Below are 459768 nucleotides of genomic sequence, written 5' to 3' on the forward strand. Positions count from 1 at the left end.
CCGCCGCCTCGCGCTGGGTGGCCGCCTCTACGGCGTCCTCGACCGCGCCCTGCAGTTCGGCCACCCGCGCCTGCAGCGCGGCCACCTGGTTCTCCAGCTCGATGATCCGCTTGATGCCGGCCAGGTTGATGCCCTCCTCCTGGGAGAGCCGCTGCACCTCGCGGAGCAGCTGGATGTCGCGAGCCGAGTAGCGCCGTCCGCGCCCCGCCGTACGGTCCGGGGAGACCAGCCCCAACCGGTCGTACTGCCGCAGGGTCTGCGGATGCAGCCCGCTGAGCTGCGCGGCCACCGAGATGACGTAGACCGCGCTCTCCTCGGTGAGTTCGTACGGGTTGCGGGGCATGCCGCCGCCCATACCGCCGCCGCCTCCGACGCCTCTCATCTCACGTCACGCTCCCTCCGCGAGCTTGAACAGCTCCGCCCGCGGGTCCTCCGCGGCCGTCGCCTGCCGGTACTGCTCCAGCGCCTCCTGCGCCTTGCCGGACACCTGCGGTGGCACCGCCACCTCGACGGTCACCAGCAGGTCCCCGCGGGTCCCGTCCTTGCGGACGGCGCCCTTGCCGCGGGCCCGCATGGTCCGGCCGTTGGCCGTCCCCGGCGGGAGTTTGAGGGTCACCGGCGGACCGCCCAGCGTCGGCACCTTGATCGTGCCGCCGAGTGCCGCCTCCGGGAAGCTCACCGGAACCGAGATGGTCAGGTTGTCGCCCTTTCGGCCGAACACCGGATGGGCCTCCACATGCACCGTCACGTACAGGTCACCGGGCTGGCCGCCGCGCTCGCCCTGCGCGCCCTTGCCCTTGAGCCGGATCCGCTGGGCGTCCGAGACCCCGGCGGGGATCCGCACCTGCATGGTCCGGGACGAGGTGGCCCGGCCGCTGCCGTGGCAGACCGGGCAGGGGTCGTCCACGATCAGCCCGCGGCCCTTGCAGTCCCGGCAGGGGTCGGAGAGGGCGAACCCGCCCTGGCCGCGGCTGACATGGCCGGTACCGACGCAGGTCGGGCAGACCCGCGGGGTGGTGCCGGCCTTGGCGCCGGTGCCCGAGCAGCTCTTGCAGGCCGCCTGGCTGGTCATCCGGAGCGGGACGGTGGCGCCGTTCACCGCCTCCAGGAAGCTCAGCGTCACCTCGGACTCGACGTCGGCCCCGCGCCGGGGGCCGGCCGTCCTGGTCCCACCGCGGTTGAACAGCCCGCCGAAGATGTCGCCCAGGCCGCCGCCGCCCGGCGTGCCGAAGCCGCCGCCCGGGCCGCCCGTGGTGGGGCCGGTGCCGCCGCCGAAGAGGTCGCCGAAGTCGAAGCCGAAGCCGCCCGCCCCGCCGCCCCCGGTGCGGAAGCCGCCGTTGGCGAAGAGCGTCCGGGCGTCGTCGTACTCCTTGCGCCGCTTGGGGTCGGAGAGGACGTCGTTCGCCTCGCCGATCTCCTTGAAGCGCTCCTCGGCCTTGGCGTCGCCCTTGTTGGCGTCCGGGTGGAACTCGCGGGCGAGCTTCCGGTACGCCTTCTTGATCTCCGCCGTGGAGGCGTCCTTGGGCACGCCGAGGACCTTGTAGTAGTCCTTCTCCACATAGTCCTTGGTGCTCACCGCGGGACCCTCCTCCTCTCCGCACTACCGCCGGTGGTGCCGGAGGCCGTGCGGCCCCCGACACCACCGATACCCGGCTCAGTCCTCGTCGGCACCGTCGCCCTTGCCCGAGTCCGCGGACTCGCCCGAGTCCGCCGACGACGAGTCGGCCGAGGAGGCCTCCCCGTCCGCCGACGCACCCGGCTGCGGCTCCGCGACCGCGACCATGGCGACCCGGATCGTGCGATCACCGATGCGGTACCCCGGCTGCAGGATCTGCACGCACGTGGTCTCGGTGACGTCCGAGGAGTAGCTGTGCATCAGGGCCTCGTGCAGCTGCGGGTCGAAGGGCTCGCCCTCCTTGCCGAACTGCTGCAGGCCCAGCTTGGCCACCACGGTCTCCAGCGACTCGGAGACGGACTTGAATCCGCCGGTGAGCTCGCCGTGGTCGCGGGCCCGGCCGATGTCGTCCAGCACCGGGAGCAGCTTCTCCAGCAGGTTCGCGATGGCGATCTCCCGGACCGCCACCCGGTCCCGCTCCACCCGCTTGCGGTAGTTCTGGTACTCCGCCTGCAGACGCTGCAGGTCCTTGGTCCGCTCGTTCAGCTGCTCACGCAGCTGGTCGGCCGAACCGCCCTGGCCGCCGCCGGACTTGGCGTTCCGGCCCGCACCCTTGTCGTCGTCATTTCCCCCGGCACCGCCCCCGGCCGGGGCGCCGGGGCCGGCCGCCTTTCCGGCGGCGGCCCCGGCGTCCTCTCCGGCTCCGGAGGAAGCGGCGCCGGGCTTCTCGTCAAAGCCCTGCGTCTCTTCCTTCGTCACGCGGCACCGCCCTCACGCTTCTCGTCGTCGACGATCTCGGCGTCCACGACGTCCTCGTCGGCCTTGGCCTCGGAGGCGCCCTCACCGGCGGCACCGGCCTGCGCGCCCTCGGCGCCCGCCGCCGCGCCCTCGGCACCGCCCTGCGCGTACAGCGCCTGGCCGAGCTTCTGCGCGGTGGTGGAGACCTTCTCGGTGGCCTCGCGGATCTTCTCGCTGTCGTCGCCCTTGAGGGCTTCCTTCAGCTCGGAGACGGCGGCCTCGACCTCGGTCTTCACATCGCCCGGCACCTTGTCCTCGTTGTCCTTGAGGAACTTCTCGGTGGTGTAGACGAGCTGCTCGGCCTGGTTGCGGGTCTCGGCGGCCTCGCGGCGCTTGTGGTCCTCCTCCGCGTACTGCTCGGCGTCCCGCATCATCCGCTCGATGTCGTCCTTCGGCAGCGCGGAGCCGCCGGTGACGGTCATCCGCTGCTCCTTGCCGGTGCCGAGGTCCTTGGCGGAGACGTGCATGATGCCGTTGGCGTCGATGTCGAAGGTGACCTCGATCTGCGGGACGCCGCGGGGCGCCGGCGGCAGACCGGTCAGCTCGAACATCCCGAGCTTCTTGTTGTACGCCGCGATCTCGCGCTCGCCCTGGTAGACCTGGATCTGCACGGACGGCTGGTTGTCCTCGGCCGTGGTGAAGATCTCGGAGCGCTTGGTCGGGATCGTGGTGTTGCGCTCGATGAGCTTGGTCATGATGCCGCCCTTGGTCTCGATGCCGAGGGACAGCGGGGTGACGTCCAGCAGGAGGACGTCCTTGACCTCGCCCTTGAGGACACCGGCCTGGAGGGACGCGCCGATGGCGACGACCTCGTCCGGGTTCACGCCCTTGTTCGGCTCCTTGCCGCCGGTCAGCTCCTTGACGAGCTCCGCGACGGCGGGCATCCGGGTGGAGCCGCCGACCATCACAATGTGGTCGATGTCGGACAGGCTGATGCCGGCGTCCTTGATGACGTTGTGGAACGGGGTCTTGCAGCGGTCCAGCAGGTCCGCGGTCAGCTGCTGGAACTGAGAGCGGGTCAGCTTCTCGTCCAGGTGCAGCGGGCCCTCGGCGGAGGCCGTGATGTACGGCAGGTTGATGGTGCTCTCGGAGGACGAGGAGAGCTCGATCTTCGCCTTCTCCGCGGCCTCGCGCAGACGCTGCAGCGCCATCTTGTCCTTGGACAGGTCGACGCCGTGGCCGTTCTGGAACTGCTTGACCAGGTGGTCGACGACCCGCTGGTCCCAGTCGTCACCACCGAGGTGGTTGTCGCCGTTGGTCGCCTTGACCTCGACCACCCCGTCGCCGATCTCCAGCAGCGAGACGTCGAAGGTACCGCCGCCGAGGTCGAAGACCAGGATCGTCTGGTCCTCCTTCTCCAGCCCGTAGGCGAGGGCGGCCGCGGTCGGCTCGTTGACGATGCGGAGCACGTTCAGCCCCGCGATCTCGCCGGCCTCCTTGGTGGCCTGCCGCTCGGCGTCGTTGAAGTACGCCGGGACGGTGATCACCGCGTCGGTGACCTTCTCACCCAGGTAGGACTCGGCGTCCCGCTTCAGCTTCTGCAGCACGAAGGCCGAGATCTGCTGCGGGTTGAAGTCCTTGTCGTCGATCCGGATCTTCCAGTCGGTGCCCATGTGGCGCTTCACCGAGCGGATGGTCCGGTCCACGTTGGTCACAGCCTGGCGCTTGGCGACCTCGCCGACCAGCACCTCGCCGTTCTTCGCGAAGGCGACGACGGACGGCGTGGTCCGGGCGCCCTCGGCGTTGGCGATGACGGTGGGCTCACCGCCCTCCAGAACACTGACGACAGAGTTCGTCGTACCGAGGTCGATACCGACCGCACGAGCCATCGTTCAAACCCTCCATAAGGAGTCGAGCAGAGGTCAACAGCCCGAGTTGAGCTGACGAGACTCAAGGGTGCGGCACGGCTCCGGGATTGTCAACAGAACTGAGTCCAGGCGACTCAACTTCCGCGTCGCCCCTGCTCGGGGGCGCGTTGCCGAGGCGCCTTCCCATAAGGGCGGGCCCGACTCGGGTACTGTGACCGGCCGCATATACGGAACCTCGCACACCGGGCGATAGCTTGCCTTCCGTCAAGTCTGGGCAGGAGCTAAGTTACCGATCGGTACACTCGTTGCCGAAGCCCATCGACGACCGGGAGACGGAGCAGCACCGATGCAGCTAGCCGCGATCGTGATCGCACTGGTGGTGACACTGGTCGGTCTGGCCCTCGCCGTGCGCGCGGGCATGTACATCTTCAAGACCGTCGCCATCGGCGCCCCGGTTCCCAAGGGGACCCGTACCGACCGGCCCGCCGAGCGGGTCAAGACGGTCGCCCGGGAGTTCATCGGGCACACCAGGATGACCGCCTGGAAGTCCATCGGCGTCGCCCACTGGTTCGTCGCGGTCGGCTTCTACTGCCTGGTGCTCACCCTGGTGACCGCCTTCGGGCAGCTCTTCAACGCCGACTTCGCGCTGCCGGTCATCGGGCACTGGGCTCCGTACCTGGTCTTCGAGGAGCTCATCGGGGTCCTCACCACCATCGGCATCATCGTGCTGATGGTGGTCCGGGTGATGTCGGTGGCGACCAGGCCGGGGCGGAAGTCCCGGTTCGCCGGCTCGATCGCCTGGCAGGCCTACTTCGTCGAGTACGTGGTGCTCAGCATCGGCATCTGCATCCTGGTGCTGCGCGGCCTCGAAGGCGCGATGGAGGGCGTGAACCACTACGAGGTCTCGTACTTCGCGACCTACCCGCTGGTGAGCGCGTTCTCCGGGCTGTCCGTCGGGACCCTGCAGAACCTGGTCTACCTGGTCGCGATGCTGAAGATCGTCATCTCCTTCACCTGGGCGATCACCATCGGCCTCAACCCCTCGATGGGCGTGGCCTGGCACCGCTTCCTGGCCTTCTTCAACATCTACTTCAAGCGGAACGCGGACGGCGCGGTGGCGCTGGGCGAGCTGAAGCCGATGACCTCGCGGGGCGAGGAGATCGACTTCGAGACGGTCTTCGACGAGTCCGAGGACGAGGACGCCCAGGAGCCGGTCTTCGGCGTCTCCCAGGTCGAGCACTTCTCCTGGAAGGGCATCCTCGACTTCTCCACCTGCACCGAGTGCGGCCGCTGCCAGTCCCAGTGCCCGGCCTGGAACACCGGCAAGCCACTCTCCCCCAAGCTGCTGATCATGTCGCTGCGCGAACACGCGTACGCCAAGGCGCCGTACCTGATGGCCGGCGGCGGCAAGAACGCCGAGGGCGAGGAGAAGGCGAGCGCCGAGCAGCTGGCCGGCGTCCCGGCGGAGGCGCTGGCCGAGGCCGAGCGGCCGCTGATCGGCACCGCCGAGGAGAACGGGGTCATCGACCCGGACGTGCTGTGGTCCTGCACCACCTGCGGCGCCTGCGTCGAGCAGTGCCCGGTGGACATCGAGCACATCGACCACATCGTCGACATGCGCCGCTACCAGGTGATGATCGAGTCCAACTTCCCGACCGAGGCCGGGACGATGCTCAAGAACCTGGAGAACAAGGGCAACCCCTGGGGCATGGCCACCAAGGCCCGGCTGGACTGGGTCAAGGAGCTCAAGAAGGAGACCGGCATCGAGGTGCCGGTGGTCGGCCAGGACATCGAGCCGGAGGAGGTCGAGTACCTCTACTGGGTCGGCTGCGCAGGCGCCCTGGAGGACCGGGCCAAGAAGACCACCAAGGCCTTCGCGGAGCTGCTGCACACGGCCGGGGTCAAGTTCGCCATCCTCGGCAAGGAGGAGTCCTGCACCGGTGACTCGGCGCGGCGGCTCGGCAACGAGTTCCTCTTCCAGACCCTCGGCCAGCAGAACGTCGAGACGCTGAACGCGGCCCTGGAGGACGCTCCCAAGAAGCGGATCGTGGCCACCTGCCCGCACTGCTTCAACACCATCGCCAACGAGTACCCGCAGCTCGGCGGCCAGTACGAGGTCATCCACCACACCCAGCTGCTGCAGCACCTGATCGACGAGGGCCGGCTCGTCCCGGTCAACCCGGTCGAGGGCCTGATCACCTACCACGACCCGTGCTACCTGGGCCGGCACAACAAGGTCTACACGCCGCCGCGCGAGATCATCGGCAAGGTGCCCGGGCTCCGCAACGAGGAGATGCACCGGCACAAGGAGCGCGGCTTCTGCTGCGGCGCCGGCGGCGCCCGGATGTGGATGGAGGAGCGGATCGGCAAGCGGATCAACAACGAGCGGGTCGACGAGGCGCTGTCGCTCAACCCCGACATCGTCTCCACCGCCTGCCCGTTCTGCCTGGTGATGCTCTCCGACTCGGTCAACGGCAAGAAGAACGAGGGCAAGGCCAAGGAGGAGCTGCGCGTCGTGGACGTCGCCCAGCTGCTGCTCGACTCCGTCAAGGCGGAGCCGGAGGCCCCGGCCGAGGCCGAGGAGGCCACGGCCAGCAGCTGACGGCGGGCGGCGGCTGGCGGCTGGCGGCCGGCGGCTGACCGGTTGGCGGCTGACGGTTGGCGGCTGGCGGCTCGCGGCTGGCGGTTGGACTCGAGGCCCGGTGTCGCCCCTTCCCGGGGGCGGCGCCGGGCCTTCTCGCCGCTCGGGGCTGCCTGGGGTGGACGGCCTGGGTGCACAGCCCGGGGACGGCCCGGGGACGGGGTTCCGATGGTTCCGGCGCCAGGGCGGGCGTTCCCCGGGGGGCCTGTGGGGCCTGGGTTCGGATGACTTAACATCGCGGTCATGACCGACGGCGAGGAGATGACCGACCGGGCCCAGCCGGCCGAGCGGCCCGCGCAGCCGGTGGATCCCCGTACCCTCGGCCCCGGGAGGCGGGCCGCCGCCGCGAGCCCGTGGGGGGCGCCGAGCCCGCGCGGGGCGCAGAGCCCGCAGGGGCCGCAGGCGCAGACCGGTGGGGCTTCGACGCCGCCGCGACCGGGGTCGGTGGGCGACCTGCCGCGGGTCCCGGGGGCGATGCCTGCGGCGATGCCGCCGGGCGCGCCTGCGTCTTCCGTACCTTTTGTTCCCTCTGCGCCTCCGGCGCCTTCGACGCCTTCGACGCCTTCGGTGCCCTCTGTCGGGCCTGCGAGCGGCGCCCCCGGTCTGCCACCGCAGGGCGCTTCGCCGCAGGGTCTGCCGCCGCAGGGCACCCCGCCGCAGGGAGTGCCGCTGGGGGCCGGCGGTCCGGAGTGGCGGCCGGCTCCGGTCGCCGGTCCCGGGCAGGGGTTCACCCCGCCCGGTGGTCCCGGAGGGCCTTTCGGGCCGCTGCCCGGCGGCGGCTTCGGCAGCAGCTCCGAGCCGGACTGGGCGGCCCTCGCCGAGGCCAACGAGTCCTCGCAGCGCCGCCGCCGCAAGCTCAAGATCGGCGGCGCGGTGCTCGGCGTCGTGGTCGTCTGCGGGCTGGTCGTCGGCGCCTTCACCATGAAGCCGTGGGCCAGGAAGAGCGTGACGGCCGACCCGATCGCCTCGCCGACCGCCTCCGTCCCCGTTCCGGGCTCGGGGTCGGGTTCGGGATCCGGTTCCTCCGGTTCCGAGGCCCCCTCGGCCGACGCCTCCCCCGTCGTGATGGCGCCCAACGACGGCCGCGCCACCATGGAGCTCCACGACGCCCCCGTGGTGCGGGCGCACAACGGTCGGGCGATCCAGATGTACGGCCGCAACGGCTCGTACGGCCGCGGCTCCACCCAGGTGGTCGACGTCCGCAAGAGCTTCAGCGTCTCGGCCTGGGTCTACAACACGGCCGGCGTCGAGTCCCGGTCCGCGGTCAGCCAGGGCGACCAGAAGGACTTCTCCTGGGACCTCGGCCGCGAGGGCTGGGGCGGCCACGACAACTGGGCCTTCAAGGTGCAGACGAAGCCGGGCGGCTCGGCCAAGAACGTGGTCGAGCTGATGTCGAAGAGCCGCACCGCGCTCAACCGGTGGACGCTGCTCACCGGCACGTACGACGCCAAGGCCCGCAGGATCTCGCTGTACGTCGACGGGCAGCTGCAGAGCTCGGCGAAGGTGAGCGGGGTGTGGGACGCGCCCGGTCGCACCGAGCTCGGGCGGGTCCGCTACAACTCCACCTGGACGGACCGCTGGGAGGGCCAGCTCTCCCAGATCCAGATCTGGGACCGCGCGCTGCTGCCCACCCAGGCCGCCGCGCTGACCACCAACGGGAACGGGGCCGGGGTGGCGCCGGCCGCCTCCTGGCTGGTGGGCTGAACGCCCGACCGGCCGCCCGGCCGCCCGGCTGCCCGGCCGCCCGGCTGCCCGGCCGAGTGCCGGGGGTGGGGGCGACGGTGACCGTGGCGGTGCCGGTGACGGTGCGTCAACCGGCGCGCCGAGTCCGGAGTCTGCCGTTCCACGGCGGTTCGGCGGCAGTTCGGCGGAGATGTCACAGTAGCGCTGCAATACCCCCGGTCGATCATGGGCTGCGCGGCGGCGGGCGGCGGACCGGGTACCGTCGGAGCGTGGGTGCCAATGGATTCCGCTTCGGTCGCGGCAGGACCTCCCGGCAGGCGGGACAGCCTGGTCGGGAGCAGCACGCCGCCTCCCAGGCGCAGCAGCAGGGGCGGCCGCGGCAGCAGCCGCCGGCGGGCGGCCAGTACCAGAACGGCCAGTCGCAGAACGGCCAGTACCAGCGCGGCCAGTACCCGTACGACCCCTACCAGGGCGGGGGCGGGTACGACGGCTACGACGACCAGCCGGGGCACACCCGGGCGTTCAACGTCGCCGACGCGGGCGGCGGTCGGCAAGGCCCTACGCCGCCGGCCTCGGCGCCGTCCCCGGCCGACGGCGGATACGGCCAGGGTCCGTACGCCGCCGCCTCCTCCCCCCGCCCCTACGGCGAGCCGCCGGAGAGCCCGCCCGCGCCCCCGCGGGGGTTCGAAGAGGGCAACGTCACCGTCTACCGGGCCGGCAGCACCCATCCTCCGGTCAGCGGACGCCGGCTGGGCTGGCGCGAGCTGCTGCCGGAGATCTACCGGCACCCGACCCGCACCTTCGCGGAGATGCGCGGCTATCCGGTGTGGGGTCCCGCGCTGGTGGTCTCGGCGGTCTACGGCCTGCTGGCCGTGCTCGGCTTCGGGACCACCCGGGACCAGATATTCCACTCGACCCTCACCATCGCGCTGAGCAGCCTCCTCTTCAGCGCCGCGGGGATCGTGCTGGCCGGGCTCATGTTCGGTGCGGTGACCAGCGCGCTGGCCCGGCAGTTCGGCGGGGACGGCGCCTGGGCGCCGACCATCGGGCTGTCCATGATCATCGCATGGACGACCGATGCGCCGAGGCTGGTCTTCGCGCTCTTCCTGGACCCCGGCGGCGGCTTCGTGCAGTTCCTGGGGTGGATCACCTGGATCCTGTGCTGCTGGCTGCTGACCGTCATGGTCCGCCAGGTGCACGACCTCCCCTGGGGGAAGGCCGCGGGGGCAGCGGCCATCCAGCTGCTGGCCCTGCTGATCCTCATCAAGCTGCCCACCCTCAGCTGACCGGCGGGCGCCCGCCCGCCCGCTCTGCGCCCACCTGCTCTGCGTCACTACACTCTCCCCCTGCCTGCCTTCCTTCCTCCTTCCCTCCTCCTCCCCTCCTGCCCTCCTTCCCTTCGAACCGTCCGGAGCCGCGAACATGGTCGTTTCGGTGCTGCCCACCGCCTCCACCCTGGTGAGTTTCCCGGCGGGCGAGACCGCGGGCCGGTCCCGGGTACTCTCCATCGCCGCGCTGCCGGACGGCCGGTACGGGGTGATCACCGAGGCGACCCCGTTCCACCCGCTCGACCACACCTGGCCGGACCAGCCGGCCGACATCGGCGTCCTCCGGCTGGCCGGCGCCGATGCCGCCGCCTCCGCCTCTGCCTCCGCCTCTGCCGAACTCGCGGTCGTGGACTGCCTCACCGGCGCGGTCGGCCCGGAGGACCCGTCGACGCTGCTGCTCGGCGCGGACATTCCGGTCCGCCGCGGCGAGGAGGGCTGGGCCTGGCTGGTGGTGCACGCCGTGGAGGCCTCGGACGGCCAGGCGGAGGCTCTGCGGGAGGCCGTCGGCACGGAGGCCGAGCTCCGCGTGGACGCCGAGCGGCGGGCCGCGCTGAGCGCCGCGCACACCGGCTGCCACCTCTTCGCGCTGGCGCTCAACTCCGCGCTCGCGCCCCGCTGGCGCAAGGACCCGGGCCGCACCGACGCCCTGGGCAGCCCCGACTTCGACTCGCTGGCCCTGGACACCTCGCGGATGGACACCGACGCCAGCACGGACGTCTACCGGCTCGGCAAGTCGCTGCGGAAGAAGGGCTTCACCGCCGAGGGTCTCGCCGAGGACCTCCCGGCGATCACCGAGGAGATCAACTCCCGCCTGGCGACCTGGATCGAGGCCGACTCACCGGTACGGATCGAGGTCCCGGGCCCCGAACTCACCGCCCGCCGCCGCTGGACCTGCGAACTGCCGGAGGGCCCCGCGGGCATCCCCTGCGGCGGCACCCACCTCCACCACCTCGGCCAACTCGCCGGCCTGCGCACGGAGTTGACCCTCTCGGCCGACAACTCCCGACTCACGGCCGTCACCAGCCCCAAGCGGGCCTGAGGGGGCGGCCGGCCGGGAGCGCTCCTGGATCGGCGCGCGCAGGACGGCTTCAGCCGTGGTGGCCGCCGCCGCCCATGTTCCCGTCGAAGCCGCCGTGATGCCCCATCCCGAGCGAAGAGCCGTCGTGGTGTCCATGGCCGTGGTGGTTCGCGTGGTGCTGCGCGTGGTGGGTCTGACCGGAGTCCGCCAGGAACGTCATCGCCGAGTCGTCCCCTCGAACACCGCACAGTCCGCCGCCCCGGACCAGGTACACCGCGCCCCCCGCGAGGACGAGGACGATGACCGCCGCGCCGATCAGTACCACCATCGAATCCCCCGCAAAGTCCGGCCAGCCGAGCGCTGTACCCCTGCTCCGCATCCTGCCTCGCCCGGATCCCGAATGAACATCATCTGAGCAAGACCTGAGGGACACCCGGTGGGCAGCTGCCCGAGGCCGTGCCGCTGCTGATCTCCCACCGCACTACCCAGGACGAAGCCGAAGGCCGCGCCCTGATCCTGGAGGAGCTCCGCGCCCGCGCCGACGGCACCACCCTGCACTACCCGATCACCGCCGAGACACCCAAGCGCGCGTACCGCGACCGCTGACACCCTCTGCCTCAATGACGGAATCACTCGGCACATGAACTCACCGACACGCTGCCGACTGGTTCGCGTCGTCACTCATCGCGCTTTTTGTGCTCCCGGCGCCAAAGCCAGGCCTGAGCGGAAGTCACACCGAGGAGAATCCACGGACCCGGGCGCACCACGTCCAAGAGCGCTTGAGTGAGGGGAGTCCCCGCCAGCACGCTGCTCAGAGTCACGATCATGCCGCCGACCAACAGACCGGCCCCTCTGACCGCCCATCTGGCGGCACGACGCCCGCTCCTGCGCCTCAAGTCCTCGCCCGCCAGGTAGAGGGCAGCCAGCCAACACCAGATCTCCCCGATGACCAACAAAACGCTGTTCATGAGCGCCCCCCTCGCATGCTGCCGCCAGTCGAGCGCATGCGGAAGCCCCCACGCGCTGAGATCCGGGGCCGTCACCACTCCGGATCGCTCCCATGGGCAAGTGCTCCCGCCTCGGCGACCCGACTGCGCACCACGCTGCGGCACGTCAGTCCTCCCTGTCCGGGCAGGAGTCGAGCGGACGCAGAGCTAGGCTCTCGTCGTGGACATCATCAAGGGCGCGGGCGTGTGGATGCCCGAACAGGCCGCTCAACACCGAGGCCTTCCGAAGAGAAAGAGTTAGATCCTTCCGGGGTGGTACGCGCGTGGGCTACCGGCGGCGCGCCTGACCTGTACGTCCCGCCGCCACATTCGTCACGGCTGTCTGTGTGAAAGCGCGGCGAACCAGCACCCCGATTGCGAGGAGACAGGCCAGCCAGCACGCGTTGACCGTGAAGAGGAGCCGGTATCCGGCAGCGCTCACGATGGCGCCGCCCGCACTACTGCCGAGTGAGCCGGCGAGCAGGCTGACGCTGACCATGAGGGTGTAGGACCGGGTCAGCGCCGTCCGAGGTGCGACCGTATCCAGCAGCGCGGACACGGTGATAGCGAACGGGCCGGAACATGTTCCCGCGAAAAGCGCAGCTGGGAACAGCCAGGTGATGTGGTCTGAAACGCAGGCGACAAGCCCTGCGGCAATCGTCGAACCCGTCAGGGCAACCAGCAGGTGCCGGGTCGTCGAGCCGCGCCGGCGCCGGGCACCGAACGCGGTGGCGCCGACTATCTCGCCGGCAGCCGACATCGCGATGAGCGGGCCGCTCTCGGCCGCAGCGCCATGCGCGAGAGCGGCGGCGGGCACAGCGACCGTGAACAATCCGGCGGAGAGCCCCCCGCCGGCTGCCACCAGAAGCAATGCAACAAGGCCACGGCGCATGCGGTATCCGGATTCCGCAGGGTGTGCGCGGTGGGGTCGCCAGGCTCGGGACGCTCCGGTCACGGCGAAGAGCACGCCCGCCACGCCAGCCAGAGCGCCAGCTGTCACGACCGCCCCGCCCGGTCCTACCGGCGCCAAAAGCGCTGCGGTGACCAACGGTCCAGTAAGCAGCGCCAGCTGAAAGGCAACAGCCAGCAGCGCGTAACCCGCGATGCGGGTTTCAGGCTCGGCGATCGTCTCTCCGAGCAGAACCCGCATACTTCCGGTGGTGGCCGGAATGGCGCACCCGAGACCGCCCGTCACGACCAGCCTGAATGCCATCGAGCCGGCCGCCGACGCCGCCGTGACCAGCAGCACGCTTCCAGCCGCGCACACCAACCCGGCAGGCGCCAATACCGCACTCTGCCCGATTCGGTCTATCAACCGGCCCTGAAGAATCAATCCCACCGCATTGCCCACGCCGAACACGCCGACCGCCAGCCCCGCTTCAGCCAGCGAGCCAGTCCTGTCCCGCACGAACAACAGGATGGCGAGGCTGAACATCCCCAACGGAAAGGCGCCGACCACGGTGGCGATCAACGGCGTACGCAGACCCGGCGTCCGTAGGACGCCCGCATAAGGGCGCATCGAGGGCAAGCCTCCTCAGGCATGCCCACCCACCCGGGAGCCGGACTCCCAACGATCCATCGCCAACCACACGACGGCTTGTGAGTCGGGATCGTAAGGCTGATCACAGGCCAGCCGCAATAGTCGAGTACCGACACCACTCAAGCCTTGATGTGGGCCGTGCCGCCCGGCCGGCTGGACCACGGCGAACCGGGTGCAGCTACAAGGGTGCTGATATGCGGGGAATCGCCACATGAATGACAAGCTCAAAACCCCGGTGTGCAGGTCGGAGACCGGCGCTTGCCAGACGTTTAGATCCTGCGCTTTGCCGCGAGGGACATGTGTTCCACGTCGACCAGGTGGAGGTGCCTGACCCCGAGCGCGTACCCCGGCGAGCCGGCGACGAAGAGGCCGCCGCGGGCGATGGTCAGGATGACGTCCGGCCGGGCCGGTAGCCGTCCTCGGCGACCGTCTGGGCCGGCTCGCGGCCGGCCGAGCCGAAGAGGTCCCCGGTGAGGACCTCGCGATCGGCGGCGGCCGGGTCGGTGCTTACACCTTGCTCCGGTGGAAGTTGAGGTAGGAGCGGGACGGGGTCGGCCCACGCTGGCCCTGGTAGCGGGAGCCGTACCGGGCGGAGCCGTAGGGGTGCTCGGCCGGCGAGGTCAGCCGGAACATGCAGAGCTGGCCGATCTTCATCCCCGGGTAGAGCTTTATCGGCAGCGTGGCGACGTTCGACAGCTCCAGGGTGACGTGGCCGCTGAAGCCGGGGTCGATGAAACCGGCCGTCGAGTGGGTCAGCAGGCCGAGGCGGCCGAGGCTGGACTTGCCCTCCAGGCGGGAGGCGACGTCATCCGGAAGCGTGATCACCTCGTAGGTGGAGGCGAGGACGAACTCACCCGGGTGGAGGATGAACGGCTCGTCCCCCTCCGGTTCGACGAGCCGGGTGAGGTCCGGCTGCTCGACCGAGGGATCGATATGCGGGTACTTGTGGTTCTCGAACACCCGGAAGTAGCGGTCCAGTCGGACGTCGACGCTGGACGGCTGGACCATCTCGGGGTCGTACGGTTCCAGCACGACCCGCCCGGAGTCGAGTTCGGCCCGGATGTCCTTGTCAGAGAGCAGCACGGGACGAGGTTACGCGGCGGGGCGGGCCCGGGCCCAATCCGCACCGGACGCCCACTCCGCCACACGGCGCCATCCGGCGCCACACGGCCCCCGCGGAACCGGTCCAGGCCCCGCGGCGGCGGCTGGCTCAGGCCGGCCTCAGGCCGAACTCAGGCCGAACTCAGGCCAGGAACTCGGCGGCCGGCCGCCGCATCGCCAGCTCGATCTCCGCGCCCGAGAGCTTGTCGAGATCGGCCGGCACCGAATGCCGCAGCCGCGTACAGACCGGACAGCGGATCAGCCGGCCGGGACCGAGCCGGTCCTGGCCGAGATTCTGCAGCGGGAACGTGGCGGTGCTGAACAGGTGCCCCTCGGCACAACGGACGACGGTGCGCTCCATTGATTCCTTCCCCATGACGGCCCCCTGGCTCCCCTCCGCTCGACCCGCCACCCACTCGCCCACGACCGGCCCGCAGAACGAGCAAGTACGGTGCAGCGGTGTCACATTAGGGGATCTTCCGGACATAACGCCTAGGACGCGCCGAGACTGGACCCGTCGAACCGTCCGCTCCGCATCGGCCCCCGCCTCAGCCGCCCTCAGGCGAACCGCCCGCCACAGTACGCCGCGCCACGCACACGGACCACCGCCGAGGGGCGGTGCAACCGACAGGGGAGATGCGGTAGAGTAACCGCGTCAGCCGGACGGCTCCCAGGCCATCTGACAGCTGATCACGCGGGCGTAGTTTAATGGTAGAACATGAGCTTCCCAAGCTCAGAGCGCGAGTTCGATTCTCGTCGCCCGCTCCATAGCGAAGGGCCAGGTCAACGACCTGGCCCTTATTGCTTGTCTAGACCGCGCTAAGCGTCTTGCACCAGATCCGCACCAGATGCTTCGTCGGCCGCCGCCCGCTCGGCCTTGACGCGCGAACCCGTTCATCCAGCGCTCCCGCGATCTCCTGCTGACGCTCCAGCGTCGAATGCTGGTAGATCAGCGCGGCCCGCTCGGTCGACCGGCCGGCCCGAACCATCGTGTCCTTGAGCGTGGCGCCGGACTGGGTGGCCAAGGTGTGCCCGGTGCGCCGTAGGTCATAGAAACGGAACCCTTCCGGCAGACCCACCTTCGTCCGCGCGGCACGCCACTTCCGGCCGAAAGTCGAACGCCGAAACGGCTTCCCGCGCTCGCCGACGAACAGCAACCCGTTCGGCTTCATCTGCCCGTCAACGTCCTTCTCGGCGAACCACGCCAGGTGGCGTTCCACGTCCTTCCGCATGAACTCCGGCAACGCCATGAACCGGCGCCCGGCGTCCGACTTGGTGTCGTCGACCACTCGCCGCCCGGTGGTGAGCTCCGGGGCCGCACGTCGAACCCAGATCCCCAGCGGATCAAGGCTGACATCCGGCCGCCGGAACTCCGCCTGCTCCTCCGGACGAGCAGGCCCGTAGGCAGCCACGTACACCATCAACCGCCAACGCGGGCCCAGCAGATCAGCCAGCGCATCCACCTGCGTGACGGTCGCGATCGGACGCTCAGCAGCGGACTCCTGTCCCGCGCCCCGGATACGGCACGGGTTCCGGCGGATCAGCTCGTCTTCGACCGCCGTCTCAAGGACCGCCTTCAACAGCCGATAGGACTTGGCCACCGTGGTGGCACCCGTGGCCTCCAGCCGCTCCGCCCGCCAGCTACGCACGCGCGGCGGAGTGATCTCATCCAGGTCCCGGCCCCCGAACTCCGGCAGGATGTGCAGCCGCAGCAGACGGCGGTACAGCTCCTGCGTGGTCGCCGAGAGCCCCCGTTCCCCGACCCACCGCGAGGCGTACTCACCGAAGTTGACCGCGCCCGCATCCGGGTCCTGCCAGTCGCCGCGCGACAGGTCCGCTTCGATCTGCGACAGCCAGATCTCCGCGTCCTTCTTGGTCTCGAAGGTCCCCGGAGCACGCCGCTCGATGCCCTCCGGGTCGAGGTAGCTCGCCGTCCAGCGGCCCGAACGGTACTGGCGCACCGCGCCGAAGCGGCGACGCTTGCCCTTCTTGTTACCCATCAGGCAACCCCCCTCAGTCGGCTGCGCCGGACGGCGACCGGTCGCACGGTGTGCGCTATGACGTAGGCGTTCAGCGCCTCTTCCGGGATGCGGACATGCCGCCCCATTTTCACGAACGTGATGCGCCGCTCAGCGATCAGCCGCCGGGGGAAGCGCTCCCCGCTGGTCGCCCAGGTAGCGAGCCGTTCGGCGACCTCACGGACCGTTAGGAGACGTTCAGCCATGGCGCTGCTCCCTCTCCGGAGTCGGCCGGGGTCCCGACAAAGGGAGCACGCTCCGGATGTCCGGGGGCGTTCCGCTCACGCACCTTCTTCGAGTGACGAGCGATCAACATGGTCGCCCCCTCACACTCGAAGATCTTCGTCTCCCCGGTGACGATCTCGAAGTCAGCTCTGGGTACAGGCCGCAGAGGCAGTACTTGACTTCAGGGTCGTCACGACGACTAATTTCCTTCGTGCCAGCGGCCCCCTCAGCCAGAGCTGATCAAGAGTTCATACCGACCGCGACTTCTCGTCGGCGTATCCGAAGCCTCACAGTCACCGTCGTCGCCGCCCTACTCATCCTGATGGTGGTTCCGGCCCTTATCGCGGCACCACTCGCAGATCCCAGTCCCGTCATGGTGACCGCCGGCGCACTCTCCGGCTTCGGCTGGGCATGTGTGCCCCACCTCTGCGTTGCCCGCAGACCGCGGTACCGGCATGGTCCACGCTCACGGTTCCTGACGGCCCGTACCTGGACGGGGTACCGCACCCTCGACTTGCACTCCCTGGTGAGTGTCCGGACTTGGAAAGAGGTCTATCGGGGCGGGGCCACGGTGTACATCATCGTCACCGACGCGGCTGGAACCCGTTTGAGCTTCTCGGACGGGGAATCCCAACGTCTCATTCGCCGCTACGTCACGGCCCAGGCCAATCAAGCGGACAGCGCCAGGCTCGTGCACTGTTCTCGCTTGGCCCTTGCAGATCTCGGCATCAAACCGCTTCCTAAGGGCCTCTCGCCGTTCCGCTCCCTCTTTGCACTCGAAAAGACCGTCCTGTTGATCATCTTGCCGATGATGATCACAACTCTCATCGTCACCAGCTGATTCGCTGAGCAGCATCAGCTTCCGCACCTGGTCCTCTGCGGCCCTTGACCCAGGCTCCTCCCGGCCCAAAATCTGGCAGCCATCGGGAGGGAGGCCCCGGAGTGGTCAGGGCCCCAAGCGGGTCCTGCGCGACTGGGGCAGCCGCTTCAGCAGTTGCCCAGCGTCTTCTCGTAGGCAGCCAGCTCCTCCGCGTTGCCGATGAAGGCCGGCCCGCATCGTGCCGGTCGGCGATCGATGACCATCGCCACTGCCGCTTGCGCGCTGTCCGTCTCAGCGATCCGCGGGCTGGACCGGCTCGGCCCTTCGACGTAGTACCGGCTGTCCCGCAGTGTGCCGATGTAGGGGACGTCCCAGGTGTAGCGGCTCTCCGTGCACCGGCTGAAGTGCAGCTCCCACATGCCAGTCCAGGGGTAGAGCTGGCGGAGCAACGGCTCGGCATTCGCTGCGCGCACCAGTCCCGCAAACGGAGCGGAGAGCGGGGAGTCTGCCGGTCCGTGAGGTTCAGCCAGAATCCTGTGCCAGGCTCCTTCGACGGTGTTGCGCATCCCGTCATTGTGCACGTCCCAATCCGCATGTCAGGGCCGAGGTCACGCGGCTGCGGGTTCGCCGCCTTCTCGTTCCAGTTCGGCGCACAGGCCGCGGGCGAGGAGGTCAGCCAAACGCTGGACCACATCCGCCGGAACAGTCCCGAGGCAGACCATGCCGTCGCCGTGGACGCTCACGTCGGAGCGGAGCCCGGCGAAGCCGACGTCGAGGCCGACCGAGCGGATCGACTCCGCCAGCGAGCGGGTTGCCCTGTCGGCCGCAGCCCAGCCAGCCACGTACGGGATGCCGTCTTCCAGGATCTCCGCCCGAGGCGCGCAGACCGTCCGCTCGCCGCGGTAGGTACGCATCTCCGTTGCCTGCATGGTCCGCCCCTCGTTGTGAGTTGCTTCCGCCCGCCGGTGCCGTCAGTTGTCGTGGTGCCCGCGTACGCCACGCCCGTCAGCCTGTGTCGCGGCTGCCTGCCCGAGGGCCAGCAGCTCCGCAATCCGCTCGACCGCTTCCGGAGTGGTGCGGCCCAGGTCGACGATGCCGTGACCGAAGGCGTTCAACTCCGCCCGCAGGAAGGGGAACACTTCCGCCAGCCCGGCCGCGATCAGCACGTCCCGCAGCGCCGCCGTGGCGTTGCGCGCCTCGTACCAGGCCGCCGAGGAAATCGGGTTCCAGCGCACCGAGTCCGGCCCGCACTCCTCATCCATGGACACGAGCCGCCTCCTCCCTGCGCCCAAGCGCGCTGTCCACCGCGTCCATGAACGCCGCCCCGTCCGCCTGCGTCAGTACCGGCGGTCCGGCCGGGAAGAGGTTGCCGAACCGATCGGCCCGCGCGCGAGTTCGATTCTCGTCGCCCGCTCCATAGCGAAGGGCCAGGTCAGCGACCTGGCCCTTGTTGGTTGTTCAGAGGATTCTTGGCGCCGCGCGCCAGACCCCCACGCCAGAAGGCACGTTCACACGGACTGGACGCGGGACACCAGGATCGTGTCGTCGCGATAGTCCTCCTGGTACACGAGCATTAGGCCGCCTTCGGCGTACGTGTGCATGCTGGAGACCGCGTTGGCCGGATCGAACGACTCCCCGATACGGCGCACTGCCACAGCATCGGCGATCCGCTGCGCCAGCGCCTCGACTTCGGCGCGCCGCTCCACATCGAGTCCACCGACGACGGACTGAGCGTCTGGCATGTACTCCCAGGTCCAGTCACTCATCCCCGGGCCTCGGCCTCCGCCTCGTCGGCGGAGCCGTTGAGGATACGGGCGGTCTCTGCCTGGAATGCCCGGCGCCCTGAGCGGTCATCGCAACGAGACGCCATCCGCTCGCACTCACGGAACCGGGCCAGGCGCTCCGGGTAACGCGCGACCGCCACCCAGATCCACCAGTGCTCGACGAACCCGCGCAGCGGGGTGAGGTCGTAGTGATCGCGGCTGTCCGCGATGGCCCGCTCCCATTCGCCGTCGAATCCGCTGATCGACTCCGGGTCCAGGCGGGCAACCGCTGCGCGCAGCGCGGCCGGCGTCTTGGGCGGCATGGGGATCAGCGGGCCAGGGCCATCATCGACAGACAGGGCGGTCACGGCTTAGGCCTCCTCACCGGCTTCGTGGTTCCACCACACTACCGAGTCTGGAGGGAAGCAGGGGAGAAGCCGGAAGAATCGGGCATCCATGGAATCAGCGCTACGCTATCCAGCGACACTGCGACCTCAGCGAGCCCGCCTCCGGGCCGCCGTTGGCGACCGACGCACAGGAGCGCACCAGATGCGCACCAGAACTCGCGGTAAGTAGAGGCGAACCGCGAGCACGAGTGCACCCGCCGTCGACAGCCTACCGATCGTTCCCGCAGGTCGGGTCGCTCAGGCAGGCCCAAGCCTCGGTGATTCCCAAGATCGGAGCGCGAGTTCGATTCTCGTCGCCCGCTCCACGCGTAGGGCCCAGGTCAACGACCTGGGCCCTGTTGGTTGTCTGGACCGATTTCGGTCCGCGTGCCCCTCGCGTGCCGGAAAGCGTGCCCAAGTGGGCAGCTGCTGGCCCCGGTTGACCGTTTGTCGCCATGCCCGGCCAGTCGGCTTGACCCAGTCGCCAAGGGCACCTCTGGTGGCCCAATGATCGCCCAACCTCTGGACGTTCAATGGAACAACCCCTGCACCCGTGGAATCAGCGCACGCGCCCCGCGGTCAGACTTTGCGAACCAGGAGGTTCCTTCCGCTGCGCAGTTCTTGATCGTCTGCGTCGCGCAGCATTTCGATGTCCTCGACATCGCTGGTCAAGACGGTGGCGTCACCTCGCTGAGCGAGCGCGAGGGCCGTGACTGCTGCATCGATGGCGTACTTGTGGCCGTGCAGTCCGGCTGCGCGTAGCAGCCGAGTGGCATGCGAGGCCATATCGGCGTCGACCGGCACGATCTGCAGTCGGGACAGGACGTAGGCAGCGCGGGCCGGGTGAATCTTGTGATCGTCGGCCTCGATGATCGTCATGGCGCTGACCAGCACAGGCACCCGCTCCTGGCGAGCTGCCTTGATTCTTGCCACCATCGCGCGATCGTCGCGGAGTAGCAGCGACAACGCCTCGCTGTCCAGGATCAGAGCGACTGGCTTCACGCCGCGTCAGCCGGGGGGCGAACAGCGTCGGGGTTGCCGAACAGCTCCGAGCGGGCGGCCTCGACCTCGGCATCGCTGATGACGCCGTGTCGAGATTCGTAATCGGAGACGATCTCATCGAGGTCGATCATGGCCAGCTCATGCTCAACGGCCTCTTGCACGAAGCCGGATACTCCGCGCGGGCCAGCGACTGCGCGGATCCTGTCGAGAGCTTCAGCGCTGAGGCTGACGCTGGTAGTACGAGTCTTCCCCGGTCGCGTGGCGTCCATGGGACGACTTTAACACATTATGTACTACAGGGCGCCGCGCCTCTCACCGACGGGGCTTCTCCCTCGGGGCGTCCCACGCGATCGCCGGCGTTCCGCTGAACTCCGGTACAGGCGATACAGCGGTCAAGGCATTCGGAGAGAAACACCATGTAGACCCAGCCATCGGCGCCATCCACCCTCCCCAGTCGGACCCGTCTCTGCCATGCCGCCCGCAGACGGCCCACGGCTTCGGCCAAGCCCGCGGTAAGCGTTCCCGCCGAACGAGTCGTTCTGAGCCGCCGAGCGTAGATCCCGGCGTAGTGATCGCCAGACTCCGGCCGGGCGTCGCCGATCCAGACTTGGCAGTCGGCGCCGGCGTCCAGAGCGGTCCTCGCAGAGCACTCAGCCCCCCGTGTCAGCAGCTCCGCCAGCTCTTCGCGAGTCACCCGGCCATTCTCTCGCCTGCACCAGATACGCATTAGAACGAGCGGACAACTGCGGTGACCGACGAGGAGATATCCGGCCGGGACACCGCTTTCCTGCCTGGCGTCCACGCAGGTCGGAGCCCCATCGGACGCCCGCCCAGCCGTGATTCCCCAGCCCAGACCGCGAGTTCGATCCTCGTCGCCCGCTCCAACGCAGGGCCACAGGTCACAGCCCCGGGGCTTCTCGCTCGTCCAGGGTGACTCTCTCGGATCCGGCTCCGTCGAACCGGCGTGTGATGGGCTGTCCCAGCCGTTGCCTGCCGGCGGCGGCGACCGACACTATGCGGTCATGGACACAGGTGACGTACCTACCGGCGGCCGGCGGTATGGGCCGTGGGACATAAGCGATGTCCCGGGCTGGAGCAATGAGTTCGGCAGGCTTGATCTCGGCTCCCTCATCGTCTCGCCGGCCATCGGCACGCAGGTCCGCCTGGAAGCGGCGGATGACCAGCTCATCGCAGCGACCTTCGTACTGGACGGAAGCCAGATCCAGCTACAGGCGTTCGCAAGCACGGTCGCGAACCTCTGGGATGACGTACGAAGAGAGATCAAGGATGGCCTGCGGCAGTGGGAGAACCGCGAAGCGGTGGAAGCGATGGGCAGCCTTGGGCCTGAACTGATCGTGCCGCCCGCCGGAGACGGGAAGGGGGCTGAGAAGGGGGACGAAGCGCTCAGTTTCGTCGGCAGCGACGGTCCAGGCTGGCTCCTCAGGGGAGTCTTCAGCGGCCCCGCCGTCGCCCCGGGCCCAATCCGAGACAAGTTCGAGCGCCTATTCCGCAGCACCATCGTCGTACGAGGCGATCAGGCTCTACCTGAGCGGGCACCGCTGCCACTCCGCCCTCCGCTCGACGCCCAGAACCAGCGCCGATGAGAGCTGTCCTGCCGCGACCGGAGCGCCTCCGGGCCCATCAACACTGGCCAGACGGTCGAACCGGCCGCTGAACTCCCGTGGAGGCAACGCATCGGTCTAGCGCTTCAGTCAGGAACACCATGTACGTCCAGCCCCCCGAAGCCTCCACCCGGCCCAGATGGACGCGGTCTGTCCCGGCGATGCGAAGACGATCGACTGCTTCAGCCAGGTCAACGGTGGAGGTGCCCCTCGAACGAGCCTCGAACGAGCAGTCTTGAGTCGCCGACGGTAGATCGCCGCGTACTGAGCGGCGGGCGTACCCGAGCCGTCCGTGACCCAGACCTCATAGGGGGCACCATCCAAGAGAGCGGCCTTCGCCGAGAGCGCAGCCTGACCATCGGTCAGCAGCATTGCCAACTGCTCGCGAGTCACCCGGCCATCTTCTCGCCCCGTGCCAGACGCGTGCCAGAGCGCACGGACAGCGGCGGTAACCGACGAGGAAACCCCGGCCTCGTCCTCACGTTCCTGCGAAAAACGAGGAGACCACCCGGCCGCCGGTATGACCAGAATGGGGAATGGAGACTTCCCAGGTCACGCGGGCGCTGGCGGCTGCGACCTCGGTCGCCGCGTCGCTGGGCCTTCCGGTCGGCGACGCGATGGTGCTCCAGAACTCGAACAAGCTGGCGCTTCGGCTGACCCCCTGCGACGTCTTCGCCCGGGTCGCCTCCGGTGGAGAGGAGGCCGCGCGGTTCGAGGTCGAGCTCGCCCAGCGGCTCGCCGAGGCCGGATGCCCTGTCTGCCCCTTGGAGCCCCGGGCGGACCCGCGGGTGTACACCCGCGACGGCTTCGCGGTGACGTTCTGGACCTACTACGAACCCGTGGCACCCGACGTCCCACCGGCCGAGTACGCCGAGGCGCTGGAACTGCTCCACGCCGGCATGCGCATGGTCGATGTGCCCGGCCGACGGTTCACGGGCCGGATCTCCGAGGCGCAGGCAGTCGTCACCGACCCGGGCCGCTCGCCGGAACTCGCCGAGCCGGAGCGCGAGTTCCTCGCCGGCAGACTGGCAGGCCTGCGACGAACAATCGAGGACCGCGGCGTCGAGGAGCAGCTGCTCCACGGCGAGCCGCATCCCGGCAATCTGCTCAGCACGAAGAACGGCCCGTTGTTCATCGACTTGGAGACGTGCTGCCGCGGCCCCGTCGAGTTCGACCTGGCCCATGTCTCCGAGGCGGTCTGCGCCCACTACCCGAACATCGACCGGGGACTGCTGGACGAGTGCCGGCAGCTGGTCCTGGCGATGGTCGCAGCGTGGCGTTGGGACCGTGGCGACCAGTTCCCGGGTGGGAGGCGATTCGGGGAGGAACTCCTGCGCGCGCTGCACGACGGTCCTCCGTGGCCGACGCTCGACTCGGTGAAGCAGCGAGCGGACGGGTAAGCCCGCCGGCCAGACCGTCCCGCGGCCCCCGCACCACATCGAACGCTCGACGAGCGCTCACCGACCCCCCGGCAGGTTCGCCGTCACCCGAGGGAGATGCCGGTCTTGGCGCTGCGTCGGGCCAAGCTGCGCCCGGGCCCTTCCCTGGAGCGGACGGCACGGCCGCCGTCCCCCTGCCATCCTCGATCCCATGACCATGGTGATCGCACCCGCCGACGTGGCCGACTTCCACCGCGTGCTGGCCGACCACTCCCGCTACTGGGGCGAGCGCGACCTCAGGTCGCTTCATCTCCTCGCGATGGTGCGGGAGTTCGGGTCCACCTGCCTGGTGGCTCGGGACGCGGAGGGGATACGGGGGTATCTGTTCGGGTTCGTCACGCCGGACGGGACGGGGTACGTGCATCTCGTCGCCACCCGGGACGACTCCCGGGGCGAGGGGCTCGGGCGGCGGCTGTACGCGGCGTTCGCCGAGGCCGCGCAGCGTCAGGGCGCGCGGCAGCTGAAGGCGATCACCTCGCCCGGCAACGCCGGCTCGATCGCCTTCCACCGCAGCCTCGGCTTCGAGGTCCGGACCGTCCCGGACTACAACGGGCCCGGCCGGACGATGGCCGTCTTCCACCGCGTACTGCCGCTCGGCGTCCGGTCGGCGGCCGGGGAGGGAATCTCCTAGGCGTCGAAGGAGAAGGAGGTGGCCCGGGACCGCGTCTGCCACGCCTCGACCTGCCCGCGCACCGCGTCGAGGTGGCCGAGTACCGCATCGACGCCGTCCTCGCCGAGCGGCAGATGGAGTGGGGTGTCCTCGGCGTCCAGGGCGGCGAGGACGAGGGCGGCGGCCTTGGCCGGGTCGCCGGGTTCCCGGCCGCCGTTGTCCAGGGCCATCCGCCGGGTGGCGCCCACGGTCGGCTCGTAGTCGTCGATCTCGCCGCTGAGGGAGCGGTTGCTCATCAGGGAGGTGCGGAAGGCGCCGGGCTCGACGATCAGTGTCTTGATCCCCAGGGGGTTCACCTCCCCGGCGAGCGCCTCCGTCATCCCCTCCAGCGCGAACTTCGTTCCGCTGTACGCCGAGAAGCCGGCGAAGGACATCTGGCCGCCCATGCTGCTCATCTGGACGATGGCGCCCGACCGGCGGCTCCGCATGTGCGGCAGCACCGCGCGCACCAGCGCCGCCGGGCCGAAGAGGTGCACCTCGAAGAGGTCCCGCAGCTCCTTGTCGGAGGTCTCCTCGAAGGCGCCGATGTGGGTGCGCCCGGCGTTGTTCACCAGGACGTCGATCCGGCCGTGCCGGTCGACGACGTCCCTGACGGCGAGGTCGATGCCGGGGATGTCGGTGACGTCCAGACGGAGCGCCTCGACCTGGTCGGGGTGGGCGGCGACCAGGTCGTCCAGCGTCTCGACGCGACGGGCCGCGGCGACCACCACGTCGCCCGCCGCCACCGCCGCCTCCGCGATGGCCCGTCCGAAGCCGCTGTTCGCACCGGTGACCAGCCAGACCTTGTTCATGTCCCTCTCCCTCTTCTCCCTCTCCGGTTCCGCTGGGACAAGCCTGCGCGCGGCACCCCTTGCCGTCCAAGACCGGGCGTGATAGCCGATGGTTATGGACGTCCATGGACGGGATCTGCGCTACTTCGCCGCCGTGGCGGAGGAGTTGCACTTCACCCGGGCCGCCGACCGGCTCTTCGTCTCGCAGCCGGCGCTGAGCAAGCAGATCAGGGCGCTGGAGAAGCAGCTCGGCGCCGCGCTCTTCGTCCGCGACCGGCAGGGCGTCGCGCTCACCCCGGTCGGCGAGGCGCTGCTGCCGCACGCCCGCCGGATGCTGGCCGCCTGGGAGGAGGCCTGGTCGGCCGTGCAGCGGGCGAAGGCGGCCCAGCGCAGCACGCTGGTGGTCGGCATGAGCACCAGCCCGGGCCGCGGCGGGCTGCTGCCGGCCATCCGCTCCCGCTTCGGCGCGGTCAACCCGGAGGCCGTGCTGAGGGTGCGTCAGGTCTCCTGGGAGGACCCGACCGCCGGGCTCGCCGACGGGTCGAGCGATGTCGCCTTCGTCTGGCTGCCGCTGCCCGACCAGCAGCGCTATCAGCATCTCGTGGTGGCGGAGGAGCCGCGGCTGGTCGCCTTTCCGGACGGGCATCCGCTGGCCGCCAAGTCGCCCGAGGGCGAGGCCGTCGACTTCGCCGACTTCGCCGACGAGCCCTTCCTCGCGCTGCCGCCGGCGGCGGGCCCGCTGCGCGACTACTGGCTGGCGCTGGACGCCCGGGCCGGCCGCCCGCCGCGGATCGGCGCCGAGGTGGCCAGCACCGAGGAGACGTACGAGGCGCTGACGGCCGGGCTCGGGGTGGTGCTTCTCGCCGCCGGGAACGCCCCGCTGATCACCCTCGGCGGGGTGCGGACCCGCCCGGTGCGCGGCATCTCGCCGAGCCGCTTCGCCCTCGCCTGGCCGCGCGATACGGCGGGCGCCGCGGGCAACCGCTCGGCGGATACCGCCCAACCCCTGGTCCGGGCCTACGTCGAGGCCTGCCGCCAGGCCCAAGCCGCCAAGGGGCGGCCGCCCGCCCCCGCGAAGCCCTGAACGTCCGATCGTCCGATCGCCCGATCGCCCGCCGTGCCCGCACCCTCAACACCACCCGCGCCCCCCGCACCACCCCAACCGCCCCGGCACGCACCCCCGTCAGGTCGTGGACGGACGACTGGGCCCTGCGGCGGCCGGAAGGGCCCTACCGGGTGGTTGGGGGAACCAGGACTCCGTGGTGCGCTGGAGGTGGCGACAGGACCGCCGGTGGCCGCAAGGAACGGAGGCCGTCATGTGTCCGGCACCCAATCGCCTGATCGTCGGGGTCGACGGTTCCGAGGACTCGGAGGAGGCCCTGCGGTGGGCGAACACGGAGGCCGCGGAGTGGGGGAAGGAACTTCTGGTGGTGCAGTTCGCGGCCGCGGACAGCACGGACACCGCCCTGCGGACCTCCCTGGAGGCGCGACTTCAGCACGAGCCGAGACAGGCGCGGACCAGCTGGGAGTCCCCCGTGATCAGCCGGAAGGCCGGTGCGCGCGCCGATTACCTGCTGCTCCTCGGCCGGGCGGGCGACTGGCTGGTCCTGGGCGCGGGCGGGCACGGGATCAGCTCCCCGCACGGCCCACGCCGGTTGCCGGCGAAGGTGGTGCGGCGCTGCGTCGAGCGGACGCGGTGCCCGGTCGTGATCGTCCGGGCCGGCAGCGTCGAGGAGGAGCCCACCGGGCGGATCGTCGTGGGCTTCGACGACACCCCCAACTCCCGCGCGGCCCTGGCCTGGGCCTTCGACGAGACCGTCCGTTCCGGTGGCGAACTGGTCGCGATCCATGTGCTGGAGCTGAAGGACTGGCCGCCGCACTGGAGTGAGCCGGACATGATGCGCGCCGCCCACCGGATGCTGCGGAGGAACTACGCGGTGCTCCAGTCCGGGCTCCCCCGCGAGCCGAAGCGGGCGACCGGCCTGGTGCTGCCGCCGAGCGATCCGGTCGGGGAACTCATCGCCCACGGCAGGAACGCCGATCTGCTGGTCTGCGGAAAGGACGGCCCCTACGACGTGGCCGCCGACCTGGTCCGCTACGCCTCCGCCCGCGACTCGGTGGCCGACCGCTGGACGGCCCGCGAGCGCCAGTACAGCACGCCGCTCGCGGACCGCGGCCGGTCTCCGACCGAACTGGTCATCGTCCCCGCCGACGGCGACGACCCGCGCTTCGCGGCCGTCGAGACCGACGCGGAGAACCACTACACGTCCTTCGACCTCCGCGACCAGCCCTTCGACCTGAAGGTGGACGGCTATCCGCCGCAGCAGCCCTGACCGGCCCGGCGGCCACCCGTCCCGGACCCCCGCCGCTGCCGCCCCCTCACTGGAAGGCGACCTCGTCGAAGCTGCGCAGCTTGCGGCTGTGCAGTCGGCGCAGCCCCTGGTCGCGGAGGAGCTCGATGGCCCGCATCCCGATCCGCAGGTGCTGGTCGACGCGCTCGCGGTAGAAGGTGTTGGCCATCCCGGGCAGCTTGATCTCGCCGTGCAGCGGCTTGTCGCTGACGCACAGCAGGGTCCCGTAGGGCACGCGGAAGCGGAAGCCGTTGGCGGCGATGGCCGCGCTCTCCATGTCCATCGCCACCGCGCGGCTCTGCGAGAAGCGGCGCTGCGGCTCGTTGCCCGGCAGCAGCTCCCAGTTGCGGTTGTCGGTGCTGGCCACCGTGCCGGTACGCATGATCAGCTTCAGGTCGGCGCCCTGGTACTTGGTCACGTCGGCGACCGCGTGCTCCAGCGCCTGCTGGATCTCGGCCAGCGCCGGGATCGGGATCCACAGCGGCAGCTCCTCGTCCAGCACGTGGTCCTCGCGGACGTAGCCGTGGGCGAGGACGTAGTCGCCGAGCTGCTGGCTGTCGCGGAGGCCCGCGCAGTGGCCGAGCATCAGCCAGGCGTGCGGGCGGAGGACGGCGATCTGGTCCGTGATGTTCTTCGCGTTGGACGGCCCGACACCGATGTTGATCATCGTGATGCCGCTGTGGTCGGGCCGGATCAGGTGGTACGCGGGCATCTGCGGCAGCCGCGGCAGCGGCTCTCCGAGGGCGTCCACCGCCTCGGCGGCCAGCCCCTTCCGCCGGGTGACCACGTTCCCCGGCTCGACGAAGGCCGTGTACTCGCTGTCCGGGTCGGCCATCTCGCGGTGGCCCAGCTTGATGAACTCGTCGATGTAGAACTGGTAGTTGGTGAAGAGGACGTAGTTCTGCGACCAGTCCGGAGCGCTGCCGGTGTAGTGCCGCAGCCGGTGGAGCGAGTAGTCCACCCGCGAGGCGGTGAAGAGCGCCAGCGGGCGCGGCTGGCCCGGCTCGAAGCGCAGGGCGCCGTTGGCGATGCCGTCGTCCATGGTGGACAGGTCCGGCAGGTCGAAGAGGTCGCGCATGAGCAGCCGTCGGTCCGGGGACAGGCTGCCGTCGAAGTGGTCGTCGTCCAGGAACGAGAAGTGGATCGGGATGGGCTCGCTGCTGGTGCCCACCTCCAGCGGTACGCCGTGGTTGCGCAGCAGCAGCGAGAACTGCTCCAGGTAGTAGGCGGCGTACAGGTCGGGGCGGGTCAGCGTGGTCTCGTACCGGCCGGGGTTGGCCACGAAACCGTAGGAGAGGCCCACGTCCGACAGCCCGGCGTCCTCGCGGGGGACCCGCGCGACGGAGTGGTCGGTCCGGATCGCGACGTACGGGTAGCAGCCACGCACCCGCTCGGTCGGGGTCTCCCCGGCCACGAAGCGGCGCATCGCCGAGCGGAGGTGGTCGATCTGCCGGGTGTAGATCCGCCGCACCTCTTCGAGGGCGCTCTCGGCGTCCTGGTGGAATGTGGGCCCGGCGATCGGCGGCTGTGATGGCATCCACCCATTGTGCAAGGTGAAGGCCGTCGAGGCGCACGCCTTTCGGCCCGGCCGGCGAGGCCGCTCCTCCCGCGGCCGGTGGCAGCCGGCAGGCCTGCCGGCTGCCACCGGCGGAGGACGAGTGCCCTCTACTGCTTCTGCGGGGCGAAGACGCGGCGGGCGTCGTTGGCACTGCCGGACCTGGTGCCGAGGACGAGGACCTTGTCCCCGCTCTTCAGCGCGGACTCCGCGATCTTCTTGCCGTCCCTGGTCACCTTGGTGGCCGAGGTCCCGACCCAGGTCCAGGTGGTGCCGTCGGCGCTCCGCACGGTGAGGTCCGAGCCGTTGACCGCGGTGACCTGGCCGCGCTGCCACTCGTGGTCGACGTACTTCCCGGTCTTCGCGTTGCGGGTGGTGGCCTCGCCGTGGAGGCCCATCGCCCGGATCACCCGGCGGGCCCACCACTTGCGGTGATGCCCGGCCTTGCCGCCGTGCGCCGACGCGGACGTGGAAGTGGAAGTGGACGTGGACGTGGACGTGGACGCCGCCGCGAGGGCGGACACCCCGCCGGACGAGGCGCCCGCGGCGGACGGCCCGTCGGTGGCCGCGTACGCCGAGGCTCCCCCGGCCACCGCGGCGGCGGCCAGCACGCCCACCGACACGACCTTCACCCGCCGGCTCAACGACCTTGTGCGCATGAGGACTTCCTCCCGTTTTCCATTTCGGTCAGCGGTCGATTCCCCCTGAACGTAGGTCGACTCCTTGTGGGTTTCTTGTGGTCGGAGACGAGCGGGCGCAGCTCAGCGCGCCAGGGAAAACTGATGACCACTGGTAATCGCGTGGTAACGCTCAGGTGATGTTCGCCTGTTAACTTCGCCGGGTGCCGTGCGCATCCTGCGCGCCTCGGGGGCACTCGAGAACGACCTGACACGACCCTCCGGAACCAAGGAGTCGCCATGCCGGTCATCGAAGAGTTCGCCGAATCCGCCCCGGACGAGGACGAGGTCTTCCTCGCCCATCTCGGCGGGAAGTTGAGCATCCAGCCCCCGGCCGAGCTGCTGAACGCCCGCCGCCTCTCCATGATCTCCACCCCCGGCGTGGCCCGGGTCTCCAGCGCCATCGCCGGCGATCCCGCCCTCGCCGCCCGCTACACCTGGGCCCATCGGATGGTCGCGGTGGTCAGCGACGGCACCGCCGTCCTCGGCCTGGGCGACGTCGGCCCGGCCGCCGCCCTCCCGGTGATGGAGGCCAAGTCGGCGCTCTTCAAGGCGCTCGGCGAGCTCGACTCGGTGCCCCTCGTCCTGGCCACCACGGACGTGGACGAGATCGTCGAGACCCTGGTCCGGCTCCGCCCCTCCTTCGGCGCGGTGAACCTGGAGGACGTCTCGGCCCCGCGCTGCTTCGAGCTGGAGGCGCGGCTGAGCCGGGTGCTGGACTGCCCGGTGATGCACAACGACCAGCACGGCACGGCGATCGCCGTCCTGGCCGCGCTGAACTCGGCCGCCGCCCTCCTCGGCCGCGACCTCGCCTCGCTCCGCACGGTGGTCGCCGGCGCGGGCGCCGCCGGGGCCGCCTGCGCCCGGATGCTGGTCTCGGCCGGCGTCGGCGAGGTGGTGGCGCTGGACTCGCGGGGCGCGATCCACCCCGGCCGCCCGGACCTGACCCCGGCCAAGGCGGAGCTCGCCGCGCTCACCAACCCGCACCGCAGGACCGGGCCGCCGGCCGAAGTGCTGCCCGGAGCGGACGTGCTGATCGGGCTCTCCTCGACCACCGTGCCGCCGGAGCTGATCGCCTCGATGGCGCCGGACCCGATCGTCTTCGCCCTCTCCAACCCCACCCCGGAGATCACCCCGGAGGCCGCGTACGCGGCGGGGGCGGCGGTGGTGGCGACCGGTCGCAGCTGCTGGCCGAACCAGATCAGCAACCTGCTGGCCTGCCCCGGCGTCTTCCGCGGGGCGCTGGACTCCGGCGCCGGGCGGATCACCGAGCGGATGAAGCTCGCGGCGGCCCAGGCCCTCACCCTGCTGGCCGCGGACGACCTCGCCCGCGACCACATCGTCCCGGACGTCCTCGACCCACGCGTCGCCCCGGAGGTCGCGGCGGCGGTGGCGGCGGCCGCCCCGGCGGCAACCGCAGCACCCACCGCTCCGACCCCGCCCACCGCTCCAGCGACCATGGCCGACTGAGGCGAGCGCCCCCGGCCGCCCCGTGTCCGCCTCCGGCCGCGCGGACACGGGAAGCCCGGCGCGGCCGTCCCCCTTACGCTCGGCACATGAGGGAGACGATCAACGCGGTGGAGATCTCGCTGGCAACCGCCCCCGGGCGGCCGGACCGGGAGAACGAGGACTTCGCCGCCGCGACGTCCCGCGCCTTCGTCGTACTGGACGGGGTCACCCCGGGCCCGGAGGACGACGGCTGCCGCCACGGCGTGCCCTGGTTCGTCAACCGCCTGGGCCTCTCCCTGGTCGCCGCGCTCTCCGCGACGGAGACCGCCCCCGCCCTCTGCCTGGCGGCGGCCATCGCGGAGGTCGCCGCCTCCCACGCGGACACCTGCGACCTGACCCGGCAGACCACCCCGCAGGCGACCGTCGCCGCCGGCCGGATCGGCCGGGACTCGGTCGAGTACCTGGTGCTCTCCGACTGCAGCCTGGTCATCGACCGCAGCAGCACCGGGGACGGCATCGAGGTGGTGACCGACGACCGGGTGGAGCACACCGCCGCCCACCTCCGCCGGAGGGCCCTCGCCCTCCCCGAGGGCTCCCCCGAGCGCGAGGCGGCCCGCCGCCGCTACGCCGCCGAGGTGGGCGCCCTGCGCAACCGGCCGGGCGGCTTCTGGACCGCCGCCGCCGATCCCGAGGTGGCCGCCGAGGCGCTGGTGGGGACGATCCCCCGGGACGGCCGCGGCAGCGTCGCCGCGATGACCGACGGCGCCGCCCGCTTCGTCGACGTCCTGGACATCGGCGACTGGCCGGATCTGATGAAGGTGCTGGCCGACCCGGGCCCGGAGGCGCTGATCGACCAGATCAGGGCCGCCGAGCTCGCGGACCCGGACCGCCGCAGGCACCGCCGCGGAAAGATCAGCGACGACGCAACCGTCCTGCACATCCGGAGCGTCTAGTTCCGAGTAGGCCGTACGTGCGAGCGAATCGGCCCGCGCTCACGCGGACAGGTCACTGCCTGGGCAGCTTCGCCGTCGGCGCCATACGGTATGTCTGAATCATCGCCTTCATTCAGGAATGCGAACTTCAAGGCATATCATCGGGCCGGACCGGACGGGCTAACCCGGGTAGGACGACCGAGGGGCATGGATGGGCAGCGAAAAGGACCCTGTCGACGCCGAGACGGCGGCGGCAGAGACGTCCGCCGGCGCTCCCGCGCCCGTCGCCGCCTCCACCCTGCGCGACGCCGGCGTCGGCCTCTGGCGCACCGACGACTCCGGCGGCCGCGTGATCGCCCTGGACGACCGCTGCGCCGAGCTCCTCGGCCTCCCCGCCGAACCCACCGAGCTGGCCCCGGATCGGCTCCGCGGCCTGCTGCACCGCGCCGACGCCGCCCGGCTCCGCCCCGCCGCCCGCCTCGCCGCCGTCCAGCACCGCCCCGTCGACCTGCGGGTACGCGTGGTGGACGCGGCCGGGACGCTGGTCCGGGTGCTCCGGCTGCGGATCGCCCCCGGCCCGCCGGACGACCCCGGCCAGCCGCTGGTCGGCACTCTCACCGAGGAGAACTGGGTCGACACGGTCGACGAGTTCTCGGTGCCGCCGACCACCGGCCCCGGCACCGATCAGCGCGAGCTCGAACAGCGCCAGGTCGAGGCGCTCAACCGCACCCCCGGCCCCGGCACGGCCCGCCGCGGCCGAGGCACCCCGGCCTCCGGCGGGGCCACGGCGGCCACCGGCGGCTCGGCGGAGGACCGCGAGGACCACGAGGGCCGGAGCGGCGCGGGCGGCCCGGCCGGGGCGGGTGCCCGGGACGGCGACGGCCGAGAGCCCGCCGACCGGGCCGCGTCGGCCGACGCCGCCGCCGAGGCGCAGCGCTCCCGCGCCGCCCGCCTGCTGGACGCCGGGCGCGCCCTCACCGAGGCCGAGAACACCGAGGACGTGCTGCGCGTGATCGCCGGCCTCGACCTGCCCGGCCTCGACACCTCCGGGCAGCTGGTCTCGGTCGTCGAGAAGGGCCGGCTGACCGCCGTCGCCAGCGTCGGCTACCCCGCCGAGGACGCCCCCTTCCAGGTCACCCTGGACAGCTCCTATCCCGGCGTGGAGGCGGTGCGCACCGCCGAGCCGGTCTTCGTGGAGTCCCCGGAGGAGTACCGCCGCCGCTACCCGGCGATCTGGCCGCTGGTGGCCGCCCACGGCCGGCGGTCCTGGGTGTACTTCCCGCTCTCCTCCGGCGGCCGGACGATCGGCACCTGGATGCTGGCCTTCCGCACCCCCACCGCGTTCACCGCCGACCGCCGGGCGCTGCTCGGCATCCTGGCCCGGATGGTCACCCACGCCGTGGAGCGGACCCGGACCACCGAGTCCGAGCGGGCCCTCTCCCTCGGCCTGCTGCGCAGCATGCAGCCGCGCTCGCACGGCGTCCCCGGGATGGCCGCCGCCGCCCGCTACGTCCCCACCGGGGGCGGGCTGCTGGTCGGCGGCGACTGGTGCGACGTGGTGGACCTGCCGGACGGCCGGCTCGCGGTGGTCATCGGGGACGTGGAGGGCCACGACGTCCACGCCGCGACGATCATGTCCCAGCTGCGCACCGCCGTCCTGGCCTACGCCCTGGAGGGCCACCACCCGGACGCGGTGCTGGCCCGCGCCTCCCGCTTCCTCTCCGGGCTGGGCCACGACCGCTACGCGACCTGCATCTACCTCCTCGCCGACCCGGCCCGCGGCACCCTGGACGTCGCCCGGGCCGGCCACCCCCACCCGGTCGTCCGGATGCCCGACGGCACCTGCCTGCTGCGCCACCTGGACGGCGGGCTGCCGCTCGGCATGAGCGAGTTCGGCGAGGAGGACTACCCGGTCAACCGGCTGCAGCTGCAGCTCGGCGAGATCCTGATGCTCTGCACCGACGGCCTGGTGGAGAACGGCGGCCACGACTACTACACCGGCTGGCTCCGGGTCCGGGACGCCCTCAGCCCCGGCCCGACGGAGGACCTGGAGGGGATCGCCGACCGGCTGATCGAGGCGGTGCACGGCCCCGAGTCGCACCGCGCCCCCGGCCATCTCGCCGACCGCCGCGAGGACGACATCGCGCTGATCCTGCTCCGCCGGGACCAGGTCGACCGCCCGCACGGCTCCACCTCGCGCCGCACGGTGCTGACGATCAACCAGGACGAGCAGGACCGGATCGCCGGCGCCCGCCAGGAGCTGCGCGAGATCCTCCACGACTGGGCGGTGGAGGACCACGTCGACGCGGCCGTGCTCCTCGCCTCCGAGCTGCTGGCCAACGTCCTGGTGCACACCGAGTTCGAGGCCGCGCTGGAGGCGCACCTCTCCGGCCCGCCCGGCGCCCGCACCCTCCATGTCGAGGTCAGCGACCGCAGCGACGAGCTGCCGCACCGCCGCTCGCCCGGCGAGATGGCCTCCTCCGGACGCGGCCTGGTGCTGCTGGAGATGCTCTCCGACCGCTGGGGCGTACAACCGCGCGGAGAGGGCAAGGCCATCTGGTTCGAACTGGACGAGGTTCGCCCTGAAGGGTCCGACTCCGCAGCGGGGCAGCCGAACTGACGCCCCGTCGGGCAGACTGAGCTGATGCGTGTGGACATCGCGGGCGAGGGGGTCCGCGCGGAGGGGACCGGCGGGGGCGGCGGCCACGGCGCCGGCTCCACCGGCTATACCGCGGCCACCCCGGAGGCACTGGTACTGGTGGACGGCACGCCCAGTCCACCCGGAATGGACACCGGCTGCCGGCACGGCACCGCCTGGTTCGCCCGACGGCTCGGCGTCCATCTGCTGGCCCGGCTGGTCGACCGGGAGGACCGGGCCATCGCGCAGTGCCTCTCCGACGCCATCGCGGAGACGGCCGCGCTGCACGGGGCGCGCTGCGACCTGGCCCATCCCAACACCCCGGCGGCGGCGGTCTGCGCGGCCCGGATGCGGGGATCTTCGGTGGAGTACCTGGCGCTGGGCGACGCCCTGCTGGTGGTGGACACCGGGGCGCACGGCGGCATCCGGGTGCACGGCGACAACCAGCCGTTCCCGGCCGGGGAGGAGCTCCACCGGCAGGTCTGGGCGGCGCCCTGGGGCTCGCCCCAGCGGGCCACCCTGGGCCAGAAGTACGCCATGGCGCTGTGCGCGGTCCGCAACACCGGCCACGGGCCGTGGGCGGCGGCGGCGCTGCCGAGGGCGGCGGAGGAGGCGGAGACCGGCTCGGTGCGGCGGGGGGATCTGCGCGCGCTGACGGCGCTGAGCGCGGGCGCGGGGGCGTATGTCACCCGGTTCACGCTGGGCGACTGGCCGCAGGCGCTGGGGTTGATGGACCGCTCCGGCCCGCAGGAGCTGCTGCGCAAGCTGCGGGCGGTGGAGGCGACGGATCCCCAGTGCGAGCGGTGGCCGCGGGATTCCGTCCATACGGACGCGGCGGCGGTGTACTCGACCGGCTGGTGAGCCGCGGGGGCGTGCCGGGATGCGGGTCCGCGTGGCTGGGCGCGCAGCCCCCCGCGCCCCTGATGCGGCCCTTCGAGCCGTCCATCAGGGGCGCGGGGGGCGCGGCGGGTCAGCCCTGCTCCGCCGGAATACGGCCCAAGCGGCCCGCGCGGAAGTCGTCGAAGGCCTGCTCCAGCTCGGTGTGGCTGTTCATGACGAACGGGCCGTACCACGCCACCGGCTCGCGGATCGGCGCGCCGCCGAGGATGACCACGTCCAGGTTGGGCGAGCGGCTCTCCTGGCTCTCCGCGGCCTGGACGGTGAGGGAGCCGCCGGCCTCGCCGAAGAGCACCGCCTGGCCCATGCCGAACGGCCGCTGCTCCTCGCCGGCCGTGCCCTTGCCGTTGAGCCCGTAGACGAGGGCGTTGAAGTCCTCGCGCCACGGGAGGGTCAGCTTGGCGCCGGGGCTGAGGGTGGCGTGCACCATCGTGATCGGGGTGTGGGTGGAGCCGGGACCCCGGTGGCCGTCGACCTCGCCGGCGATCAGCCGCACGATCGCGCCGCCGTCCGGGCTGGCCAGCAGCTTGACGTTGCCGCCGTGGATGTCCTGGTAGCGCGGCGGGACCATCTTGTCCGCCTTCGGCAGGTTGACCCACAGCTGGAGCCCGTGGAAGAGGCCGCCGGAAATCACCAGCGACTCCGGCGGGGCCTCGATGTGCAGCAGGCCGGAGCCGGCGGTCATCCACTGGGTGTCGCCGTCGTTGATGGTTCCGCCGCCGCCCGCGGAGTCCTGGTGGACGAAGGTGCCGTCGATCAGGTAGGTGACGGTCTCGAAGCCGCGGTGGGGGTGCCACGGGGTGCCCTTGGGCTCGCCCGGCGCGTACTCCACCTCGCCCATCTGGTCCATCATGATGAACGGGTCGAGGTGGCGCTGGTGGATCCCGGCGAAGGCGCGGCGCACCGGGAAGCCCTCGCCCTCGAAGCCCTGCGGGGCGGTCGCGACCTGGCGCACCCTGCGCGGCTGGACGGTGGCGGGGTCGGGGGTGGAGACCCTCGGCAGCACCAACGGGTTCTCTACGGTGACGGCGGGCATGGTGGGCCTCCTTCTGGCTGTGCCTCCAGGCTAGCAGAAGGTTGAACCTTCAACCATGGGGTCGGCATTCCCGGCTGCCCGACCCGGTCTCGCGATCCGGCCGCCTAGCCGTACATCCGGCGCATGGTGAAGTCGACCAGCTGCTCGACCGCCTTGGCGTCGAAGACCATCCGGTGGTCGCCCTCCATGTCGAGGACGAAGCCGTAGCCGGTCGGCAGCAGGTCGATCACCTCGGCGCCGGTGACGGCGAAGTACTTGGACTCCTTGCCGGCGTACCGGCGGAGCTCCTTGAGCGAGGTGAACATCGGGATCACCGGCTGCTGGGTGTCGTGCAGCGCCAGGAAGCCGGGCCGGTCGCCGCGCGGGCAGTACACCTTCGACGTGATGAAGACGGACTGGAAGTCGTCCACCGTCATCGCGCCGCCGGCGAACGCCCGCACCGCGTCCGCCAGGGACGGCGGGGAGGGCTCGGGGTACGCCGGCTGCTGCGGCTGCCCCGGGTAGCCGGGGCCCGGTCCGGGATGGGGGGCGGTCTGCTCGTAGCCGTACACGGAGCCAAGGCTAGCGAGTCCCCGCGCGCCCCATCGGCCCCCAGGGGTTGAAATAAGTTACCCCCGGGTAGCATCATGGGGAGCTACTGAGTGGTAGTAGGCATCCGCAGCGGCGGCCGATACGCGGCGCGGAATACGCAGCGAACGCAGAACCGGAGAGCGTGATGGGTCACTACAAGTCCAACCTCCGCGACGTGGAGTTCAACCTCTTCGAGGTCCTGGGCCGCGACGAGGTGTACGGGAACGGTCCGTACGCCGAGCTGGATGTCGACACCGCCCGCAGCATCCTCGGCGAGATGGCCCGGCTGGCCGAGAACGAGCTGGCCGAGTCCTTCGCGGACATCGACCGCAACCCGCCGGTCTTCGACCCGGCGACCAACACCGCGCCGATCCCGGACACCTTCAAGAAGAGCTACCAGGCCTACATGGACGCCGAGTACTGGCGCCTGGGCCTGCCCGAGTCGATCGGCGGCACGGTCTCCCCGCGCTCGCTGCACTGGGCGCTGGCCGAGCTGATCCTCGGCGCCAACCCCGCCGTCTGGATGTACGCCTCCGGCCCCGGCTTCGCGCAGGTCATCGCCGAGGAGGGCACCGAGGAGCAGCTCAAGGTCGCCCAGCTGATGGTCGACAAGCGCTGGGGCTCCACCATGGTGCTCACCGAGCCGGACGCCGGCTCGGACGTCGGCGCCGGCCGCACCAAGGCGATCCAGCAGGCCGACGGCACCTGGCACATCGAGGGCGTGAAGCGTTTCATCACCTCGGGTGAGCACGACATGGCCGACAACATCGTCCACTTCGTGCTGGCCCGCCCCGAGGGCGCCAAGCCGGGCACCAAGGGCCTCTCCCTGTTCCTGGTCCCGAAGTACGACTTCGACTGGGAGACCGGCGAGCTGGGCGAGCGCAACGGGGTCTACGCCACCAACGTCGAGCACAAGATGGGCCTCAAGGCGTCCAACACCTGCGAGATGACCTTCGGCGCCGAGCACCCGGCCAAGGGCTGGCTGCTGGGCGAGAAGCACGACGGCATCCGGCAGATGTTCCGGGTCATCGAGTTCGCCCGGATGATGGTCGGCACCAAGGCCATCGCCACCCTCTCCACCGGCTACCTGAACGCCCTGGAGTACGCCAAGGAGCGGGTGCAGGGCCCGGACCTGGCCGAGTTCATGGACAAGGCCGCCCCGCGGGTGACCATCACCCACCACCCGGACGTCCGCCGCTCGCTGCTCACCCAGAAGGCGTACGCCGAGGGGATGCGTGCCCTGGTGCTGTTCACTGCCTCGGTGCAGGACGACATCGAGTCGGCCGCGCTGCGCGGCGAGCGGGACGAGGCCGCCGAGCGGCTGAACGACCTGCTGCTGCCGATCGTCAAGGGCTACGGCTCGGAGAAGTCCTACGAGCAGCTGGCCCAGTCGCTGCAGACCTTCGGCGGCTCCGGGTACCTCCAGGAGTACCCGATCGAGCAGTACATCCGGGACGCCAAGATCGACACCCTCTACGAGGGCACCACCGCGATCCAGGGCCAGGACTTCTTCTTCCGGAAGATCGTCCGGGACCAGGGCCAGGCGCTGACCGCGCTCAGCGAGCGGATCCAGAAGTTCCTCGGCGAGGCCGCCGGCGGCGAGGCGCTGGCCCCCGAGCGGGAGCTGCTGGCCAAGGCCGCGGGCGACCTGGAGGCGATCGTCGGCGCGATGCTGAACGACCTCTCCGCGGTCGAGAAGGACCCCAAGAACATGTACAAGGTCGGGCAGAACACCACCCGGCTGCTGCTCGCCTCCGGCGACGTGGTGGTCGGCTGGCTGCTGCTCCGCCAGGCCGCGGTCGCCCAGGAGAAGCTGGACGCCGGGACCTCCCCCAAGGACAAGTCCTTCTACCTCGGCAAGGTCGCCGCGGCCAAGCACTTCGCGCGGACCGTGCTGCCGGCCGTCCGGCCGCAGCGGCTGATCGCCGAGCGGGTGGACAACGAGCTGATGGAGCTCCCGGAGGAGTCCTTCTGATCCCACGCGCCCAGCGCTGGACCAGGCGGCCCCGCGTCCCGGCTCACGCCGGGCGCGGGGCCGTGCGCGTAGGATCGGTGCCCCGCTCGGCCTAGAACTGGAGTTGCCTTGAGCCCCGCCTTCGACCGCGGCCACACCGACGATCTGATCGCCTACCTGGCCGCCAGCCCGTCCCCGTACCACGCGGTCGCCTCGGCGGCGGACCGGCTGGAGAAGGCCGGCTTCCGGCGCGCCGAGGAGACCGCGGCCTGGGGCGGCGGCAGCGGCGGGCGGTACGTGGTCCGCGGCGGCGCGCTGATCGCCTGGTACGTCCCGGCGAACCTGGCGGACCGGGCGGAGGCGCCGTTCCGAGTCGTCGGCGCGCACACCGACTCGCCCAACCTGCGGGTCAAGCCCAAGCCGGACTCCGGCGCGGCCGGCTGGCGGCAGATCGCCGTGGAGATCTACGGCGGGGTGCCGCTCAACACCTGGCTGGACCGGGACCTCGGGCTCTCCGGCCGGCTGGCCCTGCGGGACAGCTCGACCCGGCTCGTCCAGATCGACGAACCCCTGCTGCGGGTACCGCAGTTGGCGATCCACCTGGACCGCGGGGTGAACGACGGGATGACGCTGGACCGGCAGCGGCACGTGAAGCCGATCTGGGGCCTCGGCAAGCCCGAGGAGGGCGAGCTGGTCCGGTACGTGGCCGAGCGGGCCGGGGTCGAGGCCGGCGACGTCCTCGGCTGGGACCTGATGGTGCACGACCTCCAGCCGCCGGCCTACCTCGGGCGGGACCGCGAGCTGCTGGCCGCTCCGCGGCTGGACAACCTGCTGTCGGTGCACGCCGCCACGGCGGCGCTGGCGCGGGTCTCCGACCAGGGCGAGCGGGGCGACGAGGGCGGCCAGGAGCTTCCGCACATCCCGGTGCTGGCCGCCTTCGACCACGAGGAGAACGGCTCGACCTCGGACACCGGGGCGCAGGGGCCGCTGCTCGGCAACGTGCTGGACCGGGTGGTCTTCGGGCGGGGCGGCTCGCCGGAGGACCGGGCGCGGGCGCTGGCCGGGACGGTGTGCCTGTCGTCCGACATGGGGCACGCCGTCCACCCCAACTACGCCGAGCGGCACGACCCGGACCACCACCCGCTGCCGAACGGGGGGCCGATCCTGAAGGTCAACGTCAACCAGCGGTACTCGACGGACGGCGTCGGGCGGGCGGTCTTCGCGGAGGCCTGCGAGCGGGCCGGCGTGCCGTGGCAGACCTTCGTCTCCAACAACGCGATGCCCTGCGGGACGACGATCGGCCCTCTGACCGCCGCGCGGCTGGGCGTCTCCACGGTGGACTGCGGGATCGCGGCGCTGAGCATGCATTCCGCGCGCGAGCTGTGCGGGGCGGAGGACCCGGCGTATCTGGCCTCGGCGGTCAAGGCGTTCCTGGAGGGCTAGCGCCGGCTGCCCCGAGCGCAGCGCCGCAGGCGCAGTAAGGGGCGCGGGGAACTGCGCGCCCAGCCGTCGACTGCCCGCGGTCGGCAGCGGAGTCCGGGTTGCAACCCAGTGGCCGTCGCCGAGTGCGGCAGGCTGCGCCGCTGGGCGCGCAGTTCCCCGCGCCCCTTACTCGCGCCTGCGGCGCTGCGCTCGGGGCGGGAAGACTCAGGCCGTAGCGTCCATTCCGGCCAGGACCAGCGGGAGGCGGGTCGCGCCCGCAGGGGTGACGTGGACGGGGACGCCCCAGTCCTGCTGGTGGACGTGGCAGGCCGGGAACTCGACGTCCTCCGCGTCGTCGCAGCTCGCGGCCATCGCGGAGACGTGGAGGACGCCCTCGGTGACGCCGTCCGCCAGGACGATCTCGCGGCGGAGCGCGGAGTCCGCCCCCGCGCCGGAGGCGATCAGCTCCGGCGGCGTGGAGGAGATCAGCAGCCGCGTCGAGGGCCCGTAGCGCTCGTCCAGCTTCTGGCCGGTCGGTGCCGTGAAGACCACGTCCACGGTGAACGCCCCGGCCGCGACCTCGGTGGCGGGACGCTGGGTCCGGTGCGCGGCGGACTCGACCTGGACGGCCTCCTCCGGGAGGCGCATCCGGGTCAGCCGGTGCCGGGCGGACTCGATCACCACGATGTCCTCGCCGGCCAGCACCGCGCCCGACGGCTCGCGCAGATCCGTGGCCAGGGTGGTGACCTGCCCGGTCGCCGGGTCGTAGCGGCGGAGCGCGTGGTTGTAGGTGTCGGCGACGGCGACCGAGCCGTCCGGCAGCGCGGTGACGCCCAACGGGTGCTGGAAGAGGGCCTGTTCGGCGTCCCCGTCCCGGAGGCCGAAGTCGAAGAGGCCGGTGCCCACCGCGGTGTGGATCTCGTGGGTGCCCGCGTCCACCCAGCGCAGCGCGGAGGTCTCGGCGTCGGCCAGCCACAGCCGGTCCCCGGTCGCGTCCGCGGCGAGACCGGAGGGCTGGGCGAACCAGGACTGCTCGGGGGCGCCGTCGACCAGGCCCTCGTTGGTGGTGCCGGCCGCGGCCGCGACCGTGCCCGCCTCGGGGTCGTAGGTCCACAGCTGGTGGACGCCGGCCATGGCGATCCAGACCCGGCCGTCGAACCAGGCCACGTCCCAGGGCGAGGAGAGGTCGATCTCGCGGGCCGGGCCGGAGGTCGGGGAGCCCTGCCACCACTGGCGGCCGGTGCCGGCCACCGTGCTGACCCGACCGGTCGTCAGGTCCAGTCGGCGCAGGGCGTGGTTGACGGTGTCCGCGACGATCACGTCGCCGTCCGGGAGCAGTGCGAGACCCTGCGGCTCGCTGAACCTGGCCTCCTCGGCCGGGCCGTCGGCGAGCCCGCGCTCGCCGTCGCCGAAGCGGCGGAGCACCGTCTCGCCGTCCTCGGCGAGCTCGGTGACCGAGTGGTGGCCGGTGTCGGCGACCAGGTAGCGGCCGTCGTCCAGGCGGAGCGCCTTGCCGGGGAAGCGCAGCGCGCCGGGCTGCGGCTCCGGCGGCACGTAGGGGGAGTCGCCGCGGCGGAGGGTGCCCTTGGCGGCGTGCTCCTCCTCCAACTCCTCGACCAGGGTGGCGAGGGCGTGGGCGTGCCCCTCGCCGGCGTGCTGGGCGACGACGTAGCCCTCGGGGTCGATGACGACCAGGGTCGGCCAGGCGCGGACCGCGTACTGCTTCCAGGTGGCCAGGTCCGGGTCGTCCAGCACGGGGTGGTGGACCTCGTACCGGTCGACGGCGTCGACCACGGCCTGGTGCTCGGCCTCGTGGACGAACTTGGGCGAATGGACGCCGACGATCACCAGGGTGTCCCGGTGCTTCTCCTCCAGCTCGCGGAGCTCGTCCAGGACGTGGAGGCAGTTGATGCAGCAGCTGGTCCAGAAGTCCAGCACCAGGATCCTGCCGCGGAAGTCGGCGAGGGCGAGCTCCGCTCCGCCGGTGTTCAGCCAGCCGCCGCGGCCGGCGAGTTCGGGTGCCCGGACGCGGGCGCGGCGGGGGGAGGGAGCGGAAGCGTTCATACCCACAAGGGTGCCAGTTCCCGGATACCGGACGGTGGGGGCGGGGGGCCGGTCAGGGCGACTGTGACGTCCGTCACCGGCATCCGGCTGCTTTCGGCCAGTTGTCCGCTCTTTGCTCGACTTTGCCGCTGTCCTGGCTGGTCACGGGACGGATACGACCGATTGAGCAAGGTCCTGTGAAAATCCTATGACCCCTATCATCAGGGCACTCGCCGTATCGCGCCGGTGACGCGACGGCGTCTCTCCTCTCTTTCTGACCCAGAACGAGGTCTTCATGAAGCTTCGCCGTGCCCTGGTGACGGTGGCATCCACTGCCGCCCTCCTTCCCGCGGCGCTGGCGGCGGCCCCCGCGGCCTTCGCCGATGACTCCGGCAGCACGCCGACGGTGTCCGCCACAGCGACGGACACCCCCACCGCGTCCGCCACCACCCCGCCGGCCGAGACCGCCACCACGCCGGCCGCCTCGGCCTCCGCCGACCCGACCGGCGCCGCCTCCCCGTCCGCGAGCGCCACCGGCACCCCCGGCGGCACCGGCCCCACGGCCACCGGCTCGCCGACCGCCGGCGGCACCCCCACCGCCCCGGCCTCGGCGACGGGCACCCCGACCGCCGACCCGACCGCGTACTGCACCGACCAGAACCAGGCGTACCAGGCCGCGCTGAAGATCTCGGTGGCCGGTCTGCCGGGCCGGATCGCCCGCGGCAGCGGCTGGCACGTCTTCAAGCTCACCCTGGACAACCCCACCAAGAAGTCGATCACCGGGGTCGACCTGGTCGCGGGCGTCTTCAACCCGAACAGCGGCGACCCCTTCGCGGACAAGCAGCTCAAGCTGCAGGCCTACGACTGGGACGCCAAGCAGTGGTTCGACGTGGGCGACAGCTCCTCGAGCATCGGCTACCTCGGCCCGGGCGACCTGCCGGCGAACACCTCCGCGGACGTCAGGCTGCGGCTGAACGTCGAGTCCGCCGCTCCGCTCGGGCTGACCGTGGCCCTCGGCTACGGGGCCTACCCGGACAAGGCCGACGACTGCATCGCCGAGGCCTCCGGCATCGAGAAGTTCAAGGTCGTCTCCGCGGGCAGCGGGACCGGCGGCACCGCCACCAGTGAGCCCGGCGGCCAGGTGCCGCCCCCGGCCCGCCAGGCCTCGGACGACAGGACCAAGAACCACGCCATCCCGGCCAGGACCACGCAGGCGGCCCTCACCGGCTCGCTCGCCCACACCGGTTCGCCCTCCCAGCTGCCACTGATCGGCGGGATCGGCGGGGCCGCGATCGTGGCCGGCGCCGGCGCGCTCCTCGTGGTGCGCCGCCGGAAGGCCGGCTCGGCCGTCTGACGGTAGGTCAAACGGCGCTGAGGCCGATCGCGTAGGGTCGGCCCCTTTCGAGGGGCCGGCCCTGCGCCGTTCGGGGACACCACCGGATCGAACCGCGGAGCGCGGGGAAGGCGTCTCTCACCTTGAAGCCACCAGAAGGGCAGGGCGAGACGTGAAGTACCTGATGCGGGAGCGGATCTTCGGGATCGGCGACGACCACTGGATCACCACCGAGCACGGGGACAAGGCCTTCCTGGTCGACGGCAAGGCCCTGCGCATCCGGGAGACCTTCGAGCTCAAGGACCCGTCGGGCGAGAAGGTCGCGGTGATCAAGAAGAAGCTGGTCTCGGTCCGGGACGCGATGGTGATCGAACGGGACGGGGAGACCCTGGCCACCGTCAAGAAGAAGCTCTTCACCCCCTTCCGGGACGTCTACGAGGCGAAGCTCGCGGACGGCCGCGAGCTGGAGGTGCACGGCGACTTCCTCGACCACGAGTTCGACATCGAGGACGACGGCCGCCGGGTGGCCCGGGTCTCCCGGAAGTGGTTCTCCATCCGCGACACCTACGCCATCGACATCCCGGACGAGATCGCCTACGAGGACGTGGCCGTGCTGCTGAGCGTCGCGGTCTGCGTGGACCACCTCAACGGCGAGGAGCACGGGCGGAACGACTGAGGCGGCGGGATCCGACCGGTTTCAGGATTCTCCGGTCCGCGGCTTACCCCCGCGTGCTAGAACCCCGGCCATGACTGCCCGGGTACTGGTGGCCGACGACGATCCCGCGATCCTGCGTTCGCTGGACCGCGGCCTGCGGCTGAACGGCTTCGCCGTATCGCTGGCCGAGGACGGGCGTTCCGCGCTGACGCAGATGCGGACGGACCCGTCCGCGTCCGGCGCGGAGCCCCGGCCGGGGGCCCGTCCGGACGTCCTGGTGCTGGACGTCTCCCTGCCCGACATCCGGGGTACCGACGTCTGCCGGCGGCTGCGCGCCGACGGCGACGACACCCCCGTCCTGATGCTCTCCGCCCTGGACGAGCTGGACGACCGGATCGCCGGACTCCAGGCCGGGGCCGACGACTACCTGGTGAAGCCGTTCGCCCTGCAGGAGCTGGTGCTCCGGCTGCGGGCGCTGCTGCGCCGCCGCCCGGAGCCAGAGGACCGGCTGCGGGTGGGCCCGCTGGAGGTGGACCCGGCCACCCGGACCGTGCGCTACCTGGAGGCCGAGGTACCGCTCACCCGGCGGGAGTTCGAGCTGCTGGAGGTGCTGGCCAGGAACGCCGGCCTGGTGCTGAGCCGGGACCAGCTGCTGGACCGCGTCTGGGGCTACGACTTCGACGTCCGCAGCGACGTGGTGGACACCTTCGTCAGCTATCTGCGCCGCAAGCTGGAGGCGGACGGCAGGCCCCGGATCGTCCACACCGTGCGCGGGGTGGGTTTCAGCCTCCGGGACCCCTCGTGAGGGCGCGCGGACGCGGGGGCGGCGGGACGCGGCTCTCCACCCGGGTCGCGCTGGGCACCACCGCGGTGGTGGCGCTGGTGATGCTCTTCGCCGGGACGCTGCTGCTCGGCCTGGTCGGCCGCGCCCTCCACGACGACCAGGACGCCCAGCTGCGGGACCGGGCCGCCGCCGTGCTGCCCTACGCGCGCAACGCGATCCGGGCCGCCGAGACCGGCCGTACCCGGGCCGAGGCCGGTCAGCAGCGCCGGGTGGCGGCCTCCGCGCTGGACGTCGGGGTACGGCTGATCGGCCCCGACGGCACCGTCCTCCTCGCCGAGGGACCGCAGCCGGACAACGGGTTCGCCGTCCCCGCCGGCAACCTGGGCAGCGCGGTGACCGAGCGGGCCGACGGAAACTCCTGGCGGCTGCTCGGCTCGCGGGTGACCGGGACCGGCGGCGGCGCCCTGTGGCTCTTCTCGCCCTCCGCCCAGGTGCGGGACCAACTCGCCATGGTCCGCGAGCGGCTGATCCTGGCCGGGCTGATCGTCGCCCCGCTGGCCGGACTCCTCTCGCTGCTGGTGACCGAGCGGGTGGTCCGCCCGCTGCGGCTGCTCCAGCAGCGCACCAGCGGACTCGACCCGCGTACCGGCGACACCACCAGGCTGCAGCTGGACCCGACCCGGATCGCCGAGGTCGACGACCTGGCCCGCACCCTGCAGACCGTCCTCACCCGCTACCACGAGCAGGCCGCCCGCACCGGCGAGGCGCTGGAGACCGCCCGGGCGTTCGCCGCCTCGGCCTCCCACGAACTGCGCACCCCGCTGATGAGCATGCGGACCAACCTGGACATCCTGGCCGAGCATCCGGAGCTCGGCCAGACCGACCGCGCCGAGGTGCTCACCGACCTCCGGGCGGAGCACGCCCGGCTGCTCGACCTGCTGGTGGCGCTGCGCGCGCTGGCCCAGGGCGACCTGGTCGAGGAGGACGCCTTCGCCCCGGTCGACCTGGTCGAACTCGCCGACGCGGCGGTGCGGGAGGCCAGGCGGCGCTGCCCGCCGGCCCGGATCGAGCTGCTGGTCGCCCCGGGGCCCGAGGGCGCGGGCGCGAACGCGGCCGCCGGCCTGGCCGGCTGGGCGCCGGGGCTGCGGATGGCGCTGGACAACCTGCTGGCCAACACCATCGCCCACGGCCACGTCCCGGGGCTGCCGCCCGAGGTGGTGATGACGGTCGGTCAGGACGCGGTGGCCGGAGAGGTCGTGGTGACCGTCGACGACGCCGGGCCCGGGATCCCGGAGGCCGAGCGGGCAGCCGTCTTCCAGCGCTTCCACCGGCGCAGCGGCAGCGGCGGCTCGGGACTCGGGCTGACCCTGGTCGCCCAGCAGGTGGCCCTGCACGGCGGCACCGTCCGGATCGGGGTGCCGCCGGAGGAGTTCGCCGGCGGGCGCGGAACCAGGATCGAGGTCCGGCTGCCGGTCGCGTACGGTACCGGACTTCCGCATGCCCGCGCCTGGTTGACCGGAACACAGGAAAACCACAAGGTGCGTTCCTAGCTTCCCGGCCTCGAACTCCCCACCAGTACCGGGGGGAGTCGACGTTGGAGGAGGCACTTCATGCTTCGTCGCAACATCCGACTGGCCAGCGGAATGGCCGGGCTCGTGCTGACCGGCTCCCTGCTGGGCGGTACGGCCACCGCGTGGGCGGACGCCGTCCCCGGCGCCACCCCGAGTGCGATGGCCGGCTCCACGGCCACCGCGATGCCGACGATGTCGGCGTCGGCGCCGATGTCCTCGATGCCGGCGAGCGCGTCGCCGACGGCCACCGCCACCACCGCCCGGCCGCACTGGTGCGCCGGGGTCACCGCGCTGGAGCGCCGCATCGGCCGGGAGATCCGCCGGCTGGAGGCGGGTTCGTCCACCCGGGGTTCGATGGCCTGGACGCGGCACCACTGGCAGCTCAGCGTCCACGGCCACCACGCCATGCGGGCGCAGGAGTTGGCGCGGCGGATGGCCTGGCGCCGGCAACTGCTCGGCGTCCTGCTGACGGTCCAGCGCGAGCTGCGCTGGGTCGCGAACTGGTGCGGCGGCGGCACGATGCCGACGGCCATGCCGACCGGCACGATGCCGACCGGTACGACCGCCTCGCCGGGCATGGGGATGAGCGCGAGCCCTTCGCGCAGCGGCATGCCGGCCCCGATGCCCAGCGCCGGCGGCATGAACGGGGGCACGAGCGGCGGCATGAGCAGCGGCATGAACGGGGGCCAGAGCGGGGGGACGAACGGGGGCCAGAACGGCGCCATAAACGGCGGTGGCATGAACGGCGGTGGCATGAACGGCGGCTCCCCCGGCGGCGGCTCCATGGCGCACGGCCCGATGTCCGGCGGCGGCGCGGTCGCGCCCACGGACCCGTCCATGATGACCGGCCGCACCGGGAGCCACTCATGACCTCGCGTCAGTACCGCCTCCGGGTGACGGCCGCCGCGCTGGCCACCGTCCCCGTGCTCGCCCTCACCGGCTGCATGCCGCACACCGCCAAGGCCGGCTCCAGCCGCCCGGCCGGTACGGTCTCGTCGCCGTCCGCCCCGATGTCCGCCCCGGCGGCCGCCGGAGCCGGGATGCCGGGCGGCGGGGCCGCGCCCAGCGATCCGGCCGCGATCGTCCGCCAGGCCAGGAGCGCGGCGGCCGCGGCCGAGTCGGACGCCGCCAACGCCCAGGGCTGACGGGCCGACCGGCGGACCTCCCGCCGTCGGCTCACCGACCCCCGCCGAGCCGGATCGCGCCGCCTCAGCGCCGGCTCGGCGGGACCACTCCCAGGACCCGGTCGCGCAGCACCGGGAAGGCCTCGCGGGCCTTGGCGACCGCGGCCGGGTCCAGGTCCACGGTGAGGACCTCCTCACCGTCCCCGGCCTCGGCCAGCACCTCGCCCCACGGCCCCACGACGATGCTGTGCCCGCCCTGCGGGACACCGCCGTTGCTGCCGGTGTCGTTGCAGCCGAGGACGAAGACCTGCTCCTCGACGGCCCGCGCGCGGGCCAGCAGCGTCCAGTGGTCGATCCGGCGGGCCGGCCAGGCGGCCGGGACCACCAGCAGCTCGGCCCCGGCGTCCAGCAGGCCCCGGAAGAGCTCGGGGAAGCGCAGGTCGTAGCAGGTGGCCAGGCCGAGGGTGCCGTGCTCGGTGGAGGCGGTCACCAGCTCCTCGCCGGCCGCCATCCGGATCGCCTCGCCGCGGTCGAAGCCGAAGCGGTGGATCTTCCGGTAGGTGTGGGTCAACTCCCCGTCGGGGGCGAAGAAGAGGGAGGTGTTGTAGATCGGGCCGTCGGGATCGCGTTCCACGATCGAACCGGCGTGCAACCAGACCCCGGCCTCCCGGGCGGCGGCCGACATGGCGTCCGCGGTGGGTCCGTCCAGCGGCTCGGCGGCGTCCGACCAGGCGTCCGCGGCGAACCCGCCGACCGGCCACAGTTCCGGCAGGACCACCAGGTCCGAGCCCCGCTGCTGACGGATCAGCGCCACCGCGCGCTCCCGCCGGGAGTCCGCCGGCTCCCCGTCGGAGACGTCCATCTGGACAAGTGAGGCGCGCACGGTACCACCCTCCACGTCAACCCGGACCACAGTTTCCGCTGATAGATCACCCGAAAGCGCCGCCCGGGCGACCGCTGACAGCGTAACCTGCCGTACGCGCTGAGGACCGTAGTCGAGGGGTCGTAACCGTGACCGACAAGCTCACCGTCCAGAGCTATATCGATGCCTGGACCCACACCATAGAGTCGATCTCCGAACTGGTCGCACCGCTTGCCGAGGGGGAATGGAACCGCCCCACGGAGTGCCCGTTCTGGTCGGTGCGAGACGTGGTCTCCCATGTGATCGGCATGGAGCTGGAGCTGCTCGGCGATCCGCGCCCCATCCACACCCTCCCCCGTGATCTCTTCCATGTGGACAGCGAGTTCGCCCGCTACACGGAGATACCGGTGGACACCCGGCGCTGCCACACCGCTCCGGAGATGACCTCCGAGCTGGAGTACACCATCATCCGCCGCTCGCGGTCGCTGCGGAACGCGACCACCGGCCCGGACGACCAGGTGCGCTGGCCGATGGGCCCGCTGAGCCGGGAGGTGCCGTACCACCAGCTGCTGCGCACCCGGGTGTTCGACGTGTGGATGCACGAGCAGGATCTGCGCCGGGCGCTGCGCAGCCCCGGCAATCTGGACTCGCCGGCCGCGTTCGTCTCCCGCGAGGTGCTGGTGGAGGCGCTGCCGAAGGTGGTCGCCCGCAGGGCGGGCGCGCCGGCCGGTACGACGGTGGTGCTGGACGTCCACGGGCCGATGGAGTTCATGCTGACGGTGCGGGTCGACCACGACGGCCGCGGCTCGGTCAACGAGCATGTGCCGCTGGCGCCGACGGCGCGGATCGCGATGGACTGGGAGACCTACATCCGCCTCGCGGGCGGCCGGATGCCGGCGGCGCAGGCGCAGGTGAAGACGGATGGCGACGAGGAGCTGGCCGAACGCATCCTGGAGCGGTTCGCGATCACGCCGTAGCGGCATCGGCGCTTCGCCGGCGGCGGCTGCGGTGCGGGCGCGGGCGGCCCGCAGCCGGGCGGCCCGCAGCCGCCGACCGGCCGTCCGTCGACCGGCCCGTCAGGCGTCCGCGAGTCCCTCGCGCTGACGCGGGATCGACACCGCCACGGCGTGGCCGACGCGGAACTCCGCCTCCCGCGCCGCCGCGCGCCGGCGCAGGCGGAGGATCTGCGAGAGCCCCAGCGCCATCGGCAGGTACAGCACCCAGAACGCCAGATGGAACGCGTGCGCCGGGTAGTGGCCGCCGCCCCCGCCGGAGGCGTCCAGCAGGACGCCGATCGTCAGCAGACAGAACATCGTCGCGATGAATCCGCCCATGTTGACGATCCCCGAGGCCGTCCCGATCCGCTCGGGCGGGTTCACCGGCCGCGCGAAGTCGAGGCCGACGATGGACGCCGACCCGTTGCTGCCCATCCAGGCGCACAGCACGGTCAGCAGCCACACCGGAGCATGCGGCCCCGGCCAGGTCAGCACCACCGCCCACAGCACGCCGGTGACCGAGACGACGGTGAGCACCAGCGGCAGCCGCAGCGAGTGCCGCCGCGAGAGCAGCTGCCCGAAGAGCAGCCCGCAGGCCATGTTCGAGACCACCACCAGGCTCAGCAGCGTGCCGGCGGTGCCGGCCGGCAGCCCCTGCCCGTCCTCCAGGAACGGCTCACCCCACAGCAGCAGGAAAGTCATCGCCGGGAACTGCGAGGTGAAGTGGGTCCACAGCCCGATCCGCGTCCCGGGCTCCGCCCAGGCCGCGCGGATCAGCGGCAGCACCGGCGGCCGCGGCTCGGTGACCGCCTGCGCGGCGGCCCGGTCGCGGCCCCGCCCGCGCCCCCGCCGGAACCCGTGATGGTCCGGCGAGTCCCGGAGGAAGAGCAGCACGACAGCGAGCAGCCCGACACCGATCACCCCCGTGACACCGAAGGTCGCGGTCCATCCCGCGCTGTGCAGCACCCGGGACAGCACCGCGGTGCTGACCAGGTTGCCGCCCATCCCCACCAGAGCCGTGAGCTGGGCCATCAGCGGGTTCCGCCGCGGCGGGAACCACAGTGCGCCCAGCCGCAGCACGCTGACGAAGGTCATCGCGTCCCCGCAGCCCAGCACCGCCCGGGAGATCAGTGCCGGGGCGAAGCCGGACGAGAAGGCGAAGCCGAGCTGCCCGGCGGTGAGGAGGACCAGCCCGAGGCTGAGCACCCGGCGCGGCCCGATCCGGTCCACCAGGAGGCCCGCCGGTATCTGCATGGCCGCGTAGACCAGCACCTGGAGCAGCGAGAAGGTGGAGAGCTGGGAGGCGCCGATGTGGAAGCGGACGGCGGCGTCGAGCCCGGCCACGCCCAGGCTGGTGCGGTGGACGACGGCCAGGACGTAGACCGCGACGCCGATCCCCCAGGCCGTCCAGGCTGCCGGGCCGCCCAGCCGGTCGGCGAACCCGCCGGGGCCGGCCGCCGGGCCCGCCGGGCCGTGGCTCCCCCCGGTGGTCGGTACGGCGGCCGTGCCGCCGGTGGGATCCGGTATGCCGGGTACGCCCGGCTGCTTGCCGGGCACGCTCGCGGACACGGAGTCAGCTCCTCAGCAGGGTGTCGACGCGTCCGACGTGCTCGCGGACGCGGTGGTCGGCCAGGTCGCGGTCCCCGGCGCGGAGCGCCTCCAGGATCGCGGAGTGGTCGGTGAGATTGGACCGGACCCGCTCCGGCCGGGCGCGCATCACCTCGACGCCCATGCGCAGCTGGCGGTCCCTCAGCTGGTCGTAGAGGTGCTCGATGATCTGGTTGCCGGCCTCGGCGACGATGGCGTGGTGGAACGCCCGGTCGGCGGTGGAGGCGCCGAGGAGGTCCCCCCGGGCCACGCAGTCCCGCTGCTCGTCGAGCAGCTCCTGGAGCCGCTGGAGCAGCGCGGCCGGCGCCGGGATGGCCTTCTGCACGGCATGCCGCTCGACCAGCAGCCGGGCCTCCACCACGTCGGCGATCTCCTGCGCGGAGACCGGCAGCACCAGGGCGCCCTTCTTCGGGTAGAGCTTGATCAGCCCCTCGGCCTCCAGCCGGAGCAGGGCCTCGCGTACCGGCGTGCGTGAGACGCCGACGACGTCCGCCAGCTCGCCTTCCACGAGGAGGGTGCCCCCGGCGTAGCTCCGGTCCAGTACGGCTTGCTTGACATGGGTGTAGACCCGATCGGCTGCGGCCATGATGCATCGATCATAGATGCAACACGTATACCCCTGGTGGGCGGGGTCCGGGCCGGCTCAGCCGGCCAGCGTCCAGCGGAGGGTGCGGGTCATGTAGCGGGCGCGGAAGCCCTCGTCGCGGACCCACGGAGTGGTGTCCCGGACGGTCGCGGTGACCGTGCCGCCACGGGGCAGGCGCCCGGTCGGCAGCAGGTCGCCGGTCCCCGCCCAGCGGCCGTCGACCCGCCACACCACCCGGGCGTCCGGCACCGCGGGCCGGACCCGCAGCAGCGGCCGCCCGGTCACCGTCCCCTCCGCCGGCCAGGCCGCGTCCACCGGGGACACCTGGCGGTAGAGGCGCTCGATGATCGCCTCGCGGGAGGGGAGGTTGTAGGGGTGGCCGAGGTCGCGCATCACCGAGTCCCGGGTCGGCCGGTAGAGGCCGTTGCCGCTGCGGTAGGCGCCGACCCGGCCGCCGCTGGGGTCGGCGGCGCCCAGCCAGCGCCACCACTTGACGTGCTCCCGGCGCATCTGGCCGGCGTTCGCGGTGGAGACGTTGGGGTAGTCGTCCTCGGCGGGCGCGGTGTCGTACTCGTCGCCCAGGCCGCCGAGGGTGTGCCCGAACTCGTGCTGGACCACCTGGAGCGCCTGCGGGCCGCCGGCCGAGAGGGTGGTGATCCCGTCGTCGCCGCCCTCTCCCCCGTAGATCCGGGAGTTGGCGAGGGCGATCACATAGCGCGGGCCGGGGACCGTGTCGGCGTACCGGTCCACGGCGTCCGTGTCGGCGCAGAGCAGCCGGGCCATCCCCTCGCAGCCGAAGCGCATGCCGAGGGGGGAGCCGGAGCGCAGGCCGGGACGCGGGGAGACCACGTCGATCCGGCGGATCCGGAAGAGCCTGCGATAGCGGTGGAAGGGTTCGATGGAGCTGAGCGCGGCCCAGACCGCCCTCACCTGCCGCCGGTAGAGCGGCAGTTCGGAGCGGGTATAGCCGTCGCCGACGAAGACCAGGGAGATCCTGTTGCCCGCGCGCTCGGCCCCGCCGGCCGAGGCCGGCACCAGGCAGCCGAGCAGCAGGCCGAGGACCAGGGCGACCGCGGCCGACCCGAGCGTCCTGCGCAAGAGAGACCCCTTCCTACGGCCGAAACCGAGGAAGGGGTACCCCTATTATCTGACGATCTGTCAGCGCTTTGCGTTTATCACTGGACCGGCGTAGCCGCCCGGCCGCGGTTCCCTCACGACCAGGTGAGCAGCCGCTTCGGCCGCTCCAGGATCGCCGCCGTGTCGGCCAGCACCTTGGAGCCCAGCTCGCCGTCGACCAGCCGGTGGTCGAAGGAGAGCGCCAGCGTGGTGACCTGACGCGGCACCACCTTGCCCTTGTGCACCCAGGGCAGCTCGCGCACCTGGCCGACGGCCAGGATCGCGGCCTCCCCCGGGTTGAGGATCGGCGTCCCCGAGTCCACTCCGAAGACCCCGACGTTGGTGATGGTGATCGTGCCGCCCTGCATGTCCGCCGGCGCGGTACGGCCCTCCCGCGCGGTGGAGATCAGCGAGCCGAGCGCCTCCGCCAGTTCGGGCAGGGTCTTCGCCCCGGCGTCCTTGATGTTCGGGACGAGCAGCCCGCGCGGGGTGGCCGCGGCGATGCCGAGGTTCACCGCGCGGCGGTGGACGATCTCCTGGTTGGCCTCGTCCCAGCGGGCGTTGATCTCCGGGTTCCGGCGCACGGCGACCAGCAGGGCGCGGGCGATCAGCAGCATCGGGCTGACCCGCAGCCCCGCGCCGAGCTCGCCGGTCTCCTTGAGCTTCCGCACCAGCTTCATGGTGCGGGTGACGTCCACCTGGACCCACTCGGTGACATGCGGTGCGGTGAACGCGGAGGCCACCATCGCCTGCGCGGTCGCCCGCCGCACCCCCCGGATCGGGACCCGGACCTCGTCCTCCACCGCGGCCCCGAGCGCCGGAGCGGCGGACTGCCCGGCAGGCGCCGCCTCCTCCACCGGGGTGCCGGGAGCCGCAGCCGAGGCGTTCGCCGCCGCGAAGGCCCGCAGGTCGTCACGGGTGACGGTGCCCTCGGGGCCGGTCGGGGGCACCACGGAGAGGTCGATCCCCATGTCCTTGGCCATCTTCCGCACCGGCGGCTTGGCCAGCGCCCGGCCGCCGCCCACGGGCGACGGCGCGGCCGGGGCGGCCGCGGCGGCCGCGGCGGCCGGAGCCGGGGTCTCGGCACCGGACGGCACCTGGGCCGGAGCCGGGGCCTCCTGCGCCTGCCCGGGCGGCGTCAGCTGGACCTTCCGCGGACGCCTCCGCGCCGAACCGCTCCGCGGTCCGTAGCCGACCAGCACGGCCTGGCGCTCCTCGGCCTCCGGCTCGGCGGCGGCCGCCGCGCCGTCGGCGGCGGGGGCCTGCGCCTCCTCGGCCGGGGCGGCGGCGCCGGCCCCGGCGGGACCGTCCACCTCCACGGCGATGATCGACGTCCCGACGTCGACCATGGTGCCCTCGGGGAAGTGGAGCTCGCGCACCACCCCGTCGAACGGGATCGGCAGCTCGACCGCGGCCTTGGCGGTCTCCACCTCGCAGACGACCTGGCCGTCGTGCACCCGGTCGCCGGGGGCCACCATCCACTTGAGGATCTCGGCCTCGGTCAGCCCCTCGCCCACGTCGGGCATCCGGAACTCGCGCACACCCGCGGCGGCGCCGGCAACAGCAGTCGTAGTCATGGCGTCTCCTCCGAAGCCCACTCAGAAGGCCATGGCGCGGTCGACGGCGTCGAGCACCCGGTCCAGATCCGGCAGGAAGGTGTCCTCCACCCGCGACGGCGGGTACGGCGCGAAGAACCCGCCGACCCGCAGCACCGGGGCCTCCAGCGCGTAGAAGCACCGCTCGGTGAGCCGCGCGGCCAGTTCCGACCCCATACCCAGGAAGACCGGTGCCTCATGCACCACCACGGCCCGGCCGGTGCGCCGGACCGAGGCCTCCAGGGTGTCGAAGTCCACCGGGGAGAGCGAGCGGAGGTCGACCACCTCGATGCTGCGGCCGTCCTCCGCGGCCGCGGCCGCGGCCTCCAGGCAGACCTTCACCATCGGCCCGTAGGCGAGGAGGGTCAGGTCGGTCCCGGAGCGGACCACCCGGGCGTCGTGGAGGCCCGCGGGGGCCTCGCCGTCCGGGTCGACCTCGGCCTTGTCCCAGTACCGGCGCTTCGGCTCCAGGAAGATCACCGGGTCGTCCGAGGCGATGGCCTGCCGGAGCATCCAGTGGGCGTCCGCCGGGCTCGCCGGGGCGACCACCTTGAGGCCCGCGGTGTGGGCGAAGTACGCCTCGTGCGACTCGCTGTGGTGCTCGACCGCACCGATGCCGCCGGCCCAGGGGATCCGGATGGTGACGGGCAGCCTGACCTTGCCCAGCGAGCGGGCGTGCATCTTGGCCAGCTGGCTGACGATCTGGTCGAAGGCCGGGTAGACGAAGCCGTCGAACTGGATCTCCAGCACCGGGCGGTAGCCGCGCAGGCAGAGCCCGATCGCGGTGCCCACGATGCCGGACTCGGCGAGCGGGGTGTCGATCACCCGGTCCTCGCCGAAGTCCTTGTAGAGGCCGTCGGTCACCCGGAAGACGCCGCCGAGCCGGCCCACGTCCTCGCCCATGACCAGGGTCTTCGGGTCGGCGTCCAGCGAGCGCCGCAGCGCCTCGTTGAGCGCCTTCACCATCGTGTACTTCTCGGCCATCGTCAGTTCCCCTCCCCGGCGGGCGCGTCCGCGAAGGATGCGGCGTACGCCGCGTACGCCTCGCGCTCCTCGTCGACCAGGGCGTGGCCCTCGGCGTACACGTTCTCGAAGATCGACATCGGCGAGGGGTCGGGCATGTTGCGCACCCCGTCCCGGACCCGCCGGGCCAGCGCCTCCGCCTCGGAGTCCACGCCGTCCAGGAACGCCTGGTCGGCCCAGCCCTGGCGGACCAGGTAGGCCTTCACCCGCTCGATCGGGTCCTTCAGCTTCCAGGACTCCAGCTCCTCGGCCACCCGGTAGCGGGTCGGGTCGTCGGAGGTGGTGTGCGCGCCCATCCGGTAGGTGAACGCCTCGATCAGCACCGGGCCCTGGCCGCTGCGCGCGTGGTCCAGCGCCCACCGGGTCACGGCGAGGCAGGCCAGCACGTCGTTGCCGTCCACCCGGACGCCCGGGAAGCCGTAGCCGGAGGCGCGCTGGTAGAGCGGCACCCGGGACTGCTTCTCGGTCGGCTCGGAGATCGCCCACTGGTTGTTCTGGCAGAAGAACACCACCGGCGCGTTGTACACCGAGGCGAAGGTGAAGGCCTCGTTGACGTCGCCCTGGCTGGAGGCCCCGTCGCCGAAGTAGCCGATCACCGCGTCGTCCGCGCCGTCCTTGGCGATGCCCATCGCGTAGCCGGTGGCGTGGAGGGTCTGGGCCCCGATGACGATCGTGTAGAGGTTGAAGTTCTTCTCGTCCGGGTCCCAGCCGCCGTTGTTGACCCCCCGGAACATCCCCAGCAGGTTCAGCGGATCCACCCCGCGGCACCAGGCGACGCCGTGCTCGCGGTAGGTGGGGAAGGCGTAGTCGCCGGGGCGGAGCGCCCGGCCCGAGCCGACCTGCGCGGCCTCCTGGCCGAGCAGCGAGGCCCACAGCCCCAGCTCGCCCTGCCGCTGCAGGGCGGTGGCCTCGGCGTCGAAGCGCCGGACCAGGATCAGATCGCGGTAGATCGCCCGCAGCTCCTCGGGATCGACCTCCAGCGCGAACCGCGGATGCTCGACCCGCTCCCCCTCGGGGGTCAGCAGCTGTACGAGCTCGGTGTGCTGCCCGGACTCGGGTTCCCCCCCGGTCGGGGCGGCGGACTCCTCCGGCCTGGTGCTCCTGCGGGAGGCGGGCTTGGCGGGCTCGGAGCCCGCCGGCCTGCGCTTCTTGGAGCGGGCGGCCGAGGGTACCCCGGTCGTGCCGTCGACGGTCACGTTCACTCCTTGGTCTGTCCGGCCCCGGGGTCGCCGGTCGCCGGTCCGACTGACCCTCCAGTGACTTCTTTCGAGTCTTCCGCCTTCGGCGGGGAGGGCCGTTCCGTTCGCCGCGCCGGGTTGTGCACGGCTTCGCGGAACAGGCGGGTGGGGGGTGCTGCCCGACGCCTCCGCCGTGCACGTTACCCAGCAGGCGCGATCGGCGCCTCTGCGCTAGGACGTCCAACTTTCCGCTAGGACGTCCTACGAGCTGCGGCGGGTCGGATTCCATCCCCTACCCCTTGCATGCCCGATGGGGGCACCCGCGCACCGTATATCGGTGCCGGGCTGTGCGGTAGGCCGCCGGAACCACCGGGTTGTGGGAATCTTGACCCATGGCAGAAATCGGACAAAACGCCACGGGTGAGCAGTCCGCGCCGCACCCGGTGAAGGTCTTCCTCCTCGACGACCACGAGGTGGTCCGGCGCGGTGTCTACGAGATGCTCAGCGCCGAGGACGACATCGAGGTGGTCGGCGAGGCCGGCACCGCCGCCGAGGCGCTGGCCCGGGTCCCGGCCACCCGGCCGGACGTCGCCGTCCTCGACGTCCGGCTGCCGGACGGCTCCGGCGTCGAGGTCTGCCGGGAGATCCGCTCCCGACTGCCCGAGGTCAGGTGCCTGATGCTCACCTCCTTCTCGGACGACGAGGCGCTCTTCGACGCGATCATGGCCGGGGCGGCGGGCTACGTCCTCAAGGACATCCGCGGCAACGACCTCCTCTCCGCGATCCGCGACGTGGCCGCCGGCCGCTCGCTCCTCGACCCGTCCGCCACCAGCCGGGTGCTGGCCCGGCTGCGGGACGGCGGGGACAGGCCGGAGGACGCCGAGCTCGCCGCGCTCACCTCGCAGGAGCGGAAGATCCTGGAGCTGATCGGCGAGGGGATGACCAACCGGCAGATCGGCGGCCGCCTCCATCTGGCCGAGAAGACGGTGAAGAACTACGTCTCCAGCCTGCTGGCGAAGATGGGCATGGAGCGCCGCACCCAGGCCGCGGCCTACGTGGCCCGCCGCCAGGCCGGCGGCGGCCGCCCACTGCGCTGAGCCGGTGGGTCGGCGCCCCCCTCCCGGCCCCGTACAGCGGCCCGGACCCGCTGTCCAGCCGGAACAGAACACACGCGCAACGGCAGTACCATCTGCCCCGTGACGCACGGTCAGACGCGCGACCGCCGGGGCCGGTGGACGACCGGCGGACGGACCGCCCCCGGCACCGAGCGCGGGGACCCGGCCGTGCCGCCCAACCCGCCGCCGCCCGAGCCGCCCCCCGCCCCGCTGCCGCTGGAGGCCGTGCTCCGGCACTTCCGCGCCGGCGCGCCGCATCGCGCCACCCGGGTGGCGGAGGGGCTCCTCAACCGCGGCCACCGGGTCGAGACCAGCACCGGCCGCTGGTTCCTCAAGCAGTACGTGGACCCGCGCACCGCCGCCGCCACCACCGTCCTGGCCCAGCACCGGGCCACCGTCCGGCTGCACCGGCTGGGCCTGCCGGTCCCGCCGCCGGTCCGCTCCCCGCAGGGCGGGACCCTCCTCCAGCTGGACGGCTGCTGCTACGCCCTCTACCCCTGGATCGACGGCCGGCACCGGCACGGCACCGAGCTGACCCACGGTCAGTGCGAGGCGCTGGGTGCCCTGCTGGCCCGGGTGCACGCCGAGCTGGACCGGATGAAGCCGCCGGTCCCCCAGCCTGCGGCGCTGCCCTGCGCCGATCCCGCACGCACCGACCGCCTGATCCGCGACCTCCTCGAACAGGCCCGCGGCCGGAGCCGGACCCGTACCCGGAACAGCCCCGAACTCCCCTCGGAGCAAAGCGATTTCGACCGGCTGGCGGTCGAGCACCTGGCCCTCCGCCGTGAGCTCCTCGCCGCCCACGCCCACCGCCGCCCACCGGCCGGCCGGGCCCCCCGCACCGGCTGGGTGCACGGCGACTTCCACCCGCTCAACACCCTGTACGCGGCGGACGGGGTGAACGGGGCGGACCCGGCGGCCATCCTGGACTGGGACCGTCTCACCCTCGGGCCGCAGGCCGAGGAGGCGGTCAGGTCCGCCGCGCAGTTCTTCCACGACCGCCGCACCGGGGCGCTCGACCTCTCCCGGCTGCGCCGCTTCTCCCGCGCCTACCGGCAGGCCTCCGGCAGCACAGCCGAGTCGGTGGCGACCGCCGTCCACCGGGTGTGGTGGGAGCGGCTCAACGACTTCTGGATCCTGGAGTGGCACTACGCCCACGGCGACCGCCGGGCCGACCCGCTCTTCCCGGCCGCGGCCGCGCAGATCCTGTGGTGGTGCGAGGAGTACGAGCAGGTGCTGGACGCGTACACCAACTGAGGCGGCGGCCGGGCTCTGACGAGGACGCCCCCGGCCCTGGCACCAGGGTCGGGGGCGTCCTCATCGGAACTACCGGGTCAGGGGTTCGTGGCCGTGGCAGTCGGCGGCGGCGGGGTCGTCGGCGCCGCCGTCGTCGGAGCGGCGGTCGTCGGCGCCGCCGTCGTCGGAGCGGCCGTGGTCGGCGCCGCGGTCGTCGGAGCCGCCGTGGTCGGCGCCGCCGTGGTCGGCGCGGCCGTCGTCGGGTTGGACGTCGGCTGCTGGTAGGTCGGCTGCGCGGAGTGGGTCTGGGTCTCCGTCGGGCCGGAGGTCGGCGGCTGGGACGTGGCCGTGGTCGGCGCGGTGGTCGCGGTCCGCGTGGTCTGCTGGGTCGGCGACTTGCCGCCGCTGTGGGAGGTCAGCGCGAGGGCGATGCCGACGCCCGCCAGCACCACCAGCACGGCGACCACAGCCGCGATGATCTTGCCGCGGTTGCGTCCGCCGCCCCCGTCCCGCCCGTAGCCGTCCTCGTCCCCGCCCGCTCCCCCGGCGCCCTGGTAGGCGCCGAGCACCTGGGTGCCCTCGACCGGGGTGGTCGGGGACATCCCCGGGCGGAGCGCCATGGTCGGCGCGGCCGCGGCGCCAAGCACCGTGGTGGGGACGCCGTTCTGGCCGAGCATCATGGTGCCGGTGCCGTCGTCCTGGCCGTGCATCACGCGCAGGGCGTGCTGGAGGTGGGCGCGGAACTCGTCGGCGGTCTGGTACCGGTCGTCCGGCTCCTTGGCCAGCGAGCGCAGCACCAGGTCGTCCAGCATCGCCGGCACCCGCGGGTTCGCCTGCGAGGGCGGCATCGGCGGGTCCTGGACGTGCTGGTAGACCACCGAGAGAGGGGTGTCGCCGGTGAACGGCGGGCGCAGCGTCAGCAGCTCGTAGAGCATGCAGCCGGTGGCGTACAGGTCGGACCGGTGGTCGACGGCCTTGCCGAGCGCCTGCTCGGGGGAGAGGTACTGCGGGGTGCCCATCACCATGCCGGTCTGCGTCATGGTGGAGGACGCCCCGGTGAGCGCCCGGGCGATGCCGAAGTCCATCACCTTGACCGCGCCCTGGGTGGTGATGATGACGTTGGCCGGCTTGATGTCGCGGTGGACGATGCCGTGCTGGTGCGAGTAGCCCAGCGCCTCCAGCACCCCGGCGATGATGATCAGCGCCTGGTCGACCGGCGGCGGCTCCTCGTCCACCAGCAGCTGGCGGACGGTCCGGCCCTCGACCAGCTCCATGACGATGTACGGCACGGTGTCGCCGCCCATCGCCTCCTCGCCGGTGTCGTAGACCGCGACGATGGCGTGGTGGTTGAGGGAGGCGACCGCGTGCGCCTCGCGCTGGAAGCGCTCGCGGGCGACGGTGTCCTCGGCGAGGTCCGCGCGGAGCAGCTTCACCGCGACCGTGCGGCCGAGCCGCAGGTCCTGGGCGGCGAAGACCTCCGCCATCCCGCCTCGGCCGAGGCGGTGGGTGATCTGGTAGCGGCCGTCGCCGACGGTCTGCGGGACCTGGGTGGGCGCGGAACGCGGATCGGCGCCTCCGGTGCTGCCCAGTCCGCTGCCCGGGGTGTCCGGACCGGCGGCCGTGGCGCCGCCGCCGGGGCCGTTGCCGCCCGACGGGGTGGGCGGGCCGGAGGGAGAGGCCGGCGGCCGGCCGTACTGCGGCTGCGGCCCCGAACCACCACCTCCGTACTGCGGCCCGGGCGTTCCGCCCTGGGGCGTGGAGGCATCCAAGGGGCGCCCGGCGGCTCCACCGCCGAGGCTGTCCCGGTTGCCGTCGCCTCCGGCGTGCTGCGTCTGTGCCATCACTCTCCGCCGTCGGTTCTCGACTCGGTCACATATACCCCAGTGAACGCTACCGCCTTCCCGGAGGGCGCGGAAACGCCCCTGGGGCCGGGGAAGACGGGACCTGAACCATTTCTTCCGGTTTCCTTCTCCATGGTGTGCAGCCTGCGGAGCCGCCGGATCACGGCGTTCCCGACGCGTTCGCGGCGACCACCGCGCCGATGATCACCAGGACCACTCCGATCAGGACGATCACCCCGACCACCACCCCGACCACGATCAACGCCGTGGAGCAGCCGTCCCTCCGCCGGGGAGTGGGCATCACCGGTCCGGCGCCCGGTACGGGGGTGGCCGGCCCGCCCGCCCAGGGCGGAGGCGTCGGAGCCGCGGACGGCGGGACGTAGGGCCCGGGCGCGCTCTTCGCCGCCGGCGCCGGACTCCAACCGGCCCGCGCACCGCCCGACGCTACCGGCGCCTGCGCCCCGGGCACCCCGAAACCGGGCGGCGGGGTGTGCGGGAAGCCGGGGGGCGGGGTGTGCTGGCCCGGGGGCGGGGTGTGCGGGAAACCGGCGGATGGAGCGCCCTGGCCCGGCGGCGGGGTGTGCTGACCTGGCAGCGGGGTGCCCTGCCCAGGGGGCATCGAGAAGCCCGGCGGCGGGGTGTGCTGACCAGTGAGTATCGAGAAGCCAGGCGGCGGGGTCTGCTGACCACCGGGTATCGAGAAGCCCGGCGGCGGGGTGCCCTGACCTGGCAGCGGGGTGGCCTGGCCTACGGGTGTGGAGAATCCCGGAGGCGGGGTGTGCCGGCCTGGTGGCGGTGTGGCCTGGCCGGGGGGCGTGGAGAAACCGGGCGGCGGGGTGTGGGTGCCGGGCGGCGGGGTGTAGGCGCCCGGTGGTGGGGTGTGGGAGCCCGGGGACGGGGTGTGGGCGGGCGGGGGTGGGGGTGGGAACTGCGTCCCTCCGGACAGCGGCTGGGGGCCCGGCGGGAGGGCGGCCGCCTCGCAGGCCGCTCGCATCTCCGCCGCGTTCTGGAAGCGCCGCTCCGGGTCCTTCTCCAGGGCCCGGGCGACCAGCGCGTCCACCGCCTGCGGAAGCCCGGACGCGTACCGGGAGACTGCCGGGGGCTGCTCCTGGACGTGGGCGTAGACGATGCCCAGCGCCGAGTCGCCCTCGAACGGCAGTCGCCCGGTGAGCAGTTCGAAGAGCAGGCAGCCCACCGAGTAGAGGTCGGACCGCCCGTCCACCGGCCTGCCGAGTCCCTGCTCGGGCGAGAGGTACTGCGGGGTGCCGACCACCATCCCGGTGCGGGTCATCGAGCCGGCCGCGGACTGCAGCGCCCGGGCTATGCCGAAGTCCATCACCTTGACCGAGCCGCGCTGGTCCAGCATCACGTTGCCCGGCTTGATGTCCCGGTGGACGAGGCCGTGCTCGTGCGCCTCGCCCAGCGCGGAGAGCACCTCGGCGGTGATCCGCAGCGCCCGGTCCACCGGCACCACCGGCCCGCCCGCCGGTCCCGCGGCCACCCCGCCCCGCGCCGCCAGCTCCCGGTCCAGCAGGTCGCGCAGCACCTCGCCGGAGACGTACTCCATCACGATGTACGGGATGTGTAGCCGCTCACCGGTCGCGTCGTCGACCACGACGTCCTCGCCGGTGTCGTGGACGTCCACGATGTTCGGGTGGTCGAGCCGGGCCACCCCGGTCGCCTCGCGCCGGAACCGCTCCCGGAAGCCGTCCTCCCGGCCCAGCTCGCTGTGGAGGACCTTCACCGCGACGTCGCGCTCCAGCACGGTGTCGTACGCGAGGTGGACGGAGGCCATGCCGCCCTGCCCCAGCAGCCGGCGGAACCGGTAGCGCCCCGCTCCCACGGTGCGCGCGGACCCGGGGGGTCTCGCTTCCTCAGCCCTGTCGGCGCCGTCCGTTCCGTCGGCCAGCATCGTGCCCCGTCCCCCTGTTGGCGATGTGACAGGGGGTCAAGGCTAGCGGTCGCGGGCAGAGTTGATTGCGGGACGTCCGATCCTGCACGGACGCCCCGCAATCGCGGCCGGACGGGCGGCTGTCAGAGGTAGGGGCCCGAGCGGGCGCCCCCGTGCCGGCCGTCTTGGTCCTCGCCCGGCATCCCCTGCATCCCCTGGACGCCGGGCGGCAGCGCCCGGCGCATCTGCTCCAGCTGCGCCCGGGCCGCCATCTGCTGGGCGAACAGGGCCGTCTGGATACCGTGGAAGAGACCCTCCAGCCAGCCGACCAACTGCGCCTGGGCGATGCGCAGTTCCGCCTCGCTCGGCACGCTGTCGTCGGTGAACGGCAGCGAGAGCCGCTCCAGCTCCTCGACCAGCTCGGGGGCGAGACCCTGCTCCAGCTCCTTCACCGAGCTGGCGTGGATCTCCTTCAACCGGGCCCGGCTGGCCTCGTCCAGAGGCGCCGCCCGGACCTCCTCGAGCAGCTGCTTGATCATGCTCCCGATCCGCATGACCTTGGCGGGCTGCTCGACCATCTCGGTGATCGGCGTCTCGCGGGGCTCGTCGCCCTCGTTGTCTCCGTCGCCCCTGTCGCCGGTCAGGCCGCCGACGGCCATCCCGTCCGGGCCGACGATCAGGACCTGGGGGCCGTCATCAGGCCGTTCGTTCATCGGCGTGTTCATGTGTTTCATTCTCTCCCACTGGGTGGTTCTCCATGAGGCATACCCCCGGAGGCCGGGTGGTCCTACCAGTTCCTGCGCAGCCGTACTCCGATCAAAGCGGCCCCGGCGCCGATCAGCGCCAGGCCGACGCCGAGCGGGAGCAGATCGCGGGCCCGAGCCGGCGCCGCCGAGCGGTGCGGCGGCGGGTCGGCGAGTTCGCGGCCGGGAGTATAGGGGCCGAGATCCGGCCGGGGCAGCGGCTTGACCGGCCCGCTCGGCGCGCCGAGCGCGAGCGGCCGGGGGCCGGGCCGGCGAACGACCGCACGGGCCGGCCGGGGGGCGTGGGCCGCGCTGCGGGCTCCCCCGCGGGCTCCCCCGGACCTCCGCCCGGCGGCCCCGCCGGCCCCGCCGGCCCCGCCGGCCGCGATCCGACCGAGGCCAGCGGGCCCCGGTCGGGTCGCACCGCGCTCTGCTGCTTCTGGGGCATCGGAGGTCTCTCGGCAGGCCGGCTCGCGGTGGTGGCCGCCGAAGGCTCCGCCGCCGGCGAGACGGCCGACGCCACCGGCAGCAGGCGCGGGAGCCCCGCCGACACCGCGGAAACGGCCGCACCGGCGGCGGCGTACGAGATCGAGGAGATCGACGGCACGGACGGCGGCGCCCCGGCCGGCCGGCCACCGATCGGCAGCCGCAGCGGCGACGGCAGCGACGGCGACGGCGACGGCGACGGCGACGACCCGATCAGCTGACCGGGCGCGACGACCGCCGCCGCGGCCGCACCGGATCCGGGGTGCTCGGCGAAGGCCGAATCGAGGGGAACGAACACGAGGGGGTCCTCCCGGCGTGCTGGGGGGTACCCGGCCACCGTCGCATACCAGTGGATCGACGGCATATCGGATTCTCCCGGCGCACCGGCGTCCGCCCGGCGCGGACGCTCAGACCTCGAGGAGGATCTTCCCCACGTGGCCGCTCGCCTCCATCACCCTCTGCGCCTCCCCCGCCTCGGCCAGCGGCAGCACCCTGTCCACCACCGGCTTCACCCGGCCGTCCTCGATCAGCGGCCAGACGTGCTCCCGCACCGCCGCCACGATCGCCGCCTTCTCGGAGAGCGGCCGGTTGCGCAGATTGGTCGCGGCCACCGCGGCCCGCTTGGCGAGGAGCTTGCCGAGGTCCAGTTCGCCCTTGGTGCCGCCCTGCAGGCCGATGATCACCAACCGCCCGCTGGTGGCCAGCGCGTCCACGTTCCGCTGGAGGTACTTGGCGCCCATGATGTCGAGGACGACGTCGACGCCCTTGCCGCCGGTCTCCTCCCGTACGGCCTCGACGAAGTCCTGCTCGCGGTAGTTGATCCCGGCGTCGGCGCCGAAGGCCCGGCAGCGGGCGAGCTTCTCGTCCGTGCCGGCGGTGACGATCACCTTCGCGCCCACCGACTTGGCCAGCTGGATGGCCATCGTGCCGATGCCGCTGCTGCCGCCGTGCACCAGAAGGGTCTCGCCGGGCCGGAGGTTGCCCACCATGAAGACGTTCGACCAGACCGTGCACACCACCTCGGGCAGCGCGGCCGCGTCCACCAGGCCGACGCTCTTCGGCAGCGGCAGCAGCTGGCCGGCCGGGACGGCCACCTTCTCGGCGTAGCCGCCGCCGGCGAGGAGGCCGCAGACCTCGTCGCCGACCGCCCAGCCGCTGACCCCCGGGCCGAGCTCGGAGATCCGGCCCGCGACCTCGAGGCCGGGATACGGCGGGGTACCGGCGGGCGGGTTGTAGAAGCCCTGGCGCTGGAGGACGTCGGCCCGGTTGACGCCGGCCGCCGTCACCTCCACCAGGACCTCGCCCTCGGCGGGCTGCGGGTCGGGCACCTCGGACAGGACGAGCTTCTCGGGCCCACCGGGCTCGGAAATCGTGATCGCACGCATGGTGCGCACGCTACTCGCCCGAGGCCCGCCACGGACGCAGCGTCAGTTCCCTTGCTGGTGCGGGATGCAGGGGGCGGGCCGATGATGAGCGCGTGGGCGTCAATTCCGGCGAGACGGATGTAGCGGATGTATGGGACGAGAAGGGCGAGTCCGCTCGGTACATCCGGCTGCCGCACGGTCCGCGGACGACCCCGCTCCGCCAGGTCCTGCGGCGGATGCTGCTGGCCAACGCGGTGCTCTTCCTCACCACCTTCGCCGTCTATCTCGGCCGGGCCGGCTACCGCGACAGCGCCCGCGCCCACCTGGACTTCCTGGGCTCCTTCTACTACGCGACGGTCACCCTCTCCACCACCGGCTACGGCGACATCACACCGGCCAGCGACACCGCGCGGCTGGTGAACGCCCTGCTGATCACCCCGATGCGGGTGATCTTCCTGATCATCCTGGTCGGCACCACCCTGGAGGTGCTGACCACCCGGACCCGCCGGCAGTGGCGGCTGGACCGTTGGAGGTCTCGGGTGGAGGACCACACCGTGGTCGTCGGCTACGGAACGAAGGGCAGGCACGCCGTGGAGAGCCTGCTGGGCCAGGGGGTGCCCAGGGAGAGGATCGTGGTGGTCGACCCGGTCCGCCGGGTGGTCGACGCCGCCTGCCACGACGGGCTGGCCGGCGTCCTCGGCGAGGGGACGCGGAGCTCGACGCTGCGGCGGGCGATGGTGGAGCAGGCCGCGAAGGTGGTGGTGGCGGTGCAGCGGGACGACGCCGCGGTGCTCACCACGCTGACCGTGCGTCAGCTCAACCAGCGGGCGACGGTGGTGGCGTCGGCACGGGAGGACGAGAACGCGCCGTTGCTGCGGCAGAGCGGGGCGGACGTGGTGATCACCAGCTCCAGCTCGGCGGGCCGGCTGCTGGGGCTGGCCGCGCTGAGCCCGTTCACCGGCGAGATGCTGGAGGATCTGCTGACCTACGGCAACGGGCTGGACGTCGTCGACCGGGAGATCACCCCGGCGGAGGTCGGGCGGCCGCCGACGGACTGCCGCGATCTGGTCGTGGGCGTGGTCCGGGACGGCCGGCTGTTCCGCCACGGCGACCCCGAGCTGGCGACCTTGCAGTCGGGCGACCGCATCATCGCGATCAAACGGGTCGCGACGCCTCCCGGGGCGGCGCCCCGGACCTGACCCGGTCGCCACGAGGGCAGCGCCGCGAGGACAGCGCCGCGGGCGCAGCGCCGCAGGCGCGGGCGAGGGCGCGGGGAACCACCCGGCCGGCCGACGCCCCCGCCGCACCCGGCAGCCGGAGTCCGGGCCGCCGCCCGGTGGCCGATGCCGGGGCGGCGCCGTGGATGCCTCGCCGCAGTCCCCGTGCCCCGAAGTGCGGCTAGAAGAAGAGGAGCTGGACGGGCTCGCCGGGTGACGACCCCGTCGGAGGCACCGCCGCCAGCGCGTCGGATTCGGCGAGGCCGCGCAGCATCGCGGGGCCGTCGAACGGCACCGGCTCCACCCCCCGCTCCCCCATCCGCACCGGCAGCAGCCGGGTGTCGCGCGGATGCCCCGGCAGTCCCACCGCGGCCACCCCCGCCGCCCGTCGGCGAAGCCGTCCCGCTCCCCCGCAGGACCCGCGAGCCCCGTCAGCCCGGCCAGTCCCGCCAGCAGCGGCTGAAGCAGCGTCACCACCCCGGCCACCGCCGCCAGCGGGTTGCCCGGCAGTCCCACCAGCCACCGGCCGCCCGGCAGCTCGGCCAGCAGCATCGGATGTCCCGGCCGCACCCGCACGCCGTCCACCACCAGCCGGCCGCCCGCCTCGGCGAGGGCGTCGTGGACGAAGTCCACCGGCCCGGCCGCCGTTCCCCCGGTGGTCACCACGATCCGAGCCGGGCTCAGCCGCAGGGCGTCCCGCAGCAGCCCGAAGTCGTCGCCGATCCGGCGCACGCCGAGCGGCTCGGCGCCGGCGCCGCGCAGCCAGTGCGGCAGCATCGGGCTGAGCGCGTCCCGCACCCGCCCGTCACCGGGCGGCCCGGAGTCCAGCAGTTCGTCGCCGAGCACCAGGAGTTCGACGGTCGGCCGGGGCCGCACGGCGAGCGCGTCGTGGCCGGCCGCGGCGGCCAGCCCGAGCACCGCCGGGGTGACCCGGGCGCCGGCCGGGAGGAGGCGGTCGCCGCTCCGGCACTCCTGTCCGCGCGGCCGGATGTCCCGGCCGAGCTCGACCGGGTCGGCCGGGGCCGGCCGGTCGTGGAGGACAGGCCCGCCGTGCCCGTCCGCCCGCACGGTGCCGTACTCCCGGCGCAGCACGGCCGTCGCCCCGGACGGCAGCTGCGCCCCGGTGGCGATGCGGACGGCGGTTCCGTCGGCCAGCGGCTGCGGCCGGGCGCCCCCGGCGAGGCCCTGTACGGGGCCGCGGTCCAGCAGCCGCCAGGGCCCGGGGCCGGAGACCGCCCAGCCGTCCATCGCCGAGGTGTCGAAGGCGGGGAGGTCCGCGAGCGCCTCCAGCGGCTCGGCCAGGACGCGTCCCAGCGCCTGGTCGAGGCCGACCGTCTCGGCGTCCGCCGACCCGCCCGCCCCGGCGCGCCGGGCCGCGGCCCGGGCCTCCGGCCAGCCCATCGGGCCGGACTCGGGAGCCCGGGTGGTCGGCACCTCGGCCTCCTCGGACGGCCGGCGGGAGGACTCGTCGGCCTCCCGGGCCAGGTCGTAGACGTCGTCGGCGCGGCGGCTCATCCGCCCTCGCCCGTTTGGCCGTCGCCTCCGCGGCGCTCGGCCCAGGCCGCGGCCAGCGCTTCGATCTTGGCGTTCGCCCGGGCCACCTGATCGGCCCCGCCCCCCGCCCGGGCGGCGGCGTAGCCCACCAGGAAGGCGGTCAGCGGCGCCGCCGGCCGGGCGACTCCGTGCGCGACCTCCTTCGTCATATCGAGCAGACCGGGCACGTCCACATCGAGATCGATGCCCAGTTCCTTCTTCGCTGCGGCGATCCAGTCATCCAGCACCCCACCATGTTCGCGGATGGCCCCCCGCGATTCGTAGCGGGCGCGCGCGTTCCGGATGTCGGGCCAGGTGTCGCAGTCGTAGGCGGCGCCGGATTCGTCCGCCAACCGGCCGATCCGGTCCGCGTCCAGCCGCCGCAGCAGGGCCCGCAGCGGGAGCCCCGCGCCGGAGGCCGGCGCCCCGCCTCCACCGCTCCCCTTCGCCGCCGCGTCGGCCACCGCACCGGCCAGCGCGCTGCGCAGCGCCGTCACCCGGTAGGCCGCGACCAGCGGCTGCTCCCGGCCCTCGCCGTCGACCAGCAGCACGGCGTCGCGGCCCCGGCCGAGCCCGCCGAGGAGGGCGTCCGCGGTACGCGGTTCGAGGAAGGGCAGGTCGGCGGCGAGCAGCAGCACCGCCTCGGCCTCCGCGCGGACCAGCGGCAACCCGGCCGCCAGCGCGGCCACCGGCCCGCCGCCGGGCGGCCGCTCCCTGGTCCACTCCACCGGCCGTACGGTCGGCCGGGGCGGGCCGACCACCACGGTGCGGACGGCCGCCTCGGTCGCCCGCAGCACCCGGTCGAGGAGGGGGCTGCCGCCGACCCGGACGGCGGGCTTGTCCACCCCGGCGCCGAGCCGGCGCGCGGCACCGCCGGCGAGGATCAACGCATCGAAGTCCACACCGGCCAGTATCCAACGGCCTCATCCAACGGCCTCCGCGGGCCGTCTCAGCCCCGCCGTGCGTCCTTCGCCAGCACGTCGCCCAGCTCCTCCTCGTACGCCGCCGCCGGGCCGAGGAGCAGCTCCAGGTGCTTGGCCCAGGCGTGGTAGCGGTGGAGGGGGTTGTCCAGGTCGGCGCCCATGCCGCCGTGGAGGTGCTGGGCGCTCGCGGTGACCGCGCGGACCCCCTCGGCGGCCCAGATCTTCGCCGTGGCCAGGTCCGCCTCGATCGGCAGCGCGCTGCCCGAGGGGGCCTCGCCGCGCAGCTCCAGGTCCATCCGCCAGGCCGCCTGCCACAGCGTGGCCGCCATCGCCCGCAGGTCGATGAACCGGTCGGCGGCCTGCACCGCGACCGCCTGGAAGGTGGCCAGCGGATGCCCGAACTGCTCGCGCTGCGAGGTGTACGCGGCGGTCCGGCGGAGGACGTCCTCGCCGAGGCCGAGGCAGAGCGCGGCGACGCCGACCTCCAGCAGCCCGCGGACCCTCCGCCAGGTGTCGGCGGCGCCGTCCTCCTCCGGCTCGCCGAGCTGCCAGGCCCGCTCGACGGGGGCCGCGGCGAACTCCAGCTCGCCCGAGACCTCCCCGTGGGTGCCGACCTGCCTCCGGGTGGTCACCCCGCTGCCGCGCGGATCGACGAGCAGCAGCACCACCCCGCCGCCGGGGGTCCGCGCAGGCACCAGCACCCGGTCCACCAGGGGCGCGTACGGCACCGCGGTCTGCAGTCCGTCGAGCGTCCAGCCGCCGTCGCCCGCCGGAGCCGCGGTGACGCCGTCCGGCGCCGGCTCGTGGGCGACGCGGCCGTGCGGGGCGACGCTCAGCAGCAGCCGTCCGGCGGCGACCTCCGGCAGCACCCGCCGGCGCAGCTCGGCCGATCCGTAGTGCTGCACGGCCAGCGCGGCCGCCCCGGTCTCCAGCAGCGGCACCCGGGCCAGCACCCGGCCGGCCTCCCGCAGCACCAGGGCCCAGGCCAGCACGGACTGACCGCCGCCGCCGTACTCCTCGGCCAGGGCTATCCCGGTCAGATCGGACTTGCAGAGCCGCTGCCACAGCTCCCGGTCCAGGTCCTCGGCGATCGGCTCGCCGCCGACCGCGGGACTCGGGAGGCTGCCGCCGTCGGGCGCTGCGTCGGAGAGAGCGGCCCGGGCCGCCTCCACGGCTGCCTGCTGCTCCTCGCTGAAGGTGAAGTCCACGACCCTCGGCCCCTTCCTGGTTTCTGACGGACAGTCAGAATAGAACAGGTTCTACCGGCGGACCAGAGTCCCGCACTCCCCGTATCCCCGTAACCGCCGCTCCGCGAAGCATCCACCGAGCGATCCACCGAGCAGAGGAGTTGCGAGTACGGTGCGGGCCTGAGCGAGCGAGCGCGGGAGGGGCGCATGACCACCGAACGGACCGACCCCGCCACCCGGGCGGAGCCGCCCGGCCGGCCCCGGCCGGCCTGGGTGCGCGGGACGCTGGCGCTGGCGGCGGTGGTGCTGGTCGGAGCGGTCGCTTACCACCTGGGCACGGTCTTCCTCTCGATCGCGCCCGGCAACCCGATCTCCGAGCGCTACCAGAACGGCATATCCGACCACGTCCTCCCCGAGTTCGAGCAGAACTGGCAGCTCTTCGCGCCCGACCCGCTGCAGGCCGACATCTCGGTCGAAGCCCGGGTGCAGACCCTCTCCCCCGCCGGCGTCCGCGCCGACTCCGGCTGGATCGACCTCACCGCCCGGGACTTCGCCCGCATCCGGCACAACCCGGCGCCCAGCCACGTCGACCAGAACCAGCTCCGCCGCGCCTGGGACTTCTACACCTCCTGGCACAGCACGAGCGAGGCCCCGATCGGCGACCGCGGCGGCCTCTCCACCGAGTACCTCAAGCGGATCGCCCTCCAGCGGATCGGCCGCGACCTGGGCGGGCGGCCGATCGTCCAACTCCAGGTCCGCGCGGTCACCGTGCCGCTGCGCGGCCCGGCCTGGGTCGGCGTCCACGCCTCGGCCGGCTCCGCCACCCGGACCCTGCCGTGGTGGCCGGTGGCCGACGCGGACTACCAGGACCTGGGGGTGGCTGCCCGATGACCGTCTCCGGCCCGCCCGCGACCGATCCCGGACCCGAACCCGAACGCGAACGCGAACGCGAGCCCGAACGCGAGCCCGAGGACGGCCGCACCCCGGGCCGGGCGGACGCCGTTCCCGCGGACGGCGTCCCCGCGAGCGGCGTCCGCGCGGACGGCGTCCCCGCACGCGCGGCCGACCGGCTGCGACGGCACTGGGCGGCCTGGAGCGGCGGGGTGCTCTTCCCCCGCCAGGCGGCGGTGGCCCGGATCGGCTTCTCCCTCACCTTCGCCGCCTTCCTCCTCCGCGAGTGGCCGAACCGGCTGCTGCTGTACGGCGACCGCTCGCCGTTCAGCGGCCCGATGGCCCGCCTGCTGCTCTCCGACAACGGCGCGTTCACCGTGCTGGCCTGGTCGGACGGCCGGTTCTGGTTCGAGCTGGTCTACACCCTGGCGTTCGCCGTCTCGCTGGCCCTCGCGCTGGGCTGGCGGACCAGGGCGATGTCGGTGCTCTTCATGGTCGCCGTCCTCTCGCTGCAGAACCGCGCGGTGTTGGTCGGCGACGGCAGCGACAACGTGCTCCACATCATGGCGATCTACCTGGCCTTCACCCGTTGCGGGGAGGCCTGGTCGCTGGACGCGCGCCGCCGGCGCCGCCGGAGTGGTGACGGCGCCGCCACCACCTCCACCGTCTCCGCCGGCGCCGTCTACGCCACCCCGGCGGACCTCGTCGACGTCCTCCTCTGGGCCCTCCTCGGCCTGGCCCTGCTGCTGGCCCAGCTCACCGGCTTCGCCAAGCTGGGAATGCTCGCCATGTCCGGCTGGGGGGCCGTCTTCTGGGCCTTCTGGGCGCTCTCCGGCCTCCGCCGGCTCTCCGGCCTGCGTCGGCTCCCCCGCCTCCGCCGGCTCACCGCCCGGCAGCCGAGCGCGCCGGCCGGTCTCGACCAGCTCCTGGACGGCCTCGGCAATCTGCTGCACGGCTGCGCGCTCTTCGTGATGGCCGCCGAGGCCTGCCTGATCTACGGCACGGCCGGCTGGTACAAGATCCAGGGCGACCTCTGGCAGCGCGGCACCGCCCTCTGGTTCCCCCTCCACCTGGACTACTTCTCGCCCTGGCCGGCGCTCTCCCACGCGCTGGCCGCGCACCCGCTGCCGGTCTTCCTCCTCAGCTACGGCACGGTCGCCGTCCAGGTCGGCTTCCCGTTCCTGGTCTTCCACCGCCGGATCAAGAACCTGCTGCTGGTCGCGCTGATCGCCGAGCACCTGGGGATAGCCGTACTGCTCGGACTGCCGCTCTTCTCCGCCGCGATGATCGCGGCCGACCTCCTCTTCCTCCCCACGACCTTCCTGCTCCGAGTCGAGCGGGCCACTGATTCCGGGGTCCTGCGTTATCGGCATTGGAGGGCTCATACCAATCATTCCAATCAAAGGTATTAGAGGTATCAGCCCTCTCAAACCGACCTCAGCGGAATCGCTACCCTCGCACCGTGAACACCACCCCCCAGCACGGCGAGCAGTACGACGAGGGCTTCGACGAGGAGCAGCGGGCAGCCGTCGGCGTCGGACCCCACCCCCTCCCCTGGCCGGAGGGCGACCAGTACGACCCGGCGCTGCTGGCCGCCGGCGACCGCCGGAACGTCGTCGACCGCTACCGCTACTGGACCCGGGAGGCGATCGTCGCCGACCTGGACACCCGCCGGCACGGTTTCCACGTCGCCGTGGAGAACTGGCAGCACGACTTCAACATCGGCAGCGTGGTGCGCACCGCGAACGCCTTCCTCGCCGCCGGGGTGCACATCGTCGGACGCCGCCGCTGGAACCGGCGGGGGGCCATGGTCACCGACCGCTACCAGCACGTCCTCCACCACGCCGAGGTCGCCGATCTGGCCGCCTACGCCGCCGAGCGGGGACTGCCGGTGATCGGCATCGACAACCTCCCGGGCTCGGTCCCGCTGGAGAAGACCGACCTGCCCGAGCGCTGCGTACTCCTGTTCGGCCAGGAGGGCCCGGGGCTGACCGAGGCCGCCCGCGAGCACGCCTCCCTGGTCTGCTCCATCGCCCAGTTCGGCTCCACCCGGTCGATCAACGCCGGGGCCGCCGCCGCGATCGCCATCCACGACTGGATCCGCACCCACGCGCTGGGTGAGATCGGCTGAACGGATGACCCGGACGATCACCTGACGGGCAGTCAGGGCTAACCGTCGGTCGGCGTTCGAACGGTGTTCACCTTCGGATGACAACCGATCAGATGCCGTGCGCCGGTTGACTCCCCGGCGAAACCGGGTCGTACGCTGCCGAACATGACCGCTCCCGATCCCCGCCCGCTGACCGGCGAGCCGCTCGCGCTGGACCTCCTCAACACCCGTTGGGACGACGGCGACCGGATCCCCTGCGATCTCCTCACGGACACGGCAGGCCTGGCGGTCTGGCTCTCCGCCGCCGCTCTCCCCGAGGAGGCGGCGGGCCGCTGGACGGCCGACCAGTACACCCTGCTGGCGCTCCGCGAGACCCGGGACGCCCTCGCGGCCGCGGCCCGCGCCCCGCTGAAGCCGTCCGCGCTGGCCGTACGGGCCGTCAACTCGCAGCTGGCGTACGGGCGGAGGCGCCTGCAACTGGGCACCGACGGCCGGCCGACGTCCACCGTGGCGGTCGACGACCCGTCCCGGCTGGTCGGCTGGCTGGCCGCGGAGAACTACCTAGCCCTGCTGGAGCGGGCGCCGACGCGGATCCGCGCCTGCGCGGCGGAGCGCTGCCCGCTGTTCTTCTTCGACGTCTCCCTCAACGGCCGCCGCCGCTGGTGCTCCATGTCCACCTGTGGCAACCGCAACAAGGCCGCCCGCTTCTCCGCCGCCCGGCGCGGCGGCAGCCGGGTCTGAGGGGCAGGGCCGGCTTCAGGCGCGCAGCAGACGCGCCAGGTAGCCGTCCAGCAGAGCCAGTTCGGACTCCGAGAAGCTGGCCAGCGCCACCGGCGGCCGGCCGAGGATCTCCAGCGCCCGCTCCGCCTCCACGCGGCCCGCCTCCGTCAGCGCGACCATCCGCCGCCGCCGGTCCTCCGGATGCGGCGTCCGGGCCACCAGGCCCCGCTCCTCCAGTCCGTCCACCAGCACCGTGGTGTACGGCTTGTCGGTGGCCAGCTCAAGGCTCAGCTGGCTCATCGTCAGCGGGCCCCGCGCCGCCAGCCGCCGCAGCGCCTTGACCCGCAGGAAGCTGCTCATCCCGAGCTCCTCCGCGGCCTCGCGCCGGCGGTCCTCCTTCTCCAGGACCAGCGTCCGCATCGCGTCCCAGACCCGGCGCTCGGTCTGCTCCCGCTCGGCCTGCTCCCGCTCGGCGAGCTGCCGGGCGGCCTGCTCCCGCGCGGCCCGCCACTCCGCCTTCCGTCCGGCCGCCCGCTCGGCGACCGCGCCCCGCTCCGCCGCGTCCGTCACGCCCGCACCGCCGTCCTGTCCTGGCCCCGACCATCGGCCGCGTCCGAGCCGCCGCCCAGCAGCTCGGCCGTCCGCGCGGCGGTCTGCCGCGCCCACGGCCCGGTGGTGAGGATACCGAGGGCGAAGACGGCCACCGCGCAGCCCACGGTGATCCACCAACCGATGTGGCTGGCCTCCGGGAACCCGGTCCGCAGCGGCCCGACGACCGCCGAGGTGACCAGCGAACCGATCACGGCGACGCCCAGCGAGCTGCCGATCTGCCGGCTGGTCGAGGCCACCGCCGCGGCCACCCCGGCCTGGCTGCGCGGCATCCCGGAGACCGCCGTGTTGGTGATCGGCGCGTTGACGAAGCCGAAGCCGATGCCGAAGAGGACGTACGCCACGATCAGCACCGCCAGCGGCGTGGTCGCGCTCACCGTGGTGAGGATCAGCGCGCTGACGCCGATCGCCGCCGCCGCGAGCAGCAGCGGCAGCCGCGGACCGCGCCCGCCCACCAGCCGCCCGGAGAGCGGCGCGAAGAAGAGGGTCATCAGCGCCATCGGCAGGGTGACCAGGCCGGCGTGCACCGCCGAGTACCCGCGGACGTCCTGCAGGTAGATGGTGTTGACGAAGAGGAAGCCGGCCAGCGACCCGAAGGAGCAGACCGCGATCACCGCCGCACCCGAGAACGGCGCGCTGCGGAAGAACCGCACGTCGATCAGGGGCTCCCGGCGCCGCACCTCGTAGCGGCAGAGGACGGCCACCGCGACCGCGCAGACCGCGAAGAGGCCCAGCGTCTGGGCGGAGGCCCACCCGGCGTGCGGCGCCTCGATGATGGCGTAGGTGACGCTGGCCAGGGCCACGATCACCAGCACCTGGCCGACCGGGTCGATCCGGCGCGCCCGGGGAGCGCGGGACTCGGGGACGAAGATCCCGGCGAGCACCATCGCGGCCACCCCGATCGGGATGTTGATCCAGAAGATCGACTGCCAGCCGACCGAGTCCACCAGCAGCCCGCCGAGCACCGGTCCGAGCGCCATGCTGACGCCCATGGTCGCGCCCCACACCCCGATCGCCCTGGCGCGTTCCCGGGGGTCGGTGAAGGTGTTGGTGACGATGGACATCGCCACCGGGTTCAGCATCGAGCCACCGACCGCCTGCACCGCCCGCGCGGCCACCAGCCAGCCGAGCCCGGGGGCCAGGCTGCAGGCCAGCGAGCCGGCGGTGAAGAGGACTAGGCCGGTCTGGAAGGTGCGCCGGCGGCCGAGCCGGTCCGCCGTGGAGCCGGAGAACATCAGCAGGCTGGCCAGCACCAGGGTGTAGGCGTCGATGGTCCACTGCAGCCCGGAGACGGAGGCGTGGAGGTCGCGCTGGATGGAGGGCAGCGCGATGTTCACGATGGTGTTGTCGAGTCCGACGATGAACAGACTCATGCAGCAGATGGCGAGTACCAGCATCCGCCGCCGCGGCGAGAGATCGGTCACCGGTCTTCCCCGGCCTTCCTTGGTATGTGGGCTATGGATCGTTCGGATTGGTGAGAGACGTACAACTATTACTACTGTACAACTAATCCGCGCGGCTTCTGCCCACGGGTGCTGGATACTCGTCTGCATGGTCGACCAGATCCGATCCACCGGGAGCCCTCGCCGGGACGCGTACACCGCCGACTCGCTGCTCGCCGTGACCGTGCGGGTCTTCAACGAGCGCGGCTACGACGGCACCTCGATGGAGGACCTCTCCCGCGCCGCCGGGATCTCCAAGTCGTCGATCTACCACCACGTCCGCGGCAAGGAGGAGCTGCTCCGGCGGGCCGTCGGCCGCGCCCTGGACGGGCTCTTCGGCATCCTGGAGGAGCCCGGGGCCGTCAGCGGCCCGGCGGTCGCCCGCCTGGAGCACGTGGTGCGCCGGATGACCCAGGTGCTGGTCGCCGAACTCCCGTACGTGACCCTGCTGCTGCGGGTGCGCGGGAACACCGGCACCGAGCAGTGGGCGCTGGCCCGCCGCCGCGAGTTCGACCACCGGGTGGCTGGCCTCTTCGCGGCCGCGGCCGCCGAAGGGGACCTGCGGGCCGACGTGGAGCCCCGGCTCGGCACCCGGCTGCTCTTCGGGATGATCAACTCGATCGTCGAGTGGTACCACCCTGGCCAGGGCGCCGACGGTGAGCGCGCGCTGGCCGACGCCGTGGTCCGGATCGCCTTCGACGGCCTGCGCGCCTGACCGCCCCCGGCGCAGCGCCGCAGGCGCACGTAGGGGGCGCGGGGAACTGCGCGGCCCGCCGCTTACGGTCTGCAGTCGGCAGCGGAGTTCGGGTTGCAACCCAGGAGCCGTTGCCGGTTGCGGCGCCGTGGTCGGCTGGGCGCGCAGTTCCCCGCGCCCCTGGGTTTGCGGCTGCGCCGCGACACCCCAGGGGCCCGACGCGACATCACACCTCACACCGTGAAGCCCCGTCGGCCCTCAGGTCCTCACTCCGGAAGTACCGGGATCCGGTCTGTCTCGTCGAAGACCAGCAGCGTGTGGGTGCTCAGCACGGCCGGCAGCCCCTGGATCCGGTTGAGCACCAGGTCCCGCAGCGCCCGGTTGTCCGCGGTGTGCACCAGCAGCAGGACGTCGAACTCCCCGCTGACCAGCGCGATGTGCTCGACTCCCGGCAGGTCGAGGAGCTGCCCCCGCACGGTCCGCCAGGAGTTCTGCACGATCTTCAGCGTGACGTACGCCGAGGCGCCCTGCCCGGCCCGCTCGTGGTCCACCCGCGCGGTGAACCCGCGGATCACCCCGTCCTCCATCATCCGCGCGATCCGCGCGTAGGCGTTGGCCCGGGAGACGTGCACCCGCTCGGCGACCGAGCGGATCGAGGCCCGTCCGTCCTGCTGCAGCAGCCGGAGAATGGCCCGATCTATCCGGTCCAGCGGCCGGTGCCCGGGCCCCGAACCCCCGCCGCCGGCGCCGCCGTTGCCGAACGGGTTGCCTGCGGGCGAGCCGGGAGCCGCCGGGCCCCCACCGCCACCGGAGGCTCCGGCGGAGGCGGATCCACCGCCCGGGCCCGCCGCGTACCCGGCCGACTGGGCCGCTCCGCCCGGCGGTCCTCCCGCCGGGCCGCCGCTCCCCGACTGCCCGGGCGCCCCCGCGGCGCCCGGCCCGCGCTCGGCTCCTCTGCCGCCGCCTCGGGCGCGCTCCGCCGCCTGATCGGCCGAACGGACCCGCTCGGACCGGGCGGCCGGTCTGGGCGCGGGTGTCTGCGGTCGATGAGCGGTCCTGCGTCCCCTGTCCCCGGCCATGTGTTCAGCGGGCATGTCCCCCTGCCCTCCCGAGATGGACGTCCGGTTATCAGCAGACCGCGCCCTCAGCCGTTTGTCCACCACTCGGCAGCCTCTGTGGCCAATCCGCACCGTCGACCGAACAATCGGTAGGGAAGGCACGGCAGGGAAGGCGCCGGCGTCGCCGCCCACCCCGGAGGTGTTCAGATGACTCTGCTGGACCGCGCCCAAGGGTCCGCCCCGTGGACCCCGCAGAGCACGGGCCCGCGTACCGAGCCGGGCCCGCTGCTGCCGGACGCGGCACCTGTCCGGCTGCTCGGCGAGGACGCCGCCGGCTCGGCGGGGACGGCCGCAGGGCTCGCCCCGGAACTGCTGCGCACTCTCCACCGCCGACTGGTCACCGGGCGCCGGTTCAACGAGCAGGCCACCGCCCTGGCCAAGCAGGGCAGGCTCGCCGTCTACCCGTCCTCCACCGGCCAGGAGGCCTGCCAGATCGCCGCGGCCGGGGTGCTCCAGCCCACCGACTGGCTCTTCCCCAGCTACCGGGACAGCCTGGCCGCGGTGGCCCGCGGCATCGACCCGGTCGAGGTCCTCACCCTGCTGCGCGGAGACGCCCACAGCGGCTGGGACCCGCGGCGGAACCGCACCGCCCCGCTGGCCACGCCCCTGGCCACCCAGGCGCCGCACGCGGTCGGCCTGGCCCGGGCGGCGGCGTTGCGCGGCGAGCGGCTGGTCGCCCTGGTGCTGATGGGCGACGGCGCCACCAGCGAGGGGGACTTCCACGAGGCGCTCAACTTCGCCGCCGTGCTCCGCGCCCCCGTGGTCTTCCTGGTGCAGAACAACGGCTACGCCATCTCCGTACCGCTGGCCAAGCAGTCCGCCGCGCCCTCGCTGGCGCACAAGGCGGTCGGCTACGGGTTGCCCGGGCGGCTGGTGGACGGCAACGACGCGGCCGCCGTCCACCAGGTGGTCGGCGAGGCCGTGGAGTACGCCCGGGACACCGGTGGGCCGGTGCTGGTCGAGGCGATCACCTACCGGGTGGACCCGCACACCAACGCCGACGACCCCCGCCGCTACCGCTCCCCGGAGGAGGCGGCGGCCTGGCGTGACCACGACCCGCTGGTCCTGATGGAACGTCATCTGCGGGCCGCCGGCCTGCTGGACGAGGAGCAGCGGTCGGCCGCCGCGGCCGAGGCCGAGGCGCTGGCCGAACGGATGCGGGCGGCCTTCAGGACCGACCCGCGGCCCGATCCGCTGGACCTCTTCGCCCACGTCTACGCCGAGCCGACCCCGCAGCTGCGCGAACAGGAGGCGCTGCTGCGCGCCGAGTTGGCCGCGGAGGCCGAGTCCTCGGGGGAGGAGCACCGATGAGCACCACGGGCACCACCGGCACCACCGGCACCACCGGCACCACCGGCACCACCGACACCACCGGCACCGCAGCGGCCCCTGCGCCCGCCGGCCGCGCGGCCGGGACCACCATGGCGCAGGCCCTCAACCGCGCCCTGCGCGACGCCCTGCGCGCGGACCCGAGCGTCCACCTCCTCGGCGAGGACGTCGGCGCCCTCGGCGGCGTCTTCCGGGTCACCGACGGGCTGACCGCCGAGTTCGGCGAGGACCGCTGCACGGACACCCCGCTCGCCGAGGCCGGCATCGTCGGCACGGCGGTGGGGATGGCGATGTACGGGCTGCGCCCGGTCGTCGAGCTGCAGTTCGACGCCTTCGCCTACCCCGCCTTCGAGCAGCTCGCCTCGCATGTGGCCAAGATGCGCAACCGCACGGCCGGCCGGCTGCCGCTGCCGCTCACCGTGCGGATCCCCTACGGCGGCGGGATCGGCGGGGTCGAGCACCACGGCGACTCCTCCGAGGCGTACTACGTCCACACCCCCGGGCTCCATGTGATGGCGCCGGCCACGGTGGAGGACGCCTACGGGATGCTGCGCGCGGCCATCGCCTCCGACGACCCGGTCGTCTTCCTGGAACCCAAGCGGCTCTACTGGTCCAAGGCCGAGTGGGATCCGGAGGCGCCCGCGGCCACCGCTCCCCCCGGGCGCGCGGTGCTGCGCCGGGAGGGCCGCTCGGCGGTGCTGATCGCCTACGGCCCCTCAGTCCCGGTCTGCCTGGAGGCGGCGGAGGCCGCCCGGGCGGACGGCTGGGACCTGGCCGTACTGGACCTCCGCTCGCTGGTCCCGTTCGACGACGAGACGGTCTGCGCGGCGGTCCGCAGGACCGGGCGGGCGGTGGTCGTCCACGAGTCCTCGGGGTTCGCCGGAGTCGGCGCGGAGATCGCGGCCCGGGTCACCGAGCGCTGCTTCCACCACCTGGAGGCGCCGGTGCTGCGGGTCGCCGGCTTCGACATCCCCTATCCGCCGCCGATGCTGGAACGGCACCATCTCCCGGGCGTGGACCGGATCCTGGACGCGGTCGCCCGGCTGCAGTGGGAGTCGTCCCCGTCGGGCGACCCGGACGAAGGGGCGGGACGGCGATGACCGCGGCGACCGGAGTGCACGAGTTCCTGCTGCCCGACCTGGGGGAGGGGCTGACCTCCGCGGAGATCGTCCGCTGGCTGGTCGAGGTCGGCGAGGTGGTCGCCGTCGACCAGCCGGTGGTCGAGGTGGAGACGGCGAAGGCCGCCGTCGAGATCCCCTGCCCGTACGGGGGAGTGGTGACCGCGCGGTTCGGCGAGCCGGGGGAGGAGCGGCCGGTCGGCGCCCCGCTGATCACGGTGGCCGCGGACGGCGCCGAGCGGGAGGGATCGGGCAGCGTCCTGGTCGGCTACGGCACCACCGAGGGCCCGCGCACCCGCCGGCGCCGGGTGAGCCAGGCTCCCCCCTCGGCGCCGGCCGCCGACGGCCCCGTCCCGGTCATCTCGCCCCTAGTCCGCAGAATGGCCCGGACCCACGGCCTCGACCTGCGGAGCATCCGCGGCAGCGGCCCGGACGGTCTGATCACCCGCGCCGACGTCCAGCGCGCGCTGGACGGGGAGCGGGCCCGGCCGGCCGAGCAGCAGCCCGCCGCCGCCGCTGAGGTGACCCCGCTGCGGGGCCTCGCCCGCGCGGCCGCCGAGACCTTCACCCGCAGCCACCGCGAGATCCCGGACGCCACCTGCTGGGTGGACGCCGACGCCACCGAACTGCTGGCCGCGCGCGAGGCGTTGAACGCCTCGGCCGGCTCCCCGCGGATCGGCCTCCTCGCCCTGCTGGCCCGCATCTGCGTCCTCGCCCTGGTCCGCCACCCGGAGCTCAACTCCACCGTGGTGGACGGCCCTTCAGGTCCGGGACTGCGCCGGAACCCGCGGGTCCACCTGGGGGTGGCCGCGCAGACCGACCGCGGGCTGCTGGTCCCCGTGATCCGGGACGCCGACCGCCTCAGCACCGAGCGCCTGGCCGCCGCCCTGACCGGCACCGCGGCGGCCGCCCGGGAGGGCCGCCTCGCCCCCGCCGATCTCACCGGGGGCACCTTCACCCTGAACAACTACGGCGTCTACGGAGTGGACGGCTCCACCCCGATCATCAACCACCCCGAGGCGGCGATGCTCGGCATCGGCCGGATCGCCGCCAAACCCTGGGTCCACCAGGGGGAACTGGCGGTCCGCCAGGTGGTCCAGCTCTCCCTGACCTTCGACCACCGCACCTGCGACGGCGCCACCGCGGGCAACTTCCTCCGCGAGGTCGCCGACGCCGTCGAGTCCCCCGTCACCCTCCTCCGCGACCTCTGAACGCCCCTGACGCGGCGCCGAAGGCACGAGACATCAGGGGCGGCGCGGGGAACCAACTGCGCGCCCAGCCGACCGCCGCCCACCCGCAGCCGCCCAACCGCCCCGCACCCCGATCAGGCGTACTCGCCGGTGCGGGAAGGGCCACGGGGAACTCAGCGCCCGTGCTCGGCGAACAGCGCCCGCACCGCCTCGCGGTCGGCGGACGTCAGCTCCCGGTACCCCCCGTCCCCCCGGTCCCCGTAGGGACGCCATAGCACCCGCTCCGGCACGTCCCACCCCTCCGCCCGCAATCGCGCCCGGGCGACCTTCAGCGTCGCCGTCACCGGCAGTTCGACCATCAGGCGGACGAACCGCGGCGCCATCTTCGTCCCCAGATCCGGCTGCCCGGCCAGGAACCGCCCCAGCCTCTCGCCGAGTTCCGCGACGGCGGCCTCGCCGGGCGCTCCCTCCCCCCACGCCCCCTCCGCCCACGCCCCCTCCGCCCACGCTCCCTCCGCCGGCTGGACGGCGGCCATCACCTGGTCCCCGGCCACCGGGTCCGGCACCGCGTAGACCGCCACCGACCGCGCCTCCGGCCACCGCGCCAGGATGTTCTCGATGTCCGCGACCGCCAGGTTCTCGCTGTCCACCCGCAGCCAGTCCGCCGACCGCCCGGCGAAGCGGAACCAGCCGTCCTCGTCCCGGTGGAAGAGGTCCCCCGTCCAGTACCAGCCGTTACGGACGCGGCGCCGCTCCGCCTCGGCGTTCCGCCAGTACCCCTCGAAGCCGGTCCGGGCCCGCCGGTTGACCAGCTCCCCTATCGCCTCGTCCCCGTTGAGCAGCCGGCCGTGCTCGTCGAAGCGCGAGCGGGGGCATTCCTCGCCGGTCTCCGGGTCGACCACCGCGAGGTCGTCCCCGGGCGCCGATCCCGTCCGGCCCAGCGCCCCGGCCGGCGCGTCCGGTTCCCGGCGGAGGTTGCAGCCGCCCTCCGAGGAGCCGTAGCCCTCGATCAGCCGGCAGCCGAAGCGCCGCTCGAAGCGCTCGGCGTCGACCTTTCCGGCCTCGGTGCCGAAGCCGAGCCGCAGCGCGGTCTCCCGCTCGCCCTCCGCCTCGGGGACGGCCAGCAGATAGGAGATGGTCCGCCCGACATAGGTGAAGTAGCTGATCCCGTACCGGCGGACGTCCGGCAGGAAGCCGGAGGCGGAGAACCTGCGCCGGAGCACCACCGCGCCGCCGGCCAGCAGCATCGGCGACCACAGCCCCATCAGGGCGTTGCCGTGGAAGAACGGCATGCAGCCGTACCCGGTGTCGGCGGCGGTGAGCCGGAGGTCGCCGCGCAGCTTCTCCCCGGCCCGGACCAGCCGGCCCTGACCGCAGACCACGGCCTTGGGCGCGCCGGTGGAGCCGGAGGTGAAGGTCAGCAGCATCCGGGTGTCCGGCCCCGGCAGCGCGGAGGCCGGCGGGGGGTCGGCCCCGCGGTAGCCGGAGAGGAGCCGCTCGTACTCGGGGGAGTCGGTGACCAGCACTCGCTCGCCCCGCGGCCCGAACCGCCCGCCGAGCCCGTCCGCCCCGGCACCGCCCGGCAGCGGCAGCAGCGGTAGCAGCCGGCGCTCCGTCACCAGCACCGCGCCGTCCGTGTGGTGGAGGTCCCGGACCAGGTCGGGGCCGCGCCGCGTGGGGTTGACGCCGATCAGTGCGGCCCCGGCCAGCGCGCAGGCCTGGAGCCAGTGGACGTACTCGGGCCCGTTGTCGAGCAGCACGGCGACATGCGGCTCGGCCCCCGGGGGCAGCAGTTCGCGCAGCAGCGCGGCCCGCGCGCAGGCGGCCGCGAGCAGTTCCTCCGGCTCGATCCTGCGGCCCTCGAAGAGGACGGGGCCGCGCTGGGCGAGGACGGCTTCGGCGACGGTCTTCGGGGTCTCCTCCGGCATCCGGACTCCCGCGGCAGCGTTTTCTGACGGCCCGTCAGATATTGCTGCGGCCGGGAACCCGGACGCAAGACCGCGTCCGGGAAAGGCCCGGGCGCCGGACTCAGAGCACGTGCGCGGGGCTGCCGTCGCTGCTGGCCATCGGCCGGCCCGCGGCCTCCCAGGCGTACATCCCGCCGTCCACGTTCACCGCGTCCCTGCCCTGCGCCACCAGGTACTGCACGACCTGGGCCGAACGGCCGCCGACCCGGCAGAGGACGTACAGCCGGCCGTCCTCGGGCAGCTCGCCCATCCGCTCGACCACCTCGCCGATCGGAATGTGCAGCGCGCCCTCGACATGGCCGGCGTCCCACTCGTCCTGCTCTCGGACGTCCAGCAGGGCGGCGTCGGCCGGTACGGAGGCCGCGTCCACGGTCGGCACGGAAGCCTGGAACATCTTTCGTCTTCTCCCTCTTCGGGCCGGTCTCGCGCAGAGGTGCCGCGCGGGTGTCGCCCGGGCGAGCCTACGCGCCGACCAGGCCGTCCAGCTGCCGCTGCTTCTGCTCGACCTCCGCGAGCAGCTGCTCGGCCAGCTGTTCGAGGACGGCCTCCGGGTCCTCCGGGGACAGCTCCAGGAGCTGCCCGATCGGGTTCCTGCGGAGCTCGTCCCGCTCCTCGGCGAGGCCCTCGATCCGCGACGCCAGCCACTCCAGCCGGGCCCGCAGCCAGGCGATCCGGTCGGGCGTGCCGGCCCCGGGGGCGGTCACCGGATCGGCGTGCCACTCGGCGGCCAGCTCCTCCAGCGCGGCCAGGTCGCCCTCCGCGTAGGCGGCGTTGACCCGGGTGATGAAGGCGCTCCGGCGCTCCTGGTCCCCGGCGTCCCTGGCCAGGTCGGGGTGGGCCCGGCGGGCCAGCTCGCGGTAGAGGCGCTGGGCCTCCTTGCTGGGGCGGACCCGGCGCATCGGCTCGCTCAGCCGGGGCGGCGGCATGTCCTCGCCGGCGCCCCCGGCGGCGGCCGCCGCGTCCCGGGCGGCGAAGAGCTCGTCCAGGTCCGGCATCGGCTCGACCTTGCTGCGCGCCTCGTAGGCCCGCCGGATGTCCTCGGGCCGGCCGGAGCGCGCCGCCACCGCCTCCGCGATCAGCGCGTCCAGCTCGTCGAGCCGGCCGTACATCGGGCCGAGCCGCTGGTGGTGGACGAGGGCGAAGTTGTCCATCTCGACCCGCAGGGTCTCCAGCGCCACCGAGGCGTCGGTCCAGGCGGACTCGATGATCGCCACCCGCTCGGTGAGCCACTGCTCCTCGGGGTCCGTGGGCCCCGGATCGACCGCATCGGCCAGGCCGTCTGCCATCAGCTGCACAACTCCTCATCAGTCCCGGCGGTCCCGGCTCCCGCGCCACCCTACTCATGCCCGTGGAACCGCGGGCGGCGCTCCATCGTCTCCCCCTGGGGCGTACACGGGGCGCTCGCGCGCCTCCCCCTGGGGGAAACTGCGGGATTCCGCCGCATCGCTGGGGATTCCGTGCTTGCCTGAGAGCGCGCGTGCCGCTCTACGGAACGTCACGCTCCTCCCTGCCCGCCACCGAAATCCAGCCGCTGCGGTCGTCAGAGAACACGCTTCACACCCGGAGCCCCCTGAAGATCCGCTGAAGATCCGCCCACAAACCGCTACCCCTGGCGGAAACGCCAGGTCCTCGGGGGAGACTGGTAGCCATGTCGGAGGACACCCTGCTTCCGCCCCGCCCCGAATCCGGCTCCGGATTCAGGGCGCCGGGCGGTTCGGCGGCCCGCGGGACCACCCCGCCGGCCGGTGCCCCGGCGGCCGGTCAGGCCGTCGGGGACGTCATGGTGTCCGCGCTCGTCCGGCTCGCCTCGGTGTGGGTGGGCCCGGACGGCCGGATCGGCCACTGGGCCGGGACCGCCGACCAGCTCTTCGGCCGCACCGCCGCGGAGGCGGTCGGCCGGCCCCCGGCCGAGGCGCTGCCCCGCGAGGTGTGCGGGGCCCTGGCCGGCGAGCCGACCTGCGGCGGCCGGTACCTGGTGTGGAGCTATCCGGCCCGCCCGGGCGTGCTGCCGGGCCCGCGACCCGGCTCGGCGGCCTCCTCCGCCGTCGCGGCCGCGACCGGAGACGTCCTGCTGATGATCGCCGACGGCGAGGAGCTCTCGGCCACCGGCCCGCGGCTGGCCGTCGGACCCCAACGGCTGACCTACGCCCCGCCCGCCCCGGCGGCCGGAGGACCCGCGGAGGCCGGGGAGGCCGCCGCGCTCCACGGCGAGCCCGGCTCCGTACCGCCCGCCGGGCTGGGGCTCGCCGCGCTGCTGCCGGAGGGCGAGCGGGAGCGGCTGCTGGAGCGGATCGCCGCGCTCGGCGCTCCGCTGCTCCAGGTCGGTAAGGACTTCGCGGTCCCGGTGACGCCGGCCGGCGCGGAGAACCCCGAGGTCCCCGCCGCCCGGACGGCCTCGGAGACCGACGGCTCGGTGCCCTCGCCGGTGATCCGGATCACCCCCGGCGGGATCACCGAGATACTGGTCACCGACTGGCAGCTGGGCCGGCTGCACGGCTTCGGCGTCCAGGTCGGCACCACCCTCGACCTGGACACCACCGTCCAGGAGCTGGCCAGCGCGGTCGTCCCGGAGGCCGCCGACCTGGCCGTGGTCGACCTCAGGGCCGACCTCCTCGGCGACCCCGACCTGGCCGTCTCCGGCCCCGAGGACGGCACCCGGCTGCGCCGGCTCGCGGCGGCCCGCGCCCCGCGCGCCCCGCGTGCCACGACGGCCGACGCGACAGACGCGACCGACGCCTCCGATGCCTTCGACGCGTCCGACGCGTCCGACGCGACAGACGCGACGGACGCGACCGGCCGGGAGGCCCTCCCGACCTCCGCCGGGCGGCTGCTGATGCCCCGGCACACCCCGCCCGGCCTCGCCCTGCAGACCGCCCGCCCGGTGCTGGTGCCGGAGCTGGACGCGCCGCTGGCCGAGCTGCTGGCCCAGGCGCTCGGCGGCCCCGAGCCGGACGCCGGCAGCGCCGCCGAGCTGGTCGGCCACTCGCTGCTGGTGCTGCCGCTGGTCGCGCGCGGCACGGTGCTCGGCTGCATCTCGCTGATCCGGCGCCCGGACCGGCCCGCCTTCGACGAGACCGGCACCGCCTACCTCCGCGAGTTCGCCGCCCGGGCGGCGCTCAGCATCGACAACGCCCGGCTGCACGGCAAGGAGGCCCGCGCGGCCTCCCTCCTCCAGCGCTCGATGCTGCCGGACAGCCCGCCGATGATCCCCGGCGTGCAGATCGCCCATCGCTACCTCCCGGGCGATCCGGACGCCGAGGTCGGCGGCGACTGGTTCGACGCCATACGGCTCCCCGGCAGCCGGGTCGCCCTGGTGGTCGGGGACGTGATGGGCCACGGGCTGGAGTCGGCCGCCGCCATGGGCCGGTTCCGCACCGCCATGCAGACCCTGGCCGAACTGGACCTGCCGCCCGCCCAGATCCTCCGCCACCTGGACAACATCTCCCAGCGCCTCGGCCCCGAGCAGCTGGCCACCTGCCTGTACGCGGTCTACGACCCGATCGCCCGGACCTGCACCCTGGCCAGCGCGGGCCATGTGCCGCCGGTGCTGGTGCACCCGGACGGCCGCGGCGAGCTGCTGACCATCCCCAGCGGCGCCCCGATCGGCGTCGGCGGCGTGCCCTTCGAGACCACCGAGATCCCGGTCACCGACGGCAGCATGCTGGTGCTCTGCACGGACGGCCTGGTGGAGGTGCGCGGCGGGGACATAGGCGACGGCCTGGCCGCCCTCTGCGGCGACGTGGTGGATCCCACCCGGCCTCCGGAGGAGGTCTGCGACTCGGTGCTGGAGCGGCTGGACAGCGGCGACCGCAAGGACGACCTGGCGCTGCTGGTCGCCCGGTTCGACGGGATCGAACCGGTGGACGTGGCCGGCTGGCCGCTGCACCTGGACACCGCGGAGGTGCCGAGGGCCCGCCGGCTGGTCGCCGACCGGCTCGCCGACTGGGGTCTCCACGAGCTCTCGGAGACCGCGGAGCTGCTGGTCAGTGAGCTGGTGACGAACGCCATGCGGGTGGCGCGGCAGAGTGTGTGGCTGCAGCTCACCCGGGTGGACCGGCTGCTGGTCGAGGTCAGCGACGACGACCACAACCTGCCCTCGCTGGTGCCCTCCCTGCCGACCGACGTGTCCGGCCGCGGCCTCGGCCTGGTCAGCCAGCTCTCCGCACGCTGGGGGACCAGCCGGCGGGCGGTGGGCAAGGTGGTCTGGTTCGAGCTCCCGCTCCCCGGATAGGCTTCCGCTCCGTGAATGAAGTTGTAAACTGCAACGAATTGCGGGCCTAGACTGCGATCCGCTGGATCCGAGGAGGGGAAGCGTGTCCGACCGCGATCGGGACATCGACACCATCCAGCGGGAGCTCACCGCCTTCGCCCGGCGGGCCCGGGCCCAGGCCGGCCGGATGCACCCGGAGCTGAGCCTGGTCACCTACACCATCCTCAACCACCTCCGCGAGGAGGGCGGTTGCCGGGGCACCGACCTCGCCATCCACTTCATGCTGGACAAGTCCACCGTCAGCCGGCAGGTGGCCGCGCTCGACCGGCTCGGCCTGATCGAGCGCACCCCCGACCCGGACGACCAGCGGGGACAGATCATCCGCCCCTCGGAGGCCGGCGAGCGGCTGCTCAACTCGGTGCTGGCGCAGCGCAGGCAGATCTTCCGCTCCCGGCTGGAGTCCTGGACCGAGGAGGACCTGGCCGACTTCGCCGTCTTCCTCCACCGCTTCAACGCGGGCGCCTGAACCGCCACTCAGCTCCTCCGCTCCTCCGCTCCTCCGCTCCTCCGGACATCGCGTCACCCGATGCCCCGCGGGGCCGCCGCCCGCCGGGCCAGCCCGGCGAACTCCTTGGCCGCCCTGGCCCCCCGGTACGTGGAGAGGAGGGTCTTCGCCAGCTGAGCGGCCCGGACGTTGATCGCCTCGGCCGGCCGGGGGCTCCGCAGCGCCTCCCGGCCGGCTTCCACCGCCCCCTCCAACTCCCCCTCCGCGGCCCGGGCTCCGGCGAGGTCGAGCAGCGCGATGGCCAGCCGGGTGGGCGAGCCGGCCGCGCCCCCCGGCGCCCCGACCCCCGCCTCCCGGTACTGCCGCAGCGCCTCCTCGGCCGCCCGCCGGGCCCGGTCCGGCCGGCCCAGCATCCGCTGCCCGCTCGCCTCGAACGAGGAGATCCGGGCCGCGTCCGCGCTGAACAGCCCGACCGCATGGGCCGGCAGCCGGTCCTGGAACCCCCGCGCCTCCGCCATCACCACCCGGAACTCGTCCGCCCGGCCGGAGCGTGCGCAGGCCCGGGCCACCTGCCCGACCAGCCTCACCTCCGCCCTCGTCCCCGCCGGGGCGTAGGCGCGTCCGCGCAGCGCGGCGGAGAGCGCGATCTCCGGCCGCTCGGCGTAGAGCGCCACCGTGGAGCGGCAGTCCTCCGCCCAGGCGCAGACCTCCGGCAGCTCGGCGTGCTCCCCGTGCAGCCGCGCGTCCAGGCAGTACGCCTCGGCCGCCACCGTCTCGCCCAGGTCGTGCGCCAGCCAGCCGAGTACCACCGAGAGGAGGCCGGCGCAGCGCGCCAACTCCCTGGCCTCGCGCATGGTGTGACGGCCGCTCATCAGCGCCGCCACCTGCCGCCGGTAGAGGAGGGCGAGCTGGCTGGCCTCGTCCGGCGGCAGCTCCGCGTAGCCGTGGCAGAGCCGGTCCACCGCCGCCTCCAGATGGGCCAGGGTGCCCGGACCGACGTCCGTGCGCTCCAGTTCACGGCTCCAGGAGAGCGCCTCGGCGGTGCACTGCCCGGACGAGACCGCCCGGCCCAGCGCCCCGGCGGCGGCCGGACCGGCCTCCAGCAGGGGCGCCATCGCACCGCCGCCGATCAGCCGCAGCGCGGAGCGGCGGGGCCGCCGGGCGCCGTACTCGCCGCCGCCGGCGCCGGGGCCCTGAAGGCCCACGGCGCCCCGGCCGGGCCGCCGTCCGGCGGAGAGGGGTCCGGGTGGCACCCGCGGCCCGGACGGACCGGGCGGGTCCGCCGCCGTCGGGGGCGGCGCGTACGCGATGCCGATCACATCCACCGGCTGGGCGCCCCCGGTGACGGTGCCCTCGATGGCCGCCACCGGTTCCGGCCCGGCCCCGGGACCCGGAAAAGGGCCCGCGCAAGGATCCGCGGCCTCGCCCATGGACTCGCCCGCGGCCTCGTCCGCCGCCGCCCCGGCCGGCCTGGAGCGGGGTGGCGCCAGCAGCTCCGGCGCCGCCTGCCCGAACAGCTCCTCCAGCACCTCGCAGGCCGCCGAGCGCGGCCGCTCGACCCGGCCCGACCGCCACCGCTTCAACTGCCGCTCCTCCGGCGGGTGAGCGGGCACCCCGAGCCGCTCGGCGGCCTTGCGGTACTCGCGGGCGAACCGGGCGTAGCCCCACATCCGGCGCCGCATCAACTCGTCCAGCAGGGTGGGGGAGTGACCATCCGTCATGACGTGCTCCCGGAGGTCTTAGTGGTCGGTCTCCGTCTGAATGCGATCACCGTAGAGCGGCCGCCGCCGACCGGCCGGTACCCGCCCCGGCTACCCACCGGACGGGTGATCCGAGGGCGGAATCCTTGCGCGGCGAGGGCGAGTTGTGCCTTTCCCCGGCCCCGCCCCATGACGGCTCTGACCGGCCGGAAGTCCCCTCTCGCGCGGAAAAGTCCCCGCAGCCCCACTGGCGCGGTCGGCCTGAACGGACAACGCTCCGATACCAGCCAGGCTGCTGCCGTAGGTCCGCCGGAGATGGACGAGACCGTGCTCCCGCCCCACTTCACCGGACCGCTGCCCGCATCGGCGCCGTCCCGACCACCGTCCGCCCCCGCCGGGCCGACCGCCGCGGCCCCGCAGCCGCCGCCGAGGCCGCCTGCCCGGCCGGCCGGCTGCCGCAGATGGAGCTGCCGGGCGGGCGGATCGCCTCCTCCCCGGCCCGGCCCTCGCTCCAGTTGCTGCTGTCTCTGCCGGCCGTGCTGTCCTCCGTGCCCTACGCCCGCACGCAGCTCCGCCGCGCGGTGCGGCTGCGCTGCCCGGACGCCGATCCCGAACTGCTCCTCCAGGCGGCCCTGGTGGTGGACGAGCTGATGGCCAACGCGGTCACCCACGGCAGCGCCCACGCCCTCGGCGCCGAGGCCCCCTCGGTCACCCTCGGGCTGTCCCTGATCCCGGTCCGCCGCCTGCGGATCGCGGTACGCGACCAGGGCGGCGGCTGGCCGCTGCCGCTCGGGGCGCCCCCGCGGCGCTCGACCGCGCCCGACCCGCCGCTGGAACGCGAGGACGGCCGGGGCCTGATGCTGGTGCAGGAGTTCGCCGAGCGCTGGGGCACCTTCCCGGCCGGCGGCGGCACCCCGCACGGCTGTGCCCCGCCCGCCCCGGAGTCGCAGGACGCCGCCCTCCCCGACCGGGGGACCGTGGTCTGGGCGGTCGTCCCGCTCTGACCTCTTCCGGGCCCCGGGCCCCGGCTCCAGGCGCCGGAGGGCCGAAGAGGCCGGAGAGGTGAGACGCGTCACACAGCGGGCTCAGAAGTCACGACAATCCATCAGGAAGCGGTCAAAGCAGCGGAGTCGGCCGACGCCGAGGGGAATGCGAGCCCCCGCCAGATCATTCCTGCTCTCGCGGCGCCGGCACCGGCGCCCCCGACCGACCCGGCCGGGCCCGGCCGTCCGGCCGCCCGGCCGCCCGCCGACGAACCGTCGCACACCGCGTCACGACGCCGTGCCGCCGCGCGCCGCCGCACCGGCGCGCGCCCGCGAGACCGACGCACGGTGTCGCCCTGCCAGCCCGCTGTCGCCACCGGAGGCCGCACGTATGACCACTCACGCCCGGACCGCCGATCGCTCCCCCGGAGCCGCGGGACCGCCCGCGGCAGCCTCCGGCCGCCCCGATCCGGTCGCCCACCAGGCGGCCAGGGGTGCCTCGGCCGCCCCGGGGGAGCCGGGAGCCGTGCGGCCGGCCCAGGGCGGCGGGATGATCGCCGTCCTCGCCTTCGCCGGCATCGTGGTGGCGATCATGCAGACCCTGCTGGTGCCGGTGGTGGCCCAGCTCCCGGTGCTGCTCTCCACCAGCGCTTCCAACGCGACCTGGGTGATGACCGCGACCCTGCTGGCCGGCGCCGTCGCCACGCCGATCATGGGGCGCCTCGGCGACCTCTTCGGCAAGCGCCGGATGATGCTGGTCAGCCTGGCGCTGATGGTGGTCGGCTCGCTGGTCTGCGCCTTCACCTCGCAGCTGACCGTGATGGTGGCCGGCCGGGCGCTGCAGGGCTTCGCCATGGGCGCCATCCCGCTCGGCATCAGCATCATGCGGGACGAGCTGCCGCGGGAGCGGCTCGGCTCCGCGATGGCGCTGATGAGCTCCTCCATCGGGATCGGCGGCGCCATCGGCCTGCCGCTGGCCGCGGTGATCGCCGAGCACGCGAACTGGCACGTCCTCTTCTACAGCTCGGCCGGCGTCGGCGTGGTCTCCATCGCGCTGATCCTGCTGGTGGTCCCGGAGTCCGCGTACCGGGCGCCGGGCCGGTTCGACGTCCTCGGCACGATCGGCCTCACCGCCGGTCTGGTCGCCCTGCTGCTGCCGATCACCAAGGGCAGCGACTGGGGCTGGGGCAGCCCCACCACCCTCGGCCTCTTCGGCGCCGCCGTGCTGATCCTCCTCCTCTGGGGAGTGCTTGAGCTGCGCCTGCGGGACCCGCTGGTGGACCTGCGGACGACGGCCCGCCGCCAGGTGCTGCTCACCAACCTCGCCTCGATCATGGTCGGCGTCGCCTTCTACGCGATGTCCCTGGTCCTGCCCCAGCTGCTGGAGCTGCCCACCGGGACCGGCTACGGCCTGGGCAAGTCGCTGGTGGTGGCCGGGCTCACGGTGATGCCGATGGGCCTCGCGATGATGCTGGTCTCGCCGCTCTCCGCGCGCCTGACGGCCGCCCGCGGCGCCAAGACCTCGCTGATCCTCGGCCTGGTCATCATCGCCGCCGGGTACGGGGCCGGGCTCGGCCTGATGAACGCGGTCTGGCAGGTGGCGCTGATCACGATCATCGTGGGCGCGGGCATCGGCTTCGCCTACTCCTCGCTGCCGACGCTGATCATCGGTGCCGTCGACGCCTCCGAGACGGGCGCCGCCAACGGGCTCAACACCCTGATGCGCTCCATCGGCACCTCGGTGTCCAGCGCGATCGTCGGCATGGTGCTGGCGCACAACACCACGGTCTTCGCCGGCCGGCCGCAGCCGAACCTCCACGGCTTCCGGCTCTCGTTCCTGATCGCCACGGCGGCGGTCGCGGTGGGCGTGCTGATCGCCGCCTTCCTCCCCCGCCGCTCGCCCCGCCCAGCAGCGAACCCGGCCGGGACGGAGACGTCCCCCCTGCCGGCCGCCGCCGCACCGGCCGCTCCGGCCACCCTCGCGGCCCCGGTGGCCTCCGCGACCGCGGGCGGCCATGGCGGCCAGGGCAGTCCGGCCGGCCCGGGCGTCTACGGCAGGGTGCTCGGCACCGGCGGCGCCCCCGTGCCCCACGCCTCGGTCACCGCGATCGACCCGACGGGCCGCCAACTCGGCCTCGCCACCGCCGACTCCACCGGCTTCTACCGGCTCCCCCTGCCGGCCGCCGGGCCGGGCACCGGCTGCGTGCTGATCGCCTCCTCCCCGGGCCACCAGCCCGAGGCGGCGACCGTCTCCCTGGCCGCCGAAGCGCCGATCGCCGTCGACCTCTCGCTGGCGGGCGTGGGCGGCCTCGCGGGCACCGTCACCGACCCGGACGGCAGCCCGCTGTCCGGCGTCCTCGCGGTGGCCGCCGACCCGTACGGCGAGGTGGTCGGCTCCGCCACCACCGGCGCGGACGGCGGCTACCGGCTGCCCGAGCTGGCCCCCGGACGGTATGTGCTGGCCCTCACCCGTGCCGGACGCCGTCCCTCCGCCGTGCCGGTCGAGGTCACCGCGGGCGGCCCCACCCGGCAGGACGCCGTGCTGGCCCCGGCCGCCGCGGTCCGCGGCACCGTCACCGACCCGGTGGGCCGCCCGCTGCCGGAGGCCCGGGTGTCTCTGCTGGACTCGGCGGGCCAGGTGGTCGGCCTCCACCTGACCGGCCCGGACGGCCGCTACGCCTTCGACGGGCTCGCCGGCGAGGACTTCACCGTGGTCGCGGCCGGCTACCCGCCGGTCGCCACGACGGTGACCATCGCCGGCTCCGGCCGGGACGACATGGACCTCCACCTCTCCCACGAAGCGGGCTGAGCGCTCGGCAGCGCTGCAGAAAAGTAAGGAGGTACAGTTACGCCAGGACATTGTCCTGTTTTCAACAACCTAGCGACCAAGGACCCAGCATGGCCACTCTTCTGCAGATCGACTCCTCCCTCTACCCGCTCGGCGGCTCCTCCTCGCGCGAGGTGACCGACATCTTCCGCAACGAGTGGCTGGCCGCCCACCCCGAGGGCAAGGTCATCCACCGCGACCTGGCCGCCCAGCCGCTGCCGCACCTGGACGTCCACGGCGCCCTGGCCGGCTTCTCCGCGCCCGACCAGCACACCCCCGAGCAGGCCGCCGCCTTCGCCCTGCGCGACGAGCTGGCCCGCGAGCTGGAGTCGGCGGACGTCGTGCTGGTGGGCGCGCCGATGTACAACTTCACCATCCCGTCCACCCTGAAGGCGTGGCTGGACCAGGTGATCATCATGGGCCGCACCTCCGGCCCGGAGTCCACCCTCAAGGGCAAGAAGGCCGTCATCGTGGCCAGCCGCGGCGGCTCCTACGCGCCCGGCACCCCGCGGGAGAGCTTCGAGTACGTCCAGAACTACCTGGGCGCCGTCTTCACCGGCATGTTCGGCATGGAGGTCGAGTACATCCTCCCGGAGCTGACCCTGGCCCGCTCCAACCCGGCGATGGCCGACCTGGTCGACAAGGCCGACGCGGCCAAGGCCAAGGCCCACTCCGACGCCCGCGAACTCGCCAAGAAGCTCGCGACCGCGTCGGCCTGACGCCTGCGGCCCCAGCGCCCCGGGATGTAGCCCGAAGGGCGCATCCAGGGGCGCGGGGAACTGCGCGCCTGGCCACTTACGGTCTGTACTCGACAACGGAGTCCGGGTTGCAATCCGGTAGTCGTTGCCGGGTGCGGCAGGCTGCGGCGCTGGCCGCGCAGTTCCCCGCGCCCCTGAAGTGGCCCTTCGGGCCTACTTCCGGGGCAGCCGAGCGGGGTCCGGGGCGGCAGCCCCGGCGCCCCGCCGCAGCGCGTCCCGCAGCAGCTCCGCCAGATGGCGAGGACGGCGGTCCGACAGCTGCGTGATCTGCGTGCGGCAGCTGTAGCCGTCCGCCAGGACGACCGCGTCCGGCGCGGCCGCCCGCAGCGCCGGCAGCAGCGCCTGCTCCCCCACCGCCACGGACACCTCGTAATGCCCGGCCTCGAAGCCGAAGTTGCCCGCCAGCCCGCAGCATCCGGAGTCCAGCCGCCCCGGGTCCACACCGATCCGCGCCAGCACCCGGTCGTCCGCCCGGCTGCCCAGGGTCGCGTGCTGATGGCAGTGGGTCTGCGTCAGCGCCGTGACGTCCTCAAGACGGCCGAAGTCGACGTCCGCCGCCTCCCGGTCCAGCAGCTCGGCCAGCGTCACCGTCTGCTCGGCCAGCCGCCGCGCCCGCGGATCGTCCGGCAGCAGCTCCGTCGCGTCGCTGCGGAAGAGCGAGGTGCAGCTCGGCTCCAGGCCGACCAGCGGCACCCCCTCCCGCAGGTAGGGGTCGACGGACCGCAGGGTCCGCGCCAGCACCCGCTTGGCGACGTCGAGTTGGCCGGTGGTGTGCCAGGTCAGCCCGCAGCACAGCCGGTCCGGCGGCAGGACCACCTCGAAGCCCGCGTACTCCAGGACCTCCACCGCCGCCCGTCCCACCTCGGGCGACATGAACTCGGTGAAGGTGTCCGGCCAGAGCAGCACCTTCCCCCGGCTGCCCGGAGCGGGCGCCGGGACCGGCGCCGTCCCCCGCCCCCGGAACCACTTCCGGAACCGCCGCTCGGCGAACGCCGGCACCGGCCGCTCGGGCGCGATCCCGCCCGCCCTCTTCAGCAGCGACACCGCCCCCGCGCTCCGCGTCACCCGGTTCACCAGCCGGGGTGCCGCCCCCGCCAGCCGGGCCCACAGCGGCAGCCAGCCCAGCGAGTAGTGCGAGGCCGGCCTCCGCCGCCCCCGGTAGTGCTGGTGGAGGAACTCCGACTTGTACGAGGCCATGTCGACCCCGACCGGGCAGTCGCTCTTGCAGCCCTTGCAGGAGAGGCAGAGGTCCAGCGCCTCGACGGCCTCCTCGGACCGCCAGCCGTCGGTGATCACCTCGCCCTGCACCATCTCGTACAGCACCCGGGCCCGCCCCCGGGTGGAGTCCTTCTCGTCCCCGGTCGCGCGGTAGCTCGGGCACATCACCCCGCCCGAGGCCGTGCGGCACTTGGCGACCCCCACGCAGCGGCGCAGCGCCTTGCTGAGGTCCCCGTCGTCCTCGGCCAGGGCCAGGGTCGTGGTCATCGGCAGCGTCGGCCGGTGACCCGGCCGGATCCGCAGCCGCTCGTCCACCGGACGCGGATGGACCAGGATCCCCGGGTTGAGCCGATTGCCCGGGTCCCACACGGACTTGAAGGCCGCGAAGGCCTCCATCGCCTCCTCGCTGTACACCACCGGCAGGAACTCGGCCCGGGCCTGCCCGTCCCCGTGCTCCCCGGAGAGGGTGCCGCCGTGCCGGGAGACCAGCTCGGCCGCGTCCCGGATGAAGGAGCGGAAGTTCCGGACGCCTTCCTCCGTACCGTGGTCGAAGTCGATCCTGATGTGGACGCAGCCCTCGCCGAAGTGCCCGTACGGGGTGCCCTGCAACCCGTGGCCGGCCAGCAACCGCTCCAGGTCCCGCAGGTAGTCCCCCAGTCGCTCGACCGGTACGGCCGAGTCCTCCCACCCTGGCCAGGCCTCGGAACCGTCCGGGGCCCGGGTGGCCAGCCCGGAACTGTCCTCCCGGATCCGCCAGAGCGCGGCCTGCTCGGTAGGGTCCCGCACCAGCCGTACGTCGATCGCGCCGGTGCCCCGACGCAGCGCCTCGGCCAGCTCCTCGGCGCGCTTCCGCTCGGCCTCCGGGTCGGGTGCCGCGTCCTCGTGGCCGAACTCGCAGAGCAGCCAGCCGGCGCCGTCCGGCAGCAGCTCCTCGGGGCGGGCGTCCGGGACGTTCCGCCGGAGCGCGGCGACCTGGTCGCCGCCCAGCCCCTCGCAGGCGATGGGCTGATGGCGCAGTACGTGCTGGGCGGCGTCGCCGGCCGCCGGCAGATCGGAGAAGCCGAGGGCGACCAGGGTCCGCCGGGCCGGCAGCGGCACCAGCCGCACCGTCGCCGAGACCACCACCGCGCAGGTCCCCTCGGTGCCGACCAGGGCCGCGGCCAGGTCGAAGCCGCGCTCCGGCAGCAGATGTTCCAGGCTGTAGCCGGAGACCTGGCGGCGGAAGCGCCCGAACTCGGTGCGCAGCATGGCCAGATGGGCGTCCCGAAGGTCGCGAAGGGACGCGTGGATCTCGCCGGCCCGGCCGCCGCCGTCGATCACCTTCCGCAGCTCCTCGGCGTCCCGTGAGCGCAGCCGCAGCCGCTCGCCGTCGTAGGTCAGCACCTCCAGCTCGACGATGTTGTCGGCGGTCCTGCCCCAGGCCACCGAGTGGGTGCCGCAGGCGTTGTTGCCGATCATCCCGCCGATCGTGCAGCGGGCGTGGGTGGAGGGGTCCGGGCCGAACCGCAGCCCGTGCGGCTTGCAGGCCTCCTGCAGCCGGTCCAGCACCAGCCCGGGCTCGACCCGCGCGGTGCGCGCCTCGGGGTCGATCTCCAGGATCCGGTTGAGGCTGCGCGAGGTGTCGACGACCACCCCGTCGCCGACCGCCTGCCCGGCGATGGAGGTGCCGGCCCCGCGCAGGGTGACCGCGACGCCGAGCCGGTGGCAGGCGGCCAGCGCCCCGGCCAGCTCCCCGGCGTCGGCGGGCAGTACGACGGCGCTCGGCACCTGCCGGTAGGTGGAGGCGTCCTGGGCGTACTCGGCCCGCCTGCGCCGGCCGAAGGCGACCTCGCCACGCGGCACCGCGGCCCGCAGCGCCCGCTCCAGCGCGGCCAGCGTCTCCGCGTCCGGCACGTCGGGACGCGGCGGCCCGGCCGCCCCCGCGGTCGATCCGGTCGCTGCGGTCGGTGCTGACATGGGCGGACGACTCCTTCGTCGGTGCGGTACGACGGCGCCCCGGCGGGCGTCGGCCGGCCGGGGCGCCAGGTTAGTGCGGACGGTGCGGGTACCGGCAGTACGCGCGGCCGCCGCCGGGTTCAGCCGAGGACCGCGGACACCGACTCGCGCCAGAGCCGCAGACCCTCGTCGATCTGCTCGGCGTCGACCACCAGCGGCGGGATCATCCGGACCACCTCGCCCCGCGGCCCGCAGGTCAGCAGGAGCAGCCCGCGCTCGGCGGCGGCCGCGTGCACCTTGGCGGCGGTGGCCCCGTCCGGCTCCCCGTCGGCGGTGGTGAACTCGGTGCCGGCCATCAGGCCCAGGCCCCGGACGTCGCCGATCCCGCCGCGGCCGCCGGCCGGGTGGGCGGCGGCGACCTCGCGCAGCCCGGCGAAGAGCTGCTCGCCCCGCTCGGCGGCGTTCTCCACCAGCTTCTCCTCCTGGATCACGTCCAGGGTGGCGATGGCGGCGGCGCAGGCCACCGCGTTGCCCCCGTAGGTGCCGCCCTGCGAGCCCGGCCAGGCCTTCTCCATCAGGGCCCTGGGGGCGGCGATCGCGGACAGCGGGAAGCCGCTGGCCAGGCCCTTCGCCGTGACCAGGATGTCCGGCCGGCCGTCGAAGTGGTCGTGGCCCCAGAACCGCCCGGTCCGCCCGAAGCCGGTCTGCACCTCGTCGAGGATCAGCAGGATGCCGTGCCGGTCGGCCCGCTCCCGCAGCCCGCGGAGGAAGGCCGAGTTGGCCGGGACGTACCCGCCCTCGCCGAGCACCGGCTCGACGATGAAGGCGGCGGTGTCCGCGGGCGCGCTGACGGTGGCCAGCAGCTCGTCCAGCTCGCGCAGCGCGAACCGGGTGGCCGCCTCCTCGTCCATCCCGTACCGGGCGTAGTGGGCGGCGTGGGGAAAGGGCGCGATCGCCACCCCCGGCATCAGCGGCCCGTACCCCGAGCGGAACTTGGTGGCCGAGGTGGTCATCGACGCGGCGGCCAGCGTGCGGCCGTGGAAGGAGCCCTGGAAGACCACGATGTTGGGGCGCGCGGTGGCCTGCTTGGCCAGCCGCATCGCGGCCTCCACGGCCTCGCTGCCGGAGTTGACGAAGAAGAGCGAGTCCAGGCCGGCCGGCAGCACCTCGCCGAGCCGCTCGCTGAGGGTCAGCAGCGGCTTGTGCATGACGGTCGTGTACTGGCCGTGCACCAGCCTGCCGACCTGCTCCTGGGCGGCCGCGACCACCTTGGGGTGGCAGTGGCCGGTCGAGGTCACCCCGATGCCGGCGGTGAAGTCGAGGTGCCGGCGCCCCGACTCCTCGTACAGGTAGACGCCTTCGCCACGTTCCGCGAGCACGGGCGTGGCCTGCTTGAGGACGGGGGAGAGTGCGCTCATGGGGTCAGCTCCTGTGGAGTGGCGGTGCTCGGTTCGACCTCGGATCAACATGGGGGGTACTTCGTAGGATTGTCAACAACCTGCATCCATGCAAGCATGCAATTCCGCCGCTGTCGACGAGCAATCAGGGAGAGCACCTTGAGCACCGCTAGCGCAGACCAGACACAGCAGGAGCGGGAGCGGTCGGTGGTGGCGGCCGTCCCCGACGGGCTGTTCATCGGCGGCGAGTGGCGGCCGGCCGCGTCCGGTGCCGAGTTCCCCGTCGAGGACCCCTCCCTGGCCCGCACCCTGCGCACCGTCGCGGACGCCGGCGCGGAGGACGCCGAGGCCGCCGCCGAAGCGGCCGGAGCCGCGCAGGAGGCCTGGGCGGCCACCGCCCCGCGCGAGCGCGGCGAGATCCTCCGCCGCGCCTACCAGCTGCTCCTGGACCGCCAGGAGGACCTGGCCCTGCTGATGACCCTGGAGATGGGCAAGCCGCTGGCCGAGGCCCGCGGAGAGGTCGCCTACGCGGCCGAGTTCTTCCGCTGGTTCTCCGAGGAGGCGGTCCGGATCGAGGGCGGCTACCAGACCTCCCCGGACGGCAGGGACCGCTTCATCGTGATGCGCCGCCCGGTCGGCCCGGTGCTGCTGGTCACCCCGTGGAACTTCCCGCTGGCCATGGGCACCCGCAAGATCGGCCCGGCGATCGCGGCCGGCTGCACGATGATCGTCAAGCCGGCCGAGCAGACCCCGCTGACCATGCTGGCGCTGGCCGCGATCATGACCGAGGCGGGCGTCCCGGCCGGCGTCCTCAACGTCCTCACCACCAACCGGCCCGGCGAGGTGGTCGAGCCGCTGCTGCGCGGCGGGGTGATCCGCAAGCTGTCCTTCACCGGCTCCACCGCGATCGGCCGGCTGCTGCTGGAGCAGAGCGCCCAGCAGGTGCTGCGGGTCTCCCTGGAGCTGGGCGGCAACGCGCCCTTCATCGTCTGCGCCGACGCCGACCTGGACAAGGCCGTCGAGGGCGCGATGGCCGCCAAGATGCGCAACATCGGCGAGGCCTGCACGGCCGCCAACCGGCTCTACGTCCACGAGAGCGTGGCCGCCGAGTTCGCCGAGCGGCTGGCCGCCCGGATGGGCGCGCTCACCGTCGGCCGCGGCACCGAGCCCGGCGTGGACGTCGGCCCGCTGATCGACGAGGCCGGCCGGGGCAAGGTCGACGAGCTGGTCTCGGACGCGGTCGGGCGCGGCGCCAAGGTCCTCACCGGCGGCGAACACGCCCCGGGCGAGGGGTACTTCTACACCCCCACGGTGCTCACCGACGTCCCCGCCGACGCGGCCATGCTCAGCCAGGAGATCTTCGGCCCGGTCGCCCCGCTGCTCGCCTTCTCGGACGACGAGGAGGCCGTGGCCGCGGCCAACGACACCGAGTACGGCCTCGTCTCCTACCTCTTCACGGAGAACCTGGACCGGGCGCTGCGGCTCTCCGAGCGCCTGGACACCGGGATGGTCGGCCTCAACAAGGGCGTGGTGTCCAACCCGGCGGCGCCCTTCGGCGGCGTCAAGCACTCCGGCCTCGGCCGGGAGGGCGGCCGGATGGGCATCGACGAGTTCCTGGAGACCCGCTACCTCGCCGTACCGCTCGGCTGACGCCCCTCGTTCCCCCAACCCCTCCTGGAGGCTGCCCCATGCCCATGGACCGTTTCATCGAGGTCTCCCTGCCCAAGCGCGGCGTGAGCTGCACCGCGAAGCTCCTCTTCGACCGGGCGCCGATCACCTGCCAGGCGATCTGGGACGCGCTGCCGCTCGGCGGCGACGTCTACCACGCCAAGTACGCGCGCAACGAGATCTACACCCTGGTACCGCCGTTCGCGCCGCAGGAACCGCCGCTGGAGAACCCCACCATCACGCCGATCCCCGGCGACCTGTGCTACTTCACCTTCTCCGACACCCAGTTGAGCAGCTCCGCCTACGGCTACGAGGCGGCCGCCGAGCAGCAGGGCACCAGGGCCGCGCACGCCGAGCGCACCACCGTGGTCGACCTCGCGCTCTTCTACGAGCGCAACAACCTGCTGATCAACGGCGACGCCGGCTGGGTGCCCGGCATCGTCTGGGGCGCCATCACCGAAGGCCTGGACCGCATGGCCGAAGCCGCCCAGGACCTCTGGCGCGCCGGCGCCCTGGGCGAATCCCTCCACTTCAAGCGCGCCGACTAGCCCCGAGCGCAGCGAGCGCAGCGCCGAAGGCGCAAGCAAGGGGCGCGGGGAACTGCGCGACCAACCACCAACGGCGCCGCGCCCGGCGACGGCCCCCCGGTTGCAGCCGGACCTCCGTCGCCGGCCGCGGCGCCGTCCCGCGCGGAGGCGCAGCCTCGGCCGCAGCCGCAGCCGCCGCCTCAGCCGACCGGCCCCGTCCCGACCACCCCCTCCGCGCACAGCGCGGCATGCAGCACCGCGGAAGCCCGCAGCACCAGCTCGTCCCCATGCCGGGCGGCCACCAACTGCGCCCCCACCGGCAGCCCCCCGGCGAGGCCGGCCGGCACCGTCGCCGCCGGCTGCTGGGTGAGGTTGAACGGGTAGGTGAACGGCGTCCACCCGGTCCACCGGCGCAGCCCGCTGCCCGGCGGCACCTCGACCCCCGCCTCGAACGCCGGGATCGGGATCGTCGGCGTCAGCAGCAGGTCGTAGGTCTCGTGGAAGCGCCCCATCCACACCCCCAGCGCCATCCGCTCGTCGACCGCTCCCAGGTACTCCAGCGCGCTCTTCGCCGCGCCCTCCCGGCAGATCTCCTGCAGTCCCGGGTCCAGCCGCGCGAACTGCTCCGGGCCCAGCTGCTCGACCACCTTCGCCGCCCCCGAGAACCACAGCGTGTGGTACGCCTCCACCGGGTCGGCGAACCCCGGGTCGGCGGTCTCCACGTCCGCGCCCAGCCGCTCCAGCAGCCCCGCGACCGCTTCCACCCGGGCAGCGACCTCCGGGTCCACCTCGGCACCCGCCAGGGTCGGCGCGTAGGCGATCCGCAGCCCCGCCAGCGAGCCCATCGCCAGCGCCTCGGCGACCGCCGCCCGGTACCCCCCGCGCGGCGACTCCAGCGCCGACCAGTCCCGGCTGTCCGGCCCCGTCACCACGTCCATCAGCAGCGCGGCGTCCTCGACGGTCCGGGCCATCGGCCCGGCATGCGCGAGGGTGCCGAACGGCGAGGCCGGATAGAGCGGGATCCGACCGTACGTCGGCTTCATCCCGAAGATCCCGCAGAACGCCGCCGGGATCCGCACCGACCCGCCCCCGTCGGTGCCCACCGACAGCGGCGCCATCCCGGCGGCCACCGCCGCCGCGCTGCCGCCCGAGGAGCCGCCGGACGTGGTCGACGGGTTCCAGGGGTTGCGGGTGATCCCGGTCAGCGGGTTGTCGGTGACGCCCTTCCAGCCGAACTCCGGGGTGGTGGTCTTGCCGACGAAGACCGCCCCCTGCTCCCGCATCCGCGCCACGCTCGGCGCGTCCTCCGCCCACTCGCGCTCCGCGGAGATGCTCAGCGAGCCCCGCAGGGTGGGCCGGCCCCGGGTGTACAGCAGGTCCTTGATGGAGACCGGGACGCCGTCCAGCAGCCCCGCCGGCTCCCCGCGGCTCCACCGGTCCTCGCTCCGCCGGGCCTCCTCCATCGCCGCGTCCGCCTCGACCAGGCAGTACGCGTTGAGCACCGGGTCCGCGGCCTCGATCCGGTCCAGCACCGAGGCGGTGGCCTCGACCGGCGAGAGCTCCTTGGACTCGTACGCGGCGACCAGCTCGGTCGCCGTCATCGCATACGGCTCGGTCATCGGTTCCCCTCCTCGTCCGGGGCCGGCGCGCCGGCCGCGACCGGTACGTAGCCCAGCTTCTTGTCCACGACGTTGCGCAGCGGCCGGCCGGCCCGCCAGCGGGCGAGGTTGTCCGCGAAGACCTCGGCGAGGTCCTCCAGCCAGCTGTCGGTGTCGGCCGACATGTGCGGCGAGACCAGCAGGTTCGGCGCCGTCCAGAGCGGGCTGCCGGCGTCCAGCGGCTCCTCGCGGAAGACGTCCAGCGCGGCCCCGCCGAGCCGCCCGTCCGCCAGCGCCGCCAGCAGGTCCTCCTCGACGACCAGCGGGCCGCGGCCGACGTTCAGGAACCGCGCCCCGCGCTTCATCCGGGAGAACGCCGCCGCGTCGAACATCGAGTCGGTCTCCGCGGTCAGCGGAGCGGCGCAGACCACCCAGTCCGCCTGCCCCAACAGGCCTTCGTCAGACACGAGTTCGTCGAATCCGTGCACCAGGCCGAGCTCCGGGTCGTCCTCCCGGCGGGTCCGACCCACCAGGTCCGCCCGCAGCCCGAGCGCCCGCAGCGTCCGCAGTACGGCCCGTCCGATCGGCCCGCCGCCGACGACCACCGCCCGCGTCCCCGCGACCCGGCCGGTGACCCGGTGCTCCCAGATTCGGTTCCGCTGCCGCTCGTAGGTCCCGGCGAAGTCCTTGGCCAGGGCGATCACCCAGCCGGCCACGTACTCCGCGATGGGCTGCTCGAAGACCCCGCGGGAGTTGGTGACCAGCACGTCGGACTCGGTCAGCGCCGGGAACATCAGCCGGTCCACCCCGGCGCTCGCGGTGTGCACCCAGCGCGGGCCGCCCTCCTCGGGCCAGGCGGCGGGCAGCGCCTCGGTGCCGAACTCCCAGACCAGCAGCACGTCGGCGGCCGGGAGCTCGGCGGCGAGCCGCTCCTCGGGGATGCAGACCAGCTCGGCCTCGGCGGCCACCCCGGCCAGCTCCGGCGGCGGTTCGCCGGCGAGTACCAGCACCCGCGGGGCCCGGGGCTCGCGCGGAGGGCTGGACGCACGGAGGGATTCGCTCTTCGTCACGACGGTCCTTCGGATCGCTCGGCGATTCGCCGACAGGAGGTGAGAGGCGGGCGGTGCGAGGTAAGAGGCAACCGGCAGGCAACCGGCGGGCAACACGTGCGGTGCAGACTGGGAGGACAGGCGGCACGACGCTTCCGGCGGCCGCCTCCCACCAGCCGGTTCACCCGCGTCGACGGGTCGTTGCCGGCAGGGGATTGACACGCTAAGCAGCAGATCTTTACGTTGTCAACAATCTACACGGCTCCCCGGTCCGTCCGCAGGGGACGGCCCGGACCGCAGGCACCGCACAACCCACTCGTCATCGTGTCCACCTCTGGCGCGTGGTCCGGGGATTCGGCCGCGCGCGTGCAGCCACGAAGGGGCCCTGCATTGGACATCACCACCTTCGGCGGCCCGGTACCGCAGCGCGGCATCGGCGTCGTCGCCCCGTTCGACTTCGCACTCGACCGGGAGCTCTGGCGGTGGACGCCAGAGGAGGTCTCCCTCCACCTCACCCGCACCCCCTACGTGCCCGTCGAGGTGAGCGTCGACATGGCCCGCCTGATCAGTGAGCACGAGACACTGCAGTCCGCGGTCACCGCCCTGGACGCGGTCCGGCCCGTGTCCTTCGCCTACGCCTGCACCTCGGGCAGCTTCGTCGGGGGCATCCCGCACGAGCGCGCGATGTGCTCCTCGATGAGCCGGGCCGGCCGGGACATGCCGGCCGTCACCACCTCCGGCGCCCTGCTGGAGGCGCTGCTCGAACTGGGGGCCCGCCGGGTGAGCGTGATCACCCCCTACACCGCCTCGCTCACCGACGCGCTGGCGGACTTCCTCGCCGAGGCCGGCGTGGAGGTGGTCAGCCGCCAGTACATGGGGCTGACCGGGGAGATCTGGAAGGTCGGCTACCGCAACGTGGTGGACCTGGCCCGCACCGCGGACCTGTCCGAGGCCGACTGCCTCTTCATCAGCTGCACCAACCTCGCCACCTACGACGTGATCCCGCAGCTGGAGGCCGAGCTGCGGATCCCGGTGATCTCGGCCAACCAGGTCACCATGTGGGCCGCGCTGCGGCACATCGGCCTGCGGGCCACCGGCGACTACCAGTCGCTGATCGACCAGGCGGCCCGCGAGGCCCTCGGCCCGTACCTCCGCAACAGGTCCCTGCCGCTGCCGCCCGCCGAGCCCCTGCCCTCGGCCGAGCCGCTGCCGCCCGCCGAGCCGCTGCCCGCCACCGGCCCGGCGCCGTGCGAGCCAACCCTTCCGGACCCCCCTCCGGCCGGCCAGCCGGAGGATCCGGGTCCGGCATCGGAACCCAACTGGCCCGAGCACTAAGCCGGTTGACCAGCGCCCAGGGGGTTCCCCGGGCGCCTTCCGATGTCAACAATCTGCACTTGCCGGGCTTTCGCCGCTAGAATGCCCGCACGAAAGGACCACTCAGCATGAGCGACATGGCGGCCCGCGTCGGCTTCCTCTACCCCGGCCACTCCGCCGAGGACGACTACCCCCGGCTGGAGGCCATGATCGGCGGCGGGGTGCGGCTGACCCTCGTCCACACCGACATCGGCACCGACGCCCACCGGCCCGACGAGCTGCTCGAGATGGGCGCCACCCACCGTCTCAAGGCCGCCCTCGGCGAGCTTCTCCGGCAGCCGCAGGACGCCGTCGTCTGGGCCTGCACCAGCGCCAGCTTCATCTACGGCCCGGAGGGCGCCCGCCGCCAGGTCGAGGAGCTGGCCGAGGCCGCCGGGCTGCCCGTCGAGCGGGTCTCCTCCACCTCCTTCGCCTTCACCGGCGCCGTCCGGGCGCTCGGCGTACGGCGGCTGGCGATCGCCGCCACCTACCCCGAGGACGTGGCCGGCTACTTCGTCCGCTTCCTGGAGGCGGCCGGCTCCCAGGTGGTCCAGGTCTCCGGGCGCGGGATCATCACCGCCGCCGAGGTCGGCACCCTGGGCCGCGACGAGGTGCTGGAGCTGGCCCGGTCCAACGACCACCCGGACGCCGAGGCGATCCTCCTCCCGGACACCGCGCTGCACAGCGCGGCCTGGCTGGACGAGCTGGAGGAGGCCGTCGGCAAGCCGGTGCTGACCGCCAACCAGGTCACCGCCTGGGAGGGCCTGCGGCTTGCCGGGGACGCCGCCCCGCGCCCCGGCCTCGGCTCGCTCTTCCGGCGCTCCCGAACCCCCGATCACCCCACCCATGCGGCCGTGTGAGCCACGGCCGCAGCCACTCGAGGAATCGAACTGAATATGGCCACTGCGAAAGCCCTGCGACCGGTCAAGCGGGAACCCGCGTCGACCATCATCGCCGCCCAGCTCACCGAAGCGATCATGGACGGCACCCTCGCCCCCGGCACCCAGCTGGGCGAGGCCGAGCTGGCCGGCCAGCTCGGCGTCAGCCGCGGCCCGCTCCGCGAGGCCCTGCAGCGCCTGGTGCAGCAGGGCATCGCGGTCAGCGCCCCGCACCGCGGCGTCTTCGTGACGACGCTGGACGAGGACGACGTCCGGGACATCTACCTCGCCCGCACCGCCATGGAGTCCGCCGCCTGCCGGCTGGTGCTCCAGCGGGACCCGCAGCGGACGGCGGACCGGCTGGCCAAGGTGCACCGCACCATGGCGGCGGCGGCCCGCCGCGGCAACCTCACCGCGATCGGCACCGCGGACACCGAGTTCCACCAGGTCCTGGTCGAGGAGTCGGGCAGCCCCCGGCTCCGGCGGATCTGCGAGACCCTCTTCGTCGAGACCAGGATGTGCCTTTCCGCACTCACCGGCGAGCACCCCGACCCGGACGCCCTGGTGGAGGAGCACGCGGCGCTCATCGAGGCGCTGCGCGAGGAGGACGAGCCGCGCCTCCTCGCCCTGATCGAGGAGCACATGCAGGACGCCGTGCGCCGCCTCACACCCCCGTCGCTTGACGAGATCGCGGAGACCCCGGCCGCCGCCGGCGGCTGACCCCCGCCCGCGCCCGGGGCCGCCCGCGCCCCTGGGCGCACGGTGCCGGCGAGAGCACACGAAAGAGCCCCTTCCCGGAGATCTCCGGGAAGGGGCTCTTCCACTGTGTGCGCGAGGGGGGAGTTGAACCCCCACGCCCTTTCGGGCACTGGAACCTGAATCCAGCGCGTCTGCCTATTCCGCCACCCGCGCATTGGGTGTGCCGTCGATGCTACCGAACTCCTCGGCCGAGGTTCAAACCCGATCCCGACCAGGTTCTCCGCCCCGGCTCCGCTCTCCGGCGGCGCCTTCCGACGTGGAAAACATTAGCACGTCGGAGGGGGTGCCCCGGACCACCCCGGACCACCCCGACCCTTACCACCAGGGCGCCGCCGGGCCCGGTCGCGGCACACCCGATGGACGAAGCCGAACGGGTGGATCGGCTCAGGTCCCCCGGATGACCATGGCCGCGCGGGGGTAACCGTGGACTGCGGACCCGGGCCCCCTCACCAACTTCCGCCGGACGGTGGCATGCTGCCGTTAGCCACCGGTGCCGAACCGTGGCCGCGGTGTGCAGCAGTTGTGTTCCGCGCCACAGGGGACCGGTGCTCGATCGCCCTCCGGACGGGGAACCGCACAGTTGCCCGCCGCGTGGATACGATCAGTAAGCACGACAGCAGTACCGGGTGGCGACGTCCCCGACCGAGCCCACCCGGCATGCCGGAAGCTGCACACGAAGAGCAGGCCGATGGAACACGCAACGGAAGGGGGTGCCCCATGGGAGTCCTGAAGAAGTTCGAACAGCGACTCGAGGGTCTTGTGAACGGCACCTTCGCCAAGGTGTTCAAGTCCGAGGTCCAGCCGGTGGAGATCGCCGGGGCGCTGCAGCGCGAGTGCGACAACAACGCCTCGATCTGGAACCGGGACCGCACCGTCGTCCCCAACGACTTCATCGTCGAGCTCAGCCCGCACGACCACGACCGGCTGAGCCCGTACGCGCACCAGCTGGGCACCGAGCTCGCCGGGATGGTCCGGGAGTACGCCCAGGCCCAGCGCTACTCCTTCATGGGGCCGCTGCAGGTGCACCTGGAGCGGGCCGAGGACCTCGACACCGGGCTCTACCGGGTGCGCAGCCGCACCCTGGCGGCGGGCGAGGCGCAGGGCCAGCAGCCCCCGGGCTCCTACCAGCAGCCCCCGCAGCCGGGCGGCTACGGCTACCCGCCGCCCGGCGGCTACGGCCAGGGCCCGCCCGCCCCGCGCCTGCGCCGGGCTACGGTCCGCCCCCGGGCCAGCAGCCCCCCATGCCCTCCGCCCCGCCGCCCGTCCCCGGCTACTCGCCGACCATCGGCGGGAACGAGCCGAGCCCGGCGGCCGCCCAGCCCGGCGGCCAGGGCGTGCCCGGCGGCTACGGTTCGCCGGCGCCCACGGGCGCGGGGCAGCCGGGCCGCAACTGGCTGGAGATCAACGGCAGCCGGCACCAGATGACCGGCGCGCCCGTGGTCCTGGGCCGGAGCACCGAGGCCGACATCCGGATCGACGACCCCGGTGTCTCCCGCAAGCACGCCGAGATCAGGCCCGGAAATCCGCCGATGGTGCTCGATCTGGGCTCCACCAACGGCATCGTGGTGGACGGACAGCACACCCAGCGCGCTACGCTCCGCGACGGCTCACGGATCGTCGTGGGCAGTACCACCATCGTCTACCGGCAAGCCGAAGGGTGACGCGGCCCACATGTCAGAGCTGACCCTGACGGTCATGCGGCTGGGATTCCTCGCCGTTCTGTGGCTGTTCGTGATTGTCGCCGTGCAGGTGATCCGCAGCGACCTGTTCGGCACCCGGGTCACCCAGCGGGTGGCCAGGCGGCCCGCCGCGGCCGCCGCCGGCCGGCAGCAGCCGCCGGCCCAGCGCGGCGGGCAGCGCGCCGCCGGCCGCAAGGAGAACCGGCAGCGCCGGGGGGTGCCCACCCAGCTGGTGATCGTCCAGGGCTCGCTGGCCGGCACCACGGTCGCCCTCCAGGGCCAGACGATCACGCTCGGCCGGGCGCACGATTCCACAATCGTGCTGGACGACGACTACGCGTCCTCCAGGCATGCCAGGATCTATCCGGACCGCGACGGTCAGTGGATCGTCGAGGACCTGAACTCGACCAACGGCACCTACCTGGACAAGACTCGGCTCACCACGCCGACGCCGATCCAGCCGGGCATGCCCATCCGAATCGGCAGGACCGTCATCGAGCTGCGGAAGTAGTAGCGCATGAGGGATCGGATTCAGCCCGCCCGCGGGACGGCCGCACACCCGAAGGGGGACGGCACCGCATGAGCCTCGTGCTGCGCTTCGCCGCAGGATCGCACAAGGGGATGATCCGGGAGGGGAACGAGGACTCCGGGTACGCGGGCCCGCGGCTGCTCGCCGTCGCCGACGGCATGGGCGGTGCGGCGGCCGGCGAGGTCGCCTCCTCCGAGGTGCTGACCACGATGGTCTCCCTGGACGAGGACGTCCCCGGCACCGACGTGCTGACCGCCCTCGGCCAGGCCGTCGACCGGGCCAACGACCGGCTGCGGGAGCTGATCGAGGAGGACCCGCAGCTGGAGGGGATGGGCACCACCCTCACCGCGCTGCTCTGGACCGGCCAGCGGCTCGGCATGGTCCACATCGGCGACTCGCGCGCCTACCTGCTGAGGGACGGCGTCCTCAACCAGATCACCCAGGACCACACCTGGGTGCAGCGGCTGGTGGACGAGGGCCGGATCACCGAGGAGGAGGCCTCCACCCACCCGCAGCGCTCCCTGCTGATGCGCGCCCTGGGCACCGCGGAACGCGTCGAGCCCGACCTGTCGATCCGGGAGGTCCGGGCCGGCGACCGGTACCTCCTCTGCTCCGACGGGCTCTCCGGGGTGGTCTCCCACCAGACCCTCGAAGAGACCCTGGGCAGCTACTACTCCCCGCAGCAGACCGTGCAGGAGCTGATCCAGCTCGCCCTGCGCGGCGGCGGCCCCGACAACATCACCTGCGTGATCGCCGACGTCCTGGACGTGGGCGGCCCGGACACCACCCTGGCCGGCCAGCTGAACGACACCCCGGTGGTGGTCGGCGCGGTCTCCGAGAACGCCGCCAACCCGGCGGGCGGCCCCTGGGGCGGCCACCACACGCTGCCCAACACCCCGGCCGCCCGGGCCGCGGGCCTGGGCCGGAGCGGCTCCCCCGACCCCTCGGGCCAGGCCGAGACCGGCTACGACGGGTACGACGGCCTGGACGAGGACGAGCCGTACGGCAGGCCGCGGCGCCGCCGCCGCGGCCTGAAGGCCGGACTGATCACCCTGGCCGTGCTGGTGGTGCTGGCCGGCGGCGGCTGGGCGGGCTACCAGTGGACCCAGAGCCAGTACTACGTGGGCGCGGACGGCGACCACGTGGCGGTCTTCCGCGGGGTCAACCAGAGCCTGGCGGGGATCGACCTCTCCTCGATCTACCAGGACTACCCGGGGATCCAGCTCAAGTACCTGCCGTCCTTCCAGCAGACCCAGGTCGACGGCACCATCAGCGTCTCCAGCCTGAGCGACGCCCAGTCCAAGGTGGCCTCGCTGCAGGACCAGGCGACCGTCTGCAAGACCGTGGCGACGACCGGGAAGCCGTCCTCCCGCACCTCCTCCGAGTCGGCCAGGCCCACCCCCTCCGCGGGTGCGAGCAGCAGCGCGAAGCCCGGCGCCCCGCGCCCGACGGCGAGCGCCTCGCCGTCCGCCACGCCCAGCCTCACCCAGCAGCAGCGCCAGCTCGCGGGGCAGTGCGACACCGCCTCCGGCACGCCCTAGGGCGGCGCCGAGGTGAGCACCTTGAGCGGTAGGGGCCCCGCCACCAGCACGATCACCATCACCCCGCAGGGAGCGCCGAACCGCCGCAACACCGAGCTGGCCCTCCTCGTCTTCGCGGTGCTGATCCCGGTCTTCGCCTACGCCAACACGGGTCTGGCGATGGACGGGTCGGTGCCCGCCGGGATGCTGGGCTACGGCCTGGGGATGGGCGGCCTGGCACTGGTCGCCCACCTGGTGGTGCGCCGCTGGGCGCCGTACGCGGATCCGCTGATGCTGCCGATCGCCACCCTCCTCAACGGGCTCGGGCTGGTCTTCATCTGGCGGCTGGACAAGGCCAAGGAGCTGCAGGACAACTCCAGCTCGGCGCCGACCCAGCTGGTCTGGTCCGCGCTCGGCGTGGGCCTCTTCGTGGGCGTGCTGATCCTGCTGCGGGACCACCGGCTGCTCCAGCGCTACACCTACATCTCGATGGCGGCGGCCATCGTGCTGCTCGCCGCCCCGGCGTTCTTCCCGGCGGTCTACGGCGCCAAGGTGTGGATCAAGATCGGCGGGTTCTCCATCCAGCCGGGCGAGTTCGCCAAGCTGGTGCTGCCGGTGTTCTTCGCCGGCTACCTGATGGTGAAGCGGGACGCCCTCGCGCTGGCCTCCCGGCGGGTGCTGGGGCTCTACCTGCCGCGCGGCCGGGACCTCGGGCCCATCCTCGCGGTCTGGCTGCTCTCCCTGCTGATCCTGGTCTTCGAGACGGACCTGGGCACCTCGCTGCTCTTCTTCGGCATGTTCGTGCTGATGCTGTACGTCGCCACCGAGCGCACCAGCTGGATCGCGGTCGGGCTGCTGCTGTCGGCCGGCGGGGCCTTCGCGGTGGGCTCCACCGAGGGCCACGTCCACCAGCGGGTCACCGACTGGCTCCACCCCTTCGCCCAGGGGCTGGCGCACAAGGGCAACTCGCAGCTCGCCGAGTCGCTCTTCGCCCTCGGCTCCGGCGGGACCCTGGGCACCGGACTGGGCCAGGGCCACTCCTGGCTGATCGGCTTCGCCGCCAAGAGCGACTTCATCCTCGGCACCATCGGCGAGGAGCTCGGGCTGGCCGGGCTGATGGCGCTCTTCCTCCTCTACGCGCTGCTGGTGGAGCGGGGGATGCGGACCGCCCTGGCGGCCCGCGACCCGTTCGGGAAGCTGCTGGCGGTCGGCCTCTCCGGCGGCCTCGCCCTCCAGGTGTTCGTGGTCGCGGGCGGCGTCACCGGGCTGATCCCGCTGACCGGGATGACTTTGCCGTTCATCGCCCAGGGAGGGTCCTCCGTCATCGCCAACTGGGCCCTGGTGGCCGTGCTGTTGAAGATCAGCGACTCGGCCCGCCGCCCCGCACCCGGTCCCGAGCCCTCCGCGGACGCGGAACCGACCCAGGTGGTGAGGGCGTAATGAACGACGTGTACACAGGTGTACCGCGAACGAGTGCCGCCGACGAAGGAGGGGCGACCCCCGAATGAACAAACCGATCCGCAGGGTCTCCCTCTTCTGCCTGCTGCTGGTGCTCGCCCTGCTGGTGCGGGTGAACTGGGTGCAGGGGGTGCAGGCCAACGCCCTGGACACCAACGCGAACAACCAGCGGGTCGCCATCGAGCGGTACGCCTACCCGCAGGGCAGCATCATCGTCGACGGCAAGCCGGTCACGAAGTCCATCAACGTCAACGGCTACCGGTACAAGTACAAGCAGGGCTTCGCCGACGGCCCGATGTACGCGCCGATCACCGGCTACTCCTCGCAGGCCTACGGCAGCACCGGCCTGGAGAACCTCGAGGACGGCATCCTCTCCGGCAACGACGACCGGCTGTTCTTCCGCAACACCCTGGACATGCTGACCGGCAAGCCCAAGCAGGGCGGCAACGTCATCACCACGATCAACTCCAAGGTGCAGCAGGCGGCCTGGAACGGCCTCGGGGACAAGCGCGGCGCCGCGGTGGCGCTCGACCCGTCCACCGGCAAGATCCTCGCGCTGGTGTCCAAGCCCTCCTACGACCCCGGCACGTTCGCCGGGATGAGCTCCGCGGACCAGAAGGCCTGGACGGCGCTGACCAGCGACAAGGACCAGCCGATGCTGGACCGCGCGCTGCGCCAGACGTACCCGCCGGGCTCCACCTTCAAGCTGGTCACCACGGCCGCCGCGCTGGAGAACGACCCCAACCTGGACATCAACGCGGCCACCGACTCGCCCAACCCGTACAAGGCCCCGGACACCGACCACCCGCTGACCAACGAGGGCAACATCCCCTGCACCAACGCCTCGCTGATGCAGGCCCTCCAGTACTCCTGCAACACGGTGTACGGAAAGCTCGGCGCGGACATGGGCCGGGCGAAGATGCTGGCCGAGGTGAAGAAGTTCGGCTTCGACGACAGCAACCTGACCACCCCGATCGGCGTCGCGAAGAGCAACTTCGACCAGACCCCGAACGGGCAGGCGCTGCTCGCCCTGGACTCCATCGGCCAGCACGACACCACGGCCACCCCGCTGCAGATGGCGATGGTCGCCTCGGCGGTCGCCAACAACGGCGTGCTGATGAAGCCGTACCTGGTCGCGCAGGAGGAGGCGGCGAACCTCTCGGTGGTCTCGCAGACCAAGCCGCAGCAGTACTCGCAGCCGCTCAGCGCCGCCAACGCGCAGAAGCTGCAGCAGCTGATGGAGAACGTGGTCCAGAAGGGCACCGGAACCACCGCGCAGATCCCCGGCGTCACCGTCGGCGGCAAGACCGGTACCGCGCAGAACGGTGTGGACAACTCCGGAAACCCGTACGCCTGGTTCGTCTCCTACGCCAAGGTCGGCGACAGCTCGCCGATCGCGGTCGCGGTGGTGGTCGAGGCGAGCAAGACCCAGCGCAGCGAGATCTCCGGTTCGGGCCTCGCCGCTCCCATCGCGAAGGCCATGATGGAAGCCGCGATCGGGAAGTGATCACAGGGAGACCGGGCAGTCGTACGGGGAAAACCCGGTGGCGGCTGTCCGGTAACGCACAACGGTGAGAGGAACGTAAGGGCCCCTGTCCGAGTGATACCGGTCTCGTATCGAGTCGCGCTCGCGGCCGGGATCGCCGCCGCGGGCCGGTAGCGTATCCGCAGGCGGCCCCTCGGGGGTCACGCAGGACCATGCCTCAATACCGGTGAGGGAGAGGGCTGGAAGCTATGGAAGAGCCGCGTCGCCTCGGCGGCCGGTACGAGCTGGGCTCCGTGCTCGGGCGCGGAGGGATGGCCGAGGTCTACCTCGCCCACGACACCCGGCTCGGCCGCACCGTCGCGGTGAAGACGCTTCGGGCCGACATGGCCCGCGATTCGACGTTCCAGGCCCGGTTCCGTCGCGAGGCACAGTCGGCGGCCTCGCTGAACCATCCGGCCATCGTCGCGGTCTACGACACCGGCGAGGACTACATCGACGGAATCTCCATCCCGTACATCGTGATGGAGTACGTCGACGGATCGACCCTGCGTGAGCTTCTTCACTCCGGCCGGAGGCTGCTGCCCGAGCGCGCCATGGAGATGACCATCGGCATCCTCCAGGCCCTCGAGTACTCCCACCGCAACGGCATCGTCCACCGCGACATCAAGCCAGCCAACGTCATGCTGACCCGGAACGGCACGGTCAAGGTGATGGACTTCGGCATCGCCCGCGCCATGGGCGACTCCGGGATGACCATGACCCAGACCTCCGCGGTGATCGGCACCGCCCAGTACCTCTCGCCGGAGCAGGCCAAGGGCGAGCAGGTGGACGCCAGGTCCGACCTGTACTCGACCGGCTGCCTCCTCTACGAGCTGCTGGCACTGCGTCCGCCGTTCATCGGGGACTCCCCGGTCGCCGTGGCCTACCAGCACGTCCGCGAGGAGCCGCAGCCGCCGTCGGCCTTCGACCCCGAGATCCGGGCCGACTACGACGCGGTCATCCTCAAGGCGCTGGCCAAGGACCGCGACTACCGCTACCAGAGCGCCGACGAGATGCGCGCCGACATCGAGCGCGCCCTCGACGGACTGCCGGTGGCCGCCGCGCAGACCATGATGCTCGGCGCCGCCGGGCAGCAGGGCTACGGCGCCGACCCCTACGCGGCCACCAACGTGATGCCGCAGCAGAACCCCGGCGCCACCACCGTGATGCCGCCGCAGAACGGCAACGCCGGCTACAACGGCGCCCGCGCGGGCGGCTACGACAACGGCGGTTACGACGGCTACGGCGACGACTACGGCGGCCGCGGCCACGCCGGACCGCCGCGGCGGCGCGGGCGGGCCTCCTGGGTCCTCCTCGGCCTGGCCGCGGTGCTGGTGCTGGCCGGCTCGTTCTTCGTGGCCAAGTCGATGTTCGGCGGCCACACCAACCAGCAGACGACGGTGCCCAACCTGGTCGGCAAGACCTGGTCCGAGGCGCAGTCCGCGGTGAACGGCTCCTCGGACGGCAGCGGCAGCCTGAAGCTGGTCAAGGGCGCCGCCGAGACCTGCGACAGCAGCATCGCCGGCAAGGGCCAGGTCTGCTCGCAGACCCCGGCGGCGGAGACCTCGGTGGCCGACGGCACCACCGTCACGGTCCGGCTCTCCAGCGGCCCCAAGTCCTTCTCGGTGCCGGACGAGACCGGGAAGACCCAGTCGCAGGCGACCGCCGACCTGACCAACGCGGGCTTCGCCACCCACATCACCCAGCAGCCGTCCACCAGCGTTCCGGCCGGCCAGGTGATCTCGCAGAACCCGCCGGGCGGCGCGCAGGCGTCCAAGGGCGCGACGATCACCCTGACCGTCTCGCAGCAGTCGAGCGCCCAGGTGCCGGCGGTCGTCGGGGAGAACTACAACGACGCCGTGCAGCAGCTCAAGGCGGCCAACCTGAACTACGCCGAGCAGATCGGCCCGCCCACCCCGGGGCAGGGCGACAGCGTGGTGGTCTCCATGCAGACCTCCGACGGCACCCAGGTGAGCGCGGGCCAGCAGGTCCCCGCCGGCACCCAGATCACCCTGGTGGTCACCCCGGCCGACAACACCGCGCAGACCGGGGGCAGCCCGAGCACCTCGGGCAGCCCGTCCCCCACGCAGGGTCAGGACGGAAGCACCGGTAACGGCATCCTCGGCCAGCTCAACGGCGGCGGGAACGGCAACGGCGGCTGACCTCGCCGTACGCCGGCCTCACCGGTCGTTCTGACCCGTCCGGTCCGCAGGGCCCCGGGCCGCTCCGCGAGGGGCGGGCCGGGGCCCTGCGCTATCGCAGCTCCGCCGGGACGTCCCGGCGGGCGTCCACCGGGAGGGTGCGGGTCAGCCGGCCCCACACGGCCATCCGGTAGCGGGAGGTGTAGGCCGGGGTGCAGGTGGTCAGCGTGATGTAGCGGCCCGGGCCGGTGAAGCCGGACTCGGGCGGGACCGGGGCCACCACCCCCACGTCGTACTTGTCGGTGCGGGGCAGCACCCGGGAGACCGTGTACTCGTACCAGGTGTCCCGGGTCTCGAAGCCGATCAGATCGCCCGGGCGAAGCTCCGGCAGGTCGTGGAAGGCGGCTCCGTGCCCGTCCCGGTGCGCGGCCATGGCGAAGTTGCCGCTCCGGTCCCACGGCATGGCCGCGCGGTACGGCTGCCGGTACACCCCCGCCACGCCCTGGTCGAGGACGTCCAGGCTGGTGCCCAGCATCACCGGGAGCTGGTAGCCGGGGCCGAGCCGGGGGATGTGGAGGAAGCCGATGCCCTCGCCGGGCCGGTAGATCCGCGCCGGCGCGGAGGCCGCGTCCCCGTGGTGCGGCCGGCCCACCGCCAGCCAGGACTGCCGCAGCCGCTGGGCGTCGTCGCCGGCCTGGCGCTCCGCCAGGACGTCGGTCCACCACAGCGAGTAGACGACGAAGAGGCCGAGCAGCAGGCCGAGAGTGATCAGCACCTCGCCGCCCACCCCGACGGCGGAGGCGATCCGGCCGCGGCGGCGGGCGGGGGAGGCCGCCGGGGCGGCGGGGTCGGGCCGGCCGGAGCGGCCGGGCCGTTCGGGCGGTTCGGGCAGAGGATCGGGGTTCTGAGGCATCGTCGGCTCCGGGGGACCACGGTGGACGGACCCCCTGCCGCGGTGCTCAGCCGCCCGTCAGCGCCTTCGGCTTGCCCTCGCTGCGCGGCCGGTCCTCGACCAGCTTCCCCCAGACGATCAGCCGGTACTCGGAGGTGAACTCGGGGGTGCAGGTGGTGAGGGTGATGTACCGGCCGGGGCCGGTGAAGCCGGACTCCTTGGGCACCGGGGTGATGGTGTCCACATTGCTGGGCGAGGTCTGCGGCAGGGTGTTGGTGATCTTGTAGGTGTAGTAGTCGTGCGCCGCCTCGACGATCACCTCGTCGCCCGGGACCAGCTTGTTGATGTACCGGAACGGCTCGCCGTGGGTGTTGCGGTGCCCGGCGAGCGCGAAGTTGCCGGTCCTGGCCCACGGGAAGGCGGTCTCCAGGGCGCCCGTGTAGTGGCCGACCTCGCCCTTGTCGAGGATCGACTGCTTTCCGGTGCCCTCCGCGATCGGCGCCTGCACGTCCAGCTTGGGTATGTAGATGATCGCGAAGACGGTGCCGTACGAGAACGACCTCGGGTACGCGGCGGCCGAGTCGTGCGCCCCGTCCCACTGCTTCTGCAGCCGCTGGGCCTCGCCGCGCGAGTGGTTGTCCGCCGCGACGTTGGTCCACCACAGCTCGTAGGCGACGAAGAGGAAGAGCACCACACCGAGGGTGATGAACACCTCGCCCATCACCCGCACCGCGGCCAGGCCGCGGCTCTCCCGGGCCGGGGGCTCCCCGGGCCACCGGCGCCCGTCCCGGGCCCGGAGCCGGCCGCGGGGCCGCTCCTGCGCCGCTTCCCGCTGCCGCGGCCGGCGGCCCGGTGCCGGGCGGCGTGCCGCCCGCCCGAGACACGGCCGCCCTGCGGAACAGTGCCGGTCACGCCGCTCCCCGGCCCACCACGGGGGCGAGGCCGGCCGAACGCTCGACCGCTCCGGCGTCCCCGCAGTCCTCCAGCCAGTTGGCCAGCATCCGGTGACCCCACTCGGTGAGGACGGACTCGGGGTGGAACTGCACCCCCTCGACCGGCAGCCGGCGGTGCCGCAGCCCCATCACCACACCGCTGCCGGTCCACGCGGTGATCTCCAGCTCGGCCGGAACGGTCTCCCGCTCCACGGCCAGCGAGTGGTAGCGGGTCGCGGTGAACGGCGCCGGCAGGCCGCGGAAAACCCCGCCGCCGCGGTGGCTGACCTCGGAGGTCTTCCCGTGGAGCAGCTCGGGCGCCCGGTCCACCACGGCCCCGTAGGCCACCGCGATGGACTGCAGGCCGAGGCAGACCCCGAAGACCGGCAGCCCGGCCTCCGCGCAGCCGCGGGCCATCTCGACGCAGACCCCGGCCTCCTCGGGCGTGCCAGGGCCGGGGGAGAGCAGCACCCCGTCGTAACGGCCGCGGCCGGCGGCGGCCACCTCGGCGGCGTCGACCTGGTCGTTCCGCAGCACCTCGCACTCGGCGCCGAGCTGGTACAGGTACTGGACGAGGTTGAAGACGAAGCTGTCGTAGTTGTCCACGACGAGGATGCGGCGGGTCATGCGGGAAGGACTCCGTGGATCACGCGGGCGGGGATCGAGCCGGGCGAGAGGCGGGGGTCGGGTGCCCCCGCGCCGTTGAGCGAGGAGGTGCCGTGGGAGGCCCCGGTGCCCGGCGAGGCCGTGGACCCGGCACCGTCACCGGAGGGCGGCACCGGCCGGACGTTGCTGCTGCCGCCCCCGCCGCCGCCGTTGACCGTGGCGTCGCCGAACGGGAGCAGCGGCTCGGCCCACGGGAAGACGAACTGGAAGAGGAGGTAGACCACGCCGAGGGCGAGCACCAGTGAGGTCAGCGCCCGCACGGGGGCGTTGCCCGGCAGGTGCCGCCAGATCCATCCGTACACCGGCTCTCCTCCCTCACCGTCACACCGTTCGCTTCGGCGGACGACCGCCGCACCCGCACCGCAACAGAGTAAGGCGCCGAGGCCCCCGCCGGGCCCAGGCTCCACTCGGTGTGCTCATCATTTCAACGCATCCGGAGTACCCCGGCCGACCGGCGACACCGACTCCAGATGCCCCCATTCGATCAGCCGATGGCTGTGTCCCCACGGCGGGTCGCAGGTGGTGAGGGTCAGATAGCGGCCGGGCCGGGTGAAGCCGGACTCCACCGGGACCGGGTCGAGAACGTGGATGTCGGTGGGCAGGGTCAGGAACGGCTTCCGGTCGATCCGGTACACGTACCAGTCCGCGGCGTCCCGCAGCACCACCGCGTCCCCCGGCCGCAGCTCCGGGAAGTCGTTGAACGGGTTGCCGTACGTCCTGCGGTGGCCCGCCAGCGCGAAGTTGCCGCTGCCGCCGAGCGCGGCCGTCCCGGGGTAGTGGCCGATGCCCTTCTGGAGGTCCGGCACGCCCACCCCCTCGATGACGGGCTTCGCCCAGTCCTTTCCGAACCGCGGGATGTACAGCACGGCGAAGGCCGCCCCGGGCGGATAGGCGACGGGGGAGGCCGAGGCCGGAGCCGAGGGGGCGGCGGGCGAGGGGGAGGCGGCGGCCGCCTGGCCCATCTGCGGGCTGTCGGCCCCCGGGGCGGCCCGCTGCCACTGCTGGTTCAGCCGGCCCACCTCGTCCCGCATCGCGGAGTCCGCGGTGAAGCTGGTCCAGTAGAAGACGTACACGACCAGCAGCACCATCAACGCCCCTGCGGTGATGCAGAGTTCGACCACGGAACGTGCGAGTATCCGGCCCAGGCCCACGGACGGCTCCCTCCGGTCAGGGACCCACTGTGCATGCCGGAGGGTGAGGAGTCATCACCCATGGGCGAACTCATATCGGACACCGATCGGGGGACGCTTGCCGGACCCGCCCCGCCCGGCGATTCCACCGCGTATCCTTATCCCCCGCCGACCGAGGCAGGCACTACGCTAACCGTCGCCGACAGGCTTGCCGCGCAGTACAGCGACGCTTACCAGGAGAGGCTCCCGTGCCGAAGTCCCGCATCCGCAAGAAGGCCGACTACACGCCGCCGCCTGCACCCGCGGGAGCGGGCGCGGTCAAGCTCAAGTCGGGGCGGGGCTGGGTGGCCCCGCTGATGCTGGTCTTCTTCCTGATCGGCCTGGTCTGGATCGTCCTCTACTACGTCACCAGCGGGCAGTGGCCGGTGCAGGCCCTGGGCAACTGGAACATCGTCATCGGCTTCGGTTTCATCGCGGCCGGCTTCGGCGTCTCCACTCAGTGGAAGTGAGCGCCAGTTCGGTTGTCCACATGGTTATCCACAGTGGGGAAAAACTCTGACTATCTGTGGATAACTTTGCCGACGAAACTGCCCGTTTCGTTGTTTCTGCAGGTCAGCCAGTGATCCGCACGGTGCCCCACCAGGACACCAGAGCGACCAGGACCAGCACCCCGGCGACCGCGAGGGTCTCCATCCGGCGCCGCTTCGCCCGGGGCGCGTAGGCCATCGCGGCCGCCACCACCCCACCCGCCACCAGGCCGCCGACATGGGCCTGCCAGGCGACGTCCGGGATCGAGAAGGTCACCACCAGGTTGAAGACGATCAGGGCGACCAGCGGGCCCAGCGCGTAGCCCCGCCGACGGTAGAGCACCACCGAGGCGCCGATCAGTCCAAAGATCGCCCCCGAGGCACCCAGCGAGGGCTGGTTGGGCGCGGCCAGCAGCAGGCTGAGCGCGCTTCCGGCCAGCCCGGAGACCAGGAAGACGGCCAGATAGCGGGCCCGGCCCAGCATCCCCTCCAGCGGGGCGCCGATCCACCACAGGAGCAGCATGTTCGTCCCCAGGTGCCACGGGATCGGTGGGGACGAGACCTCGTGGAGGAAGACCGCGGTCAGCAGCCGGTAGCTCTGCCACGGCGAGGTCGCCACGCCCTGGACGCCCATCCCCGGAACGTACGCGCCGCCGAGCATGGTGAACCGGTCCACGAAGCCGCTGCCCAGGGCCAGTTCGAGCAGCCAGACCAGGACACAGACGCCGATCAGGGCGGTGGTCACCGGCGAGTCGCCCAGCGCGCCCACCCCGACCGCGCGACCGCCGTCGGTCGCACCGGAACCCAGCACCCCGCCGCGCGCCGCCCTGCCGGCGCCCCGCACACAGTCCGGGCACTGGAAGCCGACCGAGGCGCTGATCATGCACTCGGGGCAGATCGGGCGTCCGCAGCGGGTGCAGCGCACTCCCGCCGGGCGATCCGGGTGGCGGGCGCAGCGGACCACCTCGGAGCCCTCCCCTGACCCGCCCTCGGGCCGGTTCTCAGGCCGGTTCTCAGGCCCGCCCTCGGGCCCGCTCTCGATCCCCACTGGAATCCCGTCCGCTCGTCCGCAGGTCGTGCAACGAACACGCGGGGTGCCGACCGCCCGCTGCCCACGCGTCTCCGGGGCCGGCGGCAGGCACCCCTGCACGGCGTGCTCAAGCGTGCTCAGACGTGCTCAGACATCCTCAAGCCTGATCAGCCGCGGCTGATCTCCACCGACTCGATGACAACGTCCTCGGCCGGCACATCGTTCCGGCCGGTCTTCACCGCGGCGATCTCGTCCACGACCTTCTTGCCGGCCTCGTCCGCGACCTCGCCGAAGATGGTGTGGCGGCGGTTCAGCCAGGTGGTGGGCTCGACGGTGATGAAGAACTGCGAGCCGTTGGTGCCCGGACCGGCGTTGGCCATCGCCAGCAGGTACGGACGGTCGAAGGACAGGTCCGGGTGGAACTCGTCCTCGAAGGCGTAGCCCGGGCCACCGGTGCCCAGGCCCAGCGGGTCGCCGCCCTGGATCATGAAGCCGGCGATCACCCGGTGGAACTTGGTGCCGTCGTACAGCCGGTCGGTGGTCCGCCTACCGGTCGCCGGGTGGGTCCACTCACGGGCGCCCTCGGCGAGCTCGGTGAAGTTGCGCACCGTCTTGGGCGCGTGGTCCGGGAACAGCTTGACCTTGATGTCCCCGTGATTGGTCTTGAGAGTGGCGAAAAGTTCCTCGGCCACGATGAGCCTTCCTGGGTGCCTACACAACTGACATGAGGAATACTCCCACGCCCTGTGGAAAGCGGACCAAAGAGAGCAGGATGCGTCTCGGAGTCCGCCCCGTCGGCGGCCGGCCGCTGTGCTGACCCGCAGTCAGCAGCGTTCACCGCCCGGGCTATCCCGAGGTGCCCTGTCGGCAACGAGCCGGAATGATCCAGGAGTGGCTCCGAGAGACACCGCAGCCGCCGAGGAGGAGGTTCAAGGTGACCCGCATTGATGCGGTCAAGGAGGCCGCGGGGCGCGCCAAGGGGCAGCTGGCCCCGTACGCGGCCAGCGCCGCCGAGGCCGCCGCGCACTACACCGGTCAGGCCAGGGAGCGCATCGCCGAGCCGCTCGGCCGGCAGCTTGAGCAGAACGTACGCCCCCAGGCGCGGCAGGCGGCCCAGAACAGCGCCAGGCACCTGGAGGAGCTCCGGCACTCCGCCCTGCAGGCCGGCCGGGAGCTGCCGCAGCGGATGGAGCCGCTGCTGGAGGAGGCGGCCGTAGAGGCCCGGCGGGCCGCCCGGCGCACCCGTTCCGCCGTGGCGGAGGCCCGCGGGGCGGCCGTGCAGGCGGCCGCGCCGGTCGCCCACGAGGCCCAGGCCCGCAGCGGCGCCGCGCTGGCCGCGCTGCGCGGACAGGTGCGCGCGGAGGACGTGCAGGCGCTCGCCCGCAAGGAGGCCAAGCGCCGCAGCGGCGGACGCCGGGCCCGCCGGCTGCTGCTGGTGGGTGCGGTCGCCGCGGCGGGCGGTGCCGCCTGGCTCTGGTGGCGGCGGCAGTCCAGCCCGGACTGGCTGGTCGAGCCGGCCGCCCCGGTGAGCCCGGCCCCGCGCCGGGCGCCGGCCGGGGCCACGGCCACCGCCGAGGAGCTCAGCCCGGAGGCCGAGCTGCTGGAGAAGGAGAAGCAGGCCGAGGAGGCCGAGGCCCGGCACAGCGGCCGGGACGGGGACTCCTGAGGGCCCCGGACAGGGGAGAAGCCGGGCGCGAGATCGCGCCCGGCTTCTCCTCCGCTGGGATCTGTGGAGCCTAGGGGAGTCGAACCCCTGACATCCGCCATGCAAAGACGGCGCTCTACCAACTGAGCTAAGGCCCCGCGAGCGGTCCTCCGACCGCCGGGCACCAGGGTACCTGTTCCGGGGGGCGCCCCCGTTGCGGAGGGGGGCGCACGGCTGTCGGAACGTCAGCGGCCGGACGGCACCGGGTCGGTGGCCTCGGTCCACAGGTCCTGCTCGGCGCGGTCCGCCTGCACCTGCCGGTACACGAAGTACCCGCCGAGTGCGGCCAGGACAATCAGGAGAAGCTTCTTCACCGCGCGACCTCGTCCTTCTCGCGTCATTGTGGCGACCGGCCCAGGGCCTGATCGCCGCCCGTGCGGCCGATGATACACACCCGTGACCTCGGCCCGGACGCGCCCTACCCGGCCCCTTCCACGACGAAGCCCCGGACGGTGATCCGTCCGGGGCTTCGCAGGCGGTGGGCCTAACAGGACTTGAACCTGTGGCCTCTTCCTTATCAGGGAAGCGCTCTAACCGTCTGAGCTATAGGCCCGCGCTGCGCTCCAAACATTAGCGCACCGGCCCGGGTCTGCCCAAATCCGTTCCCGGCGGACGGCCGGGAGCGATCGGGGGTGCGGCCCGGGCCGGAGGCCGGACCGGTCAGTCCTCCTCGGCGAGGGTGACCTCGACGCCGCCGGAGTACTCGGCGCAGATGTTGTAGATGAACGCGCCCAGCGTGGCCAGCGCGGTCACCAGCACGATCTCCACCGCCGCGACCACCAGCGTGAAGAGGAAGACGTTCCCGAAGGACAGGTACGACTCCAGGTTGAAGCCCCCGCCGCTGCTGGAGCCGGTGGCGTCCGAGATGGTGCCGCCGAGCGAGGAGAACACCCCGGCCGCGTCCAGCACCAGCCAGAGGAGGCTGACCGCCACGACGGTGATCACACCGGCCGCGATGGCCAGCAGGAACCCGGTCTTCATCACCGACCACGGGTCCGCCCTGGCGATCCGCAGCCGCGCCCGCCGGGCCCGCCCGGACGGCGCCGCCGCCGGCTCGGCCGGCTCGGCCGTCGCGCCGGGCGCCGCGGCCCTGCGCACCGCCTCGGCCACCCGGCCGCCGCGTCCCGCTCCCGATCCCGATCCGCCGCCGCGTCCGCCCGGGCGCTGACGCTGCCCTCGACCCGCCGTCGGCCCGCCGCCCTTCTGATAGGTCGTCGGCTGGGAGTAGCCGCTCTGCGGCCCGCCTCCCGGCTGACCGCCCTGCGGATAGCCCGATGCGCCGGGCGCGCCGGCGGCACCGGAGACCGCGGGCATAACCGACGTGCGGCCGGCCTGGGGATCGGCCGGGCCCCCGGGGCCGGCCGGCTGCTGCTGCCCCCCGGCCGCTCCGCCTCCCGCGGCTCCCCTGGCTCCACTCACCCTGGTCCTCCTGGTCTTCCGTCAGGGCCGGTCGGCCCTGACGCACAGTCACAGTTGCCCGGCCCCCGCGTCGGACCGCGGCACCCCCGGTTCCCCGGGCGGCCGCGGTCCGACGGTACGCCACTGCGGCGCCGGCGTGCGGATCAGGCCGAGCCGTCCTCCGAGCCCTCCGGGCCCTCGGACGCCTCCGCCTCCGCCGCCGCCTCCGCGTCCGCCGCGGCCTCTTCGAGCTCCTCGTCGCCGGCCGCCTCCGCGTTCCGGGCGATCCCGACGACCGCGTCCTTCTTGCCGAGGTTGATCAGCTGGACGCCCATGGTGTCACGACTGGTTTCCCGAACCTCCGAAACTCGGGTACGAATCACACCCCCGCTGAGGGTGATCGCCATGATTTCGTCGGTTTCGTCCACAATGAGCGCGCCGACCAGCGAACCGCGGTCCTCCACGATCTTGGCCGCCTTGATCCCCAGACCGCCGCGGCCCTGCACCCGGTACTCGTCCACGCTGGTGCGCTTGGCGTAGCCGCCGTCGGTGGCGGTGAAGACGAAGGTCTCCGGGCGGACCACGTTGAGCGACAGCAGCTCGTCGTCCTCCCGGAAGCTCATCCCCTTCACCCCGGAGGTGGCCCGGGACATCGGGCGGAGCGCCTCGTCGGTCGCGGTGAACCGGATCGCCTGCGCCTTCTTCGACACCAGCAGCAGATCGTCCTCGGCCGAGACCAGCTCGGCGCCGATCAGCTCGTCGGTGTTGCCCTCCTCGTCCTCGCGGAGGTTGATCGCGATCAGACCGCCGGAGCGCGGGGAGTCGTAGTCCTTCAGCGGGGTCTTCTTCACCAGGCCCTGGCGGGTCGCCAGCACCAGGTAGGGCGCCGCCTCATAGGTGCGGACCGCCATCACCTGGGCGATCTGCTCGTCCGGCTGGAAGGCCAGCAGGTTGGCCACGTGCTGGCCGCGGGCGTCCCGGCCGGCGTCCGGCAGCTCGTAGCCCTTGGCCCGGTAGACCCGGCCCTTGTTGGTGAAGAACAGCAGCCAGTTGTGGGTGGTGGAGACGAAGAAGTGGTCGACGATGTCGTCCTGCTTGAGCTTCGCCCCGCGCACGCCCTTGCCGCCGCGCTTCTGCGAGCGGTAGTCCTCGGTCTTGGTGCGCTTGACGTAGCCGCCGCGGGTGATCGTGACGACGATGTCCTCCTCGGCGATCAGGTCCTCCACGGACATGTCGCCGTCGAAGGGCACCAGCGCGGTGCGCCGGTCGTCCCCGAACTTGTCGACGATCGCCGCCAGCTCCTCGCTGACGATCTGCCGCTGCTTGGCCGGCGAGGCCAGGATCGCGTTGTACTCGTCGATCTTCGCCTGCAGCTCGTCGTGCTCGGCCATGATCCGCTGCCGCTCCAGGGCGGCCAGCCGGCGCAGCTGCATGTCCAGGATCGCGGTGGCCTGGATCTCGTCGATCTGCAGCAGGCCCATCAGGCCCTCGCGCGCCACCTCGATCGTCTCGCTGCGCCGGATCAGCGCGATGACCTCGTCGATCGCGTCCAGCGCCTTGAGGAGGCCGCGCAGGATGTGCGCCCGCTCCTCGGCCTTCCGCAGCCGGAACTTGGTCCGGCGGACGATGACGTCGATCTGGTGCGCCACCCAGTTGCGGATGAAGGCGTCCAGCGACAGCGTCCGCGGCACCCCGTCGACCAGCGCCAGCATGTTGGCGCCGAAGTTGGTCTGCAGATCGGTGTGCTTGTACAGGTTGTTCAGGACGACCTTGGCGACCGCGTCCCGCTTGAGGACGATCACCAGGCGCTGGCCGGTCCTGGAGGAGGTCTCGTCCCGGACGTCGGCGATGCCGCCGACCCGGCCGTCCTTCACCAGGTCCGCGATCTTCTGCGCCAGGTTGTCCGGGTTCACCTGGTACGGCAGCTCGGTGACCACCAGGCACTGCCGGCCCTGGATCTCCTCCACCGCCACCACCGCGCGCATGGTGATCGAGCCGCGCCCGGTGCGGTACGCCTCCTCGATCCCCTTGCGGCCGGTGATCAGCGCGCCGGTCGGGAAGTCCGGGCCCTTGATCCGCTCGATCAGGGCGTCCAGCAGCTCCTCGTTGCCGGCCTCCGGGTGCTCCAGGAACCACTGGGCACCGGACGCCACCTCACGCAGGTTGTGCGGCGGGATGTTGGTGGCCATGCCGACGGCGATACCGGCCGACCCGTTGATCAACAGGTTGGGGATGCGCGACGGCAGGACCATCGGCTCCTGGTTCCGGCCGTCGTAGTTCGGCTGGAAGTCGACGGTCTCCTCGTCGATGTCCCGGAGCATCTCCATGGCCAGCGGCGCCATCTTGCACTCGGTGTAGCGCATGGCGGCCGCGGGGTCGTTGCCCGGGGAGCCGAAGTTGCCGTTGGAGTCCACCAGCGGCATCCGCATCGACCACGGCTGCGCCAGGCGGACCAGCGCGTCGTAGATCGAGGAGTCGCCGTGCGGGTGGTAGGTGCCCATCACGTCGCCGACCACGCGGGCGCACTTGTAGAAGCCCTTCTCCGGCCGGTACCCGCCGTCGTACATGGCGTACAGCACCCGGCGGTGGACGGGCTTCAGGCCGTCCCGCACGTCGGGCAGCGCCCGGGACACGATCACGCTCATCGCGTAGTCGAGGTACGAGCGCTGCATCTCGGTCTCGAGACCGACCTGCTCGACCCGGAGCGCGACGCCCTCCGCCGGCACCTCGGTCACTGCCTCGTCGCGGGGCTCCGGACCCTCGTCCGCGGGCGGGTTCGTCTCGTTCTCGTCGGCCATTGCTGCTGTTCAGTCCTTTCGAGCGCGGCTGCCTACGGCGAGGGCCGACTCATCAGATGTCGAGGAAGCGGACGTCCTTGGCGTTGCGCTGGATGAAGCTCCGCCGGGCCTCGACGTCCTCGCCCATCAGCACCGAGAACAGGTCGTCGGCGAGGGCGGCGTCGTCCAGGGTGACCTGCCGCAGGATGCGGTGCTCGGCGTCCATCGTGGTCACCCGGAGCTCCTCGGCGTTCATCTCGCCGAGACCCTTGAAGCGCTGGATCGAGTTCTCCCGGATCCGCTTGCCGTTCTGCCGGCCGAGCTCGACCAGGGCGTCCCGCTCGGGGTCCGAGTACGCGTACTCCACGTCGCCCTTGCCCCAGTCGATCTTGTACAGCGGGGGCTTGGCCAGGTAGACGTGGCCGGCCTCGATCAGCGGCCGCATGAACCGGAACATCAGGGTCAGCAGCAGGGTGTTGATGTGCTGGCCGTCGACGTCCGCGTCCGCCATCATGATGATCTTGTTGTAGCGCAGCCGGGAGGCGTCGAAGTCCTCGCCGATGCCGGTGCCGAAGGCCGAGATCAGCGCCTGGATCTCCTGGTTCTGCAGCACCCGGTCGATCCGCGCCTTCTCGACGTTGAGGATCTTTCCGCGGATCGGCAGGATCGCCTGTACCCGCGGGTCCCGCCCGGCCTTGGCGGAGCCGCCGGCGGAGTCGCCCTCCACGATGAAGATCTCGCACTCGGCCGGGTCGTTGGACTGGCAGTCGCTCAGCTTGCCCGGCAGCGAGGCGGTCTCCAGCAGGCCCTTGCGCCGGGTCAGGTCGCGCGCCTTGCGGGCGGCGACCCGGGCGGTGGCCGCCTGGATGCCCTTGCGGATGATGTCCGCGGCCTCCGAGGGGTTCCGGTCCAGCCAGTCCGAGAAGTACTCGTAGACGATCTTCTGGACGAAGGTCTTGGCCTCGGTGTTGCCCAGCTTGGTCTTGGTCTGGCCCTCGAACTGCGGCTCGCCCAGCTTGACGCTGATGATCGCGGTCAGGCCCTCGCGGACGTCCTCGCCGGAGAGGTTGTCGTCCTTCTCCCGGAGCAGCTTCTTGTCCCGGGCGTACCGGTTGATCAGGCCGGTCAGCGCGGAGCGGAAGCCCTCCTCGTGGGTGCCGCCCTCGTGGGTGTGGATGGTGTTGGCGAAGGAGAAGACCCCCTCGCTGTACCCGCTGTTCCACTGCATGGCGACCTCGACCGAGATCTTCCGCTCGGTGTCCTCCGCCTCGAAGTCGATCACCGTCGGGTGGACGACCTCGCCCTTGCGGGAGTTGAGGTACCTCACGAAGTCGGAGATGCCGCCCTCGTAGTGGTACTTCACCGAGACCGGGCTGCCGTCCTCCGCGACGTGGTCGGGCCGCTCGTCGGTCAGCTTGATGGTCAGGCCCTTGTTGAGGAAGGCCATCTCCTGGAAGCGCCGGGAGAGCGTCTCGAAGGAGTACTCGGTGGTCTCGAAGATCTCCGGATCGGCCCAGAAGGTGACCGAGGTGCCGGTCTCCTCGACCTCCTCGTTCTTCTTCAGCGGCGCCGTGGGCGTGCCCGCCTTGTAGTCCTGGGTCCAGCGGTGGCCGTCCGTCCTGACCTCGACGGCGACCTTGGTGGAGAGGGCGTTCACCACGGACACGCCGACACCGTGGAGGCCGCCGGAGACCGCGTAGCCGCCGCCGCCGAACTTGCCGCCCGCGTGCAGCACCGTGAGGACGACCTCGACGGCCGGCTTGCCCTCGGAGGGGACGATGCCCACCGGGATGCCGCGGCCGTTGTCCACCACCCGGACGCCGCCGTCCGGCAGGATGGTCACGTCGATGGTGTCCGCGTGACCCGCCAGGGCCTCGTCCACGGAGTTGTCCACGACCTCGTACACCAGGTGGTGGAGGCCGCGCTCACCGGTGGAACCGATGTACATGCCCGGACGCTTGCGGACGGCATCCAGGCCCTCGAGCACGGTGATCGCACTGGCGTCGTACGACGGTTCGGCGACTGGCTCGGTCACCGCGTGCGCCGCGCCGCTCGCAGCGGCGTCCTCGGGGTCGGCGGGGTCAACAGGGTTCTGGTTGGGGTTGCCGGAATCGGCCACGAAGCGCCCTTTCTGGCACAGCTCGGGCCGCATCCGTTCCTCATCTGGGGGCCCGGAGCGGCCTCGGCACTCGACTCAGTCACCGCAAGCGGCGGTAGCACCCTCAGTCTACCGGTACCGCCGACGGTGATGGGCCTTTGGCAGCCCCTGAGCCGCTTTGTGCCGCTCGCAATCCCCTCTGCCCATGACCCCATACGCGGCCGGGGGGCGAAACGCGCTCACATCGGCACTCAGCGGATCCGCACACGCGGCCGGAGACCCCCACCCGCGGCGCTGCCGGAGCAGCGGCCCCGTCAGCCCCAGGTGTCGCCGGGTCCGCTGCTTCCGGGGGCGCGCAGCCGGCCGTGCCGGCGCGGGGCCCCGGCCGGGCCGAGCACCTTGATCAGCTTCACCGTGCCATGGCCCAGATCCGCGTTCAGCCGGGCCACCAGCTGAGGGGCCAGCAGCCTCAGCTGCGTCGCCCAGGCCGTCGAGTCGCAGCGCACGGTGAGCACCCGCTCCTCCTCCGCGTAGTGCTCCGGCGCGCAGTGCGCCGCCACATCCGGGCCCACGATCTGCGGCCAGCGGCCCATCACGCCGCCGACCGCGGCCGGGGCCTCCCAGCCGCGCTCGGTGATCAGCCGGCCGATCGCCGCACCCAGCGGCTGCGGGTCCCGGCCGTCCGCGCGGGCGCCGCTGCGCAGCCCGTTCCGGCGGGCCTCCTTCTTCTGCCGGACCTGCTCGCCGCGCTGCCTGGCCTGCTCCTTCGCCGCGCGGAGGGCGACCCGCGCCAGGTCGACGCCGGAGAGCTCGGGCGTGGGCTTCCGCTCCTCCTCCGGGGCCCCGGCCCCGCCGGGCTCTCCTCCGGACTCCCCGCCGGACCCTCCGGCCGGAATCTGCTGACCGTCCATCAGTCCACCCGCTCCACCAGGCCGTCGCGCACCGAGAAGCGCACACCGGACAGCTGCGCCGGGACGTCCTCCGGGACCGCGGCGGTGACCAGCACCTGCTCCCCGCCGGAGACCAGCGAGGCCAGCCGTTCCCGGCGCTTGGAGTCCAGCTCGGCGAAGACGTCGTCCAGGATCAGCACCGGGCCGCCGGGCCCCTCGGGCAGCGACCCGTCCGCGGTCCGCGCCGCCTCCGGGCCGAGCTCGTCGATCCGCAGCAGCTCGTACGAGGCGAGCCGGAGGGCCAGCGCGTACGACCAGGACTCGCCGTGGCTCGCGTACCCCTTGGCCGGCAGGGTGCCCAGACGGAGCGTCAGGTCGTCGCGGTGCGGGCCGACCAGGGTCACCCCCCGCTCCAGCTCCTGCTTCCTGGACCGGCCGAGCGCCTCCAGCAGCAGCCGGTGCGCCTCGGCGGCGTCCTTGGGCGCGGCGGCCGCCGACTCGCCCTCGGGCAGCGCCGAGGAGCGGTACTCCAGCACGGTCTCCGCGCCGGGCCCGGCCAGTTCGGCGTACGCCCGGGAGACCAGCGGGCCGAGCGCCGCCACCAGCTCCAGCCGACGGGCCGTCAACTCGGATCCGGAGCGGGCCAGATGGTCGTCCCAGACGTCCAGGGTGGAGAGGTCGACCGAGCGGCCGGCCGCCCGGCGGGCCGTGGCGGCGCTCTTCAGCAGCGCGTTCCGCTGCTTGAGCACCCGCTCGTAGTCCTGCCGGACACCGGCCAGCCGGGGCGCCCGCGCCACCAGCAGATCGTCCAGGAACCGCCGCCGGTCCCCCGGATCGCCCTTCACCAGGGCCAGGTCCTCCGGCGCGAAGAGCACCGTGCGCAGCAGGCCGAGGACGTCCCGCGGGCGGACGTTGTCCGAGCGGTTGATCCGGGCCCGGTTGGCCCTGCCGGGGTTGAGCTCCAGCTCCACCAGGGTCTGCCGGTCGTCCCGGACCACCGCCGCCCGCACCACCGCGCGCTCGGCGCCCTGCCGGACCAGCGGGGCGTCCCCCGCGACCCGGTGGCTGCCCAGCGCCGCGACATAGCCCACGGCCTCGACCAGGTTGGTCTTGCCCTGGCCGTTGGGCCCGACGAAGGCGGTCACGCCCGGGCCGAGCGGAACCTCGGCCCGGGCGTAGGAACGGAAGTCGGCCAGCGACAGATGCGCGACATGCATACGGCGTTGCGCGGGCCGGCCGCGCTCCCTCCCGGTGGGTGGCTCGGTGCCTGCTGCTTACTTCTTGCTCTCGACGGCGTGGCCGCCGAACTCGTTGCGCAGCGCGGCGATCATCTTCATCGACGGGGAGTCCTCCTGGCGGGAGGAGAAGCGGGCGAAGAGCGAGGCGGTGATCGCGGGCAGCGGGACGGCGTTGTCGATCGCCGCCTCGACCGTCCAGCGGCCCTCACCGGAGTCGGCCGCGTAGCCGCGCAGGCCGTCCAGGTGCTCGTCCTTGTCCAGGGCGTCCACCGCCAGGTCCAGCAGCCAGGAGCGGATGACGGTGCCCTCCCGCCAGGAGCGGAAGACCTCGCGGACGTCGGTCACCGAGTCGACCTTCTCCAGCAGCTCCCAGCCCTCGGCGTAGGCCTGCATCATGGCGTACTCGATGCCGTTGTGGACCATCTTGGCGAAGTGCCCGGCGCCGACCCGGCCGGCGTGGACCGCGCCGTACTCGCCCTCGGGCTTCAGGGCGTCGAAGATCGGCTGGACCTTGGCGACGTGCGCCGAGTCCCCGCCGTACATCAGCGCGTAGCCGTTCTGCAGGCCCCAGACTCCGCCGGAGACGCCGCAGTCGACGAAGCCGATGCCCTTCGTGCCCAGCTCCTCGGCGTGCTTCTCGTCGTCCGTCCAGCGGGAGTTGCCGCCGTCGACCACCGTGTCACCGGGGGAGAGGAGCTCGCCGAGCTCGTCGACGGTCTGCTGGGTCGGAGCGCCGGCCGGCACCATCACCCACACCACCCGGGGAGCGGCGAGCGAGTCCACCAGCTCCTTGAGGCTTGCGACGTCCGTGACGTCCGGGTTCCGGTCGTAGCCGATGACGGTGTGCCCTGCGCGGCGCAGCCGCTCGCGCATGTTGCCGCCCATCTTGCCGAGACCGATGAGGCCGAGCTCCATGATCGGGAGTCCTAACGTGTGTACCTACGTGGCTTGGCGGCGGCGCCCTTGCCGCGCGACACCGAGCGTACGCCCGGGCCTGCGGGGGCAGCCTGCCGACGGGTCCGGTCGGGCGGAGCGCCGGGCGCCCCGCCCTCGGCTCAGCTGGACAGCCGCACCGGCATGATCAGGTACTTGTACGTCTCGTCCGCCTCGGCGTCGGCGGCGGGCTTGCCGCTGAGGAGGGCCGGCTTCGTCGAGGTGGTGAACGCGAACTGGGCGAACGGGGCGTTGATCGCGGACAGGCCCTCCAGGAGGTAGCCCGGGTTGAAGGCGATCGAGATGTCGTCGCCCTCCAGGTCCGCGTCCACCCGCTCGGTGGCCTGCGCGTCGTCGCCGGAGCCGGCCTCCAGGGTCAGCACGCCCTGCTCGAAGCTCAGCCGCACCGGGGTGTTCCGCTCCGCGACCAGCGCGACGCGCTTGACCGCCTCGACGAACGGCGCGGTCTCGATCACCGCCATCGAGTTGAACTCGGTCGGGAAGAGGCTGCGGAACTTGGGGAACTCGCCGTCCAGCAGCCGGGTGGTGGTGCGGCGGCCGGCGCCCTCGAAGCCGATCAGGCCCTCGCCGTCGCCCTCCGTGCCGGCCAGCGCGATCGAGACGTTCTCCCCGGCGCCGCCGCCGGCCAGCGACTTGGCGGTGTCCTGCAGGGTCTTGGCGGGCACCAGGGCCACCGAGTTCAGGCCCGGCTGCTCCGGCTTCCACAGCAGCTCGCGGACGGCGAAGCGGTAGCGGTCGGTGGCGGCCAGGGTGACCCGGTCCTCCTCGATCTCCACCCGGACGCCGGTGAGCACCGGGAGGGTGTCGTCCCGTCCGGCGGCGACGGCGACCTGGGCGACCGCGGCGGCGAAGACGTCCCCCGCGACCTCGCCGGTGGCGGTGGGCATCTGGGGCAGCGCCGGGTACTCCTCCACAGGCAGGGTGGGGAGTGTGAATCGCGAGCTGCCGCAGACCACGATGACCCGTACACCGTCTGTGGAGATCTCCACCGGCCGGTTGGGGAGGGCCCGGGAGATGTCGGCCAGCAGGCGGCCGGAGACCAGGACCGTGCCGGCCTCCTCCACCTCGGCCTCGACCGCGACCCGGGCCGAGACCTCGTAGTCGAACCCGGAGAGGCTCAGGGAGCCCTCCTGCCCCTGGGCCGACTCGCCCTGGGAGACCGTCAGCAGCAGGCCCGCGAGGACCGGCACCGGCGGCCGTGCCGGGAGGCTGCGGGCGGCCCAGGCCACCGCCTCCGCCAGTACGTCACGCTCCACCCGGAACTTCACCGGACACCGCCTCCCGCTGCTTCCACCGGCTCCCGCCGCTGTACCGACCTGTGTGTCGTCTTCCAGTTGCCGGGGAACAGTCTGACGTACTCCACCGACAGCCGGGGTCGAAGGGGAGAAGAACGTCTGATCGACCACGACGAGCCGTCATCCACAGCTCGGCGCCCCGCCCCCTGTTAGCTGAAAGTCCGGGATAGATCTCTGGGGGAGTAGTAATAGGTGTTGTGGATACCGTGGATAACCGGTTCCACCGCAGGTCAGCCCGGCTTTTTTGTCCACCGCGGGCTGTGGGCGGAGAGGTGGAAAACCCCGCTCTTCTGTGGATGGGGTTCGTTTTCCCACAGGGGGCCCTCGACTGTCCCCAGGTTGTCCCCAGCTCCGTCCCCAGATTTTCCCCCGGTTGTCCCCAGGGCATGCGTGAACTTCGGTGTGCCGCTTCTCACACGCAGAGGTGATGGGGCGTTTCTTGTTGCCGAACTGTGGACCCGACTGTGGAAAGCCTGGGGAAAACTTACCAAACCTGGGGACGGGCGGTGGACAACTCAGAGTCCGCTCAGGGGTTCGAATCCACGGTCCACATCCTGTGGATAACTTTTGCCCACAAGTCCACAGGGTCTTGAGCTGCATCGATGGTCCCGCAAACCAGCGGCCTGTGGAACGATTCTGGACAACTTCGGGGCTTCCCGGTGTTCCCCAGGGTGTGGAGGAACGGATCCGTTCGATCCTGTGGATTGTCCGCCCCGCGCAGGGCCCAGTTCGATTCCCCGCAGGCTCTCGGAGTTGCATTCGATCGGCCCGCGGCCGCGGCGGAAGCCGAAAAAGGGCCCGGAACGAGGAGGACGCCTCGTTCCGGGCCCTGCGCCGGCAATACCGGCGGCGGTTCGCCCGGCGGCTAGCTCTTGATGCGGTTGGTGAGCTCGGTGACCTGGTTGTAGATCGACCGGCGCTCGGCCATCATCGTGCGGATCTTCCGGTCCGCGTGCATCACCGTGGTGTGGTCCCGGCCGCCGAACTGCGCGCCGATCTTCGGCAGCGAGAGGTCGGTGAGTTCCCGGCACAGGTACATGGCGATCTGGCGGGCCGTCACCAGCACCCGGCTCCGCGAGGAACCGCAGAGGTCCTCCACGGTCAGCCCGAAATAGGCGGCGGTCTGCTGCATGATCGTGGCCGCCGTGATGTCCGGGCTGGCCTCCTCCCCGCCGGGGATGAGGTCCTTCAGCACGATCTCGGTGAGCTGGAGGTCGACCGGCGCCCGGTTGAGGCTGGCGAAGGCGGTGACCCGGATCAGGGCGCCCTCCAGCTCCCGGATGTTGCGGGAGATCCGGGAGGCGATGAACTCCAGCACCTCAGCCGGCGCGTTCAGCTGCTCCTGGATCGCCTTCTTCCGCAGGATCGCGATCCGGGTCTCCAGCTCGGGCGGCTGGACGTCGGTGATCAGGCCCCACTCGAAGCGGTTGCGCAACCGGTCCTCCAGGGTGACCAGCTGCTTGGGCGGCCGGTCCGAGGAGATCACGATCTGCTTGTCCGCGTTGTGGAGGGTGTTGAAGGTGTGGAAGAACTCCTCCTGCGTCGACTCCTTGTTCTGCAGGAACTGGATGTCGTCGACCAGCAGGATGTCCATGTCGCGGTAGCGCTGCCGGAAGCCGTCGCCCTTGTCGTCCCGGATCGAGTTGATGAACTCGTTGGTGAACTCCTCGGAGCTCACGTAGCGGACCCGGGTGCCGGGGAAGAGGCTGCGGGCGTAGTGCCCGATGGCGTGCAGCAGATGGGTCTTGCCCAGGCCGGACTCGCCGTAGATGAAGAGCGGGTTGTAGGCCTTGGCCGGGGCCTCGGCGACGGCGACCGCGGCCGCGTGGGCGAAGCGGTTGCTCGCTCCGATGACGAAGGTCTCGAAGAGGTACTTCGGGTTCAGCCGGGCGGCCGGCTCGTCCTTGCGGGCGCCGTGGAGGGCGGGGCCGCCGCCGGAGCGCGGTCCCGGCGGATTGCCGTGGACGGACCCCCCGCGCGCCGGGGCGCCGGGGGCCGACGGTGAGTCAGGACCCTTCCGCGGCGCTTCGGGCAGCTTCACCTCGGCGTCCCGCGCCGGGGGCGCGGGCCGGGCGCCGGGGCCGCTCGGGCCGGCCGGTCCTGTCGGCTTGGGCTCCGCCTCCTCGCCGCGCGGTCCGGGGACCGGACGCGGACGCCGCTCGGGGCCGCCCTCGGCCGCCGGGGCGGTGGGGCGGGGCAGCTGGGTGTGCTGGCCGTGCTGGCTGGTCTGCCCGTGCTGGGTGTGCTGGCCGTGCTGGCCGGTCTGCGGCGCCTGCGGGCTGTGCGGGGCGTGCGGGTAGGCCGGGTCCTCGCCGGGGCCCTGCTCCCAGTCGCCGGGCGCCGGGGGCTGCTCCGGGTAGCTCTCCGGGCGGCGGTAGCCGGGGTAGCCGCTGGGCGGCTGGTGGCCCTGCTCGTGCGAGGGCTCCGGGTGCTCGGCGCGGCCGCCCCCGTAGTAGGGCAGCTCGTCCTGTCCGGGGGCGGACTGCCCGAGGGCGGTGCGCGGGGTCGGCCACTGGCCGGGGACGGGCTGACCGCCCGTGGGGTCCCCGTATTCGTGCCGGGGCTGCTGCTGGTGGTGGTGCGGAGCCTGCGGGGCAGGCGCCGCCGCCGCCGTTGGCTGGCGCTGCGGTTCGTAGCCCGAGGGCGCGTCATAGCCTGCGGGCGCGTCATAGCCCGCGGGGGCGTCGTAGCCGGTCTGCGGGTCGTACCCCGGCTGGGGGTCGTAGCCGACCTGGGCGTCATAGCTGGGCGGCGCGTCGTAGCCGGGCTGCGGCTCGTAGGAGGGCAGCGGTTCGTAGCCTGACTGGGCGTCATAACCGGGCTCTGCGGCCGGGGCCGGCCCCGGGGCCTGGGCCTGCCCGGTCGGCGCCTGCGGCTGCGGCTGCGGCTGCGGGCGGCTGCCCGGCAGCGGCTCGGCCGCCGGCACGGCGCTGGCGTCCGCGATCACCGCGATCCGCATCGGGCGGCCGAACTCGCCGCTGAGCGCCTCGGTGATGAGCGGCAGCAGCCGGGTCTCCAGCGCCTGCTTCGCGTACTCGTTGGGGGTGGCGAGCAGCGCCGTGTCCGCCATCAGTCCCATCGGATGCGTGCGGTCCAGCCAGACCCTGTCCATGGCCTCGACGCCCTGGCCCGTGCTCAGCCGCTCGACCACCCGCGCCCATGCGGTGGGCAGGTCGCTGGTTGTGTCAGCCACTGGTGCACGCTTTCTCGTTCCACCCCAGGACGGAAGCGCGCGCCGGAAGGACCACCTGTGCGGGTGGTTCCTGGGGCGTTCCGTACGGAGAGGTGTGAAGGGACTTGAACCGCGGGGGTGCAGGCAAGTCCTGCAACGGTAATAAGCGCCCGGCCATCCGTTCAAGTCGTTGTCCACAGGCTGTGTACATCCGTCCGGAGCAACGAGAGGCGCTTGGGCGAGCCGGTCCGGAGCCGGGACGGGTACCTTGCTGGCCAGGTGCCCCAAGGGGTCGGCGGGTTCGGCGAGGAGTCCGGCTGACAGCCTGTCAGAGGTCGGGGCCGAGGTGATCCGGAGGGCCGGGCATCACCCGGTTTGACCCGGCGTCCATCCGCCGCGTACCGTAACCAGGTCGAGTTGTCGATGGCCGCTGCCGCATGCCCGCGGGACAGTCCGCTGATCTGAAGATCACAGGCGAGCAGCACGGGCGTCGTGGATCCCCGGAGCAAGGGACGGAGATCACGCGGACGCACGGTGACGGCCAGTCGATTCCCCGCACCCCTTCGATTGACCTCTGGAGCCCCCGAGTGAGCAAGCGCACCTTCCAGCCGAACAACCGTCGTCGCGCGAAGACCCACGGCTTCCGGCTGCGTATGCGCACCCGTGCCGGTCGCGCCATCCTGGCGACTCGCCGGAGCAAGGGCCGCGCGCGCCTCTCCGCCTGATCACCAGCTGAGTCGGGTCGTGTCGTGCTGCCTTCCGAGAACCGGCTGAGGCGGCGCGAGGACTTCGCCACCGCGGTCCGCCGCGGACGGCGTGCCGGCCGGCCGCTGCTGGTGGTTCATCTCCGGCGCGACGTAGCCGCGCCGGAAGTGTCGACGGGAAACCCGCACCGCGTCGGGGGGATGACTCCCCCGGCCCGTGCGGGTTTCGTCGTGAGCAAGGCGGTGGGCCCCGCGGTGGTCCGTAACCGGGTGAAGCGCAGACTGCGCCATCTCGTACGTGACCGCTTGGACCTTCTGCCCGCCGGTAGCCTGGTGGTGGTGCGTGCGCTTCCACCGGCTGCCGGTGCGGAGTACGCGGACCTCGCACGAGACCTGGACACCGCTCTGCGGCGGCTGCTCGAAGACCCGGCCGGTCCGCAGAGAAAGGTGCCCGCCTCCGGTTCCGCATCCTCGTCGACGGGAGCAGGGCAGTGAAGTACCTGCTGATGGGGCTGATCCGGGTCTACCAGTGGACCATCAGCCCGCTTCTCGGTCCGGTGTGCCGTTACTACCCCTCGTGCTCCCACTACGGGTACGAGGCGATCCGGGTGCACGGGGCCGTGAAGGGGAGCGGGCTGACCGCGTGGCGCATCCTGCGCTGCAATCCGTGGAGTCCGGGTGGCGTGGACCACGTCCCCCCGCGCCAGAAGCCCGTCTGGCACCAGCGCCTGCGGAACCACCTGTCCCACCGAGGGAACCCCACCCTCAGTAGCGCCGGCCGTCCGGCATCCTCGCCCCTAAAGCCCAAGGAGACCTGACTGTGCCGGGGTTTCTTCAAACGCTCCTGTCGCCCCTCTACTACGCCGTCTCGTGGGTCATCGTTCAGTTCCACGCGGCGCTGAGTCCCCTCTTCGGTGCTGACACCGGCTGGTCGTGGGGCCTCTCCATCGTCTTCCTGACGGTCCTCATCCGGATCTGCCTGATCCCGCTCTTCGTGAAGCAGATCAAGGCGACCCGGGCCATGCAGGCTATCCAGCCGAAGATGAAGGCCATCCAGGAGCGCTACAAGAACGACAAGCAGCGCCAGTCCGAAGAGATGATGAAGCTGTACAAGGAGGCGGGCACCAACCCGTTCTCCTCGTGCCTGCCGATCATCATCCAGATGCCGTTCTTCTCGGCGCTCTACGGCGTGCTCCACAACATCGCGATCGGCCACACGGTCGGCGTGATCAACTCGACGCTGCTGCAGAGCGCGCAGAAGGCGCACATCTTCGGTGCCCCGCTGTCGGTCAAGTTCCTCGACAGCGCGTCCAAGATCACAGCCCTCGGTGCCGACCCGACGACGGTCCGGATCGTCGCGGCGATCATGATCGTGCTGATGGCGGCCTCGCAGTTCATCACGCAGCGCCAGCTGATGACGAAGAACGTCGACACCTCGGTGAAGACCCCGTTCATGCAGCAGCAGAAGATGCTGATGTACGTCTTCCCCGTGATGTTCGCGATCTTCGGCATCAACTTCCCGATCGGTGTGCTGGTCTACTGGCTGACCACCAACGTCTGGTCGATGGGTCAGCAGCTGGTCGTCATCCGGCGGAACCCGACCCCGGGAAGCATCGCCTGGAAGGAGCGGCAGGCCCGGCTCAAGGCCCAGGGCAAGCTCGCCGCGGACGGCACCGTGATCAAGAAGGGCGGCCTGGCCTCCCTGGTGAAGGGCTCCGAGGCGGAGACCGAGGCCGCCGCCGCGGCCGAGACCACGGCGGCTCCGCGTCGGCAGCAGCCGAAGCGCACCACCAAGGCCCAGCGCCAGGCGCAGGGCGCCGGAGCCACGGTGACCGGTACCGCGGTGGCCGATGCCGAGGAGCAGGACGACGCGGTCGAGGACGCCAAGCCGGCCGACACCAAGGCGCAGTCCGGGCCGGCGGCGAAGACCGGTCAGTCCGGTCAGTCCGGTCAGTCCGGTCAGTCCGCGAAGTCCGGGCAGACCGGCAAGCAGCAGGCGGGGCAGAAGGGCCAGCAGTCCGGGCAGAAGCCGGCCGCCAAGAAGGCCGGCCAGCCGCAGCGCTCCGGCCAGCAGCGCTCGGGCTCGGGGAACGCCGGCAACCGGAGCAACCGGTCGGGGCAGCGCCGGCAGCGCGGCTCCGGCGGGAACCGGCCGAAGAAGTAACTCCGGCCCCACCGCCGAGAGCCCAGGACCACCGAGACCACCGAGGATTGAAGGAGCCGATCCGTGACGGAAGGCACTGACAGCACCAAGCCCGCCGCGGGCGGCGACCAGGACCTGGTCGCCCTGCTGGAGCAGGAGGGCGACATCGCAGCGGACTACCTGGAGGGGCTGCTGGACATCGCTGACCTCGACGGGGACATCGACATGGACGTGGAGCGCGATCGCGCCTCGGTGTCCATCGTCGGTGAGGGCGGCGCCCAGCGGTCGCTCCAGCGGCTGGTCGGTGAGGACGGGGAGGTCCTGGAGGCGCTCCAGGAGCTGACCCGGCTCGCGGTGCACCGGGAGACCGGTGAGCGCAGCCGGCTGATGCTGGACATCGCCGGCTTCCGGGCGCGCAAGCGGTCCGAGCTCACCGACCTGGGCGCCAAGGCCGTCGAGGAGGCCAAGGAGTCCGGGCAGCCGGTGAAGCTGCGCCCGATGACCCCGTTCGAGCGCAAGGTGGTGCACGACGCCGTGGCGGCGGCCGGGCTCCGCAGCGAGTCCGAGGGTGAGGAACCGCAGCGGCGGGTCGTCGTACTGCCGGTGTGAGAGCGATGCCCCAGACTGGGTGTCGCCCGGACTGGGACGCGATGACGAGCGAGTTGCGGACGGCCCCGCCTGCCTGGCAGGCGGGGCCGTCGCCGGTTGTGCTGAGCTGAAGAGAAGCTGAGAGGAGTGCCCGCTGTGCCTGCCATGGATCCGCTGGAGCAGGGCCCGGGAACCCCGCGGGAGCGGCGGCCGCCGAAGTCGCAGGGGCCGCCGAAGTCGCAGGGGGCGCCGGAGCCGCAGGAGGCCCCGGCCCCGCCCGCCTCGGCGCACAAGGTCTTCGGGGAGAACCTGGGCCGGGCGGTGCGCTACGCCGAACTGCTGGCGGACGCCGGCGTGCGTCGCGGGCTGATCGGGCCGCGCGAGGTTCCCCGGCTGTGGGACCGCCATCTGCTGAACTGCGCGGTGCTGGCGGACGTGGTGCCCTCCGGGGTGTCCCTCTGCGATGTGGGCTCGGGGGCGGGGCTGCCCGGCATCCCGGTCGCGCTCGCCTGTCCGGACCTGGAGATCACCCTTCTTGAGCCGCTGCTGCGGCGGACCAACTTCCTGGAGGAGGTGGTTCGCGAGCTGCGCCTGGAGAACGTCACCGTGCTGCGTGGCCGGGCCGAGGAGATGATCGGCAAGCTGGCCGTGGACGTGGTCACCGCGCGCGCGGTGGCCCCGCTGGACCGACTGGCCGGCTGGGGCATCCCGCTGCTGCGGCCGTACGGCGAGATGCTGGCGCTCAAGGGGGACGCCGCCGAGCAGGAGCTGGCTTCGGCCCGGGCCGCGCTGCAGAAGCTCGGCGCCGAGGAGTGGTCGGTGGTGCGGGCCGGCGACGGCCTGGTGGAGACGCCCACCCATGTGGTGCGGGTGAAGGTCGGCGAGAGCCCCGGCGGGGTGAAGGCGGCGGCCCGGCGGGCCAAGGCGGTGCGGGCCGGGCGGGCGGCGGCGAACCGGGGCCGGGGCTCGCGACGTCGGCGCTGACCGGGCGGGCGGGCGGTGTTTCACGTGAAACCGTGAAACACCGTCGGGCCGGGCCGACCCCGGCGCCCACCCGGGCCGCTCCAGTGCCGACCCGGGCCGCTCCGGCGCCGTCCCGGCCGCTTCTGGTCGCTCCCGGATCGTCCTGTTCGAGGGCCGAACGGGCGAGCTTGGGCCGGGGCGGAGTGTCGCACCGTCAGATAGGACGACATTCTCGGCAGCCTGTTTCACGTGAAACGGCGCTCTCTGCTTCCTGGAATCCTGTCCCGGAGCCGCGCTGCGGCGCGGACCACCCGTCCAGCGGGTGAAGATCTGCTCCACACGCGGTCGAATGAGCCACAAGCTCCACATCGACCCCCGTCTCTGCGCGATGATGCCAACGGCAAGCCGCGTCAAAGAGAGGGGAACACGCCCGTGACGTCCGAGAAGTATCCCGGGCACGGCGCACTGGCGGAGCCCGTCCCCGGTCCCCGTACCACCGCTCCGCCCACCGCAACTCCCTTGCACCGGGCGCCCCGTGAAACCGGGTCGGTTTCACGTGAAACACTGGCTCCCATGCAGGATCCCATCCAGGCACCGGTCCCTCATGACGCGGAGACGACTCCGCTCGCCGATGACACACCGATCGCCCGAGCCGCCCAGCGTGCGGTGGAGACCATGGGCAAGGTGAGCGAGGCGCTGCCGCGCCCCGCCGAGACCCGGGTGATGGTCGTCGCCAACCAGAAGGGCGGGGTGGGGAAGACCACGACCACGGTCAATCTGGCCGCCTCGCTGGCCATGCATGGTCAGCGGGTGCTCGTGGTCGATCTCGACCCGCAGGGGAACGCCTCCACCGCGCTCGGCATCGATCACCATGCCGAGGTGCCGTCCATCTACGACGTGCTGGTGGAGGGCAAGCCGCTGGCCGAGGTGGTTCAGCCGGTGGTCGACGTGGAGGGCCTCTTCTGCGTGCCGGCCACCATCGACCTGGCCGGTGCGGAGATCGAACTGGTCTCGCTGGTGGCCCGGGAGAGCCGGCTGCAGAAGGCGCTGGCCGCCTATGAGCAGCCGCTGGACTATGTGCTGGTGGACTGCCCGCCGTCGCTCGGGCTGCTGACGGTGAACGCCCTGGTGGCCGGCCGGGAGGTGCTGATCCCCATCCAGTGCGAGTACTACGCGCTGGAGGGGCTCGGCCAGTTGCTGCGGAACGTGGAGCTGGTGCGGGCGCACCTCAACCCCCAGCTGCATGTCTCGACCATCCTGCTGACCATGTACGACGCCCGGACCCGGCTGGCCGCCCAGGTCGCCGAGGAGGTGCGCAGCCACTTCCAGAGCGAGGTGCTGCGGACCAGCATCCCGAGGTCGGTGCGGATCTCCGAGGCCCCGAGCTACGGGCAGACGGTACTGACCTACGATCCCGGCTCCACCGGGGCGCTCTCCTATCTGGAGGCCGCCCGGGAGATGGCGCTGCGCGGGGCGGACGGAACGGGAGCCGTCCCGTACGATGCCGAAACCGCCGAGCCGGCGGTGCAGGGTGAGTATCAGCAGTCGGTCGTGGCGCAGGCGCAGCCACTGCACGAGCAGAGCACGATGGAGGGCAACCGGTGAGTGAGCGTCGACGGGGACTGGGCCGCGGGCTCGGGGCGTTGATCCCGGCGGCTGCCGGCAGCGACGGATCGTCCGGCGGTGCGCCCGGGTCGGCCCCGGTGCTGGCGCCCGAGCGCGGGGTGGCTGCGGCCAAGGTCGCCGGATTGGTGGAGAGCGAGAGCCCGAACGGGGTCGCGGGCCGAAGCGCCCATGGCGCGCCCGCGGCCGTCTCGGCGGGCGTCCCGGCGCCGACCGCGCCCGGCGGCGCTGCCGCTGCCGGTGCGGGGGTGAACGGCGGCGCCGCGGGAGCGAACGGTGGCGGGGTGGCCGCCCCGGAGATCGCCGTGGACGCCTCGGGGATGCGGCCGGTGGAGGGCGCCTACTTCGCGGAGATCCCGCTGGAGGAGATCTCCCCGAACCCCCGCCAGCCGCGAGACGTCTTCGACGAGGAGGCGCTGGCGGAGCTCGTCCAGTCCATCAAGGAGGTCGGGCTCCTCCAGCCGGTGGTGGTCCGGCAGGCCGGGCCCGAGCGCTATGAACTGATCATGGGCGAGCGCCGTTGGCGGGCGTCCAAGGAGGCCGGGCTCGAGCGGATCCCGGCGATCGTCCGGGCGACCGACGACGAGAAGCTCCTCCTCGACGCCCTGCTGGAGAACCTCCACCGGGCGCAGCTGAACCCGCTGGAGGAGGCCGCCGCCTACGACCAGCTGCTGAAGGACTTCTCCTGCACCCACGAGGAGCTGGCGGACCGGATCGGGCGCTCGCGCTCCCAGGTCTCCAACACCCTGCGGCTGATGAAGCTCTCCCCCGCGGTGCAGCGGCGGGTGGCGGCCGGGGTGCTCTCCGCCGGCCATGCGCGGGCGCTCCTCTCGCTGGAGGAGGCCGAGGAGCAGGACCGGCTGGCGCACCGGATCGTCGCCGAGGGGCTGTCGGTGCGGGCGGTCGAGGAGATCGTCGCCGTGCAGGGGATGGACGGTTCCGGGGCGGAGCGGAAGGCGCGTCGGCCGCGGGCCGGCCGACGGCTCTCCCCTGCGCTGGCCGATCTGGCCTCCCGGCTCTCCGACCGCTTCGACACCCGGGTGAAGGTGGAGCTCGGTCAGAAGCGCGGAAAGATCGTGGTCGAGTTCGCCTCGGTGGAGGACCTCAACCGGATCATCACCTCGCTGGCGCCCGGCGAGGAGCGGAAGCTCGCGGCGCAGGACGAGGAGGGGTCGGACGGGGAGTCCCCGGACGCCCCGGACGGGGATGCGCCCCACGCGGAGTGATCTCCCGGATCATCCGGTGTGCGGCGGCGGGCCTGGTTTCACGGTTTCACGTGAAACCAGGCCCGCCGCTTGTACGTTGAATCGGTGTCAGCGTGGCTACGATGCCCCCGAAACCACTCCGGCGGAGATGACGGGGAGGGGCCGGGACGATGGGTGCTCTGGGCAGGGCGGCGCTGGTGGCCATGGGGGTCGGCCTTGGCGGTGTCGGAGGCTACTTCGGCAGCCTGCGGCGTGACCGGGAGCGGATGCGGGCGCTGGTGAGGGAGGCAGTTGGTGGGACGCAGGCTGGCCGCGTTGACCCTGGACAATCTCGTGGATCTGCCGAGCACCTGCCGCGGGTGTCTCTTCTGGGAGTTGGACCCGGTCAGCGCTGAGGCGGCGGTGCGATCGAGGAAGCCCGAGACGGAGAAGGAGTCCTGGATCTCCTCGGTGCTGCTGGACTGGGGCGCCTGCGGGCGGATCGCTTATGTCGACGACGTGCCGGCCGGCTTCGTCCTCTACGCCCCTCCGGCCTATGTGCCGCGCAGCCTGGCCTTTCCGACCAGTCCGGTGTCGCCGGACGCGGTGCTGCTGATGACCTCCCGCATCCTGCCGGACTACCAGGGGCAGGGACTGGGGCGGATGCTGGTCCAGGCGGTGGCCAAGGACCTGGTTCGGCGCGGGGTCCGGGCGGTGGAGGCCTTCGGCGACGCGGCCTGGGAGACCCCGTCCTGTGTGCTGCCGGCCGAGCATCTGCTGGCGGTGGGCTTCAAGACGGTGCGCTCCCACCCGCGCTACCCCCGGCTCCGACTCGAGCTGCGGTCCACCGTCTCCTGGCGGGCCGAGGTGGAGGTGGCGCTGGAGCGGCTGCTGGGCGCGGTGCAGAAGGAGCCTTCGCTGCGGCCGCTCGGGGGCTGAGGCTGTTTCACGTGAAACGGCGAAACGATGAAACCGCGAGAACGGCGAAGGCCCGCAGCCCCATAAGGGGCGCGGGCCTTCGCCGGCAGCGAGGACGGCTCAGATGAACTCGGCCAGGTCCTTCAGCAGGGCGGCCTTCGGCTTGGCGCCGACGATGGTCTTCACGACCTCGCCGTTCTGGTAGACGTTCATCGTCGGGATGGAGAGAACGCCGTACTTCGCCGGAACGCTCGGGTTGTTGTCGATGTCGATCTTCGCGATGGTGAGCTTGTCACCGTGCTCCGCCGCGATCTCCTTGAGGACCGGGGCGATCTGACGGCACGGGCCGCACCAGGTGGCCCAGAAGTCGACCAGCACAGGCTTGTCGCTCTTCAGCACCTCGTCGTCGAAGGTGGAGTCGGTGACGGTGATGGGCTCGCTGGCCACGGCTTCTCCTAGGGGAATGATGCCGCGCGGGTGGCGCGGTGTTTCACGTGAAACGGTCGGTCGGGGCGGTCGGTCTGCTTCGTGGGGCGACGGGTCAGACGGTGGCGACCTTCTCCGGCTCGGCGGGCTCGCTGTCCGCCAGCGCCGAGAGGTAGCGCTCGGCGTCCAGCGCGGCGGAGCAGCCGGTGCCGGCGGCGGTGATCGCCTGGCGGTAGGTGTGGTCCACCACGTCGCCGGCGGCGAAGACGCCGGGGAGGTTGGTACGGGTCGAGGGGGCCGACACCTTGAGGTAGCCCTCGTCGTCCAGGTCCAGCTGGCCCTTGAAGAGCGAGGTGCGCGGGTCGTGGCCGATGGCGATGAAGAGGCCGGTGACCGGGAGCTCGCGGGTCTCGCCGGTGACGGTGTCCCGGAGGGTGACGCCGGAGAGCTTGCCCTCGCCGTTCACCGAGGCGACCTCGCTGTTCCAGGCGAAATTGATCTTCGGGTCGGCGAAGGCGCGGTCCTGCATCGCCTTGCTGGCCCGCAGGGTGTCCCGGCGGTGGATGATCGTGACGGTCTCGGCGAAGCGGGAGAGGAAGGTGGCCTCCTCCATCGCCGTGTCGCCGCCGCCGACCACCGCGATGTGCTGGTTGCGGAAGAAGAAGCCGTCACAGGTGGCGCACCAGGAGACGCCGTGCCCGGAGAGCTGGTCCTCGTTCGGCAGGCCGAGCTTGCGGTGCTGCGAGCCGGTGGCCACGATCACGGCCTTGGCGCGGTGGACGGTGCCGGCCGAGTCGGTGACGGTCTTGATGTCACCGGTCAGGTCGACCGCGGCGATGTCGTCCGGGATCAGCTCGGCGCCGAAGCGCTCGGCCTGGGCGCGCATCCCGTCCATCAGGTCGGGACCCATGATGCCGTCACGGAAGCCGGGGAAGTTCTCGACCTCGGTGGTGTTCATCAGCGCGCCGCCGGCCTCCACGGCGCCCTCGAAGACAAGGGGCTTCAGAGAGGCGCGGGCGGTGTACAGCGCAGCCGTGTAACCGGCCGGGCCGGACCCGATGATGATCACGTTGCGGACGTCGCTCACTCGATCTCCTGTGACGGCGACGGGCCGTGGACACGGCCCGCGGGGGAGGCTGCTGCTTCGCTCTTCTTCTGCGGTCTTAGGTTGTCGCCGACCGCGGTCGCTGTGCCCGTCGACTCTCCGTCGACGTCCGGCGACTGCGTTCACCCGGCACAACGGATACCCAGTCTCCCGCATTCCCACGGGCGGACGTGCAGCGGCACGGGGAAAGCCGGTCAGGGACGGGTGACTTCCCGGTGGAGGAGAACGCCGCCGGAGCAGGAGGCGGGGACCACATAGGCGTCGACGGCGGCGGCCGAGTCGGACGAGTAGACCACCACATACACCGGCACCGGGCCGCCCGCGGCGGAGTCGCCGCGGTAGGAGAAGGGCTCGACGGCCAGCGGGGTCCCGGTCCGTCCGGTGGCCGCGAGGACACAGCCGGGCGGGGTGGTCGCGGGGGTGGCGGCGGTCGCCGGAGCAGAGCGCGTGCCGGCGGTGCCCCCGGTGGAGCCGGTGGAGCCGCCGCCCGCCGCGGTGTGCGGCTGCATGGCGCCGTTGGATGGGGTGGAGGGGGCGGCGGAGTCGCTCAGCATCTGCGTCACCACCTGCGGGATGCCGGCCGCGGTGACGGCGGGCGCTTGGCTGCCGGAGCCGGCGGAGCTGCCGGAGCCGCCTGGGCCGGACGCCCGTACCGCGGCAGAGGAGGCACCTCCGGAAGGGGCGGGCCGCGGAAGGCTGCTGACGACCACTCCGATCACGGCCGCCGCCACCGCGAGTCCCGCTCCGGCGAGGAGGCCGACCCTGCCCCGGCGGAAGCGGCGGGGGCCGCGCGGCGGACGCCCGTCCCGGGGGCCGCTCGGCGAACCGGCGGGGCGTGGCGGCGGACCGGCGGCGGAGCCGGCCTCGCGGCGCGGACCGGTGGGCTCCCGCCGGTCGTCCTCGCCCGGCTCGACCGGCCGACTCGGCTCGTCGGGGTGGTCGGCCGTCCCGGACTGCGGGTCGTCCTGCGGCGCCGTCGGCTGCCGCTCCTGCCCGGGCTGGGGCTGCTCGGGCGCCGGCAGGCCGGAGCCGATGAGGGCCCGGACCCATGCGGGGTCGATCGGGAGGTCCGATTCCTCGGCCGCCCGGGCCTCCTCGGCGGCGATCAGTCCGGTGACCGCCGAGTCCTCGTCCGCTCCTTCCAGGGCGGCCAGCTCCTCGGGGGTGATGTCCGGCAGCTCGGCGGCGAGGAGGGACTCGGCGGCGAGTGCCGCGTCGATCCGGCCGGAGACGTCGGCGGGCAGCCGGGGGGCCGAGCTCCGGCCGAGGAGGTCGCGGATCTCACCGAGGGCGGTGTGGGTCTCCGTACAGGGAGCACAGTCCGCCAGATGCGCGCCGACGCGCTCGGCATGGTCCGGCCGCAGCAGTTCCTCGGTGTACTCGGAGATGGCCTCCACGGAGGGGTGGCCGTCGGCGTCGAAGGGGCTGTCGCCCGTGGGCATCGCCGTCATGCCGACGTGTCACCTCCTGTGCTCCGCGCGTCTCGACGGTGGTCCTGCGGTGGTGGGACGGACGGACCGCCTCCGTGGTTCCTACCCGTGGTCCGTTCGGTGCCATGCGGGGCTGTTTCACGTGAAACAGCCGTCTGCGGGACCGCGTGGAGGGGCGGCCGGGGCGGCAGCTCTGTTTCACGTGAAACCGCGCCCGTTTCACGTGAAACAGCGTCCGGGGGGACCGCGTTCGCCCGGAGATGGGCGAGCAGAGGAAGGAGCCGGGCGCGCCCGCGGGCGCAGCGGCTCTTCACCGTGCCGTTGGGCACCGAGAGCACCGCCGCCGCCTCACTCACCGAGTACCCCTGGAGGTCGACCAGGACGAGGGCGGCCCGCTGGTCCACCGGGAGGAGGGCGAGGGCGGCGGCCACCTCGTGGCGCACCTCGCTGCGTTCGGCGGAGACGTCGGCACCCTCGGCCGGCTCGACCGCGGCGTCCAGGCTCTGCTCGTCCTCCAGGGGACGGGTCTGGCGCACCGCCGAGCGGCGGGCGCGGTCCAGGCAGGCGTTGACCACGATCCGGTGGAGCCAGGTGGTGACGGCGGAACGGCCCTGGAAGGTGTGCGCCGCGCGGAAGGCGGCGACCATGGCGTCCTGGAGGGCGTCGGCGGCCTCCTCGCGATCGCCGATGGTGCGCAGCGCCACCGCCCACAGCCGGTCGCGATGCCGGCGGACCAGCTCGCCGAAGGCCTCGTGCTCCCCGGCGATGTGCAGGGCCAGCAGTTCGGCGTCGGACGGCGCGGGCTCCTCGGACGCCGGTCCGGACGCCGGTCCGCTCGTCACTGCCATCCGGCCTCCCCCCTGCTGTCCCTGGCGGCTGTGCTGCCGGTCTCTCCGGCGGCTCCAGACTGCCATCTCCCGGCGCCGCCCGTCAGCCCCACGGGCCGGTTCGAGATCAAGTCGGCGATCAGGCGCCCGGCCGACCGAAGACCTTGATCTCGGAGATCCCGCCCCGATAGGTGCTGCCGCCGCCGGGCATCGGCGGCAGCGCACTCAGATGCACCAGGACGTAGCGGGTCTGGACGGGGTGCGGGAGGGTCACGTCCAGGGTGGTCCCGGCCTGGCCGGACTTGCTGAGCACCTTGGTCCAGGAGCTGAGATCGGCTCCGGAGGGGTCACCGGCGTCCTTGGGCAGGGCACGGAGGTCGACGGACTGGCCGGCGACCGGGAAGTCCACCTCCACCCCCGTGACCCGCTGGACCGAGCCGAGGTCCACCCAGATTCCGCCGCCCTCCTTGCGGGAGGGGAGGTTGCCGAAGTCGGGATAGCCGTCGTAGTGGGAGGTGATCCACGGAGTGGCGCTCTTGCCGTCGATCGCGAAGTGGACGTCTCCGCCCGCTATCGGCGGGGCCAGCGGGGAGAACTCCTGGGCGGCGGAGATCCTCAGCGCCTGGCCGGGGGTGCGGTGGTCGGTGGGGCCGGTGGTGGAGGTGTCGGACTGGACGGCGTTGCGGGCGCGGTCGCCGTTGTGGAGGACCGTCTCGGCCAGGCCCCAGCTGCCGAGTCCGATCGCGGCCATCAGAACCGCGCCCACCGTCCACTTCACCGCCTTGCCGGTACGGCCGGGCAGGGCCGGCGGGGGCCGGTGGGGGCGCTCCGCGGCGGGGCTCCCTGGCCGCCGCCGGCGTAGCCCGGGTAGCCGTGGCCGCCGCCGCGGCCGGGCGCGGCGTTCGGCGCGAGTGGCGAGGCTACCCCGGACACCCCGGAGGTCAGCCCGGGGGCGGAGGCGGCGCCGGTCACGGTCGCCGGCTGGGGCGGGCGGATCCGGGGCAGCTCGGCCACCGCGTCGGCCAGCTCGGCGGGGGTGGTGATGGGGGCCAGACGGCGGCCGGGATCCCTGAAGAGGCAGCGGGCGGCGAGATCGGAGAGACCGCGGTGGACGCCCGCGCGGATCTGGTCGGGGGCGGCCTCGCCGGTGCCCCTGGGCAGCCCGGGAATGCCGTACCGGTCCTCCTCGGTCGGCCAGCGGCCGGTGAGCGAGGCGTAGAGGAGGGCGCCCATGGCCCGGGTGTCGCGGACCTCCGCGCTCTCCGCCGGGCCGTCGGCCGCGTCGGCCGCGCCGGGCCGGCCGGGCTCGGCGCTCAGGCCGTGGAGGGCGGCGTCCACGGCCAGGCCGTTGATCCGGTACTGGCCGGTCTCGGAGCGCAGCACGCAGGACGGGGTGAGCCGGAGATGCGCCATCCCGCGCCGGTGGGCGGCGGCCATGGCGTCCGAGACCTGCCGGATCATCTGGTACGCCTCGTGCGGCTCCAGGGGCGCGCGGGCGATCAGGGTCCCGAGGTCGGTGGCCCGCGGCAGCCACTCCCGCAGCACGTACACCAGGGCGCCGTCGGGCTGCGGGCCGTCCGGCTGCGGGCCGTCCGCCGGCCCGTCGTCCTCCTGGGCCGGCCTGGCCGGCTCGGTGGTGCTCTCCACCGCGTCCAGGACCTGGACGAAGCGGAGGTCGCCGAAGAGGGCCGCGGAGCGGGCCGCCGCCAGCACCTGCTGGGCGCGCTGGTTGCCGGAGGAGAGGAGGTGGACGCCGACCGCGCGGCTGAGCTTCTCGTCCACGGCCCGCCAGCTGGTGAAGACGCCGGCCTGGCTGATGCACTCCTCCAGGCGGTAGCGCCCGGCGATGCGGTCTCCGCTGTGCCGGATCGGGGCCACTCCCACCATCGGATCGCCCTGCGGCTGATCCGCCGGTGCGGTTGCTGACGGAACGTCAGCGGTGGCCTTGATGCGCTCCGACACCGTGTCCCTGCCTCCCCTGCTGCCCAGACCCGCAGTGGTGGCGGCGGGCCGAGCACAATTGTGCCCACTCATCTCACCCGAGTACGACCCGCGAGTGCCGCGGAACGTTGCCCGAAATCATCTCTTACCTTCTGCGGCAAGGGGTTTGGCGCGGTGTGAGGATTTCCGGGGATTCCTCCGAAGGCGTCGTCGCCGAAGCTGACGACCCGCGCGTTCGAGTCGAGGATCAGCGACCGAAACGTGAGCGAACCATCCCGAGCAGCGAGTTGAGCTCCTCGATCCGCATCCGGTTGGCGATCAGCAGGAAGAGCCCGCCCTGCACCAGCAGGCCGGCCAGCAGGGTGGCCAGCGTCCCGAAGAGGCCGCCGCCGATCGCGCCCTCCACCAGACGGGCGATCAGGAAGGCGGCGATCGCCGGCACGATGCTGGCGCCGATCAGCCGGACGTAGGTGCGCCGGATCCGGCTGCCGTCCAGATCGCCGAGGAGCCGCCGCAGCCTGGGCACCGCGACCAGCACGCCGATCAGATAGGCGACGCCGTAGCCGAAGGCCATGCCGGTGACCGCCCAGCGGGAGGGCAGCACCACGTAGCAGAGGGCGGACAGGACCGCGCTGGCCGCGGCGATCCAGACCGTGTTGTAGAAGGGCGTCCGGGTGTCCTCGTACGCGTAGAAGCCGCGGAGGAGCACGTACTGGGCGGAGTACGGGATCAGGCCGAGGGCGAAGGCGGAGAGCATGAAGCCGATGGACCGGCCGCCGCCCCCGCTGGAGCCGAGTCCGTAGATCAGCGAGCCGATCCAGGGGCCGAGCGCCAGGAAGACGAAGGCGCAGGGCACGATCGCCACGGCGGAGGTGCGCAGTCCATAGGAGATGTCGTCGCGGACCGCCCCCGCGTCCCCGTCCGAGGCCGCCCGGGAGATCCGCGGGAGCACCGCGCTCATCACCGAGACGGTGATCACCGCCTGCGGCAGCTGCCAGATCAGCTGGGCGTTGGAGTACGCGGCCAGACCGGCGCCGGCGAAGCCCTGCCGTGAGGCGGCCTTCTCGGCGGAGGTGGCCAGCTGGGTGACCACCATGTACCCGACCTGGTTGGCCAGCACGAAGAGGAAGGTCCAGCGGGCCAGCTTGGCGGCGTGGCCGAGGCCGTGCCCCCGCCAGTCGAAGCGGGGGCGGAAGCGCAGCCCGGAACGGCGGAGGTACGGGATCATCGACAGCGCCTGCACCACCAGGCCGAGGAGGGTGCCGATGCCGAGGAGGCGGACCCCTTCGGGCGAGATGGTGGCCGGGGTGACCTGGGAGTGCCGGAAGGTGCCGAAGACCCAGATGTACATCCCGAAGGTGAAGATCACCACGATGTTGTTGAGCACCGGGGTCCACATCATCGCGCCGAACCGGCCCCGGGCGTTGAGGATCTGGCCCATCACCACGTGGACGCCCATGAAGAAGATCGTGGGCAGGCAGTAGCGGGCCAGCGACACCGTCACATCGGCGCTGGACGGCGTCGACATCACCGACGCGGAGAGCAGTCTGACCAGCAGGGGCGCGGCCAGCACCATGACGAAGACGACGCCGGCCAGTCCGCAGACGACCAGGGTCAGCAGCCGGTTGGCGTAGGCCTCGCCGCCGTCCTTGTCGTTCTTCATCGACCGCACCAGCTGCGGGACGAAGACGGCGTTCAGCGCGCCGCCGCCGACCAGGATGTAGACCATGGTCGGCAGGGTGTAGGCGATCTGGTACGAGTCGCCCATCCCGCTGACGCCGATCGCGGCCGCGATGACCATGGTCCGGACGAAGCCGGTGCCGCGGGAGACCAGGGTGCCGGCCGCCATCAGCGCGCTGGAGCTGAGCAGCGAGCCGGCCTTGCCCTTGGCCTTGCCCTCGGCGGCCCCCTCGGAGGGGCGGTCGCCGTCGAGCTCGATCACCGGGATGGAGCCGGTGGACTCGGCCGCTATGTCACCCGCGGCCCCGCCGTAGAAGCTGGGCGCGTAGTGGAGCTGGTAGGTCTCCTCGTAGTCCCGGGCGTAGTCGTTGCCGTGCGGGTCGAGGAACTCCGAGCCGGGGGCCGGCTGCCCGGGGTGGCCGGACCAGCCGGTGTCGGTCTCCGGGATGGGGCTGGCGCCCGAGCCGCCGGCGTCCCGGTAGAGGAACTCGTAGGGGTCCTGGCCGGGGGCCTGGCCCGGCGTGTGGCCCGGCGCCTGCCCCGGTACGGGAGCGGAGGGCGGGCCGGACTGGCCGTGGCCGGAGAGGAGGGCGTCGACGCCGAGCTCCTGCCCGTGGTAGTCGCCCTGGTAGTCGGGGGCGTGGCCGGCCCGGTACTCGGTGGCCGGGCCGTAGCCGGAGTGGTCCGAGGTGGGGCCGGCCGGGTAGCCGGACTGCTCGGGGTAGCCGGGCTGCTGCGGGTAGCCGTATCCGGGCTGCGGCGGGTAGCCGCCCTGCTCGGGGTAGCCCTCCTGGGGGCCGGGAGCGGGGTAGGGCTGCTCGCCGCCGTAGCCGGGCTGCTGCGGCTGGTGCGACGGCTGCGGCTGGTGCGACGGCTGAGGCTGGGCGTACCCCTGCGGGGACTGCTGCTCGGGGTAGCCCGGCTGCCGGTAGTCCTGCTGGTACGGGTCCTGCGGGGGTCCCGGCTGGACGTACGGATTCTGCGGGTCCTGGTGCGGGGGCTGCTGCGCCTGGTGCGGCGGCTGCGGCTGACCCTGCTGGTGCTGGTCCGGCTGCGGGTACGGGTAGCCGCCCTGGGCGTACGGGTTCTGGGCGTACGGGTCGTGGCGGTACGCCTCGTCCAGGTAGGGGTCCGCCCCGGCCTGTGGATCGGCCTGACGGGGATCGGCGTCCTCCGGCCGATCGGCGGGACCGTGCCGCCGGCGGGAGGGGTCGCCTCCGCCCTGGTGGGTCCTGCCGTCGTGCGGCGCCGCGCTCATGTGGCCTCTCCGGTTCCGGTACTACTGGGTCGGGTCGAGCGGCGAGAGCGCACCAATCCTTCTCGTCCTTCTCGAACCCGACACCTACCTTCTCATCCGGTGGTGGCTACCCCCGGCTTTCGGTCCCGATTCGGGGACCATGATCCCCGGTGGGGCCGTCAGCCGTCCGGTCGCCGCTGCCAGGCTCGTCGCCGTCGCTCGGGGCCTGCGGGGCGTCCGGGTCCAGCGGGGCGTCCGGGTCGAGCGGGGCCTCCGGGTCCTCGTCGGGCCCCTCGCCCCGTTCTGCCCGCTTCTTCCGCTGCCCGTACATCCGCAGTCCGGCGAGGACCACCAGCAGTCCCCCGATGGCCAGTACCCAGACCACGCCGCCGGTCACCGATGTGACGTTCACCTCGAAGGTGATCGGCGATCCGAAGGGGTGGTTGTCCGCGGTGGTGTACAGCTGGGCGGTGACCTCGACGCCCTTGTTGGCGCGGGCGCCCGCCTTGAAGGAGTACGTCGTGTTGCGGCCGCCGCCGGCCACGCTGACGTCCTGCGCCTGGCTGATGTTGAGCCGCAGCCAGTTGCTCGAACTGAGCACCAGGCGGAGGCCGTTCACCGGCTGCTGGAGGTCGTTCTGGACGGTCACCGGGATGGTGCCGCTGGTGCCGGTGAGCTTGAGGTCGGACTTCGGCAGGATCTTGACGGCGGACTGCAGGTTCGCCAGATAGGCCTGCATGGACGAGCGGTAGGCGTCCCCGGCGGACGGCGACACCCGCCAGGCGGTGGAGACCGAACGCGCTATGGCCGTGGAGAACGGATTGATCACGCGGTACTTCAGGGTGAGGATCTTCTCCAGCAGGGCGAGCTTGCTCTGCACCCCCATCACCTGCTGCAGGGTGGCCCGGGAGAGCTCGCCGGCCCGGGCCGCCGACGGGTACGCGGAGACCGGCGGGACGGTGTGGTTGGTGGCCGCCCCCGAATCCGCCTGGCTGACCGACTTGAGCGAGGTGCCGGCCGCCCATTTGCCCTGCACCGCGTACTCCAGGCCCGCGCTGAGGGCGCGCGCGGCGCCCGCCGACATCTGGCGCGGCGGGGTGACCAGGATGCTCCGCTGGGTGCTGGGCAGCTCCAGGGTGATCATCAGGGTCTCGGCCAGGAAGCGCTGCTCGGCCAGGGTCTGGGCGCCCTGGGTGGAGAGGTCCCCGGAGAAGATGTCGGAGACCGCCTGGTCGGCGACGACCGCGGTCATCCCGGAGCCGATCGAGCGGGCCGCGGACGGCGTGTAGTTCAGCGACGAGGAGTTCGGCATGCTGGCGCCGTTGACGATCACCGTCCGGTCCCCGGCCCGGTGGGCGGCGCCGACGATCGAGGTGTCGGTGTACCCCTGGTAGGGCCAGGCCACGGTGTCGTTCGCGGAGACCTGGAGGCGGCCGTCCACGGTGAACTGGCCGGCCGTCACGGACTTGGTCAGCTCCCCGGAGAGCGCGCTGGACCCGACGCCGCTGTGGGCGATCGAGGCGAGGTCGGGGTCGGCGTACGGGAGGGCGACCACCTCGTGGCCCTGCACCGCGCTCTGGGTGGCGCTCAGCCAGTTGGCGGCGTTGCCGCCGCCGCTGCCCTGGGCGGTGTTGTCCGCACGGGCCCCCTGGGAGTCGTCGCCCTTGGTCAGCCGGTAGCCGGTGGACATGGTGTGCGCGGTGTCCAGCAGGTCCGGGTCGACCACCCAGGTCACCGGGATGTTGTTGGACTGCAGCCCGCTGCCGAGGGAGACCAGCTGGTCGAGGCGGCCGCCCTGGGCCATCTCGGCGGCGGTCGAGTCGTCGGTGAGCACCGGCGTCTGGGCGTCGTTCCCGGACGGCGAATAGGTCTGGGCCTGTACCCGGGGGGCGTCGGTGAGCGGCCAGAGGGTGGCGATCCTGGTCGGCCGCACCCCGGAGGAGCTCGGGAACCAGGGCAGGAAGGTGTGGACGGCGGTGGTCCGGCTGGGGTTGCCGGTGCCGCCGGTGAAGACCTCCACGGTCAGCTCGTAGACGCCGTCCGGGCCCAGGTTGAGGGAGTCGGCGGCGACGCTGAGGGTGAAGTCCGCGGACTGGCCGGGCACCAGGTCGGGCAGCCGGGTGGTGGGCTTGGCCAGCAGGGCGCCCTCCGCCCCGGCCGGTGAGTGGCCGTCGGCGACCGCGGCGATCGAGGCCCGCCCGCTCAGCGGGTTGCCGCCGACCCGCAGGCCGACCGAGGCGCCGCGGACCGCGGCGGCGCCCGCCGTGAAACTGCCGCGGATCTGGAGGGTCGAGCCCTTGCGGGGGGCGTTGGGGGTGATGCTGCCCAGGGCGATCTGCGGGGTGGACGACTTCGCCGGGGCCTTGGCCGGTACCGCGGACGCGGAGGCGTCGATCGCCGTCGCCGAGCCGCCGGTCGCGCCGGAGCCGCCGGCCCCGACCGACCCGCCCGGCGTGGTGGCGGCGCTGAGGGTCGCCGCCTGCGCGCCCGGGGTCAGGCCGGCCGCGCCGGCCAGGCAGGCGAGCACCAGGGCCACCGCCCCGGAGAGGACCGGCCGCGGACGGCGCAGCACCGCGCCGTGCGGTCGGCGGGTCCGCCGGCTCCTCAGGGTCCGCGGAGAGGCCGTCCCCCCGCACGCGCCACCGGCCGGTTGTGCCCCTTCGCCCACGTGCCCTCGTCCGTCCTCGATAGCTGTCGGAAGTAGCTCGATGCCTGCCGTGCCGTTAGTGCCTACCATTCGGAGTGCTCTGCATGGTAACGACGTTCCCGGGGCAGTAGTGCCTGCCCAGCGCTTGGGAAGCGCCCGTACGGGGCATCTCCACCGGCCTCTCGCCACCCGCGCGCGGACTCCGCACGGGACTTGCCGTGGCCGGGGCCGAGCCGGTGGCGCAGCCACGTACCCTAGTGAGTCGTGCCAAACCTCAGCGACTCCGCCGACACCGCCGGCTCGGCCGCCTCCGCCGACGCCCGGACGCCCACTCGTACCCGGAACCGGGCCGTGGACGAGATTCTGAACGTCTATCCGGTCGCCGACGAGCTGGGGCGCCGCTTCCAGGCCGCCGGCTTCAAGCTGGCCCTGGTCGGCGGCTCGGTACGGGACGCGCTGCTGGGACGGCTCGGCAACGACCTGGACTTCACCACCGACGCCCGGCCCGAGGAGATCCTCGCCCTGGTGAAGCCGTGGGCGGACGCGCTCTGGGACGTGGGGATCGCCTTCGGCACGGTGGGGGCGCAGAAGAAGGTGCGGGCCACCGACGGCTCCGGCACCGACCGCTCCTTCCAGATCGAGATCACCACCTACCGCTCCGAGGCGTACGACCGCGACTCCCGCAAGCCGCAGGTCTCCTACGGGGACTCGATCGAGGAGGACCTGGCCCGCCGGGACTTCACGGTGAACGCGATGGCGGTGGCGCTGCCCGAGGTCGAGTTCATCGACCCGCACCGCGGCCTGGACGACCTCGCGGCGGCCGTGCTGCGCACCCCGGGCACGCCCGAGGAGTCCTTCTCGGACGACCCGCTGCGGATGATGCGGGCCGCCCGCTTCGCCTCCCAGCTGGGCTTCTCGGTGGCGCCCGAGGTGGTCGAGGCGATGACCGACATGGCCGGCCGGATCGACATCGTCTCCGCCGAGCGGATCCAGGGCGAGCTCAACAAGCTGCTGCTGTCCGCGAGTCCGCGGGAGGGTCTGCGGCTGCTGGTGGACACCGGGCTGGCCGACCGGGTGCTGCCGGAGCTGCCGGGGCTCCGCCTGGAGCGGGACGAGCACCACCGGCACAAGGACGTCTACGAGCACAGCCTGACCGTGCTGGACCAGGCGATCGCCCTGGAGGGCGAGTCGGGCCCGGACCTGACGCTGCGGCTGGCCGCCCTGCTCCACGACATCGGCAAGCCGCGCACCCGGCGGTTCGAGGCCGGCGGCGGGGTCTCCTTCCACCACCACGAGGTGGTCGGGGCCAAGATGGCCAAAAAGCGCCTGCGCGAGCTCAAGTACTCCAACGAGATCATCGCGGACGTCTCCCGGCTGGTCGAGCTCCATCTGCGCTTCCACGGCTACGGCTCCGGCGAGTGGACGGACTCGGCGGTGCGCCGCTATGTCCGGGACGCCGGTCCGCTGCTCAGCCGGCTCCACAAGCTGACCCGCTCGGACTGCACCACCCGCAACCGGAAGAAGGCGGCCGCGCTGGCCCGTGCCTACGACGGGCTGGAGAACCGGATCGCCGAGCTCCAGGAGAAGGAGGAGCTCGACTCCCTCCGCCCGGACCTGGACGGCAACCAGATCATGGAGATCCTGGGCCTCAAGCCGGGCCGCGAGGTCGGCGAGGCCTACCGCTACCTGCTGGAACTGCGCCTGGAGAACGGGCCGATGGCCTACGAGGACGCGGTGTCCGAGCTCAGGCGCTGGTGGGAGAGCCGGGGCTGACCGCCTCCTGGTCCCCGGCCGGCCGTCCGTTCCGGCGCCGGCCGGCGGTGGCGCTGCCGTAGACCACCGCGGTGGCGCCGTAGAGGAGGGTGGCGAAGAGGATCAGCGGCGCCGAACGGCCGCTGGCCGGCAGCAGCAGGGCGGCGGCCGCGGCCGCGGCCACCAGGGCCGCGTTGAACAGCACGTCGTAGACGGCGAAGACGCGGCCCCGGTAGGCGTCGCCCACGGTGGACTGGACGAGGGTGTCGGTGCTGATCTTGACCGCCTGGGAGACCATGCCGATCAGTGCGGCGCCCAGCAGCATCGGCCCGTAGGAGAAGAAGAGGCAGAGCGCCGGGGTGAGGACCAGCGCCGCCAGCAGGTTGCCGAGCAGCCAGCCGTCGGCGCCGAACCGGCGGGCTCCGGCGGGGGTGAGGAGGGCCGCGGCGAAGAAGCCGAGGGCGGAGGCGCCGACGGCGAGGCCGAGGAGGGAGAGGCCGGCGCTCTGGTCTCCCGGGTCGGCGAAGGTGTTCCGGCACAGCATCAGCAGGCAGACCAGTAGCAGGCCGTAGCAGAACCGGGTGGCGGTGACCGCGCCCAGGGCGAAGGCGGCCGGGCGGCACTCCCGCAGCAGATGGCGGACCCCGGCGAGGAGGGCGGCGGCGTCCGCGGAGAGCAGCACGCCGAGCGAGGCGGGCGGATCGGCCGGCTGTCCCTCGGCGGCGGCCGTTCCCTCGGCGGTGGCCGTTCCCTCGGTGACCGCGACCGGCCCCAGGGCGTCCCGCCCCAGCGTGGTGACGGCCAGCGAGGAGCAGCCGTAGCCGAGCGCGGCACCGGCGAGGAGGGTGGCGTCCGCCCCGGAACCGGGCGGGAGGACCAGGTGGACGGCGACGGCAGCGCTGCCGCCGAGTGCTGCGGCGAGGGTGCCCAGGGTGGGGGCCATCGAGTTGGCCGCGACCAGCTGCTCCTCGGGGACCACTTGCGGCAGGGCGGCGGAGAGTCCGGCGAGTACGAACCGGTTGACGCCGGTGACCAGCAGAGCGGCGCCCAGGTAGACCGCGGGCGGGGCGCCGGCCAGTACGGCGGCGGTGGCCAGGCAGAGCAGCAGCCGCAGCAGGTTTCCGTACAGCAGCACCTGGCGGCGGCGCCAGCGGTCGAGGAGGACTCCGGTGAACGGGCCCACCAGGGAGAAGGGGAGCAGCATCACCGCGAAGGCGGAGGCGATCGCCCCGGGGGTCGGCTGCCGCTCGGGGGAGAAGACGACATAGGCGGCCAGCGCGGCCTGGAAGACCCCGTCCGCGAGCTGGGAGAGCAGCCGGGTCGCGAGGAGGCGCCGGAACGCCGGGAGGCGAAGCGGGGCGACGTTGATCACCACGCCCCCAGGGTGTCAGTTCACGCGCCCGGGCGCGAGGCGCCGTCCGACCCGGTTTCCCGCTGTTTCACGTGAAACAGCGCCGGAACGGGGTCGCACGCGCAACGAGCCGGGGTCGTGTTTCACGTGAAACACGACCCCGGCTCACCGACGGTGGGTCGGTCGATCAGCGCTCGACCTCGCCGCGGATGAACTTCTCGACGTTCTCCTTGGCCTCGTCGTCGAAGTACTGCACGGGCGGCGACTTCATGAAGTAGCTGCTCGCGGAGAGGATCGGGCCGCCGATGCCGCGGTCCTTGGCGATCTTCGCGGCGCGGAGGGCGTCGATGATGATGCCGGCCGAGTTCGGGGAGTCCCAGACCTCGAGCTTGTACTCCAGGTTCAGCGGCACCTCGCCGAAGGCGCGGCCCTCGAGGCGGACGTAGGCCCACTTGCGGTCGTCCAGCCAGGCCACGTAGTCGGACGGGCCGATGTGGACGTTGTCGGCGCCCAGGTCGCGGTCCCGGATCTGGGAGGTGACGGCCTGGGTCTTGGAGATCTTCTTGGACTCCAGCCGGTCCCGCTCCAGCATGTTCTTGAAGTCCATGTTGCCGCCGACGTTCAGCTGCATGGTGCGGTCCAGGACGACGCCGCGGTCCTCGAAGAGCTTCGCCATCACGCGGTGGGTGATGGTCGCGCCCACCTGGGACTTGATGTCGTCGCCCACGATCGGCACGCCGGCCTCGGTGAACTTGTCCGCCCACTCCTTGGTGCCGGCGATGAAGACCGGCAGCGCGTTGACGAAGGCCACCTTGGCGTCGATCGCGCACTGGGCGTAGAATTTGGCGGCGTCCTCGGAGCCCACCGGCAGGTAGCAGACCAGAACGTCGACCTCGGCGTCCTTGAGCGCCTGGACGATGTCCACGGGCTGCTCGGCGGACTCCTCGATGGTCTCCCGGTAGTACTTGCCGAGGCCGTCCAGGGTGTGGCCGCGCTGCACGGTGACGCCGGTCGGCGGTACGTCGCAGATCTTGATGGTGTTGTTCTCGCTGGCCGTGATGGCGTGCGCGAGGTCCTGGCCTACCTTCTTGGCGTCCACGTCGAAGGCGGCGACGAACTCGACGTCCCGGACGTGGTAGTCACCGAACTGAACGTGCATCAGGCCGGGGACCTTGGCGGTCGGGTCGGCGTCCTTGTAGTACTCGACGCCCTGGACCAGTGAGGCGGCGCAGTTGCCCACACCCACGATGGCTACGCGAACCGAACCCATTCCGGTTGCTCCCTGTGAAGTCCTCAAGGCTCCGCCGATTTGACGAGGCCTCAGCTGGTTGCTGAAACGGACGGTCCGGGCCGTGGTGGTGCTGCGGACCCGTCCTGTTGACGTGCTCTGTTGTGCGGTCAAGCCGTACTGCGGTTGAGCGGGTGAGCGGAGGGGGCTCCGCGACTCCGTCAGGGGGAGTCGCCGCCGCGCGGCGCGCGATTGCCCCGCTCCGTCTCGATCAGCTCGTTCAGCCAGCGGACCTCTCGCTCCACCGATTCGAGGCCGTGCCGCTGGAGTTCCAAGGTGTAGCGGTCGAGCCGCTCACGGGTCTTGGCGAGCGCGGAGCGCATCCGCTCCAGGCGCTCCTCCAGCCGGTTGCGGCGCCCTTCCAGGACGCGCATCCGGACGGCGCGGTCGGTCTGGCCGAAGAAGGCGAAGTGGACGCCGAACTGCTCGTCCTCCCAGGCGTCCGGGCCGGACTCGGAGAGCAGCTCCTCGAAGCGCTGCTTCCCCTCCGGGGTCAGCCGGTAGACGATCTTCGACCGCTTGCCGTTGATCGCCGTGGCCGGGACGTAGGGGTCGCCCGGATTCTTCTCCTCCATCAGGTAGCCCTGCGCCACCAGGCTCTTCAGGCAGGGATAGAGGGTGCCGTAGGAGAACGCCCGGAACGATCCCAGCAGCACGTTGAGCCGCTTCCGCAGCTCGTAGCCGTGCATCGGCGAGTCGTGCAGCAGGCCGAGTACGGCGAACTCGAGGATCCCCGATCGTCTGCTCATTCCGTGTCCCTCCTCTCCGCACAGCCGGCTCTTATGTCGAGCTGATGTATCGAGCCGATACATCGAGACGATAGAACGAGACCCCCGGAGACCGCAAGACATGACCGGAGGGTGGGGGGCGACGGCACCGTGTGTGCGGGGCGAGCCGGACAGACGAAAACCCCACACCCGTTCTCTGATGGGTTTGCCCGGATTGTCAGTTGATGCCGGATTGGACGCCTAGTACTCCTGCGTACTCTGTCGGCTATGCAGAACGCCGGGAACCATAGGGGCGTATGGTGCGTCCCCGTCCTTGGTGAGGTGCGGCCTATGCGGCCGGCGACCCGGGGGAACCCCGCGCGGGGCCAGACCGTGCGCGGGGCGAGGAACTGGAAGACCGCGTCTAGGTCTGCGGACCTGTCCGAGGAGCAGCTGGAAGCATGAGCGAACACCGGCGAAAGCAGCCGCCGTCCGGAGGCGGCGGCAGAGGCGTCGGCCGGAGCGTCGGGCGCCCGGCCTCAGGTCGCCGAGCGGCGCCCCCGCCTCCCCGACGAACGTCGGCCACCGGTAACGGTTCCGTCGGGGGGCCTGGGGGGCCTGGTGGGCCTGCCGGCCCGGGGGGCCCGGGTGCCTCGGGCACCTTCGGCGGCTACGGCCAGGGGCCGGGTGCCGGCCATCGGGCCGGTCCCGGTGCCGATCCGACGATGGCCCAGCCCAGGATGACCCGCGCCGAGATGCGCCGGGCCGCCCAGTCCGGCGGTCGCGGCGGTGGCGGACGCGGCGGCGGTGGCGGCCGGGGCGCCGGCGGGGGACCGGGCGGGCCCGGCGGTCCGCCCCCGAAACGGTTCATCGACTACCCGCGCTGGGGGAAGCACGGCGTCCGCCGGTTCGTGCCCTCCTGGAAGCAGGTGCTGGGCACGTTCCTGATCGGCGCCGGCGGGATGACCGGCCTGGTCGGCATCGCGTACGCCAACACCTCGGTGCCCAACTGGTCGCCGACCTCCCTGCAGCAGAGCAACGTGTACAAGTGGGCCGACGGCTCCACGATGGCCACGGTGGGTTCGACGAACCGTCAGAACGTCTCGCTGGACAAGGTCCCGACGGACGTCCAGCACGACTTCCTGGCCGCCGAGAACGCCAACTTCTACAAGGACAGCGGCGTCGACTTCACCGGCATCGCCCGGGCCGTGCTGCACATGGCCGAGGGCGGCGAGGTCCAGTCCGGTTCGACGATCACCCAGCAGTTCGTGAAGAACTCGATCATCCAGAACCAGACCCAGTCGGTCACCCGCAAGTTCGACGAGATCCTGACCTCGATCAAGATCAGCCAGCCCGGCAACATGTCCAAGGACCAGATCTTCGCCGGGTATCTCAACACCAACTACTACGGCCGCAGCGCCTACGGCATCCAGGCCGCCGCGCGGGCCTACTTCGGCGTCGACTCCAACCGCCTGAACCTGGCCCAGGGCGCCTTCCTGGCCGCCTCGGTGAACGAGCCGAGCCTGTACCAGAACATCGACACCGACCCCACGGCCAAGCAGACCGCCATCTCCCGCTGGGGATACGTGCTGGACCGGATGGTGGCGGCGCACTGGCTGACCCCGGACCAGCGGGCCAAGTACACCCCGTCGACCTTCCCGAAGACGATCAAGTGGCAGCAGAGCCCCGGGCAGACCGGGCAGACCGGCTACATGATCGATCTGGCCAACCAGTATGTGAAGGACCACTCCAAGGGCGAGATCACCGATGCCGACCTGGCCAAGGGCGGCTACACGATCCACACCACCTTCGACAAGACGAAGACCGCGGCGCTGACCGCGGCGGTGGACAAGACCCGCAAGGCCAGCCTCTCCCCGACCCGCAAGGCCGACAAGAACGTCCAGTTCGGCGGAGCCTCGGTGGACCCCGCGACCGGGAAGATCGAGGCGATCTACGGCGGTCCCGGATACGACCAGGGTTACTACGTGGACAACGCCAACGCGAGCGGCATCCAGGTCGGTTCGACCTTCAAGCCGATCGTGCTGGCCACCGCGCTGCAGGACGGAGCGGTCCTCTCCCCCGGCTCCCCGCGCTCGAAGATCGGCGTCAACAGCCGCTTCAACGGCGACGACGAGATCAAGATCAAGGACCAGAACGGCCAGTACATCACCAACAACCAGGCCGGCACGGTGGACAGCTCCGGCACCAACGACGGCCTGCTGCACCAGAAGAACGACGTGACCACCGCGTACGGGTACATCTCGCTGCGCAAGGCCATGGAGATGTCGGTCAACACGCCGTATGTGCAGCTCGGTGAGTACGTGGGCTACCAGAACGTCGCCAACGTGGCGCAGAAGCTCGGTGTGCTGCCGAAGACCATGGCCGAGCCCAGCGCCGGCTTCTACATCGGCACCTCGACCATCTCGCCGATCCGGATGGCCTCGGTCTACGCCACCTTCGACAACTCCGGGGTGCACACCGAGCCGTACTCGGTGACCGAGGTGGACTACAACGGCTCCAAGGTCGAGTCCGTGGCCATCCCGCAGGCCCAGACGGCGATCGCGGCGAACATCGCGGACACCGTGAGCGACGTCCTCAAGGGCGTGGTGGAGAACCCGGACGGCACCGGTTACAAGGCCAAGGCGCTCGGCCCGTACGTGGCCGGCAAGACCGGTACCACCGACGAGTACCACTCGGCCTGGTTCATCGGCTACACCAAGAGCCTGGCCACCGCGATCACCATGTTCAAGGAGGACCCGAAGGCGGCCACCCTGGAGAGCATGGAGGGCGTCGGCGGGCAGCCCAAGACCTTCGGTGGCAACTTCCCGGCCGGGGTCTGGGTGGACTACATGAAGGCGATCAACGACTACGGGAACACGCCGTTCCCGACGCCCAACCCGGCGCTGCCCAAGGGCGCGGACGAGTTCGGCGCCCCGGCGATCGCCCCGACCCCGACCGCCACGCCGACGGCCTCGGCCTCGGCCAGCTCGCCCACCCCGGGCAACGGGCACGGCAAGCCGACGGACAGCCCGACACCGTCCACCAGCCCGACGACCTGCGTGCTGTTCTGCGGGCCCGGGAACGGGGGCGGCGGCGGTGGCGGCGGACCGACGCCGACCGGCGGGCCGACCAGCAGCGGTACTCCGACCGCGACGAGCACCAAGCAGCACGGCCCCTGGGGCGGCTGACCCGGCGTCGGTCGGGTAACGGCCCCCGGAGCGGCCACGGCGACCCCGCCGTGGCCGCTCCTGCTGTTCCGGCCGCTCCTGCTGTTCCCGCTGTTCCCGGGGGAAAGGGCGGGCACGCTCAGGAACGTACGGCAGGATGGCGGACATGACGTGGAGCCAGTCCGAATTGACGCCGGAGGACCCCACCCCGGGCCCGACGCCGGGCCCCCCGCACGGGATGGTGGACGCCCCTCCGCCGGAGGACACCGTCGTGGTCCCCGCCGACGAGGACCCGGTCGCCGCCGCCGGCAGCGAGGTCTTCGGCGGTCCCCCCGGCAGGCGCGCCCTCCTCGGCGTCAACTGGTGGACGGCGGCGCGGGTGCTGGCCGTCTGCACCATCGTGGTCTTCGCCCTCGGCATGGTGCAGAAGATGCCCTGCTACCACGGGGGTTGGTTCTTCGGCACCACGGCGCAGTACGACCACGCCTGCTACAGCGACATCCCGCATCTGTTCACCCTGCGCGGCTTCGCGGCCGGGAACGTGCCGTACCTGGACAGGATCCCCAACGCCACCGACCCCCACCTGCAGTACCTCGAATACCCGGTGCTGACCGGGGTGTTCATGCAGGTCGCGACCTGGCTGACGCCGGGCGGCGGCGGTGACGTCTCCCGCGAGCAGGTCTTCTGGATGGTCAACGCGGGGATGCTGATGCTCTGCGCGATCGTCGCGGTGATCGCCGTGATGCGCACCCATCGCCGCCGCCCCTGGGACGCCCTCCTCTTCGCGGTGGCCCCGGTGCTGGCGCTGGACTCCACCATCAACTGGGACCTTCTCGCGGTCGCCCTGGCCGCGGTGGCGATGGCCCTGTGGGCGCGGCAGCGGACCGTCTGGGCGGGGGTGTTCATCGGCCTGGCGACGGCCGCCAAGCTCTACCCGGTGCTGCTCCTCGGTCCGCTGCTGGTGCTCTGCCTCCGCGGCGGGCGGCTGCGGGAGTTCTGGAAGGCGCTGGCCGGCGGGGCGGCCTCCTGGCTGGTGGTCAACCTGCCGTTCATGATCCTCGCCTATCCGGGCTGGAAGACCTTCTACACCTTCAGCGAGACCCGCGGCGCCGACTACGGATCGCTCTGGCTGATCCTCGAACAGCGCGGGCTGTCGATGAGCGTCTCGACCATCAACCTGCTGGACGCGGCGCTGATGATCGTCAGCTGCCTGGGCATCGGCTGGCTGGCGCTGGCCGCCCCGCAGCGGCCGCGGGTGGCGCAGCTGGCCCTGCTGGTGGTCGCCGCCTTCACCCTCTGGAACAAGGTCTACTCACCGCAGTACGTCCTGTGGCTGCTGCCGCTGGCGGTGCTCGCCCGGCCGCGCTGGCGCGACTTCCTGATCTGGCAGGCCTGCGAGGTCGTCTACTTCCTGGGCATCTGGTACTACCTGGCGTTCACGGTCAGCCCGCAGCAGAAGGGCCTGCCCACGGACTGGTACCACGTGGTGATCCTGGTGCACATCCTCGGCACCCTCTACCTGTGCGGGATCGTGGTCCGCGACATCCTCCTGCCGGAGCGCGACCCGGTCCGCTGGGACGGCAGCGACGACCCCTCGGGCGGCGTCCTGGACCGCTGCGCGGACCGGTTCGTACTCGGCAGGGCCCGCTCGGGAGCGGCGGCGCCGTGACACCGGCGCCGCCGACCCCCACGGCGCGGAGCGGTGCGGCCCAGGAGCGACGGCCGCCCGTTCCGCGTCAGCCCATGTCGACGATGCGGTCGAAGAGGGTGGTGGTGTGGCGGAGGGTGGCCTTGAGTTCCTCGCCGGCCATCGGGGGAGCCGTCTCGGCGGGCAGCCAGAGCATGCTGACCTGCATGTGGGGCGGCTCCGCGAAGGGCAGCTTGGAGCCGTTCCAGCTGAACGGCGAGACCGTCCGGTTGAGGGTGGCGAGGCCGGCCCGGGCCAGGTTCTTGGCCCGGGGGGCGAGGCCGCTCATGCTCTTCGGCGCCTCCAGGCCCACGCCGTGGGCGGTGCCGCCGGCCACCACCAGCAGGTTGCCGTCCTGCGGCGCCCGGTGCTGCCGGTAGCCGTATCGCTCGCCCTTGGCGAGCTTGTGGACGTCCAGCACGGTGCCGCGGGACTCCAGCACGTCGTGGGCGCCCAGCCAGAGCTGGGTGCCGATCCGGGCCCGGAACCGCACCTCGGGGTAGCGCTGCTGGAGCGCGGCCACCTCCGGCGCCCGCAGGTGGCTGACGAACATGGTGTGCAGCGGAAGCCCGTGGGAGCGCAGGTTCTCCACCCACTCCGCGGTCTCCGCCACCGGGTCCACGCCCTCCGGGCGGTCCATCGGCAGGTGCACCGCGAAGCCCTCGACCCGCACGTCGTCCAGCGCCGAGCGCAGCTTGAAGAGCTCGTCCACCGGCACGCCGTGCCGGCGCATCGAGGTCATCAGTTCGATGATCACCCGGCCGCCGACCAGCGCCCGGACCCCGTCCACCGTGCCCACGGTGCGGATCACCCGCTGCGGCAGCGGCACCGCGTCCTCGCCCACCCGGTACGGGGTGAGGACGATGATCTCGCCGCCGAAGTAGTCCTTCACCTCGGCGGCCTCGTAGGCGGTGCCGACCGCCAGCACCTGGCAGCCGAGCCGGGCCGCCTCCTCCGCGAGGCGCAGGTTGCGGAAGCCGTAGCCGTTCCCCTTGGCCACCGGGATCAGGCCGGGGAACTGCTGAAGCACCGTGTACTGGTGCGCGCGCCAGCGCGGGGTGTCCACGTAGAGCGAGAGCGCCATCGCGTCCGGGCCTTCTTCCTTCTTGTGTACCGGGTGGTGTTCCGGCAGGGTCAGCGGCGGGACATGTACATGTCCAGCGCCTTGTGCAGCAGCTTGTTGAGCGGGAAGTCCCACTCGCCCAGGTACTCGGCGGCCTGGCCGCCGGTGCCGACCTTGAACTGGATCAGCCCGAAGAGGTGGTCGCTCTCCTCCAGGACGTCACCGATGCCGCGCAGGTCGTACACGGTAGCGCCCATCGCATGGGCGTCCTGGAGCATCTGCCACTGGATCGCGTTCGACGGCCGGACCTCGCGCTTGTGGTTGGAGGAGGCGCCGTAGGAGTACCAGGTGTGCTGGCCGACCGTCAGCATCGTGGTGCCGGCCAGCGGCTCGCCCTCGTGGTAGGCCAGGTAGAGCCGCATCCGGTCGGGCTCCTCGCTGGTCAGCGCCCGCCACATCCGCTGGAAGTACTCCAGCGGGCGCGGGGTGAACTGGTCGCGCTCGGCGGTCACCACATAGATGTCGTGGAAGATCTTCAGCTGGTCGTAGCCGCCCTGGACCACCTCGACGCCGGCCTTCTCGGCCTTCTTGATGTTGCGGCGCCAGAGCTGGTTGAAGCCCTTGTTGATCTCCGGCAGGGTGCGGCCGGCCAGCGGGACCTGGAAGACGTAGCGCGGCTGGCTGGCGCCGAAGCCGCCCTCGCCGTCCGGGTCCTCCTGCTGCCAGCCCATCCGGCGCAGCCGGTCGACCACCTCGAAGGCGCGCGGCTCGTACCAGCTCGCCTCGATGTCGTGCAGCCGCTTGGCGGTCTTCTCGGAGATCGCCTTCTTGATGGCCGCGGCGTCCCAGCGCCGGATGATCACCGGCGGGCCCATCTTCACCGAGAACGCGCCCTGCTTCTTCAGGTGCGCCAGCATCGGGTTGAGCCACTGCTCGAGGTTCGGGTCGAACCAGTTGATGACCGGCCCCTCGGGCATGTAGGCCAGATAGCGCTTGATCCTGGGCAGCTGCCGGTACAGCACCAGGCCGGTGCCGACGATCCGGCCGCTGCCCTCGTCCACCCAGCCGATGGACTCGGAGCGCCACTCCGCCTTCACGTCGCCCCAGGACGGGACCTGCATGTGGCTGGCGGACGGCAGGCTCCGGATGAACGCCAGGTGCTCGGCCCTGCTGATGGTCCTCATACGCAGGCTCATACGGGGTGCTCCTCCAAAGCGGGCGGCGCGTCAGCGTGATGGTCCGGGGCGAAGCCTACTTGCCCCTCCGTCACGCCGACCGGCCTCCCGCCGGGGGGAAGGCGGGAGGCCGGTCGGCCGAGGGGCGGCGGCGGACTGAGCGGACTAGACGAGACCGCCGTGGGCGAGTGCGATACCGAATCCGACGGCCGAGGCGCCGCCGAAGATGACGATGACGAAGCGCTCGGCGGTGGTCGCCGAGATGTACTGGGCCCACACCGCCGTGATCATGCCGGCCAGGCCGACCCAGGCGGTGAAGACGTGCAGCTGGTAGACCCAGCAGGTGGCGAAGGCGACGGCGCCCAGCACCGCGACCACCAGGGCCAGGGTGTTCTCCAGCGGGTGCGCCTTGCCGTCCGAGTTGAGGCTGAAGCGGGAGGCCGGCCGGCCTTGCGCCGCCGGGGCAGAAGGAGTGCGTGCCGTCTGGGCCATGTAACCCACCTCCGGGGGAGGGTCTCCGAGAGCTGTCGATCGCTGTCTGCGGGTCAAGCCTGGAACATGTACAGACTGGTGCAAATCGTGCGCCGATTTCAAGAGGCCGATCGGGTACCTGTAGCCTGGACCGTCTGCGATGGTGCGGCGGTTCTGAAGTGTCAGTACCCGCCGATACCCTTGCTGACGCGATTGACCCTCCTGCCACGGAGAGACCGTGGCCGCTGAGTCCAGAGGAGGTGGGTTACCAATGCGTCATTACGAGGTGATGGTGATCCTCGACCCCGATGTCGAGGAGCGCGCTGTCTCCCCCATGATCGAGACCTTCCTGAACGTCGTCCGCACCGGCGGCGGCGCTGTGGAGAAGATCGACACGTGGGGCCGGCGTCGCCTGGCCTACGAGATCAACAAGAAGTCCGAGGGCATCTACTCGGTCATCGACCTCAAGGCTGAGCCTGCGGTCGTCAAGGAGCTGGACCGTCAGCTGTCGCTGAGCGAGTCCGTCCTCCGGACCAAGGTTCTCCGCCCGGAGACCCACTGAAACAGCAGTGACCGCGAGGGCCCGGCCAGGGTCCGCGCGGCAGGCACCATCTGATCGGAACGTCTCCCCCCGAGAGGTCATCCCATGGCAGGCGAGACCGTCATCACCCTCGTCGGCAACCTCGTCGACGACCCCGAGCTGCGCTTCACCCCTTCGGGTGCGGCCGTCGCGAAGTTCCGCCTCGCGTCGACTCCGCGTACCTTCGACCGCCAGACGAACGAGTGGAAGGACGGCGAGAGCCTCTTTCTGACGTGCAACATCTGGCGGCAGGCCGCGGAGAACGTGGCGGAGTCGCTGCAGCGGGGCATGCGCGTCATCGTGCAGGGCCGCCTTCGGCAGCGCTCGTACGAGACGCGTGAGGGCGAGAAGCGCACGGTCTACGAGGTCGAGGTCGACGAGGTCGGCCCGAGCCTGCGCAACGCCACGGCCAAGGTCACCCGGACCCAGCGGTCCGGCGGCCCGGGCGGCGGTGGCAACTGGGGCGGCGGCGGCCCGCAGGGCGGCGGCTCCGGCGGCGGCGACTGGGGCGGCGGCTCCGGTGGCGGCCAGTCCGGCCAGGGCGGCGACCCGTGGGCCTCCGGCGGCGGTGCGCCCTCCGGCGGTGGCAACGGCGGCGGTGGCGGTGGCTGGGGCGGCGGCTCCGGCGGCGGCTACTCCGAAGAGCCCCCGTTCTAGGCGCGGCGTCACCGGACGTTCCGAATCAGACGGTGTTTCAGACCTGATCTCGAAAACACCAGTTGGAGTTACACCATGGCCAAGCCGCCTGTGCGCAAGCCGAAGAAGAAGGTTTGCGTCTTCTGCAAGGACAAGATCACTTACGTCGACTACAAGGACACGAACCTGCTGCGGAAGTTCATCTCCGACCGCGGCAAGATCCGTGCCCGCCGGGTCACCGGCAACTGCACCCAGCACCAGCGGGACGTCGCCACGGCCGTGAAGAACAGCCGTGAGATGGCCCTGCTGCCCTACACCTCGACCGCTCGCTAAGGAGAGGGTGATTCACGTGAGCACCACCAAGATCATCCTCACTCACGAGGTCTCCGGCCTCGGCGCCGCGGGCGACGTCGTCGAGGTCAAGGGCGGGTACGCCCGCAACTTCCTGGTCCCGCGCGGTTTCGCGATCCGCTGGACCAAGGGCGGCCAGAAGGATGTCGACGCGATCAAGCGCGCGCGCAAGATCCACGAGATCCAGACGCTGGAGCAGGCCAACGAGGTCAAGGCGCAGCTGGAGGGCCTGGCGATCCGCCTGGCCGTCCGCGCCGGCGACACCGGCCGGCTGTTCGGCTCGGTCACCCCGGCGGACATCGCCGAGGCGATCAAGTCGGCCGGCGGCCCGCAGGTCGACAAGCGCAAGGTCGAGATCGGCTCGCCGATCAAGACCACCGGCGCGCACAAGGTCAGCGTGAAGCTGCACGCCGACGTCGCCGCCAACCTGAACGTGGCGGTCGCCGCCGCGTAACGAGGCGCGCTGAGCATGACCGGACGGGCTCCGCCCCGGGGGTTCACCCCCGTGGGGCGGGGCCCGCTCGGTTTTCACGCCGCAGGCTCCCCGCGTCCCTGACTCGGCCCTGCGGGACTCGGCCCTGCGGGACTTCGTTCAGCGTTCCGCGCCGGTGACGAGCCAGCGGCCGGTTCGGGCGCGTAGGGCCAGGAAGACCAGGCGGCTGAGGATGAAGACGGTCATCGCCCACCACAGGGCGGTCAGGCCGCCGCCCGCGGCCGGCAGCAGCAGCGCGCAGGGCGTGAAGAGGACCAGCGTGCCGAGCATCGCCCAGGCCAGATAGGGGCCGTCGCCGGCGCCCATCAGCACGCCGTCCAGGACGAAGACCGCGCCGGAGAGCGGCTGGGTGACCGCGATGATCAGCAGCACCGGGGTGAGGAGGCCGTGCACCGCCGGGTCCGGGGTGAAGAGCGGCAGATACAGCGGCTCCGCCAGGACCAGCAGCGCGCCCAGCACGGCGCCGGTGCCGACGCCCCAGCGGACCATCCGGCCGCAGGCGTGCCGCGCGCCCGGGGCGTCCTCCGCGCCCAGGTAGCGGCCGATGATCGCCTGGCCGGCGATGGCGATCGCGTCCAGCGCCATGGCCAGGAAGTTCCACAGGGACATCGCGATCTGGTGGGCGGCGATCGCGTCGTTGCCCAGCCGGGCCGCGACCGCGGTGGCGATCAGCAGGACGGCGCGCAGACTCAGGGTGCGGACCAGCAGCGGGAGTCCGGCGGTCGCGGAGGCGCGGATGCCGGCCGGGTCGGGCCGCAGCCCGGCTCCGGTGCGGCGGACCCCGCGGACCACCACGACCAGGTAGACCGCGGCCATCCCGGTCTGCGCGATCACGGTTCCGGTGGCCGAGCCGGCCACGCCCATCCCGGCGCCGAAGACCAGCACCAGGTTGAGCACCAGGTTGGCGCCGAAGCCGGAGACGGCCACGATCAGCGGGGTGCGGGTGTCCTGGAGGCCGCGGAGCACTCCGGTGGCGGCCAGCACGATCAGCATCCCGGGGATGCCGGCGGCGCTGATCCGCAGATAGGTGACGGCGTACGGGGTGGCGGTCGGCGAGGCGCCGAAGAGGCCGACCAGCTGCGGGGCCAGCGGGACGGTCACCGCGACCACGGCGGCGGAGAGGATGACGGCCAGCCAGATCCCGTCCACCCCCTGGCGGATGGCGGCCCGGAGGTCGCCGGCGCCGACCCGGCGGGCCACCGCGGCGGTGGTCGCGTAGGCCAGGAAGACGAAGACGTTGACCAGGGTGGAGAGGAGGGCGGCGGAGACGCCGAGGCCGGCCAGTTGGGCGGTGCCGATGTGACCGATGATCGCCGAGTCGGCGAGGAGGAAGAGCGGCTCGGCGACCAGCGCGCCGAAGGCGGGGACGGCGAGCCGGAGGATCTCCCGGTCCATCCGGCGGTTGCCGGAGGGCGGCCTCTCGGAGGAGCCCCGCGGATCTTGGGAAGGGGGAGGACTAGTCCTCCCGGGCGGTCCCCCGGTCGGGTCGTCTGGCTCGTTCCGGCGGGGGAAACGGCCGGCGGAAGGGCTCCGTCGCATGGTCCTACCGTAGTCATCCACAGGTAATGGGCACAACTGACTCGCAGGTATTACCAGAGGGCGGGCGCTCAGGTGTCCGATGCGGCCTCTCCGGTGATCTTGCACAGACTGCCGAAGTTTTTCCCCTGCACAGGGGGTGGATGGAGAATGTGCAGGTCAACTGGGGTGTGGTGGGCGGATCATCAGGTTATCCACAACGGGGTCCCCAGGGTTGTGCACAGGATCCGGGGACTTCTCCACAGGGATTGGACCGACTTCCACACCCCCTGTGGATAACTTTGTTGGTCTCCGCCCGCTCACGGCCTTAGCGTGGTCGCTCGGCCGACTCGTCGCACCCTTCACGGCGGGGCCGTCACGTCAGTCCAGACTGCACCCGCAACTGCCCGCGGGAGAAGTCGATCTGTCAGTGCGGTGCCGTAGGAATGAGGGGTCGACGTTCGCCGCAGGAGCTCACCCAGGTCCCTGACGGCCCGTCGGTGCCAGCACGTCGAGCAGGAACGGGGGCGTCCGATGAGCGGCCCGCAGTACGTGGGACAGGAGGCGGCGGCTCCTCCGCCGGACGAGGACCCCTGGGCGGGCCTCGCCTCCGAGCCGCCGGCGGGCGCAATCGGCGCGCTGGACGGGATTCCTGACGGCCCGTCCGACCGGCTCCCGTCCTCCTCCCGCAACGGGGAGCGGAACGGCGACCGCAACGGCGGCCGCGGCTTCGGCCGGGACGGCCGGCAGGGGCGCGGCTCCGGCGACGACCGCTCCGGCTCCTCGGGGGACCGCGGCTTCGAACGGGTACCCCCGCAGGACCTGCTGGCCGAGCAGTCGGTGCTGGGCGGCATGATGCTGTCCAAGGACGCCATCGCCGACGTGGTGGAGGTCCTCAAGCCCGCCGACTACTACCGCCCGGCGCACGAGCTGATCCACGGCGCCATCCTCGACCTCTACGCCCGCGGCGAGCCGGCCGACCCGATCACCGTCGCCGCCGAGCTCACCAAGCGCGGCGAGATCACCCGGGTCGGCGGGGCCGCGTACCTCCACACCCTGGTCTCCTCGGTGCCCACGGCCGCCAACGCCGAGTACTACGCGGAGATCGTCCACGAGCGCGCGGTGCTGCGCCGGCTGGTCGAGGCCGGCACCCGCATCGCGCAGATGGGCTACGCGGCGGACGGCGACGTCGACGAGATCGTCAACTCCGCGCAGGCGGAGATCTACGCCGTCACCGAGGAGCGCACCAACGAGGACTACCTCCCGCTGGGCGACATCATGGAGGGCGCCCTCGACGAGATCGAGTCGATCGGCTCCCGCAGCGGCCAGATGACCGGCGTGCCCACCGGCTTCGCCGACCTCGACCAGCTGACCAACGGCCTCCACCCGGGCCAGATGATCGTCGTCGCGGCCCGTCCCGCCATGGGAAAGTCGACGCTGGCCCTGGACTTCGCGCGGGCCTGCTCGATCAAGAGCCGGATGCCCAGCGTCATCTTCTCGCTGGAGATGGGCCGGAACGAGATCGCGATGCGCCTCCTCTCCGCCGAGGCGCGGGTGGCGCTGCACCACATGCGGTCCGGGAACATGACGGACGACGACTGGACCCGGCTCGCCCGCCGGATGCCGGAGTTGAACGAGGCCCCGCTCTACATCGACGACTCGCCCAACCTGTCGATGATGGAGATCCGGGCCAAGTGCCGCCGGCTGAAGCAGCGGAACGACCTGCGGATGGTGGTCATCGACTACCTCCAGCTGATGCAGACCGGTGGCTCGCGGCGGCCGGAGAGCCGGCAGCAGGAGGTCTCCGAGATGTCCCGCAACCTCAAGCTGCTGGCCAAGGAGCTGGAGATCCCGGTCATCGCCCTCTCCCAGCTGAACCGAGGTCCCGAGCAGCGCACCGACAAGAAGCCGATGGTGTCGGACCTCCGCGAGTCCGGCTCGATCGAGCAGGACGCGGACATGGTGATCCTGCTGCACCGCGAGGACGCCTACGAGAAGGAGTCCCCGCGGGCCGGCGAGGCCGACCTGATCGTCGCCAAGCACCGTAACGGCCCCACCGCCACCATCACGGTCGCCTTCCAGGGCCACTACTCCCGCTTCGTGGACATGGCGCAGAGCTGACGGCCGGCCACGGCGTGGCCGGGGCCGGGCGGTGGGGCCGGGCGGCGGGGTTCAGTGCGGGAGGGTGAGGAGGAGCGTCGGCAGCAGTCTGCCGGGGATGGAGCCGGAGGGGACGGTTCCGGTGGGGACCGCGCCCATCGCGCGGTAGAAGGGCTCGGCGTGGGAGTCCGCCTCGATGGTGAGGCGGGTGAAACCCAGGGCCCGCGCGGCTGCGGCGGTGTGCTCGAACAGCAGGCGGCCGATGCCCTGGCCGATGGCTCGCGGCTCGACGAACATCATCCCCAGGACGCCGGTGGGCGGCCCTCCTTCGAGGGTGGTGAAGCCCAGGACGCGACCGTCCCGCTCGGCCACCGTGGTCCGTCGGCCGGCCACCTCGTCCGCGCGGAGGGTCAGCTCCTCCCGGCACGCGTCGAGGAAGTCCGCGTCGTAGCCCCAGTGGGCCTTGGACCGAAGGGCCAGGTCGCTGAGGATCCCGGCCTCGGCCGCCCGGGCCGGCCTGATCAGCACGCTCATCGCTGCCCCCGCGTCGGATGTGGTTCCGCTCGGAAAGCTACCCGGTGGTGGCCGTGGTCGTCGTCGTGGTCGCGTCGCCGAGGAAGGTGACCGTCTGCGAGAGGGGCGCCCGGGCGGTCCGGGGGCCTTGCGCCGACGGGTCCCGGTGGCCGATCGACAGGCCGGCGAAGAGGAGGAGGCCTTCGGGCGGGCCGACGACCTCGGCGGCCGTGCGGTGGTAGACCGACCAGGCCATCTGCGGGCAGCTGTGGAGGTCCTCGGCACGCAGCAGCAGCATCACGGTCTGCAGGTACATGCCGAGGTCGGCCCACTGGGCGGAGCCCATGCCGCGCTCGATATAGCAGAGCAGCAGCGCCGGGGCGCCGAAGCAGTCCCAGTTGCGGGCGATCTCCCGGGCGCGTGCGCGGGCATCCCCGCGCTCGATGCCGAGGGCGTCGAACCGCTGGGCCGCGGCGGCGGAACGGCGCTCGCGGTAGGCGGGGTCCAGCCGGTCCGGATACATCGGGTACTCCGGCTCGTCACCGGGATCGCCGGCGGCGACCCGCTCACCGGTGCGCTTCTTCAGCTCGGCGAGCGGGGCGCCGGTCAGCAGATAGCAGCGCCAGGGCTGGAGGTTGCCGCCGGAGGGCGAGCGGGCGGCGGCGGAGAGCACCCGCTCCAGGGTCTCCGGCGGCACCGGCCGGTCGGTGAAGCCGCGCACCGCGCGTCGGGTGGCGACTGCCTGGTAGACGTCCATGACGGTGTGACGGATCCCGGCCGGCCGTTGTGACGAGTGGTGCGGGGGTGCTGTTCAGTCGGTGCCGGGGTGAGCTCCGTCCCCCGGCTGCGCACCAGATCCGTGATTCCACGAACGGGGACGGGGAAGGTGGGGGCCGGTTTCACGTGAAACATCGAACGGCCGGGGCGCGGTGGCGTAACCGGGGTACATTGCCAGCGTTCGCGGCTGTGCGCCGAGGGGTGACGGGTTCGGGGCCGGCCGGAGTCGCGGTGGTCGCGGGAGGCGTGACGTGACGCAGGTCGAGGACGGGACGGCGGCGAGGGCGGGGGAGGTCCCGGTCTCCTCGGAGGAGGAGCTGCGGGCGCTGATTGGGCACCCCATGGAGGCCGCGCTGCGGAAGGAGCGCCCCGCGCTCCATGAGTTGGACAGGCTGTGGCTGGCTCAGTCGCGGTTCTGCCTGCTGGCCACCGCGGCCGCGGACGGAACCTGCGACGTCTCGCCCAAGGGGGACCCGGAGGGCTTCGCGCTGGTGCTGGACGAGCGGACCATCGCGATCCCGGAGCGCAACGGCAACCGCCGTGCGGACAGCTTCCGGAACATCCTGGAGAACCCGCAGGTCGGGACGATCTTCTTCATCCCCGGCCGCGGCGACACCCTGCGGATCAACGGCCGGGCCCGGCTGGTCTCGGACGCGCCCTGGTTCGACCGGATGGCCGTCCGCGGCAAGCGCCCGGTGCTGGCCGTGGTGGTGGACGTGGAGCAGGTCTTCCACCACTGCTCCAAGGCCTTCCTCCGCTCCGAGCTGTGGAAGCCGGAGACCTGGCACCCGCAGGACCTCCCCTCCAGGCCGGTCATCGCCAAGGCGCTGGAGCGCCCCGACGACGACCTGGAGTTCCTGGAGGAGTACTACGGCCAGGCCTACGAGCGGCCGGAGAACCTCTACCGGTAGGCGCGGGCGTACTGCGGCGGGGTGGTGACCCCGTCGCCGTCGCCCAGGAGCTCGGCGGCCCGGCGGGGCCAGTACGGGGAGCGCAGCAGCTCGCGGCCGATCAGCACGGCGTCGGCGCGCTCCTCGTCGAGGATCCGCTGGGCCTGCTCCGCCTCCGTGATCAGGCCGACGGCGGCGGTGCGGATGCCGGCCTCGCGGCGGAGGCGCTCGGCGAACGGCACCTGGTAGCCGGGGCCGACCGGGATCCGCGGGCGCGGAATGTTGCCACCGGTGGAGACGTCGATCAGGTCCACGCCCACGGCCTGCAGTTCCTTGGCGAGGCGGACGGAGTCCTCGACCGTCCAGCCGGGGGTGTCGGCGTCCTCGTCGTTCTCCAGCCAGTCGGTGGCGGAGAGCCGGAAGAGCAGCGGGAGCTCGTCCGGCCAGACCTCGCGGACGGCCGTCGCGACCTCGAGGGCGAACCGCATCCGGTTCTCCAGCGGGCCGCCGTAGGCGTCGGTGCGGTGGTTGGAGGCGGGCGAGAGGAACTGGTGGATCAGGTAGCCGTGGGCGCCGTGGAGCTCGACCGTCTTGAAGCCGGCGGCCAGCGCGCGGCGGGCGGCGTCCGCGAACTGCCGGACCACCTCGGCGATCTCCTCGGTGCTCAGCTCGGCCGGCACCGGCGAGGCGTCGTCGAAGGGGATCGCGCTGGGGGCCACCGGGGTCCAGCCGCCCTCCTCGGGGCGGAGCGCCCCGCCGCCCCGCCAGGGGGCGTCGGTGGAGGCCTTCCGCCCGGCGTGGCCGAGCTGGATGCCGGGGACGGCGCCCTGGGACTCCAGGAAGGCGGTGATCCGGCGGAACGCCTCCTGCTGGGCGTCGTTCCACAGGCCGAGGTCGAAGGGGGAGATCCGGCCTTCCGCGGAGACGCCGGTGGCCTCCAGGATGATCAGCCCGGCGCCGCCGGCCGCGCGGGAGGCGAGATGCTGGAAGTGCCAGTCGGTGGGGACGCCGGTGAGCGGTCCCTCGGCCTCGGCCGAGTACTGGCACATCGGCGGCATCCACACCCGGTTGGGCACGGTGAGTCCGCGCAGGGTGAGCGGCTCGAAGAGGCTGGTCATAGCGGGGGCTCCTCGGGGGACGATGGGCGAGGTTCCGTCCACCGAGGCTAAGGCGCGCAGAAAATATTTGCAAACGCCTGCTATCTCGACTGGTGACAGAGGCGGCCAGAGCCTAGCTCCGCGTGCGGGCGGACGCCCGGAATTCGCGCAGTTCGCCGGAAACCTGTGCGGCGGCTGCGATTCTCGCCCGGAGGCCGGCGCGCCCTGGCGCCGGCGTGGGAAGGGCGTGGCAGAGGATGGATGCGACGACGAGCGGGCCGCCCCCCGATCCGTCGGCGCCGTCGTCCGAGGTGCGGCCGCTCTCGGAGCGGCCCGGCGGGTGGGCGTCCGGGGCATGGGCGTCCGGGGCGAGGGCGTCCGGGGCGCCGGAGGGAGTGCGGCCGGAGGGGGCGGGCGCCGGTGCCGGGGACGCCACGGAGCCGTCGGCGATACCGCCCCGGCCCGTGCTGCCGCCGCGGATGCCCGCCGTGCCCTCGGGCGACGCGGGCGACGCGGGCGACCTGGGTGACCTGGGCGACCCGTCAGTGGAGCCCGCGTCGGCCTGGTCTGCCTTCCCGCCGGCGCGGCCCGCCGTTTCGCCGGAGGCCGCCGTGGAGCCGCCGGCGGCGCCGCAGTCGCCGCCGCTGTCGATGCAAGTGCCGCAGGCGGAGCCGGTGCGGGTGTCGCCGGAGGACCTGGCGCTGGTCCGCCGTTCCCTCGGCGTCCTCTCCCGGCGGTCCGACCGGGCCACCGGTGAGTTCTACGCCCTCCTCTTCGTCCGCCACCCTGAGGTGCGGGAGCTCTTCCCGGCCGCCATGGACGTGCAGCGGGACCGCCTCTTCCGGGCGCTGCTGACCGGCAGCGGCGCGCTCGCCGGAAGCGCGGGCGAGCGCGCCAGGGTCCGCGCCTGGCTGCGCGGCCTCGGGCGGGACCACCGCAAGTACGGCGCCCTGGCCGAGCACTACGGCCCGGTCGGGGAGTGCCTGATCGAGGCCGTCCGCCGGTACTGCGGCATGCCCTGGGACGCGGCGCTGGACGGCGCCTGGCGCCGGGTCTACGGCGCGCTGGCCGCCGAGATGACGGCCGGTGCGGCGGCGGACGCCCTGGTCGCCCCGGCCTGGTGGATGGGCGAGATCGTCTCCGTGGAGCGGCGCACCGGCAGCGTCGCGGTGCTCACCGTGCGGCCCGACCAGCCGTACCCGTTCCGCGCCGGGCAGTACGCCACGCTGGAGACCCCGTGGTGGCCGCGGGTGTGGCGGCACTACTCCTTCGCCTCCGCGCCCCGGCCGGACGGCACCCTGAGCTTCCACGTCAAGGCGGTGCCGGCGGGCTGGGTGAGCGGCGCCCTGGTGCACCGGGCCGGTCCCGGCGACCTGATCCGGCTCGGGCCCCCGCAGGGCGGGATGACGGTGGACCACGGCAGCGACCGGGGTCTGCTGTGTCTCGGCGGCGGCACCGGGATCGCGCCGATCAAGGCGATCGTCGAGGAGGTCGCCCAGCACTCCGAGGCGGTCGCCGGCACCCGCCGGGTCGAGGTCTTCTACGGCGCCCGCCGGCCCGAGGAGCTCTATGTCCTGGACGCGCTGGAGGAGTTGGCCCGGCGCCACCGCGGGGTGTCGGTGCGGCCGGTGATCGGCGATCCGGTCGGGGACGCCGTCGGCGGTCCGGTCGTCGACGCCGTCGCCGGTCCGGCCGGAAACCCGTTCGGAGACGCGGGGACAGAGCCGCCGCGCGGCCTGGGGCTGTCGGGCGCACTGCCGGACGTCGTACGGCGGTTCGGCCCCTGGGAGACCTTCGACGGGTACCTCAGCGGGCCCCCGGCGATGGTCCGCCGGGGGGTGACCGCGCTGCTCGGCAGCGGGATGCCGGCCGACCGGATCCGCCACGACCTGGCTGCTTCGGGTGCGGAGTGAACCGCGCTGGTCAGCCCGGTGATGACGGGTGCCGCCGTTCGGGTGACTCCTTCGCGGTCGGTCTCGTTCACTCTCTGGGAAATCGGCTGCGGGCGGCTCCGGCCCGGTGCCATCCGTCGCCGACCCGCCCGGCCCGGCGTACAACTGACGCCGCGTCGGGCGGCAGGAGTGCCCGCACTGCAGGAGGAGGGAAGGGCTCCTCCATCACGCGCATGCCATCCGCTCTGGGGACGACGGAGGACGCTATGCACGAATGTTCGGCCCGGCCGGGTTCGGCCGGAGAGCACGCGCTACAGGACGAGCTCGGCACGACCGAGCGCGCCGACCGGTTCTACCGGGACCAGGTGCGCAGTTCCCTCAACGAGAGGATGCGGGAGTTCGTCGCCGAGCAGGAACTGGTCTTCATCGCCACCGCGGACGCCCAGGGCGAGTGCGACTGCTCGCTGCGCGCCGGGCCGCCCGGCTTCGTCCGGGTGCTCGGCGACCAGGTGCTGGCCTTCCCCGACTACCGGGGGAACGGGGTGATGGCCAGCATGGGCAACGCCCGGGAGAACGCCCACATCGGCCTGCTCTTCGTGGACTTCCAGAAGTCCCGGGTCGGCCTCCACGTCAACGGCTCCGTGCGGATCTTCTCCGACCTGGAGATGCGCGCCCGCTGGGACGGGCTGCCGGTCGAGTCGGTGCCCGGCCGGCGCGCCGTCTCCTGGCTGGAGATCGGCGTGGAGGAGGCGTACATCCACTGCTCCAAGCACATCCCACGGCTGGCCAAGGTGCCGACCGTGGCCCGGCACTGGGGCACGGACGACATCCGGCGCAAGGGCGGCGACTGGTTCGGCTCGGCCGCCCAGCGCAAGCGGCAGGAGCAGGAGGAGCAGGAGGCCCGGCAGCGGCGGGCCGCCGGGTGGCGGGGCGGCGGTGCCGCCGGACGCTCAGGCGCGCCCGGCGACGCGTCCGCCGAGGTCTCCCGCGAGTAGCGTGCGGATGCCCTCGACGTTCGCCGCCAGATAGCGGCGGAGGGCGGCCGGGACCACGTTGACCGAGGTGACGCCCTCCAGGGTGAAGGGGAGCCGGACGATCTCGTACTCGCCGTTCGGCTCCTCCACCTCCGGCCCGTGCCGCAGCGCCGGGTCCATGGACTCCAGTCGGCAGACGAAGAAGTGCTGGACCTTGACCCCCTCCGGGATCCCCGGCCGGGGGTCCCGGACGGTGTCCACGAAGGCCGGCACCACGTCGGTGACCTTCCCGCCCAGCTCCTCGGCGATCTCCCGGTGGAGGGCGTCCACCACCGTGGCGTCGGTGGGCTCCACCCCGCCGCCGGGGGTGATCCAGTACGGCGGGAGCCCTGGCTTGGTGCGCTTGATGAAGACGATCTCGGCCGGGACGGTCTCGGCCGGGGCCCGCGGGCCGTCCAGCCCCACGGCCTGGACCGCCTCGGCGGGGACGTCCAGCAGGATCGCCCGCGCGGTGCGCTTCACCACCGGACGGTGTGGCTGCCCCATCCGTACCTCCTGCGTGGTTCTGTGCTGGGGAGTTTGCCGCGGCAGCCGGGGGGCGAAACCCGAGCAGGTGTGCGCCTCGCCGAGGGGTCCCGCTCCTCCCCCGCTCACCAGTCGGCCGCGGCGGAGAGCAGCCGGCCGTGGGTGCGGGAGATCGCCGGCTGCACCAGCGATCCGGCCCGCACCACCAGGAAGTAGGTGCGGAGCGGGGAGAGCGGCGGTTCGATCAGCGGGCGGAGGCGTCCGGCGGTGATCGCCTCCTGGCACATCCGGCGCGGCAGCACGGCCATGCCGGCGCCGGAGAGCACCGCGGAGAGCACTCCGGTGAGATCGGGGGCCACCACAGAGGCCGGGCGGCCCGGGCGGCGGTCGAAGACGGTGTGCCAGTAGCGGGTGGCGAAGGGCAGCCGCTCGTCGCAGTCGATCAGCGGGATCCGGTCGAGGGCGGTGAGGGTCGGGTCGGCGGGGGCGGGGGCGGGATCGGCGGAGTCGGGAGGACGGGGATCGGCAGGCTCGCCGTCCGCCGAGGCCGCCCCCGCGCCGGAGGGCAGCAGGCGGACCCACGGGCCGGCCGCGACCAGGACGTACTCCTCGTCCAGCAGCGGGGTGGCGCGGAAGATCTGGGCGCGCGGCCGGCGGGTGGAGATCACCAGGTCGTAGGCGGCGGAGGCGAGTCCGGCCAGCGCCGTGTCGCCGTGCTGGTTGCTGATCCGCAGGCCCAGGCCCTGGGCGATCAACGGGGCCAGCGCGGGCAGCAGATGGCTGGCGGTGAACTCGGGCGGCGCGGCCAGATGCAGGGTGCGGTGCGGGTCCTCGTCCGGGCTGCTCTCGGTGATCTCGGCCAGCGCGTCGAGATGCGGGGCGACCCGCCCGGCCAGCTCCACGGCGACGCTGGTGGACTCCACCCCGCGGGGCAGTCGCTGGAACAGCGGGCGGCCCAACTGCCGCTCCAGAGTGCGGATCTGGCCGGTGACCGCGGGTTGGGAGACGCCCAGCAGCTGGGCGGCGCGGGTGAACGAGCCCGCTCGGTGGACGGTGAGGAAGGTGCGCAGCAGCGCGAGGTCCAACCCGCTCGCTCCCCTCCCGTCCGGCGGCTCCCCGTGCGCCGTGTGGCTGTGTGCTGTTCTGGGTCCGATTGTTCCGGAAGGGGCCGGCCGCCGCAGCCCAAACATAAATATGTCGATAGGTGTACCGCGTCTATGTGATTGGACACTGACGCAGAGTCAACTACCTTTATCTGCGTCGTTCTTCGCGTGGAGAGCCGGTCCCGGGGCCGGTGCGGGGCACGACGACCGGCCGGGCGGGCGGAGCCACGAGGGGGGAGGCTTCGCCCGCCACGGCGTATCCGCGGCCGATGAGTCGCCGCTCGGTCGCCGCTCAGTCCTTGTCGCCGTCCGGCAGGACCACGTGGAGGATCCACGCCACCACGGTGACGATGAGCGAGCCGAGGAGGGCGGGCAGGAAGCCGTCCACGTGGAAGTCCAGGTTGAGGCGACCGGAGACCCACGAGGTCAGCCAGAACATCAGGGCGTTGACCACGAAGGTGAACAGGCCGATGGTCAGGACGAAGAGCGGGAACGAGAAGAACTTGACCACCGGCTTCACCAGCCAGTTGATCACCCCGAAGATCAGGGCGACCACCACCAGGGTCCAGGCCTTCTGGGCGGTCGAGTCCCCGGTGAGGGTTATGCCGTGGACGATCCACGCGGCGACGGCGATCGCGGCCGCGTTGATCAGGGTCTTGACGACGAAGTGAACCATGGCGCAGATGGTCGCAGCCCCGGGCCGTACGGCCAAAGCCGGCGGCCCGGGCCGGGGCCATTGTCACCGGACCGGTACCCCCGTGTTGAATGCTCGGTACAGGAGCAGTCAAGAGGGGACGGACGACATGCAGGTGTTCCGGCTGGACGACCTGGACGCGGAGCGGGCCGCCAACGAGGGCGCGTATCTGCGCTTCCTGCGGGAGCGGAACATGTCCGCGGGGCTGTACGCGCTGGACGCGGGCGCGATCGACCCGCAGAAGCCGCACGACCAGGACGAGATCTACTTCGTGGTGAGCGGCCGGGCCTCGGTCACCGTCGGGGAGGAGAGCACCGCGGTCGCCCGCGGCAGCGTGGTCTACGTGCCGGCCGGGGTGCCGCACAGGTTCCACCACATCAGCGAGGACCTGCGGGTCCTGGTCGTCTTCTCCCCTCCGGAGGCCTGAGCCCGTGGCGCACGAGCCGAAGCCCTGGACGGAGGAGCTCTGGGAGTCCGCGGACGGGCTGTACCGGGCGGTCCTGGACCATCCGTTCCTCCGCGGGCTGACCGACGGCAGTCTGCCCCGCGAGGCCTTCCTCCACTTCGTCCACCAGGACGCCCACTATCTGCGGGAGTACGCGAGGGCGCTCGCGGTCTGCGCGGCGAAGGCGCCGACCGAGGACGACGTGCGGGCGCTGGCGGACGACGCGGTGGGCGCGATCGCGGCCGAGCAGACGATGCACGCCGAGTTCGTCGCCGCGCTGGCCGGGGCCGGGACCGGGGTCGAGTCCGGATCAGGGTCCGGGTCCGGGTCCGGCGGCCCAGCCGATCCCGGGGTGCTGCCCAGCACCCAGGCGTACACCTCCTATCTCCTCGCCACGGTCCACGGCGGGTCCTTCGCGGAGGGGCTCGCGGCGGTGCTCCCGTGCTACTGGATCTACGCCAGGGTCGGCGAGCGGCTGCTCGCCGCCTCCTCCCCCGATCCCCTCTACGCCCGCTGGATCGCCGCCTACGGCGACGAGGCCTTCCAGTCCGTGGTGCGCAGGGTGCTGGCGCTCGCGGACCGGGTCGGCGAGGAGCTCTCCGCCGCGGAGCGCGCTCGCGGGGTCCGGCACTTCCGCGCCACCGCGCGGTACGAGTGGATGTTCTGGGACGCCGCCTGGCGGGGCGAGACCTGGCCCGTCTAAGGGTAGGAATTCGGGGATCTCTCAGGGGTCGCGGCGGCCCGCTCGGGCCCCCGGCCGCCATACGATCGAAGAGTCAGAACAGACCGCGCTTACGCGAAGGACGGCAGTGATGAAGGAACTGTGGCACGGACTCCCCTGGTGGGTTCGGCGGGTCGTGGTCCCGGTCATTCTGGTGATCGTCGCCTGGAGCCTGCTGTCCACCGTGTTCGGCGCGATCTTCGCCGTGCTGGGCTGGGCCCTCGGCCTCGTCATCAAGTTGCTGGTGATCGTGGCGCTCGGCGCCGCGGTGGTGGTCCTGGTCAAGAAGGCCTCCCGGATGTAGCCGCGGCGGGGCCGATCGCGGCCGATCGCGGCGGATCGCCCGCCTGCCGACCGGGGCCGCCGGAGGACGCTGTTCCTCCGGCGGCCCCGGTCTTGCTACGGTGGCGGCATCTGACAGCAGACGCGGGAGCTCGGAGCACCGGGCTGAGAGGGCGCTGAACGGCTGCGCCGACCGCAGAACCTGACCGGGTAATGCCGGCGTAGGGAGCAGGTCTGTATGACCGCGCATCAGCAGAAGCCGCACGAGACCGAGCGGAACGACTCCGAGCGGCACGAGGCCGCCTGGCGGAAGGCGTACCGGACCGGATCGCGGCCGGACATCCGCGTCCCGTACCGGGAGGTGCTGCTCGGCAACGGCGGCCGGGTCCCGCTGTACGACACCTCCGGCCCGCACACCGACCCCGACCAGAACCCCGTCGACGTGCTGCGCGGACTGCCCGCGCTGCGCGCCGAGTGGATCGCGGAACGCGCCCGCGAGGGCCGTCCGGTCACCCAACTCGCCCTGGCCCGCGCCGGAACGGTGACCCCCGAGATGGAGTATGCGGCGCTCCGGGAGGGCCTCGACCCGGAGACCGTGCGGGCCGAGATCGCCGCCGGCCGGGCGGTGCTGCCGGCCAACATCCGGCATCCGGAGTCGGAGCCGATGGTCATCGGCAAGAACTTCCTGGTGAAGGTGAACGCCAACATCGGGAACTCGGCCGTCACCTCCTCGATCGAGGAGGAGGTGGAGAAGATGACCTGGGCCACCCGCTGGGGCGCGGACACCGTGATGGACCTCTCCACCGGCCGGGACATCCACGCCACCCGCGAGCGGATCCTCCGCAACTCCCCCGTGCCGATCGGCACCGTGCCGCTCTACCAGGCCCTGGAGAAGGTGAACGGCCAGGCCGAGCAGCTGAGTTGGGAGGTCTACCGGGACACCGTGATCGAGCAGTGCGAGCAGGGCGTCGACTACATGACGGTGCACGCCGGAGTACTACTGCGGTATGTGCCGCTGGCGGCAGGCCGAAAGACCGGAATCGTGTCCCGCGGCGGCTCGATCATGGCCGCCTGGTGCCTGGCCCACCATGAGGAGAACTTCCTCTACACCCGGTTCGCGGAGCTCTGCGAGATCCTGGCCCGCTACGACGTCACCTTCTCGCTGGGCGACGGCCTGCGGCCCGGCTCCATCGCGGACGCCAACGACGAGGCGCAGCTCTCCGAACTGCGGACGCTGGGCGAGCTCGGCCGGGTGGCCAGGGAGCACGGCGTGCAGGTGATGATCGAGGGGCCCGGGCACGTCCCGATGCACAAGATCAAGGAGAACGTCGACCTCCAGCAGGAGCTCTGCGACGAGGCGCCGTTCTACACCCTCGGCCCGCTGACCACCGATGTGGCGCCCGGCTACGACCACATCACCTCGGGCATCGGAGCGGCGATGATCGCCTGGTGGGGCACGGCGATGCTGTGCTACGTCACCCCCAAGGAGCACCTGGGGCTGCCCGACCGCGACGACGTCAAGACCGGCGTGATCACCTACAAGATCGCCGCCCACGCCGCCGACCTCGCCAAGGGCCATCCGGGGGCGCAGAGTTGGGACGACGCCCTCTCCGACGCGCGGTTCGAGTTCCGCTGGGAGGACCAGTTCAACCTGGCCCTCGACCCGGACACGGCCCGCTCCTTCCACGACGAGACGCTGCCGGCCGCCCCGGCGAAGACCGCCCACTTCTGCTCCATGTGCGGACCGAAGTTCTGCTCGATGCGCATCTCTCGGGACATCAACGAGCGTTACGGCACCCCTGAGCAGATAGCGGCCGGAATGCGGGAGAAGTCCGCGGAGTTCGCCGCCCACGGCAACCGGGTGTATCTGCCGGTGGCCGACTGACGCGGCGGCCCGCCCTCCGTCTCGTCGCGGAGAGCGGGCCGCCGTTCAGCGGATCAGCGGGTTCAGTCCTCCCCGCGCGGCGGGACCGCGCGGGGGCGGCGGGGGTGGACCAGGGGGTTGGCGGCGCGCGGGGACGAGCTGCGCGCCTCCGCCGCCGGTCGGGCCCCGGACCGGGACTCAGGCCGGGACCCGGGACGGGACTCCCCGGGCGGCTCGTCGGGCCCCGTGAAGTCCGGCGAGTCGAAGCCGGGGGAGGCGAACCTCGGTGAGCTGTAGCGGGGTTCGTCCTCCGGGCTGGGCAGGGTCTCGCCGTGCTCGCCGGAGATGCCCTCGGCGCCGGGACTCTCGAAACCGGGAGAGCTGTAGCCGATCCTCGGGCGCTCCCGCTCCTCCCCGTCGCCCCGCTTCCGCTCGCGAGTGAGGCTGACCCCCTCGGTGCGCGGGCCGGTGGCCAGCGCCGTGCTCCCGGCCGGCCGGGACAGGTCGGGGGCGCCCGCGGCGGCGACCGCGGCCTCGTGCTCCTCCAGCTGGTCGTAGAGGTAGGGGAGGATCGCCCGCCGGCGCAGCGTCTCCCGCCAGGCGTCCTTGGCCTGCGCCAGGTCGGCGTAGAGCTGGGGGCTCTCGCCGTCCGGCGGGGAGGCGCCGTCCCGCATCGCGGTGAGGAGGATGCCGACGATGCCCAGCACCATGCCGACGGCGGCCACCGCCAGCGCCACCCAGCCCGCGGTGATCAGTCCGCGGCCGATCGCCAGCCCGCTGTCGGCCGCGTGCAGCAGATAGCCGAGGATGAGGAAGACCACTGCCGCTATCCCGGCGAGTATCGGCAGCAGCACCGCCATCACCGGGGCCAGGCCGGCGCCCTCCAGCGGTTCGCCGGGCAGCGGCGCCGGCTCCGCCGGATCGGGGGCGGGCGTGCTGCGGGCGCGGGCGTCCGCGCGGGTCTGGTCGCGCAGGCCCACGTACCAGGCGTACTCGTTCTGGGCGGGTTCGGCGATCTCGGCGGCCGCGCCGAGGGCACGGGTGCGCAGTTGCTCGGCGGTGAGGCCGGGGGCGGACCGGCGCAGCGCTTCGGTGAAATCCGAGGCGTGCAGCGCCTCGTCCAGCACCTTCTCGAACTCCGGCTTGTCCTCGTTCTGGAGGTTTTGCTGCTGTTGCGGGTTTTGCAGGTTCGGAGCGTTCTCCATGGAATCCCCCGGTGCTGTGGACCCCGCTAGGGCCTTCGGCGGCCTTGTGGAACCGGGGTCCTCGCGGTAACTCGATGGTAGAGGCGGGGGGATGACCTGAAACAGTCGGTTTCAGGAATTTCAGGCTCCATACGATCGCACGACGATCGTAAGAGCCTATGAATTCCCTCCTGGCCGACTCGGCATATGACGCTTCGTCAAGCGGGCTTGAGGTCCAGTGGAAGCCGGGCGATCAGCATCGGCCCCTCCATGGTGACCCCGCCGTCCATCGCCACCGCCAAGTCCTCCGCGTACACATGAGGACCCGTCACCTGGCCGGCCGCGGCGTGGGCGTCCTCCCGGTCGACGTCGCCGAGGAGGTAGGGGATCGGGCTGTGGCCGTGGACGATCCGGTGGGCGCCGAAGACGGAGAGGAGCTCGCGGCAGGCGTCCGGGCCGTCCTCGCCGCGGAAGGCGAAGCGCTTGGTGAGGCGCCGGAAGAGGTCCCACCACTCGTCCGCCTCGCCGCGCTGGAGCGCCGCGTGGACGGTGTCGTTCACCTCGTCCACCGAGGCGCCGAACTCCAGGTAGACCGAGGTGTCCGAGTGCAGCAGGAGGTGGCCGTCGGCCACCGCCACCGCGGGGAGGCGGGAGAGCCAGGCGATGTGGTGGTCCTCGAGCCGGTCCAGATCGCTCTGCTGGCCGCCGTTCAGCCGCCAGGCGGCCATGAAGGAGGCCGTACCGGCGCTGGACGGGACGGGCGCGTCCTCGAACCGGGCGGCGCCGAGGAGCAGCAGCTCGTGGTTGCCCATCAGCGCCCGGCAGAGCCCGCCGGCCGCGGCCGCCTCGGCGGCCAGCCGCATCACCAGCTCGATGACGCCTACGCCGTCCGGGCCCCGGTCGGTGAAGTCGCCGAGGAACCAGATCCTGGTCCGGCCGGCCACCCAGGAGCCGTTGTCGTCGATGATGCCGTTCGCGCGCAGGGCGGCGAGCAGCTCGTCGAGGTGGCCGTGGACGTCGCCGACCACGTACAGCGGGCCCGGCGGCTCGGTCGGCTGCTCGGTCCCGAAGCCGGTGGTGGTCGCCGCGGCGGGCGCGGCGGCCCCCACCGGGGGCGCGGGGCCGCGGGGGCGCCGACTCGACCTCCGGCGGCGGGGGGATGAGGTTCGCCGGATCCCCGAGCTCCAGGGTCGGCGGGTCCTCCGCCGGGGGGCCGCCGTAGGGAGCGCTGCCCTGCGCGGGCGGCACCAGCGCCTCCCAGATCCGCGAGCCGCCGGGGGGGACGGGGGCGCCCAGGGGGCCCGGGGGCGCCGGGGGCGTCTGCGGCACGGCGGGCGCCTGCGGCACAAGAGGAACAGGAGGGGCCGGCGGGATCGGGGGAACCGGGGGGACCGGCGGGACCGGGCCCTCGGGGGCGGGGCCGGCGTCCCCCGTCTCGGGAGAGGTGACCGGAGGACTGACACGCGGGTCGACGGGCGGGCGCTCGGGCGCCGCGGGGGGCTGCGCGGGAGCGAAGAAGTCGAACGAATCGCGCGCCGATGCCGCGTCCCCGTCGGTGATGCCCGATGAGGGCCCGACAGGGCCAGTGTCCGGCAGGTCAGGCCGGGCGAAGGGGTCCACCGGTGTCATCCGCCCATCATAGGAAGACGCTGATCCCGCCGTCCGCACCTGGGCGGGATCAATCGGGGCTTCCTGGTGGGGCGGATACGGGCGGCTGTCCGGAAGCGTCGGATTTGCCGCGATTCGCGGCGGGCGTCCCCCGGCGCGCCAGGTCACCGGCGGCCGCCGCACCGGCGCCCGCCGCACCGGCGCCCGCCACAGCTCTCGCCGCACCGGCGCCCCCGCCCACCCCGCCGGATCACTCTTCGCCGGAGGGCCGGGGCGGGCTCACCGTGGTCCGCGGGGTGCGGCGCAGCGAGGAGGCGCGAACGATCAGCTCGGTCGGCATCAGCCGCCCGGCCGGGGCCGACGGCCCGTCCTGCTCGATCGCGTCGATCAGCAGGTTGACCGCGGTGGTGCCGATGCGGCGGGGTTTCAGCGAGAGGGTCGTGATGGGCGGTTCTGTGCTCGCGTAGACGTCGCTCTCGCTGCAGCAGACCAGCAGCAGGTCCTCGGGGACCCGCAGCCCGTAGCGGCGGGCGGCGGCCAGCAGGTCGGTGCCGTTGGGGTCGAACAGCCCGTACACCGCGTCCGGCCGGTCGGGCCTGGCCAGCAGGCGGTCGGCGGCGACCGCGCCGGCGGCGGGGTCGTGCGCCGGGTACGCCTCGTACAGCGGCTCCTGGCCGATCCGCAGGCACCAGGAGAGGTAGGCCTCGGTGGACAGCCGGGTGTAGGTGTCCGTGCTGGTGCCGGTGAGGAGGCCGATCCGGCGGGCACCGGACTCGGCGAGGTGGTCGAGGATGCCGAGGACGGCCGCCTCGTGATCGTTGTCCAGCCAGGCGGTGACCGGGCAGTTGCCCGGCTTGCCGTCGCTGACCACCGGGATGCCCTGCCGGTGGAGCTCGGCCACCAGCGGGTCGTGGTCGGCCGGGTCGATCACCACCGTCCCGTCCAGCGCGACGTTGCTCCATACGTCGTGCCGCGAACTTGCGGGCAGCACGACCAGGGCGTATCCGCGGCCGAGCGCGGCGGAGGTGGCGGCCCTGGCCATCTCCGCGAAGTACGCGAACTCGGTGAAGGTGAACGGCTCTTCGCCGTAGGTGGTGACGGTCAGGCCGAGCAGCCCTGAGCGTCCGGTGCGCAGGGTGCGCGCGGCGGCGGAGGGCCGGTAGCCGAGGCGCTCGGCGACCTCGCGCACCTTGCTCCGGGTCTCCTCGGGCAGGCGGCCCTTGCCGTTGAGGGCGTCGGAGACAGTGGTGATGGACACCCCGGCCGCGGCTGCCACGTCCCGGATGCCCGCCCGCTCCAGCCGCCGGGGCGGGGTGGACCGCCGACCGCTCTGGTTCGCTGCTGCTGTCATGGCAGGCCGATGGTATGGCTCGGAACGCCGGGGTGAGCGGGGCCGCTTCGGGGCTCGGTACGGCCGCTGCAGGCCTGAAGATTCGATTCTGCAAGGCGCGGAGGGCCGGGGGCCAGGGATTACCAGGCTGTTGCGGACATTTCACTTCGCTGCTGGGGTTGTGCGCAGGCGCGAATGCGCGGTCCCGTGCAGTTCCACGGTCCGGACATCTCACCTTCACGGGTGAATTAGCCGCGGTCGGCTCGTATGGTGATCCTGACCAGCACATAAAGGAGAGTTAACGGTGAGCGAGACCGCCGGGCAGGTGCGCGCCGCGTCTGCGGCCCAGCAGCCGCAGCAGGATCAGCAGGTGAGCGGCCTGGAGGGGGCCGGGCCGAGGCTCCGGGAGGCGCTGAAGGGCATCCCCGCGTACAAGCCGGGCCGGCCGGCCGGCGGCTCCGGCGGGGCCGGGACGCCCTCGTTCAAGCTCTCGTCCAACGAGAACCCGTACCCTCCGCTGCCCGGAGTACTGGACGCGGCGGTGGCCGCGGCCGGCGAGGCGAACCGCTACCCGGACATGGCCTGCGCGGCGCTGATCGCCGAGCTGTCCGGCACGCTGGGGGTGCCGGAGTCGCACATCGCGACCGGCACCGGCTCCGTGGGCGTCGCCCAGCAGCTGCTCCAGGCGACGGCCGGGCCGGGGGACGAAGTCGTGTACGCCTGGCGGTCGTTCGAGGCGTACCCGATCATCACCCAGATCAGCGGAGCGCGCTCGGTACGGGTCCCGCTGCGCCCGGACGAGTCGCACGACCTGGACGCGATGGCCGCGGCCGTCAACGAGCGCACCCGGCTGGTCTTCCTCTGCACCCCGAACAACCCCACCGGCAACGTGCTGCGTCGGGAGGAGATCGAGGGCTTCCTCGACCGGGTCCCGCGCGACGTGCTGGTCGTCCTGGACGAGGCCTACCTGGAGTTCATCCGGGACAAGGAGGCCGTGGACGGCATCGAGATCTACCGGGAGCGGCCGAACGTCGCCGTGCTGCGCACCTTCTCCAAGGCGTACGGGCTGGCCGGGCTGCGGGTCGGGTACGCGGTCGCGCAGGAGCCGGTGGCGACGGCACTGCGGCAGACCGCGGTGCCGTTCGGGGTGAGTCAGCTGGCGCAGGACGCGGCGATCGTCTCGCTGCGCTCCCGCGAGGCCCTGCTGGAGCGGGTGGAGGCGCTGGTCGCCGAGCGGGAGCGGGTGCTGGACGCGCTGGCCGCGCAGGGGTGGCCGGGGGTGCCCCGGTCCCAGGCGAACTTCGTCTGGCTGCGGCTGGGGGAGCGGACCGCCGCCTTCGCCGCGGCCTGCGCGGAGGCGGGCGTCGTGGTCCGCCCCTTCGAGGGCGAGGGCGTCCGAGTCTCCATCGCGGAGCGCCCGGCGAACGACATCTTCCTGGAGGTCGCCTCCCGCTTCGCCGCCTGACGCCGGCCGGCTCGACGGGCTCGCGCGTAGGCGCGGCGCGGCGGATCAGCAGCGCCGGAACCGCGCGGTCCAGCGCCGCAGCCGTCCGCAGCCGGCGGCGGACGCCGGGTCGCGCCGCGGTAGTCGCCGCCGAGTGCGGCGGCCTCGCGCGCGCCGGCCGTGCGGTTCCTTGCGCCCGTGGGCTGCCCGTAAGCCGTCCGTCAACCGCCCGCAAGCCGCCCCCGCGGGACCCGCGGGCCCCGCAGGCCCGGTAGGCGCGCGGCACCGTCGGGTTACGCCGCGCGAGTGGTGGGCTCCGGGGTGCCGGGGGTGGCTTGGGCGGCTGTGGAGTCCGCTGGCGCAGGCTGGCGGTCATGAACCTCGCCCTCGCCCACGAGACGATCGCCCGTTGGCAGTTCGGCGTCACCACCGTCTACCACTTCCTCTTCGTCCCGCTGACGATCAGCCTCTCCGGGCTCACCGCAGGGCTCCAGACGGCGTGGATCAGGACCGGCCGGGAGAAGTACTTCAGGGCGACCAAGTTCTGGGGGAAGCTCTTCCTGATCAACCTGGCCATGGGCGTGGTCACCGGCATCGTCCAGGAGTTCCAGTTCGGGATGAACTGGTCGCGCTACTCCCGCTTCGTGGGCGACGTCTTCGGCCCGCCGCTGGCGATGGAGGCGCTGGTCGCCTTCTTCCTGGAGTCCACCTTCATCGGCCTGTGGATCTTCGGCTGGGACCGGCTGCCGAGGAGGCTCCACTGCGCCTGCATCTGGGCGGTCTCCGTCGGCACCCTCTTCTCCGGCTATTTCATCCTGTCCGCCAACTCCTGGATGCAGCACCCGGTCGGCTACCACGTCGGGGCCAACGGCCGGGCCCAGCTGAACGACATCTGGCGGGTGCTCTTCCAGAACACCGCCCTGGTGCAGGCCTTCCACACGTTCACCGCCGCCTATCTCAGCGGCGGCGCCTTCATGGTCGGCATCGCCGGCTACCTGATCATGCGTCAGCGGCGGCGCCCGGAGGCCGACCGGCAGCCGGTCCAGCTCGGCGCCGCCCGCACCTCGCTGCGGCTCGGCCTGGTGACCCTGGCGGTCTCCGGGATCCTGGTCGCGATCAGCGGCGACACCCTCGGCAAGGTGATGTTCGAGCAGCAGCCGATGAAGATGGCCTCGGCCGAGGCGCTGTGGGAGACCGAGGCGCCGGCCCCGTTCTCGGTCTTCGCGATCGGTGACGTCAACAAGGGCCACAACACCGTGGAGTGGCAGATCCCCGGGCTGCTGTCCTTCCTGGCGCACAACAACTTCCACGACGCGGTGCCGGGGATCAAGGACACCGCGGCCAAGGAGGCCGCCAGGTACGGCGGACAGCCGAAGGACTACTACCCGATGATCCCGACCACCTACTGGGGTTTCCGGTGGATGATCGGCTTCGGGATGTTCTCCTTCCTCCTCGGCCTGGCCGGCCTCTGGCTGACCAGGCGCCGGTTCTGGCTCGCCCCCGAGCACCGGAGGGGCGACGACCAGGTCCCCGAGCTGATGCTGACCAGGAAGACCGCGCTGAACGCCTTCCTCACCCGCTGGTCCTGGCGGATCGCCGCCTCCACCCTCTTCTTCCCGCTGGTCGGCAACTCCTGGGGCTGGATCTTCACCGAGATGGGCCGCCAGCCCTGGGTGGTCTTCGGGGTGATGCGGACGGCCCGGGCCGAGTCCCCCAACGTCACCGTCGGCAACCAGGTCTTCTCCCTCACCGTCTTCACCCTCCTCTACGCGGTCCTCGCGGTGATCGAGATCGGCCTGCTCAAGAAGTACGCCCAGGCCGGCATCCCCGAGGAGGAGCCGCCCACCCGCGATCCGCGGCTGCGCGGACCGGGTCCGGACGGGCCGGGCGGCCCCGACGGCTCCGGCGGGGATTCCGACCGCCCGATGGCCTTCGCCTACTGACCGGAGTTGACCATGCATCTGACCGACTTCTGGTTCCTGGTGATCGCGATCCTCTGGATCGGCTACTTCTTCCTGGAGGGCTTCGACTTCGGCGTCGGCATCCTCGTCGGCGTGGTGGCGCGGGACGACCGCGAGCGCCGGGTGCTGATCAACACCATCGGCCCGGTCTGGGACGGCAACGAGGTCTGGCTCCTCACCGCGGGCGGCGCCACCTTCGCCGCCTTCCCGGTCTGGTACGCCACCCTCTTCTCCGGCTTCTACCTCGCGCTGCTGGTGATCCTGGTCTGCCTGATCGTGCGCGGGGTCGCCTTCGAGTTCCGCGGCAAGCGGTCCGGGCGGCGCTGGCAGCGCAACTGGGAGCACGCGCTCTTCGTCACCTCGCTGCTGGTCGCGTTCCTCTGGGGGGTGGCCTTCGCCAACATCGTCCGCGGAGTGAAGATCGACGCCGACGAGGTCTATGTGGGCGGCTTCTGGGACCTGATCAACGGCTATGCGCTGCTCGGCGGCTTCACCACGCTCTTCCTCTTCACCTTCCACGGCGCGGCCTTCGCCGCGCTCAAGACCCTGGGGCCGATCCGCGCGCGGGTCCGCCGGGCGGCGCTGCTCACCGGCGGGGTCACCGCGGTGCTCGCCTCGGCCTTCCTGATCTGGACCCAGGTGGACCAGGGGCTGGGCGCGACTCCGCCCGGCGGGCTGGGCGGCGGCTGGTCGCTGGCGGCGCTGATCATCGCCGTGGTGGCGCTGGTCTCCGCGCTGGCCTTCGCCCGGCTGCAGCGGGACGGCTGGTCCTTCGCGCTGTCCGGGGTGACCGTGGTGGCCGCGGTGGCGATGCTCTTCCTCAGCCTCTATCCGGACGTCCTGCCGTCCAGCCTGGACCCGTCCTGGAGCCTCACTGTGAGCAACGCCTCATCGGCGAACTACACCCTCACGGTGATGACGATTGTGGCGTGCGTCATGACGCCGGTCGTCCTGGCGTACCAGGCCTGGACGTACTGGGTGTTCCGCAGGCGGATCGGGGTGTCGGCGATTCCGCAGTGACACCCTGGCTGACCTGCGGATTTACCGGGGCGGAAGGTGACGGTTCGTCAGCTTCCGCCCCTGGTGCGTGACCTGAGGGCCCCGAGGCGCCCGTCCGGGGCCCGCGTCGGACCGGGGGACCCCCCTGCATGGGGCGTTCGAACGCTGTGGATAATACTTTGTGAAAGTGTTCACGTTCACAAGCTCACGTGAACGGCCGCCTCACCAGCGGTTCCTGCCCGAACGCGACGGAGGGATCAGACGTGGATCTCGCCCTGGCCCATGAGACCTTGGCCCGGTGGCAGTTCGGCTTCACCACCGTCTACCACTACCTGTTCGTCCCGCTGACGATCAGCCTGGCGGCGCTCACCGCCGGGCTGCAGACCGCCTGGGTGCGCACCGAGAAGGAGAAGTACTTCCGCGCGACCAAGTTCTGGGGAAAGCTCTTCCTGATCAACATAGCCATGGGCGTCGCCACCGGCCTGGTGCAGGAGTTCCAGTTCGGCATGAACTGGTCCGCCTACTCCAAGTTCGTCGGCGACGTCTTCGGCGCACCGCTGGCGATGGAGGCGCTGCTCGCCTTCTTCTTCGAGTCCACCTTCATCGGCCTGTGGATCTTCGGCTGGGACCGGCTCCCCCGCAAGGTCCACCTCGGCTGCATCTGGATGGTGTCGATCGGGACGTTCCTCTCCAGCTACTTCATCCTGGCCGCCAACTCCTTCATGCAGCACCCCAACGGCTACCGGATCGCCGCGAACGGGCGGGCCCAGCTCACCTCGATCTCCAAGGTGCTCTTCCAGGACACCACCCTGGCGGCGGTCTTCCACACCCTCGCCGCCTGCTTCATCGTCGGCGGCGCCTTCATGGTCGGCATCTCCGCCTACCTGGTGCTGAGGGCGCGGCGGCAGCCGCTGGAGGAGCGCGACGGCACGAAGATCGCGACCATCCGCACCTCCCTGCGGCTGGGACTGTGGACCGCACTGGCCGGCGGGATCGGGGCGCTGCTGAGCGGCGACACCATCGGCCGGGTGATGGTCCAGCAGCAGCCGATGAAGATGGCCGCGGCCGAGGGCCTGTGGCACACCGCCGCCCCGGCGCCGTTCTCCCTCTTCGCGATCGGCTCGCTCCACCAGGGCCGGAACGTCTTCGAGTTCAACATCCCCGGGCTGCTGTCCTTCCTCTCGTACCACGACTTCCACTCCCCGGTGCGCGGCATCGTGGACGTGGCCAGGCAGGAGTCGACGCAGTTCGGCGGTGAATGGCAGCACTACGTGCCGGACATCTTCGAGTCCTTCTGGGCCTACCGGGGCATGATCACTTTCGGCATGATCTCGGTGGCGATCGCGGTGGCCGGGCTCTGGCTGACCCGGCAGAAGCGCTGGATCGACCCCCGCTTCCGGCGCCCCGAGACCGAACTGCCGCTGCTGATGCTCACCAGGGAACGGGAGTTGAGCCCCTTCCTCACCACCTGGGCCTGGCGGATCGCCCTCCTCACCCTGGGCTTCCCGCTCATCGGCAACGCGCTGGGCTGGCTCTTCACCGAGATGGGCCGCCAGCCCTGGGTGGTCTACGGACTGATGACCACTGCCGACGCGGTCTCCCCCAATGTCTCGGTCACCGAGCAGATCATCTCGCTCGGCGTCTTCGCGGTGCTGTACGGGGCACTGGCGGTGGTCGAGGTGCGGCTGCTGATCAAGTACGTCCGCAAGGGCATCGGCGACGAGCCGCCGCCCAGTCACGAACCCCTGCCGCGCGGACCGCTGTCGCCCGAGAGCGACGACGAGCCGCTGACCTTCGCCTACTGACCCCGGCCTGCCGAGAGGAGCTGCGGGATGTATCTCCACGACTTCTGGTTCCTGCTGATAGCGGTCCTGTGGACCGGCTACTTCTTCCTGGAGGGCTTCGACTTCGGGGTCGGCGTGCTCCTCAACCTGCTGGCCCGCGGGGAGACCGAGCGCCGGGTGCTGATCAACACCATCGGCCCGGTCTGGGACGGCAACGAGGTGTGGCTGGTCACCGCGATCGGCGCGACCTTCGCCGCCTTCCCGTCCTGGTACGGGGCCATGCTCAGCGGCTTCTACCTGCCGATGCTGCTGATCCTGGTCTGCCTGATCCTGCGGGTGGTCGCCTTCGAGTACCGGGCCAAGCGGGACGGCGAGCGCTGGAAGCGGGGCTGGGAGCAGTGCGTCTTCTGGTCCTCGCTGCTCACCTCGTTCGTCTGGGGCGCGGTCTTCGCCGACATGGTGCACGGCATGCGGATCGACCGGGCCGGCGACTACATCGGCGGCCTGGGCGGCATCTGCACCCCGTACGCCGCCCTCGGCGGGCTGGCCTTCACGGTGCTCTTCACCTTCCACGGGGCGGTCTTCACCGCGCTGAAGACGACCGGGGAGATCCGGCTGCGGGCGCGCGGACTGGCCATGCGGCTGGGCGTGCTGGCACTGCTCGTGGTGACCGCCTTCCTGGGCGTCGGCCAGGCCGAGCGCGGGGACGGCTGGTCGCTGGCCGCGCTGGTGGCCGCGGGTGCGGCGCTGATCGCCTCGCTGGCTGTGAACCGCCTCGGGCGGGAGGGCTGGGCCTTCCTCGGCTCGGGGGTGGCGGTGGCGGCGGTGATCGCCGCGCTCTTCCTGTCGCTCTTCCCGAACGTGATGCCGTCCACCCTCGACCCGGCCTGGAGCCTCACCACCGCGAACGCCTCCTCGGCCGACTACACCCTCAAGGTGATGACCTGGGTGGCGGTCTTTGCCACGCCGCTGGTCATCCTCTACCAAGGGTGGACGTACTGGGTGTTCCGCAAGCGGATCGGCATTCAGCACATTCCGGCCGCGACGGCCGGGCACTGAGCGACCGAAGCGTCGAGGCACTGAGCGAAGCGAGGCCCGAGAGATGAAGCCCGTCGATCCCCGGCTGCTGCGGTACGCCCGTGGCGCGCGGGTGTTCCTCACCCTCTCCGTGCTGCTCGGTGCGGCCGGCGCGGTGCTGGTCATCGCGCAGGCCGTGCTGATCACCGACCTGGTGGTGGGCGCCTTCCAGCATGGGCGCGGACTCGGCTCGCTGGGCTGGGAGATCACCGCGCTGGCGGCGGTCGCCGTCGGCCGCGGCCTGGTCGGCTGGCTCACCGAGGCCGCCGCCCACCGGGCCTCCGCCGGCGTCAAGTCCGAGCTGCGCGGGCGGCTGCTGGCCAGGGCGGCCGAACTCGGGCCGCGCGGCGGGCTGGACGGCCGGCACAGCACGGGGGAGCTGGCCGCCCTCGCGGTGCGCGGGGTGGACGCGCTGGACGCGTACTTCAGCCGGTATCTGCCGCAGCTCGCGCTGGCGGTGATCGTGCCGGTCGCGGTGCTGGCCAGGATCGTGCTCGCGGACTGGGTCTCGGCGGTGATCGTGGTCTGCACGCTGCCGCTGATCCCGGTCTTCATGATCCTGATCGGGCTGGCCACGCAGAACCGGATGGACCGTCAGTGGGCGCTGCTGGGAAGGCTCTCCCACCACTTCCTGGACGTGGTGGAGGGGCTGCCGACGCTCAAGGTCTTCGGCCGGGCGAAGGCGCAGGCGGCGTCGATCCGGCGGGTCACCGCGGAGTACCGGAGGGCGACCCTGCGCACCCTGCGGATCGCCTTCGTCTCCTCCTTCGCGCTGGAGCTCCTCTCCACCCTGTCGGTGGCGCTGGTCGCGGTGACCGTCGGCACCCGGCTGGTGGACGGGTCGATGACGCTGTCGGACGGGCTGCTCGTCCTGGTGCTCGCGCCGGAGGCGTACCTGCCGATCCGTCAGGTGGGGACCCACTACCACGCCAGCGCGGAGGGACTGGCCGCGGCGGGTGAGGTCTTCGCGGTGCTGGAGGCCGGAACGGAGCAGGCCGACGGCGGAGGGGTCGTCGAGCGCCCCGCGGCGGCGGACATCGAGGTCGACGAGCTGACGGTACGTCACCCCGGGCGTCCGGCGGCGGCCTTGAAGGACGTCTCGCTGACCGTCCGGGCCGGCGAGACGGTCGCCCTGACCGGGCCCTCGGGGGCCGGCAAGAGCACCCTCCTCTCCGTACTGCTGGGACTCGGCGGGGCCGAGCGGGAGTCCGGGCGGGTGCAGATCGGCGGCCAGGAGCTGGCCGGGCTGGACCCGGCCCGCTGGCGGCGGTGCGTCGCCTGGGTGCCGCAGCGGCCGTACCTGTTCGCCGGGACGATCGCCGAGAACGTCCGGCTGGCCAGGCCGGAGGCGGACGACCGGGAGCTGGCGGCGGCGCTGCGGGCCGCGCAGGCCGCGGAGTTCGTGGCGGCCCTGCCGGAGGGTGCGGAGACCGTGCTCGGCGAGGGCGGCTCCGGCCTCTCCGCCGGGCAGCGCCAGCGGATCGCGCTGACCCGGGCCTTCCTCGCGGACCGTCCCGTCGTCCTGCTGGACGAGCCGACGGCGAACCTGGACGGGGAGAGCGAGGCCGCGATCGTCGCGGCGGTCCGCGAACTCGCCCGCGGCCGGACCGTCCTGCTGACCGCCCACCGGCCGGCGCTCCTCGCGGTCGCGGACCGGGTGGTGGCGCTGCCGGCGCCGGAGGCGGCGCGGGACTCCGACGGGCCGGGCGATGGGGCGCGGGCGAGCGCGGCGGGTGAGCCACCGGCGGCCGCGGCGGCGCCGGCGCCGGCGGCGGCGCCCGACGAGGCCGAAACAGCGGTCGCGGCGGTCGCGGCGGGGGCCCGCGAGGCCCGCGAGGGCGAGGGCCGGCGCGCCGGCGCCATCCGCCGGGTCCGTCGCCTCGCCCTCGCCGAGGGCGGCGGGGCCCGCCCCCGCTTCGCGGCGGCCGTCCTCCTCGGCGCGCTGGCGCTGGGCTGCGCCATCGCCCTCCTCGGCACCAGCGGCTGGCTGATCTCCCGCGCCTCCCAGCAGCCGCCGATCCTGTATCTGATGGTGGCGATGACGCTGGTACGGGCCTTCGGCATCGGCCGGAGCTTCTTCCGCTACGCGGAGCGGCTCCTCTCGCACGACGCCGTCTTCCGCGGCCTGGCCGGGCTGCGGGTCAACCTCTTCCGCGCGCTGGAGCGGCTGGCCCCGGCCGGCGGGCGCGGCCTCTGGCGGCGCGGGGACCTCCTCTCCCGCCTGGTCGAGGACGTCGACGCGGTGCAGGACCACTTCCTGCGGTTCGTCCTGCCGGCCGCCTCCGCAATCCTGGTCTGCGCGGGCACGGTGCTCGCCGTGGGGCTGCTGCTGCCCGCGGCCGGGGCGGCGGTCGCCGCCGGACTGCTGCTGGCCGGCCTCGCCGTACCGCTGCTCGCCTCGCGGGTCTCCCGGAACACCGAGCGGCGGCTGGCGCCGGCCAAGGGGGCGCTGGCCACCCAGGTGGTGGAGCTGCTCGCCGGGGCCGAGGAGCTGACCGTGGCCGGGGCGCTGCCGGAGCGGCTGCGCCGGCTGCGGGAGACCGACGCCGGGCTGGTCCGGCTGGCCGGCCGGTCGGCCGGCACCGAGGGGCTCGGCGCCGGACTGGTCGCCCTGCTCAGCGGGCTGACGGTGGCCGGCTGCGCGGCGATCGGGGTGGCCGCCACGGCGTCCGGGCGGATCCACGGCGTGCTGCTCGCGGTGCTGATCCTGACCCCGCTGGCCGCCTTCGAGGCGGTCGCGGGGCTGCCGGCGGCGGCGCAGGCGCGGCAGCGCGGGGTGCGCGCGGCCGAGCGGCTGGTCGAGGTCGGCGACGAGCCGGCACCGGTCCGGGAGCCGGCCGAGCCGGCACGGCTGCCGGACGCGAGCGCCGGACTGCCGGTGCGGGCCCGCGATCTGACGGTGCGCTACCCCGGTCGGGCCGAGCCGGCGCTCGCCGGCCTCGATCTGGACCTGTCCGCCGGCCGGCGGATCGCCGTCGTCGGCCCGAGCGGCTCCGGCAAAACCACGCTGGCGCTGGCGCTCCTGCGCTTCCTCGACCCCTCCGGCGGCCGGATCACCCTCACCGGCAGCGGAGTGGACGCCACGACCCTCGCCGGGGACGACGTCCGCCGGGTGATCGGGCTGTGCGCCCAGGACGCCCACGTCTTCGACAGCTCGCTGCGGCAGAACCTGCGGCTGGCGCGGCCGGACGGGACGGCGGACGAGGAGCTGTGGTCCGCGCTGGACGCGGCCCGGCTCGGCGACTGGGTGCGCGGGCTGCCGGAGGGCCTGGACACCATGGTCGGCGAGCACGGCGCCCGGCTCTCCGGGGGCCAGCGGCAGCGGCTGGCGCTGGCCCGGGCCCTCCTCGCGGACTTCCCGCTGCTGGTGCTGGACGAGCCGGCCGAGCACCTCGACCTGGAGACGGCGGACGCCCTCACCGCGGACCTGCTGGCGGCGACCGAGGGCCGCACCACGCTGATCATCACCCACCGGCTGGCCGGACTGGACGCGGTCGACGAGATCGTGGTCCTGGACCGGGGCCGGACCGCCGAACGGGGTACCTGGGCCGAGCTGACGACCCGCGAGAACGGCCGCCTCCGCGCGATGTGGCAGCGCGAGCGGGCCGCCGACGCCCTGGTCCCCCAGGCCCGCCGCCCCGCCCTGTCGCCTACCGCAACATAACCGGACAAATTACCCTTCCTTCATGTCCGACCCGCAGGAACGCTCCACCCCCGACCCCGAAGCCGGCGGCGTCCCCGACCCCGACCCCGAAGCCGAGCCCGAAGCCGATGACGGCGGCGCCGAGCGGGTCGACGCGCCTCCGCCGGCTCATCCCTTCGGGGAGTGGGCGGCGGGGCGCGCCGCCGAGCCGTCGATCGGGGGAGCCGCGCTCCACTCCGCCGCCGGGGAGATCGTGGCGCGCCTGCGCGGTGTGGACTCGCCCGAGGCGACCGCGCGGATGCGCGAGCTGCTGGCGGCCGTCGTCGCCATCGGCTCCGGGCTGGACCTCCATGCGACCCTGCAGCGGATCGCCGCCGCCGCCACCGCCGTGACCGGCGCCCGCTACGCCGCCGTCGGCGTGGTCGACGCCTCCGGTGAGAGCCTCTCCGACTTCGTCTACGTCGGCATCGACGAGGACTCCGCGGCCGAGATCGGCCACCTCCCCCAGGGCAAGGGGCTCCTCGGCGCGCTGATCGACCACCCGGAGCCGCTCCGCCTGGAGGACCTCGCCCTCGACCGCCGCTCCTACGGCTTCCCGCCACACCACCCGCCGATGCGCTCCTTCCTCGGCGTGCCGATCCGGGTCCGGGAGGCCGTCTTCGGCAACCTCTACCTCACCGAGAAGCCCGGCGGCTTCGACGAGAGCGACGAGCAGGTGGTGCTCGCCCTCGCCGCCGCCGCCGGAACGGCGATCGAGAACTCCCGCCTGTACGAGGGCGCCCGCCGCCGCGAGCGCTGGGTGGTCGGCACCTCCGCCGTCGGCAACGCCCTCCTAGCCTCGGAGAGCGCCGCCGACACCCGCGCCGCCTTCTCCGTCGTCGCCGAGCAGCTCCGCGAGCTCGCCGACGGCGCCGTCGGCATGATCGCCGCCCCGGACGGCGACGGCGGCCTCCAGGTGCTCAGCGCCTCCGGCACCGGCGCCGACCTCCTCACCGGCGCCCAGGCGGTGGCCTCGGAGTTCCCCGCGGTCAGCCGGCTGCTCCGGGGCGAGCCGGTCTTCCTCTCCGACATGTCCCGCAGCCCGGACATCGCCTGGCCGCTGGCCCGCCGCTTCGGGCCCGGGATGGCCCTGCCGATGACCAGCGCGGGCCGTCTCCTCGGCGCGGTCGCCGTCTGGCGCTCCCCCGGCGAGGCCGAGTTCAGCGCGGACGAGCGCCGCCTCGCCACCGCCTTCGCCGCGCAGGCGGCGCTCGCCCTTCGGATCGCCGAGGGCCAGGCCGACCAGCAGCGCCTCGCCGTCTACCAGGACCGCGACCGGATCGCCCGCGACCTCCACGACCTGGTCATCCAGCGGCTGTTCGCCACCGGGATGATGCTGGAGGGCGCCCAGCGCAAGACCGAGGTGCCGGAGGTGAAGCAGCGGATCAGCAAGGCGGTGGACGAGCTGGACGCCACCATCAAGGAGGTCCGCACCACCATCTACGCCCTCCAGCACGACGACACCCCGGACGGCGCCGACGACAACCTCCGCACCCGGGTCCTGCGGGAGATCGGCCAGTCCGCGGCGGTGCTGGGCTTCAAGCCCTCGGTGGCCTTCGTGGGACCGGTGGAGACCGTGGTGGGCGAGCAGACCGGCCGCCAACTGGTGGCCGCGCTGCGCGAGATGCTCTCCAACGCGGCCCGGCACGCCCGGGCCCGTACCGTCTCGGTGGACGTGGACGCCGGGATCCACATCGACGAGCACGGCTATCCGACCTTCGTCCTGGACGAGCCGGGGGAGCAGCGGGAAGCGGCGGAGCCCACCGGGGGCGGGCGGCGCGAGGGCGGGCGGCGCGAGGGAGCGGAAGGGGAGCCCGCCGCCGGCGAGGCCGACCGCGGTCGCGCGCTGGAGGAGGCTCTGCGCCGGGCCGGCGCGGGCCGACCCGCGGTGATGCTGAGCGTCAGCGACGACGGGGTCGGCATCCCGGAGGGCGGCCGCCGCAGCGGGCTGCGCAACCTCGCCGACCGCGCCCGCGGCCTCGGCGGCGCGGCCTGGCACGAGCCGGGCCCCGGCGGCCGGGGGACCACCGTGCGGTGGACCGCCCTGCTCTGACCTAGCGCCCCGGGCCCGGCGCCGGCGCCGGGGCGCTACCGAACTACGGCGAGCGGTACGGCGGCACGGCGAGCGCTACGGCGAGCGCTACGGCGCCGACGGCAGCAGCAGCCGCTCCAGTACCTTGGCCACCCCGTCCTGGTCGTTGGACTCGGCCCGGCGCCGGGTGGCGGCCAGCACCTCCGGATGCGCGTTGGCGACCGCGTACGCCGCGCCCGCCCAGGCCAGCATCGGCAGGTCGTTCGGCATGTCCCCGAAGGCCGCCACCTCCTCCGCCGACACCCCGCGCTCCGCGCACCAGGCGGCCAGCGTGCTGGCCTTGCTCACCCCGGCCGCGCTGATCTCCAGCAGCGCGATCGGGCTGGAGCGGGTGACCTCCGCCAGGTCGCCGACCAGCCCGCGTCCGGCGGCGAGGAACTCGTCCGGGGTCAGCGTCGGATGCTTCGCGAGGATCTTGAAGACCCCGGCCTCTCCCCCGCAGCCGGAGCCGGAGCCGCCGGAGCCGAGCAGCCGCTCGGCCGGGGCGACCTGCTCGGCGGCGCCCGCGTCCCAGAGGATCGCGGGGTAGTCCGGCTCGTGCGAGAACCCGCCCGGGTACTCGAAGGCGAAGGTCACCCCGGGCAGTCCGGCCCGCAGCGCGCGCACCACCGCCAGCGAGTCCGCCGCCGAGAGCGGGTACGAGCGCTGCAGCCGCCTGCGCCGCACGTCGTAGACGGCCCCGCCGTTGGAGCAGATGGCCACCCCGTGCCGGCCGATCACCTCGGTGAGCGACTCCATCCAGCGCGGCGGCCGGCCGGTGACGAAGACGATGCAGAGGCCGGCGTCCTCGGCGCGGCCCAGCGCGGCGCGGGTCCGCGGGGAGACCGTGCCGTCGCTGCGCAGCAGGGTGCCGTCCAGGTCGGTGGCGATGATCCTGGGCCGCTGCGGGGGCTGGGTGGGTTCGCTCACCCGTCCATCCTCGCCTACCGCACCACCCCTCCCCCCTGTCAGGGCGGCGCCGACGGGCGAGCCGCCCGGTTCTGCGGGAGGGGGCCGGACGGCTTAGGGTCGTCGCCATGCGTCTGAGCACAGTGATCCTCCCCGTGTACCGGTGGCCCGAGGCACGACAGTTGTGGCAGCGGGCCGAGGATCTCGGCTTCCACACCGCCTACACCTACGACCACCTCTCCTGGCGGTCCTTCCGCGACCGCACCTGGTTCGGCGCGGTGCCGACGCTGACCGCCGCTGCGACGGCGACCTCCCGGATCCGCCTCGGCACCATGGTGACCTCGCCGAACTTCCGGCACCCGGTGACCCTCGCCAAGGAGCTGGTCACCCTGGACGACGTCTCGGAGGGCCGGATCACCGCCGGCATCGGCGCCGGCGGCTCCGGCTTCGACGCCACCGCCCTCGGCCAGGAGGCCTGGACGCCCCGGCAGCGCGCGGACCGCTTCGGCGAGTTCCTCCCGCTCCTGGACGAGCTGCTGTCGCAGGACGTGACCACCCGCCGGGGCACCTACTACTCGGCCGAGGAGGCCCGGAACATCCCCGGCTGCGTGCAGCGCCCCCGGCTGCCGCTGTACGTCGCCGCCACCGGCCCGCGCGGACTGCGGCTGGCCGCCGAGCACGGCCAGGGCTGGATCAGCTACGGCGACCCGAAGGGCGCCGGCTCGATGCCGCCCGCGCTCTGCCCCGACGTCATCGCCGCCCAGCTCGGCCGGCTGGAGCAGGCCTGCGCCGAGCGCGACCGCGACCCGGCGGAGCTGGCGAAGGTCCTCCTCTCCGGCTCCACCCAGGAGAAGCCGCTGGCGTCGGTGGACGCCTTCGTCGACTACGCCGGCCGCTACGCCGAGCTGGGCATCACCGAGATCGTGCTGCACTGGCCGGTGCCGGACTCGGTCTTCGAGGCCGACCTCTCGGTCTTCGAGAAGATCGCCACCGACGGGCCGGCCCAGCTGCGCTGACTAACCTGGTGGGATGACGGAGCACCCGAGGTATCCGATCTGCCGCACCTGCGGGGTGCAGTACGGCGCCCCGCGCGAGGACTGCCCGATCTGCCTGGACGAGCGCCAGTACGTGGGCTGGTCCGGGCAGCAGTGGACCGACCTGGCGGAACTGCGCGCGGCCGGCCACCGGGGCCGGGTCGAGGAGGAGGGCGAGAACGTCGTCGGCGTCGGCGCCGACCCGCCGACCGCGATCGGCCAGCGGGCGCTGCTGGTCCGCACCCCGGCCGGCAACGTGCTGTGGGACGCCATCACCCTGATCGACGACGGACTCGTCGAGCGGGTACGCGAGTTGGGCGGGGTGGACGCGATCGCGGTCAGCCACCCCCACTTCTACGGCTCGATGGTGGAGTGGGCCGAGGCCTTCGACGCCCCGGTGTGGATCCACTCCGCGGACAAGGAGTGGATCGCCCGCCCCAGCGACCGCGTCCGCTTCTGGGACGGCGACGTCCAGCCGCTGCTGGGCGGCGAGTTGACGCTGGTCAACGCGGGCGTCCACTTCGCCGGCGGGCAGGTGCTGCACTGGGCGGGCGCCGAGGGCGGCCGGGGCGCGCTCTTCAGCGGCGACATCTTCACCGTGGTCTCCGACCGCCGCTGGGTGAGCTTCATGTACAGCTACCCCAACCTCATCCCCGAGCGCCCGCGCACCATCCGCCGCGCCCTCCGCCTGATCGAGCCGTACTCCTTCGAGAAGGTCTACGGCGCCTGGTGGAACCGCGTGGTCGCCGCCGACGGCACCACCGCGATCACCGCCTCCGCCGACCGCTACCTGCGCTTCGCTCTGGACGACGGGCCGGAGGACTGAGCATCCGCCGTGAGTGACGGATTGGTAAACAAGATACGTGTAAGGGGAAACCGAACCCCATAATCGTTCCGCGCCCTGTGGAACGACTGTACGAGGCGCACTCAATCACCCACCTGTCTCCAGGAAGTGACGCCTTGCCGAGAATCCGTTCCGGTGTCCTGCTCAGCGCCGCCGTCCTGATCGGCGTCCTCGGCGGTGCGGGCACCGGGTACGCCGTCCAGCAGCACCGCGCCCCGACCCCGCTGCCGCCGCTCGCCGCCACACAGCCCAAGTACCCCGCCGTACGCAGCACTTCGGACGGGCGGCTGCCGGCCGCGCAGGACGACATGGTGCGCACGGACGGCGATCTCACCGCGCTGCTGATCCACCTCCCCGCCGGCGCCCACGAGGTCAGCTACGAGCCGGGGATGAACGGTTGGAAGACCCTGAGCGAGTACGCCCAGAACTTCGACAAGCCTGCGGATGCCTTCCAGACCCAGCTGGACGACGGCATCCGCCGGATCGCGGAGCGTTCCTGGAAGCAGGGCGGCACCAGCTACGAGGTCCGGCTCGTGCAGTTCCAGCACGATCACGAGGGGTCCGTGAAGGAGGACCTCAACGAGCAGAAGGACTACGCGCCGGATGACCTCGGAGGCGATGTGGAGGAGGCGGTCCCGCCGGGTTCCGCCGACGAAGCGGCCTATGCCGGCAGGCACATGAAGGACGGTGCCTACAACGCCGAGGCGATGGGCCGGCACGGCGACATCCTGGTGCTGGTCTTCGCCTTCGGCGAGCACCGGATCTCTGCCCACGCCGTGGCATCCGTACTGGAACAGCAGGTGGAGCGGCTGTGAGCGACATCTCCCCGAGCACCCCTCCGGCGGCGGAGGAGTCCGCCCCGGTCGACACCGCCGACACTCCCGCCGACTCCGCGGCATCTCCGCGGGCACGCGTCCGATGGGTCCTGCCCACCACCCTCCTCGTCATCGCGGCGCTGGTCGCCGCGGCCGTCGCCTGGGTGGCACTGCCGGAACGGCAGCACCAGGACGCGGCGGCCCCGGCCGTGCGGACGCCGGGCGCGGGCTCCACCCCCTCCTCGGGAATCCGCTGGGACGGCAGCCGGTTCGGCCCCCTCACCCGTCTGCTGGCCCCCATGCCGGAGGGCTATACGACCGGTCCCGACATCCCCGGACTGGGCTCGGACACCCAGATCTCGGGAACGCAGTACGAGCAGCATGAACTGAGCCTGTTCCCCGGCCTCAGCGTGAGCGAGCGCCGGGAGATGGCGGAGCTGATGGACTCCCGGCATGTCACCGCCGTCGCCGTCCGCAGCTACACCGGATCCGGGGTGATGATCTCGATCGAGCTCACCCAGGAGAGCCGCGGCGCCGCGGCGGTCGGGACGAAACTGATGGGCCTGCTCGAGAAGGACCTGACGGGAGGGAAGCCGGGGCCCAAGGTGCCCGGCTACCCGAAGGCGGTCTGCACGAGAACGGCGAAGACCGGCGACAAGAAGTTCGACAGCGTGGGCACCCTGGACTGCACGGCCGCGGTCGGCGGAGTGCTCGTCCAGATGGAGGAGGTGGGGCCCGCGCCGCTGGCGACCACCCAGGCGATCAGCCTCCTCAAGCAGCAGCTGGACCGCCTGGCGGTCCCGGACCAGGAGTCGTGAGCGCGTGACCGAATCCATTCCGGAAGCCCCGGACCGGAAGCCCGGCGGCGAGGCCGAAGGCGACACGGCCGTGGCCACGGTGCCCGGCACGCTCCCCTCCGACGACGGTGCCGCGGTCGGCGAAGGGACGGCCTCGGTCGCCGGCGAGCCGGCCTCGAACGGCGAGCCGGCCTCGAACGGCGAGCCGGCCTCGAACGGCGAGCCCGCCTCGGACGGCGAGCCCGTCGGCGAGGCCGGGGCCGCCGCGGCCCCCGACGCGCGCCCTCGGCGCCGGCTCGGAGGCTGGCGGGTCTGGCGGTGGCCGGTCGCCGCCGTCCTCTGCCTGGGCCTCGGCACCGGGACGGCCCTGGCGCTCACCGCGCCCCCGCGCACCCGGCTGCCCGGGCTGCACACCGCCGCCGACGGACGGTGGGCCTTCCCCGCGCTCACCCTGCCCACCCTGCCCGCCGGCGCGCCGGCCCCGAACAGCGGCAACCGCTACGAACACGCGGCCGACCTGCGGCAGTTGGTGATTCCGGCGCCTACCGAGGCCGGGGAGGCCGGTTCCGGTGGCGGCTGGTATCCGGTGGCCTCCTTCGTCCAGCGCTTCACCACCGGCTCCAATCGGCAGAAGCTGGCCACCATGCTGGCGGAGGACGGCGTCCGGCATATCGCGGCCCGGCGCTGGACCACCCCCGACGGCACCCGCACCGAGGTCTACCTGCTGGGCTTCCGTTCCGAGGACTCGGGCAGCCAGGCCGACGCGGACCTGGAAGGGGTGTCCTTCTCCCCGCCCGGGATCACGGACCTGCAGCTGGACGCCCCCGACCCGCAGTTCACAGTCCCGGGCGTGACCACGTACTCCCGCCCCGCCGGGGACGGAAAGCCCGCCTCCCTCGTGGGCAAGCTCGAGAACGGCGACATCGAGGTCGTGGTGACGATGAGCAACCCCCACTCGATCCCCAGGATCCCGATGGAGCAGACCCTGACCCTGGAGAACGAGCTGCTGCAGTGACCCGGCCGGCCGGGCTGACGGCGGATCACCTACCCCCGGCGTACGACCCCTAGGGGATCCCCCCGGACGTCGTACCTCCGGAGGGCAGGGGGAAGGTGATGCGTCAGAGCGATGCGGGGGCGGGGACCGGGGGACTACGTTCGCAGGGTGTCTGATACCCAAGTCCTCAGCGACGCCTCGGCCGGGACAGCCGGGGACGAGCCCGTCATCACAACGGACGGGCTCACCAAGAGGTTCCCCAGAGTCACCGCGCTGGACAGCCTGACCCTGAGCATCGGGCGGGGCGTCGTCGGCCTGGTCGGGGCCAACGGCGCCGGCAAGTCCACGATGATCAAGATCCTCCTCGGGCTCACCCCGGCCAGCGCGGGCGGCGCCCGGGTCCTGGGCCTCGACGTGGCCTCCCAAGGGGAGGCCATCCGCGAGCGCGTCGGCTATATGCCCGAGCACGACTGCCTGCCGCCCGACGTCTCGGCCACCGAGTTCGTGGTGCACATGGCGCGGATGTCCGGTCTCCCGGCCTCCGCCGCCCGTGAGCGCACCGCCGACACCCTGCGCCACGTCGGCCTGTACGAGGAGCGCTACCGCCCGATCGGCGGTTACTCGACCGGCATGAAGCAGCGGGTGAAGCTGGCCCAGGCCCTGGTCCACGACCCCAAGCTGGTGCTGCTCGACGAGCCGACCAACGGCCTGGACCCGGTCGGCCGGGACGACATGCTGGACCTGGTCCGCCGCATCCACCGGGACTTCGGCATCTCCGTGCTGGTCACCTCGCACCTCCTCGGCGAGCTCGAGCGCACCTGCGACCACGTGGTGGTGATCGACGGCGGCAAGCTCCTCCGCTCCTCCTCCACGGCCGACTTCACCCAGACCACCCGGCTCCTCGCGGTCGAGGTCACCGACCCCGCCGACGAGCACGCCGACCCCGCGTACGCCGAGAACGCGGTCCGGGACCGGCTGCGCGAGGCCGGGCTCACGGTCACCGCCGACGGCGGCGCCCGGGTGCTGCTGGTCGAGATGACCCCCGAGCTGGGCGAGGACGTCTACGACCGGGTCCGCGACACCGTCGCCGACCTCGGCCTCGGCTTGGTGCGGATGGAGCAGCGCAGGCACCGCATCGCCGAGGTGTTCACCGACCGGCCCGCCGCCGAACAGAGCCGGCCGCAGCAGGAGGAGGGCGCCGCCCATGTCTGATCTCGGCATCCCCGTCCCGGCCTCAGCGGCCGCCCCGGACGTCATCCACGACATCGGCTACCGCCACTACGAGGGCCGCCGGCTGGGCCGCGGCTACGCGATGCGCTCGCTCTACGTGCAGACGCTGCGCGGCTCCTTCGGCCTCGGGCGGTCGGTCAAGTCCAAGATCCTGCCGATGACCCTCCTCGGCGTGATGTGCGTCCCCGCGCTGATCGCGGTCGCCGTCGCGGTGTACGTGAAGCTGAACCGGCTGCCCATCGAGTACCCGCACTACCTGGTCATCATGGAGTTCGTGACCGCGGTCTTCGTCGCCTCGCAGGCGCCGGTCGCGGTCTCCAGGGACCTGCGGTTCCAGACCATGCCGCTGTACTTCTCCCGGCCGCTGACCTCCCGCGACTACGTCCGGGCCAAGTTCGCCGCCCTGGCCAGCGCGGTCTTCATCCTCACCGCGCTGCCGATGCTGGTCTTCTACCTGGGCGCGGTCTTCTCCAAGCTGGGCTTCGTCTACAACACCGAGCACTTCGCCTACGGCCTGTTCGCGGCGGTCTGCTACTCCCTCCTCTACTCGGCGATCGCGCTGCTGATCGCCTCGGCCACGCCCCGGCGCGGCTTCGGGGTGGCCGGGATCATCGCGGTGCTGCTGATCTCCTCGGCGATCTCCGGGATCGTCTACGGGGTGCTCAACTTCCGCGGCGGCTTCGACCCGAGCTCCACCTCCTCCGCGCACTGGGCCGGCGTGATCGCCCCCGCGCAGCTGGTGGACTCGCTCACCACCTGGCTCTTCCACCTCCGGGTGCAGGGGATGGCGGGCGTGCCGGGCGCGGTCGGCGGGATCGTGTTCGCCGCCGAGCTGGTACTGATCGTCGTCGCCTGCTACGCGCTGCTGGTCCGGCGCTACCGCCGCCTCTGAAGCTTCGTCGGGAGACGAGAACACACCATGGCAACCATCACCATCGACAAGGCCTCCCGCTGGTTCGGCAACGTGGTCGCGGTCAACGACGTCACGATGACGATCGGTCCGGGGGTGACCGGACTGCTCGGCCCGAACGGCGCCGGCAAGTCCACGCTGATCCACATGATGTCCGGCTTCCTGCCGCCCTCGGCCGGCACCGTCACCCTGGACGGCGCCGCGGTCTGGCGCAACCAGCGCGCGTACGCGCAGATCGGGCTGGTCCCCGAGCGCGAGGCGATGTACGACTTCCTGACCGGCTGGCAGTTCGTGCTGGCCAACGCCGAGCTCCACAAGCTCCCCGACCCGGAGGAGGCCGCCCGCCGGGCGCTCGCCACGGTCGAGATGGAGTACGCGATGGAGCGGAAGGTCTCCACCTACTCCAAGGGCATGAAGCAGCGGGTGAAGATGGCCTCGGCGCTGGTCCACGACCCGGCCGTGCTGCTCCTCGACGAGCCCTTCAACGGGATGGACCCGCGGCAGCGGATGCATCTCATGGGGCTGCTGCGGCAGTTCGCCGCGGACGGCCGGACGGTCCTCTTCTCCTCGCACATCCTGGAGGAGGTCGAACAGCTGGCCCGGCACATCGAGGTGATCGTGGCGGGGCGGCACGCCGCCTCCGGCGACTTCCGCAAGATCCGCCGGCTGATGACCGACCGGCCGCACCGCTACCTGGTCCGCTCCAGCGACGACCGGCGGCTGGCCGCCGCGCTGATCGCGGACGGCTCCACGGCCGCGATCGAGTTCGACCGCAAGGAGAGCGCCCTGCGCATCCAGGCGATCGACTTCTTCCGCTTCACCGAGCTGCTGCCGCGGGTCGCCAAGGAGGCGGACGTACGGCTGCTCACCGTCTCCCCGGCCGACGAGTCCCTGGAGAGCGTCTTCTCCTACCTCGTAGCCTCCTGATCTTCATCCGAAGGGTCCTCAGAAGTGAACTACACCGTAGCCGCGCTCACGCTGCGCGGACTGCTCGGGCGGCGCCGGGGGCTGCTCCTGCTCGCCGTGCCGCTGCTGCTGATCGTCCTGGCGGTCGTCGTGCGGCTGGGCGTCGGCGTCGACCACGATGCGACCGTCAACCTGCTGAGCAAGCTGGCGCTGGGCACGATGGTGCCGCTGCTCGGGCTGATCGCCGGGACGGGCGCGATCGGGCCGGAGATCGACGACGGCTCGATCATCTACCTGCTGGCCAAGCCGCAGCCGCGATACAAGATCATCCTGACCAAGCTGGCGGTGGCGATCGGCTGCTCGGCGGTCTTCGCCGCCGTCCCGACCTTCCTGGCCGGCGAGATCCTCTACGGCAACCTCGAACACATCGCGCTGGGGTACGGGATCGGCGCGCTGGTCGCCGGGGTCGCGTACAGCGCGCTCTTCCTCCTCTTCGGGGTGATCACCCGGCACGCGGTGGTCGTCGGGCTGCTGTACGCGCTGCTGTGGGAGAGCGTGGTCGGCAACTTCGTGCCGGGGGCGCGGACGTTGAGCATCCAGCAGTGGGGCCAGACGGTGGCCCGGCAGGTGGCCGACTCCGGCTCGCTGACCGCTAACGTCCACCTCCCGGTGGCCATCCCGCTGCTGATCGTCGTCGCCGTCGGCGCGACGGCGCTGGCCTCCGTCCGCCTGGCGGGTCTGACCCTCGCGGGCGAGGAGTAGCCCCTGCGAAGTTGCGCAGCAACTTCAGGGGCGCGGGGAACTGCGCGCCCAGCCGTCTACGGCGCCGCACCCGGCAACGACTACCGGGTTGCAACCCGAACTCCGCTGCCGACTGCGGCCAGTCGACGGCCGGCCGCGCAGTTCCCCGCGCCCCTTGATCTGCTGGCGCAGATCGCGGGGCCCGGGGCGGGCAGCCCCGGGAAACGGGCAGGGGCGGGGCTGGGGCAGAGAAAACTCAAGACGCGGTGCGTCCGGCCTCCTGGAGGGGAGAGGCCGGGCGCACCGGCACGGTACGGGACTCCGTCTCCCGCGCGACGGTGCGGCCGTCCGTCCGCAGGACGAGATCCCGCGCACCCCCCAGCCCCGCGACCAGCCCCACCCCGCAGGCCGCCAGCAGCACCGCCGCCGGAATCGCCCACCCCCCGGTGGCCTGGTGGAGGGCGCCGACCCCCACCGGGCCCACCGCCGCGATCAGATACCCCACCAGCTGCGACATCCCCGACACCTCGGCGGCCACCACCGCGTTCTGCGCCCGCAGCACGATCATCGCCAGCGCCAGACCGAACGCCCCGCCCATGGCCAGCCCCAGCGGCACCGCGAAGCCCCAGGACCAGTCGGCCGGCGCGGCCATCAGCCCGGCCACGCCCACCGCGTAGCAGCCGATCATCGCCGCCACCAGCGGCCGCTGGCTGCGCATCCGCCCGGCCAGCAGCGGCACCGTGAACGACCCGACGATCTGCACCAGATTGCAGAAGGCGAAGACCAGCCCCGCCGTCCCCCGGTCCATCCCGTGCGAGACCAGGACGGTCGGGTACCAGGCGATCAGGGTGTACGCCAGCAGCGAGCAGATCCCCATGTAGACCGCCAGCTGCCAGGCCAGCCGCGACCGCCACAGCCCCGGCACCCGATGCCCGGCGCCCGTCGCGGCCGCCCCCGCCGCGGCCGCCCCCGCAACCGCTCCCACGGTCCCCGGCCCTGGAGCCCCCGGACCCCGCCGCCCCCGCGAGACCTGCGGCAGCCACACCCCCGCCGCCACCAGCGCCGGCAGCGACCAGGAGGCCAGCGAGCCCTGCCAGTGCCCCCCGAACAGCCGCTCCATCGGCACCGACAGCGCCGCGGCCAGCGTGGAACCGGCGATCATCACCGTCGAGTACAGCCCGGTCATCGCCGCCGCCCGGTCCGGGAAGTCCCGCTTGACCAGGCCCGGCATGGTGACGTTGAGGACCGCGATACCGGCCCCGATCACCATCGAGCCCGCGTACAGCGCCGCGCTGCCGGGCAGCACCCGTACGGCGATGCCGACCGCGAGCAGCAGCAGTCCGCCGAGGACGACCCGCTCGGTGCCGAACCGCCGCGCGGCCCGCGGCACGAGGGGGGCGACCAGGCCCAGGAACAGCACGGGCAGGGTGGTGAGCAGTCCGGCGGCGGTGGAGCCGAGCCGGTAGCTGCCCGAGACATCCCCGAGCAGCGGGGAGACGGCCGACATGGCGGCCCGCATGTTGACGGCGACCAGGACGATGCCGACCAGCGTCGCGACGCGCTGCGTCTTCATGGTGGTGCGAATCCTCGAGTTGTCGATCGTGTGCGGGAACGGCGAAGCGCGGGCCGGCGGGCTCGCGCGCTGCGCGCGGCCGCGGCCTCGTCCGGTTCGCTAGCTCCCAGGAGCGATCAACAGCAGGTCCACACCGCACATGCTACCGATCAGATCCGCCCCCTCCGCCGCTCGGCCCAGAGCAGCCCCACCAGGTATCCGCCGCCCAGCACCCCGGTCAGCGCTCCCACCGGCAGCTCCCGTCCCGGCGCGATCCGCTGGGCCAGCAGGTCGGCGACGGTCAGCAGCGCCGCCCCGGTCAGCGCCGAGGCGGCCAGGTTCGGCCCCGGCGCCCGGGTCAGCCGCCGCGCCAGCTGGGGCGCGGTCAGCGCGACGAAGGCCACCGGCCCGCAGGCCGCGGTCGCCGCCGCGGCCAGCAGCACGGCGGCCGCGAGGAGCGCGCCCCGCGCCCGCTCCACCCGCACCCCGAGCCCGTACGCCGCGTCGTCGCCGAGTTCCAGCCCGCGCAGGGTCCGTCCGGCGCAGGCCAGCACGGGTCCGCCGAGCAGCACCAAGGGCAGCCCGACGGACAGGACGTCGGACCAGCCCCGCCCGTCCAGCGAGCCGGTGATCCAGCGCACCGCCCGTGCCGCGTCCAGGAGTTGGGCCCTGGTCAGCAGGTAGCCGGTGATCCCGGTGGCCACCGCGGAGACGCCGATCCCGGTGAGTACCAGCCGCGTTCCCTGGCTGCCGGTCCTGCGGGTGAGCAGCCAGACGGCCGTCCCGGTGGCGATGCCGCCGGCCGCCGCGCCCCCGGCCACCGCCCCCGCGCCCGCGGCCCCGCCGCCGATCGTGATCGCGGCCAGCGCCCCGGTGGCCGCGCCCTGGCTGAAGCCGAGGACGTCCGGGCTGCCCAGCGGGTTGCGCACCAGCGACTGGAAGACCGCCCCGGAGAGCGCCAGCGCCGCGCCCGCCAGGAGGGCGGTCAGCACCCGCGGCAGTCGCAGCTGGTCGACCACGAAGGCCTCGGCCGGCGTACCCGCGCCGGCCAGGGTGCGCAGCACCTGTCCCGGCCCCATCGGGAACTCCCCGGTGCCGATCGACACCACCGCGGCCGCGAGACCGGCCAGCGCGATCGCCGACCCGGCCGCCGCCGCCCGCGGCCGCACCGCGAGCGACCACCCGCGCCGCCGCAGCGTCCATGCCCCCCTCATCACCGAACTCCCTTGCGCCGATTGACGATCCACAGAAAGCAGGGCCCGCCGACGGCGGCCGTGACGATCCCGGCCTGGAGCTCGGACGGCGCCGCCACCAGCCGCCCCAGCACATCGGCGCCGAGCAGCAGCGCCGGTGCCAGCAGGGCGCAGAGCGGCAGCAGCCGGCGGAGGTCGGGACCGGTGAACCGGCGGACCAGATGCGGCACCAGCAGTCCGACGAAGACGATCGGCCCGCAGGCCGCCGTGGCCGCCCCGCACAGCAGCGTCACCGCGGCGATCGCGGCCACCCGCACGCGGGCCGGCCGCACGCCCAGCGCCCGGGCCGAATCCTCGCCCAGCGAGAGGGAGTTGAGCGGACGCGCCAGCGCCAGCGCGATCCCCCCGCCGACCGCCGTGAAGGGCAGCAGCCCGAGCACCGACTGCGGACTCGCGCTCGCCAGCGAGCCCACTGTCCAGAACCGCATCCGGTCCAGCGCCCCGGTGTCCAGCAGTTCCACCGCGTTGACGTAGGAGTAGAGCGCCGCGTTGACCGCCGTCCCGGCCAGCGCCAGTCGGGCCGGCGTCGCCGTGCGGTGCCCGCCCACCGCGTAGACCAGCACCGAGACGACGGCCGCCCCGGCCAGCGCGAACCACACCGTGCCCAGGTACGACCCGGCGCCGAGCAGGGCGCTCGCGGTGACCACGGCGGCGGAGGCCCCGGCGTTGATCCCGAGCACCCCGGGGTCGGCCAGCGGGTTGCGGGTCAGCGCCTGCATCACCCAGCCGGCCAGTCCCAGCGCACTGCCGGCCAGCAGTCCGAGGAGGGTGCGCGGCAGCCGCATCTGATGGACGACCGTCCAGCCGGGCGAGCCCTCCTCGGTGAGCCCCCGCCAGACCTCGGAGGGGGAGAGCGGATGGGCGCCGAGCGCCAGGCTGGCCAGCAGGACGCCGAGCAGCAGCAGGGCCGCGAGCAGCAGCAGGAGGGCGGCCGGTCGCCGGCGGACGGCGGCCGGTGGCGGCGGTGCGCCGGTGGGGCGGGCGGTGGTGACGGCGGACATGAGCTTAGGTTAGCCTAACCAAACATCGCCTTTGTAATGGAGCGTCAGAAACCACCATGTCCACGATGATGTTGAGGCCGACCCGCCGCAGTCTCCTCGCCGCCGGAGGAGCCGCGGGGCTCACCGCACTGCTCGCCGCCTGCGGCACCGGATCCGGCGGCAGGGCCGACTCCGCCTCAGGCGACGGGAGTTCGGGCTCCTGGAGCTTCACCGACGACCGCGGCAGCACCGTCCGCCTCGCCTCCCGGCCGCAGCGGATAGTCGCCTACACCGGCACCGCCGCCGCCCTCCACGACCTGGGGGTGCCGGAGGACCGGCTGGTCGGCGTCTTCGGCCCGACCAAGCGCGCCGACGGCAGGCCGGACGTGCAGGCCGGCAGCCTGGACGTGAACGCCACCACCGTCGTCGGCAACGCCTACGGCGAGTTCGACCTGGAGAAGTACGCGGCGCTCGACCCCCAGCTGCTGATCACCAACATGTTCGAGCCGGGCGCGCTCTGGTACGTCCCGGACGACAGCCGGACCAAGATCCTCAAGCTGGCTCCCGCAGTGGGCATCAGCGTCGTGAAGAAGCCGCTGACCAGCGTCCTGACCCGGTACGAGAAGCTGGCCGGCACCCTCGGCGCCGACCCGGCCGGCAAGTCCGCGGCGGCCGCGAAGTCCCGCTTCCGACAGGCGGCCGCGGAACTCCGGGCGGCCGCGGAGAGCGCCCGCAGGCGCGGGGTCAGGGTGCTCGCCGCCTCCGCCTCGGCGGACCTCCTCTACGTCTCCGACCCCGCGGTCTACCCCGACCTGAGCTGGTTCGCCTCGCTCGGTGTGGACGTGGTCCGGCCGACGAAGGTGGTCGGCGGATTCTTCGAGAACCTCAGCTGGGAGAACGCCGGAAGGTACCCGGCCGACCTGATCCTGCTGGACAGCCGGACCTCCGCACTGCAGCCCGCCCAACTGACGTCCAAGCCGGCCTGGGCCGCACTGCCGGCCGTCAAGGCCGGCCAGGTCAGCCCCTGGCTGAGCGAGCCGATCATGTCCTACGCGGCCTGCGCCCCGGCGGTGGAGCGGCTGGCCGCCACCCTCCGGAACGCCAGGAAGGTGAGCTGAGCCGCGCCATGGGTTTCCGCTTCTTCGCCGCCGAGGTCGCCAGGACCGAGCCGGTCGGCGCGAGCGCCCTCCGGGTCACCGTCCGCGGAACGGAGCTGGCGGGCCTGCGGTCCGGCGGCCGGGACCAGCGGATCAAGCTGCTGCTGCCGCACCCCCACCAACCCGCTCCGCTGCTCCCCGCCCGCGGCGAGGACTGGTTCTCCGCATGGCGCGCGATGGACCCCGCGGAACGGGCGGTGCTCCGCACCTACACCGTCGCCGCCTACCGCCACCGCCGGGGCTTCCTGCCGGAACTGGACGTGGACTTCGTCCTCCACGGCGGCGGCCTGGCGGCCGGCTGGGCGGCCCGGGCGCTGCCGGGCGACCCGCTGGTGCTGCTGGGCCCGGACGAACCGGACAACCCCGGCGTCGACTTCCGGCCCCCGGCCGGGACCGACTGGGTGCTGCTGGCCGCGGACGCCACCGCGCTGCCGGCCGCGGCCGGGATCCTGGAGTCCTTGCCGGCCGGGCAGCCGGCCCGGGTCTGGATCACCGTCCCCGACCCCCGCGACATCCGCGAGCTCCGCACCGCCGCAGACGCCTCCGTCACCTGGCTGACCGGCGACGCGGACCTCGTCCGAGCGATCACCGCCACCGAACTCCCGCCCGCGGCGAGCGGTTACGCCTGGCTCGCCGGCGAGGCGGCGACCGTCCGCGGTCTGCGCCGCGAGCTGCTCGCGCAGGGCTTTCCCCGCTCCGCGGTCACCTTCACCGGCTACTGGCGCCGGGGCGCCACCGAGGAGACCCGCCTGGCCGCTGCGCTGGCGGGCGCGTCCGAGTGGTGAGCTTGTTCGCCGTCGGCGTCTGCGGCTCCGTGCCTGGCTGGTCGCGCAGTTCCCCGCGCCCCTTGATTCGCTGCGCAAATCGCGGTGCGCCCCGGGAGTCAGGCCCGAAGGGCCGGCTCAGGGGCGCGGGGAACTGCGCGCCCAGCCGCCCCCGGACCCGCACCCGCCAACGGTCCGGCCCTCAACAGCCGTTCGGCGCCTACGCCGCCGCCGGCGTAGCCTCCGGGCGGGAGACCGAGCAGGCGATCTCGCCGTCCTGCGCGTCGGCCACGACGACGTCACCCGGCTGCACCCGCCCGCTCAGCAGCAGTGAGGCCACCCGGTTGTCCAGCTCGGACTGGATCGTCCGGCGCAGCGGCCGCGCCCCGAACTCCGGCTGGTACCCCTTGCTGACCAGCAGGTCCTTCGCCGCCTCGGTGACCTCGAGGCCGACCCCCTGCGCCTTCAGCTTCCGCTCGCTGCCGGCCAGCAGCAGATCGACGATCCGCCCCAGATCCGCCTTCTGCAGCGCATGGAAGATGATCACCTCGTCGATCCGGTTGAGGAACTCCGGCCGGAACTGCGCGTGGAGATCGTCCATCAGCTGGTCCCGGATCGAGTCCACATCGCCCGCGTTGGCCAGGATCCGCTGCGAGCCGATATTGCTCGTCATGATCAGCACGGTGTTCCGGAAGTCCACCGTCCGCCCCTGCGCGTCCGTCAGCCGCCCGTCGTCCAGCACCTGCAGCAGCGTGTTGAAGACGTCCGGATGCGCCTTCTCCACCTCGTCGAAGAGCACCACGCTGTACGGGTTCCGCCGCACCTTCTCGGTGAGCTGCCCGGCCTCCTCGTAACCCACGTATCCAGGCGGCGAGCCGACCAGCCGGGAGACCGTGTGCTTCTCCTGGAACTCGCTCATGTCGAAGCGGATCATCTTGTTCTCGTCGCCGAACAGCAGCTCCGCCAGCGCCTTGGCCAGCTCGGTCTTGCCCACGCCCGTCGGGCCGAGGAAGAGGAAGGAGCCGGTCGGCCGCTCCGGGTCGCCCATCCCCGCCCGGTGCCTCCGCACCGCCTCCGAGATGGCGACCACCGCCTCGTCCTGCCCGACCACCCGGTCGTGCAGCGCCTCCTCCAGCTTGAGCAGCCGGTCCTTCTCGCTCTCCGTCAACTGCCGTACGGGAATGCCGGTCTGACGGGAGAGCACCTCGGCGATGTCCGCCTCGGTGACCTCCATGACCCCCTCGCGGCGCTCCTCCACCCCCGCCAGCTCGGTCTCCTTCTCGGCGATCCGGGCCTTCAGCTCCTCCGCCCTCTGGTACTCCTCGGCGGCTACCGCCTGCTCCTTCTCCCGCCGCAGCTTGGCCAGCGCGTCCTCGATCTTCTGCGCTCCGGTGGAGCGGCCCATGTTCCGCAGCCGCACCCGGGCGCCGGTCTGGTCGACCAGGTCGATCGCCTTGTCCGGCAGGAAGCGGTCCGAGACGTAGCGGTCGGAGAGGACCGCGGCGGCCTCCAGCGCCCTGTCGGTGTACCGCACCTGGTGGTGGGCCTCGTAGGAGTCGCGCAGGCCCTCCAGGATCTCGATGGTCTCCTCCACCGAGGGCTCGGCGATCAGCACCGGCTGGAAGCGGCGCTCAAGCGCCGGGTCCTTCTCGATGTGCTTGCGGTACTCGTCGATGGTGGTCGCCCCGACCACATGCAGCTCGCCCCGGGCCAGCGCCGGCTTCAGCATGTTGCCGGCGTCCATCGCGCCCTCGCCGCCGGCGCCCGCGCCGACCACGGTGTGCAGCTCGTCGATGAAGATGATCGTGTTCTCCGAGGCCTTCCTGACCTCGTCGATCACCTTCTTCATCCGCTCCTCGAACTCGCCCCGGTACTTCGTCCCGGCCACCATCCCGGAGAGGTCGAGCATCACCACCCGGCGGTCCTTCAGGGTGCCCGGCACGTCGCCCCCGACGATCCGCTGGGCCAGCCCCTCCACGATCGCCGTCTTGCCCACGCCCGGCTCGCCGATCAGCACCGGGTTGTTCTTGGACCGCCGGGAGAGGATCTCCACGGTCTGCTCGATCTCCTCGCCCCGGCCCACCACCGGGTCCAGCTTCCCGGCCTTGGCCTCGGCGGTGAGGTCCCGCCCGTACTCGTCCAGGGTCGGTGTGTCGCTCTGCTCGCCGCCGCCGGCGGCGCCCGGGGAGTCGGAGCGGACGGCCGCCTCGGTGTCCCGGCCGAGGAGGTTCAGGTCCGCCCCGGCCGCGGTCATCGCCTTGGCGGCGCCGGAGTCCGAGGACTGGAGGAGGGCCGCGAGGATGTGCTCGGGGCCGATGTAGGAGACCCCGGACGCCTGCGAGATCGCATGGGCCGAGATCAGCACCCGCTTGGCCGCCGGGGTCAGGCCCGGTTCCGCCGAGGGGTTCGCGCTCTCCGTCGGCAGCGCCTCCTCCACCTGCGCCCGGATCCGGTCCGGGTCGGCCCCGGCCCGGGACATCAGGCTGCGGGCCGGGTCGACCTGGGTGGCCGCCCAGAGCAGGTGCTCGGTGTCCAGGTCGTCGCTTCCGTCCTGTTCCGCGCGGGTGGTGGCGAGGCCGATCAGCTCGCGGGCGTTCTCGGAGAGCAGCCGGCCGATCGGCACCCGTTGGACGGCCGGCGGCGAGGAGGCCGCGTTCAGGCCGAAGAACCGGTTCAGAAGGTCGGAGAAGGGGTCCGGACCGCCGCCGAGCGAGCCGAAGGACGGAATGCTCATCAGTACCTCCGTAGGACGCCCCCCAGGAACCCCCCGGACCACTCGACCACCAGGTCCGGCAGATCGCAAAAGGAGCGCCCGGTGGTGGGCCGGCCCCGCGTCAGCCCCGCGTCAGCCGCGCCCGAGGTACGGCATCGCGGTGGCCATCACCGTCACGAAGGGGATGTTCGCCGCCAGCGGCAGCGAGGCCATGTGCACCACCGTGCGGGCCACGTCCGCGACGTCCATCACCGGCTCGGCGGCGGTCCGGCCGTCCGCCTGGAGGACGCCGGCCGCCATCCGCTCGGTCATCTCGGTGGCCGCGTTCCCCACGTCGATCTGGCCGACGGCGATGCCGTGCGCGCGGCCGTCCAGGGCGAGGGCCTTGGTCAGCCCGGTGACCGCGTGTTTGGTCGCGGTGTAGGGGGCCGAGTGGGGGCGCGGGACATGGGCGGAGATCGAGCCGTTGTTGATGATCCGGCCGCCGGGCGGGTCCTGCCGCTTCATCTGCCGGAAGGCGGCCTGGGCGCAGAGGAAGGAGCCGTTGAGGTTGGTGTCCACGGCCCGCCGCCACTGCTCGTACGGGAGCTCGTCCACCGGGAGGGCGAAGGCGCCGACGCCGGCGTTGTTGAACAGCAGGTCCACCCGCGACCAGCGGTCCGCGACGGTGTCGAAGAGCGCGGCGACGGAGTCCGGGTCCGTCACGTCCGTCGGTACGGCGAGCGCCCGCTCCTCGTCCCCGACCAGCCGGGCGGTCTCCTCCAGCGGCTCCGCCCGCCGCCCGGCGAGGGCGACCCGCCACCCGTCCTCCGCGAGCGCGAGCGCCGCCGCCCGCCCGATCCCGGAGCCCGCTCCGGTCACCACAGCTACACCCTTGATCATGCGGGGGAGTCTGCCCCAGCCGCGCCCCTTCCCGAAACCGGGGCTGCTGCCCCTGGCCCCGCGATTCGCGCAGCAAATCAAGGGGCGCGGGGAACTGCGCGGCCGGCGTGGCGCTCTGCCGCAGTCGGGATCGGGGCTCGGGTTGCAGCCCGGTGGCCGCGGCGGGTGCGGCGCCGCAGGCGCGCCCCGGGGGCGCGGGGAACTGCGCGGCCCGCGCGGCGCTCTGCCGCAGTCGGCGTCGGGGCTCGGGTTGCAAACCGGTGGCCGTTGCCGGGTGCGGCGCCGTTGCGCGCGGACCGCGCAGTTCCCCGCGCCCCTGAGGAGCCCTGCGGGCTCCTTGGCGGGGGAAGAAGCTCCCCGTCAGGGGAAGACGCGTTCCAGGACCGCGGCGACGCCGTCCTCGTCGTGGGAGAGGGTGATCTCGTCGGCGACGGCCTTCAGCTCGGGATGCGCGTTGGACATCGCCACCCCGTACCCCGCCCACCCGAACATCGGCACATCGTTCGGCATGTCGCCGAAGGCGATGGTCCGCTCCCTGGTGACCCCCAGCCGCCGCGCGGCCAGCGAGAGGCCGGTCGCCTTGGAGAGTCCGAGCGGCAGCAGCTCGACGATCCCCTCGCCGGCCATCGTCACCCCGACCAGGCTCCCCGCGACCTGCCGGGCGACCTCCGCCAGCTGGTCGTCGGTCAGCTCAGGGTGCTGGATGTACATCTTGTTCAGCGGCGCCTCGAAGAGCGCCGTCTGGTCGGCCACATGCACCGCCGGCAGGCCCTCCTGCACGCGGTAGCCGGGCCCGAAGACGACCTCGCCGTCCACCCCGTCCCGGCTGGCGGCCACGGCCACGGCGCCGATCTCCGCCTCGATCTTGGCCAGCGCGATCGCGGCCAGCTGCCGGTCCAGGGTGACCGAGGTGATCAGCTTGTGCGCCCCGGCGTCGTAGACCTGCGCGCCCTGGCCGCAGACCGCTATCCCGGTGTACCCGATGGCGTCCAGGATCGGCCGGGTCCACGGCGCCGCGCGCCCGGTGACCACGATGTGCGCGGCCCCGGCCGCCGCCGCCCGGTCCAGCGCGGCCCGGGTGCGCTCGGAGACGGTGTCGTCCGAGCGCAGCAGCGTGCCGTCGAGATCGGTGGCGACCAGGTCGTACGGACGAGCGGAAGGCGCGGCGGGGGTCACTTGTTGATCGGCTCCAGGATCTCTCGTCCCCCCAGATACGGCCGCAGCGCCTCCGGGACGACCACCGAGCCGTCCTCGCGTTGGTGGTTCTCCAGGATCGCCACGATGGTCCGCGGCACGGCGCACAGCGTGCCGTTGAGAGTGGCCAGCGGGCGGTTCCCCTGGTCCGTCCGCATCCGGATGTCCAGGCGGCGGGCCTGGAACTCGGTGCAGTTGGAGGTCGAGGTGAGCTCGCGGTACTTGCCCTGGGTGGGGATCCAGCCCTCGATGTCGAACTTGCGGGCCGCCGAGGCGCCCAGGTCGCCGGAGGCGACGTCGATCACCCGGTACGGGATCTCCAGCTTGTTCAGGAACTCCTTCTCCCAGTCCAGCAGCCGCAGGTGCTCCGCCTCCGCCTCCTCGGGCGTGGTGTAGGAGAACATCTCGACCTTGTCGAACTGGTGGACCCGGATGATGCCGCGGGTGTCCTTGCCGTAGGTCCCGGCCTCGCGGCGGAAGCACGGCGAGAAGCCCGCGTACCGCAGCGGTAGCTTGTCCTCGTCGATGATCTCGCCCATGTGGTAGCCGGCGATGGCCACCTCGGACGTGCCGACCAGGTAGAAGTCGTCCTCCGCCAGACGGAAGACGTTCTCCGCGGCCTGGCCGAGGAAGCCGGTGCCCTCCATCGCCGGGGGCTTGACCAGCGCCGGGGTGATCATCGCGGTGAAGCCGGCCTCGGTGGCCTGCGCGATGGCCATGTTGACCAGCGCGAGTTCGAGGAGGGCGCCCGGGCCGGTGAGGTAGTAGAACCGCGAGCCGGAGACCTTGGCGGCGCGCTCGGTGTCGATCGCGCCGAGCATCCGGCCGAGGTCGACGTGGTCGCGGGGCTCGAAGCCCTCGGCGGCGAAGTCGCGCGGCTGGCCGATCTCCTCGATGGTGACGAAGTCCTCCTCGCCACCGACCGGGGCGGCCGGGTCCAGGAGGTTGGAGAGGCCGAGCAGCAGCCGCTGCTGCTCCTCCGCGGCCTCACGCTGCGCGGCGTCCGCAGCCTTCACCTCCGCCGAGAGAGTGCCCGCGCGCTCCAGCAGGGCGCTCTTCTCCTCACCCTTCGCCTTGCCGATCTGCTTCCCCAACTGCTTCTGCTCGTTGCGGAGTTCGTCGAACCGGGAACCGGCGGACCGGCGGCGCTCGTCGGCAGAGAGCAGAGCGTCGACGAGTTCGACGTCCTCTCCACGGGCGCGCTGGGAGGCGCGCACACGGTCGGGGTCCTCACGGAGCTGGCGAAGGTCAATCACACCCATGAGGGTACCGGGCGGACGCCACCGCTTTTCGACCCCGCACCCGTGGAGGGCGCACACGGTTCGGGGGGAGTACGGGCATGGGGATCTCCATACGCCTGCGGATCCGCAGGAAGCTGGCCGCGGTGGCGGCCGCCGCGGTCGCGACGGGGCTGCTCGGAGGCGCGGTCGGCTGCGCCGGGGGGCTGGGCGGAGCGGTGAGCGGCGGCACGGCGAGCGGTTCGGGTACGGGCGCGCTGGGCGCCTCCGCGCCGGGGCGGAGCGCCTCGCCGCGCCCGACCTCGCAGGCGAACGACGGGGTGCCGGCGGTCGGCCGCTCCGGGGCCGCCGCAGCGCTGGACTGGAGGACCGCCTCCGGGGGCCGGACGGTGGCCCTGACCTTCGACGACGGCCCGGATCCGGTGTGGACGCCGCGGGTCCTGGACGTGCTGGCGCGCTACCACGCCCACGCCGTCTTCTGCGAGATAGGCCCGCAGGCGAGCGCCAATCCGGCGCTGGTGCGCCGGATACTGGCGGCCGGCGACCGGCTCTGCGACCACACCGTCCACCACGACGAGGCGATGCACCGGCTGCCGGCGCCGCGGATGACCTACGAGATCACCGGGGCGCAGCGGATGATCCAGACGGCCGGCGGCCCCGGCACCCGGGTGGGCTGGTTCCGGGCCCCTGGCGGCGACTTCACCCCGACGATCCGCCGGATCGCGGCCGGGCACGGAATGCGGCCGCTGGCCTGGACGGTGGACACCAGGGACTGGTCCCGGCCCGGGGTGGCCGCGATCCTCGCCCATGTCCGGGCGGAGCTGCGGCCGGGCGGGATCGTGCTGATGCACGACGGCGGGGGGAACCGGGAGGAGACGGTGGCCGCGCTGCGGCAGCTGCTGCCCTGGCTTCAGCAGCAGGGCTTCCGGCTCGACTTCCCTGCGGCCTGAGGTGATTCCAACCAATCCGGCCGGTTGTTCACTTCTGGCCGATGTTGGCCCTCAATGATCGTGAATCGCCGGGTTGATGATCGAAATCGCCGCGTACGAGAGCTAAGCTGATTGCCCGTTCTGCGGTGTACACGGCCTGGGGATAACTCGATGCGCCTGTGGAAATCTCGGCCTTCGGAGGCTTCAGGGGCGAGTTATCCACAGGCCTGACCAGGCGGCTGTGGATGAACCGCGGACGCGGCCTCCCGACCCGGAGCGAGTCCGCAGGCGGTTCAAACCTGCATGGCCCGACCCTTCGCGTGACAATTCGTCATCTTACGGGTGACCTTTGGTAAACGGAATGACCTGATCCGGATAAACCGGACCTTTGGCCCTTCTGGCCACCAAACCTCTTTGTCGACTCATCCCCAGCTTGTGGATAACTCCGTCCGCTCCCCGCAATCGATCTTGAGCCTGGGGAAAACCCGCCCGTCAGGGCCCTGCGGTCGCCTTCCCGTCTCCGAAGAATCGACAGATTGACAAGGCTCTGTGCCGGTTTCCACTGATCAGAATCGATTGATAACGATCAGAAGTGGTCTGGGGCTTTTGCGGCTACTCCGCCCGCCCGTCCAGGCAGCGGTTCAGCCAGTCCGCGGCGTCCGCGAAGTCGGCCTCCGTGGTCCCCGGCCGGACCCGCGGCGGGACCTCGTCCGCTCGCGGATAGGAGCCGAGGAAGCGGACCTTGGGGCAGATCCGGCGCAGGCCCATCAGCGCCTCGGCGACCCTGCGGTCGGTCAGATGCCCCTCGGCGTCCGCCATGAAGCAGTAGTTGCCCATCCCCTCACCGGTCGGCCGGGACTCGATCCGCATCAGGTTGACCCCGCGGACCGCGAACTCCTGGAGGAGTTCGAGCAGCGCGCCGGGGTGGTCGTCGGCCAGCCAGAACACCGCCGAGGTCTTGTCCGCCCCGGTCGGCGCGGCCGGTCGGCCCGGCCGGCCGACCAGGACGAAGCGGGTGCTGGCGTTCTGCGCGTCCCTGATGTCCCCGGCCAGCACGTCGAGGCCGTAGGTCGGCGCCGCGAACTCCCCGGCGAAGGCGGCGTCGAAGCGGCCCTCCTGGACCAGCCGGGCGCCGTCCGCGTTGGACGCCGCCGGGGTCCACTCGGCCTCCGGAAGGTTCTCCTCCAGCCAGTTCCGGACCTGGGCCTGGGCGACCGGATGCCCGGTCACCGTCTTGACCTCGGAGAGCCCGGTGCCCGGCCGCGCCATCAGCGCGAAGGAGATCGGCAGGACCACCTCCCGGTAGATCATCAGCGGTGTCCCGGTGGCGAGTTGGTCCACCGTGGTGGTGATCGCGCCCTCGACCGAGTTCTCGATCGCGACCAACGCGCCGGCCGCCTCGCCCCTCCGCACCGCGTCCAGCGCGGCCGGCACCGAGTCCATCGGCACCAGCTCCCGGGTGGCGGCCTCCGGCAGGGTGCGGAGGGCGGCCTCGGTGAAGGTCCCCTCCGGGCCGAGATAGGTGTAGCGGTTGGCGGACATCGACGGGTTTCCTCCGGGCGGCGTGGTGGTCCGGGTCTGGTCCCGGTCGGGCGGCGGCGGACGTCAGCAACGTTAGCCGCCTGGCGGCCGGTCAGGACTCCAGCAGCTCCTGCCCGACGTACCCGTCCGCGGCCGCGCCGCCGGGCACCGCGTAGACCCCGCTGGACTCGTGCACCAGGAACTGGGAGAGCGCGTCCCCCCGGGAGAGCTTCCGCTGGACCGGGACGAAGCCGGTCAGCGGGTCGGACTGGAAGCAGACGAAGAGCAGCCCGGCGTCCGGCTCCCCGTCCGGGCGCAGCCCGTCGTGGTACGAGAACCCGCGACGCAGCATGGCCGCCCCCTGGTTGGAGGCCGGGGCGGCGACCCGGATGTGGGCGTCGGCGGGGATGGCGAACCCGCCGGAGGCGGTGGTGGCGGACAGGTCCGCCGCGGTGAACTCGCCGCCGCCGGAGAGCGGGGCCCCGCTTCGCTTGTGCCGGCCGATGATCCGCTCCTGCCGGTCGACCGGGAGCACGTCCCAGTGGTCCAGCAGGATCCTGATCCGCCGGAAGACGGCGTAGCTGCCGTTCGCCATCCAGGGGGGCGAGGAGGGCGAGGAGGGCGCGCCGTTGCCGCCGACGAAGACGGTGGAGTCGAAGGAGGCGTCGCCCGGCGCGGGGTTGCCGGTGCCGTCCTTCATCCCCATCAGGTTGCGCGGGGTGCCGCCGGCCGGCGCGGCCCCGGGGGCCCGGCTGAACCCGCTCATCTGCCAGCGGAGGGTCGCCGTCCCGGCCGCCCGCCGCTGCAGCACCCGCAGGGCGCGGAAGGCGACCAGCGCGTCGTCGGCGCAGACCTGCACCCACAGGTCGCCGCCGGAGCGGGCGGCGTCGATCCGGTCCCCCGGGAAGGACGGCAGCTCGGCCAGCGCCTCGGGCCGGTGGGCGGCGAGGCCGATCCGGTCGAAGAGGCCCCGGCCGAAGCCGAAGGTGACGGTGAGCGAGCTGGGGCCGGCGTCCAGGGCGGCGCCGTCGTCCTGCGGCGGGGTCCCGCCCTCGGCCATCGTCGCGGCGGCCGAGGACCAGCGGCGCATCAGCGCGGCCACCGCCCTCCGGTCGGCGCCGGTGGGGGTGAGGTCGAAGGCGGCGGCGTACATCCGGGCCTGCTGCGGTTCGACGATCCCGGCCTGCCGGGCGCCGTGGAAGGGGATCCGGGTGGAGCCGACGGAGTCCAGCGGGGTCGGCCGGCCGGGCTCGGTCAGCGCCTCGCCGAGGGCGGTGCCGCCGGCGCCGACCACCAGGCCGGCCACGCCTGCGGCGCTTGCGGCGCCGAGCAGCCTGCGCCGGGAGACGCCGGACGGGTCCTGGCCGGCGTCCGGCCGCTGGTCCGTCGAAGCGGTGTCCTGCATCGGTTCCTGGGGTTCTTCCTGTGCGGGTCGGGCGTGGTCCACGGCGGTCAGCCGATCCTCAGCCGGGCGGTCCTGGTCACCTCGTCGATGTCGGAGGACCTGACCGTCACCGCCAACTGCCAGTCGCCTGCCATCGGCAGCTGGAAACCGGCCGCCGACCAGTGGCCCAGATCGACCTTCTCGATCCTGACCGGGAGCGGTCCGAGCCGCTGCGCGGGCAGGGTGAGGGAGAGGTCCAGCTCGGGGACGTCGACCGGCTTGCCGTCGGCGCCGACGACGTAGGCGTGGACGGCGTTGGCGCCGGTCCGGCCGGGGTCGATCTCGACCTCCACCTTGCCCCGGGCGCCGGCCTCCGTGCCGCCGGTGTCGTAGGCGACCGTGGCGCTCGCCGGTCCCGACGCCGCCTGCGCGGCGGAGCCGGCGCCCGCCGACGCGGCGGCGACCGCCCGGCCGGGCGCGGTGTTGGTGAGGAGGGTGGTGACCACCAGCACCACGACCGCGAAGACCGCCTCCAGCAGGGTGGAGCGGATCAGCATCCCCCGGGCCGGCACGGCCTGCCGCGCCCGCCGCCGCGCGGCGTCATCCCTGGCCCGCCGCTGCCGCGCCAGCTGAGCCGCCCGCTCACCGCCGCCGGCGGCGGCCGCCGCGCCCTCGGGGGCGCCGACTCCTCCACCGCCCTCGGCAACTGCGGCGCCCGCGGGGCCTTCCGCGCCTTGGGAGCCTTCCGAGGCCTCACCGGCATGCGCGGCTCCACGGGCATGCGCGGCTCCGCCGGCCTCCGCGGCCTTCCCGGCCTCGGGCGCCTCCTCGCCCCCCGTGGCCTCCCGGCCCGGCGTGGCCTTTCCGGTCTCCGCGTCCCGCGTGGGGCTCTCGGTATCCAGGCCTTCCGCCTGCTCCGCGTCCGGTGGCGGGCTCAGCGTGGCCGTCCAGGTTCGGGAGAGGTAGGCCGCGCCGAGGATCACCGCCACGCAGCCGAGTTTGACCAGGAGCAGGCGGCCGTAGTCGGTATCGGTGAAGGCCGACCAGGAGCCGAGGCCCCGCCAGGCCTGGTACGTTCCGCTGGCGGCCAGCGCGGCCACGCTCCAGAAGGCCAGCGTGGAGAACCTCCGCACCGCCGCCCGGTCCGCGCCGCCCTCGGACTCCGCCCGCCGTAGCCCGACCACCAGGGTGACCAGTCCGCCCAGCCAGCCGGCCATGGCCAGCAGGTGAACGATGTCCACCGGCACCGCGAGCCCCACCTGCATCCCCACCGAGGCGTGGTCGGCCAGCGCCCAGGTGGCCGCCAGGCAGACCGCCACGGCGGCCCCGGCCGCGCCTGCCCACCGGCGGCCGTGCCGCCGTTCCAGCGCGGGCGCGAGGACGGCCAGCACCACCCCGGCCGCCGCCAGCAGCAGGATCCGCACCGCGAGGACGGTGCCGAGCCGCTCCCCGAGGGTCTGCTGCACCAGCGAGAGGTCGAACACCCGGCCGAGCCCGGACGCCTGCGCATACGGGCCGCGCAGCAGCAGTTGGGCGACGGTGCCGACGAGCAGCGCCACCCAGCCGGTGAGCAGCGCCCGCTGCACCCCGCGCAGCGCGATCCCGCCCGGCCAGCAGAGCAGCACCAGGGCGCCCGCGCCGACCAGCAGCGCGTAGGCCGCGTAGGAGACGAAGCGGGAGCCGCCGTAGAGGACGCCGACCGCGGAGGAGCCGTGGGGCGCCTGTTCCCCGGCCACCGAGGTGGTCGCCGAGGCGTGCCCCACGGAGAACGTCCAAGCGCCGGAGACCGGATGGGTGTCGGCCGAGACCGCCCGCCAGGAGACCGTGTAAGTCCCCTGCGCCAGCCCGGAGTCGAGGGCGACCCGCGCGCTGGACTGGTCGCCGCCCGCATGCCCGGACGGGCCGGTGTCCACCCGCCTCCCGGCCGGGTCGAAGACCCGTACGGCGTCCGTGGAGAGGGTGACCTGCTCGCTGAAGTGCAGCAGCACCTGGGTCGGCGGGCTCTCCACCACCGAACCCTGGTCGGGGGTGGTGGAGAGGAGCGCGGCGTGCGCGGAGGCCGGCGTCGCGCCGGCCAGCATCAGCCCGAGGAGCAGGCCCAGCAGGCCCAGCAGGCCGACCAGGCCGCTCAGGGTGGCCGGCCCGGCGGCGGTGCGCGCGCCGGTGCCGCCGATGGTTCGGGTCCCGCTCATGGCGACTGCCGCCCGTTCGGCTGGTAGGTGAGGGGTTCGACGGGGGCCTCCACGGTCAGTGTCCCCGAATGCCGGAAGGTGAGCCGGAGTTCGACCTTTCCGCCGACCACCGGACGCCGTTTCAGCCCCATCAGCATGAGGTGCTTTCCGCCGCGTGCGAAGACCAGGGAGCCGTGCGCCGGCACGGTGGCGCTCTTCAGCGGGGTCATGGTGGAGTCGGTGGACTGATGGAGGGTCACGCTGCCCGCGTCCGGGCTGCTCGCCGAGAGCAGGGTGTCCGGGGTCCCGCCGCTGTTCCGCACGGTGAAGTACCCGGCGGCCATGTCGGCCGAGGCCGGCTGCGGTATGTACGAGCCGCTGACGCTGAGCCGGGCCGGGGCGCCGCCGGTCGCGGTGGCCGCGCCGGTCGCGCCGGTCCCGCCGGCCGAGGCGCCGGAGCAGCCGGTCAGGGTGATCGCGAGGGCCAGACCGGCCCCCGCCGCCGCGGTGCCGGCGAGGTGTCGTCGCGCGCTCACGAGGCCTTCTCGCCCTTCGCGATCAGCGGGATGTCGTGGGCGAAGACCTTGCTGGTGGTCCCGCTGGTGTAGAGGACGTGCGCCTGCTGGTCGCCGGCGAAGTAGCCGAGCACCTCGGCGCCGTGGGTCGAGGTGACGGTGCCGTCCGAGTTCTTCACCGGCGGTTCGACGTCGACGCCGACCGACCGGGCGGCCTTCTGGATGGTGCCGAAGTCCCCGGTGAGCCCGATGAAGCTCTTGTCGAAGGAGTCCAGCCAGGAGCGCAGCGCCTTGGGGGTGTCGTCCTTCGGGTCGGTGCTGACGAAGACCACGTCGGTCTTCTGCCGCACCGACTCGGGGAGCTTCTGCATGCCGACCGCGATGTCGCCCATCGTGGTCGGGCAGACGTCGGGGCACTTCGTGTAGCCGAAGTAGAGGAGCACCGACCTGCCCCTGGTCTGCTGCCGGAGGTCGAAGGGCCTGCCTGCGGTGTCGGTGAGGGTGACGTCCGGCATGGCGAAGCTGCGGCTCAGATAGTGGCCCTGGTACGGGCCGTTGTCCTGGACATGGGTGACCTGGGCGGCCGAGTCCTGGCCGGCCGAAGAGCCGGAGCCCGAGCCGCAGGCGGTCAGGGCGAGCGCCGCGGCCGCGGCGACGGCGCCCGCCGGGGCGCCCCGGCGCAGCATACGGCGAGCGCGGGAGGCGCGGGGGTCGCGGGAGGCGCGGGAGGCGCGGGGGTCGCGGGCAGAGGGCGTACGGGAGGAGGAGTGCGCGGAGAAGTGCATCGGAAGCAACCTCGGGTTGTGCGAGCAGGATGGGGGCGTGCGGCGGACGGGGCCGCGCCGGTGGGGTGCCGGACGCGGCCCCGCCGCCTGTCGCGGATCAGCGGTCGGTGGAGCCCGGCCGGCCCGCGCCGCCCCGGCGCCAGCCGAAGAAGCCGAGCAGCGCACCGATGACGCCGACCACGATGCCGACGATCCCGAGCGTCCTGGCCGTGGTGTCCGCGCCGCTCGGCCGGCCGGCGGCGCTCGCCTGGCCGCCGCTACCGCTACCGCTGCTGCCGCCGCTCCCGCCCGCAGCCTGGGAGGACTGGGACGAGGCCGCCGAGGTGAGTTGCAGTACCGGCGCCGGGTTCGCCGGCTCCGCCTGGCCCGGCTGCGGTACCTCGATCCACCGCGTGACCTGGCCGTTGCTGTAGGTCTGCAGCGCCTTGAAGGGCAGCGAGGCGGCGTCGGAGGGCAGCGGGCCGAGCGAGACCGGGAAGTCCTGGAACTGCCCGGGCGCGATCTTCCCCCCGCTCCAGGTGATCTCGGTGACGGCCTCGGTGACCTGGCCGTCGTCGGTCGTCAGCGGCTTGCTGAGCTTGGTCTTCCGCACGCTCACCGTCCATCCCGGGACCGGCTCGGTGGCCACCGAGGCGATCGGGTGGTCGGTCGGCAGGAAGACCTGCAGCTTGGTGGTGTCGGCCGCGTCCTCCTCGTTGGGCGCCCGGAAGGACACCTCGGTGTAGGAGCCCTTGGCGGCGCTCTGCGGGTTCACGGTGACGTGCGCGGACGCGGTCCCGGCGGCGGCCAGTACGGCCGCCCCGGCGAGCGCCCCGACTACCGCGGCCCGGCGGGCGATGACTGTGGACATGCTGATTCCTCTCCGCACGGAGAACGATCGGTGGTGTCGGCGTTTGGCCCGTCCACCGCCGCGCGCGGCAGCCCCGACCGGCGACCGGCCGGTCCCGGCAGAGCGGGAGGCTGGTCGGAGGTCAGCGGGCGAGCGCGAAGCGGCCGGTGTCCACCGGCGGCCCGCGCCTGATCAGCACATGCCGTAGCAGCGCCCCCCGGGGCAGCCGCCGCTTCTCCTCGCCGTGCCGGGGCGCCCGGCGGGCCGCCGGCTCCGTCAGCCCGAGCCGTCCGTGGAGCAGCGCCGCGGCCAGCGCCAGCACCCCGCACAGCGGCAGGGCGTACGCGGCGCCGCGCCGGAGCAGCCCGAAGAGCGCCAGCTCCCCGCGGCGCAGCCACCAGCCGGCGGCCAGCGCGGCCAGCAGGTGGCCGGCGATCATCGCCGGGGTGAGGCCGAGGCCCACCGAGTGGGTGCAGAACCAGAGCGGGGCGGAGAGCCCGTGCGCCGTCCCGCCCCCGGCGTACGCCCCCGGGTCGATCCCGGCCCGGCGGACCACCTCGGCGGCGCTGGTGCCGGCCGGCAGGGGGCCGCAGAGCAGCTGGGCGGCCAGTCGCCCGAGCGCCGAGCCTCCTCCGCCGCCGGTGCCGCCGGCGCCTCCGGCCATGCCCGCCATCCCGGCCATCCCGGTGGCGCTCGCCGAGCGCGCGGACGCCGAGCCCGCGGACCCGGAGCCCGCGAACCCAGAGCCCGCGGTGGCCGTGCCGGCCAGGAAGTGGAAGACCAGGTGCAGCCCGAGCTGGCCGGCCGCGAGGGCGCCGGCGATCGCGGGCAGCCCGCGCTCCCGCCCGGCCAGGGCCGCGGCGGCCGCGAGCACTCCCAGCCAGGACAGCAGCAGGGTGGTCGCGGGCACCGCGCAGTCGCTCGCCATGCCGTGTCCCAGCGCCGAGACGATCACGCACACCGTGGCGAACGGGACGGCGCGCAGCACCCGCAGCGCGCACGGCACCAGCGGGGCGGCGGCGTGGCGTCGGGGCGCGGGGCTGGCGGGTCGCATGGCGGCAGCATCATCTCATCGGGCCCGTGGGCCGCCTGCACCGGTCCGTCCGATTCCGTGGAGGGTGGTTCATTCTCCTGACCGTCGGCAATACCTACTGGTATGTGGAATCGCCACCCGGAGGAGCCTGCCGTGGACATCTGGTGGAGCCTGCACCTCCGGCGCGAGCCGGCAAGCGTGCCGCTGGCGCGGCGGGTGCTGCTGGACACCATGTCGGCCGCCGGAGTGGAACACGAGGTGGGGCACGACATCGCCACCGCCTTCACCGAGGCCTGCGCCAACGCGGTGGAACACGCCGCCCGGGCGCCGGAGGCGGGTGACGGATTCCAGGTCACCGTGCGGATCGCGGGCGACCGGCTGCACGTCCAGGTGATCGACTCGGGCCCGCGGGGCCGGCGGCTGCCGCCGGTGGTCTCGGCCGGCTCCCCGGTGCCGACCGGAGTGCTGGGCGCGGGCGGCGCCGCTCGGCTCTCCGACTTCTCCGGCTTCTCCGGAGTCTCCGCCTTCACCGCCGGCCCTGGCCGGTCCGCCCCGGGCCGGTCCGGTACCGCCGCGTCGCGGGCCGCCGCCACCACCGCCCGCCCGGTCCGGCACGCCCGGCGGCACCGGACGGCGGCCGGCTCCGCCTCCGGCACCGGCGGCGGCCCCGTGGGCGCCGGCTCCCCGGCGGTGGCCCGGGCCTGCCGGACGGCGTCCGCCGCGGACGTGCCGGAGGGCCATGATCCCGGGCCCCGCACGCCGGGGCGGGACTCCGGGCACGAGCTGCCGGATCCGAGTGCGGAGAGCGGGCGCGGACTCTTCCTGATCCGGGCCCTCACCGACCACGTCCGCTTCCGGGCGCATCCGCGCCGGGGCACGGTGGTCTCCTTCGACAAGGCGCTGCGCTACGGCGGGGAGCCCTTGTCGGCCCGCGCCTCCTAGCCGGGGCCGCCCCGGCTCGACCGGACTTGACCCTCACGTCGCGTCAGGCCTCAACCTGGGCGTCGAAGGAGGGAGGGGTCGAGGATGGTGGAGATGACGAAGCAGGTCGCGGAAGGCCGTACGGTCGGCCAGGCGGCCGAGCTGGCCGGGGTGACGGTGCGGACGCTGCACCACTACGACGAGATCGGCCTGCTGAAGCCGAGCGGGCGCACCCCGTCCGGCTACCGCCGCTACTCCGCGGACGACCTGGACCGGCTGAGCCGGATCCTGTTCTACCGCGAGCTCGGCTTCTCCCTGGAGGACATCGCGGCGCTGCTGGACGATCCGGCGGTGAGCGCCGTCGGTCACCTGCGCAGGCAGCGCAGGCTGCTCGGCGAGCGCATCGCCCGGCTGGAACGGATGGCCGCCGCGGTCGACCGGGAACTGGAGGCGAGAGGCATGGGGGTCGACCTGACACCCGAGGAGAAGCTGGAGATCTTCGGCGCGGAGTACGCCGAGAGGGAGGCCGAGTACCGGGAGGAGGCCCGGAACCGCTGGGGGGAGACCGAGGCCTGGCGGCAGTCGCAGCGGCGGGCGGCCGGCTACACCAAGGAGGACTGGCAGCGGATCAAGTCCGAGACGGACGAGATCGAGCGGCGGCTGGCCGAGGCCGTGCGGGGCGGGGTCGCCCCGGACAGCCCGGAGGGGATGGCGGTCGCCGAGGCCCACCGCGCGCACATGGGCCGCTGGTTCTACGACTGCCCGTACGCGATGCACCGCGGCCTGGCCGAGATGTACCTCTCGGACCCGCGGTTCACCGAGTACTACGAGCGCCGGGCGGCCGGCGCCGCGCAGTGGATCCGGGACGCGATCCTGGCCAACGCCGCCGCCCACGGCGAGGACTGAGCGGGGCGGGCGCGGGCCGGGAGCCCGGGTGCGGCCGGGCGCGAACGGGTGCGGGCCGGGCGCGGGCGCTTCGACGCCCGCCCCGGCCTGCCGCCCGCCGGCCGACCTCCCGTCAGCCGCGCAGCCCGGCCATCCAGCGCTCGACCTCCGCCGAGGTCCGCGGAAGGCCCTCGGAGAGGTTCCGCCGGCCGTCCGCGGTGACCAGGATGTCGTCCTCGATCCGGACGCCGATGCCGCGGTACTCCTCCGGGACGGTCAGGTCGTCCTCCTGGAAGTACAGGCCCGGCTCGACGGTCAGCACCATGCCCGGCTCCAGCGTCCCGCCGACGTACTGCTCGACCCGTGCCTGGGCGCAGTCGTGGACGTCCAGGCCGAGCATGTGGCCGGTGCCGTGGAGGGTCCAGCGGCGCTGGAGGCCGAGTTCGAGCACCCGCTCCACCGGGCCCTCCAGCAGGCCCCAGGCGACCAGGTGCTCGGCCAGCACCCGCTGGGCGGCGTCGTGGAAGTCGCGGAACGCGGCGCCCGGGCGGACGGCGGCGATGCCCGCCTCCTGCGCCTCGTACACCGCGTCGTAGATCTTCCGCTGCAGGTCGGTGAAGGAGCCGCTGATCGGCAGGGTGCGGGTGACGTCCGCGGTGTACAGGGTGTGGGTCTCCACGCCGGCGTCCAGCAGCAGCAGCTCGCCCTCGCGGACCGGGCCGTCGTTGCGCACCCAGTGGAGGGTGGTGGCGTGCGGTCCTGCGGCGCAGATCGAGCCGTAGCCGATGTCGTTGCCCTCGACCCGGGCGCGGCGGAAGAAGGTGCCCTCGATCCAGCGCTCGGAGGTGGCGATCGCCTGGGAGAGCTCGCGGACCACGTCGGTGAAGCCGCGGACGGTGGAGTCCACCGCGTTCTGCAGCTGGCCGAGCTCCCAGTCGTCCTTCACCAGGCGCAGTTCGCTGAGGAAGACCCGCAGCTCCTCGTCGGTGCGGAGGGTGGTGTGGGGGGCGAGGGCGGCCTCGATCGGGGCGTCGTGGCCGCGCAGGACGCGGGTCGGCGCGGGCCGCTCGGCGCAGGCCTCGACCAGCTCGTCGACGACCTTGCGGACGTCCCGGGCGGGCAGGCCGAGGAGCTGCTCGCCCTCGGCGAGGCTGTTGCGCCGGCCGACCCACAGCTCGCCCTGGCCGTCCAGCCAGAACTCGCCGTTCTCCCGGTTGGAGCGGGGCAGCAGGTAGACGGTGGCGTCGTGGCCGTCCGCGGTCTCGCCGTCCTCGCCGAGGCGGGGCTCCAGCACCAGCACCGCGTCCTGGGTCTGGTCGCCGGTCAGGTGGGTGTACTCGCTGGACGGGCGGAAGGCGTACTCGGTGTCGTTGGAGCGGGTCTTCAGCCGGCCCGCCGGGACCACCAGGCGCTCGCCGGGGAACCGGGCGGAGAGCGCGGCCCGCCGCTTGGCGGCGTACGGCGCCTGCTCGACCGGCTCCAGACCGCGGCGCTCGGTGTCCGCCCAGCCGGACTTCATCGAGGCCGCCAGCTCGTCCGAGAGCGCGGGGTAGAGCCCGTTCTTCCGACCCTTGATCTTCTTCTCCTCGGCCACCACTGCCGCCGCCTCCTCATCGAACGTTCTCCGACATGGTAGGCGGCGCCGGCCGGCGGGGGAGCCCGCCGGCCCGTCAGCTGAACCGGGCGACCATCAGCACCAGGTCGTCGACCGGCTCGGCGTCCCCGGTGCCCTCCAGACAGCGGGCCAGCAGATGCCCGCAGAACCGGTCGGCGTCCTGCCTGACCTCGTACGGGGCGTCGGCGGCCGCGGCACGCAGCCGGGCCTCCCCGGTGTGGAGGGAACCGCCGGAGCGCCGGGCCAGGCCCTCGGTGTAGAGCACCAGCAGGTCGCCGCGCTCGGCGCGGAGCTCCACGCTGGGCGCCTCCCAGCAGCTGAGCATGCCGAGCGGGGCGGAGAGCGAGGTCTCCACGAAGCTGGCGCCGTAGTTGGTGACCAGCAGCGGCGGGCACTGCCCGGCGCCGGCCAGGGTGAGCCGGCGGGTCGCCGGGTCGACCACGGCGTAGAGGGCGGTGGCGGTGCGGGTCGGCTCGGTGGTCTTCAGCAGCAGTTCGAGGTCGCCGAGGACGGAGACCGGGTCCTCGCCCTCCAGCACGGCGTACGCCCGCAGGGCGGCGCGCAGCCGGCCCATCGCGGCGGCGGCGCCGGGGCCGTCCACCGCGCGGTCGGCGGTGCGGCGCTCGCCGGCCGGTCCGATCCGGCCGATCGGCCCGCCCTCGCCGACGCTGCCGACGGTCAGGCCGACGGTGCCGTCGGGCAGCACGATCGCGTCGTACCAGTCGCTGCCGGCGGCCAGGTCGAGCCCGGCCGGGAGGCAGCGGGCGGCCAGCCGCAGCCGCGGGACCTGGGGAAGGCGGTCGGGCAGCAGCCCTTCCCTGAGGGCGGCCGCGGTGTGCAGCAGACGCTGCCGCTCCAGCTCGCGGGAGAGCTGGCGGGCGGCGTCCGCGCAGTAGTCGCGGGCGAGTTCGCGGGTGCGTTCGGACGGGCTCCAGGGCCGGTCGCGGAACCAGACGGCGGCGCCGAAGGGGGGCCCGTCGCCGATCGACAGCGGCAGCGCGTAGGAGGAGCCAAGGCCGAGCTGGGCGGCGACCTCCAGATAGCGGGCGTACGGGTCGGCGGGGTCGGGCGGACTGTCGGGACCGTCATGAGCGACACCGATGCCGACACCGACACCGACACCGACTCCGTCGCCCAAGCCGACCCCGTCGCCGAATCCGTCGCGGTCGCCCAAGCCGTCGCGGTCGCCGAAGCCGGTGGCGTCGATGGCGCCGGTCAGGTCGGCCGGATCGGTCGGAGCGGCCGGGTCGCCGACCGCGCCGCCGGGCCGGCCCCGCCGGCCGTCTCCTCTGCGCCGCAGGGCAGGTGCCGGAGCGTCAGCTGACGTGGCGTCAATCGCCGGTCCGGTGTCGGGAGGTCGTGCGGTCAGGTCGCGGTGGACGGCCTCCTTGGCCCCGGCGGCGATCGCGTCGAACGGCCCGCCGCTCAGCGGAACCGTCTCCAGGGCGCCGAGGGCGGCCCGGTCCAGGCCCAACCCGACGATGGCGCCCGGCAGTTCGACGCTGCCGAGGGTCCGGGCGGGCGCCCGGCCCGGGGAACGCTCCGCCGAATGCGCTGCCGAAACGGTCCTGCGGGTCGGCGTCCCGACCACCGGACGGGATTCCGCATCGGCCGCCCGATTTCCTGGAGCCGATGCGGACGCCTGTTTCATTGATTCGACCACGGACGGGCTGCGCGACCATTCCCGGTTCCCGGAGACGACCACCATTCCTCGGGAGGCGCCGAGCACCGAGGCGCCGCCCGCGAGCAGTTCCCGCAGCGCCTCGTCCAGATCGGCCGCGCCGGCCAGCCGACCGCCGAGTTCCCGCAGCCGAACCAGGTCGGAGAGGCGCTTGGCGCGGCGCTCGCCGGCCGTCCCCGGGGCCGCCTCGGCGGGTTTTTCTGTGGGGGCGCCGGGAGCGGGGAGGTCCGGCGTCGACTGCTGGACGAATTCCATTGCCTACCCCCAGTTCATGCCGTTCGGCAAGCTCTGCCTTATTCCTACACACACCTATTGGGCGATGTCCAGGATTACGGCTTGACGGAGTGGAGGTGTCTGTTTGCCGAAGCCCCCGGCAGATTGTCGGAAGAATTGTGGGATCACCAGTCGGCACGCCGGAATCTCAGCCCGCGCCGCTGCGGAGGGCGGTGGTGGACGACCACCAGCGGCATTCCCACCACCCGGAAGCCCGCCTCCACCAGCACCGAGGTCAGCCTGGCCTCCGGCCGGCCGCCGGGGCCCAGAGGAAGGGCCGCCTGGAAGGCGGCCCGGGTCAGACAGCGCTCGGTGGACTCCCGCAACCCCGGCGCCCGCCGCTCCCGGGCGGCCGGACCGGTCGGCAGCCCGACCGTCATGTCCGCCTCCCCGCGCAGCACCGGAGTGAGGAGGGTCTCCGCCCGGACCGCGGTCGGCCCCAGATCGGCGGCGATCAGCAGCAGCGGCCGGGCCACCGGCCCGTCCGGCCCGGGCGTTCCGTACTCCATGTCGTCGCAGGCGGCCACCGCCGCCGCGCCGCTCTCCAGCGCGGCCGCCCGGCCCAGGCGCCTGCGGTGCCGGACCACGGCCGCGCCGGAGTCCTCGGCCACCCGCGCGGTGGAGTCGGTGGACGCGTCGTCCACCACGACCACCAGGTCCACGGTCGGGATCGAGCGTGCGGAGAGGACGGTCAGGGCGATCCGGGCGGCGTCGTCCCGGGCGGGCACGACCACGGCTCCGGTCTCCGCGAGGCGTCCGGCGGCGCGGGCGGGACCGGGGGCCGGACCAGGGGTGGCTGACGGACCGGGATCGGGTGTGCGGCGGCTCTGCTGCGCATCCATGACCGGATGGTACGAGTGTGAGACTCGCCACCCTAGACCCTTGCCTCACCCGTGTGGGGGAACCAGCAGGCACAGCCGTGCGTCAATCCCGACGATGCGTCAATCTCGGGGACAGGGACGGCTGGTGGGCGCTGGTCCGCGGTGGCGGACCGGTGCCGGCGGACGTCCCCCTGCTGGTGCACGTGTGCGGCGGGCTGTTACGGGCAGGACCTGTACAGCGGGACCAGTCCGGTGAACTGACCGGGCGTCAGTACGGCAGTGAAGTACGGCAGCATCTGCGGTACGGAAGAATCGAAGGGTGGGCGCGGAACCGGGTGGCGGTAATCGCCACCCTGCGCCACCCCCCGCCACATACCGCAACCGGCAACCCGCGTGATGCGCTTCTCGTTGCGCGAGGTCACGTACCGATCCTTGGCTGGTCACGGAAAGGACGAGCGCACATGCGCCGTTTCCTCGGAATCCCCGGAGTCCCCGGAAACCGACGAAGGACCAGGTCGGCACTGCTCGGCGCGGCCATCACCTGCGTAGAGCAGTGGCGCTGGCCGGTCGTGCCCGGCGCGCTGCCCGCGTCGCCTCCGGCGCCCGGCCTGTCCTGGGGCCCGGCCCCGGCGGAGTCCGCCGAGGGCGACGAACCGCTGGGCACCGGATGCTCCTGCCCGCGCCCGGACTGCCCGGTCCCGGGCGCGCATCCGCACGATCCGCCGCTGCTCGCGGCGACCACCGACCCGCGGATGGTGCGCTGGTGGTGGACCACCCGGCCGACCGCCCCGCTGGTGGTGGCGACCGGGGAGCGGGTGGCCGCGGTCAGCCTGCCGGCCGTGGCCGGCGCGCGGCTGCTGGACTACCTGGACGCGCTGCGGCACCCGGTGGGCCCGGTCATCGCCACGCCCACCCGCTATCTGCTGCTGGTCGCCCCCTACACCCACGAGGAGCTCGCCGAGCTGCTGATGCGCCAGGAGTCGGTGCCCACCAGCGTGCGGTACCACGGCCCGGGCGGCTATGTGCTGCTGCCGCCGTCCAGGACCGCCGCCGGCGAGCTGCGCTGGGTCCGCGAGCCGGTGCCGCCGCAGGACGCGGGCGCGGGTGCGCGGGCCGGCGCGGAGCCGGTCGAGATGGGGGTGGGGGGCGTGGCGCCCTGGCTGCCGCCGGTCGCGGACTTCGTCGACGCGCTCGTCGCGGCGGGGAGTTCGGCCCCGGACGGAACCCGGCTGGCCTACTGAAAGGCCCGGCCGCTGGCGACGGGGGATGCACCAGCGGCCGGGCTGTTTAAACGGTAACAAGAATTGGGCCGCACGCAAATTCCCTGTGCGGAAGCCGCGCGGGAAACCTGCAGTACATCGTCAACCATGTGACACAGCTCACGAGTTGACGCGCTGTCCGCAGGGCCCCGGAGGGGTCTTTCGGGGCCCTGCGACCGGTCAGCCGATGGTGAGCTGCCGGTTGACCAGACCGGCCCGGGACTTCCGCTCGGCGGCGGTGAGCGGCCCGGTCTCGGCGAGGGCGGCGGTCAGCCGCTCCCCGAAGGCCACGGCCGGCTTCTCCACCTCGGCGGCGGTGGTCTCCGCCGGCAGGTCCCACACCGGGACGGTCAGCCCGTGCGCCCGGAACGAGCCGACCAGGCGGGTCCCCTCGCCGAGCCCGGCCTCGCCGGCCGCGGAGAGCCGGGCCAGCGCGTCCAGCAGCCGCTCCTCGTCGTGGGTCATGACCCACCGCAGGTGGTTCTTCTCGGCGGCCCGGCACCAGTACGCCGCGGACAGGCCGGAGCCCAGGCGCTCGGTGGGGATGATGGCGGCGTTGGCGCGCTCCAGCGAGGCGGCGACCTCTCCGGAGGGGCTCTCGGCGCCGTCCGGGCTCTCCAGCCAGTAGCCGAAGTCCTGGTGGAGGGTGAGGTCGAGCCCGGCGGAGGTGTCCAGCAGGTCCTGGAGGCGGGGGGAGTCCGGCTGCGGGCGGCGGACCGCGACCGAGGCGCCCGGCTCGGCGGCCAGCGCCTGCGCCAGCGCGTCGCCGGCGTCCCGGCTGACGTCCCCGGAGCCGCTCTGGGTCTGCAGCCCCACCAGGACGCTGCCGTCCTGCCGCCGGATCGCGGCCAGGGCCAGCGGCAGGACCGTGGTGAGGGTCACCGAGGGCACCTCGCCGACGGCCAGCTCCCGGCCCCGCTCGCTGAGCCGCAGCGGGGCGGTGGCGGCCGGCACCAGCTCCCGCAGCGCCACCCAGTCCGCCTCGTCCGGGAGGCCGGCGAACGGGCGGGTCACCAGCTCCTGGGCGACGTGCGCGGCCTCCCGGCCGTGGCAGGCCTTGTAGCGCCGGCCGGATCCGCACGGGCAGGGCTCCCGGGCGCCGACCACCGGTACCGGCTCGTCCGAGGAGAGCGGCCGGCGGTTCTGCGGGGCACCCGCGGCACCGCGCCTTCCGGCGCGCTTGCCGGCACCCTTCGCGGTGTTCTTCCGTTGGGCAGCTGCCATGGTGCGGTCTCTCCGGTTCGGTTTCGGGCGTGCGTGACGACGCGTCAGCGTGTCCGCCGTACAGCCCGGAAGCGTAGCCGGATCGGCCGGTGCGGCACGCCGAAGCGGGCTTCGGCGGGGCTCGCCCGGGGGCGCCCGTGGCCGCCTGGAGGATCCTCTAGCTCACGGCCTCGCGTCCCGGCGCCGGCAGCGCGGCCCAGACGGTGACCTTTCCCGGCTGGTCGTCGATTCCCCACTCGGTGGCGAGGAGCCCGACGATGCCGAGACCGCGACCGCCGCGGGCGGTCAGTGAGGGACTCGAACGGCGCGGCCGGGTCGGCCCTCCGCCGTCCGTCACCCGTATCGTCAGCACGCCGCCGCCGATCTCCCAGCCGACCTCCACCTGCCCGATGGCCGTTCCCGAGCCCGCCGCACCCTCGGTGCGGTCGGAAAGGGGCCGGGCATGCCGGCAGGCATTGCTGAGAAGTTCGGAAAGGATCAGCGATGCATCGTCGATGACCGATTCCGGTATCCGATGCGCTGTCAGTTCCTTGCGCAGCCTGCGGCGTGCGGTACCCACACTCGCCGGACCATGGGGCACGGCCATGGTCGACGAGGTCGGCACGTCGTACGCAACCACCAACGTCACCCCCGGACCTCCTTCACCGCACGCCGAGGTGTGAATGCCCCGGGCGGACCTGCCGGAAACGAAATCCCCAGGATCAGGACGCCGTCGTAACCGCCTCGGAATATCAGCCCAAAGAGGGCGTGGCGCTGTGTAGTCAAATTATCACTCAGCGTCGATAATCTGCTCGAAATCCCTGGCCTGACGGGCGGGCGCAGGCATTTTCAGCCATTCCCGGAAGATGCGCTCCGCATACGCCCCCGGAGCTTCCGATGCCCCCGGGAAGGTGACGGATCGTCGGTGTCCGCGGCGCTCGGGTGGATTGCTATTTCTTGACGGTGTTCGCACTGATTGACGGAAATGGCGGCGTTCGTCCGAGTTGGGCAAGGATCCGGGCCGGATGGTTGGTGATCAGGGCGTCCACGCCGAGCCGCAGGCAGAGCTCGACGTCCGCCGGGTCGTCCACGGTCCAGACGTGCACCCGGTAGCCGGCCCGGTGGGCCCGGGCCACATACGCCGGGTGCGCCCGGACCAGCGCGATCCCGGGTCCGGCGATCCGGGTGCTGCCGGGCAGTCGGCTGCCCTCGCCGGGCAGTTGCGGGCGCTCGGTGAGGAACACCGTCGGCAGCCCGGGCGCCAGCCGCTGGGTGCGCAGCAGGGCGAGCCGGGAGAAGCTCATCACCCGCACCGCCGGCTCCTTGTGCTCCGCCGGGGGCTCCAGCAGCCCGTACCGGCGGAGGGTCTGGATCAGGCGCTCCTCGACCCGGGGCCCGTAGCGGGTGGGGTGCTTGGTCTCGATGGCCAGCTCCACCCGGCGGCCGCAGTCCGCGACCAGGCCGAGGAGGTCCTCCAGGGTGAGGACCGGGGAGGGGCCGTCGCCGCCGCTCATCCAGGAGCCGAAGTCGTGCCGGAGCAGCTCGGCGAGGGAGAGGGTGGAGACCACCCCGCGGCCGTTGGAGGTGCGGTCGATCCGGCGGTCGTGGAGGCAGACCAGATGCCCGTCGGAGGTGAGCCGCACGTCGCACTCCAGCGCGTCCGCGCCCTCCTCCAGCGCCCGGCGGTAGGCCGCCAGGGTGTGCTCGGCGATCGAGCCCGAGGAGCCGCGGTGGGCGACCACGTGGACGCGGTCCCGGTTCGGGATCGCGATCCCCTCGGGGGCGGTGGCTCGGGGGGACCGTGGAGGGGTCGTGCGCTCGCTCACCGCACCAGACTAGGCAGCCGTACCGGGGCCGCCGCGCGCTCCGTGCCGACGGCCGGGTGACGGCACCGTGAAGTCTCGGTGCCGCTCACCCCGGCGGCGCGGGCTCAGCGCCCGCGGCGCTCGGCGCGCTCGGCGCGCTCGCCGCCGCTCCCGCCGCTGCTTCCGCCGCTGCGCTCGCGCTGCTCGCGGCGGGTCAGCGGGGTGAGCGCCAGCATCAGCAGGGCCGGGACGAGGAAGGAGAAGAGCGAGGCCGAGGTCCACACCTGCGGGTGAATACCGGTCAGTTCCTGCACGCGGGACCAGAAGTCGGGCCAGAACGCCCCCCAGCCGGTCAGCTCGGTGGGCGCCAGCAGCTGGTAGACGGCGAAGCCCAGCGCCCAGGGCAGCAGGGTCAGCCAGCGGGTGGGCGCCTGCTCCGACATGTCCCAGCCGCCGGGGCGGCGTCCGGCCCCGAAGAAGTAGTCCACCGCCAGCACCGCGAAGAGCGGCACGAAGACCGCGCCGATCAGGGAGAGGAAGGCGAAGTAGGAGTCGAAGTTGCTCACCAGCAGGCCCAGCACGGTGACCAGCGCGCCGATGCCCAGCGACAGCCAGCGCCGGTCCACCCGGGGCAGCAGGTTGTGCAGCGACATCGCCGTCGAGTAGACGTTGGCGAAGGACTGGTCGGCCTCGCGCAGCACCAGCACGGCGAAGAACAGCCAGCCGGCCGCCACCCCCATGAAGGTCGAGAAGATCTTGTTCGGGTCCCCGCCCACCTGCACCAGCGCCACCAGGCCGAGGACGTAGCACCAGACCTGGGCCACCGAGTAGCCGAGGAACGAGCCCCAGAAGGAGGCCCGGCCGGTGCGGGCGTGCCGGGTGTAGTCGGCGGCCAGCGGGACGAAGGAGATGGAGACCGCGACCACCGCGTCGGTGGCGGGCAGGAAGCCCTGCCAGTTCCCGTGGCCCGGGTCGGGCACGCCCTGCCGGACCAGCTGGACGGTGAAGTAGAGCATCGCCACCGCCACCGCGATCGCCACGTACCGCCGCAGCACCGCGATCGAGCCCAGCGGACGGATCGTCAGGCCGGTGGTCAGCAGCCCGGCGAGGACGACGTACAGCCAGTGCGGGCCGCCGCCGAAGAGCGCCTCGGCGCCCATCGCTATCACCGTCAGCTCGTACACCCCCCAGCCCACGCACTGCACGATGTTGAGCACCGTCGGGGCGTAGGAGAGGCGGGTGCCGAAGAGCCCGCGGAGGACGGCCATCGCCGGGGCGCCGGTCCTGGTGCCGACCACGGCGGCGATGGAGAGCATCAGCGTGCCGATCACGGTGCCGACCGCGATGGCGGTGATCGAGGCGGTGATCGAGAGTTCGTGGCCGGCCGTGCCGAGGACGGTGGCGGCGCTGCTGAAGCCGATCAGCGAGACACCGAGGTTGGCCCAGAAGGCCGCCTGGTCGCGCAGGCCCAGGGTGCGCGGCGGGGCGGTGTCGAGCACCAGCGGCGCCTCGTGCTCGCGGTCCCCGGACAGCAGGGTGGCGGTCCGTTCGGCCACGGCGGAGGACGAGGAAGAGGAAGAGGACGAAGAGGACGAAGAAGAAGACGTAGACGGGGACGTCACGGCCCACAGCTCCCTACGCCGGCATTACCCGGTCAGGTTCAGGCGGTCGGCGTCCCCATGTCGACGCCCTCTCAGCCCGGCTGGTCCGAGCTCCCGCGTTCCGTTGTCGCCGGGACATGGTAGGACGGAGCCCCCGGCGCGGCCAAGCGCCGTGCGCTCCCGGTCCCGGCGACCGGATCGAGGCCGCCCGGCACACCGATTGACGGGTTCCGTTTACGGTGTCCAGACAGTCGATGGACGAAGCTAAGGGACCACGGTCCTGTCCTAGGAGGTCTTTCGTGAGCACCGAGCAGGAGGGTGGGGGCGCCGACGTGCCATCGGCGAAGACTCCTCCGGAGGGGGAGGAGGTGCTGCACCGGCTTCCTCCGCCTCAGCCGCCGTCGGCGGAGCCGCCCGCGCAGCCGGCCGCGGAGCCGCCCGCGGAGCACGCCGCGGTGCCGGGTGCGGGTCCCGCCGACGCGTCGGCCCCGGGTCCCGCCGCTGCGCCGGCCGGAGCGGATGCCTTCGCCGCCGCGCCGCCGCCTCCCGCCGAGCCCCCCACGCAGCCGTACATCCTCGGCGGCCAGTACCCGCCGCCGCCCGCCGCCCCGCCGAAGAAGGGGCGCGGGGGGCTGATCGCCCTCCTCGCCGCCGTCGCGGTGGTGGCCGGCGGTCTCGGCGGGGTGATCGGCTCCTCGGTGGAGAAGAGCAACTCCTCCTCCGACTCGAGCACCACGGTCTCCTCGTCGACCGACCCCAAGGCGCTGGAGCGCTCGCCGAACAGCGTCGCCGGGATAGCGGCCAAGGCGCTGCCGAGCGTGGTCACCATCGAGGCCAGCGGCTCGCAGGAGACCGGTACCGGCAGCGGCTTCGTGTTCGACACCCAGGGCCACATCCTGACCAACAACCATGTGGTCGCTCCCGCGCTGAACGGCGGCAAGCTGACCGTCAAGCTCTCCGACGGATCCAGCTACCCCGCCTCGGTGGTCGGCCGGGCCTCCGGCTACGACGTCGCGGTCGTCAAGATCGACAACCCGCCGACGGACAAGCTGAAGCCCCTCCCGCTGGGTGACTCGGACAGCGTCGCGGTCGGCGACCCGACCGTCGCCATCGGCGCGCCGTTCGGCCTCTCGGGGACGGTGACCACCGGCATCGTCAGCGCCAAGAACCGGCCGGTCGCCTCGGGCGACGAGACCGGCAGCCAGACCTCGTACATGAACGCGCTGCAGACCGACGCGTCGATCAACCCGGGCAACTCCGGCGGGCCGCTGCTCAACGGGCAGGGCCAGGTGATCGGGATCGACTCGGCGATCCAGTCCACCAACAGCGGCGGCTCCAGCCCGTTCGGCGGCAGCAGCCAGCAGTCCGGCAGCATCGGCCTCGGCTTCGCCATCCCGATCAACGAGGCGAGGCGGGTGGCCGGCGAGCTGATCAACACCGGCCAGCCCATCTACCCGATCATCGGCGTGCTGCGGAACGACAACTACCAGGGCGACGGGGCGCAGATCTCGCCGACCGCGATCCAGGGCACGCCCGCGGTCACCCCCGGCGGCCCCGCGGACAAGGCCGGGCTGAAGGCGGGCGACGTCATCACCAAGCTGGACGGGGTGCCGATCGACAGCGGGCCGACCCTGGTCAGCGAGATCTGGTCGCACGAGCCGGGCCAGAAGGTCAGCGTGACCTACACCCGGGGCGGCCAGACCCACACCACGACGCTCACCCTGGGCTCTCGCAAGGGCGACCAGTAGCGATCGCCGGCAGGGCCGGCGACGGCGGCGAGCGGGCCCCGGAGACCAGACCGGACGGAATGGCTTGTTCCGCCCAGTCCGTGCCGGGGCCGCTCGGCAGTCGTGAGAAGATCGCCTCTGACGGCCCGCCCCAGCCGGCGGGCCGGAGGAGAGTTGCCCGAGCGGCCTAAGGGAACGGTCTTGAAAACCGTCGTCAGGTAACCCCTGACCGTGGGTTCGAATCCCACACTCTCCGCCGGGGGCGTCCACCCAGCTCGGGGCGGGTTCGCGCGAACAGCGCCGACCCGCCCTTCTCGTTCTCCGTCTGGACTGTCGCGCTGCGCTGCGCAGCGCCGTGGGAGAGCGGCGGGGGGTGTCGTGGCGACGGACGTACAACCGATGGTTGTTTCGATTGCGCCGGAGGTTGTTTGCGAGTGGGAGGGCGCGGGGCTGTAATGCCTGTCTGCCGGACCCCGACCCCGGACCCTCTGGTCGGCCGAGGGCGCCAGGGCGACCGTCCGGCGACGCCTACGAACCTGGAGCACCGGCCCTATGCGCAACGAGCAGCGCCTCCGCAGCCGAACCCCCGAGTCCCGCGCGTTCGTGGAGCGCGTGCAGCTCGTCATGGGTCTGACCGCGCGGCTGAACGCGCTTCCCTTCGACGACCTCGACGGGAGGAGGGAGCTGCTCGAAGAGATCTTCGGCAATCCCGTCCCGGACTCGCTGTCGATCCTGCCGCCCTTCTACTGCGACTACGGCCTGGGCGCCACCTTCGGGGAGAAGGTGTTCATCAACCAGGGCTGCTACTTCCTCGACCTCGGCGGCATCACGATCGGTGACCGCGTCATGATCGGTCCCCGGGTGACGCTGAGCACCGCCGGCCACCCCGTCGAACTCGAGGAGCGCTACGACGGGATCACCCACGCCCCCATCGTGATCGAGGACCAGGTCTGGATCGGAGCCGCCGCCACCATCGCGCCCGGGGTGACGATCGGCCGGGGATCCGTGGTGGGAGCGGGCGCCGTGGTGGCGAAGGACGTGCCGCCGATGTGTGTGGTGACGGGGACGAACATGGTCGAGCGACGGCGGCTGAAGACCGTTCCCGAGGCCGCTCGGGGGTAGGTGTCGGCGGCGGTGGCGGGCGGCCTGTCTGCGCTGCTCGCGGGGGTGGCTGGGCCGTCCGAGTGGTGTTGATACGACGATCCGTAAGTCGGGGCGTGTCGACTATGGGTTGTATGTCGCTCTTCGCATCATGGCGAATGTATGTAAAACCGCCTTCCGCGAAGTGAGGGGTCATGGCAGCCACCAAGGTACCGACGCTTTGGGCCGTGCTCGTCCGTGTCATCGGCGTTCTCGGTGTTCTGTTCGGTGCTGTTGCGAGCGGCGTCAAGTCGCTCGCCGGATTCGGAGGTCGGGCGCCGCAGGCGACGCCCGCGCAGGGAGCGCCCGTGCTGGGCGCGGAGTTCCGGACGGAGGCGGTCGGCCGACCGGCCGTCGTACCCGGCGGAGGCACCGGGGGTGAACCCGGTGCGGCCGACGCCGGCCCCGGGGCGCTCATCCCCGGACAGGGCGTCAGGTCGGCGGCGGCGGTGCGACCGCCGAGGCAGACCGTCTTCAGCGACGACCCCGCGGCGCGCCGGCGCTGGCGGAAGTGGAAGCTCCCGCCGACCATGAAGCAGCGGATCCGTGCCGAGGCGCACGGCGCGACCCCGGCCTGCCGGACCCTCGACCCGTCCGCGCTGGAGGCGGTGGGCAGCGCGCCGACCGCTCGCAGCCGGTCCCGTGACGAGGAACTCTGCGGGGTCTGACGCCGGCCTCCACGCCTCGGCGTCCGAAGGCCGCCCGATTGCCCCGCTGACTGGGACACGTTCCCGGCTAGGCCAGGCCAAGACCGGCCCGCGCCCCAGCGGCAGCGAGCCCGGCGAAGCCAAGCCGGCAAGCCGAGCGAGCGAGGCAGGCCTGACGCAAGCCAGACAGCTCAGGCGAGCCAGGTGAGCAGGTAAGCCAGGCGGCTCAGATGAGTCAGGCGAGCCTGGTGGACCCTTTGGTCCGAGCGAGCCAGGCAGGCGAGGACGACCAGGCGAGTCCCGGCGAACCCGGTGGCCCGAGCGATCCAGGCAGGTCAGGTGAGCCAGGCAGGTCAGGCGAGCCCGGCGGATCCGGTGGCCCGAGCAAGCCAGGCAGGCCCGGTGATCCGAGTGGGCGAGGCAGCCCAGCAAGTCAGGCGCGACCAGCGGATCCGGTGGCCTGAACAAGCCAGGCGGGCCCGGCGACCGGTAGGTCCTGACGGCCAGGGCGAGTCATGTGATTCGCGATGGCCCAGGCGGGTCCGGCAGTCCAGGCGGGCCAGGTACGCCGAGCGATCCAGGCGGGCCAGGCAGGCCAGGCGATCCAGGCGACCCAGGCACGTCGGCGACCCAAGCGATCCAGGCGACCCAGGCGAGTCCCCGTGTCCCAAAGCCGGTCAGGTCAGTCCGGCGACGCATGAGGAGCCAGGCGAGCCATGCGCAGGCCCGTTGGCCACGCGGTCAGTCGAGCTGAGCGGTCTCGATGGTCCGGGCGAGTCGCGGTCTCCCGCGGGGAGGCGAGCCGATAGCTCGGCAGTGGTTGGTTCAGACAGGCGGTCACACCGAACTTCACCAGCAGCACAAGCACTACAAGCGCCACAAGCGCCACAAGCGCCACAAGCGCCACAAGCACGACAAGTACCCGACGCAGCTCGGTCGGCTCGGCAGCACGCGCAGCGGAAGCCTCGGCAGGTGACCCGCAGGGGCGCGGAGACGGTTGCCGCGCGCCCCCGGGGAGTGGCGTGAGGGGTGGCGCGATCCGCCGTAGAGGCCTTGCTTCGCGGGCGGAGAAGCGATTCGCCGGGTCTGCGCCGACAAAGCAGGTTTGGATACAAGTCGTCACGCTTGCGGGCGAAAAGGTCCTCCCGCATGGCTGCAAGTCGATTTATTGAGCCAGTCTCTTGGTGCGACGTCGCAACGCATCCACCGACTTCCAGCAATTGGGAGGACCTCATGGCTCGCATCCGCACCGCCCTTGCCGCCGCTCCGATCGCGGTCGCGCTTCTGCTCGCCGGCGCCGGCGCAGCCGCCGCCGACAACGGCTCCTTCGCGGACCACGGCTCGAACGGCAGCGTCGTCTCCAACTCGGGCAGCGGAAACCTGGGCGGATTGGTCGACGGCAACGCCCTCTGGAGCCAGCAGACCGCGACCGGTGCCGGGGCGCACAACTCCAACAACACCGTGGCGGTGAAGGGCAGCAACAACGTCACCAACACGGATCAGCGGAACACCGACATCTCCTTCGGACCCATCTTCGGCTGAGCGGAACAGCACCGGTGACCGGATGATCAGCGGTCATCAGCGGTCGTCAGCGGCCCCGGGAGGCAAGCCGGCCTCCCGGGGCCGCTGCGCGTCCCGCGTCTTGACAGCCGAAGATTATCTGACGGACAGTCAGATACGTGACGATGCAGGCGGAGCAGCAGCGGTCGAACGACGCGGGCGACGAGTACTCCCGGTACGTCGGGCGTACGGCGTCGGTGGCCAGGCCGGGACTCGACCCGGTGAACGCGCCGATGATCCGGCACTGGTGCGAGGCGATGGGCGACCGGCACCCGTCCTACCGCGAGGGACCCGGCCAGGTCGCGCCGCCCGCCATGCTGCAGGCCTGGACGATGGCCGGCCTCTCGGTGGATCTCCAGCGCGCGGGCGCCTACGGCGAACTCCTCACCGATCTCGACGCGGCCGGTTTCACCTCGGTGGTGGCCACCGACTGCGAGCAGGAGTACCTCCGCCCGCTGCGGCCCGGTGACCGGGTGGTCTCGGACGCGGTCGTCGAGTCGGTCTCCCCGCTCAAGCGGACCGCCCTCGGGGAGGGGCACTTCGTCACCACCCGGACCGAGATCAAGGTGGCCGGAGAGGTGGCCGGGACCCACCGCTTCCGGATCCTCAAGTTCCGCCCCCGCGAAGGCGGTTCGAAGAAGAGCGGTGAGGACCGGGCGAGCCGTGCGCCGCGTGGGCTGCGCCCGCGACCGGTGGTCAACCGCGACAACGCCTGCTTCTGGGACGGGATCTCCGAAGGACGGCTGCTCTACCAGCGCTGCTCCGACTGCCGCCGGGCGCGGCTGCCGTGGCTGCCCGGCTGTCCCGGCTGCGGCTCCGACCGCTGGACGGCGGAGGAGTCCTCGGGGCGCGGCACGGTCTACTCACGGGTCGTCGTCCACCACCCGCTGCCGCCGGCCTTCCCCGGGCCGTACTCCGTGGCGCTGGTCGAACTCGCCGAAGGGGTAAGGCTGGTGAGCAACGTCGTCGGCGTCCCGCCGGAGGAGGTGGCGATCGGGACACCGGTCCGGGTCAGCTACCAGCGCTGCGACGAGGAGCTCACCCTGCCGCTCTTCGTGCCGGTGGACGCCCCGCAGCCGCTGCGGCTGCCGATCACCCGCACCCGGATCGTGGCCGGCGCGATCGCCTCCCGCGACTACCAGGACGTCCACCACGACGCCGAGGCCGCCCGGGCCAAGGGCTCGCCGGACATCTTCATGAACATCCTCACCACCAACGGGCTGGTCGGCCGGTACGCCACCGACTGGGCCGGGCCAGGCGCCGAACTGCGGCGGATAGCTATCCGGTTGGGCGTCCCCGCCTACCCGGGCGACGAGTTGGAGCTCACCGGCCGGGTCACCGCCCGGCACCGCGAGGGCGGCAGCGCCGACGGCAGCGCCGACGACAGCGCCGCCGGCCGTGAGTACGCCGAACTCGCCGTCACCGGAACGGTATCGATCGGCACCCATGTCAGCGGAACGGTCACCCTCGCGCTGCCGGAAGGCGGCGCCGGGGCGGAGGGTACGGGGGTCTCGGCATGAGCGTGCGGCACGCGGACCGGCTGGGCGGACAGGCCGCGGTGGTCGGCATCGGGGCCACCGAGTTCTCCAAGGACTCCGGGCGGAGCGAGCTCAGACTCGCCGTGGAGGCGGTCCGTTCGGCGATCGCGGACGCCGGGCTCACCCCGGCGGACGTGGACGGTCTGGTCACCTTCACCATGGACACCAACCCGGAGATCACCGTCGCCCAGGCGGCCGGGATCGGCGATCTCTCCTTCTTCAGCCGGGTGCACTACGGCGGCGGTGCCGCCTGCGCCACCGTGCAGCAGGCGGCGATGGCGGTGGCCACCGGGGTGGCCGAGGTCGTGGTCTGCTACCGGGCGTTCAACGAGCGCTCGGGGCACCGCTTCGGCGGCGGGGTCGACCGGCGGGCGCCCAGCGCCGAGGGCGTGGCGATGGGCTGGACGCTGCCGTACGGGCTGGTCACCCCGGCGTCCTGGGTGGCGCTCCACGCGGCCAGGTACCTCCACCACTACGGGCTGGGCCCGGACGCCCTGGGCCCGGTCGCGGTCGCCGACCGGCGGCATGCGGCGACCAACCCCGCCGCGTACTTCTACCAGCGGCCGATCACGCTGGAGGAGCACCGGGAGTCGCGCTGGATCGTCGAACCGCTGCGGCTGCTGGACTGCTGCCAGGAGACCGACGGCGGACAGGCCCTGGTGGTCACCACCGTCGAGCGGGCACGCGACCTGCCCCACCCGCCGGCGGTGATCGCGGCGGCGGCGCAGGGCGCCGGCCGCGGCCAGGAGATGATGACCAGCTACTACCGGGACGACCTCACCGGGCTGCCGGAGATGGACGTGGTCGCCCGGCAGCTGTGGCGGACCAGCGGGCTGACGCCGAATCAGGTCGACGTCGCCGTGCTGTACGACCACTTCACGCCCTTCGTGCTCATGCAGTTGGAGAGCTTCGGCTTCTGCAAGCCGGGGGAGGCGGCGGACTTCGCCTCGGGCGGGGGGCTGGAGCTGGACGGGCGGCTGCCGATGAACCCCCACGGGGGGCAGCTGGGTGAGGCGTACCTCCACGGGATGAACGGCATCGCGGAGGCCGTCCGCCAGCTCCGCGGCTCCGCGGTCAACCAGGTCCCGGCGGCGTCGACCGCCCTGGTGACGGCGGGCACGGGGGTGCCCACCTCCGGTCTCTGCCTGGTCGCCGACGGGTAGTCGCGCCTCCCGCCCCGGAGGGCGGGGCGGCGACGCCTGGCGCGGGTCTCGCGGCATGCGAGTGATCTGGGCGTGGGGTCCGTGTGAGTGGCGCGGTCGCGTGGTGACTATCTGATATGCGAACGATTCGGGTGCTCATCGCCGCTGCCCTGGCGCTCTGCGCCCTGGTCGCGGCCGCGGGGACCGCCCCCGCCGTCCCCCTCCGCACCTTCCGCGGCACCGCCTTCGACACCTGCTCGGCCCCCAAGGAGACGTTGCTGCGCGCCTGGTGGGGCCACTCCCCCTATCGCGCCACCGGCGTCTACATCGGCGGCGCCGGCCGTGCCTGCCGCCAGCCGCGCCTGGACCGCGACTGGGTGCGCACCGCCGACCGGATCGGCTGGCGGCTCCTCCCGGTGTACGCGGGCTCCCAGGCGCCCTGCGCCACCGACCGGCACCCCAAGCCGGTGATCGACCCCCGGCACGCCCCGCAGCAGGGCGGCGCCCAGGGCGCGGACGCGGTCCGCAACGCCGCCGCCCTCGGCATCCGCCCCGGCAGCCCGATCTTCCTCGACATGGAGAACTACCGCCGCGGCGACCGCGCCTGCACCACCGCCGTGCTGCGCTTCACCGCCGGCTGGGCGTCCGCCGTCCGCGCCCGCGGCTACCGCCCCGGCTACTACGGCAGCGCCTACTCCGGCATCGCCGACCTCGCCGCCGCGCCCTCGCCCCTGGTCGACGAGGTCTGGTACGCCCGCTGGGACGCCCATCCGGACACCGGCGGTTTCCGGGCCCTGCCGCCGGGCCGGTGGTCCGGCCGCCACCGGGTGCACCAGTACCGGGGGCCGGTGAAGGAGCGCTACGCGGGCGCCGTCGCCTCGGTGGACCGCGACGCCGTCGACAGCCCGGTCGCCATCGTCGGCTGAAGGCGACGGCGGTCCCGCCCGGCCGGTCCCGGCTCGGCCGGTCCCCGCTCGCCCGGCCCCGACTCGCCCGGCCCCGACTCGCCCGGCCCCGACTCGCCCGTCCCCGACTCGCCCGTCCCCGACTCGCCCGTCCCCGACTCGCCCGGCCCCGGCTCGGCCGGCCCGCGCTCGGCCGGTCCGTGCATCGTCACCGTTCCGCCGCGTTCGACCTGCTGACACGAAGCCCCAGGCAGGACAGAATCTGCAACGCCGCCTTACCGGCAGGTAGGCACAGGATCACCACCCTGGAGGCCCCCGGTGCTCAGCTCGATGCAGGACGTTCCGCTCACCGTCGCCCGGATTCTGCGGCACGGCTCCACCATCCACGGCCGCTCCACGGTCACCACCTGGACCGGCGACCCGGAGACCGGCCCCCGACGGCGTACCTACGCCGAGGCCGGCGCCCGCGCCGCCCGCCTCGCCCACGCCCTCCGCGAGGAGCTGGGCGTCCGCGACGACGACCGGGTGGCCACCCTGATGTGGAACAACGCGGAGCACCTGGAGGCGTACCTGGCGGTGCCGGCCATGGGCGCGGTGCTCCACACCCTCAACATCCGGCTCCCCGCCCACCAGCTGACCTGGATCGTCAACCACGCCGCCGACCGGGTGCTGATCGCCGACGCCAACCTCCTCCCCCTCCTCCAGCCGGTCCTGCCGCAGCTGGAGGAGGGCGTGCTGGAGCACATCGTGGTGGTCGGCCCGGGCGACCGCGCCCCGCTGGACGGCTACCGCGGCGGCGTCCACGACTACGAGGAGCTGATCGCCGGCCGGCCCGACGACTATCCGTGGGCGGACGCGATCGACGAGCGCAGCGCCGCCGCCCTCTGCTACACCTCCGGGACGACCGGCGACCCGAAGGGCGTCCTCTACAGCCACCGCTCGGTCTACCTCCACTCGATGCAGGTGTGCATGACCGAGACCTTCGGCCTGAACCCCCGGCAGACGGTGCTGCCGGTGGTGCCGATGTTCCACGTGAACGCGTGGGGCCTGCCGCACGCCGCCTTCCTGGGCGGGGCCCGGCTGCTGATGCCGGACCGCTTCCTGCAGCCCGCCCCCCTCGCCGAGATGATCACCGCCGAGCGGCCCACGGTCGGCGCCGCCGTCCCCACCATCTGGACCGGGCTGCTGAACGAGCTGGACCGGGCGGCCGGCGCCGAACCGGGCCGCTACGACACCTCCTCCCTGGAGGAGGTGGTGATCGGCGGCTCGGCCTGTCCGCCGTCGCTGATGAAGGCCTTCGAGGAGCGGCACGGCATCAGGGTGGTCCACGCCTGGGGGATGACCGAGACCTCCCCGCTGGGCTCGGTCGCGGTCCCGCCGGGCGGCCTCACCGCCGAGGAGGAGTGGCCCTACCGGGTCTCCCAGGGCCGCTTCCCCTGCTCGGTGGAGGCCAGGCTGATCGGGCCGGACGGTTCCCGGCTCCCGCACGACGGCGCCCACGCGGGCGAGTTGGAGGTGCGCGGCCCGTGGATCGCCGGCTCGTACTTCGCCGGGGCGGGCAGCGACCCGGCGGGCGCGCGGCCCGAGGACAAGTTCAGCGAGGACGGCTGGCTGCGCACCGGCGACGTCGGCACCATCACCGCCGACGGCTACCTCACCATCACCGACCGGGCCAAGGACGTGATCAAGTCCGGCGGTGAGTGGATCTCCTCGGTGGACCTGGAGAACGAGCTGATGGCCCACCCGGACGTGGCCGAGGCCGCGGTGGTCGCGGTGCCGGACGCCAGGTGGGGCGAACGCCCGCTGGCCACCGTGGTCCTCAAGCCGGGCGCCGAGACCGACCTGGCCGGGCTGCGCGCCTTCCTGGAGGGGCGGGTGGCGCACTGGCAGGTGCCGGAGCGCTGGTCGCTGGTCGAGGCGGTGCCCAAGACCTCCGTCGGCAAGTTCGACAAGAAGGTGATCCGGGCCTCCTACGCGGCCGGCGAGCTCGACGTCTCGACGGTGGAGAAGTAGGCCGGAACCGACCCGGGGGCGGCCGCTCGAACACCGTCGGCCGCCCCGTGCGTCACTGCTGCACGGCGCCCATCTTGCCCAGCAGGTCGACTATCCGGCCCTGCACGTCCGGGCTGGTCGACCGCTCGGCGAGGAAGAGGACGGTCTCGCCGCCGCGCAGCCGGGGCAGCTCCTCCGCGTCCATGTCCACCGAGGTGTAGACGACCAGCGGGGTGCGGGCCAGCCGCTGGTTGGTGCGCAGCCAGTCGATGATCCCCACCCGCCGGCGGCGGACCAGCATCAGGTCCATCACCACCAGGTTGGGCTGGAGCTGCGCGGCCTGGGTGACCGCGTCGTTCTCCGAGGCGGCGTGCGCCACCTGCATCCCGCGCCGCTCCAGGGTCGCGGTGAACGCCGCCGCGATGTCCGGGTCCTGCTCGACCAGCAGCACCCGCGGGGCGTGCTGCTCGCTGTCCCGGGGGGCCAGCGCGCGCAGCAGCACGGCGGGGTCGGCGCCGTACGCCGCCTCCCGGGTGGCCTGCCCCAGCCCGGCCGTGACCAGCACCGGGACGTTCGCCGCCACCGCGGCGGTGCGCAGCGACTGCAGCGCGGTACGGGTGATCGGCCCGGTCAGCGGGTCCACGAACAGGGCCGCAGGGAAGTCCGCGACCTGCGCGTCCACCTCCTCGCGGGAGCGCACGGTCACCGGGCGGTAGCCGCGCTCCACCAGGGCCTGCCGGGTCGACACGTCGGGCTCGGGCCAGACCAGCAGGCGGCGCGGCCGGATCGGGCCGTCCGGGTCGATGGCGGCCAGATCGCCCAGCTCGCCGACGAGGTCCTCGAAGGCGCCGGTGACCGAGGCCTCCCCGGACCTGGCGGCGGGTGTCTCGGTGGCGTGCTCGGGGATCTCCTCGGCCTGGTCCGGGTCGGTCTCCGCGCTCGCCCTCGCGCTGGTCGCGGGCGGCAGCGCGGGCAGGGCCCGCGGGGAGCGGCCCCGGCCCTCGGCGGCGCCGTTCATCCGGGCCGGCTCCAGAGCCGCGGCCTCGGCCTCGGACGGACCGCCTGGCCGGTCGGGGTCGTGGCCCGGGCCCGGCTCGCCCCCGTCGCCTGGCTGCTGCTGCACCCTGGCGTTGCCGCCGCCGGCACCGGCGCCGGGCGGCAGCCCGAGCCTGCGGCGGCGTCCGGTCGGCGTCCCCTGCGAGGGGGTCGGCGGGGTGGGCGGCTCCGGCGGGGACTGGGCGAGCGACTGCTCCAGGCCCGGGTACGCGGGCTGGCCGAGCAGTCCGCCGAGGGGGTCCTCGGCGGCCTCCTCCTCCGGGTTGGGCTTGCGCCGGTGGCCGCGCGGGCGCGGCGGGCGGACCACCTCGGGGGCCGGCAGCGAGCGCCGCTGGGAGCGGTCCTCGCCGGTCCCGGCCGCCGACGGGTCCTCCTGCTCTCCGGGGCGCACCCCGTCCCCGGCGCCGGGGACCCCCCCGCCGCCCAGCGACTCCTCGCTGCGGCGGGCGGCGGGCACCGCGGCCGAGCCCTCGCCGGCCTCCGTGTCGCCGACCGGACCGCCGTCCGCCGCCGGCTGCGCGGTCGGCAGCTCGGGCAGCTCCGGCAGCAGCGCCGTCTCGTTCTCCTTCGGCGCCGCCGAGGCCCGGGCCTGCGCGGCCGCCGCCGCACGCTGCTGGGCGGCGGCCACCGCCTCACTGTCCAGCGGCAGTTCGACCACGTAGGTGACGCCGTCCTTGCCGGGCAGCCGGTGGGCCTGGAGGACACCGCCGTGCCGCTCCACGGTGCCGCGGGCGATCGGCAGATGGACGTCGGAACCGCCGGCCGCCGGGCCGCGCACCTCTATCCGCACCACGTCGCCCCGCTGCGCGGCCGCTATCACCACGTCCACGCCCTGCGGCTGGATCTCGGCGCCGGAAGCGCCGCGGGCCACCGCGGCGTCCACGATCAGATGGCCGAGGGCGGCCGCCAGCCGCTCCGCGTCCACCGCGACCTCCACCGCGGACGGGTGGACGACGAACCGGATCCGGCCGGGCCCGGTCAGCTCGGTGGCCGCCTCCACAGCGCGGCCGAGGAGCTTCTCCAGTGACACCGCCTCTATCGCCAGGCCCTCCCGGCCCGACTCGGCGGAGGCCTCGAAGCGCTGGTACGAGAGGACGCCCTCGACCAGCCGGGAGAACCGGGAGCACTCCGCGGCCAGCGTGTGGAGCATCCAGTTCGCCTCCGGCCACAGCTGGCCGGCGGGGTCGTTGGCGAGGGTGTCCAGGCGGGCCCGCAGCGACTCCAGCGGCCCGCGCAGCTCCTCCTCCAGCACGGCGGTGAGGTGCTCGTGACGGGCGGTCAGGGCGAGCGAGGCCGAGCGGTCGGTGAACGTCATCACCGCGCCGACCATCTGCTCGCCGTCCCGCACCGGGGCGGTGGACAGCTCCACCGGGACGGCGCGGCCGTCCTTGCGCCACAGCACACTGCTGCGCACCCGGTGCTTGCGGCCCGACCGGAGAGTGTCGACCAGGGCGGACTCCTCGTCCGGCACCGGAGTGCCGTCCGCCCGGGAGTGCAGCACCAGCGGGCGCAGCTCCTGGCCGCCGAGTTCGCTGGCCCGGTAGCCGAGGATGTGCGCGGCGGCCGGGTTGACCAGCACCACGCGGCCCTCGGTGTCCACGCCGACCACGCCCTCGCTGGCGGCGCGCAGGATCATCTCGGTCTGCTTGTGCTGGCGGCGCAGCTCGGCCTCGGTGTCCAGGCGGGTGGAGAGGTCGCGCACGGCGAGGAGGAGCAGCGGTTCCGGGCGCCCGGAGGAGGAGCCGTAGCCGGAGCCGCCGAAGGGGTCGTAGCCGCCGGAGCCGTAGCCGCCGCCGCTGTCGTCCTCGAAGTCGTTGGCGGTGATCTCGACGGGGTAGCCGGAGCCGTCGGTGCGGCGGGCGGTCATCCGCACCGGCTCCTCGGCGGCGCCGCCGCCGTCGTCCGAGCGCGCCGCACGCGGGCGCATCGAACCGGGGATCAGGGTCGGGTCCAATTCGGGGAGGAGATCGAGAACGCCCCGGCCGACCAGAGCGGTCCCGGGTGACTGGAGATCACGCTTCGCGGCCCGATTGGCGTCGATCACGGTCCCGTTGCTGTTCACCAGCAGCAATGCGTCCGGTAGGGCGTCGAGTATCGCTGCGAGGCGAGCAGCGCCTCGGGTCGGCGGGCTGCTCACGGCGGGGATCCTCCCTGTGCTCCTGGCTGTCTCGGTGGTCCCCGGCTCTCCCCCCGGGGCATGCCACGCAGAACTATCCCATCCTCTTTGCGGGCGTGACGACCCGCCTAGTACCGTAGGCGACCGGGATCGCCCCAGCCGGGTAAGCTGTGGCATCATCCTGGTCACGCCCCGTGCGTGGGGAGGCTTCGCCTAGTCTGGTCTATGGCGCCGCACTGCTAATGCGGTTTGGGTCTTAAAGCCCATCGAGGGTTCAAATCCCTCAGCCTCCGCTCGAACACAGCCCCGACGGTTCTCCACCGTCGGGGCTGTTCCGTTTCTTCACCGCACCTCCCCTGTTCGCCTCCGGCGAACGCGCCGCGTCCCGAGCGCGTCGCGCCAGGACGGGCCGGCGACCGGCCGTCCTTCCCCCGCCCACCCCTCCGGCAACCCGATTTCGCCCACGACCCCAGGTCATGTAATGTTGTCCCCGCAACGCCGACGGGGCGCGAAACCCCGGGAAGCAGAGCAAGCGCCCGTAGCTCAACGGATAGAGCATCTGACTACGGATCAGAAGGTTAGGGGTTCGAATCCCTTCGGGCGCACAGTGGATTGAGGCCCCGTCCGGATTACCCGGGTGGGGCCTCAAGTCGTTGGCAGGGGTAGGGATTTCCGGGCGCCGGCGGGGCGCGGCGTATCGTCGGGCGGCGTGAACGGGATGTCGGGGTACGCCGGGCTGCGCGCCCGGGTGTCCGCCGAGGTGCGGGCGGCGGTGCACGGCGGGGACCTCCAACTGGAGCGGTACGACCGGCCGCTGGGCGATCCGGGCCTGCTGGGGATCAGGCCGGGGGATCCCGCCTGGCGGGTGCACAGCAGCGCGACCGGGATGCTCACCGGCGGATTCGCGGCGCTGATGCTGCAGTCCCTCCACCCGCTGGCGATGGCCGGGGTGGCGCAGTTCTCCGACTTCCGCACCGATCCCCTCGGCCGGCTCAGCCGTACCGCCCGGTTCGTCAGCACCACGACCTTCGGCTCCGCTCCCGCCGCGCGCGAGTCGATAGCCCTGGTCCGCCGCATCCACGCCCGGGTGCACGGCACCGCGCCGGACGGACGCCCGTACCGCGCGGACGACCCGGAGCTGCTGACCTGGGTGCACACCGCCGAGGTGTACAGCTTTCTGAGGGGTCATCAGGTCTTCGCCGCCGGCCGGTCCCGTCTCGGAGCGGCCGAGTGCGACGCCTACTTCGCCCAGGTGGCCCCGATAGCGGAGGCGCTCGGCGCGTGCGGCGTCCCGCACAGCGCGGGTGAGGCCGTCCGGTATCTGTCGGCGATGCGGCCCCGGCTGCGGGCCACCCCGGCGGCGCTGGAATCCGTGCGCTTCCTCCGCGGGTTCGGCCGCAACCCGCGGGAGCGGCTGGTGGTGCGCGGGCTGATGAACGGCTCGGTCGGCCTCCTCCCCGGGTGGGCCCGCGCGGAGCTCGGCATCCGCCGCCCGGCGGCGGTGCGCGCGCTGGCCGACCGCCCGTACGGGCTGGCGGTCGGCCGGCTCCTGGAGTGGGGGATAGGCCCCTCGGAGATCCAGGCCGCGGCCCGGCGGCGGATCTCGGCGGCTGCGCGCGGGCGCACGGAGGGCGGTCGCTGACCGGCGGCGGCCGGAGCGTCGGTCAGCGCCCCCCTCCCCCCGGTCACCGCCGGGCGCTGCCCGCCGTTCTCCGCGCGCCGGCGGTGGCCGAGGCCGTCCCGGCGGCCCCGGCGGTCGCCGTACCGCCGGTCGCCGCTTCGCCGGATTCGCCCCGGGACCCGCGGCGTCCGGAGATCAGCCGGTCCAGGGCGAAGGCGCCGGGGCCGAGGAAGACGAGCAGCAGGAAGATCCAGCAGTACATGGCCGCGGGCTCGCCCCCGCTCTGCAGCGGCAGCAGGGCCTTCGGCTGGTGGACGTCGAAGTAGGCGAAGGCCATGGACCCGGAGCTGATCAGGGCCGCGACCCGGGTGAACAGCCCGGCGAGGACGAGGATCCCGCCGGCCAGCTGGATGAGGGCCGCGTACCAGCCGGGCCAGGTGCCGACCGGTACCGTGCCGCCGCCCTGCGGTGCGCCGCCGAAGACCCCGAAGAGCGAGGCGGCGCCGTGGCAGGCGAAGAGGAAGCCGACCACGATGCGGAAGAGGGCCACCACGTATGGCTTGCTCATGTCAATATGCTCGGTGAGGGAGCGCACAAGTCCTCCTGGTTTGAGGTGTACTTGTCAAGAGCCGTCACACACTATCCACGCTCGGCCCGCATGGCAACCGCCCGCCGGTCCGATCGCGGACCGGGCCGTGAGCGGGGATCATGACCGGGTGTCAGAAGATCTGGTCTGGTACGCGGCCTACGGGTCCAACCTCCACCGCGCCCGCCTGGACTGCTATCTCCAGGGCGGGCGCCCGCACGGCTCCTCGCTGTGGCACCCCGGCTGCCGGGACCCCCGGCCGCCCCGGCGGCATGTGCCACTGCTGCTGCCCGGGCGGATGTACTTCGCCATGGAGTCCGCGGCCTGGGGCGGCGGCGGGATGGCCTTCCTCGATCCGGACGGGCCGGGCAGTGCCGCCGGCCGGGGCTACCTGCTCACGGTGGACCAGTTCCTGGACGTGGCCGCGCAGGAGATGCGCCGCCCGCCCGGGGAGACCCCGCTCGACCTGGCGGCGGCGCTCCGCGACGGCCGCGCGGTCTGCGGCCTCGGCCGCTACGAGACGCTGGTCCTGGCCGGCGAGCGGGACGGCTGGCCGGTGCTCACCTTCACCGCCCCGTGGGCCGCGGGGGACGTCCCCTGGACGCGTCCCTCCGCCGCCTATCTGACCCAGTTGGGCGCGGGGCTGCTGGAGGCGCACGGCTGGACGCCGGAGCGGATCGCGGACTACCTGTGCAGCCGCCCGGGCGCGGCCGGCAACTGGTCCCGGGAGGCGGTGCGGGCCCTGCTGCCCGAGGCCGCCGACGCCTCCCGCGCCGGCCCGGGCGTCCCGGGCGCTCCCCTCACCCCGGACACCGCGGGCGCCCCCGGCGGCCCAGGCGGCCCCGGTGGTCCAGGCGCTCCCGGCGGCCCAAGCGCCTCCGGCGCCGCTACAGCTCCCGCACCGGCCGCCCGGCCAGCCAGGCCGTGACGTCCTCCGCCGCGTCGCCGTACGCGAGCTCGAAGCAGTCCGCGGTGACGTAGCCGATGTGCGGGGTGAGGACGGTGTTCGGGGCGTCCAGCAGCGGGCTGCCGGCCGGCAGCGGCTCGATGTCGTAGACGTCGAGGCCGGCCCCGCCGATGGTGCCCGCCCGCAGCGCCGAGGCCAGCGCGGCCTCGTCCACCAGGGGCCCGCGCGAGGTGTTGACCAGCCAGGCGGTGGGCTTCATCCGGGCCAGCTCGGCGGCGCCGATGATGCCCCGGGTCTCCGCGTTGAGCCGCAGATGGAGGCTGACCACGTCCGACCGCTCCAGCAGCTCCTCCCGGCTCGCGACCGGGGTCGCCCCCGCCTCGGCGGCCCGCTCCGGCGTCATGTGGCGGGTCCAGGCGAGCACCTCCATCCCGAAGGCGGCCCCGATCGAGGCCACCCGGGAGCCGAGCCGGCCCAGGCCGATCACGCCCAGGGTGCGGCCGTCCAGACCGGTGCCGACCCCGGCCTGCCAGCCGCCGGAGCGCAGCGAGGCGTCCTGCGCCCCGGCCCCGCGGGCCAGCTCCAGGATCAGCGCCCAGGTCAGCTCGGCCGCGGCGTAGCGGGACATCCGGGTGCCGCAGACCGTGACGCCGCGCGCCCGGGCCGCGGCCACGTCGATCGAGGCGTTCGCCTGCCCGGTGGTCACCAGCAGCCGCAGCTCCGGCAGCCGGGCGAGCAGTTCGGCGGGGAACGGGGTCCGTTCGCGCATCGCGATCACCGCCTGGTACGGCGCGAGCCGCTCGGCCAGCGCATCCTGGTCGGAGAGGTGCTCCGGCAGGAAGTCCACGGCGCAGCCGGCCGGCAGGCCGGACCAGACGTCCAGCCGGGCCGCCGCGTCGTTGTAGTCGTCCAGTACCGCGATCCGTGTCCGCTCGGTGCTCAAAGGCAGGCTCATGGTCGACACCCTGCCACGGGCGCCTCTCCAGAGCCCGGGAGGCCCGGCCTTCGCCCGGCTCCCCGCGAAACGGAACGGTTGCGTTTCGCTGGAACGGCGCCTACTCTTATGAGTACGGAACAGTTTCGGTCCGTTAATGGGCCGGACGCCGAAGTCCGAAGTCCTGTCCTGTCCAAAGGTCCAGTTGACGTCCCCGAGCGAGCCCTCGAAGCGGCCGTTCTCCTCCTCCGCACGGAAGACGGAAGCCTGTCGGGGCCGGGGGCGCAGGGAAGCACGAAAGCGAGGTGTCGACCGATGGGTCCTGCCGAGAAGACGGCGGAGAAGAAGTCCGCGGCGGCCCCCCGCCGCAGCCGGCTCACCCCGGAGCGGGAGGGCGAGCTCTACGCCGCCGTCCTCGACGAGCTCCGCGAGGTCGGCTACGACGCGCTGACCATGGACGCCGTGGCGGCCCGCAGCCGCTGCAGCAAGGCCACCCTCTACCGGCAGTGGCAGGGGAAGCCGCGGCTGGTGGCGTCGGCGATCCGGCACGTCAAGCCGTTCGACCTGAGCGGCCTGGACACCGGCTCGCTCGCCGGCGACCTCTACGAACTGGCCGACCGCTTCTGCCACTCCCGCAAGGACGTGGAGCTCGCCCAGGCCATCGGGGTCGCGCTGCACCGCAACGAGGATCTGGCGGAGGCCATGCACGAGACGATCGTGCGGCCCGAGCTGGAGCGGATGGACGAGATCCTCGACCGGGCGCGGGCCCGGGGCGAGATCGCCCCGGACTGCCCGGCCGCGGACTTCCTCCCGCACATGGTCATAGGCGCGGTCTTCGCGCGCTCCATGGTCGAGCAGCGCGAGGCCGACCCCGACTATCTCAAGCGCTACCTGGACAACGTGGTCCTTCCGGTGCTCGTGCGGTCATGACGAACGTTTACTACAACCAGACAATACCGATGAAAACGGTTTAACTGGTCGAATACCGGACAGATCGGCCATGCGTCTCTGTCCCTCTGCCTGGAGTCTCTTCCGGAGGACCCCTTCTCATGTCATCCACTTCAGTCGACGCCCGCGTCGGCTCCGTGTCCGGCGGGGCGACCTCGTCCCGGGGCACGGAACACCACACCCCGCATCGGTGGTGGGTGCTGGCCGTCATCGGCCTGGCCCAGCTGATGGTGGTGCTCGACGCGACCATCGTGAACATCGCCCTGCCGTCGGCCCAGCAGGACCTCGGCTTCTCGAACGACGGCCGGCAGTGGGTCGTCACCGCCTACTCCCTGGCGTTCGGTTCCCTGCTGCTGCTCGGCGGACGCCTGGCCGACCTCTTCGGCCGCAAGACCACCCTGCTGATAGGCCTGATCGGGTTCGCCGCCGCGTCCGCGGTGGCCGGCGCCTCCACCGGGCTGCCGATGCTGATCATCGGCCGGGCGGTCCAGGGCCTCTTCGGAGCGGTCCTCGCGCCGGCCGCCCTGTCGCTGCTGACCACGACCTTCACCGAGCCCAAGGAGCGCGCCCAGGCGTTCGGCGTCTTCGGTGCGATCGCCGGTTCCGGCGGCGCCATCGGCATGCTGCTCGGCGGCGTCCTCACCGAGCACCTCAACTGGCGCTACACGCTGTACGTCAACCTGCTGATCGCGGTGATCGCGGTGATCGGCACACTGGTCTTCGTCCGCAAGCCGGCGAAGGCGGCGCGTCCCTCGCTGGACCTGTTCGGCACCGTGCTGGCCGCGGGCGGCCTCTTCTGCATCGTCTACGGCTTCGCCAACGCCGAGACCCATCCGTGGAGCAACTGGATGGTCTGGGTCTTCCTGGCCGCCGGCGGCGTGCTCCTCGCGCTCTTCGCGGTCTGGCAGACCCGGGCGAAGCACCCGCTGCTGCCGCTGCGGGTACTGGCCGACCGCAACCGGTCCGCCTCGTACATCTCGGTGTTCATCACCGGTGCGGGGATGTTCGGGATCTTCCTGTTCCTGACCTACTACCTCCAGGAGACCCTCCACTACTCGCCGGTGAAGACCGGACTGGCCTTCCTGCCGATGATCGGCATGCTGATGGTCTTCGCACAGCTCGGCATGGTGGTCCTGGTGCCGCGGCTGGGCGGCAAGCCGATCGTCCCGGTCGGCGCGGTGCTGGCGGCCGGCGGTCTGGTCTGGCTCACCCGGCTCGGCCTCCACTCCAGCTACGCGCCGGACGTGCTGTTCCCGCTGCTGCTGATCGGTCTGGGCATCGGCCTGGTGATGCCGCCCGCGATGAGCCTGGCCACGCTGGGCGTCGCCCCGCACGACCAGGGCGTCGCCTCGGCGACCGTCAACACCATGCAGCAGGTCGGCGGTTCGATCGGCACGGCGCTCTTCAGCACCCTGGCGTCCAGCTCCGCCACCGACTACATCAAGCACCACCAGCCGCCGAACCCGCTGACCGCGGCCGAGGCCGCGCTGCACAGCTACGCCACCGCGTACTGGTGGGCGGCCGGGTTCTTCGTCGCCGCCGGCATCATCGCGGTGCTGCTGTTCCGCAAGGGCAGCCCGATGAAGCAGATGCAGGCCGCCGAGCGGGCCGCCGAGGCCGAGCAGGCCGCCGCCGCCTCCGGCGGCGAGCTGGACGAGGCGGAGTACGAGCGGATGCTGGCCGGCGACGCCGGAGACGGCGACGCCGCGCGGACCGCGGCGGCCCCCGCCGCCACCGCGCTCGCCGCCCCGGCCGCGGCCACCCGGCAGGAGACCCGCCAGGACACCACCCAGGTGCTCCCGGTCGCCGTCGGCGCCGCCGTCACCGGTCGGGTGCTCACCGGCGCCGGCACCCCGGTGCCGCAGGCCGCGATCACCCTGATCGACCCGACGGGCCGTCAGCTGGGCCGGGCCACCGCCGATCCGCAGGGCCGCTTCGCGGTGGACGCCCCGCGGTCCGGCAGCTATGTGCTGGTCGGCTCGGCCCCCGGCCACCAGCCGCAGGTCGCCACCCTCGCGGTGGGCGAGTCCCCGCTGGAGTACGACCTGGTGCTGGCCGGCACCGCCGGGCTGCGCGGCCGGGTCCTCTCCGAGGGGAAGCCGGTGGTCGGCGCGCTGGTGGTGGCCACCGACCCGCGCGGCGAGGTGTCCGGTTCCACGCTCACCGACGCCGACGGCGGCTACGTCTTCGGCGACCTGGTCGCCGGGGAGTACGTGCTGACCGTCTCCGGCAACGGCAGCCGGCCCACCGCCGCCTCGGTGCGGGTCGGCGACGGCGGCCCGACCGAGCAGGACGTCGTGCTGGACCCGGCCGCCGCGGTCCGCGGCACCGTCCGGCGCCTGGACGGCCGGCCGCTGGCCGACGCCCGGGTCGCCCTCCTCGACCCGGCCGGCAACGTGGTCGGCGTCCACACCACGGGAGACGACGGGGAGTACGCCTTCTCGGACCTCCCCGGCACCGACTACACGGTGGTGGCGAGCGGCTATCCGCCGGTGGCCACCCCGGTCCGGCTGGACGGCGGCGGGCAGGAGGGCTTCGACCTCTCGCTCGGCCACGAGCAGGAGGGCTGAGCTCCCGGAGCGGAACGAGTCGCGACCCCAGGCAGGGCCGGGCGGCACGGAGGGATTCCCTCCGTGCCGCCCGGCCGCTCGTGTGTCAGGCCCCGCTCCGACGGCACCCGGGGCGGCGCGCCGGGTTGCGTTCCGGTCTCGGTTCGGGAATCGCCCGATCCGGGCCCTGCACGCGTATCGCCAAGCCGAAGTGGTCTGGGCCACACTTCCCTCAATCCCGGTGCACACCCAGTCCCCGGGATGTAGGAGGGGATCGAATTGATCTTCGAGCATGGCCTTCCTCCGGACACCCTGAGCCGCCGGCGGTTCCTCCTCGGCTCCGCGCTCGCGGCGGCCGCGGCGGCGGCCGGTGCCGGCGGCCTCTCCGGTTGCGCGGCGGGCGGCGGCGGGGGCGGATCGAGCAGCAGCTCCGCGGCCAAGAGCAAGAGCAACCCCTTCGGCGTCGACTCCAGTGCCCCCTTGGAGATGGTCATCTTCGACGGCGGTTTCGGCAGTGACTACGCCAAGCACTTCGAGACGCTGTACAGCAAGGAGTTCCCGGACGCCAAGCTGAGCATGACGGCGACCCAGCAGATCACCGGCGTCCTCCAGCCGCGGTTCAACGCGGGCAACCCGCCCGACCTGGTGGACGACTCCGGGGCGCAGCAGATCAAGCTGGACGTCCTCTACGGGAACGGCCAACTGGCCGACCTCGGCCCGCTGCTGGACGCCCCCAGTGTGGACGACCCGAACACCAAGGTGCGGGACACCCTGATGCCCGGCACCGTCGCGGCCGGCACATACGGCAACTCGATGTACGACCTCCAGTACGTCTACACCGCGTTCGGACTCTGGTACTCCAAGTCGCTGTTCGCCAAGCACGGCTGGACAGTGCCGACCACCTGGGACGACTGGATCAAGCAGGCGGCGGAGATCAAGGCGGCCGGCATCGCCCCCTTCGCCTTCCAGGGCAAGTACCCGTACTACATGCTGGTGCCGATCATGGACCTGGCCGCCAAGCACGGCGGTGTGGAGACCCTGGTCGCGGTCGACAACCTGGAGCCCAACGCCTGGAAGTCGGACCCGGTGAAGCAGGCGGTGGAGGCGATCTACGAGATCGTCGCCAGGAACTACTACCTGCCGGGCACCCAGGGGATGACCCACATCCAGTCCCAGACCGCCTGGAACAACGGCAGAGCGGCCTGGATCCCGTGCGGGTCCTGGCTGGAGAACGAGCAGTTGAAGGCGACCCCGGCCGGCTTCGACATGGCCTTCGCGCCGATGCCCTCGCTCTCCGGCGACAAGCTGCCGCAGACCGCCATCCGGGCGGGCGCCAACGAGCCGTTCATCGTCCCGGCCAAGGCCAGGAACGTGCCAGGCGGCATGGAGATGATGCGGCTGATGCTCTCCAAAGCCGGCTCGGTGGCCTTCGCCCAGGTCGCCCACTCGCTGACGGTGGTCAAGAACGCCGTCGGGCCGAACGTGCAACTGCTCCCGGGCACCAGGTCCGCCAACGCGGCGGTGCAGACCTCCGGCGCCTCCACCTTCTACTGGTACTACCCCAGCTGGTACGCGCAGTTGGAGACCGACCTGGAGAACGCCACCGGAGAGCTGATGGCCGGCCGGATGAAGCCCGCGGACTGGATGAACGCCTGCCAGGCGGCGGCCGACAAGACGGCCAAGGACTCCTCGATCAAGAAGTTCAAGCGCTCCGCGTCCCTGATCTGAGCTCGGCGAGCAGAAGCGACGGAGAGTCGTATGCGGTACCGGAAGTACCCGTTCATCGTCGGCTTCCTGATCCTCCCGGTCGGCCTCTATGTCGCCCTGGTGATCTGGCCGTATCTGCAGACCTTCGGCTACTCGCTGACCGACTGGAACGGCGAGTCGCAGGCGATGCACTTCGTCGGGCTGCGGAACTACGGGCAGCTCTTCGACGACCCGGTCTTCCGGACCGCGCTCTGGCACAACGTGCTGCTGCTGGTCTTCCTGCCCCTGGTCACCATCCTCCTCGCGCTCTTCTTCGCCTTCATGCTCAACGTCGGCGGCCGGGGCGGGACGTCCGGGGTGACCGGGGTGCGCGGATCGTCCTTCTACCGGGTGGTGTTCTTCTTCCCGCAGGTGCTCTCGGTGGGCATTCTCGCGGTGCTCTTCGACTCGGTGTACCGGCCGGACGGCAGCGGGCTGGTCAACGGCGTCCTGGTGAAGCTCGGCCTGGAGGACCCGAACCACCCGTTCCTCTGGCTGTCCTCGCCGAGCGCCAGCCTGTGGTGCATCCTCTCGGTGCTCGTCTGGTCCAACGTCGGCTTCTACCTGGTGCTGTTCTCGGCGGCCATGCAGTCCATCCCGCGGGACATCTACGAGGCCGCGCTGCTGGACGGCGCCGGGCGCGCCGGCACCTTCTTCCGGATCACCCTGCCGCTGCTCTGGGACTCCGTGCAGACCGCCTGGGTGTATCTGGCGATCCTCGCGATGGACGCCTTCGCGCTGGTCTCCACGCTGACCCCGGGCACCGGGTTCGGCGGCGGCCCGGACCATCACTCCGAGGTGCTGTCCACCTACTTCATGCGGAACTTCCAGTTCTTCGGGAAGAGCGGATACGCCTGCGCGATGGGGGTGGTGCTGCTCCTCGTCACCCTGGTGATCTCCATCGCCATGCTGCGGGTGACCCGTCGCGAGCGCATCGAGTACTGAACGAACGACCGAGGGGGCTGGGCGAGTTGACTGTGATCACGGAAGAGCCCGAACGGTCCGGCCGGGCCCGCGGGGGCCGCGGGGGCCTCCGCGACCTCCAGCGGTTCGGTGACGGCGGCGGGACACTCAACGCCTTCTCCCACGGCTTCCTCGCGGTGTGGTCGCTGCTGGTGGTGCTGCCGATCGTGTGGATCGTGCTGGGCTCCTTCAAGACCGACAACGAGATCGGCGCCAGCGCCTGGTCCACGCCCACCGAGTGGAACCTCGGCTCCTTCGTCCGCGCCTGGACCAAGGCGGGCATCGGCGGCTACCTGCTGAACACGGCGATCGTGCTGGTCGGCTCCGTCTTCCTGACCATGCTGCTCGGGTCCATGGCGGCCTATGTGCTGGCCCGCTACGAGTTCCGGGGGAACCGCTTCCTCTACTTCTTCTTCGTCGCCGGCGCGATGTTCCCCATCTACCTGGCCCTGGTCCCGCTCTTCTTCATGGTGCGGAACCTCGGCATGCTCAACACCTACCAGGGCCTGATCCTGGTCTACGCGGCCTACTCGCTGCCGTTCACGGTCTTCTTCCTCCACGCCTTCTTCCGCACCCTGCCGACCACCGTCCACGAGGCCGCGATGATCGACGGGTGTTCGCACACCCGGGCGTTCTTCCAGGTCATGATGCCGATGGCGCGGCCGGGGCTGATCAGTGTGGGGATCTTCAACGTGCTGGGGCAGTGGAACCAGTACATCCTGCCGGTGGTCCTGATGGAGCGGCAGAACGGCTTCCAGCCGGACCGCTCGATGCTCGCCCAGGGCCTGGCCAACCTCCTCCTCCAGCAGGGGTACTCGGGCGACTACCCGGCGCTCTTCGCCGGGATGACCATCGCCATGCTGCCGGTGCTCGCGGTGTACCTCTCCTTCCAGCGCCAGGTGCAGTCCGGGCTGACCGCGACCGCCATCAAGTGAGGGCACCCCCGGTCCCCCCGCGGCTCCGGAATGGCGTACACTTACTTGCTAGACACAAGCAACAACCCGGGGCCGGGCCCCGGGTGACTAGGTGAGTGGGTGGGGTCATGGATAAGGGGACGGTCCAACCCCAGCCGACCGCGTCGCGAAAGCGGGCGGACCAGCAGGCGAGTACGGCGGGGACGGCGACTGCCTCGAAGACGGTGAGCACGGCGAAGACCCGGACCGCGACCCAGGCCGCGGCCGAGCTCGCGGACGAGATCGTCCGCTTCGGGCGGCTGATAGCCGCCTGGAAGAGCCACTCCTCCGCCGATCGCAGCGCCGCGGACCGCGTACTGCTGGCCCGGCTCGTGGTGGGCGGTGAGCGACGAGCCACCGACCTGGCCGCGGAGGCCATGCTCGACCTCTCGACGGTGAGCCGGCAGGTCCGCTCGCTCGTCGACCGGGGACTCGTGGAGCGCAGGCCCGACCCGGAGGACGGGCGGGGAACGCTGCTGGCCGCCACCGATGCGGGGCGCGCGGCCTTCGACGAGTACCGCAGGCAGCGGAACGCCGAGATGGCGGAGCTGCTGGCGGACTGGTCGCCCCGGGACCGCTACGACGTGGTCCGGCTGATCGGACGGCTGAACGAAGACTTGGCGGAACAACATGCGCGGCGCTGCGCCGGGACCACCGGGATCGCCGCGCGGCAAGGAGAAGGACAGGCATGAGCAATGCCGCATCCCCGCCCATGGCGGGGGCGACGGGGGGCAGGGCAGGTGCGATACCGGCGCCCGTCCCATCCGGTGGGCTGACCCACCGCCAGATTCTCACCATCCTCAGCGGCCTGATGATGGGGATGTTCCTGGCCTCCCTGGACCAGACCATCGTCAGCACGTCGATCCGCGTCATCGCGGACGACCTCAACGGGCTCTCCCAGCAGGCCTGGGTGACCACGGCGTACCTCATCACGTCGACCGTCACCACGCCGCTGTACGGCAAGCTCTCCGACATCTACGGTCGGAAGCCGTTCTTCATCTCCTCGATCGTCGTCTTCGTGCTGGGCTCCGCGGCCTGCACGTTCTCCACCTCGATGATCGAGCTGGCCGGGTTCCGCGCCTTCCAGGGCATCGGCGCCGGCGGTCTGATGTCGCTGGCCCTCGCGATCATCGGTGACATCGTTCCGCCGCGCGAGCGCGCCCGCTACCAGGGCTACATGCTGGCGGTCTTCGCCACCTCGACGGTGCTCGGCCCGCTGCTCGGCGGGTTCCTCTCCGGCCAGGCGCACATCGCCGGGATCGCCGGCTGGCGCTGGGTCTTCCTGGTCAACGTGCCGATCGGGATCATCGCGCTGTTCGTGGTCGCCAAGGTGCTGAACATCCCGCACACCCGCCGGGACCACCGGATCGACTGGTGGGGCGCGGTGACCATCGTGATCGGCGTGGTCCCGCTGCTGCTCGTCGCCGAGCAGGGCCGGACCTGGGGCTGGACCGACTGGAAGTCGCTGCTCTGCTACGGCATCGGCGTGGTCGGCCTGATCGTCTGGGTCTTCGTCGAGATCGCGATGAAGGACGAGGCGCTCATCCCGATGCGGCTCTTCCGCCTCGGCGTCTTCTCCAAGACCAGCATCACGTCGGTGTTCATCGGCATGGGCATGTTCGGCGCGATGATGATGATCCCGCAGTACCTGCAGATCGTGAAGGGCGAGAGCCCGACCAAGGCCGGTCTGATGACGCTGCCGATGGTGGGCGGGATGATGATCGCCTCGATCATCGCCGGTCAGCTGACCTCACGCACCGGTCGGTACAAGATCTTCCCGACCATCGGCACCCCGCTGATGATCGCCGCGTCGCTGCTCTTCTACTTCCGCGTCGAGTGGGACACCCCGCTCTGGGAGACCATGGTCTTCATGGGCATCTTCGGCCTCGGCCTGGGTGGCTGCATGCAGACCCTGGTGATGGCCGTGCAGAACGCGGTCGAGCCGAAGGACATCGGGGTGGCCACCGCCTCCTCGACCTTCTTCCGTCAGATGGGCGCCACGGCCGGTACCGCGATCTTCCTCTCGGTGCTGTTCTCGAACGTCTCCGGCAAGATCGCGGACGCCTTCCGCTCGGCCGTCGCCACCCCGGCCTTCCAGGCCAAGCTGCACGACCCGGCGGTGCTGAAGAACCCGGCGAACGCGCCGGTGGTCAACATGATCAAGCACCCGGGCGCCGGAGGGAACTCCAGCGGGGTGCTCAACGACTCCTCCTTCATCCAGAGGCTGGACCCGGTCCTCGGCGCGCCCTTCAAGGAGGGCTTCGCCAACGCGATGCACATCGTGTTCCTGCTGGCCGCCTGCATCGTGGCGCTGGCGTTCCTGGTCATCCTCTTCACCAAGGAGGTTCCGCTGCGGCAGATCTCGGCCCTCCAGGCCCGGGAGCAGGAAGCCGCGGCGGCCAACGGCGGAGCGGCGGCCGGACCGGTCGACGCGGCCGCCGTCTCTTCGGCCGAGGCCCCGGCCGCCGAGGTCACCGGCCTCGCCGGCGGCGGCAACGGCCGGCATCGCGCTCCGGTCGGAGCCGGTGTGCAAGCACAGCCCGCGGCGGTCGCGCTGGCCGAGCGGGCCCCCGCAGCACAGACCAGCACCAAGGTGGTGAACTCCCTGAACGGCTCGACTAACGGCGCCGCACCGCTCGGCGCCGAGATTCGCGGACTCGTCCGCAGCGGCGAGGGCACCCCCGTCCCGTCCGCCGTGGTCACCCTGATCGACCTGGGCGGGCGTCAGCTCGGCCGGGCCGCGACGAGTGGCGACGGCCGGTACGCCCTGGGTATCCCGGGCGGCGGCACATACGTCCTGATCGGTTCGGCCGAGGCGCATCAGCCGCAGGCCGCCACAGTCGTCGTGGACGGAAACGGCCTCGACTACGACCTCGTTCTGAGCAGCAACTCCGGCCTGGCCGGCACGATCAAGGACTCGGTGACCGGTGAGCCGGTGGCCGGAGCCCTGGTCGTGGCCACGGACGCGCGCGGGGAGGTGGTCGCCTCCGGCGTCGCCGACGCGGGCGGCGGCTACAACTTCCCGCAGCTCGTCCCCGGCGCGTACACCCTCGCGGTGAGCGGGGCCGGCCACCGGCCGACCGCGACCCCCGTCGAGGTCGCCGCCGGCGGCACCTCCCGGCAGGACGTCGAGCTCGCGCCCGGCGCCCGGCTGGCCGGTGTGGTGCGCGCGGCCGGCAACGGCCGCCCGTTGGCGGACGCCCGGGTGACCCTGCTCAACTCCGCCGGTAGCGTGGTCGCCGCCACGGTCACCGGCGAGGACGGGTCCTACGGCTTCACCGATCTGGACAGCGGTGAGTACACCGTCATCGCGAGCGGATACGCCCCGGTGGCGACCCCTCTCCGGGTCAACGGCTCCGGCGCGTCCGGCTTCGACCTGGCTCTCGGTCACGAGGGCACTTCGCAGGCCGAGGGCGACGCGCTGGGCAGGCACGGCAAGCACAGCAAGGAGAACCTCGGATGAGCAGCGGCGTCCGCGCCCGTATCCGCACCAAGGACGGCTGGGTCATCGGCCACGGCGTCCTGACCCTGGCCGACGCGACCGGTACCCAGGTCGCGAGAGTCGAGGCGGATGAGAAGGAGGGCGCCGTAGAGACCGGGCCGCTGGAGCCCGGTATGTACACGGCGATCGTGACCGCGGCCGGCTACGCCCCCGCGGCGGCCACCGCGCTGGTCTCGGCCTCCGGCGCGGACCTGGGGACGATCGTCCTGCAGCGGATGGGCGGCAGCGAGCTGCCGCCGCCCGGGGTGTGGACGATCGACCCGGTGCACTCGGAGATCGCGGCGGTCGCCAAGCACCTCGGCCTCTCCACGATCCGCGGCATCTTCCACGAGTTCAGCGGTCAGGTCGTGATCGACCCGGTGGTGGAGAAGTCCAAGGTCACCGCCGAGATCAAGGCCGCCAGCATCGACACGGGCAACTCGATGCGGGACGACCACCTGCGCAACGGGGACTTCCTGAACGTCGAGGAGATCCCGCTCATCACGTATGAGAGCAACGGGCTCACCCCGAACGGTCCGGACCGCTGGACCGTGCAGGGCGTGCTGACGCTGCGCGGGGTCGCCCGGCCGGTCGACCTCGACCTCGAGTACCTCGGCACCGGGCCCGACCCGTGGGGCGGGACGCGGGCGGCGTACCGGGCGACCACGACGCTGAGCCGGGACGAGTTCGCGATGAACGACTTCAATCCGATGGTGCGGGCGGGGATCGCCGCCGTGGGCACCACTCTGAAGGTCGAACTCGAGATCCAGACCGTCCAGGGCGACGGGAGCGACGCGGCGTAGCCGCGACGCGGGGCGGGGCCGGGCATTTCTTCTGCCCCGGCCCCGCCCCTTCCCGTTTCCCGGGGTTGCCGCCCCGGACCCCTCCGGCGTGCCCCGAACGCAGCGACGAAGTCGCAAGTAAGGGGCGCGGGGAACTGCGCGCCCGGCCGGCTACGGCGCCGCACTCGGCAACGGCCACCGGGTTGCAGCCCGGACTCCGCTGCCGGGTGCGGCGCCGTAGACGCCTGGGCGCGCAGTTCCCCGCGCCCCTGAAGTGGCCCTTCGGGCCTACTCCCGGGGCCGCAGTTCCCCGCGTCCCTGGAGTGGCCCTTCGGGCCTACTCCGGGGGGCGGGCAGCCACTAGGCCGACGCTGCTGTCAGGCGGGTGACCTGCTCGGGGGTCAGTTCCAGCGTCGCGGAGGCGAGCAGCGCCGGCAGCTGTCCCTCCGATCGCGCGGAGGCGATCGGCGCCGCCACCGTCGGCTGCGCGCGGAGCCACGCCAGCGCGACGCTCGCCTGCTCGGCCCCCGTCTCGGCCGCGACGGCCGCCAGCGCCTCCAGCACCCGCCGGCCCCGCTCGGACTCCAGATACGGCTGGACCCGGTTCGCCCGTGCCCCCTCGGCCACGCTCCCCGGCTGGTACTTCCCGGTGAGGAACCCGGCCGCCAGGCCGTAGTAGGGCAGCGCCGACAGCCCGAACTCCTCGGCCACCGAGGCGAGTTCACCCTCGTAGGTGTCCCGCGAGACCAGGTTGTAGTGCGGCTGCAGGGCGACGTACCCGGCCAGTCCCTCGCGCCGGGAGAACTCCAGCGAGGCGCGCAGCCGCTCCGGCGAGATGTTGGAGGCGGCGATCTGCCGCACCTTGCCGGCCTTCACCAGCTCGTCCAGCGTGCCGATGATGTCCTCGACCGGCACCGACTCGTCGTCGTAGTGGGTGTAGTAGAGGTCGATCCGGTCGGTGCCGAGCCGCCTGAGGGAGGCGTCCGCAGCGGCGCGGATGGTCTCCGGCTTGAGGCCCTTCAGCTCGGGGTGGGCGCCGACCTTGGTGGCCAGCACGATGCCGTCCCGGTTGCCGCGGGAGGCCAGCCAGCGGCCGAGGACGCTCTCCGACTCGCCGCCGGAGTGTCCTTCGACCCAGGCGGAGTACGCGTCCGCGGTGTCCACGAAGTCGCCGCCGGCCGCCGCGTAGGCGTCCAGGACGGCGAAGGACTCCGCCTCGTCCGCCGTCCAGCCGAAGACGTTGCCGCCGAGGGAGAGCGGATACACGGTCAGGTCCGAGGTGCCCAGCGATACGCGCCGGGCGGGAGTGTTCTGTGCCATGCGTCCATACAACACCCCGGTCAGCCGGCGCCGCCTTCCGCGGTGATCGCGACCGCGAGCAGTTCCTCGGCGCCGGACCGGAGGAGGGCGGGGAAGTCGCCCTGCTGGTCCGCCGCCACCCAGCGTTCGGTGGCCAGGCGGAGCACCGCCATCCCGGCGTCGGTGGCGAGCCGGGCGGTGCGGCGGTCGCAGCCGCGCTCGACCAGCGCGGCGGTGAGGGCCTCGGAGAGGGCGGCGAGCTTGATCAGTTCGCGTTCCCGCAGCGGAGGGTTGGCGGCGATGACGGCCGCCCGCTCCTCCAGGAACGCGCGGGGGCGGATGACCTTGGGCGCCGCCTCGAACGCGGTCAGCAGGGCCGGCAGCGGCGGGGTGCCGGCGGGGACGGCCGCGATCGCGGCGAGGAACTCCTTCTCCAGGTCCTCGCCGCCGCCGAAGAGCGCCTCCCGCTTGTCGGCGTACCAGCGGTAGAAGGACCGCTCGGTGAGGTTGGCGCGCTTCGCGATCTGGGCGACCGTCGTGCGGTCGTAGCCCTGCTCGCGGAACAGGTCGAGGGCGGCCCGTTCGAGCCGGCCGCGGGTGTTGCCTTCCCACCGTGCCATGCCGCCATCTTAGCGACAGCAGATGCTGTCGTCACTCTGCTAGCGTGGTGAGTGACAGCAGATGCTGTCATCACTTGCCAGGAGGCTTTCATGCGCACTCTTCGCTTTCACGAGCACGGGCCGGCGCTCGACGTGCTGCGGCTGGAGGAGGCGGAACCGCCGGTCCCCGGCCCCGGGCAGATCCGGATCGCGGTCCAGGCCTGCGGGCTGAACCCGGCCGACTGGGCGCTCTGCGAGGGGCTGTTCGCCGGCGAGCTGCCGCGCGGGATCGGCCTTGAGGTGTCCGGCACGGTGGACGCGATCGGCGAGGGGGTGGCCGGGGTGGCGATCGGCGACCCGGTGCTCGGCCCGGCGCCGTTCCTCGGGCCGACGGCGGGCGCCGCCGAGCAGGCGCTGCTGGACGTCTGGTTCCCCCGCCCGGCGGGGCTCGACCCGGTCGCCGCCGCCGCGCTGCCGATGGCGGTCGAGACGGCGTGCCGGGGGCTGCGGGCGCTGGGTGTCTGCGACGGGGCGGAGGGCAAAACCGTGCTGGTGCACGGGGCCGGTACCACCGTCGGGTACGCGGCCGTGCAGATCGCGATGGAGCACGGCGCCCGGGTGCTGGCCACCGCCGGGGAGACCTACGCCAAGGAGCTGCGGGCGCTCGGCGCCGAGGTCACCGGCTACGGGGAGGGGATGGCCGAGCGGGTGACCGGCCTCGCGGGCGGGCCGGTCGACCTGGCCTTCGACGCGGCGCCGGTCAGCGGCGCGCTGCCGGTCCTGCTGCAGACCGTGAGGTCGCCCCGGGACGTCCTGACGGTCAGCGACTTCGGGTCCGCGAAGGAGCTGGGCGCGCGCTTCAGCGGGCCCGGCGGCGAGGGCACCATAAGCAACGACGTGCTCGGCCACTACGCGCGGCTGGCCGCCGAGGGCCGGTTCTCGGTCCCGGTGGCCCGGAGCCTTCCGCTGGCGGGCTGGCGGGAGGGGGTGGAGGCCAGCCTGTCGGGCCGGGCCCGCGGGAAGCTCGTCCTGCGGATCGGCTGAGCGGTCGGCCGTGCGGCCCCGGGGTGGCGCAGACCACGTGACCCCGGGGTTCACGCATGCGGTCGGGATTCAATAACATGAATACCGTCCACGAACGTGAACGAGCGCCGTACTCGCCCGGTTGAGGAGCCCTGCCCGATGGACCCGATGGACCTGCACGCCGTACTCACCCCGCCGCTCTCCTTCCCGCTCACCCCCTTCGACGAGGACGACCGGGTCGCGGCGGACGTCCTCGCCGAGCATGTCGGGGAGCAGATCGCGGCCGGCAGCCGGGCGGTCTTCGTCGCCTGCGGCACCGGGGAGTTCTCCGCCCTCAGCCGTTCCGAGTACCGCGAGGTGGTGCGGATCGCGGTGCGGGTCGCGGCGGGCCGGGTGCCGGTCTTCGCCGGGGCCGGCGGCGGGGCGGCGACCGCCCGCGAGTACCTGGCGGACGCCGCCGAGTGCGGGGCGGACGGCGTCCTGCTGCTGCCGCCGTACCTCGTCTCGTCCACCCCGGAGGGGGTGCTGGCGCACATCCGCTACGCGGTCCGGGACACCCGGTTGCCGGTGATCGTCTACCAGCGGGCCAACGCCGTCCTCGACCCGGACACCGCGCTCCAGCTCCTGGACCTGCCGCAGGTGGTGGGCCTCAAGGACGGGATCGGCAACATCGAGCAGATGAACCGGATCGTCACCGCGGTCCGCACCAGCGGGCATCCGCGCGCGGCCGGGTTCCACTTCCTCAACGGGCTGCCGACCGCCGAGCTGTCCACCGCCGCGTACCGGGCCATCGGGGTGACCAGCTACTCCTCCGCCGTCCACGCCTTCGCCCCGGACCTCTCGCACGCCTTCGCCCGCGCGCTGGACGCCGGCGACCAGGACCTGGTCGACGACCTGATGGCCGAGTTCCTGCTGCCCCTCGGCGAGTTGCGGGACAAGGTGCCCGGCTACGCGGTCTCCCTGGTCAAGGCCGGGGCGCGGCTCGGCGGCCTGGCGGCCGGGCCGGTCCGCCCGCCGCTGGTGGAGCCGACCGAGGCGCACACCGAGACGCTGGCCGCGCTGATCGAGGCCGGCCGCGCGGTGCTGCGCAAGCACGCCGCGGACGCGGAAGGGGCCGCCGAGTGAGCGCCGACAGCGGACTGACCATTCGTCAGGTCACCGTCACCCCGGTCGCGTTCCACGATCCCGCGCTCCTCAACGCGGTGGGGGTGCACGAGCCGTACGCGCTGCGCAGCGTCATCCAGCTGCATTGCGACGGCGGGGTGGTCGGCCTCGGCGAGTCCTACGGGGACGATGCCTTCCTCCGGCTGCTGGAGGCGGCGGGGCGGAGGCTGATCGGCCTGGACGCCTTCCACCTCGGCCGGATCCGGCGGGCGGTCCAGGAGGCCTGCGGCGGCGGGGCGTTCGCCGACAACCACGGGCTGACCGGGCGGTCCTCCAGCTCCAAGACCGTGCTCTCGGTCTTCTCCGCCTTCGAGGTGGCCTGCCTGGACGCGCAGGGTCGGGCGGTCGGCCGCCCGGTGGCCGACCTGCTGGGCGGAGCGGTGCGGGACGCCGTGCCGTTCTCGGCGTACCTCTTCTACAAGTGGGCCGGCCACCCCGAGGCCGAGTACACCGCGGGCCCGGTCGCACCCGACCCGTGGGGCGAGGCGCTCGACCCGGACGGCATCGTCCGGCAGGCCCGGCGGATGGTGGACGGGTACGGCTTCGGCGCGATCAAGCTCAAGGGCGGCGTCTTCGCCCCGGAGGAGGAGGTCGAGGCGATCCGGGCGCTGCGCCGGGAGTTCCCCGAGCTGCCGCTGCGACTCGACCCGAACGCCGCCTGGACCGTGCCGACGGCGATCCGGGTCGCCGAGGCGCTCGGCGGCGAACTGGAGTACCTGGAGGACCCGACCGACGGGATCGAGGGGATGGCGGAGGTGGCCGCGGCCACCGAGCTGCCGCTGGCCACCAACATGTGCGTGGTCGCCTTCGAGCACCTGGAGCCCGCGGTTCGGCGGAACGCGATCCGGGTGCTGCTCTCCGACCACCACTACTGGGGCGGGCTCACCACCTCGCAGCGGGTCTCCACCCTCTGCGAGACCTTCGGGCTCGGCCTCTCCATGCACTCCAACAGCCATCTGGGCATCTCGCTGGCCGCGATGGTGCACCTGGCGGGCGCCACCGAGCACCTCAGCTACGCCTGCGACACCCACTGGCCGTGGAAGCGCCCGGACGAGGACGTCGTCAAGCCGGGTGTGCTGCATTTCACTGACGGGGCGGTGCCCGTGCCGAAGGGCGCGGGACTCGGCGTGGAGCTCGACGAGGACGGCCTGGAGCGGCTGCATCGGCTCTATCTGGGCTGCGGACTGCGCCGGCGGGACGACACGGCGTACATGCGCCGGCTTCACCCGGACTATCGACCCGCCACTCCGGGGTGGTGAGGTCTCAAGCCCGAGTCGTTAGGCTCACGTCCCATGTCCGACTACCAGAACCACCCTGGATACCAGAACCCTCCGGGGTACCCGGCGCAGAACGGCTATCCGCAGCAGGGCTCCCCGGAGGCCACGCAGGGGATGCCGCAGGCGGAGCGGCCCCAGCAGCAGGGCGTTCCCCAGCAGGGCTTCCCGCAGCAGGGGATGCCTCAGCAGGGGATGCCGCAGCAGGGGGCGCCCGGGTACCCCGGCGCGTCCGCCGGCTACCCGGGCGGGCCCGGACAGCAGCAGCCGGGTGCCCCGGCCGGGTACCCGCAGCAGGGCGGCGGCTACCCGCAGGGGCAGCCGGGCGCGCCCGGGCCCGGCTACGGCGGTGCGCCCGGCGGGTACCAGCAACCCCCACAGCAGCAGATGCCGCCGCAGGCCCCGCAGCAGCAGATGCCCTCGCAGGCCCCGCAGCAGCCCGGCTACGGCTATCCGCAGCAGGGCGGCGGCGCCACCTTCCCGCAGGGCGGGCGGTACAACACGCCTCCCGGCGGCGGTCAGGTCCCGGGCGGGCCGCAGGCCCCCGGCGCTCCGGCGCCCGGGATCGGCGGGGACGACCCGGCGGCCAGCACCCAGATGTTCCAGGCCTTCGTCAACGAGGGGGCGCCGAACACCGATTCGACGGCCACCTATGCGGCGGAGAGCAGCGGCGGCGGCAGCCGTACCGGTCTGATCGTCGGCGCGGTGGTCGCGATCGTCGTCGTCATCGCCGTCCTCTGGTTCGCCCTCAAGTGACGCTCCGTCACTGCGGGCCCGTCGACGGGATGGTGGGACGGGCCGCGGTGGATGTGATTCGCGTCACATCGAGGCGTCGCGCCGCATGCCGACGGCGTCATGCGGCGAGCGGGGCCGACGCGGTCGGCGGGCCCGGGGCGGATCAGCTCTTCGCGGTCGCCGACACCTGGGAGACACCCGAGACGGTGGTCACCATGTGGAGGCCGGCCGGCACCTGCCAGTCGGCGAGGCAGAGCGTCCAGGTCTCCGGGAGGGTGCGGTGCGCCGGCACCGGGGCCGCGAGCGGCTTGCTCATCGCGTAGGTCCACCAGGTCAGGCCCAGCGCCCCGACCACCTTGATCTGAAATCCCACGGTCGCCGATCTCGCCGCCTGCCCGCCGGAGTCGGCGAGGTCCACGGTGACCTTCTGGCACCAGTTCTGCGCCGTGCCCGCGGTGTGCACGGCGACGGCCTTGAGCACGGGCGGGCCCGCGGGGCGCGCGGTCCCGGTGCCGCCACCGGACGGCGAGCCGGGCGAGGCGCCGGTCGAGCCGGTCCCGGACCCCGAGCCGGAGCCCGCGTTCGTACCGCCCCCTGCGCTGCCGGGTGAGCCGGCGCTGGCCGGGGCGGGGGAACCGCCGGAACCGCCCGAGGGCGTGCGGTCCCGCGCGGTGGGGGAGGTGGTGGAGGCGGAACCGGCCGATCGGGTCGAGCCGCCCGTTGATCCGTGTCCGTGTCCGGGGCCCGGCCGCGCTCCGGCCGCCCCGTCCAGCGAGGAGCCGGACGAGCCGGCGGACGCGCTCGGAGCGACCCCGCCGAAGGGCCCGGAGGCCACCCATCCGCCCGTCCGCTCGCCGCAGGCGGTGAGGGTGAGCAGCAGAGCGGCGCCCAGCGCCGCGCCGAGCGCCCCGGTGTGCCGCCGTGCGCCCCTCGTGCCGCGCCCACCGCTCCCGCCGCTCGTGCCCATCGTCGCCCCTTCCGGATGGCCGGACCCGCGTCCACCAGGTTACTGACGGAGCATCAGATCGCCAGGGGCGCGCACCGGGCTCTTGTCCGCGCATGCCAGACTGGCCGGGCCGGCACACCCGCGTGACCCGACCGGGAGGGGCGTACGTGACCTCGCAGCAAGCGCTCGACGACCAGCCGATCGGCCGCAGCCTGGCGCTCCGCGGCGCGGCCAACGCCCGGGACCTGGGCGGATATCGCACCTCCGACGGCCGGACCGTCCGCTCGGGGCTGGTCCTCCGCAGCGAGGCGCTCGGCCGGCTGGACGAGGGCGACCGGGCCGCTGTGGCCGCGCTCGGCCTGCGGCGGGTGATCGACCTCCGCGGCCTCGACGAGGTCGCCCTCCACGGCGCGGACCTCCTGCCGGACGGCGTCGAACTCCGCCGGCTCCCGGTGTACGCCGCCGACCGCGACATCTACGTGGCCCTGCGGGAGGCGCTGGCCGGACGGGACGCGGCGGCCCAGGCCGCCCTGCTGGGCAACGGCGGGGCCACCCGGCTGATGACCGGGATGTACGCGTGGTTCGTCACCGACGAGGCGATCCGCGGGCACTTCGCCGAGGTGCTCCGCAGCCTGGCCGAACCGGACGGCGTCCCGCTGCTCATCCACTGCACGGCCGGCAAGGACCGCACCGGGTGGGCGGCGGCCCTGCTGCTGAGCGCCCTGGGCGTGCCTCGGGACGTCGTCTACCGGGACTACCTGCTGACCAACGAGCGGTCGGCGGCCACCACGGCGGCGATCATGCAGGCCTTCGCGGCCGGCGGCGCGGTCGCCGACCCGGCCCTGATGCTGCCGCTGCTGCGGGCCGAGGCCGGCTATCTGGACGCCGCCTTCACCGCGGTCGAGTCCGGCTGGCCCGACCTGGAGACCTTCCTGGAGGACGGCCTCGGCCTGGACGGGGACACCCGGGGCCGGCTGCGCGACAACCTCCTCACCGCGGCCTGAGGCCCCGGCCGGCGCGTCCTTGGCCGGACGCGATCCCCGGCGCGTCCTTGGCCGGACGCGCTCCCCGGCCGGGCGTGACCCCGGCCGGGCGCGGCTCCGGCCGGGCGTGACCCCGGCCGGGCGCGGCTCCGGTCAGGCCTCGGCGATCAGGCCTTCCCGCAGCTGGGCCAGCGTGCGGGTGAGCAGCCGGCTGACGTGCATCTGGGAGATCCCGACGTCCTCGCCGATCTGCGACTGGGTCATGTTGGCGAAGAAGCGGAGCATGATGATCCGCCGCTCCCGCGCGGGCAGCTTGGCCAGCAGCGGCTTGAGTGACTCGCGGTACTCGACGCCCTCCAGCGCCACGTCCTCGTAGCCCAGGCGCTCGGCCAGCGCCCCGTCGCCGTCCTCCTCCAGCGGGGTGGAGTCCAGCGAGGAGGCGGTGTAGGCGTTGCCCACCGCGAGGCCCTCGACCACGTCCTCCTCGGAAGCGCCGAGGTAGGCCGCGAGTTCGGCGACCGTCGGGGAGCGGTCCAGCTGCTGGGAGAGGTCGTCGCCGGCCCGGGTGAGCGCGAGCCGCAGCTCCTGGAGCCGCCGCGGGACCCGGACCGACCAGCTGGTGTCCCGGAAGAACCGCTTGATCTCGCCGATCACCGTCGGCATGGCGAAGGTGGGGAACTCCACCCCGCGCTCGGGGTCGAAGCGGTCGATCGCCTTGATCAGGCCGATGGTGCCGACCTGGACGATGTCCTCCATCGGCTCGTTGCGGCTGCGGAAGCGCGCCGCCGCGTACCGCACCAGCGGCAGGTTGAGCTCGATCAGGGTGTCCCGCACGTACGTGTGCTCGGCACAGCCGGGCAGCAGTGCGGACAACCGCCGGAAGAGGGAGCGGGAAAGCGTCCGGGTGTCCAACCCCGTGGTCGCCACGTCCTCGACGTGCTCGAAGTCGACCGCGTCCACCGCGTCGGCCGCGGCCTCCACGGCCTCCGCGGACCGCGGCTGCGGGAGAACCGCCGCATCGGAGCGAACCTCAGGGATGTCCAGCTCTACGGACATGCCACCCCTCCAAGCTCAAGACTGCGCTGTCACCTTGACCGGTCGTCGAGTCGACATGACGACGACTCGACGTACCTCCACTGGGATACCGGATCAGCATCCACGGCAAACCCGAACAGCGCCAGATGTCACGCGAAGGTAACGCGACGTAACCGTTCGTCAGTTCCCGTCCCAGACATTGGTGTTGCGAAGTTGGGCGAAGATTCGGGAAAGCAGCCGGGAAACGTGCATCTGCGACATTCCGAGCTCATGGCTGATCTGACTTTGCGTCAGGTTTCCGAAGAACCGCAGAAGGACGATTCGCCGTTCTCGTTCCGGGAGTTGGACGAGGAGATGGCGGACCATGTCGCGGTGTTCGACATGGGTGAGCGCGCTGTCCTCGTAGCCGAGCCGGTCCACCAGGGCCGGCCCGCCGTCGCCGCCCTCGGAGGCGGCCTCCAGGGAGGCCGCGTTGTACGCCCGCCCGGCGTCCAGGCAGGCCCGCACCTCCTCCTCGGGGATCCGCAGGCTGGCCGCGATCTCCGGGACGCGGGGCGCCCGGCCGTGGGTGACGGTGAGCTCCTCGGCCGCGCTGGACACCTGGAGCCACAGCTCCTGGAGGCGGCGGGGGACGTGCATGGTCCGCACGTTGTCCCGGAAGTAGCGCTTGATCTCGCCGAGGATGGTCGGCAGCGCGTAGGTCGGGAACTGGACCCCGCGCTCGGGGTCGAACCGGTCGATGGCGTTGATCAGCCCGACCGTGCCCACCTGGACGATGTCCTCCATCGGTTCGTTGCGCCCGCGGAAGCGCGCGGCGGCGTACCGCACCAGGGGGAGGTTGACCTCGATCAGGGCCGCACGGACCCGCTCGTGTTCGGGTGAGTCGGGAGGCAGTTCGGCGAGTCGCTCGAACAGCGTGCGAGTCAACGCCCGGATGTCCAGGGTCTGTTGCTGCTGCTTCTCGCCGACTTGCTGAGCCCGCACGGACGTTGCACCCCTCGGTTCACCCCTCGAGGTCTGACCGGCGGCGGGCGGCTCTGCTTGGCGCTCGGTCCACCATCCGTCAAACCGGTCATAGCATCACAAGTCGCACGGTATGAGGGCAAGGACCGCAAATAGGTGTGTTGACGGCAGGGCGCCCCGGAAAGGGGCGCTGAGCTGGGCTTTCGTTCGGCTACTTGACCAGGTTGGTCATAAAGGTGCCTACCGCCTTGGCGGCATCCGAGATCCCCACGAAGCCCGTTCTGACCAGCTCGGAGGCGCGTACCGGGGAGGTGATGACGGTGTACAGCACAAATACGACCAGGAGCACTGTGATGATCTTCTTCGCCTGAGCCATGGCTGTTCCGCCTCCCTCGGTCAGTCCCCTGCCGACCTTCAGGCGGCAGCCTATCCGCCGGTCGGGCGAGCGTGGGGGCGCGCGGGAGGGTGGTGGAGCGCACTCGCGGGAGCTGTGCGAGCGGAGGGAAGGGCCGAAGGAGAGAAAAAAGGGGGGAGCGGTAGGGGGGACGAACCGCTCCCCCCGGCGGAGTCCCACAACCGGCGGCCGCGTCGGGGGGGAAGTCGCGGCGACCGGTCCCACAGCGGGGGCTCCGGATCACGCACCGAGGGGGTTCCTGCCAGACCGTCCCGGTACGACCTCCATCCTCCGTGAGCGCCGGGCTGCGGGCAGCCGTCCTCGGACCCGTTCCAGCGGGACCTTCGCGGGGGATCGGAAGGGACCTCGGTCAGGACTTTCGCGCGGCCGGCTCGGGGGATGGCGGGCGGGGGGGCGGCTGCTCGGCCGCTCGGCGCTCGCCTGCTCGCCTGCTCGGCCGCGCGCCTGCTCGGCCATACGGTCGACCGCCTCCGCCGAACGCCTCTCCAGGCTGCCCACCGCTCGTGTGAACTCTATCGGTCGGGGGATTGCCGCCACCGTCCGTCTGTGCACGGTACCTAGGCCGTCGTCGACAGGCAGTTGACGATCAGTCAGGAAAGGTCCGGACGTAGATGCGACGTTTGTTCGGAGGACGGTGGTGCGGCCGACGGGCCGCGAGCACCGCCGCCGCCCTGCTGGTGCTCCCCCTGCTCGCGCTGGGCCCCGAGGCCGGAACGGCCTCGGCGGCCGGCGGCGGCTACGGCAGCTGGCGGATGAGCGGGCAGACCGGTTCGCTGAGCTTCCCGGTGACCGGCTTCCCCGCCGCCACCGTCGCCACCACCAGCAGCAGCCCCGCGGTACCCGGCGGCTCGTCCACCTTCCTCGGCCCGGCGACGCCGTTCGGTGCCGAGTTCGGCAGCTCGCGCGGCCACAACTACCTCTCCGTGCGGACCGCGCCCGCCGGGGTGCCCTCGGTCACCACCATCGACTTCGCCTCCCCGACCCCGGCCGGCGGCTGGGGCTTCGCGCTCGGCGACATCGACGCGGACCATATGCAGATCAGCGCGACCGGCGCGGACGGGCAGCCGCTGACCGCCGACCAGCTCGGCTGGCAGGGCGCCTTCAACTACTGCGCGGTCTCCCCGCGCCCGGGCACCTGCACCCGCCCGCCGTTCACCGACGAGCCGACCTGGGACCCGGCCACCAGCACCCTGGTCGGCAACGTGGTGGACACCGACGGCGGGGCGGGCTGGTTCAAGCCGACCGTGCCGATCCGGTCGATGACCCTCACCTTCTCGGTGCAGTCCGGCATTCCGGTGGGCCAGATCTGGATGGCCGCGCTGCACCGCGAGATCAGCGGGAAGGTCAGCCTGCAGGACGGCACTCCGCCGCCGTCCACCACGCTGCAGCTGCGGCATGCCGACGGCAGCCGGGTGCTGGACGCCGACGGCAACCCGGTCACCGCGGTCACCGACGACCAGGGCCGCTACTCCTTCCCGGACGTGGCCGCGGCGGACTACCAGGTGGTGATGCGCACGCTGAGCGGCTTCCAGCCGGTCGGCCCGACCCGGCGGAGCGCGGAAACCGTCCGGCGCTCGGCGTACGAGGTGGACTTCGTGCTGAAGCACAAGCCGGTGAAGGTGAGGGAGCAGCAGCGGATCGCCGAGCCGCCGGTGGATCTGCCGAAGGACGCCCAGCAGGTGGAGATCCCGCTGCCGCCGGTCGACGGGTCACCCGTCACCGACGTCAGTGTGGTGAGCCCGCCGGAGCACGGCAGCGTGGACTTCCACGACGGCGTGCTCACCTACCACGCGGAGCCGGGCTGCCCGCCGGAGGGCGTGGACCGGATCGCCTACGAGGCGTACAACCGCGCGGGCAGGGCGGTGCTGCGCGAGACCACCGTGCGGTACGCGCGCTGCATGGGGCCGACGCTGGCCGCCACCGGCACCGACGGGCGGCTCGCGCCGCTCGGGGTGGCCTCGGTCGGCCTGCTGCTGGCCGGCGCGGGAGCGGTGATCGCGGCTCGGCGACTGCGCAGGGGCTGACCGGCCGGTACCGCCGCCCGCCCTCGGCCCGGGTTCCTCCGGGCCGGGGGCGGGCGTTCGCGTGCCGGGTGTGCCGCGCACAGGTGGCGGGCCTCGCGCGGGCCGGCGATCAGGCCAGGGAGAGGAAGAGCTTCTCCAGTCGGCCCTTCATCTGGTCGAGGTCGGCGGAGCCGGCCTCCTTGCCGCTCAGGCAGTACTGGAGGCCGCTGGCGATGATCGCGAAACCGGCCCGGTCGAGAGCGCTGGACGCGGCGGCGAGCTGGGTGACCACGTCCTCACAGTCCCGGCCCTCCTCGATCATCCTGATCACTCCGGCGATCTGGCCCTGGGCCCGGCGAAGCCGGTTGAGCACGGTCTTCAGCTCGTCGTCCGCCAGAGGTAGTTCCACCACAACTCCATTCCTATACCCCCGCAGGTACCCTGAGCACCGGGGGTCCACGACCGAAGAGTAAGAGAAAGAGACCGCATGCCCAGCACTGCCACCGGCGTCCTCTCTCCTGAGCAGGTCGACGCCCGCCTCGCCGAGCTGACCGTCGTCGACGTCCGCACCCCTGGCGAGTACGCCTCCGGACACCTGCCCGGTTCCCACAACATCCCGCTGGACAGCCTCGACCAGGCGGTGGGCGCGCTGCGCGGCGTCGCCGAGCGCGGTGACCTGCTGCTGGTCTGCGCCTCCGGCGCCCGCTCCGGCACCGCCGCCGAGCGGCTGGCCGCGCAGGGCGTGCCGGCCGCCGGACTGGACGGCGGCGTCCAGGCCTGGACCCGGAGCGGCCGCGAGCTGGACCGGCCGGCCGGCGCCCGCGCGACGTGGGCGATGGAGCGCCAGGTCCGGCTGGCCGCCGGGTCGCTGGTGCTGACCGGTGTGGCGCTCAGCAAGCTGTCCCGCTGGTCGCTCGTCCTCTCCGGAGGCATCGCGGCCGGTCTGATCTTCTCCGCCGCCACCGACACCTGCGGCATGGCCGCCGTCCTGGCCAAGCTCCCGCACAACCGCCCGCGCGCCACCGACGTGAAGGCGGTCATCGCGGCGCTGGACGCCTGAGCTCGAAGATAAGGTTAGGCTCACCTTAGTTACTGGGAAGGGTGAGCTGGGATGGGTATCAGGTGGGCCTGCGCGCTGGCTGGAGTCCTCGCCGGGGGGCTGCTGGCCGGATGCGGGGCGGGGACGGGCTCGGGTTCGGGTTCGGGTTCGGGCTCGGAGGCGATGGCTGAGGCCGGGACGGGAGTCGGTGCCAAGCCGAGCGCGGCGCCCAGCGTGCTGGCGTCCGGGATGGGCACGGCGGCGGCGGACGGGGTCTTCCCCCGGAAGGTGACCCACTATCAGGGCACCAGCACCGTCCCCTCCCGGCCGCTGCGCGTGGCCGCGCTGAGCACCGGGCAGCTGGACGACCTGCTGACGCTCGGCGTGGTGCCGGTCGCGGCCACCAAGGCCGAGCAGGCCGGGCTGGTGCCGGGCTACCTGGCCAAGGCGTACCCGGGGGACGCGGCGGCACTGGCCCGGACGGCCGACGTCGGCAGCCGCACCTCGCCCAACCTGGAGGCGCTGGCGCACGCCCACCCCGACCTGATCCTGGTCAACAGCACGCTGGCGAAGCTCTATCCGCAGCTCTCGAAGATCGCGCCGACGGTGGTCACCAAGGGCACCGGGATCTACTGGAAGCAGGACTTCCAGCTGGTCGGGGCGGCCGTCGGCAAGGAGCGTCAGGCGCAGCGCGTCCTCGCCGACTACGGCCGGGAGGCGGCCGCCGACGGACGCCGGGCCGGGGAAGAGGGGACCGCGCTGTCGATGGTCCGGTTCACCTCCGGGCGGGCCCGGGTCTACGGGGTCTCCTCCTTCACCGGGTCGATCGCCGTCGACATGGGTCTCGGGCGCCCGGCGTCCCAGCGGTTCCGGGAGACCTCCCAGGACATCGGCGACGAGCAGCTCAACCGGGCCGACGGCGACTGGATCTTCTACTCCGAGCTGGGCGGCGCCCCGTCCCCGGCGCTGTGGCAGTCGCTCAAGGGCGTCCAGGCCGGCCACGCGGTGAAGGTCGACGACGACGCCTGGTACCTCAACGCCGGCCCGACCGCCGCCCGCGAGGTCGCCGCGGAGATCGCCCAGCGGGTGGGAGGAGCCGCCGGCTGACGGGGCCGTCCACGGCATCGCCTGGTACATAGGGCTGCGCGGGCGGGCCCGCGGCGCGATGATGCGGGGGTGGACGCGGGAATCGCAGCGCTCGCCGGCGCCGGGATCGGCACCGCCGGCACGCTGGCCGCCGCCTACCTCACCCGGCAGGGCCAGAGCCGCGGCCAGCGGCAGCAGTTCCGCCGCGAGGCGTACCGCGGCTTCGGCGGATCGCTCGTCCAACTGGTCACCCGCCTGACCACCTTCGTCGGCGCCGCGCCGACGCTGCCGGAGGGCGAACGCGCAAGCAGGCTGGGCGAGATCGACGAGCTGTGGCGGGCGACGGTCGAGCAGTGGGGGCCGCTCGGCGTCGAGGGACCGGCCCGGGTCCACTACCTAAGCCTCCGCGTGATGTCCCGCCTGGAGAAGGTGAACCGCGAGACGGCCCTCTGGGCCGCGAGCGGCCTGGACGAGGAACGCGGCCGCCGGCTCGCCGAAGACCTCCGCCAGACCCTCCCCGAGGTCAACAGGTTCCTGCGAAGAGCCTCCCGCGTCCTGTACGGCAGCGGCGAACTCCCGTTGCTCCACAGGCACCGGGGCAGGGACCTGATCCGCGGCGGATGGACCTGGGGCGCCGTGAACGTCAGCGACGACGGGCCCGACTGAGACCACAGCCGAGACCGGAAATGCCGATGCCCCGTCCGGTGAAGACGGGGCATCGGCATCGGTACTGCTGAGAGCGGTAGCGGTGGGATTCGAACCCACGGTGGAGTTGCCCCCACACACGCTTTCGAGGCGTGCTCCTTTGGCCGCTCGGACACGCTACCGGGGGAGAGCCTACCCGAAGGGGGTGCTCAGTCCCAAAACGGTTCCCGGGGGTCGGGGTGCTGGTCGCGGCGGTCGTCGAAGAAGGCTGTCAGCTGGGCCGCGCAGTCCTCGGCGAGGACGCCGTGGACCACCTCGGGGCGGTGGTTGAGGCGGCGGTCGCGGATCACGTCCCAGAGCGATCCGGCCGCGCCGGCCTTCTCGTCCACGGCGCCGTAGACCACCCGCCGGAGGCGGGAGAGGACGATGGCGCCCGCGCACATGGTGCACGGCTCCAGGGTGACCACCAGCGTGCAGCCGGACAGCCGCCACTCCCCCACCCGCTCGGCCGCCTGGCGGATGGCCAGCACCTCGGCGTGGGCGGTGGGGTCGCCGACCGCCTCGCGCTCGTTGTGGCCGCGGCCGATCAGCTCGCCGTCCGGACCGTAGACCAGCGCGCCGACCGGCACGTCGCCGGTGGCCGGGGCCAGGGCGGCCTCGGCCATGGCGGCGCGCATGGGCTCCCGCCAGCGGTCCCGCACCGGGTCGGGGCGGGGGTGGTGCTGGGCGGGGGCGGCGGTCACCGGTTCGTGCATACCCCCCAGTCTGGGGGGTGCTCTGCCGTTCGGGTCGTCAGGTTGCTCAGCGGACGGCTTCCAGGACCTCTCCGCAGCCCAGCGCGTCGGCGATCTCGGCCAGGGCCTCGCCCGGGCCGGCGCTCTCCGCGCTGAGGTCCATCAGGGTCTTGGCGTCCACCCCGAAGTCGATCAGTACGCCGGCGTCGCCAAGCGGCCCGGCCGGAACGGCGTCGTCGTCGGCGTAGTCGTCGGCTTCGGTGTCTTCGGGGTCGTCGTCCTCGTCGTCGGATTCGAGCCGGTCCGGGGCTTCGGCCTGGGCCTCGGCCTCGTCCAACTCGGCGACCAGGTGGTCGAGTTCGTCGAGCCCGTCGCCGGACTCGCGGCCCAGCAGTTCGTCGGTGAGGATGATCTCCCCGTACGCGCTGCGCGCGGCCGCGCTGCCGTCCGAGACGAAGATCCGCGGGTCCTCCTCGCCGTCCACCCGGACGACCGCGAACCACGCGTCCTCCTGCTCGATGAAGACCAGCACCGTGTCCCCGTCGCCGGCCGACTCGCCCGCCTCCCGGGCGAGGTCTGCCAGGTCGGAGAGGGTTTCGATGTCGTCAAGCTCCGTTTCGCTCACGTCCCACCCGTCCTCGGTGCGAGCGAGCAATGCAGCGAAGTACGCCACCAGGACTCTCCCAGGGTCTCAGCTCTTTGCGGACCGGCGGGGTGACCGCCGCAGGCGGAGGCATCGCCCCCAACCGCATCGTGACAGAAAGCGCCGCGTTACGGGGGCTGTTCGCGCGCGCGTCCTGGCTGGTCGTGTCGTGGCTCACGCGGAAGCGGATTAGGTTCCTCCGGTTGGCCCCGGCCGGGGCCGGGCTCGCTTTCGGTCGGCGTTCGGCGTCGCGTACTGTCTCGACATGCGGATTCACGTCGTCGACCACCCCCTGGTCGCGCACAAGCTGAGCACCCTGCGCGACGAGCGCACCGACTCGCCGACCTTCCGGCGGCTCGCCGACGAGCTGGTGACCCTGCTGGCCTACGAGGCCACCCGGGATGTGCGCACCGAGACCGTGGAGATCACCACGCCGGTGGCGGTCACCCAAGGCGTGCGGCTGAGCCACCCGCGCCCGCTGGTGGTGCCGATCCTGCGGGCCGGGCTCGGCATGCTGGACGGGATGACCCGGCTGCTGCCGACCGCCGAGGTCGGCTTCCTCGGCATGGTGCGGAACGAGGAGACCCTGCAGGCCGAGACGTACGCCTCGCGGATGCCGGAGGACCTGTCGGGCCGTCAGGTGTATGTGGTGGATCCGATGCTGGCGACCGGGGGGACGCTGGTCGCGGCGATCAGGCTGCTGATCGAGCGAGGCGCGGACGACGTCACGGCGCTGTGCCTGCTGGCGGCGCCGGAGGGGGTGGCCCGGATGGAGAAGGATTTGGCCAGGCAGCCGGTGACGGTGGTGACGGCGGCGGTCGACGACCACCTCAACGAGCACGGGTACATCGTTCCCGGCCTGGGCGACGCCGGCGACCGGCTGTACGGCACGGCGGGGGACTAGCGGTCGCGCCGCAGGCGCGAGCCAGGGGCGCGGGGAACCGCGCGGCCGACGCGCGACGGCGCCGCGGCCGGCGACGACTACTGGGTCGCAACCCAGGCACCGTTGTCGACTGCGGCGCCGTTGCACGCGGGCCGCGCGGTTCCCCGCGCCCCTTGCTCGCGCCTGCGGCGCTCCGTTCGGGCCGCGGATCGGGGGATCAGCGGATCAGCGGATCAGCAGTGCGACGGGCTGGCGCTGGCCGCCGGGTGCGGGTGGGCGGCCGCGGCCAGCGCCGCGGAGGCCTGCTGGGGGGTGGCCAGCGCCTTGAAGCCGGTGCCGATGACCAGGTCGACGGCGGCGTCGGTGCGCGAGTCGGTGGTCGCCTTGGCGCCCGGGACCTCGGTGCCGACCACCGTGGCGACCTGGTCGCTGGACGGTCCGCCGATCACCTGCGCCGAGCCCGTGACCTTGTTCTCCAGCGCGGCCGGCGCGTTCCCGATCTTGCCGATCTTGAACCCGCGCTGCTTCAGCTGCGCGGCCGTCTGGGCGGCCAGACCCGGGCGGTTGGTCGAGTTCAGCACGTTGACGGTGATCGCGGACGGCGCCGGCAGCCCCGCCTGCGGAGCCGCGGAGGCGCTCGCCGAGGCGGCGTCGGCCGCGCTCGCGGTCGCCGCCCGGGCGGCCGCCCTGCCGTTGCCCGCGCAGCCCACCGCCGCGTTGGCGGTGGGCTTGCCGCCGAAGACGCCGATCAGCTGAACGGTCCCCCAGCCGAGCACGCCCGCCACCACGACGGCCGCGACCACCGCGAGCAGCTTCCGGCGCTTGTTCGGCCGATGCAGCCTGGGGTACGCGTTGCCCGTGATCCGGTACTGCTTGCCCTGCATGCCCGGGGGCGTCAGCATGCTCACCGTGGTCGCCTCCTCGTTGGGCGGGGATGCCTGGGGATTGCCAGGGGATTGGCTGCTACCACGAGACTAGTGCCGGGCCCGGACGGTGGGAACTAATAGATCATCATATGGGCGACCAGGACACCCGAATGGGCGCCTGCGCCGTATCGGGCCGTCTCGTAAAGCGACCTGACGGGTGCTCAGCGCACCCCTGCCGCCTCACTCGTCGAGTTCCGCCGCCTCGCCCCCACCGCCGACGATCTCCTTGCCGTCCTCGTCGAGTTCGAGCACCCGCGCGTGGAGGACCTGGCGCTGCTGGAGCGCGGCTCTCACCGCCCGGTGGAGACCGTCCTCGAGGTAGAGGTCGCCCCGCCACTTGACCACATGGGCGAAGAGGTCGCCGTAGAACGTGGAGTCCTCGGCGAGCAGCGTCTCCAGATCCAGCTGGCCCTTCGTGGTGACCAACTGGTCCAGGCGTACCGGGCGGGGAGCGACGTCCGCCCACTGGCGGGTGCTCGCCCGGCCGTGATCGGGGTACGGCCGTCCATTGCCGATGCGCTTGAAGATCACACGGAAAGCCTACCGGTCCCCGGGGCCGCCCTGCAGCAGGGCATGGGAGGCGCGGGGGCCGCCGGCGCGCGCCGGGGCCGGTCGAAGTCGGTGGCCGAGGTAATCGAAAAAGCGCCTGAAAAGACGTTGCTTCGATTTGCTCCGATCATCAGATCGAACAGTTCCGGTCGGTCCTTCACCGGAACGAATTCAGTGTGCCAGAGCGGGATTTGGGCCCGCTGCGTCCTGAGTACTGTGAAGCGCTCCAAGTCCCACAAGGGGCCCGGTCAACTTGATCAAGTGCACACCGGAGGCTCGGTGTCAGTCACCACACGCATGACGACTATCAGAGACCTGCGCGGCCCCGCCGGCCACGCGAAGAAAGGCCCGCCGAGAAAACACGGCCGGTTGTGGAATACCGTGATCGCCCCGCGGACAATCCGCGCCAAGCTGTTCCGGATCCTGGTCCTCGCGCTGGCCCTGGTGCTCGCTCTGCTGGGCAGCGCGGTCGCCACCCAGATCTCCACCTACCGCGAAGCGGCCGACACGGTGTACCAGACCAAGCTCCTGGTCACCCTGCAGAGTTTTGTTCATGAGGAGCAGAAGGAGCGCGGCCTCACCGACGCGCTGATCGCGGGGACCACCGCCCAGTGGCCGAACGAGATGGCCGAACGCAAGCTCTCCGCCCAGACCGCGAGCGCGGTCCACGCGCTGGTGAAGGGCCGGCACGACGCAGCCTCCAACCAGGCGAGGGCCGGACTCGATTCGATGCTCGCCGGGCTGGTCGGGATCCGTCAGGCGGTGGACAACGGCCACGGCGACCTTCTCAAGAACTACTGGTTCTTCACCGACAACAACACCAAGCTGACCCACTTCACCTTCGGCCTCGAAAACGCCTCCGACCCCGAGCTGCGCAACCACATCCAGGCGCTGCTGACGCTGGGCAACGGCAAGGAGGCCATGGGCGAGCAGCGGGCCCTGATGACGGGTTCGCTGCCGCAGCAGCATTTCGTCTACGACTGGTACACCCAGTACGTCACCGACCTGGGCACCCGCGAGGCGAACATCAAGGCGCTGCCGCTGTGGACCACGCCCAGGGAGCAGTCCGCCGTCGACGCCGTGTGGACGACGGACCACGCCAAGCGGGTCCTCGGCTGGGAGCAGATGGCGATCCGCCAGGGCGGCAGGCTCGACCCCACGGTCATCCCGCCCACCCAGTGGTACACCGGCATGACCCAGACCATCAACGACCTCCGTACCGTCCAGGTCGCGTACGGCGACGACGTCATCGCCCGGGCCGAGCAGCTGCAGGCCGACGCCGAGCAGCAGGTGGTGCTCTTCAGCCTGCTGGCGCTGGCCGCGGTCGCGATCCTCGGCGGCCTCTCCGTCGGCGCCGCCCGCTCCATCTCGGGCCCGCTGGGCGTCCTCGCCCGCAAGGCCGACCGCACCGCCACCGAGACGCTGCCCGAGGCCGTCAACCGGGTCCAGGAGACCGGCGGTGCGCAGGAGGCCCCCGAGCCGCTGCGGATCCCCGAGCACTCCGGGCACGAGGTCCGGCTGGTCGCCGAGGCCTTCGACAAGGTGCAGCGGGTCGCCTTCGACCTCGCCACCGAGCAGACGGTGCTGCGCAAGAACGCCACCGAGTCGCTGGTCAACCTCGGCCGCCGGAACCAGAACCTGGTCCGCCGCCAGATCGGCTTCATCAACAAGCTGGAGCACGAGGACGCCGACCCGCAGCAGCTGGCCAACCTCTTCGAGCTGGACCACCTGGCCACCCGCATGCGGCGGAACGCCGAATCGCTGCTGGTGCTCGCCGGCGAGGCCAGCCCGCGCCCCTGGGCGCAGCCGCTGACCGTCACCGACGTGATCCGGGCGGCGCTCTCCGAGGTCGAGGAGTACCGGCGGGTGACCCTCCGCCGGATCGACCAGATCAAGGTGAACGGCTCGGTGGTGGCCGAGGTCGCGCACCTGCTGGCGGAGCTGGTGGAGAACGCCCTCAGCTTCTCCCCGCCGGACTCGGATGTGGAGATCGAGGGCCGGCGCACCAGCAACGGCTACCTGATCGCCATCGTCGACCACGGCCTGGGGATGAGCCCCGAGGCGATCGCCGAGGCCAACGTCCGGCTCTCCGGTTCGGCCAGCTTCATGGCCGAGCCCACCAAGTTCCTCGGCCACTACGTGGTCGGCTCGCTGGCCAAGCGGCACAGCATCGACGTCCGCCTCGGCGAGGCACCGGCGGCCGGTGTGGTCGCCCGCGTGCTGCTGCCGGCCGCCCTGCTGGCCGAGAGCATGCCCGGGCATGGGGCGCCGGCCAACATGCTGACCTCCTCGGGGTCGGCCGCGACCCGGTCCGGTGACCGGAGTGAGGAGCGGGCGGTGGAGGAGGTGCACGTCCAGCGGACCGACCGCGGCACGGAGCTGCCCGTGGACGACGCTCCGGAACTCCAGCGGGAGATCGACACCGGGGCACTGCCGGAGATCCGCAGCGGCGAGATGGTCGGCCAGCGGATCGGCGAACTGGAGGCGGCGGCTCCGGTCGAGGAGCTCCGCGGCCCGGTCTCCGGCGGCGGCGCGTACGGCGCCGGCGCGGCCAGGATTCCCGGGGCGCGCAGCGCCTCCGGGGCGCGTACCAGGAACGGTCTGGTCAAGCGGCCGCGGCGGAGTGCCATCTCGGCGGCGGTCAACGAGACCTCCGGCCGCTGGCAGGCCGGGGAGGAGCGCACGCCCGAGCGCTCCCCGGAGGAGGTCAAGGCGATGCTCTCCGCGCTGCGCTCGGCGCACGACCGGGGCGCGCGCACCACCAGCAGCACTGGCAGCAGCACTGGCAGCAACAGCAACAGCAGCAGCACCACCGGTGAGGGAGGTGTCTCGTGACCGTCGACATGCACGCGGACTCGCAGACGTTCAACTGGTTGATCGGCAACTTCGTCAGAAGCACGGACGGAGTGCGGGACGCGGTCGCGGTCTCCTCGGACGGACTGCTGATCGCCGTCTCCGAGGGGCTCGGCAGGACCGACGCGGACCATCTGGCCGCGGTCGTCTCCGGGCTCGCCTCGCTGGCCCGCAGCGCCTCCCGGCGGTACGACTTCGACGGGATGAAGCTGCTGATGATCGAGATGCAGCGGGGCTTCCTGATGGTCTCGGCCATCCGGGACGGCAGCTGCATCGGCGTCCTCGCCGACTCCACCGCCGACCTCGGCCTGGTGGGGTACGAGATGGCGGTGCTGGCCGAGCGGGCCGGCGATCTGCTCACCCCGCAGCTCATCTCCGACCTGAGGCAGGCGCTTCCGCGATGAGCCCGGTCGAGCGCGAGCAGGACGAGGGGGCGCCGGACGACTCGCTGTTCGTCCGGCCGTTCATCATGACCGGCGGCCGGGTCCGGCCCGTCCAGGACGGGCTGCGTCTCGAGACGCTGGTGACCGCGGCGCCCGGTTCACTCTTCGCGCCGCTGGAGTTCGAGAGGCGGCGGATCGTCACCTTCTGCCAGACGCCGCAGTCCGTGGCCGAGGTCGCCGGCGGCATCGGGGTGCCCCTCGGGGTGGCCAAGGTGCTCATCGCCGACCTGGTGGTGGCCGAGCTGCTGACCGTCCATCAGGCCGAGGAGCTGCCACTCCACGTGATCGAGAGGATCAGGGACCATGTCCGGTCGCTCTGACCACAGGAACGGCGCGGGCGGCGCTTCCGCCGCCGGCCCGCAGGAAGTCCCACTGGCCGCGAAGATCGTGGTCAGCGGGGGGCTGGGGGTGGGCAAGACCACCTTCGTGGGCGCGATCTCCGAGATCGAGCCGCTGGATACGGAGGCCGCGATCACCGAGGTGTCGGTGGGCGTGGACTCGCTGGACGGGGTGGACGGCAAGACCACCACGACCGTGGCACTGGACTTCGGGCGGATCACCCTCGATCCGACGCTGGTGCTGTACCTGTTCGGGACGCCCGGGCAGGACCGCTTCTCCTTCCTCTGGGACGACCTGGTGGAAGGCGCGCTGGGCACGGTCGTGCTGGCGGACACCCGCCGGATCGAGGACTCCTTCCCGGCGGTGGACTACTTCGAGGAGCGGTCGGCGCCGTTCGTCCTGGCGGTCAACCACTTCGACGGCGCCCAGCAGTTCGACCTCGAGGAGGTGCGGGAGGCGCTGGGCCTCTCGGACGACGTTCCGGTGGTGTACTGCGACGCCCGGAACCGGTCCTCGGTGCGCGATGTGCTGGTCGCGCTGATGGACCGGGTCATCCAGCGGCATGTCGAGACGCGGGGCGCGGCCGGCGCGATGGCGCGCTAGGCCCGGCCCGGTGGGAGGCCGGGGCGCTTCCGGGGTTCCGCCCCGGAGGCGTCCCGGCCTCCTTTCCTCTGCCCTGCTCAGCCCCGTTCTCCCGAGGGGTTACCGTCGTCCGGGCGCCGCCGCGCCCGTACCGGCTGTTCGGCGGCCGTTTGACGGCACCGAGCGGGAAGGCGAGAAGAGGAACCCATGGAGCTTCTGCTGCTGTCCAACTCCACCCAGCACGGGCGCGGCTATCTGGAGCACGTGCTCGACACCGTGGCCGGCTTCGTCGGCGGATCCGGCAGCCGGCTGGCGTTCGTGCCGTACGCGCTGGCCGACCACGACGGCTACACCGACCGGGTGCGGGCGGCGCTGGAGCCGGTCGGGATCAGTGTGCGCGGGGTGCACGAGGGGGCCGATCCGGTGGCCGAACTCGCGGCGGCGGACGCGGTGTTCGTGGGCGGCGGCAACTCCTTCCGGCTGCTCGGCGCGCTCTACCGGACGGGGCTGCGGGATGCGCTGCGCGCGGCGGTGCGGGACGGGCTGCGGTACATGGGCGCCAGCGCGGGGACCAACATGGCGGCGCCGACCCTGCGCACCACCAACGACATGCCGATCGTCCAGCCGCCCTCGTTCGAGGCGCTGGGCTTCGTGCCATTCCAGATCAACCCGCACTACCTGGACCCGGACCCGTCCTCCACCCACAAGGGGGAGACCAGGGAGGTGCGGCTGACCGAGTTCCTCGAGGAGAACGACGTCCCGGTGCTGGGGCTGCGCGAGGGCGCCTGGCTGCGGGTCTCGGACGGTCGCGCGGTCGTGGACGGCGTACCGGAGGGCGCCCGGCCCGGCCGGCTGTTCCGCCGGGGGGCGGAGCCGGCGGAGCTGGCCGCCGGCACGGACCTCTCCGAACTGCTCGCCGCCCAGCCGAGGTTCGACTGCCCCGGGTACTGAGCGGTACCGGCCGCCTCCGGCCGGATTGGATCCAAAACCTTGACAGTGCACCGGCGTCGGCCGTTGGATTGGATCCAATCGCCGGACGGCACACCGCGCGGCACACCGCACTGCGAGGGGACACCACGACGTGACGCTGATCGTTTCCAAGCAAGGCCACATCGGCTGGCTCACGCTCAACCGGCCGGAGCGCAAGAACTCCTTCACCTTCGACATGCTCGACGAATGGGCCGCCGCCTACCGCGAGTTCGAGCGGGACGAGGACATCAGGGCGGTGGTGCTCACCGGCGCGGGCGACGCCTTCTGCGCCGGCGCCGACCTCAGCGGCCTGGACGGCGGCGGGGAGCGCACCCCGCTGCAGAACCGCAAGCTGATGACGGATCAGGTACACCAGGTGATCCGGGCCGTGGAGGACCTCAACAAGCCGCTGATCGCCGGGATCAACGGAGCCGCCGTCGGCGCCGGCCTGGACATGGCGCTGATGTGCGACTACCGGATCGCCACCGACACCGTCCGGCTCTCCGAGGGCTACGTCCGGGTCGGCCTGGTGCCCGGGGACGGCGGGGCGTACTTCCTTCCCCGGATCGTGGGCCGCTCGCGTGCCCTGCGGCTGCTCTGGACCGGCGAGTTCGTCGAGGCCGGACGGGCGCTGGAGTGGGGCCTGGTGGACGAGGTGCTGCCGGTGGACGGGTTCCGGCCCCGGCTGGAGGAGTTCGCCGGGCAGCTCGCGGCGATGCCCCCGGTCTCCGTCCAGCTGATCAAGCGGGCGGTGCGGCACGGGGAGAACGGCGACCTGCGGGCCTCCCTCGACCTGATCGCCTCCCATCAGGCGGTGGTGCAGTCCACCGCCGACTCCAAGGAGGCGCTGGCCGCCTTCCAGGAGCGCCGCAAGCCGACCTTCGAGGGACGGTGAGCGGCGTGCCGGGCGCGCTGCTCGACCATGTCCTGCGGCCGCGGTCGGTGGCCGTGGTCGGCGCCTCGCCGCGGGCGCGGCTGACCGGGGCGCTGATCGCCAACCTCACCTCGGCCGGGGCCGAGGGGCCGGCCGTCCACCTGGTCAACCCGCGCTACGACCGGATCGGCGAACGGCCCTGCCACGCCACGGTCGCGGAGATCGGGGCGGCCGTCGACCTGGCGCTGGTGATGGTCCCGGCGCGGGGCGTCCCGGAGGTGCTGCGGGACTGCGCGGCCGCCGGCGTGCCGGCCGCCGTCGTCCTCTCCTCCGGATTCGCGGAGACCCGGCGGGAGGCGGGCGCCCTCCTCCAGCGGGAGGTGGACGAGCTGGCCGCGGCCACCGGGCTGCGGGTGATCGGCCCCAACTGCCAGGGCGTGATGTACACGCCGGCCGGACTCTACGGGGCCTTCAGCCGGTCGGTGACCGACCTGGCCGAGGCCGGCTCGGGCCGCAGGCAGGACGGTTCCGGCCTCGCCTACGTCGGGCAGAGCGGGGCGCTCGGTGGCTCGTTCCTCTCCCTGGCCTCCGGTCGGCACACCCCCCTGACCGCCTGGCTGTCCGTCGGCAACCAGTGCGACGTCACGGTCGCCGAGGTGGTCGAGGGCCTGGTCGAGGACGACCGGGTGCGGGTGATCGCGGCCTACCTGGAGCGGATACCCGAGGGGCGTACCTGGCGGCGGGCGGTGGCGGCCGCGGCGGCCGCCGGGAAGCGGGTCGTGGTGCTGCGGGCCGGGCGCTCCGAGGCGGGGAGGGCCGCGGCGGCGGCCCACACCGGCTCGATGATCGGCGGGGCCGGCGCCTTCGACGCGGTCAACCGGGCGGCCGGGGTGGTCGCCGTCGAGGACTTCGGCGAACTGGTCGAGCGGGCGGTGGCGCTGACCGCGCGGCGGACCGTGCCCGGGCCGCGGATCGGCGTGGTCACCACCTCCGGCGGGGCCGGCATCCTGACCGCCGACTGGATCGAGCGGCACGGTCTGCGGGCCGCCCGGCTCGCCGACCGGACGGTGGAGCGACTCTCGCAGCTGATCCCGGACTTCGGGCACGCCCGCAATCCGGTGGACGTCACCGCCGAGGTGCTCGGCAATCGGGAGCAGTTCGGCCGGACCTGCCGGGTGGTCGCCGACGACCCCGGGGTCGACCTCACCCTGGTGGTGGTCACCGGGATCCGCGGGGCCGACGCGGTGGACCTGGCCGAGCGGATGACCACGGAACTGGCCGGCCGTCCCGCGGCCGTCGTCTGGCTGTACGGGGCGGAGGAGACGGCGGAGGCCCGGGCGGCCCTGGTGCGGGCCGGCATCCCGGTCTTCGACTCGCCGTCGGCGGCGACGGGTTGGGCGGCCGCGGCGGTGACGGGCGCCGGCGCCGATGCCGGCCCCGGTCCCGCCCCGCCCCCGACGCCGACGGGCCGGCCCAGGAGGCCGGGACGGAGGCGGCGGTGGCCGCCGTGCTCCGCGCGGCCGGGCCGGACGGGACGATCGGTGAGGCGGAGGGGCGGGAGGTACTGGAGGCGCTGGGCATCGCCACCCCGCGCACCGTGGTCATCACGCGCCCCGAGGACGCGCCACGAGCCGTCGCGGAGGTCGGCGGGACCGCCGTGCTGAAGGGACGGGCGCCGGGCCTCACCCACAAGAGCGATATCGGCGCGGTCGCCCTCGGCGTCCGGCCGGCCGGCGCCGAGCGCGCGTTCCAGCGGATCGCCGAGCGGATCGCCGCCTGGGACGCGGACGCGGCCCGGGAGGCCGCGGTGCTGGCCCAGACCCAGGTCGCCGAGGGGCTGGAACTGCTGCTGTCCGTACGGCGGGCGGAGGACGGCTACCCGCCGCTGGTCAGCGTCGCCCTCGGCGGGACCCGCACCGAGATCTGGCAGGACATCCGCACGGCCGTCTGCCCGCTGGACCCCGCCGGGGCCCGGGCGCTGCTGGACGGTCTGCGGTTCCGCCGGCTGCTGCACGGATTCCGCGACGAGCCGGCGGTGGACGTGGACGCGGTGGTCGACGCCCTGGTGGGGGTCTCCCGGCTGGCCGTGGCCCTGGACGGCCGGCTCGACCTGGAGGTCAACCCGCTGATCGTCCACCCGGAGGGAAAGGGCGCGACCGCGGTCGACCTGGTCGCCGCGCTCGCCGGACCGCAGGCTGAGGGGAGCGGCTGTGAGTGAGGAACTGCGGCACCGCGTACGGGAGTTGCTGGCGGAGTGGGACTTCGTCCCGCGGGCCGACTGCTGGGCGGGGCCGGCCGACCCGGAGTTCAGCCGCGAGCTGGGCCGACGCGGGCTGCTCGCCGTCAACTGGCCCACGGAGGTCGGCGGAGGCGGTGGCTCGTACACCGACCGGCTCGCCGTCACCGAGGAGCTGCTGCGCGCCGGGGCGCCGGTCAGCGGGCACTGGATCGGCGAGCGGCAGATCGGCCCGGCGCTGATCGCCCACGGGACGCCCGAGCTCCAGCAGGAGTTCTGCCCCCGGCTGGCCCGCGCCGAGATCACCTTCGCGCTGGGGATGAGCGAGCCGGACGCCGGCTCGGACCTCGCCTCCGTCCGCACCTTCGCCGCCCGTACCGCCGACGGCGACTGGCTGGTCAACGGCCGGAAGATCTGGACCTCCGGCGCCCACCGGGCCAGCCACCTCTACCTGCTGGCCCGCACCGGCAGGGAGGAGGACCGGCACGAGGGGATCACCGAGTTCCTCCTCGACATGGACAGCCCCGGGATCACCGTCCACCCGATCCTGGACTTCGCCGGCGAGCACCACTTCAACGAGGTCGTGCTGGAGGACGTCCGGGTGCCGGCCGGCCGGGTGCTCGGCCGGGTCGGCGAGGGCTGGCGCCAGGTGGTCGGCCAGCTGTCCTACGAGCGCGGCGGCCCCGAGCGCTTCCTCTCCATGTACCCGCTGCTGGCCGCGGTCGTCCGGGCCGGGCTGCCGGACGACCAGGCCCGTCGCGAACTGCGGGAGCTGATGGGCAGGTTGACCGCGCTCAGGGCACTGGCCCGGAGCAACGCCGAGGAGATGGACGCCGGCCGCGGACCGGTCTACCAGGCGGCGGTCAGCAAGTACCTGGGCAACCGCTTCGAGCTGGACGTGGTGGAGTGGGCGCGGCCGATGATGGCGCGGGCCGACGCGGCGGTCCGCGAGCTCTTCCGGCAGTGCGTGGTGGCCGCCCCGGCCTCCGGAATCCGCGGCGGAGCGGCGCAGATCCTGCTGTCCATCATCGCGAAGGGAGAGCGGCGATGAACGACTTCGACCGGACCCTGTACGCAACGGTGCTGGAGGTGGTCGCGGACTGGCCGCCCCCGGCCCCCGGGACCGACGTCTCGGCCGCGCCGGACTTCCCCGGGCACTGGGCCACCGCCGTCCGGCTGGGCTGGACCGGCGTCCTGGACGGCGCCGATCTGGCCGCGGAGCCGGACCCCGACCTGATCGACTCGGCGGTGGGGGCCGTGGAGGCGCTGGGCCGCGCCGGGGTGCCGCTGCCGGTGCGGCAGACGCTGGTCGCCCGGTACGCGGCGGGCGACCGGGCGCCGGAGGAGAGCCGGGGCCCGGACGGCGTCCTGGTCCATCCGACGGCGTACGGGGTGTGGGCCCCCGGCGCGACCGGCCTGGACCTGGCCGGGCGGCCGTGCGCGGTCGGCGCGGGCGGCGCGGGCGGCGACCCGGCCGAGGACGACACCCCGCGCACCGGGGAGCTGGCCCGGCTGCTGCTCCTGGCGGAGCTCCTCGGGGCGGCCGACGGGGCGATCCGGGAGGCCCGGCGGTACGTCGAGGAGCGGGTGCAGTTCGGCCGTCCGCTGATCCGGATCCCGGCGGTGCGGACCAGCCTCGGCGAGGCGGCGGTCGCCCACCGCGGGATGGCCGCGGCGGTACGCGAGGCGCAGCGGAGGTTCCGGGTGCCCGCGGCGGTGGACGGAGCGGACCGGTCGCTGCGGTTCGCTCTGACCGGGGCCCGGGCGGTGGCCGCCGAGGCCGTCGGGCGGATCGCGGCCGTCGCCCACCAGCTGCACGGCGCCATGGGGATCACCGGCGAGGCCGGCCTCCACCGCAGGACCACCCTGCTGTGGGCCGGGCGGGACGAGGGCCTGGTCGGCCGCGACTGGGGACTGGCCGAGCTGCCGGACGCGGAGGAGGAGCTCTGGGACCTCACCGCGCCGGTGGGGTGAGCGGCCTGAGTAGGCTCTGACCGCTATGACGTCGGTGGACCTGGTGGTCGAGGAGGTCCGGGCGCTGCTCGCGGAAGGCGGGCTGCGGCCGGGCCAGCCGGTGCGCCAGGAACTGCTGGCGGACCGGCTGGGGCTGAGCCGGCAGCCGGTCCGCGAGGCGCTCCAGTCGCTGGCCTCGGACGGGCTGCTGGAGTACCGGCGGAACGCCGGCTACGCGATCCGCGAGCTGAGCTGGTCCGAGCTGAGCCAGGCGTACCGGCTGCGCGAGCTGATCGAGACCGAGGTGCTGGAGTCGCTGCCGCGGTTCGGGGACGCCGAGGTGGAGCGGCTGCGGGAGATCAACCGGCGGCTGGCGGCGGCGGACGCGGCGGGGGAGCTGCGCGCGGTGTCCACGCTGAACCACGAGTTCCACTTCCGGGTCTTCGCGGCGGCGGGCCTCGGCCTGCTGACTGCCGAGCTGGAGCGGGTGTGGTTCCTCACCCAGGCGTACCGGGCGGTGTACGTGTCCGATCCGGACACGGTGCGGCGGATCGTGGCCGAGCACGACGCGATCGTGGACGCGCTGGCGTCCGGGGACCACGCGGCGCTGCCCGGCCTCCACGCCCGGCACCGCGCCGGCACGCTGGAGTGCGTCCGGGCGCGCCTGACCTTTCCGCCGGCGGACGCCTGAGGGCTCCGCCCCGGATGCGGCGCCGCCAGGCGCGAATCGGGGGCGCGGGGAACTGCGCGCCCAGCGCGGAACGGCGGTTCGTCCGGCGGCGGACACCGGGTTGCAACCCGGTAGGCGTTGCCGAGTGCGCGCCGTGGACGGCCGGCCGCGCAGTTCCCCGCCCCCGAGGCGCGCCCGGCGGCGCTGCCTCCGGGGGGCGTGCTCGGGGTGCGCGGCGCGGCCCAGCCGCCTAGTTTGGGGACATGACCGCGTTGGAGACCATCGGGTTCTCGCTGCTGGTTCTCGCCTTCGTCGCCGGCATCGTCGCCTGCGTCGTCCTGCCGCCGTTCAAGAAGCGGTGAGGTTGGCCAGCAGCATGTCCACCCGCGGGGAGCTGAGGGAGTAGCGGACGACCCGGCCCTCCTTCTCCGCGCGGACCGCGCCCGCCGCGCGGAGCAGCCGCAGCGCCTGCGAGACCGCCGTGTCGCTGATGCCGGTCGCGAGGGCGAGGTCGGAGACCGCGATCGGCCCCGCGCTCCGCACCGCGAGCAGCAGCGAGAGCCGGCCCGGATCGGCCAGCAGGCCGAACAGCTCGGACCAGGCGCGCACCCCGGCCGGGTCGCCGATCCCGGCGATTGCCTCGCACACCGTGTGCTCATCGATCGCGCGCCGGTGGGCGCGCTCGGCGGGAACCAGATGCATGGCCCCCATCCTGCCCCGCCGGCCTCCCCCGCCTCTGCACATCTGCACATCTGTGCAGGCTTGTAGCTCATGCCCGGCCCCGGATACCGTGGGCGCGCCGTGGTGCTCGGGAAGACCGGTGGAAGACCGGAGCGGCCCTCGCCACTGTGATCGGGAAGTCGACGTGCCGTCAGCGAGTCCTCGTCGGAGGACGGTTGGGTCACGGGAGCCCGGGGGCATCACCCCCGGACACCTGGAAGGCCAGGCGCGAACGACGTCAGCACCCGTAAGCCAGGAGACCGGCCACGGCACGCGATAACCCATCCACGAGGTGCTGGAGAGGCTGCCATGGCTACCGGTATGCCTGCGTCGACGCAGGCGCAGAAGCAGCAGAAGAAGAGTTCGGCCGTCCCCCGCCGCACCCGCGCGGACTGGCTGCGGACCGGGGGGCTGCTGGCCGTCATCCTCGCCCTCCACCTGCTGGCCTTCGGCCTGCTGCTCCTGGTGGTGGCGCCACGCCGGCACACCGTGGGGAACCAGGTGTTCGGGGTCGGGCTCGGGATCACCGCGTACACCCTCGGCATGCGGCACGCCTTCGACGCGGACCACATCGCCGCCATCGACAACACCACCCGCAAGCTGATGGCGGACGGCAAGCGGCCGGTCTCGGTCGGCTTCTGGTTCGCCCTCGGCCACTCCAGCGTGGTCGTCCTGCTGGCGCTGCTGATCGCCACCGGCACCCGGGCCGTGGGCACCCTCACCGGGACCGGCGCCGGCCAGGGCTCGGGCGCCCACCGGGTGCTGGAGCTCGTCGGCACCTGCGTCTCCGGCGGCTTCCTCTATCTCATCGCCGCACTCAACCTGGTCTCGCTGGCCGGGATCGCCCGGGTCTTCCGGGCCATGCGCTCCGGCGTCTTCGACGAGCGGGAGCTGGAGCGGCGGCTGGACGGCCGCGGGCTCCTCAACCGGGTCCTCGGCCGGCTGACCCGCTCGATCACCCGGCCGGGCCAGATGTACCCGGTGGGCCTCCTCTTCGGGATCGGCTTCGACACCGCGACCGAGGTGACCCTGATGGTGATGGCGGGCAGCGGCGCCGCCGCCGGGCTGCCCTGGTACGGCATCGTCTGCCTGCCGCTGCTCTTCGCCGCCGGGATGTCACTCTTCGACACTCTGGACGGCACCTTCATGAATTTCGCGTATGAATGGGCCTTCGCCAACCCGGTCCGCAAGGTCTACTACAACCTCACCATCACCGGGCTCTCGGTGGCGGTGGCGTTCCTGATCGGCACGGTGGAACTGGTGGGTGTGCTGCACCGGCAGCTGGGGCTCGCCGACCCGGTCAGCGGCTGGATCTCGGGCGTCGACCTGAACAACGTCGGCTTCGTGATCGCCGGCCTCTTCGTACTGGTGTGGGCGGGTGCGCTGGCCTACTGGAGGCTCGGCGGGGTGGAGCGCCGGTACACCGCGGGGGCGGGCGAGAAGCTCTGAGGAATCCGGCATAACGTGGAACTCGGCACACCGGAACCGGGTGCGCCGGGTGAACGTCACTCAAGAGTGGCACCGGTGGGGACGACGTGAACGTCCGGTACGGCTGGGTCGACCGGAACGGGCAGGACGCCCGGAACGACCGGGACGACCCGCACGACCGGGTGAGCGGGCCCGCCGGCGGCCGACGGGTACGGCGGATTCAGGGGAGAGCACGGGTGGCACGGGCAGGGTCAGGGTCACAGACGGTGGCGGAGTCGGGCGGCGCGGCGGCGCCGGGCGGCGAGAAGGAGCGGCGGGACGGCGGCGCACGCGGGCGGAGGGTCGTCCGGCGGACGACCGGGATGGCCGCGGTCGCCGCGCTGGCGCTGGTGGGCGCGAGCGCCTGCTCCTCCGGCGGCAGCGGCGGCAGCGCCAGTCAGCAGATGAAGGTCTCCGACGCGAAGATCTCGGTGGCGTTCAGCAAGGCCTCGGACGGCGGTGTGGCCACCGACAAGCCGGTGAAGCTGAACGTGACCGGCGGCACGCTGGCCTCCGTCACCGTCGCCGACTCCCAGGGCGACCCGGTGGCCGGCACGCTGAAGTCCGGGACCTGGACGCCGACCTCCCCGCTGGGCACGGGCGCCAAGTACGTGCTGCGGGCCAGTGCCACGTCCGGTTCCGGCACCAAGCCCAAGGTGGACCGGATCTCTTTCACCACCGAGTCCCCGGGCAGCGACAGCCAGATGCTGCTGGACTCGATCAGCCCCGCCAAGGACTCCGTGGTCGGCGTCGCGCAGCCGGTCTCGATCATCTTCTCCACCCCGGTCGCCGAGTCGGCCCGGGCCGCCATCGAGAAGCAGATCAAGATCACCACCTCGAACGGCACCACCGGGGCCTTCCACTGGTTCGGCGACAGCCGGGTGGACTGGCGGCCGCAGAACTACTGGCAGACCGGCACCAAGGTCACCGTGGCCGCCGACTTCAACGGCGTCTCGGACGGCAACGGGCGGCTGGGGATACACGACTACGTCCACCACTTCACCGTCGGCTCCGACGTGCGGGTGGTCGACGACATCAACTCCCACCAGATGAAGGTCTACAACGGCGGCAAGCTGGTGCGGACCATGGCCTCGGACGCCGGGCGGCCGGGGATGTCCACCTGGACCGGGACGATGGCGATCATCGACAAGCAGCCCACGGTGCACATGACCTCGTGCAGCGTCGGGATAGCGTGCTCGAAGAGCGACCCCAACTACTACGACCTGTCCCTGCCGTGGGACCTCCACCTGACGTACTCCGGTACGTACATCCACTACTCGACCGGCGACACCGACCCGGGCTCGGACAACAGCTCGCACGGCTGCATCCATCTCGCGCTGGCGGACGCCAAGTGGCTGTACGGCTACGTGAAGCCGGGGGATCCGGTCACGGTGAACGGGTCCGGTGACAAGGCGGCGGCGGACAACGGGTTCGCGGACTGGAACATGTCCTGGTCGCAGTGGAAGACGGGCTCGTCCGCGGCGTACAACGCGTAGCGGTCGGCCTTTCCCCGTGGCCCTTCCCGCACCGGTCACCACGCGGGAGGGGCGGCGACGCGGTCGTGCGTCGGCGGGTGCGGCTGCGTAGTCGGCGGGCCGCGCAGTTCCCCGCGCCCCTGATTCGCCTGGCCCTTCGGGCCGCGAATCCGGGGCGCCCCGCGATTTGCGAAGCAAATCAAGGGGCGCGGGAACTGCGCGGCCCGCCGCGAACGGCGCCGCACCCGCCGACGCGCGAGCGCGTCGCCGCCCGCGCAGGGCGCAGCCGCGGGCTACTCGTCGATCGCGAGCCGCTCCTTCGGCGTCGAGCGCTGAGCGCCGGCGCCGCTGCCGTCGCCGTTGCGGAGGTTGTTGCGGACCGAGTCCAGAATGGTCAGGCCCTGGCCGACCAGCCCGGCGGCGATCTCGCCGAGGCCGTCCGCCCCGTTCAGGACGTTGACGTTGGCTCCGGACAGACCCGCCGCCGCCTCCTTGACGATCATCGGCAGCTGGTCGATCAGCTTCTGGTCCAGCGCCACCCGGTCGTTGGACGCCGCCGCCTCGGCCTGGATCCGCATCCGCTCCGCGTCGGCCTTGGCCATCACCCGGATCCGCTCGGCCTCCGCCTCGGCCGGCTTGACCACCTCGGCGATCAGCTGCTGCTGACGCAGCAGCGCCTGCCGCTGGGCCAGTTCGGTCTGCGCGGCCAGCACCTCCTGCTGCGCGCTGGCCTGCGCCAGCGGGCCGGCCTGTGCGGCCCTGGCCTGCGCCTGGTCCACCTCGGCCTGGTACTGCGCCTGGACCACCGAGGTCTCGCGGGTGTACTCGGCCTGCTTGCGGGCCGCCGCCTGCTGCGCCTCGGCCGCCGCCCGGGAGGCCTCGGCCTGGGCGATCTGCGCCTGCCGCTGGATCGCGGCCCGGTGCGGGGCGGACATCGCGTCGATGTAGCCGGTCTTGCCGTCGTCGATGGACTGGATCTGCAGAGAGTCCACGATCAGGCCGATCTTGGCCATCTCCGCCTTCGATGTGTCCAGCACCTCGGTGGCCAGCTTCTGGCGCTCCGTCACGATCTCCTCGACCGTCATCGAGCCGATGATCGACCGCAGGTGGCCGGCGAAGATCCGGCCGGTCAGGATCGACATCTGGTCCTGGTCGGAGAGGAACCGCTGGCCGGCGTTGACGATGCTCTCGTCGTCGTTGCCCACCTTGAACGCGATCACCGCGCGGACGGTGAGCGCGATCCCCTGCCGGGTCACGCAGGTCTCGGCGACCTCTGCCTCGCACATCGCGAGGGTGAGGTAGCGGACCTTGCGGAAGACCGGCAGGACGAACTTGCCGTGCCCGGTGACCACCCGGAACGGTGCTCCCTGGAGCCCCCTCCGCCCCCCGGAGATCAGCATCGCCTGGTCGGGCGCGGGCACCCGGTAACCGAACATCTCGTCCCCTCATGTGACGTCGATGATGTGTGTCAGCCTCAGTTGAGCTGGTCCAGCGGGTCGGCCTCGGTGTCTGACCATGCGATGACGTCGACCTGTCGGGCCCCGCGCGAGTCGATGACCAGCACCTGGGCCCCTGGGGCCAGCGGTTCGGACGACCAGGCGATCAACGTCTCGGAGCCGCCCCGCACCCGGACCAGGACCTCGCCCGGACCGGCGTCGCCGCGGGTTCCCACGACCAGTACGCCGGTACAGCCGATGACGTCCTCGTCCCGTGCCACGGGCGCTCTCCCCCTCGTCTCCCTCTGGCGCGTGTCCACCTCTGTCGGCGGTCGGATCCGGCCTCGTCCGGAACCTGCCGCCTATCTTCCCGCCGACCGGGTCGGATGACGCCTCACCGGCGCGAATTCAGCGGATCTTCAGTAGCGCGCGGGACGCGCGCGACCGCTGGGAAGCGCGAAGGGAGCGCCGCCCTCCCGTCGAGGACGGGTGGGCGGCGCTCCCTCGGGCGTTCTCGGGCCGGCGGCCGGTCGTCGGCCGGTCGCCCGCCGGCCGCCCGCCGGCCGTCAGTCGGCGCCGTGGGCCAGCGCCAGGTCGACGCCGTCCCGGCCGCCCCCCTGCAGCGAGACCGCCGTGCTGGCCGGCGGGTAGCCGGTGGCGACCAGGGTGAACTCGGAGCCGGCCAGGCCGTCGAAGGCGTACGCGCCGTCCTCGCCGGTGAGGTGGTTGCGGACCACCGATCCGCCGGCGTCGAGGAGGGAGACCTTGGCGTGCGCCAGCGGCCGGCCGGCCGGGTCGCGGACGACTCCGCGTATGGCGGCGGCCTGCGGCAGGGTGAGGTCCTGGCGGACCGGTCCGCCGGCGCCGGCGTCGACCGGGACGGCGACCGGCTGGTGCCCCTCGGCGGTGAACGCCAGGGTGTACCCGCCGGGCGCCAGCCGCTCGAAGCCGTACCCGCCCTCGGCGGAGGTCAGGCCGGAGGCGACCACCTCGCCGGCCTGGTCGGTGACCACCACCAGGGCTCCCGCCACGGGCAGGCCGCCGGAGCCGAGGACCGTGCCGTGGATGCCGGTCGATCCGCCGAGCAGGAGGTCGACGGCGGCCGGGCCGGCGCCGGGGCGCAGCGGGACGGTGGTGGCCTCCGGCTGGTGGCCGGGGGCGGAGGCGATCAGCACCAGGGCGTCCGCGCCGTCCGCGCCGAGCGCCCCGGCGGCGAACGGGCGGACGGCGTACCGGCCGTCGGCGCCGGAGCGGGCCAGGGCGAGCTGGCGGCCCGTCTGGTCGATCGCGGTCACGGTCGCGCCGGGGACCGGCCGGCCGTCCGAGGAGAGGACGCTGCCGTGGACGGCGGGGGCGGGCTCCCGGGCGGCGTCGGCCGCCTCGGCGGCGAGGGCGGCGACCGCCGCGTGCACGGGGGTGGGGCGGCCACGGCCTCGGCGGCGGAGCCGGCCCCGACCTCCGCGCCCTGGGCGTCCCGCAGGACCTGCTCGGCCTGCGGGGCCTGCGCGTCCTGTGCGTCCCGCGCGTCCTCCGCGGCCGACGCGCCCCGCGACGCCCTGTTCAGCGGGATGGCCAGCGCGACCGCCCCGGCGACCACGGCGACCCCGCAGCCGATCAGCAGCCCGGTCCTGAAGCCGGTACGCGAGGGCAGGGCGACGCCGCCCATCGTCACCGTCATATGGGCCAGGACGACGCCGATCACCGCCGAGGAGACGGTGGTGCCGATCGACCGCATCAGGGTGTTGAAGCTGTTGGCCGAGGCGGTCTCGGAGATCGGCACCCCGCCCATGATCAGGGCCGGCATGGCGCCGTACCCGAAGCCGACGCCGATGCTGGCGATCAGCGCGGCGATCATCAGGCCCCACGGGTGGCCCATCAGGCCGACCGCGGTGCCGTAGCCGGCGGCCAGGACGATCGCGCCGACGGTCAGGGTGATCTTGGCGTTGGTCCTGGCGGTGAGCTTGGCGCCGATCGGTGAGACCAGCATCATCCCCAGCCCGCCCGGCATCATCCACAGGCCGGTGGCCTGGATGGACTGGCCGAGGCCGTAGCCGGTGGCCCTGGGCAGCTCCATCAGCTGAGGCATGATCAGCTGCTGGGCGTACATGGCGAATCCGACGATCACCGAGGCCAGGTTGGTGACCAGCACCTGGCCGCGGGCCGTGGTGCGGAGGTCCACCACCGGGTCCTTGCAGCGCAGCTCCCACCAGCCCCAGATCAGCAGCAGGGCCACCGCGCCGCCGAGCATCCCGAGGGTGGTGCCGCTGGTCCAGCCCCAGTCGGAGCCCTTGGAGATCGCCAGCAGCAGGCAGGCGAGGCCGGCCCCGAGGCCCACGGCCCCGGCGAAGTCGAAGCGGGAGCGCCCGGCCGCCGCCGCCCGGCGCGGGGTCTTCGGGACGAACAGCAGGATCAGCAGTCCGGAGACCAGGCCGAGGCCGGCCGACACCCAGAACAGCACGTGCCAGTCGGAGTGCTGGGCGATGGCCGCGGCCAGCGGGAGGCCGAGGGCGCCGCCGATCCCCAGCGAGGAGCTGATCAGGGCGACCGAGGAGCCGAGCCGCTCGGGCGGCATCAGGTCGCGGAGCGCGCTGATGCCGAGAGCGATCAGGCCGGAGGCGAGTCCTTGGAGCGCCCGGCCGATCACCATCGGCAGCAGCGAGTCCGAGAACGCGCACAGCACCGAGCCGCCGACCAGCGGAACGATGCTGATCAGCAGCATCGGGCGCTTGCCGTAGAGGTCGCCGAGCCTGCCGACGGTGGGGGTGGCGACCGCGGCCGCGAGGAGGGTGACGGTGATCGCCCAGGTGGCGTTGGAGGCGGAGGTGTTCAGGAGCTTCGGCAGATCACCCACGATCGGGATGATCAGCGTCTGCATCAGGGCGACCACGATGCCGGCGAAGGCCAGCGTGAAGACGACGGCCCCTGGTCGCGCCGTCGTGGGTCTGGCGGTGGTCATGGTGAGGGTTCCTCCTAGGTCCACCCCGGCGCTCGACCGGCCCGAGCGACAGCAATGTGCACCATACATAGAACGTGTGCACTGCACAACGTATGCTGACTACACATTCGCCTTCGCCGGTCCATACTGGCCTGGGGGCGAGACGAGGCGGCAGCGGAAGCAGTGGGAGTGGGCGTGAAGAAGCCGACCGAGGCGGTGGAGTACGAGACGATGCTGCTGGGCCGGCACGTCTGGCTGAGCTCCCGTACCAAGCACACCGCGGGCAGTCTGGAGCGCAGCGCCTACATCCTGCTCTCCAGGCTGGAGTTGGTCGGGATGATGTCCATCGGCGAGCTGAGCGAGGCCTTCGGCCTGGACGCGTCCACCCTCAACCGGCAGACCAAGGCGATGACCAGGGAAGGCCTGATCGAGCGGATCCCCGACCCGGAGGGCGGGATCGCCCGCAAGTTCCGGCTCACCGAGGACGGCTCGCGGCGGCTCGCCGAGGCGCGCAGCGAGATGGTCGGCGGCCTGGACAAGGTCCTCGCCGACTGGTCCCCGGAGGAGGTGCAGAACTTCGTGGACTGCCTCCGCCGCTTCAACGCCTCCATCGAGCAGATCGAGGGCCGCCCCTGGCCGCGGCCCTAGCCCGGTGCCGGCCGGGGTTCGGTTCTTCCGAACCCCGGGAGCGGGGGGCCGCTCCATTCCGCGCTGACCTGGTGGTTCCTAGCGTTGACGGCATGAACACCGTGCTTGAGCTGGATCATGTCAGCCGGTCCTACGGCCGCCGGTCGCGCGCCGTCCACGCCCTGTGCGAGATCGACGTCCGGGTGCCGGAGCACACGCTGACGGCCGTGACCGGGCCGTCCGGCTCGGGCAAGTCGACCTTTCTGCAGTGCGCCGCCGGGCTGGACCGGCCCACCTCCGGGGTGGTGCGGCTCGGCGGCCGGGAGATCAGCCGGATGCGGGAGCGCGAGCTGTCCCGGCTGCGGCGCACCCGGGTCGGGTTCGTCTTCCAGTCCTTCAACCTGCTGCCCGCGCTGACCGCGCAGCAGAACGTGCTGCTGCCGCTCCGGCTGGAGGGGCGGCGCCGCGACCCGGCCCGGGCGCGGGAGTGGCTGGCCCGGGTCGGCCTGGAGGGACGGGCCGACGCCCGTCCCGGCGAGCTGTCGGGCGGCCAGCAGCAGCGGGTGGCCATCGCGCGGGCGCTGATCACCGAGCCCGAGGTGGTCTTCGCGGACGAGCCGACCGGGGCCCTCGACCAGGAGACCGCGGCCGGGATCCTGGACCTGCTGCGCGAGGCGGTGGACCGGCAGGGCGCGACCGTCGTGCTGGTCACCCACGACCCGGCGGTGACGGCCCGGGCGGACCGGGTGCTGCGACTGGACCACGGCCGGCTGGTCCAGGACACCGGAGCCGGAGCAGCGGCCGGGTTCGGGTCCGGGCCCGGAATCGGATCAGCGGCCGTTCCCGGGACCGGGCTCAAAACCGGGCTCGGGACCGGGCCCGGTGGCGGGGGCGACGGCTCTCCCGCCGTCGGGACCGCCGCGGCGGGAGGGCGGTTCCGATGAGCGTCCTCCGCCCCACCGGGCTGGCCACCGCCGCCGTCCGCTCCCGGCCCTCGGCCCTGGCGGGCACCTTCGCCGCGCTGGTGCTGGCCGCCACGGTGGTCACCGCGAGCGTCTCGATCGCCGTCTCGGCCTCGACGGCGCCGCGCGGGGCGGATGCGACCGCCCGCGCGCAGCTCGCCGAACTCTCCGACACGGGCGTCGCCTTCTGTGTGCTGACGGTGTATCTGTCCGTCTTCGTGATCGGCCAGGTGATGTCACTGGCCGTGGCCCAGCTCAGGCGGGAGAGCGCGCTGCTGCGCGCGATCGGCGCCGAGCCCCGGCAGATCCGCCGGATGGTCGCCGTCGAGGCACTCGGCACCGCGCTCGCCGCGCTGCCCGTCGGATACGTACTGGGGACGCGGCTCGGGAGCTTCTGGCTGCACGGCCTGGCCGGGCACGGGATGGCCCCGGCCGGTGTCCCCTTCCACTCCGGGTGGCCGCCGCTGGCCGCCGCGGGTGGGGTGCTGGTGGTCTGCTCACAGCTCGGCGGCCTGGTCGCGGGGCTGCGGGCGTCCCGTACCCGGCCGTCGGAGGCGCTCGCCGAGACCGCCGTCCAGGGCGGTGAACGGGTGGGCGCGGCACGGGGGTTGGTGTCGCTGCCGGTCCTGGGCGGTGCGGTGGTGCTGACCGGGGTCGCGGAGGCGGGGTCGGTCGAGAACGCGGCCCAGGTGATCCCGCTGGTGCTGCTCGCCTACCTGGTCGCGATCGGCTTCGCCGGGCCGTGGATCGGGCGGTGCGCGATCGTCCTCTGCGCCCCTCTGCTGCGGGCGTTCGGCGGGGCGCCCGGGGAGCTGGCGATCGCCGGGACCCGGGCGAGGGCGCGCCGGCTGTCCGCCGCGATCACCCCGATCGCGCTGGTCACGGCGTTCGCGGTGGCCAAGTTCACCTCGCTGACCGGATCCGGGGCCGCATCCGACGACTGGGGGGAGGTCTTCGGCACCCTGCTCTACGTCGGCTTCGCCGGGCTGGTGGCCGCCAACACGCTGGTGATGCTGACCCTTGAGCGGCTGCGGGAGTTCTCGCTGCTGCGGGCGGTCGGCGCGGAGCGGCGCCAGATCGTCCGGACGGTCGCGGCGGAGTGCCTGATCATCGCGGTGGCCGGGGTGGGCGCCGGGACGGCCGCGGGCTTCGCGGTGATGCTGCCGCTCGGCGCCCGTACCGGCACGCCGCTGAGCGGGGTGCCGGGGTGGGTCTGGCTCGCCGTCCTGCTGTTCGGAACGGTGCTGGTGGCGGCGTCCGCCGGGGCCCCGCTGCCGCGGATGCTGCGGGTGCGGCCGATGGACGGTCTGACCCGCCGCAGCGGTTGACGGCCGGTCAGACGGCGGTCGGTGATAATGAGGGCCGCGCCGAGGGAGACCATCATGCTGGCAGCCGACGCCGCCTCGAACGCAGCGCCGCAGCCGCGGGCGACGGGCGCGGGGAACCGCCCGCCCGGCCCAGCACGGCGCCGCACCCGGCGACGGCCGACGGACGGCGGCGACCCGAACCCCGTGGCCGAGTACCGCGCGCGCCCGCCGGCCGGTGGCGCGAACTTGGGAACCCGCGGATGACGCGCCGTCTGCTGCGTGCGCTCCTCGGCCGGCCGAGGGAGGCCGCCTACGGGCTGCTCGCCCCGGCCCCCGGGTTCGTCTGCGGGGTCGCGCTGCTGGTGCTCCTCGCCTTCGGGCTGGTCGCCTCGGTCACCCAGGTCGGTGTGGTGCTGCTGATCGGCGCGCTGTTCGCGGCCCGCGGCATCGGGGCCGTCCACCGCGGGCTGCTCCGCGGACTGCTCGGCGAGCGGATCCAGCCGCCGCCGCGCCGGGCCCGGTCGCCCCGCGGGCTGCTGGACCGCGTCCGGGCCTCGCTGACCGACGCCGACGGCTGGCGGGCCGCCGCCTTCGCGCTGGCCTTCCCCCCGATCGGGGTGCTGCTGGTGGCGGTGGCCGTGGTGCCGCGCCTGTACGGGCTGGCCGCGCTGAGCTATCCGATCTGGTGGCGGCTGGTGCGGGGCGACGACGGCCACCGCGGCCTCGGGCTCGGCTTCGGCGGGGTCCACCTCGACAACTGGTGGGCCGCGCTGCTGGTCTGCCTGGCCGGGCTGCTGCCGATGGCGCTCTCCGCCTGGTTCACCCGGGGACTGCTCAGCCTGGTGATCCGGCCGATGGCCCGCGGACTGCTCGGGCCCGGCCGCCTGGACGTCCGCGTCCATGAGCTGGAGGAGACCCGCGCGCTGGCCGTCCAGGACTCGGCGGCGACCCTCCGCCGGATCGAGCGGGATCTCCACGACGGCGCCCAGGCGCGGCTGGTCGCGGTGGCGATGACGCTGGCCCGGGCGCGTGAGCAGCTGGCCCGGATCCCGGGCGGGGAGCCGGAGTTGGCCCGCGGACGGGAGCTGGTGGACGCCGCGCTGGCGGACTCGCGCACCGCGATCACCGAGATCCGGGAGCTCGTCCGGGGCATCCATCCGCCCGCCCTCAACGAGGGCCTGGACGTGGCGCTCGAGACCCTGGCGGCGCGGGCCGGGCTGCCCGCCGAGGCGGTGGTGGAGCTGCCGGTCCGGCCGCCGGAGGCGATCGAGACCATCGCCTACTTCTGCGCGGCCGAACTGCTCGCCAACGCCTCGCGGCACTCGGGCGCGACAAGGGTCCGGATCTCCGCGCGGGAGGCGGACGGCCGGCTGCGGCTGACCGTCCGCGACGACGGACGCGGCGGCGCGCGGCTGCGGCCGGGCGGTGCGACACGGGGTTCCGGCGGCACCGGGCTGGCCGGGCTGGCGGAACGGGTCAGTACCGTGGACGGACGGCTGCTGATCGACAGCCCGGACGGCGGGCCCACCGCCGTCACCGTCGAACTGCCGCTGCCCGCAGGAGAGCTGACAGCGCGTCAGCCAGGCGGGTAGCGGGACCGCCGCGCCGCCGACCACGGGAGCCCTGGGACCGCCGCATGCCGCAGACACCGCCTACGCCTACGCCGCCGCCGACCCCGACCCCGACCCCGTCCACCGGGCAACCGGCCCAACCGGCCCAACCGGCCCAACCGGCCCAACCGACCGAGCCGGCCGAGCCGCTGCGGGTGGTCGTCGCCGAGGACGCGGCCGTGGTCCGCGAGGGCCTGGTGCAGATCCTCCGCGACCGCGACCTGGACGTGGTCGCCGCCGTCGGCGACGCAGACGCGCTGGTCGCCGCCGTCGAGGAGCTGCGCCCGGACGCGGTGGTGGCCGACATCCGGATGCCGCCGACCCACCGGGACGACGGCCTGCGGGCCGCGCTGGAACTCCGCGAGCGCCACCCCGAGCTCGGCGTCCTCCTCTTCTCCCAGTACGTCGAGACCCGGTACGCCGACCGGCTGGCAGGCGGGCCCAGCGGGCTGGCCGGGCTCGGCTACCTCCTCAAGGAACGCGTCGTGGACATCGACGAGTTCGTGGCCGCGCTGCGCCGGGTGGCGGCCGGCGGCACGGCGCTCGACCCGGAGGTGGTCGCCCAGCTGCTGGCCGCCCGCCGGGCCGCCGAGACCCTCTCCGCGCTCACCGGGCGGGAGCGCGAGGTCCTCTCCGCGATGGCCGAGGGCCGCACCAACGGCGGGATCGCGGAGTCCCTCGGCGTCTCCCGGCGGGCGGTGGAGAAGCACACGGCGGCGATCTTCGACAAGCTCGGCCTCCCCCGCACCGAGTCGCAGCACCGCCGGGTCCTGGCGGTGCTGCACTACCTCGACCGGCTCGGCTGAACGGCCGCCTCAGCCGAAGACCCGCCTTGGCCGAAGGCACGCCTCAATCGAACTCCCGCCTCAGCTGAGGGTCTTGAGCGAGGCGGCGTCGTACGGCTGCAGCTCGTCGAGGCGGCCGGAGAGCACCTTCGCCGCCCACTCCGGGTCCTGCAGCAGCGCGCGGCCGACCGCGACCAGGTCGAACTCGTCGCGCTCCAGCCGGTCGAGGAGGTTCTCGATGCCCTTCAGCGGCGAGTCCTGGCCGGCGAAGGCGCTGAGGAAGTCGCCGTCCAGGCCGACCGAGCCCACCGTGATGGCCGGCTTGCCGGTGAGCTTCTTGGTCCAGCCGGCCAGGTTGAGGTCGGAACCCTCGAACTCGGGGATCCAGTAGCGGCGGGTGGAGGCGTGGAAGGCGTCCACGCCGGCCGCGGCGAGCGGCGTCAGCAGGGCCTCCAGCTGCTCCGGGGTGTCGGCCAGCCGGGCGTCGTACGCCTCCTGCTTCCACTGCGAGTACCGGAAGATCACCGGGAAGTCCGGGGAGACCGTCTCGCGGACCGCGGCCGCGATCTCGGCGGCGAACTTGGTCCGGGAGACCGGGTCGCCGCCGTAGGCGTCGGTCCGCCGGTTGGTCCGCTCCCAGAGGAACTGGTCGACCAGGTAGCCGTGCGCGCCGTGCAGCTCGACGCCGTCGAAGCCGATCCGCTCGGCCGCGGCGGCGGACTGCGCGAAGGCGCCGATCACGTCGTCCAGGTCGCGCTGGGTCATCGCCTTGCCGGCGTTCTCGGTGCCGTCCACCCGGATGCCGGAGGGACCGACCACGGGGGCCTCCGGGAAGGGCGCGGAGCCGGGCTTGCGGGTCATGCCGATGTGCCACAGCTGCGGGACGATCGTGCCGCCGGCCGCGTGGACGTCCTCGGCCACCTTCGCCCAGCCGGCCAGCTGCTCCTCACCGTGGAAGCGCGGCACGCGGTCGCTCTCGCCGGCGGAGTCGTGGCCGACGTAGGTGCCCTCGGTGATGATCAGCCCGACGCCGGCGCCGGCCCGCCGCGAGTAGTACGACCGCACGTCCTCGCCGGGGATGCCGCCGGGGGAGAACATCCGGGTCATGGGCGCCATGGCGATCCGGTTGGGGATGGTCAGCCCGTTGAGGACGAACGGCCGGGAGAGGAGGTCGGCCGCGCGGGAGGCCGGGGACTCGGTGACGGTCATGGGTGAGCTTCCTCGCAGGTACCAGTCGGTATGTGCATGTGCAAGCAGTATCCGTGGCTACAACCGCCGCGCGGGCCACGGCATTTCGTTCGCACCCGTCTCAGGCCTGTGATCCCGGCCACGGAGCACCGTCCGGACCATGACATCCGTCAGACCCCTCCGGTGATCCCCGCCCCTGCTGCCCGGGCCGCGGCTGCGACACCATGGTCCTCGACCGAAGGGGGACCACCCGGCATGAACGACACCACCAGCGGCGGCGCGGGCAGCGGTAGCGGTACCGGTACCGGTAGGGGTAGGGGCACGGCCACCGGCGCCGCCACCGGCCTCGGCACGGACCCGGGCGGCGGCGGTCGCCGCGGCTTCGCGACCTTCCTCCCCGGCGGCGGGGACGGCCTGGAGCCGGGACTGCCCGTCCCGCCGGCGGGGCCCTCCGCCCTCCAGCCGGTGCCCAACTGGTACTTCGCCTTCGAAGGCCTCTTCGGCGCCTCCTGGGACCTCTCGCAGAGCCTCCACCTCGGCAGCACCCTGGTCCTGGTGATGGTGGCCGCCAACCTGGCGGTCTCCTCGACCGTGGTCGGCAAGCGGATCAAGCTGATGCGGGCGATGTGGCGGAACGGCCGCACCCGGCTGATCGCCCTCGGCCTGGTGCTCCTCCGGGTCGGCCTCCACTTCGCCCTCGGCGCGCTCGGCATGCAGGTCACCGGCGTTCCCGGGCACCTGGCGATCGCCGCCGCGATGGGCGTACTGGCCGCCGGACTCCTCTGGTTCGACCAGCGGGTGATGCTCCGCGTCCTCACCACCACCGCCCGCACCGCCGACGCCCGTACCCCCACGGCGGCCTGACCCCGCCGCGCCGCGGCCTGCCCCCCACCACTGCGGCCCGGCCCCCACCGCCGAGGCCCGACCCCGCCCGGAAAAGGACCTGATCGACGCGGTCCGGGCTTCTAGCATGGCGCGCATGGTGATCGAGGTGCGGACGGCCCGGGACGGCGAGCGCGAGGAACTCAGGCGGCTGACCGATCTGGCGTTCGCGGTGCGCCCCAAGCCCTTCGACGAGGCGGAGGACCGCAGCCGCGGTCCCCTGGAGCGGCGGCTGGTCGCCGTCGACCAGGAGGACGGCGGGCGCCCGGTCGGCCACTGGCTGATGCACGAGGCAGGGCAGTGGTTCGGCGGGCGCCGGGTGCCGATGGCCGCCGTCGCCGGGGTCGCCGTCCACCCCACCCGCCGCTCGGGGGGCATAGGCGGCCGGCTGGTCGGCGCCGCCCTGCCGGCGATGCGGGAGCGGGGAGAGGCCATCTCCTCGCTGTATCCGATGAACCACACCTTCTACCGCCGGTTCGGCTGGGAGTCGGCCGGCGACCACCCGCTGCTGGAACTGCCGATGCGGGAGCTCCTCGACCTGCCGCGGCCAAGCCGGCGCCTGCTGGTGCGCGAGACCTCGGAGGCGGACCTCCCCGCGCTGCGCCGGCTCCACGACCGGATCGGCCGCACCGAGTCCGGCAACCTCGCCTACGGCCCCCACCTCGCCTTCCGCAGGTTGCTCGGCCACCCGGGCCTCAGCGAGGGCTACCTCGTCGAGTCCGACGGCGAGATCACCGGGCTGGTCGTCCTCCAGCACGAGGAGCCGCGCGGCGAGGCCGAATTCTACTCGCTGACCGTCAGCAACCTCCTCGCCACCGACCTGGACAGCGAGTTGACGCTGTGGCAGCTGGTGGCCGGCCACCACCCGGTGGCCCGGACCGTCCGCTTCGCCCTCGCCCCGCACGTCGCCCTCCCGGTGCTGCTCGGCGAGCGCGGAGCGCGTCCGGTGGGCCGCGGGTTCGGCTTCATGACCCGGCTGGTCGACGCGCCCGCGGCGGTGGCGGCCCGCGGCTACCGGCCGGAGGCCGACGCCGAGCTGTCGCTGGAGATCGCCGACCCCCACGCGCCGTGGAACGCGGGCCCGTACGTCCTGCGGGTCAAGGGCGGCGACGGCGTACTAGAGCCGGGCGGCCCGGGCCGGGTCCGGCTGACCATCGGCACCCTCGCCTCGCTCTACACCGGCTGGGCGGATCCCGTCACCACCGCCCGCCTGGGCCGCCTGCCCGGCGCCGACGAGGCCGACCTCGCCGCGCTGGGCGCGGTGTTCGGCGGCCGCACGCCCTGGTCCCGCGACTTCTTCTGAGGCCGCCGGGATCCCGGGATCAGCGCGATCGGGTGAAGGTCAGGTGGGTCACCCCGCCGGGCGTCGCCACCGACTCGACCTCGAAGCGCTCCTCCAGCCCTTCGAGCCCGTCCCACAGCCGCTCACCGCGACCCAGGACGATCGGCACCACGGCCACGTGGAGGTGGTCCACCAGGTCCTCGGCGAGGAACTCGCGGACCGTCGTCGGCCCGCCGCCGATCCTGACGTCCAGCCCGCCGGCCGCCTCACGGGCCCGGCGCAGCGCCTCCTTCGGCGTGGCGTCGATGAAGTGGAACGTGGTGCCGCCCTCCATCTCCAGCGAGGGGCGGGGATGGTGGGTCAGCACGAACACGGGGGTGTGGAACGGCGGGTTGGGCCCCCACCAGCCGCGCCACTCGTGGTCCTCCCACGGGCCGCGCTGCGGGCCGAACTTGTTGCGGCCCATGATCTCGGCCCCGATGCCCGGGGTGAGGGCGGCGGCGAACACGTCGTCGACGCCCGCGGTCCCCTCCGCCTCGCCCTGCATCGCCCGGAAGGTGCGGGTGGGGAAGAACCACTCGTGGAGCCGCGTGCCGGCGTGCCCGAACGGCGCGTCCAGCCGCTGGCCCGCGCCGGTGGCGAAGCCGTCGAGGGAGACGGACAGGTTGTGGACTCTGACACGGGACATGGCGCCGGCCCCCGGCTCTCGAAGCGAACTCCACCGATACATCCACGAACTCCTGGCTGCCGAGCATAGACGCCGCCGGGCGGTTCAGCGCGTGCCCAGCGCCTCGTGGCGGAGCCACCGCAGCAGCGTGGGGTTGTCTGCGGTGGTGACGACGCCGACCGTGCGGCGGACGTACCGGTCCCCGTCCAGCAGCGCCAGCAGGCTCGCCGCCAGGTCCGCGCGGGAGGTGAACCGGCCGTCCGGGTGGCCCTCCACGACGGTGTAGGCGGTCACCGCCGGCAGGTGGTAGAGCCCGCCCGGGCGCACGATCGTCCAGTCCAGGTCGCTGGCCCGGACCAGGGCCTCCATCCGCCGCATGTCCGCATAGAGGGTGCGGCCCGCCACCCGCGTCACATAGGGAAGGAGCAGCCGGTTGAAGAGGAACCCGGCGTCCGGGTACGGGTGGGGGTCCACGCCGCTCGAACTGACCACCCCGAGCCGGCGCACCCGATGGCGCGCCATCGCCTCGATGATGTGGGCGACGCCCTGCGAGTAGGTGCGGATCGGCTCTCTGCCCGGGGGCACCCCCAGAGTGGACAGCACCGCGTCCCGCCCCTCGACGGCGGTGTCGACGGCCACCGGATCGAGGACGTCCGCCCCGACGACTTCGAGATGGTCGTGCCGGAGCGGGAAGGACCCGGTCCGGCGGGTGACCGCGGCGACCCGGTGCCCGGCGGCGAGCGCCTGCTCGGTGAGCAGGCGTCCGGTGGGCCCGCTGGCCCCGAAGACGGTGATGCGCATGGGGTGTCCCCTCTCGTCTGGTCCCGCTCGGTCCCGTTCGGACCGCGTCTGCCGGACCGTTCCTCACCGATCAGGACAAGACAGCCCGGCCGGTTGTGACACCGCGCCGTGTGACCGGCGTTCGACCGACTCGTCACAGGGCTGTCCTGGTCTCCCCCGCGCCGGAACGCGGGCGGCGCCGGGCGTGTCCAGGGAGCAGAAAGGTTTGATCACCACGGAGCAACAGCACTGAAGGAGGAGCGACGATGCACCCGCTCGCCTCGAAGGTCGCGGTCCTGGCCCTCGCCGCCTCGGCGGCGCTGCCGCTCACCGCCTGTGACGTGCTCGGCAGCGGCACCATGGCGGGCGGTGCCGGACAGGGGACGCGCCCGGTGCCGGCCGGAGCCTGCCGGACCTCGGACCTGGCCTTCAGCAAGTCGGCGGGTCAGTCCGCGGACACCCTGCGGATCGACCTGAAGAACACCGGCACCGGCGGCTGCTGGCTCCGCGGCACGCTCAAGGCCCTGCTGGAGGGCCCGGGCGACGAGGAGCAGGCGGCCAGCACACAGGTGGGCAGGCCGACGCGGCTGACCCTACGGCCCGGCGGAAGCACCGGCTTCCTCGTCCGCTTCAAGCAGAGCACCAGCGGCGACGCCTGGACCTTCACCAGCCTCCTCATCTACCCGCCCCACGAGACCACCCCCTCCCCGGCGCTCGCCGTCACCGTCCACGGCGACCCCAACGACCCCTCCACGATCACCATCACCCCGACGGGCCCGAACAGCAGCCGTCCGTGACGGCCGAGCATGCCCGAGAGAGCTGACGAAATTCGCGAACTCGCGGGCGGCGAGGAGTAGTGCAGGCTCTCCACCCCCACCCGGTCCGCCTTGGGGTCTCTCTGCGGTCAGCCCTTGTGCAGCAGACGCAGAACCAGCTCAACCACGGCCCGAGCCGCCAGCTCGCCGCCGACGCTCAATGCGAAGCGGTTGACTGCCCGAAGCGCGCGACGGGCGCGCGTGGGTGGCTGCTCGGCAGGCACCATCTCGGTAGGCATGACTGCGGCTGTTGACTGCACCACGCACACGAGGACCACGATCATTTGTGTCTCCACAGGGATGCGATTCGGCGCGGGGCGTCCCCCGCTTGCGCGAGCTCGCGGGCATCCTGGGAGACGGTCGGGCCTCACCCAACCCCTCCGGTGTCGCTGGGAGAGGGGACGCCAGAGGCGTCAGAGGCGGAGCCAACTTTTCGCTGACCAGCGGAGACGCAAAGCAGTCAGAAAATTGCGTCGCAACGGGTAGTGGAAGGTCGGACCAGCCCGTGTCATTTCGTCTCTTGTTCGCTGGCCCGGACGGGCCCGCCGAGCTGGCGCTGCACGGATGCGGGTCCGGCATCTGCACGTGCCCCCATACTCAGGGAGCCACCCGGAAGATCGAGAAAGCCCTCTGGGGGAGCTCCAGAGCCGCCCCCCTGGACAAAGACCAAGACAACGAGGGCGGAGGCAACGACGAAGGGCTCGACCGCGTGACGGTCGAGCCCTTCCTCTGCCCTGGTGGGCGGGTGCGGAGGATACGAGATTCGAACTGCTAATTCTCCGTGGCGGGGCCCAGGCTGCGTCCACTGCCCTCCTGGTCTATGGCGAGATCGCTCGCAGAGCGCCTCTCGGCCACCGTTGAACGGAGGCGAACGCATCGGTGACTACCACCACAGTCGCCCCTGGCCTCACGGCGGCCGGTGATCTGCGCGCACGGGCCGTTGCGCCGGGCATGCAATCGCCGGGCGGGCTCCGTTGTCAGCGGACGTCCTCAGCCCGGCCTTCGATGAAGCAGGTCAGTCAGCAGGATGCAGCGTCGTACTGGCGGTCGCCGAAGTCCGCGATGATGCGCAGACGGCCGCCCAGCGCCTCTACGTAGCGGCGCAGGGTGTCGACCTCGGTACAGCCAAGCTCGCCGCGCTCCAGGCGGGAGACATTGTTCTGCCCCGTCCCCATGGCCGCGGCAACCTGAGTCTGGGTCAGGTGCTGCTCCTTGCGGATCTCGGCAAGGTGGTAGGCACGAACGACTGCCTGCAGATGCGCCTGGTCGGCAGCCTTCTGCTCCGGTGTCCGAAGGGTGCCGTTCGCCTCCATGACGGCCTCAGCCTGAGCCTTGACGTCGCTCCACTTCGCGGTCATGCCTCTCCTTCCTTCTCTCTCAGGTAGTCCTCGTACCGTTCCTCGGCGAGGGGGATGCTCTTGCGGTACCACTTCTCCCACTGACCGGCCTTGTCTCCGGCAACGAGCAGGATTGCCTCTCGCTCCGGTCGAAGCAGAACAGGATTCGGATTCGGCCCCTGACGGTGATGGGCCGCAACTCCTTCATGTTGTGGACCTTCGACCCCTTGACGGAGTCGACAAGCGGTCGACCGAGTGCGGGGCCGACCTTCTCCAGTTCCTCGATCGCGTCAAGGACCCCCTGGGCGATCTCGGGATCCTCGGAAACCAGACCGAGGTACCACGACTGCACCTCGTCGTGCAGATTGATGTCCCATGCCACGACCGGAGAATATCACTTGTAAGTGATATCCGCTCGAGATGATTTTTACACGTCGTGGCGCTGCGGCGCCAGACGTGAACGCAGCACCCGTGCGGCAGTGCTTGGAAAGAGACTCCCGGGGCTCCACCTTCGGGGAACTGCAGCGCGGGCGATTGCCTGAGCGGTACACCGGGCTCGGCCAAGGTCGCTGGCGACGATGACCTCCGAGGCCGGTTGGCGCAGCGAGTTCGCCACCTGCTCAGCCTGGCACCATCCGTCGCGGGACAGGCAGATGTCGGCGTGGCTGGTGAACCGTCCGGCCTCGGTCCAGGCGGTGGCGCCGTTCCGGGCGATGGCGATCTCCCAGTCAGGTGCGGCCACCGGCACCACCCGAGATATCCAGCGAGCTTCCCGTCACGTAGGAAGCCAGCGGTGACAGCAGGAGTGCGGCTGCTGGCGCCACCTCGTGAGCGTCCCCGAGTCGCCCCAAGGGCACTCCTCTGCGGAGGGCCTCCGCATCGCACCACTCGGCGTAGGTCTGCGAGGTTTCCGCGGCGGAGTAGCGGTCACGCTGGCGGTCGGTGACGATCGCGCCCAGGCTGATCGCGTTGACGAGTACCCCCGATGGCGCGAGTTCGAGGGCCAGGGAACGGGTCAGACTCGCGACGGCGGCGCGAGTCGCGCTCACTGCTGCCATGTCCGCTTCGGGTGCGTGCGCGGTGATGCCGTTGATGACGAGGATGCGTGCGGCGTCGGACTGCGTCAGGAATTTCAGTGCGGGTCGGACGAGATTGAGGACCGAGCCCACCTTCACCTCGAACTGGTCGTTCCAGGTCGACTCGGGGGTGTCCAACGCGCTGCCGAAGGCGCCTGCTCCGGCGTTGGCCACCACCCCGTCCAGCCGGCCGAATCGCTGTTCGGCCAGGTCGACGGCGTGGCTGACGGCCACCGCGTCACGAACATCGGCCGACTGGACGAGGAGGCGCCCACGCTGGTCGCGCGGCAGCGAGGAGCGGACGCGCTCCAGCCTGGCGGCATCGCGGGCACAGGTGGCGACCAGGGCGCCTTCGGTCAGGAGCAACTCGACGATCCCTCGTCCGATGCCGCGGCTGCCTCCCGTCACGAAGAAGGCGCGTCCGGCGAGTTGAAGGTCCACGGGGGGTCAGTACCACCTTTACGAGACCGCCTGCGTTGCGCCCGGCCGTGCTCTGCCGCGGCCGCCCGGGATGTTGCGGCAGGTCATGTTCTCGCCCAGCCAGGAACGAACGGCATCGTAGACGCCTCGTAGCTCTTCGTGATCCGAAGCAGTCAGAACAGCGTCGACCACATAGTCCGACACCTTCGGCGCCCCCTGCGGCAGGGCCCCGCCCGCTGATCCCGTTTGGGGTGTGGTTCGGGCGTCGACGCGATCATGGGCTGGGGGCCGGAAATCCGGAAATCGGCTCGCATGTGCCGCCAGTACCAGTACCTCACCAACCGGGGGCTCACCGACACCGCCGACAAGATCGTCGGCCTGCTCTGAGCCACGCCCGAAGATCGTCCGGCCGCCTGATCTCGGCAACTGCAACGAGAAATGCAACTGCGTAACGACGAAGGCCCAGACGGGGTGACCGTCCGGGCCTTCGTCTGCCCAGATGGGCGGGTGCGGAGGATACGAGATTCGAACTCGTGAGGGGTTGCCCCCAACACGCTTTCCAAGCGTGCGCCCTAGGCCTCTAGGCGAATCCTCCGCCGAGAACTGTACTAGACGCCGAGGGGTGCTCGCGAACCGCTGCGACCTGGGGCTCGGGAGAGGTGGATCACGTTCGGGGGGCGGGGCGGGGGGTGGAGGCGAGCACCGGTCGGGATCCGCTACTCTTTGGGCAGCCCCTCGTGTGGCGCTATCTCGCTGAACCCCCCCAGGGCCGGAAGGCAGCAAGGGTAGGTGAGCTCTGGCGGGTGCGCGAGGGGTCCTTTTCTTTCCCCGGGGGCCCGCGGGTTCCGGCGGTGGGCGCGGGTTGTCGGTGGGGACCGTTATCGTCGGTGGCGTGTCGCTCGCTCTCTATCGCCGCTACCGTCCTGAGACCTTCGCCGAGGTGATCGGGCAGGAGCACGTCACCGGTCCGCTCCAGCAGGCGCTGCGCAACAACCGGGTCAATCACGCGTACCTGTTCAGCGGGCCGCGGGGGTGTGGGAAGACGACGAGCGCCCGGATCCTGGCGCGGTGCCTCAACTGCGAGCAGGGGCCGACGCCCACGCCCTGCGGGGAGTGCCAGTCCTGCCGCGACCTGGCCCGCGGCGGCCCCGGGTCGATCGACGTGATCGAGATCGACGCCGCCTCGCACGGAAACGTCGACGACACGCGCGACTTGAGGGAGAAGGCCTTCTTCGGCCCCGCGTCCAGTCGCTACAAGATCTACATCATCGACGAGGCCCACATGGTCTCGACGGCCGGCTTCAACGCCCTGCTGAAGGTCGTCGAGGAGCCGCCGGAGCATCTGAAGTTCATCTTCGCGACCACGGAGCCGGAGAAGGTGATCGGGACGATCCGGTCCCGGACCCACCACTACCCCTTCCGGCTGGTCCCGCCCGCGACCCTGCGCGAGTACCTCCAGGACGTCTGCGGGCGCGAGGAGATCGTGGTCGAGGACGGCGTCTTCCCGCTGGTGGTGCGGGCCGGCGCCGGTTCGGTCCGGGATTCGATGTCGGTGATGGACCAGCTGCTCGCGGGCGCCGGCGAGGAGGGCGTCACCTACGGGATGGCCACCGCCCTCCTCGGGTACACCGACGCCGCGCTGCTCGACGAGGTGGTGGAGGCGTTCGCCGCCCAGGACGGCGGCGCCGTCTTCCAGCTGGTCGAGCGGGTGGTGGACGGCGGGCACGACCCGCGCCGGTTCGTCGCCGACCTGCTGGAGCGGCTGCGCGACCTGGTGGTGCTGTCCAGCGTGCCGGACGCCGGCGAGAAGGGGCTGATCGACGCCCCGGCCGACCGCATCGAGGTGATGGAGCGGCAGGCGCGGGCCTTCGGCCCGGCCGAGCTCAGCCGTGCCGCGGACCTCGTCAACACCGGGCTCGCGGAGATGCGCGGGGCGACCTCGCCCCGGCTGCAGCTGGAGCTGATCTGCGCGCGGGTGCTGCTGCCGGCGGCCTTCCAGGACGAGCAGTCGCTGCAGACGCGGCTGGAGAAGCTGGAACGGCGGATCGCGCTGGGCGGGGCCGTCGTGGGCGGCGGCGGGATGCCCGGCGGGGCCACGGCCGTCTCGGCGGTGGGGCCGGGGGCGCTGGAGACGGCGCCGGCGGCGGAGACGGCGCCGGTCGCGCAGTCCTCGTCGACCGCACCGGGGCCTGCGGCCTCGTCGTCCCCTTCTCCCTTCCCCTCCACGTCGTCGACGCCGGCGCCGGCCCCGGCGTCCCAGCCGGCCGCGCCGGGGAGCGGGGGCGGGCAGGGGGCCTCCGTGCCCGGGCCGGTCGCGCCTGAGGCGCCGGAGGGGGCGTCGGCCTCGGCCGGCCTCGGGGCGGCGCCGGGGCCCAGCGCGGGGCGTGGCCGGTGGCGCGGAGCTTCGGGGCCGGAGCCCCGGCGGCGCAGACCGCCCCGGCGGCGCCGGCCGGGTCGGCCGGGCCCCCTTCGCAGGCCGCGCAACCGCCGGCCCAGGCGGCGCCCGCGCCGCAGGAGCGGCAGCAGCCGTCGGCCCAGCAGCCGCCGGCCCAGGCGGCGCCCGCGCCGCAGGAGCGGCAGCAGCCGTCGGCCCAGCGGCCGGCGCCGCAGGCCTCCGCCGCCCCGGCCGGGAACGCGCAGGCCGGTGCGGCGCAGGTGCGGCAGATGTGGCCGCAGCTGCTGGAGGCGGTCAAGGGCCGCCGCCGGGTGACCTGGCTGCTGCTGCAGCAGGCCCAGGTGGCCGGGTTCGACGGGAACACCCTGCAGCTGTCCTTCGCCAACGGCGGTACCCGGGACGGGTTCGTCAACTCCGGGCACGACGAGGTACTCCGTCAGGCGGTTCAGGAGTCGGTCGGCGCCAACTGGCGGGTGGAGTGCATCATCGACCCGTCCGGCGGTGGCGGGAACGGCGGAGGCAACGGCGGCGGGCCCCCGCGTCCGCCGCAGGGCGGGGGCCCGGCGCGGGATCGCCGGGAGCTCCCGCGTTCCAGGCGCAAGCACAGGCGCAGGCGCCCGCGCAGCCGTCCGCGCCGGTGCAGGCTTCCGTGTCCGCGCCCGCATCCGCGCCGGCTGCGGCTTCAGCCCCGACCCCGGCGCCGTCGACGCAGTCGCAGGCGTCGCCGCAGCCGCCGAGCCCGGCGTCCCAGCAAGCCCGCCCGCCGCAGCAGCCCGGGCAGTCCTCCGCCGCGGCCCGTGCCCGCGCGGCGGCGGCCGCGGGAGCCCCCGTGGCCAGCGTCGAGGCCGGCTTCCCGCCCGAGCCGTCGGATCCCGACCCGGAGCCGGACCCGGGCTACGGGGCCGTCCCGCCGGACGAGGACATCCCCGACTACGACGATCCGGACATCGACGAAACGGCCCTCTCCGGCCGCGAGTTGATCGTCCGCGAGCTGGGCGCGACGGTGCTGGAGGAGATCCCGCACCAGTAGGGCGCGCGTCCGGCAAACTGCCCCCCGCAGCCCCGCGTCGCCCTCGCGCCTCTCGCGCCCGCCCCCGCGTCGCCCGCGCCCCCGGTTGCGCGCGTACGTTCGGGGGAAGCGGTGTGCAGCGCGTAGGCTCGGTCGGGACCGACACCTCGTGAGCTGCCCGTGCGGCAGCCGAGCGCAAGGCAACCACGTACCAAGGCAGGAGCGAAGCCGTGATCCCCGGTGGCCAGCCCAATATGCAGCAGATCCTCCAGCAGGCGCAGCAGATGCAGCAGGACCTGGTCAAGGCGCAGCAGGAGCTCGCCGAGACCAAGGTCACCGGCTCGGCCGGCGGCGAGCTGGTCAAGGCGACCGTCACCGGCGGCGGCGACCTGGTCGGCCTGGTGATCGACCCGGCCGCGGTCGACCCGGAGGACACCGAGACCCTCGCCGACCTGGTGCTGGCCGCGGTGCGGGACGCCAACGCCCACGCGCAGAAGCTTCAGCAGGAGCGGCTCGGTCCGCTCACCCAGGCGCTGGGTGGCGGCGGCAGCGGGATCCCCGGGCTCCCGTTCTGAGCCTCGGGCTCCAGCGCCCCGGATGTCGGCGCTTCAGGCCCTGGCATTTCAGGCCCTGGCGCTTCGAGACCGTTTCGGACCGTTGCGGCCCGCTCACCGGCTGCGGGTGGCGACTCGGAGGCGGCTCGATCTGAGCGATGGATGAATTCCGGGCGTCGGACGGTGTGTCCGGCGCCCGGGGCGTTGGATGATGTCAGGATCGGGAGCCGATCCGTCGGCGCGGGCACGGGCACAACGCGGGCACGGGCACGGGTACACGGTGAGACGGATACACAGAAGGTGTGGGTAGGGCGTTGTACGAGGGCGTGGTCCAGGACCTCATCGACGAGTTGGGCAGGCTGCCCGGCGTCGGTCCCAAGAGCGCGCAGCGGATCGCCTTCCACATCCTGCAGGCCGATCCGGTGGACGTGCGCCGGCTGGCGCACGCGCTGACCGAGGTCAAGGAGAAGGTGCGGTTCTGCACGGTGTGCGGGAACGTCTCCGAGGCCGAGCTCTGCCGGGTCTGCCAGGATCCCCGCCGCGATCCGGCCGTGATCTGCGTGGTCGAGGAGCCGAAGGACGTGGTGGCGATCGAGCGGACCCGCGAGTTCCGCGGCCGCTACCACGTGCTGGGCGGGGCGATCAGCCCGATCGAGGGTGTGGGCCCGGACGACCTGCGGGTACGCGAGCTGATGACCCGGTTGGCGGACGGCGAGGTGAACGAGCTGATCCTGGCCACCGACCCCAACCTCGAGGGCGAGGCCACCGCCACCTACCTGGCGCGGCTGATCAAGCCGATGGGGTTGAAGGTGACCCGGCTGGCCAGCGGCCTGCCGGTCGGGGGAGATCTGGAGTACGCCGACGAGGTCACCCTCGGCCGGGCCTTCGAAGGGAGACGACTGCTCGATGTCTGAGCCGATGACTGGGACCAACACCGTCACGGAGACCGACGCCGCCACGGCCGAGGCGGCCACGGCGGGGGCGGTTCGCGGCGCGCCGGCGCTGCCGGACGAGTTCGCGGTCCAGATCGCGGACTCGGTGAACAGCTTCGTGCTGTCCGTGAGCGAGATCGCCAAGGGCGACGAGCCGGGCAGCGCGATCTCGCTGCTTCTCCTGGAGGTGTCCCAACTGCTGCTCACCGGTGGCCGGTTGGGCGCGATCGAGGACGTCCTGCCGGACGACAGGTATGAGCCGGACACCGACCGCAGCGAGGCCGAGGGCGAGGACGAGCTGCGTGAGCGGCTGGCCGAGCTGCTCGCGCCGATCGACGTCTACCACGAGGTCTTCGACCCGTACGGTCCGGCGGAGGAGCGGCCCAACACCTTCCGGATCTCCGACGACCTCGCCGGAGTCGTCTCCGACCTGCGGCACGGGCTCGCCCACTACCAGGCGGGCCGGGTCCCCGAGGCGCTCTGGTGGTGGCAGTTCTCCTACCTCGCCAACTGGGGCTCGACCACCACGGCCGTGCTGCGCGCCCTCCACTCGCTGGTCGCCCATGTCCGCCTGGACAGCCCCATCCTGGCCGCCGCGGACGGCGCCGACATCGACGACGACGGCCTCACCGACGACCAGCTCGCCGAGCAGGCGGGCGCGGTGATGGCCGCCGAACTCGGCGCGGGCGACGCGGACAAGTAGGCCGTCCGGTCCGGGCACGCCCAGGCCGGGGCCCGCTGCCGCAACGGCGCTCACGCCGGTCGCACTGCGCCCACGCCAGTCGCACGGCGCTCACGCCGGTCGCACGGCGCTCACGCCGGTCGCACGGCGCTCGCGCCGCGCCCGCCGGAGCCGTCCGCCGGAGCCGTCCGCCGGAGCCCTCCGCTACGGAGACGCGGACGTGGCCTGCGTCTCAGCATGCGACGGATCGGATTGGGCTCGTACCCGCTGGTTAGACTTAGCGCGACCGCAATAATCGGAGGTAGGAGCGCACGTGGGCCTTGTCGTGCAGAAGTACGGAGGCTCCTCCGTTGCCGATGCCGAGGGCATCAAGCGCGTCGCCAGGCGAATCGTCGACACCAAGAAGGCCGGCCATGAGGTCGTCGTCGTGGTGTCCGCGATGGGTGACACGACGGACGAGCTGATCGATCTCGCGGAGGAGGTATCGCCCATCCCGGGCGGCCGCGAGCTCGACATGCTGCTGACCGCCGGAGAGCGAATCTCCATGGCGCTGCTGGCGATGGCGATCAAATCACTGGGGCACGAGGCGCAGTCCTTCACCGGCAGCCAGGCCGGCGTGATCACGGATTCCGTGCACAACAAGGCGCGGATCATCGACGTGACCCCGGGGCGGATCCGCACCTCCCTGGACGAGGGCAACATCGCCATCGTCGCCGGCTTCCAGGGCGTCTCGCAGGACAGCAAGAACATCACCACCCTGGGCCGGGGCGGCTCCGACACCACCGCGGTCGCGCTGGCCGCCGCGCTGGACGCCGAGGTCTGCGAGATCTACACCGACGTGGACGGCGTCTTCACCGCCGACCCGCGGGTGGTCAAGAAGGCCCGGAAGATCGACGAGATCGCCTTCGAGGACATGCTCGAACTGGCCTCGTCCGGGTCGAAGGTGCTGCTGCACCGCTGCGTCGAGTACGCCCGGCGCTACAACATTCCCATCCACGTGCGCTCCTCGTTCAGCGGGTTGCAGGGCACGTGGGTCCGCAACAAGGAAGAGAGCGAAGGGGCCGCCGAGATGGAGCAGGCGATCATCTCCGGAGTCGCCCACGACACTTCCGAGGCGAAGATCACCGTCGTGGGAGTGCCGGACAAGCCGGGCGAGGCCGCCCGGATCTTCCGTGCCATCGCCGATGCCGAGATCAACATCGACATGGTGGTGCAGAACGTCTCGCAGGCGACCACCTCCCTGACCGACATCTCCTTCACCCTCCCCAAGACGGAGGGCCGGAAGGCGATCGAGGCGCTGGAGAAGGTGCAGGCCGGGATCGGTTACGACTCGCTCCGCTACGACGACCAGATCGGCAAGATCTCCCTGGTCGGCGCGGGGATGCGGTCCAACCCGGGGGTCACCGCGACCTTCTTCGAGGCGCTGTCCAACGCGGGCGTCAACATCGAGCTGATCTCCACCTCGGAGATCCGGATCTCGGTGGTCACCCGCGCCGACGACGTCAACCAGGCGGTGCAGGCCGTGCACTCCGCCTTCGGCCTGGACAGCGACAGCGACGAGGCGGTCGTCTACGGCGGCACCGGGCGATGACCCCGGACGGGGCGGCGAGCGCACCCACGCCGGAGAGCCCCTCGGGGGGCGTCTCCGAGAGCGAGAGCTCTGGGCGCGCGCCCGAGAGGGCCGCCGCCGGCGGAGGCCGGCGGCGTCGCCGCCCCACCCTCGTCGTGGCCGGGGCCACCGGCCGGATCGGCTCCGTCCTCCTCGAGCTCCTCTCCACCAGGTCCGACGTCTGGGGCGAGATCCGGCTGGCCGCCGCCCCCGAGGAGCACGGACGCCGGCTGACCGTCCGCGGCGAGGAGACCGAGCTGCGGGCGCTGGACGAGGACTGCTTCGCGGGCGCGGACATCGCGCTGTTCGCGCTGCCCAAGCCGCTGGCCGCGCGGTGGGCGCCGATCGCGGTCGGCAACGGCTGCGTGGTGGTGGACAGTTCGGGCGCCTTCCGGATGCACCCGGAGGTGCCGCTGGTGGTGCCGGAGGTGAACGCCGCCACCGCGCGCCTGCGTCCGCGCGGTGTCGTCGCCGGCCCTCGCGGCACCACCCCTCCGCTCGCGGTGGCACTCGGCGCCCTGCACGCCGAGTTCGGCCTCGCCGAACTCGTGCTGGCCACCTACCAGGCGGCCTCCGGGGCCGGCGAGTCCGGGGTGCGGCGGCTGCGCGCGCAGCTCTCCGCCGTCGCCGTCGGCCAGGCGGCCGGACAGGCGCCCGGCACCTATCCCGGAGACGTCCGGCGGGCGATCGGCGATCTGGACGAGCACGGCGAGCCGCTGCGCCCCGAGGCGTCCGGCCCCGAGGCGGCTGGCGCGGAGGCAGCTGGCGCGGAGGCGCCCGGCGCGGACCCGGACGACGCGCCGCTGGCGCTCAACGTCGTCCCCTGGTGCGGCCGTACGGAGGAGGACGGCTGGTCCTCTGAGGAGCTCGGGCTGCGCGAGGAGCTCCGCAAGATCCTCGGCCTCCCCGAGCTGAAGGCCACCGCGACCTGCGTGCGGGTCCCGGTGGTGACCGGCCACTCGATCGCGGTGCACGCGGTATTCGCCCGCGAGGTCACCGTCGAGCGGGCCCACCGGGTCCTCGCCGAGGCGCCCGGCGTCCTCGTCTACGACGACCCCGAGCAGCGGGAGTTCCCCACCCCGGTGGACGTGGTCGGCACCGACCCGGCCTGGGTGGGCCGGGTGCGGCGGTCCCCGGACGACCCGCGGGCGCTGGACTTCTTCCTCTGCGCCGACAACCTGCGCAAGGGCGGCGCCCTCAACCTGGTGCAGATCGCGGAGGCGGTCTGCGCCGAGCCCGCCGCGGCCACCGAGCCGGCCGCGCCCGGCCGCCCGTAAAACCACCGGTCGCACACGAGCGGTCCTGGCATGATTCTGACGCGCGCGGCAACCCGTCCCACCCGCCGGGAAGCGAACGGCCTGTCGGGGGCTCTGTCCTGGTTCGCCGGAACGTGTGGAACTTCGGGAGTGGAGGGAACCGCTCCGAGTGCCGCATACGTCCTGCCGTTCGCGGTGAACCGTGTGCAACCCTTGGCGGGTTCGAGGTGTCCAACTGTCGTGGCGGAGATTGTGGGTGTGGAGCCGGTGGGCTTGGGACTGCCCGGTCGCAGACCGTCCCGCCGTGCCGTCGACGGCCCGGTTCTGGGCGGTCTGCAGGCCGGCGGTGCAGGTCAGGCGGTGGGCAAGTCCGGTCGCGGGTCCGGCCGTACGGGGCTCGGCGGGCCGACCCCGGGTGCTTCGCTGCCCGCGTCCACCTCTTCCGTGCCGACCGCCGAGCATGAGCGCGCCGACGCGGCGGAGGGCACGTCGGTGCACCATTTGACCGTGACCTATCAGGCGCACTACCGCTCGCTGCTGGGTCTCGCCGCGCTGCTCCTGGACGACACCGCCTCCTGCGAGGACGTGGTCCAGGAGGCCTTCATCCGGGTGCACGCGGCCCGCGCCCGGGTGCGCGACCCCGAGAAGACCCTCGCCTACCTCCGGCAGACGGTGGTCAACCTCTCCCGCTCCACCCTCCGTCGGCGAATACTCGGTCTGCGCCTGCTGCCCAAACCCATGCCGGACGCCGCCAGCGCGGAAGAGGGCGCGTACGACTCGCTGGAGCGCGATCAGCTGATCCACGCCCTCCGCGGGCTGCAGCGCCGCCAGCGCGAGGTGCTGGTGCTGCGCTACTTCTCCGACATGACGGAGTCCCAGGTGGCCGACGCGCTGGGGATCTCGGTCGGCTCCGTGAAGGCCTACGGCTCCCGCGGACTCACCGCGCTGCGGGCCCTGATGGAGGCCGAGTCATGACGCGACGCCATGACCGGGGGGAGCCCGAGGAGTTCGGACGCAACGCGTCCGCAGGGGCCGCGCCCGGAGCCTCCGGATCGACCGGGGCTGCCGGATCGACCGGGGCTGCCGGTTCGGCCGGGGCTGCGGGATCGGCCGGCGCTGCGGGATCGACCGGTTCCACCGGACCGGTGAGGGGAGCTGGATCGGGCGGCTCGGCGGGGGCCGTCGGGTCGATTGGCGCTGCCGGGTCGACAGGGGCTGCCGGGGCCGCCGGCGTCGCCGGATCCGCACGGGATACGGGAACCATCGGGGCCGCAGGGCCTGCCGGTGGCCATGGGTCGTTCGGGGCGGCTGGGCCTGTCGGCGCGGCCGATGTGCCCGATGTGTCCGATGCGGGCGACGCGGCCGAGGCCGCTGAAGCTGCCGAGGCTGCCGCAGCTGTCGAAGCCGCTGGTGCTGCGGGGATCGGCGGGGAAGCCATGGACACCGCGCCCGCCGACGCCGGTCCGGCGAACCCGCAGGGACCGGGCTCCGGCGTGCCCGCCGACTCCGGGCTGCCCGCCGCGTCGAGCGTGCCCGTCGCTTCGGGCGTGCCTGGCGCTTCGAACGTGCCCGCCGCCTCGAGCGTGCCCGGCGTTCCGGGCGTGCCGGCCTCTTCGGGCGAGCCCTCTGCCGAGCTCGTCGAGGCTCTGCGTAGCGGGCTTCGCAGTTCGGTGTCCGGCGTGGCGCCCTCGGCCGATGCTCTCGACCGGCTGCGTCGTGCCGTGCCGCGTCGCCGCGCCCGTCGCCGGCAGGCGATCGGCGGGGCCATCGCGCTGGTCGTCCTGACCGGTGCGGCGATCCCGCTGATCCGGCTGACCGGCGGGGACGCCGTGCGGGTCGACCAGGCCGCGCGCCCGGCCCCGGGTGCCTCGTCCGGGAGCTCCTCGGCAGGCGCCTACCCGGGCCTCGGCACGCCCGGAGGAGGCGCCGGCGCCGGCAGCAGCGGCAGCCCGTCCGGCGGCGGCCAGAACGGGAGCTCGCCCGGCTATCCGGTGGCCACCCTGCTGCCGGGCGGCGGCTCCGGAATGCTCCAGCCCGTCCCCGGCAGCAGCGGAACCGGCGGCTCCGCCTCCGGTGGAAGCACGTCCGGGGGCGGGGGCGGGGGCGGCACCCTGCCGCCCGAATGCTCGCGCTCCCAACTCGGCCGCGGCGCGGCCTCGGTGGGTCAGGCGGCGTCCGACGGCGTGGTCTACGGCAGCTTCGACGTCACCAACGTGTCCGGCAGGGCCTGCACGGTGAGCGGTGCGGGAACGGTGACCGTCGGATCCGTGCACGGGACCTCCGCCGGGCGGATCCAGGTCGTCGCCCACACCGCCTCCGACCCGGCCAGCCAGCTGCCGCCGCCGCAGCAGGCACCGGCCAACCTGGTGCTCCAGCCCGAGGCCTCGTACCGGGTCGAGTTCGGCTGGGTGCCGAACAGCGGGAACGGTACGGACTGCACCAGCACCACCCCCGCGGCCACCGCCGACAGCGGCACGCCCGGCGCGAACTCCCTGCGGCAGGCCGTGTACATCCAGCAGGCCGACCAGCCCGAGGTCTCCGGCGGCGAGATGGGACCCACCAACTCCACGCTGATGCTGCTGGCGACCGGGGCCGCGCTGGACCAACCCGGATACGCCGAGGCCACGTTCGCCCCGGCGCTCGCGGCGGACGCGTCGGGCACGGCGGGCTTGTCGGGCACGGCGTCGGACACGTCGGGCACGGCGTCGGACGCCTCGGCCCTGTCGCCCTCCTCCGCCACGCCGGCCGCGCCGACCGCCTCGGCGTCCGACCGGCCCTCGGGCACGTCGGCGTCCCCGTCCGGGGCTGCCGCCGGCGGCCCGGCCTCGGCCTCCGCGTCGCCCTCCGCCTCGGCGTCGCCCTCCGCATCGGCCTCGATCCCCTCGTCCTCCGGTCCGACCGCCTCGTCCACGGCCACCGTGGGACCGGTCGCGCCGTCCGCCACCTTCTCTCCCGCCCCCTCGCCGTCGCCGACGGCCTCGGGCCGGAGGTCGGTCGCGCCCACCTCGTTCTCCGGCTCCGGCTCGCCGTCGAGCGGCGGTTCGCAGGCGACCACCAACGGCCGGCGGGACGGCGGCGGCCCGTCGCCCACCGCCTCGGCCTCGCCCACCCCGTCCAAGAACGTCACGGTGACGCTGGACCACACGCCAGGACCGGGCGGCGCGCCGGTTGCCAGCGCGCAGCTGAGGGGCGCGTGCTCGGGGACGGTCTACCGGACCGAACCGCTGCCCGCCTCCTCCACCAGCGCGTCCTCCGGTTCGACGACCGGGGCGTCCTCCTCGGCGGGAACCGGGTCCACCGCCTCCGAGGGCCCCTCCGGCACCGCCACCGGAAACTGACCCCGGGGACTCGCCGCCACCCCTCGGCCCCCCGGGGACATAAAGACCGCGTTCGGTGCGTACCGTGTGGAGCGTGTACCGGTTCCTGCTGACCCCACGCTGGCTGGGGCTCACCCTTTTCGCGATGGTCGCCGTTCCGACCTGCGTGTGGCTGGGACTCTGGCAGCTGAGCAGATTCGACGGCCAGGTACAGCACAGCGAGGAGCAGAAGGCCCATCCGCCGAGCGTCAGCTCCGCGCAGCCCCTCGACGTCCTGATCACCGGCGCCGACCAGGCCGGCACCACGGCCGACGACGTCGGCAAGGAGGTCAGCTTCGCGGGCGTCTACGACACCGCACACCAACTCCTGGTCCCGGAACGGCAGGTGGACCAGCGCACCGGCTTCTATCTGCTGACCCCGCTGCGCCTAGCCAACGGCCAGTACGTGCCAGTGGTGCGCGGCTGGATGCCGGGCCGGGCGAGCGCGGCGGCGGCCGCCAAGGCGCCGGCGCCCGGCGGCCTGGTGGACGTCGTCGGACGGATGCAGGCGCCCGAGTCCTCCAGCACGCCCGGCGTGATCGGCAGCGGGGCGCTGCCGTCCGGCCAGACCGGCATGATCAGCGCCGCGAATCTCCTCAACCAGCTGCCCTACCAGGTGTGGAACGGGTGGATCGCGCTGGACCGGGTGGGTCGCGGGCTCACCGCGGTGCCGACCTACCAGCCGAACGGCGGGGGCGGGGTGAGCATGCGGGCGGTGCAGAACCTCGGCTACACCTGCCAGTGGTTCGTCTTCGCCGGCTTCGCCGTCTTCATGTGGTTCCGGCTGGTCCGCAACGAGGCGGAGACGCAGCGCGACCGCGCGCTCGGCCTCCTCGACGGGGACGAGGAGTCGGCCGAGGAGGCGGCCCGCCGCCGCCTCGCCCAGCGGGCCTGACCGAAGTCAGGCCCGTCGGCCCCCCGCGCTACTCGGCCCGCTTCAGGTTCCGCTCCGCGAAGTCCAGCTCCAGCCGCAGCTGCTTGATCCGCTCCTCCACGACCAGCGAGCCGTGGCCCGCCTCGTACCGGTACACCTCGTGCGGCTTCCCCAGCTCCGCCAGCCGGTCCACGTAGTTCTCGATCTGGCGGATCGGGCAGCGCGGGTCGTTGAGCCCGGCGCTGATGTACACCGGAGCCCGCACCTCCTCGACGTAGGTCAGCGGCGAGGAGGCCGCGTACCGCTCGGGGACCTCCTCCGGGGTGCCGCCGATCAGCGTGCGGTCCATCGCCTTCAGCGCCTCCATCTCGTCCTGGTACGCCGTCACGTAGTCGGCGACCGGGACCGCGGCCAGGCCCAGCGACCACAGCCCCGGCTGCGAGCCGAGGCCGAGGAGGGTCAGGTAGCCGCCCCAGGAGCCGCCGCTGAGCACCAGCCGGTCGGGGTCGGCGAGGCCGGAGGAGACCGCCCACTCGCGGACCGCCGCGATGTCCTCCAGCTCGATCAGGCCGACCCGCTCGCGCAGCGCGTCCGTCCAGGCCTGCCCGTAGCCGGTCGAGCCGCGGTAGTTGACCCGGACGACGGCGTAGCCGTGGTCCAGCCAGGCGGCCGGCCCGGGGGCGAAGGCGTCGCTGTCGTGCCAGGTCGGGCCGCCGTGGATCTCGAAGATGGTGGGGTACGGGCCGTCGCCGGTCCCTGCCGGGCGCTGCACGAGCGCATGGACCCGGCCGCCGGGCCCGTCCACCCACACGTCCTCGACCGGCAGCGAGGGGGGCGCCTGCGGCCCCGGCGCGGCCAGTACCACCGAGCCGTCCCGGCTGCTGCGCACGGCCGGCGGCTCGGCGGCCGAGGACCACAGGTACTCGACGCTGCCGTCCGGCCGGGCGCCGGCGCCGGAGACCGTTCCGGCCGGGGTATCCACCCGGGTCAGCGCGCCGCTGCCCAACTCGTAGCGGTACAGCTCGCTGCGTGCCTGATAGGTGTGCTCGACCAGCAGGGCGGACGCGTCCGGGTACCACTCCGCGGAGACCTCGCCGGGCAGCTCCGTGCCGTCCGGCAGGCGGAGCGCCAGTTCCTCCTCGGTGCCCTCCACCGGGTTCCAGATCAGCAGCTCCCAGCGGCCCCGGCGCTGGTGGGCGACGAGCATCCGGGAGTCGCCGGCGATCGGGGCGAAGCCGAGGCAGGAGAGGCCGCGCGGCTCCTCGCGGCCGGTCGCGTCGTCCAGTTCGCCGACGGCGGCGTTCTCCGGGAGCCTGAGCACCCGCAGCGCCGAGTGCATGGCGTCTCCGTGCTCGGTGTGCTCGACGGCCAGCAGCTTCGCGTCGTGGGAGAGATCGGCGACGCCGCCCGACTCGCGGTGCCGGTAGACCTCCACGGGCTCCTCGGCGCCCGGGCGGCGGACGTGGATCGTGGTCCCGTGCTCGTCCGTGGAGCGCCCGACGGCGACCGTGCCGTCCCGCCCGAGCGCCAGCCCGGCCGGGTACGAGGGCTCCAGGCCGGGCACGGCGGTCTCGTCGTCGCCGCCTGCGAAGGGCTGCCGGCGCCAGACCCCGAACTCGTCCCCGTCCTTGTCGTCGAACCACCAGATCCACTCGCCGTCCGGGCTGAGGACGGCGTCGGTGGTGCCGTTCGGGCGGTCGGTCACCTGCCGCTGCCCGCCCGTCGACCGGTCCCAGGCGTACACCTCGTAGGTGCCGGTGGCGTTGGAGACGAAGAGCGAGCGGTCGGGCGCGTCCTCGGCCCACTCGGGGAAGCCGACCCGGGCGGCCCGGAAGCGCTGCTCCCACTCGGCCGCGGGGGCCGTGGTGGCCTCCGGCGTGGGGGACGCGGGCTCGGGCGTCTGCTGCTGGTTCTCACTCATGCCCCCATCAAACCCGATCAGGCAGACTGACCGACATGAGCGAGCAGCCGACCGATCCCGAGGAGCCGCGCCCCGCCCTCCTCGCCCGCTTCGACGACCTCCTGTCCGAGTCGGAGTCCGAGTCCGGGCCCGGCGCCGGTCGCGGCGCGCTGTGGCGGCTCTCCGAATCCGGCCGGCAGTTGGACGCCAACCTCCTCCGCCTCCCACCGGGAGCGGAGGTCCCCGCGCACGCCGAGCCCGACCTGGACGTCCTGCTGGTCGGCTTCGCCGGCTCCGGCGAACTGCGGGACGCCGACGGCGGCGCCCTGGCCCTCCGCGCCGGCGCCGCCGTCTGGCTCCCGCACGGCTCCCGCCGCTCCCTCTCGGCTGGTCCCGACGGCCTCGCCTACCTCACCGTCCACCGCCGCCGCCCCGGGATGACCATCGCGTCCGAACCGCCGCCGTCCTTCCTCGCGGCTACGGCGCCCCAGGACCAGGGCGGCGAACCGGCCTGCGCCCTCAACCGCGTCTGCCCGGAGTGCGGCCACCTGGAAGACGGCCCCAGACCGCCCCGCTGCCCGCGCTGCGGCACGGCCTTCACGGACTGACGGAGGCGCGAGGTCACGGCGCGGTCGACCATGCTCCGGAGAGGGGCGGCGGTGGATCCCGCCGCCAGGCAGTGAGCACTCGAGGGACCTGGAGGTTCTGATCTCCACCGACCTCCACGGCCAGCCTCCGATGCGCTGCCCAGGCTTCGTCGATCCGGCTGTGCCACCACTCGAGTCGGTCCTCGCCCTCGCGGTGCTCAGCGAGACCGCAGTGCAGAGCACCTAGTACCCGGCAGTTATGACCAAGCGTGGCCCGCTCACCAGCAGCGCCATCGGGTATGTCGGTCAGCCTTCTTCCGTCGCATGCCGTGCAGTCGCAGGTCCAGGCGTCGCGACCGGCGGCGTACCAGTCCCGGATGGTGTTCTGCCGTACGAACCTCAGTAGGCGTTCGACGATCAGTGCAGGGAAGAGCCGGCGACCGAAGCCCTTCCGCTCGGGCATCGGCCGCATCGCATGCCGGAGAGTCGCGTTGGTGCCGACCGCCCCGGCCAGCGCACCGTGAGCGATGGCATCCAGTGCGGCAAGGTCGGTCCGCCAGATGACCAGCCGATCGCAGGTCTGGCAGAGCCTTCGCATCTGTGCCGGAACACCGGAGTGGTCCAGCGGATCGGGCTTCGCATCACCGGCCAGTGCCAGGCCGACCGGGTAGCGGGAGCGTCCTGCGGCGCTGACGAGGGCGTGGATGTGCGGCTCCCGCAGCCAGTCGAATCCGCACGGCAGTACAACCAAGGTGTTCGCCACCTCTGCCTCGGCGGCGTGGTCTACCACGGCGTCAAGCGTCGGCACATCGCGGTCCGGTATAAACCCCGTCGGAGTCACCGCGAAACTCGCGCCGCTGGCCAGTTGGCTTTTCAGGACCTGCGTCAGCGTCGGGCCGGGAGTCAGTCGGCCGTCACCGTCGGCAAGCCCGAACGGATCCTCCGGGGTGGCCCACTGCCCGGTGTGCCGCTCGGGATCGATGGCGAGGACGTCAGCACCGGGGGAGCCACGCAACGGCCTGAGCCGCTCCGATGCGCCTTTGCCCACCAGTACCAGCCCGCCCCGATCCGGATTGATGTTCTGTAGTACGTCAACTGCCGAACCCGCTCTGGTCATGGTCAGCAGCCGATCCCGCAGCAGATCCACCAACTCACTCGGCTGTGCCCCCACGCCGCCCCCTCAGCCGTTCCGCCGACCGACGCGCAGCCGTGCCCCGCCCGGCGACCACTGTCACCAGCGTTGAACCAGCGTGAGAGCCTGACAAGACGGCTGTTTCGGCCAGCCCTTCCCCCGCGGGCGCTCCTGCCGTACCGGATGGCTGGGGCTCGATTGGACCGTAGCTGAGCCACGAATCCCGGAGAAACCGTTCCCAGTGGGGGCATGGCCGAGCTCGCGCAGAGAAACCCGAATCTGGGGCAGGGCCCAGCCAGTCTCATCGGTGCGGGGGAGTCGGCCGGTCTCACCGAGTGCGAAGCCGCAGCGTGCATCCCGCGCGCTGAATTGCACTGCCGGAGGCGCCGCACCCCGCTACCGGTCCTTGCCGGGCGCCCCGGCCGGGCCTTCCGGCGCGCGGGCTGGGAACGTCTCGGCGTGCGGATGCCTCCTGGCTGCCGATCGTGAAGGGGCTCACTCCGCATGGCCTACGTCACACCCACAAGACGCTCATGCGGGGACTGGGGACGCGCGAGCGGATGGGGCGCGAGGACGGTTCGGTGCAGGCCCGCTAGGGCCGCATCACCCGCGGAGGCGCCGCGCTCTCATGACGAAGCTCACAGATCTGTGGGAGGAGGCGCTGAACGCCCGGTCAGCCATGGGTCCGGGCTCTCCCATGGCCACTCTCGCTCGACGCTCTCCTGAAAGAGCGTCAGGGGCGACGGAGCGAGCCCTGATTCGGACGGTACGAAGCAAGATCGCTCCAAGTCCGCTCCAAAACGCGGGCGGAACAGCAGTCAGGCTCGGCCTTCCGTGTGGAAGACCGGGCCTGATCTGCTATTTCCTGGGTCGGGGCGGCGGGATTTGAACCCACGGCCTCTTCGTCCCGAAGCAATCCGAGCGGGCATCCGGCCTGGTGTCTCATACGCTCTGACCTGCCAGAACGTTCCCCGGACGTCCGTGGTTGTACGGCGTCGTCCGTTGCGGTTGTAGCGCAGTTAGACACTCAGCTACTACGGCAGCATGCCCCTGGATGCGAACTACCGGCAGCTCGTTTGCTGGGGTCTCCCAGCCCGGCCAACAAGGCTAGCGCGAGCGGCTGCGGTCACCTGCGATCGACACGGTTGCCGTACTTCGCTGCTGTACTCCTCCGCTAGGGATACCGCAAGGCGAACGAAGGTGATCACCCCTGGCCCCGGAGGACTTGGCTTGCGTCTCGGCAGGCTTTGAGCCACATGGCCTCCGGCCAGTTCAAGATGATTCCTGCCACGGTAGGGGTGTTGAGTAGACCACCGTCAGGGTTCACGCGCTCCAACACCGCCTTCTCGGCAGCATCGACCGTATCGCCCATGGTCTTGACCGGGCCATCGATGATCTTTGGCTCCCAATCAAGATCAGAGTGCAGAAGGGTCGCCGTCGACTCGCCACGCCTCTGGACGAAGATCAAACGCTCGCCGTACTCGTTGACGAAGTAGGACACATAGTCTGTGTCCTCGATTTGGTAGCCGCTCAGTTCAACGAACAGCTTCCTCAGGTCCGCGCCGAAGTCAGATGCCATGCCTCAGCATGCTAAAGGCCATCTCCTTGCCGTGGGCACAAGATACGCACATTTGGTCAGCAGTCCGCACTTTGGCGGCCACGAATAGAGTTCCGCCGGAACGCCGCACCTTCCTCCGTCTGCCATCCCGTCTGCCGTCGGCCCACACGTAGTGGTATCGGGCGTGGCCGGCGGGGTCCAGATGGAGCGCGCCACTGTACGAACGATCTGGACCCCGCCGGCCACGGCTGATACGGCTTCGCCTGGGTCGTCGGCAGGCGGGATGGCAGACACCCGCCCTTCCCCCTGATCGGCGGTCAGCCGCGTCACGATCTTGGCTATCCCGGAGCCGGAGCGCCCCCGCCGGAGGCATCCAATCGCCATGCCGCGCGAGTGGGCTCTACCTTCATGCCCTCGGGCCTATCCAGCGGGCCCGCGCTGCCCGTGGCGCGCGCCGCGCGGGCCGAAGGCATGAGCGCGAGTGCGCGCCGACGGGCGGGCGCGGGCCCGGCGGCGCTGTGCGCCGCCGGGTGCCTTGATGAAGTAGAGAAACTTTAATCCACCGTCGCTGCGCGGGTGTTGATGTGCGTGAGTGTGCGGGATTCAGGGCATCGCGTCGGCACGCTCGGCGAGTGCTTTCAGTTCGGGGGATGCGGAACGCCCGGCAACGAGGACGAGTTCGCGGATGGCGTTGCGTGCTGCCACGTGGGTGTGGATGACCTCGGGGGCGAGGTGTTCGGCTCGGATCAGGCAATCGAGGGCTTCGCCGCTCTGCCGGCGCTGGGCGTAGGCACGCCCGAGGTCCATCAGAAGGCGGGCCTGCCGCTCGACGGACAAGCCGGAGGCATCGACGTGTTGGCCGATCTCGATGGCTTCGCCGGCGTCGCCGAGATCTACGGCGATGGATACGGCCTGGATCTCGACGTTGGTCGGGCCGAACTCAAGGTTGAAGTCGTTGCGGTCCTCACCGAGTCGGCGGGCGACTGCTCGCGCGTTCTCGGTCTCGGTGCGGGCTCGGGTGCGGTCGCCGGCGCGGGCGTGGATCAGCGCGAGGACGAGATGGAGTGAACCGAGGACGGAGAGGACTTCCGGCTCGGTCTCGGCGGGCTTCGCGTGCTCGCGAACGGCGTTGAGCGCGGTGGTCGCCGCGTGCTCGGCCTGGTCGAAGTGCTTGAGCCGGACGAAGGCTTGGGCGAGGCGGAACACACCGGCGAAGACGTGCAGGGGCTGACCGGATCGCTCGGCCGCACCGATTGCCCGGTCCGCGGCCAACCATGCCGCGTCCGCTTCGTCCTGGCGCACGAACGCTGCGGCGAGAGCCTGATAGGTCCGCGCCAGCAAGAGCGAGAGTTCGGGCTGCTCGGCCGCGGGGGCGGTGCGGACGGCACGCTCCAGCCGGGGCACCAACTTGCCCAGCATCGCGCTCAGCTCAGCGAATTGGTCGGCGTGGGTGAGGTCCCAGACGTGTTCGACCCCGGCCCGCAGTTCCGGCAGGTTCGCCGGTGTGGGCTGGGCGTCCCCGTTGAGTAGAACGTCGGGCGCGGGGTGGCCGGAGATGACCAGTCGGGCTTGGTCGAGGTCGTTGCGCTGCTCGGCTGCGGCCGGCTCCGTGGTGGCGGGTGCTGCCTCGGTGGGTGCGTCGGGCTGCAAGGTTTGCAGGGACACGCCGAGGGCGTCAGCCAGAAGGCGCAATACGTCCAGCCGGTTCACGGGTTGGACGCCGCGCTCTACCTGGGACATCCAACTCGCGGTGCGGCCGACCTGGACGGCCAACTCGGGCTGCGTCAGCCCTCGTTCGCGCCGTAGATCGGCGATCCGGCTGCCCATCGCCTTGGTCTCTTCGGGGGTGCTCACGCCGCGGCCGGTCCCTTCCCGGTCTGGCGCTCGATGAAAGTGACCTGCACGTCGGTGAGGTACTGCTCGCGCTGCGCCAGGAAGTGCTTGGTGTGTGGCTGCTGCTCGTGCGCGTCGAAGGCGGCGCGGTCGGCGTACAGCTCGTAGAAGACGCGGACCTTTGGGTCGTCGGGGGCGGTGTGCACCACGTACGCGAGAGTTCCCGGCTCTTGTGCCTCGATCTGCGGCACGGTGCGGGACACCAGCTCATCGAATCCTGTGGCTGACGCTTCGTCACGCAGCTCGAACCGGACGACGAGACCGAATCCGCTGGTCATGGAGCCTCCTTGGTAGTCACAGACCAGCTTCTCAGACGCACAGCGAAACTGCTACTCGCAGATTTGCTTGACTCGCAGTTTTTCTGCGAGTACCTTCGCAGAGAAGCTACTAGTTCGGGTGTGGTGCCCGACTGACACAAGGAGCGACGCAATGCCGTCCTTCAAGATCGACACTCAGACCGCCGTCATCTTCGTGGCGGTTCCGCCCGCGCCGAAGGTCGCCAACCGCAAGACCGGCGAGATCGCCGAGGACCGCGAGACCGGCGCCAAGCTCCTCACGCTGGGCCTGACTGTGGCCGACGAGGGAGAGGCCAACCTGCTGACCGTCTCCGTGCCGGAGACCGGTATCTCGGAGGAGCTGACGGTCGGCATGCCGGTGCGGGTGACCGGGCTGCGGGCGCGGGACTGGGAGAACGAGTTCAACGGCCAGAAGAAGCACGGGATCGCCTTCCGCGCGGTCGCGATCACCTCCGCTGCCGCTGTGAACGGGAAGGGCTGATTGCCGTGTCCGAACTGGCCTCGCTGCTGGAGATAGGCGCCCCGCTGGCCGTTGGCGGTGCGGGGGTCGCCTACACCCGGGCCCGGATGCCCCGGGCGTACTGGGCGACCATCGGCCTGCCGATGACGCTCGGTCGCATCGGCCACTCCTACGCCGAGGTGATGGAGGCGTGCGGGCTGGTCGTGGAACCCCCGATGTGGAAGGCCATGGCCGCGCGGGCTGCCGGCGTGGGCAAGCTGCGGCCCATCCCGCCCCGGATCACCCGGATCGCCCCGACCGCCACCGGCCTGCGGCTTCGGCTGCGACTGGCGAAGGGACAGGAGACCGCGAGCGTGCGGGACGTGTCCGAGCGACTGCGCCACGCCTGGGGCGTGCACGGCATCTACGTGCACGACGTACGCCCCGGAGTAGTCGAGATCCGGCTCACCGGCTTCGACATCCTGCGCCGCGTCGTGCTGCCGGCCCGCGCGGTCGCCAAGTCCACCGAGCTGCTGCGGATCCCGGTGGGGCTGCGGGAGGACGGCACGCTGTTCGTCCGTGACTTCCGCGCCACCCCGCACTCGCTGAGCCTGGGCGCCACCTCGTCCGGCAAGTCCATGTTCCAGCGCGGCACCTTCGTCGGGCTGGCCCGTCAGCCGGTCGCGCTGGTCAGCATGGATCTCAAGGTCGTAGACACCGCCGCGCTCGCCCCGCGGCTGTCGGCGCAGGCATCCGAGGTGGATGCGGCCGTGGACCTGATCGAAGCGCTCAACGGCATGGTCGCCGACCGCTTCGAGCTGATCCGCCAGCACCAGGGCCTGAGCGGACGCACGCCGGCGGAGGAGATCACCGCCGATGTGTGGGGACTGCCGGAGGAGCTGCGGCCGACCCCGGTCGTGGTGCAGATCGACGAGATCGCCGAACTGTTCCTCACCGGCAGCAAGCAGCGCCAAGAGCACCTTGCCGGCGAGATGATCCGCTTCGCGCAGCTCGCCCGCGCGGCGGGGATGTACCTGGAGGTCTCCGGGCAGCGCTTCGGCTCGGAGCTGGGCAAGGGCGCGACCGCGCTGCGCGCTCAGCTCTCCGGGCGGATCTGCCACCGGGTCAACGACGAAGCCACGGCGAAGATGGCCCTCGGCGACATCTCCGAGACCGCGGTGGCCGCAGCCACCCGGATCGCCGAGAACCGGCCCGGGACCGCGATCGCCGGAGCCACCTCGGGGGCCTGGTCCCGCATCCGCACCCCGGAAATCACCCTCGCGCAGGCCGTGACCGTCGCACACGAGACCGCTCATCTGACTCCGTACCTGCCGGAGCTGGTGGCGTTCCGGCCCGTCATCCCGGCCCCCGCCGTCTCGCTGGATGACGTGGCGGACGCCCCGCCCGCCGCGGCCTGAGGAACAGCGCACTCCCAGCCTGCGTGACCGACTCACGCCGCATTACGAGAACCGGAGAGGAACCCGATCATGGGCATGTTCAACCGCCAGAGCAGCAGCGCCAACGACCAAGCCACGTCCCGGGAGCTGGAGCAGCGCGCAAAGGAGGCCTACCGGCAGTACCGCACCGCGGCTAAGGCCCGCGATGCCGCCGCGGTCGCGCTGGACCAAGCGGAGACCTCCGGTGCACCGCACGGCGAGATCGCGGCCGCGCGATCGGCCTTCGCCACGTGCAGCACCCGGATGCGGGCGGCCATGGAGACAAGTCATGAGGCCGCGGTGCAGCGTCACGCACACCGCGGGCAGTGACCGCCATGACCGCCCGCAAGCCCCCAGTGGTCTCGGTCGCCGAACTGCCGGCCTGCACCGTCTGCCATGGCTCCGGCACGGTCGCCAAAGCCGTCCGGGTCGGACGCCGACACCGCGTGGTCGGCCACCAGGAAGGCGCATGCCTGCACTGCTGGGGCACCGGCACCGAACCCGACATGGAAGGGGAACAGTGATGCGCCGCGCGCTGCTGCCTCGCCTGGATCTGGTGCTGGTGCAGGCCGTGATCGCCGGTTCGCTGTCCTTCGCGCACCTGCACGACATCGCGGACGCGGCCGGCCAGCACGGCTGGAAGGGTTGGGCCTACCCGATCAGCGTGGATCTGCTGCTGGTCGCTGCGTGGCGCCGGCTGCGGACGCTGCGCCGCTCCGGTGCCCCGGCCCGCGCCGCGTGGGCGTGGTTCGCCGTGGCGCTGACCGCCTCGCTCGGGGCGAACGTGGCCACCGCCGGCCTGCTCGATCTGGAACACGTCCCGGCGCTGCTGCGGATCGTGGTGGCCGGCTGGCCCGCGGTCGCCTTCCTCGGCGGCACCCTGCTCGCGCACGCCACCCCGGCACCGGCCACGACCGAGCTGAGCGAACCCCGCACACCGACCCCGACAGAGGACGGCTCGGTCTACCTCGACCGCGCCACCGAGACCGCCACGGCACCGGAGGACGCCCGGGCCGAACTGCCCGCCCCCGCAGCCGAAGCGGTGGCTGCCGCACCGATGGCCGTGCCGCCGGCGCTGGTGGACCACGCCCGCAAGCTCACCGCCGCCCACCGGGCCCGGACCGGCACCGACCTGGAGCCCGAAGCCCTGCGCTCCGCCCTGGGCGTCCCGCCGGCCATGGCCGACGCGATCGCCGCCCAACTGACCTGAAAGGACTGACCGACCGTGTCCGTGCACCTTCCGCTGATCCTCGTGCTTGGCCTGATCGCCTTCGCGTTCATCAAGTTCCACCGGGTGCGCTGGTGGGGCGTGATCGCCCTGGTCCTGTTCGGCTTCCTGCTCGCCCACACCTTCCTCGGCCCCGCCGTCGAAGACGGCACCAAGTCCGGCACCCAGATCGTCAACGGCCACTGACCCCGAAGGGAGCACCACCGATGATCCGCCCGAAGTACCCCGAACCCGTCTACGTCATCACCCACACCCCGCCGTCCCCGGCCCCGACCGCCCCCGGTGCGCCCTGCCCCTGCGGGCACTCCGCCCCGGCCACGCCCCCGTATCAGGCCCGGGGGCCCGTCCGGCCGCACACCGACCGCCCGATCGGGCTGTACCTCGCGGCCGGAACCGTGGCCGTCGCCGGCACGGTCGCCCTGGCCGTCGCGGTGACCGCGCTGTTCCTGGCCATCGCCGTGACCGCCATCTCGGTCACCGTGGCCGCGGTCGTCCTGCGCTCCATGCTCGCCGACCACCAGCGCGACCAGCGCCGCTGACTGCGCCCCGGGGCGGCCGACATCCCGGCCAAGGAACACCCGACCGCCCCGGGCCCTCGATCCCGCATCAAACGACACCGAGAGGACCCATCATGCCCGCTACCACCCCGGCCCGTGTCTGCGGACACTGCGACGGTCACCCGACCGTGGCCATCAGCACCGGCCCCCGCCGCCCGGACGGCACCCTGCCCACCCTGCGCGTGGACTGCCCGGCCTGCCACGGCACCGGAACCACCACCCCGCCCCGGCCGGCCGCGCTGGCCAGCGCCCGGAGGTGACCCGCGGTGTCCCTCCTGAACTGGCGCGACCACTCCCACTGGAACGAGAGGGAAGCGGACTGCGTGCTGTGCGCGAACCCGACCCACCTGCGCTCCGACCGCGGCCGGCCCGTCCACAAGGTCTGTGCCGAGCAATGGAACGACGCCCACACCCCGAGTGACGAGAAGAAGGGAGAGCGCCGGTGACCCTGCCGGCCCTGGATGAGGCCACCCTCGCCGACCTGGTGAAGGTGGCCTCCGCCCCCGACCATGAACGCTGGCTCCGGCAGATCCGCGCAACCGGCGGATGCTCTGCCCCGATCCGGCTGCGCGGCTGGTCCAAGATCCTCGACCGCACCACGCGACAGGTCCTGCACACCTACGCCACCGACACCGAACCCGGCGGCGTCCTCCGGCTGGCCTGCGGCAACCGCCGCGCCTCCCGCTGCCCCTCCTGTGCGGCGACGTACGCGGCGGACACCTACCACCTGGTGCGGGCCGGCCTGGTCGGCGACGACACCAAGGGCGTGCGAGCGGAAGTGCGGGAGCACCCGCGGGTGTTCGCCACCTTCACCGCCCCCAGCTTCGGCCCCGTCCACAACCGCCCCGACACCGGCCGGTGCCGCTGCGGACGCCGGCATGCCGAAGACGCCCCAGAGCTGGGCACGCCGCTCGATCCGGAGCGGTACGACTACGTGGGCGCGGTGCTGTGGAACAACCACGCCGGTGACCTGTGGAACCGCTTCACCATCCAGCTCGCGCGCACCCTCGCCGAACGCACGGGTATCCCGCGATCCCGGCTGCGCGAGGTGCTGCGTCTGTCCTACGCCAAGGTCGCGGAGTTCCAGCGCCGCGGGGCCGTGCACTTTCACGCCGTGATCCGCCTGGACGGCCCGGAGGGCGCGGAGGACGACCCGCCTGGCTGGGCCACGGTGGAACTGCTGGACGACGCGATCCGCACCGCCGCAGCGCGGGCGCGGCTGGGCGTTCCGGCGTCGCTTGCGGGGCATCCGGCGATGGCCGTGCGCTGGGGCCGGCAGCTCGATGTGCGGCCGGTGCGGGCCTTCGGGGACGGCTCGGAGCTGACAGAGCAGGCGGTCGCCTCCTACGTCGCCAAGTACGCCACCAAGGCGGCGGAAAGCACCGGCACCGTGGATCGGCCGATCGGCAACCGCGAAGCGCTCGACCTGCTCAAGGTGCCCGCGCACGCCCGTCGCCTGATCGAAACCTGCCTCGACCTGGATGCGTACTACCCGGGCCGCCGGCTGGCCGCGTGGGCGCACATGCTCGGCTTTCGCGGGCACTTCGCCTCCAAGTCCCGCCGCTACTCCGTCACTCTCACCTCGATCCGGGAGGAACGAGCTGCCTACCGCGCAGCGGAGCAGCGGGCCGCACTCGGCCTGCCCGACCCCGAAGAGGACGACACCACGCTGACCCTCGCGCACTGGATCTACGCCGGACAGGGCCTCACCCCCGGCGAGTCCATGTTCGCCGCGACCATCGCCAACGACCTACGCGAGTCCAGACGACTCGCACGCGAGAACGACGCCGGCTCGATCGGTACGGAAGGAGTAGCAGCGTGACAGTGACCATGGCCGTGGAATCGCCGGCGCTCCCGGCACCCGCCCTGTATCGGGTGAAGGATGCCGCGGTGGTGCTCAGCCTGAGCCGGACGGTCGTCTACGAGCTGATCCGCTCTGGTCGGCTCCGGACAGTGAAGGAAGGGCGGGCGCGTCTCGTGCCGGCGAGTGCGGTGCGAGAGTACGTGGCGCTGCTGGAACGAGAAGCGGGGCAGCGCTGTGCCTAAGCGGCGGAGCAGGGGGGACGGCGGTCTCCACTGGGATGAGAAGCGCCAGCGTTGGATCGCCTCGGTGACCGTCGGCTATGACCCGAGCGGCAAGCGGATCGTGAAGCGCGGCAGCGGGCGGACCAAGACTGAGGCCAAGGCCAAGCTGAAAGAGGTCCTGCGCGACCACGAGGACGGGTTGGCCATCGCGCCGACCAACTACACCGTGGCCGATGCGGTGAACGACTGGTTGGCCTACGGGCTGGCCGGCCGGAGCCCGGAGACGGTGAAGGCGTGCACCACGCTGTGCCGGACTCATGTGATCCCGGCTCTCGGGGCCCGCAAGCTGCGGGAGTTGAGCGCGGACGACGTGGATCGGTGGCTCGCTGCGAAGGCGAAGACGCTGAGCACGCGCACCCTGGAGGGAATCCGCTCCTGCCTGAACCGCTCGGTGCGCCGGGCCATGGCGCGAGACAAGGTGAAGCGCAACGTAGTCGAGCTGTGCGCGGTGCCCACCGGCCAACCGGGGCGTCCGTCCAAGGCGCTGACGCTGGCTCAGGCAGAAGCCGTGTTGAAGGCCGCGGAGGAGAGCCCGATGCGGGCGTACGTCGTCGTCTCACTGCTGACGGGGGCGCGGACGGAGGAGCTTCGGGCGCTGACCTGGGATCACGTCTTCCTCAAGGGTGATCCCGACGCGAACCCGCCGATCCCGCCGTACATGGCCGTCTGGCGGTCGGTGCGGGCGACGGGGGACACCAAGACGCGAAAGTCTCGGCGGACGCTGGCGCTGCCGGCCCGGTGCGTTGAAGCCCTTCTGGATCACTGGGTGGATCAGGGATGGGACCGCTACGCGGCCGGCCACCGGTGGCAGGAAAACGATCTCGTGTTCCACTCGGACGTGGGGACCGCGCTGGACCCGTCCCACGTGCGGCGCGCCTTCCGCGCTGCCATCGACCAGGCGGAGGGTGTGACCGCTGCCGAGTGGACTCCGCGAGAGCTTCGTCACAGCTTCGTGTCTCTGCTGTCGGACAGCGGGGTTCCGCTGGAAGAGATCTCGCGGTTGGTCGGGCACTCCAGTACGGCGGTGACCGAGGAGGTCTACCGGAAGCAGATCCGGCCGGTGATCCAGACGGGAGCGGTCGTCATGGATCAGATCTTCAAGAGCGGGAGCGAGCGCGACGCCGGCTCGGGCGAAGGCCCCGAACGGTAGTCACTCAGTTAGATACGCAGAGGCCCTGCCGGATAACCGGCAGGGCCTCTGAGCTGGTCGGGGTGGCGGGATTTGAACCCACGGCCTCTTCGTCCCGAACGAAGCGCGCTACCAAGCTGCGCCACACCCCGGTGTTGCCGTCTGCGGCCTTGCGGCTGCTCGGTGCAACGGGGATAACTCTAGCGGACGGTTGGCCTGGGACGAAATCGCGTTCGCGGCGGCTGGGCCGGAGGGCGTGGCGGGAGTGCTGGTCATGCCGGTTTGGGCGGGCTTCTCCTCCTAGGATGGGGGCATGCCTGAGCTGCGCAGCCTGAGTTACTTCCTCGCCGTCGCCGAGGAGCGGAGCTTCGCCCGCGCCGCCGAGCGTCTGCACGTCGCCCAGCCCGTGGTCAGCCGACAGGTGCGCGAGCTCGAGCGCGAGCTCGGCGTCGAGCTGCTCCACCGGAGTGTGGAGGACGTCGCGCCCACCGAGGCCGGTCGGCTGCTTCTGGAGCGCGGCCCGGTGGTCCTCTCGCTCGCCGACTCCCTCTGGCGGGACGTGCAGCAGTACGCGGACGGCCGGCTCGGCAACATCTCCTTCGGGTACGGGATGAGCGCCGGCTACGAGACCGCCCCCGCGCTGCTCCAGGCGATGAGCGAGGAGTGCCCCGGCATCGAGGTCTCGGCCCGGGTGCTGGCCTCCGGGGACATCGTCAACGGCGTCGCCCACGGTCTCCTCGACGTCGGCCTGGTGCGCTGCGCCCCCGAGGTGGAGGGGCTGCGCAACACGCTGATCCGGCTGGAGCGCCAGGGCGTGATCCTCGGCAGCGACCACCCGTTGGCCAAGGCCGCCGCCGACACCGGCTCGGTCGACCCCGCCGACCTGGACGGCGTGCGGCTGCTCCTCCACACCCGCGAGCAGAACCCCGGCCACTACGACGCCGTGATGGGCATCGCGGAGCGGGCCGGGGCCGCCCCGGAGGTGCTGGTGCGCGGTCAGGACTACGACGGCGCCTACCAGCCGGTGGTGGAGGGCTCGGCGGTGACCATCGTCGGCGCCTCCGGACAGGTGGGCCTCCCCGGCGGGCTGGTCTGGCTGCCGCTGGATCCGCCGGCCGCGATGGAGGTGCACCTGATCACGCGGGCGGACGAACGTTCCGCCTCGGTGGAGCGGATGCTGGAGGTGGCCAGGGCCACGGCGGCGCGCGACGGTTGGCTCACCCCGGTGAGGTGAGCCGGCCGACGCCCGGCCGGTCGGTTACTCCGCCGCCGTGAGGGTCAGCAGGGTCGCCTCCGGCGGGCAGGCGAAGCGGACCGGGGTGTACCGGTTGGTACCGCAGCCCGCCGACACATGGAGGTACGAGCGGTATCCGCCGGCCTTGTGGGTGGACAGTCCCTTGACCCGGCCGGGGTCGATGTCGCAGTTGGTGACCAGTGCCCCGTAGAAGGGGATGCAGAGCTGCCCGCCGTGGGTATGCCCGGCCAGGATCAGCGGGTACCGCTCGGCCGCGAAGGCGTCCAGCACCCGCAGGTAGGGGGCGTGGACCACGCCGATGGACAGGTCCGCGTCCCGGCTCGGCCCGCCGGCCACCTCCTGGTAGCGGTCGCGACGGATGTGCGGGTCGTCGAGACCGGTGAACTCCAGCTCCATGCCCTCGACTTGGAGCCGGCCGCGGGTGTTGGTCAGGTTCAGCCAGCCGGCCTGGTCGAAGCCGTCGCGCAGCTTCTGCCAGGGGTTGTGGACGGCCCCGGTGATCCCGCGGCGGGCGGTGCCGTCCGGGTTGTTCAGGCCGTGGGCGCCGGTGAGCCGGGCGGCGATGTAGCGGGCCGGGTTCTTGGCCACCGGCCCGTAGTAGTCGTTCGAGCCGAAGACGTACGCGCCCGGGAACTCCAGCAGCGGGCCGAGGGCGTCCAGGGTCTCCGGCACGCCCTCCGGGTCGGAGAGGTTGTCGCCGGTGTTGACCACCAGGTCCGGGCGCAGCCCGGCGAGCGAGCGCAGCCAGCGCTGCTTCTTCCGCTGGCCGGAGACCATGTGGATGTCCGAGACGTGCAGTACGCGGAGCGGCTGCGCGCCCCGGGGCAGCACCGGTGCCTCGACCCGGCGCAGGCGGAAGGAACGGACCTCGTATCCGGCGGCGTAGGCGATGCCTGCGGCACCGGTAGCGGCGACGGCGAGCGGCACGGAGTAGAGCGGTCGCATGGGACCCATCGTTGCAGACCGGTCCCCGACGACGCGTCAGCCCCCTGGGCTGGCCGGGCTACGACCGAGGGCTGATCTCGCGGGCCCCGGGGCCGACCGTTCAGGCGGACTGAACGTCAGCCCGCGGAAGTCTCGATGGACCGCGGAGGAAGCGGCGGGCGAGAGTTGTCGGCAGACGAGACGAGACGCGAGACGAGACACCGAACGAGACACGAGACGGGGCACGGCGCGACGAGCGCCGCCCCGACAGACCGCGGAGGTACGCCCGGATGAGCTCCAGGTCCGCCCAGACCGACCCCACCGCCACGCCCAGCCCGACGCCCAGCCCCACGCCCACCTCCACCCCCAGCGCCCCGAACGACCCGCACGCCTTCGACGCCGCCCCCTACGGCGGCGGCGACCCGTACGCCGACTACCGGGACGAGGAGCACGCCTTCGCACAGCAGGTCGAGCTGACGGACCGCCGGCTCGGCGCCGGGGTCCTGGCGGCCAACGACGAGCTCTTCGCCCCCCGCGAGAACCTGCTGGTTCGCGAGCGCCCGGTGTTCCAGCCCGGCACTTTCGGCCACAAGGGCCAGATCATGGACGGCTGGGAGACCAGGCGCCGCCGGAACACCGCCGAGCGCCCGCACCCGGACGAGGACACCCACGACTGGGCGCTGATCCGGCTCGGCGCGCCCGGCACGGTCCGCGGGGTGGTCGTGGACACCGCCCACTTCCGCGGCAACTACCCGCAGCAGATCTCCGTGGAGGGCGCCTGCGTGCCGGGCTCGCCGGGCGAGGAGGAGCTGCTGGCGCCCGAGGTGAAGTGGACCGAGCTGGTCCCGCGCAGCCAGGTGCGCGGCCATGCCGCCAACGGCTTCGAGGTGGACGTGCCGGGCCGCTGGACGCATCTGCGGCTGCGGCAGTACCCGGACGGCGGGATCGCCCGCTTCCGCGCGTACGGGGAGGTGCTGCCGGACCCGGAGTGGCTGGCCGCCCTGGACGTGGTCGACCTGGCCGCGGTAGGCAACGGCGCGGTGGTCGAGGACGCCTCGGACCGCTTCTACTCCCCGCCGACCAACCTCCTCCTGCCGGACCAGGCCCGGGCCATGGGCGACGGCTGGGAGAACCGCAGGCGCCGGGTGCGCGGCAGCAACGACTGGGTGCGCTTCCGGCTCGCGGGGGAGGGCACGATTCGCGCGATCGAGCTGGACACCTCGTACTTCAAGGGGAACGCGGCCGGATGGGCGGCGATCTCCGGCTGCTGCGCGGCCGCCGACGGCGCGGGCGCCGGCCCGCAGGAGGCGGGGGAGGCCGGGGAGGCCGGGGACTGGTTCGAGCTGCTGCCGCGGACCCGGCTGCAGCCGGACACCGTCCACCGCTTCGTCCTCGCGGACCTTCCGGCCGGCGACCGGCCGGTGACCCACCTGCGGCTGGACGTCTTCCCGGACGGCGGGCTCGCCCGGTTCCGGGTGCACGGGCGGCTGACGGAGCGCGGACGGGCGCGGATAACGGCGCGATTCCGCGAGGCCGGGATGTAAGACTAGGCGGCATGACCGGCATGCCCACGCTCAAGCAGCGGCTCCAGGACGATCTGACCGCGGCCATCAAGTCCCGCGACGAACTGCGCTCGGCGACGCTGCGCCTGACCCTCTCCGCGATCACCAAGGAGGAGGTGGCGGGCACCAAGGCCCGTGAGCTCTCGGACGACGAGGTGCTCAAGGTCGTCACCCGTGAGGCGAAGAAGCGCCGGGAGGCCGCCGAGGCCTTCGACCAGGGCGGCCGGACGGAGTCGGCGGAGCGGGAGCGCGCGGAGGGCGAGGTGCTCGCCGAGTACCTGCCGAAGCAGCTGACCGACGCCGAGATCGACGAGCTGGTCGCGGCCGCGGTCGCGGAGTCCGGCGCGTCCGGGATGAAGGCCATGGGCGCGGTGATGAAGCTGGTGAACCCACAGGTGGCAGGGCGTGCGGAGGGCGGCCGGGTGGCCGCCGCCGTGAAGCGCGCGCTGGGCGCGTAGCCACCGCAGCCACTACGCCGCACCCGCACCCGCACCGGGCCGCGGACCGTAGGCGGCTGCGTGCACCGCACACGAGACGGCGGACGGCAGACGGCGCCGCGCCCGGCAGGGAACTCCTCCTGCCGGGCGCGGCGCCGTCTGCTGTGCACTGCCGTTGGCCGCGTTACCGCCGGACCGCATCACCGCCGGGCCGCCTTGCCGCAGCGGCGCAATCGCGCCCGCCGCCCGCCGCCGGCCCGCCCCGCCGCCGGCCCGCCCCGCCGCGCGCCCGCGTCGCCGCGCGCCCGCGTCGCCGCAGCGGCGCAATCGCGCTCGCCGCCCGCCGCATCAGTGCCCGTGCTTCTTGCCCCCGCCGTTGCCGAATATCCCGCCGAGGATGCCGCCGATGGGGTTGCTCGTCGGGTTGGTCGGCGAGGTGGGCTGCTTGCCCTTCCCGTTCCCGTTCCCCTTGCCCTTGTCCCCGCCGGTGCCGGGCAGCTTCACGGTGGTGAAGGAGCCGGGCGGGACGCCGTCCAGGGCGCCCTGCATGGCGTCGTTCCAGACCGGTCCGGCGACCGTGCCGCCGAACGCCTGGGCGTAGTAGGTGCCGCCGATGGTCTGGCCGTTCATCGACTGGTTGGGGCTGGCCGGGTTGCCGACCCAGACCGCGGAGGAGATCTCCGGGGTGTAGCCGACGAACCAGACGTCGGCGCCGTTGTCCGTGGTACCGGTCTTGCCGGCGCTCTGCCGGTCGGCCAGCGCGGCCGGCTTGCCGGTGCCGTCCTGGACCACGCCGAGGAGCATGGTGGTGATGGTGTCCGCGGTCTTCTGCGACATCACCTGCTGGCAGTCGGCGGACGGCGGCTTGACGGTCTTGCCGTACGCGGTGCTCACCGAGTCGATGGCGATCGGGCTGCAGTACAGGCCGTGGGCGTCGAAGGTCGCGTAGACGTTCGCCATCTGCAGCGGCGTGTACGTGTTGGTGCCGAGCGTCATCGACGGGACGACCTGCATCGAGGTCTTGTCGTCGGCCTGGGTGCCCAGGCCCATCTTGTCCGCCATGTTCTTGACGTTGCAGAGGCCGGTCTGCGCCTCCAGCGAGGCGAAGTAGGTGTTGACCGACTTGGCCATGCCCTGCTGCATGTTGAACGGGCCGACCAGACTGGTCTCGTCGTTGTGCACCTGGAGCCCGGAGCCCTCGCCCTCCGGGAAGGTCTTCCCGGAGCAGGTGCTCATGGCCGGCCAGGCCATGGTGTACGGCGAGGCGTAGGACTGGCTGGGGCTGATGCCGTTCTCCAGCGCGGCGGCGGCGATCACCGGCTTGAAGGTCGAACCGGTCTGGAAGCCGTTGCCGCCGTCCAGCGAGGAGGTCGCGTTGTAGTTGAGCGTCGTCTGGTGCTGGTTGGCGTCCACCCCGTACGGGCGGCTCTGCGCCATGGCCAGGATCTTGCCGGTGCCCGGCTGGATCATGCTGATGCCGGTGGCCGCGGTGTCCGAGGCGTAGACGTGCTTGGCGACCGCCTTGGTGGCGGAGGCCTGCGCCTTGGGGTCGAGGGTGGTGCGGATCCGCAGACCGCCCTGGTGCCAGAGCTTGGCGCGGGCGGCGGCGGTGGCGCCGAAGGCCGGGTCGCTGAGCACGGTCTGCCGGACGTAGTCGCAGAAGAAGCCCTCGCCGGCCGCCGCGGCGGTGCAGCCGGTGCGCGGCGCCTGGTAGTTGAGCTTGATCGGGGTGGCCTTGGCCTCGGCGGCCTGCTGCGCGGTGATGTCGTGGTAGGTGGCCATGTCGGTGAGCACCCGGTCCCGGCGCTCCTTGGCCAGGGTGGGGTTGGTCACCGGGTCGTAGCCGGTCGGCGACTGCACCATGCCGGCCAGCAGCGCGGCCTGCGGGAGGGTCAGCTGGCTCGCGTGGACGGAGAAGTAGCGCTCGGCCGCGGCCTCGACCCCGTACGCCTGCTCACCGAAGAAGGTGATGTTCAGGTAGTTGGTGAGGATCTGGTCCTTGGTCAGGGTCTCCTCGACCTTGATCGCGTACTTCAGTTCCTTGATCTTGCGGCCTATGGTCTGCTGCTGGGCCTTGAGGACCGCCTGCTGGTTGTCCCCCGCCTCCTCCACGAAGACGTTCTTCACGTACTGCTGGGTGAGGGTGGAGGCGCCCTGGGAGACGCCGCCGGAGCCCGCGTTCTTGGTGACCGCGCGCAGCACGCCCTTCAGGTCGATCGCGCCGTGCTGGTAGAAGCGGTTGTCCTCGATGGCGACCAGGGCCTTCTTCATGATCGGCGCTATCTGGTCGCTCTTCACCACGGTGCGGTCGCGGTCGCCCGAGTAGACCTTGGCGATCAGGCCGCCGTCGGCGTCGTAGATGTAGGACGCCTGGGCGAGCGGGGGGGCCTTGAAGTCCGCGGGGAGGTTGTTGAAGTCGCCGACGGCGGACTTGGCTCCGATGCCGAGCGAGCCGATGGCGGGCAGGGCGATCCCCGCCGCCACGGCGCCCGCGACAACGCTGACGCCGAGCAGGCGGACGCCGAGCGAGACTTTGTGGAGGGGCGTACCGGATCGTCTTGCCATGGGGAGGAGGATACGTGCCCGTTCTCCGGACAGGCGGCCAACTGTTCGCCTACTCTTGTCACAAGCTTGCGACAACTGAGGGTCTGCGCGATCAACTCACTCCGACGAGTGACGAGTTGTGAATGCTAATGACCGACACTTGGTTATTTGTCCGAATTGCCGCTGTGACCCGGGTCCCCCGAAGCCCGGCCCACGGCGTGTCGGAACGGCGCCGCTGGTGACCCGGGTTCTTCCCGATTTTTCACTCCAGTGGGTGATCTCTTAGCCACGCATAGTCCGATCGGACCACGAAGGAATGATGCGTGGGGGGCTGTTGCAACCTGCTCTTCTTCCGTAACGTCCTCAACTGGCAGCGGTGAATATGCCGTTGCCGCCGTGGGGGAGCCTCGATTCGGGAGAGGACGGCGCCAGCATGAGCTGGGTTGACGACTGGAGTGCGCAGGCCGCCTGCCGCACCAGTGATCCGGACGAACTGTTCGTGCAGGGGGCAGCGCAGAATCGCGCCAAGGCGGTGTGCACCGGATGCCCGGTGCGCACGGAGTGCCTGGCCGACGCCCTGGACAACCGCGTGGAGTTCGGCGTCTGGGGAGGGATGACCGAGCGGGAGCGCAGAGCGCTGCTGCGGCGGCGCCCCACCGTGGTCTCGTGGCGCAAGCTGCTGGAGACGGCGCGGAGCGAGTACGAGCGGGGGGCCGGGATCGGTATGGGTGGCGGGCTCGACGTCGGGGACGTCGACGCGGTCGCGGACATGTCCGAGGTGGCCGCGAGCGAGGACTACGCCCGCGCCGGGTGAGTCCGGGCGGTGAGCAGGCGCGCGGCCCGACCGACGCAGGTCGGCGCGAGCGGGTGGATACGCCGCCCGGCGAGCGCTGGCCAGGCGCGGACGGCCCAGCACGGCCCTGCCACCCACGGTCCCGGCAGCACATTCACGGCCGAGACCGCAGCTGACGACGCCCAGAGGCGCCGCCCCCGCAGCTCTGCCCTGCCTCAGCTTTGCCCCGCCTCAGCCCGGTTCCGCTCAGTCCCGTGCCGCTCGGCCCCGGCCCGCCTGCCGTGCCTACCCCGTCCGCCCCGCCTGCTCGGCGAGTCGCTGAGCGATGTCGTGCAGTCCGTCGAGGTCGTGGACGTCCCCCGGCAGCGCCGGCACCTCGGCGACCGGGACGTGCGGGTACATCGACACGAACCGGTCCCGCATGCGCCGCTCCCGGGCGATCACCTGGACATGTTCCGCGTGCAGCCGCAGCAGGCCGGCGGTGAGCAGCTCCGCCTCGGCGGGCGCCCCCGAGACCTCCGAGACCTCCGAGGCCTCCGAGATCTCCGAGATCTCCGAGTCTTCCAAGGCCTCCGAGGCCGCCGAGACCTGCGGTGCCTCCGACGCTGCCGTCGCCTCCGGCGGTTCCGAAGCCTCCGGCGGTTCCGACGCCTCGCCGGCCTCCAGCACCTCGGCCGCCGCCAGTGCCCGCTCCGCGGTCAGCTGCGGGGCCTCGGTGGTGTGCACCCGGTTGAGCACCAGCCCGGCCAGCGGCATGTGGTCCGCGTCCAGCCGGTCGACGAAGTACGCCGCCTCCCGCAGCGCGTCCCGTTCCGGGGCGGCCACCACAAGGAACGCCGTGCCCGGCGCCTGGAGCAGCCGGTAGGTGCGGTCCGCGCGCTCCCGGAAGCCGCCGAACATCGAGTCCATGGCGGCCACAAAGGTCGAGACGTCCTCCAGGACGTTCGCCCCGAGCACCTTGCCGAGGACGCCGAACACCCCGGAGAAGACGCCCATCCCGACGTTGAGGAAGCGCATCGCGCTGCGCCCGCCGACCTTGGCCGGCGCGGCCAGGATCCTGATCAGCCGCCCGTCCAGGAAGGAGCCGAGACGCGCGGGGGCGTCCAGGAAGTCCAGCGCGGACCGGCTCGGCGGGGTGTCCACGACGATCAGGTCCCATTCGTCGGTCGCCCGGAGCTGGCCCAGCTTCTCCATGGCCATGTACTCCTGGGTGCCCGCGAAACCGGCCGAGAGCGACTGGTAGAAGGGGTTCTCCAGGATGGTCCTGGCCCGCTCGGGGTCGGCGTGCGAGAGGACCACCTCGTCGAAGGTCCGCTTCATGTCCAGCATCATCGCGTGGAGGCTGCCGGAGCCCTCGCCGCCGTCCTTGACCAGGCGCGGGGTGTTGTCCAGCTCGCTGAGGCCCATCGACTGGGCCAGCCGCCGGGCCGGGTCGATCGTCAGCACCACCACCCGGCGGCCGCGTTCGGCCGCGCGCAGCCCCAGAGCGGCCGCGGTGGTGGTCTTGCCGACGCCGCCTGAGCCGCAGCAGACGATGATCCGGATCTCCGGGTCGTCCAGCAGCGCGTCCGCGTCCAGCGGATCCGCGTCCAGCGCACCGGCCGCCTCGGCCGCAGCCGACGCCGCCGCCTCAGCCGCCGTCGTCCCCTTCGCCTCCGTAGCCTCGCTCACGCCGCCCTCGCTCACGCCGCCCCCTGTTCGGTGAGTTCGCCCGCCAAGCGGTACAGCCCCCCGAGATCGACCGCCTCGGGGCCCTCGGTCAGCAGCGGAAGCTGGTAGCTCGGCAGTCCGAGGTGGTCCAGCTCGGTGCGCTGCTCGCGCTCCAGCTCCACCCGCGAGGCGTGCGCCCTGCCCTCCGCGAGCAGCGGCCCGACCAGCGCGCGGACCGCCTTCTGCGAGCCCCGCCCGCCGCGTCCCGCGCGTCCTCCGCGCCCGCCGAGCCCGGCTGCCGTCAGCGCCTCGGCGATCTCCGCCTCGTGCCTGGCCTGGTCGCCGTGGACGGAGTCCACCGCGGCCCGGTCCAGCAGCGGGGGCCGGACCATGTTGACGATCACCCCGCCGACCGGCAGCCCGGCCGCCCGCAGCTCGGCCACCCCGTCCACGGTCTCCTGCACCGGCATCTCCTCCAGCAGGGTGACCAGGTGGACGGCGGTCTGAGGGGACTTCAGAACCTTCATCACCGCCTGCGCCTGGGTGTGTATCGGCCCGAACCGGGCCAGCCCGGCCACCTCGGTGTTGACGTTCAGGAACCGCGCGATCCGCCCGGTCGGCGGGGCGTCCATCACCACCGCGTCGTAGTACGGGCGCCCGTCCGGGCCCTTGCGCCGGGCGGCCTCGCAGGCCTTGCCGGTGAGCAGCACGTCCCGCAGCCCGGGGGCGATGGTGGTGGCGAAGTCGATGAACCCGACCTTGCGCAGCGCCTTACCCGCGCGGCCGAGCTTGTAGAACATGTCGAGGTATTCGAGCAACGCCAGCTCGGTGTCGATGGCCAGCGCGTACACCTCCCCCGCACTCCCCCCCGCGCGCTGGCCCGGAGGGGCTACGGCGGCGATCTTCCGCTCCTCGTAGGGCAGCGCGGCGATGCCGAACAGCTCGGCGATGCCCTGTCGGCCCTCGACCTCGATCAGCAGGGTGCGCCGGCCCTCGGCGGCCAGAGCCAGAGCGAGCGCGGCGGCGACCGTGGTCTTGCCGGTGCCGCCCTTCCCGGTCACGACGTGCAGCCGCACGCCCTCCCAGTCGCTCGCCGCCCTGCCGGCCGCCTTGGCGCCCTTGGTGCTCCCGCCGCTTCCAGCCTTCTTGGGGGCAGCCGTCTGCCGGCTCCTCCCGGCCGCTGTCGCCATCCGCGGGGCCCTCCGTCCGTCCGCTCGCTCCTCCCGCGAGGGTAACCAGTCCCGGTGCCGTGCCCGGCACGGTCCGCCCAGCCGGTTAGAGTCTCGCCATGACCAAGTGGGAATACCTCACCGCACCCCTGCTGGTGCACAACACCAAGCAGATCCTGGACAACTTCGGCGCGGACGGGTGGGAGCTCGTCCAGGTCGTGCCCGGGCCCAACAACCCCGAGCAGCTGGTCGCCTACTTCAAGCGGGAGAAGCAGTAATGGCGGGCCGGGTCGAGGCCCGCCTCGCCGAGCTCGGCATCGCCCTGCCGGACGTGGTGCCGCCGGTGGCCGCCTACGTGCCGGCCGTCCGCTCCGGCGAGTACGTCTTCACGGCCGGTCAGCTGCCCATGGTGAGCGGCCAGTTGGGGCTCACCGGCAAGGTCGGCGCCGAGGTCACCGCCGAGGAGGCCAAGGAGCAGGCGCGGATCTGCGCGCTCAACGCGCTGGCCGCGGTCAAGTCCGCGATCGGTGACCTGGACCTGATCGAGCGGGTCGTCAAGGTCACCGGCTTCGTGGCCTCCGCGCAGGACTTCACCGGCCAGCCGGGCGTCGTGAACGGCGCCAGTGAGCTGCTCGGCGAGGTGCTCGGCGAGGCCGGGGTGCACGCCCGTAGCGCGGTCGGCGTGGCGGTCCTGCCGATGGACGCCCCGGTCGAGGTGGAGATCCAGGTCCGGGTCCGGGACTGATCAGGGACTGGCCCGACGGCCGGTCACGACCACAGGTCACGACGGCCGGTCACCACGGCCCCGCCACCCCTTCCGGGGAACAGGCGTGCTGTTGTTCGCTTGATCGGGGCCGTACGATCCCGGCATGGCTGAGAGCGCTGACGGCAGGGGACGGACGGCGGAGAGCACGGCGGACCCGGCGAGGAACGGCGTCCGGCCGCGCACCATGCCGCCGTCCTGGCCGCAGCGGATCCGCGCGCTGCTGGACGGCCGGCTGACGCCGGTCCGCCCGCGCCCCGCCGCCACCGTGGTGCTGCTCCGCGACCGCCCCGGCGGCCCGCAGGTCTACCTCCTCCGCCGGCGCCGTTCGATGGCCTTCGCCGCCGGAATGTACGCCTACCCCGGCGGCTCGGTCGACGTCCGGGACGGCGAGCAGGACCTCCACCGGCACTGGGCGGGCCCGGACGCCGAGGCCTGGGGCGAGCGCCTGGGCTGCCCCCCTGCCGAGGCCCAGGCACTGGTCTGCGCCGCCGTGCGGGAGACCTTCGAGGAGTCCGGGGTGCTGCTGGCCGGCGCCGGCGAGGACTCCGTGCTGGCCGACGTCAGCGGCCCGAGCTGGCGCGCGGACCGGGCCGCGCTGGAGGCGCACCAGCTCTCCTTCGCCGAGTTCCTGGACCGCCGCGGCCTGGTGCTCCGCAGCGACCTGCTGGCGGCCTGGGCCCGCTGGATCACCCCGGAGTTCGAGGAGCGCCGCTTCGACACCTGGTTCTTCACCGCGGTCGTCCCGGCCGGCCAGCGCACCGCCGAGGTGCCCGGCGAGGCCGACCGGGTGGTCTGGCTGCGCCCGGAGGAGGCGCTGGCCGAGTACCGGCGCGGCGCCTACGCCCTGATGCCGCCCCAGCTCAGCACTCTCGGCGAGCTGCGCGGGTACGCCGACGCGGCCGAGGTCACGGCCGCCGCCGGGCGCCGGGAGCTGCTCCCGGTACTCGGCCGGGCCTCGCTGGACGAGGAGGGCCGGATCAGCATCCGGTGGCCGGGACACGCCGAGCTGACGATGAACGAGGGAGCCTGAGAGTATGACCGCCGCCGGCACCGCGCCCGGGACGCCCGCCACCACCGTGGGCGGCCAGGCGACCCCCCGCGCCCTGTGCGTCCTCGCTCCCAACCCGTCCCCGATGACCCTGGACGGCACCAACACCTGGATCCTCGCCGAGCCGGGCTCCGAGGAGGCCGTGGTCGTCGACCCGGGGCCCCTGGACGACGCCCATCTGCGGGCGGTGGCGGCCGAGGTGGAGCGCTCCGGGCGGCGGGTCGTGGAGATCCTCCTCACCCACGGCCATCCGGACCACGCCGAGGGCGCCGCCCGCTTCGCCGAGCTCTCCGGCGCACCGGTGCGCGCCCTCGACCCGGCGCTGCGGCTGGGCGAGGAGGGACTGGGCCACGGGGACGTGCTGGAGGTCGGCGGGCTGGAACTGCGGGTGGTCGCCACCCCCGGCCACACCGGCGACTCGCTCTGCTTCCACCTGCCGGCCGACGACGCGGTGCTCACCGGGGACACCGTGCTGGGGCGGGGCACCACCGTGGTGGCGTATCCGGACGGGCGGCTGGGCGACTACCTGGACTCGCTGCGCCGACTGCACGCGCTGACCTCGGACTCCGGGGTCAGCACGGTGCTGCCGGGGCACGGGCCGGTGCTGGCCGACGCGCTCGGGGCGGTCGAGTACTACCTGGCGCACCGGGCGAACCGGCTGGCGCAGGTCGAGACGGCGGTCGAGGCGGGCTGCCGGTCCGCTCGCGCGGTCGTCGAGCACGTCTACGCCGACGTGGACCGCACGCTGTGGCCCGCGGCCGAACTCTCCGTCCGCGCCCAACTGGACTACCTCGGCGAACACGGCCTGATCTAGCCCACCCCGGGCCGCCCCGGGTGCAGCGCCGCAGGCGCGCATCAGGGGCGCGGGGAACTGCGCGGCCAAGCCGCTGCGGCGCCGCGCTCGGCGACGGCCGAGGAGTTGCCGCCCAGTCCCCGTTTCCGAGGGAACCCCGTTCGCGGCGGGCCGCGCAGCCCCCGCAACCCCCGCAGCCCACGCGGCCCCCGCGCCCCTTGAGCCGTCGCGCAGATCCGCCCCGCGGCGTCAGCGCGAGCGCCGCGCCAGGCGTTCGACGTCGAGGAGGATCACCGCGCGAGCCTCCAAGCGGAGCCAGCCGCGCTGCGCGAAGTCGGCCAGCGCCTTGTTGACGGTCTCGCGGGAGGCGCCGACCAGCTGGGCCAGCTCCTCCTGGGTGAGGTCGTGGACGACGTGGATGCCCTCCTCGGACTGCACGCCGAACCGCCGCGAGAGGTCCAGCAGCGCCTTGGCCACCCGCCCGGGCACGTCCGCGAAGACGAGGTCGGACATCACGTCGTTGGTCCGCCGCAGCCGCCGCGAGATCGCCCGGAGCAGCGCCATCGCGACCTCCGGCCGGGCGCCCAGCCACGGCTGCAGGTCGCCGTGGCCCAGCCCCAGCAGCTTGACCTCGGTCAGCGCGGTCGCCGAGGCGGACCGCGGGCCCGGGTCGAAGAGCGCCAGCTCGCCGATCATGTCGCCGGGGCCGACCACCTGGAGCATGCTCTCCCGACCGTCCGCCGAGGCGCGGTGCAGCTTCACCTTGCCCTCGACGATGACGTACAGCCGGTCGCCCGGGTCGCCCTCGTGGAACAGCGCCTCGCCACGCGGCAGCGTGGTCTCGGTCATGGAGGCGCGCAGCTCGGCCGCCTGCTCGTCGTCCAGTGCCGCGAACAGCGGGGCGCGTCGCAGAACGTCGTCCACTACTCGGTCCTCCTCATCGGCCGGTACCCGGGGAGCCTCCTTCGTACTTCCGGAGGAAGCGATCCGCTCCCCATCATGCACGACCGAGAAACAGTGCGATCAATCACAACAAGTGTGTCCTATGGATTCCCCCACCACGCGCCCGGGTCCCGCATACGGCCGCAGACCCGCCCCTACCCGGTGAAGGAGCGGGCCATCCGGGCTCCCGGGGGCCCGGCAGCGGGGGTCCGGGGCGACTTCCCGCGCGGTGTCGGCGGTGGGCCGTAGGCTGATCGGCATGGCGAAGAGCGGTGGGGCCCGGCTGCCGGAGACGCGGACCGGGCTGGTGCGGCAGGCGCGGCGGATCAATCGGGCGCTGGCGGAGGTCTACCCGTACGCGCATCCGGAGCTGGATTTCGAGGATCCCTTCCAGCTGCTGGTGGCCACCGTGCTGTCGGCGCAGACCACCGACCTGCGGGTGAACCAGACGACCCCGGCGCTCTTCGCGAGGTATCCGACCCCGGAGGACATGGCGGCGGCCGTTCCGGAGGAGCTGGAGGAGCTGATCCGGCCGACCGGGTTCTTCCGGGCGAAGGCCAAGGCGCTCCTCGGCCTGTCGGCGAAGCTCCGGGACGACTTCGGCGGCGAGGTGCCCGGCCGCCTGGAGGACCTGGTCACCCTCCCGGGGGTGGGTCGCAAGACGGCCAATGTGGTGCTCGGCAACGCCTTCGGGGTGCCCGGGATCACCGTGGACACCCACTTCGGGCGGCTGGCCCGGCGGTTCGGCTGGACCGGGTCCGAGGACCCGGTGGTGATCGAGCAGGACGTGGCCGGGCTCTTCCCGAAGTCGGAGTGGACGATGCTCTCGCACCGGCTGATCTTCCACGGCCGCCGGGTCTGCCACTCCCGCAAGCCGGCCTGCGGAGCCTGCCCGATCGCCGAGCTCTGCCCGTCGTACGGGGTCGGCGAGGTCGACGCCGAGAAGGCGCGGAAGCTCCTCAAGTACGAGATGGCCGGCCAGCCGGGGCAGCGGCTGAAGCCGCCGGAGGGTTTCCCGGGGGCGCCCGCGGCGCAGGGATGATCCCGAGGAACCGAGGAACACGGCTGAAAGAGGAACACAGCAGAACAGGGGCGGGGTTCGGTCAGGTGCGGGGAACCGGGCCGGACGGAGACGGAGTGGGGCTGTGAGCGAGCATCAGCAGGCGCCGGAGGTGCCGATCCCGGACTGGCTGGAGCCCGTACGCGAGGCCGCCAGGACGGTGCGTCCCGCCCAGTTGAGCCGGATGCTGCCGCCGGAGACCGGCGGCCGCCGCTCCGCTGTGCTGGTGCTCTTCGGCGAGGGCCCGGACGGCCCTGACCTCCTCTTCATCGAGCGGGCCCGGGCGCTGCGCTCGCACGCCGGTCAGCCGTCCTTCCCTGGCGGCTCGCTGGACCCGGAGGACGGCGATCCCGACGGCGAGGGCCCCGTCCGGGCGGCCCTGCGGGAGGCCGAGGAGGAGACGGGTCTCGACCCCTCGGGGGTGGTGGTCTTCGGCCGGCTGCCGAACCTCTACATCCCGGTGAGTGACTTCGTGGTCACCCCGGTGCTCGGCTGGTGGCGGCGGGAGACCCCGGTCGGGCCGGTCGATCCGGCGGAGGTGGCGGCGGTCTTCCGGGCCTCTGTGACGGAACTCACCGACCCGGCCAACCGCGCCTCGCTGCACCATCCGAGCGGGCTGACCGGTCCGGCCTTCCTCATCGGCGACCACCTCATCTGGGGCTTCACCGCCGGGGTGACGGACCGTCTGTTCCACTACTGCGGCTGGGAGAAGCCGTGGGACTCCTCCCGCCGGATCTCCCTCTCCGAATCGTCCATGAGGTTGGCGCTGCGCGAACGGGACGCGTACCGTCGCCGGTCTGCCGGCGGCTGACGCAGCGCTCGTCCGCGGCCGGGAGGCCGTCCGGGGACGGTCCCGGGAACTGCCGGGGCGCCGGCTGCGTGGCACGGGGGGTAGACCGACGATCCCGGCATGGGAAGGTTGACCGGTGAATGTCCTGGACGTCCTGCTGATCATCGCTGCGCTGGGGTTCGCCGTGTCCGGCTACCGGCAGGGCTTCGTCGTGGGCGTGCTCTCCGTGGTGGGCTTCATAGGCGGCGGCCTGATCGCGGTGCAGTTCCTGCCGCTGCTGCTGAAGCACCTCTCGCCGGGCGCGGTCTCCTCGATCGTCGCCGTGGTGGTGGTCATCGTCTGCGCCTCCATCGGCCAGGCGATCACCACCCACTGGGGCTGGCGGCTGCGCAAGCTGGTCGTCCGCGGGCCGATCCGGCCGCTGGACGGGTTCGGCGGCGCGGTGGTCAACGTCGGCGCGATGCTGCTGGTGGCCTGGCTGATCGGGTCGGCGCTGGCCGGCACCTCGCTGCCGACCGTCTCCAAGCAGGTCCGGGAGTCCCGGATCCTGGCGGGGGTGCAGCAGGCGCTGCCGCCCGGGGCCTCCGAGTGGTTCGGCAACTTCTCCTCGGTGCTGGCCAGGAACGGCTTCCCGCAGGTCTTCAACCCCTTCCAGAACGAGCCGATCACCCAGGTGCAGGCGCCCGACCCGGCGCTGGTGCACAGCGCGGGGGTGCGCCGGGCCAGCGGCTCGATCGTCAAGGTCGAGGGGACGGCGAACAGCTGCGGCAAGATCATCGAGGGCTCCGGCTTCGTCTACTCGCCGCACCGGGTGATCACCAACGCCCATGTCGTCGGCGGGGTGACCAGCCCGACCGTGCAGATCGGCGGGGTGGGCTCGCTCTACCGGGCCAAGGTGGTGCTCTACGACCCCGAGCGGGACATCGCGGTGCTCGACGTCCCCTCGCTGGACGCCCCCTCGCTCTCCTTCGCCGGGCCCGCCAAGACCGACGACTCGGCGATCGTGGCCGGCTTCCCGGAGAACGGCCCCTTCGACGTCCAGCCGGCCCGGGTGCGCGGTGAGATCCAGGCCTCGGGCCCGGACATCTACCACAACCAGACCGTGGTGCGGGACGTCTACTCGCTCTACTCGACGGTCCGCCAGGGCAACTCCGGCGGTCCTCTGCTGACGCCGGACGGGCGGGTCTACGGGGTGGTCTTCGCCAAGTCCCTGGACAGCTCGAACACCGGGTACGCGCTGACCGCCGCCGAGGTCCGCTCGGACGCGGCGGCCGGGGAGAACCGCACCCAGCCGGTGGACACCCAGGGCTGCGCGCTCTAGGCCCGCGGGGCTCGGGCGTCCATGGGACGGCGGCTCGGTGGGCTCGGGCCGCTCGGGGGTGGTCGCGCCCTGGAACCGCCTCGAACCGGAGTGCGAGGTACCGCGCGGCGGACCGGGCAGTGGAGGGAGTGTGAGGGCCGGCCCGCCCCGTCCGGACCGCCGCCCGGCGCGCCAAGATCATGCTGATAGCGTCTGGGTGATCGTGTTCCGGGGAGGCGGGCGGAGGCTTCCGCCGCAGGGGGGTCAGAACCTGATGATGGGTCATTCGCACGCCGTCAGCGGGGCGTTGCTGTTCGTCGCCACCTCGCACTTGGTGCCGCCGATGCTGCACCTCCACCTGAACGAGACGGACATAATCCTCGGCACCGTGATCGCCGCCGGCGCGGCCCTGCTGCCGGACCTGGACCACCACGACGGCACCATCGCCAACTTCCTCGGCCCGGTGTCCAAGATCCTCTGCCGCTTCGTCGCCTGGATCTCCGGCGGGCACCGGCACGCGACCCACTCGCTGCTCTTCGTCGCCCTGGTCGCCGCCGGGACCTGGGCCGGGATCCACTACGTCGGCCGCTGGTTCACCCTGGGCCTGACCTTCTTCCTTCTCGCCCTGGCCGTACGGGCGTTGAACCTCTGCCCGCCCGGGCACGGGTTCGCGGCCTGGGGGACCATCGTGGTGGTGGCCGGGGTGGCGACGGTGGTCATCGACAGGTTCATCCCCTCCGAGCCCGGCTGGCTGCCGTACGCCGTGGCGCTGGGCACGCTGGCGCATCTGCTCGGCGACTGCCTCACCAAGCAGGGAGCGCCGCTGCTGTGGCCGCACAAGGAGCGGTACGAGCTGGTGCTGATCCAGCACAGCGGCAACAACGTGGAGACCAAGGTGCTGGTGCCGATCATGGGCCTGGCGACGGTCGCCCTGCTGTGGTTCACCGCGCTGGCCCCCGGCGCGATCAGCTGACCGCCCGCCGGAATCAGGGCTGACCCTCCGTCAGCCCCCGGGTCAGGCCCGGCGGCTGAGCCGGGAGGTGACCCAGCGGGCGCGCCGCCCGATGATGCGGGGGATGCCGACGTGGTCCTGGACGCCCTCCGGGGCGTCGGCGCCGGCGAGGCCTGGGATGCCTCCCCGGAGGTTGAACGGGTCGCTCCCGCCGGCCTGCGCGTGGCGGCGCCGGCTTCGGGAGACTGAGGCAGCACTGACGCGGTCGTGCATCCAGCTCATACAGCAGAACGTGCCCCCGGGGGCGCAGGGGTAATCCCCGGCGCATCCCCGAAATGGCCTATGCGCTTGTCCTATTTGAATACTTGAGCGAGCCGGAGGAGAGCTCGGAAAGCCAGCCCAGCAGCTCCCGGTTGAGCCCCTCCGGGTCCTCCTCCTGCGGGAGATGCCCGACGCCGTCCAGCAGCCGCCACCGGTACGGCGCCGCGACGTACTCCTCGGCGCCCTGGGCGGTGGAGGCCAGCAGCACCGGGTCGAGGGCGCCGTGGAGGTGGAGGACGGGCGCGCGCACCGGGCGCTTCATCCGCCGGGAGAACTGGAAGCCGTCCGGCCGGGCCATCGAGCGCATCAGCCAGCGGAACGGCTCCACCGAGCAGTGGGCGGTCGCCGGGATCCGCATCGCCCGCTGGTAGACCAGCAGGGTCTTCTCGTCCAGCAGGTCGGGGCCGGTCCAGGAGTTGATGTACTCGCCGACCAGCTCTCCGCCGTCCGCGGTGAGCTGACGCTCCGGCAGCCACGGGCGCTGCAGCGCCAGCAGGTGGTCGGCCGCGTGGACCTGCCGCGGGTCGCTGAGCAGCGCCCGCCGCATCCGCCGCGGATGGGCGGCCGAGACCACCGCGAGCCCGCGCACCAGGGACGGCCGCATGGCCGCCGCCGTCCAGGAGAGGAATCCGCCCCAGTCGTGGCCGACCAGCACCGCGTCCGGCTCGCCGAGCGAGCGGACCACCCCGGTGATGTCCAGGGCCAGGTTCGGCGGGTCGTAGCCGCGCGGGGTGTGGTCGCTGCCGCCGACCCCGCGCAGGTCCATCGCCACCGCCCGGTAGCCGGCCTCGGCGAGGGCGGTCATCTGGTGGCGCCAGGTCCACCAGAACAGCGGCCAGCCGTGCACCAGCAGTACGAGGGGCCCCTCGCCGAGCTCGGCGATGTGGAAGCGGGCGCCGTTGGCCGAGACGTCGCGGTGCGTCCACGGCCCTTCGATACGGGTGTCCGGGGTCTGTTCGGAGGACATACCGAGAGCGTGTCACATCCTCGGAGCGGCTGCGTCATCCGAGCGAGCGAACCGGTGGGGCCGGGTCTCCTACCGACGTTCTAGGGATCCCCCGGGGGCGGTACCGGCGGGACGCTAGCGGGACTCGATGGCAGCGCGGTCCGCGGCAGCGGTGAGCTCGCCGTCGGCGGACGAGAGGGCCGGACGCGGCTTCGCCTTCTTCAGCACGTCCACCGTGGCCTTGGAGGACTCGATGGTCTTCTGCGGCGGCTTGACCTTCTTCACGAACCGCACCCCGACCAGCGCCGCGATCCCGGCGACCAGCACATACGCCCCGCCCACGATCAGGAAGCAGGCCCAGAGCGGCAGCGGGATGTTGTGCAGCCCGTAGGCGGCGGCGAAGCTGAACATCGGGATCGAGGCGAGGAAGACCAGCGCGGCCCCGCCGAACGAGGCGCCGCCCACCGCCCCCCGCGTCACGTCCTTCTTGATCTCGACCTTGGCCAGCGCGATCTCGTCGTGCACCAGCTGGGAGAGGTCGGCCGTGGCGGAGGCGAAGAGCTGACCGATGGAACGCTCACCGCCCGACTCGTTCCCCACACCCGTCGCGGGCCCGTCGGCGACAGTGGACATGGCGCGTTCCTTCCGGTCAGGTTCTGGCACTCCATCAGATCATGCCCCCAGCCCGGCGAGGGGCACCACTCGGCCCCCCGCGGGCGGCCGTCCGCTGTCACTCCGACGGGGCAGAGGGCCGCGAGTCGGCGGGGGCCCGCTCCTCGCCCTCCTCCTGCCACAGTCGGCGGTAGTACCGGTTGCGCCGGGCCAGCAGCACCGCCGCGACCAGCGCGCAGAGCACCGAGCCGATCAGCACGGCGGCCTTGCAGCGGTCCGCCAGCCCCAGGTCGCCCGGAAAGGCGAGCTCCGAGACGAGCAGCGAGACCGTGAACCCGATACCGGAGAGTACCGACATGGCGAACAGATCGGCCCACCGCAGTTCGGAATTGAGCTCGGCGCGGGTGAATCTGGCCGCCAGCCAGGTGCCCCCGAAGACCCCCACGGACTTGCCGACCAGCAGGCCGACCACCACCCCGAGCGGCGGGGCCGAGGTGAAGACCTCGCTCAGAACCTTCCCCGAGATCGGCACGCCGGCGGCGAAGAGGGCGAACACCGGGACGCAGAAGCCGGCCGAGAGCGGCCGCAGCAGATGCTCGACGTCCTCCCCCCGGGAGGGGGCCGCGCCCTCGGGCCCCTTGCGGCAGGGCATCAGCAGGCCCATCGCCACCCCGGCCACCGTGGCGTGGACGCCGCTCTCGTGGGTGAGCGCCCAGACCACCAGCGCCAGCGGCAGGTACACGTACCAGCCGCGCACCCGGGCGCGGTGGAGCAGGCCGAAGAAGACCACGCCGAGCGCGGCCAGGCCGAGCGCCCAGAGCTTGATCCCGGAGCTGTAGAAGAGCGCGATGATCAGGATCGCCAGCAGGTCGTCGACCACCGCCAGGGTCAGCAGGAAGGCCCGCAGCGCCGACGGCAGATGGGTGCCGGCGACGGCCAGCACGCCCAGCGCGAACGCGATGTCGGTGGCGGTCGGGATCGCCCAGCCGCCCGGGCGCCCGCCGGACCCCAGGTTGACCAGCGTGAACAGCACGGCCGGCAGCAGTACCCCGCAGACCGCGCCGACCACCGGCAGCACGGCGGCGCGCGGATCGCGGAGCTCGCCCGCGACCAGCTCGCGCTTCAGCTCGATGCCGGCCACGAAGAAGAAGACGGTGAGCAACCCGTCCTTGGCCCAGACGTCGACCGGCAGGTGGAGGTGGACCGCCGAGGGCCCGAGCTCCCAGTGCAGCACCTCGAGATAGCCGCCCGGCCACAGGTTCGCCCAGACGAGCGCGGCCACGGCCGCGGCGATCAGCAGCAGCCCGCCGGTGGTCTCGGCGCGCAGCACGTCGGCCAGGAAGGCCCGCTCCGGCAGCGGCAGCCGGGCCAGGAACTGACGCCGTGTCGGCGGAGTGTCGTTGCCCACAGGCGCAGCGTAGGTATCCCCCGGTCACCCGGCCTGCGCGGTTAGCCCGACCGCCGAACGCGGGACGCCCCCGGCCCCGCCCCGAAGGGCTGGACCAGGGGCGTGGGGAACCGCGTGCCCGGCGGCCGGCCGCGGCCCCGGATCCGGCGACGGCCCGGGCTGCCCCCGGACCCCGCCGCCCACGGCACCGCGCCGGGCCGCTCGCGCTCAGTCCTCGCTGGCCGCGCTGGGCAGCTTCGCCTGGATCAGGTCCATGACGGTGCTGTCGGCCAGCGTGGTGACGTCGCCGATCTGCCGGTTCTCCGCGACGTCGCGGAGGAGGCGGCGCATGATCTTGCCGGACCGGGTCTTCGGCAGCTCGGTCACGGTGAGGATCCGCTTCGGCTTGGCGATCGGCCCGAGCGTCTTGCCCACGTGGTCGCGGAGCTCGGCGAGGAGGGCGTCGCCGTCATCGGAGGCCGCCGTGCCGCGGAGGATGACGAACGCCACGATGGCCTGGCCGGTGGTCGCGTCGGTGGCGCCGACGACCGCGGACTCGGCCACCTTGGGGTGCGAGACCAGCGCCGACTCCACCTCGGTGGTGGAGATGTTGTGACCGGAGACCAGCATCACGTCGTCCACCCGGCCGAGCAGCCAGATGTCGCCGTCGTCGTCCTTCTTGGCGCCGTCGCCGGCGAAGTACCGGCCCGGGAAGCGGGACCAGTAGGTGTCGATGTACCGCTGGTCGTCGCCCCAGATGGTACGGAGCATGGACGGCCACGGCTCGGTCAGCACCAGGTAGCCGCCGGCCCCGTCCGGCACCTCGCGGCCCTCGTCGTCCACCACGGTGGCGGAGATGCCCGGCAGCGGCACCTGGGCCGCGCCCGGCTTGGTCTCGGTGACGCCCGGCAGCGGGCTGATCATGATGGCCCCGGTCTCGGTCTGCCACCAGGTGTCCACGATCGGGCAGCGCTCGCCGCCGATGTTCTTCCGGTACCAGATCCACGCCTCGGGGTTGATCGGCTCGCCGACGCTGCCCAGCACCCGCAGCGAGGAGAGGTCGAACTTGGCGGGGATGTCGTCGCCCCACTTCATGAACGTCCGGATCGCGGTCGGGGCCGCGTAGAGGATGCTCACCTTGTACTTCTGGATGATCTCCCAGAACCGGCCCTGGTGCGGGGTGTCCGGGGTGCCCTCGTACATCACCTGGGTGGCGCCGTTGGAGAGCGGGCCGTATACGAAGTACGAGTGGCCGGTCACCCAGCCGATGTCGGCGGTGCACCAGTAGACGTCGGTCTCCGGCTTGAGGTCGAAGACCGCGTGGTGGGTGTACGAGACCTGGGTCAGATAGCCGCCGGAGGTGTGGAGGATGCCCTTCGGCTTACCGGTCGTCCCCGAGGTGTAGAGGATGAAGAGCGGGTGCTCGGCCTCGAAGGCCTCCGGGGTGTGCTCGGGGGACTGGCCCTCGACCAGCTCGTGCCACCACTTGTCCTTCTCGCCCCAGCTGACGTCCTGGCCGGTCCGGCGGACGACCAGGACGTTCTCGATGGTGGGGCAGCGCGGGACGGCCTCGTCGACGATCGCCTTCAGCGCGTTCGGCTTGCCGCGCCGGTAGCCGCCGTCGGCGGTGATCACCAGCTTGGCGTCGGCGTCCTGGATGCGGGCGGACAGCGCCTCGGCGGAGAAGCCGCCGAAGACCACCGAGTGGGCGGCGCCGATGCGGGCGCAGGCCAGCATGGCGATCGCGGTCTCCGGGATCATCGGCATGTAGACGGCGACCCGGTCGCCCTTCCGGATGCCGAGCTCGGTCAGGGCGTTGGCGGCCTTGCCGACCTCGTCCTTGAGCTGGGCGTAGGTGAGGGTGCGGCCGTCCCCGGGCTCGCCCTCGAAGTGGATGGCCACCCGGTCCCCGTGGCCGGCCTCGACGTGCCGGTCCACGCAGTTGTAGGCCACGTTGAGCCGGCCGTCCTGGAACCACTTGGCGAACGGCGGGTTCGACCAGTCCAGCGTCTCGGTGGGCTCCACCTCCCAGGAGAGGCGGCGGGCCTGCTCCGCCCAGAACGCCAGGCGGTCCTCCTTGGCGTGGGCATAGGCGTCGGCGGTCACGTTGGCGGCGGCTGCGAGCTCCCTAGGAGGCGCGAACCGCCGCTCTTCCTTCAGCAGGTTGGCCAGGCTCTCGTTGCTCAACGTGCTCTCCTCATCGAGTGGTGTGCCCGTGGCCTAGCTCACCAGTAGGAAGGCACTGCTGACAAGACCTGTTGGAGCAGAGGTTTAGACCTTTTCCGCAAGGCTTTCCGGAATACGGTCCTCCACCGCCGCGAATCCCGCTTCCGTCAGCAGAAATGCCTGCGTACGGGCCAGGTCGAGGTACATTCCTGCGACCTTGATCCGGCCTTCTCCGAGGCCGTCGCGGACGGCCGGATGCGCGCGCAGATTCTCCACCTGCTGTTCGATGTTGGTGAGGCAGAGCCGCTCCAGCGGGTCGTCCGCCGCACCGTGGGCGAACCGGGCCGGCGCGGTACGGGAGCGCTGCAGCGAGTCCTGGCCGTGCCGCAGCCACCGGGTCAGCGGCGTCCCGGCGGCGCCCTGCCTGCGGTGGGCCCCGTGCAGGAGGGAGCGCATGGCCCCGCAGCCGGAGTGGCCGCAGACGGTGAGGGCGCGGACGCCGAGCACGGCCACCGCGTACTCGACGGCGGCACCGACCGGGTCGTCCGGGGCGACGGTGTCCGCGGAGTGCGCGGCGACCGGCACCAGGTTGCCGAGGGTGCGGACGGTGAAGAGGTCGCCGGGACCGCCGCCGGTGGCCGGCCCACCGGTGGCCGGTGGCGGCGGCATCCGGGAGTCCGCGCAGGTGAGGAGGAGCCGCGCCATGGTGACACCAACTTCCGGTAAAGAGCGGGTCATGTTCTCTTTACCGTCGGCGGGGGATGAAGATCCGCTCCCGCGGGCCGAATTCGCCCGCAGGAGTGAGGGGGTGACGGCGGATCAGTTGACCCCGGCTGACGCCATGGCGTGCTCGCCGTCCACGGGGGCCGCCTCGGCCCGGGCCGCGCCCGTCGCGTCGGCGGGGTTCCCGGCCGACGTCCCGGCGGGGCTCTCCGCCGGGGTCTCGCCGAGCACGAACTCCGGGTCGATCTGCGCCGAGAGGTCGTCCCCGGCCCGGTCGTTGCCCCAGGCCGCGGCGTTCCGCAGGTGGATGCGGACCATCTGCTCGGTGTACCGCCGCCAGTCCCGCCGCCCGTACGCCGCGTCCGCGGCGGTCAGCAGCGCGTCCAGCGCCCGGGCGTTCTCCGGCTCCCGTTCCGCGAGCTCGGCGAAGGCCGGCTCCCGCCCCTGCTCCAGGCGGCGCACCCATTCGGACAGCCCGAAGCCGGTGAGGAGGCTGGAGCCGACCTGCTCGCGCAGGAAGGCCATGTCCTCGGAGTCCGCGTCGGTGGGCGCCCCGCCGCCCTCGGAGCCCTGCAGCTTGTTGCCGACCACCGCGAGCGCCACCTCGAAGTCCGCCGCGTACTCCCGGTACTGGCGGTAGACCGAGACGCCCTTCCGGGTCGGCTCGGAGACCAGGAAGGTGAGGTCGAATCGGGTGAAGAGGCCGGACGCGAAGGCGTCCGCGCCGGCCGTCATGTCGACCACCACGTATTCCTCCGGGCCGTCCACGAGGTGGTTGAGGAACAGCTCCACCGCGCCGACCTTGGAGTGGTAGCAGGCGACGCCCAGGTCCTCCTCGGTGAACGCGCCGGTGACCATGATCCGCGGCTCCACCGCGCCCACCGGGTGCTCGATCGGCAGCGGGCGGGCGCACAGCTCGTAGATCGGGTTGTCCTCCACCACCCGCAGCAGACGGGAGCCCCGGCCGGGCGGGGTGGTCTTGATCATCGAGGCCGCGTCCGGGATCCGCGGGTTGTCCCCGCGCAGGTACTCCTTGAGCTGCGGCAGATGGGCGCCCATCGAGGGCAGCGCCTCGGCCTGCGCCTCGGCCAGGCCCAGCGCGGTGCCCAGATGCTGGTTGATGTCCGCGTCCACGGCCAGCACCGGGCGACCGGCGGCGGCCAGCCGGCGGACGAAGAGAGAGGAGAGGGTGGTCTTGCCGCTGCCGCCCTTGCCGACGAACGCGATCTTCATGGTGCGGGTCTCCGTTATTACTCATCGGGCGTGACGGTCAGTCAGCCGTTGGCAGTCGCAAGGTGGTTGGCAATCGTTATCAGCGCCGGTAGTCGCATCGTAGCCAGTCCGGGACGGCGGACAGGCCCCGTCGGCCGGCTCGTGGCTCGTACGGGTGATTCATCCCCCGGTGTCCCCATGAGTCCCCTCCGGCCCGCTCGGACCCGGATGTGCCCGACCCCACAGGGCGCCGACGAGCACCGATACGTACGCTCGGGGGCGTGAGTACTGCCGCCGCTGATGCCCTCGCCCCCCTCGCCGAACTCCCGGGGGTGGCCGAAGCCGTCTCCGATGCCCGCCGCGCCGTGGACCGGCTGTACGGGCACCGGGTGATGCGCCGCCGCGCCGACGAGGTCACCGCCGAGTCCGTGCTGCGCGGCGCCCGCGCCTCGGCCGCGCTGGACGGGGCCGACTGGCCGCTGGAGGAGGTTCGCCGGCGCACCGACTACGGCGCCGACGCGGAGGCCCGCCGGGTCGGCGGGGCGCTGCGCGTCACCGCCGAGTCCGGGCAGCTGCTCTCCGCCTGGCGACACTCCCCGCTGCAGGTGCTGGCCCGGCTCCATCTGCTGGCCACCGGCGACGCCGAGGCCGAGGCCGGCGCGGGCGCGGGCGCAGGCTTCCGCTCCGGCTCGGGCGCCGGCTCGGCGGTGGGCCGGCCCCGGCTGGCCGGGGAGGCGATCGAGGAGCTTCTGCCGCTGGACCTCCCGGCCGCCGACTCGCTCGGCCCGGACGGGCTGCCGGAGGTACCGGACTTCCCCCTCCCGGCGGCCCCTTCGGCGGACGAGGCCGCGGCCCGGCTGGACGCGCTGGCGCGGCTGCTGGTCGACCGGGTCGACCGGAAGGCGCCGGCCACCGCGGCGCCCGCGCTGGTGGTCGCCGCCGTGGTGCACGGCGAGCTGCTGACGCTGCGTCCCTTCGCCTCGCACAACGGCCTGGTCGCCCGGGCGGCCCAGCGGATCGTGCTGATCAGCGAGGGGCTGGACCCCAAGGGGATCTGCCCGGCCGAGGTCGGCCTGGTCGAGCTCGGCACCGATGCCTACCGCGGCGCCCTCGGCGGCTACGCCTCCGGCACCCAGGAGGGGATGGCGGCCTGGATCGCCCACTGCGCGCGGGCGCTGCGGCTGGGGATGCGGGAGAGCACGGCGGTCTGCGAGGCGATGCAGCGCGGGATGGCCTGAGTCCCGGCAGCGGGCGCGGCGCCTCGAACTCGGCGCCTCAACTGCCCTGGCGTAGCGAGAGATTGAGGTGACCGGGGGATTCGGCCGGCTTCGGACGGATTTGGGTCCCGAGGTTTCACGTGAAACCTCGGGAACTCTCCGATCGGGTGCAACCTTTTCCCGGCGAGCCGCGTCTTGTGGGGTGCGTACGATCCGTGGAGGCGCTGGGGAGGGGCCTCGGGGGAGAGTGAGTCACCACGGGGGAGGACGCGCCCGGGGCCGGGGGGAGCCCGGGCGCATACGCGACAAGGCGGCGGCACCGGATGGGGGTGCCGCCGCCGGCACGTCTCCCGGGTGACCATGCGTGCACCTTTTCTGTGCCCATCCGGCGGGGATCTCGCCGCTCGCCGGGTGTAGGCGGCCCGATCGCGGGTCGGCTGCACGTGGGTGCCCGGTTGTCGTGCTCGGTCCGTGGGGCCTGCTCACTCACTACCTGGTCTCGCGGGCCGTAGCTCCTTTGTAGCGCCGATCCGCCAAGAGCGGAACCCCAACGTCGATTTCTTTACCTTTCATACGAAAAGCAGCAAAGTGGACACCGGGGCCGGGCCGAAGGGCTGCCCGGCGGACGAGCCGCCGCGCCGCGCGGGCGCGCCCACGTCCGTCAGGCCGCGCTCGGCGCCCGCCGGCGGGACAGCGCCGACCAGACCGAGTAGCCGGCGTACCCGGCGAGCCCCGCCGTGGCCGCGGCCACCCCGAACACCACCGCCGCCAGCACCGGCCGCTCCCGCACCGAGAGCGAGCCGAGCGCCGCCATCCGCTGCCGCAGCCGCACCGGCTTCTCGAAGGAGAGCACCGGCCACTCCCGGGCCAGCGCCTCCCGGCGCAGCGCCCGGTCCGGGTTGACCGCGGCCGGGTGGCCGACCGCCTCCAGCATCGGCAGGTCGGTCGCGGAGTCGCTGTACGCGTAGCAGCGCTCCAGGTCGTAGCCCTCCTCCTCGGCCAGCTCGCGGATGGCCGAGGCCTTGTTCTGGGCGTAGGCGTAGAAGTCGATGTCGCCGGTGTAGAGGCCGTCCTCCTCGCGCATCCTGGTGGCGATCACCCGGTCGGCGCCGAGGAGTTCGCCGATCGGTTCGACCACCTCGGAGCCGGAGCTGGAGACGATCACCACGTCCCGGCCGGCCGCGTGGTGGCGCTCGATCAGCGAGGCGGCCTCCTCGTAGATGATCGGGTCGATCAGCTCGTGGAGGGTCTCCGCGACGATCTCCCGCACCTGCTGGACGTTCCACCCGCGGCAGAGCTGGGAGAGGTACTCCCGCATCCGCTCCATCTGGTCGTGGTCGGCGCCGCCGGCGAGGAAGACGAACTGGGCGTAGGCGCTCTTCAGCACGGCCCGCCGGGTGATCAGGCCACCGTGGTAGAAGGGCCGGCTGAATGCGAGCACGCTGGACTTGGCGATGACCGTCTTGTCGAGGTCGAAGAACGCGGCCGTGCGAGCCGGGACGGGGAACCGGGTCGGTGCCGGGGCGGGATGCTGGAGGTGGTTTTCCACGACGACGATGGTACGGCGGATAACCGCCCACCATTCGGCGTAAGGCCCGGCGAGCTGGTTTGCCTGAGAAGGCCCTCGGGTACACCATGGAGGTCACGGATCGTTCGCGACCGTGCTAACCCGGCCCGACTCCTCCCCCCCCCGAGTCGTGCCGTGGAAGACGACCCCCGCTCTCCCCCCCGGCGGGGGTCGTCGCATGTCCGGAGCCGGTTCGGTGCGAGGGACCGTGGTGCCGGGGGTCCTGGAACTCCGGGGACCGGTGGGGCCGGGGCCGGCCTGGGCGGGCGCGGCCCGCGGCGCGGAAGCGGGGCGCCAGGGGTGCGCGACCGGCGCCTTGAGGCCGATCTCCGGGGGCCTCTGCGGCGGTTGCGCCGGCTTGTGCGTTAACCCGGGACTCGGTTGTGGTGTTGCAGTTCTCGAGTGCCCCGTCAACGAGTTGGCGGTTTTGCCCACTATCGGGTGCGCGGGATTTTCACAACAGGCGAGTCGTCCACAGACTGCGATCTCTCTTCCCCCCATGGCCCGGAATAGCGGCACCGTGGATCCGGTAATTCACCGGCCCGCAAGGGAGTTGGGGAGGCGGTCATGGGAGGGACGAGGTCCGGCCGGACCGCGGACGGCATCGGCAGCGCCGGGCCGCTCGTGGTGAGCGAGGACGAGCGGCTGCTCGAATCGGTGCTCCGGCTGTGCGCGGCGGCCGGGGCCGAGCCCCGGGTGGTCCGCGGGGCGCCACCGCCCCGGCAGGAGTGGTCGGCCGCGGGACTGGTCCTGGTGGGTGACGATGTGGCGGGCCGGCTTTCCGGGATCGCCCGCCGCCCGGGCGTGTTGCTCGTCGGCCGGGACCTGGACGACCAGGAGGTCTGGCGGCGCGGTGTCGGGATCGGCGCCGACCATGTGGTCTTCCTGCCGGACGGCGAGGCCTGGCTGCTGGACCGGATCGCGGACGCCGCCGAGGGAGTGGGACCGCAGGCGCTCACCGTGGCCGTCCTCGGCGGCCGGGGCGGGGCCGGCGCCTCCACGCTGGCCTGCGGGCTCGCCGTGACCGCGGCCCGGGAGGGCCACCGCGCGGTGCTGGTGGACGGCGACCCGCTGGGCGGCGGGGCCGACGTCCTCCTCGGCGCGGAGGCCGAGGAGGGGCTCCGCTGGCCCGACCTCGCGGGCTCCCGGGGGCGGGTGAACGCGGTGGAGCTGGAGCGGGCGCTGCCCTGCGGCCGGGGCCTGCCGGACCTGCGGGTGCTGAGCTGGGACCGCGGCGATGTGCTGGGCGTCCCGGCGGAGGCGGTGCGGACGGTGCTCGGGGCGGCCCGGCGCCGGGGCGGGGTGGTGGTGCTCGACCTCCCGCGGCGGCTGGACGAGGCCGTGGGCGAGGCGCTGGAGCAGGCCGATCTGGCGCTGCTGGTGGTGCCGGCCGAGCTGCGGGCGATGGCCGCGGCCGGGCGGGTGGCGGCCGCGGTGCGGATGCGGCTGCGCGACCTGCGGGCGGTGGTCCGCTGCCCGCCCGGTTGCGGGATGGACGGCGACGAGGTGGCGCGCGGCCTGCGGCTGCCACTGGCCGGGGAACTGGCGGCCGAGCCCGGGATCGAGGCCGACCTGGAACGCGGCCGCCCTCCGGGGATGCGGGCCCGCGGGCCGCTGGCCAGATTCTGCTCGGCCTTCCTGGTCGAGGTGGGTTCGCGGCTCGGGGAGGCGGCGGCGTGAACGGGCCGTCGAGGCGTCAGCCCCCGTTTTGGGGCCGCCGGTCGGCGCGGCCGGCCCGGCCGGCGATCCGTCCGCCCGCGATCCCGCGGCCCGCGATCCCGCCGCCCTCGGCCCCGCAGCCCGCGGCCCGGCCGCCGGTCACGGCGGGGATCGCGGAGTCCGTGGTGGAGTCGGTGCGGCTGCGGCTGGCCGAGTCCGGGGCGGCGCCCACGCCCACCGGGGTGGCCTCCGCGCTGCGGGCCCAGGGGCGTCCGCTGGGGGACGCGCAGATGCTCGAGACGGCCCGGGTGGTCCGCTCCGAACTGGTCGGAGCGGGGCCGCTGGACCGGCTGCTGGCCGATCCGCGGGTCACCGACATCCTGGTGAACGGCCCGGACGAGGTCTGGGTGGACCGGGGCGAGGGGCTGGAGCGGGCGCCCGGCGTGCGGTTCCCGGACGCGGTCGCGGTACGGCGGCTGGCGCAGCGGCTCGCGGTCGCCGCCGGGCGGCGGCTGGACGACGCCCGGCCGTGGACCGACGCCCGGCTGCCGGACGGCACCCGCCTGCACGCCGTACTGCCGCCGATCGCCGCCGGGTGCACCCATCTGTCGCTGCGGACCTGCCGGGCGCGGGCGTTCACGCTGGACGAGCTGGTGGCGGTGCGCGCGGTGCCGCCGCAGGGGGCCCGGCTGATGCGGGAGTTGATGCGGCGCCGGCTCTCCTTCCTGGTCTCCGGGGGCACCGGCACGGGGAAGACCACCCTGCTGGCCTCGCTGCTGGGACTGGCCGGGCCCGGCGAGCGGATCGTGCTGGTCGAGGACTCGGCGGAGCTGCGGCCCGAGCATCCGCACGTGGTCCACCTGGAGGCGCGGCCGCCCAACCAGGAGGGCGCGGGCCGGATCACCCTGCGGGACCTGGTCCGCCAGGCGCTCCGAATGCGCCCGGACCGGCTGGTGGTGGGCGAGGTGCGCGGCCCCGAGGTGCTGGATCTGCTGGCCGCGCTGAACACCGGCCACGAAGGGGGCTGCGGCACCGTCCATGCCAACACGGCGGCGGACGTGCCGGCCCGGCTGGAGGCCCTCGGCTGCACCACGGGGCTCGACCGCCCCGCCCTCCACAGTCAGCTGGGGGCCGGGCTGGACGCGGTGCTGCACCTGGTCCGGGAGCCCGGGACGGGGCGGCGGCGGGTGGCCGAGGTGCATGTGCTGGAGCGCGGGGCGGGCGGTCTGGTGCGGACGGTGCCGGCGGTGGTCTTCGCGGCGGACGGGCGGGTCCGGCAGGGGCCCGGCTGGGAGCGGCTGGCCCGGCGGTGCGGGGGCCGGCGGTGACCGGCGGCGGCCCGGGGGCGGCGATGGTCGGGGTGGCGCTGTCCGTCGGGCTGGGGACCGGGTGCCGGCTGCTGGTCCGGGGGGAGGAGCGGCGCCGCCGGCGGTGGCGGGTGCTGGGGGAGGACGGCGGGGCCGGGCGGGCGTCCCCCTGGTGGTGCTCGCTCGGAGGGCGCCGGCTCGGGTGGTTCTCGCCGGGCGGGTGGCCGGCGTCCGTGCGGCGGTTCGCGGCCCAGGCGGGCGGAGCCGGACTGCTGGTGCTGCCGCTGGGGCTGGCCGCCGGTGGGGTGTGGGCCTCGCCGGTGCCGGTGCTGGGGGCGCTGGCCGGGGTCGTACCGCTGGTGCGGGCGCTGCGGCGGAGGCGGGCCGGGCGGGAGCGGGAGCGGCGGCGGGCGGCCGTCGCCGAGCTGGCGGGCGGGCTGGCGGCGGAGCTGCGGGCCGGGGCCACGCCGGAGCAGGCGCTGCGGACGGTCCTCCTGGAGACCCTTGCCGAGGGGTCGCCGGGGCCGCCGGATCCGCCGGGGCCGTCGTGGCCCGCGCTGCCGGGCGGGGTCCGCGGGGAGCTGGTCGCCGCCTGCGGGCTCGGTGGGGATGTGCCCGCCGCGCTGCGCCGGCTGGCCCGGGTCCCCGGCGCGGAGGGGGCGGCGGGGATCGCGGCCTGCTGGCAGCTGTCCGCCGAGCGCGGGGCCGGGCTGGCCGCCGGGCTGGACCGGGTGGCCGAGGGGCTGCGGGCCGAGCGGGCCGGGCGGGAGGCGATGCGCGCCGAACTGGCCGGACCGCGCTCCACCGCGGCACTCCTCGCGGGGCTGCCGGTCTTCGGGCTGGCACTCGGCACCGCGCTCGGCGCGGACCCCCTGCGGGTGCTGCTGCACACCCCCGCCGGGCTGCTCTGCCTGGCCCTCGGGGCGGCCCTCGAGTGGGCCGGGCTGGCCTGGACCGGCCGGCTGGTCCGCGCGGCCGAGTCCGGCGGCTGAGCAGCCGGGTCCGGCGGCTGACCGGACGGCGGAGGAAGGAGCGGTGACGACCTTGGAAGGCGACGATGCGTCAAGAAGTGCTGCTGGTACGGGCGGCCGTGGTGTACGCGGCGGTGCTGCCCGCCACGGTGTGGCTGCTCGGGCGGTGGGAGCGGGTGCGGCGGAGGGCGGAGGGCCTCGGGCTGCTGCCGGCCGCCCGGGCGGGGGCGGGGGCCCTGCGGAACCGTCTGGAGGGGTCGGCGCTCGCCGCCTGGGTGCCGGCGGTGCTGAGCCCGCCGGTGCTGCGCACGGCGGCCGGGTTGGCCGCCGGGGCGGCGGCGGGGTTGCTGCTCGGTGGCACGGCGGGGGTGGTCGGTGGCGGGGTGGTGGCCGCACTGGCGGTGTGGCTGCTGCCCGAACCACCCGGCCCCGAGCAGCGGTCACGGCGCCGTACCGAGGTCGCGCTGGCCGGGCAACTGCCGCTCACCGCCGACCTGCTGGCGGCCTGCCTGGCGGCCGGCGGCGGGGCCGAGTCGGCCGCGGCGGCGGTCTCCGCCGCGGTCGGGCCGCCGATGGCCGGCCGGCTCTCGGCCGTGGCGGCGGAGCTGAGGCTGGGCGGGGAACCGGCCGAGAGCTGGGCGAGGTTCGCCGAAGGGGCCCCGGCGCTGGGCCCGTTGGGCCGCTGCCTGGAGCGCGCCACCCTCAGCGGCGCGCCACCGGCGGCGGCGCTGGCCCGGCTGGCGGACGCCCGGCGGACGGCCGCGGCGGCCGCCGCGCAGGCCCGGGTGCGGCGGGCCGGGGTGCTCGCGACCCTGCCGCTCGGGCTGTGCTTCCTGCCGGCCTTCGTACTGACCGGAGTGGTCCCCACGGTGGCCGGGCTGGCCGCCGGCCGCTTCGGCCGGCTGTGAGATGCGGTGCTGATCGAGGAGGGGTGTTGTGTCGACTGCCCAGGTGATTCCGATGCCGCGGGGTGCGGTGCGGTTGCTGGTGCGCTGGAGGGCCCGGCTGAAGCGGCTCCCGGCCGCGCTACGGCGGTGCGGCGGGGCGGCCGAGGCGGGGATGACCACCGCCGAGTACGCGGTCGGTACCGTGGCCGCCTGCGCCTTCGCGGCGCTCCTGTACAAGGTCCTGACCAGCGGCTGGGTGAGCGCCGCCCTGGCGGCGGTGGTGCGGCGTGCGCTGCAGGCGCGCTAGCGGGGGCGTCCACGACGCCCGAGGTGCCCGCGATGCGCCTGGGGACCGCGGCGGCTGCGGCGACCGCGAACGCGGTTATGTGACAGCGGAGTTGGCGGTCGCGCTGCCGGCCCTGCTGGTGCTGGCGGGCGCCCTCCTCTACGGGGTGCTGGCGGCCTCGGCGCAGCTCCGCTGCGTGGACGCGGCCCGCGAGGGGGCGCGGGCGATGGCCCGCGGCGACACCCGGGAGGCCGCGCTTGCGGTGGCCCGGGCGGCGGCGCCGGCCGGCGCGGAGGTGGCCGTCTCGCGGTCCGGGACGCTGGTCCGGGTCGCGGTCTCGGCCCGCCCGGCGGGCGGCTTCCTGGTCTCCGCCGCGGCGGAGACCACGGCCGAGGACGCGGGTCCGTGAGCGGGAGGCGGCGGCCGCAGCCGGAAGCGGGATCGGCGACGATCTGGGTGCTGGCGGTCGCGGCGCTGCTGGCGCTGGCCGGGCTGGCGGCGCTCGGACTGGGGGCCGCGGTCCTCGCCAGGCACCGCGCCGAGTCCGCCGCGGATCTGGCGGCCCTGGCCGCGGCCGAGCGGGTCGATGCGGGCGCAGGGGAGTCGCCCTGCGCCCGGGCCGAGGAGCTGGTACGGGCCCAGGGCGGCCACGCCCGGCTGGTCGCCTGCGCGGTCGCCCGGGACCGGTCGGTGACGGTGGCGGTCGTGGTCCCCTCCCCGGTCGGCAGCGCCACCGCCCGGGCACGCGCGGCAATACCCGAGCCGGTTGAGCCGTCCGGGCCGCCCGAGCCGGCCGGGCCGCCTGGGCCAGGGGCCGCCTGAGCCGTCCGGGCCGCCAGAACCGGCCGGGGCCGCCCAGGCCGCCCGCCGAGGGCTGACGCCGCCCCCGCGCCCCCGTCCCCCGCGCCCCCCGATCCCGCCGCCCCCCACCCGCCGAACTCCCTACGGTGCCGACTTCGGCGCCCCGCCCGGTGCTCCCGCCAGGAGGATGTCCAGGAGGCGGACGGCTGCCGCCTTGTCCAGCGGGTCGTTGGCGTTTCCGCACTTGGGGGACTGGACGCAGGAGGGGCAGCCCTTGTCGCACTCGCAGGCGTCGATCGCCGCCCTGGTCGCGGAGAGCCACTCCGCCGCCCGGTCGAACGCCCGCTCGGCGAAGCCGGCGCCGCCCGACTGCCCGTCGTAGACGAACACCGTCGGCAGACCGGTGTCCGGGTGGAGCGGCACGGACACCCCGCCGATGTCCCAGCGGTCGCAGGTGGCGAAGAGCGGCAGCAGGCCGATCGAGGCGTGTTCGGCGGCGTGCGCCGCCCCCGGCAGGTCCGCCGGCTCGACGCCGCCCTCGGCCAGTTGATCGTCCGTCACGGTCCACCACACCGCCCGGGTGCGGAGGGTCCGGGGCGGCAGGTCGAGCTTGCTCTCGCCGAGGATCTCCCCGGTGATCAGCCGCCGCCGGAGGTACGAGACCACCTGGTTGGTGACCTCGACCGAGCCGAAGCAGAGCCGGGCGTCGCCCCAGGCGACCTCCCGGTCGGTGGAGAGCACGGCGATCGCGGTGGTGTCCCGGGCGTTGGTGGAGTACGGCGGGTCGGCCTCCTCGACCAGCGCCACCGCCTCGTCCAGGTCCAGTTCCCGGACCAGGAAGGTGCGGCCCTGGTGGAGGTGGACGGCGCCCTGGTGGACGGCGGTGTGCGCGGCCTCCGCGTCCACCGTGCCGAGCAGCCGCCCGGTGTCCGCCTCGACGATCTTGACGGGGGCGCCGCCGGAGCCGCGGATGTCGATCGCGTCGGCCGGCCGCTCCCGCCTGGTCCAGAACCAGCCGCTCGGCCGCCGCCGGAGCATCCCGCGCCGCTCCAGCTGCGCCACCGCCGGCTCGGCGGAGGGCCCGAACAGCTCGAAGTCGCTCTCGCCGAGCGGCAGTTCCGCCGCTGCCGCACACAGATGCGGGGCCAGTACGTGGGGGTTGTCCGGGTCCAGCACGGTGGACTCGACGGGGCGGCGGAAGAGCGCGTCCGGGTGGTGGACCAGGTAGGTGTCCAGCGGGTCGTCCCGGGCGACCAGCACCGCCAGCGCGCCCTGCCCGGCCCGGCCGGCCCGCCCGGCCTGCTGCCACAGCGACGCCCTGGTCCCCGGGTAGCCGGCGAGCAGCACGGCGTCCAGGCCGGAGACGTCGATGCCCAGCTCCAGCGCGCTGGTGGAGGCCAGGCCGAGCAGCCGGCCGGACTGCAGGGCGCGCTCCAGGGCGCGCCGCTCGTCGGCGAGGTAGCCGCCCCTGTAGGCGGCGATCCGGCCGGCCGGCCCGCCCCGGTCGCTCAGCCGGTCCTGGGCGAGGATGGACACCAGTTCGGCGCCGCGCCGGGAGCGGACGAAGGCGACCGTCCGGGTGCCGCCGCCGGCCAGCTCGCCGAGCAGCTCCGCGGTCTCGGCCACCGCCGAGCGGCGCACCGGGGCGCCCTGCTCGCCGACCATCTCGGTGAGCGGCGGCTCCCACAGGGCGAAGACCATCTCCCCGTGCGGGGAGTGATCCTCCGTCACCTCGGCGACCGGGAGCCCGGTGAGCCGGCCGGCGGAGGCGGCGGGCTCCGCCACGGTCGCGGAGGCCAGCAGGAAGACCGGATCCGCCCCGTACCGGGCGCAGAGCCGGCGGAGCCGTCTCAGCACCTGGGCGACGTGCGAGCCGAAGACCCCGCGATAGGTGTGGCACTCGTCGACGACGACGTAGCGGAGGGTGCGCAGCAGGGTGGCCCAGCGCGGGTGGGCCGGGAGTATCCCCCGGTGCAGCATGTCCGGGTTGGTCAGCACATACGCCGCGTACTGCCGCACCCATTCGCGTTCCTCGAACGGGGTGTCGCCGTCGTAGACCGCCGCCCGGACGCCGGTGTCCAGTTCCTTCACCCGGCGGAGCTGGTCGGCCGCCAGGGCCTTGGTCGGGGCGAGGTAGAGGGCGGTGGCGCCCCGCCCGTTCGGCGCCTCCATGCCGTCCAGCAGGGCGCTGAGGACGGGGGCCAGATAGGCGAGCGACTTGCCCGAGGCGGTACCGGTCGCGATCACGGCGTTTTTTTCGCTGAGAGCGAGATCCATCGCCTCGGCCTGGTGCGCCCAGAGTTGCCGGACTCCGTTGGAGAATGCTCCTGCGACCACCTCCTCCCGGATGGCCGCAGGCCAGGGGGCATACCGGCCCGTACGGGCGGGCATGTGCTCCGTATGGGTGAGCCGATCTTGCCGTTCGTCGGCTCCCGCGAGCCTGGCGAGTACGGTCTCGGGGGACTGCGGTCGCGGCGACATCGCGTCCCAGTCTGTCACCGCCCCGGTGGGGATTCGTAGTAAGCCGTCGTGCGGCCCTGGTCATAAGTGGTTGAATGCCATCGCGGCTGCCGAACCATGGGGGGCGACCGCTCAAGCAAGGCAAGGTGCTGGAGGATCCGTGGACCTGTCCCTGTCGACCCGGACTGTCGGCGACCGAACGGTCGTCGAAGTGGGCGGCGAGATCGATGTGTACACCGCCCCCAAGCTGCGGGAGCAGCTCGTGGAACTCGTCAATGAGGGCAAATACCACCTGATCGTCGACATGGAAGGCGTGGACTTCCTGGACTCGACCGGGTTGGGCGTTCTCGTCGGCGGGCTCAAGCGCGTGCGAGCGCACGAGGGTTCGCTTCGCCTCGTGTGCAACCAGGAGCGCATTCTGAAGATTTTCCGGATCACCGGACTGACGAAGGTGTTCCCGATCCACAGCTCGGTGGACGAGGCCGTCTCCGCGACGGACTAGCCGGCTCCGCGGCCCGGGGTTCCGTCCGGCCCCCTGTGGCGCGGTGCGCAGTTCCTGCGTGCCGCGGGTACGGGGACCGGGCAGGTCTCCGGGCTGTGCTGTTGGGGCGGACGCCGTGCTCCCGGTCGATCCGGGGGCCGGCGCCGTCGTGGAGTTACTAGTCCCGAGGGGGAGTCATGGCCACCGTCGAACTCCGGTTCACCGCGCTCGGTGAGCACGTCCGCACCGCCCGGCTGGTAGCCGCGGCGGTGGCCCGGCGTGCGGGTGTGGACGATTCGGTACTCGACGAGGTGAGAGTCGCCGTGGGGGAGGCCTGCGCCCGGGCCGTGCGGCTGCACCAGCGGACGTCGACGGACGCGCCGGTCCAGGTGCGGCTGGAGGAGCAGGAGAAGCGCTTCCTGATCGAGGTCGTGGACGGCGTCCACGGCGACTCGGAGAGCGGCGGGACCGCCGAGCGGTCCGCGGTCGCGGGCGGCGACGATCTCGACGAGGACCCGACCGCGGAGGACACCATGGGCCTCGCGGTGCTCAGCGGACTGGTCGACGACCTGGACGTGAGCAGTGGCGCCGAGGGCGGCGTGATCCGGATGAGCTGGCCGGTGGAGGACGGGCAGGCCTCGGCCTCCGGCTGACCATCGGAAAGCTTTGCCGCCGGCCGGAAAGGCCGCAGGCGAAGAGTTCGCAGCAGGGCGTCCCGCGTGAGCACGCGGGGCGCCCTGCTGTGCGAGCGCGCCCTGAGACTCGGCCGACGCGCCGTCAACAGCGGCCCCTTTAGCGGCATTTGATCACCCTTGCCCATGATCCATACAGGAATGCATGCACATGGTCTGTTTTGATCATGTTGTGATCCATACAATCGCTGACCATCTCGACTCGCTAGAGATGCTCCACGGAACTCATCCGAAGGTCGCGCCAGACGTCAGGGAGGACGCATGGCCGTACTCACAGGAGCGGATCGGACGATCATCGCGGTCGTGGCGGTGATCGCCCTCGCGGCACTGGGCGTGGCCTGGATGCTGATGCGTCAAGTGCTCGCCGCGGGGCAGGGCACCGACAGCATGAAGCGCATCGCCGCTGCCGTGCAGGAGGGCGCGAACGCCTACCTGGCACGGCAGTTGCGCACCCTCGCGATATTCGCGGCGGTGGTCTTCTTCCTGCTGATGGTGCTGCCCGCGGACAACTGGTCGCAGCGTATCGGCCGTTCGGCGTTCTTCCTGGTCGGCGCCGCCTTCTCGGCGACCACCGGTTACATCGGGATGCGCCTCGCGGTGCGCAGCAACGTCCGGGTGGCCGCCGCGGCGCGGGAGGCCACCCCGGAGGGCGGCGGCGACGCCAAGGACCCGGCCGCCGTCCGCACCGTCTCGCACAAGGCGATGCGGATCGCCTTCCGCACCGGTGGTGTGGTCGGCATGTTCACCGTCGGCCTCGGTCTCTTCGGGGCCTCCGTGGTGGTGCTGATCTACCGCGAGAACGCCGCCAAGGTCCTGGAGGGCTTCGGCTTCGGCGCGGCACTGCTGGCGATGTTCATGCGCGTCGGCGGCGGCATCTTCACCAAGGCCGCGGACGTCGGCGCGGACCTGGTCGGCAAGGTGGAGCAGGGCATTCCGGAGGACGACCCCCGCAACGCCGCCACCATCGCCGACAACGTCGGCGACAACGTGGGCGACTGCGCCGGGATGGCCGCCGACCTCTTCGAGTCCTATGCCGTCACCCTGGTCGCCGCACTGATCCTCGGGGTGAGCGCCTTCGGCAACGTCGGCCTGGCCTTCCCGCTGGTGGTGCCCGCGATCGGGGTGATCACCGCGGTTCTGGGGGTGTTCGCGGTCTCCCCCCGGCCCCATGACCGCTCCGGTATGACGGCGATCAACCGGGGCTTCTTCCTTTCCGCGGCCTTCTCACTGGTCCTGGTGGTGGCCGCGGTCTTCGCGTTCCTGCCGGCGCACTTCTCCCAGCTCAAGGGGGTGCCGTCGGCCATCACCCAGCACAGTGGCAGCCCGCGGGTCTTCGCACTGGTCGCGGTCGCCATCGGGATCGTCCTGGCGGCCGCCATCCAGCAGCTGACCGGCTACTTCACCGAGACCAACCGGCGTCCCGTCCGGGACATCGGCAAGTCCTCGCTCACCGGTCCGGCGACCGTCGTCCTCTCCGGGGTCTCGGTGGGCCTGGAGTCCGCGGTGTACTCCGCGGTGCTGATCGGGGCAGCGGTGTACGGGGTGTTCCTGCTCGGCGGGGGCTCGCTGACACTGGCGCTGTTCGCGGTGGCACTGGCCGGCACCGGGCTGCTCACCACCGTCGGTGTGATCGTGGCGATGGACACCTTCGGGCCGGTCTCCGACAACGCCCAGGGCATCGCCGAGATGTCCGGCGACGTCCAGGGCGCCGGAGCGCAGGTGCTCACCGAGCTGGACGCGGTGGGCAACACCACCAAGGCCATCACCAAGGGCATCGCCATCGCCACCGCGGTGCTCGCCGCCACGGCGCTCTTCGGCTCCTTCACCGACGCCATCGGCACCGCGGAGCGCGATGTCGGCTCTGCGGCGCACGGGTTGAGCCTCAACCTGAACATCTCCCAGCCGAACAACCTGGTCGGCCTGGTGGTCGGGGCGGCGGTGGTCTTCCTCTTCTCCGGGCTCGCCATCAACGCCGTCTCGCGGTCCGCCGGTTCGGTGGTCTTCGAGGTGCGCGAGCAGTTCCGCACCCGGCCGGGGATCATGGACGGCAGCGAGAAGCCCGAGTACGGGCGGGTGGTGGACATCTGCACCCGGGACGCCCTGCGCGAACTCGCCACCCCCGGGCTGCTCGCGGTGCTCGCCCCGATGGTGGTCGGCTTCCTCCTCGGCGTCGGCTCGCTCGGCTCGTACCTCGCCGGGGCGATCGGGGCCGGCACCCTGATGGCGGTCTTCCTGGCCAACTCCGGCGGCGCCTGGGACAACGCCAAGAAGCTGGTCGAGGACGGCCACCACGGCGGCAAGGGCTCCGACGCCCATGAGGCGACGATCATCGGGGACACCGTCGGCGACCCGTTCAAGGACACCGCGGGTCCGGCGATCAACCCGCTGCTCAAGGTGATGAACCTGGTGTCGCTGCTGATCGCGCCGGCGATCGTGAAGCTCGGCTTCGGCGCTCACGCCAACGTCGGGCTGCGGGTCGGTATCGCGGTGGTCGCGCTGCTGATCATCATCGGCGCGGTGTGGATGTCCAAGCGCCGGGTGGTCTCCACCGGATCGGACGGTCCGCGCCGGTCAGGGGACGGCGCACCGGCCGTGCTCAGCGTCAAGTGACGGGCTGACGCCGGCCCCGGGCCGGCGGAGTCCGGTGCCCCGCGTCCGGAGACGGGCGCGGGGCACCGTGCTGGGCGCCCCGTGCCGTGCGCCCCGTGGCGCGCGCCCCGTGCTGTGCGCACCGCACCGTGCAGTGCCGCACCTGCCGCCACCGTGCCGCATCATGCCGTGCACAGCGCGGCCGTAGCGGCGCCGCTCAGAGCGAGGCGAGCGCCTCGACGAAGGCCGGCCAGAGCGGGCGGGGGAAGTCGTGGCCCATCCCGGGGAAGGTGCGGAGCTCCGCTCCCGGGACGGCGGCCGCCGTCGCCTCCCCGCCCGAGACGTTGATCAGCGGGTCCGCCTCGCCGTGGATCACCAGCGTCGGCACCCGGACCTCGCGCAGCCCCGGCGTCCGGTCCGGCGAGGCCTGGATCGCGGCGAACTGCCGGGCGAAGCCGTCCCGACGCGGGGAGCGGGCGAAGCCGGCCTCGATCCGGGCCCGCAGGTCCTCCTCCGGCGGCGGGAAGTCGGGCGAGCCGATCGTCCGCCAGGTCCCGATCTGCTGGGCCACCGCCGCCTCCCGGTCCTCCGGGATCGGAGCGAGCAGCGCCTCCAGGGCCGGCCGGGTCGGCTTCCCGCTGACCCCGTCCCCCGGCATCGACATGATCGAGGTGAGCGAGCGCACCTTGGCCGGGAAGTCGATCGCCAGCTGCTGGACGATCATGCCGCCCATCGAGAAGCCGGCGATGTGGGCGGAGGGCAGGCCGAGGGCGTCCAGCAGTCCGGCCGCGTCCGCCGCCATGTCCGCGATCAGGTACGGGACGGTGGAGTGGTCGCCCCCCATGACGGCGGCCATGTCCGGCTCGGGACCCTCGTCCAGGAAGGTGGACAGCCCGACGTCCCGGTTGTCGAACCGGATCACATAGCGGCCGCGCTCGGCCAGCAGTTCGCAGAACTCCAGCCGCCAGTCCAGGAGTTGGCAGCCGAGCCCGCCGACCAGCAGGGTCGGCTCACCGGCCGGGTCGCCGATGGTCTCGTACTCGATCTCGATCCCGTTCGTCTTCGCACGTGGCATGGAACCGGACGGTAACCCCTTCGCGCCGGGACGGACAGGGTGCGCGCGTAGCAGGGGCCCGCCGCCGGATGCGGCAATCCTCACAATCGGAGCCCAGCAGCCCCGGAACCGAACACGGCCGCCATCCGGACGTGTAGTTTCCGGTGCCGGACCAGTCGGACGGAAGGACCCGGTGATGAAGGCGATGAGGCCGAGGAGGCCGAAGAAGTGGCTGACGGCCGCGCTGCCCGCGGCAGCCGCCCTGGCCCTGGGCCTCACCGCGTGCAGCAGCACCGACGTCGCCGCCGAGAACGCGGGCTGGGCGAAGAGCCTGTGCGGGGCGGCCAAGAGCCCGATCGAGGCCTCGCAGACCGCGCTGACCGACACCGGGACCGTGAAGGACGGCGAGACCCCGAAGCAGCTCCGCACCCGGATGGCCGGGGACATGGGCGCCCTCGCCGACGCCAACACCAAGCTGGCCGCGGCCGTGCAGAGCGCGGGCGCGCCCAAGGTGGGCGACGGGCAGAAGCTCCAGTCCCAGGCCGTCCAGGAGCTGAAGCAGACCGCCGCCGGCTACACCCAGGTGCAGCAGAAGGTGGAGCAGCTCCCGACGGACGACCAGGCCGAGTTCGCCGCCGCCCTGAAGAGCGTCAGCGACCAGGTGCAGCAGCTCTCCCAGCAGTCCAGCAGCGCGCTGAACAGCCTGCAGACCGGCCCGCTCGGCCAGGCCGTGCAGGCGCAGCAGGGCTGCAAGAACTCGCCGGTGACCGGGGCGACCGAGTCGGCCCCCGCCTCGATGGGGGCCTCGCCCTCGGCCGGCGGGTCGGCCGGCCAGGGCTCCGCGGGATCCTCCGCCTCCTCCTCGGCGTCCTCCTCCTCGGCGTCCGCCTCCGCGAGCCAGTCGGGCTGACCCGGCGGGCTGCGGGGAGAATGGCCGGGTGACGACCAGCAGCAGCACCAGCACCTCCCCCGACGTCGACCCCACCCTCGCCGGACGGCTCCGGGAGGCCTTCAGGACCGCCAGGTTCACCGCCGACGGCTGCCTCGACCTCCTCGGCGGCCCGGCCTACGCCGCCCTCGCCCGGGGCGAGACCGTCCCCGCCCGGCGCGCCGCCCGCGCCGGCGGCCCGCTGGCGGCCCTCGTCCGGCTGTTCCTCCTCCAGGAGCCGGTCGAGCGGGTGGAGGCGGAGGACGCGTTGCCCGGTCTGGTCGACGACTGCCTGGCCGCCGGCTGGCTGACGGCGGACCAGAAGCGGCTCCGGGCCGCCGTCGACGTCCGCCCCTACGCCGAGGGCCCGGAGGACGACGCCTGGATCGTCTCCGACCTGGGCTGCGCGGTCGGCGGCGCCGCCGGGATCGGCGGCGGCGCGCCCTCCGGCGTGCCCCGCTCCGAGCTGGTGCTCGGGGTCGGCGGCGCGTCCAGCACCCTCTCCTCGCTGACCGTCCGGCACCCCGTGCGCAGCGCCCTGGACCTCGGCACCGGCTCCGGGGTGCAGGCGCTGAACGCCTCCCGGCAGGCGGTCGCCGTCACGGCCACCGACGTCAACCCCAGGGCCCTCCACTTCACCCGGCTCACCGCGGCCCTCTCCGGCGCGGGGAACGTCGAGGTGCTGCCGGGAAGCCTCTTCGAGCCGGTCGGCGACCGGCGGTTCGACCTGATCGTGTCCAACCCGCCGTTCGTGATCTCCCCCGGGGGCCGCTTCACCTACCGGGACGGCGGGATGGACGGGGACGCCCTCTGCCGCGGCCTCGTCCAGCAGGCGGGGGAGCACCTCAACGACGGCGGCTACTGCCAGCTGCTGGCCAACTGGCTGCACGTCCGGGGGCAGGACTGGCGGGACCGGGTCCGCGAGTGGATCGCCGGCACCGGCTGCGACGCCTGGGTGGTCCAGCGCGAGGTGCAGGACGTCAACGAGTACGCCGAGCTGTGGCTGCGCGACGGCGGCGACCACCGCGACGACCCGGAGGCGTACGCCCGGCGGTACGAGGAGTGGCTGGACGCCTTCGAGGCGATGGAGGCCGAGGGCGTGGGCTTCGGCTGGATCACCCTGCGCCGGGCTCCGGAGGGTGCCGAACCGGTGCTGCGGATCGAGGACTGGCCGCATGCGGTCGAGCAGCCGCTGGGCCGGGAGATCGAGAAGTGGTTCGCCCGGCAGGACTTCCTGCGGGCCCGGGACGACGCGCAGCTGCTGGAGGCGCGCTACCGGCTGGCCGAGGAGGTCTGGCAGGAGCAGGTGGGGCGGCCGGGCGAGGAGGATCCCGAGCACGTGGTGCTGCGGCAGCAGCGGGGGATGCGGCGGGCGACCAAGGTGGACACGGTGGGCGCCGGGTTCGCCGGGGCCTGCGACGGAGAGCTGACGGCCGGTCAGATCCTGGACGCGATCGCGGCGCTGCTGGGCGAGGACCCGGCGCGGCTGCGGGCGGACACCCCGTCCGCCATCCGCATGCTGGTCGAGCAGGGCTTCCTGGAGCCGCCGGCGCAGCGCGCGCCGCGTGCCGCGAAGCGGCCGTAGCGGCGGGGAAACGCGTTCCGCGCGGCGGAAACGCGGGAAGTCGCGTTACCGTTCGTTGGACGAACGTCACGTACGTCCCGCGTCGCTCCGTTTGACAAAGGGCGCCGGGTTGCGGTCACACTCCGTTGCCTGGGAGCTTCGTGCGGAGAGCGCGGCAACACGGCCCAGACAGTACGACCCCATACCGGTGACCGGGAGAGAAGAGCGAAGGTGTCCCCGACCAGCGAGACCGCACGCGGCGGCAAGCGACTCGTGATCGTCGAGTCGCCGGCCAAGGCGAAGACCATCAAGGGCTATCTCGGCCCGGGGTACGTCGTCGAGGCCAGCGTCGGGCATATTCGGGACCTCCCCCAGCAGGCGGCCGAGGTGCCGGCGAAGTACACCGGCGACGTCCGCCGGCTCGGCGTCGACGTCGACCACGACTTCGAACCGATCTACGTGGTCAACGCGGACAAGAAGAGCCAGGTGGCCAAGCTCAAGAGCCTCCTCGCCGAGTCCGACGAACTCTTCCTCGCCACCGATGAGGACCGCGAGGGCGAGGCCATCGCCTGGCACCTCCAGGAGGTGCTGAAGCCCAAGGTCCCGGTCCGCCGGATGGTCTTCCACGAGATCACCAAGGACGCCATCCAGCGCGCCGTCAACAGCCCGCGGGAGCTCAACCAGCGCCTGGTCGACGCCCAGGAGACCCGCCGCATCCTGGACCGCCTCTACGGCTACGAGGTCTCCCCCGTGCTGTGGAAGAAGGTCATGCCGAAGCTCTCGGCGGGCCGCGTCCAGTCGGTGGCGACCCGCCTGGTGGTCGAGCGGGAGCGGGAGCGGATGGCCTTCCGCTCCGCCTCGTACTGGGACCTGACCGCGGTCTTCGACAGCGGCAAGGGCACCGCCGGGGACCCCGGCACCTTCGGCGCCCGGCTGGCCTCGGTGGACGGCCGCCGCGTCGCCACCGGCCGCGACTTCGGCTCGGACGGCCGGCTCAAGCAGGCCTCCGCGCAGGTACTCCACCTGGACGAGGCGGCCGCCCACACCCTGGCCGAGGCGCTGCGGCAGACCGACTTCGCGGTCCGCAGCGTCGAGTCCAAGCCGTACCGCCGCTCGCCGTACGCGCCGTTCCGGACCACCACCATGCAGCAGGAGGCCAGCCGCAAGCTGGGCTTCGGCGCCAAGCGCACCATGGACGTGGCCCAGCGGCTGTACGAGAACGGCCACATCACCTATATGCGTACCGACTCGACGACGCTGTCGGAGACCGCGATCGCCGCCGCGCGCTCCCAGGTCGAGCAGCTCTACGGGCGCGAGTACCTGCCGGACGCCCCCCGGACGTACACCGGCAAGGTCAAGAACGCCCAGGAGGCGCACGAGGCGATCCGCCCCTCCGGCGAGCGCTTCCGCACCCCCGCCGAGACCGGTCTGACCGGTGACGAGTTCCGGCTCTACGAGCTGATCTGGATGCGGACCGTCGCCTCCCAGATGAAGGACGCGGTCGGCCAGTCGGTCACCGTCCGAGTCGGCGGCGAAGCCGCTGACAAGCGGGACGTCGAGTTCACCGCCTCCGGAAAGATCATCACCTTCCACGGCTTCCTCAAGGCCTACGTCGAGGGCCGGGACGACCCGGAGGCCGAGCTCGACGACCGCGAGCGCCGGCTGCCGCAGGTCGCCGAGGGCGACCCGCTGACCGCGACCCAGATCACCCCCGAGGGCCACGCCACCAAGCCGCCCGCGCGCTACACCGAGGCCTCGCTGGTCAAGGAGCTGGAAGAGCGCGAGATCGGCCGGCCGTCGACCTACGCGACGATCATGGGCACCATTCTGGCCCGCGGCTACGTCTTCAAGAAGGGCACCGCCCTGGTGCCGTCCTTCCTGGCGCTCGCCGTGGTCCGGCTGCTGGAGCAGCACTTCGGCCGGCTGGTCGACTACGACTTCACCGCCAAGATGGAGGACGACCTCGACCGGATCGCCCGGGGCGAGGCCGAGTCGGTGCCGTGGCTGCGCCGGTTCTACTTCGGCGAGGCCGAGGGCGCCGGCGTGAACGGCTCCGCCGCGGACGCGGGCAACGGCGACGGCGACCACCTCGGCGGGCTCAAGGAGCTGGTCACCGACCTGGGCGCGATCGACGCCCGGGAGGTCTCGTCGTTCCCGCTGGCGGACAGCGGGATCGTGCTGCGGGTGGGCCGCTACGGCCCGTACGTCGAGCAGGGCGAGCAGCGCGCGGACGTCCCGGACGACCTGCCGCCGGACGAGCTCACCCCGGAGCTCGCCGAGGAGCTGCTGGCCAAGCCGAGCGGCGACCGCGAGCTGGGCACGGACCCGGAGACCGGGCGGCCGATCGTGGCCAAGTCCGGCCGCTACGGGCCGTACGTCACCGAGGTGCTGCCCGAGGACACCCCGAAGACGGGGAAGAACGCGGTGAAGCCGCGGACCGCCTCGCTCTTCAAGTCGATGGACCTGGACAGCGTCACCCTGGACGACGCGCTGCGGCTGCTCACGCTGCCGCGGGTGGTCGGCGCGGACGCCGAGGGCGTCGAGATCACCGCGCAGAACGGGCGGTACGGGCCGTACCTGAAGAAGGGGACGGACTCCCGCTCGCTGGAGACCGAGGAGCAGCTCTTCACCATCACCCTGGAGCAGGCGCTGGAGATCTACTCCAAGCCGAAGGCCCGGGGCCGGGCGGCGGCCAAGCCGCCGCTGAAGGAGCTGGGCAACGACCCGGTCAGCGGGAGCCCGGTGGTCGTCAAGGACGGCCGCTTCGGCCCGTACGTCACCGACGGCGAGGTCAACGCGACCCTGCGGCGGGACGACTCGGTCGAGGGCATCACCCCGGAGCGCGCGTACGAGCTGCTGGCCGAGAAGCGGGCCAAGGGCCCGGTGAAGAAGAAGGCGGCGGCCAAGAAGTCGTCGACCACGAAGAAGACCGCCGCGAAGAAGACCACCACCAAGAAGGCCGCCGCGAAGAAGACCACGGCGAAGAAGACGGCGACGAAGACGGCGACGAAGAAGTAGGCCGCGGGGGTCGGCGCGCCCGCGCGCCCGGCCCGCGCCCGGCCGCCGTTGCGGGGCCGCCGCCGCACCCCGCCGGAGGCGCTCCTCCGCGCCCGCGGCGCCGCCCCGGCGGCGGCAGGCGTGAAGGCGTGGGGCGGGGCCGTCTCGCCTTCGGCGAAGAAGGACTGTTCGACTTCGTCAGCCCGTTACGCTGAACCGCATGACCGAACCGGAGGCCGCCGCCGTCAACCCCGCGGACCGCGCCCGCGCTCTCCTGCGCGTGCCCGGCTACCGAAAGCTGTGGACCGCGCAGGTCGTCGGCGGCGTCGGCGACCGGCTCGCGCTCCTGGTACTGGTCGCTCTGGTGTTCCACACCGCCGGCGAGAACCAGTCCTTCGGCGGCGGCTACCGCGGCCCGCTGCTGGCGCTGGCCCTGGCCTTCGTGGCGCGGCTGGTCTCCACCGTCCTCTTCGGCGCGGTGCTGCTCGGCCCGCTCGCCCAGCTCGCCGCCCGCCCCGGGCTGGACCGCAAGTGGCTGATGGCCGGCTGCGACCTGCTGCGGATGGCGCTGCTCGCGGTCGCGCCCTTCTGGGTGGTCTGGACCGGCCAGTCCGCCCTCCTCTGGCTCTTCGTCAGCGTCTTCGCCACCGGCGCCGTCGAACGGCTGTGGCAGGTGACCCGGGAGGCCACCGCCCCCGCGCTGCTCCCCGGCTCGGGCTCCGAGCTGGAGGCCGGCGCCCGCCGTCCCTCGCTCGACCAGCTGGAGACCGTCCGCTGGACCGACCTGTGGACCGGCTACGCGGCGGTGCCGCTGGCCGCCCTCGCCTTCGTGGTCCTCACCCTGGTCGACAACGCCTTCGCGACCGGCGTCGGCTGGCTGTACTCGCACCAGACCACGGCGGCCTCCTGGGGCGCGGCCGCGGCCTTCCTGGCCTCCGCCGTGCTGCTCTACCTCCAGGAGCTGCCCGGCGCGGAGGCCGGCACCAGCTACCCGCCGCGCTCCCCCCTCCAGGGCCTCCGCGCCCCCGCGGACACCGACCGCTCCACCTCCCCGCTGCGCCGCGGCCGCACCGGCGTCTCGGCGTACGCGACCCTCTCGGTGGCGGCCGGGGCCGGCGCGCTGGCCGCCGTGGTGGCGATCGGCCTACCGCTGGTCTACGAGATGTACGCCGGACCGATCGGGTTCGGCCTCTTCGTGCTGGCGGCGAGCGCCGCACCGCTGCTCGGCCGCCGGTTCGCGGCCGGCCTGCTGCCCGCGCTGACCCGGCGCCGGCTGCTGCCGCTCGCGCTCGGCACCGCAGGGATCGCGCTGATCCTCAGCGGTCTGGTCGAGGACTACGTCTTCTCGCTGGTGCTGCTCACCTTCGCCGGTCTGGCGATCGGCGTCGCCGCCCGGCTCGGCCGGGTGCTGCTGGACGTCGAGACCGAGGAGTCCCGGCGGCCGCGGGTCGCCGACCACCAGCACGCCGTGGTGCGGGCCGTGGTGGCCGCCGCGCTGGTGCTCGCTCCGCTGCTGGCGGCCGCGATCGGGCCGCAGCAGTTCGGCTCGGGCTCCTTCGACTTCGACCACGGCGGGGCCGGTCTCGCGGTCGCGCTGGTCGGGCTGCTGGTGCTGGCCGCCTCCTGGGTGGTGTGGTGGAAGGTCGACGATCGGCGGAGCGACGTGCCGCTCTCCCGGGACGTGTGGGAGGCGCTGCGCGGCGGCGAGCGGGCGGTGCCCCGGGTCGGGGCCGGTACGGGTTTCTTCATCGCCCTGGAGGGCGGGGACGGCGCCGGGAAGTCCACCCAGGCGCAGGCGCTGGCCGAGTGGATCCGCGGCAAGGGCCACGAGGTCGTCGTCACCCGCGAGCCGGGCGGCAGCGCCGTCGGCCAGCGGCTGCGGGCGATGCTGCTCGACGTGGGCAACACGGGGATCTCGCACCGTGCCGAGGCGCTGCTCTACGCGGCCGACCGGGCCGAGCACGTGGACTCGGTGATCCGTCCCGCGCTGGAGCGCGGCGCCGTGGTGATCACCGACCGGTACATGGACTCCTCCATCGCCTACCAGGGCGCCGGCCGCGACCTCTCCGCCGCCGAGGTGGAGGGGATCTCCCGGTGGGCCACCGGCGGGCTGCTGCCGGACCTGACCGTGCTGCTCGACGTCGACCCGCTGAAGGCGCGGGAACGGTTCACCGAGGCGCCGGACCGCCTGGAGTCCGAGCCGGAGGACTTCCACCGCCGGGTCCGCACCGGCTTCCTGTCGCTGGCCACCGCCGACCCGGCCCGCTACCTGGTGGTCGACGCCGGCCAGGAGCCGTACGCCGTCACCACCGCGATCCGGCACCGGCTCGACCGCGAACTGCCGCTCTCCGAGCAGGAGTTGGCGGCCAAGGCGGAGCAGGAGCGGCTGGCCCGCGAGGAGGCCGAGCGGAAGGCCGCCGAGGAGGCCCGCCGCAAGGCCGAGGCCGAGGAGGCCGAGCGGAAGAAGCGGGAGCTGCTGGAGCGGCTCCGCAAGGAGGCCGAGGAGCGCGAGCGGGAGCGCCAGGCGGAGGAGGACCGGCGGGCCGCCGAGGCCGCCCGGCTGGCCGCCGAGGAGGCGCGGAGGCGCGCCGAGGAGGAGGCCAGGCGCCGGGAGGCCGAGCGCCGGCAGGCCGAGGAGGCCAGGCGCCGGGCGCGGGCCGAGGAGCAGCGGCGGGCCGAGGAGGAGGCGGCCAGGCTGGCCGAACTCCAGCGGCAGCGCGAGGAGAAGCGCGCCGAGGAGCGCAGGCGCGCGGAGGAGGCGCTGGCCGAGCGGGCGCACGCGGGGGACGCGGGCGGCTCCGGCGCCGTGGACGACTCCGGCGCTGTGGACGACTCCGGTGAGAAGACGGCGGAGCTGCCGCTGCCCTCGGTCGCCGGGCCGGAGGCCGCGGAGCCGCAGGGGACGGGTGCGGCTGAGGCTGGGGCCGAGGACCGGACCCAGGTGCTGCCGCGGGTCCAGAACTCCGGGGCAGGAGCCGGCGCCGGCGGCGGCGCGGCTGCCGACGCCGAGGCCACCGAGGTGCTGCCCCGGACCCGGGCCGCCTCAGGAGCGGAGGACGAGACCGCGGTCCTGCCGGCCGTACCGGCCGAGGGCGCGGTCGACCCCGCGCGCCCGGCGGGGCCCGCGGGCGGGCGCGGGCGCAAGGCGGCGCACCCGCCCGTGGCCGGGACCGGCGAGGAGGACACCCGCGAGCTTCCGCTGCCGCAGGACGACGCATACGGGGCGGCCGAGCCGGAGGAGTCCGACCCCCATCGGCCGGACGCGGGGGCGCCCGCGGCGGGGGCGCCCGCGGCGCCCGCGGCCCCTGCGGCCGCCGACGCCCCCGAGGAGGTCGGCGAGGCCGGGGAGGCCGGAGAGGCCGGGCCCTCGCTGGCCGACGACCTCCTCGGTCCGCGGGAGCCCGCCGACCCCGCCGCTGAGGAGGACGGGGACGAGGACCAGACCCGCACGCGTGGCCGCGGCCGCGGCCGCCGCCGGGGCTGAGCCGGCGGTCCGTCCCGGACTGTCGGTGGGGGCCGATACCCTTTCCGGGTGAGCGTGTGGGACGACCTGGTCGGGCAGGACCGCGTGGTGGAGCAGCTGATCGCCGCCGCGCGCGGGGCGCGCGCCCTGCTGGGCCGGGGGCCCGGCGGCGACGCCTCCGCGATGACCCACGCCTGGCTCTTCACCGGCCCGCCCGGCTCGGGCCGGTCCACGGCGGCCCGGGCGTTCGCCGCCGCGCTGCAGTGCACCAGCCCGGACGGCGAGCTCGGCGGTCCGCCCGGCTGCGGCTACTGCGACGGCTGCCACACCGCCCTGGTCGGCTCGCACGCCGACGTCGAGTCGGTGCGCACCGACGTCCTCTCGATCGGCGTCAAGGAGACCCGCGAGCTGGTCCGGCGGGCCTCGATGTCCCCGGCCGGCGGCCGCTGGCAGGTGATCATCCTGGAGGACGCCGACCGGCTGACCGAGGGCGCGGCCAACGTCCTGCTGAAGGCGGTGGAGGAGCCGGCGCCGCGTACCGTCTGGCTGCTCTGCGCGCCGTCGGTGGAGGACACGCTGCCCACCATCCGCTCCCGCTGCCGCCTGCTGACGCTCCGTCAGCCGGGGATCGACGCGGTGGCCGACATGCTGATGCGGCGGGACGGCATCGAGCCGGAGCCGGCCGCGTTCGCCGCCCGAGCCGCGCAGGGGCACATCGGGCGCGCCCGGCGGCTGGCCACCGACGAGCGGGCGCGGGCCCGCCGCGAGGAGGTGCTCCGGCTGCCGCTGCGGGTCGACGACCTGGGGGCCTGCCTGGCCGGAGCGCAGCGCCTGGTCGACGCCGCGGCGGAGGACGCCAAACAGGCCGCGGAGGAGGGCGACGCCAAGGAGACCGAGGAGCTGCGCGCCGCCCTCGGCGCCTCCGCCGGGATCGGCGGCCGGATGCCGCGCGGCACGGCGGGGGCCATGAAGGAGCTGGAGGACCGGCAGAAGCGGCGGGCCACCCGCACCCAGCGGGACTCCCTCGACCTCGCGCTGACCGACCTGGCCGGCTTCTACCGGGACGTGCTGGCCGTGCAGTTCGGCTCGGCCGGCGCGGTGGCCTCGGCCGACAGCGCGGGCGTGGCCCAGGTGGCCTCCGCCTCCACGCCGGAGGCCACCCTGCGCCGGATAGAGGCGATCCTCGCCTGCCGAAGGGCGCTGGCCCGCAACGTCACCCCGCTGCTCGCGGTGGAGGCGATGATGACCGCGCTGCGCGCGGGCTGAGCGCCTGCTGAGGGACGGCCGATCGCCGGAGCGACCCCGCCCGGAAGAGGAGATCCGGTCTTCGCCGCCCGCGGAGGTCGAGGGAAACCGGCGGAGACCTGCTGACACTCCCCCTTGCGCCGGACGGGTGGCGTTGCCGGGGGCGCGCGCCCCGGCGGTGGAACCTGAGCGCATGGTGATCGCTTGCGTGCTGGCAGGTCTGCTGCTCACCGGCTGGCCCGCCAGGGCCGCCCTGCATGCCTGGCGAGAGCAGCGCGCCGGGGCGGCGTACGAGCTCCCGATGGACTTCCGGGACGTGTATCTGCGCGGAGGCGCCGCGGTGGCGGTGCTCCTCTGCACGGTGGCCGGGGCGGTGTGGGCGGGTGCCGAGGGCGGCGGGGCGGCCGCCCGCGCCGGGGCCGCCCGCACCGGGGCCGAGGCCGGAGTCGGGGCCGGAACAGGCCGCGGAGCCGACCCGACGCGGGACGTCGCCTCCTCGGCCGCCTCGCCGGCCGGTCCCGCCACCCTCCCCTCGCACTTCGTCAGGACCGGTGCGGCGTACGGCGGCAGCTGGTGGGCGGCGCGGATCGGCGGCTCCGGGCCGACGCGGATCTGGGTCCCCGGGGGCCGTGGCGCCCCCCGCCCGCTGCGGGTGCTGGCCGGCCCGCAGGCGCTCCTGCCGGACCTCGCCTCCGCCACCGGCAACGGGTACGGCGGCCCCTTCGCCCTGCTGGTCGGCGCGGACGGGCCGGACGTCCGGCGCGCGGCCAGAGCCGTCCTCCCGCTGGCCGGCCGGGACGGAGGCTGGGGCGTCATCGGCATCGGCGCGGGCGCGCCGGAGGCCGTCCGGCGGGCACTCACCGAGCCGGGCCGGTACGCCGCCGGCGCGGGCGTGGCCGGCCGGTACCCGGCGCCGTACCCCTCGGCGGCGAAGGGCGCCCACGTACTGCTGGCGAACGCCCACCGGGACCGCGCCGGGGTGGCGTCCGCGCTGCGACTGCGGGCGGCGGCGCCGGCCGCGGTGCACGTCTCCTCGAACGCCCGGGACTTCCTGCCGGCCCGGGAGCGCTATCGTCTGGTCCGCCAGGCGCTGGTCTATCTCACCGGCCGGCTCTCACTCCGCTGACGACATGATCGACGTACCGTCACCAGACGGACAGAGCAGGCGAAGTGACATATAGTCACCGATAGTTCACGAGGCAGCGCAACAACCAGGCAGCAGGCAGCGAAGAACGGGGCGTGTGGTGGCCGGAGCCCGGCGGGACGGGGAAGTACGGCGGCGGAGCGGGCGGGCGGCCGCCGGAGCGCTGGCGCTGGGGGTGAGCCTGGCCCTGGTCGCGGGCTGCGGCGCCGGCCCGAGGGCGTCCGCCCGCAAACCGTCCGCCACGTCCTCCTCGACCTCCTCCTCGGACACCCGGCTGACCGCCTCCGCGTCCCCCCTGGAGGCCCTGCCCGCGGCCGTGCCCGCGGCCCTGCAGCCGTACTACCACCAGAAGTTGCGCTGGAAGGCCTGCGACGACGGCTTCCAGTGCGCGACCGTCCGGGTGCCGATGGACTACGACCACCCGGGCGCGGCCGGCGGCGGCGACATCGCGCTCGGCGTGGTCCGCAAGCAGGCCTTCGGCTCCCACCGGCTCGGCTCGCTGCTGGTGAACCCGGGCGGCCCCGGCGGCTCGGCGGTCGACTACGCCGAGTTCGCCGGGATGAGCTACCCGCTGCCGGTGCGGAAGGCGTACGACATCGTCGGGGTGGACCCCCGGGGCGTCGGCCGCAGCCGGCCGGTGAGCTGCCTCAGCGACAGCCGGATGGACGCGTACACCGAGGTCGACCAGGACCCCAGGACCCCGGCCGGGATCGACGCCCTGATCCGGGCCGACCGGGAGTTCGCGCAGGGCTGCGCCCAGCACTCCGGGAAGCTCCTCGGCCACGTCTCCACCGTCGAGTCGGCCCGCGACATGGACGTGGTCCGGGCCGCCCTCGGCCAGCCGCGCCTGGACTACCTGGGGAAGTCCTACGGCACCTTCCTCGGCGCGACCTACGCCGGGCTGTACCCGAGCCGGGTCGGGAAGATGGTGCTGGACGGCTCGATGGACCCGGCCATCGACACCCGCACCTCCAACGAGCAGCAGGCGGGCGGGTTCCAGACCGCGTTCGCCTCGTTCGCCAGGGACTGCGCCAAGCGGCCCGGCTGCCCGGTCGGCAAGGACCCGGCGAAGGCCGGGCAGCAGCTGGACGCCCTCTTCGCGGCGCTCGCCAAGCACCCGGCGCCGGCCATGGGCGGCCGCAGCCTCGACCAGCCGCTGGCGATGACCGGGGTGCTGGCCGCGATGTACGACCAGACCGAGTGGCCGCAGCTGCGCACCGCGCTCGCCCAGGCCCAGCGGGGCAAGGGCGCGCCGCTGCTGGCGCTCTCCGACCAGTACTACGAGCGCGACCCCAAGGGCCACTACAGCAACCTGATGTACGCCAACATGGCGGTGAACTGCCTGGACCAGCCGTCCGCGGCGACCACGGCGGCGCAGGTCGAGCACCAGCTCCCGGCCTTCGAGAAGGCCTCCCCGCAGTTCGGCGCCTCCCTGGCGTGGGCCGGCCTCTCCTGCGCGTACTGGCCGGTGAAGGCGACCGGCGCGGCCCACACCGTCCCGGCGGAGGGCGCCCCGCCGATCATCGTGGTCGGCACCACCCGCGACCCAGCTACCCCGTACGCCTGGGCCCAGTCCCTCGCCGGCCAGCTGAGCTCCGGCCGCCTCCTCACCTACGACGGCGACGGCCACACCGCGTACTCCCGCGGCAGCACCTGCATCGACAACGCCATCGACGCCTACCTCCTGGCCGGCACCGAGCCCCGCGCCGGCCTGGTCTGCCACTGACCCCGATCTGGTTTCTGATCTGCCCCCGGGTCTGTGTAAACTGACCCGCGACCGCCCCACCGGGACCCGGTCACGCCTCCTTAGCTCAGTCGGCCAGAGCGACGCACTCGTAATGCGTAGGTCATCGGTTCGATTCCGATAGGAGGCTCCACGGAAGCCCAGGTCAGACACTCGTCTGACCTGGGCTTTTTCGTGTCACTTCATCCGGCGGCGGCGCCGGGCGCGGGCTGCTCGACTGTCCCTGGTCTCAGTCTTGGTCTCAGTCGGGGGCTGAACGGCAGGCCAGAAGGTGTCTCCCATCCGCCGCATGGCGTCCTTCGAGAGGCTGGACCGGCCCTTCACGTAGCGGCGGGTCTGGCTGATCTGGGTGTGCCGAAGGATCTCCATGATCGTCGGCATGTCCACCCCCAGCTCGTTCAGGATCGTGCCGGCCGTGTGCCTGCTTCCGTCGTACAGCCGCCGGTCGGCGATGCCGGCCTCTTGGAGCAGCTCCTTGAACTCCTCCCAGTCCTGCCGGGGGTCGATCGGCTGCCCGTCGGGGCGAGCGAACAGCACGTCGTAGTCCTCCCAGAGTTCGCCGGCCGCGGCCCGCTCCTCCGCCTGCCGGGCCCTGTGCTCGACCAGGTGCGGGATGAGCGGCGGCGGGATCGGTACGGGTTCCTGGCTCTTCTTCGTCTTCGGCCTAGTGAAGACGAGTCCGCCGCCCGTGCGCTCGGGGCAGGCGCTCGCGTGCCGCGTGCACTTCTTCGGGCATGGCTTCGGGCACCCCCGCTTGTAGCCGCGATGCCGGACGCACTCCGGCGGGCAGGACTCGAAGCGGTGCAGCCGTTCGCCGCAGGCGTGCGGGTCCTCGCAGCCGTGTCGCCAGGTGAGCCGCTGAAGCTGCCACGACGGATGGAAGAGCCCGGCGTCCAGGTCGACGTACGACCAGCGAAGCCCCAGGGTCTCGCCCTGCCGGAAGCCCATCCCGACGCCGATTGCCCAGCGCATGAACGTCGACCGCTTCGCCGCGGCTTCGAGGAACGCCTTCGCCTCCTCCGTGGTGAACGGATTGGCCTCGGTCTCCTCCGCGGAAGGCGGGTCCACCAGCGTGGCGACGTTCTCTCCCACGATCCGGCGGCGGTGCGCGATTTTCAGGGCCCGGGACAGAATCCGGTGCACCTTGAGCACGTGAGAAGCGGCGTGTCCGCGAGCCAGCATGGCCGCGTACGCCTCCTCCAAGTGCTCCGGGGCGAGCTTGTCCAGCCGATGCCCGCCCAGGGCCGGGATGATGTCGTTGCGGGTCTTCGACCAGTAGTCATCGAGGGAACGCGGCTTGAGCTTCAGGCTCGCGATGGTGGTGAGGTAGGTCTCCATCCACTGGGCGACGGTCGGCACGCGGCCGGCCTTGGGCGCCCGGTTCTCGTCCCGAAGCTTCTCCAACTCCCGTACCTTGGCAGCTACTTCGGACCTGGTCTTGCCGCGCCGGTGGCGCCGGTCCGGGCTGCCATCGTTCTTGACGCCCATGGTGACGCGACCGTGCCACCATCCGTCGCTGCCCTGGTAGATGGTCGATTCCATGTTGGCCTTACGGGTCCCCACGCTGCCTCCACGACGAAGGGGCAGGCCGGAGAACCGGCCCGCCCCTGCTGCTCTGTGCTGACTGGGACTGCTACTTGAGGTTGCGAACGAACTCTTCGAGGTCCGTCCGGCGGATCCGCCGCGAGCGGCCGCGCTTGATGAACTTCAACTCGCCGGTAGCCATCAGCTCGTACACCGTCGACTTGCCGAAGCGGAGTGCCTCGGCAGCCTCAACCGGGGTGTACAGGAGGGGCGCGATCGGGGCGGCGGTCGTGGGGGTGCTCACGGTTGGTGCCTCCTGAATCCGAGGGCCTTCTTGGAACTGCATCTGTCCGAAGTTCGGATTTCTGCGTCATCGCGTCACCCGCGTCACTCAGGGCACTTGACCTGCGATTTTGTTTGACGCAGTGGTCAGCGGGTGCGTCACACGTGCGGTACGCGCTGCGTCATCGGGTGACGCAGGTGACGCAGGGGCGACGCGGAGTCCGGTCTCTGCGTCACAGTTCTCGTCGCAGGTCATAGGCCGTGCAGCGCCCCGCGTGACGCAGGTGACGCAGCGTCTTCCACTTAGGACAAAAGAGGAGCGGCTGTTGTGGTCGGGTGTGCCTCAGAACGTGAAGAAGGAGCCGCTTCGCGGCGCGTCCTTCAGGCGGCGCTGCGCGCCGAACAGCAAGAGGAGCACGTCGCGGCGCCTGGTGCTCCTCTTGCTTGTCCGGGCGAGGCGAGCGCGGTCAGAACATGCGCTTCTGCTCGGGCGGCGGCGGGGCCGGCTGTCGGATCATTTCGAGGTACCGGCCCGTGCGTGTGCGCCCCGAATCGATGAGGACTCCGCGGGCGGCCAGGGTGGGTTGGAGGCGCTTGAGCCGGTCGGAGAGGACCTTGCCGGTGGTCGGCCAGCCCTTGGGCAGGGGGCGCACCTCATCGCTGCTGTAGAGGCCGCTGAGCAGGTGCAGCCACTCCGTGGAGGTCATCCGCTGCTCTGCGCCCGGCTCAAGGGAGTTGGCGTGCCGGAGGACGGTCTGCGCGAGTAGGTCACCCTCGATGACGTCGTCGTTCAGGTCGTCCAGGCTGGCCCGGTAGGCGGCCAGTGACGCGAAGCCTGTCGCGGCGTCGAGCTGCGCGCACAGGTGCGCGAAGTCGGCCATCCGCAGATCGGTCGGGGTCTCCGCCTCGGCCGCGCGGACCTTCACGGTGAGGTCCAGGAGCGAGCCGAGGATCACCGGCAGCGCCTCCTCATACTCCGCCCACAGCTCCGCCTCGGTGCGCCGCACCGCGGGGCGTTCCAGCCGCAGCGGGAGGAGGCGTTCGGCCAGGTCGGGGCGGATGACTCCGACGTCGATGCCGGTGAGCAGCATCGGGCGGCGGTAGCGGGCGCGGAAGACATCCCCGTCGGTGAACAACGCCCGCTTGACGTTCTCCGCCCCCGTGACGATGCAGCACATCGCGTCGGACAGATCCGGGGTCATGTGGGAGAGGTTGTCCAGGGCGGTGACCCAGCCGGCCGCGACTGCGGCGATCAGGTTCTCCTCATCCTTCGGGGCCCGGCGCAGGTCCCCGCTCATCCCCTCGATGATCCGCACCAGCATCCGGCCCCCGGTGGACTTGCCCGCCCCCTGAGGACCGGTCAGGAACGGGGCGGGGACGGGGACGGAGGGTCCGAGGCAGCCGATCAGCCAGGCCAGGGCCAGGCATTCCGCGTCGGCGTTCGCGAAGTTGCACAGCCGCAGCAGCAGATCGATGCCCTTCTCCCCGGTGTCCCTGGCCGGCAGAGGCAGCTCCCCGGTGAGCTGGGTGCGCCGCCAGCACACCTCCCGCGGATCGGGCACCGTGATCTCCCAGCCGGTGGGGTGGATACGCACGGACTGCCCGTCGGCGCGACCGAGGTCCAGCCAGGTCGCGCCGTCGAAGCCGGGCGCCACACGGATATGGACCGGCTGTACGTCCTCGGTCAGTGCGAGTGCTTCGATCAAGTCCAGCGCCTCCTTCAGCGCGGTGCCATTGAATACGCCGCAGCCGTCGCGGAACAGGCCGACCATGAGTTCCTGGCGGTGGCTGCCGGTGGTGCCCTGCGAGCGGATCGGGCGGGCGACGGGGTGGCCGTTGCGCTGGGCGTAGACGGTGCCGTCGGCGGTGCGGAAGTACCGGAAGTGGGCTTGGGCGTAGTCGGTGATGATCTCGCGGGCCGGTGTCTTCTCGTCCTCGGCCATGCTCAGATTCCCAACGTGGTACGGGCGTTGGTCCACGCCTCTGCGCAGTGCCGCGGCGACTCGCCGCGGTGCTGCGCCGCGGTGAACAGCCGGGCGACGTGCGCGTCGGTCAGGCAGCCGCAGTGGCCGTGCGTGGCCAGCACGGCCAGGAACGTGCCGTAGACGGCGTTGTGCACGCCGCTCGGAGCCTCGGTGATGCGCTGCTCCGCCATCGCGATACCGCGCTCCAGGAAGACCGGCGTACGGTGCCGGCACGTCCCGCCCCCGACCGGCGCGGATGCGGTGACCGACTTCGGTGCGGGTCGGGCCGGGGCCGCGGTCAAGGCGCGCACCGCGTCCGGTAGGGCGGCCATGGTGCCGGTTCCGGGTCCGAGCCAGCGGGCGTAGGCCATCGTGGACTTCAGGTCCACGCCGGGCCGCACGGCGTTCGCCGAGGGCATCGTGCCGCGGTAGAGCCAATGCTCACCCCGGGTGGTGGGTACGGTCTGCGTGGTGGGCAGGTGCTCGCGGGCCCACACGATCGCGTCGGCGTCGTCCAGGTCCACGACTGTCAGCCCCGCCCCGCCGGGGTGGTAGGCGACAGCGCTCGCGTGCTGCCAGGCGCGCTGCCAGGGCCGGGATGTGATGACGTCGGGGTCGGTGGTCGCGGCGGCCCAAGCGTGGCAGGGCTTCGGGCAGGTACACGGGCCGGGGGTCTTCATGTGGGGCCGGCCGCCGCAGGCGTTGCCCGCGCAGGCCGGGCAGTTGCCGAACGGCACCTTCCCAGCCCGCAACGGCAGCACAGGCACCCCGGACGCGGCCAAGGCAAGGGCGGTACGTAGGTGCTCTCCCGGATTGGGGATGGGTTGCGTCATGCTGGGGACCTCCGCAGGTCTGATGAGGACTGGAGATCAGGGCGGCCCGTACTCGCCAAAGTCCCGGGCCGTCCTGCCATTTCTGCTGCTCAGCCGTGGAAGTGGTTGCGCTTGAACACGGCCTTGCCGATGTTCACCGTTGTCCCCTCACGGCCGTGGTCGCGGCCGGTGTGGGCGAGGATCTGCGCGATGACGAAGCCGCCGAAGAGGATCGCGGCGAGGATGATCAGGTGCTCGATCAGTGCCGTCAGGGCGACGATGAACGTGGTCAGCAGGGCTAGCCCGCCGCACACCGCGGCGAAGCCGACGCCGCCGAGCGCAAGGTTCACCGCGAGACGGGAGGCGGCCGGCCGTTGCTGCTCGGCGACCGGCGCCGAGGCAGACGTCGCGGGGGGCGGGGTGAGCGTGTAGCCGGTGACGATGCGGCCGTCCGGGAGCTGGACGCTCTGCACGTCCGGTATCGCCCCGGGCACGACCGTGAGCGGCGCCGCGGTGGGGGTGAGCGGGATGGGGTGGTGGACCTGAATGGCCGTCTCGGGGCGGCCGTTGAAGGGTGTGGGGCGGTTCATGGAACGGGTCCTTCCGGCAGGTTCGGACACGCGGTCAGGGAGGAAGAAGGAGGGCCCCGGACGGTGTCCGGGGCCGTTTTCCAGGGGGTTGACGCGCCGCCACCCTGCCTCCCTGACAGGGCATCAGTGCTGGTCAGGCCGAGGGAGTTGGGGTAGGGAGGCGGTCAGGGAGTTCTCCCTGCCTCCCTTGGCGCGGACCGGTTCGCTCCCTCAGCCGGCGGCGTCGCGCGGGGCGTCCTCGGGACGCTCGGCGAGCACGCGGGCGATGCGGTCGCGGGCGATGGTCATGCGCCCGTCGGACTTGTACGGCTCCGCCGCGGTGCCCTCCAGCACGTTGGTGAGATCGCCGAACGTCCAGTCCGCGTAGGCGGCCGGGTTGTGGACGGCGAGGCGCTGAAGCACGTCCTTCGTCAGCATCCGCGGGACGTCGCCGATGACGTCCGCGATGTCCGACAGCGGATCGGCCGGCGCGTCAGTGACCACGCTGCTCAGCGTGGTCACCCCGGCGCGGCGGGCCTTGGCGCGCTCCGCGATGGCGGCGGCGTCCTCGCCGGAGACGAAGTGGGTGCGGATGGTGATGGAGGACTGTCCGGCCTCCAGCTTCACCCCGTCGCCTGCGACCACGACGGTGCCCTTGTCCAGGCCCTGGCGCAGCTTGTGCGGGGCGGCGCCGCCGTTGACGGCCTTGTCGCCCAGTGCCATCCGCGCCTGCTCCTCCGTGCCGACCACGAGCGAGGCGCGGATGTGCGCCCCCTCGCGGACCAGCTTGGGAAGGTTCTGGTCGGTGGGGTCCTGGGTGCCCTGCCACAGCACCACGTTCACGGCCCGCCCCTGGTTGTGGATCTTCCGGGCGGCCATGAAGTAGCGGCTGGTGGCCTTGGTGCCGCCGTAGGGGCGCTTGTCGTCGCCGACGGCGGGGCACATGAACGCCACCTGCGCCTCGTCCACCACCAGGACCAACGGCTTGAACACTGGGTTCGACCGTGCCATCTCCCTCGTGACTCCGTCGGTGGCGCCGGAGGCTTCCAGGGCGGCGATGCGGGACTGCATCTCCTCGACCGCGGCTTCCAGCATCTCCGTTGCCTCGATCACGTGGTCATCGGTCGGCCCCTGGATCAGGACCGTGGCCAGCCCGTCGAACATTCGCCAGTCCCCGACGCCCTTCAGGTCGGCGATGCGGAACTCCACGCTGGTGTCCAGCGCGAGCCACAGCGCGAGCGCGCGCAGGGCGGCGGTCTTGCCCTGGTTGGACAGGCCCGTGATCAGCAGCATCCGCTGCAGCAGGCTGATCGCCGCCGGGTCGCCGCGCAGATCCTGCCCCCACGGGGCCCGGCCGTTGTACAGGTCGGCCTTCAGCTCGGGGTCGGTGACCAGCGGGGACGGGCCGATCGGCTCGTCCAGCGCGCCGGAGTCGGCGATCCACAGCCGCACCGTGCGCGGCTGCGGCGGGATGGTGATGAACACCTCGTGCTCGTGCCGGGACAGGTTCTCCGCCAGCTTGCGGCGGCGCTTTTGCACCTCGTCCGTGGACACTCCGGACGGCAGGGTGACGTCGACCTCGACCCCGCATCCGGCGATGCGGATCGGTCCGAGCATCGCCGCGCCCGCGTCCCCCATCTCCTTGATGGCGCCTCGCAGCGGGGCGATGCCCAGGTCCCGCAGGGCGGTGACCACGACGGAGGGGGTGATCGGGTCACCCTCGCCGTTGCGGACCCGCTCCGGCATCGCCCAGCGCGGCGCGGCCTGCCCATGCTTGCCCACGCCCCACAGGCCCAGCAGGACCAACCAGGGCAGCGCGGCAACGGCCGGGCCCCAGACCACGCAGGCGATGATGACCAGCCAGCGCACGAACTCGAACACGGCCATGATCGGGGCGACCGTGTCGCCGATGTTCTTGTTGGCCACGGCCAGCGCTATCCCGAGCAGCAGTAGTCCGCCCGTGCCGGCCGCCGTGCCCACCGCCGCCGACTTGGCCAGGTGCACGGGGGCGCGGAGCATGTCCATGCGGCGCTGGTGACGGGCGGCGCGGAAGCGCTGCCCGCGCTCCTCCCACTCCATCGCCATCTCGTGCTGCCCCGCCGCCTCGGCGGCCCCCAGCATCCGCTCATACCGCGCACTCGTACGCGAATCCCACGCCCGACGGGTCACGATCCGCGCCCCGCCAACCACGTACAGGCCGTTACGGGCCACCGCCCGCCCCACGGTGCGCGTGCGGTCATGCGTGGCGGCGCGGTGCACGGCGCGGCCGGAGCGCACCACCCAGTGCGGCCCGCTCTTGGCCGGCGGGCGGTTGACGACGGTCCCAGCAACGACGCGGGGGCTATTCGCGTCGCGGTAGTTGTTCAGGTCCACCACGTCGGCGGTGTTCTCCGCGCGGTCCGCAGCGGGGTTCGGCACGGCATCCTCGGGGGTGTTGGTGGTCATGCGTGGGCCTCCTCTCCGGTCATGGGCTGGTCGGCGGTGACGCGGCGCCATGCGGCGCGCAGGCGCATTTCGGCGGCCGGGTATCCGGCCTTGCGGACCAGGCGGGCGGTCTCGCGGTAGGACAGCGGCGGGTTCTGCGACTCCCGGAGCTCCCGCACCACCTGATCCAGCTCCGCATCCGACAGCGCCCCTGGGGCGGCGGCCAGCGCGGGCAGAGACTCCCACCGAGGCAGATCCCACGCCGGGTGTGCCTGCGCCGTGACGGGGGTAGTCACGCAGGTCAGAGCCCGCGCCGTGTCGTCACGATCCCGGGCGGAAGCCAGAACTCCCCAAGCGTCCGCGAGGGTCCGCGAGCGCTCGGCGGTTGCCCGCGCGACGCGCGCCCCGGCCTCCGTCACGGCCGTCACGCGGGTGACCTCCGTGCCTGCCTGCGCGCGCAGCCGGGCGCGAGCGACAGCGGCCTCGTCCCGTGCCTCTTGCCGGATGTTGTGGATCTCCGAGAGGGCTCCGGAGGTCAGCGCGGTGTCCTCCCACAGGCTGTGGACAAGCCACAGGGCCTTAGCAGCCACGGGCAGCCAGGCCACGGCCAACCACGCGGCCGGTCGCGGCTCGGTGAAGGCGTGAACGACCAGCACGGCGGCGGCCGTCGCGCCGAAGCACCAACCAACCGCCGTAACCGGGGTGCTGTGGTCGCCCTGAGCGGCGAGACGCCGTTCGTAGGCGAGGGTGGCCAGCCAGCCCCCGTCCAGGCCGAGGCCGACGACCAGGGCCACGGGCCACGGCATGGCCTGCCCGAGCCACATCACGACCACAGCCAGCGTGAGCACCATGGACACGGCAGTCAGCGCGACGGCCGGAAGGACCGTCATCAGGGTCTTCCTCATGACATCACCTTCCGCAGCAGGTTCCGCAGCTCGCGGCTGACCCGGCGCCGCCGGTAGGCGCCCACCATTTCGGTGGCGATCAGCAGCACGGCGCCGGTGACGCAGGCCGGGACGAAGTGCCCGAGCAGCACCGTGCCGATCACCGTCAGGCCGGCCAGCAGGTGACCCGCGGCGTGCGGGTAGGCGAGGGCCAGCAGCAGCGCTGCCCACCCGGCGGCCTTCAGCAGCCCCTTCATGCCCCCACCCCCGGGAGCGTCATGGCGGACCGGGTGGCCAGGTCGCGCCGCGCGGTAAGCAGGCGGCGGCGGGCCCGGCGGATGCGGCGCGCGTCCAGCTCGGACGCGGGCCGGTCGAGGGTCATGATCTGAGCGTCGAGCAGGTCGACCTCCGCGCGGATGACGGGCATCTCGCGGTCGATCGCGTCCAGCTCCGCGGCCGTGGGCTCGCGGTCAAACTCCGAAGCCGTAACAGGGTCCTGAACAGCAACGATGTGCACCATGGGTCGTACTTCCCTTCACAGGCGAACGGCCCGACAGCGGCCCCGGTGTTCCAGCACCGGGGCCGCGCCGTGGATTGGGTGAAGCAGGAAGAACTCCGGCTCCCCTCAACCCCGCTCGTACGGGACGAGCGGGGGAGGCAACCGGCCGCAGCATTAACCCCTGCGGGTGGGTTGACGTGCGTGTATGTCTCCTTCGGGGACTGCGGCTCCCGTATCAGGTAGAGCCGTCTCGCCCCGTTGCAGGCGTATGGAGACGTGACCTTTCGGTCTCTAAGCCCTCCCGAGTGACAAGGGTCGGGTGCGCCCTCGGCCCGCTCTGTCCCGGGCCCCTCGGCGCAGGCCGAAGAAGCCCATAGTGGGCCCATCCGGTTCGCTGTCCTAGGACTGCGAGCGCCTTGAGAAGACCATGCATCACAGTCCTGGGACTGTCAACAGTCCTGGGACTGTGATTCACTGGGTGGTGGCGAGAGGAGCCGCGCATGGCGCCCAAGTGGCGGGAGCTGGCCGACAAGCTGGCTGAGCAGATCAGAGCCGGGGTGTACCGGCCTGGCGAGCCGTTGCCGCACATCCGGAAGCTCGTCGAAGACGGCGAAGGATCCAAGTCGACCGTCCACGCGGCGTACCGCGCGCTGGAGGCTGAAGGGCTGGTCACCTCGTCACGCGGCCACGGCACTGTGGTGCGCGAGCAGACGCCGTTGAAGCGGCTCGGCATCGAGCGGTACGACAAGGCGAAGTGGCGGGACAGCGACGAAGTCGCGTTCATCGCCGACCGGGTCGCGTCCGGCCGCGCGTACAAGCGAAACGAGCAGACCCAGACCGTCAGCCGCGTGCAGGCGCCGCCGGCGGTCGCCGCCGCGCACGGCCTGCCGGAGGGAGCCGAGGTCTACGCCCGCGCCCGCGTCGTCAAGGAAGGCGACCAGCCGACGCACACCCTGACGAGCTACTACCGCCCGGAGCACGTCGAAGGAACGCGGATCGTCGATCCCACCCCCGGGCCGGCGGGCCGCGGCGGCGGTTTCCGTGTGCTGTATGACGCGGGCTACGAGATCGACCACATGCGGGAAGAGATCTTTGCGCGCGTCCCGACAGGCGACGAGGTGAAGCTCCTTCAGCTCCCGCCCGGTGAGCCCGTGGTGGAGCTGCACCGAACCACCTACACAGCAGACGGCACCGTGGTTGAGTACGCGATCGGAGTGCATGCGGCATCGCGCTTCGCATGGTCGTATGACTTCGAGGTCCCCGACTCAGCGAAGGACAGGGAGGAAGTGGAGTGATCTCAGCGCAGGCGTGGCAGGACGCCCAAATCCTGTGGGACTTCCATCAGATGCACCACGAACCGCGTCCCTGCTCCGTCGCGATTGGACTGGGCAGCCATGACCTCGGGGTGGCGGACGTGACCGTCCACCTCTACCAGCGCGGCATGGCCCCCCTGATCGTCTTCACCGGAGCGACCAGCCGGACAACGGCAGACCGGATGCCCCGCGGCGAAGCCGTCCACTACCGCGAGCGTGCGTTGGCACTCGGTGTCCCTGACTCGGCCGTCTTGGTGGAGCCCCGAGCCCGGAACACGGGAGAGAACATCCGCTACTCCCGCGCGTTGCTCGAAACCGTCGGCGTTGACGTGATGTCAGTCCTGCTGGTCAGCAAGCCTTACGAGGAACGCCGGGCCTACGCCACGGCCCGCAAGGAGTGGCCTGAGGTTGAGTTCGTCAGTGCGTCCGCCCCGATGATGTTCGAGGACTACGTGGACTCTATTAAGGACGTGCGGCTCGTCATTGACATGCTTGTAGGCGCTCTTCAGCGACTCCTGATCTACCCGGCTCAGGGCTTCATGGTCGAACTACCGATACCAGAGCACGTCTCACGCGCCTACGAACGCCTTTGCCACGAGGGGTTCACCAGTCGCCTCGTTTCGACGAGTACCTTGTCCTGACCCGCGCGTAGATGCTTGGAGCGGCTTTCAAGCCGACTAAGCGCGCACGCTGCCGATGGCTGGAGTACGAAACAGAAACAGTCGGTCCCCTTCCTAATTGCGACACAATTTGAATCACGTACGCAGCCTCGTAGAAACGGGAACCGGAAGAGGAGAGAGGATCGAAAATTCGGACCTAGCCATACTGTAGACATCGACGCCGGAGAGCGACTGAACGGTCACCAGAAGAGTGAAGTCAACTGGAGCAACTCCCTGCGTCAGAAGGCCACCTGCCCGAGAAAAGTACTCGATCTCCAATCGGGGGGCTTTAAGGCTCGTTGCGAGCATCCTGTCCTGCCCTTGCATGACTGTTTCCCATTTACCCCCCCGACGCCTGCTCGCCTCGGACGCCCGAGGGCCGTGCTTCTGTGAACGAGTAACTGGATTCTGACTCCGCTTCCAACCTTCTTCGACAAGTTTAGTCGCGCGTGTGGGATCCTCTCGAACATTAAATCGCACGAGTTTCCCATTTTCCGGGTTCCGGAACTCGAAGATGTCAGCGTGAGGGCGGAAGGTGAACTCGAGACCAGCTTGCGTGTACTCTACGGCTTCGGTCGGGTCAGTCGGCGAGGAATACGCAAGCGTCCACCTAACTTGCACGCGTCCTCGATTCAGGTCTTCTGGAACGGGGAGCTGGAAACCCAGGATCTGATTTCGTTCGATGGAAGCCTGATACATGACAGTTACTTCGTGACTGTCGCACCACAAAGCCTTGGAATAGTCATTGATGACTCGCCCGTACCCGGTTTGCATATTCGAATCAGCATGCGATTCAACTGAATGAACTGCGAACGCCTTCAACGCAGAAGCGCTACGCCGATCTCCAAGTTCGTGGCTAAGCACGGCCAGTCCGTGGGTCACCAACGGAGTGGCGTAGCTGGTGCCCCAGTCGTACGACAGCTGACCGTTCCCCCGAAGCCGAGCAAACGGCCGATCTTCGTCGCCGCCAAATGAGACAACGTTTGGCTGGACAAGCCCGCCGGGTCGTCCTGGGCCCATAGCGCTATAGGCGGCTCGTGACCACAATGCCTCTGGATGTGGTTTATCGCACGCGCCAACACTCAGGCCGTTTACCATGTCAGCCGGAACTAGTATCCGATTAGCGCCAGATGTACTGGGGCTCTCGCCGTTATTCCCGGCTGCAACAACAAAAAGGATATCCCGCTCGTAGGCGATGCTATCCAGCAAAGCAGTCCACCGATGAGGCTCACTATCGATCACCGGCATCTCTGGCCCGAGGCTCAGATTGACGATCATAGAGTCAGTGTCTGCTACCCGCTTTTGGATCTGATCCAGCAGCCAATAGAGCTCTGCTCCGTCCTCATCGGGCCCGGGTATGCACCGGTAGTGCGTCGCCCTAACTTGAGGGGTAGGCAGATGCTCTCCAGCGTGTACTTGACCGTAAAGCACAGCGCCCGTGACAGCACTCCCGTGCTCTATGAAACCGGGCTGAGGCTTCCGGTCCGTGAGGTGTATCTGCGACACGGAACCAGCAAAAAAGTCACCGTTCTCCTCTATGCCCGCGTCAAAAATGAGGACTTCCGGGGCGTCAGGTGCGGCTGCGGGCGGTGCCGGCAGTCCCACTCTAGGAGCCGAACGCAGTGGTACAGAGGGAACTGGCCTGATGCGGGGCATTCTTCGGATGGAACGCAGTGGATTGAAGGCTGCAGCTTCTGGTGCCCGAGCAGTCGACAAAAAGACGGGAACGAATGTAAGTCCGCCCACAACGTCGCGTCGATCGCCAGCAACTTCGCCCCCCAGCCGCCGGATGAAATCCTCGAACTTGTGGAATAGGGCATCCGAAATGGGGTGCCGATCGCCCAATTCCGAATCCGGGTCCGGATGGAGAACAGCCTCAAATGCTTGTTGGGAAGAGCTAGCATCTGGGCCTGAAGAATGGGAATCTAAGACTTCCTCGCGCCTGGGAAGGTGGATCTTGGAGAATTGTCGTAGTTCTTCTGCGGCCGCACGTTCGTGTCGGTCTAGATGTTCCCCTTCGAGCATGCGTGAAAGATGCTCAAGGCTCGCATCGTCCCCCGCCACAACCAGAGACTTCGTAGCAACGTCCGACTCTACACGCCCTCTAAGAATTAGATCTTCTGTAGCAGGGCGAGACCCCAGAGCAGTAAGCTGTAACAGCTTAATCAAATTCTTTGGAAAATAGCTATTTGCTAGGAAATTCGGAAGAAGGGTGGCTTCAAATACAACATGTCGCGCACGCAACGAGGAATCCAGGCTGGTAGCTGATTCCTGTAGCGCTCTCGCTTGAGGCGCAAGAAGCTGTTTGGTTTCTTCCCATGAATACGGATAGTACTTTGTTCCACCGCCGCTTGCTCGCTCCACAATTTCCGACATCTGCTCTCCTCCAACGAGGATGCGTCCGCCTGGCTCCCTAGCCATCTTCCCCCCCAATACGACCAAACTGGATAAGGTTAATTCTTATCTGAAGCCGTCAGCATTCTGCTCACTGTCGGATGACTCACCCCGAGTAGGCTAGCGATCTTGCGTTGTGAAAGGCCGAGGTGCTTCTGCGCGGCAAGCGCGACACTCTTTCGAATAGCGGCATCATCCTTAACCTCCTCTCGGAGGCGCTTCATTGAGAACTCAATAATGTGTCGATGCAGTTTCCGGAAGTCGCCGTCGTCAACCAACGAGGCACGCGCAATTTCATTGCATGAGCGAATGATGTCCGAGTGCGAAAAGCCGCCCAGCGACAAGGCGAGTAGACCAATAACGTCGTCGTCGATCTCGCCGATTTCAATAGCTGGGATTGTGGACAGGAGGTGGCTCCTCTCCTTGAAATTAGGGAGAGGGAGATCGAGCAGTACGTCAAAGCGGCGCGTGATTGCGGAGTCAAGTAGATCCAGATGATTAGTTGCGGCGAGCAAGAGGCTCCCTGGAGGCCACCGATCAAGTTCAAGAAGTAGAACATTCACCAGGCGCTTTAGTTCCCCGATGTCGGCCGCGTCATCTCGGCGCTTGGCCAACGCATCGAATTCATCAATAAATAGAGCGCATTCATTGCTGGTTGCATAATCAAGAATTGCCCGAACGTTGCGGCCTGTACGTCCAAGATAACTGGACATCACCGCCGCTAGATCGACAACAACAAGCGGCAACTTCATCTGCTCTGCGATGTGAGAGGCTGTCATGGTCTTTCCGACACCTGGAGGGCCACTAAGGAGAACGCTCCGGGAAGGTTGCAGACCTGATTCGATCAATCGATCGCGAATCGAGCTCTCGGAAATCAATCTATCGACGCGCCGCCTTGATTCTTCATCAAGGACTGGGCCAACTGAAGAGCCAGGGCGCCCTGCCCTGAGTAGCGCTTGATTGGTTTCAGGGTCCCTCGGAAACTGCGACTCCCCTGCTCGCGAAGTAGTCCATGTGCCCTCACTCCGGCTGTTGCCTCTCAGAGGCGACGGCGTAGGCTCTGGGAGCGCCGTCAGCAGGGCCCTCAAGGCAGCCCGAAGCGTGACTGTGTGTGACCCGTCCGTCGGCGGCTGGCGGACCCAACTGCGACACAGTTCTCGTACGCGAGTGGAGCTTGGGTCGACCTCGAGAGCGATCTGCATCAGCTCAAGCAACGCTTGCTCTGTGCTGGTCAGACCGCTCCTAGGACCCTGCTCCGAAGTACCCATGGAGCGCAGGTTACCAATGACTTGAGTCTCTGACCAGGGGCACTGCGTCAACTGGTACGAGAGAATCACTCGAAGTGCTTACGTGAACCACCGGCGACTATCGTGTCCATTTTGCTCGGACTTCAAAGGTGGAGTCAGCCTTCGCCTTCCCGATCAGAGGAACGCCAGCTTCGCCGCTCAATGAGACACCGAACTTAATCTCAAGCTCATCCGGCGCGGCATCGACCAGACGAGCTCGCACAGCAACAGACACGTCCTCGCAGGTCTGCACTATGGCTTCTCCCACCTGCCGCAAGTTTGTCAAGGCATGTTCTGACAGGTCGCGGCTGCCACGCAACAACTTCGACTGGTCGAAGCTTTCAACCTCCAGAGGGGTGACTTCTATCAAGAAGACCGATTTGCCATCCTGTGCGTCAATAGTCTTGTACATAACACCTCGCCCCGGGAGCATGTCTCTGTCATATGATCTCGGATAGATGCGCCTGGTGCTGCGATTCACCGAAACTGACTGTTGAGCAGGGCGTATGACCTGGGCCGAGCGTGCCTGATACCTGGTGGGCACATCGCCAGACTGGCTGATGTGAGCGCTGGGGTAGCGGGTTGGCGCTGCCTCGTGGTCTCAAAGCTGGTCTCACTGCAGGCAGAATCCGTGAGCGTCCACGGTTGTCTTGCGGCGTCCGCACGGGCCTGCTGACCTGCGGCGTTCCAGCCCTTTCGGACGCCGGCGGACGCCCGTGGAACAAGATCGGACAACTCGTAATGCGTAGGTCATCGGTTCGATTCCGATAGGAGGCTCAGCGAAGGGCCAGGTCAGATAGCCTCTGACCTGGCCTTTTCTGTTGTTCTGGATGCGGCGGCGTACACGCTCGAAGCGGGTGATCCAGCGGCTCCAGTTCGGCAGAGCCGGGAACGGACGGGGCCAAGGTCGGGGGCCCTGGCCCCGTTTGTTCGCACTCGATGGATCGGGTGGTGTCAGCCGAGTATCGCCTGTTCGGCCAGGACGCCGAGCAGGCCGAGGACGGCGAGCAGGGTGGTGTAGGTGGTCCGCACCTTGATCGCGTCGAGGACGGAGAGGTTGAAGTACTCCTTGAACATCCAGAAGCCCGGGTCGCTGACGTGCGAGAAGGCGATGGACCCGCAGGTCACGGCGAGGGTCATCAGCTCCGGCTTGGTGCCGCCGTGCGCCATCAGCGGCAGCACGACCGCGGAGGCGGTGACCGTGGCGACCGTGGCCGAGCCGAGCGCGACCCGCAGCAGCGCGGCGATCAGCCAGGCGAGGATGATCGGCGAGATCGACCAGTGGTCGGTCATCGTCTTGATGTAGTCCGAGGTCCCGCCGGCCTTCAGCACGCCGCTGAAGGCACCGCCGGCCGCGATGATCAGCAGGATCATCGTCATCGACTTGGCGGCATCGGTGCAGGAGGCGGTCACCTCATGCACCGAGCGGCCGATCCGCGGGCCGAACGCCCAGGCCGCGATGATCAGGGCGATCAGTTCGGCAATCGTGGGATTGCCGATGAAGGCGACGGCGTCCAGGACCGGGTTGGTGGCACTGGTGATCAGCGCGACGATCGCGGCTCCGGCGATCAGCACCACTGGCAGCACAGCGATGCCGACCGACCAGCCCAGTCCCGGCAACTCGTCCTCGGCGAACTCCCGCTCGGAGACCAGACCTTCGGGGATCTCCGGGTCGATCCGGCGGACGAACGGCAGCCGGGGCCAGACCAGAGCGACGATCCCGCCCACCGGGACGGCGATGAACAGGCCGTAGAGCAGGGTGAGTCCGATGGACGCGTGCAGCACCCCGGCGACCGCGGTGGGGCCGGGGTGCGGCGGCAGATAGCTGTGCATGGTCGACAGCGAGATAGACATCGGCAGGCCGACCCAGAGCAGGTTGGACCGGGTCGAGCGGGCGAGGGTGAAGCAGATCGGTACGACGATGACGAAGGCGGCCTCGTAGAACATCGTGATGCCGATCAGCATCGAGGTAACCACCATCGCGACCTGCACACCGCGCGGGCCGAACAGCTTGATCAGTGAGTCGGCTATGCGCTGAGCGGCGCCGGCGTCGCCCATCACCCTTCCGACCATCGCGCCGAGCGTGATCAGCGCCATGACCGAGGCCATCTGGTTCCCGAGGCCCTTGGTCAACGCGTCCGGCAGATCCGCGGCCGGCACGCCCTGCACCAGACCGACGCCGGTGGCGACGACGAGCAGGGCGATGAAGGCATTGACCTTGAGCTTGGTCATCAGGAAGAGGAGGATCAGTACCCCGATCCCCACGACGACAAGTGGCATCCCAGTTCCCCTTCGAACTGCCCCGCTCCGAGACCGCTCGCGTATCAGATATGAAAGCGGCGTCCATGTATGTGCACGCAGGTTATGGATATGGACAGCAGGGGTCAATGGGTAAGGGGAGCGCAGATCGACAAGGCGTGCCCGGCCGAGGCGCCGCGCGAGGCCGGGGCGCGCTGTGCTGCGGCACTGCTGGCTTGGTGGTAGGCCGAGTCTCGTCGCAACCCGACCGATGCCAGCGTCCTTGGTTCGTCGCCGACTCCGGCAGTGTCACGCGCGGACTTCGCCGCGGGCGTCTGCCCTCAACGGCGAGCCGCTGGCCTGGATGTTTCCGATTCGCCGCGGCGGTCTTCAGGGAAGAGGCACTTGCGATCTCCGTGACGGCCCCGGTGATCGATGCGGACGGGCTTCGGCGGGCCTGACAGCGGATTGAGGCAGGAGCCGCGCGATCCCTGCGGAGGGGCCGGGCTGTGAACCGGCAGCCGAGCGCGCCACACGGAAGCCCCGCTCCCCCGCCACCGGAGCATCGGCCAAGACCACTCCCCGGCCGCGTACAGCTATCACGCGGGAGACCCTTTCGCAGGACGAAGCGGTGGCCCAAGCGCGCGCCGGAGTTGGCCGACCGGTGCGAGCACGTGTCCGCTGCCGCCCGCGCACCACCACACGGCCGCACCATCCCGCGCCAAGCCGTGGACGCCGAGATTGTGGCGGAGGCACTCCGGCCAGACCCGCCGGGTCCGTTCCAGGAGGCTCTCCTGGATCAGGTTCGCCAGGCTGGTCAAGGCCGTGACAGGGTGCTGGCACGCGTTCGGCGGAATGGGCCCGCCCCAGTCGAGCCTTTCACCGTCGGCCAGGCGGACACAGGCGCCTACCGGGAACCAGTCCTTCGAAATCTCGATCTCCGGATCGCCGTCGATCCACGTGGGCAGGTCGCGGGCCACGCTCCGCAGCGCGGCACGCAACAACTCCAGTCGCTCGGGGGCAAGGTCGAAGCCTGGTTCGAAGCCCGAGTCGTCCAGGATGCGCCAGGCCAAAGCCGTCATCTCTGCCGGCGATACGTCGGCCGGGGGCCGCTCGACAATCTCAAGGACGGCGTCGGTGCCGTGGCCACAGTCCATCAGTTCGCAGGCGAGAGCGACGACTTGCTCTGGATCGATCTGGTCTCCGCGCAGACCGAGGTAGACAGCTCGCATCAGCTGTTCGATGGTCGCTTCGTGCTCAGCCGTGGTGTCGCTCACCGACTCAGTATCCCGACGACACGTATCTGCTGCTGCTCCGTAAGGTGCAGCGTCTCCACCAGGCGGCCGGGCGTGGCCTGCGGGCGAGTCCCTGCCGGTCACGCTCGCTTGGGGCCCGCACACCCCCGCCGACCGCACCGCTGTGCTCGCCGACGACAGGAGGCTCGAAGCGGGGCCACGTCAGTTTGATGCTGACCTGGCCTTTTCTGTTTGCGTGGGTTGGGGTCAGTGCTGCCAGGCCGTCAGGAGGTCCTGGGGGGCGAGGACGCGGTCCACCGGGAGGTCGGGGACGGTTCCTGAGGGGCAGATGGCCAGGAGGCGGGCCGCGGCCGCGCCGGGGATGTCGGAGCGGGCCTCGGCCAGGCGGTCCAGGTCGCGTCGTTCGAACGGGGCCCCTTCCCGCCACTTCACCGATCCGACCTCGAGGACCCTCTTCGCTCCTGCCGCGGCGATCACCACGTCGTACTCCCGGCTGTTGTCGCGGTTCCACCAGGAGCCCACCTCTCCGGCCTCGGCCTCGGGCTGGTCGGTGCTCCGCTCCGCACGGTCCGCGGCGAGCCTGGAGACGGCTTCGTGGAGGAGGGGTTCCACGGCCCGTCCGCGCCAGCTCGCCCACCCTCGGGCGAAGCGGCTTACGGGGATGTCCGGTCGGCCGCGCGAGATGTGTGCCTGCTGTCCTTCGACGAAGCGGAACCAGAAGCGCAGATAGGGGTCGGCGATGCGGTACCGGCGGAGTTTGGTGGTGCGGATGGCGCCCACCGGCACGTCGATGGAGACCACGCCCTTGTCGTCTAGAACCTTCAGCGCTCTGGCCACGGCGGTCTGCCCCGCTGAGCCCGTCTCCGGAAGTCGTCCCACCACCTGGGTGAAGCCGGCGAGGCCCACCGGCTGCCCGCCGATCGCGGTGAGTACCCGGCGGGCCTGGGCGGCGTCGGGGAACTCCGCGTCCAGCGAGCGCTGACCCATCACCACCAAGTCGCCGTTCTCGTCCTGCAGTTGGGCGCGGACGAAGTCCTCGGTGCCGTCACAGCGGGCGAGGTCGAGCATCAGCCTCGGGTAGCCACCGGTGACCAGCACCGCGTCGAAGGCGTCCATGGCGGACCGGTCCGCCCCGAGGACCTCGGCGCACTCGGCGGGGTCGAAGGGGCGCACGGTCAGCCCCTTGGCGCGGCCGTAGAGCGGACGGTCGTGCTCGGTCAGCCGCTCCATCATGGTCACGTCGGAACCGATGAGGATGAAGAAGACCGGGGCGCCCTCCAACTGCTTGTCCCAGGCGTTCTGGAGGTAGCCCTCCAGGGTCGGATCGGTGGCCGCCGCCCAGGGGAACTCGTCGAAGACGACGATGGAAGGGGTGTCCCGGCAGGCCAGGGCGATCCGGCCGAACGCGTCGCGCCAGTCCGCCGGAGGCGTGGCGAAGAGGGAGTCGGCGTCCCTCAACGGAGTGGTCGCGGTGTGCAGCTCCTCGGTGAGCGCCCGCATCTGGGCGGCGGGGGCCGCGTTCTTCACCGCGCTGAAATAGAGGTAGGGAAGCCCCGACTGCTCCACGAAGCGGGTGATCAGCCGGGATTTGCCCACCTGCCGGCGGCCGCGTACGGCGAGCAGTTGCCCGGCTCCGTCCGCACGGATGCGATCCAGGCGCTGCCGCAGATCGGCGAGCAGGCGGTCGCGGCCGTAGAAGCTCATCCGAGGTCTCCCAGGGAAAACTTACATCTGAGTAACATACATCTATGTAAGTTTAGCAGCCGGCAGGCCTGCGGCTCCCATGGCCCCGGCGAGGGGGCCGGCGGGTTCAGGGATGGCTGACCGGGGAGGCGGTGGGGACGCCGTCGGGGGCGGCCGTGGTGGGGGCGGCCCCCGGGCCGTTGCCGGTGGAGGGTGGGACGGACGGGGGCGCGGAGGACGGAAGGGAGGAGGGGACGGTCGACGGGGTGGGCTGCGGGGAGGACGCGCGGGGAGGCCGGGTGGGGGACGGGGCGGGGGTAGGGGCCGTGGCCGAGGTGGTGGCCGCCGGGGCGAGCGGGGGCGCGGGGGAATGCCGGGGCATGCCGACGGTGGGCCAGAGGGCGGCCGCGGCGGCGATCACCGCGGCCGTCGCGGTGCCTGCGGCGGCCGCGCGCAGCCTTCGGCGGCGGAGCGCGCGGCGGTGGACCCGCTCGAAGGCGCCGGGCGGCGGGGGGAGGACGGCCGGGCCGGGGCGCAGCAGCGCGGCCAGCTCCGCGTCGCCGTCCTCCTCCCAGGGGTCAATGGGCGTGATCAAGACGTCCTCCCAGTCCGGCCAGTCCGGCTCGCAGGAACTCCCGTGCGGCGTGCAGATCGGCCTTGACCGTTCCTTCCTTGCGCCTCGTCAGCAAGGCGATCTCCCGGACCGGCAGGTCGGCGAAGTAGTAGAGCAGGACGACGGTACGCAGCCGCTCCGGCAGCGACTGGACCATCAGCCGTACCGAGACCGAGGTCTCCGTGCCTGCCGTGCCGTCCGCCCGCTGCTGGGCCAGCGCCGCCTCGGTGCCGGCCCGGCGGACCGCGCGCCGTTCGCGGTCCAGCTTGCGCCAGTGGTCCCGCACCAGGTTGGCCGCGGTCACATAGAGGAAGCCCCTGGGCTCCTCGACCGCGGTCCAGCGGGACCACAGGCGGGTGAACGCCTCGGACGCGATGTCGTGGGCGGTGCCGTCGTCGTCCACCAGGCGGCGGCACCAGCCGGCCAGGCCCGGGTAGAGGTCGGCGAACAGCTCGGCGGCTGCCCTGTCCTTGGCCGGGCTCAACTCTCTCCAGGGGTCAGCGAGGCGAAGACGATGACGTTGTCGGGATAGCCGTCGCCGGTTCGCGGGCCGCCGCAGGTGATCAGCCGCAGTTCGGGACGGTCGGTGTCACCGTAGACGGCGCCGGTCGGGAAGCGGTTCTTGGCGACCGTGCGCACCGCGTACACCGTGAACGAGGCGTCGGCACCGTCTCGCAGGCGGACGAGGACGCGGGCGCCCTGCCGCAGCTCGGACAGCCGGAGGAAGACCCCGTTCCCGTACCGGCCGACGGTGACATGGCCGAGGAGGACGGCCGGACCGGTCTCGCCGGGCGTGGGTGAGCCGCGGTACCAGCCGGCGGGGGCGTTCGCCTCGATCGGCGGGACCTGGACGGTCCCGTCCGGGGCCAGGCCGAGCTGGACGAGGGGGGCGTCGACCCCGATCGCGGGGATCCGCAGGCGTACCGGCACCGAGCGGGCGAGCGGAGCCGCCGCCTGCCCGGCCTGCCCGGCAGACGATGCGGGAGGCGGAGAGGGCGGGGAGACCGGGGAGGACGCGGATGCCGAGCCGGACGAGCCGGCGCCGGCCTGCCCGGTCGCCGCGCAGCCCGCGAGGAGGGCGGCGGCGAGGAGGGGCGCGGCGAGGGCGCCGCCTCGCGCCGCCATCCCCGCGTCGCGGGCGCGGGGACGGCCGCGGTGACGGGAGCGGGTGGGCCGCAAGGGTCAGTCCCGCCCCTGTCCGGCGGCCTTCTGCCGGCGGCGGAGTACGACCGCGCCCGCGCCGAGGACGAGCACCGCTGCGCCGCCCGCGGCGCCGGCGTCCGTCGTCCAGGAGGACGCGCCGGAGGCCGTCGGCGGGACGCCGGTGTCCGGGGCGCCCGAGGGCACGGCGCTGACCTGGGTGCCGCCGGTGGAGGGCGGCGCGGTCGGGGCGGCGCTCGGCGCGGCGGTGCCGACCGCGGTCGGGACGGCCGACGGTGCCGAGCCGTTGCCCGGCGGCCGGGTCGTGGGAGCGCTGCTGGCCCCCGCCGACGGGACCGGGCTGGGGGAGGAACCGGATCCGGCGGCGAAGGCCGTTCCGGCGCCGGCCGCGACCAGTGCCGCGGCGCAGCCGGCGGCGGCGATGAAGGACCTTGCACGCATGAGGAGTCTCCCCTCGTTCGGCCCGGCGCCCCCGTGGGGGGCCGGGCGGCTGTTCCGGTGTTCCGGTGCGGAATCGGGGGGAGAGACGACGCGGCGCGGGTCGGGGTTGTAAAGCCCGGGCAAAGACTCGCGGCCGGGCGGGCCGCGCGCTCAGGGGGTGAGGACGATCCGCCCGAAGACCTTGCCCTCGTCCATCCTGCGGTGGGCCAGCGCGGCCTGGTGGAGGGGGAGACGGTCGTCCACCACGGCTCGCAGGTCGCCGTGCGCGACGGCGGCGAAGTGCTCGGTGCGGACGGCGCGCCGGTCCGGGCGCGGGACGGTGTCGGCGCTGAAGGTGGCGAAGGTGAGGGACTTCTGGAAGGAGGAGAGGAGTGCCGTCCCGAAGTCCGCCGGCGGCTGCCCGCCGACGATGCCGAGGGCGACCATCCGGCCGTTGGGCCGGAGGCGGGAGAGGAAGGCGGGCAGGCCGGGGCCGCCGACGATGTCGAGGACGACGTCGAAGCCCTCCGGGGCGGCGGCTGGCGGTGCGGCCGCTGCCGGAGCGTCGGCTGCCGGGGTGGTGCCTGCCGGGGCGGCCGCTGCCGGGGTATCGGCTGCCGGAGCGGGAGCGCCCGAGCGGTCGAGTACGTGGGTCGCGCCGAGGGCGCGCAGGCGGGCGCCGCGTTCGGCGGAGGAGGTGGTGACCGCCACCGCTCCGGCGCCGGCGCGGGCGGCGAGTTGGACGGCGGTGATGCCGATGCTGCCGGCTGCGCCCCGGACCAGTACCGACTCGCCGGGGGCGAAGCGGGCGTGGGCGAGGGCGAAGTGGGCCACCACGCCTGAGCCGCCGATGGCGACCGCGTCGTCCGCGGCGAGGCCGACCGGCAGTGGGAGGACGTCCTCGACGGCGGCGACGGCCTGTTCGACATAGCCGCCGCCGACGCCGGTGAACGCCCACACCCGGCGGCCGATCCAGGACGCGTCCACGCCCTCGCCGACCGCGGTCACCTCGCCCGCCACCTCGCTGCCCGGGATGTGCCCCGCGCGGAAGCCGTACTCGGGAAGGGTGCCGCGTCGGATCACGGCGTCGACCCCGCCGACGCCGATCGCCTCGGTGGCGATCAGCAACTGGCCGGGGGCGGGGGCGGGGTCGGGCAGGTCGATGACGGCCAGCCCGTCGGGGCTGCCGAAGCTCTGGATCGCGATGGCCTTCATGGCTTCGGACGCTAACGGACGCCCCCGTCCGTTTCGCTAGAGTGAGAGCGGTGGACGACCAGTTGCCTCATTTCCCGCCGGCGCCAACGCCTGCCCCCGCGCCAACGCCCACGCCTCCGCCCGCGCCCGCCCTGCGCTCCGACGCGGTGGAGAACCGGGAGCGGATCCTCGACGCGGCCCGCGCCCTCTTCGCCGCCGAGGGACTCGACGTGCCGATGCGTGCGGTCGCCCGCCGCGCCGGGGTCGGCCCGGCCACCCTCTACCGGCGCTTTCCGACCAAGGAGGCGCTGGTCACCGAGGCGTTCGCGGAGCAGATGCAGGCTTGCCTCCGGATCGCCGAGGAGGGCTTGGCCGATCCGGACCCCTGGCACGGCTTCTGCCGGGTGGTCGAGCGGATCTGCGAGGTGAACGCCAGGGACCGCGGCTTCACCGACGCCTTCCTGGCCGCCTACCCCCAGGCGGTCGACCTCGCCGAGCACCGCGGCCGGACGCTGCGGGCGGTCTCCCGGCTCGCCCGCCGGGCGAAGGAGGCCGGAGGCCTGCGGCCCGACTTCGCGGTGGAGGATCTGATCATGATGATCATGGCCAACCGGGGCCTCCGCGCCCCGGGGGAGCCGGCCCGTATCGCGGCCTCCCGGCGGTTCGCCGCACTGGTGATCCAGGCATTCCAGGCCTCGCCCGGACAGGCACCGCTGCCGCCGGTGCCCCGGCTCGATCCGGGGCCGCTCCAGCGGCCGGGCCCCGGTCAGGCCCCGGCTCCGGACCTGGGTCAGGGCTTGCGGGCCACGCCCGCGTAGAAGGAGGTGTCCTCCGGGGAGGGGGCCGGTCCGTCGACCGCCGGGTCGCGGTTCCAGGCGGCGGTCAGCACCACGCCGGGGGCGAGGAGTTCCAGACCGTCGAAGAAGCGGGCGACCTCGTCCCGGGTGCGCCAGCGGGCCTGGATGCCGGAGGCGGCGTAGGCCTCGGAGGCGGCCTGCAGCGCTGGGGTGACGTGGTCGTGGGTGCCGTGCGAGAGGACCAGGTGGCTGCCCGGCGGAAGGGCGTCGACGTACCGGGCGACCAGGCCGTACGCCTCCTCGTCGGACGGGAAGAAGTGCAGGAGGGCCACCAGCAGCAGGGCCACCGGCCGGTCCAGGTCCAGGATCTCGGCGACTTGGGGGGAGCCGAGGACGGCCTCCGGCTCGCGGAAGTCGGCCTGGAGGTAGCGGGTGGCGCCGGAGGGGTGGGAGGAGAGGAGGGCCCGAGCGTGGGTGAGGACGATCGGGTCGTTGTCGGCGTAGACCACGCGCGCGGTGGGGTCGACGCGCTGGGCGACCTCGTGCGGCGGGTCGACGGCGGGCAGCCCGGTGCCGATGTCCAGGAACTGGCGGACGCCGTGCTCGGCCGCGAGGGCGTGGACGGCGCGGCGCAGGAAGCGGCGGTTCTCCCGGGCGGCAATCGGAATGCTCGGGCAGGCCTCGGTGACCTGCTGGGCGACGGCGCGGTCGGCGGGGAAGTTGTCCTTGCCGCCCAGCCAGGCGTTGTAGACCCGTGCCGAGTGGGCGATGTCGGTGCGGAGGTCGACCGGCTGCCAGTCGTCCGTCGCCGTGGGCTTCATGAAGTCGGACACCCGGGATCCCCTCCGATGCGCTCGGGCCGCTCATCGCGGTCAGAGTCTGCCACGGTCCCGCGTCCGGTGATCAGCTGATCCGCCTGGTCGTACGGCTCGGTGACGCTCCGTCATCGGCCCTCGGCGGGCTCCGGCGGTGGGCACCCGCCGATGGGATGAACATCGCGGCGGAGGGTTCGCGGGAGGTGCGAAGCGCCAACGATCACTTGATCGTTCTCGTCCGTCCAGGAGGCGACCATGTCGACCGAGTCCGGTTCCGTCCCGCCGTCCGGCACCGGCCGCGGCGGCTCCGCCCCGTCCCACGGCTCGCGCCCGCCGGGCCGCGGGCCGGGGCGGGGCGGAGTCCGGACGGCCCTGGTGTACCTGGTGATCGCGGCCGTCCTCCTCGCCGTGTGCGGGGTGGCGGCCGCCGGGGTCAGCGTGCCGACGCGCGATCTCCTCGACCAGTCCCGCCGCTTCGCGCTGATCCTGGCCTGCGCGGTGGTCGGCCTGAGCTGCCTGGCGGCGGCGCTGCTGCTGCGCCGCGGCCCGAAGCGGCCGACCGCGCTCGGCTGGCTCAGCGCCGTCTTCTCGCTGCTCTGCCTGGCCGCGACGATCTGCGTCTGGACGGTGACCGGGGCCGACGACTCCACCAAGCACGTGCCCGGCACCCTGATCTCGAACAACGCCCAGGCCGACGCCTTTCTGGCGGTCAACCATCAGCAGCGGCAGACCCGGGTGCCGACCGGTGTGCTGATCGAGACCGCCCAGTTCAGCGACGCCAACAACGTCAAGCTCACCGGCTTCGTCTGGCAGCGGCTGCCCGCCTCGGCCGATCCCGAGGTACCGCAGCTGCTGCTGCCGGACGCGGTGGACGGCGGGGTCGGCCCGATGGTCTACCAGCACCGGCTGGGCGGGCAGCAGGTGGTGGGCTGGCAGTTGCGCGCGACCGTGCGCCAGCCCTTCGACTACCGCCACTACCCCTTCGACCGGCAGGTGATCCGGCTGACGATGTGGGCCACCGGCTACGGAAACGCGCTGGTGCCGGACTTCGACGCCTATCCGCCCTGGCAGAAGCACCGGAACATGGGCCTCTACCGGGAGCTGGTCTCCGGCGACTGGCACACCCAGTTCACCACCTTCGCCATGAACGAGGTGGACGACCAGACCAGCTACGGCAACACCGCCGTCTCGGTCCACAGCACCATCCCCGAGCTGCACTTCAACATCGGCGTCGCGCGCAACTTCCTCAGCCCGCTGCTGGACCGGCTGATCCCGCTGCTGGTGATCGCATGCCTGGTGTTCGCCTCGCTCTTCGTGGTCACCACCGACAGCGACCGGCGCTCGCTGGCCGGCTTCTCCACCTGGACGGTGATCGGGTTCTGCGGGGCGATGATGCTGGTGGTCGCGGTGCAGCACAGTTCGCTGCGCTCGCAGACCGGCTCGGGCTCGGTGGTGTACGCCGAGTACTTCTACTTCATCCTCTACCTGGTCATCGCGCTGACCGCGCTGAACGTCGTCGACTACACCGCCAACTCCCGCTTCCGGCTGGTCGCCTGGCGGGGCAATCTGGCGGCGCGGCTGCTGTACTGGCCGATCGCGATGGGGCTGGTACTGGCGGCGACCATCGGGGTGTTCCTGCTGTAGCCGTCCGCGGGCGGTGACGACCGTCGGCACCGGGCACCGACATCGCGGCGGACATTACGGAGACCTGACGGCCCGGCCGCGCCGCGCCCCGCGGCGGCCGGAGCGGCCTAGCGTCGGGGCATGGACGTGTTGGTGACCGGCGGGGCCGGTTTCATCGGGTCGGCGGTGGTGGCCCGGCTGCTCGGCGCCGGCCACCGGGTGCGGGTGCTGGACGCGCTGCTGCCCGCCGCGCACGGGGACGGCGGGCAGCGGCCGCGGCTTCCGGACGGGGCCGAGTTCCGGCACGGGGACGTGCGGGACGCCGAGGCCGTGCGCCGGGCGCTGGACGGCGTCGACGCGGTCTGCCACCAGGCCGCGATGGTCGGCCTCGGCAAGGACCTCGCGGACCTGCCGGCCTACGTGGGCTGCAACGACCTGGGCACCGCCGTCCTGCTGGCCGGGATGGAGCGGGCCGGGGTGCGGCGACTGCTGCTCGCCGGCTCGATGGTGGTGTACGGGGAGGGCCGCTACGACTGCCCGGAGCACGGGCGGGTCGCGCCCGGCCCGCGCCACCCGGCCGAGCTGGACGCCGGGCGATTCGAACCGCCCTGCCCCCGCTGCGGGGAGCCGCTCGTGCCGGGGCTGGTGGACGAGACGGCGCCGGTGGACCCGCGCAGCGTGTACGCGGCGACCAAGCTCGCCCAGGAGCATCTGGCCGCCGCCTGGGCGCGGGGCTGCGGGGGGCGGGCGATCGCGCTTCGCTACCACAACGTGTACGGGCCGGGGATGCCGCGGGACACCCCGTACTCGGGGGTGGCCGCGCTGTTCCGGTCAGCGCTGGAGCGGGGGGAGGCGCCCCGGGTCTTCGAGGACGGCGGTCAGCGGCGGGACTTCGTCCATGTGGCCGACGTGGCGGCGGCGAACCTGGCCGCGCTGGATGTGCTGGCGAAGCCGGCGGCGGCCACGGTCTTCCGGGCGTACAACGTCGGGAGCGGAGTGGTGCACACCGTCGCCGAGCTGGCGGCGGGGCTGGCCGCGGCGCGGGGCGGTCCGGCGCCGGTGACCACCGGGGAGTACCGCCTCGGAGACGTCCGGCACATCACGGCCGACTCCGGCCGGGCGAGGGCGGAGCTGTCCTGGCGACCGGCGGTCGGCTTCGCCGAGGGCGTGGCCGAGTTCGCGACGGCGCGGTTGCGCTGACGCGGGTGCGCCGGATCGCTTGACGCGTGTGCGCGGGATCGCGCCGACGCCGGTGCGCCGGATCGCCTGACGCGTGTGCGCCGGATCGCGCCGACGCGGATGCGCGGATGCGCCGACGCAAAGCGCCGGCGTGGCGGTGGGGGCTCAGGTGGCCGCCGCGTCCGGAGCCGGCTCGGCCGGGAGGGCGATCTCGAAGCAGCAGCCGCCCTCCGTGTTGCGCACCGACGCCCGCCCGGCGTGCGCCTCGACGATCCCGCGCACGATGGCGAGGCCGAGCCCCGCGCCCGAGCCGGCGAGCTCGCCCGCGGCGCCGCCGGACTCCCTCGGCGTCCGGGCCGTGCTGCCGCGCCAGCCGGCGTCGAAGACCTTGGACAGGTCCTGCTCGGCGATGCCGCCGCAGCCGTCGGTGACGGAGAGCACCACGTCCTGGTCGCGGCGCCGGGCCGCGACCGCGACCCTCCCCTCGGAGGGCGTCGCCCGGATCGCGTTGAAGAGGAGGTTGGCCAGCACCCGGGTGATCTCCCGCGGGTCCACCCGCACCGGCACCGGCTCGATCCGGTCCCCCACCAGCCGCACCCCGCGCTCCCTGGCCAGCGGGTACGCCCCCGCGATCGCGTCGCCGACCAGGTCGTACACCGAGACCCGGGAGAGCGAGAGGCTCAGCGCGCCGGCCTGGATCCGGGAGAGCTCGAAGAGGTCGTCGACCATCCCGGTCAGCCGCTCCACCTCTGTCCTGATCCGGGCGTGGTAGCGGGCCGGGTCCTCGGCGACGCCGTCCTCCAGGGACTCGGCCATGGCCCGCAGCCCCGCCAGCGGGGTGCGGAGATCGTGGGAGATCCAGGCGATCAGCTCGCGGCGCGAGGACTCCAGCGCCCGCTCGCGCTCCCTGGACTCCGCGAGCCGTGCGCTGGTGGTCGCCAACTCGGCGCTCAGTTCCGCGAGTTCGGCGCCGAGCGGCTGCTCGGGGGCGACGAATCCGGCGTCGCTGCCGACCGTGCGCGCGGCCCGGGCCAGCGCCCGGCTGCCGCGCACCACCTGGCGGCCGAGCAGCGCGGCCACCGCGAGCGAGACCACCGCGGCCATGCAGACCACGGTGAGGACCACGCCGAAGTCGTGGTCGGAGAGGAACATCGCGCGGGCCACGGCCACCGTCCCGGCGGTCATCGCCAGCACGGTCACCACGGCCACGGTGAACAGCGAGAGGGCCACCGAGCGGCGGCGCAGCAGCCGCACCGCCGGCCAGCCGAGGAGGCCGGCCGCTCCGGCGCCGAGGGCCGCGTAGGCGGCGATGAGCAGGATGTCCTTCACAGCGCTGGCTCCCCGGGCGCGGTGGGGGGTACGGCGGGGCCCGGTTCGGGGCCCGCCGGGTCGAAGCGGTAGCCGACGCCCCAGACGGTCGTGATCAGCAGCGGCTGGGCGGGGTCGTCCTCGACCTTCTCCCGCAGCCGACGCACATGGACGGTCACCGTGGACATGTCGCCGAAGTCCCAGCCCCACACCCGGCGCATCAGCTCCTCCCGGGAGAAGGCCACCCCGGGGTGCTCCAGGAAGAACGCCAGCAGCTCGAACTCCCGGCTGGTGAGCGAGAGTTCGCGGTCGGACCGGAAGACCCGGCGGGCCTCCCGGTGCAGCGCGAGGTCGCCGGAGCGGAGCGGGCCGGCCTCCGGGCCCGGCCGCGACCCGGCCGGTCCCCCGCCCCCGCCGACCGCGCCGGTCCCGTCCCTACCGTCTCCGCCGCCCCCGCCGTGCCCGCTCCCGCGCTCCTCCCGGCGGAGCACCGACTGCACCCGCAGCACGAGTTCGCGCGGGCTGAACGGCTTGGTGACGTAGTCGTCCGCGCCCATCTCCAGGCCCAGGATGCGGTCCGACTCCTGGCCCTTGGCGGTCAGCATCACCACCGGCACGGGCGGCAGCCGGCGGAACACCTCCAGCCCGTCCAGTCCGGGCAGCATGAGGTCGAGCACCACCAGGTCCGGGCGCTCGGCGCCGGCCCGCTCCAGCGCGCCGGGCCCGTCCGCGGCGCGGTCGACCCGGAACCCGGCGCGTACCAGGTAGCCGGCCACCACCTCGGCGACGGTGGGGTCGTCGTCCACGACCAGGATCAGAGGAGAGGTCACGGATCGAGGATAGGAAGCGCACGGCCCCGGGGATTCACCCGAGCGGTGATCCGTACGACTTCCGTAAGGTGCTTCTGCGGCATTTATCCCCCCTCTGCGCCCTAGCGTGACCGGTGTGACGGTCGACGTGGTCTTCCCCTGTCTGAACGAGTCGCTCGCGCTGCCCCGGGTGCTGTCCCGGGTCCCGGCCGGCTGGCGGCCCATCGTGGTGGACAACGGCTCCACCGACGGCTCGGCGGCGCTCGCCCGCGAGCTCGGTGCGACCGTGGTCCACCAGCCCCTCCGCGGCTTCGGCGCGGCCTGCCACGCCGGGCTGCTGGCGGCCGAGGCCGAGGTGGTCTGCTTCTGCGACTGCGACGCCTCGCTCGACCCGGCTCAGCTGCCCCGGGTGGCGGAGCCGGTGCTGGCCGGCTCCGCCGACCTGGTGCTGGGCCGGCGTCGGCCGACCGGCCCGCGCTCCTGGCCGCCGCACGCCCGGCTGGCCAACGCCGAGCTGGCCCGCCGGCTGCGCCGCAGGACGGGGCTGCCGCTGCACGACCTGGGCCCGATGCGGGCCGCCCGCCGGGAATCGCTGCTCGGACTCGGCCTGGCCGACCGCCGCTCCGGCTACCCGCTGGAGATGGTGCTGGCCGCCCGGGCGGCCGGTCTGCGGATCGCCGAGACCGACGTCGACTACCTGCCGCGCGCGGGGCGCTCGAAGGTCACCGGCACCGTGCGCGGCACCCGGCAGGCGATCCGCGACATGCGGGCGGTGCTGGCGGCGCGCTGGCCGACGCTGCTGGTCATCGCCAAGGAGCCGGTGCCGGGGCGGGTGAAGACCCGGCTCTCCGGGCCCGGCGCGCCGTGCTCGCCGGCGGACGCGGCCCGGCTGGCGGAGGCCGCGCTGTCGGACACCCTCCGCGCGCTCTCCGCGGTGCCGGCCGGGCGCCGGGTGCTGGTGCTGGAGGGCGAGCCAGGGCGGTGGGTACCGCCGGGGTGGGAGGTGCTGCCGCAGTGCGGGGGCGGTCTCGACCGGCGCCTCGCCCATGCCTTCGGGCTGGCCGACCCGGAGGCCCCGGCCTTCCTGGTCGGCATGGACACCCCGCAGATCGGGGCCCGGCTGGTGGCGGAGCCGCTGGCACCGGGCGCACGCCGGGGCGTCGACGCCTGGTACGGCCCGGCGGCGGACGGCGGATTCTGGGCGCTGGGCCTGGCCCGGCCCTCGGCGGCGCTGGCCGAACGGCTGCTGCTCGGGGTGCCGATGTCCACGGCGGAGACCGGGGCCGCGCTGCTGGACCGGCTGGACGGGGCGGGGCTGACGGTACGTCACCTCGCGACCCTGACCGACGTGGACACCGCGGAGGACGCCGAGGAGGTCGCGGCCGCCGCGCCGGAGACCGGCTTCGCCGCCCGCTGGAGCGAGCTCCTGGCCGCACGAGCCGGAGCAGGAGCAGGACTGAGAGCAGGAGCGGGAGCAGGAGCAGGAGCCGGCTCTGGCGTCGGCGTCGGCGCCGCCGCAAGAGCCACCGCCGAATCCCGCGCCGAAGCCGCCGACCCCGGCGCGATCGGCCCGGCGTGAGCGTCCATGAGCCGGAGACCTGGGACGGCGACCCCTATACCGAGGCCCTCCTCCGCGGCCGCGGACCGCTCTGGCTGCGGCACGCCGACGGCCGGCGCCGCCCGCTGGACGTGGACCGCTGGTGCGCCCCGCCGGACAGCGCCGACCACACCCTTCTGCACCGGGCCCTGCGCGCCGCCGGCCCGGTCCTCGACATCGGCTGCGGACCGGGCAGGCTGACCGCCGCACTGGTGGAGCGCGGGGTCCCGGCGCTCGGTGTCGACCTCACCCGGGCCGCGGTGGCGCGCACCCGCGGCCTGGGCGCCGCCGCGCTGCACCGCTCGGTCTTCGACCCGCTGCCGGGGGAGGGGCGCTGGGCCGCCGCGCTGCTCGCCGACGGGAATCTGGGGATCGGCGGCGACCCCGCCGCCCTCCTCGCCCGTTGCGCCCAACTGTTGGCCCCCGGAGGAGAGTTGCTGGTCGAGGTGGAGGCCGGGCAGCTGGACGAGTGCGTCACCGTCCGGATCGAGGACGGCCTCGGCCGGCTCGGCCCGCCGTTCCGCTGGGCCCGCCTGGGCGCCGACGCCACGGCACGCCGAGCCACCGGCGCCGGGCTGCGCGCCGAGGGCGGCTGGACGGCCGGCGGGCGCTGCTTCCTCGCGCTGCGGCGGTGAGCCGCCCGCGCCGGCGCCGCTTCAGCCCGGCGGCGAGCCCGGTCGCCAGCGCGGCCGCCACGACGGTCGCCAGCGCGATCGCGCCCAGCACGGCCGCGAGATTCGCCCGGTAGGGCAGGGGCAGCAGTGAGGAGTTGCCGTGCCGGTCGTCCTCGCGGAGCGCGGCCGGCAGGGCGACGGCGGTGACGGCGGTGGCGACCAGCAGTCCGGTCCTGACCGGCGCCCGTACCGGCTCCGGCAGGTACCTCGCCACCGCCGCGCCGGCCAGGAGGACCAGCGGCATCCACACCCCGTCGTGGAGGACGATCACCGCGGCCGCGGTGAGCAGCACTCCGGGCTGACGCCCGCTCAGATACGGGTCGTGGAAGAGGATCCCCCACGCCCCGAAACCGATCATCGCCACCCCGGCGGCGGCCGTGACCTGCCGCAGCCGGCGCCGCGTCCGCTGCCCGCTCATGTCAGCACCTCGATCCGCTGCACCCACTTGGTCTGCAGGACGCCCGGCCGGCCGGGCGCGATGATCCGCGCCGGATATCCGTGGTCCGGGTCCAGCGCCTCGCCGTTCACCCGCAGCGCCAGCAGCGTCAGGGGGTCCCGGGCGTATGTGGCGGGCATCTCCATCACGGCGTACGGGCCGCCGCGCTCCAGTGAGACCACCCGCACCCGGGCGCCCGGCGGGGCGCCCGCGCGGTCCAGCAGGTCCCGCAGCCGCACCCCGGTCCAGCGGGCGGAGGCGCTCCAGCCCTCCACGCAGGCGATCGGCAGCACCGCCGTGTGCTGCGGCAGCGCGCCCAGCTCCGGCAGCGACAGCGCGTACGGCCGCGGGCCCGCCACCGAGAGCCGCCAGCCCGGGCCCGCCGCCGCCGTGCCGGCCTGCGCGGCCGTCCGGTTGACCGGCAGCCCCTGCGGGCCGAGGTCCGGGCGGCGGGCGCCGAAGAGGTCCGCCCGGCGCAGCCAGGGCACGGTCTGACCAGCCGTCAGCAGCGTGACGGCGGCGGCGGACAGCGCCGCTCCGCCGAGGAAGGCCCGGCGGCCGGTGACAGCGGGTCCGGTTCCCCGCCGCCAGTGCCCGGCGATCAGCGGCGCCTTGGCGGCGACGTGCAGCAGCAGCCCGCCGACCGCGATCCAGGCCAGCCAGAAGTGGGTCTGCCGGAAGGGGAACGGCCAGGGGTACCACTGCACGGTGTCGAGCAGCCCGGAGACCAGCTCCAGCAGTGCCGAGCCGACCAGCACGGCGATGCCGAGCCGCTCCAGGGCGTGCAGCACCCCGCGGACCGCCGGCCGGGCGAAGAGCCGCGGATACACCGTCCACAGCTTGGCGCCGAGCAGCGGGATCGCCGCGATCCCACTGATCACGTGCAGTCCCTGGGTGACCCGATAGGCGTCCACCGGGCGGCTGGGCAGGTGGTCGCGCAGCCAGCCGGGCGGGTTCTGCAGGCCGTGGCTGATCAGCCCGGTGGCGAAGCAGACCAGGAAGGCCGCGCCGAGCCAGCGGCCGAGCACCACGGCGGTGCGCGGTTCGTGGAGCGCGGAGTCCAGTGGGAGGCGGGGCGGGGACGGAAGCCGCCGTCGGAGGCGGGAGAAGGTTCCGGACACGTCCCCCATCACACCGCGCGGCGGGCCCCGCCGGGCGCAGCCCGCGCCTTACGGAAGTCGTACGTCCGCGCCCGCCCTCCCCCGAGGAGCCCCTCCGCGATGCCACGGTGGTGGGGTGCTCGCACCCTCCCGACGCCCCGTCCTCCTCTGCCTCCTGGCGCTCTGCGCGCTCGCCGCCGCTCTGGTGGCCACCTTCTCCGCCGGAACCCTGGGGCACCGCGGACCGCTGCTGCTCTGGTACCCGCTGGACGGGCTGCTCTTCGTGCTCGCGCTGGCCGCCCTGCGGCTCCGCCCCCTGTCCGATCGGACCGCCGCCCGGCTGGTGGCGGGCGGAGGGCTGCTGCTGGGCGCCACCGGCCTCGTGGCGCCGCCGCGGACCAGTGACGACGCCTACCGCTATCTGTGGGACGGATCGGTCCAGGCGGCCGGGGTCTCCCCGTACGCCTATCCGCCGACCGCGCCGCCGCTGGCGTGGCTGCGGGAGGCCGGGCTCTTCCCGCCGCTGGGGCGGTCCGGCTGCCAGGGCTGGGACCTCCACTTCGCCGCCGGGCTGTGCACCCACATCAACCGGCCGGAGGTGCACACCATCTACCCGCCGGTCGCCGAGCTGTACTTCCTCGCGATCCACCCGCTCGGCCTGCTGCTCGGCATCCGCGCCGCGCAGCTCGGCGGGCTGCTGCTGACCGCGGCGACCACCGCCGTACTGCTGCTGGTCCTGCGCCGGCGCGGGCTGCCGGCCCGCCGGGCCGCGCTGTGGGCCTGGTTCCCCGGCACGGTGATGTGGGGCGTCAACGACGCCCATGTGGACGTCCTCGGGGTGCTCCTCACGGTCGGCGGGCTGGGCGCGCTGGCCGTCCCGGCGGCCGCCGCCCGCCGCCGCGTCCTCGGCGGGGCCCTCCTCGGTCTTGCCACCGCGACCAAACTGCTGCCCGCCCTGGTCCTCCCGGCCGCGGTCGGCCGGCCCCGCCGACCGACCGCGCCGCTGGCCGCGCTGGCCGCCTTCCTCCTGGTCTACCTCCCCTATCTGGCCGCCTCCGGCGCCGGGGTGCTCGGCTATCTGCCCGGCTACCTCCACGAGGAGGGGTACGACCAGGCCGAGCCCACCCGCTTCGGCCTGCTGCGGCTCCTCCTCCCCGCCCCGCTCGCCCCCTGGGCCGGGGCGGCGGTGCTCCTCGCCGCGGCCGTACGGGTGGTCCTCCGGCCCCGGCCGGAGGAACCGTGGCGGGGCGCGCTGCTCGTCTACGGCACGGCGCTGTTCGTCGCCTCCCCCGGCTACCCCTGGTACGCGCTGCCGGTGGTGGCCCTCGCCGCGCTCGCCGGCCGCTGGGAGTGGCTGGGGGCGGCCGCCGCGGGGGCGGCGCTCTACCTGGTCGCCTCCGGGGTCCAGCGGCCGGCCTACGCCGCCGCGCTCGGCCTGCTGCTGGCCGTGGGCGCGGCCCGCCGCCTCCGGGGCCGCGGGGCCGGCGCGGCATCGCCCGGGGGAGAGCCGTGCGCGGCGTGTCCGGTGGGTTCGGGCGCCGAAACACAGCAGTCTGTCCACGTACGCACGGTTTCGGCATCCGGCGCCCTCGGGGGCGATCCGGTGGCAGGGAGGCGGCAGGCGATGACTGACTCGGCGAAGGAGTACCGCATCACGGTCACGGAGAACGGCCCGTACCACGTGACCGGCGGGGTGCCGCTGGCCCGGCAGCAGATCGTCGCCAACGACCAGGGGGAGTCGGTCTCCTGGCGGGAGGGCAGGCGCTACCCGGAGGCCGTCGAGCAGGAGGAGTACCACCTCTGCCGCTGCGGCCACTCCGCGGTCAAGCCGTTCTGCGACGGCACCCACCAGCGGATCGGCTTCGACGGCGCCGAGGCGTCCTCCGCCAAGCTCCCGTACGCCGAGCAGGCCGGCGAGGAGGACGGTCCCGAGGTCCGCGTCACGGACGCCCAGCGGCTCTGCGCCTTCGCCCGGTTCTGCGACGTCGACGGCTCGGTCTGGCAGCAGGTCCACGAGCCCGGCAAGGGCACCGCTGTGGTCCGGGAGGCCGCGAACTGCCCCTCCGGCCGGCTCGTCGTCTGGGACAAGGAGCGCCAGGTGCCGTACGAGCCCCAGCTGGTGGCCGGCATCGGCGTGGTGGAGGACCCGATGCAGGGGGTCGGCGGCCCGTACTGGGTGCGCGGCGGCATTCCGGTGACGGCGGCGGACGGCACCGAGTACGAGGTCCGCAACCGGGTCGCGCTCTGCCGTTGCGGAGCCTCCCGCAACAAGCCCTTCTGCGACGGCTCGCACGCCTCCATCGGCTTCAAGGACATCGGCTGACGCTCCCCCACCGGGCGGTCAGCGGCTCCGGGGGCCCGCCTGCCGCGGAGGGTGAGCACCGTTCCTGCGGCCAGCAGCGCGGCCGCCCCGGTGGCGCCGATCGTCCAGTCCGTGCCACCGCCCTCGCCGAGGAGGCCCGGCCGGGTGGCGTCGGTGGCCGCCAAGGGGTTCAGCACACTGCCGCAGACCACCGGGGCGTCCGTTTCTCCGGTGGAGGCGCAGACCGTGGCGGCCGGCCGCTGCCGCCCGGCGGCTGCCACCCCGGCAGTGCCGTCCGGCAGCGACTGCTCCAGCCGGAGCCCGGTCACCGCCCGGCCGCCCTCGTTGTCGACCGTCACGGTGTAGCGCAGCCGGCTGCCGGGGCCGACCTCGGCGGCCCGCCCGGCCGCGCCCTCGGCGAGCGAGAGGGACATCCGGGGTGCGGCGGCGGGGACTCCGGCGGTGGAAACCGCGGCGGTGGAAACCGCGGCGGCGGGGACCACGCGGGCCGCGCTCGCCGGCGCGGCCGGCGGGGTAGTCGCGTACATCCGCCCATCGCAGCACGTCCCCGCCCCCTCGGCGCCGCTTCGGGGACGCGTCTCCGCGCCGTTCACCCCCATGGCCCCGCAGGGCCGGACGGGATCACGGCGGCCGCCCGCAGGCGCCCGACCAGCTCCCGTTCCGCGGCGTCCGCCGCCTGGTAGGGCTCGCCCTCGGACCAGGCCCACAGCGGGATGGCGCCCAGCCCCCGGCCGCGCGGGTCCAGCAGCTGGCCGCCCAGCTTCATCGGCCAGACCGTCACCGCCTTGTCGTCGACGGTGAGTTCGGGGCAGGACCCGCCGATCCGGGCCTCGAAGCCGGGCAGCTCCTCGATCGAGCGCAGCCAGGCGGTGAGGAGGATGTTGCTGCGGCCGGTGACCTCCGCGCACATCCGGGTCTCCCGGAACCGGCTGAGCGCCTCCGCGTCCCGCGCGGCCCGGGCCGGCGGCGCCGAGCACCACAGGCTCACCGAGACCGGCCAGCCCGACCTGCCGCGCGCCACGTCGCAGCGGTAGATCACCGCCTCGTCGGCGTCCAGCGCGTCCAGCCGGCGGCGGACGGTCGCCGGGCTGAGGCCGGTCCGCTCGGCCAGCCGGGCCACCGGCTGCCGCGGATCCAGGCCCAGCGCCCGGACCAGCGGCAGATCGCGCTGGAGCACCGACCCGATCGGCCGGTGCTCCGAGGTCGGGGCCGGCCGCGGCCGGCGGCGGGCCAGCGCGGCCAGCCGCCGGTCGCCGAGCCGGTCGAGCCGCCAGCGGCTGGCGTTGGTGTGCAGCACGAGGGTCAGCTCGGCCCGGGCCCCGGCCACCCCGGGCAGCCGCCCCAGCCGCAGCGACAGATAGCGGCCCAGCTGCGCCTGGTCCAGGAAGACCGCGTTGACCAGCAGGTCCCGCCGGCCGGTCTGCTGCTCCAGGCTCAGTACGTTGCAGTCGCCGGCGAGTTCGGCGGCCACCTCGCCGATCCGGCCCGGCCGGCAGTCGATCTCGATGAAGGCGGACGGCAGCGGCTGGCCCTCGACCTGCGCCGGATAGCAGCTCATCCAGGCCAGCCCGGCGGAGGTCAGCCGGGCCCAGCGGCGGGCCGCGGTGGTGGGGGCCACGTCCAGGGCCGCGCCGATCGAGCGCCAGTCCGCGCGCGGCGCCGTCTGCAGGGCGGTCACCAGCAGGTGGTCGAGCTCGTCCAGTCGCTCCCCGGGCTGCTCGGAACCGGGGCCGATGAGGGATTGCTGCGTCGGGACCGCCATGGATTCGGATTCTCGGCATTCCGGCCGCGTCGAGGAATGTGATGGGCACCATACCGGCCATGTTCCAACTCGCCGATGCGGAGGCCCTGTCCGCCGAGCTCACCGAGCTGCGCAGGGACCTCCACCGCCACCCCGAGATCGGTCTCGACCTGCCCGTCACCCAGCGGCGGATCCTCCGCGCCCTGGACGGCCTCGACCTGGAGATCAGCACCGGGCAGGGCCTGAGCTCGGTCACCGCGGTGCTCCGCGGCGGCGCCGCCACGAGCGGCGAACGCCCGGCGGTGCTGCTCCGCGGGGACATGGACGCCCTCCCCGTCCAGGAGGAGAGCGGGCTGCCGTTCGCCTCCGAGACGCCCGGCGCCATGCACGCCTGCGGCCACGACCTCCACGTCGCCGGACTCCTGGGCGCGGCAAGGCTGCTGACGGCGCGTCGGGCGGAACTGCCGGGCGATGTGGTCTTCATGTTCCAGCCCGGCGAGGAGACCGTCGGCGGCGCCCGGATCATGCTGGAGGAGGGCGTCCTGGAGGCCGCCGGCCGCCCGGTGGACGCCGCCTACGGGCTGCACGTCAGCTCCAACATCCTGCCGTTCGGCTTCGCCGCCACCCGCCCGGGGCCGCTGATGGCGTCCGCCGACGAGATCCGGGTCACCGTCCACGGCCGCGGCGGCCACGGCTCCGCCCCGCACACCGCGGTGGACCCGGTCCCCGCGCTCTGCGCCCTGGTCGGCGAACTCCAGACGATGGTCACCCGCACGGTGGACGCCTTCGACCCGGCCGTCCTCACCATCGGCACCCTCGCCGCGGGCACCGCCGAGAACGTCATCCCGGACACCGCCTCCTGCGGCGGCACCGTCCGCACCTTCTCCGAGCGCACCCGCGAGCTGATGCGGGCCAACATCCGCCGGGTGGTGGACGGGGTGGCCGCCGCCCACGGGGTCCGCGCCGAGCTGGAGTACCGGGAGGGCTACCCGGTCACCGCCAACGACCCGGCCGAGGCGGCCTTCGCGCTCGACACCGCACGCGAACTCCTGGGCGCGGACGCGGTGCTGGAGGCGCCCACGCCGATCTCCGGCGCCGAGGACTTCTCCTACGTCCTGCAGCGGGTCCCCGGCGCGTACCTCTTCGTCGGCGCCTGCCCACCCGGCACGGACCCGTCCACCGCGCCGGCCAACCACTCCCCGCGGGCCGTCCACGACGACGCCGTACTGCCGCGGACCGCCGCCCTCCTCGCCGAGCTGGCCGCCCGCAGCCTCTCCCGGCCGGCGGCCGCCGAGCGGTAGCCGTCCCCGCCCCCGGAGCACCCGCCCACCGCCACCGCACCGAGGAGCACCCATGAGCGCCACCACCGCCCAGGTCGACTCCGGGAGATCCGGGGGGACCGCCCGGGCCGCCGGGCTGATGATCGCCCTGCTGCTGGTCTTCGAGTTCGTCAACGGGGTGCTGCAGGGCACGATCGCCCCGATGCTGCCGTCCATCGGACGTCAACTCCACCTCGGCGCGGCCGACCTGACCTGGATCACCTCCTCCGAGCTGCTGGCCGCGGCGGTCTCGGTGCCGGTCTTCGGCCGGCTCGGCGACCTCCACGGCCACCGGCGGCTGCTGCGGGTCGCCCTGGTGGCCTTCGGCGCCGGCTCGCTGCTGGTGGCGCTCGCGCCGACGATGCCGCTGATGCTGCCCGGCCGGGTGCTCCAGGGCAGCGAGACCGCGATCGGCACGCTGATCATCGCCCTCTACCGGGACCGGCTCCCGGTGGACCGGGCCAGGACCGCCATCTCCTGGCTCTCCGGCACCCTCGCGCTGGGCGTGCTCCTCGGCTCGCTGCTGGTCGGCACCCTCTCCGCGGCCATCGCCTCGGCGCACTGGGTGCTGCTGGTGCCGGGCGTGCTGGCGGCGCTCTGCCTGCCGCTGTCCTATCTCCCCGCGGTCCCCGAGTCGCAGGCCCGGGCGGCCGGCCGGGTGGACTGGCCGGGCGCGGTGCTGCTGGCCCTCGGCATGGTGCTGCTGCTGTACGGGGTGTCGGTGGCGGAGGAGCACAGCTGGGGGTCGGCGGCGGTGCTCGGCCCCCTCCTGCTGGGCCTGCTGGTGCTGGGCGGCTGGGCCGGGGTCGAGTGGCGGGTCCCGCACCCGCTGGTGGACCTGCGGGAGACGGCCGGCCGCAGCATCCTGCCGCTGCTGCTGTGCACCTTCGTCTTCGGCGTCTTCTACTTCACCAACCAGGCCGCGGGCACCAGCTTCCTGGCCGCGGACCCGGCGGTCACCGGCTACGGCTTCAAGCTGAGCGCGCTGGGCATCGCGCTGGTCACCGTGCCGTCGGTGGCGCTGGCGGTGGTCGGCTCGCTGCTCACCAAGCGGGCGGCCCGGCTGCTGCGCGGCTTCCGGTGGGCGACCGCGCTCTCCTTCGGCGTGATCGGCGTCTGCTACACCGTCAACTGCCTGGTGCACGACTCCATCCCGGTCTTCGCGGTGGTGCAGTCGGTCGGCGGGCTGGCCGCGGGGGTGGCGCTCGGCGCCATGCCGGTGATGGTCGCCGAGGCCGCGGACCCGGCCAGGACCGGCGTGGTGATGGCGCTGTACAACAACTTCCGCACGCTCGGCGGGACGGTGGCCGGCGCGCTGGCCGCCTCCATCCTCAGCGCCTTCACCCTGACCGGCCGGCGCACTCCGAGCGAGCACGCCTACGTGCTGCTGTGGGCGGTGATCGCGGCACTCTGCTTCGCCGCGGCCGTCTTCGGAGCGCTGACCCGCCGCACGGAGTTTCCGCGCACGTAGCGCTCCCGAACGCGGCGGCGAAGTCGCGCCTGAGGGGCGCGGGGAACATCGCGGCCGGCGCCGCGCGCTGGCGCACCCAGCAGCGGAGTCCGGGTTGCGACCGGGTGTCCCTTGCCGTGTGCGGCGCCGTGGCCGGCGGGCCGCGCAGTTCCCCGCGCCCCTCAGGCGCGACTTCGCCGCCGCGTTCGGGGCTGGATTCGCCGTCCCCTTCGCCGAGTTGTGGCACGCGGTGTGATCGAGCGCGTATTCTCCGCTTAACTCGCGGGGTACAACCCTCTGGGCGGAACGGCGGATGCCGGCAGCGCGAAGGTGGGGGCGGAACCAGTGGCAGTCGGGGTGATCAGTCTGCGTCCGGGAACGCTCCCCGCGGAGGTGACCGGATTCGTCGGTCGACGTGGCGAACTCGCCGATCTGGGCCGCCTGCTGCGGCAGGCCCGGCTGGTCACCGTCACCGGTTCGGGCGGGGTGGGGAAGACCCGGGTGGCGCTGCGGGCGGCCGCGGCGGCCGAGGGGGACTACCCGGACGGCATCCGGCTGGTCGAGCTCTCCGGGCTGCGCGGCGGAGAGCTGCTGCCGCACACCGTGGCCGCCGCCCTCGGCCTCGCCGAGCAGGAGGGCCGGGACCCGCTCGACGTCGTCCTCGACCATCTGAGGGGCCGCCGGCTGCTGCTCGTGCTGGACACCTGCGAGCACCTGGTGGACTCCTGCGCGATGCTCGCCGACCTGGTGCTGCGGGACGCCCCCGGGGTGACCGTGCTGGCCACCAGCCGGCAGCCGCTGGACGTGCCGGGCGAGCACACCTTCCCGATCCCGCCGCTGTCGCTGGACACCGGCGAGGCCGAGGAGCTGTTCGCCCAGCGGGCCGCCGCGGTCCTGCCGGGCTACCGGCCGACCGAGGCCGACCGGGAGGACGTGCAGCGGCTCTGCGCCCGTCTGGACGGCATCCCGCTGGCCATCGAGCTGGCCGCGGTCCGGCTGCGCGCGGTCACCCTGCGGCAGCTCAACGAGCGCCTGGAGCACCGCTTCCGGCTGCTCACCGGCGGCCGCCGGACGGCGCTGCCCCGGCACCAGACGCTGCGCACAGCCATCGACTGGTCGTACGAACTGTGCGGCCACGCCGAGCAGTTGCTCTGGGCCAGGCTCTCGGTCTTCGCCGGGCCCTTCGACATCGCCGCCGCCGAGGAGGTCTGCGCCGGCGGCCGGCTCTCCCCGGAGGACGTACTGGCCACCCTGATCGACCTGGTGGACAAGTCGATCGTGCTGCGGGTGGACGAGCCCGGCGAGGCCGGCGGTGCGACCAGCTACCGACTGCTGGACACCCTGCGGGAGTTCGGCGGCGAGCGGCTGGCCGAGAGCGGCGAGGCCGAGGAGGTGCGGGCCCGCCATCTGGCCCGCTACACCCGGCTCGGCGCCCGCTTCGGCGAGCGCGCCCTCGACCCCGACCAGCTGGACCGCTACCGCGAGCTGGCCAGGGAGCACGACAACCTGCGGGTGGCCCTGGAGTTCGCGCTGGCCAACGCCGAGCGCAGACCGGCGGCCACCCGGCTGGCCGCCGACCTCTGGGCGTACTGGCAGATCGCCGCCCGGCTCACCGAGGGCCGGCACTGGCTCACCCGGGTGCTGGAGCACTTCGCCGAGTCCGGCCCGGACCGCGCCTGGGCCCTGGTCATCCGCGCCTATCTGGCCACCCTCCAGGGCGAACCGGCCGACGCGGTGGACGAGTTGACCGAGGGCATCGCGATCGCCGAGGGCTGCTCGGCCCGGCTGCCCGCCGCCCGCGGGCAGATGTACCGGCAGCTGGCGCTGACCCTGGCCGGCCGCCACCAGGAGGCGTCCGAGGCCGGCCGGGCGGCCCACCGGCTGATGCTGGAGCTGGACGACCGGATCGGTCTGGTCACCCTGGACGCCCAGGAGGCCTACCTCTGCACCCTCTCCGGCGATCTGCCGGGGGCGGTGGACCGGTGCGCGGTGGGGCTGCGCCGGCTGGGCGAGGGCGGCCCCGAGCGCTGGATGCAGAGCTACCTCCACTTCATCGCCGGCACCGCGCTCTACTTCCAGGGCGAGTACGAGCGGGCCGGCGAGGCCGCCCGCACCTCGCTGGCCATGAAGCACGAGCTGGGCGACCGGGTCGGCACGGCCTACTGCCTGGAGCTGCTGGGCTGGCTGGCCACCACGGCGGAGCAGGGGGAGCGCGGCGCCCGGCTGCTGGGCGCCGCCGACGCCCTGTGGTCCGCCTTCGGCAGACGGCTCAGCGGGACGGAGGCGATGGAGGCGGTGCACCAGGACTGCCTCCGCGCGCTGGCCGGACTCCTCGGCGCGGAGCGCTGCCTGGCCCTGCGGGAGGAGGGCGGCCGGGCCCGGCTGGACGCGGTGGTGCGGTTCGCCGTGACCCGTTCCGGGGGCGGCGGGGAGGCGGTCCAGCTCACCCGGGTCCAGCCCCAGCGGGCGTCCGTGGACGAGCTCACCCGGCGGGAGCGCGAGGTCGCCGCGTTCCTCTCGGAGGGTTTGTCGAACCGCGAGATCGCCGAGCGGCTGGTGATCTCCAAACGAACAGTCGACTCACATGTGGAACACATCCTGGCGAAACTCGGCGCCGCTTCCCGGAACGAGATCGCTTCCCTGCTGCGTACCGAGAGCTGAGTAACAACGGCCGGCCCGGTGCGCTTTCGCTGAGCTCTTCGTCACATCCCGCCACATCCGGGAACCGCCGCGCCCTGAATCCCGTGAACGAAAGGCGTACCGAGTAAGTAGGGAATTCATACGGGCGCTTGCTACTGTGCCTGCCCACAGAACCCCAGGGCGCCCGACCAAGGGCCGGTGCACCAAGGATGTGACGGATGAGTGGCTTTCCTGCCTCGGCTCCGGACGAACCTCCGATAGCCGGGCGCGGCGCGCACGCCGTGGCCTACACGGGCCGCCGGCGCAACCGCCGCCGACGCCGGCGCCGTGCACTGCGCGTGTTCGCCTGGACCATGGCGGTAGTCGTTCTGGCTGCCGCCGGCGGACTTTATTACGCGTACCGCCACTACACCGGCAACATCCACAGCAGTGGATTGTTCGGGGGCATATCGGGCAACGCCGGGACCGAGAAGCCCGACGCCTTCGGCCGTACCCCGATCAACATCCTGGCCATGGGCTCGGACGCCCGGAGCAATGCCGCGGACTGCAAGCTCGGCGGCGACTGCAGCGCCGGCGGCGGTGAGCGGGCCGACGTGGAAATGATCGTCCACATCTCCGCGGACCGCTCGAACATGACGGTGATGTCGATCCCGCGGGATCTGATGACCGAACTCCCCGGCTGCACCGCGTACAACGGGGCCCCTGCCACCACGGCTCATCGTGGACAGATCAACGCGGCTCTGGACAACGGGCCCGGCTGCAGCGTCGCCGCGGTCCACCAGCTGACCGGGATAACCATCGACCACTTCGTCAAGGTCGACTTCTCCGGCGTGGTCTCGATGTCCGACGCGGTCGGCGGCGTGCAGGTCTGCGTGGACAACAACGTCTACGACCCCTATTCGCACCTCAAGCTGAGCAAGGGCACCCACACCCTGAAGGGCGTCGGCGCCCTGGAGTTCCTCCGCACCCGGCATGGCTTCGGCGACGGCGGCGACATCGGCCGCACCGAGGCCCAGCACATCTTCCTGACCGAAATGATCAAGAAGCTGAAGAGCGCCGGCACCCTGACCGACCCGGCCGCCGTGCTGAGCCTGGCCGACGCCGCCACCAAGGCGCTGACCGTGGACAGCGGGCTGGACAGCATCACCAAGCTGGTCGGCCTGGCCTCGGACCTCAACAAGGTCCCGACCAAGCGGATCACCTTCACCACCATGCAGACCGTGGACGACACCCAGGCCGGCGAGTCCGGCCGGCTGCTGATCGCCCCCGGCGCGCGGAACCTCTTCCAGACGATCGTCGACGACCAGTCGCTGACCACCGCCACCGGTGCCAAGTCCTCCGCCGCCTCGGCCACCGCCTCCGCGTCCGCCTCCGGCTCCGGGTCCTCGGCGGGCGGCTCCTCGGCGGGCGGCACCGTCTCGCCGTCCTCGATCCCGGTGAGCGTGCTCAACGGAAGCGGGATCCCGGCCCGGGCCGCGACCGTGGCCGGCGCCCTGGTCGGCAAGGGCTTCAGCCAGACCGTCACCGGCGGCAACGCCGGCAGCGGAGCCGCGTACTCGCACTCCTACGTGTACTACGGGGCCGGCCAGTCGGACGCCGCCAGGACGGTCGCCTCCGCGCTGGGCATCCCGAGCGGCCAGCTGCGCACGGGGACCAGCCCCGGAGTGCAGGTGATCATCGGCACCGACTGGTCGAGCGGCACCGCCTATCCGGGCGGCGGCACCGGCTCGTCCTCCGGTTCCTCCGCCGCCGGCTCGTCCTCCTCCGGTCCCTCCGGCGGTTCGACCGGCGCGCTGACCAACGCCCATGTGCAGAAGGGCGACACCACCACCTGCGCCCACGTCAGCCCGTACGCCACGGTGGCGCTGCACGGGGTGGGGATGACCCCGACCCAGGCCTACGCGGACAGCCCGCAGGTGAAGAACTCCGACGGCTGACGCCTCACCACAGCAGGACGCAGGTGGGGCTGGGGGTCGGTTGGCTGCGGAGGTGGGTGAGGGCGCCGTCCTCGCCCACCGCCAGCACGTCCAGGCTGTCCGACTCCTGGTTGCAGACGTAGAGGAGGCCGCCGGCCGGGTCGAGCTCCATGTGCCGGGGCCAGGACCCGCCGCAGTCGTACTCCCCGAGCGGCTCCGGCGGCCGGCCGGCGTCCCCCGCGCGGAGCACCGCGACGGTGTCGGCGCCCCGGTTGGAGAGGAAGAGCAGCCGGCCGTCCGCCGAGAGGGAGAGGTGCGCCGGGAGGTTCTCCGGCTGCCCCGGCCGTTCCGCCCGGGGGCTCGCCGGCAGGGTGTCCAGCAGGGTCAGGCCGTCCCCCGCGGACTCCCCGAGCACCGCCAGCTCCGAGCTCAGCTCGCCGACCAGGTAGGCGACCCCGTTGCCCGCGTGGACCAGCTGGCGCGGGCCGAAGCCCGGCCGGAGGGCGAGGCCGCCGTCCGGGGCCAGCCGGCCGTCCTCGCCGAGCCGGTAGCGGAAGAGCCGGTCGGCGCCCAGGTCCACGGCCGTCCACAGCTCGCCGGCCCCGTCGTCCGGCGCGTCGGGGTGGCGTACCACCATGTGGGCGTGCGGGCCCTCCTGACGGTCGGCCCGCGGCCCCGAGCCCTGGTGCTGCACCAGGTCCGTCCGCTCGCGCAGCCGCCCGTCCGCCTCCAGGGCGAAGGCCGCCACGCTGCCCGAGCCGTAGTCGGCGGCCAGCAGCCGGCGGCCGTCCGCGCTCAGCGCCAGATGGCAGGGGGAGGAGCCGCCGGTGGGCAGGCTGCCGAGCGGCCGCAGGGTGCCGTCCGCCTCGTCCACCGCGAGGGCGGTCACGGCGCCCTCCGGGGTCTCGTTCACCGCGTAGAGCACCGGCAGCCGGGGGTGGCGGCAGAGGTAGGAGGGGGCCGCCAGCTCCAGCTCGCTGAGCCGTTCCAGTGACCCGTCGGCGGAATCCCGCCGGTAGACGGTCAGCCCGTGCCCTCGGCCGCCGGATTCGGCGGTCCAGCAGCCGGTGATCAGCAGTTCGCGCCCGCGGCGCCGGGTCGTCCCGTTCGGCTCTGTGGTCCCAGTCACCCGGTGATCGTTGCACACGCTCCGTCACCAGGGTGGTCGCGGGATGAATCCGGGAGGACAATTCGGGTATTCCCCCTCCCGCGACGACTCGACGAAGGAGGCCGCGGCGATATGAGCGAGACGACCGAACCGACGGCCTCGGGGCTCCGCCCCGAGGAGATGCTCGGCCATTCGCTGGAGGACAGCGACGGCCGCGAGGTGGGCCTCATCACCCGGATCTACTTCGACAACCGCACCCAGCAGCCCGAGTGGCTGGAGGTCTCGGCCAAGGGCTGGCTGGGCCGCCTCGGTCTGCTCAGGGCGTACGTCCCGGTCGAGCGCGCCACCCGCCACGGCGAGGCCGTCCAGGTGCCCTACCCGGGCGGCCGGATCAAGAGGTCGCCGCGGCTGATGGCCGGCGAGTACATCTCCTCCGCCCAGGAGGCCAGGCTCTGCTACCACTACGGCTGCACCGAGCACGGCCACGGCTCCTGGGCCCCCCACACCGGGGAGGGCTGGCCGGTCCACCGCTGGTTCTTCGGCGGCCCCCGGTACGGCTGGATGGCCGGCCACGAGAGGCTGGAGGACGCCCGCCGGCACGGCGACGGCAGCGCGTTCGGCCCCCGGGCCTCGCGCGACTACCACTCCTCCGACCGCTGACGGCGGCCGGCTGACGGCGGGTCAACTCCGCTGGTCGCACGCCCCGGGCGGATGACATCCGCCCGGGGCGCCTGCGCGCGCCCGCGCCGCTGCGTACTCTTCTGCCGTCCGAGCCGGGCGGGAACCGACCCCGCCCGGCCGCTGTCTCCCTCGGAGTACAGCTGTCGGACCGGGTTTTGAGGAGTGCGGAGGACCGACCATGACGACCACGACCACGGCCACGGGTACCGCGGCGACGACCTGTCATCGCTGCCCGCCCGGAGGGGGCACGGTGGTGGCGAGCTATCCGGGGGAGGGCCCCGCATGGCGGTCCGGAGACCGCGCCGCCCACGAGGCCGAGCGCACCGGGGTGGAGCACCACGACCACTACGACCCGGGCGTCGACGCCTTCCTGGTGGTGCGCCACGACTAGCCCAGGACCGGGCGGACCGGGCATGGTTCGCACCTGCCGCGATGATCAGGCAAAGTATGAGTGATCGCCGGATTTCAAGGGGGCAGGGAGCAAGAGGTGTCGGAGTCGACCCACCGCGGTGACGGGTCGGACGAGCCGTTCGACGACAAGCCCGACGAGCGGATTGACGCGACGTCAGGCGAGTCCCCGGCCGAAGCGGAGAAGGAGGACCGCCCGTCCGTCACCCCCGGCCTGCTCGGCCACACCGACCCGGACGGCACCACGCCGGAGACCATCGAGAACCTCTCGATCTCCACCGCCACCGTCATCGAGGACTGGCGGGCCTACGGCTACACCCCGCCGTCCGGCATCCCGATCGGCCCGCTGCGCCGCGGCGCGCCCGGCGCCGCGCCCTGGCCGGACCGGATGCGGACGCTGCTGCGCACGCCGATGAGCGAGCGCCCGGCGTACGAGCGCACCTACCGCTCCTCGCCGGCGGCCGAGGAGCGGGCCGCGCTGCCGGCCGCCGGCACGCCCGCCAACGGCATCCCCGTCCTCGGCCCGGCCGCCGGCGCCTCCTCGGGCGCCGGCTCCACCGCCATCGGCCCGGCCCCCACCGACTCCGCGCCGCACCCGCCGGCCGGCCCCAGCGCCCCGCGCATCCTGGACCTCACCCTCCGGATCGCCGAACTGCTCCTCGCCAGCGGCGAGTCCGCCGAGGACGTGGAGGCCGCGATGCTCGGCGTCACCCACGCCTACGGGCTGGACCGCTGCGAGCCCACGGTCACCTTCACGCTGCTCAGCATCTCCTACCAGCCCTCGCTGGTGGAGCCGCCGATCAGCGTGGACCGGGTGGTCCGCAGGCGCGGCACCGACTACACCCGGCTCGCCGCCGTCTACCTCCTGGTCGCCGACATCACGTCGGAGCAGACCACGGTGGAGGAGGCGTACCGGCGGCTGGCCGAGATCCGACGCAACCGGCACCCGTTCCCCGGCTGGGCGATCACCCTCTGCGGCGGCGGGCTGACCGGCGCCGCGACCCTGCTGGTCGGCGGACGGCTGGACGGCTACGGGCTGCTGATCTTCGCCTCCGCCTTCCTGGCCCACATCGTCGGCGACCGGCTGGCCTGGATCCTGGCCAGCCGGGGTCTGCCGGAGTTCTACCAGTTCGTGATCGCCGCGATGCCGGCCGCCGCGGTCGGCATCGCGCTGGTGCTGGCCGGGATGAGCACCAACCGCGCCTCGGTGGCGATCACCGGTGGCCTCTTCGCGCTCTTCCCGGGAAGAGCCCTGGTGGCCGCGGTCGCGGACGGGCTGACCGCCTTCTACATCACCGCCGCGGCCCGCATGCTCGAGGTGATGTACCTGGTGGTCGGCATCGTGGTCGGGGTGCTGCTGATGCTCTACGGCGGGGTCAGCATCGGCGCCCGGCTCCACCCGGAGCAGGCGCTCCTGAAGCACAACGACCCGTGGCTGCAACTGGTCGCCGCGGCCCTGCTGACCCTCTGCTTCGCGGTGATGCTGCAGACCGAGCGGCACCAGCTGGCCCTGGTCACCATCAACGGGGCGGTCGGCTGGACCGTCTTCGGCACCCTGACCGTGCAGGCCGGTTTCAGCCCGATCCTGGCCACCGGGATCGCCGCGGGCCTGGTCGGCCTCTTCGGCCAGCTCGCCTCCCGCTACGAGTACGCCTCCGCGCTGCCGTACGTGACCGCGGCGATCGGGCCGCTGCTGCCCGGGTCCGCGATCTACCTGGGCATCCTCGGACTGGCCCAGGGGGACCCGCAGGACGGGCTGCTCCACCTCTCCACGGCCATCGCCACCGCGCTGGCGCTGGCGGTCGGGGTCAACCTGGGTGGCGAGATCGCCCGGCTCTTCATGCGGGTGCCGTACGGCGAGCCCGGCTCCCTGCTGCGGCGCGGTGCCAAACGCACCCGCGGATTCTGAGAATCTTCTGTGCATGTGGTCTGACCTGATCGGTGTCTACCAGCGGCATATCGCCGAGCCCGGCAAGCAGCCGCTGTTCCTGCTGCTGGTCGGGTTCATCGGCTCCTTCCTCTTCATCCGGTTCAGCGTGCGGATGATCAGGCGCGGGGTGCGCTGGTGGCCGGGCAACGTGACGCCCGGCGGACTGCACATCCACCATGTGGTCTTCGGGATGTTCTTCCTGCTGGTCTCCGGGATCGGGACGTTCGCCACGGTCGGCACCCACCCGTGGATCGACGCCTTCGCGGGCTTCTTCGGCATCGGCTGCGGGCTGGTGCTGGACGAGTTCGCGCTGCTCCTCCACCTGGAGGACGTGTACTGGAGCGACCAGGGCCGCAAGTCGGTGGACGCGGTGATCATCGGGATCGTCTTCACCGGGCTGCTGCTGGTCGGCTATCTGCCGCTGGGCTACACGCCGGGGGGCAGCGGCAGCCGCGGCCACTGGGGACTGATCGGGATCATCTCGCTCAACGGCGCCTGCGCGGTGCTCAGCCTGCTCAAGGGCAAGCTGTGGACGGGCCTGATCGGGATCATGGTGCCGGGCGTCTCCTGGGTCGGCGCGGTCCGGCTGGCCCGGCCGTTCAGCCCGTGGGCGCGCTGGGTCTACACCCGCCACCCGCGGCTGTACGGCAGGGCGCGCCGGCGTGAGGCGCGCTGGCACCGGCGCGCGGACGCGGTCCGGGAGTGGGTGTTCGACGTGATCGCCGGCAAGCCGACCCCGGGCGCGACCGCCGTCCAGCAGGTCACCCACCGGGTCGCCGAGCGGATGGCCGCCCGGATGGCCGCCCATCTGGCCCACTCCCGGGCCCGCCACCTGGCCCGGATGGCCGCCCGGCACCGGCTGGGCTCGACCGAATGGCCGGGCGCGGTGGGGGGTGGCGCCGGGCTCTCCGGCGGCTCCGCCTTCGCCGCCTCGGCGCGGTACGGACCGAACCGGCCGACGGCCCGGCGCACCGCCGTCGCGCGCAGGCGCGCGGGGGGTGGCACGGGCGCGGGGCCCGGCGGGGGCGCCGGCCTGGGCGCCGTACGCCGGTGGCGGACGCTCGCCGCGGCGCATGCCTCCTCGCCGGCCGCCGGCGGTGCCCGGCGCACGGCCGCCGCCCGCCGCCGTATCGCCGTCACGGCGGGGCGGACCCGCCGGGGACGCTGAGGCGGCGGGGGCGCTGGGACGGCGGGGGCGCTGAGGCGGCGGGGGCGCTGGGACGGCGGGCGCCGAGGCGGCGGGGGCGCTGGGACGGCGGGGCGCCGAGACGGCGGGGGCGCTGGGACGGCGAGGCGCCGAGACGGCGGGAGCGCTGGGACGGCGGGGGCGCCCCGGGGGCGCCGAACGGGTCGGCGCGGTGACACGCCGCTGTGCTGACGCGGCGTCACCCGGGCGGCGCAGGCCGGGAGGTGGCGCGCCGAAGGGCCTCACCACACTGAGTACCGCCCGGCATCGGCCCGGACAGGCCGCCCGGGCCCTGGGTGGAGGTCCCGCGCAGAACGGAGCGAGTCTTGTCGCGTCACCGGCACCGCACCAGCACAGCCGTCGCCGTCGTCGTAGCCCTCACCGCGCCCCTGCTGCTCACCGGCGCGCACCCGTCGGCGAGCGCCCCTCCGGGGCTGTCCGCGCCGCCGGCGCTGCCCGCCCCACCGCACGGGCTCGCGGTGCCGGGGCCGCCCAGCGCCGGGCAACTGCAGGCGGCCCGCTCGGCCGTCGGCGACCGGGCGGCCGCCGTCGCCGCCGCCCAGCACGCGCTGGACGCGGCCCAGTCCGCCGCCCAGGAGCTGGACGCCCGGGCCGAACTGGCCGCCCAGAACTACGACCGGGCCGTCGAGCAGCGGCAGTCCGCCGAGGCCGCCGAGCGGCGTGCCGCCGCGTCCGCCGCGGCCGCCGCCGCCCGGCGCGAGACGGCCCGTGCCGCGGTGGCCGAACTCGCCGCGCAGACCTACCGGGACGGCGTCCCCGCCTCGCTCGCCATGGCCGGGGCGCTGCTCAGCTCGGACGGCCTGCAGAACGCCATGGAGCGCAGGCACGTGGTGGCCACCGTCGCCCGGCACACCGAGTCCGTGCTGGAGGAGGACACCGCGGCGGCCGCGGCGGCCCGCAGCACCGCCGCGGCGGCCCGCTCGGCCGCGGACGCGGCCCGGCGGGCCACCGCCGAGGTCGCCGTGGCGCGCGCCGAGGCGCAGCGCCAGGCCGACGCCGAGCACCAGCAGCTGGCCGCGTACCAGGCCCAGCAGCAGCAGGCGCTGGAGCAGCTGGCCGCGGCCCAGCGGATCTCGGTGGCGCTGGCCTCCGAGCGGCAGCAGGCCCTCGACGAGGCGGCCTCCCGCGCGCAGGCGGTGGCGCAGTCCTCGGACGCGGCGGAGACCGCCGCGATCACCGCCGCACCCGCCGGCGCCCCGCGCGGCGGCCAGGGCACCGCGTCGGGCGGCGCCGCGGCGGTCGCCTTCGCCCGCGCGCAGCTGGGGCTGCCGTATGTGTGGGGCGGGGCCGGGCCGCGCGAGTACGACTGCTCGGGGCTGACGATGCGCGCCTGGCAGCGCGGCGGGGTCGCGCTGCCGCGGGTCGCCGCCGACCAGTACAGCCGCAGCAAGCCGGTCGGCTACGGCCAACTCCGGCCCGGTGACCTGGTGTTCTGGAGCCACTCCGGAAAGCCGCAGGACATCTACCACGTCGCCATCTACATCGGCGGCGACAAGATGATCGAGGCCCCGCACACCGGTTCGGTGGTCAAGGTCGCCGATCTGTTCATCATGGGCACCCCCGACTTCTACGGCCGGCCGTAGCCGCCGGGCTCACCCGTGCGAGGGCTTCTCAGACGGCTCTCACGAACCGCACACGTCCCGTT

Annotated in this window: 399 protein-coding genes, 11 tRNA genes, 1 other RNA gene, 6 pseudogenes and 3 riboswitches (1 of these 420 cut by a window edge); of the genes and pseudogenes, 228 read left to right on the forward strand and 189 right to left on the reverse strand. The window is 72.9% G+C overall.

Annotated elements, in window-relative coordinates; genetic code table 11:
- The 4 genes from BS73_RS18995 to dnaK all read right to left on the reverse strand — a co-directional run.
- Nucleotides 1–382, reverse strand: the 5' portion of a protein-coding gene (locus BS73_RS18995; RefSeq protein WP_322987282.1) for a heat shock protein transcriptional repressor HspR. Its footprint begins 95 nt before the window's first position; 382 of the gene's 477 nt are visible here — the first part of the coding sequence; its start codon is at nt 380–382; its stop codon lies beyond the left edge, outside the window.
- A 6-nt stretch (nt 383–388) separates the two neighbouring features.
- Nucleotides 389–1576, reverse strand: a complete 1188-nt coding sequence (gene dnaJ, locus BS73_RS19000) for a molecular chaperone DnaJ (protein WP_037574109.1) — start codon at nt 1574–1576, stop codon at nt 389–391.
- A 78-nt stretch (nt 1577–1654) separates the two neighbouring features.
- Nucleotides 1655–2374, reverse strand: coding sequence for a nucleotide exchange factor GrpE (grpE, locus tag BS73_RS19005; RefSeq protein ID WP_051940105.1), 720 nt, complete (start codon nt 2372–2374; stop codon nt 1655–1657).
- Complete coding sequence (dnaK, locus tag BS73_RS19010; protein WP_037574112.1) at nt 2371–4242, reverse strand: molecular chaperone DnaK; 1872 nt, start codon at nt 4240–4242, stop codon at nt 2371–2373. The genes grpE and dnaK overlap by 4 nt, the downstream gene beginning before the upstream one ends.
- A 325-nt stretch (nt 4243–4567) precedes the next feature.
- Here dnaK and BS73_RS19015 point away from each other — a divergent pair, with 325 nt between their 5' ends.
- From BS73_RS19015 to BS73_RS19030, 4 genes are all read left to right on the forward strand, one after another.
- Nucleotides 4568–6823, forward strand: a complete 2256-nt coding sequence (locus BS73_RS19015) for a (Fe-S)-binding protein (RefSeq protein WP_037574115.1) — start codon at nt 4568–4570, stop codon at nt 6821–6823.
- Between the two features lie 606 nt (nt 6824–7429).
- Nucleotides 7430–8566 carry a LamG domain-containing protein gene (locus BS73_RS19020; protein ID WP_161789681.1) on the forward strand — a complete coding sequence of 379 codons (1137 nt, stop codon included), beginning with the start codon at nt 7430–7432 and terminating at the stop codon, nt 8564–8566.
- Between the two features lie 248 nt (nt 8567–8814).
- Nucleotides 8815–9831, forward strand: a complete 1017-nt coding sequence (locus tag BS73_RS19025) for a Yip1 family protein (RefSeq protein ID WP_037574121.1) — start codon at nt 8815–8817, stop codon at nt 9829–9831.
- A gap of 136 nt (nt 9832–9967) precedes the next feature.
- The gene (locus BS73_RS19030; RefSeq protein ID WP_037574123.1) at nt 9968–10912 is read left to right on the forward strand and encodes an alanyl-tRNA editing protein; all 945 of its coding nucleotides are present in this window, start codon (nt 9968–9970) and stop codon (nt 10910–10912) included.
- 49 nt (nt 10913–10961) lie between these two features.
- Here BS73_RS19030 and BS73_RS19035 read toward each other — a convergent pair whose 3' ends face one another.
- On the reverse strand, nt 10962–11219 hold the full coding sequence (locus BS73_RS19035; protein ID WP_037574126.1) for a hypothetical protein: 258 nt from the start codon (nt 11217–11219) through the stop codon (nt 10962–10964).
- A 128-nt stretch (nt 11220–11347) separates the two neighbouring features.
- Here BS73_RS19035 and BS73_RS38295 point away from each other — a divergent pair, with 128 nt between their 5' ends.
- Entirely contained in the window at nt 11348–11497 is a 150-nt protein-coding gene (locus tag BS73_RS38295) for a hypothetical protein (RefSeq protein WP_161789682.1), read from the forward strand.
- Between the two features lie 669 nt (nt 11498–12166).
- Here BS73_RS38295 and BS73_RS19045 read toward each other — a convergent pair.
- The 3 genes from BS73_RS19045 to BS73_RS19055 form a co-directional block, all read right to left on the reverse strand.
- Nucleotides 12167–13348, reverse strand: coding sequence for an MFS transporter (locus BS73_RS19045; RefSeq protein WP_161789683.1), 1182 nt, complete (start codon nt 13346–13348; stop codon nt 12167–12169).
- Nucleotides 13349–13924: 576 nt separating this feature from the next.
- Entirely contained in the window at nt 13925–14500 is a 576-nt protein-coding gene (dcd, locus tag BS73_RS19050; RefSeq protein WP_037574134.1) for a dCTP deaminase, read from the reverse strand.
- Nucleotides 14501–14660: 160 nt separating this feature from the next.
- A complete protein-coding gene (locus BS73_RS19055) occupies nt 14661–14879 on the reverse strand; it encodes a hypothetical protein (RefSeq protein WP_200886712.1) in 219 nt (72 codons plus the stop codon).
- Between the two features lie 333 nt (nt 14880–15212).
- On the opposite strand from BS73_RS19055, the gene BS73_RS19060 reads away from it, so the two are divergent.
- Nucleotides 15213–15286 (forward strand) — tRNA-Gly (locus BS73_RS19060).
- A 51-nt stretch (nt 15287–15337) separates the two neighbouring features.
- Here BS73_RS19060 and BS73_RS19065 read toward each other — a convergent pair.
- Both BS73_RS19065 and BS73_RS19070 read right to left on the reverse strand, forming a co-directional pair.
- Nucleotides 15338–16518: pseudogene (locus BS73_RS19065) on the reverse strand (tyrosine-type recombinase/integrase).
- Nucleotides 16518–16742 carry an excisionase family DNA-binding protein gene (locus tag BS73_RS19070; RefSeq protein WP_037574140.1) on the reverse strand — a complete coding sequence of 75 codons (225 nt, stop codon included), beginning with the start codon at nt 16740–16742 and terminating at the stop codon, nt 16518–16520. Before BS73_RS19070 ends, BS73_RS19065 begins: the two are co-directional and overlap by 1 nt.
- A 590-nt stretch (nt 16743–17332) precedes the next feature.
- Here BS73_RS19070 and BS73_RS19075 point away from each other — a divergent pair.
- Nucleotides 17333–17602, forward strand: a complete 270-nt coding sequence (locus BS73_RS19075) for a hypothetical protein (protein ID WP_152617655.1) — start codon at nt 17333–17335, stop codon at nt 17600–17602.
- Nucleotides 17603–17748: 146 nt separating this feature from the next.
- Here the strand turns inward: BS73_RS19075 and BS73_RS19080 are convergent, their stop codons facing one another.
- From BS73_RS19080 to BS73_RS19110, 7 genes are all read right to left on the reverse strand, one after another.
- A complete protein-coding gene (locus BS73_RS19080; protein WP_235215454.1) occupies nt 17749–18147 on the reverse strand; it encodes a DUF6193 family natural product biosynthesis protein in 399 nt (132 codons plus the stop codon).
- A gap of 42 nt (nt 18148–18189) precedes the next feature.
- Nucleotides 18190–18510, reverse strand: coding sequence for a hypothetical protein (locus tag BS73_RS19085; protein ID WP_235215455.1), 321 nt, complete (start codon nt 18508–18510; stop codon nt 18190–18192).
- A 42-nt stretch (nt 18511–18552) separates the two neighbouring features.
- The gene (locus BS73_RS19090; protein ID WP_037580185.1) at nt 18553–18843 is read right to left on the reverse strand and encodes a hypothetical protein; all 291 of its coding nucleotides are present in this window, start codon (nt 18841–18843) and stop codon (nt 18553–18555) included.
- Nucleotides 18844–19089: 246 nt separating this feature from the next.
- Nucleotides 19090–19347 carry a hypothetical protein gene (locus BS73_RS19095; protein WP_037574146.1) on the reverse strand — a complete coding sequence of 86 codons (258 nt, stop codon included), beginning with the start codon at nt 19345–19347 and terminating at the stop codon, nt 19090–19092.
- Nucleotides 19344–19712, reverse strand: a complete 369-nt coding sequence (locus BS73_RS19100) for a DUF6247 family protein (RefSeq protein WP_235215456.1) — start codon at nt 19710–19712, stop codon at nt 19344–19346. Before BS73_RS19100 ends, BS73_RS19095 begins: the two co-directional genes overlap by 4 nt.
- A 597-nt stretch (nt 19713–20309) precedes the next feature.
- Nucleotides 20310–20666, reverse strand: a complete 357-nt coding sequence (locus BS73_RS19105; protein WP_235215695.1) for a PIN domain-containing protein — start codon at nt 20664–20666, stop codon at nt 20310–20312.
- Nucleotides 20667–20728: 62 nt separating this feature from the next.
- Entirely contained in the window at nt 20729–21001 is a 273-nt protein-coding gene (locus BS73_RS19110) for a hypothetical protein (RefSeq protein ID WP_037574150.1), read from the reverse strand.
- A gap of 753 nt (nt 21002–21754) precedes the next feature.
- Here BS73_RS19110 and BS73_RS19115 point away from each other — a divergent pair.
- The 3 genes from BS73_RS19115 to BS73_RS19125 all read left to right on the forward strand — a co-directional run bounded on the left by BS73_RS19115 (nt 21755) and on the right by BS73_RS19125 (nt 24424).
- Nucleotides 21755–22336, forward strand: coding sequence for a DUF3710 domain-containing protein (locus tag BS73_RS19115; protein WP_051940107.1), 582 nt, complete (start codon nt 21755–21757; stop codon nt 22334–22336).
- A 554-nt stretch (nt 22337–22890) separates the two neighbouring features.
- Nucleotides 22891–23754, forward strand: a complete 864-nt coding sequence (locus tag BS73_RS19120) for an aminoglycoside phosphotransferase family protein (RefSeq protein ID WP_037574151.1) — start codon at nt 22891–22893, stop codon at nt 23752–23754.
- A gap of 190 nt (nt 23755–23944) precedes the next feature.
- Nucleotides 23945–24424 carry a GNAT family N-acetyltransferase gene (locus tag BS73_RS19125; RefSeq protein WP_037574154.1) on the forward strand — a complete coding sequence of 160 codons (480 nt, stop codon included), beginning with the start codon at nt 23945–23947 and terminating at the stop codon, nt 24422–24424.
- Here BS73_RS19125 and BS73_RS19130 read toward each other — a convergent pair.
- Nucleotides 24421–25254, reverse strand: coding sequence for an oxidoreductase (locus BS73_RS19130; RefSeq protein ID WP_037574157.1), 834 nt, complete (start codon nt 25252–25254; stop codon nt 24421–24423). The two genes, BS73_RS19125 and BS73_RS19130, sit on opposite strands and share 4 nt — an antisense overlap.
- A gap of 88 nt (nt 25255–25342) precedes the next feature.
- Between BS73_RS19130 and BS73_RS19135 the strand changes: the two genes are divergently transcribed.
- Both BS73_RS19135 and BS73_RS19140 read left to right on the forward strand, forming a co-directional pair.
- Complete coding sequence (locus tag BS73_RS19135; protein ID WP_037574160.1) at nt 25343–26317, forward strand: LysR family transcriptional regulator; 975 nt, start codon at nt 25343–25345, stop codon at nt 26315–26317.
- A 232-nt stretch (nt 26318–26549) separates the two neighbouring features.
- The gene (locus tag BS73_RS19140) at nt 26550–27566 is read left to right on the forward strand and encodes a universal stress protein (RefSeq protein ID WP_037574163.1); all 1017 of its coding nucleotides are present in this window, start codon (nt 26550–26552) and stop codon (nt 27564–27566) included.
- A 46-nt stretch (nt 27567–27612) separates the two neighbouring features.
- Here the strand turns inward: BS73_RS19140 and BS73_RS19145 are convergent, their stop codons facing one another.
- Nucleotides 27613–29121 (reverse strand): AMP nucleosidase, encoded by a 1509-nt coding sequence (locus BS73_RS19145; RefSeq protein ID WP_037574166.1) that lies wholly within the window; start codon nt 29119–29121, stop codon nt 27613–27615.
- 128 nt (nt 29122–29249) lie between these two features.
- On the reverse strand, nt 29250–29798 hold the full coding sequence (locus BS73_RS34820) for a hypothetical protein (RefSeq protein ID WP_152617656.1): 549 nt from the start codon (nt 29796–29798) through the stop codon (nt 29250–29252).
- A 258-nt stretch (nt 29799–30056) separates the two neighbouring features.
- On the opposite strand from BS73_RS34820, the gene BS73_RS19155 reads away from it, so the two are divergent.
- The 4 genes from BS73_RS19155 to BS73_RS19170 all read left to right on the forward strand — a co-directional run bounded on the left by BS73_RS19155 (nt 30057) and on the right by BS73_RS19170 (nt 35696).
- Nucleotides 30057–31286 (forward strand): NAD(P)-dependent malic enzyme, encoded by a 1230-nt coding sequence (locus BS73_RS19155; protein WP_051940109.1) that lies wholly within the window; start codon nt 30057–30059, stop codon nt 31284–31286.
- Nucleotides 31287–31372: 86 nt separating this feature from the next.
- Nucleotides 31373–32218: a hypothetical protein gene (locus BS73_RS19160; RefSeq protein ID WP_051940110.1), complete on the forward strand. Its 846-nt coding sequence runs from the start codon at nt 31373–31375 to the stop codon at nt 32216–32218.
- A gap of 190 nt (nt 32219–32408) precedes the next feature.
- Complete coding sequence (locus BS73_RS19165) at nt 32409–34817, forward strand: ATP-binding SpoIIE family protein phosphatase (protein WP_063837019.1); 2409 nt, start codon at nt 32409–32411, stop codon at nt 34815–34817.
- A gap of 24 nt (nt 34818–34841) precedes the next feature.
- Nucleotides 34842–35696 (forward strand): integrase, encoded by an 855-nt coding sequence (locus BS73_RS19170; RefSeq protein ID WP_152617657.1) that lies wholly within the window; start codon nt 34842–34844, stop codon nt 35694–35696.
- 109 nt (nt 35697–35805) lie between these two features.
- Here the strand turns inward: BS73_RS19170 and BS73_RS19175 are convergent, their stop codons facing one another.
- Together BS73_RS19175 and BS73_RS19180 are read right to left on the reverse strand one after the other, a co-directional pair.
- Nucleotides 35806–36768 (reverse strand): pirin family protein, encoded by a 963-nt coding sequence (locus BS73_RS19175; protein ID WP_037574168.1) that lies wholly within the window; start codon nt 36766–36768, stop codon nt 35806–35808.
- A gap of 104 nt (nt 36769–36872) precedes the next feature.
- Nucleotides 36873–37319, reverse strand: coding sequence for an SseB family protein (locus BS73_RS19180; RefSeq protein WP_037574171.1), 447 nt, complete (start codon nt 37317–37319; stop codon nt 36873–36875).
- A gap of 164 nt (nt 37320–37483) precedes the next feature.
- Here BS73_RS19180 and BS73_RS19185 point away from each other — a divergent pair, with 164 nt between their 5' ends.
- Nucleotides 37484–39313: an acyl-CoA dehydrogenase gene (locus BS73_RS19185; RefSeq protein ID WP_037574174.1), complete on the forward strand. Its 1830-nt coding sequence runs from the start codon at nt 37484–37486 to the stop codon at nt 39311–39313.
- 108 nt (nt 39314–39421) lie between these two features.
- The gene (locus tag BS73_RS19190; protein WP_037574177.1) at nt 39422–40735 is read left to right on the forward strand and encodes a M18 family aminopeptidase; all 1314 of its coding nucleotides are present in this window, start codon (nt 39422–39424) and stop codon (nt 40733–40735) included.
- A 204-nt stretch (nt 40736–40939) separates the two neighbouring features.
- On the opposite strand, the gene BS73_RS19195 is transcribed toward BS73_RS19190, so the two are convergent.
- Nucleotides 40940–42778: an NHL domain-containing thioredoxin family protein gene (locus BS73_RS19195; RefSeq protein WP_037574181.1), complete on the reverse strand. Its 1839-nt coding sequence runs from the start codon at nt 42776–42778 to the stop codon at nt 40940–40942.
- 274 nt (nt 42779–43052) lie between these two features.
- On the opposite strand from BS73_RS19195, the gene BS73_RS19200 reads away from it, so the two are divergent.
- The 6 genes from BS73_RS19200 to BS73_RS19225 all read left to right on the forward strand — a co-directional run bounded on the left by BS73_RS19200 (nt 43053) and on the right by BS73_RS19225 (nt 48245).
- Nucleotides 43053–44111, forward strand: a complete 1059-nt coding sequence (locus tag BS73_RS19200) for an LPXTG cell wall anchor domain-containing protein (protein ID WP_037574184.1) — start codon at nt 43053–43055, stop codon at nt 44109–44111.
- Between the two features lie 151 nt (nt 44112–44262).
- Nucleotides 44263–44766: an LURP-one-related/scramblase family protein gene (locus BS73_RS19205; RefSeq protein WP_037574188.1), complete on the forward strand. Its 504-nt coding sequence runs from the start codon at nt 44263–44265 to the stop codon at nt 44764–44766.
- Nucleotides 44767–44836: 70 nt separating this feature from the next.
- Entirely contained in the window at nt 44837–45550 is a 714-nt protein-coding gene (locus tag BS73_RS19210; protein ID WP_037574191.1) for a response regulator transcription factor, read from the forward strand.
- Entirely contained in the window at nt 45547–47079 is a 1533-nt protein-coding gene (locus BS73_RS19215; protein WP_235215457.1) for a sensor histidine kinase, read from the forward strand. The genes BS73_RS19210 and BS73_RS19215 overlap by 4 nt, the downstream gene beginning before the upstream one ends.
- Nucleotides 47080–47139: 60 nt before the next feature.
- Nucleotides 47140–47970 (forward strand): hypothetical protein, encoded by an 831-nt coding sequence (locus BS73_RS34825; protein ID WP_051940112.1) that lies wholly within the window; start codon nt 47140–47142, stop codon nt 47968–47970.
- The gene (locus BS73_RS19225; protein WP_037574194.1) at nt 47967–48245 is read left to right on the forward strand and encodes a hypothetical protein; all 279 of its coding nucleotides are present in this window, start codon (nt 47967–47969) and stop codon (nt 48243–48245) included. The genes BS73_RS34825 and BS73_RS19225 overlap by 4 nt, the downstream gene beginning before the upstream one ends.
- 64 nt (nt 48246–48309) lie before the next feature.
- Here the strand turns inward: BS73_RS19225 and BS73_RS19230 are convergent, their stop codons facing one another.
- Nucleotides 48310–49107 (reverse strand): carbon-nitrogen family hydrolase, encoded by a 798-nt coding sequence (locus BS73_RS19230; RefSeq protein WP_037574197.1) that lies wholly within the window; start codon nt 49105–49107, stop codon nt 48310–48312.
- A gap of 128 nt (nt 49108–49235) precedes the next feature.
- Here BS73_RS19230 and BS73_RS19235 point away from each other — a divergent pair, with 128 nt between their 5' ends.
- Nucleotides 49236–50063 (forward strand): maleylpyruvate isomerase family mycothiol-dependent enzyme, encoded by an 828-nt coding sequence (locus tag BS73_RS19235; protein WP_037574200.1) that lies wholly within the window; start codon nt 49236–49238, stop codon nt 50061–50063.
- 99 nt (nt 50064–50162) lie between these two features.
- On the opposite strand, the gene BS73_RS19240 is transcribed toward BS73_RS19235, so the two are convergent.
- The 6 genes from BS73_RS19240 to pdhA form a co-directional block, all read right to left on the reverse strand.
- Nucleotides 50163–51509, reverse strand: coding sequence for an MFS transporter (locus BS73_RS19240; RefSeq protein WP_084704760.1), 1347 nt, complete (start codon nt 51507–51509; stop codon nt 50163–50165).
- A gap of 145 nt (nt 51510–51654) precedes the next feature.
- Complete coding sequence (locus BS73_RS19245; RefSeq protein ID WP_037574203.1) at nt 51655–52275, reverse strand: GntR family transcriptional regulator; 621 nt, start codon at nt 52273–52275, stop codon at nt 51655–51657.
- 57 nt (nt 52276–52332) lie between these two features.
- On the reverse strand, nt 52333–53373 hold the full coding sequence (locus BS73_RS19250) for a M64 family metallopeptidase (protein ID WP_051940113.1): 1041 nt from the start codon (nt 53371–53373) through the stop codon (nt 52333–52335).
- 113 nt (nt 53374–53486) lie between these two features.
- Nucleotides 53487–54968 (reverse strand): dihydrolipoamide acetyltransferase family protein, encoded by a 1482-nt coding sequence (locus BS73_RS19255; protein WP_037574206.1) that lies wholly within the window; start codon nt 54966–54968, stop codon nt 53487–53489.
- Between the two features lie 21 nt (nt 54969–54989).
- Nucleotides 54990–55970: an alpha-ketoacid dehydrogenase subunit beta gene (locus tag BS73_RS19260; RefSeq protein ID WP_037574209.1), complete on the reverse strand. Its 981-nt coding sequence runs from the start codon at nt 55968–55970 to the stop codon at nt 54990–54992.
- Between the two features lie 2 nt (nt 55971–55972).
- The gene (gene pdhA, locus BS73_RS19265; RefSeq protein WP_037574212.1) at nt 55973–57205 is read right to left on the reverse strand and encodes a pyruvate dehydrogenase (acetyl-transferring) E1 component subunit alpha; all 1233 of its coding nucleotides are present in this window, start codon (nt 57203–57205) and stop codon (nt 55973–55975) included.
- A gap of 374 nt (nt 57206–57579) precedes the next feature.
- On the opposite strand from pdhA, the gene BS73_RS19270 reads away from it, so the two are divergent.
- Both BS73_RS19270 and BS73_RS19275 read left to right on the forward strand, forming a co-directional pair.
- Nucleotides 57580–58284 (forward strand): response regulator, encoded by a 705-nt coding sequence (locus BS73_RS19270; protein WP_051940114.1) that lies wholly within the window; start codon nt 57580–57582, stop codon nt 58282–58284.
- A gap of 99 nt (nt 58285–58383) precedes the next feature.
- Entirely contained in the window at nt 58384–59559 is a 1176-nt protein-coding gene (locus tag BS73_RS19275; RefSeq protein WP_322987283.1) for a phosphotransferase, read from the forward strand.
- 77 nt (nt 59560–59636) lie between these two features.
- On the opposite strand, the gene BS73_RS19280 is transcribed toward BS73_RS19275, so the two are convergent.
- The 3 genes from BS73_RS19280 to BS73_RS19290 form a co-directional block, all read right to left on the reverse strand.
- Entirely contained in the window at nt 59637–61379 is a 1743-nt protein-coding gene (locus BS73_RS19280; RefSeq protein ID WP_063837021.1) for a protein kinase domain-containing protein, read from the reverse strand.
- A 160-nt stretch (nt 61380–61539) separates the two neighbouring features.
- Nucleotides 61540–63291, reverse strand: a complete 1752-nt coding sequence (locus BS73_RS38810; protein WP_084704191.1) for a protein kinase domain-containing protein — start codon at nt 63289–63291, stop codon at nt 61540–61542.
- A gap of 122 nt (nt 63292–63413) precedes the next feature.
- On the reverse strand, nt 63414–63995 hold the full coding sequence (locus tag BS73_RS19290; protein WP_200886713.1) for a bacterial proteasome activator family protein: 582 nt from the start codon (nt 63993–63995) through the stop codon (nt 63414–63416).
- A gap of 497 nt (nt 63996–64492) precedes the next feature.
- Here BS73_RS19290 and BS73_RS37530 point away from each other — a divergent pair, with 497 nt between their 5' ends.
- Nucleotides 64493–64720, forward strand: a complete 228-nt coding sequence (locus BS73_RS37530; protein ID WP_152617658.1) for a hypothetical protein — start codon at nt 64493–64495, stop codon at nt 64718–64720.
- Nucleotides 64721–64906: 186 nt separating this feature from the next.
- Here BS73_RS37530 and BS73_RS19300 read toward each other — a convergent pair whose 3' ends face one another.
- Nucleotides 64907–65884 (reverse strand): NAD(P)H-quinone oxidoreductase, encoded by a 978-nt coding sequence (locus BS73_RS19300; protein ID WP_037574220.1) that lies wholly within the window; start codon nt 65882–65884, stop codon nt 64907–64909.
- 92 nt (nt 65885–65976) lie between these two features.
- Between BS73_RS19300 and BS73_RS19305 the strand changes: the two genes are divergently transcribed.
- Nucleotides 65977–67062 (forward strand): potassium channel family protein, encoded by a 1086-nt coding sequence (locus BS73_RS19305; RefSeq protein ID WP_037574223.1) that lies wholly within the window; start codon nt 65977–65979, stop codon nt 67060–67062.
- A gap of 199 nt (nt 67063–67261) precedes the next feature.
- Here BS73_RS19305 and BS73_RS19310 read toward each other — a convergent pair.
- The 3 genes and pseudogenes from BS73_RS19310 to BS73_RS19320 form a co-directional block, all read right to left on the reverse strand.
- Nucleotides 67262–68481: pseudogene (locus BS73_RS19310) on the reverse strand (molybdopterin molybdotransferase MoeA).
- 110 nt (nt 68482–68591) lie between these two features.
- The gene (locus BS73_RS19315) at nt 68592–69515 is read right to left on the reverse strand and encodes an NTP transferase domain-containing protein (protein ID WP_235215458.1); all 924 of its coding nucleotides are present in this window, start codon (nt 69513–69515) and stop codon (nt 68592–68594) included.
- Between the two features lie 47 nt (nt 69516–69562).
- Nucleotides 69563–70744, reverse strand: a complete 1182-nt coding sequence (locus BS73_RS19320; RefSeq protein ID WP_037574226.1) for an acyl-CoA dehydrogenase family protein — start codon at nt 70742–70744, stop codon at nt 69563–69565.
- Between the two features lie 186 nt (nt 70745–70930).
- On the opposite strand from BS73_RS19320, the gene BS73_RS19325 reads away from it, so the two are divergent.
- The 4 genes from BS73_RS19325 to BS73_RS19340 all read left to right on the forward strand — a co-directional run bounded on the left by BS73_RS19325 (nt 70931) and on the right by BS73_RS19340 (nt 74465).
- Nucleotides 70931–71614, forward strand: a complete 684-nt coding sequence (locus BS73_RS19325; protein WP_051940117.1) for a DUF5819 family protein — start codon at nt 70931–70933, stop codon at nt 71612–71614.
- On the forward strand, nt 71611–73026 hold the full coding sequence (locus tag BS73_RS19330; protein WP_051940118.1) for an HTTM domain-containing protein: 1416 nt from the start codon (nt 71611–71613) through the stop codon (nt 73024–73026). The genes BS73_RS19325 and BS73_RS19330 overlap by 4 nt, the downstream gene beginning before the upstream one ends.
- A 50-nt stretch (nt 73027–73076) precedes the next feature.
- The gene (locus BS73_RS19335; protein ID WP_037574229.1) at nt 73077–73745 is read left to right on the forward strand and encodes a TrmH family RNA methyltransferase; all 669 of its coding nucleotides are present in this window, start codon (nt 73077–73079) and stop codon (nt 73743–73745) included.
- A 144-nt stretch (nt 73746–73889) separates the two neighbouring features.
- The gene (locus tag BS73_RS19340) at nt 73890–74465 is read left to right on the forward strand and encodes a CGNR zinc finger domain-containing protein (protein WP_037574232.1); all 576 of its coding nucleotides are present in this window, start codon (nt 73890–73892) and stop codon (nt 74463–74465) included.
- 15 nt (nt 74466–74480) lie between these two features.
- Here BS73_RS19340 and BS73_RS40750 read toward each other — a convergent pair whose 3' ends face one another.
- Complete coding sequence (locus BS73_RS40750; protein ID WP_322987285.1) at nt 74481–75014, reverse strand: MarR family winged helix-turn-helix transcriptional regulator; 534 nt, start codon at nt 75012–75014, stop codon at nt 74481–74483.
- Nucleotides 75011–76477, reverse strand: coding sequence for an MFS transporter (locus BS73_RS19350; protein ID WP_037574235.1), 1467 nt, complete (start codon nt 76475–76477; stop codon nt 75011–75013). Before BS73_RS19350 ends, BS73_RS40750 begins: the two co-directional genes overlap by 4 nt.
- Nucleotides 76478–76604: 127 nt before the next feature.
- On the opposite strand from BS73_RS19350, the gene BS73_RS19355 reads away from it, so the two are divergent.
- Entirely contained in the window at nt 76605–77210 is a 606-nt protein-coding gene (locus BS73_RS19355) for a TetR/AcrR family transcriptional regulator (RefSeq protein ID WP_037574238.1), read from the forward strand.
- A 245-nt stretch (nt 77211–77455) separates the two neighbouring features.
- Here the strand turns inward: BS73_RS19355 and BS73_RS19360 are convergent, their stop codons facing one another.
- Nucleotides 77456–77899, reverse strand: coding sequence for an Lrp/AsnC family transcriptional regulator (locus tag BS73_RS19360; protein WP_037580230.1), 444 nt, complete (start codon nt 77897–77899; stop codon nt 77456–77458).
- Nucleotides 77900–78454: 555 nt separating this feature from the next.
- Between BS73_RS19360 and BS73_RS19365 the strand changes: the two genes are divergently transcribed.
- The 3 genes from BS73_RS19365 (at nt 78455) to BS73_RS19375 (ending at nt 81965) form a co-directional block, all read left to right on the forward strand.
- Entirely contained in the window at nt 78455–79618 is a 1164-nt protein-coding gene (locus BS73_RS19365; RefSeq protein ID WP_037574241.1) for a thiamine pyrophosphate-dependent dehydrogenase E1 component subunit alpha, read from the forward strand.
- Nucleotides 79619–79728: 110 nt separating this feature from the next.
- Nucleotides 79729–80736, forward strand: a complete 1008-nt coding sequence (locus BS73_RS19370) for an alpha-ketoacid dehydrogenase subunit beta (RefSeq protein WP_051941484.1) — start codon at nt 79729–79731, stop codon at nt 80734–80736.
- The gene (locus BS73_RS19375) at nt 80733–81965 is read left to right on the forward strand and encodes a dihydrolipoamide acetyltransferase family protein (protein ID WP_037574244.1); all 1233 of its coding nucleotides are present in this window, start codon (nt 80733–80735) and stop codon (nt 81963–81965) included. The genes BS73_RS19370 and BS73_RS19375 overlap by 4 nt, the downstream gene beginning before the upstream one ends.
- Nucleotides 81966–82117: 152 nt before the next feature.
- Here BS73_RS19375 and BS73_RS19380 read toward each other — a convergent pair whose 3' ends face one another.
- The 3 genes from BS73_RS19380 to BS73_RS19390 all read right to left on the reverse strand — a co-directional run bounded on the left by BS73_RS19380 (nt 82118) and on the right by BS73_RS19390 (nt 85197).
- Nucleotides 82118–83872 carry an AMP-binding protein gene (locus tag BS73_RS19380; protein WP_037574247.1) on the reverse strand — a complete coding sequence of 585 codons (1755 nt, stop codon included), beginning with the start codon at nt 83870–83872 and terminating at the stop codon, nt 82118–82120.
- Between the two features lie 100 nt (nt 83873–83972).
- Nucleotides 83973–84305: a rhodanese-like domain-containing protein gene (locus tag BS73_RS19385; RefSeq protein ID WP_037574250.1), complete on the reverse strand. Its 333-nt coding sequence runs from the start codon at nt 84303–84305 to the stop codon at nt 83973–83975.
- 67 nt (nt 84306–84372) lie between these two features.
- Nucleotides 84373–85197 (reverse strand): hypothetical protein, encoded by an 825-nt coding sequence (locus BS73_RS19390; protein WP_037580233.1) that lies wholly within the window; start codon nt 85195–85197, stop codon nt 84373–84375.
- A 362-nt stretch (nt 85198–85559) separates the two neighbouring features.
- Between BS73_RS19390 and BS73_RS19395 the strand changes: the two genes are divergently transcribed.
- Both BS73_RS19395 and BS73_RS19400 read left to right on the forward strand, forming a co-directional pair.
- The gene (locus BS73_RS19395) at nt 85560–88142 is read left to right on the forward strand and encodes an ATP-binding SpoIIE family protein phosphatase (protein WP_051940119.1); all 2583 of its coding nucleotides are present in this window, start codon (nt 85560–85562) and stop codon (nt 88140–88142) included.
- A gap of 82 nt (nt 88143–88224) precedes the next feature.
- On the forward strand, nt 88225–88647 hold the full coding sequence (locus tag BS73_RS19400) for a MarR family winged helix-turn-helix transcriptional regulator (RefSeq protein WP_037574252.1): 423 nt from the start codon (nt 88225–88227) through the stop codon (nt 88645–88647).
- 53 nt (nt 88648–88700) lie between these two features.
- On the opposite strand, the gene BS73_RS19405 is transcribed toward BS73_RS19400, so the two are convergent.
- On the reverse strand, nt 88701–90347 hold the full coding sequence (locus BS73_RS19405) for a hypothetical protein (protein WP_037574255.1): 1647 nt from the start codon (nt 90345–90347) through the stop codon (nt 88701–88703).
- Between the two features lie 440 nt (nt 90348–90787).
- Here BS73_RS19405 and BS73_RS19410 point away from each other — a divergent pair, with 440 nt between their 5' ends.
- The 3 genes from BS73_RS19410 to BS73_RS19420 all read left to right on the forward strand — a co-directional run bounded on the left by BS73_RS19410 (nt 90788) and on the right by BS73_RS19420 (nt 94855).
- Nucleotides 90788–91330: an ATP-binding protein gene (locus BS73_RS19410; RefSeq protein WP_037574257.1), complete on the forward strand. Its 543-nt coding sequence runs from the start codon at nt 90788–90790 to the stop codon at nt 91328–91330.
- A gap of 370 nt (nt 91331–91700) precedes the next feature.
- Nucleotides 91701–94118 carry an MFS transporter gene (locus BS73_RS19415; protein ID WP_084704193.1) on the forward strand — a complete coding sequence of 806 codons (2418 nt, stop codon included), beginning with the start codon at nt 91701–91703 and terminating at the stop codon, nt 94116–94118.
- A gap of 89 nt (nt 94119–94207) precedes the next feature.
- The gene (locus tag BS73_RS19420; protein WP_037574259.1) at nt 94208–94855 is read left to right on the forward strand and encodes an FMN-dependent NADH-azoreductase; all 648 of its coding nucleotides are present in this window, start codon (nt 94208–94210) and stop codon (nt 94853–94855) included.
- A 192-nt stretch (nt 94856–95047) separates the two neighbouring features.
- Here the strand turns inward: BS73_RS19420 and BS73_RS19425 are convergent, their stop codons facing one another.
- Both BS73_RS19425 and BS73_RS19430 read right to left on the reverse strand, forming a co-directional pair.
- Complete coding sequence (locus tag BS73_RS19425; RefSeq protein WP_084704194.1) at nt 95048–98068, reverse strand: FAD-binding and (Fe-S)-binding domain-containing protein; 3021 nt, start codon at nt 98066–98068, stop codon at nt 95048–95050.
- A 119-nt stretch (nt 98069–98187) separates the two neighbouring features.
- Nucleotides 98188–99465 (reverse strand): aspartate aminotransferase family protein, encoded by a 1278-nt coding sequence (locus BS73_RS19430; protein WP_037574263.1) that lies wholly within the window; start codon nt 99463–99465, stop codon nt 98188–98190.
- 186 nt (nt 99466–99651) lie between these two features.
- On the opposite strand from BS73_RS19430, the gene BS73_RS19435 reads away from it, so the two are divergent.
- Both BS73_RS19435 and BS73_RS19440 read left to right on the forward strand, forming a co-directional pair.
- Nucleotides 99652–101094 (forward strand): NAD-dependent succinate-semialdehyde dehydrogenase, encoded by a 1443-nt coding sequence (locus BS73_RS19435; RefSeq protein ID WP_037574266.1) that lies wholly within the window; start codon nt 99652–99654, stop codon nt 101092–101094.
- A 38-nt stretch (nt 101095–101132) separates the two neighbouring features.
- Nucleotides 101133–101660, forward strand: coding sequence for a DUF3830 family protein (locus BS73_RS19440; RefSeq protein ID WP_235215459.1), 528 nt, complete (start codon nt 101133–101135; stop codon nt 101658–101660).
- Between the two features lie 179 nt (nt 101661–101839).
- Here the strand turns inward: BS73_RS19440 and BS73_RS19445 are convergent, their stop codons facing one another.
- Entirely contained in the window at nt 101840–103258 is a 1419-nt protein-coding gene (locus tag BS73_RS19445; protein WP_037574269.1) for an amidase, read from the reverse strand.
- On the reverse strand, nt 103255–104307 hold the full coding sequence (locus BS73_RS19450; protein WP_235215460.1) for a D-2-hydroxyacid dehydrogenase: 1053 nt from the start codon (nt 104305–104307) through the stop codon (nt 103255–103257). Before BS73_RS19450 ends, BS73_RS19445 begins: the two co-directional genes overlap by 4 nt.
- 369 nt (nt 104308–104676) lie before the next feature.
- Here BS73_RS19450 and BS73_RS19455 point away from each other — a divergent pair, with 369 nt between their 5' ends.
- From BS73_RS19455 to BS73_RS19465, 3 genes are all read left to right on the forward strand, one after another.
- Nucleotides 104677–105621, forward strand: a complete 945-nt coding sequence (locus tag BS73_RS19455) for a maleate cis-trans isomerase family protein (RefSeq protein ID WP_037574272.1) — start codon at nt 104677–104679, stop codon at nt 105619–105621.
- A gap of 116 nt (nt 105622–105737) precedes the next feature.
- Nucleotides 105738–106499, forward strand: a complete 762-nt coding sequence (locus tag BS73_RS19460) for a maleate cis-trans isomerase family protein (protein ID WP_152617875.1) — start codon at nt 105738–105740, stop codon at nt 106497–106499.
- A 36-nt stretch (nt 106500–106535) separates the two neighbouring features.
- Nucleotides 106536–107237 carry a GntR family transcriptional regulator gene (locus BS73_RS19465; RefSeq protein WP_037574275.1) on the forward strand — a complete coding sequence of 234 codons (702 nt, stop codon included), beginning with the start codon at nt 106536–106538 and terminating at the stop codon, nt 107235–107237.
- Between the two features lie 108 nt (nt 107238–107345).
- On the opposite strand, the gene BS73_RS19470 is transcribed toward BS73_RS19465, so the two are convergent.
- Nucleotides 107346–107429 (reverse strand) — tRNA-Leu (locus BS73_RS19470).
- A 564-nt stretch (nt 107430–107993) separates the two neighbouring features.
- Here BS73_RS19470 and BS73_RS19475 point away from each other — a divergent pair.
- The 6 genes and pseudogenes from BS73_RS19475 (at nt 107994) to pknB (ending at nt 116149) form a co-directional block, all read left to right on the forward strand.
- Nucleotides 107994–108937 (forward strand): annotated as a pseudogene (locus BS73_RS19475) (FhaA domain-containing protein).
- A 10-nt stretch (nt 108938–108947) separates the two neighbouring features.
- Entirely contained in the window at nt 108948–109466 is a 519-nt protein-coding gene (locus tag BS73_RS19480) for an FHA domain-containing protein FhaB/FipA (RefSeq protein ID WP_037574276.1), read from the forward strand.
- 68 nt (nt 109467–109534) lie between these two features.
- Nucleotides 109535–111025: a Stp1/IreP family PP2C-type Ser/Thr phosphatase gene (locus tag BS73_RS19485; protein ID WP_037574279.1), complete on the forward strand. Its 1491-nt coding sequence runs from the start codon at nt 109535–109537 to the stop codon at nt 111023–111025.
- Nucleotides 111026–111046: 21 nt separating this feature from the next.
- Nucleotides 111047–112444: an FtsW/RodA/SpoVE family cell cycle protein gene (locus BS73_RS19490; RefSeq protein ID WP_051940122.1), complete on the forward strand. Its 1398-nt coding sequence runs from the start codon at nt 111047–111049 to the stop codon at nt 112442–112444.
- 64 nt (nt 112445–112508) lie between these two features.
- Nucleotides 112509–113969, forward strand: a complete 1461-nt coding sequence (locus BS73_RS19495) for a peptidoglycan D,D-transpeptidase FtsI family protein (protein WP_037574281.1) — start codon at nt 112509–112511, stop codon at nt 113967–113969.
- 227 nt (nt 113970–114196) lie between these two features.
- Complete coding sequence (pknB, locus tag BS73_RS19500; protein WP_037574284.1) at nt 114197–116149, forward strand: Stk1 family PASTA domain-containing Ser/Thr kinase; 1953 nt, start codon at nt 114197–114199, stop codon at nt 116147–116149.
- Nucleotides 116150–116240: 91 nt separating this feature from the next.
- Here pknB and BS73_RS19505 read toward each other — a convergent pair whose 3' ends face one another.
- From BS73_RS19505 to BS73_RS19525, 5 genes are all read right to left on the reverse strand, one after another.
- Nucleotides 116241–117041: a class E sortase gene (locus BS73_RS19505; RefSeq protein ID WP_084704196.1), complete on the reverse strand. Its 801-nt coding sequence runs from the start codon at nt 117039–117041 to the stop codon at nt 116241–116243.
- 46 nt (nt 117042–117087) lie between these two features.
- Nucleotides 117088–117741, reverse strand: a complete 654-nt coding sequence (locus tag BS73_RS19510) for a class E sortase (RefSeq protein ID WP_037580252.1) — start codon at nt 117739–117741, stop codon at nt 117088–117090.
- Nucleotides 117742–117928: 187 nt separating this feature from the next.
- Nucleotides 117929–118579 (reverse strand): aminodeoxychorismate/anthranilate synthase component II, encoded by a 651-nt coding sequence (locus BS73_RS19515; RefSeq protein WP_037574288.1) that lies wholly within the window; start codon nt 118577–118579, stop codon nt 117929–117931.
- Nucleotides 118576–118920: a hypothetical protein gene (locus BS73_RS38815; RefSeq protein ID WP_051940123.1), complete on the reverse strand. Its 345-nt coding sequence runs from the start codon at nt 118918–118920 to the stop codon at nt 118576–118578. The genes BS73_RS19515 and BS73_RS38815 overlap by 4 nt, the downstream gene beginning before the upstream one ends.
- A gap of 117 nt (nt 118921–119037) precedes the next feature.
- Nucleotides 119038–119739 (reverse strand): class E sortase, encoded by a 702-nt coding sequence (locus BS73_RS19525; protein WP_265736867.1) that lies wholly within the window; start codon nt 119737–119739, stop codon nt 119038–119040.
- A 257-nt stretch (nt 119740–119996) separates the two neighbouring features.
- Here BS73_RS19525 and crgA point away from each other — a divergent pair, with 257 nt between their 5' ends.
- Entirely contained in the window at nt 119997–120257 is a 261-nt protein-coding gene (gene crgA / locus BS73_RS19530) for a cell division protein CrgA (RefSeq protein ID WP_037574293.1), read from the forward strand.
- A gap of 103 nt (nt 120258–120360) precedes the next feature.
- Here crgA and BS73_RS19535 read toward each other — a convergent pair whose 3' ends face one another.
- Nucleotides 120361–121317, reverse strand: coding sequence for a rhomboid family intramembrane serine protease (locus tag BS73_RS19535; protein ID WP_084704771.1), 957 nt, complete (start codon nt 121315–121317; stop codon nt 120361–120363).
- Nucleotides 121318–121472: 155 nt separating this feature from the next.
- A complete protein-coding gene (locus tag BS73_RS19540; RefSeq protein WP_037574299.1) occupies nt 121473–121997 on the reverse strand; it encodes a peptidylprolyl isomerase in 525 nt (174 codons plus the stop codon).
- A gap of 242 nt (nt 121998–122239) precedes the next feature.
- Between BS73_RS19540 and BS73_RS19545 the strand changes: the two genes are divergently transcribed.
- Nucleotides 122240–122971, forward strand: a complete 732-nt coding sequence (locus BS73_RS19545; RefSeq protein WP_037574302.1) for a DUF5324 family protein — start codon at nt 122240–122242, stop codon at nt 122969–122971.
- Between the two features lie 64 nt (nt 122972–123035).
- Here BS73_RS19545 and BS73_RS19550 read toward each other — a convergent pair.
- The 11 genes from BS73_RS19550 to dnaA all read right to left on the reverse strand — a co-directional run bounded on the left by BS73_RS19550 (nt 123036) and on the right by dnaA (nt 136853).
- Nucleotides 123036–123108, reverse strand: a tRNA-Ala gene (locus BS73_RS19550).
- Nucleotides 123109–123195: 87 nt separating this feature from the next.
- The gene (locus BS73_RS39705; RefSeq protein WP_235215461.1) at nt 123196–123324 is read right to left on the reverse strand and encodes a DLW-39 family protein; all 129 of its coding nucleotides are present in this window, start codon (nt 123322–123324) and stop codon (nt 123196–123198) included.
- Between the two features lie 165 nt (nt 123325–123489).
- Nucleotides 123490–123563 (reverse strand) — tRNA-Ile (locus BS73_RS19555).
- A gap of 107 nt (nt 123564–123670) precedes the next feature.
- Nucleotides 123671–124324, reverse strand: coding sequence for a DUF3566 domain-containing protein (locus BS73_RS35550; protein ID WP_084704198.1), 654 nt, complete (start codon nt 124322–124324; stop codon nt 123671–123673).
- Between the two features lie 248 nt (nt 124325–124572).
- Nucleotides 124573–127206, reverse strand: a complete 2634-nt coding sequence (gyrA, locus tag BS73_RS19565; RefSeq protein WP_037574306.1) for a DNA gyrase subunit A — start codon at nt 127204–127206, stop codon at nt 124573–124575.
- Between the two features lie 52 nt (nt 127207–127258).
- The gene (gene gyrB, locus BS73_RS19570; RefSeq protein ID WP_037574308.1) at nt 127259–129337 is read right to left on the reverse strand and encodes a DNA topoisomerase (ATP-hydrolyzing) subunit B; all 2079 of its coding nucleotides are present in this window, start codon (nt 129335–129337) and stop codon (nt 127259–127261) included.
- 260 nt (nt 129338–129597) lie between these two features.
- On the reverse strand, nt 129598–130194 hold the full coding sequence (locus BS73_RS19575) for a DUF721 domain-containing protein (protein ID WP_037574310.1): 597 nt from the start codon (nt 130192–130194) through the stop codon (nt 129598–129600).
- Nucleotides 130194–131390: a DNA replication/repair protein RecF gene (gene recF, locus BS73_RS19580; RefSeq protein ID WP_037574313.1), complete on the reverse strand. Its 1197-nt coding sequence runs from the start codon at nt 131388–131390 to the stop codon at nt 130194–130196. The genes BS73_RS19575 and recF overlap by 1 nt, the downstream gene beginning before the upstream one ends.
- 57 nt (nt 131391–131447) lie before the next feature.
- Nucleotides 131448–132326 (reverse strand): phosphogluconate dehydrogenase (NAD(+)-dependent, decarboxylating), encoded by an 879-nt coding sequence (gene gnd, locus BS73_RS19585; RefSeq protein WP_037574316.1) that lies wholly within the window; start codon nt 132324–132326, stop codon nt 131448–131450.
- A gap of 140 nt (nt 132327–132466) precedes the next feature.
- Nucleotides 132467–133633 carry a DNA polymerase III subunit beta gene (gene dnaN / locus BS73_RS19590; RefSeq protein WP_037574320.1) on the reverse strand — a complete coding sequence of 389 codons (1167 nt, stop codon included), beginning with the start codon at nt 133631–133633 and terminating at the stop codon, nt 132467–132469.
- Between the two features lie 892 nt (nt 133634–134525).
- Nucleotides 134526–136853: a chromosomal replication initiator protein DnaA gene (dnaA, locus tag BS73_RS19595; protein ID WP_037574324.1), complete on the reverse strand. Its 2328-nt coding sequence runs from the start codon at nt 136851–136853 to the stop codon at nt 134526–134528.
- Between the two features lie 566 nt (nt 136854–137419).
- Between dnaA and rpmH the strand changes: the two genes are divergently transcribed.
- The 9 genes from rpmH to BS73_RS19630 all read left to right on the forward strand — a co-directional run bounded on the left by rpmH (nt 137420) and on the right by BS73_RS19630 (nt 144976).
- Nucleotides 137420–137557: a 50S ribosomal protein L34 gene (gene rpmH / locus BS73_RS36365; RefSeq protein WP_003975051.1), complete on the forward strand. Its 138-nt coding sequence runs from the start codon at nt 137420–137422 to the stop codon at nt 137555–137557.
- A 24-nt stretch (nt 137558–137581) separates the two neighbouring features.
- Nucleotides 137582–138031, forward strand: coding sequence for a ribonuclease P protein component (gene rnpA / locus BS73_RS36370; protein WP_084704199.1), 450 nt, complete (start codon nt 137582–137584; stop codon nt 138029–138031).
- On the forward strand, nt 138028–138354 hold the full coding sequence (yidD, locus tag BS73_RS19600; RefSeq protein ID WP_037574327.1) for a membrane protein insertion efficiency factor YidD: 327 nt from the start codon (nt 138028–138030) through the stop codon (nt 138352–138354). Before rnpA ends, yidD begins: the two co-directional genes overlap by 4 nt.
- A 2-nt stretch (nt 138355–138356) precedes the next feature.
- The gene (gene yidC / locus BS73_RS19605; RefSeq protein ID WP_037574330.1) at nt 138357–139700 is read left to right on the forward strand and encodes a membrane protein insertase YidC; all 1344 of its coding nucleotides are present in this window, start codon (nt 138357–138359) and stop codon (nt 139698–139700) included.
- A 63-nt stretch (nt 139701–139763) separates the two neighbouring features.
- Nucleotides 139764–140288, forward strand: coding sequence for a Jag family protein (locus BS73_RS19610; RefSeq protein ID WP_037574332.1), 525 nt, complete (start codon nt 139764–139766; stop codon nt 140286–140288).
- A gap of 135 nt (nt 140289–140423) precedes the next feature.
- Nucleotides 140424–141251 carry a 16S rRNA (guanine(527)-N(7))-methyltransferase RsmG gene (gene rsmG, locus BS73_RS19615; protein WP_235215462.1) on the forward strand — a complete coding sequence of 276 codons (828 nt, stop codon included), beginning with the start codon at nt 140424–140426 and terminating at the stop codon, nt 141249–141251.
- Nucleotides 141252–141803: 552 nt separating this feature from the next.
- Nucleotides 141804–142835: a ParA family protein gene (locus BS73_RS19620; protein ID WP_051940124.1), complete on the forward strand. Its 1032-nt coding sequence runs from the start codon at nt 141804–141806 to the stop codon at nt 142833–142835.
- On the forward strand, nt 142832–144079 hold the full coding sequence (locus BS73_RS19625) for a ParB/RepB/Spo0J family partition protein (RefSeq protein ID WP_084704201.1): 1248 nt from the start codon (nt 142832–142834) through the stop codon (nt 144077–144079). Before BS73_RS19620 ends, BS73_RS19625 begins: the two co-directional genes overlap by 4 nt.
- Nucleotides 144080–144352: 273 nt before the next feature.
- The gene (locus BS73_RS19630) at nt 144353–144976 is read left to right on the forward strand and encodes a GNAT family N-acetyltransferase (protein WP_037574335.1); all 624 of its coding nucleotides are present in this window, start codon (nt 144353–144355) and stop codon (nt 144974–144976) included.
- A 99-nt stretch (nt 144977–145075) separates the two neighbouring features.
- Here the strand turns inward: BS73_RS19630 and trxA are convergent, their stop codons facing one another.
- From trxA to BS73_RS19670, 8 genes are all read right to left on the reverse strand, one after another.
- Nucleotides 145076–145402 carry a thioredoxin gene (trxA, locus tag BS73_RS19635; protein WP_037574338.1) on the reverse strand — a complete coding sequence of 109 codons (327 nt, stop codon included), beginning with the start codon at nt 145400–145402 and terminating at the stop codon, nt 145076–145078.
- Between the two features lie 94 nt (nt 145403–145496).
- Entirely contained in the window at nt 145497–146468 is a 972-nt protein-coding gene (gene trxB / locus BS73_RS19640; protein ID WP_037574341.1) for a thioredoxin-disulfide reductase, read from the reverse strand.
- 212 nt (nt 146469–146680) lie between these two features.
- Complete coding sequence (locus BS73_RS19645) at nt 146681–147937, reverse strand: hypothetical protein (protein WP_037574344.1); 1257 nt, start codon at nt 147935–147937, stop codon at nt 146681–146683.
- Entirely contained in the window at nt 147934–148764 is an 831-nt protein-coding gene (sigM, locus tag BS73_RS19650; RefSeq protein WP_084704202.1) for an RNA polymerase sigma factor SigM, read from the reverse strand. Before sigM ends, BS73_RS19645 begins: the two co-directional genes overlap by 4 nt.
- A 118-nt stretch (nt 148765–148882) precedes the next feature.
- Complete coding sequence (locus BS73_RS19655; RefSeq protein ID WP_152617659.1) at nt 148883–149521, reverse strand: discoidin domain-containing protein; 639 nt, start codon at nt 149519–149521, stop codon at nt 148883–148885.
- The gene (locus tag BS73_RS19660; protein WP_051940125.1) at nt 149518–150630 is read right to left on the reverse strand and encodes a protein kinase family protein; all 1113 of its coding nucleotides are present in this window, start codon (nt 150628–150630) and stop codon (nt 149518–149520) included. The genes BS73_RS19655 and BS73_RS19660 overlap by 4 nt, the downstream gene beginning before the upstream one ends.
- Before the next feature lie 301 nt (nt 150631–150931).
- Nucleotides 150932–153622: a murein biosynthesis integral membrane protein MurJ gene (gene murJ / locus BS73_RS19665; protein WP_063837024.1), complete on the reverse strand. Its 2691-nt coding sequence runs from the start codon at nt 153620–153622 to the stop codon at nt 150932–150934.
- Nucleotides 153623–153728: 106 nt separating this feature from the next.
- Nucleotides 153729–156173 (reverse strand): DUF6049 family protein, encoded by a 2445-nt coding sequence (locus tag BS73_RS19670; RefSeq protein WP_051940126.1) that lies wholly within the window; start codon nt 156171–156173, stop codon nt 153729–153731.
- A gap of 426 nt (nt 156174–156599) precedes the next feature.
- Here BS73_RS19670 and BS73_RS19675 point away from each other — a divergent pair, with 426 nt between their 5' ends.
- The gene (locus tag BS73_RS19675; protein ID WP_037580273.1) at nt 156600–158021 is read left to right on the forward strand and encodes a CCA tRNA nucleotidyltransferase; all 1422 of its coding nucleotides are present in this window, start codon (nt 156600–156602) and stop codon (nt 158019–158021) included.
- On the opposite strand, the gene BS73_RS19680 is transcribed toward BS73_RS19675, so the two are convergent.
- From BS73_RS19680 to BS73_RS19690, 3 genes are all read right to left on the reverse strand, one after another.
- The gene (locus tag BS73_RS19680) at nt 157993–159375 is read right to left on the reverse strand and encodes an MFS transporter (protein WP_051940127.1); all 1383 of its coding nucleotides are present in this window, start codon (nt 159373–159375) and stop codon (nt 157993–157995) included. The genes BS73_RS19675 and BS73_RS19680 overlap by 29 nt on opposite strands.
- Before the next feature lie 163 nt (nt 159376–159538).
- A complete protein-coding gene (locus BS73_RS19685) occupies nt 159539–160621 on the reverse strand; it encodes an inositol-3-phosphate synthase (protein ID WP_037574357.1) in 1083 nt (360 codons plus the stop codon).
- Between the two features lie 179 nt (nt 160622–160800).
- Entirely contained in the window at nt 160801–161388 is a 588-nt protein-coding gene (locus BS73_RS19690; protein WP_084704204.1) for a PadR family transcriptional regulator, read from the reverse strand.
- Nucleotides 161389–162071: 683 nt separating this feature from the next.
- On the opposite strand from BS73_RS19690, the gene BS73_RS19695 reads away from it, so the two are divergent.
- Together BS73_RS19695 and BS73_RS19700 are read left to right on the forward strand one after the other, a co-directional pair.
- Nucleotides 162072–164534, forward strand: a complete 2463-nt coding sequence (locus BS73_RS19695) for a transglycosylase domain-containing protein (protein ID WP_235215463.1) — start codon at nt 162072–162074, stop codon at nt 164532–164534.
- 217 nt (nt 164535–164751) lie between these two features.
- The gene (locus tag BS73_RS19700) at nt 164752–166182 is read left to right on the forward strand and encodes a glycosyltransferase family 87 protein (RefSeq protein ID WP_037580278.1); all 1431 of its coding nucleotides are present in this window, start codon (nt 164752–164754) and stop codon (nt 166180–166182) included.
- A 67-nt stretch (nt 166183–166249) separates the two neighbouring features.
- On the opposite strand, the gene BS73_RS19705 is transcribed toward BS73_RS19700, so the two are convergent.
- From BS73_RS19705 to BS73_RS19715, 3 genes are all read right to left on the reverse strand, one after another.
- Nucleotides 166250–167284 (reverse strand): alanine racemase, encoded by a 1035-nt coding sequence (locus BS73_RS19705; protein ID WP_037574361.1) that lies wholly within the window; start codon nt 167282–167284, stop codon nt 166250–166252.
- A gap of 50 nt (nt 167285–167334) precedes the next feature.
- Entirely contained in the window at nt 167335–168459 is a 1125-nt protein-coding gene (locus BS73_RS19710; protein WP_037574363.1) for a lipid II:glycine glycyltransferase FemX, read from the reverse strand.
- 144 nt (nt 168460–168603) lie between these two features.
- Complete coding sequence (locus tag BS73_RS19715) at nt 168604–168930, reverse strand: hypothetical protein (RefSeq protein ID WP_037574365.1); 327 nt, start codon at nt 168928–168930, stop codon at nt 168604–168606.
- A 250-nt stretch (nt 168931–169180) separates the two neighbouring features.
- Between BS73_RS19715 and rpsF the strand changes: the two genes are divergently transcribed.
- The 4 genes from rpsF to rplI all read left to right on the forward strand — a co-directional run bounded on the left by rpsF (nt 169181) and on the right by rplI (nt 170930).
- On the forward strand, nt 169181–169471 hold the full coding sequence (rpsF, locus tag BS73_RS19720; RefSeq protein WP_037574366.1) for a 30S ribosomal protein S6: 291 nt from the start codon (nt 169181–169183) through the stop codon (nt 169469–169471).
- Nucleotides 169472–169555: 84 nt separating this feature from the next.
- Nucleotides 169556–170146: a single-stranded DNA-binding protein gene (locus tag BS73_RS19725; protein ID WP_037574368.1), complete on the forward strand. Its 591-nt coding sequence runs from the start codon at nt 169556–169558 to the stop codon at nt 170144–170146.
- 75 nt (nt 170147–170221) lie between these two features.
- Complete coding sequence (gene rpsR / locus BS73_RS19730; RefSeq protein ID WP_037574370.1) at nt 170222–170458, forward strand: 30S ribosomal protein S18; 237 nt, start codon at nt 170222–170224, stop codon at nt 170456–170458.
- 16 nt (nt 170459–170474) lie between these two features.
- Complete coding sequence (rplI, locus tag BS73_RS19735; RefSeq protein WP_037574372.1) at nt 170475–170930, forward strand: 50S ribosomal protein L9; 456 nt, start codon at nt 170475–170477, stop codon at nt 170928–170930.
- A 138-nt stretch (nt 170931–171068) separates the two neighbouring features.
- Here rplI and BS73_RS19740 read toward each other — a convergent pair whose 3' ends face one another.
- Nucleotides 171069–172364: an MATE family efflux transporter gene (locus BS73_RS19740; RefSeq protein WP_051940128.1), complete on the reverse strand. Its 1296-nt coding sequence runs from the start codon at nt 172362–172364 to the stop codon at nt 171069–171071.
- A 654-nt stretch (nt 172365–173018) separates the two neighbouring features.
- Between BS73_RS19740 and dnaB the strand changes: the two genes are divergently transcribed.
- Nucleotides 173019–174605 (forward strand): replicative DNA helicase, encoded by a 1587-nt coding sequence (gene dnaB / locus BS73_RS19745; RefSeq protein ID WP_084704206.1) that lies wholly within the window; start codon nt 173019–173021, stop codon nt 174603–174605.
- A 51-nt stretch (nt 174606–174656) separates the two neighbouring features.
- Here dnaB and BS73_RS19750 read toward each other — a convergent pair whose 3' ends face one another.
- Nucleotides 174657–175118 carry a GNAT family N-acetyltransferase gene (locus tag BS73_RS19750; protein WP_152617660.1) on the reverse strand — a complete coding sequence of 154 codons (462 nt, stop codon included), beginning with the start codon at nt 175116–175118 and terminating at the stop codon, nt 174657–174659.
- A 37-nt stretch (nt 175119–175155) separates the two neighbouring features.
- The gene (locus BS73_RS19755; RefSeq protein WP_037574374.1) at nt 175156–175854 is read right to left on the reverse strand and encodes a nitroreductase; all 699 of its coding nucleotides are present in this window, start codon (nt 175852–175854) and stop codon (nt 175156–175158) included.
- 271 nt (nt 175855–176125) lie between these two features.
- On the opposite strand from BS73_RS19755, the gene BS73_RS19760 reads away from it, so the two are divergent.
- Nucleotides 176126–176785, forward strand: coding sequence for a pyridoxamine 5'-phosphate oxidase family protein (locus BS73_RS19760; RefSeq protein ID WP_051940129.1), 660 nt, complete (start codon nt 176126–176128; stop codon nt 176783–176785).
- Here the strand turns inward: BS73_RS19760 and BS73_RS19765 are convergent.
- The gene (locus BS73_RS19765; protein ID WP_037574376.1) at nt 176776–177882 is read right to left on the reverse strand and encodes an NADH:flavin oxidoreductase/NADH oxidase; all 1107 of its coding nucleotides are present in this window, start codon (nt 177880–177882) and stop codon (nt 176776–176778) included. The two genes, BS73_RS19760 and BS73_RS19765, sit on opposite strands and share 10 nt — an antisense overlap.
- A 590-nt stretch (nt 177883–178472) precedes the next feature.
- Between BS73_RS19765 and BS73_RS19770 the strand changes: the two genes are divergently transcribed.
- Both BS73_RS19770 and BS73_RS19775 read left to right on the forward strand, forming a co-directional pair.
- Nucleotides 178473–179774, forward strand: a complete 1302-nt coding sequence (locus BS73_RS19770; RefSeq protein ID WP_235215464.1) for a globin domain-containing protein — start codon at nt 178473–178475, stop codon at nt 179772–179774.
- Nucleotides 179775–180019: 245 nt separating this feature from the next.
- A complete protein-coding gene (locus BS73_RS19775) occupies nt 180020–180748 on the forward strand; it encodes a pyridoxamine 5'-phosphate oxidase family protein (protein ID WP_063837025.1) in 729 nt (242 codons plus the stop codon).
- Here BS73_RS19775 and BS73_RS19780 read toward each other — a convergent pair.
- The 3 genes from BS73_RS19780 to BS73_RS19790 form a co-directional block, all read right to left on the reverse strand.
- Nucleotides 180704–181273 carry an NUDIX domain-containing protein gene (locus BS73_RS19780; RefSeq protein WP_037574378.1) on the reverse strand — a complete coding sequence of 190 codons (570 nt, stop codon included), beginning with the start codon at nt 181271–181273 and terminating at the stop codon, nt 180704–180706. The genes BS73_RS19775 and BS73_RS19780 overlap by 45 nt on opposite strands.
- A gap of 104 nt (nt 181274–181377) precedes the next feature.
- Nucleotides 181378–182337, reverse strand: a complete 960-nt coding sequence (locus tag BS73_RS19785) for a LysR family transcriptional regulator (protein ID WP_037574380.1) — start codon at nt 182335–182337, stop codon at nt 181378–181380.
- A 310-nt stretch (nt 182338–182647) separates the two neighbouring features.
- Nucleotides 182648–183031, reverse strand: a complete 384-nt coding sequence (locus BS73_RS19790; RefSeq protein ID WP_037574382.1) for a phage holin family protein — start codon at nt 183029–183031, stop codon at nt 182648–182650.
- Between the two features lie 127 nt (nt 183032–183158).
- On the opposite strand from BS73_RS19790, the gene BS73_RS19795 reads away from it, so the two are divergent.
- The 4 genes from BS73_RS19795 to thiC all read left to right on the forward strand — a co-directional run bounded on the left by BS73_RS19795 (nt 183159) and on the right by thiC (nt 186382).
- Nucleotides 183159–183476 (forward strand): cupin domain-containing protein, encoded by a 318-nt coding sequence (locus BS73_RS19795; RefSeq protein ID WP_037574384.1) that lies wholly within the window; start codon nt 183159–183161, stop codon nt 183474–183476.
- 4 nt (nt 183477–183480) lie between these two features.
- Complete coding sequence (locus BS73_RS19800; protein WP_037574386.1) at nt 183481–184197, forward strand: TenA family protein; 717 nt, start codon at nt 183481–183483, stop codon at nt 184195–184197.
- A gap of 109 nt (nt 184198–184306) precedes the next feature.
- A complete protein-coding gene (locus BS73_RS19805) occupies nt 184307–184519 on the forward strand; it encodes a DUF5326 family protein (protein ID WP_037574388.1) in 213 nt (70 codons plus the stop codon).
- Between the two features lie 112 nt (nt 184520–184631).
- Nucleotides 184632–184742: riboswitch (TPP riboswitch) on the forward strand.
- Complete coding sequence (gene thiC / locus BS73_RS19810; RefSeq protein ID WP_037574390.1) at nt 184736–186382, forward strand: phosphomethylpyrimidine synthase ThiC; 1647 nt, start codon at nt 184736–184738, stop codon at nt 186380–186382. (Overlaps the previous riboswitch by 7 nt.)
- A 62-nt stretch (nt 186383–186444) precedes the next feature.
- Here the strand turns inward: thiC and BS73_RS34840 are convergent, their stop codons facing one another.
- From BS73_RS34840 to BS73_RS19825, 3 genes are all read right to left on the reverse strand, one after another.
- Nucleotides 186445–187566 (reverse strand): hypothetical protein, encoded by a 1122-nt coding sequence (locus tag BS73_RS34840; protein WP_051940130.1) that lies wholly within the window; start codon nt 187564–187566, stop codon nt 186445–186447.
- A gap of 197 nt (nt 187567–187763) precedes the next feature.
- Nucleotides 187764–188654: a metallophosphoesterase gene (locus BS73_RS19820; RefSeq protein WP_322987286.1), complete on the reverse strand. Its 891-nt coding sequence runs from the start codon at nt 188652–188654 to the stop codon at nt 187764–187766.
- Between the two features lie 749 nt (nt 188655–189403).
- Complete coding sequence (locus BS73_RS19825) at nt 189404–190504, reverse strand: LacI family DNA-binding transcriptional regulator (RefSeq protein ID WP_037574391.1); 1101 nt, start codon at nt 190502–190504, stop codon at nt 189404–189406.
- Nucleotides 190505–190862: 358 nt separating this feature from the next.
- On the opposite strand from BS73_RS19825, the gene hisC reads away from it, so the two are divergent.
- The 7 genes from hisC (at nt 190863) to BS73_RS19860 (ending at nt 203483) form a co-directional block, all read left to right on the forward strand.
- Nucleotides 190863–191948, forward strand: coding sequence for a histidinol-phosphate transaminase (gene hisC / locus BS73_RS19830; protein ID WP_037580293.1), 1086 nt, complete (start codon nt 190863–190865; stop codon nt 191946–191948).
- Nucleotides 191949–192301: 353 nt separating this feature from the next.
- Nucleotides 192302–193870, forward strand: coding sequence for a cytochrome ubiquinol oxidase subunit I (locus BS73_RS19835; protein WP_037574393.1), 1569 nt, complete (start codon nt 192302–192304; stop codon nt 193868–193870).
- Nucleotides 193871–193882: 12 nt separating this feature from the next.
- Entirely contained in the window at nt 193883–194908 is a 1026-nt protein-coding gene (cydB, locus tag BS73_RS19840; protein WP_037574394.1) for a cytochrome d ubiquinol oxidase subunit II, read from the forward strand.
- Nucleotides 194909–195150: 242 nt separating this feature from the next.
- On the forward strand, nt 195151–196692 hold the full coding sequence (locus BS73_RS19845) for a cytochrome ubiquinol oxidase subunit I (protein WP_037574396.1): 1542 nt from the start codon (nt 195151–195153) through the stop codon (nt 196690–196692).
- A 27-nt stretch (nt 196693–196719) separates the two neighbouring features.
- Complete coding sequence (cydB, locus tag BS73_RS19850) at nt 196720–197730, forward strand: cytochrome d ubiquinol oxidase subunit II (RefSeq protein ID WP_037574398.1); 1011 nt, start codon at nt 196720–196722, stop codon at nt 197728–197730.
- Nucleotides 197731–197773: 43 nt separating this feature from the next.
- On the forward strand, nt 197774–201412 hold the full coding sequence (gene cydD, locus BS73_RS19855; protein WP_037574401.1) for a thiol reductant ABC exporter subunit CydD: 3639 nt from the start codon (nt 197774–197776) through the stop codon (nt 201410–201412).
- A gap of 22 nt (nt 201413–201434) precedes the next feature.
- A complete protein-coding gene (locus BS73_RS19860; RefSeq protein WP_063837026.1) occupies nt 201435–203483 on the forward strand; it encodes a GAF domain-containing protein in 2049 nt (682 codons plus the stop codon).
- A gap of 87 nt (nt 203484–203570) precedes the next feature.
- Here the strand turns inward: BS73_RS19860 and BS73_RS19865 are convergent, their stop codons facing one another.
- A complete protein-coding gene (locus BS73_RS19865) occupies nt 203571–204431 on the reverse strand; it encodes an HAD family hydrolase (protein ID WP_037574403.1) in 861 nt (286 codons plus the stop codon).
- Nucleotides 204432–204538: 107 nt separating this feature from the next.
- Here BS73_RS19865 and BS73_RS19870 point away from each other — a divergent pair, with 107 nt between their 5' ends.
- From BS73_RS19870 to BS73_RS19910, 9 genes are all read left to right on the forward strand, one after another.
- The gene (locus BS73_RS19870; protein ID WP_037574404.1) at nt 204539–205426 is read left to right on the forward strand and encodes an LLM class flavin-dependent oxidoreductase; all 888 of its coding nucleotides are present in this window, start codon (nt 204539–204541) and stop codon (nt 205424–205426) included.
- A gap of 13 nt (nt 205427–205439) precedes the next feature.
- A complete protein-coding gene (locus tag BS73_RS19875) occupies nt 205440–206270 on the forward strand; it encodes an MBL fold metallo-hydrolase (protein ID WP_037574407.1) in 831 nt (276 codons plus the stop codon).
- 134 nt (nt 206271–206404) lie between these two features.
- A complete protein-coding gene (locus BS73_RS34845) occupies nt 206405–207103 on the forward strand; it encodes a hypothetical protein (protein WP_051940131.1) in 699 nt (232 codons plus the stop codon).
- The gene (locus BS73_RS19885; protein ID WP_037574410.1) at nt 207100–207921 is read left to right on the forward strand and encodes a hypothetical protein; all 822 of its coding nucleotides are present in this window, start codon (nt 207100–207102) and stop codon (nt 207919–207921) included. Before BS73_RS34845 ends, BS73_RS19885 begins: the two co-directional genes overlap by 4 nt.
- A gap of 4 nt (nt 207922–207925) precedes the next feature.
- A complete protein-coding gene (locus BS73_RS19890; protein ID WP_051940132.1) occupies nt 207926–208915 on the forward strand; it encodes a hypothetical protein in 990 nt (329 codons plus the stop codon).
- 147 nt (nt 208916–209062) lie between these two features.
- A complete protein-coding gene (locus tag BS73_RS19895) occupies nt 209063–210106 on the forward strand; it encodes an ABC transporter ATP-binding protein (RefSeq protein ID WP_051940133.1) in 1044 nt (347 codons plus the stop codon).
- The gene (locus BS73_RS19900) at nt 210099–211016 is read left to right on the forward strand and encodes an ABC transporter permease (protein ID WP_051940134.1); all 918 of its coding nucleotides are present in this window, start codon (nt 210099–210101) and stop codon (nt 211014–211016) included. The genes BS73_RS19895 and BS73_RS19900 overlap by 8 nt, the downstream gene beginning before the upstream one ends.
- Before the next feature lie 27 nt (nt 211017–211043).
- A complete protein-coding gene (locus tag BS73_RS19905; protein WP_037574411.1) occupies nt 211044–211961 on the forward strand; it encodes an ABC transporter ATP-binding protein in 918 nt (305 codons plus the stop codon).
- Nucleotides 211962–211985: 24 nt separating this feature from the next.
- Complete coding sequence (locus BS73_RS19910; RefSeq protein ID WP_037574414.1) at nt 211986–212702, forward strand: ABC transporter permease; 717 nt, start codon at nt 211986–211988, stop codon at nt 212700–212702.
- 235 nt (nt 212703–212937) lie between these two features.
- Here the strand turns inward: BS73_RS19910 and BS73_RS19915 are convergent, their stop codons facing one another.
- The 3 genes from BS73_RS19915 to BS73_RS19925 all read right to left on the reverse strand — a co-directional run bounded on the left by BS73_RS19915 (nt 212938) and on the right by BS73_RS19925 (nt 216487).
- Nucleotides 212938–214254 (reverse strand): CynX/NimT family MFS transporter, encoded by a 1317-nt coding sequence (locus tag BS73_RS19915; protein ID WP_051940135.1) that lies wholly within the window; start codon nt 214252–214254, stop codon nt 212938–212940.
- A gap of 149 nt (nt 214255–214403) precedes the next feature.
- Nucleotides 214404–215447 carry a FecCD family ABC transporter permease gene (locus BS73_RS19920; protein ID WP_037574417.1) on the reverse strand — a complete coding sequence of 348 codons (1044 nt, stop codon included), beginning with the start codon at nt 215445–215447 and terminating at the stop codon, nt 214404–214406.
- Nucleotides 215447–216487, reverse strand: coding sequence for a FecCD family ABC transporter permease (locus BS73_RS19925; RefSeq protein ID WP_037574420.1), 1041 nt, complete (start codon nt 216485–216487; stop codon nt 215447–215449). The genes BS73_RS19920 and BS73_RS19925 overlap by 1 nt, the downstream gene beginning before the upstream one ends.
- Nucleotides 216488–216543: 56 nt before the next feature.
- Here BS73_RS19925 and BS73_RS19930 point away from each other — a divergent pair, with 56 nt between their 5' ends.
- Both BS73_RS19930 and BS73_RS19935 read left to right on the forward strand, forming a co-directional pair.
- Nucleotides 216544–217584 (forward strand): ABC transporter substrate-binding protein, encoded by a 1041-nt coding sequence (locus BS73_RS19930; RefSeq protein WP_152617662.1) that lies wholly within the window; start codon nt 216544–216546, stop codon nt 217582–217584.
- Nucleotides 217585–217592: 8 nt separating this feature from the next.
- Nucleotides 217593–218408, forward strand: coding sequence for a siderophore-interacting protein (locus tag BS73_RS19935; RefSeq protein WP_051940136.1), 816 nt, complete (start codon nt 217593–217595; stop codon nt 218406–218408).
- A gap of 199 nt (nt 218409–218607) precedes the next feature.
- On the opposite strand, the gene BS73_RS19940 is transcribed toward BS73_RS19935, so the two are convergent.
- From BS73_RS19940 to serS, 4 genes are all read right to left on the reverse strand, one after another.
- The gene (locus BS73_RS19940; RefSeq protein WP_037574425.1) at nt 218608–221121 is read right to left on the reverse strand and encodes an ATP-dependent Clp protease ATP-binding subunit; all 2514 of its coding nucleotides are present in this window, start codon (nt 221119–221121) and stop codon (nt 218608–218610) included.
- A 111-nt stretch (nt 221122–221232) separates the two neighbouring features.
- Nucleotides 221233–221982, reverse strand: a complete 750-nt coding sequence (locus BS73_RS19945) for an SDR family oxidoreductase (RefSeq protein ID WP_063837027.1) — start codon at nt 221980–221982, stop codon at nt 221233–221235.
- Nucleotides 221983–222342: 360 nt separating this feature from the next.
- On the reverse strand, nt 222343–223158 hold the full coding sequence (locus BS73_RS19950; RefSeq protein WP_037574430.1) for an HAD family hydrolase: 816 nt from the start codon (nt 223156–223158) through the stop codon (nt 222343–222345).
- Nucleotides 223155–224432: a serine--tRNA ligase gene (serS, locus tag BS73_RS19955; RefSeq protein WP_084704789.1), complete on the reverse strand. Its 1278-nt coding sequence runs from the start codon at nt 224430–224432 to the stop codon at nt 223155–223157. Before serS ends, BS73_RS19950 begins: the two co-directional genes overlap by 4 nt.
- Nucleotides 224433–224515: 83 nt before the next feature.
- On the opposite strand from serS, the gene BS73_RS19960 reads away from it, so the two are divergent.
- Nucleotides 224516–225364: a polysaccharide deacetylase family protein gene (locus BS73_RS19960; RefSeq protein WP_084704210.1), complete on the forward strand. Its 849-nt coding sequence runs from the start codon at nt 224516–224518 to the stop codon at nt 225362–225364.
- 591 nt (nt 225365–225955) lie between these two features.
- On the opposite strand, the gene pheA is transcribed toward BS73_RS19960, so the two are convergent.
- The 7 genes from pheA to BS73_RS19995 form a co-directional block, all read right to left on the reverse strand.
- Nucleotides 225956–226885, reverse strand: a complete 930-nt coding sequence (gene pheA, locus BS73_RS19965) for a prephenate dehydratase (RefSeq protein ID WP_037574435.1) — start codon at nt 226883–226885, stop codon at nt 225956–225958.
- A gap of 91 nt (nt 226886–226976) precedes the next feature.
- The gene (gene efeB, locus BS73_RS19970) at nt 226977–228269 is read right to left on the reverse strand and encodes an iron uptake transporter deferrochelatase/peroxidase subunit (RefSeq protein WP_037574437.1); all 1293 of its coding nucleotides are present in this window, start codon (nt 228267–228269) and stop codon (nt 226977–226979) included.
- A 47-nt stretch (nt 228270–228316) separates the two neighbouring features.
- Entirely contained in the window at nt 228317–230440 is a 2124-nt protein-coding gene (locus BS73_RS19975; protein ID WP_051940137.1) for a copper resistance CopC/CopD family protein, read from the reverse strand.
- Nucleotides 230437–230955, reverse strand: a complete 519-nt coding sequence (locus BS73_RS19980) for a copper chaperone PCu(A)C (protein ID WP_037574440.1) — start codon at nt 230953–230955, stop codon at nt 230437–230439. The genes BS73_RS19975 and BS73_RS19980 overlap by 4 nt, the downstream gene beginning before the upstream one ends.
- Nucleotides 230952–231719: an SCO family protein gene (locus BS73_RS19985; RefSeq protein ID WP_235215465.1), complete on the reverse strand. Its 768-nt coding sequence runs from the start codon at nt 231717–231719 to the stop codon at nt 230952–230954. Before BS73_RS19985 ends, BS73_RS19980 begins: the two co-directional genes overlap by 4 nt.
- A 97-nt stretch (nt 231720–231816) precedes the next feature.
- A complete protein-coding gene (locus tag BS73_RS19990; RefSeq protein ID WP_051940138.1) occupies nt 231817–232569 on the reverse strand; it encodes a YcnI family protein in 753 nt (250 codons plus the stop codon).
- A 121-nt stretch (nt 232570–232690) separates the two neighbouring features.
- A complete protein-coding gene (locus BS73_RS19995) occupies nt 232691–233602 on the reverse strand; it encodes a hypothetical protein (protein ID WP_051940139.1) in 912 nt (303 codons plus the stop codon).
- A gap of 132 nt (nt 233603–233734) precedes the next feature.
- On the opposite strand from BS73_RS19995, the gene BS73_RS40990 reads away from it, so the two are divergent.
- Nucleotides 233735–234523, forward strand: coding sequence for an ATP-binding protein (locus BS73_RS40990; RefSeq protein WP_051940140.1), 789 nt, complete (start codon nt 233735–233737; stop codon nt 234521–234523).
- A gap of 84 nt (nt 234524–234607) precedes the next feature.
- Nucleotides 234608–235408: a MerR family transcriptional regulator gene (locus BS73_RS20005; RefSeq protein WP_235215466.1), complete on the forward strand. Its 801-nt coding sequence runs from the start codon at nt 234608–234610 to the stop codon at nt 235406–235408.
- A 112-nt stretch (nt 235409–235520) separates the two neighbouring features.
- On the opposite strand, the gene BS73_RS20010 is transcribed toward BS73_RS20005, so the two are convergent.
- The 3 genes from BS73_RS20010 to BS73_RS20020 all read right to left on the reverse strand — a co-directional run bounded on the left by BS73_RS20010 (nt 235521) and on the right by BS73_RS20020 (nt 239798).
- Nucleotides 235521–236984 (reverse strand): aminopeptidase P family protein, encoded by a 1464-nt coding sequence (locus BS73_RS20010; protein WP_037574446.1) that lies wholly within the window; start codon nt 236982–236984, stop codon nt 235521–235523.
- 73 nt (nt 236985–237057) lie between these two features.
- Nucleotides 237058–238938, reverse strand: coding sequence for a PP2C family protein-serine/threonine phosphatase (locus BS73_RS34855; RefSeq protein ID WP_051940141.1), 1881 nt, complete (start codon nt 238936–238938; stop codon nt 237058–237060).
- 143 nt (nt 238939–239081) lie between these two features.
- The gene (locus tag BS73_RS20020; RefSeq protein WP_084704211.1) at nt 239082–239798 is read right to left on the reverse strand and encodes a glycosyltransferase; all 717 of its coding nucleotides are present in this window, start codon (nt 239796–239798) and stop codon (nt 239082–239084) included.
- A 440-nt stretch (nt 239799–240238) separates the two neighbouring features.
- On the opposite strand from BS73_RS20020, the gene BS73_RS20025 reads away from it, so the two are divergent.
- Nucleotides 240239–241018, forward strand: a complete 780-nt coding sequence (locus BS73_RS20025) for a bifunctional DNA primase/polymerase (protein WP_037574449.1) — start codon at nt 240239–240241, stop codon at nt 241016–241018.
- Nucleotides 241019–241216: 198 nt separating this feature from the next.
- On the opposite strand, the gene BS73_RS20030 is transcribed toward BS73_RS20025, so the two are convergent.
- From BS73_RS20030 to BS73_RS20045, 4 genes are all read right to left on the reverse strand, one after another.
- Nucleotides 241217–242260: a DUF5926 family protein gene (locus BS73_RS20030; protein WP_084704212.1), complete on the reverse strand. Its 1044-nt coding sequence runs from the start codon at nt 242258–242260 to the stop codon at nt 241217–241219.
- Nucleotides 242261–242417: 157 nt separating this feature from the next.
- Nucleotides 242418–242888, reverse strand: coding sequence for an ATP-binding protein (locus BS73_RS36380; protein WP_152617663.1), 471 nt, complete (start codon nt 242886–242888; stop codon nt 242418–242420).
- A 301-nt stretch (nt 242889–243189) separates the two neighbouring features.
- Nucleotides 243190–244011, reverse strand: coding sequence for a glycerophosphodiester phosphodiesterase (locus BS73_RS20040; RefSeq protein ID WP_152617878.1), 822 nt, complete (start codon nt 244009–244011; stop codon nt 243190–243192).
- 158 nt (nt 244012–244169) lie between these two features.
- Nucleotides 244170–245600 (reverse strand): purine-cytosine permease family protein, encoded by a 1431-nt coding sequence (locus BS73_RS20045; RefSeq protein WP_084704213.1) that lies wholly within the window; start codon nt 245598–245600, stop codon nt 244170–244172.
- Nucleotides 245601–245659: 59 nt separating this feature from the next.
- A riboswitch (TPP riboswitch) is annotated at nt 245660–245773 on the reverse strand.
- Between the two features lie 171 nt (nt 245774–245944).
- Here BS73_RS20045 and BS73_RS20050 point away from each other — a divergent pair.
- The 9 genes from BS73_RS20050 to BS73_RS20090 all read left to right on the forward strand — a co-directional run bounded on the left by BS73_RS20050 (nt 245945) and on the right by BS73_RS20090 (nt 256317).
- On the forward strand, nt 245945–247393 hold the full coding sequence (locus BS73_RS20050) for a S1C family serine protease (protein ID WP_037574450.1): 1449 nt from the start codon (nt 245945–245947) through the stop codon (nt 247391–247393).
- A gap of 147 nt (nt 247394–247540) precedes the next feature.
- A tRNA-Ser gene (locus BS73_RS20055) sits at nt 247541–247628 on the forward strand.
- A gap of 296 nt (nt 247629–247924) precedes the next feature.
- Nucleotides 247925–248494 (forward strand): sugar O-acetyltransferase, encoded by a 570-nt coding sequence (locus BS73_RS20060; protein ID WP_037574453.1) that lies wholly within the window; start codon nt 247925–247927, stop codon nt 248492–248494.
- A gap of 326 nt (nt 248495–248820) precedes the next feature.
- Nucleotides 248821–249180 carry a DUF6344 domain-containing protein gene (locus tag BS73_RS38820; RefSeq protein ID WP_037574456.1) on the forward strand — a complete coding sequence of 120 codons (360 nt, stop codon included), beginning with the start codon at nt 248821–248823 and terminating at the stop codon, nt 249178–249180.
- Between the two features lie 1212 nt (nt 249181–250392).
- Nucleotides 250393–250701, forward strand: a complete 309-nt coding sequence (locus BS73_RS20070) for a hypothetical protein (protein WP_037574459.1) — start codon at nt 250393–250395, stop codon at nt 250699–250701.
- A gap of 143 nt (nt 250702–250844) precedes the next feature.
- Entirely contained in the window at nt 250845–252239 is a 1395-nt protein-coding gene (locus tag BS73_RS20075; protein WP_063837028.1) for an OB-fold domain-containing protein, read from the forward strand.
- Nucleotides 252236–253420, forward strand: coding sequence for a lipid-transfer protein (locus tag BS73_RS20080; RefSeq protein ID WP_037574462.1), 1185 nt, complete (start codon nt 252236–252238; stop codon nt 253418–253420). The genes BS73_RS20075 and BS73_RS20080 overlap by 4 nt, the downstream gene beginning before the upstream one ends.
- Before the next feature lie 116 nt (nt 253421–253536).
- On the forward strand, nt 253537–254325 hold the full coding sequence (locus BS73_RS20085) for a DUF1906 domain-containing protein (protein ID WP_063837029.1): 789 nt from the start codon (nt 253537–253539) through the stop codon (nt 254323–254325).
- A gap of 297 nt (nt 254326–254622) precedes the next feature.
- A complete protein-coding gene (locus BS73_RS20090) occupies nt 254623–256317 on the forward strand; it encodes a long-chain fatty acid--CoA ligase (protein ID WP_037574465.1) in 1695 nt (564 codons plus the stop codon).
- A gap of 52 nt (nt 256318–256369) precedes the next feature.
- On the opposite strand, the gene BS73_RS20095 is transcribed toward BS73_RS20090, so the two are convergent.
- On the reverse strand, nt 256370–259489 hold the full coding sequence (locus tag BS73_RS20095) for a hybrid sensor histidine kinase/response regulator (protein ID WP_037574469.1): 3120 nt from the start codon (nt 259487–259489) through the stop codon (nt 256370–256372).
- Between the two features lie 181 nt (nt 259490–259670).
- Here BS73_RS20095 and BS73_RS20100 point away from each other — a divergent pair.
- The 3 genes from BS73_RS20100 to BS73_RS20110 all read left to right on the forward strand — a co-directional run bounded on the left by BS73_RS20100 (nt 259671) and on the right by BS73_RS20110 (nt 261110).
- Nucleotides 259671–259761: transfer RNA gene (locus BS73_RS20100), tRNA-Ser, on the forward strand.
- A gap of 239 nt (nt 259762–260000) precedes the next feature.
- Nucleotides 260001–260073, forward strand: a tRNA-Arg gene (locus BS73_RS20105).
- 113 nt (nt 260074–260186) lie between these two features.
- Nucleotides 260187–261110 (forward strand): oxygenase MpaB family protein, encoded by a 924-nt coding sequence (locus BS73_RS20110; protein WP_037574471.1) that lies wholly within the window; start codon nt 260187–260189, stop codon nt 261108–261110.
- Between the two features lie 43 nt (nt 261111–261153).
- On the opposite strand, the gene BS73_RS20115 is transcribed toward BS73_RS20110, so the two are convergent.
- Nucleotides 261154–261657, reverse strand: a complete 504-nt coding sequence (locus BS73_RS20115) for a DoxX family protein (RefSeq protein WP_084704215.1) — start codon at nt 261655–261657, stop codon at nt 261154–261156.
- 148 nt (nt 261658–261805) lie between these two features.
- On the opposite strand from BS73_RS20115, the gene BS73_RS20120 reads away from it, so the two are divergent.
- Nucleotides 261806–262603 carry a hypothetical protein gene (locus BS73_RS20120; protein WP_063837030.1) on the forward strand — a complete coding sequence of 266 codons (798 nt, stop codon included), beginning with the start codon at nt 261806–261808 and terminating at the stop codon, nt 262601–262603.
- On the opposite strand, the gene BS73_RS20125 is transcribed toward BS73_RS20120, so the two are convergent.
- A complete protein-coding gene (locus BS73_RS20125; RefSeq protein WP_037574474.1) occupies nt 262563–263537 on the reverse strand; it encodes a D-2-hydroxyacid dehydrogenase family protein in 975 nt (324 codons plus the stop codon). The genes BS73_RS20120 and BS73_RS20125 overlap by 41 nt on opposite strands.
- A 294-nt stretch (nt 263538–263831) precedes the next feature.
- Here BS73_RS20125 and BS73_RS20130 point away from each other — a divergent pair, with 294 nt between their 5' ends.
- The 9 genes and pseudogenes from BS73_RS20130 (at nt 263832) to BS73_RS20165 (ending at nt 274959) form a co-directional block, all read left to right on the forward strand.
- Nucleotides 263832–264446 carry a TetR/AcrR family transcriptional regulator gene (locus tag BS73_RS20130; RefSeq protein ID WP_037574476.1) on the forward strand — a complete coding sequence of 205 codons (615 nt, stop codon included), beginning with the start codon at nt 263832–263834 and terminating at the stop codon, nt 264444–264446.
- Nucleotides 264447–264565: 119 nt separating this feature from the next.
- Nucleotides 264566–266065: pseudogene (locus BS73_RS39725) on the forward strand (MFS transporter); the annotation flags it as partial.
- A gap of 72 nt (nt 266066–266137) precedes the next feature.
- Nucleotides 266138–267034 carry an MSCRAMM family protein gene (locus BS73_RS39730; protein ID WP_235215702.1) on the forward strand — a complete coding sequence of 299 codons (897 nt, stop codon included), beginning with the start codon at nt 266138–266140 and terminating at the stop codon, nt 267032–267034.
- 258 nt (nt 267035–267292) lie between these two features.
- Nucleotides 267293–268741, forward strand: a complete 1449-nt coding sequence (gene ngcE, locus BS73_RS20140) for an N-acetylglucosamine/diacetylchitobiose ABC transporter substrate-binding protein (RefSeq protein WP_235215467.1) — start codon at nt 267293–267295, stop codon at nt 268739–268741.
- A 30-nt stretch (nt 268742–268771) separates the two neighbouring features.
- Nucleotides 268772–269704, forward strand: a complete 933-nt coding sequence (locus BS73_RS20145; protein ID WP_037574479.1) for a carbohydrate ABC transporter permease — start codon at nt 268772–268774, stop codon at nt 269702–269704.
- 32 nt (nt 269705–269736) lie between these two features.
- The gene (locus BS73_RS20150) at nt 269737–270657 is read left to right on the forward strand and encodes a carbohydrate ABC transporter permease (protein WP_051940147.1); all 921 of its coding nucleotides are present in this window, start codon (nt 269737–269739) and stop codon (nt 270655–270657) included.
- 203 nt (nt 270658–270860) lie between these two features.
- A complete protein-coding gene (locus BS73_RS20155; protein WP_037574482.1) occupies nt 270861–271367 on the forward strand; it encodes a MarR family winged helix-turn-helix transcriptional regulator in 507 nt (168 codons plus the stop codon).
- Nucleotides 271364–274138, forward strand: coding sequence for an MFS transporter (locus tag BS73_RS20160; RefSeq protein ID WP_084704218.1), 2775 nt, complete (start codon nt 271364–271366; stop codon nt 274136–274138). The genes BS73_RS20155 and BS73_RS20160 overlap by 4 nt, the downstream gene beginning before the upstream one ends.
- Nucleotides 274135–274959 carry a YceI family protein gene (locus BS73_RS20165; RefSeq protein WP_037574484.1) on the forward strand — a complete coding sequence of 275 codons (825 nt, stop codon included), beginning with the start codon at nt 274135–274137 and terminating at the stop codon, nt 274957–274959. The genes BS73_RS20160 and BS73_RS20165 overlap by 4 nt, the downstream gene beginning before the upstream one ends.
- Before the next feature lie 339 nt (nt 274960–275298).
- On the opposite strand, the gene BS73_RS20170 is transcribed toward BS73_RS20165, so the two are convergent.
- Both BS73_RS20170 and BS73_RS20175 read right to left on the reverse strand, forming a co-directional pair.
- Complete coding sequence (locus tag BS73_RS20170) at nt 275299–276258, reverse strand: aldo/keto reductase (RefSeq protein WP_037574487.1); 960 nt, start codon at nt 276256–276258, stop codon at nt 275299–275301.
- Between the two features lie 20 nt (nt 276259–276278).
- On the reverse strand, nt 276279–276857 hold the full coding sequence (locus BS73_RS20175) for a TetR/AcrR family transcriptional regulator (RefSeq protein ID WP_037574489.1): 579 nt from the start codon (nt 276855–276857) through the stop codon (nt 276279–276281).
- A gap of 90 nt (nt 276858–276947) precedes the next feature.
- Between BS73_RS20175 and BS73_RS20180 the strand changes: the two genes are divergently transcribed.
- The 4 genes from BS73_RS20180 (at nt 276948) to BS73_RS38825 (ending at nt 281053) form a co-directional block, all read left to right on the forward strand.
- Complete coding sequence (locus BS73_RS20180) at nt 276948–277880, forward strand: NADP-dependent oxidoreductase (RefSeq protein ID WP_037574492.1); 933 nt, start codon at nt 276948–276950, stop codon at nt 277878–277880.
- A 138-nt stretch (nt 277881–278018) separates the two neighbouring features.
- Nucleotides 278019–278984 (forward strand): 5-dehydro-4-deoxyglucarate dehydratase, encoded by a 966-nt coding sequence (locus BS73_RS20185; RefSeq protein WP_051940149.1) that lies wholly within the window; start codon nt 278019–278021, stop codon nt 278982–278984.
- Nucleotides 278981–280282, forward strand: a complete 1302-nt coding sequence (locus BS73_RS20190) for a glucarate dehydratase family protein (RefSeq protein WP_235215468.1) — start codon at nt 278981–278983, stop codon at nt 280280–280282. The genes BS73_RS20185 and BS73_RS20190 overlap by 4 nt, the downstream gene beginning before the upstream one ends.
- Before the next feature lie 33 nt (nt 280283–280315).
- Complete coding sequence (locus BS73_RS38825) at nt 280316–281053, forward strand: hypothetical protein (protein WP_051940150.1); 738 nt, start codon at nt 280316–280318, stop codon at nt 281051–281053.
- A 142-nt stretch (nt 281054–281195) separates the two neighbouring features.
- Here the strand turns inward: BS73_RS38825 and BS73_RS34870 are convergent, their stop codons facing one another.
- Nucleotides 281196–281999, reverse strand: a complete 804-nt coding sequence (locus tag BS73_RS34870) for a hypothetical protein (RefSeq protein WP_051940151.1) — start codon at nt 281997–281999, stop codon at nt 281196–281198.
- A gap of 146 nt (nt 282000–282145) precedes the next feature.
- On the opposite strand from BS73_RS34870, the gene BS73_RS20205 reads away from it, so the two are divergent.
- A complete protein-coding gene (locus tag BS73_RS20205) occupies nt 282146–282982 on the forward strand; it encodes a tyrosine-protein phosphatase (RefSeq protein ID WP_051940152.1) in 837 nt (278 codons plus the stop codon).
- Nucleotides 282983–283114: 132 nt separating this feature from the next.
- Here BS73_RS20205 and BS73_RS20210 read toward each other — a convergent pair whose 3' ends face one another.
- The 3 genes from BS73_RS20210 to BS73_RS38830 form a co-directional block, all read right to left on the reverse strand.
- A complete protein-coding gene (locus BS73_RS20210; protein ID WP_063837032.1) occupies nt 283115–284017 on the reverse strand; it encodes an RNA polymerase sigma factor SigF in 903 nt (300 codons plus the stop codon).
- Nucleotides 284018–284176: 159 nt separating this feature from the next.
- Entirely contained in the window at nt 284177–284980 is an 804-nt protein-coding gene (locus BS73_RS20215; protein WP_037574494.1) for an RNA polymerase sigma factor SigF, read from the reverse strand.
- 190 nt (nt 284981–285170) lie between these two features.
- Nucleotides 285171–285335 (reverse strand): hypothetical protein, encoded by a 165-nt coding sequence (locus tag BS73_RS38830; RefSeq protein WP_200886714.1) that lies wholly within the window; start codon nt 285333–285335, stop codon nt 285171–285173.
- 650 nt (nt 285336–285985) lie between these two features.
- Here BS73_RS38830 and BS73_RS34875 point away from each other — a divergent pair.
- Nucleotides 285986–287398, forward strand: coding sequence for a carboxypeptidase-like regulatory domain-containing protein (locus BS73_RS34875; protein WP_152617664.1), 1413 nt, complete (start codon nt 285986–285988; stop codon nt 287396–287398).
- A 109-nt stretch (nt 287399–287507) separates the two neighbouring features.
- Here the strand turns inward: BS73_RS34875 and BS73_RS20225 are convergent, their stop codons facing one another.
- Complete coding sequence (locus tag BS73_RS20225; RefSeq protein ID WP_037580365.1) at nt 287508–287786, reverse strand: metal-sensitive transcriptional regulator; 279 nt, start codon at nt 287784–287786, stop codon at nt 287508–287510.
- A gap of 78 nt (nt 287787–287864) precedes the next feature.
- Here BS73_RS20225 and BS73_RS20230 point away from each other — a divergent pair, with 78 nt between their 5' ends.
- From BS73_RS20230 to BS73_RS20240, 3 genes are all read left to right on the forward strand, one after another.
- The gene (locus BS73_RS20230; protein ID WP_037574496.1) at nt 287865–288437 is read left to right on the forward strand and encodes a rhodanese-like domain-containing protein; all 573 of its coding nucleotides are present in this window, start codon (nt 287865–287867) and stop codon (nt 288435–288437) included.
- Nucleotides 288438–288488: 51 nt separating this feature from the next.
- Complete coding sequence (locus BS73_RS20235; RefSeq protein ID WP_037574498.1) at nt 288489–289523, forward strand: ABC transporter substrate-binding protein; 1035 nt, start codon at nt 288489–288491, stop codon at nt 289521–289523.
- Nucleotides 289524–289592: 69 nt separating this feature from the next.
- Entirely contained in the window at nt 289593–290168 is a 576-nt protein-coding gene (locus BS73_RS20240) for a hypothetical protein (protein WP_037574500.1), read from the forward strand.
- A 74-nt stretch (nt 290169–290242) separates the two neighbouring features.
- On the opposite strand, the gene BS73_RS20245 is transcribed toward BS73_RS20240, so the two are convergent.
- The 3 genes from BS73_RS20245 to BS73_RS20255 all read right to left on the reverse strand — a co-directional run bounded on the left by BS73_RS20245 (nt 290243) and on the right by BS73_RS20255 (nt 291506).
- A tRNA-Ser gene (locus BS73_RS20245) sits at nt 290243–290329 on the reverse strand.
- Between the two features lie 27 nt (nt 290330–290356).
- Entirely contained in the window at nt 290357–290902 is a 546-nt protein-coding gene (gene tadA, locus BS73_RS20250) for a tRNA adenosine(34) deaminase TadA (protein WP_051940154.1), read from the reverse strand.
- Nucleotides 290903–290948: 46 nt separating this feature from the next.
- Complete coding sequence (locus BS73_RS20255; RefSeq protein ID WP_235215469.1) at nt 290949–291506, reverse strand: tRNA adenosine deaminase-associated protein; 558 nt, start codon at nt 291504–291506, stop codon at nt 290949–290951.
- A gap of 283 nt (nt 291507–291789) precedes the next feature.
- Here BS73_RS20255 and upp point away from each other — a divergent pair, with 283 nt between their 5' ends.
- Nucleotides 291790–292428: a uracil phosphoribosyltransferase gene (gene upp, locus BS73_RS20260; protein ID WP_037574516.1), complete on the forward strand. Its 639-nt coding sequence runs from the start codon at nt 291790–291792 to the stop codon at nt 292426–292428.
- 212 nt (nt 292429–292640) lie between these two features.
- Here upp and BS73_RS20265 read toward each other — a convergent pair whose 3' ends face one another.
- Entirely contained in the window at nt 292641–293309 is a 669-nt protein-coding gene (locus BS73_RS20265; RefSeq protein WP_322987313.1) for a LytR C-terminal domain-containing protein, read from the reverse strand.
- Between the two features lie 204 nt (nt 293310–293513).
- The gene (locus BS73_RS20270) at nt 293514–293864 is read right to left on the reverse strand and encodes a type II toxin-antitoxin system VapB family antitoxin (protein ID WP_051940155.1); all 351 of its coding nucleotides are present in this window, start codon (nt 293862–293864) and stop codon (nt 293514–293516) included.
- 387 nt (nt 293865–294251) lie between these two features.
- Here BS73_RS20270 and BS73_RS20275 point away from each other — a divergent pair, with 387 nt between their 5' ends.
- The 11 genes from BS73_RS20275 (at nt 294252) to BS73_RS20325 (ending at nt 304822) form a co-directional block, all read left to right on the forward strand.
- Nucleotides 294252–296717 carry a sensor histidine kinase gene (locus BS73_RS20275; protein ID WP_161789684.1) on the forward strand — a complete coding sequence of 822 codons (2466 nt, stop codon included), beginning with the start codon at nt 294252–294254 and terminating at the stop codon, nt 296715–296717.
- Nucleotides 296714–297139: a roadblock/LC7 domain-containing protein gene (locus BS73_RS20280; RefSeq protein ID WP_037574521.1), complete on the forward strand. Its 426-nt coding sequence runs from the start codon at nt 296714–296716 to the stop codon at nt 297137–297139. The genes BS73_RS20275 and BS73_RS20280 overlap by 4 nt, the downstream gene beginning before the upstream one ends.
- Entirely contained in the window at nt 297136–297498 is a 363-nt protein-coding gene (locus BS73_RS20285) for a DUF742 domain-containing protein (protein WP_037574523.1), read from the forward strand. Before BS73_RS20280 ends, BS73_RS20285 begins: the two co-directional genes overlap by 4 nt.
- A complete protein-coding gene (locus BS73_RS20290) occupies nt 297482–298120 on the forward strand; it encodes a GTP-binding protein (RefSeq protein ID WP_051940157.1) in 639 nt (212 codons plus the stop codon). The genes BS73_RS20285 and BS73_RS20290 overlap by 17 nt, the downstream gene beginning before the upstream one ends.
- A gap of 186 nt (nt 298121–298306) precedes the next feature.
- Nucleotides 298307–299050 carry a dipeptidase PepE gene (gene pepE / locus BS73_RS20295; RefSeq protein ID WP_037574525.1) on the forward strand — a complete coding sequence of 248 codons (744 nt, stop codon included), beginning with the start codon at nt 298307–298309 and terminating at the stop codon, nt 299048–299050.
- 130 nt (nt 299051–299180) lie between these two features.
- Nucleotides 299181–299963 (forward strand): enoyl-CoA hydratase/isomerase family protein, encoded by a 783-nt coding sequence (locus BS73_RS20300; protein ID WP_037574526.1) that lies wholly within the window; start codon nt 299181–299183, stop codon nt 299961–299963.
- The gene (locus tag BS73_RS20305) at nt 299960–301606 is read left to right on the forward strand and encodes a CoA-binding protein (protein ID WP_037574528.1); all 1647 of its coding nucleotides are present in this window, start codon (nt 299960–299962) and stop codon (nt 301604–301606) included. The genes BS73_RS20300 and BS73_RS20305 overlap by 4 nt, the downstream gene beginning before the upstream one ends.
- Nucleotides 301522–302160, forward strand: coding sequence for an acetate--CoA ligase family protein (locus BS73_RS36385; RefSeq protein WP_235215703.1), 639 nt, complete (start codon nt 301522–301524; stop codon nt 302158–302160). The genes BS73_RS20305 and BS73_RS36385 overlap by 85 nt, the downstream gene beginning before the upstream one ends.
- Nucleotides 302153–303229, forward strand: a complete 1077-nt coding sequence (locus BS73_RS20315) for an acyl-CoA dehydrogenase family protein (protein WP_037574532.1) — start codon at nt 302153–302155, stop codon at nt 303227–303229. Before BS73_RS36385 ends, BS73_RS20315 begins: the two co-directional genes overlap by 8 nt.
- Nucleotides 303226–304152, forward strand: a complete 927-nt coding sequence (locus tag BS73_RS34880; RefSeq protein ID WP_051940159.1) for an acyl-CoA dehydrogenase family protein — start codon at nt 303226–303228, stop codon at nt 304150–304152. Before BS73_RS20315 ends, BS73_RS34880 begins: the two co-directional genes overlap by 4 nt.
- 25 nt (nt 304153–304177) lie before the next feature.
- Nucleotides 304178–304822, forward strand: coding sequence for a GntR family transcriptional regulator (locus BS73_RS20325; RefSeq protein ID WP_051940160.1), 645 nt, complete (start codon nt 304178–304180; stop codon nt 304820–304822).
- Nucleotides 304823–305149: 327 nt separating this feature from the next.
- Here BS73_RS20325 and BS73_RS20330 read toward each other — a convergent pair whose 3' ends face one another.
- Complete coding sequence (locus tag BS73_RS20330) at nt 305150–305503, reverse strand: ArsR/SmtB family transcription factor (RefSeq protein WP_037574534.1); 354 nt, start codon at nt 305501–305503, stop codon at nt 305150–305152.
- An 83-nt stretch (nt 305504–305586) separates the two neighbouring features.
- Nucleotides 305587–305804: riboswitch (cobalamin riboswitch) on the forward strand.
- 26 nt (nt 305805–305830) lie between these two features.
- Between BS73_RS20330 and nicT the strand changes: the two genes are divergently transcribed.
- Nucleotides 305831–306970: a Nickel transporter NicT gene (gene nicT / locus BS73_RS20335; protein ID WP_084704221.1), complete on the forward strand. Its 1140-nt coding sequence runs from the start codon at nt 305831–305833 to the stop codon at nt 306968–306970.
- A 245-nt stretch (nt 306971–307215) separates the two neighbouring features.
- Nucleotides 307216–308484 (forward strand): L,D-transpeptidase, encoded by a 1269-nt coding sequence (locus BS73_RS36390; protein WP_051940161.1) that lies wholly within the window; start codon nt 307216–307218, stop codon nt 308482–308484.
- 272 nt (nt 308485–308756) lie between these two features.
- Here the strand turns inward: BS73_RS36390 and BS73_RS20345 are convergent, their stop codons facing one another.
- From BS73_RS20345 to BS73_RS20360, 4 genes are all read right to left on the reverse strand, one after another.
- Nucleotides 308757–309899 (reverse strand): SPFH domain-containing protein, encoded by a 1143-nt coding sequence (locus BS73_RS20345; RefSeq protein WP_037574537.1) that lies wholly within the window; start codon nt 309897–309899, stop codon nt 308757–308759.
- 38 nt (nt 309900–309937) lie between these two features.
- Complete coding sequence (locus tag BS73_RS20350) at nt 309938–310180, reverse strand: hypothetical protein (RefSeq protein WP_037574539.1); 243 nt, start codon at nt 310178–310180, stop codon at nt 309938–309940.
- Between the two features lie 285 nt (nt 310181–310465).
- Nucleotides 310466–311194, reverse strand: coding sequence for a carboxypeptidase-like regulatory domain-containing protein (locus BS73_RS39735; protein ID WP_235215704.1), 729 nt, complete (start codon nt 311192–311194; stop codon nt 310466–310468).
- The gene (locus tag BS73_RS20360; protein ID WP_063837033.1) at nt 311191–312855 is read right to left on the reverse strand and encodes an MFS transporter; all 1665 of its coding nucleotides are present in this window, start codon (nt 312853–312855) and stop codon (nt 311191–311193) included. The genes BS73_RS39735 and BS73_RS20360 overlap by 4 nt, the downstream gene beginning before the upstream one ends.
- A gap of 174 nt (nt 312856–313029) precedes the next feature.
- Between BS73_RS20360 and BS73_RS20365 the strand changes: the two genes are divergently transcribed.
- From BS73_RS20365 to BS73_RS20385, 5 genes are all read left to right on the forward strand, one after another.
- Nucleotides 313030–313482 carry a MarR family winged helix-turn-helix transcriptional regulator gene (locus BS73_RS20365; RefSeq protein WP_037580394.1) on the forward strand — a complete coding sequence of 151 codons (453 nt, stop codon included), beginning with the start codon at nt 313030–313032 and terminating at the stop codon, nt 313480–313482.
- A 92-nt stretch (nt 313483–313574) separates the two neighbouring features.
- Nucleotides 313575–314405 (forward strand): ABC transporter ATP-binding protein, encoded by an 831-nt coding sequence (locus BS73_RS20370; protein ID WP_084704222.1) that lies wholly within the window; start codon nt 313575–313577, stop codon nt 314403–314405.
- Nucleotides 314402–315751 (forward strand): ABC transporter permease, encoded by a 1350-nt coding sequence (locus tag BS73_RS20375; RefSeq protein WP_037574541.1) that lies wholly within the window; start codon nt 314402–314404, stop codon nt 315749–315751. The genes BS73_RS20370 and BS73_RS20375 overlap by 4 nt, the downstream gene beginning before the upstream one ends.
- Nucleotides 315752–315990: 239 nt before the next feature.
- Nucleotides 315991–317322 (forward strand): sensor histidine kinase, encoded by a 1332-nt coding sequence (locus tag BS73_RS20380; protein WP_037574543.1) that lies wholly within the window; start codon nt 315991–315993, stop codon nt 317320–317322.
- Nucleotides 317323–317489: 167 nt separating this feature from the next.
- Entirely contained in the window at nt 317490–318146 is a 657-nt protein-coding gene (locus BS73_RS20385) for a response regulator (RefSeq protein WP_037580398.1), read from the forward strand.
- Between the two features lie 60 nt (nt 318147–318206).
- Here BS73_RS20385 and BS73_RS20390 read toward each other — a convergent pair whose 3' ends face one another.
- Nucleotides 318207–319334, reverse strand: a complete 1128-nt coding sequence (locus BS73_RS20390; RefSeq protein WP_037574546.1) for an NADH:flavin oxidoreductase — start codon at nt 319332–319334, stop codon at nt 318207–318209.
- A 234-nt stretch (nt 319335–319568) separates the two neighbouring features.
- Here BS73_RS20390 and BS73_RS38835 point away from each other — a divergent pair, with 234 nt between their 5' ends.
- Both BS73_RS38835 and BS73_RS20400 read left to right on the forward strand, forming a co-directional pair.
- Complete coding sequence (locus BS73_RS38835) at nt 319569–320177, forward strand: hypothetical protein (RefSeq protein ID WP_200886715.1); 609 nt, start codon at nt 319569–319571, stop codon at nt 320175–320177.
- 115 nt (nt 320178–320292) lie between these two features.
- A complete protein-coding gene (locus BS73_RS20400) occupies nt 320293–321498 on the forward strand; it encodes a GNAT family N-acetyltransferase (RefSeq protein WP_161789686.1) in 1206 nt (401 codons plus the stop codon).
- 19 nt (nt 321499–321517) lie between these two features.
- On the opposite strand, the gene BS73_RS20405 is transcribed toward BS73_RS20400, so the two are convergent.
- Both BS73_RS20405 and BS73_RS20410 read right to left on the reverse strand, forming a co-directional pair.
- Entirely contained in the window at nt 321518–322165 is a 648-nt protein-coding gene (locus tag BS73_RS20405) for a dihydrofolate reductase family protein (RefSeq protein WP_037574550.1), read from the reverse strand.
- An 84-nt stretch (nt 322166–322249) separates the two neighbouring features.
- Nucleotides 322250–322945: an NAD(P)-dependent oxidoreductase gene (locus BS73_RS20410; protein WP_037574552.1), complete on the reverse strand. Its 696-nt coding sequence runs from the start codon at nt 322943–322945 to the stop codon at nt 322250–322252.
- A 245-nt stretch (nt 322946–323190) separates the two neighbouring features.
- Here BS73_RS20410 and BS73_RS20415 point away from each other — a divergent pair, with 245 nt between their 5' ends.
- Complete coding sequence (locus BS73_RS20415) at nt 323191–323721, forward strand: DUF4232 domain-containing protein (protein ID WP_037574554.1); 531 nt, start codon at nt 323191–323193, stop codon at nt 323719–323721.
- 107 nt (nt 323722–323828) lie between these two features.
- Here BS73_RS20415 and BS73_RS20420 read toward each other — a convergent pair whose 3' ends face one another.
- The 6 genes and pseudogenes from BS73_RS20420 to BS73_RS20440 form a co-directional block, all read right to left on the reverse strand.
- Entirely contained in the window at nt 323829–324023 is a 195-nt protein-coding gene (locus tag BS73_RS20420) for a hypothetical protein (RefSeq protein WP_037574556.1), read from the reverse strand.
- 735 nt (nt 324024–324758) lie between these two features.
- Complete coding sequence (locus tag BS73_RS20425) at nt 324759–325097, reverse strand: helix-turn-helix domain-containing protein (protein ID WP_037574558.1); 339 nt, start codon at nt 325095–325097, stop codon at nt 324759–324761.
- Nucleotides 325094–325458 (reverse strand): annotated as a pseudogene (locus BS73_RS39740) (type II toxin-antitoxin system RelE/ParE family toxin). The gene BS73_RS20425 and the pseudogene BS73_RS39740 overlap by 4 nt, the downstream one beginning before the upstream one ends.
- Before the next feature lie 45 nt (nt 325459–325503).
- Nucleotides 325504–325827 carry a phosphoglycerate mutase family protein gene (locus BS73_RS40995; RefSeq protein WP_407675034.1) on the reverse strand — a complete coding sequence of 108 codons (324 nt, stop codon included), beginning with the start codon at nt 325825–325827 and terminating at the stop codon, nt 325504–325506.
- Nucleotides 325805–326593 (reverse strand): SDR family oxidoreductase, encoded by a 789-nt coding sequence (locus tag BS73_RS20435; RefSeq protein WP_037574560.1) that lies wholly within the window; start codon nt 326591–326593, stop codon nt 325805–325807. Before BS73_RS20435 ends, BS73_RS40995 begins: the two co-directional genes overlap by 23 nt.
- 489 nt (nt 326594–327082) lie before the next feature.
- Nucleotides 327083–327167 (reverse strand) — tRNA-Ser (locus BS73_RS20440).
- 131 nt (nt 327168–327298) lie between these two features.
- Here BS73_RS20440 and ffs point away from each other — a divergent pair.
- The 11 genes from ffs (at nt 327299) to BS73_RS20490 (ending at nt 339260) form a co-directional block, all read left to right on the forward strand.
- Nucleotides 327299–327395: signal recognition particle sRNA small type (gene ffs / locus BS73_RS35555), an RNA gene on the forward strand.
- 69 nt (nt 327396–327464) lie between these two features.
- On the forward strand, nt 327465–329282 hold the full coding sequence (locus tag BS73_RS34890; RefSeq protein ID WP_235215470.1) for a DNA polymerase III subunit gamma and tau: 1818 nt from the start codon (nt 327465–327467) through the stop codon (nt 329280–329282).
- 514 nt (nt 329283–329796) lie between these two features.
- Complete coding sequence (locus BS73_RS39745) at nt 329797–329997, forward strand: hypothetical protein (protein WP_235215471.1); 201 nt, start codon at nt 329797–329799, stop codon at nt 329995–329997.
- A gap of 209 nt (nt 329998–330206) precedes the next feature.
- Nucleotides 330207–330551 carry a YbaB/EbfC family nucleoid-associated protein gene (locus BS73_RS20455; protein ID WP_084704224.1) on the forward strand — a complete coding sequence of 115 codons (345 nt, stop codon included), beginning with the start codon at nt 330207–330209 and terminating at the stop codon, nt 330549–330551.
- Nucleotides 330552–330844: 293 nt separating this feature from the next.
- On the forward strand, nt 330845–331444 hold the full coding sequence (gene recR / locus BS73_RS20460) for a recombination mediator RecR (protein WP_037574565.1): 600 nt from the start codon (nt 330845–330847) through the stop codon (nt 331442–331444).
- Entirely contained in the window at nt 331437–332165 is a 729-nt protein-coding gene (locus BS73_RS20465; RefSeq protein ID WP_235215472.1) for a DUF5063 domain-containing protein, read from the forward strand. Before recR ends, BS73_RS20465 begins: the two co-directional genes overlap by 8 nt.
- Before the next feature lie 292 nt (nt 332166–332457).
- Nucleotides 332458–333735, forward strand: coding sequence for an aspartate kinase (locus BS73_RS20470; RefSeq protein WP_037574568.1), 1278 nt, complete (start codon nt 332458–332460; stop codon nt 333733–333735).
- Nucleotides 333736–333869: 134 nt separating this feature from the next.
- Nucleotides 333870–335030, forward strand: coding sequence for an aspartate-semialdehyde dehydrogenase (locus tag BS73_RS20475; protein ID WP_037574570.1), 1161 nt, complete (start codon nt 333870–333872; stop codon nt 335028–335030).
- 402 nt (nt 335031–335432) lie between these two features.
- A complete protein-coding gene (locus tag BS73_RS20480) occupies nt 335433–335984 on the forward strand; it encodes a SigE family RNA polymerase sigma factor (protein WP_322987314.1) in 552 nt (183 codons plus the stop codon).
- Nucleotides 335985–336730: 746 nt separating this feature from the next.
- Complete coding sequence (locus BS73_RS34895; protein WP_051940163.1) at nt 336731–338347, forward strand: hypothetical protein; 1617 nt, start codon at nt 336731–336733, stop codon at nt 338345–338347.
- A 73-nt stretch (nt 338348–338420) separates the two neighbouring features.
- Nucleotides 338421–339260, forward strand: coding sequence for an SURF1 family protein (locus BS73_RS20490; RefSeq protein WP_037574575.1), 840 nt, complete (start codon nt 338421–338423; stop codon nt 339258–339260).
- 28 nt (nt 339261–339288) lie between these two features.
- On the opposite strand, the gene BS73_RS20495 is transcribed toward BS73_RS20490, so the two are convergent.
- Nucleotides 339289–341160 carry a prolyl oligopeptidase family serine peptidase gene (locus BS73_RS20495; RefSeq protein WP_051940164.1) on the reverse strand — a complete coding sequence of 624 codons (1872 nt, stop codon included), beginning with the start codon at nt 341158–341160 and terminating at the stop codon, nt 339289–339291.
- 35 nt (nt 341161–341195) lie between these two features.
- Between BS73_RS20495 and BS73_RS20500 the strand changes: the two genes are divergently transcribed.
- Nucleotides 341196–341747 (forward strand): hypothetical protein, encoded by a 552-nt coding sequence (locus BS73_RS20500; protein ID WP_037574577.1) that lies wholly within the window; start codon nt 341196–341198, stop codon nt 341745–341747.
- Between the two features lie 13 nt (nt 341748–341760).
- Here the strand turns inward: BS73_RS20500 and BS73_RS20505 are convergent, their stop codons facing one another.
- The 4 genes from BS73_RS20505 to BS73_RS20520 all read right to left on the reverse strand — a co-directional run bounded on the left by BS73_RS20505 (nt 341761) and on the right by BS73_RS20520 (nt 346587).
- A complete protein-coding gene (locus BS73_RS20505) occupies nt 341761–342876 on the reverse strand; it encodes a hypothetical protein (RefSeq protein ID WP_037580411.1) in 1116 nt (371 codons plus the stop codon).
- Nucleotides 342877–344062: 1186 nt separating this feature from the next.
- Nucleotides 344063–344437: a hypothetical protein gene (locus BS73_RS38840; RefSeq protein ID WP_051940166.1), complete on the reverse strand. Its 375-nt coding sequence runs from the start codon at nt 344435–344437 to the stop codon at nt 344063–344065.
- A gap of 582 nt (nt 344438–345019) precedes the next feature.
- Nucleotides 345020–346270 carry a helix-turn-helix domain-containing protein gene (locus BS73_RS20515; protein ID WP_235215473.1) on the reverse strand — a complete coding sequence of 417 codons (1251 nt, stop codon included), beginning with the start codon at nt 346268–346270 and terminating at the stop codon, nt 345020–345022.
- The gene (locus BS73_RS20520) at nt 346267–346587 is read right to left on the reverse strand and encodes a putative quinol monooxygenase (protein WP_037574579.1); all 321 of its coding nucleotides are present in this window, start codon (nt 346585–346587) and stop codon (nt 346267–346269) included. The genes BS73_RS20515 and BS73_RS20520 overlap by 4 nt, the downstream gene beginning before the upstream one ends.
- Before the next feature lie 151 nt (nt 346588–346738).
- Between BS73_RS20520 and BS73_RS20525 the strand changes: the two genes are divergently transcribed.
- From BS73_RS20525 to BS73_RS20580, 12 genes are all read left to right on the forward strand, one after another.
- Nucleotides 346739–347086 (forward strand): SCO3933 family regulatory protein, encoded by a 348-nt coding sequence (locus BS73_RS20525; protein ID WP_037574582.1) that lies wholly within the window; start codon nt 346739–346741, stop codon nt 347084–347086.
- A 5-nt stretch (nt 347087–347091) separates the two neighbouring features.
- Entirely contained in the window at nt 347092–348462 is a 1371-nt protein-coding gene (locus BS73_RS20530) for an FtsK/SpoIIIE domain-containing protein (RefSeq protein ID WP_051940167.1), read from the forward strand.
- Between the two features lie 69 nt (nt 348463–348531).
- Nucleotides 348532–348810, forward strand: a complete 279-nt coding sequence (locus tag BS73_RS20535; RefSeq protein ID WP_037574585.1) for a hypothetical protein — start codon at nt 348532–348534, stop codon at nt 348808–348810.
- Nucleotides 348807–349004, forward strand: coding sequence for a hypothetical protein (locus tag BS73_RS20540; protein ID WP_407675035.1), 198 nt, complete (start codon nt 348807–348809; stop codon nt 349002–349004). Before BS73_RS20535 ends, BS73_RS20540 begins: the two co-directional genes overlap by 4 nt.
- Nucleotides 349004–349690 (forward strand): DUF2637 domain-containing protein, encoded by a 687-nt coding sequence (locus tag BS73_RS20545; protein ID WP_037574588.1) that lies wholly within the window; start codon nt 349004–349006, stop codon nt 349688–349690. The genes BS73_RS20540 and BS73_RS20545 overlap by 1 nt, the downstream gene beginning before the upstream one ends.
- Before the next feature lie 15 nt (nt 349691–349705).
- Complete coding sequence (locus BS73_RS20550; RefSeq protein ID WP_037574591.1) at nt 349706–349894, forward strand: hypothetical protein; 189 nt, start codon at nt 349706–349708, stop codon at nt 349892–349894.
- Between the two features lie 20 nt (nt 349895–349914).
- Nucleotides 349915–350247, forward strand: a complete 333-nt coding sequence (locus tag BS73_RS20555) for a hypothetical protein (protein WP_037574594.1) — start codon at nt 349915–349917, stop codon at nt 350245–350247.
- Between the two features lie 92 nt (nt 350248–350339).
- Nucleotides 350340–350525, forward strand: coding sequence for a hypothetical protein (locus tag BS73_RS20560; protein ID WP_037574597.1), 186 nt, complete (start codon nt 350340–350342; stop codon nt 350523–350525).
- Nucleotides 350526–350531: 6 nt separating this feature from the next.
- On the forward strand, nt 350532–350711 hold the full coding sequence (locus tag BS73_RS20565; RefSeq protein ID WP_037574600.1) for a hypothetical protein: 180 nt from the start codon (nt 350532–350534) through the stop codon (nt 350709–350711).
- Nucleotides 350708–352087, forward strand: coding sequence for a replication initiator protein RepSA (repSA, locus tag BS73_RS20570; RefSeq protein WP_037574602.1), 1380 nt, complete (start codon nt 350708–350710; stop codon nt 352085–352087). Before BS73_RS20565 ends, repSA begins: the two co-directional genes overlap by 4 nt.
- Nucleotides 352084–352311, forward strand: a complete 228-nt coding sequence (locus BS73_RS20575) for a helix-turn-helix domain-containing protein (protein ID WP_322987287.1) — start codon at nt 352084–352086, stop codon at nt 352309–352311. Before repSA ends, BS73_RS20575 begins: the two co-directional genes overlap by 4 nt.
- Nucleotides 352304–353500: a tyrosine-type recombinase/integrase gene (locus BS73_RS20580; protein ID WP_037574605.1), complete on the forward strand. Its 1197-nt coding sequence runs from the start codon at nt 352304–352306 to the stop codon at nt 353498–353500. Before BS73_RS20575 ends, BS73_RS20580 begins: the two co-directional genes overlap by 8 nt.
- Nucleotides 353501–353554: 54 nt before the next feature.
- Here BS73_RS20580 and BS73_RS20585 read toward each other — a convergent pair.
- Nucleotides 353555–353631 (reverse strand) — tRNA-Pro (locus BS73_RS20585).
- A 161-nt stretch (nt 353632–353792) separates the two neighbouring features.
- On the opposite strand from BS73_RS20585, the gene BS73_RS20590 reads away from it, so the two are divergent.
- A complete protein-coding gene (locus tag BS73_RS20590) occupies nt 353793–354713 on the forward strand; it encodes a LysR family transcriptional regulator (RefSeq protein WP_063837034.1) in 921 nt (306 codons plus the stop codon).
- A 24-nt stretch (nt 354714–354737) separates the two neighbouring features.
- On the opposite strand, the gene BS73_RS20595 is transcribed toward BS73_RS20590, so the two are convergent.
- Entirely contained in the window at nt 354738–355679 is a 942-nt protein-coding gene (locus BS73_RS20595) for a metallophosphoesterase (protein WP_037574608.1), read from the reverse strand.
- Nucleotides 355680–355948: 269 nt separating this feature from the next.
- Between BS73_RS20595 and alc the strand changes: the two genes are divergently transcribed.
- Nucleotides 355949–357202 carry an allantoicase gene (gene alc / locus BS73_RS20600; protein ID WP_084704228.1) on the forward strand — a complete coding sequence of 418 codons (1254 nt, stop codon included), beginning with the start codon at nt 355949–355951 and terminating at the stop codon, nt 357200–357202.
- Between the two features lie 20 nt (nt 357203–357222).
- Complete coding sequence (locus tag BS73_RS20605) at nt 357223–357678, forward strand: GatB/YqeY domain-containing protein (protein WP_037580423.1); 456 nt, start codon at nt 357223–357225, stop codon at nt 357676–357678.
- 327 nt (nt 357679–358005) lie between these two features.
- Here the strand turns inward: BS73_RS20605 and BS73_RS20610 are convergent, their stop codons facing one another.
- On the reverse strand, nt 358006–360222 hold the full coding sequence (locus tag BS73_RS20610; RefSeq protein WP_051940168.1) for a transglycosylase domain-containing protein: 2217 nt from the start codon (nt 360220–360222) through the stop codon (nt 358006–358008).
- A gap of 412 nt (nt 360223–360634) precedes the next feature.
- Between BS73_RS20610 and BS73_RS20615 the strand changes: the two genes are divergently transcribed.
- Entirely contained in the window at nt 360635–361015 is a 381-nt protein-coding gene (locus tag BS73_RS20615; protein ID WP_051940169.1) for a WhiB family transcriptional regulator, read from the forward strand.
- A gap of 264 nt (nt 361016–361279) precedes the next feature.
- Here the strand turns inward: BS73_RS20615 and BS73_RS20620 are convergent, their stop codons facing one another.
- Together BS73_RS20620 and BS73_RS20625 are read right to left on the reverse strand one after the other, a co-directional pair.
- Nucleotides 361280–362587 (reverse strand): ArsA family ATPase, encoded by a 1308-nt coding sequence (locus BS73_RS20620; protein ID WP_161789741.1) that lies wholly within the window; start codon nt 362585–362587, stop codon nt 361280–361282.
- An 89-nt stretch (nt 362588–362676) separates the two neighbouring features.
- On the reverse strand, nt 362677–363834 hold the full coding sequence (locus BS73_RS20625) for an ArsA-related P-loop ATPase (protein WP_084704230.1): 1158 nt from the start codon (nt 363832–363834) through the stop codon (nt 362677–362679).
- A gap of 98 nt (nt 363835–363932) precedes the next feature.
- On the opposite strand from BS73_RS20625, the gene BS73_RS36410 reads away from it, so the two are divergent.
- The 4 genes from BS73_RS36410 to BS73_RS20640 all read left to right on the forward strand — a co-directional run bounded on the left by BS73_RS36410 (nt 363933) and on the right by BS73_RS20640 (nt 366441).
- Entirely contained in the window at nt 363933–364091 is a 159-nt protein-coding gene (locus BS73_RS36410) for a DUF4177 domain-containing protein (protein WP_084704231.1), read from the forward strand.
- Complete coding sequence (locus BS73_RS20630) at nt 364091–364558, forward strand: RidA family protein (protein WP_037574611.1); 468 nt, start codon at nt 364091–364093, stop codon at nt 364556–364558. Before BS73_RS36410 ends, BS73_RS20630 begins: the two co-directional genes overlap by 1 nt.
- A gap of 205 nt (nt 364559–364763) precedes the next feature.
- Nucleotides 364764–365609 carry an NUDIX hydrolase gene (locus BS73_RS20635; RefSeq protein WP_037574614.1) on the forward strand — a complete coding sequence of 282 codons (846 nt, stop codon included), beginning with the start codon at nt 364764–364766 and terminating at the stop codon, nt 365607–365609.
- A 4-nt stretch (nt 365610–365613) separates the two neighbouring features.
- Nucleotides 365614–366441 carry an MBL fold metallo-hydrolase gene (locus BS73_RS20640; RefSeq protein WP_037574617.1) on the forward strand — a complete coding sequence of 276 codons (828 nt, stop codon included), beginning with the start codon at nt 365614–365616 and terminating at the stop codon, nt 366439–366441.
- A 228-nt stretch (nt 366442–366669) separates the two neighbouring features.
- Here the strand turns inward: BS73_RS20640 and BS73_RS20645 are convergent, their stop codons facing one another.
- Entirely contained in the window at nt 366670–367344 is a 675-nt protein-coding gene (locus BS73_RS20645) for a Crp/Fnr family transcriptional regulator (protein WP_037574620.1), read from the reverse strand.
- Nucleotides 367345–367621: 277 nt separating this feature from the next.
- Between BS73_RS20645 and nth the strand changes: the two genes are divergently transcribed.
- From nth to BS73_RS20665, 4 genes are all read left to right on the forward strand, one after another.
- Nucleotides 367622–368404 (forward strand): endonuclease III, encoded by a 783-nt coding sequence (gene nth, locus BS73_RS20650; RefSeq protein ID WP_037574623.1) that lies wholly within the window; start codon nt 367622–367624, stop codon nt 368402–368404.
- Between the two features lie 103 nt (nt 368405–368507).
- The gene (locus BS73_RS20655) at nt 368508–369233 is read left to right on the forward strand and encodes an NUDIX hydrolase (protein ID WP_051940170.1); all 726 of its coding nucleotides are present in this window, start codon (nt 368508–368510) and stop codon (nt 369231–369233) included.
- 115 nt (nt 369234–369348) lie between these two features.
- Nucleotides 369349–370533: a MarP family serine protease gene (locus BS73_RS20660; RefSeq protein ID WP_037574626.1), complete on the forward strand. Its 1185-nt coding sequence runs from the start codon at nt 369349–369351 to the stop codon at nt 370531–370533.
- Nucleotides 370534–370786: 253 nt separating this feature from the next.
- Nucleotides 370787–371485 carry a metal-dependent hydrolase gene (locus BS73_RS20665; protein WP_037574629.1) on the forward strand — a complete coding sequence of 233 codons (699 nt, stop codon included), beginning with the start codon at nt 370787–370789 and terminating at the stop codon, nt 371483–371485.
- A gap of 42 nt (nt 371486–371527) precedes the next feature.
- Here the strand turns inward: BS73_RS20665 and BS73_RS20670 are convergent, their stop codons facing one another.
- From BS73_RS20670 to BS73_RS20700, 7 genes are all read right to left on the reverse strand, one after another.
- Nucleotides 371528–371746: a hypothetical protein gene (locus BS73_RS20670; protein ID WP_037574632.1), complete on the reverse strand. Its 219-nt coding sequence runs from the start codon at nt 371744–371746 to the stop codon at nt 371528–371530.
- A 58-nt stretch (nt 371747–371804) separates the two neighbouring features.
- Nucleotides 371805–372752 (reverse strand): alpha/beta fold hydrolase, encoded by a 948-nt coding sequence (locus BS73_RS20675; RefSeq protein ID WP_051940171.1) that lies wholly within the window; start codon nt 372750–372752, stop codon nt 371805–371807.
- Nucleotides 372753–372866: 114 nt separating this feature from the next.
- Nucleotides 372867–373364 carry a phage holin family protein gene (locus BS73_RS20680; RefSeq protein WP_051940172.1) on the reverse strand — a complete coding sequence of 166 codons (498 nt, stop codon included), beginning with the start codon at nt 373362–373364 and terminating at the stop codon, nt 372867–372869.
- Nucleotides 373365–373461: 97 nt separating this feature from the next.
- Nucleotides 373462–374751 (reverse strand): Na+/H+ antiporter NhaA, encoded by a 1290-nt coding sequence (gene nhaA, locus BS73_RS20685; RefSeq protein WP_051940173.1) that lies wholly within the window; start codon nt 374749–374751, stop codon nt 373462–373464.
- A gap of 207 nt (nt 374752–374958) precedes the next feature.
- Nucleotides 374959–376917, reverse strand: coding sequence for an acetate--CoA ligase (acs, locus tag BS73_RS20690; RefSeq protein ID WP_037574635.1), 1959 nt, complete (start codon nt 376915–376917; stop codon nt 374959–374961).
- An 84-nt stretch (nt 376918–377001) separates the two neighbouring features.
- Entirely contained in the window at nt 377002–377601 is a 600-nt protein-coding gene (locus BS73_RS20695; protein ID WP_037574638.1) for a carbonic anhydrase, read from the reverse strand.
- Between the two features lie 114 nt (nt 377602–377715).
- Nucleotides 377716–378852, reverse strand: a complete 1137-nt coding sequence (locus BS73_RS20700) for an ATP-binding protein (protein ID WP_063837035.1) — start codon at nt 378850–378852, stop codon at nt 377716–377718.
- A 260-nt stretch (nt 378853–379112) separates the two neighbouring features.
- Between BS73_RS20700 and BS73_RS20705 the strand changes: the two genes are divergently transcribed.
- A complete protein-coding gene (locus tag BS73_RS20705; RefSeq protein ID WP_037574641.1) occupies nt 379113–380069 on the forward strand; it encodes a Fic family protein in 957 nt (318 codons plus the stop codon).
- Nucleotides 380070–380709: 640 nt separating this feature from the next.
- Here the strand turns inward: BS73_RS20705 and BS73_RS20710 are convergent.
- Nucleotides 380710–381597 carry an HAD family hydrolase gene (locus tag BS73_RS20710; RefSeq protein WP_051940174.1) on the reverse strand — a complete coding sequence of 296 codons (888 nt, stop codon included), beginning with the start codon at nt 381595–381597 and terminating at the stop codon, nt 380710–380712.
- 585 nt (nt 381598–382182) lie between these two features.
- On the opposite strand from BS73_RS20710, the gene ssd reads away from it, so the two are divergent.
- From ssd to BS73_RS20745, 7 genes are all read left to right on the forward strand, one after another.
- Nucleotides 382183–383295: a septum site-determining protein Ssd gene (ssd, locus tag BS73_RS20715; RefSeq protein ID WP_037574647.1), complete on the forward strand. Its 1113-nt coding sequence runs from the start codon at nt 382183–382185 to the stop codon at nt 383293–383295.
- A 161-nt stretch (nt 383296–383456) separates the two neighbouring features.
- Nucleotides 383457–384602, forward strand: coding sequence for a TadA family conjugal transfer-associated ATPase (locus tag BS73_RS20720; protein ID WP_407675036.1), 1146 nt, complete (start codon nt 383457–383459; stop codon nt 384600–384602).
- Nucleotides 384599–385573, forward strand: coding sequence for a type II secretion system F family protein (locus tag BS73_RS20725; RefSeq protein ID WP_235215474.1), 975 nt, complete (start codon nt 384599–384601; stop codon nt 385571–385573). The genes BS73_RS20720 and BS73_RS20725 overlap by 4 nt, the downstream gene beginning before the upstream one ends.
- Nucleotides 385574–385638: 65 nt before the next feature.
- On the forward strand, nt 385639–386460 hold the full coding sequence (locus BS73_RS39755; protein ID WP_037574650.1) for a type II secretion system F family protein: 822 nt from the start codon (nt 385639–385641) through the stop codon (nt 386458–386460).
- A 28-nt stretch (nt 386461–386488) separates the two neighbouring features.
- A complete protein-coding gene (locus BS73_RS20735; RefSeq protein WP_235215475.1) occupies nt 386489–386746 on the forward strand; it encodes a DUF4244 domain-containing protein in 258 nt (85 codons plus the stop codon).
- 79 nt (nt 386747–386825) lie between these two features.
- Nucleotides 386826–387134, forward strand: a complete 309-nt coding sequence (locus BS73_RS20740; RefSeq protein WP_037574654.1) for a TadE family type IV pilus minor pilin — start codon at nt 386826–386828, stop codon at nt 387132–387134.
- Nucleotides 387131–387547 (forward strand): Rv3654c family TadE-like protein, encoded by a 417-nt coding sequence (locus BS73_RS20745; protein ID WP_037574657.1) that lies wholly within the window; start codon nt 387131–387133, stop codon nt 387545–387547. The genes BS73_RS20740 and BS73_RS20745 overlap by 4 nt, the downstream gene beginning before the upstream one ends.
- Before the next feature lie 120 nt (nt 387548–387667).
- On the opposite strand, the gene BS73_RS20750 is transcribed toward BS73_RS20745, so the two are convergent.
- Nucleotides 387668–390007, reverse strand: a complete 2340-nt coding sequence (locus BS73_RS20750; protein ID WP_084704235.1) for a DEAD/DEAH box helicase — start codon at nt 390005–390007, stop codon at nt 387668–387670.
- Between the two features lie 139 nt (nt 390008–390146).
- Here BS73_RS20750 and BS73_RS20755 point away from each other — a divergent pair, with 139 nt between their 5' ends.
- The 3 genes from BS73_RS20755 to BS73_RS20765 all read left to right on the forward strand — a co-directional run bounded on the left by BS73_RS20755 (nt 390147) and on the right by BS73_RS20765 (nt 393769).
- Nucleotides 390147–390488 (forward strand): STAS domain-containing protein, encoded by a 342-nt coding sequence (locus BS73_RS20755; RefSeq protein ID WP_037574660.1) that lies wholly within the window; start codon nt 390147–390149, stop codon nt 390486–390488.
- A gap of 176 nt (nt 390489–390664) precedes the next feature.
- Nucleotides 390665–391120 (forward strand): ATP-binding protein, encoded by a 456-nt coding sequence (locus tag BS73_RS20760; protein WP_037574662.1) that lies wholly within the window; start codon nt 390665–390667, stop codon nt 391118–391120.
- A gap of 300 nt (nt 391121–391420) precedes the next feature.
- Nucleotides 391421–393769 (forward strand): sodium-translocating pyrophosphatase, encoded by a 2349-nt coding sequence (locus BS73_RS20765; protein ID WP_051940177.1) that lies wholly within the window; start codon nt 391421–391423, stop codon nt 393767–393769.
- Nucleotides 393770–393965: 196 nt separating this feature from the next.
- Here the strand turns inward: BS73_RS20765 and BS73_RS20770 are convergent, their stop codons facing one another.
- Nucleotides 393966–394823 (reverse strand): alpha/beta fold hydrolase, encoded by an 858-nt coding sequence (locus BS73_RS20770; RefSeq protein ID WP_037574664.1) that lies wholly within the window; start codon nt 394821–394823, stop codon nt 393966–393968.
- A 175-nt stretch (nt 394824–394998) separates the two neighbouring features.
- On the opposite strand from BS73_RS20770, the gene BS73_RS38300 reads away from it, so the two are divergent.
- The 8 genes from BS73_RS38300 (at nt 394999) to BS73_RS20810 (ending at nt 408020) form a co-directional block, all read left to right on the forward strand.
- Nucleotides 394999–395712, forward strand: coding sequence for a hypothetical protein (locus BS73_RS38300; RefSeq protein ID WP_037574666.1), 714 nt, complete (start codon nt 394999–395001; stop codon nt 395710–395712).
- Nucleotides 395713–395740: 28 nt separating this feature from the next.
- Nucleotides 395741–397315 carry a DUF7059 domain-containing protein gene (locus BS73_RS20780; protein WP_037574668.1) on the forward strand — a complete coding sequence of 525 codons (1575 nt, stop codon included), beginning with the start codon at nt 395741–395743 and terminating at the stop codon, nt 397313–397315.
- 210 nt (nt 397316–397525) lie between these two features.
- A complete protein-coding gene (gene topA, locus BS73_RS20785) occupies nt 397526–400312 on the forward strand; it encodes a type I DNA topoisomerase (RefSeq protein ID WP_037574670.1) in 2787 nt (928 codons plus the stop codon).
- A gap of 199 nt (nt 400313–400511) precedes the next feature.
- Nucleotides 400512–403775 (forward strand): dTMP kinase, encoded by a 3264-nt coding sequence (gene tmk / locus BS73_RS20790; RefSeq protein ID WP_051940178.1) that lies wholly within the window; start codon nt 400512–400514, stop codon nt 403773–403775.
- A gap of 48 nt (nt 403776–403823) precedes the next feature.
- Nucleotides 403824–405020 (forward strand): DNA polymerase III subunit delta', encoded by a 1197-nt coding sequence (locus tag BS73_RS20795; protein ID WP_037574676.1) that lies wholly within the window; start codon nt 403824–403826, stop codon nt 405018–405020.
- A 172-nt stretch (nt 405021–405192) separates the two neighbouring features.
- Nucleotides 405193–406125 carry a hypothetical protein gene (locus BS73_RS20800; RefSeq protein WP_037574679.1) on the forward strand — a complete coding sequence of 311 codons (933 nt, stop codon included), beginning with the start codon at nt 405193–405195 and terminating at the stop codon, nt 406123–406125.
- Nucleotides 406126–406243: 118 nt separating this feature from the next.
- Nucleotides 406244–407869: an alpha/beta hydrolase gene (locus BS73_RS20805; RefSeq protein ID WP_407675142.1), complete on the forward strand. Its 1626-nt coding sequence runs from the start codon at nt 406244–406246 to the stop codon at nt 407867–407869.
- A 74-nt stretch (nt 407870–407943) separates the two neighbouring features.
- Nucleotides 407944–408020: transfer RNA gene (locus tag BS73_RS20810), tRNA-Thr, on the forward strand.
- 44 nt (nt 408021–408064) lie between these two features.
- Here the strand turns inward: BS73_RS20810 and BS73_RS20815 are convergent.
- The 9 genes from BS73_RS20815 to BS73_RS20855 form a co-directional block, all read right to left on the reverse strand.
- Nucleotides 408065–409450: a tyrosine-type recombinase/integrase gene (locus BS73_RS20815; RefSeq protein WP_152617668.1), complete on the reverse strand. Its 1386-nt coding sequence runs from the start codon at nt 409448–409450 to the stop codon at nt 408065–408067.
- Nucleotides 409451–409520: 70 nt separating this feature from the next.
- On the reverse strand, nt 409521–409757 hold the full coding sequence (locus tag BS73_RS20820) for a helix-turn-helix domain-containing protein (protein ID WP_051940179.1): 237 nt from the start codon (nt 409755–409757) through the stop codon (nt 409521–409523).
- Nucleotides 409758–410160: 403 nt separating this feature from the next.
- Nucleotides 410161–411636, reverse strand: coding sequence for a hypothetical protein (locus tag BS73_RS20825; protein WP_037574689.1), 1476 nt, complete (start codon nt 411634–411636; stop codon nt 410161–410163).
- A gap of 2 nt (nt 411637–411638) precedes the next feature.
- Nucleotides 411639–412490: a bifunctional DNA primase/polymerase gene (locus BS73_RS20830; RefSeq protein WP_037574692.1), complete on the reverse strand. Its 852-nt coding sequence runs from the start codon at nt 412488–412490 to the stop codon at nt 411639–411641.
- Between the two features lie 89 nt (nt 412491–412579).
- Nucleotides 412580–413059, reverse strand: a complete 480-nt coding sequence (locus BS73_RS20835) for a hypothetical protein (RefSeq protein ID WP_037574695.1) — start codon at nt 413057–413059, stop codon at nt 412580–412582.
- A gap of 210 nt (nt 413060–413269) precedes the next feature.
- The gene (locus tag BS73_RS20840; RefSeq protein WP_152617669.1) at nt 413270–415483 is read right to left on the reverse strand and encodes an FtsK/SpoIIIE domain-containing protein; all 2214 of its coding nucleotides are present in this window, start codon (nt 415481–415483) and stop codon (nt 413270–413272) included.
- Nucleotides 415480–416367 carry a protein spdB gene (locus BS73_RS20845; RefSeq protein ID WP_152617670.1) on the reverse strand — a complete coding sequence of 296 codons (888 nt, stop codon included), beginning with the start codon at nt 416365–416367 and terminating at the stop codon, nt 415480–415482. The genes BS73_RS20840 and BS73_RS20845 overlap by 4 nt, the downstream gene beginning before the upstream one ends.
- Nucleotides 416364–416603, reverse strand: a complete 240-nt coding sequence (locus BS73_RS20850; RefSeq protein ID WP_037574698.1) for a hypothetical protein — start codon at nt 416601–416603, stop codon at nt 416364–416366. Before BS73_RS20850 ends, BS73_RS20845 begins: the two co-directional genes overlap by 4 nt.
- A complete protein-coding gene (locus tag BS73_RS20855) occupies nt 416600–416866 on the reverse strand; it encodes a DUF6284 family protein (protein ID WP_037574701.1) in 267 nt (88 codons plus the stop codon). Before BS73_RS20855 ends, BS73_RS20850 begins: the two co-directional genes overlap by 4 nt.
- A gap of 479 nt (nt 416867–417345) precedes the next feature.
- Between BS73_RS20855 and BS73_RS20860 the strand changes: the two genes are divergently transcribed.
- Both BS73_RS20860 and BS73_RS20865 read left to right on the forward strand, forming a co-directional pair.
- Nucleotides 417346–418140 (forward strand): GntR family transcriptional regulator, encoded by a 795-nt coding sequence (locus tag BS73_RS20860; RefSeq protein ID WP_037574704.1) that lies wholly within the window; start codon nt 417346–417348, stop codon nt 418138–418140.
- The gene (locus tag BS73_RS20865) at nt 418137–418799 is read left to right on the forward strand and encodes a YdcF family protein (protein WP_037574707.1); all 663 of its coding nucleotides are present in this window, start codon (nt 418137–418139) and stop codon (nt 418797–418799) included. The genes BS73_RS20860 and BS73_RS20865 overlap by 4 nt, the downstream gene beginning before the upstream one ends.
- A gap of 114 nt (nt 418800–418913) precedes the next feature.
- Here BS73_RS20865 and BS73_RS41000 read toward each other — a convergent pair whose 3' ends face one another.
- The 11 genes from BS73_RS41000 to BS73_RS20905 form a co-directional block, all read right to left on the reverse strand.
- Entirely contained in the window at nt 418914–421238 is a 2325-nt protein-coding gene (locus tag BS73_RS41000) for a S8 family peptidase (protein ID WP_084704799.1), read from the reverse strand.
- A 32-nt stretch (nt 421239–421270) separates the two neighbouring features.
- Nucleotides 421271–422479: an AAA family ATPase gene (locus tag BS73_RS40415; protein WP_152617671.1), complete on the reverse strand. Its 1209-nt coding sequence runs from the start codon at nt 422477–422479 to the stop codon at nt 421271–421273.
- 97 nt (nt 422480–422576) lie between these two features.
- Nucleotides 422577–422909 carry a CU044_2847 family protein gene (locus BS73_RS37560; RefSeq protein WP_152617672.1) on the reverse strand — a complete coding sequence of 111 codons (333 nt, stop codon included), beginning with the start codon at nt 422907–422909 and terminating at the stop codon, nt 422577–422579.
- 542 nt (nt 422910–423451) lie between these two features.
- A complete protein-coding gene (locus tag BS73_RS20870) occupies nt 423452–424777 on the reverse strand; it encodes a gluconate:H+ symporter (RefSeq protein WP_037574710.1) in 1326 nt (441 codons plus the stop codon).
- Nucleotides 424778–425334: 557 nt separating this feature from the next.
- A complete protein-coding gene (locus tag BS73_RS20875) occupies nt 425335–426012 on the reverse strand; it encodes a hypothetical protein (RefSeq protein WP_037574713.1) in 678 nt (225 codons plus the stop codon).
- A gap of 225 nt (nt 426013–426237) precedes the next feature.
- Complete coding sequence (locus tag BS73_RS20880) at nt 426238–427695, reverse strand: ATP-binding protein (protein ID WP_037574715.1); 1458 nt, start codon at nt 427693–427695, stop codon at nt 426238–426240.
- A gap of 106 nt (nt 427696–427801) precedes the next feature.
- Nucleotides 427802–428269, reverse strand: a complete 468-nt coding sequence (locus BS73_RS20885; protein ID WP_051940180.1) for a hypothetical protein — start codon at nt 428267–428269, stop codon at nt 427802–427804.
- On the reverse strand, nt 428253–428771 hold the full coding sequence (locus BS73_RS20890) for an RNA polymerase sigma factor (RefSeq protein WP_037574718.1): 519 nt from the start codon (nt 428769–428771) through the stop codon (nt 428253–428255). The genes BS73_RS20885 and BS73_RS20890 overlap by 17 nt, the downstream gene beginning before the upstream one ends.
- The gene (locus BS73_RS20895) at nt 428768–429412 is read right to left on the reverse strand and encodes a class F sortase (RefSeq protein ID WP_037574721.1); all 645 of its coding nucleotides are present in this window, start codon (nt 429410–429412) and stop codon (nt 428768–428770) included. The genes BS73_RS20890 and BS73_RS20895 overlap by 4 nt, the downstream gene beginning before the upstream one ends.
- 57 nt (nt 429413–429469) lie before the next feature.
- The gene (locus BS73_RS20900) at nt 429470–429889 is read right to left on the reverse strand and encodes a hypothetical protein (protein ID WP_037574724.1); all 420 of its coding nucleotides are present in this window, start codon (nt 429887–429889) and stop codon (nt 429470–429472) included.
- A gap of 150 nt (nt 429890–430039) precedes the next feature.
- Nucleotides 430040–431083, reverse strand: coding sequence for a zinc-binding dehydrogenase (locus BS73_RS20905; RefSeq protein WP_037574727.1), 1044 nt, complete (start codon nt 431081–431083; stop codon nt 430040–430042).
- A 146-nt stretch (nt 431084–431229) separates the two neighbouring features.
- Here BS73_RS20905 and BS73_RS20910 point away from each other — a divergent pair, with 146 nt between their 5' ends.
- Nucleotides 431230–431880, forward strand: a complete 651-nt coding sequence (locus tag BS73_RS20910; RefSeq protein WP_235215477.1) for a TetR/AcrR family transcriptional regulator — start codon at nt 431230–431232, stop codon at nt 431878–431880.
- Here the strand turns inward: BS73_RS20910 and BS73_RS20915 are convergent.
- Entirely contained in the window at nt 431853–432692 is an 840-nt protein-coding gene (locus tag BS73_RS20915) for an SAM-dependent methyltransferase (RefSeq protein ID WP_235215478.1), read from the reverse strand. The genes BS73_RS20910 and BS73_RS20915 overlap by 28 nt on opposite strands.
- A gap of 237 nt (nt 432693–432929) precedes the next feature.
- Between BS73_RS20915 and BS73_RS20920 the strand changes: the two genes are divergently transcribed.
- Together BS73_RS20920 and BS73_RS20925 are read left to right on the forward strand one after the other, a co-directional pair.
- Nucleotides 432930–434318 carry a ligand-gated ion channel gene (locus BS73_RS20920; protein ID WP_037574729.1) on the forward strand — a complete coding sequence of 463 codons (1389 nt, stop codon included), beginning with the start codon at nt 432930–432932 and terminating at the stop codon, nt 434316–434318.
- Between the two features lie 120 nt (nt 434319–434438).
- Nucleotides 434439–435497 carry an NAD-dependent epimerase/dehydratase family protein gene (locus BS73_RS20925; protein ID WP_037574732.1) on the forward strand — a complete coding sequence of 353 codons (1059 nt, stop codon included), beginning with the start codon at nt 434439–434441 and terminating at the stop codon, nt 435495–435497.
- A gap of 144 nt (nt 435498–435641) precedes the next feature.
- On the opposite strand, the gene BS73_RS20930 is transcribed toward BS73_RS20925, so the two are convergent.
- Complete coding sequence (locus BS73_RS20930) at nt 435642–436805, reverse strand: sensor histidine kinase (protein ID WP_037574735.1); 1164 nt, start codon at nt 436803–436805, stop codon at nt 435642–435644.
- Entirely contained in the window at nt 436802–437614 is an 813-nt protein-coding gene (locus BS73_RS20935) for a response regulator transcription factor (RefSeq protein ID WP_051940181.1), read from the reverse strand. The genes BS73_RS20930 and BS73_RS20935 overlap by 4 nt, the downstream gene beginning before the upstream one ends.
- A 94-nt stretch (nt 437615–437708) precedes the next feature.
- Between BS73_RS20935 and BS73_RS39760 the strand changes: the two are divergent.
- The 3 genes and pseudogenes from BS73_RS39760 to BS73_RS20945 form a co-directional block, all read left to right on the forward strand.
- Nucleotides 437709–438371: pseudogene (locus tag BS73_RS39760) on the forward strand (glycosyltransferase family 2 protein); the annotation flags it as partial.
- Nucleotides 438357–439172: a TIGR04282 family arsenosugar biosynthesis glycosyltransferase gene (locus BS73_RS39765; RefSeq protein WP_235215706.1), complete on the forward strand. Its 816-nt coding sequence runs from the start codon at nt 438357–438359 to the stop codon at nt 439170–439172. The pseudogene BS73_RS39760 and the gene BS73_RS39765, both read left to right, overlap by 15 nt.
- Complete coding sequence (locus BS73_RS20945) at nt 439169–439825, forward strand: class I SAM-dependent DNA methyltransferase (protein WP_037574738.1); 657 nt, start codon at nt 439169–439171, stop codon at nt 439823–439825. The genes BS73_RS39765 and BS73_RS20945 overlap by 4 nt, the downstream gene beginning before the upstream one ends.
- A gap of 453 nt (nt 439826–440278) precedes the next feature.
- Here BS73_RS20945 and BS73_RS20950 read toward each other — a convergent pair whose 3' ends face one another.
- Nucleotides 440279–441421: a molybdopterin-dependent oxidoreductase gene (locus BS73_RS20950; protein WP_407675037.1), complete on the reverse strand. Its 1143-nt coding sequence runs from the start codon at nt 441419–441421 to the stop codon at nt 440279–440281.
- 115 nt (nt 441422–441536) lie between these two features.
- Here BS73_RS20950 and BS73_RS39770 point away from each other — a divergent pair, with 115 nt between their 5' ends.
- Together BS73_RS39770 and BS73_RS38850 are read left to right on the forward strand one after the other, a co-directional pair.
- Nucleotides 441537–443723, forward strand: a complete 2187-nt coding sequence (locus BS73_RS39770) for a CDGSH iron-sulfur domain-containing protein (RefSeq protein WP_063837036.1) — start codon at nt 441537–441539, stop codon at nt 443721–443723.
- A gap of 51 nt (nt 443724–443774) precedes the next feature.
- A complete protein-coding gene (locus BS73_RS38850) occupies nt 443775–444068 on the forward strand; it encodes a hypothetical protein (protein WP_200886717.1) in 294 nt (97 codons plus the stop codon).
- A 244-nt stretch (nt 444069–444312) separates the two neighbouring features.
- Here the strand turns inward: BS73_RS38850 and BS73_RS20965 are convergent, their stop codons facing one another.
- On the reverse strand, nt 444313–445485 hold the full coding sequence (locus BS73_RS20965) for an Lrp/AsnC family transcriptional regulator (protein ID WP_051940182.1): 1173 nt from the start codon (nt 445483–445485) through the stop codon (nt 444313–444315).
- A 59-nt stretch (nt 445486–445544) separates the two neighbouring features.
- Between BS73_RS20965 and BS73_RS20970 the strand changes: the two genes are divergently transcribed.
- The 4 genes from BS73_RS20970 (at nt 445545) to BS73_RS20985 (ending at nt 452810) form a co-directional block, all read left to right on the forward strand.
- On the forward strand, nt 445545–446765 hold the full coding sequence (locus BS73_RS20970) for a M20 metallopeptidase family protein (RefSeq protein ID WP_037580466.1): 1221 nt from the start codon (nt 445545–445547) through the stop codon (nt 446763–446765).
- Between the two features lie 52 nt (nt 446766–446817).
- Nucleotides 446818–448254 (forward strand): MFS transporter, encoded by a 1437-nt coding sequence (locus tag BS73_RS20975; protein ID WP_037574744.1) that lies wholly within the window; start codon nt 446818–446820, stop codon nt 448252–448254.
- A 372-nt stretch (nt 448255–448626) separates the two neighbouring features.
- Nucleotides 448627–450894 (forward strand): helix-turn-helix transcriptional regulator, encoded by a 2268-nt coding sequence (locus BS73_RS20980; RefSeq protein WP_200886718.1) that lies wholly within the window; start codon nt 448627–448629, stop codon nt 450892–450894.
- A gap of 332 nt (nt 450895–451226) precedes the next feature.
- A complete protein-coding gene (locus BS73_RS20985) occupies nt 451227–452810 on the forward strand; it encodes an LCP family protein (RefSeq protein ID WP_037580468.1) in 1584 nt (527 codons plus the stop codon).
- Nucleotides 452811–452814: 4 nt separating this feature from the next.
- Here the strand turns inward: BS73_RS20985 and BS73_RS20990 are convergent, their stop codons facing one another.
- Nucleotides 452815–453918 (reverse strand): lactonase family protein, encoded by a 1104-nt coding sequence (locus tag BS73_RS20990; protein ID WP_063837171.1) that lies wholly within the window; start codon nt 453916–453918, stop codon nt 452815–452817.
- 111 nt (nt 453919–454029) lie between these two features.
- Here BS73_RS20990 and BS73_RS20995 point away from each other — a divergent pair, with 111 nt between their 5' ends.
- The 5 genes from BS73_RS20995 (at nt 454030) to BS73_RS34900 (ending at nt 459706) form a co-directional block, all read left to right on the forward strand.
- Nucleotides 454030–454557 carry a PRC-barrel domain-containing protein gene (locus tag BS73_RS20995; protein WP_037574749.1) on the forward strand — a complete coding sequence of 176 codons (528 nt, stop codon included), beginning with the start codon at nt 454030–454032 and terminating at the stop codon, nt 454555–454557.
- Between the two features lie 199 nt (nt 454558–454756).
- Nucleotides 454757–454969, forward strand: coding sequence for a hypothetical protein (locus BS73_RS37575; RefSeq protein WP_152617674.1), 213 nt, complete (start codon nt 454757–454759; stop codon nt 454967–454969).
- Between the two features lie 96 nt (nt 454970–455065).
- Nucleotides 455066–456895, forward strand: a complete 1830-nt coding sequence (locus BS73_RS21000) for a threonine/serine exporter family protein (protein ID WP_051940185.1) — start codon at nt 455066–455068, stop codon at nt 456893–456895.
- A 13-nt stretch (nt 456896–456908) separates the two neighbouring features.
- Nucleotides 456909–458084 carry a hypothetical protein gene (locus tag BS73_RS38860; RefSeq protein WP_063837037.1) on the forward strand — a complete coding sequence of 392 codons (1176 nt, stop codon included), beginning with the start codon at nt 456909–456911 and terminating at the stop codon, nt 458082–458084.
- A 344-nt stretch (nt 458085–458428) separates the two neighbouring features.
- The gene (locus tag BS73_RS34900; protein ID WP_051940186.1) at nt 458429–459706 is read left to right on the forward strand and encodes a C40 family peptidase; all 1278 of its coding nucleotides are present in this window, start codon (nt 458429–458431) and stop codon (nt 459704–459706) included.
- The last annotated feature ends 62 nt before the right edge of the window (nt 459707–459768 follow it).

The organism is Phaeacidiphilus oryzae TH49, from assembly GCF_000744815.1.
GTDB classification, from domain to species: domain Bacteria; phylum Actinomycetota; class Actinomycetes; order Streptomycetales; family Streptomycetaceae; genus Phaeacidiphilus; species Phaeacidiphilus oryzae.

Coding starts and splice junctions, on each gene's coding strand:
- BS73_RS34825 (WP_051940112.1), top strand. CDS start 47,140: ATGCTTCGTCGCAACATCCGACTGGCCAGCGGAATGGCCGGGCTCGTG.
- BS73_RS19700 (WP_037580278.1), top strand. CDS start 164,752: ATGGTGGACGCCCCTCCGCCGGAGGACACCGTCGTGGTCCCCGCCGAC.
- cydB (WP_037574394.1), top strand. CDS start 193,883: ATGCATCTGACCGACTTCTGGTTCCTGGTGATCGCGATCCTCTGGATC.
- BS73_RS20905 (WP_037574727.1), bottom strand. CDS start 431,083: ATGAAGGCCATCGCGATCCAGAGCTTCGGCAGCCCCGACGGGCTGGCC.
- BS73_RS19080 (WP_235215454.1), bottom strand. CDS start 18,147: ATGCGCAACACCGTCGAAGGAGCCTGGCACAGGATTCTGGCTGAACCT.
- BS73_RS20410 (WP_037574552.1), bottom strand. CDS start 322,945: ATGCGCATCACCGTCTTCGGGGCCAGCGGGCCCACCGGACGCCTGCTC.
- murJ (WP_063837024.1), bottom strand. CDS start 153,622: ATGAGCGCGGCGCCGCACGACGGCAGGACCCACCAGGGCGGAGGCGAC.
- BS73_RS19110 (WP_037574150.1), bottom strand. CDS start 21,001: ATGGACGCCACGCGACCGGGGAAGACTCGTACTACCAGCGTCAGCCTC.
- BS73_RS19510 (WP_037580252.1), bottom strand. CDS start 117,741: ATGGGCGAGGTGTTCATCACCCTCGGTGTGGTGCTCTTCCTCTTCGTC.
- BS73_RS38860 (WP_063837037.1), top strand. CDS start 456,909: ATGTGGTCTGACCTGATCGGTGTCTACCAGCGGCATATCGCCGAGCCC.
- BS73_RS19725 (WP_037574368.1), top strand. CDS start 169,556: ATGGCAGGCGAGACCGTCATCACCCTCGTCGGCAACCTCGTCGACGAC.
- BS73_RS19125 (WP_037574154.1), top strand. CDS start 23,945: ATGACCATGGTGATCGCACCCGCCGACGTGGCCGACTTCCACCGCGTG.
- BS73_RS20185 (WP_051940149.1), top strand. CDS start 278,019: ATGGACCCGATGGACCTGCACGCCGTACTCACCCCGCCGCTCTCCTTC.
- BS73_RS20325 (WP_051940160.1), top strand. CDS start 304,178: ATGACGTCGGTGGACCTGGTGGTCGAGGAGGTCCGGGCGCTGCTCGCG.
- BS73_RS19515 (WP_037574288.1), bottom strand. CDS start 118,579: ATGACCCGCCGCATCCTCGTCGTGGACAACTACGACAGCTTCGTCTTC.
- BS73_RS20830 (WP_037574692.1), bottom strand. CDS start 412,490: ATGACGCAACCCATCCCCAATCCGGGAGAGCACCTACGTACCGCCCTT.
- BS73_RS19645 (WP_037574344.1), bottom strand. CDS start 147,937: ATGACGGCGATGCCCACGGGCGACAGCCCCTTCGACGCCGACGGCCAC.
- BS73_RS38825 (WP_051940150.1), top strand. CDS start 280,316: ATGTCCGACTACCAGAACCACCCTGGATACCAGAACCCTCCGGGGTAC.
- BS73_RS20025 (WP_037574449.1), top strand. CDS start 240,239: ATGCGCCGTTTCCTCGGAATCCCCGGAGTCCCCGGAAACCGACGAAGG.
- BS73_RS20870 (WP_037574710.1), bottom strand. CDS start 424,777: ATGCCACTTGTCGTCGTGGGGATCGGGGTACTGATCCTCCTCTTCCTG.
- BS73_RS20695 (WP_037574638.1), bottom strand. CDS start 377,601: ATGGCGCGGCTCCTCCTCACCTGCGCGGACTCCCGGATGCCGCCGCCA.
- BS73_RS19750 (WP_152617660.1), bottom strand. CDS start 175,118: ATGAGCGTGCTGATCAGGCCGGCCCGGGCGGCCGAGGCCGGGATCCTC.
- BS73_RS19095 (WP_037574146.1), bottom strand. CDS start 19,347: ATGAGTGACTGGACCTGGGAGTACATGCCAGACGCTCAGTCCGTCGTC.
- BS73_RS20330 (WP_037574534.1), bottom strand. CDS start 305,503: ATGCATCTGGTTCCCGCCGAGCGCGCCCACCGGCGCGCGATCGATGAG.
- BS73_RS20800 (WP_037574679.1), top strand. CDS start 405,193: ATGGTGATCGCTTGCGTGCTGGCAGGTCTGCTGCTCACCGGCTGGCCC.
- BS73_RS20020 (WP_084704211.1), bottom strand. CDS start 239,798: ATGGATGCGCAGCAGAGCCGCCGCACACCCGATCCCGGTCCGTCAGCC.
- BS73_RS39730 (WP_235215702.1), top strand. CDS start 266,138: ATGCTGGCCGGCGACGCCGGAGACGGCGACGCCGCGCGGACCGCGGCG.
- BS73_RS19695 (WP_235215463.1), top strand. CDS start 162,072: ATGGCCCAGCCCAGGATGACCCGCGCCGAGATGCGCCGGGCCGCCCAG.
- dnaK (WP_037574112.1), bottom strand. CDS start 4,242: ATGGCTCGTGCGGTCGGTATCGACCTCGGTACGACGAACTCTGTCGTC.
- BS73_RS20125 (WP_037574474.1), bottom strand. CDS start 263,537: ATGAGCCTGCCTTTGAGCACCGAGCGGACACGGATCGCGGTACTGGAC.
- BS73_RS20920 (WP_037574729.1), top strand. CDS start 432,930: ATGTCGACCGAGTCCGGTTCCGTCCCGCCGTCCGGCACCGGCCGCGGC.
- BS73_RS19430 (WP_037574263.1), bottom strand. CDS start 99,465: ATGAGCGCACTCTCCCCCGTCCTCAAGCAGGCCACGCCCGTGCTCGCG.
- BS73_RS19210 (WP_037574191.1), top strand. CDS start 44,837: ATGACTGCCCGGGTACTGGTGGCCGACGACGATCCCGCGATCCTGCGT.
- ssd (WP_037574647.1), top strand. CDS start 382,183: ATGGGAGGGACGAGGTCCGGCCGGACCGCGGACGGCATCGGCAGCGCC.
- BS73_RS20670 (WP_037574632.1), bottom strand. CDS start 371,746: ATGAGCTGGATGCACGACCGCGTCAGTGCTGCCTCAGTCTCCCGAAGC.
- BS73_RS20640 (WP_037574617.1), top strand. CDS start 365,614: ATGACCGCCGCCGGCACCGCGCCCGGGACGCCCGCCACCACCGTGGGC.
- BS73_RS19925 (WP_037574420.1), bottom strand. CDS start 216,487: ATGTCCGCCGTCACCACCGCCCGCCCCACCGGCGCACCGCCGCCACCG.
- BS73_RS19105 (WP_235215695.1), bottom strand. CDS start 20,666: ATGGTGGCAAGAATCAAGGCAGCTCGCCAGGAGCGGGTGCCTGTGCTG.
- BS73_RS19425 (WP_084704194.1), bottom strand. CDS start 98,068: ATGTCAGCACCGACCGCAGCGACCGGATCGACCGCGGGGGCGGCCGGG.
- BS73_RS20630 (WP_037574611.1), top strand. CDS start 364,091: ATGGCGGGCCGGGTCGAGGCCCGCCTCGCCGAGCTCGGCATCGCCCTG.
- BS73_RS19160 (WP_051940110.1), top strand. CDS start 31,373: ATGAGGGAGACGATCAACGCGGTGGAGATCTCGCTGGCAACCGCCCCC.
- BS73_RS20415 (WP_037574554.1), top strand. CDS start 323,191: ATGCACCCGCTCGCCTCGAAGGTCGCGGTCCTGGCCCTCGCCGCCTCG.
- BS73_RS20085 (WP_063837029.1), top strand. CDS start 253,537: ATGCGAACGATTCGGGTGCTCATCGCCGCTGCCCTGGCGCTCTGCGCC.
- BS73_RS20230 (WP_037574496.1), top strand. CDS start 287,865: ATGCCCAGCACTGCCACCGGCGTCCTCTCTCCTGAGCAGGTCGACGCC.
- BS73_RS19375 (WP_037574244.1), top strand. CDS start 80,733: ATGACCGCGGCGACCGGAGTGCACGAGTTCCTGCTGCCCGACCTGGGG.
- BS73_RS37575 (WP_152617674.1), top strand. CDS start 454,757: ATGACGACCACGACCACGGCCACGGGTACCGCGGCGACGACCTGTCAT.
- BS73_RS34880 (WP_051940159.1), top strand. CDS start 303,226: ATGAACGACTTCGACCGGACCCTGTACGCAACGGTGCTGGAGGTGGTC.
- BS73_RS20590 (WP_063837034.1), top strand. CDS start 353,793: ATGCCTGAGCTGCGCAGCCTGAGTTACTTCCTCGCCGTCGCCGAGGAG.
- BS73_RS19290 (WP_200886713.1), bottom strand. CDS start 63,995: ATGAACACGCCGATGAACGAACGGCCTGATGACGGCCCCCAGGTCCTG.
- BS73_RS19755 (WP_037574374.1), bottom strand. CDS start 175,854: ATGGACGTCTACCAGGCAGTCGCCACCCGACGCGCGGTGCGCGGCTTC.
- BS73_RS20765 (WP_051940177.1), top strand. CDS start 391,421: ATGGCCGTACTCACAGGAGCGGATCGGACGATCATCGCGGTCGTGGCG.
- BS73_RS20525 (WP_037574582.1), top strand. CDS start 346,739: ATGCCGTCCTTCAAGATCGACACTCAGACCGCCGTCATCTTCGTGGCG.
- BS73_RS19355 (WP_037574238.1), top strand. CDS start 76,605: ATGGTCGACCAGATCCGATCCACCGGGAGCCCTCGCCGGGACGCGTAC.
- BS73_RS20235 (WP_037574498.1), top strand. CDS start 288,489: ATGGGTATCAGGTGGGCCTGCGCGCTGGCTGGAGTCCTCGCCGGGGGG.
- gnd (WP_037574316.1), bottom strand. CDS start 132,326: ATGGAGCTCGGCCTCATCGGTCTCGGCAAGATGGGCGGCAACATGCGC.
- BS73_RS19385 (WP_037574250.1), bottom strand. CDS start 84,305: ATGTTCCAGGCTTCCGTGCCGACCGTGGACGCGGCCTCCGTACCGGCC.
- efeB (WP_037574437.1), bottom strand. CDS start 228,269: ATGCAGGACACCGCTTCGACGGACCAGCGGCCGGACGCCGGCCAGGAC.
- BS73_RS41000 (WP_084704799.1), bottom strand. CDS start 421,238: ATGGCTAGGGAGCCAGGCGGACGCATCCTCGTTGGAGGAGAGCAGATG.
- BS73_RS19575 (WP_037574310.1), bottom strand. CDS start 130,194: ATGGACGGTCAGCAGATTCCGGCCGGAGGGTCCGGCGGGGAGTCCGGA.
- BS73_RS20175 (WP_037574489.1), bottom strand. CDS start 276,857: ATGGCACGGTGGGAAGGCAACACCCGCGGCCGGCTCGAACGGGCCGCC.
- BS73_RS19130 (WP_037574157.1), bottom strand. CDS start 25,254: ATGAACAAGGTCTGGCTGGTCACCGGTGCGAACAGCGGCTTCGGACGG.
- BS73_RS20180 (WP_037574492.1), top strand. CDS start 276,948: ATGCGCACTCTTCGCTTTCACGAGCACGGGCCGGCGCTCGACGTGCTG.
- BS73_RS20425 (WP_037574558.1), bottom strand. CDS start 325,097: ATGACCGCGAAGTGGAGCGACGTCAAGGCTCAGGCTGAGGCCGTCATG.
- BS73_RS39765 (WP_235215706.1), top strand. CDS start 438,357: ATGCGGGCGGTGCTGGCGGCGCGCTGGCCGACGCTGCTGGTCATCGCC.
- BS73_RS20400 (WP_161789686.1), top strand. CDS start 320,293: ATGGTGATCGAGGTGCGGACGGCCCGGGACGGCGAGCGCGAGGAACTC.
- sigM (WP_084704202.1), bottom strand. CDS start 148,764: ATGGCAGTGACGAGCGGACCGGCGTCCGGACCGGCGTCCGAGGAGCCC.
- BS73_RS20625 (WP_084704230.1), bottom strand. CDS start 363,834: ATGGCGACAGCGGCCGGGAGGAGCCGGCAGACGGCTGCCCCCAAGAAG.
- BS73_RS20380 (WP_037574543.1), top strand. CDS start 315,991: ATGACGCGCCGTCTGCTGCGTGCGCTCCTCGGCCGGCCGAGGGAGGCC.
- BS73_RS20115 (WP_084704215.1), bottom strand. CDS start 261,657: ATGAGCAAGCCATACGTGGTGGCCCTCTTCCGCATCGTGGTCGGCTTC.
- BS73_RS20925 (WP_037574732.1), top strand. CDS start 434,439: ATGGACGTGTTGGTGACCGGCGGGGCCGGTTTCATCGGGTCGGCGGTG.
- BS73_RS19445 (WP_037574269.1), bottom strand. CDS start 103,258: ATGACCGAGCCGTATGCGATGACGGCGACCGAGCTGGTCGCCGCGTAC.
- BS73_RS19415 (WP_084704193.1), top strand. CDS start 91,701: ATGACCACTCACGCCCGGACCGCCGATCGCTCCCCCGGAGCCGCGGGA.
- BS73_RS20170 (WP_037574487.1), bottom strand. CDS start 276,258: ATGGCACAGAACACTCCCGCCCGGCGCGTATCGCTGGGCACCTCGGAC.
- BS73_RS19035 (WP_037574126.1), bottom strand. CDS start 11,219: ATGGTGGTACTGATCGGCGCGGCGGTCATCGTCCTCGTCCTCGCGGGG.
- alc (WP_084704228.1), top strand. CDS start 355,949: ATGAGCTCCAGGTCCGCCCAGACCGACCCCACCGCCACGCCCAGCCCG.
- BS73_RS20265 (WP_322987313.1), bottom strand. CDS start 293,309: ATGCTGACGCCCCCGGGCATGCAGGGCAAGCAGTACCGGATCACGGGC.
- BS73_RS20500 (WP_037574577.1), top strand. CDS start 341,196: ATGAGCGAGCAGCCGACCGATCCCGAGGAGCCGCGCCCCGCCCTCCTC.
- BS73_RS19300 (WP_037574220.1), bottom strand. CDS start 65,884: ATGCGTGCGATCACGATTTCCGAGCCCGGTGGGCCCGAGAAGCTCGTC.
- BS73_RS19780 (WP_037574378.1), bottom strand. CDS start 181,273: ATGGGGCAGCCACACCGTCCGGTGGTGAAGCGCACCGCGCGGGCGATC.
- BS73_RS20675 (WP_051940171.1), bottom strand. CDS start 372,752: ATGTCCTCCGAACAGACCCCGGACACCCGTATCGAAGGGCCGTGGACG.
- BS73_RS20635 (WP_037574614.1), top strand. CDS start 364,764: ATGCCGCCGTCCTGGCCGCAGCGGATCCGCGCGCTGCTGGACGGCCGG.
- BS73_RS20820 (WP_051940179.1), bottom strand. CDS start 409,757: ATGCAGTTCCAAGAAGGCCCTCGGATTCAGGAGGCACCAACCGTGAGC.
- BS73_RS34870 (WP_051940151.1), bottom strand. CDS start 281,999: ATGGGCACGAGCGGCGGGAGCGGTGGGCGCGGCACGAGGGGCGCACGG.
- BS73_RS38300 (WP_037574666.1), top strand. CDS start 394,999: ATGAAGGCGATGAGGCCGAGGAGGCCGAAGAAGTGGCTGACGGCCGCG.
- BS73_RS20165 (WP_037574484.1), top strand. CDS start 274,135: ATGAGCAGCGGCGTCCGCGCCCGTATCCGCACCAAGGACGGCTGGGTC.
- BS73_RS19330 (WP_051940118.1), top strand. CDS start 71,611: ATGACCGTCTCCGGCCCGCCCGCGACCGATCCCGGACCCGAACCCGAA.
- BS73_RS19200 (WP_037574184.1), top strand. CDS start 43,053: ATGAAGCTTCGCCGTGCCCTGGTGACGGTGGCATCCACTGCCGCCCTC.
- BS73_RS20420 (WP_037574556.1), bottom strand. CDS start 324,023: ATGATCGTGGTCCTCGTGTGCGTGGTGCAGTCAACAGCCGCAGTCATG.
- BS73_RS19170 (WP_152617657.1), top strand. CDS start 34,842: ATGCGTGTGGACATCGCGGGCGAGGGGGTCCGCGCGGAGGGGACCGGC.
- BS73_RS19410 (WP_037574257.1), top strand. CDS start 90,788: ATGGAGCTGCCGGGCGGGCGGATCGCCTCCTCCCCGGCCCGGCCCTCG.
- BS73_RS19195 (WP_037574181.1), bottom strand. CDS start 42,778: ATGAACGCTTCCGCTCCCTCCCCCCGCCGCGCCCGCGTCCGGGCACCC.
- BS73_RS19900 (WP_051940134.1), top strand. CDS start 210,099: ATGTCTGATCTCGGCATCCCCGTCCCGGCCTCAGCGGCCGCCCCGGAC.
- BS73_RS19710 (WP_037574363.1), bottom strand. CDS start 168,459: ATGAGCCTGCGTATGAGGACCATCAGCAGGGCCGAGCACCTGGCGTTC.
- BS73_RS38810 (WP_084704191.1), bottom strand. CDS start 63,291: ATGCTGGCCGACGGAACGGACGGCGCCGACAGGGCTGAGGAAGCGAGA.
- BS73_RS19270 (WP_051940114.1), top strand. CDS start 57,580: ATGGCAGAAATCGGACAAAACGCCACGGGTGAGCAGTCCGCGCCGCAC.
- BS73_RS19930 (WP_152617662.1), top strand. CDS start 216,544: ATGTCCACGATGATGTTGAGGCCGACCCGCCGCAGTCTCCTCGCCGCC.
- BS73_RS20060 (WP_037574453.1), top strand. CDS start 247,925: ATGCGCAACGAGCAGCGCCTCCGCAGCCGAACCCCCGAGTCCCGCGCG.
- pepE (WP_037574525.1), top strand. CDS start 298,307: ATGGAGCTTCTGCTGCTGTCCAACTCCACCCAGCACGGGCGCGGCTAT.
- BS73_RS20615 (WP_051940169.1), top strand. CDS start 360,635: ATGAGCTGGGTTGACGACTGGAGTGCGCAGGCCGCCTGCCGCACCAGT.
- BS73_RS20535 (WP_037574585.1), top strand. CDS start 348,532: ATGGGCATGTTCAACCGCCAGAGCAGCAGCGCCAACGACCAAGCCACG.
- BS73_RS19085 (WP_235215455.1), bottom strand. CDS start 18,510: ATGCAGGCAACGGAGATGCGTACCTACCGCGGCGAGCGGACGGTCTGC.
- BS73_RS20860 (WP_037574704.1), top strand. CDS start 417,346: ATGGCGCCCAAGTGGCGGGAGCTGGCCGACAAGCTGGCTGAGCAGATC.
- BS73_RS20880 (WP_037574715.1), bottom strand. CDS start 427,695: ATGAGCTTCTACGGCCGCGACCGCCTGCTCGCCGATCTGCGGCAGCGC.
- rpsR (WP_037574370.1), top strand. CDS start 170,222: ATGGCCAAGCCGCCTGTGCGCAAGCCGAAGAAGAAGGTTTGCGTCTTC.
- BS73_RS40415 (WP_152617671.1), bottom strand. CDS start 422,479: ATGGGTACTTCGGAGCAGGGTCCTAGGAGCGGTCTGACCAGCACAGAG.
- BS73_RS20130 (WP_037574476.1), top strand. CDS start 263,832: ATGGGTCCTGCCGAGAAGACGGCGGAGAAGAAGTCCGCGGCGGCCCCC.
- BS73_RS35550 (WP_084704198.1), bottom strand. CDS start 124,324: ATGCCCGCGGTCTCCGGTGCCGCCGGCGCGCCCGGCGCATCGGGCTAT.
- BS73_RS19380 (WP_037574247.1), bottom strand. CDS start 83,872: ATGCCGGAGGAGACCCCGAAGACCGTCGCCGAAGCCGTCCTCGCCCAG.
- BS73_RS19070 (WP_037574140.1), bottom strand. CDS start 16,742: ATGGCTGAACGTCTCCTAACGGTCCGTGAGGTCGCCGAACGGCTCGCT.
- BS73_RS20975 (WP_037574744.1), top strand. CDS start 446,818: ATGAGCGCCACCACCGCCCAGGTCGACTCCGGGAGATCCGGGGGGACC.
- BS73_RS38835 (WP_200886715.1), top strand. CDS start 319,569: ATGAACGACACCACCAGCGGCGGCGCGGGCAGCGGTAGCGGTACCGGT.
- BS73_RS19245 (WP_037574203.1), bottom strand. CDS start 52,275: ATGGCCGCAGCCGATCGGGTCTACACCCATGTCAAGCAAGCCGTACTG.
- BS73_RS19795 (WP_037574384.1), top strand. CDS start 183,159: ATGCAGGTGTTCCGGCTGGACGACCTGGACGCGGAGCGGGCCGCCAAC.
- BS73_RS19975 (WP_051940137.1), bottom strand. CDS start 230,440: ATGAGCGGGACCCGAACCATCGGCGGCACCGGCGCGCGCACCGCCGCC.
- BS73_RS34820 (WP_152617656.1), bottom strand. CDS start 29,798: ATGCGCACAAGGTCGTTGAGCCGGCGGGTGAAGGTCGTGTCGGTGGGC.
- BS73_RS20665 (WP_037574629.1), top strand. CDS start 370,787: ATGATGGGTCATTCGCACGCCGTCAGCGGGGCGTTGCTGTTCGTCGCC.
- BS73_RS20680 (WP_051940172.1), bottom strand. CDS start 373,364: ATGTCCACTGTCGCCGACGGGCCCGCGACGGGTGTGGGGAACGAGTCG.
- BS73_RS19620 (WP_051940124.1), top strand. CDS start 141,804: ATGCAGGATCCCATCCAGGCACCGGTCCCTCATGACGCGGAGACGACT.
- BS73_RS38830 (WP_200886714.1), bottom strand. CDS start 285,335: ATGGCTCAGGCGAAGAAGATCATCACAGTGCTCCTGGTCGTATTTGTG.
- BS73_RS19740 (WP_051940128.1), bottom strand. CDS start 172,364: ATGGACCGGGAGATCCTCCGGCTCGCCGTCCCCGCCTTCGGCGCGCTG.
- BS73_RS19135 (WP_037574160.1), top strand. CDS start 25,343: ATGGTTATGGACGTCCATGGACGGGATCTGCGCTACTTCGCCGCCGTG.
- tmk (WP_051940178.1), top strand. CDS start 400,512: ATGACCGAACCGGAGGCCGCCGCCGTCAACCCCGCGGACCGCGCCCGC.
- gyrA (WP_037574306.1), bottom strand. CDS start 127,206: ATGGCCGACGAGAACGAGACGAACCCGCCCGCGGACGAGGGTCCGGAG.
- BS73_RS36410 (WP_084704231.1), top strand. CDS start 363,933: ATGACCAAGTGGGAATACCTCACCGCACCCCTGCTGGTGCACAACACC.
- BS73_RS20610 (WP_051940168.1), bottom strand. CDS start 360,222: ATGGCAAGACGATCCGGTACGCCCCTCCACAAAGTCTCGCTCGGCGTC.
- BS73_RS20465 (WP_235215472.1), top strand. CDS start 331,437: ATGTCTGAGCCGATGACTGGGACCAACACCGTCACGGAGACCGACGCC.
- BS73_RS37560 (WP_152617672.1), bottom strand. CDS start 422,909: ATGTACAAGACTATTGACGCACAGGATGGCAAATCGGTCTTCTTGATA.
- BS73_RS19115 (WP_051940107.1), top strand. CDS start 21,755: ATGGACACAGGTGACGTACCTACCGGCGGCCGGCGGTATGGGCCGTGG.
- BS73_RS19995 (WP_051940139.1), bottom strand. CDS start 233,602: ATGCGACCCGCCAGCCCCGCGCCCCGACGCCACGCCGCCGCCCCGCTG.
- BS73_RS20555 (WP_037574594.1), top strand. CDS start 349,915: ATGATCCGCCCGAAGTACCCCGAACCCGTCTACGTCATCACCCACACC.
- BS73_RS20845 (WP_152617670.1), bottom strand. CDS start 416,367: ATGAGGAAGACCCTGATGACGGTCCTTCCGGCCGTCGCGCTGACTGCC.
- BS73_RS19030 (WP_037574123.1), top strand. CDS start 9,968: ATGGTCGTTTCGGTGCTGCCCACCGCCTCCACCCTGGTGAGTTTCCCG.
- BS73_RS19935 (WP_051940136.1), top strand. CDS start 217,593: ATGGGTTTCCGCTTCTTCGCCGCCGAGGTCGCCAGGACCGAGCCGGTC.
- BS73_RS20595 (WP_037574608.1), bottom strand. CDS start 355,679: ATGCGACCGCTCTACTCCGTGCCGCTCGCCGTCGCCGCTACCGGTGCC.
- BS73_RS19805 (WP_037574388.1), top strand. CDS start 184,307: ATGAAGGAACTGTGGCACGGACTCCCCTGGTGGGTTCGGCGGGTCGTG.
- BS73_RS20030 (WP_084704212.1), bottom strand. CDS start 242,260: ATGGCAGCTGCCCAACGGAAGAACACCGCGAAGGGTGCCGGCAAGCGC.
- BS73_RS19365 (WP_037574241.1), top strand. CDS start 78,455: ATGACTCTGCTGGACCGCGCCCAAGGGTCCGCCCCGTGGACCCCGCAG.
- BS73_RS19280 (WP_063837021.1), bottom strand. CDS start 61,379: ATGGCACAGACGCAGCACGCCGGAGGCGACGGCAACCGGGACAGCCTC.
- BS73_RS20145 (WP_037574479.1), top strand. CDS start 268,772: ATGCGGTACCGGAAGTACCCGTTCATCGTCGGCTTCCTGATCCTCCCG.
- BS73_RS20005 (WP_235215466.1), top strand. CDS start 234,608: ATGGTGGAGATGACGAAGCAGGTCGCGGAAGGCCGTACGGTCGGCCAG.
- pknB (WP_037574284.1), top strand. CDS start 114,197: ATGGAAGAGCCGCGTCGCCTCGGCGGCCGGTACGAGCTGGGCTCCGTG.
- BS73_RS34855 (WP_051940141.1), bottom strand. CDS start 238,938: ATGGAATTCGTCCAGCAGTCGACGCCGGACCTCCCCGCTCCCGGCGCC.
- BS73_RS20520 (WP_037574579.1), bottom strand. CDS start 346,587: ATGACCAGCGGATTCGGTCTCGTCGTCCGGTTCGAGCTGCGTGACGAA.
- BS73_RS19905 (WP_037574411.1), top strand. CDS start 211,044: ATGGCAACCATCACCATCGACAAGGCCTCCCGCTGGTTCGGCAACGTG.
- BS73_RS20825 (WP_037574689.1), bottom strand. CDS start 411,636: ATGGCCGAGGACGAGAAGACACCGGCCCGCGAGATCATCACCGACTAC.
- BS73_RS19175 (WP_037574168.1), bottom strand. CDS start 36,768: ATGCCCGCCGTCACCGTAGAGAACCCGTTGGTGCTGCCGAGGGTCTCC.
- BS73_RS19825 (WP_037574391.1), bottom strand. CDS start 190,504: ATGACAGCAGCAGCGAACCAGAGCGGTCGGCGGTCCACCCCGCCCCGG.
- BS73_RS19945 (WP_063837027.1), bottom strand. CDS start 221,982: ATGATCAAGGGTGTAGCTGTGGTGACCGGAGCGGGCTCCGGGATCGGG.
- BS73_RS19480 (WP_037574276.1), top strand. CDS start 108,948: ATGTCAGAGCTGACCCTGACGGTCATGCGGCTGGGATTCCTCGCCGTT.
- BS73_RS20700 (WP_063837035.1), bottom strand. CDS start 378,852: ATGAAGATCGCGTTCGTCGGCAAGGGCGGCAGCGGCAAGACCACCCTC.
- BS73_RS20545 (WP_037574588.1), top strand. CDS start 349,004: ATGCGCCGCGCGCTGCTGCCTCGCCTGGATCTGGTGCTGGTGCAGGCC.
- BS73_RS20210 (WP_063837032.1), bottom strand. CDS start 284,017: ATGTCCGTAGAGCTGGACATCCCTGAGGTTCGCTCCGATGCGGCGGTT.
- BS73_RS19705 (WP_037574361.1), bottom strand. CDS start 167,284: ATGGCGCTCTCGCTCTACGTGGACACCCCGCGCTGGCGCGCGCACCAG.
- upp (WP_037574516.1), top strand. CDS start 291,790: ATGCGGATTCACGTCGTCGACCACCCCCTGGTCGCGCACAAGCTGAGC.
- BS73_RS20360 (WP_063837033.1), bottom strand. CDS start 312,855: ATGACCACCGCCAGACCCACGACGGCGCGACCAGGGGCCGTCGTCTTC.
- BS73_RS19875 (WP_037574407.1), top strand. CDS start 205,440: ATGACGGAGCACCCGAGGTATCCGATCTGCCGCACCTGCGGGGTGCAG.
- dnaB (WP_084704206.1), top strand. CDS start 173,019: ATGAGCGGCCCGCAGTACGTGGGACAGGAGGCGGCGGCTCCTCCGCCG.
- BS73_RS19505 (WP_084704196.1), bottom strand. CDS start 117,041: ATGCCTCAGAACCCCGATCCTCTGCCCGAACCGCCCGAACGGCCCGGC.
- BS73_RS20895 (WP_037574721.1), bottom strand. CDS start 429,412: ATGGCGGCGCGAGGCGGCGCCCTCGCCGCGCCCCTCCTCGCCGCCGCC.
- BS73_RS19420 (WP_037574259.1), top strand. CDS start 94,208: ATGGCCACTCTTCTGCAGATCGACTCCTCCCTCTACCCGCTCGGCGGC.
- BS73_RS20770 (WP_037574664.1), bottom strand. CDS start 394,823: ATGCCACGTGCGAAGACGAACGGGATCGAGATCGAGTACGAGACCATC.
- BS73_RS34875 (WP_152617664.1), top strand. CDS start 285,986: ATGCGACGTTTGTTCGGAGGACGGTGGTGCGGCCGACGGGCCGCGAGC.
- recF (WP_037574313.1), bottom strand. CDS start 131,390: ATGCATGTCGCGCATCTGTCGCTGGCCGACTTCCGTTCCTACGCCCGG.
- pheA (WP_037574435.1), bottom strand. CDS start 226,885: ATGTCCGCCAACCGCTACACCTATCTCGGCCCGGAGGGGACCTTCACC.
- BS73_RS19260 (WP_037574209.1), bottom strand. CDS start 55,970: ATGGCCGAGAAGTACACGATGGTGAAGGCGCTCAACGAGGCGCTGCGG.
- BS73_RS20080 (WP_037574462.1), top strand. CDS start 252,236: ATGAGCGTGCGGCACGCGGACCGGCTGGGCGGACAGGCCGCGGTGGTC.
- BS73_RS39755 (WP_037574650.1), top strand. CDS start 385,639: ATGCGTCAAGAAGTGCTGCTGGTACGGGCGGCCGTGGTGTACGCGGCG.
- BS73_RS19790 (WP_037574382.1), bottom strand. CDS start 183,031: ATGGTTCACTTCGTCGTCAAGACCCTGATCAACGCGGCCGCGATCGCC.
- BS73_RS20070 (WP_037574459.1), top strand. CDS start 250,393: ATGGCTCGCATCCGCACCGCCCTTGCCGCCGCTCCGATCGCGGTCGCG.
- rpsF (WP_037574366.1), top strand. CDS start 169,181: ATGCGTCATTACGAGGTGATGGTGATCCTCGACCCCGATGTCGAGGAG.
- BS73_RS20965 (WP_051940182.1), bottom strand. CDS start 445,485: ATGGCGGTCCCGACGCAGCAATCCCTCATCGGCCCCGGTTCCGAGCAG.
- BS73_RS19015 (WP_037574115.1), top strand. CDS start 4,568: ATGCAGCTAGCCGCGATCGTGATCGCACTGGTGGTGACACTGGTCGGT.
- BS73_RS19165 (WP_063837019.1), top strand. CDS start 32,409: ATGGGCAGCGAAAAGGACCCTGTCGACGCCGAGACGGCGGCGGCAGAG.
- BS73_RS19390 (WP_037580233.1), bottom strand. CDS start 85,197: ATGGCAGACGGCCTGGCCGATGCGGTCGATCCGGGGCCCACGGACCCC.
- BS73_RS20345 (WP_037574537.1), bottom strand. CDS start 309,899: ATGTTCGGTTACCGGGTGCCCGCGCCCGACCAGGCGATGCTGATCTCC.
- BS73_RS20390 (WP_037574546.1), bottom strand. CDS start 319,334: ATGACCGTCACCGAGTCCCCGGCCTCCCGCGCGGCCGACCTCCTCTCC.
- BS73_RS19370 (WP_051941484.1), top strand. CDS start 79,729: ATGGCGCAGGCCCTCAACCGCGCCCTGCGCGACGCCCTGCGCGCGGAC.
- nth (WP_037574623.1), top strand. CDS start 367,622: ATGGCGAAGAGCGGTGGGGCCCGGCTGCCGGAGACGCGGACCGGGCTG.
- BS73_RS19340 (WP_037574232.1), top strand. CDS start 73,890: ATGACCGCTCCCGATCCCCGCCCGCTGACCGGCGAGCCGCTCGCGCTG.
- BS73_RS19225 (WP_037574194.1), top strand. CDS start 47,967: ATGACCTCGCGTCAGTACCGCCTCCGGGTGACGGCCGCCGCGCTGGCC.
- BS73_RS19090 (WP_037580185.1), bottom strand. CDS start 18,843: ATGGATGAGGAGTGCGGGCCGGACTCGGTGCGCTGGAACCCGATTTCC.
- BS73_RS20405 (WP_037574550.1), bottom strand. CDS start 322,165: ATGTCCCGTGTCAGAGTCCACAACCTGTCCGTCTCCCTCGACGGCTTC.
- BS73_RS19690 (WP_084704204.1), bottom strand. CDS start 161,388: ATGAGCAGACGATCGGGGATCCTCGAGTTCGCCGTACTCGGCCTGCTG.
- BS73_RS20850 (WP_037574698.1), bottom strand. CDS start 416,603: ATGAAGGGGCTGCTGAAGGCCGCCGGGTGGGCAGCGCTGCTGCTGGCC.
- BS73_RS19185 (WP_037574174.1), top strand. CDS start 37,484: ATGGGTCACTACAAGTCCAACCTCCGCGACGTGGAGTTCAACCTCTTC.
- BS73_RS19055 (WP_200886712.1), bottom strand. CDS start 14,879: ATGGAGCGCACCGTCGTCCGTTGTGCCGAGGGGCACCTGTTCAGCACC.
- BS73_RS19835 (WP_037574393.1), top strand. CDS start 192,302: ATGAACCTCGCCCTCGCCCACGAGACGATCGCCCGTTGGCAGTTCGGC.
- gyrB (WP_037574308.1), bottom strand. CDS start 129,337: ATGCGGCCCGAGCTGTGCCAGAAAGGGCGCTTCGTGGCCGATTCCGGC.
- BS73_RS19685 (WP_037574357.1), bottom strand. CDS start 160,621: ATGGGTTCGGTTCGCGTAGCCATCGTGGGTGTGGGCAACTGCGCCGCC.
- BS73_RS19255 (WP_037574206.1), bottom strand. CDS start 54,968: ATGACTACGACTGCTGTTGCCGGCGCCGCCGCGGGTGTGCGCGAGTTC.
- BS73_RS19990 (WP_051940138.1), bottom strand. CDS start 232,569: ATGTCCACAGTCATCGCCCGCCGGGCCGCGGTAGTCGGGGCGCTCGCC.
- BS73_RS19485 (WP_037574279.1), top strand. CDS start 109,535: ATGAGCCTCGTGCTGCGCTTCGCCGCAGGATCGCACAAGGGGATGATC.
- BS73_RS19145 (WP_037574166.1), bottom strand. CDS start 29,121: ATGCCATCACAGCCGCCGATCGCCGGGCCCACATTCCACCAGGACGCC.
- BS73_RS19660 (WP_051940125.1), bottom strand. CDS start 150,630: ATGGTGGGAGTGGCCCCGATCCGGCACAGCGGAGACCGCATCGCCGGG.
- BS73_RS19870 (WP_037574404.1), top strand. CDS start 204,539: ATGCGTCTGAGCACAGTGATCCTCCCCGTGTACCGGTGGCCCGAGGCA.
- cydD (WP_037574401.1), top strand. CDS start 197,774: ATGAAGCCCGTCGATCCCCGGCTGCTGCGGTACGCCCGTGGCGCGCGG.
- BS73_RS19985 (WP_235215465.1), bottom strand. CDS start 231,719: ATGCACTTCTCCGCGCACTCCTCCTCCCGTACGCCCTCTGCCCGCGAC.
- BS73_RS19495 (WP_037574281.1), top strand. CDS start 112,509: ATGAACAAACCGATCCGCAGGGTCTCCCTCTTCTGCCTGCTGCTGGTG.
- thiC (WP_037574390.1), top strand. CDS start 184,736: ATGACCGCGCATCAGCAGAAGCCGCACGAGACCGAGCGGAACGACTCC.
- BS73_RS20495 (WP_051940164.1), bottom strand. CDS start 341,160: ATGAGTGAGAACCAGCAGCAGACGCCCGAGCCCGCGTCCCCCACGCCG.
- BS73_RS19960 (WP_084704210.1), top strand. CDS start 224,516: ATGGGGATCTCCATACGCCTGCGGATCCGCAGGAAGCTGGCCGCGGTG.
- BS73_RS20900 (WP_037574724.1), bottom strand. CDS start 429,889: ATGCGTGCAAGGTCCTTCATCGCCGCCGCCGGCTGCGCCGCGGCACTG.
- BS73_RS19325 (WP_051940117.1), top strand. CDS start 70,931: ATGACCACCGAACGGACCGACCCCGCCACCCGGGCGGAGCCGCCCGGC.
- BS73_RS20995 (WP_037574749.1), top strand. CDS start 454,030: ATGAGCGAGACGACCGAACCGACGGCCTCGGGGCTCCGCCCCGAGGAG.
- BS73_RS20285 (WP_037574523.1), top strand. CDS start 297,136: ATGAGCCCGGTCGAGCGCGAGCAGGACGAGGGGGCGCCGGACGACTCG.
- BS73_RS19440 (WP_235215459.1), top strand. CDS start 101,133: ATGCCCATGGACCGTTTCATCGAGGTCTCCCTGCCCAAGCGCGGCGTG.
- BS73_RS20970 (WP_037580466.1), top strand. CDS start 445,545: ATGTTCCAACTCGCCGATGCGGAGGCCCTGTCCGCCGAGCTCACCGAG.
- BS73_RS20840 (WP_152617669.1), bottom strand. CDS start 415,483: ATGACCACCAACACCCCCGAGGATGCCGTGCCGAACCCCGCTGCGGAC.
- BS73_RS20835 (WP_037574695.1), bottom strand. CDS start 413,059: ATGAACCGCCCCACACCCTTCAACGGCCGCCCCGAGACGGCCATTCAG.
- BS73_RS19860 (WP_063837026.1), top strand. CDS start 201,435: ATGTCCGACCCGCAGGAACGCTCCACCCCCGACCCCGAAGCCGGCGGC.
- BS73_RS19395 (WP_051940119.1), top strand. CDS start 85,560: ATGTCGGAGGACACCCTGCTTCCGCCCCGCCCCGAATCCGGCTCCGGA.
- BS73_RS19140 (WP_037574163.1), top strand. CDS start 26,550: ATGTGTCCGGCACCCAATCGCCTGATCGTCGGGGTCGACGGTTCCGAG.
- BS73_RS20160 (WP_084704218.1), top strand. CDS start 271,364: ATGAGCAATGCCGCATCCCCGCCCATGGCGGGGGCGACGGGGGGCAGG.
- nicT (WP_084704221.1), top strand. CDS start 305,831: ATGGCTACCGGTATGCCTGCGTCGACGCAGGCGCAGAAGCAGCAGAAG.
- BS73_RS19405 (WP_037574255.1), bottom strand. CDS start 90,347: ATGACGGATGGTCACTCCCCCACCCTGCTGGACGAGTTGATGCGGCGC.
- BS73_RS20750 (WP_084704235.1), bottom strand. CDS start 390,007: ATGTCGCCGCGACCGCAGTCCCCCGAGACCGTACTCGCCAGGCTCGCG.
- cydB (WP_037574398.1), top strand. CDS start 196,720: ATGTATCTCCACGACTTCTGGTTCCTGCTGATAGCGGTCCTGTGGACC.
- BS73_RS19775 (WP_063837025.1), top strand. CDS start 180,020: ATGCACGAATGTTCGGCCCGGCCGGGTTCGGCCGGAGAGCACGCGCTA.
- BS73_RS19920 (WP_037574417.1), bottom strand. CDS start 215,447: ATGAGGGGGGCATGGACGCTGCGGCGGCGCGGGTGGTCGCTCGCGGTG.
- BS73_RS20110 (WP_037574471.1), top strand. CDS start 260,187: ATGTCGGGGTACGCCGGGCTGCGCGCCCGGGTGTCCGCCGAGGTGCGG.
- BS73_RS34840 (WP_051940130.1), bottom strand. CDS start 187,566: ATGGAGAACGCTCCGAACCTGCAAAACCCGCAACAGCAGCAAAACCTC.
- BS73_RS20605 (WP_037580423.1), top strand. CDS start 357,223: ATGCCCACGCTCAAGCAGCGGCTCCAGGACGATCTGACCGCGGCCATC.
- BS73_RS20855 (WP_037574701.1), bottom strand. CDS start 416,866: ATGGTGCACATCGTTGCTGTTCAGGACCCTGTTACGGCTTCGGAGTTT.
- BS73_RS20290 (WP_051940157.1), top strand. CDS start 297,482: ATGTCCGGTCGCTCTGACCACAGGAACGGCGCGGGCGGCGCTTCCGCC.
- BS73_RS19460 (WP_152617875.1), top strand. CDS start 105,738: ATGGCGGCCCGCGTCGGCTTCCTCTACCCCGGCCACTCCGCCGAGGAC.
- BS73_RS19155 (WP_051940109.1), top strand. CDS start 30,057: ATGCCGGTCATCGAAGAGTTCGCCGAATCCGCCCCGGACGAGGACGAG.
- BS73_RS19940 (WP_037574425.1), bottom strand. CDS start 221,121: ATGAGCATTCCGTCCTTCGGCTCGCTCGGCGGCGGTCCGGACCCCTTC.
- BS73_RS19715 (WP_037574365.1), bottom strand. CDS start 168,930: ATGGCCCAGACGGCACGCACTCCTTCTGCCCCGGCGGCGCAAGGCCGG.
- BS73_RS19915 (WP_051940135.1), bottom strand. CDS start 214,254: ATGAAGACGCAGCGCGTCGCGACGCTGGTCGGCATCGTCCTGGTCGCC.
- BS73_RS19465 (WP_037574275.1), top strand. CDS start 106,536: ATGGCCACTGCGAAAGCCCTGCGACCGGTCAAGCGGGAACCCGCGTCG.
- BS73_RS20760 (WP_037574662.1), top strand. CDS start 390,665: ATGGCCACCGTCGAACTCCGGTTCACCGCGCTCGGTGAGCACGTCCGC.
- BS73_RS19120 (WP_037574151.1), top strand. CDS start 22,891: ATGGAGACTTCCCAGGTCACGCGGGCGCTGGCGGCTGCGACCTCGGTC.
- BS73_RS38840 (WP_051940166.1), bottom strand. CDS start 344,437: ATGGCATCTGACTTCGGCGCGGACCTGAGGAAGCTGTTCGTTGAACTG.
- BS73_RS20375 (WP_037574541.1), top strand. CDS start 314,402: ATGAGCGTCCTCCGCCCCACCGGGCTGGCCACCGCCGCCGTCCGCTCC.
- tadA (WP_051940154.1), bottom strand. CDS start 290,902: ATGCACGAACCGGTGACCGCCGCCCCCGCCCAGCACCACCCCCGCCCC.
- BS73_RS20075 (WP_063837028.1), top strand. CDS start 250,845: ATGCAGGCGGAGCAGCAGCGGTCGAACGACGCGGGCGACGAGTACTCC.
- BS73_RS19765 (WP_037574376.1), bottom strand. CDS start 177,882: ATGACCAGCCTCTTCGAGCCGCTCACCCTGCGCGGACTCACCGTGCCC.
- BS73_RS20560 (WP_037574597.1), top strand. CDS start 350,340: ATGCCCGCTACCACCCCGGCCCGTGTCTGCGGACACTGCGACGGTCAC.
- BS73_RS20370 (WP_084704222.1), top strand. CDS start 313,575: ATGAACACCGTGCTTGAGCTGGATCATGTCAGCCGGTCCTACGGCCGC.
- BS73_RS20985 (WP_037580468.1), top strand. CDS start 451,227: ATGGCGGTAGTCGTTCTGGCTGCCGCCGGCGGACTTTATTACGCGTAC.